The organism is Cupriavidus sp. 01L43 (genome assembly GCF_056399925.1).
The window spans coordinates 113,021-565,388 of sequence record NZ_JBFTSH010000002.1 but is presented as its reverse complement, the minus strand read 5'-3'; the positions used below and the strand labels follow the sequence as shown (position 1 = coordinate 565,388).

General features: G+C 66.7%; 408 protein-coding genes, 9 tRNA genes and 1 pseudogene (2 of these 418 cut by a window edge). 227 read left to right on the top strand and 191 right to left on the bottom strand.

Going from position 1 to position 452,368, the window contains the following annotated elements:
* Window positions 1-277, top strand: the 3' end of a protein-coding gene (locus AC1DP9_RS05710) for a LysR family transcriptional regulator (protein WP_092292503.1). Its footprint begins 626 nt before the window's first position; only the last 277 of its 903 coding nucleotides appear in the window; its start codon lies beyond the left edge, outside the window; its stop codon occupies window positions 275-277.
* Between the two features lie 19 nt (window positions 278-296).
* On the opposite strand, the gene AC1DP9_RS05705 is transcribed toward AC1DP9_RS05710, so the two are convergent.
* The 3 genes from AC1DP9_RS05705 to AC1DP9_RS05695 are packed head-to-tail and all read right to left on the bottom strand — an operon-like array spanning window position 297 to window position 2,974.
* Window positions 297-1,472 (bottom strand): vWA domain-containing protein, encoded by a 1,176-nt coding sequence (locus tag AC1DP9_RS05705; RefSeq protein ID WP_477106824.1) that lies wholly within the window; start codon window positions 1,470-1,472, stop codon window positions 297-299.
* A 27-nt stretch (window positions 1,473-1,499) separates the two neighbouring features.
* On the bottom strand, window positions 1,500-2,090 hold the full coding sequence (locus AC1DP9_RS05700) for a GNAT family N-acetyltransferase (protein ID WP_477106823.1): 591 nt from the start codon (window positions 2,088-2,090) through the stop codon (window positions 1,500-1,502).
* A gap of 5 nt (window positions 2,091-2,095) precedes the next feature.
* Complete coding sequence (locus tag AC1DP9_RS05695) at window positions 2,096-2,974, bottom strand: AAA family ATPase (RefSeq protein ID WP_092292509.1); 879 nt, start codon at window positions 2,972-2,974, stop codon at window positions 2,096-2,098.
* A 352-nt stretch (window positions 2,975-3,326) separates the two neighbouring features.
* Between AC1DP9_RS05695 and AC1DP9_RS05690 the strand changes: the two genes are divergently transcribed.
* Window positions 3,327-3,674 carry a c-type cytochrome gene (locus tag AC1DP9_RS05690; RefSeq protein ID WP_092292511.1) on the top strand — a complete coding sequence of 116 codons (348 nt, stop codon included), beginning with the start codon at window positions 3,327-3,329 and terminating at the stop codon, window positions 3,672-3,674.
* Between the two features lie 22 nt (window positions 3,675-3,696).
* Window positions 3,697-4,095: a c-type cytochrome gene (locus AC1DP9_RS05685; RefSeq protein WP_369823396.1), complete on the top strand. Its 399-nt coding sequence runs from the start codon at window positions 3,697-3,699 to the stop codon at window positions 4,093-4,095.
* 89 nt (window positions 4,096-4,184) lie between these two features.
* Here the strand turns inward: AC1DP9_RS05685 and aroG are convergent, their stop codons facing one another.
* From aroG to AC1DP9_RS05665, 4 genes are all read right to left on the bottom strand, one after another.
* Window positions 4,185-5,264: a 3-deoxy-7-phosphoheptulonate synthase AroG gene (gene aroG / locus AC1DP9_RS05680; protein WP_177219872.1), complete on the bottom strand. Its 1,080-nt coding sequence runs from the start codon at window positions 5,262-5,264 to the stop codon at window positions 4,185-4,187.
* Window positions 5,265-5,701: 437 nt separating this feature from the next.
* Window positions 5,702-7,162 (bottom strand): metalloprotease TldD, encoded by a 1,461-nt coding sequence (tldD, locus tag AC1DP9_RS05675; RefSeq protein WP_092292517.1) that lies wholly within the window; start codon window positions 7,160-7,162, stop codon window positions 5,702-5,704.
* Window positions 7,163-7,230: 68 nt separating this feature from the next.
* Window positions 7,231-8,100: a carbon-nitrogen hydrolase family protein gene (locus tag AC1DP9_RS05670; RefSeq protein ID WP_477106822.1), complete on the bottom strand. Its 870-nt coding sequence runs from the start codon at window positions 8,098-8,100 to the stop codon at window positions 7,231-7,233.
* 36 nt (window positions 8,101-8,136) lie between these two features.
* The gene (locus AC1DP9_RS05665; protein WP_477106821.1) at window positions 8,137-12,525 is read right to left on the bottom strand and encodes a YhdP family protein; all 4,389 of its coding nucleotides are present in this window, start codon (window positions 12,523-12,525) and stop codon (window positions 8,137-8,139) included.
* Window positions 12,526-12,733: 208 nt separating this feature from the next.
* On the opposite strand from AC1DP9_RS05665, the gene glnE reads away from it, so the two are divergent.
* The gene (gene glnE, locus AC1DP9_RS05660) at window positions 12,734-15,601 is read left to right on the top strand and encodes a bifunctional [glutamate--ammonia ligase]-adenylyl-L-tyrosine phosphorylase/[glutamate--ammonia-ligase] adenylyltransferase (protein WP_477106921.1); all 2,868 of its coding nucleotides are present in this window, start codon (window positions 12,734-12,736) and stop codon (window positions 15,599-15,601) included.
* A gap of 37 nt (window positions 15,602-15,638) precedes the next feature.
* Window positions 15,639-16,220 (top strand): rhombosortase, encoded by a 582-nt coding sequence (rrtA, locus tag AC1DP9_RS05655; RefSeq protein WP_092292525.1) that lies wholly within the window; start codon window positions 15,639-15,641, stop codon window positions 16,218-16,220.
* Here the strand turns inward: rrtA and mprA are convergent.
* The 4 genes from mprA to AC1DP9_RS05635 form a co-directional block, all read right to left on the bottom strand.
* Window positions 16,217-17,851 carry an MprA protease, GlyGly-CTERM protein-sorting domain-containing form gene (mprA, locus tag AC1DP9_RS05650; protein WP_477106820.1) on the bottom strand — a complete coding sequence of 545 codons (1,635 nt, stop codon included), beginning with the start codon at window positions 17,849-17,851 and terminating at the stop codon, window positions 16,217-16,219. The genes rrtA and mprA overlap by 4 nt on opposite strands.
* 78 nt (window positions 17,852-17,929) lie before the next feature.
* Entirely contained in the window at window positions 17,930-18,370 is a 441-nt protein-coding gene (locus tag AC1DP9_RS05645) for a hypothetical protein (RefSeq protein WP_477105048.1), read from the bottom strand.
* A gap of 66 nt (window positions 18,371-18,436) precedes the next feature.
* The gene (gene recN / locus AC1DP9_RS05640) at window positions 18,437-20,227 is read right to left on the bottom strand and encodes a DNA repair protein RecN (RefSeq protein WP_092292531.1); all 1,791 of its coding nucleotides are present in this window, start codon (window positions 20,225-20,227) and stop codon (window positions 18,437-18,439) included.
* 28 nt (window positions 20,228-20,255) lie between these two features.
* Complete coding sequence (locus AC1DP9_RS05635) at window positions 20,256-21,188, bottom strand: NAD kinase (RefSeq protein ID WP_092292533.1); 933 nt, start codon at window positions 21,186-21,188, stop codon at window positions 20,256-20,258.
* A gap of 101 nt (window positions 21,189-21,289) precedes the next feature.
* On the opposite strand from AC1DP9_RS05635, the gene hrcA reads away from it, so the two are divergent.
* From hrcA to AC1DP9_RS05620, 3 genes are all read left to right on the top strand, one after another.
* On the top strand, window positions 21,290-22,339 hold the full coding sequence (gene hrcA / locus AC1DP9_RS05630; protein ID WP_092292535.1) for a heat-inducible transcriptional repressor HrcA: 1,050 nt from the start codon (window positions 21,290-21,292) through the stop codon (window positions 22,337-22,339).
* 63 nt (window positions 22,340-22,402) lie between these two features.
* Window positions 22,403-23,518, top strand: a complete 1,116-nt coding sequence (gene hemH, locus AC1DP9_RS05625; RefSeq protein WP_477106819.1) for a ferrochelatase — start codon at window positions 22,403-22,405, stop codon at window positions 23,516-23,518.
* 19 nt (window positions 23,519-23,537) lie between these two features.
* On the top strand, window positions 23,538-23,933 hold the full coding sequence (locus AC1DP9_RS05620) for an RNA-binding S4 domain-containing protein (RefSeq protein WP_092292539.1): 396 nt from the start codon (window positions 23,538-23,540) through the stop codon (window positions 23,931-23,933).
* A gap of 4 nt (window positions 23,934-23,937) precedes the next feature.
* On the opposite strand, the gene AC1DP9_RS05615 is transcribed toward AC1DP9_RS05620, so the two are convergent.
* Window positions 23,938-24,102, bottom strand: coding sequence for a hypothetical protein (locus tag AC1DP9_RS05615; protein WP_177219874.1), 165 nt, complete (start codon window positions 24,100-24,102; stop codon window positions 23,938-23,940).
* A 281-nt stretch (window positions 24,103-24,383) separates the two neighbouring features.
* Between AC1DP9_RS05615 and grpE the strand changes: the two genes are divergently transcribed.
* Window positions 24,384-24,956 (top strand): nucleotide exchange factor GrpE, encoded by a 573-nt coding sequence (grpE, locus tag AC1DP9_RS05610; protein ID WP_092292541.1) that lies wholly within the window; start codon window positions 24,384-24,386, stop codon window positions 24,954-24,956.
* 85 nt (window positions 24,957-25,041) lie between these two features.
* Window positions 25,042-25,458, top strand: coding sequence for a thioredoxin family protein (locus AC1DP9_RS05605; protein WP_477106818.1), 417 nt, complete (start codon window positions 25,042-25,044; stop codon window positions 25,456-25,458).
* On the opposite strand, the gene AC1DP9_RS05600 is transcribed toward AC1DP9_RS05605, so the two are convergent.
* Both AC1DP9_RS05600 and AC1DP9_RS05595 read right to left on the bottom strand, forming a co-directional pair.
* Window positions 25,459-26,769, bottom strand: a complete 1,311-nt coding sequence (locus tag AC1DP9_RS05600) for a phospholipase A (protein WP_092292545.1) — start codon at window positions 26,767-26,769, stop codon at window positions 25,459-25,461.
* Window positions 26,770-26,897: 128 nt separating this feature from the next.
* Window positions 26,898-27,329 carry a DUF1841 family protein gene (locus AC1DP9_RS05595; RefSeq protein ID WP_454757458.1) on the bottom strand — a complete coding sequence of 144 codons (432 nt, stop codon included), beginning with the start codon at window positions 27,327-27,329 and terminating at the stop codon, window positions 26,898-26,900.
* Window positions 27,330-27,435: 106 nt separating this feature from the next.
* On the opposite strand from AC1DP9_RS05595, the gene AC1DP9_RS05590 reads away from it, so the two are divergent.
* Window positions 27,436-28,371, top strand: coding sequence for a DMT family transporter (locus AC1DP9_RS05590; RefSeq protein ID WP_477106817.1), 936 nt, complete (start codon window positions 27,436-27,438; stop codon window positions 28,369-28,371).
* A gap of 88 nt (window positions 28,372-28,459) precedes the next feature.
* Complete coding sequence (locus tag AC1DP9_RS05585) at window positions 28,460-29,047, top strand: malonic semialdehyde reductase (RefSeq protein WP_092292551.1); 588 nt, start codon at window positions 28,460-28,462, stop codon at window positions 29,045-29,047.
* Between the two features lie 19 nt (window positions 29,048-29,066).
* Here the strand turns inward: AC1DP9_RS05585 and nth are convergent, their stop codons facing one another.
* Both nth and rsxB read right to left on the bottom strand, forming a co-directional pair.
* Complete coding sequence (gene nth, locus AC1DP9_RS05580; protein WP_477106816.1) at window positions 29,067-29,711, bottom strand: endonuclease III; 645 nt, start codon at window positions 29,709-29,711, stop codon at window positions 29,067-29,069.
* A complete protein-coding gene (gene rsxB / locus AC1DP9_RS05575) occupies window positions 29,708-30,517 on the bottom strand; it encodes an electron transport complex subunit RsxB (protein ID WP_477106815.1) in 810 nt (269 codons plus the stop codon). Before rsxB ends, nth begins: the two co-directional genes overlap by 4 nt.
* A 231-nt stretch (window positions 30,518-30,748) precedes the next feature.
* On the opposite strand from rsxB, the gene AC1DP9_RS05570 reads away from it, so the two are divergent.
* On the top strand, window positions 30,749-31,384 hold the full coding sequence (locus tag AC1DP9_RS05570) for a TetR/AcrR family transcriptional regulator (protein ID WP_092292557.1): 636 nt from the start codon (window positions 30,749-30,751) through the stop codon (window positions 31,382-31,384).
* A 77-nt stretch (window positions 31,385-31,461) separates the two neighbouring features.
* Here AC1DP9_RS05570 and AC1DP9_RS05565 read toward each other — a convergent pair whose 3' ends face one another.
* Window positions 31,462-32,703, bottom strand: a complete 1,242-nt coding sequence (locus AC1DP9_RS05565) for a polyhydroxyalkanoate depolymerase (RefSeq protein WP_092292559.1) — start codon at window positions 32,701-32,703, stop codon at window positions 31,462-31,464.
* 276 nt (window positions 32,704-32,979) lie between these two features.
* Window positions 32,980-34,176, bottom strand: a complete 1,197-nt coding sequence (locus AC1DP9_RS05560; protein WP_477106814.1) for an amino acid aminotransferase — start codon at window positions 34,174-34,176, stop codon at window positions 32,980-32,982.
* 191 nt (window positions 34,177-34,367) lie between these two features.
* On the opposite strand from AC1DP9_RS05560, the gene uvrB reads away from it, so the two are divergent.
* From uvrB to iscX, 13 genes are all read left to right on the top strand, one after another.
* On the top strand, window positions 34,368-36,443 hold the full coding sequence (gene uvrB, locus AC1DP9_RS05555) for an excinuclease ABC subunit UvrB (protein ID WP_477106813.1): 2,076 nt from the start codon (window positions 34,368-34,370) through the stop codon (window positions 36,441-36,443).
* A gap of 61 nt (window positions 36,444-36,504) precedes the next feature.
* Window positions 36,505-36,726, top strand: a complete 222-nt coding sequence (locus AC1DP9_RS05550; RefSeq protein WP_092292565.1) for a hypothetical protein — start codon at window positions 36,505-36,507, stop codon at window positions 36,724-36,726.
* 38 nt (window positions 36,727-36,764) lie between these two features.
* Window positions 36,765-37,007: a hypothetical protein gene (locus AC1DP9_RS05545; protein WP_092292567.1), complete on the top strand. Its 243-nt coding sequence runs from the start codon at window positions 36,765-36,767 to the stop codon at window positions 37,005-37,007.
* A gap of 33 nt (window positions 37,008-37,040) precedes the next feature.
* Window positions 37,041-37,529, top strand: a complete 489-nt coding sequence (locus AC1DP9_RS05540) for a low molecular weight protein-tyrosine-phosphatase (protein ID WP_092293287.1) — start codon at window positions 37,041-37,043, stop codon at window positions 37,527-37,529.
* A gap of 59 nt (window positions 37,530-37,588) precedes the next feature.
* On the top strand, window positions 37,589-39,685 hold the full coding sequence (locus tag AC1DP9_RS05535) for a site-specific recombinase (protein ID WP_477106812.1): 2,097 nt from the start codon (window positions 37,589-37,591) through the stop codon (window positions 39,683-39,685).
* 109 nt (window positions 39,686-39,794) lie between these two features.
* Window positions 39,795-40,346, top strand: coding sequence for a Fe-S cluster assembly transcriptional regulator IscR (iscR, locus tag AC1DP9_RS05530; protein WP_144196102.1), 552 nt, complete (start codon window positions 39,795-39,797; stop codon window positions 40,344-40,346).
* A gap of 69 nt (window positions 40,347-40,415) precedes the next feature.
* A complete protein-coding gene (locus AC1DP9_RS05525; RefSeq protein WP_304441456.1) occupies window positions 40,416-41,639 on the top strand; it encodes an IscS subfamily cysteine desulfurase in 1,224 nt (407 codons plus the stop codon).
* Between the two features lie 54 nt (window positions 41,640-41,693).
* Window positions 41,694-42,098, top strand: a complete 405-nt coding sequence (gene iscU / locus AC1DP9_RS05520; RefSeq protein WP_092292573.1) for a Fe-S cluster assembly scaffold IscU — start codon at window positions 41,694-41,696, stop codon at window positions 42,096-42,098.
* 78 nt (window positions 42,099-42,176) lie between these two features.
* The gene (gene iscA, locus AC1DP9_RS05515) at window positions 42,177-42,497 is read left to right on the top strand and encodes an iron-sulfur cluster assembly protein IscA (RefSeq protein ID WP_092292575.1); all 321 of its coding nucleotides are present in this window, start codon (window positions 42,177-42,179) and stop codon (window positions 42,495-42,497) included.
* Between the two features lie 86 nt (window positions 42,498-42,583).
* Window positions 42,584-43,102, top strand: a complete 519-nt coding sequence (hscB, locus tag AC1DP9_RS05510) for a Fe-S protein assembly co-chaperone HscB (protein WP_477105044.1) — start codon at window positions 42,584-42,586, stop codon at window positions 43,100-43,102.
* A 78-nt stretch (window positions 43,103-43,180) separates the two neighbouring features.
* A complete protein-coding gene (gene hscA / locus AC1DP9_RS05505; RefSeq protein ID WP_092292579.1) occupies window positions 43,181-45,046 on the top strand; it encodes a Fe-S protein assembly chaperone HscA in 1,866 nt (621 codons plus the stop codon).
* Window positions 45,047-45,083: 37 nt separating this feature from the next.
* Window positions 45,084-45,422 carry an ISC system 2Fe-2S type ferredoxin gene (gene fdx, locus AC1DP9_RS05500; protein WP_477106811.1) on the top strand — a complete coding sequence of 113 codons (339 nt, stop codon included), beginning with the start codon at window positions 45,084-45,086 and terminating at the stop codon, window positions 45,420-45,422.
* 1 nt (window position 45,423) lies between these two features.
* Entirely contained in the window at window positions 45,424-45,618 is a 195-nt protein-coding gene (iscX, locus tag AC1DP9_RS05495) for a Fe-S cluster assembly protein IscX (RefSeq protein ID WP_092292583.1), read from the top strand.
* A gap of 92 nt (window positions 45,619-45,710) precedes the next feature.
* Here iscX and AC1DP9_RS05490 read toward each other — a convergent pair whose 3' ends face one another.
* The 5 genes from AC1DP9_RS05490 to prfB all read right to left on the bottom strand — a co-directional run bounded on the left by AC1DP9_RS05490 (window position 45,711) and on the right by prfB (window position 51,405).
* Window positions 45,711-46,406 (bottom strand): glycine zipper 2TM domain-containing protein, encoded by a 696-nt coding sequence (locus tag AC1DP9_RS05490; protein ID WP_092292585.1) that lies wholly within the window; start codon window positions 46,404-46,406, stop codon window positions 45,711-45,713.
* A gap of 626 nt (window positions 46,407-47,032) precedes the next feature.
* Window positions 47,033-47,623 carry a peptidoglycan recognition protein family protein gene (locus AC1DP9_RS05485; RefSeq protein ID WP_441592048.1) on the bottom strand — a complete coding sequence of 197 codons (591 nt, stop codon included), beginning with the start codon at window positions 47,621-47,623 and terminating at the stop codon, window positions 47,033-47,035.
* A 221-nt stretch (window positions 47,624-47,844) separates the two neighbouring features.
* Window positions 47,845-49,377: a lysine--tRNA ligase gene (gene lysS / locus AC1DP9_RS05480; protein ID WP_092292589.1), complete on the bottom strand. Its 1,533-nt coding sequence runs from the start codon at window positions 49,375-49,377 to the stop codon at window positions 47,845-47,847.
* A 55-nt stretch (window positions 49,378-49,432) separates the two neighbouring features.
* Window positions 49,433-50,191 (bottom strand): SDR family oxidoreductase, encoded by a 759-nt coding sequence (locus AC1DP9_RS05475; RefSeq protein WP_477106810.1) that lies wholly within the window; start codon window positions 50,189-50,191, stop codon window positions 49,433-49,435.
* Window positions 50,192-50,300: 109 nt separating this feature from the next.
* Window positions 50,301-51,405, bottom strand: a protein-coding gene (gene prfB / locus AC1DP9_RS05470) for a peptide chain release factor 2 (protein WP_143093866.1) whose coding sequence is annotated in 2 segments (ribosomal slippage) — window positions 50,301-51,323 and window positions 51,325-51,405 — 1,104 coding nt in all. Because the reading frame shifts where the segments join, the coding sequence is not laid out codon by codon here.
* 176 nt (window positions 51,406-51,581) lie between these two features.
* On the opposite strand from prfB, the gene AC1DP9_RS05465 reads away from it, so the two are divergent.
* Window positions 51,582-52,328, top strand: a complete 747-nt coding sequence (locus tag AC1DP9_RS05465; protein WP_092292596.1) for a M23 family metallopeptidase — start codon at window positions 51,582-51,584, stop codon at window positions 52,326-52,328.
* Between the two features lie 19 nt (window positions 52,329-52,347).
* On the opposite strand, the gene AC1DP9_RS05460 is transcribed toward AC1DP9_RS05465, so the two are convergent.
* The 4 genes from AC1DP9_RS05460 to AC1DP9_RS05445 all read right to left on the bottom strand — a co-directional run bounded on the left by AC1DP9_RS05460 (window position 52,348) and on the right by AC1DP9_RS05445 (window position 56,757).
* Window positions 52,348-52,857 (bottom strand): hypothetical protein, encoded by a 510-nt coding sequence (locus AC1DP9_RS05460; protein WP_477106809.1) that lies wholly within the window; start codon window positions 52,855-52,857, stop codon window positions 52,348-52,350.
* A complete protein-coding gene (locus tag AC1DP9_RS05455; protein WP_477106808.1) occupies window positions 52,854-53,732 on the bottom strand; it encodes a hypothetical protein in 879 nt (292 codons plus the stop codon). Before AC1DP9_RS05455 ends, AC1DP9_RS05460 begins: the two co-directional genes overlap by 4 nt.
* A gap of 117 nt (window positions 53,733-53,849) precedes the next feature.
* Window positions 53,850-55,550, bottom strand: coding sequence for a single-stranded-DNA-specific exonuclease RecJ (gene recJ, locus AC1DP9_RS05450; protein WP_441592054.1), 1,701 nt, complete (start codon window positions 55,548-55,550; stop codon window positions 53,850-53,852).
* A gap of 46 nt (window positions 55,551-55,596) precedes the next feature.
* Window positions 55,597-56,757 (bottom strand): hypothetical protein, encoded by a 1,161-nt coding sequence (locus tag AC1DP9_RS05445; protein ID WP_477106807.1) that lies wholly within the window; start codon window positions 56,755-56,757, stop codon window positions 55,597-55,599.
* 101 nt (window positions 56,758-56,858) lie between these two features.
* Between AC1DP9_RS05445 and AC1DP9_RS05440 the strand changes: the two genes are divergently transcribed.
* The 4 genes from AC1DP9_RS05440 to AC1DP9_RS05425 all read left to right on the top strand — a co-directional run bounded on the left by AC1DP9_RS05440 (window position 56,859) and on the right by AC1DP9_RS05425 (window position 62,423).
* On the top strand, window positions 56,859-58,109 hold the full coding sequence (locus tag AC1DP9_RS05440) for a lipoprotein-releasing ABC transporter permease subunit (protein ID WP_092292604.1): 1,251 nt from the start codon (window positions 56,859-56,861) through the stop codon (window positions 58,107-58,109).
* A complete protein-coding gene (lolD, locus tag AC1DP9_RS05435; protein WP_477106806.1) occupies window positions 58,102-58,851 on the top strand; it encodes a lipoprotein-releasing ABC transporter ATP-binding protein LolD in 750 nt (249 codons plus the stop codon). The genes AC1DP9_RS05440 and lolD overlap by 8 nt, the downstream gene beginning before the upstream one ends.
* 49 nt (window positions 58,852-58,900) lie before the next feature.
* Window positions 58,901-59,743, top strand: coding sequence for a TatD family hydrolase (locus AC1DP9_RS05430; RefSeq protein ID WP_092292608.1), 843 nt, complete (start codon window positions 58,901-58,903; stop codon window positions 59,741-59,743).
* A 124-nt stretch (window positions 59,744-59,867) separates the two neighbouring features.
* The gene (locus AC1DP9_RS05425) at window positions 59,868-62,423 is read left to right on the top strand and encodes a DNA internalization-related competence protein ComEC/Rec2 (RefSeq protein WP_477106805.1); all 2,556 of its coding nucleotides are present in this window, start codon (window positions 59,868-59,870) and stop codon (window positions 62,421-62,423) included.
* Window positions 62,424-62,466: 43 nt separating this feature from the next.
* Here AC1DP9_RS05425 and AC1DP9_RS05420 read toward each other — a convergent pair whose 3' ends face one another.
* Entirely contained in the window at window positions 62,467-63,423 is a 957-nt protein-coding gene (locus AC1DP9_RS05420; protein ID WP_441643826.1) for a MurR/RpiR family transcriptional regulator, read from the bottom strand.
* A 259-nt stretch (window positions 63,424-63,682) separates the two neighbouring features.
* Here AC1DP9_RS05420 and edd point away from each other — a divergent pair, with 259 nt between their 5' ends.
* The 12 genes from edd to ftsB all read left to right on the top strand — a co-directional run bounded on the left by edd (window position 63,683) and on the right by ftsB (window position 76,882).
* Window positions 63,683-65,569 carry a phosphogluconate dehydratase gene (gene edd, locus AC1DP9_RS05415; RefSeq protein ID WP_477106804.1) on the top strand — a complete coding sequence of 629 codons (1,887 nt, stop codon included), beginning with the start codon at window positions 63,683-63,685 and terminating at the stop codon, window positions 65,567-65,569.
* A 188-nt stretch (window positions 65,570-65,757) separates the two neighbouring features.
* Window positions 65,758-66,276, top strand: coding sequence for a gluconokinase (locus tag AC1DP9_RS05410; RefSeq protein ID WP_092292614.1), 519 nt, complete (start codon window positions 65,758-65,760; stop codon window positions 66,274-66,276).
* Between the two features lie 243 nt (window positions 66,277-66,519).
* A complete protein-coding gene (locus tag AC1DP9_RS05405) occupies window positions 66,520-67,995 on the top strand; it encodes a circularly permuted type 2 ATP-grasp protein (protein ID WP_477106803.1) in 1,476 nt (491 codons plus the stop codon).
* Between the two features lie 35 nt (window positions 67,996-68,030).
* On the top strand, window positions 68,031-69,104 hold the full coding sequence (locus AC1DP9_RS05400; protein WP_092292619.1) for an alpha-E domain-containing protein: 1,074 nt from the start codon (window positions 68,031-68,033) through the stop codon (window positions 69,102-69,104).
* A gap of 81 nt (window positions 69,105-69,185) precedes the next feature.
* Window positions 69,186-70,052: a transglutaminase family protein gene (locus tag AC1DP9_RS05395; protein ID WP_477106802.1), complete on the top strand. Its 867-nt coding sequence runs from the start codon at window positions 69,186-69,188 to the stop codon at window positions 70,050-70,052.
* A 153-nt stretch (window positions 70,053-70,205) separates the two neighbouring features.
* A complete protein-coding gene (locus tag AC1DP9_RS05390) occupies window positions 70,206-71,009 on the top strand; it encodes a proteasome-type protease (RefSeq protein WP_177219875.1) in 804 nt (267 codons plus the stop codon).
* A 39-nt stretch (window positions 71,010-71,048) separates the two neighbouring features.
* Entirely contained in the window at window positions 71,049-71,867 is an 819-nt protein-coding gene (locus tag AC1DP9_RS05385; protein WP_441592068.1) for an alpha/beta fold hydrolase, read from the top strand.
* Between the two features lie 175 nt (window positions 71,868-72,042).
* A complete protein-coding gene (locus tag AC1DP9_RS05380; RefSeq protein ID WP_477106801.1) occupies window positions 72,043-73,701 on the top strand; it encodes a CTP synthase in 1,659 nt (552 codons plus the stop codon).
* 23 nt (window positions 73,702-73,724) lie between these two features.
* Window positions 73,725-74,594, top strand: coding sequence for a 3-deoxy-8-phosphooctulonate synthase (kdsA, locus tag AC1DP9_RS05375; protein WP_477106800.1), 870 nt, complete (start codon window positions 73,725-73,727; stop codon window positions 74,592-74,594).
* 125 nt (window positions 74,595-74,719) lie between these two features.
* On the top strand, window positions 74,720-75,010 hold the full coding sequence (locus AC1DP9_RS05370) for a DUF1330 domain-containing protein (protein WP_092292631.1): 291 nt from the start codon (window positions 74,720-74,722) through the stop codon (window positions 75,008-75,010).
* A 76-nt stretch (window positions 75,011-75,086) separates the two neighbouring features.
* Entirely contained in the window at window positions 75,087-76,376 is a 1,290-nt protein-coding gene (gene eno / locus AC1DP9_RS05365) for a phosphopyruvate hydratase (protein ID WP_092292633.1), read from the top strand.
* 164 nt (window positions 76,377-76,540) lie between these two features.
* A complete protein-coding gene (ftsB, locus tag AC1DP9_RS05360; protein ID WP_092292635.1) occupies window positions 76,541-76,882 on the top strand; it encodes a cell division protein FtsB in 342 nt (113 codons plus the stop codon).
* 24 nt (window positions 76,883-76,906) lie between these two features.
* Here ftsB and AC1DP9_RS05355 read toward each other — a convergent pair whose 3' ends face one another.
* Genes AC1DP9_RS05355 through AC1DP9_RS05345 form a run of 3 tightly spaced genes read right to left on the bottom strand, consistent with a single transcriptional unit; the run spans window position 76,907 to window position 78,944 of the window.
* Entirely contained in the window at window positions 76,907-77,311 is a 405-nt protein-coding gene (locus tag AC1DP9_RS05355; protein WP_477106799.1) for a hypothetical protein, read from the bottom strand.
* Between the two features lie 40 nt (window positions 77,312-77,351).
* Window positions 77,352-78,359 carry an Hsp33 family molecular chaperone HslO gene (gene hslO / locus AC1DP9_RS05350; RefSeq protein ID WP_441592073.1) on the bottom strand — a complete coding sequence of 336 codons (1,008 nt, stop codon included), beginning with the start codon at window positions 78,357-78,359 and terminating at the stop codon, window positions 77,352-77,354.
* Window positions 78,360-78,419: 60 nt separating this feature from the next.
* Window positions 78,420-78,944, bottom strand: coding sequence for a gamma carbonic anhydrase family protein (locus AC1DP9_RS05345; RefSeq protein ID WP_092292639.1), 525 nt, complete (start codon window positions 78,942-78,944; stop codon window positions 78,420-78,422).
* A gap of 169 nt (window positions 78,945-79,113) precedes the next feature.
* Between AC1DP9_RS05345 and AC1DP9_RS05340 the strand changes: the two genes are divergently transcribed.
* Window positions 79,114-79,980, top strand: a complete 867-nt coding sequence (locus AC1DP9_RS05340; RefSeq protein WP_477106798.1) for a ferritin-like domain-containing protein — start codon at window positions 79,114-79,116, stop codon at window positions 79,978-79,980.
* Here AC1DP9_RS05340 and AC1DP9_RS05335 read toward each other — a convergent pair.
* A complete protein-coding gene (locus AC1DP9_RS05335; RefSeq protein WP_477106797.1) occupies window positions 79,969-81,720 on the bottom strand; it encodes an acetate--CoA ligase in 1,752 nt (583 codons plus the stop codon). The genes AC1DP9_RS05340 and AC1DP9_RS05335 overlap by 12 nt on opposite strands.
* A gap of 159 nt (window positions 81,721-81,879) precedes the next feature.
* On the opposite strand from AC1DP9_RS05335, the gene AC1DP9_RS05330 reads away from it, so the two are divergent.
* Window positions 81,880-82,773, top strand: a complete 894-nt coding sequence (locus AC1DP9_RS05330) for an alpha/beta fold hydrolase (protein ID WP_477106796.1) — start codon at window positions 81,880-81,882, stop codon at window positions 82,771-82,773.
* A 20-nt stretch (window positions 82,774-82,793) separates the two neighbouring features.
* On the opposite strand, the gene AC1DP9_RS05325 is transcribed toward AC1DP9_RS05330, so the two are convergent.
* On the bottom strand, window positions 82,794-83,861 hold the full coding sequence (locus AC1DP9_RS05325) for an NAD(P)/FAD-dependent oxidoreductase (RefSeq protein WP_477106795.1): 1,068 nt from the start codon (window positions 83,859-83,861) through the stop codon (window positions 82,794-82,796).
* A gap of 151 nt (window positions 83,862-84,012) precedes the next feature.
* Here AC1DP9_RS05325 and AC1DP9_RS05320 point away from each other — a divergent pair, with 151 nt between their 5' ends.
* The 7 genes from AC1DP9_RS05320 (at window position 84,013) to AC1DP9_RS05290 (ending at window position 90,116) form a co-directional block, all read left to right on the top strand.
* A complete protein-coding gene (locus AC1DP9_RS05320) occupies window positions 84,013-84,858 on the top strand; it encodes a 3',5'-nucleoside bisphosphate phosphatase (RefSeq protein ID WP_441592177.1) in 846 nt (281 codons plus the stop codon).
* Between the two features lie 40 nt (window positions 84,859-84,898).
* Window positions 84,899-85,534 (top strand): L-threonylcarbamoyladenylate synthase, encoded by a 636-nt coding sequence (locus AC1DP9_RS05315; protein ID WP_477106794.1) that lies wholly within the window; start codon window positions 84,899-84,901, stop codon window positions 85,532-85,534.
* Between the two features lie 67 nt (window positions 85,535-85,601).
* Window positions 85,602-86,267, top strand: a complete 666-nt coding sequence (locus AC1DP9_RS05310; protein WP_092292651.1) for a site-2 protease family protein — start codon at window positions 85,602-85,604, stop codon at window positions 86,265-86,267.
* Window positions 86,268-86,273: 6 nt separating this feature from the next.
* Window positions 86,274-86,882, top strand: a complete 609-nt coding sequence (locus AC1DP9_RS05305) for a class I SAM-dependent methyltransferase (protein ID WP_477106793.1) — start codon at window positions 86,274-86,276, stop codon at window positions 86,880-86,882.
* Between the two features lie 155 nt (window positions 86,883-87,037).
* The gene (dapA, locus tag AC1DP9_RS05300) at window positions 87,038-87,922 is read left to right on the top strand and encodes a 4-hydroxy-tetrahydrodipicolinate synthase (protein ID WP_441592083.1); all 885 of its coding nucleotides are present in this window, start codon (window positions 87,038-87,040) and stop codon (window positions 87,920-87,922) included.
* 63 nt (window positions 87,923-87,985) lie between these two features.
* Window positions 87,986-89,254 carry an outer membrane protein assembly factor BamC gene (gene bamC / locus AC1DP9_RS05295; protein ID WP_092292657.1) on the top strand — a complete coding sequence of 423 codons (1,269 nt, stop codon included), beginning with the start codon at window positions 87,986-87,988 and terminating at the stop codon, window positions 89,252-89,254.
* Window positions 89,255-89,324: 70 nt separating this feature from the next.
* Entirely contained in the window at window positions 89,325-90,116 is a 792-nt protein-coding gene (locus AC1DP9_RS05290) for an MBL fold metallo-hydrolase (protein ID WP_477106792.1), read from the top strand.
* A gap of 131 nt (window positions 90,117-90,247) precedes the next feature.
* Here AC1DP9_RS05290 and AC1DP9_RS05285 read toward each other — a convergent pair whose 3' ends face one another.
* Together AC1DP9_RS05285 and AC1DP9_RS05280 are read right to left on the bottom strand one after the other, a co-directional pair.
* On the bottom strand, window positions 90,248-90,490 hold the full coding sequence (locus tag AC1DP9_RS05285) for a hypothetical protein (protein WP_092292661.1): 243 nt from the start codon (window positions 90,488-90,490) through the stop codon (window positions 90,248-90,250).
* Between the two features lie 198 nt (window positions 90,491-90,688).
* Window positions 90,689-91,897, bottom strand: coding sequence for a ribosomal protein uL16 3-hydroxylase (locus tag AC1DP9_RS05280; RefSeq protein WP_177219877.1), 1,209 nt, complete (start codon window positions 91,895-91,897; stop codon window positions 90,689-90,691).
* 11 nt (window positions 91,898-91,908) lie between these two features.
* On the opposite strand from AC1DP9_RS05280, the gene AC1DP9_RS05275 reads away from it, so the two are divergent.
* Window positions 91,909-92,439: an FKBP-type peptidyl-prolyl cis-trans isomerase gene (locus tag AC1DP9_RS05275; RefSeq protein WP_092292663.1), complete on the top strand. Its 531-nt coding sequence runs from the start codon at window positions 91,909-91,911 to the stop codon at window positions 92,437-92,439.
* Between the two features lie 154 nt (window positions 92,440-92,593).
* On the opposite strand, the gene AC1DP9_RS05270 is transcribed toward AC1DP9_RS05275, so the two are convergent.
* From AC1DP9_RS05270 to AC1DP9_RS05255, 4 genes are all read right to left on the bottom strand, one after another.
* Window positions 92,594-93,640 (bottom strand): hypothetical protein, encoded by a 1,047-nt coding sequence (locus AC1DP9_RS05270; RefSeq protein ID WP_369823388.1) that lies wholly within the window; start codon window positions 93,638-93,640, stop codon window positions 92,594-92,596.
* A complete protein-coding gene (gene mutS, locus AC1DP9_RS05265) occupies window positions 93,637-96,252 on the bottom strand; it encodes a DNA mismatch repair protein MutS (protein ID WP_477106920.1) in 2,616 nt (871 codons plus the stop codon). The genes AC1DP9_RS05270 and mutS overlap by 4 nt, the downstream gene beginning before the upstream one ends.
* 352 nt (window positions 96,253-96,604) lie before the next feature.
* Window positions 96,605-96,901 (bottom strand): BrnA antitoxin family protein, encoded by a 297-nt coding sequence (locus AC1DP9_RS05260; protein WP_092292667.1) that lies wholly within the window; start codon window positions 96,899-96,901, stop codon window positions 96,605-96,607.
* The gene (locus tag AC1DP9_RS05255; protein WP_477106791.1) at window positions 96,870-97,205 is read right to left on the bottom strand and encodes a BrnT family toxin; all 336 of its coding nucleotides are present in this window, start codon (window positions 97,203-97,205) and stop codon (window positions 96,870-96,872) included. Before AC1DP9_RS05255 ends, AC1DP9_RS05260 begins: the two co-directional genes overlap by 32 nt.
* A 249-nt stretch (window positions 97,206-97,454) precedes the next feature.
* Between AC1DP9_RS05255 and AC1DP9_RS05250 the strand changes: the two genes are divergently transcribed.
* Window positions 97,455-97,925, top strand: coding sequence for a pilin (locus tag AC1DP9_RS05250; protein ID WP_441592092.1), 471 nt, complete (start codon window positions 97,455-97,457; stop codon window positions 97,923-97,925).
* A gap of 57 nt (window positions 97,926-97,982) precedes the next feature.
* On the opposite strand, the gene AC1DP9_RS05245 is transcribed toward AC1DP9_RS05250, so the two are convergent.
* Window positions 97,983-98,807, bottom strand: a complete 825-nt coding sequence (locus tag AC1DP9_RS05245; protein WP_441592093.1) for an inositol monophosphatase family protein — start codon at window positions 98,805-98,807, stop codon at window positions 97,983-97,985.
* Window positions 98,808-99,022: 215 nt separating this feature from the next.
* On the opposite strand from AC1DP9_RS05245, the gene AC1DP9_RS05240 reads away from it, so the two are divergent.
* Together AC1DP9_RS05240 and cysE are read left to right on the top strand one after the other, a co-directional pair.
* Window positions 99,023-99,946 (top strand): RNA methyltransferase, encoded by a 924-nt coding sequence (locus AC1DP9_RS05240; protein ID WP_477106790.1) that lies wholly within the window; start codon window positions 99,023-99,025, stop codon window positions 99,944-99,946.
* Window positions 99,947-100,196: 250 nt separating this feature from the next.
* Complete coding sequence (cysE, locus tag AC1DP9_RS05235) at window positions 100,197-100,940, top strand: serine O-acetyltransferase (protein ID WP_092292677.1); 744 nt, start codon at window positions 100,197-100,199, stop codon at window positions 100,938-100,940.
* 34 nt (window positions 100,941-100,974) lie between these two features.
* Here cysE and AC1DP9_RS05230 read toward each other — a convergent pair whose 3' ends face one another.
* The 4 genes from AC1DP9_RS05230 to AC1DP9_RS05215 form a co-directional block, all read right to left on the bottom strand.
* The gene (locus AC1DP9_RS05230; RefSeq protein WP_441592095.1) at window positions 100,975-101,778 is read right to left on the bottom strand and encodes a UDP-2,3-diacylglucosamine diphosphatase; all 804 of its coding nucleotides are present in this window, start codon (window positions 101,776-101,778) and stop codon (window positions 100,975-100,977) included.
* A 70-nt stretch (window positions 101,779-101,848) separates the two neighbouring features.
* Window positions 101,849-102,349: a peptidylprolyl isomerase gene (locus AC1DP9_RS05225; RefSeq protein WP_092292681.1), complete on the bottom strand. Its 501-nt coding sequence runs from the start codon at window positions 102,347-102,349 to the stop codon at window positions 101,849-101,851.
* Window positions 102,350-102,388: 39 nt separating this feature from the next.
* Window positions 102,389-102,991 carry a peptidylprolyl isomerase gene (locus tag AC1DP9_RS05220; RefSeq protein ID WP_477106789.1) on the bottom strand — a complete coding sequence of 201 codons (603 nt, stop codon included), beginning with the start codon at window positions 102,989-102,991 and terminating at the stop codon, window positions 102,389-102,391.
* A gap of 96 nt (window positions 102,992-103,087) precedes the next feature.
* On the bottom strand, window positions 103,088-103,750 hold the full coding sequence (locus AC1DP9_RS05215) for a tetratricopeptide repeat protein (RefSeq protein WP_477106788.1): 663 nt from the start codon (window positions 103,748-103,750) through the stop codon (window positions 103,088-103,090).
* A 178-nt stretch (window positions 103,751-103,928) separates the two neighbouring features.
* Between AC1DP9_RS05215 and cysS the strand changes: the two genes are divergently transcribed.
* The 7 genes from cysS (at window position 103,929) to AC1DP9_RS05180 (ending at window position 110,999) form a co-directional block, all read left to right on the top strand.
* Complete coding sequence (cysS, locus tag AC1DP9_RS05210; protein ID WP_092292686.1) at window positions 103,929-105,317, top strand: cysteine--tRNA ligase; 1,389 nt, start codon at window positions 103,929-103,931, stop codon at window positions 105,315-105,317.
* Window positions 105,314-106,093, top strand: coding sequence for a DNA-3-methyladenine glycosylase family protein (locus tag AC1DP9_RS05205; protein ID WP_092292688.1), 780 nt, complete (start codon window positions 105,314-105,316; stop codon window positions 106,091-106,093). The genes cysS and AC1DP9_RS05205 overlap by 4 nt, the downstream gene beginning before the upstream one ends.
* Window positions 106,094-106,228: 135 nt before the next feature.
* Window positions 106,229-107,200 carry an acetyl-CoA carboxylase carboxyltransferase subunit alpha gene (locus AC1DP9_RS05200; protein ID WP_092292690.1) on the top strand — a complete coding sequence of 324 codons (972 nt, stop codon included), beginning with the start codon at window positions 106,229-106,231 and terminating at the stop codon, window positions 107,198-107,200.
* Complete coding sequence (tilS, locus tag AC1DP9_RS05195; protein WP_477106787.1) at window positions 107,166-108,623, top strand: tRNA lysidine(34) synthetase TilS; 1,458 nt, start codon at window positions 107,166-107,168, stop codon at window positions 108,621-108,623. Before AC1DP9_RS05200 ends, tilS begins: the two co-directional genes overlap by 35 nt.
* A gap of 104 nt (window positions 108,624-108,727) precedes the next feature.
* The gene (locus tag AC1DP9_RS05190) at window positions 108,728-109,978 is read left to right on the top strand and encodes an aspartate kinase (RefSeq protein WP_092292692.1); all 1,251 of its coding nucleotides are present in this window, start codon (window positions 108,728-108,730) and stop codon (window positions 109,976-109,978) included.
* Window positions 109,979-110,116: 138 nt separating this feature from the next.
* Window positions 110,117-110,210 (top strand) — tRNA-Ser (locus AC1DP9_RS05185).
* A 231-nt stretch (window positions 110,211-110,441) separates the two neighbouring features.
* Window positions 110,442-110,999, top strand: coding sequence for a J domain-containing protein (locus AC1DP9_RS05180; protein ID WP_092292694.1), 558 nt, complete (start codon window positions 110,442-110,444; stop codon window positions 110,997-110,999).
* A gap of 12 nt (window positions 111,000-111,011) precedes the next feature.
* Here the strand turns inward: AC1DP9_RS05180 and AC1DP9_RS05175 are convergent, their stop codons facing one another.
* The 5 genes from AC1DP9_RS05175 to AC1DP9_RS05155 form a co-directional block, all read right to left on the bottom strand.
* Window positions 111,012-111,995: a Bug family tripartite tricarboxylate transporter substrate binding protein gene (locus AC1DP9_RS05175; protein ID WP_477106786.1), complete on the bottom strand. Its 984-nt coding sequence runs from the start codon at window positions 111,993-111,995 to the stop codon at window positions 111,012-111,014.
* Window positions 111,996-112,088: 93 nt separating this feature from the next.
* The gene (locus AC1DP9_RS05170) at window positions 112,089-112,883 is read right to left on the bottom strand and encodes an SDR family oxidoreductase (RefSeq protein ID WP_477106785.1); all 795 of its coding nucleotides are present in this window, start codon (window positions 112,881-112,883) and stop codon (window positions 112,089-112,091) included.
* 9 nt (window positions 112,884-112,892) lie between these two features.
* The gene (locus AC1DP9_RS05165) at window positions 112,893-113,858 is read right to left on the bottom strand and encodes a Bug family tripartite tricarboxylate transporter substrate binding protein (RefSeq protein ID WP_092292700.1); all 966 of its coding nucleotides are present in this window, start codon (window positions 113,856-113,858) and stop codon (window positions 112,893-112,895) included.
* 62 nt (window positions 113,859-113,920) lie between these two features.
* Window positions 113,921-114,865: a hydroxymethylglutaryl-CoA lyase gene (locus tag AC1DP9_RS05160; RefSeq protein WP_477106784.1), complete on the bottom strand. Its 945-nt coding sequence runs from the start codon at window positions 114,863-114,865 to the stop codon at window positions 113,921-113,923.
* Entirely contained in the window at window positions 114,862-116,061 is a 1,200-nt protein-coding gene (locus AC1DP9_RS05155) for a CaiB/BaiF CoA transferase family protein (RefSeq protein WP_477106783.1), read from the bottom strand. The genes AC1DP9_RS05160 and AC1DP9_RS05155 overlap by 4 nt, the downstream gene beginning before the upstream one ends.
* A gap of 219 nt (window positions 116,062-116,280) precedes the next feature.
* Here AC1DP9_RS05155 and prpR point away from each other — a divergent pair, with 219 nt between their 5' ends.
* Together prpR and AC1DP9_RS05145 are read left to right on the top strand one after the other, a co-directional pair.
* Window positions 116,281-118,227 carry a propionate catabolism operon regulatory protein PrpR gene (gene prpR / locus AC1DP9_RS05150; protein ID WP_477106782.1) on the top strand — a complete coding sequence of 649 codons (1,947 nt, stop codon included), beginning with the start codon at window positions 116,281-116,283 and terminating at the stop codon, window positions 118,225-118,227.
* A 101-nt stretch (window positions 118,228-118,328) separates the two neighbouring features.
* Window positions 118,329-118,844 (top strand): metal-dependent hydrolase, encoded by a 516-nt coding sequence (locus tag AC1DP9_RS05145; RefSeq protein ID WP_477106781.1) that lies wholly within the window; start codon window positions 118,329-118,331, stop codon window positions 118,842-118,844.
* A gap of 54 nt (window positions 118,845-118,898) precedes the next feature.
* Here the strand turns inward: AC1DP9_RS05145 and tolA are convergent, their stop codons facing one another.
* Both tolA and AC1DP9_RS05135 read right to left on the bottom strand, forming a co-directional pair.
* Entirely contained in the window at window positions 118,899-119,690 is a 792-nt protein-coding gene (tolA, locus tag AC1DP9_RS05140; RefSeq protein WP_477106780.1) for a cell envelope integrity protein TolA, read from the bottom strand.
* 55 nt (window positions 119,691-119,745) lie between these two features.
* Window positions 119,746-119,931: a hypothetical protein gene (locus AC1DP9_RS05135; protein ID WP_477106779.1), complete on the bottom strand. Its 186-nt coding sequence runs from the start codon at window positions 119,929-119,931 to the stop codon at window positions 119,746-119,748.
* Between the two features lie 78 nt (window positions 119,932-120,009).
* Here AC1DP9_RS05135 and AC1DP9_RS05130 point away from each other — a divergent pair, with 78 nt between their 5' ends.
* Window positions 120,010-120,609, top strand: coding sequence for a helix-turn-helix transcriptional regulator (locus tag AC1DP9_RS05130; RefSeq protein WP_092292714.1), 600 nt, complete (start codon window positions 120,010-120,012; stop codon window positions 120,607-120,609).
* A gap of 64 nt (window positions 120,610-120,673) precedes the next feature.
* Here the strand turns inward: AC1DP9_RS05130 and AC1DP9_RS05125 are convergent, their stop codons facing one another.
* From AC1DP9_RS05125 to AC1DP9_RS05105, 5 genes are all read right to left on the bottom strand, one after another.
* Window positions 120,674-121,888, bottom strand: a complete 1,215-nt coding sequence (locus tag AC1DP9_RS05125; protein WP_477106778.1) for a hypothetical protein — start codon at window positions 121,886-121,888, stop codon at window positions 120,674-120,676.
* Between the two features lie 144 nt (window positions 121,889-122,032).
* Window positions 122,033-123,022, bottom strand: a complete 990-nt coding sequence (locus AC1DP9_RS05120; protein ID WP_477106777.1) for a Bug family tripartite tricarboxylate transporter substrate binding protein — start codon at window positions 123,020-123,022, stop codon at window positions 122,033-122,035.
* Window positions 123,023-123,069: 47 nt separating this feature from the next.
* Entirely contained in the window at window positions 123,070-123,828 is a 759-nt protein-coding gene (locus AC1DP9_RS05115) for an SDR family oxidoreductase (RefSeq protein WP_092292720.1), read from the bottom strand.
* Between the two features lie 36 nt (window positions 123,829-123,864).
* Window positions 123,865-124,551, bottom strand: a complete 687-nt coding sequence (locus tag AC1DP9_RS05110) for a fumarylacetoacetate hydrolase family protein (RefSeq protein WP_477106776.1) — start codon at window positions 124,549-124,551, stop codon at window positions 123,865-123,867.
* Between the two features lie 4 nt (window positions 124,552-124,555).
* On the bottom strand, window positions 124,556-125,509 hold the full coding sequence (locus AC1DP9_RS05105; protein WP_477106775.1) for a 2-hydroxyacid dehydrogenase: 954 nt from the start codon (window positions 125,507-125,509) through the stop codon (window positions 124,556-124,558).
* 108 nt (window positions 125,510-125,617) lie between these two features.
* Between AC1DP9_RS05105 and AC1DP9_RS05100 the strand changes: the two genes are divergently transcribed.
* On the top strand, window positions 125,618-126,751 hold the full coding sequence (locus AC1DP9_RS05100; RefSeq protein ID WP_477106774.1) for a citrate synthase: 1,134 nt from the start codon (window positions 125,618-125,620) through the stop codon (window positions 126,749-126,751).
* Window positions 126,752-126,763: 12 nt separating this feature from the next.
* Here AC1DP9_RS05100 and AC1DP9_RS05095 read toward each other — a convergent pair whose 3' ends face one another.
* Window positions 126,764-127,837 (bottom strand): HAD family hydrolase, encoded by a 1,074-nt coding sequence (locus AC1DP9_RS05095; protein ID WP_477106773.1) that lies wholly within the window; start codon window positions 127,835-127,837, stop codon window positions 126,764-126,766.
* 177 nt (window positions 127,838-128,014) lie between these two features.
* Here AC1DP9_RS05095 and AC1DP9_RS05090 point away from each other — a divergent pair, with 177 nt between their 5' ends.
* The 9 genes from AC1DP9_RS05090 (at window position 128,015) to AC1DP9_RS05050 (ending at window position 140,216) form a co-directional block, all read left to right on the top strand.
* On the top strand, window positions 128,015-128,278 hold the full coding sequence (locus tag AC1DP9_RS05090; protein ID WP_092292728.1) for a hypothetical protein: 264 nt from the start codon (window positions 128,015-128,017) through the stop codon (window positions 128,276-128,278).
* Window positions 128,279-128,299: 21 nt separating this feature from the next.
* Window positions 128,300-129,214, top strand: coding sequence for a YihY/virulence factor BrkB family protein (locus tag AC1DP9_RS05085; RefSeq protein WP_441643812.1), 915 nt, complete (start codon window positions 128,300-128,302; stop codon window positions 129,212-129,214).
* 120 nt (window positions 129,215-129,334) lie between these two features.
* Window positions 129,335-132,478, top strand: a complete 3,144-nt coding sequence (locus AC1DP9_RS05080; RefSeq protein WP_477106772.1) for an amino acid adenylation domain-containing protein — start codon at window positions 129,335-129,337, stop codon at window positions 132,476-132,478.
* Window positions 132,479-132,606: 128 nt separating this feature from the next.
* A complete protein-coding gene (locus tag AC1DP9_RS05075; RefSeq protein ID WP_092292734.1) occupies window positions 132,607-133,932 on the top strand; it encodes a dicarboxylate/amino acid:cation symporter in 1,326 nt (441 codons plus the stop codon).
* A gap of 4 nt (window positions 133,933-133,936) precedes the next feature.
* Window positions 133,937-134,875: an amino acid ABC transporter substrate-binding protein gene (locus AC1DP9_RS05070; RefSeq protein WP_477106771.1), complete on the top strand. Its 939-nt coding sequence runs from the start codon at window positions 133,937-133,939 to the stop codon at window positions 134,873-134,875.
* Window positions 134,876-135,101: 226 nt separating this feature from the next.
* Window positions 135,102-137,438, top strand: a complete 2,337-nt coding sequence (locus AC1DP9_RS05065) for an FdhF/YdeP family oxidoreductase (RefSeq protein WP_477106770.1) — start codon at window positions 135,102-135,104, stop codon at window positions 137,436-137,438.
* Window positions 137,435-138,322, top strand: a complete 888-nt coding sequence (gene fdhD / locus AC1DP9_RS05060; RefSeq protein ID WP_092292740.1) for a formate dehydrogenase accessory sulfurtransferase FdhD — start codon at window positions 137,435-137,437, stop codon at window positions 138,320-138,322. The genes AC1DP9_RS05065 and fdhD overlap by 4 nt, the downstream gene beginning before the upstream one ends.
* A 59-nt stretch (window positions 138,323-138,381) precedes the next feature.
* A complete protein-coding gene (locus AC1DP9_RS05055) occupies window positions 138,382-139,824 on the top strand; it encodes an aminotransferase-like domain-containing protein (protein ID WP_092292742.1) in 1,443 nt (480 codons plus the stop codon).
* Entirely contained in the window at window positions 139,821-140,216 is a 396-nt protein-coding gene (locus tag AC1DP9_RS05050; RefSeq protein ID WP_441592131.1) for an ArsR family transcriptional regulator, read from the top strand. The genes AC1DP9_RS05055 and AC1DP9_RS05050 overlap by 4 nt, the downstream gene beginning before the upstream one ends.
* Here AC1DP9_RS05050 and AC1DP9_RS05045 read toward each other — a convergent pair.
* From AC1DP9_RS05045 to wrbA, 3 genes are read right to left on the bottom strand one after another with little or no spacing between them, the layout of a single operon-like run.
* The gene (locus AC1DP9_RS05045) at window positions 140,190-141,623 is read right to left on the bottom strand and encodes an FAD-binding oxidoreductase (protein WP_477104997.1); all 1,434 of its coding nucleotides are present in this window, start codon (window positions 141,621-141,623) and stop codon (window positions 140,190-140,192) included. The two genes, AC1DP9_RS05050 and AC1DP9_RS05045, sit on opposite strands and share 27 nt — an antisense overlap.
* Complete coding sequence (locus AC1DP9_RS05040; RefSeq protein WP_477106769.1) at window positions 141,620-142,051, bottom strand: DUF2069 domain-containing protein; 432 nt, start codon at window positions 142,049-142,051, stop codon at window positions 141,620-141,622. Before AC1DP9_RS05040 ends, AC1DP9_RS05045 begins: the two co-directional genes overlap by 4 nt.
* Window positions 142,048-142,656: an NAD(P)H:quinone oxidoreductase gene (wrbA, locus tag AC1DP9_RS05035; RefSeq protein WP_477106768.1), complete on the bottom strand. Its 609-nt coding sequence runs from the start codon at window positions 142,654-142,656 to the stop codon at window positions 142,048-142,050. The genes AC1DP9_RS05040 and wrbA overlap by 4 nt, the downstream gene beginning before the upstream one ends.
* Before the next feature lie 118 nt (window positions 142,657-142,774).
* Between wrbA and AC1DP9_RS05030 the strand changes: the two genes are divergently transcribed.
* Window positions 142,775-144,157, top strand: a complete 1,383-nt coding sequence (locus AC1DP9_RS05030) for a YihY family inner membrane protein (protein WP_477106767.1) — start codon at window positions 142,775-142,777, stop codon at window positions 144,155-144,157.
* A gap of 24 nt (window positions 144,158-144,181) precedes the next feature.
* On the opposite strand, the gene AC1DP9_RS05025 is transcribed toward AC1DP9_RS05030, so the two are convergent.
* Genes AC1DP9_RS05025 through AC1DP9_RS05015 form a run of 3 tightly spaced genes read right to left on the bottom strand, consistent with a single transcriptional unit; the run spans window position 144,182 to window position 146,661 of the window.
* Entirely contained in the window at window positions 144,182-144,499 is a 318-nt protein-coding gene (locus tag AC1DP9_RS05025) for an Mpo1-like protein (protein WP_477106766.1), read from the bottom strand.
* A gap of 36 nt (window positions 144,500-144,535) precedes the next feature.
* A complete protein-coding gene (locus AC1DP9_RS05020; protein ID WP_477106765.1) occupies window positions 144,536-145,360 on the bottom strand; it encodes an alpha/beta fold hydrolase in 825 nt (274 codons plus the stop codon).
* Window positions 145,360-146,661: an O-acetylhomoserine aminocarboxypropyltransferase gene (locus AC1DP9_RS05015; protein WP_477106764.1), complete on the bottom strand. Its 1,302-nt coding sequence runs from the start codon at window positions 146,659-146,661 to the stop codon at window positions 145,360-145,362. Before AC1DP9_RS05015 ends, AC1DP9_RS05020 begins: the two co-directional genes overlap by 1 nt.
* Window positions 146,662-146,884: 223 nt before the next feature.
* Between AC1DP9_RS05015 and AC1DP9_RS05010 the strand changes: the two genes are divergently transcribed.
* The 5 genes from AC1DP9_RS05010 (at window position 146,885) to AC1DP9_RS04990 (ending at window position 152,587) form a co-directional block, all read left to right on the top strand.
* Window positions 146,885-147,331: a CBS domain-containing protein gene (locus AC1DP9_RS05010; protein WP_092292758.1), complete on the top strand. Its 447-nt coding sequence runs from the start codon at window positions 146,885-146,887 to the stop codon at window positions 147,329-147,331.
* A gap of 156 nt (window positions 147,332-147,487) precedes the next feature.
* The gene (locus AC1DP9_RS05005; protein ID WP_477106763.1) at window positions 147,488-149,407 is read left to right on the top strand and encodes an MFS transporter; all 1,920 of its coding nucleotides are present in this window, start codon (window positions 147,488-147,490) and stop codon (window positions 149,405-149,407) included.
* A gap of 41 nt (window positions 149,408-149,448) precedes the next feature.
* Entirely contained in the window at window positions 149,449-150,225 is a 777-nt protein-coding gene (locus AC1DP9_RS05000) for a glutathione S-transferase C-terminal domain-containing protein (RefSeq protein WP_477106762.1), read from the top strand.
* 30 nt (window positions 150,226-150,255) lie between these two features.
* Entirely contained in the window at window positions 150,256-151,371 is a 1,116-nt protein-coding gene (gene aroC / locus AC1DP9_RS04995; RefSeq protein ID WP_092292764.1) for a chorismate synthase, read from the top strand.
* Between the two features lies 1 nt (window position 151,372).
* A complete protein-coding gene (locus AC1DP9_RS04990; RefSeq protein WP_255370745.1) occupies window positions 151,373-152,587 on the top strand; it encodes an MFS transporter in 1,215 nt (404 codons plus the stop codon).
* 24 nt (window positions 152,588-152,611) lie between these two features.
* Here the strand turns inward: AC1DP9_RS04990 and AC1DP9_RS04985 are convergent, their stop codons facing one another.
* Both AC1DP9_RS04985 and AC1DP9_RS04980 read right to left on the bottom strand, forming a co-directional pair.
* Window positions 152,612-153,715, bottom strand: a complete 1,104-nt coding sequence (locus tag AC1DP9_RS04985; protein ID WP_092292768.1) for an NAD(P)/FAD-dependent oxidoreductase — start codon at window positions 153,713-153,715, stop codon at window positions 152,612-152,614.
* A 50-nt stretch (window positions 153,716-153,765) separates the two neighbouring features.
* On the bottom strand, window positions 153,766-154,467 hold the full coding sequence (locus tag AC1DP9_RS04980; protein ID WP_477106761.1) for a FadR/GntR family transcriptional regulator: 702 nt from the start codon (window positions 154,465-154,467) through the stop codon (window positions 153,766-153,768).
* 189 nt (window positions 154,468-154,656) lie between these two features.
* Here AC1DP9_RS04980 and AC1DP9_RS04975 point away from each other — a divergent pair, with 189 nt between their 5' ends.
* Window positions 154,657-155,589, top strand: a complete 933-nt coding sequence (locus AC1DP9_RS04975; RefSeq protein ID WP_092292772.1) for a flagellar brake protein — start codon at window positions 154,657-154,659, stop codon at window positions 155,587-155,589.
* 77 nt (window positions 155,590-155,666) lie between these two features.
* Here AC1DP9_RS04975 and AC1DP9_RS04970 read toward each other — a convergent pair whose 3' ends face one another.
* Window positions 155,667-157,346, bottom strand: coding sequence for an electron transfer flavoprotein-ubiquinone oxidoreductase (locus AC1DP9_RS04970; RefSeq protein ID WP_092292774.1), 1,680 nt, complete (start codon window positions 157,344-157,346; stop codon window positions 155,667-155,669).
* A gap of 311 nt (window positions 157,347-157,657) precedes the next feature.
* Here AC1DP9_RS04970 and AC1DP9_RS04965 point away from each other — a divergent pair, with 311 nt between their 5' ends.
* From AC1DP9_RS04965 to AC1DP9_RS04945, 5 genes are all read left to right on the top strand, one after another.
* Window positions 157,658-158,443, top strand: a complete 786-nt coding sequence (locus tag AC1DP9_RS04965; protein ID WP_477106760.1) for an SDR family oxidoreductase — start codon at window positions 157,658-157,660, stop codon at window positions 158,441-158,443.
* A gap of 267 nt (window positions 158,444-158,710) precedes the next feature.
* A complete protein-coding gene (locus tag AC1DP9_RS04960) occupies window positions 158,711-159,304 on the top strand; it encodes a TRAP transporter small permease (protein ID WP_092292776.1) in 594 nt (197 codons plus the stop codon).
* On the top strand, window positions 159,301-160,605 hold the full coding sequence (locus AC1DP9_RS04955) for a TRAP transporter large permease (protein ID WP_441592145.1): 1,305 nt from the start codon (window positions 159,301-159,303) through the stop codon (window positions 160,603-160,605). The genes AC1DP9_RS04960 and AC1DP9_RS04955 overlap by 4 nt, the downstream gene beginning before the upstream one ends.
* 37 nt (window positions 160,606-160,642) lie before the next feature.
* The gene (locus tag AC1DP9_RS04950) at window positions 160,643-161,671 is read left to right on the top strand and encodes a DctP family TRAP transporter solute-binding subunit (RefSeq protein WP_477106759.1); all 1,029 of its coding nucleotides are present in this window, start codon (window positions 160,643-160,645) and stop codon (window positions 161,669-161,671) included.
* Between the two features lie 22 nt (window positions 161,672-161,693).
* On the top strand, window positions 161,694-162,092 hold the full coding sequence (locus AC1DP9_RS04945) for an acyl-CoA thioesterase (RefSeq protein WP_441592147.1): 399 nt from the start codon (window positions 161,694-161,696) through the stop codon (window positions 162,090-162,092).
* Between the two features lie 22 nt (window positions 162,093-162,114).
* On the opposite strand, the gene AC1DP9_RS04940 is transcribed toward AC1DP9_RS04945, so the two are convergent.
* Complete coding sequence (locus AC1DP9_RS04940; protein WP_477106758.1) at window positions 162,115-162,660, bottom strand: PAS domain-containing protein; 546 nt, start codon at window positions 162,658-162,660, stop codon at window positions 162,115-162,117.
* A 211-nt stretch (window positions 162,661-162,871) separates the two neighbouring features.
* Between AC1DP9_RS04940 and AC1DP9_RS04935 the strand changes: the two genes are divergently transcribed.
* Together AC1DP9_RS04935 and AC1DP9_RS04930 are read left to right on the top strand one after the other, a co-directional pair.
* Window positions 162,872-163,570, top strand: coding sequence for a CoA transferase subunit A (locus AC1DP9_RS04935; RefSeq protein WP_477106757.1), 699 nt, complete (start codon window positions 162,872-162,874; stop codon window positions 163,568-163,570).
* An 11-nt stretch (window positions 163,571-163,581) separates the two neighbouring features.
* A complete protein-coding gene (locus AC1DP9_RS04930; protein WP_092292787.1) occupies window positions 163,582-164,220 on the top strand; it encodes a CoA transferase subunit B in 639 nt (212 codons plus the stop codon).
* 93 nt (window positions 164,221-164,313) lie between these two features.
* Here AC1DP9_RS04930 and AC1DP9_RS04925 read toward each other — a convergent pair whose 3' ends face one another.
* Complete coding sequence (locus AC1DP9_RS04925) at window positions 164,314-165,090, bottom strand: 3-hydroxybutyrate dehydrogenase (RefSeq protein WP_092292789.1); 777 nt, start codon at window positions 165,088-165,090, stop codon at window positions 164,314-164,316.
* Window positions 165,091-165,263: 173 nt separating this feature from the next.
* Here AC1DP9_RS04925 and AC1DP9_RS04920 point away from each other — a divergent pair, with 173 nt between their 5' ends.
* From AC1DP9_RS04920 to AC1DP9_RS04845, 16 genes are all read left to right on the top strand, one after another.
* Window positions 165,264-166,145: an alpha/beta fold hydrolase gene (locus AC1DP9_RS04920; protein WP_092292791.1), complete on the top strand. Its 882-nt coding sequence runs from the start codon at window positions 165,264-165,266 to the stop codon at window positions 166,143-166,145.
* A gap of 39 nt (window positions 166,146-166,184) precedes the next feature.
* Window positions 166,185-166,547: a RidA family protein gene (locus AC1DP9_RS04915; protein WP_092292793.1), complete on the top strand. Its 363-nt coding sequence runs from the start codon at window positions 166,185-166,187 to the stop codon at window positions 166,545-166,547.
* 16 nt (window positions 166,548-166,563) lie between these two features.
* Window positions 166,564-168,795, top strand: a complete 2,232-nt coding sequence (locus tag AC1DP9_RS04910) for a RelA/SpoT family protein (RefSeq protein WP_477106756.1) — start codon at window positions 166,564-166,566, stop codon at window positions 168,793-168,795.
* Between the two features lie 21 nt (window positions 168,796-168,816).
* A tRNA-Val gene (locus AC1DP9_RS04905) sits at window positions 168,817-168,893 on the top strand.
* A gap of 375 nt (window positions 168,894-169,268) precedes the next feature.
* Window positions 169,269-171,176, top strand: coding sequence for a threonine--tRNA ligase (thrS, locus tag AC1DP9_RS04900; RefSeq protein WP_477106755.1), 1,908 nt, complete (start codon window positions 169,269-169,271; stop codon window positions 171,174-171,176).
* Window positions 171,177-171,223: 47 nt separating this feature from the next.
* Window positions 171,224-171,745: a translation initiation factor IF-3 gene (gene infC / locus AC1DP9_RS04895; protein WP_092292799.1), complete on the top strand. Its 522-nt coding sequence runs from the start codon at window positions 171,224-171,226 to the stop codon at window positions 171,743-171,745.
* Window positions 171,746-171,912: 167 nt separating this feature from the next.
* Window positions 171,913-172,110, top strand: a complete 198-nt coding sequence (gene rpmI / locus AC1DP9_RS04890) for a 50S ribosomal protein L35 (protein ID WP_006575466.1) — start codon at window positions 171,913-171,915, stop codon at window positions 172,108-172,110.
* Between the two features lie 26 nt (window positions 172,111-172,136).
* On the top strand, window positions 172,137-172,493 hold the full coding sequence (rplT, locus tag AC1DP9_RS04885; RefSeq protein WP_092292801.1) for a 50S ribosomal protein L20: 357 nt from the start codon (window positions 172,137-172,139) through the stop codon (window positions 172,491-172,493).
* A gap of 181 nt (window positions 172,494-172,674) precedes the next feature.
* Complete coding sequence (pheS, locus tag AC1DP9_RS04880; RefSeq protein WP_177219888.1) at window positions 172,675-173,700, top strand: phenylalanine--tRNA ligase subunit alpha; 1,026 nt, start codon at window positions 172,675-172,677, stop codon at window positions 173,698-173,700.
* Window positions 173,701-173,766: 66 nt separating this feature from the next.
* Window positions 173,767-176,214 (top strand): phenylalanine--tRNA ligase subunit beta, encoded by a 2,448-nt coding sequence (pheT, locus tag AC1DP9_RS04875; protein ID WP_477106754.1) that lies wholly within the window; start codon window positions 173,767-173,769, stop codon window positions 176,212-176,214.
* Between the two features lie 74 nt (window positions 176,215-176,288).
* Window positions 176,289-176,705, top strand: a complete 417-nt coding sequence (locus tag AC1DP9_RS04870; protein WP_092292807.1) for an integration host factor subunit alpha — start codon at window positions 176,289-176,291, stop codon at window positions 176,703-176,705.
* Between the two features lie 201 nt (window positions 176,706-176,906).
* Entirely contained in the window at window positions 176,907-177,341 is a 435-nt protein-coding gene (locus tag AC1DP9_RS04865) for a MerR family transcriptional regulator (RefSeq protein WP_092292809.1), read from the top strand.
* Between the two features lie 64 nt (window positions 177,342-177,405).
* Window positions 177,406-177,482, top strand: a tRNA-Pro gene (locus AC1DP9_RS04860).
* Between the two features lie 460 nt (window positions 177,483-177,942).
* The gene (locus AC1DP9_RS04855) at window positions 177,943-178,359 is read left to right on the top strand and encodes a hypothetical protein (protein ID WP_092292811.1); all 417 of its coding nucleotides are present in this window, start codon (window positions 177,943-177,945) and stop codon (window positions 178,357-178,359) included.
* A gap of 178 nt (window positions 178,360-178,537) precedes the next feature.
* Window positions 178,538-178,756 (top strand): hypothetical protein, encoded by a 219-nt coding sequence (locus AC1DP9_RS04850; RefSeq protein WP_092292813.1) that lies wholly within the window; start codon window positions 178,538-178,540, stop codon window positions 178,754-178,756.
* 78 nt (window positions 178,757-178,834) lie between these two features.
* On the top strand, window positions 178,835-179,233 hold the full coding sequence (locus AC1DP9_RS04845; protein WP_092292815.1) for a hypothetical protein: 399 nt from the start codon (window positions 178,835-178,837) through the stop codon (window positions 179,231-179,233).
* Window positions 179,234-179,288: 55 nt separating this feature from the next.
* Here AC1DP9_RS04845 and AC1DP9_RS04840 read toward each other — a convergent pair whose 3' ends face one another.
* From AC1DP9_RS04840 to AC1DP9_RS04820, 5 genes are all read right to left on the bottom strand, one after another.
* On the bottom strand, window positions 179,289-184,166 hold the full coding sequence (locus AC1DP9_RS04840) for an NAD-glutamate dehydrogenase (protein ID WP_477106753.1): 4,878 nt from the start codon (window positions 184,164-184,166) through the stop codon (window positions 179,289-179,291).
* 131 nt (window positions 184,167-184,297) lie between these two features.
* A complete protein-coding gene (locus AC1DP9_RS04835) occupies window positions 184,298-184,819 on the bottom strand; it encodes a MarR family transcriptional regulator (protein WP_092292819.1) in 522 nt (173 codons plus the stop codon).
* A 292-nt stretch (window positions 184,820-185,111) separates the two neighbouring features.
* Window positions 185,112-185,444, bottom strand: coding sequence for a hypothetical protein (locus AC1DP9_RS04830; RefSeq protein WP_441644440.1), 333 nt, complete (start codon window positions 185,442-185,444; stop codon window positions 185,112-185,114).
* Window positions 185,445-185,640: 196 nt separating this feature from the next.
* Entirely contained in the window at window positions 185,641-186,621 is a 981-nt protein-coding gene (locus tag AC1DP9_RS04825) for a Bug family tripartite tricarboxylate transporter substrate binding protein (protein WP_092292823.1), read from the bottom strand.
* 216 nt (window positions 186,622-186,837) lie between these two features.
* Window positions 186,838-186,913 (bottom strand) — tRNA-Lys (locus AC1DP9_RS04820).
* A 116-nt stretch (window positions 186,914-187,029) separates the two neighbouring features.
* Between AC1DP9_RS04820 and AC1DP9_RS04815 the strand changes: the two genes are divergently transcribed.
* Window positions 187,030-187,929, top strand: coding sequence for a LysR family transcriptional regulator (locus AC1DP9_RS04815; RefSeq protein ID WP_477106752.1), 900 nt, complete (start codon window positions 187,030-187,032; stop codon window positions 187,927-187,929).
* Between the two features lie 126 nt (window positions 187,930-188,055).
* On the top strand, window positions 188,056-189,444 hold the full coding sequence (locus AC1DP9_RS04810; RefSeq protein ID WP_477106751.1) for an 8-oxoguanine deaminase: 1,389 nt from the start codon (window positions 188,056-188,058) through the stop codon (window positions 189,442-189,444).
* Between the two features lie 64 nt (window positions 189,445-189,508).
* Here AC1DP9_RS04810 and AC1DP9_RS04805 read toward each other — a convergent pair.
* A tRNA-Lys gene (locus AC1DP9_RS04805) sits at window positions 189,509-189,584 on the bottom strand.
* A 257-nt stretch (window positions 189,585-189,841) separates the two neighbouring features.
* Here AC1DP9_RS04805 and AC1DP9_RS04800 point away from each other — a divergent pair.
* Window positions 189,842-190,105: a DUF1488 family protein gene (locus AC1DP9_RS04800; RefSeq protein ID WP_092293309.1), complete on the top strand. Its 264-nt coding sequence runs from the start codon at window positions 189,842-189,844 to the stop codon at window positions 190,103-190,105.
* 140 nt (window positions 190,106-190,245) lie between these two features.
* Here the strand turns inward: AC1DP9_RS04800 and AC1DP9_RS04795 are convergent, their stop codons facing one another.
* The 7 genes from AC1DP9_RS04795 to AC1DP9_RS04765 form a co-directional block, all read right to left on the bottom strand.
* Window positions 190,246-192,135, bottom strand: a complete 1,890-nt coding sequence (locus AC1DP9_RS04795; protein ID WP_092292829.1) for a SulP family inorganic anion transporter — start codon at window positions 192,133-192,135, stop codon at window positions 190,246-190,248.
* Window positions 192,136-192,162: 27 nt separating this feature from the next.
* Window positions 192,163-192,960, bottom strand: a complete 798-nt coding sequence (gene xth, locus AC1DP9_RS04790) for an exodeoxyribonuclease III (protein ID WP_477106750.1) — start codon at window positions 192,958-192,960, stop codon at window positions 192,163-192,165.
* 43 nt (window positions 192,961-193,003) lie between these two features.
* Window positions 193,004-193,414 carry a hypothetical protein gene (locus tag AC1DP9_RS04785; RefSeq protein WP_092292833.1) on the bottom strand — a complete coding sequence of 137 codons (411 nt, stop codon included), beginning with the start codon at window positions 193,412-193,414 and terminating at the stop codon, window positions 193,004-193,006.
* A gap of 43 nt (window positions 193,415-193,457) precedes the next feature.
* Window positions 193,458-195,545 (bottom strand): M3 family metallopeptidase, encoded by a 2,088-nt coding sequence (locus AC1DP9_RS04780; protein ID WP_477106749.1) that lies wholly within the window; start codon window positions 195,543-195,545, stop codon window positions 193,458-193,460.
* Between the two features lie 122 nt (window positions 195,546-195,667).
* A complete protein-coding gene (gene folD, locus AC1DP9_RS04775) occupies window positions 195,668-196,522 on the bottom strand; it encodes a bifunctional methylenetetrahydrofolate dehydrogenase/methenyltetrahydrofolate cyclohydrolase FolD (RefSeq protein ID WP_092292837.1) in 855 nt (284 codons plus the stop codon).
* 261 nt (window positions 196,523-196,783) lie between these two features.
* Window positions 196,784-197,416: a response regulator transcription factor gene (locus AC1DP9_RS04770; protein WP_092292841.1), complete on the bottom strand. Its 633-nt coding sequence runs from the start codon at window positions 197,414-197,416 to the stop codon at window positions 196,784-196,786.
* A 165-nt stretch (window positions 197,417-197,581) separates the two neighbouring features.
* Window positions 197,582-200,212, bottom strand: coding sequence for a PAS domain S-box protein (locus tag AC1DP9_RS04765; protein ID WP_454756947.1), 2,631 nt, complete (start codon window positions 200,210-200,212; stop codon window positions 197,582-197,584).
* A 328-nt stretch (window positions 200,213-200,540) separates the two neighbouring features.
* On the opposite strand from AC1DP9_RS04765, the gene aceE reads away from it, so the two are divergent.
* The 5 genes from aceE to AC1DP9_RS04740 all read left to right on the top strand — a co-directional run bounded on the left by aceE (window position 200,541) and on the right by AC1DP9_RS04740 (window position 208,671).
* Window positions 200,541-203,228: a pyruvate dehydrogenase (acetyl-transferring), homodimeric type gene (aceE, locus tag AC1DP9_RS04760; RefSeq protein WP_092292845.1), complete on the top strand. Its 2,688-nt coding sequence runs from the start codon at window positions 200,541-200,543 to the stop codon at window positions 203,226-203,228.
* A gap of 180 nt (window positions 203,229-203,408) precedes the next feature.
* Window positions 203,409-205,082, top strand: a complete 1,674-nt coding sequence (gene aceF / locus AC1DP9_RS04755) for a dihydrolipoyllysine-residue acetyltransferase (protein ID WP_477106748.1) — start codon at window positions 203,409-203,411, stop codon at window positions 205,080-205,082.
* Window positions 205,083-205,154: 72 nt separating this feature from the next.
* On the top strand, window positions 205,155-205,814 hold the full coding sequence (locus AC1DP9_RS04750) for an Ntn hydrolase family protein (protein WP_092292849.1): 660 nt from the start codon (window positions 205,155-205,157) through the stop codon (window positions 205,812-205,814).
* Window positions 205,815-205,853: 39 nt separating this feature from the next.
* Entirely contained in the window at window positions 205,854-207,674 is a 1,821-nt protein-coding gene (lpdA, locus tag AC1DP9_RS04745; protein ID WP_477106747.1) for a dihydrolipoyl dehydrogenase, read from the top strand.
* 184 nt (window positions 207,675-207,858) lie between these two features.
* Window positions 207,859-208,671 (top strand): SAM-dependent methyltransferase, encoded by an 813-nt coding sequence (locus tag AC1DP9_RS04740; RefSeq protein ID WP_477106746.1) that lies wholly within the window; start codon window positions 207,859-207,861, stop codon window positions 208,669-208,671.
* Window positions 208,672-208,771: 100 nt separating this feature from the next.
* Here the strand turns inward: AC1DP9_RS04740 and phaP1 are convergent, their stop codons facing one another.
* Window positions 208,772-209,350 (bottom strand): TIGR01841 family phasin PhaP1, encoded by a 579-nt coding sequence (phaP1, locus tag AC1DP9_RS04735; RefSeq protein WP_092292853.1) that lies wholly within the window; start codon window positions 209,348-209,350, stop codon window positions 208,772-208,774.
* Window positions 209,351-209,793: 443 nt separating this feature from the next.
* Here phaP1 and AC1DP9_RS04730 point away from each other — a divergent pair, with 443 nt between their 5' ends.
* From AC1DP9_RS04730 to pbpG, 4 genes are all read left to right on the top strand, one after another.
* Window positions 209,794-210,729, top strand: a complete 936-nt coding sequence (locus AC1DP9_RS04730) for a histone deacetylase family protein (protein WP_477106745.1) — start codon at window positions 209,794-209,796, stop codon at window positions 210,727-210,729.
* Between the two features lie 35 nt (window positions 210,730-210,764).
* Entirely contained in the window at window positions 210,765-211,208 is a 444-nt protein-coding gene (locus AC1DP9_RS04725) for an acyl-CoA thioesterase (RefSeq protein ID WP_092293313.1), read from the top strand.
* A 35-nt stretch (window positions 211,209-211,243) separates the two neighbouring features.
* On the top strand, window positions 211,244-211,999 hold the full coding sequence (locus tag AC1DP9_RS04720; RefSeq protein WP_255370746.1) for a nitroreductase: 756 nt from the start codon (window positions 211,244-211,246) through the stop codon (window positions 211,997-211,999).
* 289 nt (window positions 212,000-212,288) lie between these two features.
* Window positions 212,289-213,479 carry a D-alanyl-D-alanine endopeptidase gene (pbpG, locus tag AC1DP9_RS04715; RefSeq protein ID WP_092292857.1) on the top strand — a complete coding sequence of 397 codons (1,191 nt, stop codon included), beginning with the start codon at window positions 212,289-212,291 and terminating at the stop codon, window positions 213,477-213,479.
* A 97-nt stretch (window positions 213,480-213,576) separates the two neighbouring features.
* On the opposite strand, the gene AC1DP9_RS04710 is transcribed toward pbpG, so the two are convergent.
* Window positions 213,577-214,365 carry an IclR family transcriptional regulator gene (locus AC1DP9_RS04710; RefSeq protein ID WP_092292859.1) on the bottom strand — a complete coding sequence of 263 codons (789 nt, stop codon included), beginning with the start codon at window positions 214,363-214,365 and terminating at the stop codon, window positions 213,577-213,579.
* Between the two features lie 229 nt (window positions 214,366-214,594).
* On the opposite strand from AC1DP9_RS04710, the gene AC1DP9_RS04705 reads away from it, so the two are divergent.
* The 3 genes from AC1DP9_RS04705 to AC1DP9_RS04695 are packed head-to-tail and all read left to right on the top strand — an operon-like array spanning window position 214,595 to window position 217,029.
* Entirely contained in the window at window positions 214,595-215,320 is a 726-nt protein-coding gene (locus tag AC1DP9_RS04705) for a (Fe-S)-binding protein (protein WP_092292861.1), read from the top strand.
* A 24-nt stretch (window positions 215,321-215,344) separates the two neighbouring features.
* Complete coding sequence (locus AC1DP9_RS04700; protein ID WP_092292863.1) at window positions 215,345-216,757, top strand: LutB/LldF family L-lactate oxidation iron-sulfur protein; 1,413 nt, start codon at window positions 215,345-215,347, stop codon at window positions 216,755-216,757.
* On the top strand, window positions 216,754-217,029 hold the full coding sequence (locus tag AC1DP9_RS04695; RefSeq protein WP_477106744.1) for a hypothetical protein: 276 nt from the start codon (window positions 216,754-216,756) through the stop codon (window positions 217,027-217,029). Before AC1DP9_RS04700 ends, AC1DP9_RS04695 begins: the two co-directional genes overlap by 4 nt.
* A gap of 67 nt (window positions 217,030-217,096) precedes the next feature.
* Here the strand turns inward: AC1DP9_RS04695 and AC1DP9_RS04690 are convergent, their stop codons facing one another.
* The 9 genes from AC1DP9_RS04690 to AC1DP9_RS04650 form a co-directional block, all read right to left on the bottom strand.
* Window positions 217,097-217,891, bottom strand: a complete 795-nt coding sequence (locus AC1DP9_RS04690) for an ABC transporter ATP-binding protein (RefSeq protein WP_441591157.1) — start codon at window positions 217,889-217,891, stop codon at window positions 217,097-217,099.
* Between the two features lies 1 nt (window position 217,892).
* A complete protein-coding gene (locus AC1DP9_RS04685; RefSeq protein WP_092292869.1) occupies window positions 217,893-218,789 on the bottom strand; it encodes an ABC transporter permease in 897 nt (298 codons plus the stop codon).
* A 160-nt stretch (window positions 218,790-218,949) separates the two neighbouring features.
* Entirely contained in the window at window positions 218,950-219,933 is a 984-nt protein-coding gene (locus AC1DP9_RS04680; protein ID WP_092292871.1) for an ABC transporter substrate-binding protein, read from the bottom strand.
* Window positions 219,934-220,122: 189 nt separating this feature from the next.
* Window positions 220,123-221,169, bottom strand: coding sequence for a quinone-dependent dihydroorotate dehydrogenase (locus AC1DP9_RS04675; protein ID WP_441591156.1), 1,047 nt, complete (start codon window positions 221,167-221,169; stop codon window positions 220,123-220,125).
* Between the two features lie 68 nt (window positions 221,170-221,237).
* Window positions 221,238-222,041: an arginyltransferase gene (locus tag AC1DP9_RS04670; RefSeq protein ID WP_092292876.1), complete on the bottom strand. Its 804-nt coding sequence runs from the start codon at window positions 222,039-222,041 to the stop codon at window positions 221,238-221,240.
* Between the two features lie 202 nt (window positions 222,042-222,243).
* The gene (locus AC1DP9_RS04665) at window positions 222,244-222,756 is read right to left on the bottom strand and encodes a MuF-C-terminal domain-containing protein (RefSeq protein ID WP_092292878.1); all 513 of its coding nucleotides are present in this window, start codon (window positions 222,754-222,756) and stop codon (window positions 222,244-222,246) included.
* Window positions 222,757-222,829: 73 nt separating this feature from the next.
* Window positions 222,830-223,567 (bottom strand): leucyl/phenylalanyl-tRNA--protein transferase, encoded by a 738-nt coding sequence (gene aat / locus AC1DP9_RS04660; RefSeq protein WP_477106743.1) that lies wholly within the window; start codon window positions 223,565-223,567, stop codon window positions 222,830-222,832.
* A gap of 25 nt (window positions 223,568-223,592) precedes the next feature.
* Window positions 223,593-224,228 carry an NUDIX hydrolase gene (locus tag AC1DP9_RS04655; RefSeq protein WP_092292882.1) on the bottom strand — a complete coding sequence of 212 codons (636 nt, stop codon included), beginning with the start codon at window positions 224,226-224,228 and terminating at the stop codon, window positions 223,593-223,595.
* Between the two features lie 109 nt (window positions 224,229-224,337).
* Window positions 224,338-224,634, bottom strand: a complete 297-nt coding sequence (locus AC1DP9_RS04650; protein ID WP_441591155.1) for a hypothetical protein — start codon at window positions 224,632-224,634, stop codon at window positions 224,338-224,340.
* Between the two features lie 212 nt (window positions 224,635-224,846).
* Here AC1DP9_RS04650 and AC1DP9_RS04645 point away from each other — a divergent pair, with 212 nt between their 5' ends.
* A complete protein-coding gene (locus AC1DP9_RS04645) occupies window positions 224,847-226,478 on the top strand; it encodes a hypothetical protein (RefSeq protein ID WP_477106742.1) in 1,632 nt (543 codons plus the stop codon).
* Between the two features lie 86 nt (window positions 226,479-226,564).
* On the opposite strand, the gene AC1DP9_RS04640 is transcribed toward AC1DP9_RS04645, so the two are convergent.
* From AC1DP9_RS04640 to AC1DP9_RS04610, 7 genes are all read right to left on the bottom strand, one after another.
* Window positions 226,565-226,641 (bottom strand) — tRNA-Met (locus AC1DP9_RS04640).
* A gap of 124 nt (window positions 226,642-226,765) precedes the next feature.
* Window positions 226,766-227,515 carry an RES family NAD+ phosphorylase gene (locus AC1DP9_RS04635; protein WP_177219879.1) on the bottom strand — a complete coding sequence of 250 codons (750 nt, stop codon included), beginning with the start codon at window positions 227,513-227,515 and terminating at the stop codon, window positions 226,766-226,768.
* Window positions 227,475-227,864, bottom strand: a complete 390-nt coding sequence (locus AC1DP9_RS04630) for an MbcA/ParS/Xre antitoxin family protein (RefSeq protein WP_092292890.1) — start codon at window positions 227,862-227,864, stop codon at window positions 227,475-227,477. The genes AC1DP9_RS04635 and AC1DP9_RS04630 overlap by 41 nt, the downstream gene beginning before the upstream one ends.
* Before the next feature lie 78 nt (window positions 227,865-227,942).
* A complete protein-coding gene (gene boxA, locus AC1DP9_RS04625; protein ID WP_477106741.1) occupies window positions 227,943-229,211 on the bottom strand; it encodes a benzoyl-CoA 2,3-epoxidase subunit BoxA in 1,269 nt (422 codons plus the stop codon).
* A 29-nt stretch (window positions 229,212-229,240) separates the two neighbouring features.
* Window positions 229,241-230,665 (bottom strand): benzoyl-CoA 2,3-epoxidase subunit BoxB, encoded by a 1,425-nt coding sequence (gene boxB / locus AC1DP9_RS04620; RefSeq protein ID WP_092292894.1) that lies wholly within the window; start codon window positions 230,663-230,665, stop codon window positions 229,241-229,243.
* Window positions 230,666-230,712: 47 nt separating this feature from the next.
* Window positions 230,713-232,371 (bottom strand): 2,3-epoxybenzoyl-CoA dihydrolase, encoded by a 1,659-nt coding sequence (boxC, locus tag AC1DP9_RS04615; RefSeq protein WP_477106740.1) that lies wholly within the window; start codon window positions 232,369-232,371, stop codon window positions 230,713-230,715.
* 108 nt (window positions 232,372-232,479) lie between these two features.
* Complete coding sequence (locus AC1DP9_RS04610) at window positions 232,480-233,448, bottom strand: helix-turn-helix transcriptional regulator (protein ID WP_477106739.1); 969 nt, start codon at window positions 233,446-233,448, stop codon at window positions 232,480-232,482.
* Window positions 233,449-233,693: 245 nt separating this feature from the next.
* Here AC1DP9_RS04610 and AC1DP9_RS04605 point away from each other — a divergent pair, with 245 nt between their 5' ends.
* From AC1DP9_RS04605 to AC1DP9_RS04565, 9 genes are all read left to right on the top strand, one after another.
* Window positions 233,694-235,295 carry a benzoate-CoA ligase family protein gene (locus AC1DP9_RS04605; protein WP_477106738.1) on the top strand — a complete coding sequence of 534 codons (1,602 nt, stop codon included), beginning with the start codon at window positions 233,694-233,696 and terminating at the stop codon, window positions 235,293-235,295.
* 9 nt (window positions 235,296-235,304) lie between these two features.
* Entirely contained in the window at window positions 235,305-236,132 is an 828-nt protein-coding gene (locus AC1DP9_RS04600) for an alpha/beta fold hydrolase (RefSeq protein WP_092292902.1), read from the top strand.
* Window positions 236,133-236,156: 24 nt separating this feature from the next.
* A complete protein-coding gene (locus tag AC1DP9_RS04595; RefSeq protein WP_477106737.1) occupies window positions 236,157-237,371 on the top strand; it encodes an ABC transporter substrate-binding protein in 1,215 nt (404 codons plus the stop codon).
* Window positions 237,372-237,413: 42 nt separating this feature from the next.
* Complete coding sequence (locus AC1DP9_RS04590) at window positions 237,414-238,280, top strand: branched-chain amino acid ABC transporter permease (RefSeq protein WP_092292907.1); 867 nt, start codon at window positions 237,414-237,416, stop codon at window positions 238,278-238,280.
* 16 nt (window positions 238,281-238,296) lie between these two features.
* Window positions 238,297-239,373 carry a branched-chain amino acid ABC transporter permease gene (locus tag AC1DP9_RS04585; protein ID WP_477106736.1) on the top strand — a complete coding sequence of 359 codons (1,077 nt, stop codon included), beginning with the start codon at window positions 238,297-238,299 and terminating at the stop codon, window positions 239,371-239,373.
* Entirely contained in the window at window positions 239,370-240,137 is a 768-nt protein-coding gene (locus tag AC1DP9_RS04580) for an ABC transporter ATP-binding protein (protein WP_092292911.1), read from the top strand. Before AC1DP9_RS04585 ends, AC1DP9_RS04580 begins: the two co-directional genes overlap by 4 nt.
* Window positions 240,134-240,856: a branched-chain amino acid ABC transporter ATP-binding protein gene (locus AC1DP9_RS04575; RefSeq protein ID WP_441591149.1), complete on the top strand. Its 723-nt coding sequence runs from the start codon at window positions 240,134-240,136 to the stop codon at window positions 240,854-240,856. Before AC1DP9_RS04580 ends, AC1DP9_RS04575 begins: the two co-directional genes overlap by 4 nt.
* A gap of 347 nt (window positions 240,857-241,203) precedes the next feature.
* Window positions 241,204-243,102, top strand: coding sequence for a potassium transporter Kup (locus tag AC1DP9_RS04570; protein WP_092292915.1), 1,899 nt, complete (start codon window positions 241,204-241,206; stop codon window positions 243,100-243,102).
* Between the two features lie 93 nt (window positions 243,103-243,195).
* A complete protein-coding gene (locus AC1DP9_RS04565) occupies window positions 243,196-244,788 on the top strand; it encodes a hypothetical protein (protein WP_477106735.1) in 1,593 nt (530 codons plus the stop codon).
* 57 nt (window positions 244,789-244,845) lie between these two features.
* On the opposite strand, the gene AC1DP9_RS04560 is transcribed toward AC1DP9_RS04565, so the two are convergent.
* Window positions 244,846-247,224, bottom strand: a complete 2,379-nt coding sequence (locus AC1DP9_RS04560; protein WP_092292919.1) for a Tex family protein — start codon at window positions 247,222-247,224, stop codon at window positions 244,846-244,848.
* A 245-nt stretch (window positions 247,225-247,469) separates the two neighbouring features.
* On the opposite strand from AC1DP9_RS04560, the gene AC1DP9_RS04555 reads away from it, so the two are divergent.
* The 3 genes from AC1DP9_RS04555 to AC1DP9_RS04545 are packed head-to-tail and all read left to right on the top strand — an operon-like array spanning window position 247,470 to window position 250,700.
* Window positions 247,470-248,189: a hypothetical protein gene (locus AC1DP9_RS04555; protein ID WP_477106734.1), complete on the top strand. Its 720-nt coding sequence runs from the start codon at window positions 247,470-247,472 to the stop codon at window positions 248,187-248,189.
* 57 nt (window positions 248,190-248,246) lie between these two features.
* On the top strand, window positions 248,247-248,450 hold the full coding sequence (locus AC1DP9_RS04550) for a DUF465 domain-containing protein (protein WP_092292923.1): 204 nt from the start codon (window positions 248,247-248,249) through the stop codon (window positions 248,448-248,450).
* 48 nt (window positions 248,451-248,498) lie between these two features.
* A complete protein-coding gene (locus AC1DP9_RS04545) occupies window positions 248,499-250,700 on the top strand; it encodes an ATP-dependent DNA helicase (protein WP_477106733.1) in 2,202 nt (733 codons plus the stop codon).
* Window positions 250,701-250,755: 55 nt separating this feature from the next.
* On the opposite strand, the gene AC1DP9_RS04540 is transcribed toward AC1DP9_RS04545, so the two are convergent.
* The gene (locus AC1DP9_RS04540; RefSeq protein ID WP_092292926.1) at window positions 250,756-251,586 is read right to left on the bottom strand and encodes an outer membrane protein assembly factor BamD; all 831 of its coding nucleotides are present in this window, start codon (window positions 251,584-251,586) and stop codon (window positions 250,756-250,758) included.
* A gap of 17 nt (window positions 251,587-251,603) precedes the next feature.
* Here AC1DP9_RS04540 and AC1DP9_RS04535 point away from each other — a divergent pair, with 17 nt between their 5' ends.
* The gene (locus tag AC1DP9_RS04535) at window positions 251,604-252,830 is read left to right on the top strand and encodes an RluA family pseudouridine synthase (protein WP_477106732.1); all 1,227 of its coding nucleotides are present in this window, start codon (window positions 251,604-251,606) and stop codon (window positions 252,828-252,830) included.
* Entirely contained in the window at window positions 252,820-253,632 is an 813-nt protein-coding gene (gene pgeF / locus AC1DP9_RS04530; protein WP_477106919.1) for a peptidoglycan editing factor PgeF, read from the top strand. Before AC1DP9_RS04535 ends, pgeF begins: the two co-directional genes overlap by 11 nt.
* On the opposite strand, the gene AC1DP9_RS04525 is transcribed toward pgeF, so the two are convergent.
* Window positions 253,621-253,860: a hypothetical protein gene (locus AC1DP9_RS04525; RefSeq protein WP_477106731.1), complete on the bottom strand. Its 240-nt coding sequence runs from the start codon at window positions 253,858-253,860 to the stop codon at window positions 253,621-253,623. The genes pgeF and AC1DP9_RS04525 overlap by 12 nt on opposite strands.
* Window positions 253,861-254,238: 378 nt before the next feature.
* Between AC1DP9_RS04525 and phaC the strand changes: the two genes are divergently transcribed.
* The 8 genes from phaC to AC1DP9_RS04485 all read left to right on the top strand — a co-directional run bounded on the left by phaC (window position 254,239) and on the right by AC1DP9_RS04485 (window position 263,957).
* The gene (phaC, locus tag AC1DP9_RS04520; protein WP_477106730.1) at window positions 254,239-256,128 is read left to right on the top strand and encodes a class I poly(R)-hydroxyalkanoic acid synthase; all 1,890 of its coding nucleotides are present in this window, start codon (window positions 254,239-254,241) and stop codon (window positions 256,126-256,128) included.
* A gap of 83 nt (window positions 256,129-256,211) precedes the next feature.
* Entirely contained in the window at window positions 256,212-257,393 is a 1,182-nt protein-coding gene (locus AC1DP9_RS04515; RefSeq protein ID WP_092292934.1) for an acetyl-CoA C-acetyltransferase, read from the top strand.
* Window positions 257,394-257,531: 138 nt separating this feature from the next.
* A complete protein-coding gene (locus AC1DP9_RS04510) occupies window positions 257,532-258,272 on the top strand; it encodes a 3-ketoacyl-ACP reductase (RefSeq protein WP_092292936.1) in 741 nt (246 codons plus the stop codon).
* Window positions 258,273-258,603: 331 nt separating this feature from the next.
* The gene (phaR, locus tag AC1DP9_RS04505) at window positions 258,604-259,155 is read left to right on the top strand and encodes a polyhydroxyalkanoate synthesis repressor PhaR (RefSeq protein WP_092292938.1); all 552 of its coding nucleotides are present in this window, start codon (window positions 258,604-258,606) and stop codon (window positions 259,153-259,155) included.
* Between the two features lie 187 nt (window positions 259,156-259,342).
* Window positions 259,343-260,734 carry a 30S ribosomal protein S12 methylthiotransferase RimO gene (gene rimO / locus AC1DP9_RS04500; protein WP_369823384.1) on the top strand — a complete coding sequence of 464 codons (1,392 nt, stop codon included), beginning with the start codon at window positions 259,343-259,345 and terminating at the stop codon, window positions 260,732-260,734.
* A 103-nt stretch (window positions 260,735-260,837) separates the two neighbouring features.
* Window positions 260,838-262,022 carry a beta-ketothiolase BktB gene (gene bktB, locus AC1DP9_RS04495; protein ID WP_477106729.1) on the top strand — a complete coding sequence of 395 codons (1,185 nt, stop codon included), beginning with the start codon at window positions 260,838-260,840 and terminating at the stop codon, window positions 262,020-262,022.
* A 32-nt stretch (window positions 262,023-262,054) separates the two neighbouring features.
* Window positions 262,055-262,657 (top strand): hypothetical protein, encoded by a 603-nt coding sequence (locus AC1DP9_RS04490; protein WP_092292944.1) that lies wholly within the window; start codon window positions 262,055-262,057, stop codon window positions 262,655-262,657.
* An 88-nt stretch (window positions 262,658-262,745) separates the two neighbouring features.
* A complete protein-coding gene (locus AC1DP9_RS04485; protein WP_092292946.1) occupies window positions 262,746-263,957 on the top strand; it encodes a cystathionine beta-lyase in 1,212 nt (403 codons plus the stop codon).
* Between the two features lie 49 nt (window positions 263,958-264,006).
* Here the strand turns inward: AC1DP9_RS04485 and AC1DP9_RS04480 are convergent, their stop codons facing one another.
* The 6 genes from AC1DP9_RS04480 to mfd form a co-directional block, all read right to left on the bottom strand.
* Window positions 264,007-265,638, bottom strand: coding sequence for a PepSY-associated TM helix domain-containing protein (locus tag AC1DP9_RS04480; protein WP_441591143.1), 1,632 nt, complete (start codon window positions 265,636-265,638; stop codon window positions 264,007-264,009).
* Between the two features lie 10 nt (window positions 265,639-265,648).
* The gene (locus tag AC1DP9_RS04475) at window positions 265,649-265,939 is read right to left on the bottom strand and encodes a hypothetical protein (protein ID WP_177219880.1); all 291 of its coding nucleotides are present in this window, start codon (window positions 265,937-265,939) and stop codon (window positions 265,649-265,651) included.
* A complete protein-coding gene (locus AC1DP9_RS04470; RefSeq protein WP_477106728.1) occupies window positions 265,936-266,244 on the bottom strand; it encodes a hypothetical protein in 309 nt (102 codons plus the stop codon). The genes AC1DP9_RS04475 and AC1DP9_RS04470 overlap by 4 nt, the downstream gene beginning before the upstream one ends.
* A gap of 174 nt (window positions 266,245-266,418) precedes the next feature.
* On the bottom strand, window positions 266,419-267,273 hold the full coding sequence (gene serB / locus AC1DP9_RS04465) for a phosphoserine phosphatase SerB (RefSeq protein WP_477106727.1): 855 nt from the start codon (window positions 267,271-267,273) through the stop codon (window positions 266,419-266,421).
* An 89-nt stretch (window positions 267,274-267,362) separates the two neighbouring features.
* Window positions 267,363-268,577 carry an acetylornithine deacetylase gene (gene argE, locus AC1DP9_RS04460; RefSeq protein WP_477106918.1) on the bottom strand — a complete coding sequence of 405 codons (1,215 nt, stop codon included), beginning with the start codon at window positions 268,575-268,577 and terminating at the stop codon, window positions 267,363-267,365.
* 45 nt (window positions 268,578-268,622) lie between these two features.
* Window positions 268,623-272,072: a transcription-repair coupling factor gene (gene mfd / locus AC1DP9_RS04455; protein ID WP_477106726.1), complete on the bottom strand. Its 3,450-nt coding sequence runs from the start codon at window positions 272,070-272,072 to the stop codon at window positions 268,623-268,625.
* 171 nt (window positions 272,073-272,243) lie between these two features.
* Here mfd and ispD point away from each other — a divergent pair, with 171 nt between their 5' ends.
* Both ispD and ispF read left to right on the top strand, forming a co-directional pair.
* On the top strand, window positions 272,244-272,996 hold the full coding sequence (gene ispD, locus AC1DP9_RS04450) for a 2-C-methyl-D-erythritol 4-phosphate cytidylyltransferase (protein ID WP_143093869.1): 753 nt from the start codon (window positions 272,244-272,246) through the stop codon (window positions 272,994-272,996).
* Window positions 272,997-273,017: 21 nt separating this feature from the next.
* On the top strand, window positions 273,018-273,524 hold the full coding sequence (gene ispF / locus AC1DP9_RS04445) for a 2-C-methyl-D-erythritol 2,4-cyclodiphosphate synthase (protein ID WP_092292957.1): 507 nt from the start codon (window positions 273,018-273,020) through the stop codon (window positions 273,522-273,524).
* 21 nt (window positions 273,525-273,545) lie between these two features.
* Here the strand turns inward: ispF and AC1DP9_RS04440 are convergent, their stop codons facing one another.
* The 6 genes from AC1DP9_RS04440 to ompR form a co-directional block, all read right to left on the bottom strand.
* Window positions 273,546-274,127 (bottom strand): GNAT family N-acetyltransferase, encoded by a 582-nt coding sequence (locus tag AC1DP9_RS04440; protein ID WP_092292959.1) that lies wholly within the window; start codon window positions 274,125-274,127, stop codon window positions 273,546-273,548.
* A 215-nt stretch (window positions 274,128-274,342) separates the two neighbouring features.
* Window positions 274,343-274,864 carry a carboxymuconolactone decarboxylase family protein gene (locus AC1DP9_RS04435; protein ID WP_092292961.1) on the bottom strand — a complete coding sequence of 174 codons (522 nt, stop codon included), beginning with the start codon at window positions 274,862-274,864 and terminating at the stop codon, window positions 274,343-274,345.
* 124 nt (window positions 274,865-274,988) lie between these two features.
* Entirely contained in the window at window positions 274,989-275,537 is a 549-nt protein-coding gene (locus AC1DP9_RS04430) for a peroxiredoxin (protein ID WP_092292963.1), read from the bottom strand.
* Between the two features lie 300 nt (window positions 275,538-275,837).
* A complete protein-coding gene (gene tcuC / locus AC1DP9_RS04425; RefSeq protein ID WP_477106725.1) occupies window positions 275,838-277,136 on the bottom strand; it encodes a tricarballylate/proton symporter TcuC in 1,299 nt (432 codons plus the stop codon).
* A gap of 158 nt (window positions 277,137-277,294) precedes the next feature.
* A complete protein-coding gene (locus AC1DP9_RS04420) occupies window positions 277,295-278,644 on the bottom strand; it encodes an ATP-binding protein (RefSeq protein ID WP_092292967.1) in 1,350 nt (449 codons plus the stop codon).
* 25 nt (window positions 278,645-278,669) lie between these two features.
* Entirely contained in the window at window positions 278,670-279,392 is a 723-nt protein-coding gene (ompR, locus tag AC1DP9_RS04415) for an osmolarity response regulator transcription factor OmpR (RefSeq protein ID WP_006576352.1), read from the bottom strand.
* Between the two features lie 331 nt (window positions 279,393-279,723).
* Here ompR and AC1DP9_RS04410 point away from each other — a divergent pair, with 331 nt between their 5' ends.
* Entirely contained in the window at window positions 279,724-280,041 is a 318-nt protein-coding gene (locus AC1DP9_RS04410; RefSeq protein ID WP_441591137.1) for a hypothetical protein, read from the top strand.
* A gap of 12 nt (window positions 280,042-280,053) precedes the next feature.
* Here AC1DP9_RS04410 and AC1DP9_RS04405 read toward each other — a convergent pair whose 3' ends face one another.
* Entirely contained in the window at window positions 280,054-281,316 is a 1,263-nt protein-coding gene (locus tag AC1DP9_RS04405) for a Zn-dependent hydrolase (RefSeq protein ID WP_092292971.1), read from the bottom strand.
* A gap of 55 nt (window positions 281,317-281,371) precedes the next feature.
* Window positions 281,372-282,208: a presqualene diphosphate synthase HpnD gene (gene hpnD / locus AC1DP9_RS04400; protein WP_441644420.1), complete on the bottom strand. Its 837-nt coding sequence runs from the start codon at window positions 282,206-282,208 to the stop codon at window positions 281,372-281,374.
* A gap of 303 nt (window positions 282,209-282,511) precedes the next feature.
* On the opposite strand from hpnD, the gene AC1DP9_RS04395 reads away from it, so the two are divergent.
* Both AC1DP9_RS04395 and AC1DP9_RS04390 read left to right on the top strand, forming a co-directional pair.
* Window positions 282,512-283,777: an efflux RND transporter periplasmic adaptor subunit gene (locus AC1DP9_RS04395; protein ID WP_477106724.1), complete on the top strand. Its 1,266-nt coding sequence runs from the start codon at window positions 282,512-282,514 to the stop codon at window positions 283,775-283,777.
* A 3-nt stretch (window positions 283,778-283,780) separates the two neighbouring features.
* A complete protein-coding gene (locus AC1DP9_RS04390) occupies window positions 283,781-286,891 on the top strand; it encodes an efflux RND transporter permease subunit (protein WP_477106723.1) in 3,111 nt (1,036 codons plus the stop codon).
* 69 nt (window positions 286,892-286,960) lie between these two features.
* On the opposite strand, the gene AC1DP9_RS04385 is transcribed toward AC1DP9_RS04390, so the two are convergent.
* The 8 genes from AC1DP9_RS04385 to AC1DP9_RS04350 form a co-directional block, all read right to left on the bottom strand.
* Complete coding sequence (locus AC1DP9_RS04385; protein WP_477106722.1) at window positions 286,961-288,604, bottom strand: rhomboid family intramembrane serine protease; 1,644 nt, start codon at window positions 288,602-288,604, stop codon at window positions 286,961-286,963.
* 131 nt (window positions 288,605-288,735) lie between these two features.
* Window positions 288,736-289,149 carry a DUF3830 family protein gene (locus AC1DP9_RS04380; protein ID WP_092292980.1) on the bottom strand — a complete coding sequence of 138 codons (414 nt, stop codon included), beginning with the start codon at window positions 289,147-289,149 and terminating at the stop codon, window positions 288,736-288,738.
* 36 nt (window positions 289,150-289,185) lie between these two features.
* Window positions 289,186-290,376, bottom strand: a complete 1,191-nt coding sequence (locus tag AC1DP9_RS04375; RefSeq protein ID WP_477106721.1) for an amidase — start codon at window positions 290,374-290,376, stop codon at window positions 289,186-289,188.
* Between the two features lie 39 nt (window positions 290,377-290,415).
* Window positions 290,416-291,438, bottom strand: a complete 1,023-nt coding sequence (locus AC1DP9_RS04370) for an ABC transporter ATP-binding protein (RefSeq protein WP_092292984.1) — start codon at window positions 291,436-291,438, stop codon at window positions 290,416-290,418.
* 25 nt (window positions 291,439-291,463) lie between these two features.
* A complete protein-coding gene (locus tag AC1DP9_RS04365; RefSeq protein WP_477106720.1) occupies window positions 291,464-292,546 on the bottom strand; it encodes an ABC transporter ATP-binding protein in 1,083 nt (360 codons plus the stop codon).
* Between the two features lie 2 nt (window positions 292,547-292,548).
* Window positions 292,549-293,436 carry an ABC transporter permease gene (locus AC1DP9_RS04360; RefSeq protein WP_092292986.1) on the bottom strand — a complete coding sequence of 296 codons (888 nt, stop codon included), beginning with the start codon at window positions 293,434-293,436 and terminating at the stop codon, window positions 292,549-292,551.
* 10 nt (window positions 293,437-293,446) lie between these two features.
* Window positions 293,447-294,397 (bottom strand): ABC transporter permease, encoded by a 951-nt coding sequence (locus AC1DP9_RS04355; protein ID WP_477106719.1) that lies wholly within the window; start codon window positions 294,395-294,397, stop codon window positions 293,447-293,449.
* Window positions 294,398-294,469: 72 nt separating this feature from the next.
* Entirely contained in the window at window positions 294,470-296,047 is a 1,578-nt protein-coding gene (locus tag AC1DP9_RS04350) for an ABC transporter substrate-binding protein (protein ID WP_477106917.1), read from the bottom strand.
* A gap of 223 nt (window positions 296,048-296,270) precedes the next feature.
* Between AC1DP9_RS04350 and AC1DP9_RS04345 the strand changes: the two genes are divergently transcribed.
* The gene (locus AC1DP9_RS04345) at window positions 296,271-297,518 is read left to right on the top strand and encodes a Zn-dependent hydrolase (protein WP_477106718.1); all 1,248 of its coding nucleotides are present in this window, start codon (window positions 296,271-296,273) and stop codon (window positions 297,516-297,518) included.
* Between the two features lie 15 nt (window positions 297,519-297,533).
* On the opposite strand, the gene AC1DP9_RS04340 is transcribed toward AC1DP9_RS04345, so the two are convergent.
* The gene (locus AC1DP9_RS04340) at window positions 297,534-298,301 is read right to left on the bottom strand and encodes an IclR family transcriptional regulator (RefSeq protein ID WP_477106916.1); all 768 of its coding nucleotides are present in this window, start codon (window positions 298,299-298,301) and stop codon (window positions 297,534-297,536) included.
* A 255-nt stretch (window positions 298,302-298,556) separates the two neighbouring features.
* On the opposite strand from AC1DP9_RS04340, the gene AC1DP9_RS04335 reads away from it, so the two are divergent.
* From AC1DP9_RS04335 to AC1DP9_RS04315, 5 genes are all read left to right on the top strand, one after another.
* Window positions 298,557-299,279: a GntR family transcriptional regulator gene (locus tag AC1DP9_RS04335; protein ID WP_092292994.1), complete on the top strand. Its 723-nt coding sequence runs from the start codon at window positions 298,557-298,559 to the stop codon at window positions 299,277-299,279.
* A gap of 34 nt (window positions 299,280-299,313) precedes the next feature.
* On the top strand, window positions 299,314-299,991 hold the full coding sequence (locus AC1DP9_RS04330) for a DUF2848 domain-containing protein (protein ID WP_477106717.1): 678 nt from the start codon (window positions 299,314-299,316) through the stop codon (window positions 299,989-299,991).
* Window positions 299,988-301,313, top strand: coding sequence for an amidase (locus AC1DP9_RS04325; RefSeq protein ID WP_477106716.1), 1,326 nt, complete (start codon window positions 299,988-299,990; stop codon window positions 301,311-301,313). The genes AC1DP9_RS04330 and AC1DP9_RS04325 overlap by 4 nt, the downstream gene beginning before the upstream one ends.
* A 129-nt stretch (window positions 301,314-301,442) precedes the next feature.
* A complete protein-coding gene (locus AC1DP9_RS04320) occupies window positions 301,443-302,768 on the top strand; it encodes an MFS transporter (RefSeq protein ID WP_092293000.1) in 1,326 nt (441 codons plus the stop codon).
* A gap of 236 nt (window positions 302,769-303,004) precedes the next feature.
* Window positions 303,005-303,091 (top strand) — tRNA-Leu (locus AC1DP9_RS04315).
* Between the two features lie 616 nt (window positions 303,092-303,707).
* Here AC1DP9_RS04315 and AC1DP9_RS04310 read toward each other — a convergent pair.
* The 12 genes from AC1DP9_RS04310 to hisD form a co-directional block, all read right to left on the bottom strand.
* Entirely contained in the window at window positions 303,708-303,944 is a 237-nt protein-coding gene (locus AC1DP9_RS04310) for a hypothetical protein (RefSeq protein ID WP_477106715.1), read from the bottom strand.
* Between the two features lie 23 nt (window positions 303,945-303,967).
* Complete coding sequence (locus AC1DP9_RS04305) at window positions 303,968-304,201, bottom strand: hypothetical protein (protein ID WP_144195676.1); 234 nt, start codon at window positions 304,199-304,201, stop codon at window positions 303,968-303,970.
* Between the two features lie 67 nt (window positions 304,202-304,268).
* Entirely contained in the window at window positions 304,269-304,688 is a 420-nt protein-coding gene (locus tag AC1DP9_RS04300) for a DUF6869 domain-containing protein (protein ID WP_144195674.1), read from the bottom strand.
* Window positions 304,689-305,700: 1,012 nt separating this feature from the next.
* Entirely contained in the window at window positions 305,701-306,711 is a 1,011-nt protein-coding gene (locus AC1DP9_RS04295) for a Bug family tripartite tricarboxylate transporter substrate binding protein (protein ID WP_477106714.1), read from the bottom strand.
* A 43-nt stretch (window positions 306,712-306,754) separates the two neighbouring features.
* Complete coding sequence (locus AC1DP9_RS04290) at window positions 306,755-307,618, bottom strand: isocitrate lyase/PEP mutase family protein (RefSeq protein ID WP_092293004.1); 864 nt, start codon at window positions 307,616-307,618, stop codon at window positions 306,755-306,757.
* 40 nt (window positions 307,619-307,658) lie between these two features.
* Window positions 307,659-308,264 carry a 3-isopropylmalate dehydratase small subunit gene (gene leuD, locus AC1DP9_RS04285; RefSeq protein ID WP_441591076.1) on the bottom strand — a complete coding sequence of 202 codons (606 nt, stop codon included), beginning with the start codon at window positions 308,262-308,264 and terminating at the stop codon, window positions 307,659-307,661.
* Window positions 308,261-309,664 (bottom strand): 3-isopropylmalate dehydratase large subunit, encoded by a 1,404-nt coding sequence (gene leuC, locus AC1DP9_RS04280; RefSeq protein WP_477106713.1) that lies wholly within the window; start codon window positions 309,662-309,664, stop codon window positions 308,261-308,263. The genes leuD and leuC overlap by 4 nt, the downstream gene beginning before the upstream one ends.
* A gap of 45 nt (window positions 309,665-309,709) precedes the next feature.
* Complete coding sequence (locus AC1DP9_RS04275) at window positions 309,710-310,711, bottom strand: Bug family tripartite tricarboxylate transporter substrate binding protein (protein ID WP_477106712.1); 1,002 nt, start codon at window positions 310,709-310,711, stop codon at window positions 309,710-309,712.
* Window positions 310,712-310,798: 87 nt separating this feature from the next.
* On the bottom strand, window positions 310,799-311,773 hold the full coding sequence (locus tag AC1DP9_RS04270) for a 3-hydroxyacyl-CoA dehydrogenase (protein ID WP_477106711.1): 975 nt from the start codon (window positions 311,771-311,773) through the stop codon (window positions 310,799-310,801).
* 18 nt (window positions 311,774-311,791) lie between these two features.
* A complete protein-coding gene (locus AC1DP9_RS04265; protein ID WP_092293329.1) occupies window positions 311,792-312,811 on the bottom strand; it encodes a LacI family DNA-binding transcriptional regulator in 1,020 nt (339 codons plus the stop codon).
* Window positions 312,808-313,575: an SDR family NAD(P)-dependent oxidoreductase gene (locus AC1DP9_RS04260; RefSeq protein WP_255370750.1), complete on the bottom strand. Its 768-nt coding sequence runs from the start codon at window positions 313,573-313,575 to the stop codon at window positions 312,808-312,810. Before AC1DP9_RS04260 ends, AC1DP9_RS04265 begins: the two co-directional genes overlap by 4 nt.
* Window positions 313,576-313,580: 5 nt before the next feature.
* Window positions 313,581-314,903 carry a histidinol dehydrogenase gene (hisD, locus tag AC1DP9_RS04255; protein WP_441591074.1) on the bottom strand — a complete coding sequence of 441 codons (1,323 nt, stop codon included), beginning with the start codon at window positions 314,901-314,903 and terminating at the stop codon, window positions 313,581-313,583.
* 260 nt (window positions 314,904-315,163) lie between these two features.
* On the opposite strand from hisD, the gene AC1DP9_RS04250 reads away from it, so the two are divergent.
* Window positions 315,164-315,745, top strand: a complete 582-nt coding sequence (locus AC1DP9_RS04250; RefSeq protein WP_477106710.1) for a DUF2968 domain-containing protein — start codon at window positions 315,164-315,166, stop codon at window positions 315,743-315,745.
* A gap of 97 nt (window positions 315,746-315,842) precedes the next feature.
* Here the strand turns inward: AC1DP9_RS04250 and AC1DP9_RS04245 are convergent, their stop codons facing one another.
* From AC1DP9_RS04245 to AC1DP9_RS04235, 3 genes are all read right to left on the bottom strand, one after another.
* Window positions 315,843-317,831, bottom strand: a complete 1,989-nt coding sequence (locus AC1DP9_RS04245; RefSeq protein WP_477106915.1) for a gamma-glutamyltransferase family protein — start codon at window positions 317,829-317,831, stop codon at window positions 315,843-315,845.
* A 345-nt stretch (window positions 317,832-318,176) separates the two neighbouring features.
* Window positions 318,177-319,316, bottom strand: a complete 1,140-nt coding sequence (locus AC1DP9_RS04240; protein WP_477106709.1) for an acyl-CoA dehydrogenase family protein — start codon at window positions 319,314-319,316, stop codon at window positions 318,177-318,179.
* 14 nt (window positions 319,317-319,330) lie between these two features.
* Window positions 319,331-320,527, bottom strand: a complete 1,197-nt coding sequence (locus AC1DP9_RS04235; protein WP_477106708.1) for an acyl-CoA dehydrogenase family protein — start codon at window positions 320,525-320,527, stop codon at window positions 319,331-319,333.
* 200 nt (window positions 320,528-320,727) lie between these two features.
* Here AC1DP9_RS04235 and AC1DP9_RS04230 point away from each other — a divergent pair, with 200 nt between their 5' ends.
* The 5 genes from AC1DP9_RS04230 to AC1DP9_RS04210 all read left to right on the top strand — a co-directional run bounded on the left by AC1DP9_RS04230 (window position 320,728) and on the right by AC1DP9_RS04210 (window position 326,301).
* Window positions 320,728-321,990 (top strand): CaiB/BaiF CoA transferase family protein, encoded by a 1,263-nt coding sequence (locus AC1DP9_RS04230; protein ID WP_477106707.1) that lies wholly within the window; start codon window positions 320,728-320,730, stop codon window positions 321,988-321,990.
* Between the two features lie 42 nt (window positions 321,991-322,032).
* On the top strand, window positions 322,033-323,226 hold the full coding sequence (locus tag AC1DP9_RS04225; RefSeq protein WP_477106706.1) for a thiolase family protein: 1,194 nt from the start codon (window positions 322,033-322,035) through the stop codon (window positions 323,224-323,226).
* A 2-nt stretch (window positions 323,227-323,228) separates the two neighbouring features.
* Window positions 323,229-324,395 (top strand): acyl-CoA dehydrogenase family protein, encoded by a 1,167-nt coding sequence (locus tag AC1DP9_RS04220; protein ID WP_477106914.1) that lies wholly within the window; start codon window positions 323,229-323,231, stop codon window positions 324,393-324,395.
* 112 nt (window positions 324,396-324,507) lie between these two features.
* Window positions 324,508-325,284 carry a crotonase/enoyl-CoA hydratase family protein gene (locus tag AC1DP9_RS04215; RefSeq protein ID WP_454757020.1) on the top strand — a complete coding sequence of 259 codons (777 nt, stop codon included), beginning with the start codon at window positions 324,508-324,510 and terminating at the stop codon, window positions 325,282-325,284.
* 51 nt (window positions 325,285-325,335) lie between these two features.
* Window positions 325,336-326,301 carry a Bug family tripartite tricarboxylate transporter substrate binding protein gene (locus tag AC1DP9_RS04210; protein ID WP_477106705.1) on the top strand — a complete coding sequence of 322 codons (966 nt, stop codon included), beginning with the start codon at window positions 325,336-325,338 and terminating at the stop codon, window positions 326,299-326,301.
* Here the strand turns inward: AC1DP9_RS04210 and AC1DP9_RS04205 are convergent.
* Window positions 326,273-327,217 (bottom strand): LysR family transcriptional regulator, encoded by a 945-nt coding sequence (locus tag AC1DP9_RS04205; protein ID WP_477106704.1) that lies wholly within the window; start codon window positions 327,215-327,217, stop codon window positions 326,273-326,275. The two genes, AC1DP9_RS04210 and AC1DP9_RS04205, sit on opposite strands and share 29 nt — an antisense overlap.
* Window positions 327,218-327,363: 146 nt before the next feature.
* Between AC1DP9_RS04205 and AC1DP9_RS04200 the strand changes: the two genes are divergently transcribed.
* The 3 genes from AC1DP9_RS04200 to AC1DP9_RS04190 are packed head-to-tail and all read left to right on the top strand — an operon-like array spanning window position 327,364 to window position 330,731.
* Entirely contained in the window at window positions 327,364-328,521 is a 1,158-nt protein-coding gene (locus tag AC1DP9_RS04200; RefSeq protein ID WP_477106703.1) for an acyl-CoA dehydrogenase family protein, read from the top strand.
* Window positions 328,522-328,537: 16 nt separating this feature from the next.
* The gene (locus AC1DP9_RS04195; RefSeq protein WP_477106702.1) at window positions 328,538-329,569 is read left to right on the top strand and encodes an acyl-CoA dehydrogenase family protein; all 1,032 of its coding nucleotides are present in this window, start codon (window positions 328,538-328,540) and stop codon (window positions 329,567-329,569) included.
* A 1-nt stretch (window position 329,570) separates the two neighbouring features.
* Window positions 329,571-330,731: a CaiB/BaiF CoA transferase family protein gene (locus AC1DP9_RS04190; RefSeq protein WP_477106701.1), complete on the top strand. Its 1,161-nt coding sequence runs from the start codon at window positions 329,571-329,573 to the stop codon at window positions 330,729-330,731.
* 59 nt (window positions 330,732-330,790) lie between these two features.
* Here the strand turns inward: AC1DP9_RS04190 and AC1DP9_RS04185 are convergent, their stop codons facing one another.
* The 7 genes from AC1DP9_RS04185 to argH form a co-directional block, all read right to left on the bottom strand.
* A complete protein-coding gene (locus tag AC1DP9_RS04185) occupies window positions 330,791-332,347 on the bottom strand; it encodes an acyl-CoA synthetase (RefSeq protein ID WP_477106700.1) in 1,557 nt (518 codons plus the stop codon).
* Window positions 332,348-332,375: 28 nt separating this feature from the next.
* A complete protein-coding gene (locus AC1DP9_RS04180) occupies window positions 332,376-333,527 on the bottom strand; it encodes a thiolase C-terminal domain-containing protein (RefSeq protein WP_477106699.1) in 1,152 nt (383 codons plus the stop codon).
* Window positions 333,524-333,958: a Zn-ribbon domain-containing OB-fold protein gene (locus AC1DP9_RS04175; RefSeq protein WP_441591065.1), complete on the bottom strand. Its 435-nt coding sequence runs from the start codon at window positions 333,956-333,958 to the stop codon at window positions 333,524-333,526. The genes AC1DP9_RS04180 and AC1DP9_RS04175 overlap by 4 nt, the downstream gene beginning before the upstream one ends.
* On the bottom strand, window positions 333,955-334,908 hold the full coding sequence (locus AC1DP9_RS04170) for an SDR family oxidoreductase (protein ID WP_477106698.1): 954 nt from the start codon (window positions 334,906-334,908) through the stop codon (window positions 333,955-333,957). Before AC1DP9_RS04170 ends, AC1DP9_RS04175 begins: the two co-directional genes overlap by 4 nt.
* 44 nt (window positions 334,909-334,952) lie before the next feature.
* Window positions 334,953-335,948 carry a Bug family tripartite tricarboxylate transporter substrate binding protein gene (locus tag AC1DP9_RS04165; protein ID WP_177219881.1) on the bottom strand — a complete coding sequence of 332 codons (996 nt, stop codon included), beginning with the start codon at window positions 335,946-335,948 and terminating at the stop codon, window positions 334,953-334,955.
* 118 nt (window positions 335,949-336,066) lie between these two features.
* A complete protein-coding gene (locus tag AC1DP9_RS04160) occupies window positions 336,067-337,029 on the bottom strand; it encodes a Bug family tripartite tricarboxylate transporter substrate binding protein (protein WP_092293051.1) in 963 nt (320 codons plus the stop codon).
* Between the two features lie 26 nt (window positions 337,030-337,055).
* Complete coding sequence (gene argH / locus AC1DP9_RS04155) at window positions 337,056-338,561, bottom strand: argininosuccinate lyase (RefSeq protein WP_477106697.1); 1,506 nt, start codon at window positions 338,559-338,561, stop codon at window positions 337,056-337,058.
* A gap of 163 nt (window positions 338,562-338,724) precedes the next feature.
* Between argH and AC1DP9_RS04150 the strand changes: the two genes are divergently transcribed.
* On the top strand, window positions 338,725-339,609 hold the full coding sequence (locus tag AC1DP9_RS04150) for a LysR substrate-binding domain-containing protein (RefSeq protein ID WP_477106696.1): 885 nt from the start codon (window positions 338,725-338,727) through the stop codon (window positions 339,607-339,609).
* A gap of 5 nt (window positions 339,610-339,614) precedes the next feature.
* Here the strand turns inward: AC1DP9_RS04150 and AC1DP9_RS04145 are convergent, their stop codons facing one another.
* Window positions 339,615-340,340, bottom strand: coding sequence for a hypothetical protein (locus AC1DP9_RS04145; RefSeq protein ID WP_477106695.1), 726 nt, complete (start codon window positions 340,338-340,340; stop codon window positions 339,615-339,617).
* A 138-nt stretch (window positions 340,341-340,478) separates the two neighbouring features.
* Between AC1DP9_RS04145 and AC1DP9_RS04140 the strand changes: the two genes are divergently transcribed.
* Window positions 340,479-341,708, top strand: a complete 1,230-nt coding sequence (locus AC1DP9_RS04140; protein WP_477106694.1) for an MFS transporter — start codon at window positions 340,479-340,481, stop codon at window positions 341,706-341,708.
* Here AC1DP9_RS04140 and AC1DP9_RS04135 read toward each other — a convergent pair.
* Together AC1DP9_RS04135 and AC1DP9_RS04130 are read right to left on the bottom strand one after the other, a co-directional pair.
* Window positions 341,705-343,054: an MFS transporter gene (locus tag AC1DP9_RS04135; protein ID WP_092293061.1), complete on the bottom strand. Its 1,350-nt coding sequence runs from the start codon at window positions 343,052-343,054 to the stop codon at window positions 341,705-341,707. The genes AC1DP9_RS04140 and AC1DP9_RS04135 overlap by 4 nt on opposite strands.
* Window positions 343,055-343,083: 29 nt before the next feature.
* Window positions 343,084-344,034 (bottom strand): GlxA family transcriptional regulator, encoded by a 951-nt coding sequence (locus AC1DP9_RS04130; protein WP_477106693.1) that lies wholly within the window; start codon window positions 344,032-344,034, stop codon window positions 343,084-343,086.
* Window positions 344,035-344,139: 105 nt separating this feature from the next.
* On the opposite strand from AC1DP9_RS04130, the gene AC1DP9_RS04125 reads away from it, so the two are divergent.
* From AC1DP9_RS04125 to AC1DP9_RS04090, 8 genes and pseudogenes are all read left to right on the top strand, one after another.
* Complete coding sequence (locus AC1DP9_RS04125; protein ID WP_477106692.1) at window positions 344,140-345,315, top strand: MFS transporter; 1,176 nt, start codon at window positions 344,140-344,142, stop codon at window positions 345,313-345,315.
* 295 nt (window positions 345,316-345,610) lie between these two features.
* Window positions 345,611-346,144, top strand: a complete 534-nt coding sequence (locus tag AC1DP9_RS04120) for a fimbrial protein (protein ID WP_092293065.1) — start codon at window positions 345,611-345,613, stop codon at window positions 346,142-346,144.
* A gap of 68 nt (window positions 346,145-346,212) precedes the next feature.
* Window positions 346,213-346,607 (top strand): annotated as a pseudogene (locus AC1DP9_RS04115) (fimbria/pilus periplasmic chaperone); the annotation flags it as partial.
* Window positions 346,608-346,643: 36 nt separating this feature from the next.
* A complete protein-coding gene (locus AC1DP9_RS04110) occupies window positions 346,644-346,967 on the top strand; it encodes a fimbrial biogenesis chaperone (RefSeq protein ID WP_477106913.1) in 324 nt (107 codons plus the stop codon).
* A gap of 114 nt (window positions 346,968-347,081) precedes the next feature.
* A complete protein-coding gene (locus AC1DP9_RS04105) occupies window positions 347,082-349,655 on the top strand; it encodes a fimbria/pilus outer membrane usher protein (protein WP_477106691.1) in 2,574 nt (857 codons plus the stop codon).
* A gap of 68 nt (window positions 349,656-349,723) precedes the next feature.
* On the top strand, window positions 349,724-350,797 hold the full coding sequence (locus AC1DP9_RS04100) for a fimbrial protein (RefSeq protein ID WP_477106690.1): 1,074 nt from the start codon (window positions 349,724-349,726) through the stop codon (window positions 350,795-350,797).
* A 71-nt stretch (window positions 350,798-350,868) separates the two neighbouring features.
* On the top strand, window positions 350,869-351,882 hold the full coding sequence (locus AC1DP9_RS04095; protein WP_477106689.1) for a fimbrial protein: 1,014 nt from the start codon (window positions 350,869-350,871) through the stop codon (window positions 351,880-351,882).
* A 93-nt stretch (window positions 351,883-351,975) separates the two neighbouring features.
* Window positions 351,976-352,353: a VanZ family protein gene (locus AC1DP9_RS04090; RefSeq protein ID WP_477106688.1), complete on the top strand. Its 378-nt coding sequence runs from the start codon at window positions 351,976-351,978 to the stop codon at window positions 352,351-352,353.
* A 12-nt stretch (window positions 352,354-352,365) separates the two neighbouring features.
* On the opposite strand, the gene AC1DP9_RS04085 is transcribed toward AC1DP9_RS04090, so the two are convergent.
* A complete protein-coding gene (locus AC1DP9_RS04085) occupies window positions 352,366-353,223 on the bottom strand; it encodes a 23S rRNA (adenine(2030)-N(6))-methyltransferase RlmJ (protein ID WP_477106687.1) in 858 nt (285 codons plus the stop codon).
* A 171-nt stretch (window positions 353,224-353,394) separates the two neighbouring features.
* Here AC1DP9_RS04085 and mnmC point away from each other — a divergent pair, with 171 nt between their 5' ends.
* The 8 genes from mnmC (at window position 353,395) to AC1DP9_RS04045 (ending at window position 364,375) form a co-directional block, all read left to right on the top strand.
* Window positions 353,395-355,413 carry a bifunctional tRNA (5-methylaminomethyl-2-thiouridine)(34)-methyltransferase MnmC2/FAD-dependent 5-carboxymethylaminomethyl-2-thiouridine(34) oxidoreductase MnmC1 gene (gene mnmC, locus AC1DP9_RS04080; protein ID WP_477106686.1) on the top strand — a complete coding sequence of 673 codons (2,019 nt, stop codon included), beginning with the start codon at window positions 353,395-353,397 and terminating at the stop codon, window positions 355,411-355,413.
* A 161-nt stretch (window positions 355,414-355,574) separates the two neighbouring features.
* Window positions 355,575-356,930 (top strand): trigger factor, encoded by a 1,356-nt coding sequence (gene tig, locus AC1DP9_RS04075; RefSeq protein ID WP_092293075.1) that lies wholly within the window; start codon window positions 355,575-355,577, stop codon window positions 356,928-356,930.
* A 126-nt stretch (window positions 356,931-357,056) separates the two neighbouring features.
* Window positions 357,057-357,707, top strand: coding sequence for an ATP-dependent Clp endopeptidase proteolytic subunit ClpP (gene clpP / locus AC1DP9_RS04070; protein ID WP_092293077.1), 651 nt, complete (start codon window positions 357,057-357,059; stop codon window positions 357,705-357,707).
* Between the two features lie 243 nt (window positions 357,708-357,950).
* Window positions 357,951-359,228, top strand: coding sequence for an ATP-dependent Clp protease ATP-binding subunit ClpX (clpX, locus tag AC1DP9_RS04065; RefSeq protein WP_092293079.1), 1,278 nt, complete (start codon window positions 357,951-357,953; stop codon window positions 359,226-359,228).
* Between the two features lie 258 nt (window positions 359,229-359,486).
* Window positions 359,487-361,898, top strand: coding sequence for an endopeptidase La (gene lon / locus AC1DP9_RS04060; protein ID WP_092293081.1), 2,412 nt, complete (start codon window positions 359,487-359,489; stop codon window positions 361,896-361,898).
* A gap of 194 nt (window positions 361,899-362,092) precedes the next feature.
* Window positions 362,093-362,168 (top strand) — tRNA-Val (locus AC1DP9_RS04055).
* A gap of 26 nt (window positions 362,169-362,194) precedes the next feature.
* Window positions 362,195-362,271: transfer RNA gene (locus AC1DP9_RS04050), tRNA-Asp, on the top strand.
* 160 nt (window positions 362,272-362,431) lie between these two features.
* On the top strand, window positions 362,432-364,375 hold the full coding sequence (locus tag AC1DP9_RS04045) for a SurA N-terminal domain-containing protein (RefSeq protein ID WP_477106685.1): 1,944 nt from the start codon (window positions 362,432-362,434) through the stop codon (window positions 364,373-364,375).
* A gap of 73 nt (window positions 364,376-364,448) precedes the next feature.
* On the opposite strand, the gene AC1DP9_RS04040 is transcribed toward AC1DP9_RS04045, so the two are convergent.
* Window positions 364,449-365,174: an arylesterase gene (locus AC1DP9_RS04040; protein ID WP_255370755.1), complete on the bottom strand. Its 726-nt coding sequence runs from the start codon at window positions 365,172-365,174 to the stop codon at window positions 364,449-364,451.
* Between AC1DP9_RS04040 and AC1DP9_RS04035 the strand changes: the two genes are divergently transcribed.
* Window positions 365,173-365,871 carry an ABC transporter ATP-binding protein gene (locus AC1DP9_RS04035; protein WP_092293087.1) on the top strand — a complete coding sequence of 233 codons (699 nt, stop codon included), beginning with the start codon at window positions 365,173-365,175 and terminating at the stop codon, window positions 365,869-365,871. The genes AC1DP9_RS04040 and AC1DP9_RS04035 overlap by 2 nt on opposite strands.
* A gap of 19 nt (window positions 365,872-365,890) precedes the next feature.
* On the opposite strand, the gene pgi is transcribed toward AC1DP9_RS04035, so the two are convergent.
* The 9 genes from pgi to AC1DP9_RS03990 form a co-directional block, all read right to left on the bottom strand.
* Window positions 365,891-367,519, bottom strand: coding sequence for a glucose-6-phosphate isomerase (gene pgi / locus AC1DP9_RS04030; RefSeq protein ID WP_477106684.1), 1,629 nt, complete (start codon window positions 367,517-367,519; stop codon window positions 365,891-365,893).
* Window positions 367,520-367,744: 225 nt separating this feature from the next.
* The gene (locus AC1DP9_RS04025; protein WP_477106683.1) at window positions 367,745-368,701 is read right to left on the bottom strand and encodes a DMT family transporter; all 957 of its coding nucleotides are present in this window, start codon (window positions 368,699-368,701) and stop codon (window positions 367,745-367,747) included.
* Entirely contained in the window at window positions 368,698-370,299 is a 1,602-nt protein-coding gene (locus AC1DP9_RS04020; RefSeq protein WP_477106912.1) for an NAD(P)H-hydrate dehydratase, read from the bottom strand. The genes AC1DP9_RS04025 and AC1DP9_RS04020 overlap by 4 nt, the downstream gene beginning before the upstream one ends.
* 19 nt (window positions 370,300-370,318) lie before the next feature.
* Window positions 370,319-371,611, bottom strand: a complete 1,293-nt coding sequence (locus AC1DP9_RS04015; protein WP_477106682.1) for a D-amino acid dehydrogenase — start codon at window positions 371,609-371,611, stop codon at window positions 370,319-370,321.
* Between the two features lie 46 nt (window positions 371,612-371,657).
* Window positions 371,658-372,968, bottom strand: a complete 1,311-nt coding sequence (locus tag AC1DP9_RS04010) for a TRAP transporter large permease (RefSeq protein WP_441591054.1) — start codon at window positions 372,966-372,968, stop codon at window positions 371,658-371,660.
* The gene (locus tag AC1DP9_RS04005) at window positions 372,968-373,519 is read right to left on the bottom strand and encodes a TRAP transporter small permease subunit (protein WP_092293098.1); all 552 of its coding nucleotides are present in this window, start codon (window positions 373,517-373,519) and stop codon (window positions 372,968-372,970) included. Before AC1DP9_RS04005 ends, AC1DP9_RS04010 begins: the two co-directional genes overlap by 1 nt.
* Window positions 373,520-373,524: 5 nt before the next feature.
* A complete protein-coding gene (locus tag AC1DP9_RS04000) occupies window positions 373,525-374,496 on the bottom strand; it encodes a TRAP transporter substrate-binding protein (RefSeq protein WP_092293100.1) in 972 nt (323 codons plus the stop codon).
* A 301-nt stretch (window positions 374,497-374,797) separates the two neighbouring features.
* Entirely contained in the window at window positions 374,798-376,204 is a 1,407-nt protein-coding gene (locus AC1DP9_RS03995) for a heavy metal sensor histidine kinase (protein WP_477106681.1), read from the bottom strand.
* Complete coding sequence (locus AC1DP9_RS03990) at window positions 376,201-376,887, bottom strand: heavy metal response regulator transcription factor (RefSeq protein WP_092293104.1); 687 nt, start codon at window positions 376,885-376,887, stop codon at window positions 376,201-376,203. Before AC1DP9_RS03990 ends, AC1DP9_RS03995 begins: the two co-directional genes overlap by 4 nt.
* A gap of 150 nt (window positions 376,888-377,037) precedes the next feature.
* Between AC1DP9_RS03990 and AC1DP9_RS03985 the strand changes: the two genes are divergently transcribed.
* The 4 genes from AC1DP9_RS03985 (at window position 377,038) to purL (ending at window position 384,664) form a co-directional block, all read left to right on the top strand.
* Entirely contained in the window at window positions 377,038-378,867 is a 1,830-nt protein-coding gene (locus tag AC1DP9_RS03985; RefSeq protein WP_477106680.1) for a copper resistance system multicopper oxidase, read from the top strand.
* Window positions 378,867-379,703: a copper resistance protein B gene (locus tag AC1DP9_RS03980; protein WP_477106911.1), complete on the top strand. Its 837-nt coding sequence runs from the start codon at window positions 378,867-378,869 to the stop codon at window positions 379,701-379,703. Before AC1DP9_RS03985 ends, AC1DP9_RS03980 begins: the two co-directional genes overlap by 1 nt.
* Before the next feature lie 98 nt (window positions 379,704-379,801).
* A complete protein-coding gene (locus AC1DP9_RS03975) occupies window positions 379,802-380,389 on the top strand; it encodes a winged helix DNA-binding protein (protein ID WP_092293110.1) in 588 nt (195 codons plus the stop codon).
* Window positions 380,390-380,617: 228 nt separating this feature from the next.
* Complete coding sequence (purL, locus tag AC1DP9_RS03970; protein WP_477106679.1) at window positions 380,618-384,664, top strand: phosphoribosylformylglycinamidine synthase; 4,047 nt, start codon at window positions 380,618-380,620, stop codon at window positions 384,662-384,664.
* A gap of 258 nt (window positions 384,665-384,922) precedes the next feature.
* Here the strand turns inward: purL and AC1DP9_RS03965 are convergent, their stop codons facing one another.
* The 7 genes from AC1DP9_RS03965 to AC1DP9_RS03935 form a co-directional block, all read right to left on the bottom strand.
* A complete protein-coding gene (locus AC1DP9_RS03965) occupies window positions 384,923-385,657 on the bottom strand; it encodes an aspartate/glutamate racemase family protein (protein ID WP_477106678.1) in 735 nt (244 codons plus the stop codon).
* 156 nt (window positions 385,658-385,813) lie between these two features.
* Entirely contained in the window at window positions 385,814-386,134 is a 321-nt protein-coding gene (locus AC1DP9_RS03960; RefSeq protein WP_477106677.1) for a hypothetical protein, read from the bottom strand.
* Between the two features lie 186 nt (window positions 386,135-386,320).
* Window positions 386,321-387,115: a peptidylprolyl isomerase gene (locus tag AC1DP9_RS03955; protein WP_092293117.1), complete on the bottom strand. Its 795-nt coding sequence runs from the start codon at window positions 387,113-387,115 to the stop codon at window positions 386,321-386,323.
* 4 nt (window positions 387,116-387,119) lie between these two features.
* Complete coding sequence (locus AC1DP9_RS03950) at window positions 387,120-387,434, bottom strand: BolA family protein (RefSeq protein WP_092293119.1); 315 nt, start codon at window positions 387,432-387,434, stop codon at window positions 387,120-387,122.
* Between the two features lie 28 nt (window positions 387,435-387,462).
* The gene (locus tag AC1DP9_RS03945) at window positions 387,463-388,002 is read right to left on the bottom strand and encodes a septation protein A (protein WP_477106676.1); all 540 of its coding nucleotides are present in this window, start codon (window positions 388,000-388,002) and stop codon (window positions 387,463-387,465) included.
* A 115-nt stretch (window positions 388,003-388,117) separates the two neighbouring features.
* Window positions 388,118-388,525, bottom strand: a complete 408-nt coding sequence (gene msrB, locus AC1DP9_RS03940; RefSeq protein WP_092293123.1) for a peptide-methionine (R)-S-oxide reductase MsrB — start codon at window positions 388,523-388,525, stop codon at window positions 388,118-388,120.
* A 101-nt stretch (window positions 388,526-388,626) separates the two neighbouring features.
* A complete protein-coding gene (locus AC1DP9_RS03935) occupies window positions 388,627-390,183 on the bottom strand; it encodes a protein adenylyltransferase SelO (protein ID WP_477106675.1) in 1,557 nt (518 codons plus the stop codon).
* A 293-nt stretch (window positions 390,184-390,476) separates the two neighbouring features.
* On the opposite strand from AC1DP9_RS03935, the gene AC1DP9_RS03930 reads away from it, so the two are divergent.
* The 6 genes from AC1DP9_RS03930 (at window position 390,477) to AC1DP9_RS03905 (ending at window position 397,365) form a co-directional block, all read left to right on the top strand.
* The gene (locus AC1DP9_RS03930; protein ID WP_477106674.1) at window positions 390,477-392,102 is read left to right on the top strand and encodes a 3-(methylthio)propionyl-CoA ligase; all 1,626 of its coding nucleotides are present in this window, start codon (window positions 390,477-390,479) and stop codon (window positions 392,100-392,102) included.
* 123 nt (window positions 392,103-392,225) lie between these two features.
* Window positions 392,226-393,476: a branched-chain amino acid ABC transporter substrate-binding protein gene (locus AC1DP9_RS03925; RefSeq protein WP_092293129.1), complete on the top strand. Its 1,251-nt coding sequence runs from the start codon at window positions 392,226-392,228 to the stop codon at window positions 393,474-393,476.
* 117 nt (window positions 393,477-393,593) lie between these two features.
* Window positions 393,594-394,541: a branched-chain amino acid ABC transporter permease gene (locus AC1DP9_RS03920; RefSeq protein ID WP_092293131.1), complete on the top strand. Its 948-nt coding sequence runs from the start codon at window positions 393,594-393,596 to the stop codon at window positions 394,539-394,541.
* A gap of 3 nt (window positions 394,542-394,544) precedes the next feature.
* Window positions 394,545-395,858, top strand: a complete 1,314-nt coding sequence (locus AC1DP9_RS03915) for a branched-chain amino acid ABC transporter permease (protein WP_477106673.1) — start codon at window positions 394,545-394,547, stop codon at window positions 395,856-395,858.
* Window positions 395,855-396,652 carry an ABC transporter ATP-binding protein gene (locus AC1DP9_RS03910; protein ID WP_477106672.1) on the top strand — a complete coding sequence of 266 codons (798 nt, stop codon included), beginning with the start codon at window positions 395,855-395,857 and terminating at the stop codon, window positions 396,650-396,652. Before AC1DP9_RS03915 ends, AC1DP9_RS03910 begins: the two co-directional genes overlap by 4 nt.
* Window positions 396,652-397,365, top strand: a complete 714-nt coding sequence (locus AC1DP9_RS03905) for an ABC transporter ATP-binding protein (RefSeq protein ID WP_092293134.1) — start codon at window positions 396,652-396,654, stop codon at window positions 397,363-397,365. Before AC1DP9_RS03910 ends, AC1DP9_RS03905 begins: the two co-directional genes overlap by 1 nt.
* Window positions 397,366-397,368: 3 nt before the next feature.
* Here AC1DP9_RS03905 and AC1DP9_RS03900 read toward each other — a convergent pair whose 3' ends face one another.
* The gene (locus tag AC1DP9_RS03900) at window positions 397,369-397,608 is read right to left on the bottom strand and encodes a hypothetical protein (protein WP_477104973.1); all 240 of its coding nucleotides are present in this window, start codon (window positions 397,606-397,608) and stop codon (window positions 397,369-397,371) included.
* Window positions 397,609-397,860: 252 nt separating this feature from the next.
* Here AC1DP9_RS03900 and AC1DP9_RS03895 point away from each other — a divergent pair, with 252 nt between their 5' ends.
* A complete protein-coding gene (locus AC1DP9_RS03895) occupies window positions 397,861-398,307 on the top strand; it encodes a DUF3597 domain-containing protein (RefSeq protein ID WP_092293138.1) in 447 nt (148 codons plus the stop codon).
* Between the two features lie 30 nt (window positions 398,308-398,337).
* Here the strand turns inward: AC1DP9_RS03895 and AC1DP9_RS03890 are convergent, their stop codons facing one another.
* A complete protein-coding gene (locus tag AC1DP9_RS03890; RefSeq protein ID WP_477106671.1) occupies window positions 398,338-399,855 on the bottom strand; it encodes an amino acid permease in 1,518 nt (505 codons plus the stop codon).
* 502 nt (window positions 399,856-400,357) lie between these two features.
* On the opposite strand from AC1DP9_RS03890, the gene AC1DP9_RS03885 reads away from it, so the two are divergent.
* From AC1DP9_RS03885 to AC1DP9_RS03835, 11 genes are all read left to right on the top strand, one after another.
* A complete protein-coding gene (locus AC1DP9_RS03885) occupies window positions 400,358-402,439 on the top strand; it encodes a 3-hydroxyacyl-CoA dehydrogenase NAD-binding domain-containing protein (RefSeq protein ID WP_477106670.1) in 2,082 nt (693 codons plus the stop codon).
* Between the two features lie 48 nt (window positions 402,440-402,487).
* Window positions 402,488-403,138: a bifunctional nicotinamidase/pyrazinamidase gene (gene pncA / locus AC1DP9_RS03880; protein ID WP_477106669.1), complete on the top strand. Its 651-nt coding sequence runs from the start codon at window positions 402,488-402,490 to the stop codon at window positions 403,136-403,138.
* Window positions 403,139-403,186: 48 nt separating this feature from the next.
* The gene (locus AC1DP9_RS03875) at window positions 403,187-404,365 is read left to right on the top strand and encodes an acetyl-CoA C-acyltransferase (RefSeq protein WP_477106668.1); all 1,179 of its coding nucleotides are present in this window, start codon (window positions 403,187-403,189) and stop codon (window positions 404,363-404,365) included.
* Window positions 404,366-404,545: 180 nt separating this feature from the next.
* Window positions 404,546-406,405 carry an acyl-CoA dehydrogenase gene (locus AC1DP9_RS03870; protein WP_477106667.1) on the top strand — a complete coding sequence of 620 codons (1,860 nt, stop codon included), beginning with the start codon at window positions 404,546-404,548 and terminating at the stop codon, window positions 406,403-406,405.
* 42 nt (window positions 406,406-406,447) lie between these two features.
* Complete coding sequence (locus AC1DP9_RS03865; RefSeq protein ID WP_477106666.1) at window positions 406,448-407,230, top strand: SDR family oxidoreductase; 783 nt, start codon at window positions 406,448-406,450, stop codon at window positions 407,228-407,230.
* A 25-nt stretch (window positions 407,231-407,255) separates the two neighbouring features.
* Window positions 407,256-407,696: a PaaI family thioesterase gene (locus AC1DP9_RS03860; RefSeq protein WP_092293161.1), complete on the top strand. Its 441-nt coding sequence runs from the start codon at window positions 407,256-407,258 to the stop codon at window positions 407,694-407,696.
* A gap of 64 nt (window positions 407,697-407,760) precedes the next feature.
* Window positions 407,761-408,774, top strand: coding sequence for an NADP-dependent oxidoreductase (locus AC1DP9_RS03855; RefSeq protein ID WP_092293163.1), 1,014 nt, complete (start codon window positions 407,761-407,763; stop codon window positions 408,772-408,774).
* A gap of 33 nt (window positions 408,775-408,807) precedes the next feature.
* Window positions 408,808-409,650, top strand: coding sequence for a class II aldolase/adducin family protein (locus AC1DP9_RS03850; protein ID WP_441591039.1), 843 nt, complete (start codon window positions 408,808-408,810; stop codon window positions 409,648-409,650).
* Window positions 409,651-409,692: 42 nt separating this feature from the next.
* Window positions 409,693-410,628, top strand: coding sequence for a glutathione S-transferase family protein (locus tag AC1DP9_RS03845; protein ID WP_092293169.1), 936 nt, complete (start codon window positions 409,693-409,695; stop codon window positions 410,626-410,628).
* A 38-nt stretch (window positions 410,629-410,666) separates the two neighbouring features.
* The gene (locus AC1DP9_RS03840) at window positions 410,667-411,569 is read left to right on the top strand and encodes an SDR family oxidoreductase (protein WP_441644186.1); all 903 of its coding nucleotides are present in this window, start codon (window positions 410,667-410,669) and stop codon (window positions 411,567-411,569) included.
* A gap of 30 nt (window positions 411,570-411,599) precedes the next feature.
* A complete protein-coding gene (locus AC1DP9_RS03835; protein ID WP_477106665.1) occupies window positions 411,600-412,532 on the top strand; it encodes an alpha/beta fold hydrolase in 933 nt (310 codons plus the stop codon).
* 27 nt (window positions 412,533-412,559) lie between these two features.
* Here AC1DP9_RS03835 and AC1DP9_RS03830 read toward each other — a convergent pair whose 3' ends face one another.
* Window positions 412,560-413,081 (bottom strand): O-acetyl-ADP-ribose deacetylase, encoded by a 522-nt coding sequence (locus AC1DP9_RS03830; RefSeq protein WP_477106664.1) that lies wholly within the window; start codon window positions 413,079-413,081, stop codon window positions 412,560-412,562.
* Window positions 413,082-413,277: 196 nt separating this feature from the next.
* Between AC1DP9_RS03830 and AC1DP9_RS03825 the strand changes: the two genes are divergently transcribed.
* From AC1DP9_RS03825 to AC1DP9_RS03815, 3 genes are all read left to right on the top strand, one after another.
* On the top strand, window positions 413,278-414,294 hold the full coding sequence (locus tag AC1DP9_RS03825) for an alpha/beta hydrolase (protein ID WP_477106663.1): 1,017 nt from the start codon (window positions 413,278-413,280) through the stop codon (window positions 414,292-414,294).
* A 46-nt stretch (window positions 414,295-414,340) separates the two neighbouring features.
* A complete protein-coding gene (locus AC1DP9_RS03820) occupies window positions 414,341-415,324 on the top strand; it encodes a tripartite tricarboxylate transporter substrate binding protein (RefSeq protein ID WP_092293180.1) in 984 nt (327 codons plus the stop codon).
* A 67-nt stretch (window positions 415,325-415,391) separates the two neighbouring features.
* Entirely contained in the window at window positions 415,392-415,829 is a 438-nt protein-coding gene (locus AC1DP9_RS03815; RefSeq protein WP_144195519.1) for a YbgC/FadM family acyl-CoA thioesterase, read from the top strand.
* Between the two features lie 2 nt (window positions 415,830-415,831).
* On the opposite strand, the gene AC1DP9_RS03810 is transcribed toward AC1DP9_RS03815, so the two are convergent.
* The 9 genes from AC1DP9_RS03810 to AC1DP9_RS03770 all read right to left on the bottom strand — a co-directional run bounded on the left by AC1DP9_RS03810 (window position 415,832) and on the right by AC1DP9_RS03770 (window position 423,801).
* A complete protein-coding gene (locus AC1DP9_RS03810) occupies window positions 415,832-416,413 on the bottom strand; it encodes a DUF6036 family nucleotidyltransferase (protein ID WP_477106662.1) in 582 nt (193 codons plus the stop codon).
* 1 nt (window position 416,414) lies between these two features.
* On the bottom strand, window positions 416,415-416,705 hold the full coding sequence (locus AC1DP9_RS03805) for a hypothetical protein (RefSeq protein ID WP_477106661.1): 291 nt from the start codon (window positions 416,703-416,705) through the stop codon (window positions 416,415-416,417).
* Between the two features lie 124 nt (window positions 416,706-416,829).
* On the bottom strand, window positions 416,830-417,801 hold the full coding sequence (gene denD, locus AC1DP9_RS03800) for a D-erythronate dehydrogenase (RefSeq protein WP_477106660.1): 972 nt from the start codon (window positions 417,799-417,801) through the stop codon (window positions 416,830-416,832).
* A 30-nt stretch (window positions 417,802-417,831) separates the two neighbouring features.
* Entirely contained in the window at window positions 417,832-418,614 is a 783-nt protein-coding gene (otnI, locus tag AC1DP9_RS03795; RefSeq protein ID WP_477106659.1) for a 2-oxo-tetronate isomerase, read from the bottom strand.
* 24 nt (window positions 418,615-418,638) lie between these two features.
* Entirely contained in the window at window positions 418,639-420,024 is a 1,386-nt protein-coding gene (locus AC1DP9_RS03790) for an MFS transporter (RefSeq protein ID WP_369823377.1), read from the bottom strand.
* A 140-nt stretch (window positions 420,025-420,164) separates the two neighbouring features.
* Window positions 420,165-420,824 (bottom strand): 3-oxo-tetronate 4-phosphate decarboxylase, encoded by a 660-nt coding sequence (gene otnC / locus AC1DP9_RS03785; RefSeq protein WP_477106658.1) that lies wholly within the window; start codon window positions 420,822-420,824, stop codon window positions 420,165-420,167.
* Complete coding sequence (gene otnK, locus AC1DP9_RS03780) at window positions 420,821-422,125, bottom strand: 3-oxo-tetronate kinase (RefSeq protein WP_477106910.1); 1,305 nt, start codon at window positions 422,123-422,125, stop codon at window positions 420,821-420,823. Before otnK ends, otnC begins: the two co-directional genes overlap by 4 nt.
* A gap of 12 nt (window positions 422,126-422,137) precedes the next feature.
* Window positions 422,138-423,034: an L-threonate dehydrogenase gene (gene ltnD, locus AC1DP9_RS03775; RefSeq protein WP_477106657.1), complete on the bottom strand. Its 897-nt coding sequence runs from the start codon at window positions 423,032-423,034 to the stop codon at window positions 422,138-422,140.
* Between the two features lie 23 nt (window positions 423,035-423,057).
* Window positions 423,058-423,801, bottom strand: coding sequence for a FadR/GntR family transcriptional regulator (locus AC1DP9_RS03770; RefSeq protein ID WP_092293192.1), 744 nt, complete (start codon window positions 423,799-423,801; stop codon window positions 423,058-423,060).
* 161 nt (window positions 423,802-423,962) lie between these two features.
* Here AC1DP9_RS03770 and AC1DP9_RS03765 point away from each other — a divergent pair, with 161 nt between their 5' ends.
* Complete coding sequence (locus tag AC1DP9_RS03765) at window positions 423,963-424,385, top strand: GNAT family N-acetyltransferase (RefSeq protein WP_477106656.1); 423 nt, start codon at window positions 423,963-423,965, stop codon at window positions 424,383-424,385.
* Window positions 424,386-424,391: 6 nt separating this feature from the next.
* Here AC1DP9_RS03765 and AC1DP9_RS03760 read toward each other — a convergent pair whose 3' ends face one another.
* From AC1DP9_RS03760 to ygfZ, 3 genes are read right to left on the bottom strand one after another with little or no spacing between them, the layout of a single operon-like run.
* Window positions 424,392-425,252 carry an NRDE family protein gene (locus AC1DP9_RS03760; protein WP_477106655.1) on the bottom strand — a complete coding sequence of 287 codons (861 nt, stop codon included), beginning with the start codon at window positions 425,250-425,252 and terminating at the stop codon, window positions 424,392-424,394.
* Between the two features lie 46 nt (window positions 425,253-425,298).
* The gene (locus AC1DP9_RS03755) at window positions 425,299-425,589 is read right to left on the bottom strand and encodes a DUF4936 family protein (RefSeq protein WP_092293197.1); all 291 of its coding nucleotides are present in this window, start codon (window positions 425,587-425,589) and stop codon (window positions 425,299-425,301) included.
* A 19-nt stretch (window positions 425,590-425,608) separates the two neighbouring features.
* Window positions 425,609-426,616, bottom strand: a complete 1,008-nt coding sequence (ygfZ, locus tag AC1DP9_RS03750) for a CAF17-like 4Fe-4S cluster assembly/insertion protein YgfZ (RefSeq protein ID WP_477106654.1) — start codon at window positions 426,614-426,616, stop codon at window positions 425,609-425,611.
* 254 nt (window positions 426,617-426,870) lie between these two features.
* On the opposite strand from ygfZ, the gene mltG reads away from it, so the two are divergent.
* The 7 genes from mltG to AC1DP9_RS03715 all read left to right on the top strand — a co-directional run bounded on the left by mltG (window position 426,871) and on the right by AC1DP9_RS03715 (window position 432,272).
* The gene (mltG, locus tag AC1DP9_RS03745; RefSeq protein WP_477106653.1) at window positions 426,871-427,866 is read left to right on the top strand and encodes an endolytic transglycosylase MltG; all 996 of its coding nucleotides are present in this window, start codon (window positions 426,871-426,873) and stop codon (window positions 427,864-427,866) included.
* Window positions 427,867-427,873: 7 nt separating this feature from the next.
* On the top strand, window positions 427,874-428,485 hold the full coding sequence (gene tmk, locus AC1DP9_RS03740) for a dTMP kinase (protein WP_092293203.1): 612 nt from the start codon (window positions 427,874-427,876) through the stop codon (window positions 428,483-428,485).
* Window positions 428,486-428,571: 86 nt separating this feature from the next.
* Window positions 428,572-429,600: a DNA polymerase III subunit delta' gene (locus AC1DP9_RS03735; RefSeq protein ID WP_092293205.1), complete on the top strand. Its 1,029-nt coding sequence runs from the start codon at window positions 428,572-428,574 to the stop codon at window positions 429,598-429,600.
* A gap of 114 nt (window positions 429,601-429,714) precedes the next feature.
* Window positions 429,715-430,161, top strand: coding sequence for a PilZ domain-containing protein (locus tag AC1DP9_RS03730; RefSeq protein WP_477106652.1), 447 nt, complete (start codon window positions 429,715-429,717; stop codon window positions 430,159-430,161).
* A 47-nt stretch (window positions 430,162-430,208) separates the two neighbouring features.
* A complete protein-coding gene (locus AC1DP9_RS03725) occupies window positions 430,209-430,718 on the top strand; it encodes an N-acetyltransferase family protein (protein WP_477106651.1) in 510 nt (169 codons plus the stop codon).
* A gap of 20 nt (window positions 430,719-430,738) precedes the next feature.
* Complete coding sequence (locus AC1DP9_RS03720; protein ID WP_477106650.1) at window positions 430,739-431,533, top strand: TatD family hydrolase; 795 nt, start codon at window positions 430,739-430,741, stop codon at window positions 431,531-431,533.
* A complete protein-coding gene (locus tag AC1DP9_RS03715; RefSeq protein WP_477106649.1) occupies window positions 431,526-432,272 on the top strand; it encodes an ankyrin repeat domain-containing protein in 747 nt (248 codons plus the stop codon). The genes AC1DP9_RS03720 and AC1DP9_RS03715 overlap by 8 nt, the downstream gene beginning before the upstream one ends.
* A gap of 38 nt (window positions 432,273-432,310) precedes the next feature.
* Here the strand turns inward: AC1DP9_RS03715 and AC1DP9_RS03710 are convergent, their stop codons facing one another.
* Complete coding sequence (locus AC1DP9_RS03710) at window positions 432,311-433,405, bottom strand: J domain-containing protein (protein ID WP_477106909.1); 1,095 nt, start codon at window positions 433,403-433,405, stop codon at window positions 432,311-432,313.
* A gap of 60 nt (window positions 433,406-433,465) precedes the next feature.
* Window positions 433,466-434,974: a MocR-like pyridoxine biosynthesis transcription factor PdxR gene (pdxR, locus tag AC1DP9_RS03705; protein WP_477106648.1), complete on the bottom strand. Its 1,509-nt coding sequence runs from the start codon at window positions 434,972-434,974 to the stop codon at window positions 433,466-433,468.
* A 323-nt stretch (window positions 434,975-435,297) separates the two neighbouring features.
* Here pdxR and AC1DP9_RS03700 point away from each other — a divergent pair, with 323 nt between their 5' ends.
* The 8 genes from AC1DP9_RS03700 (at window position 435,298) to AC1DP9_RS03665 (ending at window position 443,412) form a co-directional block, all read left to right on the top strand.
* Entirely contained in the window at window positions 435,298-436,914 is a 1,617-nt protein-coding gene (locus tag AC1DP9_RS03700) for a cbb3-type cytochrome c oxidase subunit I (RefSeq protein WP_092293345.1), read from the top strand.
* A 3-nt stretch (window positions 436,915-436,917) separates the two neighbouring features.
* Window positions 436,918-437,520 carry a cbb3-type cytochrome c oxidase subunit II gene (locus AC1DP9_RS03695; protein WP_092293219.1) on the top strand — a complete coding sequence of 201 codons (603 nt, stop codon included), beginning with the start codon at window positions 436,918-436,920 and terminating at the stop codon, window positions 437,518-437,520.
* Window positions 437,521-437,563: 43 nt separating this feature from the next.
* A complete protein-coding gene (locus tag AC1DP9_RS03690) occupies window positions 437,564-438,175 on the top strand; it encodes a c-type cytochrome (RefSeq protein WP_441644199.1) in 612 nt (203 codons plus the stop codon).
* 46 nt (window positions 438,176-438,221) lie between these two features.
* Window positions 438,222-438,863, top strand: a complete 642-nt coding sequence (locus tag AC1DP9_RS03685) for an SCO family protein (RefSeq protein WP_477106647.1) — start codon at window positions 438,222-438,224, stop codon at window positions 438,861-438,863.
* On the top strand, window positions 438,860-439,573 hold the full coding sequence (locus AC1DP9_RS03680) for a hypothetical protein (RefSeq protein WP_477106646.1): 714 nt from the start codon (window positions 438,860-438,862) through the stop codon (window positions 439,571-439,573). Before AC1DP9_RS03685 ends, AC1DP9_RS03680 begins: the two co-directional genes overlap by 4 nt.
* Before the next feature lie 43 nt (window positions 439,574-439,616).
* Window positions 439,617-440,804, top strand: coding sequence for an HD-GYP domain-containing protein (locus AC1DP9_RS03675; RefSeq protein ID WP_092293225.1), 1,188 nt, complete (start codon window positions 439,617-439,619; stop codon window positions 440,802-440,804).
* A gap of 92 nt (window positions 440,805-440,896) precedes the next feature.
* Window positions 440,897-442,195, top strand: coding sequence for a mechanosensitive ion channel family protein (locus AC1DP9_RS03670; RefSeq protein WP_477106645.1), 1,299 nt, complete (start codon window positions 440,897-440,899; stop codon window positions 442,193-442,195).
* Between the two features lie 143 nt (window positions 442,196-442,338).
* Window positions 442,339-443,412, top strand: coding sequence for an NAD(P)-dependent alcohol dehydrogenase (locus AC1DP9_RS03665; protein ID WP_092293229.1), 1,074 nt, complete (start codon window positions 442,339-442,341; stop codon window positions 443,410-443,412).
* Window positions 443,413-443,436: 24 nt separating this feature from the next.
* Here the strand turns inward: AC1DP9_RS03665 and purT are convergent, their stop codons facing one another.
* The 4 genes from purT to AC1DP9_RS03645 all read right to left on the bottom strand — a co-directional run bounded on the left by purT (window position 443,437) and on the right by AC1DP9_RS03645 (window position 448,729).
* A complete protein-coding gene (purT, locus tag AC1DP9_RS03660) occupies window positions 443,437-444,639 on the bottom strand; it encodes a formate-dependent phosphoribosylglycinamide formyltransferase (RefSeq protein ID WP_092293231.1) in 1,203 nt (400 codons plus the stop codon).
* A 150-nt stretch (window positions 444,640-444,789) separates the two neighbouring features.
* Entirely contained in the window at window positions 444,790-446,991 is a 2,202-nt protein-coding gene (locus tag AC1DP9_RS03655) for a TonB-dependent siderophore receptor (protein ID WP_454757038.1), read from the bottom strand.
* Between the two features lie 152 nt (window positions 446,992-447,143).
* Complete coding sequence (locus AC1DP9_RS03650; RefSeq protein ID WP_477106644.1) at window positions 447,144-447,944, bottom strand: IclR family transcriptional regulator; 801 nt, start codon at window positions 447,942-447,944, stop codon at window positions 447,144-447,146.
* The gene (locus AC1DP9_RS03645) at window positions 447,944-448,729 is read right to left on the bottom strand and encodes an IclR family transcriptional regulator (protein WP_477106643.1); all 786 of its coding nucleotides are present in this window, start codon (window positions 448,727-448,729) and stop codon (window positions 447,944-447,946) included. Before AC1DP9_RS03645 ends, AC1DP9_RS03650 begins: the two co-directional genes overlap by 1 nt.
* A gap of 154 nt (window positions 448,730-448,883) precedes the next feature.
* Here AC1DP9_RS03645 and AC1DP9_RS03640 point away from each other — a divergent pair, with 154 nt between their 5' ends.
* The 3 genes from AC1DP9_RS03640 to AC1DP9_RS03630 all read left to right on the top strand — a co-directional run bounded on the left by AC1DP9_RS03640 (window position 448,884) and on the right by AC1DP9_RS03630 (window position 452,103).
* A complete protein-coding gene (locus AC1DP9_RS03640) occupies window positions 448,884-450,044 on the top strand; it encodes an acyl-CoA dehydrogenase family protein (protein WP_092293239.1) in 1,161 nt (386 codons plus the stop codon).
* An 86-nt stretch (window positions 450,045-450,130) separates the two neighbouring features.
* Complete coding sequence (locus tag AC1DP9_RS03635) at window positions 450,131-451,066, top strand: Bug family tripartite tricarboxylate transporter substrate binding protein (protein WP_255370766.1); 936 nt, start codon at window positions 450,131-450,133, stop codon at window positions 451,064-451,066.
* Between the two features lie 41 nt (window positions 451,067-451,107).
* The gene (locus AC1DP9_RS03630) at window positions 451,108-452,103 is read left to right on the top strand and encodes an oxidoreductase (protein ID WP_477106642.1); all 996 of its coding nucleotides are present in this window, start codon (window positions 451,108-451,110) and stop codon (window positions 452,101-452,103) included.
* 139 nt (window positions 452,104-452,242) lie between these two features.
* Here AC1DP9_RS03630 and AC1DP9_RS03625 read toward each other — a convergent pair whose 3' ends face one another.
* Window positions 452,243-452,368 carry the 3' end of a hybrid sensor histidine kinase/response regulator gene (locus AC1DP9_RS03625; protein ID WP_477106641.1) on the bottom strand. It continues 1,845 nt past the right edge of the window, so 126 of the gene's 1,971 nt are visible here — the last part of the coding sequence; the start codon falls outside the window, past its right edge — the gene reads right to left on this strand; its stop codon occupies window positions 452,243-452,245.

Below are 452,368 nucleotides of genomic sequence, written 5' to 3'. Positions count from 1 at the left end.
CGAGCTGGGCGTCTCCACTCGCCAGGCCTGGAGCGGCGCCCGCTTCGACCAGTTCTCGCTGCTCACGCAGGCGGCGATGTCGGGGCTGGGCATCGCGCTGATTCCGCGCTGCCTGATCGAGGAGGAGTTGGCCACCGGCACGCTGGTGGTCGCCCATCCCGCGCGCGTGCTGGCGCGGAAAGGCTACTACCTGTGCTACCCGGAACAGAAGGCGCACCTGCCGGCGCTGCAGACGTTCCGGGCGTGGGTGATGGAAGGGGTGGACGTGGTGGCGTGAGGGGAAACGAGGGCCTGAACTACTTCGACAGCACCTTCATCGCCTGCTCCAGCCCGGCCAGCGTCACCGGGTACATCCGGCTTTTCATGATCTGATTGATCACCGTGATGGACTGGCGGTACTGCCACAGCCCCTCCGGCTCCGGGTTGAGCCAGACAAAGCGCGGGAACTGCTCGATCATCCGGTTCAGCCACACCGCGCCGGCCTCGGGGTTGTTGTACTCGACCGAGCCGCCCGGCTGAAGAATCTCATAGGGGCTCATCGTGGCATCGCCGACGAAGATCACCTTGTAGTCGGGCGTGTACTTGTGGATCAGGTCCCAGGTGGCGATCTTCTCGGCGTGGCGGCGCCGGTTGTTCTTCCACACGTAGTCGTACAGGCAGTTGTGGAAGTAGTAGTACTCGAGGTGCTTGAACTCGGTCTTGGTGGCCGAGAACAGCTCCTCCACGCGCTTGATGTGGTCGTCCATCGAGCCGCCGACGTCCATCAACATCAGCACCTTGACCTTGTTGTGGCGCTCCGGCCGCAGCTTGATGTCCAGCAGCCCGGCGTTGGCGGCCGTGGAGTGGATCGTGTCGTCGAGGTCCAGTTCGGTGTCGGCCCCCTCGCGCGCGAAGCGGCGGAGGCGGCGCAGCGCCACCTTGATGTTGCGCGTGCCCAGTTCGACCTGGTCGTCGTAGTCCTTGTAGGCGCGCGACTCCCAGACCTTGATCGCGGTACGGTTGCCCTTGGACGGCCCGCCGATGCGGATGCCCTCCGGGTTATAGCCGCCATGGCCGAACGGCGAGGTGCCGCCCGTGCCAATCCACTTGTTGCCGCCCTCGTGCTTTTCCTTCTGCTCTTCCAGCAGCTGCTTCAGGCGTTCCATGAGCTTGTCCAGCCCGCCCATGGCCTCGATCTTGGCTTTTTCCTCGGCGGACAGTTCACGCTCGAGCGTCTTCTGAAGCCAGTCGAGCGGGATGTCGCTCTTCCAGTCCACCAGGCTCTCCACGCCCTTGAAATAGGCGGCGAAGGTCTGGTCGAATTTGTCGAAGTGCTTCTCGTCCTTGACCAGCGTCATGCGCGACAGGTAGTAGAACTCGTCGATCGACGGCGAGATGACCTGCGCGCGCAGGGCCTCCAGCATGGTCAGGTATTCCTTGACCGAGACCGGCAGCTTGGCGTGCCGCAGCGAGAAGAAGAAGTCGATCAGCATCGCATTTCCCTTAATTTCTGGCTGCGATCAGCGCGGCCGCTCGAGCTGGAACTGCAGATGCGCGCGCACGGTGGGCCATTCGCTGGCGATGATGGAGAACACCACCGTGTCGCGCAGCGAGCCGTCCGGCATGCGCGAGTGACTGCGCAGCACGCCGTCCTGCTTGGCGCCCAGCCGGGCGATGGCGGCGCGGCTCTGGTGGTTCATCCAGTGCGTGCGGAATTCCACGGCGATGCAGTCGAGCGTCTCGAACGCGTGGCGCAGCAGCATCAGCTTGCATTCGGTGTTGAGCCCGGTGCGCTGCACGCGGCGCGCGTACCAGGTCGAACCGATTTCCACGCGCCGGTTGGCACCGTCGACATTCATATAGGTGGTCATGCCGGCCAGCCGGCCGGCGGCGTCGCGCACGGCGAACGGCTGCATCAGGTCGCGCGCCTGGAGGTCCAGGCGGCGCCGGATCTCGGCCTCCATGCCTTCGGGCGTCGGCACGCTGGTGTACCAGAGCTGGTGCAGTTCGCCATCGGCGGCGGCTTCGCGCAGGCCGGCAGCGTGGTCGGGCGAAAGCGGCTCGAGCGTGGCGTGGCGCCCGGTCAGCGTGACGGGTTGGGCGAAAGCCATGCCGATCAGCGGTTCGCGCGGTTCATGAACACCAGGCGCTCGAACAGGTGCACGTCCTGCTCGTTCTTCAGCAGCGCGCCGTGCAGCGGCGGAATCGCGGCCTTGCGGTCGGGGCTGCGCAGCGCTTCGGCGGGAATGTCCTCGGCCATCAGCAGCTTGAGCCAGTCGATCAGCTCGGACGTGCTCGGCTTCTTCTTCAGCCCCGGCAGGTTGCGCATCTCGTAGAACGCGTCCAGCGCGGCGGCCACCATCTCGCGCTTGATGCCCGGGTAGTGGACGTCCACGATCTGCTGCATGGTGTCCGCGTCGGGGAACTTGATGTAGTGGAAGAAGCAGCGGCGCAGGAAGGCGTCCGGCAGCTCTTTCTCGTTGTTCGAGGTGATGATGACCATCGGCCGGTGCCTGGCCCGGATCAGCTCGCGCGTCTCGTAGACGTAGAACTCCATGCGGTCCAGTTCGCGCAGCAGGTCGTTCGGGAATTCGATGTCGGCCTTGTCGATCTCGTCGATCAGCAGCACCACGGGCTCGTCGGCCTCGAAAGCCTGCCAGAGCACGCCCTTGACGATGTAGTTGCGGATGTCGTGGACCTTGTCGTCGCCGAGCTGGGAGTCGCGCAGGCGCGACACCGCGTCGTACTCGTACAGGCCCTGCTGGGCCTTGGTGGTCGACTTGATGTGCCATTGCAACAACGGCATGCCCAGCGCCGCGGCCACTTCCTCGGCCAGCATGGTCTTGCCGGTGCCGGGCTCGCCCTTGATCAGCAACGGCCGCTGCAGCGTGCGGGCGGCGTTGACGGCCAGCTTCAGGTCATCGGTGGCAACGTACTGGGCGCTACCCTCGAAGCGCGTGGACGGGGACGGATTGGCGTTGGCGGGCGTGGACATGAGGCAACCTGTTTTAGGCGGAATGGGCCAGTATAAAAGCAGAAACCGATTCGCGTTTAGTGGGGGACACCCGGGGCTGGTCGTCTGGACTGCCACGTGCCGCCTGCGGTACAATGCGCCGGTTTGACGCGCCCCCAAAGTCAAGTTCCCACATGCCCGGCAGTCTGCCCGTTGTCATGCAGATCCCCCGGTGCCGGCAACAAGCGCGAGATGGTTGCAGAATGGTGTCAGAGCACCCGCGGCACATCCACAACGCTTTTCCGCGATTGCATCCCCACCCCCGTTCCTAAACCGTCTCCGGCCAGCAGGGCAGGTCACGCACGGTTTAACACTTCCCAATCATCTAAAGACAATGAAAAAGCTCCTCACGATGGTGGTGTTGGGCGCGGCCGCAACGGCTGCGCAGGCCCAGGACGCAAAGGGCAATGTGGACACTGCCAAGGACAAGGTTGCAATGTGCATTGGTTGCCACGGCATTCCGGGCTACCGTGCATCGTTCCCGGAGACATACGAAGTACCGATGCTGGGCGGCCAGACCGCCAAGTACATTGAAAACGCGCTCAAGAGCTATCAGAAGGGCGATCGCAAGCATCCGACGATGCGGGCGATTGCCGCGAGCCTCTCGGACAAGGACATTGCAGACGTGGCGGCCTACTACTCGCAGCAGAAGGCCGATACCAAGAACAACACGCTGAAGTAAGAGGCTCAGAGACATGAAGACGCTGATGACGCTGAACAAGCTCCGATTTGCGGTGGGCGCGCTCGTGCTGGGCGCTGCCACCCTCCCGGCCGCCGCCGCCGACATCGCCGCCGGCAAGGCGCTGGTGGAGAAGGGCGCCTGTGTGGCCTGCCACGGTGCGGGCCTGAACGCCCCGATTACGCCCGACTATCCCAAGCTGGCTGGCCAGCATGCGGACTACCTCTACCACGCGCTGGTGTCGTACCAGATCAGCGGCAACCCGCAGGTGGGTCGTACCAACGCGATCATGGCTGGCCAGGTCAACGCCAACCCGGCCGTGACCGACAAGGCCGGCAAGCCGCGCCCGTTCACGCGCAAGGAGTTGAAGGACATCGCCGCGTATATCGAGTCGCTGCCCGGCGACCTGGTACTGAAGAAGTAAGTCCCCACGCGGGGATGTAAAAAAAGCCGCTTCCGAGGAAGCGGCTTTTTTGTTGCGCCGGCGCTGAAGCTGGAGCGCCCGCAGAGGCTTCAGTTGCCGCTGCCGGTCACCAGGCGGCGCTGCTTCACCGCATTGGCCAGGGTTTCGAGCACGGTCACGGAGTCGTCCCAGCCGATGCAGGCATCGGTCACGGACTGGCCGTAGGTCAGGTTCTCCACCGGGGTGCCCTGCACGTGGTCCTGGCGGCCGCCCACGAGGTGCGACTCCACCATCACGCCGACGATGCGCTGGTCGCCCCCGCCGATCTGGCGGCCGATGTCCTCGCAGACCGGGATCTGGTTCTCGTGCTTCTTGCTGCTGTTGGCGTGCGAGGCATCGACCATCAGCCGCGCGGCCAGACCGGCCTTCGAGATGGCGTCGCATGCTTCCTGCACGCTGGCGGCGTCATAGTTCGGCGTCTTGCCGCCGCGCAGGATGATGTGGCAGTCCTCGTTGCCGGACGTCGACACGATGGCCGAATGCCCGCCCTTGGTCACCGACAGGAAATGGTGCGGCTGCGAAGCGGCCTTGATCGCATCGACGGCGATCTTGACGTTGCCATCGGTGCCGTTCTTGAAGCCCACCGGGCACGACAGCCCCGACGCCAGCTCGCGGTGCACCTGCGATTCCGTGGTCCGGGCGCCGATCGCGCCCCAGCTGACCAGATCGGCAATGTATTGCGGGCTGATCATGTCGAGGTACTCGGTGCCGGTCGGCACGCCCAGCTCGCTGATGTTCAGCAGCACTTCGCGCGCGGTACGCAGGCCGTCGTTGATCTTGAAGCTGCCGTCCATGTGCGGGTCGTTGATCAGCCCCTTCCAGCCCACCGTGGTGCGCGGCTTCTCGAAATAGACCCGCATCACCACTTCCAGCTCGTTGGCGAAGCGGTCGCGCTGCACCTTGAGCATCTTGGCGTATTCCAGCGCGGCACGGGTGTCGTGGATCGAGCAGGGTCCGATGATGACGATCAGGCGGTCGTCCATGCCGTGCAGGATGCGATGCATGGCCTGGCGGGCACCGTAGATCACGTCGGACGCTGCCTCCGAGCAGGCGAACTCGCGGATCAGGTGCGCGGGCGGCAACAGTTCCTTGAGTTCGCGAATACGCAGGTCGTCGGTGTTCTTCAACATGATGGCTCCGGGTCTTTGTGAGGTCGTTAGTCTGGTGGTGGGTTGCGACGCGGACGTGGCGGGGATAAAAAAAGCCGCCAGGTTCGCTGGCGGCTTTTTCTGAATTTCGGGCTACTTACAACTGTCCCTCTCCATCCGCCAGCGGTGCGAGATCGCTAAAAAAGTAAAAGTAAAACTTGGCGGACATGGCGGTGTTTCGGGTCAGCTTGTGTCGGAATCTGGATGATGCGTCGAATTTATGCTGTGGTGCGCGATGAAAAGGCATTTAATTGCGCGGTCATCGGTCAAATCATGGCTCGCAATCGCCACACGCCCGACAACGAAGCATCTTTATATCGCTTTTCAAGATCGATGGCAAGCGTCAATCGCGTGGAATCGCAACAGATTTCGCCAAAAACGGCAGGCCGCCGCCATCGATCCCGGGTCCGTCACAGACTTCAGGCGGTGCCGCCCACGGTCATGTTCTCGATCCGCAGCGTCGGCTGGCCCACGCCCACCGGCACGCTCTGGCCTTCCTTGCCGCACACGCCCACGCCCGAGTCCAGGCGCATGTCGTTGCCGATCATGGTCACGTCCTTGAGCGATTCGGGGCCGTTGCCGACCAGCGTGGCGCCCTTGACCGGCGTGGTGATCTTGCCATCCTCGATCAGGTAGGCCTCGCTGGCCGAGAACACGAACTTGCCGTTGGTGATGTCCACCTGGCCGCCGCCGAAGTTCACCGCGTACAGGCCGCGCTTCACGCTGGCGATGATCTCCGCCGGGTCCTTGTCGCCGTTGAGCATGTAGGTGTTGGTCATGCGCGGCATCGGCAGGGCGGCGTAGCTCTCGCGGCGGGCGTTGCCGGTGACCGGCATCTTCATCAGGCGCGCATTGAGCGTGTCCTGGATGTAGCCGCGCAGGATGCCGTCCTCGATCAGCGTCGTGCATTGCGTCGGGTTGCCCTCGTCGTCGAGGTTCAGCGAACCGCGCCGGTTGGCCAGCGTGCCGTCATCGACGACGGTCACGCCCTTGGCCGCCACGCGCTCGCCCATGCGCCCAGCGAAGGCCGACGAGCCCTTGCGGTTGAAGTCGCCCTCCAGCCCGTGGCCGACGGCCTCGTGCAGCAGCACGCCGGGCCAGCCCGGGCCGAGCACCACGGTCATCGCGCCGGCCGGGGCGGGGCGCGCCTCCAGGTTCACCAGCGCCGACGCCACGGCTTCATCCACATACTTGGCCAGCAGTTCGTCGGTGAAGTAGCCGTAGGCGTAGCGGCCACCGCCGCCCGAGGAACCCACCTCGCGCCGCCCGTTCTGCTCGGCGATCACCGTGACCGACACGCGTACCAGCGGGCGCACGTCGGCGGCGATCACGCCGTCGCTGCGTGCCACCAGCACCACGTCGTATTCGCCGGCCAGCCCGGCCATGACCTGCACCACGCGCGGGTCCTTGGCGCGCGCCATCTTCTCGATGCGCTCCAGCAGCGCCACCTTCTCGGTGGCGGTCATCGAATCGAGCGGATCGTTCGGCGTATAGAGGTTGCGCCCGGTCTGGGAGGCCAGCGCGCCGGCCACCTTCACGCGGCCGCTGCCGCTCTTGCCGATGGTGCGCGTGGCCGCCGCAGCCTGCGACAGCGCCGGCAGGCTGATGTCGTCCGAATAGGCGAACGCGGTCTTGTCGCCGGATACGGCGCGCACGCCTACGCCCTGGTCGATGCTGAAGCTGCCCGACTTGACGATGCCTTCCTCCAGGCTCCACGCCTCATTGCGCGTGTACTGGAAGTACAGGTCGGCATAGTCGACCTTGTGCGTGAAGATGTCGGCCAGCACGCGCTGGAGCTTGGCCTCGTCGAGCCCATACGGCGCCAGCAGCAGTTGCTGCGCCGTGGCCAGGTTGCGGATTCCGAGATCACCGGCGTTCATGATTGTCCTTTCAGCATTCATTGAAGCCGGCACGGGCCGGCTTCAGATCGTAGTCGTTGGGGTAGATGCTACAGCACCCGATGGCGCAGCGCCGGCAGGTTCTGGCGGACTTCCGCCAGCCGCGCCGGGTCGATCACGCCGGCCACCACGCCTTCGCCCTCGGGCAGCACGCCAAGCACCTCGCCCCACGGATCGACCAGCATCGAGTGGCCCCACGTGCGGCGGCCGTTTTCGTGCTTGCCGCCCTGTGCGGCAGCCAGCACATAGCACTGGTTTTCGATCGCCCGGGCGCGCAGCAGGATCTCCCAGTGCGCCTGGCCCGTGGTGTAGGTGAAGGCGGCCGGCATCAGAATCAAGCTCGTGCCGCCGCCGGCGGCCAGATGGCGGTACAGCTCGGGGAAGCGCAGGTCGTAGCAGACCGACATCGCCACGCGTCCGCACGGCGCCTCGAAGGCCACCGGCTCGGTCCCGGCCAGGATGGTGCGGGACTCGTCGTAGCTTTCGATGCCCTTGGTAAAGCCGAACAGATGGATCTTGTCGTAGCGCGCCACGCGCTCGCCGCGCGGGTCGAAGGCGAGCGAGGTGTTGTAGACCCGGCCTGCGTCGCCGCAGTGCAGCGGCAGCGTGCCGCCCACCAGCCAGATCCGGTGGCGCCGCGCGGCATCGGCCAGGAAGCGCTGTACCGGCCCGTCGCCGTCCTGCTCGCGAATCGCGACCTTGTCGGTCTCCTGCCGGCCCATCATGCCGAAGTACTCGGGCAGCAGCACCAGTTCGGCACCGCCGCGCACGGCTTCGGCGATCAGTGCGTCGGCGCGGACGAGATTGGCATCGAGCGATGTGCCCGTCACGGTCTGCACGGCGGCGACGCGGAACGGGGCCGAAGGTGTGGCTGAAGGTGTGGCTGAAGGCGGGGCTGAAGGCGGGGCGGAAGCGGTCATCGTGGGGCGTCCTGTGTCTGGGCGGCCAGCCGGTTCCTAGCGAAGGAACTCGGTCGCGCGGTCCTGGATCGACGGCTGTCGGGGCTTATTGTCCTCCACTTTCGTGATCTTGGGATCAGCCCACGATCCGGACACGTGATAGTGCAGCGTGAACACCTTGGAGAACTCGTCCGCGAACAGCAACTGGGCGGCCAGCGTGCCGATGCCGAGCACCGGATTGATGAACGCGGCCGCCACCGAGGTAGTCGTGGCGTTGATGCGCGGCACCACCGAGACCTGGAGGTCCTGGGTCTCGCGCAGCAGGTTGGCCGTGCCGCTCATCGACGCCATCATCTGGCTGCTCTTGAGCTGGAATTCGTCGATCTTGCCGACGCCGTTCTCGATCGTGCCGCTGCCGGTCAGGTCGTCGAAGACCACGCCCCGGTTGGACAGGCTGCGGAAATCGAGCGTCGCGAACTTCAGCAGGCTTTGCAGGCTCAGCACGCCCAGCAGGCGCGCGGCGCCCGGCTCCACGCTGAGGATCTGGCCATTTTCCAGCTTCAGCGAGAGCCGGCCGGACAGCGACGGGTAGTCGATCGACAGCGGCGAGCCGCGCCACGCGATGCGGCCTTCGAACGCGCCCTTGCCGTCGCGCAGCGTGTGCGCCATGCCCATGCGGTCCAGCACGTCGCCGGCGTCGCGGATGTCGAGCTTGAAGTTCAGCAGCGTGCGGCGGCCCTCGGTGGGAGAGGCGTTGCCGCTCGCCACGGCGTCGCGCAGGCGGCGCGGTACGCGCCAGGTGCCATTGCCGGTCAGCGTGGCGCCCGGCTGTTCGATGGTGAGGTTGTCCAGCGTCCAGACTGGCTCGTTGCCGACGTGGCTGGTGTGCGCCTTGACTTCCAGCTTGCCGAAGTCCTTGCCGCGCAGGATGAACTTGTCCGCCACGAGGTCCAGGGCGGGCAGTTCCTCGATATTGCGCGCCATGGTGTCGACGGCATGGCCGTCATCGGCGGCTTCGGGGATGTCCAGCCGCGACAGCCGCACGGACAGCGCGCCGGACGGCGTGTTGGCATCGCGCCGCCATTGCGCCGTGCCGGCGATCTGGCGCGAGGTCATCTGCGCGTTCCAGCCGCTGCCTTCGCGGGTGGCGTCGAGCGAGACGTCGTCGAGGCTGCGTCCGAAGGCATCGAGCGCCTTGGCGCGCACGGTCACGCGCTCGGGCAGGAAGGGCGAGTTGCGATCGACGTTGTTCGGGTTGTCGCGGCCCGGCGCGGCCGGCGATGGCGCCGTGCCGCCCAGCGCGTTGCGCCAGGCATCGACGTCGAACCGCTCGGCGGTCAGTGCGGCCGTGACGCCGGTCGCCGGCTGCGGCGCCGGCTGGCCCACGCCGATGCCGCCCGAGATGACCTCCAGGCCCTCGGCGCCGCGCCGCAGGACATAGCGCGCCGCCACCGCGTTGCCCAGTTGCACGGTCAGATCGTCCTGCCCGGCGCGGGCCGCCGCCGTGGCGGGACGCAGGTCGAAACGCAGCGGCATTTCCTGCGCAGCCGTCTTGACCAGCGGCGCCGGCAGGTTCAGCGCCATGCCGACGAGGCTGGAGCCCACCTGGATCTGGAGATGCTTGTCGCGGATGCCGATCTCGGCGTTGTAGGCCGTGGCGCCTTCCATATGCGTGCCCGCGCTGCTGCCCGCCGCGGCCAGCGCGTCGCGCAGGCCGGCCGCCGTGGCGGTGCCGCCCACGGTCACGCGCGTGGTGCCGTCGGACTGGGTGCCGCCCCCGATCCGCGTCTCGCCGCCAAGGAAGCGGCCGCGCACGTTATCGAGCCGGAAGCCGTGCTCGTTGAAGGCCACCACGCCGGTCGCGCCGTAGAGCGTGGGCAGTTCCGGGAACAGCGTCACATCGTTGCCGGGGAAGCGGAACTGGCCGTCGACCTTGGTGCCAGCTGCGTGATGCAGCGGCAGGTCGAGTTTCAGCTTCAGGTCGCCCTGACCGGGTGCGTGTGAGTTTTCCGTCACGTTTCCGGTCCAGCCCTTGACCGGGGTATTGGCGATGAAGCGCAGGAAGCTCTGCACCGGCCCGTTGGCCATGCCATCGATCATCAGGTGGCCGTGGTCGCTCAGATCGTCGATGCGGCCGTTGACGTTCTGCAGCACCACGCCCGGCACGCCGCGCACTGCCGCGCGCTTGGCCAGGAAGGTCAGGCTGCCGCGCTCGAACATCACATTGCCCTGGATGTCGGTGAAGTCGGGCCAGGCCGTGCCGGCGTTGGCATTGCTATTTCCGTTGCCGTTCCCGTTGGTCTTGCCGTGGCCGTTGCCATTACTGTTGCCGGCCACGCCACCATTCACGTTCGGCCCGGTCTCGTGTGGGGCCACCTGGTAGCTCACGTTCTGCACCGGAATCTCGGCGCGGAAGTCGCCCGCCTTCTGGAACGGGGGATGGAACGGGAAGTGGGCCAGGTCGCCCTTGATCAGGAACTTGGCGCCGGTGGCCTCACCGCCGACCAGCGCGCCGCCCAGGTAATGGCGCGTGCTGGGCAGCGTCAGCGGCAGGTAGCGGACGATGCGGTTGGCCAGGGCGCGGTCCAGTTCGCCCGAAATATCGGCGATGCCGCCATGGCCGTCGCCGCCGGCGTGCCAGCCGCCGCGCACCGTGCCGGCCGTGTCGGCGTTGGCAAAGCGCACGCCATCCGTGTGCACCGCGAGCTTGCCGGACTCCTGCGTCCAGCGGATCTCGCCGCGCAGTTCGTCGAACGGGATGCGCGGCTCCTCGAACACGCCCGGGAACATCAGCGCGGCATCGGTGCTGTCCACGCGCGCGGTGCCCTGGCGGTCATCGAAACTGAAATTGCCCGAAATCTGGGCGAAGCCGGGCGTGCCGGCGCGGGGCAGGCCATCGGCAGCCATGGCCGGCACGGCCGGCTGGCTGTTCACCGAAACCTTGCGCAGCGTGCCCTGCACGGCGTAGTGGGATGCCCCCGGGGCGCGTGACAGCATCCCGGCGCGGTCGCGCGACCAAGCCACGTCGAGGTTGTCGATATGGCCGGCCGGCTGGAGCGCGCGCAGTTGGCGCAGCAGCGCGGTGTCCAGCGGCAGGGAGGTGGCTAGCGCGCGCACGGTGTTCAGGTCGAACGTGGGCGCCTTGAGCGCGAACTTGCGCAGTTCGCCCTGGTTGTCGCGGGTCCAGTTCACGGTGACCTTGCGCATGCCTTCGCGCCAGGACGTATCGGCGCTCGAAGGCGGCCCGGCCAGCGGCTCGGGCTGCCAGAGCAGGGTGTCGATGGTCAACTGGTGGTTGCCGGCACGGTCGCCCTTGTGCAGCAGCAGCGCCTGCGCGTTGGCCAGCTTCAGCGGCTCGGCGGCGCCGGCCAGCTGCAGGTCCACGCCCGTGGCGCGCATCCGCATCTGGCTGCCGATCAGGTGGCCTTCGCGGAAATCGACCGACCCGGACGTGCTGAAGACGCCGCTGTCCACGTGGTCGAAGATGGCGAGGTAGCGCTGCACCACCGGCAGCTGCATCTGGCTGAAGTCCCAGTTGGCCTGGCCGGTCCAGTGGCGCCAGTCGCCGGTGGCGCGCAGGTAGTCGTGACGCAGCGCGGCCTGGAAGACCAGTGGCTGGGGCGCCAGCGAGGCGCTGCGTGCCTCCAGCCGGACCGTGTGCTGGGCGCCGTTGCGGTGCGCGGTGAAATGGATGTCGGCCACGTCCAGCTGCGGCAGGCGGGCCTTTTCGTCGAGCCAGCGCAGGTTGCCGCTCATCAGCTCGATATGGCCCTGGGCCAGCAGCCAGTTCAGGAACGGATCGTCATTGGTCGTGGACGGGTGCGCCTCGATCGGCACGCCGGCCACCAGCAGGCGGCCCTCGGGCGTGCGGCGCACGAGCACATCGGTGCGCTCGGCCATCAGGCTGGCGAACTGCAGGGTCAGCGCCGGCACGGAATGCCAGGAGAGCTTGCCGTCGAGGATGCCGGCGGAGAGCAGCACGCGCTGCTGGCTGTCCACGGCGCGCACGTTGCGCGCGCGGAACGCCGGATGCCAACCGTCCCAGAATGTATCCAGTTCGCCGATGGTCAATTGGGCGGTCAATGCCGCCGAGCCTTGCTGCTCCAGCCACTGGCGCGCAGTATGGGCCTGCGGCCACAGCACGAAGCGGATCAGCAGCACCGCCACCACGGCGAGTGCGGCCAGCGCCAGCACGATGCGCACCAACATCCGCCAGAGCCGGGGCCAGACCGGATGCACGACGCCGGCACACAGCGCGCGCCAGCCGCTACGGGCGGCCGCACGCAGCCGCGCACCCACGCCGGACGCCACGCTGGGCGCGGGTGCGGAGGAGGATTGAGAAGCCTGGGAAGCCTGCCCGGCGGTGGCGGCGGACGCCTCGGCAGCGGCGCTGGCGGACGTTGAACCGTCGGCGGGCGCGGCAGGGGCGGCGGGGCGTCTGGACATGCGCAGATTATCCGACAATACTAGCCGCTCTCCAAAGTGGTCGATAAGGGTGCGTTGTTGCGCCACCGCGTATCGCCACGGCGCCTGCCCGCATTGCAAAGTTACTGGAATGACTGTCCCTGATCCGACGAGTTCCGCCGCGGGCGCCGCCCCGGCTCACCCCCTTCCCACCGAGGCGCCGGATGCGCCGCCTGGACCCATCGGCAACATGGTCGAAGGGGCCTATGCCACGGTGATGGCCAGGGAGTTACCCGCCACGGATTCCAATGCCGCCGGCGAGGGCGACGTATTGTACTCGGGGCAGGCCTCCCATTACGCCCGCCGCGTGCTCCAGGCGCGCCCCGAACTGGCCGCCGTGGTGGCCGATGCCGCCCGGGCGCCCCTGACGCGTGCGTGGATGGAGTCGCGGCTGCAGGCGCTCCACGCCCCGTCCGCCGATGCCGAAGCCGCCGCCGCCCAGGCGCTGCGCCGGCTGCGGGCCGAAGTCATGTGCGTGGTAATCGAGCGCGACCTGCGCGGGCTGGCCCCGCTCGGCGAGATCACGGGGGCGATGACCGACCTCGCCGAACTCGGCATCCAGTTCGGCCTGCGCGTGCTCGGCGACGACCTGGCCGCCACCTACGGCCGGCCCACCGGCGCCCAGAGCGGCGAGGTGCAGGAGCTGGTGGTGGTGGGCATGGGCAAGCTGGGCGGGCGCGAACTCAACGTCTCGTCAGATATCGACCTGATCTTTCTTTATGACGAGGATGGCGATACCCAGGGCGGGGCGCGCAGCCTCTCGAACCACGAATATTTCATCCGCGTGGGGCGGCGCCTGATCAACCTGCTGTCCGAGGTGACCGCCGACGGCTACGTGTTCCGCGTGGACATGCGGCTGCGGCCCAATGGCGATGCCGGCCCGCTGGTGTGCAGCCTGGGCATGCTCGAGGAATACCTCGTCGTGCAGGGCCGCGAGTGGGAGCGCTACGCGTGGATCAAGGGCCGCGTGGTGTCCGCGCTGGACACGCCGCACGCCACGCGCACCGCCGCGCTGCTGGGCCGGCTGACCACGCCGTTCGTGTTCCGGCGCTACCTCGACTATGGCGTGATCGCCGCCATCCGCGCGCTGCACGCCCAGATCCGTGCGGAAGCGGCCAAGCGCAGCGGCGGGCTGGCCGGCCATGGCGTGAACCAGCGCTCGTTCAATATCAAGCTCGGGCGCGGCGGCATCCGCGAGATCGAGTTCATGGCGCAGGTGTTCCAGTTGATCCGCGGCGGCCAGGACCCCGCGCTGCGCGTGCGGCCGACGCTCGAGGTCCTCGACGTCGCCGTGGCCCGCAACCTCCTCCCGGCGGGGCAGGCCGAGCAGTTGGCCGATGCCTACCGCTTCCTGCGCCAGCTGGAACACCGCCTGCAATACCGCGACGACGCCCAGACCCACCACCTGCCGACCAGCGAGGATGAACAGCTGGCCGTGGCGCGGATGATGGGCTACGAGGACTGGCCTGCGCTGGTCGCCCAGATGGATGGGCTGATGGCGCCCGTGGCGCAGCAGTTCGAAGCCACCTTCGCCGATCCGTTCAGCGACCCGGACGCGCCGCAGTGCGAGGCGCTCTGGCCCGAGATCGTGCGGGAAGGGCAGGGCTCGCGGCCCACGCAGGACGGCCCGGACGAGACCGATCCCGAGTCGTCGCCATGCCAGCGGCTCCAGGCGGCCGGCTTCAGCGACTGCACCGGCCTCTACGACCGCCTGCGCGCCATCGCCACCTCGGTGCGCTACCGCGCGTTGTCCGAGTCGAGCCGGGCGCGCTTCGACCAACTGGTCAACCGCGCGCTCGACCTCGCCAACAAGCAGGACGATGCCGACAGCACCATCGCCCGTTTCCTCGATTTTCTCGATGCGATCAGTCGGCGAGCCTCGTATCTTTCGCTGCTGTCCGAGTACCCGCAGGCGATGGATCGCGTCGCCCAGACGCTGCATGCTTCGCGCTGGGCGGCGGCCTACCTGACGCGCCATCCGCAACTTCTGGACGAACTGCTCGATAGCGAGGCCCTGGCGAGCGCGCCGGACTGGCCCGCCTTCCGCGCCCGCGTGGCCGAGCGCCTGCAGGTGGCGCACGGGCAGATCGAGATGCAGATGGACATCCTGCGTCGCGAGCACCATGCCGAGACCTTCCGGATCCTGCTGCAGGACCTGCACGGCCTGCTAACGGTGGAGCAGGTGGCCGACCGTCTCTCCGATCTGGCCGATGCGATGCTCGAAGTCACGCTCGGGGCGGTCTGGGCCCAGTTGGCCACGCGCCACACCGAGACACCGCGCTTCGCGGTCATCGCCTACGGGCGGCTGGGTGGGAAGGAGCTGGGCTATGCGTCCGACCTCGACATCATCTTTCTTTATGACGATGACCACGAGCGCGCGCCTGACGTCTACGCAGCCTACGCTCGCCGCCTGATCACGTGGCTCACGAGTCACACGGCGGCCGGGATGCTGTTCGACGTGGACATGCGGCTGCGGCCCAACGGCGCGGCGGGGCTGCTCGTGACGAGCTTCGACGCGTTCCGGCGCTACCAACTGCGCGAGGGCGACAACACGGCCTGGGTCTGGGAGCATCAGGCGCTCACGCGGGCGCGCTGGTGCGCCGGCGACAGCGAGATCGGCGCGCGCTTCGAAGCACTGCGCGAAGAGGTGCTGCGCCAGCCGCGCGACGCCGCCGCGCTGCGCGACGAAATCGTGCAGATGCGTGCCAAGGTGGCCGAGGGCCATCCCAACCCCATGCCGCTGTTCGACCTCAAGCACGACCGGGGCGGCATGGTCGACATCGAATTCACGGTGCAGTACCTCGTGCTGCTGCACAGTGGCGCGCATCCGTCGCTGACCGGGAACAAGGGCAATATCGCGCTGCTGCGCATGGCCGGCGAGTTGGGTTTGATCGACAAGACCGTCGCTGTGGCCGTGGGCGATGCCTACCGGCTATTCCGCGCACGCCAGCACAAGCTGCGGCTCGATGGCCAGGACCAGGCGCGCGTGCCGCCGGCGTCCGTGGCGGAGCAGGCCACGCAGGTGCGAGCCCTGTGGAGCGCAGTCTTCGGTGAGTAGTTCGGCCCCGCCCCAGCCCGACCACGGCTGGCCGGCCATGCTGGCGACCATCGCCGGTGTGGCCGGGGTGGCCGCGCTGTTCACCTTCGTCCCCTGGCTGCACGCCCACGGGCTGTACCTGCGCGATGCCGTGCGGCTGGACGGCCAGTGGTGGCGCCTGGCCACGGCAATGTGGGTCCATCTGGACTGGCGCCACTATCTGGTCGACTTGGCCGCGGCCGCAGGCTTGCTGCTGCTGGCCGGCCGCGCCACCCGCATCCGCGAGATGCTGGCCGTGCTGGTCATCAGCGGGCTGGCCGTGCAGGTGGCCTTGCTAAGAATCCCCTCGGTTGGCTGGTACGGCGGGCTCTCCGGCGCGCTCCACGGCCTGGCCCTCTGGACCGGCCTGCGCCTGCTGCAAGCCCCAGGCGTCTCGCGCGTGATCGGCGTCATCACCTGCCTGGTGGTGATCGGCAAAGTCTGGACCGAGCAGTCCTGGCTCGCCGCTCTCGTCTTCGACCCCTCCTGGGGCTTCAGCATCGTCCGCGCGGCCCACGCAGCCGGCGCAATCGCCGGGCTGGCGTGCTGGGTCCTGCAGGAATGGTGGCGCACGCGGCGCGGGAATGACGCGGGGCGCTAGCGAACCCGCCGCCGCATCCCAAATCCCACCACCCCAATTCCCAGCAACACCACCGCGCTCCAGGGCGCGATGGCCCCACCGCCACCACCACCGCCTCCGCTATCCGAGGCCACCGGCGCGGGGGCGGGGGTTGCCGTGGCGGCCGGGTTCGCGGCGGCCACCAGCGCGCCGTCGGCGTCCAGCAATCCTGCGCCGCATTTGCCGACGTTGGCACTGGCCGTGCAGTAGGTATTGGCGGGATGGGCGCGCGCGGAGCTTTTCAGGCCAGCGGTGACCTGGGCTGGCGTCAGCGCGCCGTTGACCGCGAACATCATCGATACCACGCCGGAGACCATCGGCGCGGCGAAGCTGGTGCCGGCCGAGTTGCTGATGACGAAGTTGCCGGCGGTGGTCGTGCCGGAATTGCTCAGCGTGCGGATCAGCGACGAGCCGCCGGGCGTGGAGCAGGTGGGTGTGTTGCCGACCATGACCACGCGCGAGTTGCCGCAGCCGCCGCCCGGGGCGCTCAGGGCGACCTGCGGGCCGACGTTGGCGAAGCTGGCGTTCTCGCCATCGTTCGCGTGAGCGGTGACGGCGATGACGCCGGTGCAGTCGGCGGGGGCTTCCACGGCACCGGCCGAATTGCCGGCTGCGGCCACGACCACTACGCCGGCGGCGTTCAGATCGTTGACGGCCTGCTGTTCGATGGACGAGCAACTGCCGCCGCCCAGGCTGATATTGACGACCTTGGCGGGCGTCGGATTGGCCGGCACGCCGGGCACGGCGAGCCCGCCGGCCCAGCGCATGCCATCGACCGTATCGGACAACAGCGCGCCGCAGCGGCCCGACACGCGCACCGGCTGGATCCGCGCGGCCCAGTCCACGCCGGCGATGCCCACGCCGTTGTTGGTCAGCGCGCCCAGCACGCTGGCCACGCGCGTGCCGTGCCACGTGCTGTTGGCCTGTCCGCTGCCGTCCTGACACGTCTGGCCGGCCGGCACGAAATCGCCCGGATCGATCGGATCGCTGTCGCGGCCATCGCCGTCATTGGAGACGGCGGTGGTGCTGATGAAGTCGTAGCCAGGCACGAGCCGGTCGATCAGGTCCGGGTGGGGCAGGTAGCCGGTGTCGACCACGGCCACCACGATGCTGGCGTTGCCGCGCGAGCGGTCCCAGGCGCGTGTGAGGTTGGCGGCGCCCACGACCTGGCTCGGCAGGGCCATATAGGTCTGGGCGCTGGCGAATTCGGGGTCGTTGGGAATGGAGTCGTGCAGGCGCAGCCAGCGGTCGGGCACCGCATCGGCGATGCGCGGGTCCTGGCGCAGCCGCTTCGCCACCGTTTCGGGGTTATCGCCCTTGGTGTCGGTCACGCTCATCAGTTGCAGCGTGCCCGCCATCGACCGCTTCACGCCGAGCGCCAGGCCCGTGTTGGCCTCCACGTTGCGCATCTGGGTGGACATCTGGGTGGAGGTGGCGGGCTGGCTGCCGTCCCGCCAGCGCACGATGTAGTTGCCCGTGTAGACCGGCGCGGCCCGCGCTCCGGCGGCGCCCTGCGCGGTCGCCGGCAGGCTCCAGCAGGCGGCTACCGCCAGCAGTGCGGCGGACAGCCCTTGGGCGGCGCGACGGCCGCGCTTCAGCGTGTTGTGTGGCATCTACGACTCCTGGGGGCGTTGGTAGTGCGATGCGAACTGCTGAACTGCTGAGCTACAACCTACAGGAAAACGGGCGCTTTATTGCGCAGGCATGTCCCGGCTGGTGGGCATGGTGCGATGCGGCTTGAGCGTGCGGTCCGACGTGGCCGATTCCACGCGCGGCGCGGCCTGGAGCGTGGTCACAGCCTGCTCGAGCGTGATGTCGGGCGCGGCCGTGATGGCGGTGACCAGCCACACGCCACCGGACATCGGCCGCTTCACCACGTACCGCACCGGGCCCTCGATCGTCGCCAGCAGCTTGCCGGCATCCTCGGACACCGTCACCTCGGGTGGCGTGAATTTGACGAGGATGTCGCCGATGGCGCGGTCGTCGGTGATGCTGCCGCGCGGCGGGGCGAACGATTTCGACTCCGACGCGCAGCCCGAGACGGCGCCCAGCGATGCCAGCGAAGCAGCGGCGGCCAGCGCCATCGCCAGGACCTTGCGGCGGGGGTGTTGCGGGGACTGACCAGCGGTCATGGGGCGAAGCTCCTGAAATCTGTATCTATATATATAGCGGGATGCGGACGTGGCGACGGTCCGGCTTTAGCCAGCAGCCCGGCGCGGGCGGCGCGAGCCCCCTTCGCGCGGGGTGGTGCTGGCCTGGTTGGCCGCAGGACTCGCGGCCAGTTCCGCAGCGCGTGCCCCTTGCGCCAGCATCTCCTGCGCGTGTTGCGTCGTCGTGGCGGTCACCGTGGCCCCGCCCAGCATGCGCGCGGTCTCGTTGACACGGCCCTCGGTGTCGAGCACGCGGATCCTGGACCGCGTGACGGCGGCCCGGGCCTTCGTGGCGTCGGCCGTCTCCTTGCTGACCAGCAGGTGCGTGCCAGCCTGCGCCGCCACCTGCGGCAGGTGGGTCACGCAGAGCACCTGCCGCGCGCGGCCCAGTTCCTGCAGGCGCCGGCCCACCACCTCGGCCACGGCGCCGCCGATGCCGGTATCCACCTCGTCGAAGATCAGCGTGGGCGTGGGCGCGGCTTCGCTCGTGATGACGGAGATGGCGAGGCTGATCCGCGCCAGTTCGCCGCCGGACGCCACCTTGGCCAGCGGGCGCGCCGTCACGCCGGCATGGCCGGCGACGAGGAATTCCACCTGCTCCAGCCCGTGGCTCTGGCCTTCGGCCTCGTCGAGCGGGTTCAGCGCCACCACGAAGGTGCCGCCGGCCATCGACAAGCCCTGCATGGCGTCCGTGACGGCGCCGGACAGCGCCTTGGCGGCGGTCTTGCGTGCGGCGGACAGGTGCCGCGCCAGCGTCAGGTAGGCGGCGCGCGCGGCGGCCTCGCGGGCCAGCACCTTGTTGAGGTCCTGCGCGGACTGCAGGTCGTCGAGTTGCTGGCGGCGGGCCAGTAGTTCGTCCGGCAGTTGCTCCGGCGGCAGGCGATACTTGCGCGCCGCCGTGTGCAGTGCCTGCATGCGCGCTTCCACGGCCTGCAGGCGTTCCGGATCGAGTTCGAGCCGGTCGACGTAGCGCGTCAGCGAATGCGCGGCTTCCTCGACCTGCACCTGCGCCGGTTCCAGCGCGGCGAGCACGTCGCGTAGCGCGGGATCGACATCGGCCAGTTGCTGGATCCTGTGCACCACGCTGTTGAGCACGGACAGCACGGCGCCATCGGCCTCGGACAACGCGTCCAGCGCGGCGCGGCTGCCGTCGATCAGGCCGGCCGCGTGCGAGAGGCGGTTGTATTCGCCCTGGATCTCTTCCCACTCGCCCGCCTGCGGCGCCAGCTTGTCGAGTTCGCCAACCTGCCACTCCAGGCGCTCGCGTTCGAGCTGCATTTCGCGCGATTGCGACTCCACGGCTTCGCGCTGGCGCACGCAGGCGCGCCAGGCCCGCCACGCCTCCGCCACCGCGCCGGCCTGTTCGGTCAGGCCTGCGTGGGCGTCGAACAGGTGGCGCTGGGCGTCCGGGCGGAGCAGTAGCTGATGGGCGTGCTGGCCGTGGATGTCGACAAGCTGGTCGCCCACCTCGCGCAACTGGGTCAGCGTGGCCGCCGTGCCGTTGATGAACGCCTTGCTGCGCCCGCCCGCATCGACGGTGCGGCGCAGCAGCACGGTGCCTTCGCCGTCCAGGCCGGTTTCGTCGCCGGACAGTTCGCGCTCGGCCAGCCAGGCGTCCAGCGCCGCGTGCGTGCCGAAGGTGGCGCTGATGCTTGCGCGGGTGCTGCCTTCGCGCACCACGCCGGCGTCGGCGCGTTCGCCGAGCACCAGGGCCAGTGCATCGATCAGGATGGACTTGCCGGCGCCGGTCTCGCCGGTGAAGACGGTGAAGCCGGTGGTGAAGTCGAGGTCGAGCGTATCGACGATGACGAAATCGCGGATGGACAGGCTGCGGAGCATCGTGGCCTTGGGGGGAGTGGGGGCCGGCTCAGAGCCGGTTGTCCTCGGTCGGGTATTCGTGCCAGTGCAGCTTCTTGCGCAGCGTGGCGTAGTAGTTGTAGCCCACCGGATGCAACAGGGTCACGGTCTTGCTGGAGCGGCGCACGACGATCCGGTCGCCCTGCAGCAGCGAGGTCAGAGACTGCATGTCGAAATTGGCGCTCGCGTCGCGCGCGGTGGCCACCTCGATCGTCACTTCGGCGTCGTGCGGCAGCACGATCGGGCGATTGGACAGCGCGTGCGGAGCAATTGGCACCAGTACCAGCCCAGACAGCGTAGGATGCAGGATCGGTCCGCCGGCGGCCAGCGCGTAGGCGGTGGAACCGGTGGGCGTGGAGACGATCAGGCCGTCCGAACGCTGGTTGTACATGAAATAGCCGTCCACCGAGACGGCCAGCTCGACCATGCCGGAAATGCCCGAGCGGTTGACCACCACGTCGTTGAACGCCAGCGCGGAGAAGATCACGCCGTCGTCACGGATCACGCGGGATTCCAGCAGCATGCGGGTCTCGGCCTCGTAGCGGCCGGCCAGCATCTCGGGCAGGGCGCGCGTCACGTCTTCGAGCGGGATGTCGGTCATGAAGCCCAGCCGGCCATGGTTCACGCCGATCAGCGGCACATTCAGCCCGGCCAGCTGGCGGGCCAGGCCCAGCAGCGTGCCGTCGCCGCCGAGCACCACGGCCACGTCGGCCTCGCGCCCGATCTCGTCGGCCGAGAAGACGGGGTAGCCGGAGAGGCCGGTCGCCTGCGCGGTTTCGCGCTCGAACACCACGTCCTGGCCGTTGCGCGAGATGACGGCGGCCAGTTCCTCGAGCGGGCCCTCGATGCCGGCGGTCGCGTACCGGCCGACCAGGGCAACGGTCTGGAACGCGGCGCGGGGCGCGGCGGCGGGGGCGATGGCTGGGTTCTGGGGGGCAGACATGCCGGGATTAGACCATACCGCCGTGACCATTGTCAGTAGGCGGGCACGCACCGGTGCGAAGCCCGCCCGAACCGGGGAAAGTTGTTTAAAATCGGGGCACTATGGACGAACGTTCGAAAACGCTTCTCAAGACCCTGATCGAGCGCTACATCGCCGAAGGCCAGCCCGTGGGCTCGCGCACCCTGTCCAAGTACTCGGGTCTCGATCTCTCGCCGGCGACCATCCGCAATGTGATGTCCGACCTCGAGGAAATGGGGTTCATCGCCAGCCCGCATACGTCGGCCGGCCGGATTCCCACGCCGCGCGGATACCGGCTGTTCGTCGATTCGATGCTCACGGCGCGCCCGCTGGAGGGCGGCACCATCGAGATGACCGCCGAACTGGCCGCGCTGACCGGCCAGATCCAGGGCCAGCTGGGCGGACAGCAGTTGGGGCCGCAGCGGATGATCACGGCCGCCGCGCATACGCTGTCGAACCTCTCCCGCTTTGCCGGCGTGATCATGACGCCGCGCCGGGGCCAGTCGTTCCGCCAGGTGGAGTTCATGCGCCTGTCGGAGAAGCGCATCCTGCTGATCATCGTCAGCCCCGAGGGCGACGTCCAGAACCGCATCATCCAGACCGAACTGCCGTACACCCCCGCCCAGCTGATCGAGGCGGCCAATTTCTTCAATTCCCACTACGCCGGCATGAGTTTCGATGCCGTGCGCAGCCATCTGCGCGTGGAATTGCAGGACATCCGCCGCGATATGTCAGCGCTGATGCAGGCCGCCGTGGAGGCGGGCAGCAGCGCCATGGCCGAGGATGACGACCAGGTGTTCATCTCCGGCGAGCGCAAGCTGCTGGAGGTGGAAGACCTGTCGTCCAGCATGGACAAGCTGCGCCGGCTGTTCGATGTCTTCGAACACAAGACCAACCTGCTGCAGCTGCTCGATGTCTCGAGCCACGCGCAGGGCGTGCAGATCTTCATCGGCGGCGAAAGCCAGCTCGTGCCGCTCGAAGACATGGCCGTCATTACCGCGCCCTATGGTGTCGATGGGCAGATCGTCGGCACGCTCGGCGTGATCGGCCCGACGCGGATGGCCTATGAACGGGTCATCCCGATCGTCGACATCACCGCGCGGCTGCTTTCGAGCGCGCTCTCCCAGAACTGATGGCAGCTTGCGGGCACGCCACGTGACAGCGCGTGCGTGGCGCCCGCCATTTCCGGAAACCCTATGACGTTCTCGGCAGAACCGGCTTACCAGCATGGCCAGGCGCCCCGCACGGCCATCCTGCTTATCAACCTGGGCACGCCGGATGCGCCCACGCCCAAGGCGGTGGGGCAGTATTTGAAGGCGTTCCTGTCCGACCCCCGTGTGGTCGAGATCCCGCGTCTGGCCTGGCTGCCGATCCTGCACGGGCTGATCCTGCCGTTCCGCTCGCGCGCTTCGGCCATGAAGTACGAATCGATCTGGCTGCGCGAGGCGCACATGACCGGCTCGCCGCTGCTGGTGCACACCGAGCGTCAGGCCCACGCGCTCCAGCAGCACATGCACCGGCTCGGCCACGACGTGACCGTGGCCTGCGCCATGCGCTACGGCAATCCGTCGATTGCTTCGGTCATGGAGGCCCTGCGCCGGCAGGGTACGGAACAAGTGCTGTTATTGCCACTTTATCCGCAGTTTTCCGGGACGACCACGGCCACCGCGTTCGACGAGGTCTTTCGCGTGCTCGCCGGCTGGCGAAATCAGCCGGAATTGCGACTGATCAAGCACTTTCACGATCATCCGGCTTATATTTCGGCCCTGCAGCAGCAGGTGAGCGGTTATTGGGCGCAGCACGGCATGCCGGACTTTGCCCGGGGCGACAAGCTGATCCTGTCCTTCCACGGCCTGCCGCGCCGATTGTTGGATCTGGGCGACCCCTACCATTGCGAATGCCTGAAGACCGGGCGGATGCTGGGCGAGGCGCTCGGCCTGCAAGCGGGCCAGTATCAAGTGACGTTTCAGTCGCGTTTCGGCAAGGCGGAATGGCTCCAGCCCTATACCGCGCCGACGCTGACCGAACTTGGCAAGGTCGGCACGCATCGCGTGGACGTGTTCTGCCCCGGCTTCCCGGCCGATTGCATCGAGACGCTCGAGGAAATCGCCATGGAAGGGCAGTCCGAATTCCGCGTGGCGGGCGGCCAGGAATTCCATTTCATTCCGTGCCTGAATGATGCGGACTACTGGATTGCCGGGCTGGCCGAGATCGCGCTGCAGCATCTGCAGGGTTGGCCATTGCGCCAGCCGCATCCGCACGAGTTGGAAGCGCGGCGCTCGCGGGCGCAGACCCGCGGTGCCGCGGCGTAAGGAATCAAGGAGTTAGACGATGGATGTGGACTTCGAGGCGGGTGCCCGGCAACGCATCGACAAATGGCTGTGGTGCGCCCGGTTCTTCAAGACGCGCTCGCTGGCGGCCGAGGCCGTGGAGCGGGGCCGGGTGGAGGTCAACGGCCAGCCGGTCAAGAATTCACGCGAAGTGAAGCCCGGCGACGCCGTGATGATCGACGCGCACCAGCAGCGTTGGGAGATCGAGGTGAAGGGCGTGGCCGCCTCGCGCGGGTCGGCGCCCGTGGCGCAGACGCTGTATGCCGAAACGCCGGCAAGCCAGGCCCGGCGTCAGGAAGAGGCGGAACGGCGGCGCATGCAACCTGAGCCGACGGCGCAGCTACAGGGCCGCCCGACCAAGCGCGACCGGCGCCGGATCGACGATTTCAGAAATTAGGGATTCAGCGGTTGTACGGGAAGTACGGAACGATGTAGTGCTTGAACACCGCCTTGCCGCTGCCATACTCGGTTTCACGCGGCGTGAACGCGCCGGAGGCGCAGATGAAGAGTGTCATCACCGACAGCGCGGCGAGTAGGCACACGGTAACAACAGGCAGCTTGTGCATGGCGAACCTTCCGAAGGATGCACCAAAATGATTCACAGCGTGCTCCCGTTATTTTTGTCATTTTTCATTGATAGATCTTAGTCATTGCGTTGCAGCAAAGCAATGAACACCAGATTGCATCAATCACGGCTTTGTAACCGCGTATTTCGGCGTCTCGCCCCCTTCACACTTGAAAAAACGGGGAGTGGCGCCAACTGCGGCTAGACTTGCCGGTTTGGCATCCCGACCCACCCGACGGCCTGCGCCAGGCGGGCCGAGTTTTAGATTTGATACGGATCGACATGGAAGAACAGAACCAGACCCAGACGCCATCCTCAGCTTCGAGCACGCCGCAGGCGGCGGACGATGCCCTGCGCGCCCAGCAGCCTGGCACGGACGCCCCGGCCGGCGATGACGTGGCCCGCCTCACGCAACAGGTGGCCGACCTGGAGGCCAAGGCCAAGGAAAACTACGAGCTGTTCCTGCGCGCCACGGCAGAGGGCGAGAACATCCGCCGCCGGTCGCAGGACGAGGTCAGCAAGGCACACAAGTTCGCGATCGAGAACTTCGCCGACAACCTCGTGCCCGTGATGGACAGCCTGCAGGCTGCGCTGGCCGACAACACCGGCGACCTCAAGAAGCTGCGCGAAGGCGTGGAGCTGACCGCCCGCCAGCTGGCCGCCGCCTTCGAGCGCGGCAAGATCGTCGAGTTGAACCCGGTGGGCGAGAAGTTCGACCCGCATCGTCATCAGGCGATTTCGATGGTGCCGTCCGAGCAGGAGCCCAACACCGTGGTGAACGTGCTCCAGCGCGGCTACATGATTGCCGAGCGCGTGCTGCGCCCGGCACTGGTGACGGTCTCGGCGCCGCGCTAAATCCCGCGCAAGCCGGAAACCCCCAAGCCTGACCCGACGCCCGGTGCCTGAACGCCCGGGCGTTGTTGTTTCCAGGAACCCTGCGATGTCAGACGACGCTCAATCCCCCCATCCCGATCATCTCGATCACCGCGCCTTCGACGCCTTCGCCATGCAGGCTGTCGATGGGAGCACCCTCGACGCGGCCATCGCCGCCGCCGGCGAAGACCTGGTCTGCGTGTTCTTCTGGGGCGTGGACTGCTTCAACTGCGAGATGGCCAAGAAGGCGATGCTCGCCAACCCGGACCCGATTCGGGCGCTGAACCTGCGCTGGCTGCACGCCAACGTCTACGAACACCCCGAGCTGGGCAAGCGTTTCGGCCTGCACGGCATTCCGGTGTTCATGTTCTTCCAGCGGGGCAAGAAGCTGGGCCGCGCCACGGGCTGGCACGGCCACGGGCAGTTTGCGTCCGCCGTGGCTAACGCGCGGCTCAAGGCCGAGGGCAAGCCGCTGGCCGGTTGATCAGCGCGACAGCGCGTAGCCGATACGGAACTGCCACGGCGTCTTCTGGTTGTAGTCGAGCAGGCTCTCGCCGTAGCCGTAGAAGTAGCCGGCCATCAGGTATCCCGCCGTGCCCGGCAGCAGCCGCGCGAGCGGGTAGGTGAGCTGCGCGTCGACGCTGCCATAGCCCTTGCGCGTGCCCTTGCGCAGCGTGGCGGCGAACTCCCACGAATCGGGCCGGCCATAGGCCACCAGCAGGTCCATGTAGCCGCGATAGTGGGCGATGTCCTCGTTGTCGCTCTTGCCGACGTAGGCGTACACCTTGGGCGCCACGCGCCAGTGCCAGTCGGTCTGGTCGCCGAAATACATGGTCGGCTTCAGGAACAGCGTGTTGACGCTGCGCGACTGGTCGCCATCGCGCCCGTTCGACTCGTGCTCGAAACCGGTGGCCAGCGAGAGTCGGCTGATCACGCTGTTCTTCACGCCCGTATCGGACAGGTAGTAATAGAGGCTGGGCCGGTAGTTGGTGTCGCGGAACGGGCGCGATTCGTCGTGCAGGTCCCATAGCGAGAACTGCGTGTAGGCGAAGTACAGGTTGTCCAGCACGCTCTTCGAGGTCGGGTTCTCGCCCTCGAACAGGCGGTACTTGAAGCTGATCTGGAACTTGGCGTTGGCGCCGTCGTGGCCGCCGAACATCAGGTACATCGGCTCGTTGAACGAGAGGCGCTGCGCGTCGCGCAGGTCGGCCGGCGAGGGCCCCGGCGTGCCGCCGTTGGCGGCGGTGACGATCGGCGTGACGGGTACGGTTGCCCCATCCGGCTGCGGCGTGCCTTGGGCGGAAGCCAGATCCTTGTGCTCCGTCGCGGCGGTGCCCGGGGCCGTGGCCGCTACGGCGGGTGCAGCGGGGACTTCGCCCGGCAGCGGCGCGCGGTTCAGCGAGACGACGACCGGCGCGGCGTCGATGCCGGCCACGTCGAGCCGCACCTGGCCGCGCATGCCGGCCGGCCAGTCGGCGGTATAGGTGATGGTGCGGATGTCGCCGTGGCGCAGGTTCAGCACGGACGGGCCGCCGCCGGTGCGCTTCATCTCGATCCGCACGGGCGCGGCGAGATCGCCGGTGGCGCTCACCTGGAGCGTATCGGGCACCGCGTAGCGCCGCGTCGACTGGTCGGCGCTGACCAGCAGCGTGAGCGTGAAGGGGCGCGTGCCGTCGATCACGCGCGGCGGTTGCAGCAGCGAGACGGCGGCGTGCGCGGAAATCGGGCCCAACAGGGCGAACGAAAGGAGAGCCGCGCTGCCGAAGCCGGCGCGGCGAGGCACGGAGAGAGACATGGATCGTGCGCGTCGCGTCGGCGCCGGGGCCGGGGACACGTCAGAGTTTGGAATGCCCGACAGCCTAACACGTGGCTCGCGGGCATCTTGTGACGAATTGTTGGTGTGAAAAGTGCGGGGTAAGCCGGTCAGCCGGCAGCGCGTCGGCGGATATTGTCGACGTAGGCCTGCCCATCTGGCGGCATACCGGTGCGCTGTGCATTCCAGAGCATTTCGCCGAGGCATTCCATGATCTGGTGCTGGGCCTCGTGCTGGGAATCGAGTCGCCGCGAAAGTGATTCATACGCTGCGCGAATGCCGGGCGGCTGATCGATCGACACCTGTTCGGAGATCGACAGGTGCATCGCCAGATGCAGGAACGGATTGGTCTGGCCGCCCTCGGGCGTGTAGTCGCGCGTGAGCGCGCCTTCGGTGTCGGTCAGCAGCGGGTGGTATTCGGGATGCTCGTCGATCCAGTCGACGGCAATCACTTCGAGCGGGGTGAGGACATTGCCCGCCACCCGTTTCTGCCACGCGTCGCAGAAGAACCGGCGGACTTCTTCTCTTGAGGGATTGAACATGATGGGCGGTATTGTAAACGAGCCCTCCGAACGCTGCCGGCCGCCCGCCGCGCACAAGTAGAATGCGGGCTTCCTGGTGTCTCCTTCCCGCTTCTTCGCACCGCCCATGACCGCTTCCGCCACTCTCGGCCAGGCCCGCCACACGCTCGCCGGCGTGCTGATGATTGCGCTGTCCGCCAGCGCCTTTGGGGCCATGGCGATCTTCGCGCGCTATGCCTATGCCGCCGGCGCTGATGTCTATGGCCTGCTGGCGGTGCGCTTCGTGCTCGCCGCCGTGGCAATGGCCGCGGTCATGCGCACGCGCGGCATCCGTCTGCCGCCGTGGCGGCGCGTGCTGGCGCTGGCGGCGATGGGCGGCATCGGCTACGTCAGCCAGTCCTACTGCTTCTTTACGGCGCTGAACTACGCGCAGGCCAGCCTCGTGGCGCTGCTGCTCTATCTCTACCCGTTGTTCGTGACGATCCTCGCGGCGATCTTTCTCAAGGAAAAGCTGACCAACGCGGCGGTGATCGCGCTGGTGCTATGCTCGGTCGGCGCCGGCCTGACAGTGGGCGGCGGGGAGGGCAGCCCGCTCGGCATCGCGCTGGGCGTGGCGGCGGCGGTGATCTACTCGATCTATATCGTGGTGGGCGCGCGCGTGACGGCCGGCGTCAACGCCATCGCCACCACCACGGTCATCTGCACCGCAGCAGCGGTGGTCTATGTGACGGTCGGCATCCTGCGCACTGGCGCCGGCGTGCCGCCGCAGTTCCCGGGCGACGCCGGCGGCTGGCTTGCCTTGATCGCCATCGCGCTGGTCTCGACGGTGCTGGCCATCCTGACGTTCTTCGCGGGGCTGCAGCGGCTGGGGGCTTCCAAGGCGTCGATGCTGTCCACGCTGGAGCCGGTGGTGACGGTGCTGCTGGCGGCGATGTTGCTGGGCGAACACATTGGCGCCACGCAGGCCATCGGCGGTGGGTTGATCCTGGCCGGGGTGCTGTGGCTCACGCGTCGCGCCAGCGGCACCCCCCAGCCAGACACCGCCGTCGACGAAAGGATTTGAGGAACATCGTGAAAGTCGTTGTTCGGCTTTCCGCGCATCGATCGGTACAATCGCGCTTTCTTTCATCCAGAAACCGGGAAGACGCGCAATGAAATCGATCGATCAGGCAGCAGTCGCACAATTGTTCACCGAAGCCCGCACGCACAACGTGTGGCAGGACAAGCACGTGGACGACGCCCTGCTGCAGCAGATCTATGAAGCGATGAAGTTCGGCCCGACCGCCGCTAACAGCAGCCCGGCCCGCATCGTGTTCGTGAAGTCGGCTGCCGAGAAGGCCCGGCTGCTGGAATGCGTGTCTGCCGGTAACGTCGAGAAGACCCGCTCGGCACCGGTCACCGCGATCATCGCCTTCGACAACCACTTCCACGACCAACTGCCGAAGCTGTTCCCGCATGCCGACGCCCGCGCGTGGTACGCCGGCAACACCGAAAAGATCGCGCGCGATGCGCTGATGAACAGCTCGCTGCAAGGCGGCTACTTCATCCTGGCCGCCCGCGCGCTGGGCCTGGACTGCGGCCCGATGGGTGGTTTCGATGCCGCCAAGGTCAACGCGGCGTTCTTCCCTGACGGCAAGTGGTCGGTGAACTTCCTCGTGAACCTGGGCTACGGCGACGCTGCCCAACTGCATCCGCGCGGCCCGCGCCTGTCGTTCGACGAAGCCTGCCGGATCGTCTGATCCCCGCCGGCGCCGGGGCTTACGCCTTCGGCGCCGGGGTTTTCTCGCGGAACTCGCACAGCGGCTCGATGGCGCAATGCCAGCATTCGGGCTTGCGTGCCTTGCACACGTAGCGCCCATGCAGGATCAGCCAGTGGTGCGCGTCGTGCAGGAACTCCTTCGGCACCACCTTGAGCAGCTTCTGCTCGACGATATACACATTCTTGCCCGGCGCCAGCCCCGTGCGGTTGGAGACGCGGAAGATGTGCGTATCCACGGCGATGGTCGGCTGGCCAAACGCGGTGTTGAGCACCACGTTGGCTGTCTTGCGGCCCACCCCTGGCAGGGCCTCCAGCGCCTCGCGGTCCGGCGGCACGCGTCCGCCATGCCGCTCCACCAGAACCCGGCAGGTCTCCATCACATGCTTGGCCTTGGTCTTGTAGAGGCCGATGGTCTTGATGTAATCGATCAGCCCCGCCTCGCCGAGCGCCAGCATCTGCTGGGGCGAGTGGGCCACCGGGAACAGCAGGCGCGTGGCCTTGTTCACGCCAACGTCGGTGGCCTGCGCGGAGAGCAGCACGGCAATCAGCAGCTCGAAGGGCGAGCTGTATTCGAGTTCCGTGGTCGGGGTCGGGTTGACGTCTCGCAGCGTTTCGAAGATCGCGCGGGTCTTGGCGGCGTTCATGCGTCGGGAGTCTTCTTGTTGTTGTCGGGGGTTGCCTGCGCCAGGCCGGCCTTGGCGCGGCGGGCTTCGGCGGCATCGATCTGGGCCTGCACGGCCGGCGACACATTCTCGGTATTGCGCGGCGCGGCGGCCGCCTGCTTCTGGCGCGCGCGCTCGATCGCGGCCTGGATGATCGCCTTCTTGCGGTCCTGGGCGGCGCGCTCGGCATCGGAGATGACGGGTTCCGCCTGGAGCGCCTCCAGCTTGGCCGCGGCCTTGGCGGCCAGGCGCGCGTCGTTCTCCTCGCGCTCGCGCACCAGCCGGGCGCGGCGCGCCAGGTAGCGCGTGTGGGCGGCGTCGGCCTGCGCGGGCGACCACGCAGCCCAGCCCGTCTTGTCGCCCGTCACCGGAATCATGTCGATGCAGTCCACCGGGCACGGTGCCACGCAGAGATCACAGCCGGTGCACCAGTCGGGCAGCACGGTGTGCATCTGCTTGGCCGCGCCGGCGATGGCATCGACCGGGCATGCCTGTATACAAAGCGTGCAGCCGATGCAGCGCGATTCGTCGATGCGCGCCACGGCCCGCGACTGCTCCACGCCATGCTCCGGGTCCAGCGCACGCGGCGCCACACCGAGCAGGGCGGACAGCCGCACGATGCCCTCGGCGCCGCCCGGCGGGCAGCGGTTGGGTGTGGCCTCGCCCCGGGCCATGGCCTCGGCGTACGGGCGGCAGCCATCGAACCCGCATTTGGTGCATTGGGTTTGCGGCAGCAGGGCTTCTAGGCGGTCCGCCAGCGTGGCGGCGGCGTTGAGGGTGATGGTCACGACTGCGAGGAACGATGTGAGGGACGACTAACGCTTCTGCACGCCTCTGCGGGCGTGTGCGCGGCAAGGATTATCCCCGATTTCCCGAAACGGCAGAACCGGCGATGATTGGCGCGCCACGCCGTCGCCTCACCCGTTTGGGCGATATGTGGTGGATCTTTGGACGAGGCACGAGCAATATATGCTCGCCCGTGCCATATAATCCCGCGCAACCGACCGACTCCGGAACCCATGTCAAACGAGCCAAAAACCAAGCGGGATCCCGAAGGCACGCGCCGGCGCATCCTGGCCGCCGCCACTGAAGAATTCGCAAAGGGCGGACTGGCCGGCGCACGCGTCGACCAGATCGCCCGGCGGGCCGAGACCAACGAGCGGATGCTCTATTACTACTACGGCAGCAAGGAAGGTCTGTTCCTAGCCGTGCTCGAAAAGCAGTACGCCGAGTTCCGTGCCGCCGAGGAACAGCTTCACGTGACCGATGAAGACCCGGTCGCTGCTGTCCGCACGCTGGCCCGCTTCGTTTGGGACTGGTACTACCAGCACCCCGAGTTCATCCGCCTGGTCAACAGCGAGAACCTCCACGAGGCGCGCCACCTGAAGAAGTCCGCCCAGTTGCACCAGTTGATCAATCCGGTGGTCAACGTGCTGGCAGACATTATCCGGCGCGGCCAGCAGCAGGGCGTGTTCCGCGATAACGTGGACGTACCCCAGTTCTACCTGACCATTTCGGCGCTCGGGTACTACGTGCTGTCCAACCGCTACACCATCAGCGCGGTAATTGGCCGCGACGTGGCTTCGGAAGACGAGCACGCGCGCTTTGCCGAGTTGCACACGGACATGCTGCTGGCCTTCCTGCAGAAGCGCTGAGCGGTTATCCCGGTCGGAAAAACAAAAATGCCCGCGAGATCATCGCGGGCATTTTTGCATTCGGCGTCCGGCTGGCTTCAGCGCGATTTACGGATGAAATCGCGCAGTTCCGGATAAATATTCTCGCGCCAGCGGCGGCCCGAGAAAATCCCGTAGTGGCCGGCCTTCGGCGCGGTGATGTGATGCCGCTTGGCCTTGGGAATGCCGGTGCACAGGTCGTGCGCGGCGGCGGTCTGGCCGGCGCCCGAGATGTCGTCCAGTTCGCCTTCGATGGTCAGCAGGGCCGTGGTCTTGATGTCCTGCGGACGCACCGGCGCGCCGTCGATCTCCCACGTGCCGTTGGCCAGTCGGAACTCCTGGAACACTTCCTTGATGGTGTCGAGGTAGTACTCGGCGGCCATGTCGAGCACGGCGTTGTACTCGTCGTAGAAGCGCACGTGCGCCTCGGCATCGTCGGCATCGCCCTCGACCAGGCTCAGGTAAAAGTCATAGTGCGAGGACAGGTGGCGGTCCGGGTTCATCGCCACGAAGCCGGCATGCTGCAGGAAGCCCGGGTAGACGCGGCGGCCGTGGCCCGGATAGTTCGCCGGCACGGTGTAGATGACGTTGTTCTCGAACCACTCGTACGACTTGTTGGTCGCCAGCGAATTGACCGCCGTGGGACTCTTGCGCGCGTCGATCGGGCCGCCCATCATCGTCATCGTGCAAGGGGTGGTTTCCTTGTTCGACGCCATCAGCGAAATCGCGGCCAGCACCGGCACCGTGGGCTGGCAGACCGAGATCACATGCAGGTTATCCGCGCCGATATGGCGGATGAATTCCTGAATGTAATAAATGTAGTCAGACAGGTGGAACGGGCCGACATCGGACGGGACCATGCGCGCATCGACCCAGTCGGTCACGTAGACCTTGTGGTCTTGCAGCAAGGTGCGCACGGTGTCGCGCAGCAGCGTGGCGTGGTGGCCGGAGAGCGGGGCGCAGACCAGGACGACGGGTTCGTCCTTGAGCAGCTTGATGGTCTCGGGGTCGTCCGCGTAGCGCTTGAAGCGCACCAGCTTGCAGAACGGCTTTTCGAAGACGGTTTGCTCGACGATGGGGATGTCCCGGCCGTTGGAGCGCACCGACTTGATGTCAAACGACGGTTTCTCGTATTCCTTGCCGAGCCGGTAGAGCAGTTCGTAGCCGGCCGCGAGGCGAGGTGCGCCCGGCACCAGGGAAAGAGGACTGAGCGGGTTGGTGAAGGTCTTGGCCGTCGCCTGAGCCCAGGCGGTCAGCGGGTTCAGCATGGAGCGCTGGAATTCGTGCAGTTGGTAAAGCATGCCGGTACCTGTTGCCTTTCTGTCGGGCGTTTGTGCCCGATGGATTATGCCCGCAATCGAACGGTCGTGCTTTGCAGCATACGCTTCCAAGTTACGCCGCCAAGCGGGGAAGACAATAGGACATTGGCTTGAATTCGTGGTGACAGACACCTACAGACACAAAAAGGCGACCGGGAGTGGCCTCCCCGTCGCCTTTTATGTGGCGCTGCGTCAGAACTGGTGCAATCGGCGTGTTGCTTTTTGGTGCTATGCGCCGAAGCCTTCGTGCTGTGATGCTTAGTACACTGCAGCGATGGCGTTGACCACCGCGTCGATGTTGCGGCTGTTCAGCGCCGCCACGCAGATCCGGCCCGTACCCACGGCGTAGATACCGTGGTCGTTGCGCAGGCGATCCACCTGGTCAGTGGTCAGGCCCGAGTACGAGAACATGCCGCGCTGGGCCTTCACGAACGAGAAGTCACCCGGCACGCCCTTGGCGGCCAGCTTGTCCACCAGCGCATGGCGCATCAGCTTGATGCGATCCCGCATTTCGCCGAGTTCCTGCTCCCACATGGCGCGCAGTTCGGGGCTGTTCAGCACCGTGGCCACCACCGTGCCGCCGTGCGTGGGCGGGTTGGAGTAGTTCGTGCGGATCACGCGCTTGACCTGCGACATCACGCGCTGGGATTCTTCCTTGCTCGTGGTCACGATCGACAGCGCGCCCACGCGCTCGCCGTACAGCGAGAAGCTCTTCGAGAACGAGCTGGAGACGAAGAACGGCAGGCCGGAATCGGCGAACAGGCGCACGGCGGCGCCGTCCGGGTCGATGCCATCGGCAAAGCCCTGGTAGGCCATGTCCAGGAACGGGATCAGGTTGCGTTCCTTGACCAGTTCCACCACCTGCTTCCACTGGGCTTCCGACAGGTCCACGCCGGTCGGGTTGTGGCAGCAGGCGTGCAGCACGACGATGGTGTTGGCCGCGTAGGACTTCAGCGATTCCACCATGCCGGCGAAGTTCAGGCCATGGCTGGCGGCATCGTAATAGGCGTAGTTCACGACCGGGAAGCCGGCTGATTCGAACAGCGCGCGGTGGTTTTCCCAGCTCGGGTCGCTGATGGCGACCTTGGCATCCGGGTACAGGCGCTTCAGGAAGTCGGCGCCAATCTTCAGGGCGCCGGTGCCACCAAGTGCCTGGGCCGTCACAACGCGGCCTTCGGTGATCAGGGCCGATTCCTTGCCGAACAGCAGGGTCTGCACGGCCTGGTCATAGGCGGCGATGCCTTCGATCGGCAGGTAGCCACGCGGCGTGGCGCTGGCCAGGCGAGCCTTCTCGGCCTCCTGCACGGCGCGCAGGAGGGGAATTTTCCCTTCGTCGGTGAAGTACACGCCAACGCCCAGGTTCACCTTGGTGGTGCGGGCGTCGGCATTGAAGGCTTCATTCAGGCCCAGGATCGGGTCGCGCGGGGCCATCTCGACGGCAGAAAACAAACTCATTTGGATTCTCGTGGTCAGCTGTGTAACAAAACGGAGGGCGTAGAATGCTTCGGGCTGCGCTGGCGGATCGCGTCGATGGCCCTACTGACAGGAACTGACAGTAGCGTGATGCCACAATGCTTGAAGCGGGTCCGCGCAACCCCAAGATTCTAGCGTATCCGCCAGTTTTTCCTCAGGTTTTTCCCTACCCTATGACGAATCTCGCCGAAGTCGCCCCGGTCCTGGACGAAGACAAATTCGTCACCTTTCCGGGCTCCCCGTTCCAGCTCTACCAGCCGTTCCCGCCCGCCGGGGACCAGCCCCAGGCCATCCGCCAGCTTGTGGCGGGCGTCGAGGATGGCCTGTCGTTCCAGACCCTGCTGGGCGTGACCGGGTCCGGCAAGACCTTCACCATGGCCAACGTCATCGCGCGCATGGGGCGGCCGGCCATCGTCTTTGCGCCGAACAAGACACTTGCGGCCCAGTTGTACTCGGAATTCCGCGAGTTTTTCCCGCGCAACGCGGTCGAGTACTTCGTCAGCTACTACGACTACTACCAGCCTGAGGCCTATGTGCCGCAGCGCGACCTGTTCATCGAGAAGGACTCGTCGATCAACGAGCATATCGAGCAGATGCGGCTGTCGGCCACCAAGAGCCTGCTCGAGCGGCGCGACACGATTATCGTGGCGACCGTGTCCGCGATCTACGGGATCGGCAATCCGAGCGAATACCATAAGATGATTCTGACGTTGCGCACCGGCGACAAGCTGAGCCAGCGCGACATCATCGCGCGGCTGATCGCCATGCAGTACACGCGCAACGAGACCGATTTCCAGCGCGGCACGTTCCGCGTGCGCGGCGACACCCTCGACATCTTCCCGGCCGAGCACGCCGAGATGGCCGTGCGCGTGGAGCTGTTCGACGATGAGGTCGACTCGCTCCAGTACTTCGACCCCCTGACCGGGCGCGTGCGTCAGAAGATTCCGCGTTTCACGGTCTACCCGTCGAGCCACTACGTCACGCCGCGCGATACCGTGCTGCGGGCGATCGAGGACATCAAGGTGGAACTGCGCGAGCGGCTCGATTTCTTCTACAAGGAGAATCGCCTCGTGGAGGCGCAACGGCTGGAGCAGCGCACGCGCTTCGACCTGGAAATGCTCTCGGAACTGGGCTTCTGCAAGGGCATCGAGAACTATTCCCGGCACCTTTCCGGCGCCAAGCCGGGCGAGCCGCCGCCGACGCTGGTCGATTACCTGCCGCCGGACGCGCTGATGTTCCTCGACGAGTCTCACGTGCTGATCGGCCAGCTCAACGGCATGTACAACGGCGACCGCGCGCGCAAGACCACGCTGGTCGAGTACGGCTTCCGCATGCCGTCCGCGCTGGACAACCGGCCGCTGAAATTCGACGAATTCGAACGCAAGATGCGCCAGGTGATGTTCGTCTCGGCCACGCCGGCGCAGTTCGAGAAGGACCATGCGGGGCAGGTGGTGGAGCAGGTGGTGCGGCCGACCGGCCTGGTCGACCCGATCATCATGGTGCGCCCGGCCACGACCCAGGTGGACGACCTGCTATCCGAGATCAACATCCGCGTGCAGGCCGGCGATCGCGTGCTGGTGACCACGCTGACCAAGCGGATGGCCGAGCAGCTGACCGAATTCCTGTCCGAGAACGGCGTCAAGGTACGTTATCTGCACTCGGACATCGATACCGTGGAACGCGTGGAGATCATCCGCGACCTGCGTCTTGGCACGTTTGACGTGCTGGTGGGGATCAACCTGCTGCGCGAGGGCCTCGATATTCCCGAGGTGTCGCTGGTGGCCATCCTCGATGCGGACAAGGAGGGCTTCCTGCGCGCCGAGCGCTCGCTGATCCAGACCATCGGCCGCGCCGCCCGGAACGTCAACGGTACCGCCATCCTCTATGCCGACCGCATGACGGATTCGATGAAGCGCGCGATCGACGAGACCGAGCGGCGCCGCATCAAGCAGATCGCGCATAACGCGGCCCATGGCATCACGCCGCGCGGCGTGGTCAAGCGGATCAAGGACATTATCGACGGGGTCTATGACCCGAACGAGGTCCGGGCGGAACTGAGCGCAGCCGCCGAGCGCGCGAAATACGAGGACATGAGCGAGAAGCAGGTCGCGAAGGAGATCAAGCGGCTGGAGAAGCAGATGCTCGACCATGCCAAGAATCTCGAGTTCGAAAAGGCGGCCCAGGTTCGCGACCAACTGGCCAAGCTGCGCGCCCAGGTGTTCGGGGCGAGCGGCGATCACATCCTATAGTGTCTAGGATGTCCGGGGGCATCCACGCCGGACGGAGCCGGTCAACAACGAGGAGCGCGCCATGGTGACACAGTTCGAATACGGTGGTTACGCGGTGGTGGCGCGGGCAATTCCGCATGCCGGAGGCGGGTTTTCGGGCGTTGTGACGATCGCCGACGCGTTCGGCGAGGTCAGCGGGCCGACATTCGAATCGGAGACCGGCGCGGCGGCCACCCCGGAGGCGGCCCTGGCATTGGCCGAAGCTGCCGCCATGCGCACAATCGATGCCGGCGAGGTGAACTGACCCGGGCCAAGGGTCGCCGGCAGCACAGGAGACAAGACATGGCCTATAGCAGTGAATGGAAAAAGAGGGTTTTCGAGACGCACGAGATCCAGGTGCAGGTGAAACCCCGTTCGTCGATCGAGTGGGAATACACGGTGCGCGTCTGCCGCCCCGGCACCAATATCCGCGCGGCCGGCACGCTGGTGGAAACCGCGCCACCGACGGACCACTTCAAGACACCGGAAGAGGCGGAAGCGGCCGGCTGGGAGAGAGGGCGGGAGCTGGCGGTGCAGTTGGCATAGTGCCGACATCATCGGCAAAGTAAAATCATGCCGATGAAAAAATTCGCCATCCTGATGTGCTGCATGGGCAATATCTGCCGTTCGCCGACGGCGGAAGGCGTGCTGCGCGCCAAGTTGATCGCCGCGGGTCTTGCGGAGCAGGTCGAACTGGATTCCGCCGGTACCCACGACTATCACCTCGGGCGCCCGCCCGATGCCCGCAGCCAGCGCTACGCGCTGCAGCGCGGGTATGACCTGTCCGCGCTGCGGGCGCGCAAGGTGGGGGTGGCGGACTTCCAGCGCTTTGACCTTGTGCTGGCGATGGACCACGCCAATATGTCCACGCTACGCACACTGCATCCCGAAGTCAGCCCGGACAAGCTCCGGCTGCTGATGAGCTTTGCCACCCGGCACCCTGCCGAGGAAGTGCCCGATCCCTATTACGGCGAGGGCGATGGCTTCGAAACCGTGCTCGACTACGTCGAAGACGCCTGCGACGGTGTGGTAGCCATGCTGCGCGAACGGTTGGCGCCCACCCGCTGAGGTCCCCGCCAAGCCCCGCAGCCCCAGGCCGGCATGTTGCCGGCCCTCCAGAGATATCCATGGTTTTTTCCCTGTTCCGCAAATGGCGCAAGTGGCGCGAGTCACGCAATGCGAGCTTGCAGCTCGACGCCATCCTGGCCTCGGCCAATCCCGACGCCTTGCTCGCGGACCGCAACGCCTGGCTCGTCGAACTGGGCTACTGGCTCCGGCGCGACGGCAGCCTGGCCGTCGATCCCGATCCGGATACCCACCCCGATCAGGCCAACGCCCCGGCGCGCAGCTATCCCGCCCACGTGCGGCTGCGTTACCTGCTCCAGGTGCTGGCGCGGCACCCCGATTGGGCGGATCGCTTCGCGCGCACCATCCGCTCGATCGTCCGTGACAACGATCCCACCTCGCTGTTCTGCGATACCGGCGTGGCCTCCCACCCCGGTTTCTGGGGCGAGATGGTCGATCGGCTCCAGGCGCGCTTCCTGCCGCCGCCGCCCAACCGCAACGACATGGCCGGCCTGTTCGCGCTGGTCTTTGCCGATGAGGCTGATGCGGATTGGGTCGATGGACTCGATGCCGACCTGATCGAGCGCATCGCGTCAGCGCTGCAATCGGGCGCCGGGGACGATCGCATCCAGCTCGAGGACACGCTGGCCGCAAGCATCCAGGTGCTCGCCAGTCAGGTGCGCGCCACCGGCCTGAGCCAGTCAATTCGTTCGCGTCTGCCCGGCCGCGTGCAGGACACGCCATTTTTCCGGCTCGACATGGCCATCGCGGCGTTGTGCGAAGAGGGGCTGGCCCATGACAACGAGGTCTTCGGCCATCGGCTCAACTATTTCCGCGCGCTGCTCGATGGCTGTCTGGCCGCCGCGCAGCATGTCTATGCCGATCTCGAGGAGAACGGCGTCTCCGTCGAGGTGGTGTTCCAGATCGAGCGCATGAAGGTCCGCCTGGCGCGGATCGACCTGCTGCTCAACGCCTGGGTGGACCCAGGCCGCCACAGCCGCCACGCGCACCTGATGGCCGAGCTGGTTCGCTCCACGCAGGCCCGGCGCAGCATCGCGCATCTGGCCGGCTCATCGTTCGCGCAACTGGCGCGCAAGGTGGTGGAGCGGTCCGCCGAGACCGGCGAGCACTACATCACGCGGGACCGTAAGGAGTACGGCGAGCTGCTGCGCGCGGCGGCCGGCGGCGGGCTGGTCACGGTGGTCACGGTCTATCTGAAATTTCTGATCTACGGCCTGCATCTGGACAAGTTCCTGGAGGGCCTGCTGGCCTCGCTGAACTATGCCGGCAGCTTCCTGGCGATCCATTTCGCGCACTTCACGCTGGCCACCAAGCAGCCGGCGATGACCGGCCCGGCGCTGGCGCACCGACTCGATGGCGTAGGGCGGCCAGAGGGGCGCGAGGCCTTCGTCGACGACACCATCGCGATGATCCGCTCGAACGCGGCGGCGATTTTCGGCAACCTGGCCGTGGTGTTCCCGGTGGCACTGCTGGTGCAGTGGCTGGCCGGAAGGCTGCTCGGCGCCAACCTGATCACGCCGGCCAAGGCCATTGCCACGATCGAATCGTTCTCGATTCTCGGCCCCACGCCGCTCTACGCCGCGTTCACCGGCGTGCTGCTGTGGCTGTCGAGCCTGATCGCCGGCTGGGCGGACAACTGGTTCGCGCTGCACCGCGTGCACGACGTGATGGCCTACCACCGCCGGCTGCGCTACGTGCTGGGGCAGGGCGGGGCGATGAAGCTGGCGGATTTCTGGAAGCGCAATCTGTCGGGCATCGCGGGCAATGTGTCGCTGGGCTTCCTGCTTGGGCTCGGGCCGGAGATCCTGAGCTTCTTTGGACCGCATATGGAAGTGCGCCATGTGACGCTTTCCACCGGTTCCGTGGGCACGGCCATCGGCGTGCTCGGCATGGATGCACTGCGCATGCCGTCGCTCTGGCTGGCCGTGGCCGGTATCGCGCTGATGGGGGTGTTGAACGTGGCAGTCAGCTTTGCGCTGGCCTTCTATATGGCGATGCGGTCGCGCAACCTGCCTCGCGTGGATCGGCGCGAACTCAGTGCGGCGGTGCGCAGGCGCATTGTGCGGCACCCGATGTCGCTGCTGATTCCGCCGCGCGCGGTGCCCGTGGCGGCGCCCGCGCCGGGCGATGCGGCCTGAAAAGCGTCGTGCCGGATACCGTGCACTGCAGCAGGGGTACTTGACTGATTTGGTCGGATAAATTTATACTTGAGCGAAACGATCAAGTATTTCCTTCTCCCCGAGCATCATGAGACTGACCACCAAAGGCCGTTTTGCGGTAACCGCCATGATCGACTTGGCCATGCGCCAGGATCAGGGGCCCGTCACGCTCGCTGGCATCAGCCAGCGCCAGAAAATCTCTCTGTCCTACCTGGAGCAGCTGTTTGGCAAGCTGCGCCGGCACGAGATCGTGGAAAGCGTGCGCGGTCCGGGGGGTGGCTACAGCCTCGCCCGCAAGGCCGAGGACGTCACCGTGGCGGACATCATCATCGCCGTGGACGAGCCACTGGACGCCACGCAGTGCGGCGGGAAGGGCAATTGTAACGGAGATGACGGATCCGGGCGATGCATGACCCACGAGCTGTGGGCCACGCTGAACCAGAAGATGGTCGAGTACCTCGACTCCGTCTCCCTGAAGAACCTCGTTGACCAGCAGCGCGCCCGCCAGCCGGCGGTGCTGCACGACATGCGCGAAGACGCCGCGCAGCCCGTGCCGGTGACGCGCAGCAAGGCCGAGAAGCAGGAAAAGCCGGCGCGCCCCCGCGTGGTGAACTCGGTGTTCAGCCTCGCGCAGTCCTGAGCAGATTTCAGATAGTTGGTTTAAACTATCGGTAGACAGTAAGCGATTAGCGGTCCCTATAAGGCAGTCATAACGATGAGCACCCCACATTTCCCCATCTACATGGATTATTCGGCCACGACGCCGGTGGACCCGCGCGTAGCCGACAAGATGATTCCGTACCTGCGCGAGCAGTTCGGCAATCCGGCCTCGCGTAGCCACGCCTATGGCTGGGAAGCCGAGCGCGCGGTCGAAGAAGCGCGTGAGCAGGTGGCCGCGCTGGTGGGCGCCGATCCGCGCGAGATCGTGTGGACGTCGGGCGCAACCGAGTCGAACAACCTGGCCATCAAGGGTGCCGCGAACTTCTACTCGGGCAAGGGCAAGCATCTGATTACGGTGAAGACCGAGCACAAGGCGGTGCTGGACACCACCCGCGAGCTCGAACGCCAGGGCTTCGAGGTGACCTACCTCGACGTCAAGGACGACGGCCTGATCGACATGGACGTGTTCCAGCAGGCGATTCGCCCGGATACGATCCTGGTGTCGGTGATGCTGGTGAACAACGAGATCGGCGTGATCCAGGACGTGGCGCAGATCGGCGAAATTTGCCGCGCCAAGGGCATCATCTTCCATTGCGATGCGGCCCAGGCCACCGGCAAGGTCACCATCGACCTGAACACGCTGAAGTGCGACCTGATGTCGTTCTCGGCCCACAAGACCTACGGCCCGAAGGGCGTGGGCGCGCTGTATGTACGTCGCAAGCCGCGTGTGCGGATTGAGGCGCAAATGCACGGCGGTGGTCACGAGCGCGGCATGCGTTCGGGCACGCTGGCCACGCACCAGATCGTCGGCATGGGCGAAGCGTTCCGCCTGGCCCGCGAGGAAATGGCCACCGAGAACGAACGGATCCGCATGCTGCGTGACCGCCTGTGGCGCGGCCTGTCGGGCATGGAAGAGGTGTACCTGAACGGCTCGCTGGAACACCGCGTGCCGCACAACCTGAACGTGAGCTTCAACTTCGTGGAAGGCGAGTCCCTGATCATGGCGATCAAGGACGTGGCCGTGTCGTCGGGCTCGGCCTGCACGTCGGCCTCGCTGGAGCCGTCGTACGTACTGCGCGCCCTGGGCCGTAACGACGAACTGGCGCACAGCTCCATCCGTTTCACGGTGGGCCGCTTCACCACCGAGCAGGAGATCGACTACACGATCGAACTGCTGAAGAACAAGATCGGCAAGCTGCGCGACCTGTCGCCGCTGTGGGAAATGTTCAAGGACGGTGTCGACCTGAACTCGATCCAGTGGGCCGCCCACTGAGCAGCGCCCAAAACAATAACGACCCCCATTCAAGATTCGTCAGAGGTAGCCAAAATGTCTTACAGCAACAAGGTTCTCGACCACTATGAAAATCCGCGCAACGTCGGTTCGTTCGACAAGAACGACGACGCGGTGGGCACCGGCATGGTCGGCGCTCCGGCCTGCGGCGACGTGATGAAGCTGCAGATCAAGGTGAATGAGGCGGGCGTGATCGAAGACGCCAAGTTCAAGACTTACGGTTGCGGCTCGGCCATCGCGTCGTCGTCGCTGGTGACCGAATGGGTCAAGGGCAAGACCGTCGACCAGGCCCTTGAGATCAAGAACACGCACATCGCCGAGGAACTGGCGCTGCCGCCGGTGAAGATCCACTGCTCGATCCTGGCCGAGGACGCCATCAAGGCGGCGGTCGACGACTACAAGAAGAAGCACGGCGTTCCCGCCGCGCAGCAGGCTGCCTGATCGGCGGACTGGCTTTTTCGTTGGAAACTGCCGCGCCCGGCGCATTGGCCGGACGCGGTGTCTGACAGCAAGGCAACGATGATCACAATGACCGAAAAGGCGGCGAAGCACGTCGCCCGCTACCTGGAACGCCGCGGCAAGGGCGTGGGCCTGCGCGTGGGTGTGAAGACCACCGGCTGCTCCGGCCTGGCGTACAAGCTTGAATACGTGGACGAAGTGCTACCCGAGGACCAGGTCTTCGAGACGCGGGGCCTCAAGGTGATCGTCGACCCGAAAAGTCTGCCGTACATCGACGGCACTGAACTGGACTTCGCACGCGAAGGGTTGAACGAGGGTTTCCGCTTCAACAACCCGAACGTCAAGGACGAGTGCGGCTGCGGCGAGTCGTTCCGGGTCTGATATCCGGCGACGTGCTGAAGTGCGCTGAAGTGCAATGAAGTGCGAAAGGGGGGCGGCGTGGCCGCTCCTTTTTGTTGGGGAAGGTTTTGAAAGACGATTTTTTCTCGCTGTTCGGCTTGCCGGTGCGCTTCGGTGTGGATCAAGCATCACTCGATGAAGCCTACCGCACCGTGCAGTCTCAGGCCCATCCGGACCGCTTTGCCAACGCCGGCGACGCCGAGCGGCGCGTGGCGATGCAATGGGCCGCGCACGCCAACGAAGCCTATCGCACGCTGCGCCAGCCGCTGAAGCGCGCCATCTACCTGCTCACGCTGCGCGGCGTGGACATCCAGGCGGAGAACAATACCGCCATGGCCCCGGCCTTCCTGATGCAGCAGATGGAATGGCGCGAGGCGCTGCAGGAAGCGGTGGAAGACCGCGCAACGGACCGGCTCGACGGCCTGCTGCGCGACCTGCGCCAGGAACGGCGCGAGCGCCTGGAGGCGCTCGGCGCGCTGCTCGATGCCGGCAGCAATGAGGCAGCCGGCGCTGCGGCGCGGCAATTGATGTTTATCGAGAAGATCGAACACGACGCCAGCGAGGCGATCGACCGGCTGGAAAACTAGGCGAATCGCCAGTCTCCCGGCACGGTCCTCCCCGGCGAAGTCCGGACATCGCCCCACAAGAACACGCGAAGAATCATCATGGCACTGCTCCAGATTTCCGAACCCGGCATGTCGCCGGCCCCGCACCAGCGGCGCCTGGCAGTCGGTATCGACCTTGGCACCACCAACTCGCTGGTGGCTGCCGTGCGCAACAGCATTCCCGAAGTGTTGTCCGACGAGCGCGGCCGTCCGCTGCTGCCCTCGGTCGTGCGCTACCTGCCGGACCGTACGGCCCACATCGGCTATCGCGCGCAGGACGAAGCCGTGCGCGATCCCAAGAACACCATCGTCTCCGTCAAGCGTTTCATGGGCCGTGGCCTGCGCGACGTGGCCAATATCGAGCACAGCCCGTACGACTTCGTCGATGCGCCGGGCATGGTGCAGATCAAGACTGCCGCCGGGGTGAAGAGCCCGGTGGAGGTGTCGGCCGAGATCCTGGCGACGCTGCGTCAGCGCGCCGAGGATTCGCTTGGCGACGATCTCGTCGGCGCCGTGATCACGGTGCCGGCCTATTTCGATGACGCCCAGCGCCAGGCCACCAAGGACGCGGCCCAACTGGCCGGCCTGGAGGTGCTGCGCCTGCTCAACGAGCCGACCGCGGCGGCCATTGCCTACGGCCTCGACAACGCGGCCGAAGGGATTTACGCGGTTTACGATCTCGGCGGCGGCACCTTCGACATCTCCGTGCTCAAGCTGACCAAGGGCGTGTTCGAAGTGATGTCCACCGGCGGTGACTCCGCGCTTGGTGGTGACGATTTCGATCAGCGCCTGCTGTGCTGGATCGTGGAACAGGCCGGCCTGCAGCCGCTGTCCGCCGAAGACACCCGGCTGCTGATGGTGCGCGCCCGTGCCGCCAAGGAAGCCTTGTCCGAGAGCGACAGCACGGTGATCGACGCGGTGCTGGCCAGTGGCGAGATCGTTCACCTGCCGCTGTCCGCCTCGGTTTTCAACGATATTACGAAGCATCTGGTGCAGAAAACGCTGGCGCCGGCGCGGAAGGCGCTGCGCGATGCCGGCGTCGAGACGCAGGACGTGAAGGGCGTCGTGCTGGTGGGCGGTGCCACGCGCATGCCGTCGATCCGCAAGGCTGTGGGCGACTACTTCGGCCAGACGCCGCTGACCAACCTCGATCCGGACAAGGTTGTGGCCCTCGGCGCCGCCATGCAGGCCAACCTGCTGGCCGGCAACCACGCGCCCGGCGAGGACTGGCTGCTGCTCGACGTGATTCCGCTCTCGCTGGGCGTGGAAACGATGGGCGGACTGGTCGAGAAGATCATCCCGCGCAACAGCACGATTCCCGTGGCACGCGCCCAGGAATTCACGACGTTCAAGGACGGCCAGACCGCGATCGCGATCCACGTGCTTCAGGGCGAGCGCGAATTGGCGAGCGATTGCCGCTCGCTGGCGCGCTTCGAGCTGCGCGGCATTCCGCCGATGGTGGCCGGTGCCGCGCGGATCCGCGTGACCTATCAGGTGGATGCCGACGGCCTGCTGTCGGTGGCCGCGCGCGAGATGCACTCGGGCGTGGAGGCGTCAGTCTCGGTCAAGCCGTCCTACGGCCTGGCTGACGACGACATCGCGCGCATGCTGCAGGACAGCTTCCGCGAGGCCGAGCACGACATGAAGACCCGCGCGCTGGCCGAGGAACGCGTGGAAGCCGAACGGCTGGTGGAAGCCACCACGCGCGCGCTCGAGGTGGACGGCGACCTGCTGACCGCCGAGGAGCGCGCGAGCGTGGAAGTGCTGATGGCCAATGTGCGACAGATTGCAACAGGCGACGACCACCACGCGATCAAGACCGCCGTGGAGCGGTTGTCGCATGGCACGGACGAATTTGCCGCACGCCGCATGGACCGCTCGATCAAGAGCGCGCTGGCGGGGCGCAAGGTGCAGGAGCTCGGCTGAGCCGCACCGAATTGAGAATAGTCATACCAGGACAGACATGGCACAAATCATCGTATTGCCTCACGTGGAACTGTGCCCCGAGGGGGCCGTGTTCGAGGCACCCCAGGGCACCAGCATTTGCGACGCGCTGCTGAGCCAGGGCATCAACATCGAGCACGCCTGCGAGAAGTCTTGCGCCTGCACCACGTGCCACGTGGTAGTGCGCGAAGGCTTCCATTCGCTGGAAGACGCCGAGGAAAAGGAAGAAGACCTGCTCGACAAGGCCTGGGGCCTGGAGCCGAACTCGCGCCTGTCTTGCCAGGCGCTGGTGGCGGACGCGGATCTGACCGTAGAAATTCCAAAATACACGATCAACCACGCCAAGGAAGGCCACTGAGATGAAATGGACTGACACCTTCGACATCGCCGCGGCGCTCTACGACAAGTACCCCGAGGTGGACCCAGTGACGGTCCGCTTCACGCAACTGCGCCAGTGGGTCCTTGAACTGGACGGCTTCGACGACCTGCCCGAGCGCTCGGGTGAGAAGATTCTCGAGGCGATCCAGGCTGCGTGGATCGAGGAAGCGGCGTAAGGCTGCACCTATCGTAGATCGATGAAAAACGGCCGCGCTGGCATCCACCAGCGCGGCCGTTTCGCTTTCCCAGGGGAAGCGCTTACCCCCGCTTACCCCGTTACCAGCACGCCACGTTCCATGTGGACACGCTGGCCCACATCGACCCCCGGCGGGTTCTTGTAGGTGAAGGTACGGCGCGTGCCATCGTCCATCTGCACGCTGACGCGGTAGGCCTTGTCCTTGTTCACGTGCTTCTCGACCACGTTGCCGGCGTAACCGCCCGCCGCCGCACCGGCTACGGTGCCGAGAATCCGGCCGTTGCCGCTGCCGATCTGGTTGCCGAGCAGGCCGCCCACCACGGCGCCGCCGACCGCGCCCACGCCGCTGGTGGGCTTCTCCGATTCCACGACGCTCACGGCCGTGACGCGGCCAGCCGTATGGCTGGGCCGGGTGGCGGGACGCTCCTCGGCCTGAGCCTGCTGCGCGGGCGGCTCGTTACGCGCCTGCTGGGATTGTTGGGATTGCTGGGCCTGTTGAGCCTGTTGGGCGTCATAAGCCGGCGGGCGGGTGGTCGAACCCGGCGGGGGGGTAATGGACTGGGTGGCGACCGGGGCCGGGTAGTCGGCTGGCCCCTGGTTCGCCTTCGTGAGCGGCAACACGCCGGTCACGGCCGCCACCGCGGTCAGGCTGGCCACCACTACGGCGACTGCCGCGGCGCCGACCAGCGGGTGCAGGCGGCGCTGGGGCGGCAGCGGCGGGGTGGGCGAATTCGACGGATGGGCGGTAGCGGGAGTGGGGTGCTGCATTTGTTGTTCTCCGGGTGACCGGACTTGCCGGTCGATACCCCAAGTGTGGCCGAATCGCGCCCCGATTGCCGTTCGATTTTGTAAGCATTCGTAGCGCGGAAAACCCTTGTCAATCATAGGTTTGTCGCGCTATCGGAGTGCGTCCTACAGGCGCTCCAGTAACAAATTGGCTCATGGAAGCGGGCGCTCCCTCTAACATTTTCCCTCATCCTCAAGCCCGTAAGTACATGCGAAGGGGTCGTACCATTTGTTCTTTCCATAGTAGACGTAGACCTTATCGCCTCCGTGCGTCCATACCAGTGTTGCCGTCCCGCCGGAATATAGGCTCCACGCCCCGGTACTGCTGTCCCCGAACACGACGGTGCCCGTGGCATAACATGGGGAGTAGTAGTCGTGGAGCACCATGCGCGCCTGGACAGGGTATATCTTGGAAAAGAAGTTCTTTACCTGCGTCACCGTTGGCCGGAATCTCTTGCATAGCTCGGCTGTCCGCGGATCTCCATCTGGTAGCGATTGGCCGACTTCTTCAATCACCACTTTTCTGACATCTCTGGCTGAGCAAAGCGCGGCCGTCATGCACAGCAAAACAAAGGCAGCGGATCTCAAGAGGGGAAGAGTTCTTGATCTCACCATTTTGCGGTCCTCGCTTCGGTCAGGTTCTTGTAGGAAATATCGGGGTGCCGATAGACTTCCCGCGCCGCCACCGCAAAGGTGTCCATGAGCTCTGAGATCAGCCAGTCCAATGAAGAGTTTTGAGCGGCAGTTACATCCTCGTAAACTTCCTTGTTCTTGGGTCCGATGGCCATGCCTACCAGCTCTATGCCTATCGAGTCATGATTGGATGGAAATCGGTTGGGCCATTTTTTCTTTACTTCGTGTCGATGTAGCGCACCAGTTCCGAGCTTGGATATCTTGTCTAGCTCGATGGGAGAGCACTGTTTGGTCAAAATGCAGCGCGACCGGAGTCGTCCGACGTGATTCGTCACTCTCCGCAAGGATGCGGTTTGATAGATGATGCCGTCCTTGTCTATCAAGAAGTGAGCGCCATTGGCCGCAACATCGCCATAGCTGTTAAATGTATGGGACGACTCCGGGGCGCTTGTCTGGTGTACAACGATCCCATTTACGGTATCCATCGGTCCGCGCTCGATCTTCGGGAAAATCTTCACCCTCACTCGCTCCGCGTCGACATGCCCTTGCTTCGTAATAAATAGCATCCTCGCTCCTGGTTAGGTCGCCCTTATCAACTGGGGGCGGCCATCAACCTAGCAGGAGCGAACACAGGGAAACAATCGCTGATTCCTTAAACCGCGGGTACAGAGACGTTCGCATTTCGGTCGCCACAAAGACAAACCCCACACTCGAAAAAGTGTGGGGTTTGTCAGTGGTCTGCCACCTGCCACGCATGYGGTGGGTTGTCTGGGTGCGTACCTGCGGTTCAGTCCTCGCGGCGCAGGTGCGGGAACAGGATGACGTCGCGGATGTTCGGGCTGTCGGTCAGCAGCATCACCAGACGGTCGATGCCGATGCCGCAGCCACCCGTCGGAGGCATGCCGTACTCGAGCGCGCGGATGTAGTCGGCGTCGAAGTACATCGCTTCCTCGTCGCCGGCGTCCTTCTGCTCCACCTGCTTGCGGAAGCGGTCAGCCTGATCCTCGGCATCGTTCAATTCCGAGAAGCCGTTAGCGATCTCGCGGCCCGTGATGAACAGCTCGAAACGCTCGGTGATGCCCGGCAACGTGTCCGAGGCGCGCGCCAGCGGCGACACTTCGACGGGGTAATCGACGATAAAGGTCGGCTCCCACAGTTGGCTCTCGGCCGTTTCCTCAAACAGCACCAGCTGCAGCGTGCCGAGGCCGGCGTTCAGGAACTGCGGCGCGCTCGTATTCACGCCAAATTTCTTCAGTTCGGTGCGCAGGAAATCGGCATCGGTCAGTTGCGCGTCGGTGTACTCGGGCGCGAACTTCTGGATCGCCTGGCAGATCGTCAGGCGATGGAACGGCTTGGCGAGATCCAACTCGCGGCCCTGGTAGGTCACCGTGGCGCTGCCGCGCGCATCGATGGCCGCCTGGCGGATCAGGTTCTCGGTGAAGTCCATCAGCCAGCGGTAGTCCGTGTAGGCCGCGTAGAACTCCATCATCGTGAACTCGGGGTTGTGGCGCGGGCTCACCCCTTCGTTACGGAAATTACGATTGATCTCGAACACGCGCTCGAAGCCGCCGACGACCAGGCGCTTCAGATACAGCTCGGGCGCGATGCGCAGGAACATCTGCATGTCCAGCGCGTTGTGGTGCGTAATGAAAGGCTTGGCCGCCGCACCGCCCGGAATCGGGTGCAGCATCGGCGTTTCCACTTCCATGAAACCGGCGTCGGCCATATGGCGGCGCAGCGACGAAATGGCGTTTGTACGAGCCCGGAACGTGGCGCGTGTCTCGGGCGAGACGATCAGGTCCACATAGCGCTGGCGGTACTTGGTCTCCTGGTCGGCCAGGCCGTGGAACTTGTCCGGCAGCGGGCGCAGCGACTTCGACAGCAGGCGTAGTTCGCGCACCTGCACCGACAGCTCACCCTTGTTGGTGCGGAACAGCTCGCCGCGCGCGCTGATGATGTCGCCCAGGTCCCAGTGCTTGAACGCGGCGTAGACGTCTTCGCCCACCTTGTCACGCGTGACGTAGAACTGGATCTGGCCGCTGCCGTCCTGCACGGTCGCAAAGCTGGCCTTGCCCATCACGCGCTTGAGCATCATCCGGCCGGCGATGGCCACTTCCACGGGCTGCGCTTCCAGCGTGGCCTGGTCGGTCTCGCCGTGCTCGGCGTGGAGCGCGGCGGCCTGATGCGTCGGGCGGAAGTCGTTGGGGAAGGCCACGCCTTGCTGGCGCAGGGCCTGCAGTTTCTCGCGCCGCTCCGCGATGATCTTGTTCTCGTCGGCGGCAGGCGTATCGGCGGCTGGGGCGCGGGTCGGTTCGGTCATGATGTGTCGGTGGATCGCTCCGGCTTGGCGCCGGCGCGGTTCGGTTCAGTTCGGTTCAGTAATTGCGGATGTCGTCGAGTTCGGTCTTGCCGAAGTCGGGACGATCCAGGTAAGCCACGATGCGCCGCGCCGTGTCTTCGGGCGAGGCGAGCTGGTCGTTGGCCTTGAGATCGCGGAAGCGCTGCACGGCCGCGAAGTCCGCACCGCGGATGGTTTCCTGCATGTCGGTATCGACCACGCCCGGCGCCAGCGCCACGGCGCGCACCGCGCGCGGCTCCGGCACGCTCGCGTACTCGGCGTTAACCGAGCGGATGAACATGTCGAGCGCGGCCTTGCCGGCGCAATAGGCGCTCCAGCCCGGCACCGGGTTGCGCGCGGCGCCCGACGAGATCGCCAGCACCTTGCGCGCGCAGTCAAAGCGGGCAGTATGCTCGATGAACGCGCCAGTCATGGTCATCGGCGTGGCCAGGTTGGTCAGCAGATGGGGGATGAGCGTGGTCTCGTGCAGCGCCGTGATCGGGCCAATCGGCTCTACCACGCCGGCATTGAGGATCAGCGTCACGCTGGCCGGGGCATCGTCCACGGCATCAAGCACGCTGCCCAGCCAGCCGGCGGCCGCGCTGGGCTGGGACAGGTCCTGCAGGTGCCAGGCCACCGGCACGCCGCTGGCGGCGATATCCGCCTCCAGTTCGGGGCTGCGGCTGCGCGCCACGCAGATCACCCGGTTGCCCGGTTTCAGCAACGCGCGGGTCAGTGCCGCGCCCAGGCCGCGCGATGCGCCCGTGACGATATAGAGATGGATACCTGCGCTCATGGTGCCCCGGATGTCCTGGTGGTCTTGGTGGTTCGAAGTTGAAGCGGAATGCGTCGAAGTTGGCCGGCGGAAACCGGCGCGCCACCCCGGGGGCGGCGCGCCGGTCTGCTTACAGGCCCTGTTTCAGGCTGGCCTCGATGAACGGATCGAGGTCGCCGTCCAGCACCTTCTGGGTGTTGGACATTTCCACATTGGTGCGCAGGTCCTTGATCCGGCTCTGGTCCAGCACATACGAGCGGATCTGGTGGCCCCAGCCCACATCGGTCTTGCCGGCTTCGAGCTTGTCGGCCTCGGCCTGACGCTTGCGCATCTCATGCTCGTACAGGCGCGACTTCAGCATCGACATGGCCTCGGCACGGTTACGGTGCTGCGAACGGTCGTTCTGGCACTGCACGACGATGCCGGTGGGGATGTGGGTAATCCGCACCGCAGAATCGGTCTTGTTGATGTGCTGCCCGCCCGCGCCCGATGCGCGGTAGGTATCCACGCGCAGGTCGGCCGGATTGACTTCCACCTCGAACGAATCGTCCACCTCGGGGTAGACGAACACCGACGAGAACGACGTATGGCGGCCGCCCGACGAATCGAACGGCGACTTGCGCACCAGGCGGTGCACGCCGGTCTCGGTACGCAGGTAGCCGAACGCGTAGTCGCCCTCGATCTTGATGGTGGCGCTCTTGATGCCGGCCACGTCGCCCTCGGACTCTTCGAGCACCTCGGCCTTGAAGCCCTTGCGCTCGCAGTACTTCAGGTACTGGCGCAGCAGCATCGACGCCCAGTCGCACGCTTCCGTGCCGCCGGCGCCGGCCTGGATGTCGATGAAGGCGTTGGCCTGGTCCATCTCGCCCGAGAACATGCGGCGGAATTCCATGCCGGCCACGATCTCCTCGAAGCCCTTGACGTCGGTTTCGATGGATTCGAGCGTTTCATCGTCGCCTTCCTCGCGCGCGAGCTCGAACAGCTCGTCGGCGCCAGTCAGGTCGTCCGTCAGCTTGCCGAGGACCTGTACCACGGCCTCGAGCGCTTTCTTTTCCTTACCCAGGTCCTGGGCCCGCTTGGGGTTGTTCCAGACCTCGGGGTCTTCCAGCTCGCCGTTGACTTCGTCCAGGCGTCCTACTTTGACATCGTAGTCAAAGATACCCCCGTAGATCTTCCGTCCGGGAACGGAGATCGGAGATGGCACCGGAGATGGCGTTGAGGCGTTCTGCTTCCATGATGTTCCTGCGCTTCCAAAACCTTGAATTATAGCGGATTGGCGCCGTAAATCCCGGGAGGGATCGTCGCGTGTGGCGAACCGTTCGCGATGCGAACGGTCTACCAGGGGATCGCGGCGCCACTTGGCAACACTTCGGCGACAATATCGGTGAATAACAGGAGTGAACTCGGACGCATGACAGCAAGCAACTTCGCCAGACCAGACGTGTCCGCGGCCCGCCGCCGCGCGCTGGGCCGCCTTGGCGCGGCAACGATGGCCACGCTCACGGCCACGCTGCTCGCCGCCTGTGGCACGACACCGACAGAACCGGCGCCGGACGGTTTCTACCGCGTGGAACGCGGCGACACCATGTACTCGATCGCCCGGCGCAACCGGCGCTCCGTGGCCGAACTGGCCCGCTGGAACGACCTGACGGACACCAACCAGATCGAGGTCGGGCAACTGATCCGGGTGCGGCCGCCAGCCGCGGCGGCGGCAGCGTCGGCATCGGCACCGTCCAAATCATCGGAAAAATCTGAAAATTCGGCCAAACAGGCCGATACCGCGCCATCGCGCCCGCCGGCCAACGCCATCAAGCTGCAATGGCCGGCCGACGGCCGCGTGACGGGCCGCTTCGCCCTGCCGGCCGAGAAGGGCCTGCGGATCGAGGTGCCGGCCAACGGCAAGGTCCGCGCTGCCGCCAGCGGCTGGGCCATCCACGTCGGCACCCTGCGCGGCTACGGCATGCTGGTGATCGTGAAGCACAGCGACGACTGGCTGACCGTGTACGGCAACCTCGACAAACCGCTGGTCAAGGAAGGCGCCCGCATCACCACGGGGCAGGAAATCGGCAGCATGGCCGGCGCGGCCGAACTGCACTTCGAGGTGCGCGGCAACGGCAAGCCGGTGAATCCAGCCACCTACCTGCCGGCGCGCGGGTAGGGAGATTGCCTGCGGCAGGCTATTGGGCGCCTGGATCTTTCGGTTTGGGCGCCTTGAATGGCTTGATCACGTATTTCTCGCCATGCTTGCGGCAGTCATTGGCGACGGCGCGCCACCAGGCTTCGGTGACGAGGTAGGTGCTGCCGTTGATGTCGGCGGGGGTGGGGACGGTGTCCCGGCCCAATTTCAAGGTGCGATTCGCAGCCGTCAACCCGATGTCACGCATATCCCGATACAGATTTCCCCGCCATAGCATGAGGGTTTGCTCCTCGTCCCATAGCACCCAAGCTTGGGACGTGCCGTCTGGCCATTTGTAGCCAACGGCGCAGAAGCGATTGGTTCGACCATTCTTTCCGGAGCTCAATAGAACATGCTTCATGGCGTGGAGTGGCTGTCGATAATAGGGATTCGTTGATACCTTAATTCGGCTGCTCGCCACTTCGGCAATGCCAGGCGGCAGCGGGCCTGCTGCCTGGGTGCTGAGGCAGGCGAAGGCCAGTATCACGGGCAAGATGAATCGTTGCTTCATCGCCTTGCCTCCAGTGCTCCGCTGGTGTTCGGCGTCAATTGAGCCAGGAATGCGTCGGTCAGGGTATAGAAGTCCTGGCCGCCCTTGGCGCGAAACTTGACGAAGTTGTGCCCTGGGCTATCCGAGCCTTCAGTTTTCCATGCGTATAGCTTCTTGGGGCAAGGGTCGGCGCCGGCCTTCGTGCCCTTGGAGACGGCGATAGCATGTTCCACAAAGATCTGATGAGATCTGTAACGATTGTCTGCACCATCGTGCGCCAGATTGAGTATGGCGTTCAGTGTGACGTTCTGCGCTGGAGCCAGTTGTGGATATTGCTCAAAGCCTTCGACCTGTCGTTGAGCCTTGATCAGCGTGGTCAAAGTGGAGGCGCCCCGAGCGGAGAAGTGTTGCGGCCCCAACTTCAGACGGTTCCGAAGTACGTGCACCATCCACTGCATGCTCTCCAGCGACTCATCCAGGCTCACAAACTTGGGATGGCTCGGGGCGGCGTTCTCGACAATGAACATCCGCGCGGGAATCCCTGCCTCGGTATCCGCTTCCGGGAGCTTGAGTCGCGGCTCAAGCTCCACGGTCAGCCGTGCCGTATTGCTGTCCTTATGTTGCAGTCGCCCCTGTGCGTCTGTTACGTAAGCGTCCAGATGGACGACGCGTCGGCTGACGATGCTGTGATCCTGCACTTCCAGTCGGAGCACCTGCTCGGCTCTTCTGTCATCGACCCTTAGCGGCACGACGCTTAGGACGCTGTCAGTACTCCGGAGAACGAGGTGTTTCCTATGTGGACCGAGTCCGGAAACCTTGAACTGGAGTCGATTCCCCGGAAAGAGGGTGATTTGCGCGCCGAGTGGCGCGCCGTTGCTGCGCAGGAGTTTGGCCATATTGCTTCAACCATGAGGGAGGAAGCGGCCATTGTTCAGGCCCGCGACTGCGCGCGTAAATCGTAGAACAGCGGAAATGTGTACCAGTTTTCCGCAGTCCCGCCAGCGTCTGCCGATTTACTGCGCGTGTTCGATCACCAGTTGCACGCGCGTGACCCCGTTGAAGGTGTTGTTGTCCAGCCGGTAGGCCACCGTCGCGCTGGCGCCGTCGAGGGCGTCGGCGTGGTTGAACCAGATCGCGTCGAAGCGTTGGCTGCCGCGCCCCAGTTGCAGCTTCAGATGCTTGCCCTTGAGCACGGTCTGGCGCAGGACATCGAATTCCCCGCAGAACGTGGGGGGCGGGAAGCCCTGGCCCCAGACCTGACCTTCTAGCAATGCGACGAATTCCGGGCTGAAGCACGATTCCTCGATGTCGCCATCGGTCTCGATCACGCGCGCCAGCTGGTCGTCCGTCAGCCATTCGCGGCCAACGGCTTCGAACGCCGACATGAAGGTGTCGAAGTCGGCCGAGCGTACGGTCAGGCCAGCCGCCATCGCATGTCCGCCAAATTTCACGAGCAGGCCGGGGTGCCGCTTCGACACCAGATCGAGCGCATCGCGCAGGTGGAACCCGGGGATCGAGCGGCCCGAGCCCTTGATGTGTTCCTCGTCGCCCGGTGCGAAAGTGATGGTCGGGCGGTGGAATTTCTCCTTGAGCCGCGACGCCACGATGCCGATGACCCCCTGGTGCCAGGTGTCGTTGAACACGCTGAGCGTGTAGCGCGATGCCGGATCCAGTCCCGCCAGCGGCTGTTCCAGGATCTGCAGGGCCTCCTGCTGCATGCCGGCCTCGATATCGCGCCGCTCGCGGTTCATGCCGTCCAGTTCCTGGGCGATTTCCCACGCGCGGTTCGGGTCGTCGGTCAGCAGGCATTCGATGCCGAGCGACATGTCGGCGAGCCGTCCCGCCGCATTGAGCCGGGGACCCAGGCCGAAACCAAGGTCGAACGTGTTCGCCCGCGTGGCCTCACGCCCGGCCGCGCGGAACAGCGCCGCCACGCCCGGATGCATGCGCCCGGCGCGCATCCGGCGCAGCCCCTGGGCCACGAGGATGCGGTTGTTGGTGTCCAGCTTCACAACGTCCGCGACGGTACCGAGCGCGACGAGGTCAAGCAGGGTTTGCAGCGGCGGCTGGGTCGCCTGGGTGAACGCGCCACGCCGGCGCAGCTCCGCACGCAGGGCCAGCAACACGTAGAACATCACGCCCACGCCCGCCAGGTTCTTGCTCGGGAACTCGCAGCCGGGCTGGTTTGGGTTGACGATGACCGCCGCCTCCGGCAGCTCCGCGCCGGGGAGGTGGTGATCGGTCACCACCACGTCGATGCCGAGCGCATTGGCCGCCGCCACGCCGTCGACCGATGCAATGCCGTTGTCGACGGTGACGATGACGTCCGGCTGCTGCTGGGCGGCCAGCGCCACGATCTCGGGCGTCAGCCCGTAGCCGTACTCGAAGCGGTTCGGTACGATGAAATCCACGCGCGCGCCGAGCATCCGTAGCCCGCGCACGCCCACGGCGCAGGCCGTGGCGCCGTCGCAGTCGTAGTCGGCCACGATCAGCAGCTTGCGGTTGGCGGCGATGGCATCGGCCAGATACTCGGCCGCGTGGCCGATGCCCTTCATCGTCGTGGGCGGTGTCAGTTCCGGCAGTTCGGTGGCCAGTTCGGACGGATGCAGCACGCCGCGCGCCGACAGGATGCGGGCCAGCGTGGGGTGCAGGCCCGACTTGGCCAGCACATCGGCGTGGGGTTCGGAATAAGAGCGGATGGCGATCCGGGTCATGGTCGTTCGTCCAGAAAAGCGGGCGCGAAAGCGGAAAACGCGCGGATCAGGCCACCATGGCCAAGTCGGAAAGCAGGGCGCGCCAGTCGCCGCGCGCGCCCATGCCACGCCAGAACTTGCGCAGGTCGGCACGCCGCACGGTGAACTCGGCGTAGTGGTTGTCGCCGCCCAGCACGAGGGTGACGCCCATGATGCGGCCATCGGCCAAGGCCGCCAGTACCGGGGTGAACCACTCGGCGTCGAGCGCGTGCATGCGCTCGAGCCAGAGGCCCCAGTCCTGGGCGATATGGGCCTCGGTGGCGGTGTCGAGCATCGCCATGACATGGCCGTCGGCCTTCGCAATTTCCTCGAATTTGGCTGGCTGCGGGTCAAGCAGGCTATCGCTGGCGAGGGCCAGGCCAGCCAGGAACGGGTCGTCCGTCAGCACGGCGTCGGCCAGCCGGTTGACGAGGCTCAGCTTGCCCCCGCCGTGGAGCCACACTGAATTGATGGTCAGGCGGCCCTCGGCCTCGCGCGCCTGGTTGACCGGATGGTCGTGCCAGGTCATCTGGATCTCGTTCTGGAGGCGTCGCCAGTCGCGCGCCCGCGCGCCGGCTTGCAGCCAGATGTCGATATTGCGGCCCGTGGCGCGCACCGGCGTGGTGGCTTCCAGCTCGCCGAATACATCGTCGGCCACATACCAGCGGGCGGGGTGGGGCGCGTCCAGCGCAATGCCGGACTCACGGAGCAGGTCGTCGATGGCGGCGCGCAGCGCAGCGGCCTCGTCGGGGCGGATCTCAAGCTGGTCCGGATGCATCAACACAAGGTGATCCCGCGCCGCGTGGATATGAACCGGCTGGAGGCAGGCCCAGCCCTGATCGCCGTTCTCTTCCCGGATCAGGGCGGCGGCAGGCGGCGCCTGGGCGGGGTCCGGCAGGCGGTCCGCGGCACGTTGCCGCAGGTCGGCCAGGCGCATAAAAGGCGCAGTCGGCACCTGCCGGGTGTCCAGGCCGGCCCGGCCGGCCAGCCAGCGCTCCTGCGGCAGGGTGCGCAGGAACGGATCGTCGTGGGTCTCGCGCGGGCCCGGGGCGGCGCGGGTGAGCAACTTTCCGAGCGCCGGCAACTCCAACTGCCGCAGCAGCGCGCTGGAGACGACGTCGTCCGCGGCGTCGTTGCCGGCGCCAGGCGGGACGGAAAAGGGCACAATCAGGGTCAGGTGCGTCATCATGGTTGCCGAGATTGTAAACTTCCGGCTGGCCGGCGCCAGTTTTCCGTCACCCAAGGGGGCGGATGGCCCGCCGGCGCGACTTCCGAACAACAGGATTCCTCTTGAACTTTCCCTACGAGTGGCAGATCGGCTGGCGATACACCCGCGCAAGCAAGCGCGCCAGCCGCAATACGTTCATTTCGTTCATTTCCATGATCTCGATGTTTGGCATCGCCCTCGGTGTGGCGGCGCTGATTGTCGTGCTGTCGGTCATGAACGGCTTCCAGAAGGAAGTGCGGGACCGCATGCTGTCGGTCCTCGCCCATATCGAGGTCATCGCCCCAGGACCGTTGCCCGACTGGCACAAGACCGCCGCCGAGGCCATGCGGAACAAGGAAGTGGTGGGGGCGGCGCCCTACGTGGCCGCCCAGGCCATGCTCACCCGCGAAGACGCGGTGCGCGGCGTGCTGCTGCGTGGTGTGGATCCTGCCGAGGAGCCGAAGGTCTCCGACGTGGGCAACCAGTTCCGCGCCGGCAGCATGAACGCGCTGGTGCCGGGCGGCTTTGGCATCGCGCTCGGCAATGAACTGGCCAACGCCATGGGCGTGCGCGTCGGCGACAAGGTGACGCTGGTGGCGCCGCAGGGCACCATCACGCCGGCCGGCGTACTGCCGCGGCTCAAGCAGTTCACCGTAGTTGGCGTGTTTTCGTCCGGCCACTACGAGTTCGACAGCGCCCTGGCCCTGATCGACATCGAGGACGCCGAAACACTGTTCCGCCAGTCCGGCCCCACCGGTGTGCGGCTCAAGCTGTCCGACATGCAGCGGGCCCCCCAGGTGGCCCAGGAGCTGGCCGGCACGATGAGCGGCGAGCTGTACCTGCGCGACTGGTCCAAGCAGAACCGCAACTGGTTCGCCGCCGTTCAGACCGAGAAGCGCATGATGTTCATCATCCTGACGCTGATCATCGCCGTGGCGGCGTTCAACCTCGTCTCCACGCTGGTCATGACCGTGACCGACAAGCAGGCCGACATCGCCATCCTGCGCACAATGGGCGCCCAGCCGCGCTCGATCATGAAGATCTTCATCGTCCAGGGCGTGGCGATCGGCTTCATCGGCACCGTCCTCGGCGTGCTCGGCGGCACGCTGATCGCGACCAATATCGACGTAATCGTGCCCTTTATCGAACGGGTGCTGCATGTGCAGTTCCTGCCACGTGATATCTATTTCATTAGCGAACTGCCTTCGGACCCCCGCGTGAACGACATCGCCACCATCGGCATCATCTCCTTCGTGCTGGCCACCCTGGCCACGATCTACCCCAGCTGGCGCGCCGCGCGCGTGAACCCGGCGGAGGCGCTGCGCTATGAGTGACACCTCCCTGCTCCAGGAAGCCGCCGCTCTCCCGGCAGTGCCCGGCCTCGTCGTGCAGGCCGGCACGCCGGTGCTTGTGGCCGAGGGCCTGTCCAAGCGTTTCCGCCAGGGTGGCCTCGACGTGGACGTCCTGCGCGGCGTAGACGTGTGCGTGGACGCTGGCGAGAAGGTTGCCATCGTCGGCGCGTCCGGCTCCGGCAAGTCCACGCTGCTGCACGTGCTGGGAGGGCTGGACAACCCCGACGCCGGCCGCGTTGCACTGCTCGGCAAGCCGTTCACCTCGCTGCGCGAGAGCGAGCGGAATACCGTCCGCAACCGCGCGCTCGGCTTCGTCTACCAATTCCACCACCTGCTGCCCGAATTCACCGCGCTGGACAACGTCGCCATGCCGATGCGCATCCGTGGCCTCAAGGAACGCGAGGCGCGCGCCGCCGCGCAAGCCATGCTCGAGCGCGTGGGCCTGGGCGGGCGGGCAAAGCACCGTCCCGGCGAGCTGTCCGGCGGCGAGCGCCAGCGCGTGGCCGTCGCCCGCGCGCTGGTCGGCCAGCCGGCCTGCGTGCTGGCCGACGAGCCCACCGGCAACCTCGACGACCACACGGCCGGCGGCGTGTACGACCTGATGCTCGAACTGTCGCGTACGCTCGGCACGAGCTTCGTCATCGTCACCCACGACACGGACCTCGCTGGCCGCTGCGACCGCGTGTTGCGCCTGCGCGACGGGCACCTGCACCGCGAACGCTGACCGGACATCGGTCCTCACCCCAACCGACCCACCGCCCCGCGCCCCCACCATGTGGATCGATACCCACTGCCACCTCGACGCCAGCGAGTTCGATAGCGACCGCGCGGGCGTCACGCGCGCGGCGGCCGAGGCTGGCGTCTCGGGCATTGTGCTGCCTGCCGTGGCGGTGTCCAACTTCGATGCCGTGCGCGCGCTGGCCCATGCCGGCACCGAGGCGGACGGCGCCCCCTGTGTCTACGCGCTCGGCATCCATCCCCTCTGCACACCTGGCGCCGGGCAGCAGGATCTGGACGAATTGCGACGCCAGGTAGCCGCGTCGATGGACGATCCGCGCTTCGTCGCCATCGGCGAAATCGGCCTCGACTTCTTCGTCCCGGGCCTGGACGTCGCCCATCAGACGTGGCTCTACACCGAGCAGGTGAAGATCGCGCGCGACTTCGATCTTCCCGTGCTGCTGCACGTGCGCAAGTCGCAGGACCAAGTCTATGCGCAACTGCGCCGCGTGGGCGTGCGGCAGGGCATTGCACACGCCTTCAACGGCAGCCACGAACAGGCGCGCCGCTATGTCGAGCACGGCATGAAGCTCGGCTTCGGCGGCAACCTGACCTTCTCTCGCGCCAAACAGATCCGCCGGCTTGCGGCGGAATTGCCGCTCGAGGCCATCGTGCTCGAGACCGACGCGCCCGACATCGCGCCGGCCTGGCTCTCCGACGACCAGTTCGGCGAGCAGCACAAAGCGCGCAACACACCGGGCGAGGTGGTGGGCGTGGCGCGAGTACTCGGCGAACTGCGTGGCGTGCCGGAAGCTGAGCTGGCGCAGGCCATGTGGCGCAACTCGGTGGCGGCGCTGCCGCGTCTGGCGGCGTTTGCAGACATCATGGCGCCGCGCTGAACGCGTGGCAAGACGCCGGCCGCCGTTTTAACAAACTTCCACAAAAACACATCATTCGTTAACGTTTTGGCGCCATCGCGCACAGTACAAATACGCCATCGGAAAGCGTTGTCCTGGAGGTGTGATGCGAGCTGTGCTGATGGCGTTCGTCGCTGGTTGCTGGTGGCTCCAGCAGCAGGCCGTATTGCCGTCGGCGTGGCGGTGGTGGTGGCAGGCGCTGACGGGGGCCATCGGCGTGGCGGCGCTGACGTACGTCGTGCGTTGTCGTCATGGGGATACGCCTGTTGTCAGGCGGTGGATGTGGCGCGCGGCGGTGGTGGCGCTCGCGTGCGCGGCGGGGTTCGGGTGGGCGGCATGGCACGCCGACAGCAGGATGGCGGATTGGCTGGACCCCGCGCTGGCGGGGCGTGACATCGCGCTGCAGGGCATGGTTGCCGGGCTGCCCGATGCGGCAAGCCAGGGCACGCGCTTCCTGTTCGCGGTAACCGGGTCGCATGAGGCGCGCCTGCCGCCACGGGTTTTGCTCACCTGGCGCGATCCGCCGGAGGCGTTGCAGCCGGGGCAGCGCTATCGGCTGACGGTCAGGCTGCGGCGGCCACGCGGGCTGGCCAATCCATATGGCTTCGACTACGCGTACTGGCTGTTGGGCGAGGGCATCGGTGCGACGGGCTATGTGCGGGACGGCGCGCCGCAGGCGGAGGCGGGGCCGTTGCCATGGGCGATTCACGTGCAGGCGTGGCGGGCGGGCTTGCGGGACCGGCTTCGTGCGGCGCTGCCGCCGGATGCGCGCTTCGGGGCCGTGCTCGTGGCGCTGGTGATCGGCGACCAGCGCGGTATCGCCACCGAGGACTGGGAGGTGTTTCGACGGACCGGCATCTCCCATCTGGTCAGCATTTCCGGTTTGCACATCACGATGATCTCGGGCGCAGCTGGCGCTTTGGCCCTGGGGTTGTGGCGGAGGTCGTTCGGGCTGGGGCGGCGGCTGCGCCGGCCCTTGCCGCTGATCTGGCCCGCGCAGCAGGCGGCGCTCGTGGTGGCGATACTGACCGCCTTGGGTTATGGACTGATCGCCGGGATGCAGGTGCCGGCGATGCGAACCGTGTGCATGCTCGCCGTGGCGGCGCTGGCATTGTGGAGTGGCCGGGCGCCGCCGGCATCGGTCGTGCTCGCGTGGGCGGCGGGCGTGGCGGTGGCGATTGACCCCTGGGCCGTGATGTCGCCCGGGTTCTGGCTGTCATTCGGTGCGGTGGCGGCGATCTTTCTTGCCGCGCGGGAACCGCCGCAGCGGGCGAGGGCGGAGGGGCGGTGGCACAGGGCGAGGGCGGCTGTGGGGGCAACGCTGACGGGCGCCGCACGCACGCAGTGGGCGGTGACAGTCGGGCTCGTGCCGCTGACGCTGCTGCTGTTTGGGCAGGTGTCGGTGGTGTCCTGTCTTGCCAATGCTGTCGCCATTCCGGTGGTGAGCTTGCTCGTCACGCCGTTGGCGCTGGCGGGTGCTGTGCTGCCGGTGATTGTGGCCAGGCCGCTGCTGGCGGTCGCGCATACGACGATGACGTGGTTGTCCGATGCGCTCGCCTGGCTTGCGGCGCCAGCGTGGGCCGTTTGGGAAGCGGCGCAGGCGGGACCCGTCTGGATGGTGTTGGCGTCTGCCGGGGTGGTGTTCGTGTTGATGCCTCGCGAGCGGGCGCCGGATGTTCGGGCGGCAACGCCTTTGCGCGGCGCGCGGCCTGCTCGGCCCGCACGGCGTACGTGTCCGGCGGTGCGCGCACCGCCACGCTGGTGTGGGGCGTTGCTGATGATGCCGATGCTACTGGCGGGCCGGACGCCCGTACCGGAAGGGGAGGTCCGTGTCACGGCGCTCGATGTCGGGCAGGGCACGGCGGTGCTGGTCGAAACCAAGGCGCATGCGCTGCTCTATGACACGGGGCCGGGATACCCGTCGGGGGCCAGTGCCGGCGGGCAAGTTATCGTGCCGTGGCTGCGGGCGATGGGCGTGCGGCGGCTCGATGCGCTGATGGTCAGTCACGAAGATGCGGACCATGCCGGCGGCGTGCGCGAGGTGCTGGCCGCGGTGCCGGTGGGGCGGCGGCTGACGGGGGCGCCGCTCGATCACGGGCTCCTGATCGGATCGGCGCCGACAAAAGGCGGTGTGGCGAGCAATGCGGCGCCATGGCAGCCATGCGAGGCTGGCGCGGCATGGACGTGGAATGGCGTGCGCTTCGCCATCCTGCATCCGTCAGTGTCGGACCTCGGCAGCGCGCGGCTGGCGAGCAATGCACGCAGTTGCGTGTTGCGCGTGGCCACGGCGCACCGCAGCTTGCTGCTGACTGGCGACATTGGCGTGCGCGAGGAACAGGGGTTGATTGCCGCGGTGCCGCCGGAGGATCTGCGTGCCGATGTCCTGCTGGTGCCGCACCATGGCAGCGGCACGTCGTCGGGCGCGGCGTTCCTGCGTGCGGTGCAGCCAGAGGCGGCGGTGTTTCAGCTCGGATATGGCAACCGCTACCGGCATCCGCGCGACGATGTCTGGCGGCGGTATGGGCGCCAAGGCATCGCGCGGTATCGGACGGATGAAACGGGCGCGGTGTCGATCGTCACGGCGGGGTCGCGACTGGCGATTTCGTCATTCCGGCAGCGGGAGCGGCGGTACTGGCGCGATGCACCGGCGGCGCCGCGTTAGGCGTCGGCGCCAGCCCGGGTTGTCTCGGGAGGGCGGGGAGGCGTCAGCTGCGCGAACCAGCGCGCGCGGTCTTCGGCGTCTTGGTCGCCGGGGTTTTGGCCGTGCCGCCGGTGCCGCCGGTGGCAGCCGCCACCGCTTCGCGGGACGCCGGCGCCTCAGGCGCGGCGCCGCCGATGCGGCGCTCGCGCAGGTGCGCCTTGGCACGTTGCAGGCCGGCCGCGACGGTGTCAGCGCGCTCCAGCGCCACGCCGGCAGCGAGCACGTCGCCGAGTACGAGGTGGCTGATGCGGGAGGTCATCGGCGTGTAGACCTCGCTGTCTTCCTCGACGTCGGAGAACACGCAGACGTCGGCCAGCCGGGCCAGCGGCGAGCCGCTGTGGGTCAGCGCCAGCACGCTTGCGCCGCTGGCGCGGGCGAGCGTGGCGGCGGTCAGCATGTCCCAGGTGCGGCCGCTGTTGGAGACCAGCACCGCCACGTCGCCAGGGCGCAGCAACGCGGCGGACATGCTGAAGACATGCGGGTCCGAGTAGGCCGTGGTGGGAATGCCGAGGCGGAAGAATTTGTGCTGGATATCGAGCGCGACGATGCCCGAGTTGCCGCAGCCATAAAACTCGATGCGGCGCGCGCTGGCCAGCAGGCGGATGCCGTGCTCGATCTGGTCGGCCGACAGCGCGTTGCGGACCGCCATCAGTGTGGCGATGGTGCGGTCGAAGACCTTGCCGGCGATGTCGGCCGGGCGGTCGTCGGCCTCCACGTCCTGGTGGACGAACGGCGTGCCGCCGCCCAGGTTCTGGGCGAACTGGAGTTTGAACTCCTTGAAGCCGTCGTAGCCCAGCGCGGCGCAGAAGCGGGCGATGGTCGGCTGCGAGACGCCGGCGCGTTCGGCCAGTTCGGGCATCGACAGGCGAATCACGCTGGCGCCGTGGCGGGTGACGTAGTCAGCCAGACGGCGTTCGGACGGACGGAGCGTGTCGTAGACGGCAAGGATTCGGTCGCGCATGGTGGTGCGGGTCTCGGTTGGCCATCGGCGTGGCCATTCTGGGGATTGAAGATGTAGAGATTCTACACAGAATGACATGGGGATCGATCGGGAATCGTGGGCATGCCCCCTTAGGACTTTCCCGTATTTGCGTCGACAGCATCATATTTTCGCGAGAAAGCGGCTTCCGGCAGGCGGGAGGCCAAGGCTATAATGTAGAAAATCTACATATCGACGGGCGGTTCTTTGCCCGGCGCTCCCCACGAGGAACATTGTCGCCATGACCCAATCCGTTCACGCCGAGGTGTCGGCCGTTACGCAACGCGTTGTCGAGCGCAGCCGCGCGAGCCGCGCCGCCTATCTGGCGCGCTGCGAGCGGGCACAGCGGGAACTCGGCCCGCTGCGCGGCATGTCGTGCGCGAATCTGGCGCACGGTTACGCCGCGCTGCCGGCCGACGACAAGCTCAAGCTTCGCGTCGAGCACGCCCCGAACCTCGGCATCGTGACCGCGTACAACGACATGCTGTCGGCCCACCAGCCGTACGAGCGGTATCCGAACGTGATTCGCGAGGCGGCCCGCGCGGTGGGCGGCGTGGCCCAGGTGGCGGGCGGCGTGCCGGCGATGTGCGATGGCATCACGCAGGGCAACGCTGGCATGGAGCTGTCGCTGTTCTCGCGCGACGCCATTGCCATGGGTACGGCGGTCGCGCTCTCGCACAACACCTTCGATGCCGCGCTGATGCTCGGCGTGTGCGACAAGATCGTGCCGGGCCTGCTGATGGGGGCGCTCCAGTTCGGCCACCTGCCCATCGTCTTCGTGCCCGCTGGGCCGATGGCGACCGGTCTCTCGAACAAGGAAAAGGCGCGCGTGCGCCAGCTCTACGCCACGGGTCAGGTTGGTCGCGATGTCTTGCTGGAGGCCGAATGCGCCGCCTACCACGGCGCCGGCACCTGCACCTTCTACGGCACGGCCAACAGCAACCAGTTCCTGATGGAAATCATGGGCTTGCACATGCCGGGCTCGGCCTTCGTGCACCCGGAAAGCGGACTGCGCGATGCGCTGACGGCGGCCGCGGCACAGCGCGCGCTGGCGCTGATCGCGCGCGGCAACGCGTACACGCCGCTCGCCCAGATCGTGGACGAGCGGGCCATCGTCAACGCCATGGTCGGCCTGCTGGCCACGGGCGGTTCCACGAACCATACGATCCACCTTGTCGCCATGGCGCGTGCCGCCGGCATCGTCATCGACTGGAATGACTTCGACCGCCTGTCGGCGGTCACGCCGCTGCTGGCGCGCGTCTATCCGAACGGCTCGGCCGATGTGAACCACTTCCACGCCGCCGGCGGCGTGGCCTATGTGATTGGCCAACTGCTCGAAGCCAGGTTGCTGCACGAGGACGTCCAGACCGTGATGGGGCAAGGGCTGGCGCGCTACACCGAGGAGCCGGTGATGACCGACGGCGCGCTGCGCTGGCGCGACGGTCCGACCACGAGTGGCGATGCCGCCGTGCTGGCACCGGCGTCGGCGCCGTTCTCGAAGGAGGGCGGGCTGCGCCTGATGGCCGGCAACCTCGGCCGGGGCGTGATCAAGGTGTCGGCCGTGGCCGACGAGCACCGTATCGTGGAGGCCCCGGCCCGCGTGTTCGACTCCCAGGAGGCGCTGCAAGCCGCCTTCGAGGCCGACGAACTGAATCGCGACGTGGTGGCGGTGGTCCGCTTCCAGGGGCCGAACGCCAACGGCATGCCCGAGTTGCACCGCCTCACGCCGGCACTCGGCGCACTACAGGATGCCGGCCACAAGGTGGCGCTGGTGACCGATGGCCGCATGTCGGGCGCGTCCGGCAAGGTACCGGCGGTGATTCATGTGGGTCCGGAGGCGCTTGTAGGCGGCCCGTTGGCGCGGGTGCGCGATGGCGACCGGATTCGTGTGGATGCCGTAGCCGGCACATTGACCCTGGTCGGCGATGCCGCCGCGCACGCAGAATTCGCCGCGCGCATCCCGGCGACCGCTCCGGACGACGATTTTGCGCGCTTCAGCATGGGGCGCGGTCTGTTCGGACTGTTCCGGCGCCATGCCCGGATCGCCGAAGAAGGCGGCAGCGCCCTGGACTTGTCCGAGGCCGACGCCGCGCCCGCTGTCCAAACGGYCGGCGTGGTCGCACAATAGGCGGGCGCCCAACTTGCCCTGCACGCACTTAGTCGTCGTTTAGTCATCGTTTAGTCGTTTTACGATTTTCAGCAATCGCCGCGGCCAGGTATCTCCATGCCGCGGTGCACCTTCGCGCCACGTCTTTCGCGCCCGAAGGCTACCGACAAGGATGGCCCGACCATCCGACCATGATCGACGGAGCAGACATGATCTATATCCTGATGGGCGTTTCCGGCAGCGGGAAAACCACGGTCGGCCAGTTGCTGGCCAGCCAACTGCATTGCGGCTTCCACGATGCCGACGCCTTCCACAGCGAGGCCAACAAGGCCAAGATGCACAACGGCATTCCGCTGACCGATGAGGACCGCTGGCCCTGGCTGGCCGCGATGCGCGCCGCCATCGACACCGCCCGGGCCGAGGGCCGCACCCACGTTTTCACCTGCTCGGCGCTGCGCCAGACCTACCGCGACCGCCTGACCCCGCCCGACGGCGGTGTGACCTTCGTCTTCATGAAGGGCGACGCCGGCACCATCGGCAGCCGGCTGTCGGCGCGCACGGACCATTTCTTCAACCCGGCGCTGCTGCAAAGCCAGTTCGACACCCTCGAGGAGCCACGCGACGCGCTGGTGCTGGACATCCGCCGCACGCCCGAGGCGCTGGTCCAGGACATCCTGGACAAGTGCCCGCCCGAGTCGGCCGCCTGCTCCGGCAAGCCCGCCGCCTGATCTGAACTGACCTGAAGCCGCCAGCCAGCCCTTGGCGCCGTGCCTTCGGCGGCGCCTGGCTGGCAAGCATCTTGCTAAACCGATTCACGTGCCGGCGCGCGTGACCCTTGCGGGTTTTGCCGGTACGGATATGCTGAAAGAGCCAACTCGACAAGGCATCGACAAACGGGCGACCGGGGAGACGGCACGGCACGGTCAGTACGAGGCCGGCGCGGGCGCCCATTTCACGAAGGAGCGGCCATCATGGCGGCGCGGTTTTTCGACGAGATGCTGGAAGGGCGGGAGGACGGAGCAGTGGCGGCCATCGAGGCCGGACAGACGCTGCCGTCAGGGGCGGTCAGGGCCCACTACCGCAATTTTGCGGACTGGATCGGGCGGCAGTCCGGTTCGACGATGGACAACAAACGCGCCGAGGCGGACCTTATCTTCCGGCGCGTGGGCATTACCTTTGCCGTCTACGGCGACAAGGACGAGTCGAACAGCGGCACCGAGCGCACGATTCCGTTCGATGTGATTCCGCGCATCTTCCCGGCCAGCGAGTGGGCCACGCTCGAGCGCGGCCTGCGCCAGCGCGTGGCGGCGCTGAACCGGTTCATCCACGATATCTACCACGGCCAGGACATCATCCGCGCCGGCGTGATTCCGCCCGACCAGATCTACAACAACGCCCAATACCGGCCGGAGATGCTCGGCGTGGATGTGCCGCGCGACATTTATGCCCATGTGGCCGGCATCGACGTGGTGCGGGCCGGCGAGGGCGAGTTCTACGTGCTCGAGGACAACCTCCGGGTGCCGTCCGGCGTTTCGTACATGCTGGAAAACCGCAAGATGATGATGCGGTTGTTCCCGGAGCTGTTCGCGCGCAACCGGGTGGCGCCGGTGGCGCACTATCCCGACCTGCTGCTGGACATGCTGCGCAGTGTCTCGCCCCAGAACATCGCCGATCCCACCGTGGTCGTGCTCACGCCGGGCATGTACAACTCGGCGTACTTCGAGCATGCATTCCTGGCTCAACAGATGGGCGTGGAACTGGTGGAGGGCAGCGACCTGTTCGTCGAGGACGAGCACCTCTATATGCGGACCACGCAGGGGCCGCAGCGCATCGACGTGATCTACCGGCGCGTGGATGACGACTTCCTTGATCCACTCGCATTTCGTCCAGATTCGGCGCTCGGTGCGGCCGGGCTGCTGTCGGTCTACCGGGCCGGCAACGTGACGATCAGCAACGCCATCGGCACGRGCGTGGCCGACGACAAGTCGATTTACCCCTACGTGCCGGACATGATCCGCTTCTATCTGGGCGAGGAGGCCATCCTCAACAACGTGCCGACCTATATGTGCCGGCGCCCGGACGATCTCCAGTTCGTGCTCGACCATATGGCCGACCTCGTGGTCAAGGAAACCCACGGCGCGGGCGGCTACGGCATGCTGGTCGGACCGGCGGCCACGCGCGCCGAGATCGACCAGTTCCGCGAGGTGGTGAAATCGCGCCCCGAGCAGTACATCGCCCAGCCGACGCTGGCGCTGTCCACCTGCCCGACCTATGTGGAGTCGGGCATCGCGCCGCGCCATATCGACCTGCGGCCGTTCGTGCTGTCGGGCAAGGAGGTGCGCATGGTGCCGGGCGGGCTGACCCGCGTGGCGCTGCGCGAAGGGTCATTGGTGGTCAACTCCTCTCAGGGGGGCGGCACCAAGGACACCTGGGTGCTGGAGCGCTGAGCCATGGAACACGCCGATCGCCGGGAGAACCCATCATGTTGAGCCGCACCGCCGACCATCTGTTCTGGATGTCCCGCTATACCGAGCGCGCCGAGAACACCGCGCGCATGCTCGATGTCAATTACCAGACCTCGCTGCTGCCGCAGTCCGCCGAAGTGGCCGAGCAGGGCTGGTGGGCGATGCTCGATATTTCCGAGCTGACCCACGCCTTCGACCACAAGTACGGGCTGCTGCACCGCGACGACGTGATCGACTTCATGGTCCGCGACATGACCAATCCGTCGTCGATCATGAGCTGCCTGCGCGCGGCGCGCGAGAACGCCCGCGCGGTGCGCGGCTCGCTGACCACCGAGGTCTGGGAGACGCTGAACACCACCTGGCTGGATGTGCAGCGCATCATTGCCGAGGGTGAGCTGCGCGACGACCCGTCCCGCTTCTTCGAATGGGTCAAGTTCCGCTCGCATCTGGCGCGTGGCGTGCAGTTCGGCACCATGCTCAAGGACGACGCCTTCCACTTCATGCGGCTCGGCACCTTCCTGGAGCGGGCGGACAACACCGCGCGGATCCTCGATGTCAAGTTCCAGGCCTCCGGCCGGCGCGACGAGGACGATCTCGCTTTCCAGGGCGGCCAATCGCAGAGCCAGAGCCAGGGCGGGGGATTCCGGAGTCAGTCCCAATCCCAGTCCCAGGACGGTAGCGGGCAGTCCCAGAGCCAGTTGCAGAACGATGACCTGAACCGCGAGCAGAACGACTTCTATCACTGGGCAGCCGTGCTGCGCTCGGTGTCCGGCTTCGAGGTGTATCGCAAGATCTATCGCGCCGTGATCACGCCGCAACGCGTGGCGGAGCTGTTGATCCTGCGGCCGGACATGCCGCGCTCGCTGGTGTCGAGCATGGACGAGGTAGTCGCCATTCTCGCGCTGGTGGCCAACCAGCAGTCGTCGGAGACGGAGCGCCAGGCTGGTAAACTCCACGCCGACCTGAAATACGCGCGCATCGACGACATCTTCGCCGTTGGCCTGCACGCCTACCTGACCAGCTTCCTGGAGCGCATTGGCGATCTCGGCAACGGCATCAGCCGGGACTTCCTCGTCCCGCTGGCTGCCTGACGAGGTGCCGGGCACGCCACACCGTTGCCGGATCGGGCGGGTGGCGGGCCGGGCACCGGTCGCCGCGGCGCGTGCCCTATCGTGAAATACAAGATCCACCACAAGACGGTCTACCGTTACACCGAGCCAGTGCGCCGCAGCGTGCACGAACTGCGGCTCGCGCCGCGTTCGGGGCCGCTTCAGTCCGTGCAGGGCTGGACGCTGACCGCCCCGGGCAACCTGTCCGAGGCCCGCGACGGCTTTGGCAACATCGTCCATAACTTCACGCTGTCCGGCCCCGCCCAGACGATTTCGATCACGGCGACTGGCGAAGTAGAAGTGATGATTTCGCCTCTCGATGAGGTGGAGTCGCCCGGCCACCATGGCTTCCACGACCAGCCGGACGCCGGCGAGTCGCGCGTGTCACCCCTGTACTTTGCCGCCGCCACGCCGCTCACGCAGGCCCCGGCCGCGCTGCGCGCGTTCGCCGCGCCGTTCCTGGCCGCCGGCCACGACGTGCCGACGTTGCTGGCGCTGGCCGATGGCATCGCGGACCGCGTGCGCTACAGCGCCAACACCACCCACGTCGGTACCAGCGCCGCCGATGCCTTCGCGCTCGGCAGCGGCGTCTGCCAGGACCAGGCGCAGGTGATGGTGGCCGCGTGCCGCGCCTTCGGCATTCCGGCGCGCTATGTCAGTGGTTACTTCTATGACCCGGCCGCCACGTCGATGGCCAGCCACGCCTGGGCCGATGTCTGCCTGGACGCCGCCAGCGCGCTCTGGTGCAGCATCGACGTGACGCACCGTTGCCTGACCGATGGCCGTCACGTACGCCTTGCCGTGGGGCGTGACTACGCCTCGGCTGCACCAATTCGGGGCATTCTGGAGGGCGGGACGGGCGAGACGATGGAAGTCGAGATCGCCATCACCCCGATTCCGCCGATGCCAGCGGTACCGGTCGCTGACTGACCCCACCCCGGGCAGCAATCCTTTCCATCAGACGGCCGTTCGAAGCGACCGATGCCGCCGAGGCGGCTCGCGCCGCGCTAGGGCGCTAGAATGCAAGCTTGCCCCTGAGCGCGCCGCCGAGCCGGCGCGCGGCCAAAAACCAACAAGATTCCCATGACGTACTGTGTAGCCATGCGGCTGGATGCCGGCCTGGTATTCCTGTCAGATTCCCGCACCAACGCCGGCGTGGACGCCATTTCCACGGCCCGCAAGATGACCGTGTTCGAAGAGCCGGGCGACCGCGTGATGGTGATGATGACCGCCGGCAACCTCGCGATCAGTCAGTCGGTGCGCCAATGCCTGGCAGAGGGCCGCGACGAGAAGCGCTCGCTGTGGACCGCGCGGGACATGTTCGAGGCCGCTACCATCGTCGGCGACGCCGTGCGCGCCGTGCACAAGCGCGATGCCCATGCGCTGCGCGATGCCGGCATCGAATTCAACGTGAGTCTGGTCTTCGGCGGTCAGATTCGCGGTGAGCGGCCGCGCCTGTTCAATATCTATGCGGCCGGCAACTTCGTCGAATCGACACCGGAAAATTGCTATTTCCAGATTGGCGAGGCCAAGTACGGCAAGCCGATCATCGACCGCGTGGTGTCGCCGTCGCTGCCGCTGGGCGAGGCCGCCAAGTGCGCGCTGATCTCGATGGACTCGACGCTGAAATCGAATATCTCCGTGGGCCTGCCGCTGGACCTGCTGGTCTATGAGGCCGACGCGCTGCGCGTGACTCGCTTCGTCAGTATCGACGAACGCAACGCCTACTTCCGCATGATTCGCGACACGTGGGGCCACCGCCTGCGCCAGGTGTTCGGCGAGATCTGCAACCCCGAGTGGGATGCGGCGGAGCCGGCGGAATTCCCGCTCGCGCGCGATGACGCCGACCGCTGGGGCCAGCCGGTCCGGGCCCGCCGCGAACACTGATCGCCGCTTCCCCGGCATTCCACCCTCCCAAGACGCCGCATGCGCGACATCCTGCTGTTTTCGCACGCCAACGGCTTCCCGGTGCGCACGTATCGGAAGCTGTTCGGTGCACTGGAAGACGATTTCGATATCCGCGCCGTGGAGCGCTACGGCCATGACCCGAAATACCCGGTCACGCGCGAGTGGCCGCATCTCGTGGAGGAATTGCTAGACGAGCTGGACCGCGCCACGCGTGATGGCACCGAGCGCCCGGTGTGGCTGGTCGGCCATTCGCTGGGCGGCTTCTTGTCCCTGATGGCCGCGCTGCGCCGGCCCGCGCGGGTGCGCGGGGTGGTCATGCTCGACTCGCCGGTGATTGCCGGCTGGCGCGCCGGGCTGCTGCGTTTCTCGCAGATATTCGGCCTCGACGAAAAGCCTGGTCCGGCGGCCGTGACGAAGAACCGCCGCACCCATTGGCCAGACGCCGAGGCAGTGCGTCATCACTTCCTCTCCAAGAAGAATTTCGCGATATGGGACCCCGAGGTCCTGAGCGACTACGCCGAGCATGGCACCGAGCCGACCGGCCACGCTGGCGAGCGGCGGCTGCGCTTCGACCGCGAGGTGGAATACAAGATCTACCGGACCCTGCCGACCAGCCTGGGGCGCAAGGTGTCGCAGGGCGCGCCGGTGCCGGTGGGCTTCGTCGCCGGCACGCGCTCGCGCGAGGTGCGTCAGTGCGGCCTGGGCGCCACGCGCCGGCTGGTGGGCGAGCACCTGCGCTTCATCGAGGGCGGCCATCTTTATCCGATGGAAAAGCCGCTCGAAACCGCCGCGCTGGTGCGTGACCTGATCGGCAAGATCCGGCAGGAATCGCGGTAGACGCCGGTTAGCAGGCGGGCAGGGCGGCGCCCGTGCGGCGGATTGGGCGCAAGGAGGTGCAATGCGGCGCAACCGGGTAGCACCCCGCGGGGTTTCACCCCGGCTGTCACAATTTCCGGGGCCGCGCGGGACGGCCGCTCATGTATAATCCCGATTTCCCCGGCAAGCTCGGTTTATGACCAAATTCGTCTTCGTCACCGGTGGCGTCGTCTCTTCTCTCGGCAAGGGCATCGCTGCTGCTTCGCTCGCGGCCATTCTCGAGTCGCGCGGCCTCAAAGTCACCCTCCTCAAGCTCGATCCCTACATCAACGTCGATCCCGGCACGATGAGCCCCTTCCAGCACGGCGAGGTGTTCGTGACCGAAGATGGCGCGGAAACCGACCTCGACCTGGGCCACTATGAGCGCTTCGTTTCCGCCAAGATGCGGAAATCGAACAACTTCACGACTGGTCAGATCTACGAATCGGTGATCCGCAAGGAACGCCGGGGCGAGTATCTGGGCAAGACCGTGCAGGTCATCCCCCATATCACCAACGAGATCCAGGCATTCGTGGAGCGCGGCGCGGCCGCCTCGCACGAGGGCAAGGCTGACGTGGCGCTGGTGGAAATCGGCGGCACGGTGGGGGATATCGAATCCCTGCCGTTCCTCGAGGCTGCGCGCCAGATGAGCCTGCGCATGGGCCGCAACCACTGCGCCTTCGTGCACCTGACGCTGGTGCCGTTCATCGCCAGCGCCGGCGAGCTGAAGACCAAGCCGACCCAGCACTCGGTGCAGAAGCTGCGCGAAATCGGCATTTCGCCGACGGCGCTGCTGTGCCGCGCCGACCGCCCGATTCCGGACGACGAGCGCGCCAAGATCTCGCTGTTCGCCAACATCCCGCAGGAAGCCGTGATCTCGGTCTGGGATGCCGACAGCATCTACAAGATCCCGCAGATGCTCAACGAGCAGGGCCTGGACCGCCTGATCTGCGAGGAACTGCGCCTGGATCCGAAGCCGGCCGATCTGTCGATGTGGCAGAAGCTGGTCAACGCGCAAGAAAACCCCGAGCACGAAATCACGATCGGCATGGTCGGCAAGTACGTCGACCTGACCGAGTCGTACAAGTCGCTGATCGAGGCACTGCGCCACGCCGGCATGCATACCGCCACGCGTGTGAACATCGAGTACATCGATTCCGAGGAACTGGAATCCGGCCATCTGGAAGTGCTCCAGCCGCTGGACGCCATCCTGGTGCCGGGCGGCTTCGGCAAGCGCGGCACGGAAGGCAAGATCCGCGCGATCCAGTACGCCCGCGAGAACAAGGTGCCGTACCTGGGCATCTGCCTGGGCATGCAGCTGGCCGTGATCGAGTTTGCCCGCCACGTGGCGAACATGGCCGATGCCAACTCGACCGAGTTCAACCTCGAGACCGAGCATCCGGTGGTCGCGCTGATCACCGAATGGCTGGACCGCGAAGGCAAGGTCGAGCAGCGCTCGGCCGATTCCGACCTCGGCGGCACGATGCGCCTGGGCGCCCAGCGCGTACCGGTGAAGCCCGGCACCAAGGCCGCCCAGATCTATGGCGAAGAAGTGAACGAGCGCCATCGCCATCGTTACGAAGTCAACAATCACTACGTGCCGCAGCTTGAGGGCGCGGGCATGGTGATTTCGGCCCGTACCCCGACGGAAAATCTGCCGGAGATGATGGAACTGCCCGAGAGCCTCCACCCGTGGTTCGTCGGCGTGCAGTTCCACCCGGAATTCACGTCCACGCCGCGTGACGGCCATCCGCTGTTCAAGGCCTACGTGGAAGGCGCGCTGGCCAGCCAGCAGCGCAAGGGCAAGTCCGCCTGAGCGCGCCTAGAGAAGGAGCAGCCATGAAACTGTGTGGATTCGATGTCGGCCTCGACCAGCCGTTCTTCCTGATTTCCGGGCCGTGCGTGATCGAGTCCGAGCAGATGGCGCTGGACACGGCCGGCCAGCTCAAGGAAATCACGTCGGCGCTGGGCATTCCGTTCATCTACAAGTCGTCGTTCGACAAGGCCAACCGGTCGTCGGGCAAGTCGTTCCGCGGTCTCGGCATGGAAAAGGGTCTGGAGATCCTGGCCACCGTGAAGCGCGAGATCGGCGTGCCGGTGCTCACGGACATCCACGAGGTCGACGAGATCAAGCCCGTCGCCGCCGTGGTGGACGTCCTCCAGACGCCGGCCTTCCTGTGCCGCCAGACTGATTTCATCCGTGCCTGCGCGCAGAGCGGCAAGCCGGTGAACATCAAGAAGGGCCAGTTCCTGGCGCCGCACGACATGAAGAACGTGATCGATAAGGCACGTGACGCGGCCCGCGAGGCCGGTCTGCCCGACGATGTGTTCATGGCCTGCGAGCGCGGTGTCTCCTTCGGCTACAACAATCTGGTCTCGGACATGCGCTCGCTGGCGATCATGCGCGAGACCGCCGCCCCGGTGGTGTTCGACGCCACGCACTCGGTGCAGTTGCCGGGCGGGCAGGGCACGAGTTCGGGCGGCCAGCGCGAGTTCGTGCCGGTGCTGTCGCGTGCCGCCGTGGCGACCGGCGTGGCCGGCCTGTTCATGGAAACGCACCCGGACCCGAGCAAGGCGATGTCGGACGGCCCTAACGCCGTGCCGCTGTCGCGGATGAAGGAATTGCTGTCGGTCCTCAAGGATCTCGATGCGCTGACCAAGCGCGCCGGCTTCCTCGAAGACAACTTCAGCTGGCCGGCCTGCGCCTGAGCCAGTGTTGGCAATGACCGCCCGCGCCTGTCGCGGGCGGAATCGTTTCCGGCCCGCATGGTCCATCCTGCACCGACCGTGACGCGCCGTATCGAAAGACAATACAAAAGATTCGGAGATCGCCCATGGCCGCCGGCTTTATCATCGCGTACGTCGACGTGACAGACCCCCAGCAATACGAGCAGTACAAGGTGCTTTCCACGCGCGCCATGCAGGCGCACGGCGCCGAGGTGCTCGTGCGCGGCGGCAAGACCGAGCCGCTCGAGGGGGAATGGGCGCCCACGCGCGTCGTGCTGCTGAAATTCCCGAGCTATGAGGCCGCCAAGACCTTCTACGCGAGCGAGGAGTACCTGGCCGCGCGGGAGTCGCGCGCGCACGCGGCGAAGATGAACATGATCGTTGTCGAGGGCGCCTGACCATCGTCGGCATGATTTGTCACGGTTGGCGGGCATTCTTGCGCAGTCACCAGATTCAACAGTCCAGAGAGGAAATATGAGTGCAATCGTAGATATCATCGGTCGCGAAGTTCTCGACTCGCGTGGCAACCCCACCGTCGAGTGCGACGTGCTGCTGGAATCCGGCGTGATGGGCCGTGCGGCCGTGCCGTCGGGCGCGTCCACGGGCTCGCGGGAGGCCATCGAGCTGCGTGACGGCGACAAGTCGCGTTACCTGGGCAAGGGCGTGCTGAAGGCCGTCGAGCACATCAACACCGAGATCTCCGAAGCCATCATGGGCCTGGACGCCTCCGAACAGGCGTTCCTGGACCGCACGCTGATCGAGCTGGACGGCACCGAGAACAAGGGCCGCCTGGGCGCCAACGCCATGCTGGCCGTGTCGATGGCCGTGGCCAAGGCCGCTGCCGAGGAAGCCGGCCTGCCGCTGTACCGCTACTTCGGCGGTTCGGGCGCGATGCAGATGCCGGTGCCGATGATGAACATCGTCAACGGTGGCGCGCACGCCAACAACAGCCTGGATATCCAGGAATTCATGATCATGCCGGTCTCGCAGACCAGCTTCCGTGAAGCCCTGCGCTGCGGCGCCGAAGTCTTCCACGCGCTCAAGAAGATCCTGGCCGACAAGGGCATGTCCACGGCGGTGGGCGACGAAGGCGGCTTCGCGCCGAATTTCTCGTCGAACGAGGAATGCCTGAACACGGTGGTGCAGGCCATCGAGAAGGCTGGCTACAAGGCCGGCGAAGACGTGCTGCTGGCGCTGGACTGCGCCGCCACCGAGTTCTACCACGAGGCCGAGGACGTCTACCAGCTGGAAGGCGAAGGCCTGAAGCTGTCGTCGACGCAATTCGCCGACTACCTGGCCAACCTGTGCGACAAGTTCCCGATCGTCTCGATCGAGGACGGCATGGCCGAGGGCGACTGGGAAGGCTGGAAGACGCTGACCGAGAAGCTGGGCGAGCGCATCCAGCTGGTGGGTGACGACCTGTTCGTGACCAACACGAAGATCCTGAAGGAAGGCATCGACAAGGGCATCGGCAACTCGATCCTGATCAAGATCAACCAGATCGGCACGCTGACCGAGACCTTCGCCGCCATCGAGATGGCCAAGCGCGCCGGTTACACGGCCGTGATCTCGCACCGCTCGGGCGAGACCGAGGACAGCACGATTGCCGACATCGCCGTGGGCACCAACGCTGGCCAGATCAAGACCGGCTCGCTGTCGCGTTCGGACCGTATCTCGAAGTACAACCAGCTGCTGCGCATCGAGGAAGACCTCGGTGACATCGCTACGTACCCGGGCAAGAGCGCGTTCTACAACCTGCGCTAAGTCCCGAATCTCCCCCTCCCGCCCCGGGAGCGGGGAGATCCCCCCGCCGCGACACGTTCGTGTTGCAGAGTGTTGCGTTTTTTCAGGCCGATAATTTTGCATTCTTCGGCCGCATAAGGGATCATTGTGGCGGTCGTCAATCTGACGATATCCAATTTGCCCCAATGCGTCTGATTTCCCTGCTGCTGTTCGTGCTGCTGCTCGCCATCCAGTATCCGCTCTGGCTGGGGAAGGGCGGCTGGCTGCGCGTATGGGACCTGAACCGCCAGGTGCAGGAACAGACCACCCACAATCAGGCGCTCAAGCTTCGCAATGCCAAGCTGGAAGGGGAAGTCAGCGACCTCCAGGACGGCACCGGTGCGATCGAGGAACGTGCCCGCTACGAGCTGGGCATGGTGAAGGAGAGCGAGGTGTTCGTGCAGTTCGTGGCCCCGGCCCCGAAGGTCAGCGCCACGCCGCCGCTACCGCCGCCGCCGAATTCCGTTGCCGGCAAGGGCGGTCACTGAGTCGGCTTCGACGCGTTTATCGGCCTACCACCCATACGGGTAGCCACCCCAGCCGCCACCCCAGTATCCCGGGCTGCTCACGCCCACGCCGCCGCCCCAGCGGCCGCCACCCCACCCACCGTAGTACAGACTCCAGTTCGTGTTCGGATAGGCGTACGCCCATGCCTCGGCCTGCTGCTGCCGGGCGATAGCCGCTTCCTGGTCGCGCAGGATCTGCTGGTTCAGTTGCGTCAGCGACTGGCTTTCCTCGGGCGTGATCGGTGCTGGCGGCACGCCGTTGGGCATCAGCCGGGCCGTGGCCGGCGAGCCGTTGATATCGCGCGGCACGGGAGACGCGCAGCCTGCCAGCAGCGCCATGGCCAGCATCGCCACAGCGTCCGCCGGCCCGAGGCGGGAACAGGAGGAGCGGGGGCGATGGTCGGCTTGCATGGCGGTTGTCCTCAAATCATGGATTCCGGGCGGGGGCGGCTCAGTGTTGCTGGTGCGCGCCGTCGCCGGCACCGGTGGCCACGGGCGCGGTGAACAGCTGGGCGCTGTCCACGGGGTCGAATTCATAGCGCTGGCCGCAGAAGTCGCAGTGGATCTCCACGTGGCCGCGCTCGGCGATGATGCTCTCCACCTCGGCCTGGCCCAGCGACTGGAGCATGCCCGCCACCTTGGCGCGCGAGCACGAGCACTGAAAATGCGGCGTCATCGGCTCGAAGACGCGCAGCCCGGTGGCCTGCAGGTCTTCCCAGAACAGGCGGCGCAGCAGCGTGTCCGGCGACTCCACCAGCAACTCCTCGTCCTTGAGCGTGGCGCCGAGCTGGCAGGCGCGGTCCCAGGTGTCGAGGTCCTGCGCGCGGCCAGCCTCGTCAAGTGCCGCGCCGGTCTCGCCCACTTCCATCGTGCCGCCGTACGACGGCAACTTCTGCAGTAGCATGCCGGCCGCCACCTGGTCGTTCGAGGCGAGCCACAGGCGCGTGTCGAGCTGCTCGGACGCCTGCATGTAATGCTCCAGCACCGCGCCGATCGACGACAGCGGGCCGTGCTCGTCCGACAGCGGGACGATGCCCTGATAGGCCTGCTGGCCCGGCAGCTTGTCCTGCGGGTCGAGCGTGATCGCAAAGCGGCCCTGGCCGTGCACGTTCACCATCTGCCTGAGCGTGGCGTCGTCGGCGATCTCGACGTCTTCGGCGATCTTGGCCGTGGCGCGCATCGAGAGGTCCGACAGGCATTCCACCACCAGCATCCGCACCGGGCCGTCGCCATGCAGCTGCATGACGAGTGCCCCGTTGAACTTGAGATTGGCTGACAGCAGCGCCGCCGCCGCCATCATCTCGCCCAGCAGGCGCCGCACCGGCGCCGGATAGGCATGGCGGTTGAGCACCTCTTGCCAGGTGGCCTCCATGCGGACCAGTTCGCCGCGCACCGGGGCGGCGTCGAACAGGAATTTCTGAAGGGTGTCGGGATTCGAGGTTGCGGTCACGTTCGTCATCTATCTAGCGGTAAGGCGCGGGTTGCGGGCGCGCGGGCGGGGCCGCGCGCTGGTATGTCATCAGTCGATGCGCTTCAGGTCGGTCTTGTACATCGCCTGGCGCTTCGCGTAGGTCTCGGCGTTGCGGTAGAGGTTGGCCACGTCGGCATCGGTCAGCTCGCGCACGACCTTGGCCGGCGCGCCCAGGATCAGCGAGCGGTCCGGGAACACCTTGCCCTCGGTCACCACGGCGCCGGCGCCAACCAGGCATTCCTTGCCGATCACGGCGCGGTTCAGTACCACGGCCTGGATGCCGATCAGCGACCCTTCGCCCACGGTGCAGCCGTGCAGCATGGCCTGATGGCCGACGGACACCTTGTCGCCCAGCGTCAGCGGCGCGCCCGGATCGGTATGGAGCACGGAGCCTTCCTGGATGTTGGTGTCTTCGCCCACCACGATCGGTTCGTTGTCGCCACGGATCACCACGCCGGGCCAGGCGCTTGCGCGCGCCTTGAGCGTCACGTTGCCGATGATGGTGGCTTCGACGGCCACGTAGGCATCGCTGTGGATGGTCGGGGCGAGGTCGCCGATCTGGTAAAGCGCCATGGGGTCTCCTGGGTCCTGCCTGAGGCAGTGGGGCTGATGATGCGATCTGAGGTAATTGGGGATGGCCGCCGCGATTAAAAGAGCACTGAAGGGCGCGCGCACCCCGGCGAACCGGCGTGGTGACACGCTGCGACGCTCTACAATGGCGACTCCCCGGAATTTTACGCCTATGCCAGTCACCGCACCCGCCGCCGGCCTCGATTTGCCGCATGCCCGCCTGCTACGCCACCGCGCGCTGGAAGTGCTATGCATGACCGATGCCAGGGCGAAGGCCGATGCGGCGCGGGCGCTGTTCGAGGCCGTGGTGGCCGCAGAAACGGCCGGGCAGGGCATCGGCGATACGGATACGGCACTCGCTCCCGCTGCCGGCCTGGCCTTGCCGGGCCGGCCCGCGCGCCCGGAACTGGTGCCGCCCCAGAAGGTGGAGCGCCGCCGCTCCCTGCGCACCCCGGCGGGGCGGGCGGCGATGATTCATGCCCTGTGCCATATCGAATTCAACGCGATCAACCTCGCGCTGGATGCCGCGTGGCGTTTTGCCGGCATGCCGCCGCGTTTCTATCGCGACTGGCTCCAGGTGGCGAGCGAGGAGGCCCTGCATTTCACGCTGCTGGCCGACCATCTGAGCACGCTGGGCGCCGAATATGGCGACTTCCCGGCGCATAACAGCTTGTGGGAGATGTGCGACAAGACCGCCGGCGACGTGCTGGCGCGCATGGCGCTGGTGCCGCGCACGCTCGAGGCACGCGGGCTGGACGCCTCGCCGCCGGTGCGGGCGAAGCTGGCCGAGGCCGGCGACGAGGCCGCCGCCGCCATCATCGACATCATTCTGCGCGATGAAGTGGGGCACGTGGCCATCGGCAACCACTGGTATCGGTGGCTGTGCGCGCAGCGCGGGCTGGACCCCGTGCCGACCTACGCGGTGCTGTCCGAGCAGTACCGCGCGCCCCGGCTGCGCGGCCCGTTCAACCTCGAAGCCCGCCGCGCGGCGGGCTTCGACGAGGACGAACTGGCCTGGCTGGAAGCCTCAGCCGGCTGAGGTGGGCGCCGGCGCCCCCGCGGCTGCTTTCGCTTTCTCCTGCTCCTGCAGTCGCAACACCCGCCGCTGGATCTTGCCGGTGGTCGTCATCGGCAGTTGATCGATGAATTCAATCGCCTTGGGATACTCATAGGGGGCTAGCTGTCCCCGAACATGCTGCTGCAATTCGGCGATCAGCGCGGCGTCGTTGTCGAACGAGCGCGCCACGGCCGGGGTCAGTACGATGAACGCCTTGACGATGGCCCCGCGCTCGGGGTCCGGCGACGGCACCACCGCACAGTTCGACACCGCCGGGTGCTTGAGCAGGCAGTTTTCGATCTCGCTCGGCCCAATCCGATAGCCCGACGACTTGAACACGTCGTCCGCCCGGCCCTGATACCAGAGATAACCGTCCGCATCCATGCGGGCAAGGTCGCCTGTGCGGCACCAGCGCAGGCCGTCCAGCTCGGTGTACTTGCCCGCCGTGGCGGCCTCGTTCTTCCAGTAACCGAGGAAGAAGACCGGGTCCGGATGCCCGTGGATGTCGGTAGCGCAGACCGCCACCTCGCCGTCCTCGTCCGGCGCGCAGGGGCGGCCCTCGTCGTCGATCACGGCCACGCGGTGGCCCGGGTAGGGGCGGCCCATCGAGCCCGGCCGCGCCGGCCAGCCGAGGCGGTCGTCGTCATACTGCGCGGTGCAGTTGCCGACGATGTAGTTGATCTCGGTCTGGCCGAACATCTCGTTGACGATGACCCCGAGGGCGTCGCGGCACCACGAGAACACGGTCTCGCCCACGGCCTCGCCGGCACTCATGACCGCGCGCAGCTTCAGCCGGTAGCGCGCAGACGGGTCCGGGCACGCCTTCATCATCTGCTTGAGCGCAGTGGGGAACAGGAAGGTGTTGGTCACGCCATAGCGTTCGAGCAATTCGAAGGCACGTTCGGCGGAGAACCGGCCCTGATAGCCGACGATGGGCTTGCCGAAGTACAGCGCCGGCATCAGCGCATCCCACAGGCCGCCGGTCCAGGCCCAGTCGGCCGGGCTCCAGAACACGTCGTCGTCCTGCGGATACCAGTTCTGCGAGCAGACGAAGCCGGTCAGGTTGCCGATCAGCGCCCGGTGCGGCAGCAGCGCGCCTTTGGGCGGCCCGGTGGTGCCGCTGGTGTAGATCAGCACGGCGGCTTCGTCGGCCTTGGTCTGCTCGGCCGTGAAGGTAGGCAGTTGGGCGGCCAGCAGGGCGTCCCAGTCCAGGTCGCCCCGGCCCGTGGCGGCGCCGGCGCCAATCACGGTGCGCAGGGTGGGGCAGTCCGGGCGGGCGGCGAGCAGGTTGTCGATGGCGGTCTCGTCGGCAATCGCCACGCGGGTTTCGCTGTGGTCGATGCGGTATGAGAGGGCCTCCGGGCCGAACAGCATCGACAGCGGCATGGCCACGGCGCCCAGCTGGTAGACCGCCATGCCGGCGATCACGGTCTCGATGCGCTGGGGCATGACGATGGCCACGCGGTCGCCCCGGCCCACGCCCAGCGCGCGCAGCGCGCGGGAGAGCCGGTTGGCCTCGGCCTGGATATGGGCGTAGGTGTAGGCGTCGCGGCGCCCGTCCTCGTGCTCGGTGTAGACCGCCACGCGGTCCATGGTGGCCGGGTCTCGGGCCCAGCGGCCGCAGCAGACATCGGCCAGGTTGAAGTGCTCGGGCACGTTCCAGCGGAACGCGTCATGAAGCGCGCGATAGTCATCGCGGCGTGTAGCCGGCAAGGCGGTCATCCGGTTGTCTCCGATGTTTTTGCGGCGTCAGGCCGGGCGGATCGCTATAATCGGCCAGGCGAACGATCGTTCTATTTTTATCCAGGCTGCCGCGCGGCCCCCCATCCGCCGCGCGCCCGAGAAGACCTGGCAATACAGAGACAGAAGGGTAGAGACACCATGACCATCACGGAAACCTCGCGTTCCGAATTTATCACGCTGCGCGGCCTGCGCACGCACGTTCGCCACTGGGGCACGCCCGGCGCGCCCAAGCTGTTCATGCTGCACGGCTGGATGGATGTGGCCGCCTCGTTCCAGTTCCTCGTCGATGCGCTGGAGCGCGAGTGGCACGTGATCGCCATGGACTGGCGCGGCTTCGGCGAGACCGACCTGCCGACGCGCTACCCGGGCACCACGTCCTACTGGTTCCCGGACTACGTGGCCGACCTCGAGGCGCTGCTCGATCACTACCAGCCCGAAGGGCAGGTGGATCTGGTGGGCCACAGCATGGGCGCCAACGTGGTCTGTATCTATGCGGGAGTGCGTCCGCAGCGCGTGCGGCGCGTGGTGGATCTGGAGGGCTTCGGCCTGACCCGCACCCGACCGGACCAGGCGCCGGGCCGGCTGGTGCGCTGGCTGGACGAACTGCGCGCGCAGCCGGAGCTGCGCACCTACGAGAGCGAGGCCGCCGTGGCGGCGCGCCTGCAGAAGACCAATCCGCGCCTGCCCGACGACCGCGCCGCCTTCCTGGCCGCGCACTGGTCGCGCCGCAACGCCGAGGGCCGGTGGGAGATCCTGGGCGACGCGGCCCACAAGATGACCAATCCCATGCTGTATCGGATCGACGAAATCATGGCGATCTGGGCCAAGGTGGAAGCCCCGGTGCTACACGTGGAGGCGCGGGACTCCGCCACGCTCCAGCACATCGCCCACAAGCAGCCGCTGGACGAATTCCGAGAGCGCTTCCGCGCCTTCCCGGACTTCCGCGAAGTCACGGTGGATGACGCCGGGCACATGCTCCACCACGACCAGCCGCAGGTGGTGGCGCAGCTGATCGAGGAATTTCTCGCTTGATGACGAGTCGGGATGAAGCCTCACGCGTGCGTGAGCTTCTCCTTGAGCGCGGCGTTGTTGCTGGTGTGCACGTGCACCAGCGACTTCTCCGGCAAGGCGTAGTGGTACGCCTTGCGCAGCGCGAGCGCGGCCTCATGGAAGCCGGAGAGGATCAGCTTTTGCTTGTTCGGATAGAAGCAGATGTCGCCCGCCGCGAAGATGCCGCGGCGCGAGCTTTCATAGGTGGTGGTGTCCACCATGATGCGGCCCGCGCGCATGTCCATGTCCCACTGGGCAATCGGCCCCGGCTCGGACACCAGTCCGTACAGCGCCACGAGTTCGTCGGCGGGCAGCGTCTGCTCGCCGTCGCGGGTTTTGATCGTCGCGGCGGTCAGCCGGTCGGCGTCATCGGTCTGCAGGCCGCCGAGCATACCGACGACGAAGTCCATCTCGCCGGCCGCCACTGCCGCGCGCATCGACGCCACGGTGTGGTCGGCGGCGCGGAAGCCCTCGCGCCGGTGCAGCAGCGTCACGCGCCCGGCCACCTTGCGCAGCGCGAGCGCCCAGTCGAGCGCCGAATCGCCGCCGCCAGCCACGATCACGCGGCGGCCGGCGAAGCGCGAGGTGTCGCGCACGGCGTAGTGCAGGTGTCGGTCCTCGAGCGCGGCGGCCTCGGGCAGCGCCACGCGCTGCGGCGCGAAGGCCCCCGCGCCGGCGCAGACCAGCACTGCCGCCACGTCGAAACGCTTGCCGGCGTCGGTGGTGACCAGCAGGCGCGGATGGCCGTCGGCGCCGGCGTGCTCGCTGACGCTGTCGGCGCGCTGGCTGAAGTGCATCGGGAACGCGAACGGCGCGCATTGCTCCATCAGCCGGTCCACGAGGTCCTGCGCCAGGCAGCCCGGCACGGCCGGAATGTCGTAGATCGGCTTCTCGGGGTAGAGCTCGGTGCACTGGCCGCCGGCCCGGTCGAGCACGTCGATCAGCTCGCATTTGAGCCCCAGCACGCCCGCCTGGAACGCGGCGAACAGGCCGACCGGCCCGGCGCCGACGATCAGCACATCGGTCTGCGTGGTTTCTTGGGGAGCGAGTGGGGAAGGCGAGGAAGACATGATCGAGGCAGGTGCGCGGCGGGCGCCAGGTGGCGCGCGGCGCATGGGGGAGCGGAACAAGGCCCCATCATACCTTGCGTGCCTTGGGAATCCGGGCACGCCACCGTTGGCGGCAGGGCTAAAAGACCCTGCCAGGAGTAGAATGAAGACCATGCAAAACCCGCACGCCATCAACGCCGATCTGCACTGCCACTCCACCGTGTCCGACGGGATGCTCGCGCCACGTGACGTGGCCGCGCGCGCCCATGCCGGTGGCGTGGCTTTCTGGGCGTTGACGGACCACGACGAGGTGGGCGGCCAGCGCGAGGCGCGCGACGCCGCCGAGGCACTCGGCATGCGCTATGTGCCCGGCGTGGAGATTTCGGTCACCTGGGCCGGCCAGACCGTGCACATCGTGGGCCTGCAGATCGATCCCTTCCATCCGGGCCTGATCGACGGCCTGGCCCGAACCCGCGACGGCCGCGCCCGGCGCGCCCAGGATATCGGCGAGGCGCTGGCCAAGGTCGGCATCCACGATGCCTACGCCGGCGCGCTGCGCCATGTCGGCAATCCTGACCTGATCTCGCGCACCCATTTTGCGCGTTGGCTGGTGGATGAAGGCTATTGCGCGACCATCAGCGACGTATTCAGCGAATATCTGTCCGATGGCCGCCCCGGCTTCGTGCCGCACCGCTGGTCGAAGCTGTCCGAGGCAATCGGCTGGATCCGTGACGCCGGCGGCGTCGCTGTGATGGCCCACCCGGGCCGCTACAACTACACGGCCACCCAGCACGACGCGCTGTTCGACGAATTCACCCAACTGGGGGGCCGCGCCGTGGAGGTCGTGACCGGCAGCCACACGCCCGACCAGTTCCGCCGCTATGCCGATGTGGCGCGCCACTACGGCCTGTTGGCCTCGCGCGGGTCGGATTTCCATGGTCCCGGCGAGGGCCGGGTCGATATCGGCACGCTGCCGCCGCTGCCATCGGACGTTACCCCGGTCTGGCACGACTGGTAGCCGTCCGCCCGCCCCGTCTTCCGCCCCCGACGATCCCTGAATGTCCCAGTACTTCGAGATTCACCCGGTCAACCCGCAGCTGCGCCTGATCAAGCAAGCCGCGCAGATCCTGCGCCAGGGCGGGCTGATTGCGCTGCCGACGGACTCCAGCTACGCGCTGGCCTGCCCGCTCGACGACAAGACGGCCGTGGAGCGACTGCGCCGGCTGCGCGGCATCGACGACAAGCACCATCTGACCCTGATGTGCAGCGACCTGTCCGAGTTGGGCAACTTCGCGCGCGTGGATAACCGCCAGTACCGCTGGATCAAGGGCGCCACGCCGGGGCCGTACGTGTTCATCCTCGAGGCGACCAAGGAAGTGCCGCGCCGGCTGTCGCACCCGGCCCGCAAGACCATCGGCGTGCGCGTGCCCGACCATGCTGTGCCGCTGGCGCTGCTGGCCGAACTGGGCCAGCCGATGATCTCGGCCACGCTCCAGATGCCCGGCGATGACGAACCCATGAACGATCCGGCCGAAATCCGCGCCCGGCTGGAGAAACAGCTCGACCTGGTGGTGGACGGCGGCCCGGCGCCGGCGCAGCCGACCACCGTGATCGACCTGAGCAGCGGCGAGCCGGAACTGGTGCGGCTGGGCCGGGGCGATGTGGAACGCTTCGGGCTGTCCGCCACGCTTTGAAAATCGGCCACGCTTTGACACAAACCGGACAGCCTGCGGGCGCCATTGCACGGATAGAATAGGGCACATGGATTCCTCGCTCATCCAGACCGTTGCGGTCTACGCCCTGCCAGTCTTGTTCGCCATCACGCTGCATGAGGCCGCCCACGGCTATGTGGCGCGCTTTTTCGGCGACGACACGGCCTACCGGCTCGGCCGCGTCAGCCTGAACCCGATCCGGCATATCGACCCGATCGGCACGGTGGCGGTGCCGCTGCTGCTGTATTTCCTGACCGCCGGGCAGTTCGTGTTCGGCTTCGCCAAGCCGGTTCCGGTAGTGTTCGGCCACCTGCGCAACCCGCGCTGGCATGGCATGTGGGTGGCCCTGGCCGGCCCGGCCAGCAATCTCGTGCAGGCGTTCATCTGGGCGCTGGTGGTGATCGGGCTGGCCTGGGCGCAGGTCCAGGAGCCGTTCTGGGGCCAGATGGCGCGCGCCGGGGTAATCGTCAACGTGGTCGTGGCCGCCTTCAACCTGTTTCCGATCCCGCCGCTGGACGGGGGACGCGTGCTGACCGCCTTTCTGCCGCAGCGCGTGGCGGCCGCCGTCAGCCGCATCGAGCCGTATGGCATCTTCGTGGTGCTGGCGCTGGTGGCGGCGGGCGTGATCACGCGGGTCTGGATGCAGCCGGTGATGAGCCTGCTGCTGTCGGTGGTCGAGCTGATGCTCCGGCCGATCATCCTCCTGCTGCAATAAGCCGCCATGACGCTCGCGCACGCGCCACTGGGCGCGCCTTCGTCGTGGGTGACCCGCTGGGCCCACCTGATCCGGCCGGGCGGCCGCGTGCTCGATCTCGCCTGTGGCAGCGGGCGCCACGCGGCCTGGCTGGCGGGGCAGGGGTTTGACGTGCTGGCCGTGGATCGCGACGCCGAGGCCGTGGCGAGGCTGCCCGCCGGCGTGGTGGGCCGGGTGGCCGATCTCGAGCAGGGCGGCTGGCCGCTGGGGGACGTGACTGACGGGGCGGACGGGGCGGACGGGGCGCCGCTGGACGCCATCGTGGTCACCAACTACCTGCACCGCCCCCTCTGGCCGCACCTGCTGGCGGCGCTGGCGCCTGCCGGGGTGCTGATCTATGAAACATTTGCAATTGGTAACGAAACCGTCGGCAAGCCGTCCCGGCCCGACTTCCTGCTGAAATCGGGCGAATTGCTCGACATGGCGCGCGGAACCCTGCGCGTGGTGGGGTATGAGGACGGGGTGGTAGAAGTGCCGAAAACGGCGTTCGTCCAGCGGATTTGTGCCGTGCGCGAGTCCACGGGCGGCGCGCCGGGCACCGCGCCACCGCGCTACGGGCTGCCGGCGCGGCCCTAGGCTGGCCGGTCGGGCGGTGCGCCCGGCCCGTGTCAGCGCGCAGGGCGCTTCACACGTTGAAAATCCTGATGTTTCCCCTCACCCCGGGGGAGTCCGGAGCGGCTGACGGTTCCGGTACAATCCCGGATATTCGATTTCCCGAGTTTCCTTAAGCTATGACACAGATTACCGGCAGCATCGTGGCCATCGTCACCCCGATGCATGAGGATGGCAGCCTGGATTACCCCGCGCTGCGCGCCCTCATCGACTGGCATGCGGCAGAAGGCACCGATGGCATCGTGATTGTGGGCACCACGGGCGAGTCTCCGACCGTCAACGTGGAAGAGCATTGCGAACTGATCCGCGTGGCCGTGGAGCAGTCCAACAAGCGCGTCCCGATCATCGCCGGTACGGGCGGCAATTCCACCAAGGAAGCCATCGAGCTGACCGCCTTCGCCAAGAAGGTCGGTGCCGATGCGTCGCTCCAGGTGGTGCCGTACTACAACAAGCCGACGCAGGAAGGCATCTACCGCCATTTCCGCACGATCGCGGAAGCGGTGGAGCTGCCGGTGCTGCTGTATAACGTGCCGGGCCGTACCGTGGCCGATATGACCAACGACACCATCCTGCGCCTGGCGCAGGTGCCGGGCATCGTCGGCGTGAAGGAGGCCACGGGCAACATCGACCGGGCCGCGCAGCTGATCAAGGATGCGCCGGAACACTTCGCGATCTACAGCGGCGACGACCCCACCGCGGTGGCGCTGATCCTGCTGGGCGGCCACGGCAATATCTCCGTGACGGCCAACGTGGCGCCGCGCAAGATGCACGAGATGTGCGTGGCGGCGCGTAACGGCGATGTGGTGACCGCACGCCGGCTGCATATGGAAATGATCGAGCTGAACCGCGCGATGTTCGTCGAGGCCAACCCGATTCCCGTCAAGTGGGCGCTGCAACAGATGGGCAAGATGGCCGGCGGCATCCGCCTGCCGCTGACCCCGCTGGCCGAAGCGCAGCACGAGACCGTGCGCCGCGCGCTGGCCAACGCCGGCCTGCTCGCCTGACCTTAACCTTACCGGCTGAACCTTGGCGTATCGCCGCCTTCTTGAAACCAGGATTACGTGTCAATGAAACAGAAGCTTAACCGTCGCGGCGCGACGCAAGTCCGCCGTGCCGCCATGGTCGCGCCCGTGCTGGCCCTGACCCTGATCGCCGGCTGCAGCAGCATCAATGAGGCCATGCAGCCGGACAAGATCGACTACAAGTCCCAGGGCAAGAAGACGGCATCGCTGGACATTCCGCCGGACCTGACCAAGCTCGACGGCGAGCGCCGCTACACGGTGCCCGATGCCTCCGGCACGTCCACGCTCTCGAACTACACCCAGGCCAACGCCGGGCGTGCCCGCGAGGCCAGCCCGACCGACAACGTGCTGCCGGGCGCCCAGGGCGTGCGCATGGAACGCGACGGCAACCAGCGCTGGCTCGTGATCAGCAACGGCATGCGTGCCGACCAGCTCTGGCAGACCCTGCGCGGCTTCTGGCAGGAGAGCGGCTTCCTGTTGGTGCAGGACTCGCCCGAGACCGGCATCATGGAAACGGACTGGGCTGAGAACCGCGCCAAGATCCCGCAGGACATCATCCGCAACACCATTGGCAAGGTGTTCGACGGCCTGTACTCGACGTCCGAGCGCGACAAGTTCCGCACGCGCGTAGAGCGGTCGCAGAACGGCCAGCTCGAGGTGTTCATCAGCCATCGCGGTGCACAGGAACAGCTGACCGGTGTGGACAAGACCAGCACGGTCTGGACGCCGCGCCCGGCCGATCCTGAGCTGGAAGCCGAATTCCTGTCCCGCCTGGCCCAGCGCCTGGGCGTGCAGAAGGAGCAGGCCGACCGCATGGCCAAGAACCCGACGCCGGCCGGCATCGGCACGAATGACGCTGCCGCCAATGCCGCCACGCCTGCGGTGGGCACCGCCGCCGCCACTGGCATCGGCGCCGCTGCAGCCACCGGCGCACCGTCGGCCGACGGCAGCAAGTCGTTTATGTCGCAAGTCAATGGCACGCCGGCGCTGCAATTGCCGGAGCCGTTCGATCGCGCCTGGCGCTCGGTCGGCCTTTCGCTGGATCGCGTGAACTTCACGGTGGAAGATCGTGACCGTGCCCAGGGCCTGTACTACGTGCGCTATGTGGATCCGCGTACCAGCGTGGACGATCGCGGCTTCTTCTCGAAGCTGTTCACGAAGGCGAACGACGGCAAGACGGCCAAGAAGTACCGCGTGGCGCTAAAGGGCAACGGCACGGGCACCACGGTCACCGTGCTGAACGAGGCCGGCCAGCCGGAGAACACCGAAATCGGCAAGAAGATCCTGTCGCTGCTGGACGAGCAACTGCACTGATGGGTCTTTGTCGCAGTCAGACGGTCCCGACGGCTCCTGCCGTCGGGAACCATCCCGAGCGAGCGCATCGATGATGCGCTTTGCTTTTTTGGGCAGTGGTAGCGAAGGCAACTCGCTGCTGATCGAGGCCGTCGATGGCACCACGGTGACCCGTGTGCTGCTCGACTGCGGCTTCGGCATCCGTGAGACCGCGCGCCGGCTCGAGCGGCTCGGCGTCACGCCGGACCAGCTCGATGCGGTACTGGTCACGCATGAGCATGGCGACCACGTGGGTTCGGCCTACGCGTTCGCCGCGCGCCACAAGCTTCCGGTTCATACCAGTCACGGCACCTGGCTCGCCACCGCGCACATGCGCGGCGCCGATGTGGCCGATGTGCGCGTGTGCTGCGCCGACCACGCGTTCTCGGTGGGCGGCTTGCAGATTCTGCCGTACACGGTTCCGCACGATGCCCGCGAGCCGCTTCAGTTCGTGCTGACCGATGGCAACGCGCGGCTTGGCGTGCTAACCGATGCCGGCATGGAGACGCCCTACGTCACAGCGCGGCTCGCTGGCGCGGATGCGCTGGTTCTGGAGTGCAACCATGACCGCGAGATGCTGCGGAATTCGGCTTATCCGTATTCGTTGAAACGGCGTATCGGCGGGGATTTCGGGCACCTGGCCAATGAAGTGGCGGCGGCGATCCTGTCGCGGGTGGCGCATGGCGGGCTGTCACGCGTGGTGGCCGCTCATTTGAGTCAACAGAACAACACGCGCGCGCTGGCCTCGGGGGCACTTGCGGCCGTGCTGGGGGTGGCGCCGGAGGAGATCCTGATTGCAGATCAGGAGGAGGGGCTGGGATGGCAACCGGTCCGCGGCATGTGATTCAAGATTATCTGAGGCCGGAACGGTGCTGAAGCCGAGATGATGCGCCGGACTACCGGGCGCGCCGCGAGTAAATCGCGGGCAATAAAAAAGCCGACCCGAAGGTCGGCTTTTTTATCGGAGTAATCCGATTACTGCTTGGCAGCCGGGGCCGAAGCGTCAGCGGCCGGAGCCGATGCGTCAGCAGCCGGGGCAGCGGCCGGAGCCGATGCGTCAGCAGCCGGAGCAGCGGCCGGAGCCGATGCGTCAGCGGCGGGAGCCGTGGCAGCCGGAGCAGCCGTGTCAGCGGCCGGAGCGGCAGCTTCTTCCTTCTTGCCGCAAGCGGCCAGGGCAACAGCTGCCAGCAGGGATGCGATCAGGAGAGACTTCTTCATTTTTCGTCCTTTAACTTTTAATTACTGAAAACAGGCGATGAATAATTACCGGTAATTATCGCTCTTGAACTGCAAATTTGAGGCTCTCCCGGGTGCCGACAATGCAGTGGTACACAGTACTAGCCAGCGGGCGATTATATCCGCGTTTCCCCTGCTTGTGTACAGTCGAAATTTGCTGGTTCTCTTTGTTACGCATTATTACACGCGTACAGGCGCAATCTGCAACCAGCCTTCCAGCGTCCAGTCGTGGAAGGTATCCATCAAGTCGGGCAGCGCGGCGCACGCAGTGACCTCCGCAGCGGTCAGATGACGGTGGTCCGCCAGCCGACGCAGCCATTTCGCCAGCGATGCCGGCGGTTCGTAGGCCTCGCCGTTGAGGAAGAAATGCGTACGGTCATAGAGCGCGATGGAACCAGGAGCAAGGACTACGCCATGCGCCTGGGCCAGCTTCGTGTACTTGCGCAGCGGAATCTCCTCGACTTCGGCGAACATCACCGATTGCTTCGGTTCGGAGAGGTGCGAGCCGAGGAATTCGGACACCATCGCGCCGTTCCATTTCATCGCCTGGAGCCGCTCGGCCACTGCGCGGCCCAGCCCGGCCGGCATCTGCGCGGGATGCGCCGTCGCGGTCTCGTCGGCGTCGGCGTAGCGGCCGTCGAGGCCCTCGTTGCCTTCCACCGTTTCCGATAGCCACGCGAGGAAATGGCCGGCCAGCTCCCGGTAGGCAGGGGCGCGGAAGCCGATAGAAGCGGTCATGCACTCGCCCTCGGCCACCCCGTCGTGCGCGTACTGCGGCGGCAGGTACAGCATGTCGCCGGGTTCCAGCACCCATTCCTCCTCGGCCGTGAAGTCCGACAGGATCTTCAGCGGCATGTCGGGAATCAGGTCGAGCTTGGTTTGTGACGAAATGCGCCAGCGGCGTCGGCCCGATACTTGCAACAGGAAGACATCATAGGAATCGAAGTGCGGACCCACGCCGCCGCCGTCCGTGGCGTAGCTGATCATCACATCGTCGAGCCGCGCGTCGGGCACGAAGCGGAACTGGCTCATCAGGTCGGCCGCGGCCTGGTCGTGCAGGTTGACGCCCTGCACCAGCAGCGTCCACTTGGTGGCCTTGCGCGAAGGGAGGTTGTCCTCGGCAAACGGGCCGTGCTCGAGCTTCCAACGGTTGCGAAAGTACGACACCAGGCGCGACTCCACGTCCTCGCGGTCGGCCAGGTCAAAAAGCGCTTCACGCGACACAGGCGGCACGATTCCGGGCACTGCCTGTCGAATCAGCAAAGGTTTGCGGTGCCAGATCTCGCGCATGAACACGGCGGGTGTCATGCCCCCAAGCAGCGTGAGCGGCGCGTCGGGATCGATGGGGCCCGCAGGCAAGGCCTGCGCGTATAATGCGGAATCGCTCATGGAGTCAAGAATTGAAAATCGCTAAGAACACGGTGGTGTCCGTGGTGTACAAGCTGTCGGACACGCAGGGCAATCTGATCGAAGAGTCGGATGAGCCCATGGTCTATTTGCACGGCGGGTATGATGGCACGTTCCCGAAGATCGAGGAAGCGCTGGACGGCCACGACGCCGGCTTTGAGACCCAGCTGCAGCTGGAACCCGATGAGGCCTTCGGCGACTACGATGCCGACCTCGTGAAGGTGGAGCCGCGCAATCGCTTTCCGGAGCCGCTGGAAGTCGGCATGCAGTTCGAGGGCGTGCCCGAGGACGGCGACGACGAAGACTCCATCATCTACACGATCACTGACGTGGCCGAAGACAAGGTGGTGCTGGACGGCAACCATCCGCTCGCCGGCATGGCGCTGCGTTTCTGGCTGAAAGTGTCGGAAGTGCGCGAGGCGACCAGCGATGAAGTCGAGCACGGCCACGCCCACGGTGCCTCGGGCATCGAAGTGGTGGATGAGGACGAGGACGGCGACGACAGCCCTCGCACGCTCCACTGATCTTCCCAAACAATTGAGCGATGCGTGAGCCCGTCCGCAAGGCGGGCCGCAGTGCTGCGATGGGGTCGTCGCAGGAAAACGAAGAAGCCGGCAATTGCCGGCTTTTTCTTTGGTTTTCGGGCTCGCAGTTCCTTTAATTCCGCGCCGTTTCCGGCTAGTTGCCCTTCACCCCGTCGCGCAGCTTCACCTGGAACACCGCCCGCGAGCCCGGCGACACCGTCAACTCGGTCCAGCGGGAGGGCGATCCCACCGGCAGGGCCACGCGCGTGACATTGGCTATGGACTTGCCCGCCGCGTCCCGCAGCGGCTTGTCCACGCTGAAACCGCTGTCGCTCGCATGGACGAGTAGGACCTGGCCCTTGTACTTGCCGGCCAGTTCGCGCAACTGGCGCTTGAACTCCAGATAGCCATCACGCGCGCCGCGTCGCAGGAAGCCATCGAACAGGGTCGGCTTGCCACGCTTCTCCCAGCCATTGCCGAACATTGGATCGGCATGGCCGACCACCACCACGCCGTCGAGGTCACGCTGCTCGGCCACCGAGAACGCGCGGGAGAGCCACTGCCGATTGGCCTCGCGCCGGTCCTCGAACTCGCCGTTGCGGCCACCCTCGGTGCGATAGTGGTTGTTGTCGCCGGGCAGGTTCATGCCGACGATCAGCACGTTGCCCAGTACCATGCGGGCGTTTTCCCGATAGCTGCGGAACGTGGCCTGGTCCGACTGGCGCGTGACCGGCAGCGTACGGCGCCCCAGCGTGGCGTCCACCGGGAAGTACAGTTCGCGCAGCCGGTTCAGCCGCTCCACCGCGTCGAACTCGCCGTTCACCGGCTTCTGGCATTCGGCCCAGTCGTTCTCGCCCGGCACATAGAGCAGCGGTAGTGGCGCGTCGTCGAGCACGCGCTGGCGCACGTTCAGCACGGCATCGCCACACGACTCGGTATCGCCCTTGATGCCGCCGGCATGGACGATCAGCGCCACCTGCTGGGTCGACATCAGATCGAATAATGCGGCCGTGTCGGCCTCGGCCGCCGGCCATTGCGGCACATCGGCGATTAGCGCAATGCGCACGGGCTGCACCGCTGCCGGCGGGGGTGGCGCGACGCGCCCGGTCCGGGCCGCGTGGGCGAGCCCGGGCCCGGCACATGCCGTCCAGCAAACCGCGGCCACCGCCATGTGCCGCCAGACCCGCCGATGCGCCGTCATACGGAGGGCTTGCTCTCCGCCAGCGCCTTGAGCCGGTACAGCGCATCGAGCGCGTCGCGCGGCGTCAGGCTGTCGGGGTCGATGTCAGCCAGCGCGTCGAGCGCCTCCAGGGCGGCCGCATCGGCCGGCAACGCTGCGGCCCCGCCTTCCCCGTCCGCCTCCTCATCTTCGTCCGGCGGCGCAGCGGGCGCGGCGAACAGGTCGAGTTGCGGCGTGGGGGTGGCATCGGCGGACTGCTGTTCCAGCCAGGCCAGATGCTTGCGCGCGGCGCGGATCACCGGCTGCGGCACGCCGGCCAGTTGGGCGACCTGCAGGCCATAGCTCTGGCTCGCCGGGCCGTCCTGCACGGCGTGCAGGAACACGATGCCGTCGCCATGTTCCACGGCGGACAGGTGCACGTTGGCCGCCTGCGCGAACTCCTGCGGCAGCTGCGTCAGCTCGAAATAGTGGGTGGCGAACAGCGTGTGGCTGCGGTTATGCGAGAGCAGGTGGCGGGCGATGGCCCAGGCGAGCGCCAGCCCGTCGAACGTCGAGGTGCCCCGGCCGATCTCGTCCATCAGCACAAGGCTGGACGGCGTGGCGTGGTGCAGGATGCCCGCCGCCTCGGTCATTTCCACCATGAACGTGGAACGGCCGCCGGCAAGATCGTCTGCTGCGCCAATCCGCGTGAAGATGCGGTCGACCGGACCGATCACGGCGCGCCGCGCCGGTACCCAGGCGCCCACGCATGCCAGCAGCACGATCAGCGCGGTCTGGCGCATGAACGTCGACTTACCGCCCATGTTCGGGCCGGTGATCAGCAGCAGCTTGCGCGCCTCGGTCAACTGGCAGTCGTTGGGGATGAACTCGGTCGAATCGGCGGCTAGCTGGCCCTCGACCACCGGGTGGCGGCCTTGCACGATGTCGATCACGTTCTCGCTCACGCGCTCGGGCTGGACCCAGTCGAGCGTGCGGGCCCGTTCGGCCAGTGCTGCCAGCACATCGAGCCGCCCCAGCCCGCCCGCCACGCGTTGCAGGGCGGAGATATGCGGCAGCAGGGCCTGGAGCAGCGCTTCGTAGAGAACCTTCTCACGCGCCAGCGCGCGGTCCTGTGCGGACAGCGCCTTGTCCTCGAAGGACTTCAGCTCTGGCGTGATGTAGCGCTCGGCGTTCTTGAGCGTCTGGCGCCGGCGGTAGTCGTCGGGCACCTTGTCCGCCTGGCCGTTCGTCACCTCTATATAGAAGCCATGCACGCGGTTGTACTCCACGCGCAGGTTGGCGATGCCCGTACGGGAGCGCTCGCGTGCCTCGAGGTCGATCAGGAACTGGCCGCAGTTCTCGGAAATGTCTCGTAGTTCGTCCAGATCGGCATCGTAGCCGCGCGCAATCACGCCGCCGTCGCGCAGCACCGTGGACGGTTCCTCGGCGACGGCTCGCACCAGCAGGCCGAGGCAGTCTTCCGGGATTTCGAGGTCGTCGAGGGTCTGCGCCAGCAGCGGGGCGTCGTCGGCCAGCGTCACGGTGGCGCGCACATCGGGCAGCGCGCGCAGGGTGTCGCGCAGCGACGACAGGTCGCGGGGCCGCGCCGTCAGCAGGGCGAGCCGGGACGTGATGCGCTCGACGTCAGCCAGCCGGCGCAGGTGGGTGCGCAGGGCGTCCGGGTCCTGGGCGATCAGCGCGCCGATGGCCTGCTGGCGCGCACGCGGCAGCGCGGGGTCGCGCAGCGGGTGATGGAGCCAGTGGCGCAGCGCGCGGCTGCCCATCGCCGTGGCGCAGGTGTCGAGCAGCGAGAACAGCGTCGGCGACTCGCCGCCGCGCAGCGTTTCCGTCAGTTCCAGGTTGCGCCGCGTGGCCGAATCGAGGCCCACGAATTCCGATTCGCGTTCGACGGTCACGCCCTGTACATGCCGTAGCGACTGGCCCTGGGTGGCCGCCGCGTAATTCAGCAGCGCGCCGGCCGCGCCAAGCGCCGCGCCGAGGCCCGCGCAGCCGAACGGTTCCAGGCTTGCCACGCCAATCTGCTCGCGCAGCCGGCGCGTGCCGGCATCCTGGTCGAAATGCCACTCCGGCAGCCGGGTACGCGCGCAGGTCAGCGCCGGCAGGTCGATGCCATCGGCAAACAGCAGTTCGGCGGGGCGGATCCGTTCGAGTTCGCGGCCCAGTTGTGCCGCCTCGCACTCCATCAGCCGCAGTTCGCCGCTGGCGAGGTTCAGCCAGGCGAGGCCGGTCTTGCTGATGCCGCGCCGCGTGGTCTGCTGGTGCACGGCCATCAGGAACGTGTCGACCTTGTCCGGCAGCAGCGCGGCGTCGGTCAGCGTGCCCGGCGTGACGATGCGGACCACCTTGCGCTCCACCGGGCCCTTGCTCGTGGCCGGATCGCCGATCTGCTCGCAGATCGCCACCGATTCGCCCAGCTTGACGAGCTTGATCAGGTACTGGTCGACCGAATGGAACGGGATACCGGCCATGCGGATGGGCACGCCGCCGGACTGTCCGCGCGACGTCAACGTGATGTCCAGCAACCGCGCGGCTTTCTCCGCGTCGTCATGGAACAGCTCGTAGAAGTCCCCCATCCGGTAGAACAGCAGCGTGTCCGGATGATCCGCCTTGATGCGGAGGTACTGGATCATCATCGGCGTGTGCTTCTCGGGCGCGCCGCGCTTCGCGGCGGACTTGGTGTCCGGCGCGGCGGTGGTGTCTCCAGGCGCCGCCTCGGCGGACGTGTCTGGCGTGGCAGGCACGTCAGGGGTGGGGCCGAGGGCGTCCCCGGCATCACGATCGGCGGAAAGGGCTTCTACGGACATGCATTCCTCTCGGGCGGCCACGGCGGGCCGCCGGTATATCGATTGCCGTCAGGCGGATTGCCTCCGCCACGGCACAAAGCGGCATTTTACTGCCTGCCCGTGCCCGCACCTTGAGGCAAATTCTGAAAATGCGTGAGAAATGTTCTCAGCGCTGGCCTTCTTGTCGGAAATCACGCCGCGCTCAGCGCGGCAGCATCCGGTGCGTGTGTGCATAGGCACGCAGGATCTCGTTGATGCGCGTCTGCCAGCCGTCGCCGGTGGCCTTGAACGCCTCCACCACGTCGCGGTCCGCGCGCATGTTCAGCGTGACCTTGCGGGCCTCCGGCGGCAGGGCGGGGCGCCCGCGGCGCGGGGCCGGGCGCATTTGCTCGAGCTGCGCGTCGGTCAGCGGCGGGTTGTCGGGGTCGCTGAGTGCGCCGCGCGTGATCGCGGCGTCCTCGGCATCGTCAGGAATGTGGATCGTTTGCTTTGTCGACATAGTTCAAGACCTCTCGGCGGTTTGCCTTGCGCAGGCTGATCACCCGCATCACATTGCCGCGCATCGTGCAGACCATCACGTAGATCCGTTGACCAATCGGACCCACCGCAATCGTGCGGGCCTCGTTGTAGTCGTAGGGGGTGTCGATGACGACCTGCGCGGCGTCCAGATCGAGCATGACTGCCCCCTCCAGCGACACGCCATGCTTGAAGCGGTTGACGAGATCCTTGGCGGCATCGAACTCGATGAAGACGGAATTAGTGTATGGACAACAAAGAAACGGGTCAAAATATTTTTTGCCCATGCATAAAATATGAGAGTTGTCTGGTGCAACCCATCGTAGGGGCCGGGCAGCCCAAGGTCTTTGGGAGGATTCTGAAAAAACGTCGGCGCGCCTGACGAGAATTGTCAGGCGGCGGATATGTCACGCGGCAAACTGTCACCCACGCCGGTTCGGCGGCGGAATTGCGCCAAATCCTGTCACTTTTGGGGGTTTTCGCGGCTGGCACGTAGTTTGGATAGGAGTAGGCGGTCAACCTGCCGGAATCGCCCGATGCCAAACATCCCAACAGACAACCCCCGACTGCCCCAGCGGCTGCGCCGGGGATTTACGCTGATCGAAATGATGATCGTCGTGGCCGTCATCGGCATCCTTGCCGCGCTGGCGATTCCGGCCTATCAGCAATACATCATCAAGACGCAGATCTCACGCGGGTTCTGGGAGGCCGCGAACTACAAGACGGCCGTGGAAGAGCGCATTCACAACGGCGTGTTCGCGTTCCCGGACCCGGTGGGCACGCTTGGCTACGTGCGCTCGACGCTGACGGCGACGGCCGATACCTTCGCGTTCAATGCCGATGGTTCGGGCGCGATCGTCGTGCTGCTCGATGGCGAGGTGCATCCCCTGGTGCGCGGTGCACGGATCACGGTTGGCAGGCTCACGAACGGCGGATGGACCTGTGCCGTGCGCGGCGATGGCCTCACGTCGATGGTGTTGCCGAGCGGTTGCACGCTCGAGAGTTAACGAAAAACAGGCGCCCGGAGGCGCCTGTTGTAGCGTGCAGCGAGCCGCGTGGGTCGCTTAGATCGCGGCGGACGGCTTGGCGTTGTCCAACGAGAATGGCGACAGCAGACGCACCATCTGCGCGAACGCCTTCGGGTTGCCGGCCAGCACTTCGCCCTGTTCCATTTGGCGCGATTCGCCCGCGTAGTTGCCCACCAGGCCACCAGCCTCGGTGATCAGCAGCATGCCGGCGGCCATGTCCCACGGCTTCAGGCCGCGTTCGAAGAAGCCGTCCAGGCGGCCGCAGGCCACGTAGGCCAGGTCCAGCGCGGCGGCGCCCGGGCGACGCAGGCCGGCGCAGCTACGCGTCATCAGCGCGAACATTTCGAGGTATTCGTCCACGCCTTCCAGGTCGCGGAACGGGAAGCCGGTGCCGATCAGGCAGTCGGCCAGCTTGTCACGGCGGGTCACGCGGATGCGGCGGTTGTTCAGGAACGCGCCGGCGCCCTTGCTGGCGGTGAACAGTTCATCGCGCGTGGGGTCGTAGACCACGGCCTGCACGGGTACGCCCTTGTGCAACTGGCCGATGGAGACCGCGTACTGCGGAAAACCGTGGATGAAGTTGGTGGTGCCGTCCAGCGGGTCGATGACCCACGTGTATTCGGCTTCCGGATCGCCATCGACCCAGGACTGGCCGGACTCTTCCGCTAGAATGGCGTGCTCGGGATAGGCGGTGCGGATAATCTCGATGATCGCGGCTTCGGCGCTGCGATCGACCTCGGTCACGAAATCGTTGTGTTGCTTGCGCGAAACGCGCACGAGATCGACGTCCATGGACGCGCGGTTGATGATGGAACCCGCCTTGCGGGCCGCCTTGACGGCGATATTGAGCATCGGATGCATGAATCTCTCCAGGCGGCGGGGCAGGGGCGCGCACCGGCACGCCAGGCCTCGCGGCGGCGCGTGCGGGGGGCCCAATAACCGGCCGAACAACACAACGAATTGTAGAAGAACGAGGCACGCCGCCCGGACATCCGGCGCCGCACCCACAAATTTGAAGGCTGCATTGTATAGGAAGCCGGCCCACCGCACGAGCCCGGCTACCTGAACTCCACTGAATGAACAAAGACTCCGCTTCGGAAACCCAAAAGACCCTGCCAGACGGATCGACGCCTGTAAGTGATGCATCGTCCATTTTTCACCGTGTCCGCGTGGTGCTCGTCGAAACCAGCCACCCCGGTAATGTTGGATCGGTCGCGCGGGCGATGAAGACCATGGGCTTCGGCGCGGGGGCCGGCAGCCTTGTGCTGGTGAACCCGCGCGAGCCGGACGTGCTCCATCACCCCGATGCCGTGGCGATGGCCAGCGGCGCTGGCGATGTGCTTGTTGATGCACAAATCGTCCCGGATATCGAATCCGCATTGGCTGGCGCGGCCTATACCGTGGCGATGACCGCCCGCCAACGCGAATTCGGCCCGCCGCGCCTGCTGCCGCGCGATGCCGCAGCGCGCGGGTATGAAGTGCTGGCAGCAGCACCCGATGCCGTGATCGCCTTCGTGTTCGGCAACGAGCGCTACGGCCTGCCCAACGACGCGGTGGAGCGCTGCGCCGCCGTGACCCACATTCCGGCGAATCCGGCGTATGCCTCGCTGAACCTCGCCCAGGCGGTGCAGTTGATCACCTATGAGATGCGTCTGGCGCTGTTGGCCGCGCCCGAGGCGCGCCCGGACGCCTCGCGTGATATCGGCTATGCTGGGGAGCCCGCCACGGCCGAGCAGATCGAATCGATGTTCGGTCACCTCCAGGCGGGCCTGGCGGCCATCGGCTTTCTCGATCCGACCAACCCGCGCAAGCTGATGTCGCGTCTGCGGCGCCTGTTCGCGCGGGCCGGGCTGGAGCGCGAGGAGGTCAATATCCTGCGCGGCATTGCCAAGCGGATGATGATCGCGGCGGGCGACCCATCGGACAAGATCGAAATCTCCAAAACGTCCCAACCGTCCAAGACGTCCGATAAGCCCGGCGAGACTGACAAGGAACCGTAAGACTGTGACGACTATCGCGGCAGTGTTGATCCCTGCATCTCTGGCACCCACGCCGGCACGATGTTGAACCCGGGCCCCGCGCAAAGTCCCTGACGACGTCGGGGGCGGCGCCCATGGCCCGGCGGCAGGCTCACAAATCTCTTACACTCCCTGCTCGCGCGCCTGGACGTCCCCCGAGTCCTGTCCCTTGATACTAAAAAAAGCGCTCCGGCCAAACACGGCGCCGGCGACCGCTCACGACACGATAAAGATGTTCACTCGCCTGAAGGAAGATATCGACACGATCATGCTGCGCGATCCCGCCGCGCGCAGCCGTCTGGAAGTGCTGACCTGCTATCCCGGGCTGCACGCCGTGATATTCCACCGCGTGGCCAACGTGTGCTGGCGCGGTGGCCTGCACTGGCTGGGCCGATGGATTTCGCACTGGTCGCGCTTTCTCACCGGCATCGAGATCCATCCAGCGGTCAAGCTGGGCCGGCGCGTGTTCATCGATCACGGCATGGGCGTGGTGATTGGCGAGACCGCCGAGATCGGCGACGACTGCACGATTTACCAGGGCGTGACGCTGGGCGGCACCTCGCTATACAAGGGCCAGAAGCGGCATCCGACGCTGGGCGCGGGCGTGGTGGTCAGCGCCGGGGCCAAGGTGCTGGGCGGCTTCGTTGTGGGTGATGGCGCCCGCGTGGGCTCGAACGCCGTGGTGCTGAAGCCGGTGCCGCCTGGCGCCACGGCCGTGGGCATTCCCGCGCGCATCATCATGCCTGACGCGCCAGCGGCGCAGCAGGGCGCCAAGCAGGAGTTCTCGGCCTACGGCATCACGCCGAACGCGGACGACCCGGTCTCGCTGGCGCTCAAGAGCCTGATCGACAATGCCGCCAAGCAGCATGATCGCATCGAGGCCGTGCTGGCCGCGCTCGACCGTCTTGGCGAGCATCTCGAAAACACACCGAACGACCGCTTCGACGCGAGCGAACTGCGCAAGATGATGAAGTAGGCAACGGGTCGCTGCCTCGGTCGACCTAGTCGACCTAGTCGAGTTGGGGCAGCACCGTGAAGCCATCCGCGCCAAGCCGCAGCACGGCCGCGCGCGGATGGCGGCCATCGAGATCCCAGTCGGTCAGCACCCAGCGCACGGTCTCGCCGTGGGCATGGCGCGCGGGCCGGTGGGTATGGCCGTGGATGAGCGTGGCGGCGCCATGGACGTCCAGCAGCGCGGCGACGGCGGCGGGCGTGGCATCGCCGTAGGTGGGTGGGGTGGCGGCCGGATTGGCCAGTTGCCGTGCGCGGCCCGCCTCGCTGTCCGCGCGCAGCCGTTGCGCCACGGCCATGCGTGCCGAGAGCGGCAACGCCAGGAACAGCCGCTGCACCCAGCGCTTGCGCGTCCAGTGGCGGAAGCGCATGTAGCGGACGTCATCGGTACAGAGCATGTCGCCGTGACTCAGGACCACGCGCTGGCCGGCACACTCAATCAGCGTGGGATCGGGCAGCAGCGTGGCGCCGGCAGCCGCCGCGAAGTGCGCGCCGATCAGGAAATCGCGGTTGCCGTGCATCAGGTACACCGACACGCCGGCATCGGCCAGGCGCCGTAGCGACGCAGCCACATCGGCGGCGAACGGCGAGGCCGTTTCTTCGTCGCCGACCCAGAATTCAAAGAAATCGCCAAGGATAAACAGCGCGCGCGCGTCTTGCGCGGCGCGGTCCAGCACGCGCCGGAACGCGGCCAGCGTGCGGGGCATGCCCGGCGTGAGATGGAGGTCGGAAATGAACCACGCCGGCGCCGGCACCTGCAAGGGCAGGGGCGCGGACGCCGGCGGGCGGGGCGTGGCGGTCATGCGCGTCGAGGGTTCGGGATCATGCCGCCCGCAGAGAGCATTAATTGCAACAGGATTGGTGCAAAGACACTTATTCGACCACAACGGCCTTTTCGATCACCACGTCATCCACCGGTACGTCCTGGTGGAAGCCCGAGCTGCCCGTGCGCACGGCCTTGATCTGGTCGACCACTTCGGTGCCTTCCACGATCTTGCCGAACACGGCGTAGCCGAAGCCTTGCGGCGTGGGCGAGCTGAAGTTCAGGAAGTCGTTGTCCACCACGTTGATGAAGAACTGGGCCGTGGCCGAGTGCGGGGCGTTGGTGCGGGCCATCGCCACGGTGTACTTGTCGTTCTTCAGGCCGTTGCCGGCTTCGTTCTCGATCGCGGCGTCGGTGTCCTTCTGCTTCATGCCGGGTTCGAAACCGCCGCCCTGGATCATGAAGTTCTTGATCACGCGGTGGAAAACCGTGTTGTCGTAGTGGCCCTTGCGCACGTACGACAGGAAGTTTTCGACCGATTTCGGTGCCTTTTCGGCGTCGAGTTCGATGGTGATGACACCCTGGTTGGTGTGCAGTTGTACCTTGGACATGGCGTTACCTCTGTTCTATGGCGGTTGGTGTTCGGGGTGTTACTTGACGACAGTGGCCGATTCGATCACGACCGGCGCAGCCGGCACGTTGCGCATGGCGCCGTAGGCCGTGGTGGGCATCGACTTGATCTTGTCGATCGTGTCCATGCCTTCCACCACCTTGCCGAAGACGGCGTAGCCGTTGCCATCGGGCTGCGGGTAGTCGAGGTTCGGATTATCCACCACATTGACGAAGAACTGCGCGGTGGCCGAGTTCGGATTGGACGTGCGGGCCATGGCCACGGTGCCGGCCTTGTTCTTCAGGCCGTTCTGCGCTTCGAGCGGAATCGGCGCGCGCGTTGGCTTCTCCTTCATGTCGCGGTCGAAGCCGCCGCCCTGGACCATGAAGCCATTGATCACGCGGTGGAAGATCGTGCCGCCGTAGAAGCCGCTTTTCACGTACTCCATGAAATTGGCGACGGTCTTGGGCGCGGCTTCCGGGTACACCTCGATGGTGAACTTGCCGGCGTTCGTGACGAACTGCACGCGCTCGGTCTTGGGCGCGGCGGCGGCCGGGCTGGCGCCCTGGGCCATCGCGGCCAGTGGAGACAGGGCGGCGGCGGCCATCAGGCCAGCCAGGACGATGCGGCGGGAAACGGTCATGTTCTGGACTCCGTGATGCGGGATTGGGGGCTGGCGGCGCCTGGCAAACGTTCGGAAACGATCGCCGGCGCCCGCAAGCCTGCTAGGGGTGGATGATCAGCGTGCCGCCGGGGCACTGGCCGGCGCAGGCGCTGCCGCAGCCGGGCGTACCTGCTGCAGTGCAGCGGCGGCGCGGGTGTCCTTCGGATTGCGCTTCACGGCCTGGGCGTAGGCCTGTTCGGCCAGGCGCCGGTACACATCGCCCAGATTGCTATAGGCGATGGCATAGTCGGGGCGCGAATCCAGCGCGGCGAGCAGTTCGGCTTCGGCACGCTTCAGGTCGCCGCGCTTGGCGTAGAGCAGGGCGAGGTTGTTGTGCGGCTCGGGCAGCTCGGGGAAGTCCTGGGCCATTTCCGAGAAGGCCTTGATGGCGTCGTCCTCGCGCCCGGCCTGGGCCAGCGCCCAGGCACGCTGGAAGCGCGCCTGCGCGTTGCGCGGGTTGGCGGCCAGCACGCGGTCGAAGCCCTCTACGGCGTCGTCGTAGCGCTTGTCCTTCACGGCTTTTTCCGCCGGAACCATGCCGGGGTCCGCCGAGCGGGGGCCAGTACCGGGTGCCGGCGGCGCCTCCAGATACCGCGGGCCCTGCGCGAACGCCGGGGCGGCGAGCAGGGCGCCGGCCATGGCCAGTACGCCCGCCACGGCGCGGAAGGGGCTGGCACGGCGGCCGGCGGCAGGGGCGGGGCGGGAGGTCATGGTCGGGGTGGGCAGAAGCAGGCTCATGTAAGGGCGGTCCGTTATACTCCGCGGCATTCTAGCAAAGCGGCAGGACGTGCAGCACAGGCCGCAGGGCCTTCCGGTAAGATATGGGGCCCGCACGCCGTGGCCAGTATGCTTGTGCGCGTCCGCCGAATGGCGTCCCGCGGTGCCGGTGCGTCCTCCTTCACTCTTCGATCGCTTCATGCAGCAACTGAACATCTACAACACGCTCGCGCGTGAAAAGCAGCCTTTCGTGCCAATCGAACCGGGCAAGGTCCGCATGTATGTGTGCGGCATGACCGTGTACGACTATTGTCACGTCGGCCACGCGCGCGTGATGGTGGTGTTCGACATGGTGCACCGCTGGCTGCGCGCCGCCGGCTATGACGTGACGTACGTGCAGAACATCACGGACATCGACGACAAGATCATCCGCCGGGCGGCCGAGAATGGCGAGACAATTGGCCAGCTGACCACGCGCTTCATCCAGTACATGCACGAGGATGCCGCCGCGCTGGGCATCATCCGCCCCGATCACGAGCCCCGCGCCACCGACTTCGTGCCGCAGATGCTGAACCTGATCGAGAAGCTCGAGGCCAACGGCCTGGCCTACCAGGCGGCCGATGGCGATGTGAACTACTCGGTGCGCAAGTTCCAGGGCTACGGCAAGCTGTCCGGCAAGTCGCTGGAAGACCTGCGCGCCGGTGAGCGCGTGACCGCCAACGACGCCAAGCAGGACCCGCTCGACTTCGTGCTGTGGAAGTCCGCCAAGCCGACTGAGCCGCCCGAGACCAAATGGGACTCGAAGTGGGGCAGCGGCCGGCCGGGCTGGCATATCGAATGCTCGGCCATGAGCTGCACGCTGCTGGGCGAGCATTTCGACATCCACGGCGGCGGCGCCGACCTCCAGTTCCCGCACCACGAGAACGAAATCGCCCAGTCCGAGGGCGCGAGCGGCAAGCCGTTCGTCAATATGTGGATGCATAACGGCTTCGTGCGCGTGAACGACGAAAAGATGTCGAAGTCGCTCGGCAACTTCTTCACGATCCGCGAGGTGCTGAAGGCCTACGACCCGGAAGTCGTGCGCTTCTTCATCCTGCGCGCCCACTACCGCAGCCCGCTGAACTACAGCGACGCCCACCTGGACGACGCCCGCCACGCGCTGACGCGCCTGTACACGGCGCTCAAGGAAACGCAGCCCGGCGGCTGCGCGGTCGATTGGGAGGAGCCGCACGCCAAGCGCTTCGCAGAGGCGATGAACGACGACTTCAACACGCCGATCGCGATGGCGGTGCTGTTTGACCTCGCCAGTGAGGTCAATCGCTCCGGCTCGGCACAGATGGCGCGCCAGCTCAAGTCGCTGGCCGGCACGCTGGGCCTGCTCGAGCGCGATCCGCATACCTTCCTGCAGGGCGGCAAGGTGGCCGATGGCCCCACGGCCGAGCAGATCGAGGAGCGCATCGCTGCGCGCAAGGCCGCCAAGGCCGCGCGCAATTTCGCCGAGGCGGACGGCATTCGTGCCGAACTGCTCGCGGCCGGCGTGGTGCTCGAGGACAAGCCAGGCGGTGCCACCGAGTGGAGGCGTGCTTGAACGCTGCCGCGCGCAAGCCGAAGGTGGCCGGGAAGCCGGCTGCCAAGGTGCCCGGCAAGGTGGCGACGAAGTCGACCAAGGCGGCCGGCAAGGCCGCCAAGCCGGCATTGCCCGAAGCCAAGGCGGTGCCGCTGCCGGTGGAGACGGTCGTCGACGCAGTACGTCCCGCCTATTGGGATGAGGCCTGCGCCGACCTGATGAAGCGCGACCGCATCCTCAAGAAGATGATTCCGACGTATGGCCCTGCACACCTGATCTCGCGCGGTGATCCATTCGTCACGTTGGCGCGCTCCGTCGTCGGCCAGCAGATCTCGGTGAAGGCCGCGCAGTCGGTCTGGGAGCGCCTGGTCACGATGTGTCCGAAGCTCACGCCGGCCCAGTTCCTGAAGTCCGGCGCCGAGCAGCTCGCTACCTGTGGCCTTTCTCGCCGCAAAGCCGAATACATCATCGATCTGGCTGAACATTTCAAGGCCGGGCGCGTCCATGTGAAAGAGTGGGCAGCGATGGACGACGAGGCGGTGATCGCCGAGTTGATCCAGATCCGCGGCATCGGCCGCTGGACGGCCGAGATGTTCCTGATGTTCAATCTGATGCGGCCGAACGTGCTGCCGCTCGATGATGTCGGATTGATCAACGCGATCTCCGCCAACTACTTTAGTGGCGAACCCGTCACCCGCAGCGAGGCGCGCGAGGTGGCGGCCAACTGGGAACCGTGGCGCACGGTGGCCACGTGGTACATGTGGCGCAGCCTCGACCCCCTACCGGTGACTTACTAGGAACCAGGCAGTCCATCAACAGGCAGTGACGGCGTTGATTTTGCGCATAAGTGCTTGAAAATCAACATGTCGGGCGGTCGAAACCGGTATTTTTTCCGGTAGAATGCGCCCCTTCACAGACAGGTCCGTGTTTCTATGAAAACCACCTTCCTGGATTTTGAACAGCCGATTGCCGAGCTCGAGGCAAAAATCGAAGAACTGCGCTTTGTGCAGGATGACTCGGCTGTAGATATTTCCGAAGAGATTTCGCGGCTGGCCGGCAAGAGCCAGCAGCTGACCAAAGACATTTACGCCAACCTGACCCCGTGGCAGGTTGCGCAGATCGCCCGCCATCCGCAGCGTCCGTACACGCTGGACTACGTGCGGGAGATCTTCACCGACTTCCATGAACTGCACGGCGACCGCGCGTTCGCGGACGACCTGTCCATCGTCGGCGGCCTGGCCCGCTTCAATGGCCAGGCGTGCATGGTGCTTGGCCACCAGAAGGGCCGTGACACGAAGGAGCGCGCGCTGCGCAACTTCGGCATGTCCAAGCCCGAGGGCTACCGCAAGGCCAAGCGCCTGATGGAGCTGGCGGACAAGTTCGGCCTGCCGATCTTCACCTTCGTCGATACGCCGGGCGCCTTCCCGGGCATCGACGCCGAGGAGCGCGGCCAGTCGGAAGCCATCGGTCACAACCTGTTTGTGATGGCCGGCCTGAAGGTGCCCCTGATCGCCACGATCATCGGCGAAGGCGGCTCGGGCGGCGCGCTGGCGATTGCCGTGGGCGACGTGGTGCAGATGCTGCAATTCGCTACCTATGCGGTGATCTCGCCGGAAGGCTGCGCTTCCATCCTCTGGAAGACCGCCGAGAAGGCACCGGAAGCCGCCGAGGCACTGGGCCTGACCGCGCACCGCCTGAAGGCGCTGGGCCTGATCGACAAGATCGTGAGCGAGCCGCTGGGCGGCGCGCATCGCGATCCGAAGAACATGGCGACGATGCTCAAGCGCTCGCTGGCGGAATCGCTGCGCCAGTTCCAGGGCATGAGCGTCAAGGAACTGCAGGCACGCCGGCACGAACGGCTGATGGCCTATGGCAAGTTCAAGGAAACCGGCGCCCAGGAATGACGGGCGCGCCGGTGTGGTGCCGTTGACCGCACCCCTGACCGACAAGGTCGCACGGGCTCTCCAGGCCGGTGCGGCCTTTGTTGTTTCTGGCGGCGCGGCGCCGGTCACGGTGGCCGTGGCGCTCTCGGGCGGGCGCGATTCGGTGGCCTTGCTCCATGCCACGCGTGCCGCGGCGACCCAGGACACGGCGCTGGCCTCGGCCGTGCGCGTGGTGGCGCTGCACGTCCATCATGGCCTGCAGGCGCCGGCCGACGAGTGGGAGCACTTCTGCGCGACGCTGTGCCGCGAGGCGCAGGTGCCGCTGGTCACCGAGCGCGTGACCGTGCAGGCGCTGGCGGGCGAGGGCATCGAGGCCGCCGCGCGCCGGGCCCGCTACGCCGCGCTCGGGCGGATGTGCCGGGCGCACGGCGCCGCGCTGCTGCTGTTCGCCCATCATCGCGACGATCAGGTGGAAACGGTGCTGATGCGGCTGTTCCGCGGCGCTGGCGTGGCTGGTATGGCCGGCATGCCCGCGCGGCGGCCGCTGGACGCGCAGGGCGACGTGCAACTGCTACGGCCCTGGCTCGATGTCTCGCGCGACGAGATCGACGCCTATTGCGCCGCGCACGGGCTGTCGTGGATCGAAGATCCTTCAAATGCCGATACCCGCTTCGTCCGCAATGCCCTGCGCGCACAACTGCCGGCGCTGCGCGAAGCCTTTCCCGCGCTGGTCGAGAACGTGCTCCAGGCCGCCTCGCATTTCGGCCAGGCGGCGGCCATGCTCGACGGGCTCGCGGCCGGTGAGCTGGCCCGTCTCGTCTCGCCGGGGCGCGACGCGGACACCCTTGCCGAACTCGATCTGGCCGGCCTGCGTGCCTTGCCCTCCGGCCACGCCGACGCCGTGCTGCGCCACTGGCTGCGCGACCTCGGCGCGCAACCGCCTTCCACGGCGCGGTTGGCCGCGATGCGGGCACAACTGATCGAGCGTGACGGCGGCGAGCCCGCCATCGCGCATGACGGACTGGTGCTGCGGCGTTTCCGCGACAAGGCGCTGGCCTGCCGCGCGGTGCCGGACGCCGCGCCGGCAGCGTTCGAATTCCTCTGGCACGGCGAGGAACGCATCGTGGTGCCGGCATGGCGGGGTGCATTGCGATTCACGCGCGACGACACCTTCGGCGTGCCGGAAGCGGTGCTGCACGGCCCGCTGCGGCTGGCGGCCCGGCAGGGCGGTGAACGGATCGTGCTGCGGCCCGGCGGCCCGGCGCGCGCGCTCAAGCAGGCCTACCAGGAGGCCGCCGTGCCGGCGTGGCGGCGCGCCTGGCTGCCGCTGCTGTGGAGCGGCGCCCAAGTCGTGCTGGCAGCCGGGCTCGGCATGCATCGCCGCTGGCCGGCCGATGCGCCCCATGCGCCACGCTGGCGCGTTGAGTGGGTGGAACTCGGCTAGGGCTCCCATCGGGAGCAAGGGCTGCGCCCCGCCACAGCCTTGCCTGACGGCCGGCGATCGTGTATTTTCAAGGGCTTTGCACAATCGCTGGCGTCGACAAGAAGATGGCTCTCATCGTTCACAAATACGGCGGCACTTCGATGGGTTCCACGGAACGCATCAAGAATGTCGCCAAGCGCGTGGCCAAGTGGCACCGCGCCGGTCACCGCGTTGTCGTGGTGCCTTCGGCCATGTCGGGTGAAACCAATCGCCTGCTGGGCCTTGCCAAGGAAATTTCCGCGCAGCCTGACCCGCGTGAACTGGACATGCTGGCCTCCACTGGCGAGCAGGCCAGTGTGGCCCTGCTGGCCATCGCGCTGCACGGCGAAGGCATCAACGCGGTCAGCTACACGGGCTGGCAGGTGCCGGTGAAGACCGATTCGGCCTACACCAAGGCGCGGATCGAGTCGATCGACGACGAGCGCATCCTGGGTGACCTGGACGCCGGCCGCGTGGTCGTGATCACGGGCTTCCAGGGCATCGACGACAGCGGCAACGTCACCACGCTGGGCCGTGGTGGCTCCGATACCTCGGCCGTGGCCATCGCCGCCGCCATCGAGGCTGACGAGTGCCTGATCTATACCGATGTGGACGGCGTGTACACGACCGATCCACGCGTGGTCGAGGACGCCCGCCGCCTGGACCAGATCACCTTCGAGGAAATGCTGGAAATGGCCAGCCTGGGTTCGAAGGTGCTGCAGATCCGCTCGGTGGAGTTCGCCGGCAAGTACCGCGTGAAGACGCGCGTGCTCTCGTCGCTGACCGACCCCCTGATGCCGCTCGAGCAGGAAATGCACTCGGGCACGCTGATTACTTTTGAGGAAGAGTCTGACATGGAAGCAGCCGTCATCTCCGGCATCGCCTTTGCCCGTGACGAAGCCAAGATCACCGTTCTGGGCGTGCCGGACAAGCCGGGCATCGCCTACCAGATCCTGGGCCCGATCGCCGACGCCAATATCGACGTCGACATGATCATCCAGAACCAGTCCGTGGACGGCAAGACCGACTTTACGTTCACGGTGCCGCGCGGCGAGTACCAGCGCGCGCTGACCATCCTGACCGACAGCGTGAAGGGCCATATCGGCGCCGCCAGCGTGTCCGGCGACCCGAAGGTGTCGAAGGTGTCGGTGGTGGGCGTGGGCATGCGCTCGCACGTGGGCATCGCCAGCAAGATGTTCCGCACGCTGTCGGAAGAAGGCATCAACATCCAGATGATCTCCACCTCGGAAATCAAGATCTCGGTGCTGATCGACGAGAAGTACATGGAGCTGGCCGTGCGCGCGCTCCACAAGGTGTTCGAGCTGGATCAGGCGTGATCTGGTGAGTGTTGTGTCTGGCGGGGTAGGTGTCGCGTTTTTTGCGCGATTGGTCGTGGAAATGTCATTGACCAGTTGAGACGACCCCGCTAGAATACGCGCTTCGTTGTGCGGCCTCCCTCGCACAACGCAAGTTTGGGAGACGTGGCCGAGAGGTCGAAGGCACTCCCCTGCTAAGGGAGCATCCGGGCCAAAACCTGGATCGAGGGTTCGAATCCCTCCGTCTCCGCCACTACATCGTAATGGCGGCGAACCCCGGAAGATCGCGGTCTTCCGGGGTTTTGTTTTTTCTGGCGCGGGTTTTTCGGACACGACACTGACGAGGCCGATTCCGCCCGACCCGCTCAAGCGAATCGGGGCGGCCATGCAGACGCGCATGAATCTGGCGGCGGCCTGCGGCGAGGTTTGATGCGGTGCGGCATGCTAGGATGGACGCCTCCGTTTTTCGCGCTGCCCCGCCCCCATGAATACGCTCTACGCGACGCTTGGCGTACCGTCCGATGCTACGCTCGACGAGATCAAGCTCGCCTATCGCCGCGCGGCGATGAAGTGGCATCCGGACCGCAACCCCGGTCGCGAAACCGAGGCGCATGCCGCCTTCCAGCAGATTCGCGATGCCTATTCGATCCTGTCCGATGCCGAGCAGCGACAGGTCTACGACGACGTCTTCGAACGCGAAACGCGCCGCTGGGAAGCCGAGCATGCGGCCGAGGAAGCCGAGGCGCGCGAGGTGCAGGAAGCGGCCAGGCGTGCGGCACAGGAGCACTACGAGAAGATGGTCGCCATCGCCATGCGTTTTGCCGACGATGGGCACACCCGCGACGTCCTGTTCGGTGTGCTACTGGGCCGGGATTGCGAGGCGGACCTTGCCGGACGCATTGCCGACAGCGTCTGGGCGCTGCACGAGTCGCGCAAGGCGGCGGACGCAGCCGCCCCGTCACCCGAGGCCGCCCCTGCGGAAGCGGAAAAGCCCGTCAGTGCGTTCGAGACGTTCTGGCAGGGGATGTTCCGGTTCCGCTAGCCGCCCCGCGTCTCACTCGACCTTGATGTTGGCGGTCTTGACGACCTCGCCGTACTTCTTCAGGTCCGCCTGGATCTGCTTGCCAAACGCCTCCGATGAATTGCCGACCGGCACGATGCCCAGCGTGGCGAGCCGTTCGCGCGTCTCAGGCTGGTTGACCACGACGTTCAACTCCTTCGACAGTCGGTCGACGATCTCTTTTGGCGTCTTGGCGGGGGCCAGCAATCCCACCCACGAGTCGTTGACCAGGCCTGTGACGCCGGATTCCTCCAGCGTTGGCACATCCGGCAGCGTCGATACGCGGCTCGCGCCGGAGACTACAATCGCGGTGGCCTTGCCGGTTTTCACGTATTGCTGCGCGCCGGCCACGGCCGTGTACAGCACCGGCAGCGTGCCGCCCACCAGATCCCCCATCGCCTGGCCGCCGCCCTTGTAGGGGATGTGCGTCATCTTCAGGCCGGTGCGGGCCTTGAGCAGCTCGCCGGCCAGGTGCGGCGTGCTGCCGGTGCCGGCGCTACCGTATGACAACCCTTCAGGCCGGGTCTGCGAATACGCGACGAGTTCCTTCAGGTTCTTTGCCGGCACGGACGGGTGGGTAATCAGGATCAGCGCCGCATCGCCAATCTTGCCGATGGGCACGAAGTCCTTGACCGGGTCGAACGGCACTTTCGGAAAGACATGCGGATTGATGACGATGGTGCCGTCGAAAGCGAGTAGCAGTGTGTAGCCATCTGGCGCCGACTGGGCCGCCATCGCGCTGCCGATATTTCCCGAGGCACCGGGCTTGTTGTCGACCACGATCTGCTGGCCAAGGCGCTGGCCCAGCCTGTCCGCAATGACGCGCGCGCTGGTATCCGACACGCCGCCCGGCGCGAACGGTACGATCAGCCGGATCGGGCGCGACGGATACTCTTGCGCGAAGGCGCTGGTGCCAGATAGGGCAGGCGTGGCGACGGCAATGGCGCATAGCGCCTTGACGAGGGTACGGCGGTGCATAGGGTCTCCTCCTGATGCAACAGTGAGTTCGGCGGTATTCGCCTGTTATCTGCAATCTGGTGCTGCGGAACCACGGGTACGGCTTCTGTGCGATCAGACGACGATGGGCGTGGTGGCGCCATCGATCGACAGGATCGCCCCCGAGATGTAGGACGCGCGCGCCGACGCGAGAAACAGCACGGCATCGGCGATCTCTTCGGGCGCGGCAAGCCGCCCGAGCCCGGTGCGTTCGTTGGCCTTGCCGAGGGCCTCGTCGACGGTTGTGCCAGCCAGCTTCGCTTCGGCTTCCAGGCCCTGTTGAAGCCGCTCGGTGCGGGTGGCTGACGGGTTGAGGGCGTTCACCCGCACCCCGGACCGGCCATACGCGCTGGCCAGCCCTGCCGTGGCCAGCATCAGGGCGGCATTGGCGGCGCCGCCGGGCAAATGGGTCGGGCTCGCCACCTTGCCGCCCATGCCGACGACATTGACGATGGCGCCGTGGCCGGCCTGGGCCATCCGCTTGATGACCGGGTCGATGACGTGCATGTAGCTGAAGTACTTCGCGTCCATCGCATCGCGCCACGACTGGGGCGTCAGCTCCGCAGGCGGGGTGCGGCGCGCACCCCCGGCGGACGTGACCAGGATGTCGATCCCGCCCAGTGCGGCGGCTGCGGCGTCGACGGCGTGCGCGGCCTGCGCCGCGTCACTGAGGTCGGCCGCAACCGTGAAGGGATCGGCGCCCGGCGCATCGGCCACCAGTGCGCTCCGCGCGGCGGCGAGATTGGCCTCGCTGCGTCCGATGATCGCGACCTTGGCACCTTCACGCAGGAACGCTTGAGCGCAAGCGAGCCCAATGCCGCGGCTGCCGCCGGTGATCAGTACGCGCTTTTCGGTCAGTTCAAGATTCATGGGGTTTTCCTATTCGGGCTGGATGCCACCGCGTTTGGCCACGTCGGCCCATTTCCGCGTTTCCTTGTCGAGGAAGGCGCGAAACTCCGTCGGTGGGGTCAGGACGATGGTAGCCCCTTGGTCTTTCATCTGCTTGGCGAGTGCCGGGTCCTGCGTGACCTGCTGCAGGTCGTGATGGATCTGTTCCACGATGGCCGGAGACATGCCCGCCGGCCCGAACAGGCCGTACCAGTTCAGCGATTCCACGCCATCGAGTCCGGCCTCCTTGAACGTCATCGCATCGGGGAAGAGGGACATGCGCTGATCCGCCGCCACGCCGATCACGCGCAGATTGCCGCTTTGCACGTGGGGCAATGCCGTCAGCACGCTGGTGAATCCGGCGCCGACATGGCCGCCGATGACATCGACCATGATCTGTGCGCCGCCCTTGTACGACACCGGAATGGTCTTGAGATTGCCCGCCTGGCGCAGCAGCTCGCCGGTCAGTCGCGTCTGGCCTTCCGAATAACCGATGCCGAGCGGCTGGCTACGGGCGGCACTGACGAGGTCGGTCAGCGATTTCGCAGGGTTGGACTTCGATACCACCAGCACCATCGGCGAGATGGCGAGGCGTGTGATGGGGGAGAAGCCACGCACCGTGTCGTAGGGCAGGCTTTTCATCAGCACGGGATTGATCGCGTGCGAGCCCACCACCATCAGCAGCGTGTAGCCGTCCGGGGCGGACTTGTGAACGTGACTGGATCCGATCACGCCGTTGGCGCCGGGCCGGTTGTCCACCACCACCGACTGCCCCCAACGCTCGGACAGCTTCTGCGCGACCAGGCGGCTGACGATATCGGTGCCGCCACCGGGCGCATAGGGCACGACCAGCGTGACGGTCTTTTCCGGCCACTTCGCGGCGGCGTGGCCAGAAGCCAGCGCGGCGGTACAGGCCATGGCGCCCAGCACGCCTCGAATCCAGCGAATGTTCTTCATCAGGTGTCTCCTTCCTATATGGGTCTTGTCTGACCGGATGCTCGGCGGCATCCGTGTCGGCCTTACGTGCCGCTTTTACCGCGTTGGTTCTGCTGGCGCCGCAGCCATGCGATGGAGCGGCCGCCAAGGGGCCGATCCAGCAGCGATTCGGCGAATGTCACTGCATCGAGCAGTCCGTCGAGCGAAATCCCGGTACGCAGGCCGCACTGCTCGGCCATCAGCACCAGGTCTTCGGTGGCCAGGTTGCCTGCCGCGCCGGGGGCAAACGGACAGCCGCCGATGCCGCCCACGCTGGCGTCGAAGCGGCGCACGCCGGCCTCCAGCGCGGCCCATGCGTTGGCGACGCCCAGGCCGCGCGTGTCATGCAGATGCACGGCCAGCGTGCCGGGGTCGAGTGCTTGTGCCAACGTAGCCATGCGCGATTTGACGGCGGCGGGCGCTGCAGCGCCGATGGTGTCGGCGATGACGATCTCTTCCGCGCCGGCGTCCCGCATGCGGCAGGCCAGACGCAACACCGTATCGAGATCGACCGGGCCTTCGAACGGGCAGTCGAACGCGACCGCCACATAGGCACGCGTGCGCAGGCCGAGTTCGCGCGCCCGCACCAGTGTCTGTTCGCTGACATCGGTGGCCGCGTCCAGCCCCATATTGATGTTGCGCTGGTTCATCGTCTCGGTGGCTGAGAGCACCACCGCAATCTCGGTGGCGCCGGCGCCTTGCGCGCGTTCCAGGCCCTTGAGATTCGGCACCAGCGTGGAAAGCCGCAGGTCCGGGCACTGCGCCGCAGCGCGCTGGACCACGTCCGCCGCGTCGGCCATCTGCGGCACGGCCTTCGGTGAGACGAAGCTGGTGGCTTCGACGCTCCGTACGCCGGCACGCGCCAGCAGGCGGATCAGTTCTACCTTGGCATCGGTGGAGATGGCGACGGCCTGGTTCTGCAGCCCGTCGCGCGGTGCGACGTCAGTGATGACGATGTCCGGCGTGGCGTGGCGCTGTGCGTCGCTCATGCCACGGCTCCGGCTTCGCGCAGCCGCGCAATCTGTGCGTCGTCATAGCCCAGCGTGTCGCGCAGCACCGTGGCCGTATGCTCGCCCAGCGCGGGCGGACAGGTATAGGCCGGCGTGGTCACCCCGGAAAGCTTCACCGGATTGCCGGGCATCCGCACGGTCTCGCCGGTCTTCAGGGGCACCTCGACAATCATGTCGCGCGCCTCCACCTGCGGCTCGCGCAACGCATGCGCGAAATCGTTGACGGGCCCACACGGAATGCGCGCCTGCCGCAAACGGGCCAGCCAGTAGGCCGACGACTCGGCGCGCAGTTCGTTGGCGATGATGGCGTCGATCCGCGCCTTGTCGGCATAGCGGCCCGGCTGCTTCAGGTACTCGGGCGCGCGCAGTTCGGGATGATCGATCACGCTCAGGAAGCGTTCGAAGAACGCGTCGCCGATGCAGGCAATGATGATGTGGCCGTCGCTGGTCGGATAGGTGTTGTACGGCACGTGCACGAAATGGCTGTTGCCGATACGTTCGGGCACCAGGCCGGACATCAGGTGCATCGTCGCCATGTAGTTCAGCAGCGAGATCTGGGCGTCCAGCATCGAGATGTCCACGTGCTGGCCCACCCCGGTCTGCTCGCGCGCCGCCAGCGCCGCCAGCACGCCGATGGCGCCGAATACCCCGCCGCCCAGATCCCCAACGGGGATGCCGCTGCGTACCGGCGGGCCATCGGACATGCCGGTGATGGACATGCCGCCACCCATGGCCTGCACCACCTGGTCGAACGCGGGCTGCTGCCGGTCCGGCCCGGTCTGGCCGAAGCCGGTGACGGAGCAGGTGATGATGCGCGGGTTGACCTTGGAGAGCGATGCGTAATCGATACCCAGCCGCTCCGTCACGCCAGCGCTGAAATTGTCGAAGACAACGTCGGCATTGCGCACGAGATCCAGAAACACCGCCCGGCCTGCCTCGGACTTCAGGTCCACGCACACGCTTTCCTTGTTGCGGTTCAGCGTGAGGAAGTACGCACCCATCCCGTCGCGGGCGTAGTCCTCGCTCTCCGCCAGCAATTTGCGCGTGCCCTCTCCGGTGCCGGGGGGCTCCACCTTGATCGTGCGGGCACCCAGGTCGGCCAGCAGCATGGTGCCGTACGGGCCCGAGAGCATATGGGTCAGGTCAAGTACGGTGATGTGTCCTAGCGCCTGCATGGCTTCCTCCGTGTTCGTATGGAGGGTTCAGTGCAATCGGTGTGCCAGTGCCTGCGGAGTTCGCTAAGTAGCTGATTCTAAACGGAATGGGAGTGGAAGGATGACGTTCCGCATGTTTCATGAAACACTGTTGAGACATTTCATGAAACGGCCGTGAAACGCTCGTGCGATGGTCACGAGAGGCGCCGCAGCGCCCGGAGGCGGCCGACGAGGAGACCCATGCGCAACACTTCCCCTGAGCGCGGCAGCCTGCCGCGGCTTTGTTTTATCAGTTACAAGCACCTCAGCCGCTTCGCCATGACGGTGCTGGACGAGTTCGCCGACCGCGCCACGATCGAGGTGGTCAATGGTTCGTTCGAGGCCGCACTGGACGCCGCGCACGAGCGCCTGCGCGACGGGGCGGCCGACGTCTTCGTCAGCGCCGGGGCGAACGCCACGATCCTGCGCAACGCGCTCGATGCACCCGTCGCCACCATCAAGCTCAGTGGCTTCGACATCCTGGTGGCGCTCCTGCAGGCACGGCATATTTCGAACCGCGTAGGCGTGGTGATGTACGGCGAATGCATTCCCGAACTGGATGCGGTCCGCGAGTTGCTCAATATCGAGGTGGCGCAGTACGCGTACCGCACCCCTGACGAGGCACGGCAGTGCTTCGAGCGGCTCGTGCGTGACGGCTATGAGGTGGTGGTGGGTTCCAGCATCGTCATGGAGCTAGCGGAGCAGTACGGCATCCAGGGGCGCCTGGCCTACTCGATCAATGCGGTGCGCCAGGGGATTGAGGACGCCATCGAACTGGCGCGCGTGGCCCGCCTGGAAGCGGGGCGCTATGACCAGCTCAACGGCGTGCTGCACAACCTGCAGGAGGCCGTTCTGGCCGTCGACCGCGACAATCGCGTGATTGCCGTCAACCCGCCGATGGAAATGCTGCTGGGCCGCGTCAAGGCGAGAATGATCGGCCAGCATCTGGAGGACATCGAGCCGGCGCTGTCGCTGCAATCCACGCTGGCCAGCGGCATGCAGGAGCGGGGCAGCGTGTTTCGCTTCGCGCAGCGCGACTGGATCGCCAATCGCACCCCGATCCGCGAGCATGGCGATACGGTGGGCGCGGCCATTACGCTCTATGACGCGCGCAATATCCAGGATGCGGATGCCAGCCTGCGCAGCCAGCAGCGCCGGCATCCGCGCAATGCGCGCAACCGCTTCGACAACCTGATCGGCGCCAGCCCGGCCTTCGAACGCGCCTGCGCGACGGCGCGGCGCTATGCCAGGACGGATCTCACGGTGCTGCTATCCGGCGAGAGCGGGGTGGGCAAGGAGCAGTTTGCGCAAGCGATTCATAACGAGAGCAAGCGCGCCGCCAAGCCGTTCGTCGCCATCAACTGCGCGGCCTTCCCGGAGGCGCTGCTGGAAAGCGAGCTGTTCGGCTACGACGAGGGCGCCTTCACCGGATCGCGCCGTGGGGGCAAGCGCGGGCTGTTCGAATCGGCCCATACCGGCACGCTGTTTCTCGACGAGATTGGCGATATGCCCGTCTCGCTGCAGACGCGGCTGCTGCGCGTGCTGCAGGAGCGCGAGATCCTGCGTCTGGGCGGTGCCATACCGATTCCGGTCGACGTGCGGATTATCGCGGCGACGCATCAGCCGCTGCCGCAGTTGATCGCCTCCAGGCAGTTCCGTCAGGATCTCTACTACCGTATCAACACGCTGCAACTGGCGTTGCCACCGCTGCGCGAGCGCCGCGAGGACATCGCCTTGCTCGCCACATTCCTGCTGCGGCGCTCGCTGGACCGGCTGGACTCGCGCCTCGACGCACCGACCCTGGTCGCGCGCTTGCTGCCAAGGCTGCAGGCGCACGCCTGGCCGGGCAATATCCGTGAGTTGGAGAATATCTGCGAGCGGATGGCGGTGTTCTTCTCGCAATGGGAGGATCTGGAGCACATTGCGTTCGACGAACTGCATCACGATTGCCCGGAACTGTTCGGGGCGGCCAGCATCATGGCGCCACCACCCGAGCTTGCGCCGTCATCATCGACCGCGCCCCGTGCACGCGTGCTGGAAGTGCTGGCCGAGTGTGGCGGCAATCGTCAGCAGGCGGCGCAACGGCTGGGCGTGAGCCGCGCGACGTTGTGGCGTTGGGAGAAGGCGGCCACGGCACAGGTTGGATAGGCTCGCTCCGCGCGACGCGATCGATCCAGTGCTGGAGTTTCTCGCGCACATCTGCCAAGATTGCGCCCCCTCTAAGATCACCGGCGAACTCGCGCAGTCTCATGGCCTCAAGCAAAGCTCACCACGCCACCGGATGGGCGGCGGCCGTCATCGCTGCAGTGGTCATCGCGAAGACCGGCAGCGAAGGGTGGGGCTGGGCCAGCATAGCGGGGTTTGTGGCGGCGATGCTGGGCAGCACCGCGCCAGACTGGATGGAAGTGGCATGGTGGTCGAGGTCGCGTCGCCTGTGGATTACCCATCGCACCTGGACGCATTGGGGCATCGCCTGGATCGGCCTCCTGCTATGGGCCTACCACGCGCTGGGCACCCATCCGTTGGCCGCACCCGCATTCGGCTTTGCCTGCGGGGGCGTCATGCACTTGCTGGCCGACTGGCCGAACCCGCTGGGCGTACCGTGGATCGCGGGGCGCCATTCGCTGAACTGGTGGAAGAGCGGGCGGTGCGACCTTCTCATCGTCGCGACTTCATGGCTGATTGCCCTCGCCGTATCCCGCGAGTTCTGGCTGCATGGCGGCCATCCCCTCGCAATCGTCCGGCATCTGCGGACGCACTTCTGACACGCCGGGACGGTGATCCGGCGCCGCTAGCATCGCCGGAAGATCGCGGTCTTCCTATTCCCTCGGCTGGAAATAAAGATTGATGTGGGCGGGCGCCACGCCGTTCTCGTCGCGCGGCAGCGGGTTGGAGCGTGCCACGGCGCGCAGCACGGCGTTGTCCCAGCCGGTGTGTCCGCTCGAGCGGGCCAGCCGGGCCTCCAGCACGGTGCCGTCCGGTGCCAGATGCACTGCGACCACGGCGGTGGGATTGTCGGGCAGGTCTCCATCGAAGAGGATGTTGGGCGTGACCCGGCGTCGCACCTTGTCCGCATAGCCCGGCGACGTGGTGCCGCCTGTGCCGGCACCGTCGCCGGGGCGGCTGCCTGCACCGGTTGCACTGGCTGTAGCGGCTGTAGCGGCTGTGGCGGCTGTGGCGGCTGCGGTGGCCGCAGCGGCCTGACGCTCGGCGTCGCGGAGGTTTTGCTCGCGCTGCTGCGCTTGCGCGGCGGCTTCGAAAGCCTTCGCGGCTTCGGCTGCCCTCGTGGCTTCAAGTGCCTTGGTGGCCTTGGCTGCCGCACGGCGTTTCTCGGCCTGCAAGGCAATGTCGGGCCTGTCTTCCGATTTCAGCTCGGGTTCCAGCTTCCGTTCTAGCTTCCGTTCCGGCTGCGGGACCACCGGCTTCGTCTCGGCCACGGTCTGCGGCGGATTTTCGGGGATCGCGTCCCACAACTCGGCTTCCACGCCGACCGGGGTCCGGCTCTGCCAATGGACCGCGTAATAGAGCCACAAGCCCAGCAGCACGTGGATAAACAGGGCCAGCAGGAAGCTCGGCAGGGTTCCCCGTTCCAGTGGCTTTCGACCTGACATGGCATCTCCGCGATTCATGCCCTTGATCTGACCATAGTCCCGCCGTCGGGCGATTTCAACCTGCCCCGGAGGCGCCTTTCCACTGGCGCTGGATGCGCGCGGCGTCGTCCGCGTCGGACGTGGCAACGTCCAGCCAGCCGGCAGTGTGCCGGTCGGGGAGGCGCTTCGGTTCGGCCATGAGCAGATGAGCGATTTCGGATAGGATGCTGCGCGGCGCTGCGCTATTGTCGCGAGCGGCCATGTTGACCCCCGTACACTATTTGATTGATCGCCCCCGCGCACGGCAGTTGCGTCTCCGCAACGCCATCGCCCCCAACCGATGACGAAACTTCTCAAGGAGGACGGCGCGATTGCGCTGGCAGACAGCATCCCCGACGCTGTTTTCCTGGTCGACCAAACCGGGCAGATCCGCTACGCCAACACGGTGTGCGAGGAGATCCTCGGCTACCGGCAGTCCGATCTGGTCGGCCAGCTGGTGCTCGAACTGGTGGTGCCGGCGGACCGGGAGAAGACGCTGCGCGAGGCCGGCCGGGTCCTGGCTGGCAACAAGCGCGTGGGCTTCGAGAATCGCTACCGGCACCGAAACGGTGCGGACGTCCATCTGTCCTGGTCGGCCCAATGGCACGCGGCGCACGAGCTGCGCATCGGCGTGGCCCGGGACGTGACCGCGCAGCGGCAGACGCCGGCCATCCCTCCCCATCCCCCCGACCATGCCAGTCGGCTCGACGCGCTCGCCCCCCACGAACGCAGGGTGCTGAACCTGCTACTGACCGAAGCCGGCGAGAAGCAGATCGCCGAACAGCTCGGGCTGGCGGTCTCCACCACGCACTCCTACATCACCGGCATCTATCGCAAATTCGGCGTGCGCGGCCGGGCGGGGCTGATGAGCCTGTGGCTGCGGCACCTGCTGCACGACTGACGCCCCGGCAAAAAAACGCCGGCCCGAAGGCCGGCGCAGAGTGATGCCCGGATGTTGCGCGATGTCAGGACGCGCGGCGGCACGTGCCCTGGACGATGCTGCCGAGCGAGAGGTTGAGCCACGCCAGCGAGTCGGCGCCCGTTTTCAGGAGGACATGGGCGAAGGTGGGCGGCACGGCGGCCGGGTCGCCCGGCTCGGCATCCAGGTCGCCGTCGGCGGCGATCGCCACGCCGTTCAGCGTGATGCCAGCCTGGAGCCTGTTCAGCACCAGCGGCAGCGTGAGCGCCCTGCTGGCGACGGTGAGCTTGCCACCGGCGACGGTCAGCGTCTCCCGCGCCATTGTGCCGTCAAACACTGCCGTCGCGCCGTCCACAACGCGGTTGGCGTAAGAGCAGGCCCACGTGCCGTCAAGCTCCCCGGCCACCAGCGCGCGGGCGGGCTGGATGGTCCAGGTGCCGGTGGCGACCGCTCCCGCCTCGGCGTAGTTCATGTCAAAGCGCATGCCGCCGTTCGGGTTGACGAACAGCCGGCCACGGAAGTAGCCGCCGCCGTTCATCACCAGGTCGAATGCACCCGGAAAGCGCGTCTGGTCGGCCAGGGTCAGCTTGCCCAGTTGCGGGGTGGCGCAGGTGACGAGATCCGCGCTGTTGCAAAGCTGCACGTTGCCGTCGGTGTCGAAGCGCATGCCGGCCGGCGTGCTCGCGGGGCCCGCTAGCGGCTTGCCGGTGGCCTGGTCGTAGATGGCGAAGTTCATCAGCACGTTGTAGGTGCCGGCCAGGCTGCTCAGCGCCGGCGGGTCGATGGTGACCGCGCTCGCGGCGATATCGCCGGCCAGCAGGCCCGTGCTGGTGCCCAGCAGGTTCGGCAGGCCGGAGATCTCGCCGAACAGGCCGTCGGCGCCCTGGCGGAACGTCAGGCCGATGCCCGCCAGCTTGGCGGTCAGGTTGGCCGGGGGCGGGTCCGCGCTATCGGCCACGAGGCCGCTCACGGTGAAATTGCCGTCCGTGTTCGTGTAGTTGCCGATGACCGTGCCGCGCAGGCCGAAGGCCGAATCGATAAAGCTGAGGGTGAGCTTGCCGCGCGACGGGGCGTCCACGGTGAGGGCGATGGTGTCGCCGAAGGACAGCGTGCCCGAGTACTTGACCGGTACTGGCGCCGGCGGCTCGGCGGGAGCCGCCGGCGTCTCTGTTTGCACGGGCGCCTGCCCGTCGCTGCCCCCGCAGCCGGCCAGGGCAGCCCCCACGACCAGCGCGCCCATCAGATATTTCCACTTCAGCATGACTAACCCCTTCTTCCCATTGTTCGTTTGTCTTGTCGACGCCAGACGTAGCTGGCGGCGGGAGCAAACGGTAACAAGGATCCGGGGCGCCTCACCATCCTGCTAATCAGAGGGGCGCTGGTCGAAGGTCGCTGGCTGGGCCGGTTATTCCGCCTCGATCCCGGCCTGCTTCACGACCTTGCCCCACTTCGTCAGGTCGGACTGGATCACCGCCGCGTAGGCTTGCGGCGTGCCGCCCTGCACCTCGATACCCGCCGCTTCCAGCTTGGCGCGCACCTCGGGCAGCTTCAGCGCCGCGTTGATCTCGGTGTTGAGCTTGGCGACGATGTCCTTCGGCGTACCGGCCGGGGCCAGGAAGCCGCCGTTGGTGTTGGCGTCGTAGCCCTTGAGGCCTTGTTCCTCGGCCGTCGGCACATTGGGCAGGGCCTTGGAGCGGTTCCGGGTGGAGACCGCCACGGCGCGCACGTTGCCCGCCTTCACCTGCTCCTGGATGGCGCTGATGGTGTCGATATAGAGCGCCGTGCGGCCGGCCACCAGATCGGGGTGGGCGGCGGACGAGCCCTTGTAGGGCACCAGCAGCACCGGCGCGCCGCTGACCATGCGGAACATCTCGGCGGCCATCTCCTGCGCGCTGCCGCGGCCGGACGTGGCCACCTTGGCTTCGCCCGGGTTGGCCTTCATCCACGTCACCAGTTCAGGCATGGTCTTGACCGGCAGCTTCGGGTAGATCGCGAACACCAGCGGAATCTCGTGGGTGTAGACGATGGGCTCGAAGCTCTTCTGCGGGTCCCAGCCGAGGTTCTTGAACAGGAACTTGTTGATGTTGTGGCTGCCGCCCACGATGCCGATGGTGTAGCCGTCCGGCTTGGCGTTGGCCAGCACCGCCGTGCCGAGGTTGTTGGAGGCGCCCGGGCGGTTCTCGACGATGAACGGCTGGCCGAACTTGACCGAGAGTTTCTCGCCCACGACCCGCGCGATCAGGTCGATGCCGCCGCCGGCCGGGGCTGGGACGATGATGGTGACCGGGCGGCTCGGGTAGTTGGGCTGCGCCGAGGCCATCCCCGGCGCCACGATCAGCGTGGTGGACAGCGCAGCGGACAGGCCAAGGGTTTTGATGAAAGGGGTGAATTGCATCGTTGTCTCCGTTCGATTTCTGGTCAACTCTTGTTAACTCTGTGATGTCAGCCGCGCCCGACGAAGGGCATCGCGCTGGCCATGACGGTCATGGTCAGGACGTTGGCCTCAAGCGGCAGCGAGGCCATGTGGCGCACGGCATTGGCGACGTGGGTGGCATCCATCATCGGCTCCGGCGCGGTGGTGCCGTTGGCCTGCAGCACGCCGCGCGTCATGCGTTCGGACAGCTCGGTCAGGGCGTTGCCGATGTCGATCTGGCTAGCCACGATGTGGTAGGCGCGGCCGTCCAGCGCCAGCGCCTTGGTCAGCCCGGTGACGGCATGCTTGCTGGCCGTGTACGGCGCCGTGAACGGGCGCGGCGTGTGCGCGGAGATCGAGCCATTGTTGATGATGCGCCCGCCCTGCGGGGACTGCCGGCGCATCAGGCCGAAGGCGGCCCGCGCGCACAGGAAGACGCCCGTGACGTTGGTGTTGATCACGTTGAACCACTTGTCCAGCGGCAGCTCGTCCATCGGCACGGCCGGGGCGTTGACGCCGGCGTTGTTGAACAGCAGGTCCAGCCGGCCGAACTCGCGCTCGATGGTGTCGAACAGGGCCTGCACGCTTGCCGGGTCGGTCACGTCGGTGGGCGCGGCCATGGCGGGCTGGCCGCGTTCGGCGGCCTCGGCGGCCAGCGCCTGCAGCGGCTCGGCACGCCGGCCGGCCAGCACGACGGTCCAGCCGTCATTGAGCAGGGCGATGGCCGTCAGGCGGCCTACGCCGCTGCCGGCGCCGGTGACGAGGGCGATCTTGCGGGGTGCGTTCAAGGGGGTCTCCTATATATATATGGTGGCGGATGGCCTTCAGCGGGCGACGGTCAGCGCTAGCTCGCCGATGCCTGCCACGCTGGCCTGGATGACATCGCCGGGCTGCAAGGGCCCGACGCCGACCGGCGTACCGGTGAAGATCAGGTCGCCCGGCATCAGCGCCACGGATCGGGACAGCATCGCCACCAGTTCCGGCACCGACCAGAGCAGGCCGGAGAGGTCCGCGCGCTGCCGCTCGACACCGTTCACGGCGAGCTGGATCGTCCCTTCGCGCGGATGGCCGCAAGTCGCGGCGGGCACGAGGGCGCTGCAGGGCGCCGAGTGGTCGAAGGCCTTGGCGGGCTCCCAGGGGCCGCCGACGCGCTTGGCTTGCTGCTGCAAGTCGCGCCGGGTCAGGTCCAGCCCGACGGCATAGCCCCAGATGTGCTGCGCCTCGGCCTGCGCCGGGTCGATGTCACGCCCGCCCCGGCCGATGGCCACGACCAGTTCCACCTCGTGGCAGAACTCGGTCGTCTCCGGCGGATAAGGCAGCTCGCCCCGGGCCGGCCCCACGGCGGTCGCCGGCTTCATGAACCAGGCGGGCATCTCGGTGGGCGCCGGCTCGGCCGGGTCCCATCGATAGTTGCGGCCGATGCAGAAGACCCGGGCGATGGGAAACCGCGCCGTGTCACCCGAGACAGGCAGCGAGACCGGCGGGGCAGGTGGGAAGACGAAATCCATCATCGCCTCAGGTGGTCAGGCTCATGGCGGGACGCTCGCCCGCCAGGCCTTGCGCCACGCTGTCCAGCACCATCTGCACCATGGCGCCGCGCGTCTCCCAGGTGGCGCTGGCGCGGTGGGCCTGCAGCGTGGTGCGGTCCGACTGGCGCAGCGCCAGCGGCACGCGCGGCTCGTCGACGAACACATCGAGGCCCGCGCCCGAGATACGCCCGGCGGCGATGGCATCGGCCAGATCTGTTTCATTGACCAGCCGGCCGCGCGCCACGTTGACGAGGTAGCCCTGCGGGCCGAGCGCTTCCAGCACGGCGGCATTGATGATGCCCTCGGCCTTGTCGGCGGCGGCGCACAGCACCAGCGCATCGCTCTCGCGGGCCAGATCCAGCAGGTCCGCCACGAAGGTGTGCGGCACGTCGTCCATCGCGCGCAGGTCGGTGTAGCGGATGGGGCAGCCGAAGGCCGCCGCCCGCGTGGCCACGGCGCGGCCGACGCGGCCCATGCCGACGATGCCCACGCGCATGCCGCTGAAGCGGCGCGCCAGCGGGATGGCGCTGGGCTGCGGATGCAGTTCCCACTGGCCGTCCCGCACGAAGCGGTCGCCCGCGCAGATATTGCGGCAGGCGGCAATCAGCAGGCCGATGGCCAGATCGGCCACGTCTTCGGTCAGCGCGCCCAGCGTGGCGGTCACCGCCAGACCGCGTTCGCGGCAGTAGGCCAGGTCCACCGCATCGGTGCCCACGCCATTGATGGCGACCACCTTCAGGGCCGGCAACTGCTCCAGCATCGCCCGCGAAATCCCGGTGTGCCCGCCGGTGATCACCGCCTGGATGGATGCGGCGTGCTCGCGCAGCCAGCCCGCCTGGTCGGCAATCTCGAAGTACTTGTGCACCACGTAGCGGCTGGCCAGTTCGTCATTGGCCGCCGGGATCAGGATCGGGTTCAGCTGGAGGATTTGCGGCTTCATGTGCGTGAGGCTTTGGGTGTTGATGATGGATACATGGTATGTAATAGTTGATTCACGAGGCAAGATTGATATATAAAATCAATATAAATTCGCACGGGAAGCGTCAACATGGGAACCTGGATATCGATGGATGAGGCGTGCAGCCGACTTGGCGTGCGGCCGCAAACGCTCTATGCCTATGTCAGCCGGGGCAAGCTGGAGGTCATGTCCGACCCCGCCGACACACGGCGCAGCCTCTATCGGGCCGAGGATGTGGCCGGCCTCGCCAGGCGCAAGCAGGCCGGGCGCAAGCACGAGACGCTGGCCACCAACACGCTGTTCGGCGCGGAGCCGAGCATCCCCACCGCGCTCTCGACCTTCGTGCGCGAGCGGCTGTACTACCGGGGGCAGGACGCCGTGACGCTGGCCGGATCCGCCACGCTGGAAGAGGTGGCGCACCTGCTGTGGGACGCCGAGCAGGTCGTCGACTTCTCATCGATGGCCGGCGTCGCCGAGCCCGGGCGCGTGGCGGCCTTCCATACGCTGGCCACGCTGGCGGCCACGGGCCATTCCACGCATGGGCGCATGACGCGGGTGTTGCATCTGGAAGCGCAGGAGTTGGTGGGCCAGCTGGCCAATGCCTTCGGCGCGCAGGCGGGGCAGCAGCCCTTGCACCTCCGCTTTGCGCAGGGGTGGCAGCAGTCGCCGCAGGTGGCGGATCTGCTGCGGACCGCGATGGTGCTGCTGGTGGACCATGAGCTGACCAGCTCGGCCTTCGCCACGCGTATCGCGGCATCCACGGGCGCCTCGCTGCCGGCCTGCCTGCTGGCCGGGCTGACCACGCTGTCCGGGCCGTTGCACGGCGATGCGTCCGGCCGCGTCAAGGCGCTGTTCAATGAGGTGGAGCGGCTGGGCGAGGATCAGGTGATTGCCCACTACCTGTCCACCGGGTTGCCGCTGGCCGGGTTCGGCCACCATCTCTATCCCGATGGCGATCCGCGCGCGATGGCGCTGCTGGCCCTGTTCGATCCGCCCGACGTGATCACGCGCTTTATCGAGAAAGCCACCCGGCTGACCGGCTTGCAGCCCAATATCGACGTGGCGCTGGCGGCGCTGTCCATCCACTACCGCCTGCCGGACGACGCCGCGTTCGCCATGTTCGCCACGGCGCGCAGCATCGGCCTGCTGGCGCACAGTCTGGAGCAGCTGGGGGTGGGGCAGGTGATCCGCCCGCGCGGGCGCTACATCGGGATCATGCCGTAGCGGGCGGGAAGGTTATCGCTTCGGGTACACCACCTGCCAGTCTTGCTTCATGCTGATGACGGTCCAGTTGCGCGCCTTCGCGGCGTCCAGCGCCTTGTCCAGCTTGCCGATCTTTGACGCGCGGTCGTAGGCGAATTCCCGCTCGGCATCGTCGTGATGGACGAGCACGGCCAGGCGCGGGCCGTCGCCGGTGGTGGTGTATTCCAGCATGTGGAAGTCGCCATCCGAGTTGCCCACGGCCAGGATCGGCCGGCGGCCAATATGGCGATAGATGCCAACCGGCTTGCCTGGGCCATCGTTGATGAACTCGATCTTCGGGTCACGCACCAGCGCCGGCTTGCCGTTCAACGTGCCATAGTGCACCGCCTGCGATGAGCCCACCACCTGCTCGGGCGGAATCCCGTACGCCTGCTCCACCCACGGCCGCATGAACTCGATGGTCCCGCCGGACACGATATAGGTCTTGAACCCGTTCGCGCGCAGGTAGGACAGCAGTTCCAGCTGCGGCTGGTAGACCAGATCGGTGTAGGGCCGGTTGAACTTCGGATGGCGCGCGCTGGCGATCCACGCGCGGATGGTCTTGTCGTAGTCATCCACATTCATGCCGCTGTTGGCGACGGCAATCAACTGCAACAACTGCTTCTCGTTGGCGATCACCTTGGCCATGTCGTTGGCCATCAGGGCCTTGAAGGCGGGGTTGTTGCGCCATTCCGGATGCTGCGGCGCGGCGGCCTTGACCTGATCGAGCAGGAAGAAGAACTGGAAGTAGAGCGGCTGCTCGCTCCACAGCGTGCCGTCATTGTCGAAGGCCGCCACGCGCTGCTCGGTCGGCACGAAGTTAGGCGAGCCCTGGCGGGTCACGTCGGTGACGAATTTGACGATGGCTTGCTTCGCGGGGCCGTCGCGCCAGGAGGGCAGGGCGTCCGTCTGCTGGGCGGAGGGGGTCGCCGAGTTGGCGGCCGGGTCCGCGGGCGCGGTCGAGCATCCGCTCAGTCCCACTCCGGACGCCGCCAGCGCGAGCAGCATGGTGGCGGTGGCGGCGACACGTGGCAGATCGGCTTGGCACCAGCGCGAAGGGAAGCGCATCGAGGTCTCCTGTGATGGATTGGATACATCCCAATATAGGCGGCGCGCGGGCGGGTGTGTAGTTTTTGCCGGTTGGCGGGCGCCACCGGGCCCGTCCCGCCCGGCTGGGCCGTGCGCCGCCGCCGGGTATGAAATTCGCTTCTCTTGATTCCGCTATGTCATGACCGGAGACGCGAAATGACCAAACCAGAGGATGGAAAGCCCGCCGGCAAGCCCACCGAACACGGCGATGCGCACAGTGTCCACCGCCGCAGCGACGGCGGCGTCTGGCCCGATGGCACGCCGCGCGACCCCGCCTCGGGGCCGCCGCACTATGGCGAAGACAACCGCGACCTGAAAAAGCCGCGCGACCACGGCAGCGACTGGGCCACGTCCGACCTCGTGAAGAACGTGCCGGGCAAGGGGCCGGTGCCGGTGGGACACGACCAGCCGAAGAAGTAAATCGACAAACCTGGGGCAGCGATGCGCTGGAGACCTATCTCCCTCCATCAAGCCTATGGCCTGATGCGCGACAGCGTGACCGCGTGGATGGACGACTACGCGCCCAGCATGGGCGCCGCGCTGGCCTACTACACGGTGTTTTCGATCGCGCCGCTGCTGCTGATCGTGATCTCGGTGGCCGGCATGGTCTTCGGGGCCGAGGCGGCGCGCGGGGCGGTGATGAGCGAATTCTCCGGGCTGATCGGCGCGGAGGGCGCGGAAGCCATCGAGAACATGCTCCTCGCGCTGAGCGACCCCGGTCTCAGCACGCTGACCGCACTGGTCGGCACGGTGACGCTGGCGATTGGCGCCACCACGGTGTTCGCCGAACTCCAGAGCGCGCTGGACCGCATCTGGCAGGTGCCGGAGCGGAGGAAGGCGTCCGGCATTCTCGAACTGCTGCGCTCGCGGCTGCTGTCATTCGGGATGGTGCTTGGCATTGGCTTCCTGCTGATCGTCTCGCTGCTGGCCAGCGCCGGGCTCGCCGCGCTCGGGCGGGTGTGGGGGCCGCTGTTCGAGGGCGAACTGCTCGGCCATGCGCTCGACTTGCTCGTCAGCGTGGTGCTGGTGACCGTCGTCTTCGCCATGATCTACAAGATCATGCCCCACGCCGCCGTGCGCTGGCCGGACGTCTGGCTCGGCGCCACCGTCACCGCCGTGCTGTTCAGCATCGGCAAGTTCCTGATCGGTCTCTACATCGGCAAAAGCGGCGTGGCGTCCGGCTATGGCGCGGCCGGCTCGCTCGTGGTGCTGCTGATGTGGGTCTACTACTCCGCGCAGATCTTCCTGCTGGGGGCGGAATTTACCTGGCTCTACGCCAACCGCTACGGCTCGCTCAAACAGGGCGCGCCGCGCGAGGCACCGGCGCCATCCGCCACACCGACCCGGGTGCACTGATTCTTCTCCTTGTCAGCCGCTGCGCCGTGCATGACTGCGGCGTGACTGACACCGCAGAGGTCGCGATCATGCAGCCGAAGCGGATCTATACTCGCTGGCCTGAATTGCCAGGGGGCGAAGATGGATGCATCTGCCGAGGTAAGTGGCCTGGACGCATGGTTCCGCCGTCGGGTCAGGCAGCGGCCTGACGCCATCGCGCTGGTCTACGGCGGGCGGCACGTGTCCTATGCCGCGCTCGATGCCCGGGTCGACAGCGTTGCCCGTACGCTCGCCAGCCGGGGCGTGAGGGCGGAGACGCCGGTCGGCATCCTCCTGCCCGCCGGCATCGACCAGACCATCTGCCAGCTTGCCGTGATCCGCGCGGGCGGGAGTTGCCTGCCGCTGGATCCCGATGCGCCCGACGCACGGATTCGCCTGATGCTGGACGACCTCGACGTGCGGATCGCCGTGTCGACGGCCGGCGATCGCGCCCGCCTGGGCGCGGTGGCCGATTGCCTGACCGATTGCCTGGCCGATTGCCCGGCCGATTGCCCGGCCGATTGCCCGGCCGATTACCTGACGCCGGGGGCCGAGGCCGCCGGCAGCATCGCCATGCCGGCAGCGGGTCTCGCGCATCGGACCCATGTCCTCTACACCTCGGGCACCACCGGCCAGCCGAAGGGCGTGGAGATCCTGGCGCGTGGCATTGTGCGGCTGGCCTGGCAACCGCGCTATGTATCGCTGAATGCCGACGACCGGATCGCGGCCATCGCGAATCCCACCTTCGACGCCGCCCTGTTCGAGACCTGGGGGGCGCTGCTGAACGGGGGCACCGTGGTGTTCCTGCCCCGGCAGACCTGTATCGACCCCGCCACTTTCCGGCATAGCCTGCGCGCGCAAGGCGTGACGACGATGTTCATCACCAGCGCGCTGTTCAACCATACCGTGCACGCGTGCCCCGATGCGTTCGCCACGCTGCGTACGCTGCTGGTCGGCGGCGAAGCGCTCAACGCCCAGGCCATTTGCGCGGTATTGCGCAGCGCGCCGCCGGCCCGGCTGCTGAACGCCTACGGCCCGACCGAATGCACGACCTTCGCCACCTGTCACGCCATCACGCTGCATGACGCAGAGACCGGCGCGATCCCGATCGGCCAGGCCATCGACGACACCGTGGTCCATGTGCTCGATGGCGACCGGCAGCCGGTGTCGCCAGGCCAGATCGGCGAGATCCATCTCGGCGGCGCGGGGCTGGCGCGTGGGTACTGGCAGCGTCCTGCGCTGACGCGCGAGCGCTTTGTCGAGGTCGATCACCTGGCCGAAGGCAGGCCGCTGAGGCTGTACCGGACCGGCGATCTCGGCGCGTGGCGGCCGGACGGCACGCTGGCCTTCCATGGCCGGCGCGACAACCAGGTCAAGATTCGCGGCCACCGCATCGAGCTGGAGGAGGTGGAGGCGGTCCTGCGCGAAAGCGGGATGGTGCGCGAGGCTGTGGCCACCGTGCAGCAGACCGCGCTGGGCGACCCGTACCTGCTCGCCTTCATCGTGCCGCAGCTTGGGGAAGCCGGGACGGCGGCGCTGGCTGCGTACGTGACCCGACGGATGCCGAAGGACATGCGGCCGCGCCTGGTGGGTGTGAACGACCTGCCGATGACGGCCAACGGCAAGGTGGACCGGCGCGCGCTCCGTGACCGGCTCCATGACCGGCTCCATGACCCGCTCCATGATCCGCTCCATGATTCGCACCCCCAAGCGATGGCGGTGCGGGGAACCACGGAGGCGATGCTGCGCGATGCCTGGCGGTGCGCGCTCGATCTGGACAGCGTGGCCGACGATGACGACTTCTTCGCGCTCGGCGGCGATTCGCTTCAGGCCGCCAGCCTGATCCTGCTGCTCGGCGAGCGGCTGGGCCGCCCGCTGCCGGTGCAGGCCCTCTACGACGCCCCGACGCCGGCGAAGCTGGCCACCTGGCTCCAGCGCCACGGGCAGGGCGGGGGTGACGAGGCCCAGGCGGGCAGCGGCGCAGCCGAGCGTGCGCGCCTGCTGGCCGATGCCCGGCTGCCCGACGATATCGGCCCCGTGTCCGGTCCCGTATCGGGCCCAGTATTCGGCCCGCCGGCGCCGTGGTGCGGCGCGGGCGGGGGCCGGGTCTTCCTCACCGGCGCGACCGGCTTCCTCGGCGCGTTCCTGCTGCGCGACCTGCTGCGCTGGCCCGGGGTCAGCGAGGTGATTTGTCTGGTACGCGCACCGTCCGATGACGAGGCTGGCCGGCGGCTCCGCGCAAACCTCTGCAAGTACGGTCTCTGGCACGAGGGCTTCACCACGCTGCTGCGGCCACTGGCGGGCGATTTCGCTCTGGGCGACTTCGGTCTCGGCGCAGCGCGCTTCGAGGCATGGGCGAATCGCTGCGACGTGGTGTTCCACCTGGGCGCGCACGTCAACTACATCGAGCCCTACAGCCTGCATCGCGCCGCCAACGTCGCGGGTACGTTGCACGTGCTGCGCTTCGTCGCCAGCGGGCGCGCCAAGGCGCTCCACTACGTGTCCAGCATCGCGGCGTTCGGCCCGGCCGGGCTACTGGCCCCCACCAAGACGCTGTACGAGGATGACGATCTCGCCCGACACCTGCCGGGGCTGATGTTCGACATGGGCTATGCCGCCAGCCAATGGGTGGCTGATCAGCTGGTCACCGCCGCGATCCGGCGGGGCGTGCCGGCGGCGGTGTATCGCCCCGGCTTCATTCTGGGCGACAGCGCCAGCGGGGCGGGCAATCGGAATGATTTCGTCGCGCGGCTGGTGCGGGGCTGCATCGCGATCGKGGCGTATCCGCACCTGCCGCACCAGCGCAAGGAAATCGTTCCGGTCGACTATGTCAGCGCCGCGCTGCTGCGTATCGCCGCCGACGGCAGCAACCTTGGCCGTGCCTACCATCTGGTGCCGCCGCGCGAGGCCGACCAGCCCGACCTGCTCGCGTTCTTCGGCATGCTGCGCGCCTGCGGCTATCCGCTGCAGTCACTGCCGTATGCCGACTGGCTGCAACGGCTGGCAGACTCGGCCGATCTGGCAGGCAATCCGCTGCGGCCGCTGCTGCCGCTGCTGACGGAACCGGTCTACGGCCGGCTCACCCGCTGGGAAGTCTACGAGGGCATGCCGCGCTACGACGCCACGCATACGGCTCGCGCCCTGGCGGTGGCCGGCGGGCTGGCCTTTCCCCGGCTCGATCGCGCGCTGATGGCGCGCTATCTCGACGTCTGGATGGGGCAGCGACCGGTTCCTGACACCCGGTAGCCGGGTGCTGTCCGGTCCACATGCACCATCCGCGTGACTTCGTATTTGGGCATTTCGCATCCGCGTTCTATCGTTAAGTGCCGGCCCCGGCGCAGGACCTGTTCGATGCGGCAGCCCAAGGAGTCGTCATGAGCAAGAAGTCCAGTATCACGACCTATATCGTCATTGCGATGATCCTGGGCGGCGTGGTCGGCTACGCGTGCCACACGGCCTTCCCCGACCCCAAGCTGGCCAAGGACGTGGCCGGCTACATCTCCGTCATCACCGATGTCTTCCTGCGGCTGATCAAGATGATCATCGCGCCGCTGGTCTTCTCCACGCTGGTCATGGGCATCGCCCATATGGGGGACGCCAGCACCGTGGGCCGGGTGGGCGTGAAGGCGCTGGCGTGGTTCATCACGGCCTCGCTGGTGTCGCTGACGCTGGGCCTGATCATGGCCACGGTGCTCCAGCCCGGCATCAACATCGGCCTGCCGCTGCCCGACGTGGGCGCCGCCACCAACCTCAAGACCAACGCCTTCACGCTCAAGGATTTCATCGCGCATCTGGTGCCGAAATCCGTCGCGGAGGCGATGGCGAACAACGAGATCCTGCAGATCGTGGTGTTCTCGATCTTCTTCGGCACGGCGCTGGCGGCGCTGGGCGAGCGCGGCGCGCGCATGGCCGGGGTGATCGAAGACCTGGCCCAGGTGATGCTGAAGATCACCGGCGCCGTGATGTGGATGGCGCCGCTGGCCGTGTTCGCGGCGATTGCCTCGACGGTGACCACGCAGGGGCTGGGCATCCTGCTGACCTTCGCCAAGTTCATGGGCAGCTTCTACCTGTCGCTGTTCGTGCTGTGGGCGCTGCTGGCGCTGGCCGGCTGGGTGTTCCTGGGCAGGCGCATCGTCACCCTGATCCGGCTGATCCGGGAGCCGTTCCTGATTTCCTTCTCGACGGCGAGTTCGGAGGCGGCGTATCCGAAGATGCTCGACGCGCTGGACCGCTTCGGCGTCAATCGCAAGATATCCAGCTTCGTGTTGCCGCTTGGGTACTCCTTCAACCTGGACGGGTCGATGATGTACTGCACGTTCGCCGTGCTGTTCATTGCCCAGGCGTACGACATCCACCTGCCGCTGGCCACCCAGATCACGATGCTGCTGTTGCTGATGCTGACCTCGAAGGGCATGGCGGGAGTGCCGCGTGCGTCACTCGTGGTGATTGCCGCCACGCTGAACCAGTTCAACATCCCCGAGGCGGGGCTGTTGCTGATCATGGGCGTGGACCAGTTCCTCGACATGGGCCGCTCGGCTACCAATGCAGTGGGCAACTCGATTGCCTCGGCCGTGGTGGCGAAGTGGGAAGGGCAGTTGTCGAGCGAATCCACGCTCGGGGATCGGGGCGAGGGCAGCGAGGGCGGCGTGGACCCAGGCGGCGGGCCGCCGCTGCACAAGCCGGGGACTGCACAGGCCTGATGCCATGTCCATCCCCCGTCTTCATTTTCGATCCGGTGGTTCGCCCCGATGGCTGGCCGGCGCGGCGGCGGCGGCCGTGTGCTGGCTCGCTTGTCTCGGCGCTGCAGTCGCGCAGGACACCGGCGAGCTGAGCGGCACGCTGCGCAAGGCCAAGGACACCGGCAGCCTGATCATCGGCTACCGGGAATCGTCGCTGCCGTTCTCCTACCTGAACCAGGCGCAGCGCCCGATCGGCTATTCCATCGATGTCTGCACGGCCATCGTCCAGACCGCGGCGGCAGAGGTGGGGCGCGACCTCGCCATCCAGTGGGTGCCGGTGACTTCGGAAAACCGCTTCGACGCGGTCACTTCGGGCAAGGTCGATCTCGAATGCGGCTCCACCACGCGCAACGCCGAGCGGCTGAAGGTGGTGGCGTTCTCGCCGGTGATCTTTATCGCCGGGACCAAGCTGATGGTGCCGCGCGGCTCGCCGATCAAGACCTTCCGCGACCTCAAGGGCAAGACCGTGGTGGCCACGGCGGGCACGACCAATGCCGATGCGCTGGAGAAGCTTTCCACGCGCTTCGCGCTGAACCTCAAGGTGATCCGGGCGCGCGACCATGCCGATGCCTTCGAGGTACTGCGCCACGGCGGCGCCGATGCCTATGCCGGCGACGACGTACTGCTCTACGGCTTCCTGGCCAAGTCCGGCGCGGGCAAGCAGTTCGATGTGACGCGCGATTTCCTGTCCTACGACCCCTACGGGGTCATGCTGCGCAAGGGCGATCCGCAGTTCGCGGCCGTGGTGGACCGGGCCGTGCGCGACCTGATCACCACGGGCGAACTGGAGCGGCTCTACAAGCAGTGGTTCCTGAGCCGGCTGCCCACCGGGGAGCGGCTGAACATCCCGATGAGTGCACAATTGGAAGACATCATCAGCGCCACCCCGCAACAGCCGGATTAGGGCGAGGCATGCCAGTCAACACATAGTGGGTTAGCGTTCGCTCACACCTAAGTACAGTTTTCGATTGTTGCACCGCGATGACGCAAACTGTACTCTTCCGCCCGCAGGTGTTCTGTACGTCCCTCCACTCATCAATCGCGCCTAGTCTGCATCAATCGCTGCGGATGCGCCGACATCACGGATAACCGGGCCGCGCTCCGAGCACTTGATTGCGAGTCGCCCCCCGATGAGTACCCCTACCCCAGAGAGGGGGCATGTTGCCCCCTACACGCACCCGGCCGCCGGCTGGGGCGCCCTGAAGCAAGTCGCAGTCAACCTGATCAAGGAGAAGGTTGGCGGCGGCAAGTACAAGACCCTGTTCAAGCAGAACCAGCCGGACGGCTTCGACTGTCCCGGCTGCGCCTGGCCTGACCGCCAGCACGCCTCGACCTTCGAATTCTGCGAAAACGGCGTCAAGGCCGTGGCCGCCGAGGCCACCAGCAAGCGCGTCACGCCCGAGTTCTTTGCCGATCACACCGTGACGGCGCTGATGGCCCAGTCCGACTTCGAACTCGAACAGCACGGCCGCCTGACCCACCCGATGGTCTACGACGCCGCCACCGACAAATACCAGCCGGTGGCCTGGCAGGACGCGTTCGCGCTGGTCGCCCAGCATCTGAACAAGCTGGACAACCCCGACGCCGCCACGTTCTACACCTCGGGCCGCGCCAGCAACGAGGCCGCGTTCCTGTTCCAGTTGTTCGTGCGGATGGTCGGCACCAACAACTTCCCCGATTGCGCGAACATGTGCCACGAGGCCACCAGCCGTGGCCTGCCGGTAACGGTGGGCGTGGGCAAGGCCACGGTGCTGCTCGACGACTTCCAGCTCACCGACGCCGTCCTCGTCTTTGGACAGAATCCGGCGACGAACCACCCGCGCATGCTGAACGAGCTGCGCGACTGCGCCAAGCGGGGCGCGGCCATCGTGTCGATCAACCCGCTCAAGGAGCGCGGACTTCAGCGTTTTACGAGCCCGCAGCACGTCTCCGAGATGGTGACGGGGCAGAGCACCAAGATTGCGTCGATGTTCGTCCGCCCCAAGCTGGCCGGCGACTTCGCGCTGATCAAGGGCCTCGGCAAGCGCGTGATCGAACTCGATGACGAAGCCATCGCCACGGGCAGCAAGCGCGTGGTGGACGTGGACTTCCTGGCCGAGCACACGGCCGGCTTCGAGGCCTTCGCGGCCGATCTGCGCGCCGAATCGTGGGCCGATATCGTGGCCGAATCGGGCGTCACGCGCGAGGACATCGGCGCGCTGGCGGACGTCTACGTCAAGAGCGAGCGCACCATCGCTTGCTGGGGCATGGGCATTACGCAGCACAAGAATTCGGTCAGCACGATCCAGTTGCTGTCCAACGTGATGATGCTGCGCGGCAATATCGGCCGCCCCGGCGCCGGGCTGATGCCGGTGCGCGGGCATTCGAACGTGCAGGGCGACCGCACGATGGGTATCGAGGAACAGCCGGACGACGCCTTCCTGGATCGCCTGGGCGCCGCGTTCGACTTCGAGCCGCCGCGCGCGCACGGCCAGGACGTGGTGGCCGCCATCAACGCGATGCTGGCCGGCAAGGTCAAGGTGTTCATCGGCCTGGGCGGCAATTTCTCGATCGCCACGCCGGACACCCCGCGCACCTGGGAAGCGCTGCGCCAGTGCGACCTGACCGTGAACATCGCGACCAAGCTGAACCGCAGCCACCTCGTGATCGGCAAGGACGCGCTGCTGCTGCCGACCATCGGCCGCACCGAGATCGACCTCCAGAACGGCGTGGCGCAGGGCGTGACCGTCGAGGATTCGGTTTGCATGGTCCATATCTCCTACGGCATGAACAAGCCGGCCTCGCCCGAGCTGCTGTCCGAGACTGCCATCGTGGCCGGCATGGCCGCCGCCACGCTGGGTTCGGAGAAGGTGGACTGGCTCTGGTACGCGCAGGACTACGCGCGCATCCGCGATGCCATCGAAAAGGTCATCCCGGGCTTCGAGCGCTATAACGAACGCGTGGCGCAGCCGGGCGGCTTCCACCTGACGCCGGCCTCGCGCAACCGCGTGTGGCGCACCGCGTCCGGCAAGGCCCAGTTCCTGGTCCATGCGATCGACAAGGACACCCCGATCCAGCGCGCCCGCGCCCGCTACGGCGACGACCTGCTGGTGATGATGACCACCCGCTCGCACGACCAGTACAACACCACGATCTACGGGCTGGATGACCGCTATCGCGGCGTGTTCGGCCTGCGCCGGGTGGTGTTCATCAACGCGGCGGACCGCGCGCGGCTGGGGTTTGCCGAGGGCGAGCGCGTGGATATCACCAGCGTCTGGGAAGACGGCGTGACGCGTCATGCCAAGGACTTCCTGCTGGTGGACTACGACATCCCGACCGGCTGCCTGGGCGCTTACTACCCGGAAACCAATCCGCTGGTGCCGCTGGAAAGTATCGGCGACCGCTCGGGCACGCCGACGTCGAAGTCGATCCCGGTGCTGCTGGCCCGGGCCGCCTCGGTGCAAACGTCGGCGCAAGCGGCGGCATGAGCGAAGGGGAACTGGGCTACGCCCAGCGGCAGGTCGCCCGTCACAAGGGGGACGCCCGCACGGTCGACCTGGACTATGTGGCCGAGGAAGTGCCGGTGGCGCTGGTCTACAACGGCATCTCGCATGCCGTGATGATGGCCACGCCGCTGGACCTGGAAGTGTTCGCGGTCGGCTTCTCGCTGACCGAAGGCATCGTGGACAGCATCAAGGAGATCTACGATGTCGAGGTGCAGCCGGCTTGCGGGACCGATGACCTGGATGGCATAAGCGGCATCGAGGTCCGCATCGAAATCAGCCAGCGCGCGTTCATGGCGCTGAAGGACCGCCGCCGCTCGCTGGCCGGCCGCACTGGCTGTGGCGTGTGTGGCGTGGAAAGCCTGCAACTGCTGGACCTCCAGCCCGTGCCGATGCCGGTACCGCGCCACCGCATCGTGCCGTCGCGCGAGGTGATCCAGCGCGCCGCCGCCGGCCTGCCGGCCCACCAGATGCTGATGCGCACCACCGGCGGCGTGCATGCCGCCGCCTGGTGCGGGCCCGATGGCGAGGTGCTCCACGCCTTCGAGGATGTGGGGCGGCACAACGCCATGGACAAGCTGATCGGCCACCTGGCCCGGCGCCGCGTGGTGATGGACGAGGGCTTCGTGTTCCTGTCCAGCCGCGCCAGCTACGAGCTGGTGCGCAAGGCCGCGCGCATGCATATCCAGATGCTGGCGACGATCTCGGCGCCCACCTCGCTCGCCATCCGCATCGCCGAGCAGGCCGGGCTGCGGCTGCTGAGCTTTTGCCGGCAGGACGGCTTCGTCGAGTACACGTCGCCGCCCGGACAATCCCAATCCGTATTACGATCTGAGCCGCTGGCAGCGGCGGCCCAGGTGACCGAATAGGGCAGACCCCACCCCCGCCAGCGTTCCGATGAACCCTGACGTGGCGAAAGGTTGGCGGTGTGACCCTGTATGAAAAGCTCGCGGCCGAGATCGAGGCGCTGGTGCAGCAAGGCGTGCTGCTGCCCGGCGAGAAGATTCCGTCGGTCCGGCAGGCCGCCCAGCATCATCGCCTGAGCATTACCACGGTCATCCGGGCCTATCTGCTGCTGGAGTCGCGCGGCATGCTGGAGAGCCGGCCGCAGTCCGGCTACTTCGTGCGCGCCCGGCCCGGCGAGCCGGCCATCGACCTCCAGCCGACCCGCCCGGCGGCCCGCCCGTCGCCGGTGGACGTGAGCGCGCTGGTGCTGTCCACGCTGCGCTCGATCCGCGCCGACGACGCCATCCCGCTCGGCTCCCCCTATCCCGACGCCAAGCTGTTCCCGTGGCAGCGGATCATCCAGTACGCCAACGCCATCGGCAAGCGCTACGAGTCGTGGAGCCTGCTGGACGACCTGCCGCCCGGCTCGCCCCAGTTGATCCGCCAGATCACGCGGCGCTACCTGGAAAACGGCCAGGCGGTGGACCCGAACGAGGTGATCGTGACGATTGGCGCCACCGAGGCCATCAACCTGTGCCTGCAGGCGGTGGCCAAGCCGGGCGACACCATCGCCGTGGAATCGCCGACTTACTATGCGATGCTGCACGCCATCGAACGGCTGGGCATGCGCGCCGTGGAGGTCGCGACGGACCCCGTGGAAGGCATCGACGTGCAGGCGCTGGCCCGCCTGTTCGACGAGCGGCCCGTGGCTGCCTGCATGGTCATGCCGAATTTCCAGAATCCGCTCGGCTTCCAGATGTCGGACGAACGCAAGCAGGCACTCGTCAAATTGCTAACCGAGCGCGACATTCCGGTCATCGAGAACGATGTCTATGGCGAGCTGTATTACGGCGATGCGCATCCCACCTCGCTGAAGACCTACGACAAGGCCGGCATCGTGCTGCACTGCTCGTCGTTCTCCAAGACGCTGACCAACGCCTACCGCATCGGCTGGGCGCTGCCGGGGCGCTACCGGGATCAGGTGGAGCGGCTCAAGTTCCTGAACACGCTGACCACGCCGGCGATTCCCCAGCTAGCCATCGCCGAATTCCTGAAGAACGACGGCTACGACTACCACCTGCGGCGCGTGCGCAAGACCTATGCGCAGCAGGCCAATATCATGGCGGCGGCGGTGCGGCGCTTCTTCCCGGCCGGCACGCGGGTGTCGCGGCCGGCCGGCGGCTATGTGCTCTGGGTGGAGTTGCCCGAGGGCGTGGACGCCATGGCGCTGTACCACGCGGCACTGGAGCGGCGGATTACCGTGGCGCCGGGGCACATCTTCTCGCCCGTGCCCACCTACACGCATTACATCCGCCTAAACTACAGCAGCGCATGGTCGGCCGAGGTGGAAGCGGCCGTGGTGACGCTGGGCAAACTGGTGACGTCGCTCGCAGAAGCGGCGCCAGACAAGGAGACAAGCGCATGAACCAAGAAGAAGATACCGGGAACGACGGCGCCGATGCCGATGAGGACACGCTCGATCCGGTACTGGCCGGCATCCTGGCTGCCCTGTGGCAGGCGGCCCGGGAGCCCGGTGGCGGGCCGCTCTCGCTGGCCCGCCTCAGCAAGCGCGCATCAGTGCAGATGAGCGTGCTGCGGCGCGTGCTGACGCAACTGGCCGAGGCGGACCTGGCTGAAGCCGAGATCGACGAGTCAGGCCGGGGCACCGCCCAGCTGACCGCCGAGGGTCGCGCGCTGTGCGACGAGTTGTTCGAGACCCCCGGCGCGCTGCCCGATCTGGATTCGTTAGAGGATCCAGAGGATTCCGATGACGATGAAGACCCGGGCCGGTCAGAGCACCTTCCCCGGATTCATTAGCCCCTGCGGGTCCAGCGCCTGCTTGATGGCGCGCATCATCCCCAGTTCCACCTCGCTCTTGTAGCGCCGGTTCTCCTCGCGCTTGAGCTGGCCCAGGCCATGCTCGGCCGAGATCGACCCATTGTGCGACTGCACGCTGTTGTGGACGATCAGGTTGATGGCGTCCTGATGGATCAGGAACTGCTCGTGATCCACCCCCACCGGCGGCGACACGTTGTAGTGCAGGTTGCCGTCGCCCAGATGGCCGAAGGTGACCATGCGGGCGCCCGGGAAGGCGTCCTGGACCAGCGCGTCCGTGGTCTCGATGAAGTCCGCCACGCGCGAGACCGGCACGGCGATGTCGTGCTTGATGTTCTTGCCTTCCTCGACCTGCGCCATCGGGATGTGCTCGCGCAGGTTCCAGAAATCGCGCGACTGCTGCACGGACTCGGCCACCACGGCGTCCGTGACCACGCCGGCCTCGAAGGCCGCTTCCATCATCGTCTCGAAGATCGCCCGGGCGTGTTCCTCGCCCTCGCTGTCGGACAGCTCCAGCAGCACCAGTTGCGGATGGGCCTCCGTGAAGGGGTAGCGCAACTGCGGATAGTGCTTGCGTACGAGGTCCATGCACATCGCGGACATCAGCTCGAAGCCGGTGAGCATGGCGCTGGCGTGGGACTGGGCGATGGCCAGCAGCGCCAGCGCGGCGCGCGGGCTCTGCACAGCCGCCAGCGCCGTCACGCGCGCGCGGGGCAGCGGGTACAGCTTCATGACCGCCGCCGTGATGATGCCGAGCGTGCCTTCAGCGCCGATAAACAGGTCGCGCAGGTCGTAGCCGGTGTTGTCCTTGCGCAGGCCGCGCAGGCCCTCCCAGACTTCGCCCTTGGCCGTCACCACCTCCAGCCCCAGGCACAGTTCGCGCGTGTTGCCGTAGCGCAGCACCGCCGTGCCGCCCGCGTTGGTGGACAGGTTGCCCCCAATCGTGCAACTGCCCTCGGCCGCCAGGCTCAGCGGGAACAGGCGGCCATGCTCGCGCGCCACGTCCTGCAACTGCTGGAGGATCACGCCGGCTTCGACGGTAATCGTGTTGTTGAGCGGGTCCACATGGCGCACCCGGTTCATCCGTTGCAGCGACAGCACCACCACGCCGGCGGCTGCCGCCGGGCCAGCCTCGGGCGTGGCGCCGCCGCACAGGCCGGTGTTGCCGCCCTGCGGCACCACGGCCAGCTTGTGGGCGTGGCAGGCGTGGACCAGCGCGGCCACTTCCTCGGTGCTGCCGGGGCGCAGCACGGCCACGGCGTCGCCGGTGTAGCGCTGGCGCCAGTCGGTCAGATAAGGGGCCTTGTCGGCGGCCTCGGTCAGCACGTGTTGCGGGCCGACTGCGGCGCGGCAGAGGTCGAGGAACGAATCCAGGTGCGGAGCGGTCATGGTCGGGTGTCGGGGGAGGGGGGCTGGATGGCTTGCTGCCGTGCCCGCGCGCGACGCTTGTACGGGCGCAGATAGAGGATGGTGCTGAAGAAGAACACCAGCGTCAGGGCGACTTCGGCCCAGGCCAGCAGCGACGACGGCGCACGGTCGCTGGTGGCGCGCACGATGCCTTCGGTGAAATAGAGCAGGATCAGCATCGACGACCACTGCATCGTGTACCGGTTGCGCGCCAGCACGCCGCGCAGCACCGGGAGCAGGAAGACGAACTTGAGGATCAGCCACGAGCCGCCGGGGCGCAGCGGGGCGAGGAACCACTCCCAGGCGATGCACAGCGCCACCAGCGCCAGCAGGCTGGCTACGCTCACGCGCCAGAGCGCCGGGCTGTGGAGGTCGCCGTCACCCTGGCTGCCGTTGCGCGGCGCGGTCATCGTGACCCTCCGGCCAGCTTCAGTGCCGTCTCGGCCAGCCGCCGGCCCATGGCCGTGGCCAGCGCGGCTTCCTGGTCGGTGACCGGGCCGTGGTTGTCCACAAAAGCATGGTGGCTCGGGCCGTAGGGCGTGCCGCCGGCCGTGGTGGTCATCAGGCCGGGCTCCGAATAGGGCAGGCCCATGACCAGCATGCCATGGTGGAACAGCGGCAGCATCATCGACAGCAACGTGGTTTCCTGCCCGCCGTGCAGGCTGCCGGTGGCGGTGAATACACAGGCGGGCTTGCCGGACAGTGCGCCGGACAGCCACTGGGCCACGGTGCCATCGAGGAAATATTTCATCGGCGCGGCCATGTTGCCGAACCGCGTGGGGCTGCCCAGTGCCAGCCCGGCGCATTCCTCGAGGTCGCGCAGCTCGGCGTACGGGGCGCCTTCGGGCGGGATGTCGGGCGCGGTGGCCTCGCAGACGGTGGACACCGGCGGCACGGTGCGCAGCCGGGCCTGGGCGCCGGGCACGCTGTCGATGCCGGTGGCGATCAGGTCGGCGAGTTTGCGGGTGCTGCCGTGACGGCTGTAGTACAGGACCAGGATGGGGAGGGCGGCCAAGGTATCGCGGAGTCGGTGCTCAGTCGTGGATCGGGAGGGGGCGGCCCGGACCGGCACCGCGAAACAATGCGCGTATTATAGTTGTGCCCCGCTATAAGACTCAGGAGCTAGCCCCCGCATGACCGCCGCACGTATCGCCCGCCTGCGCAGGGAGTGGAATTTGCAGAAGGTGCGCGCGCTCGCGCGCTACGCCTTGCGCCGCGCCGGCGAGGACCGCCTGCCCCAGGTGTCCGCCAGCCTGACCTTCACCACCGTGCTGGCCGTGGTGCCGGTGCTGACCGTGGCGTTCGCGCTGCTGGCCGCGTTTCCGGTGTTCCGGGACTTCCGGGGCCAGATCGAGACCTTCCTGTTCCAGAACCTGATTCCGGGCGGCAATGTCAGCGATTCGGTCTCGCGCTACCTCGGCCAGTTCTCCAAGAGCGCGCGCGGGCTGACCGCGCTGGGCCTGGCTGGCCTGATGGTGACGTCGGTGCTGACGATGCTGACCGTGGAGGACGCGCTGAACGCCATCTGGCGCGTCAAGCGGCGCCGGCCGCTGGCGCAACGGGTGCTGGTGTTCTGGGCCGTGCTGACGCTGGGCCCGGTGCTGATCGGCGCCAGCCTCTCGGTCAGTTCCTACCTGATTTCGGTGTCGATGGGCTACGTCGGCTCCATGCCGATGGGCATGGGGCTGATGGTCAGCACCGTGCCGGTGATGCTCTCGGCGCTGGCCTTCGCCTTCCTCTATATGGCCGTGCCGTACGCCTATGTGGACTGGCGCGATGCCATCGTGGCCGGTGTGGTGGCCGCCGTGGCCTTCGAGGTGGCCAAGCGCGTGTTCGGCTACTTCATCACCCATATTCCGACCTACACGGCGGTCTACGGCACCTTCGCGGTCCTGCCGCTGTTCCTGCTGTGGATGTACGTGAGCTGGCTGGTCACGCTGCTCGGGGCGACCATCGCCGCCAACCTGCCCGTGATCCGGGAAGGCCACTGGCGCCGCCGCACCTTCGCCGGCAGCGAGTTCTTCGACGCGCTGGGCATCCTGCTGCTGCTCTACCGCGCCCGCGACGAAGTGCCGCGCAGCGTGGGCGAACTCGACATGGGGCGCAAGCTGCGGATGGAGGCCGACTACCTGGCCAGCCTGCTCGGCAAGCTCAAGACCCTGCACCTCGTGGGCAAGCTCCAGCAAGACCGCGGGCAGGCGCACTGGGCGATGCTTTGCGACCCATCCCAGGTGACGCTGCGCACGCTGTACGACCGCCTTGTGCTGAACCTCGCGCGCCTGCCGCGCACGGCGCTGGCGCACCAGTTGCAAGGCGTGGACCTGCTCCGTTCGATGCTCGACAACCCCCAACTGGACCAACCGCTCGAAGCCGTGTTCCGCCAGCAGTTGCTGACGCCAGCCGCCAACGAGGCGGCGGAGGCCAGTGGCGGCACTGGCGATACCGGAGACGAGGGGGGCGGCCCGCAGCGCCGCACGCTCGAGGTGGTGCCGCCCGGCTGGCACGGGCAGGTCTGAGCTAGCGGCTAGGTCGGATTCCAGCTAGAACGGAATCCGACCGCGCAGGATGTCCGCGTACATGACCCAGTCGCCCATCAGGCTGTAGAACGGGTGCCGGAACGTGGCGGGCCGGTTCTTCTCGAACCCGAAGTGGCCCACCCAGGCAAACGCATAGCCGGACACCACGGCACCCAGCAGCCACCACGCGTTGCCGGTGACCACCTGCGCCACCAGACAGGCCAGCGCCAACGTCGACCCCACGAAATGGAGGCGGCGGCAGGTACGGTCCCGGTGCTCGTTCAGGTAATACGGATAGAACGCGGCAAAGCTCTCGAATTCGCGACTGTGGGTTTGCGCCATGGTCGTCTCCGGCATCGGTGTTGTTATGGTTCCAGTCTAGGTGCTCGCCACAACCTTGCGCGCGAAGGCGGCCAGCGTATCGAGCACCTCGTCCGGCTTCTCGCCCATCATCGCGTGGCCGCTTGGCACCGTGACCACAGTGGCGCTGCGCATCCGGCCGGCCAGCGCCTGGGCAGCCTTCGGCGACGTCATCATGTCCTTCGACCCCATCACGAATACCGCCGGGCAGGTCACGGCGGCAGCCGCTTCCTCGCCATGCGCGTAGCCGTTGCAGGCCGAAAAATCGGTGTGGAACACGTGCGCACCCGGGTTGCGCGCCGCCACGCGCTCCATCAGCCGCTGGCTGCCGCCATGCATCCAGGCGCCGGGCCCGGGCGACGACGGCTTGCTGGCGAGGCTGGAGATCGACCACTGGTTGACCATGGCGATGGCCTCGTCCTCGCGGTGGAGCGCGGCGTCGAGCAGGGCATCGGACACCTTCATCGGATAGGCCGTGGCCAGCAGCCCGATGGCGCGGACGGCTTCCGGGTGACGTGCGGCGCACTCCAGGGCGATCAGTGATCCCATGCTGTGGCCGAAGACCAGGGCCGGCGCCTTGACGCCGGCCGCCGCCACCAGCGCCATGACCCAGTCGGCCATGTCTTCCACGCGGGTCAGCGGGGCGCCCTGACTGCGGTTGTGGCCGGGCAGGTCCACCGCCAGCACGCCAAAGCCATGGCTGGCGAACCAGCGCGTCTGGAGCCCCCAGACGCTGTGGTCGTTCTGCGCGCCGTGCACGAACACGGCGCAGGGCAGGGCGGGATCGAACGGCTTGCCGCCGGTGTAGGCATAGGCCGGTTGGCCCGAGACGGTCAGTTCCATCAGGCTTTTCCTCCCATGGCTTTCTCGGCGGCCTTCAGGCCGCGCTTCAGGTCGTCGATCAGGTCATCCGGGTCCTCGAGTCCGATCGACAGCCGGATCGTGCCCTCGCCGATGCCGGCCGCGCGCAGGGCGTCGGCATCCATGCGGAAGTGGGTCGTGGAGGCGGGATGGATTACCAGCGAGCGCGCATCCCCGACGTTGGCAAGGTGCGAGAACAGCGACAGGCTCTCGATAAAGCGCTGCCCGGCCGCGCGGTTCGCCTTGAGGTTGAAGCTGAACACCGCCCCGCAACCGCGCGGCAGCAGCCGCTTGGCCAGCGCGTGGTCGGGGTGGGATTCCAGTTCCGGGTAGGCCACCGACTCGACCATCGCGTGCCCGGCCAGGAACTGCACCACGCGGCGGGTGTTGTCCACGTGCCGGCTCATGCGCAGCGGCAGCGTCTCGATGCCCTGGAGCAGCTGCCACGCCGCCATCGGGTTCATGCAGGCGCCGAAGTCGCGCAGGCCCTCGCGCCGGGCGCGCAGCAGGAACGGCGCCACGGTGCTTTCCTCGGTAAACACCATGTTATGGAAGCCCGGATAGGGCTCCGACAGCTCGGGAAAACGCCCCGAAGCCTCGAAATCGAACGTGCCGCCCTCGGACAGCACGCCGCCGATCGTCGTGCCATGCCCGCCCAGGAACTTGGTGGCCGAGTGGTACAGCAAGCCGGCGCCATGGTCGAACGGGCGCAGCAGGTAGGGCGTGGTGAACGTGGAGTCGACCAGCAACGGGAGCTTGTGGTCCTGGCCGATCTGCGCCACGGTTTCGATGTCGAGCACGTCGAGGCCCGGATTGCCCAGCGTCTCGCCGAACAGCAGCCGCGTCTCGGGGCGGATGGCGGCGCGCCAGGCGTCGATGTCGCGCGGATTGACGAAGGTGGTCTCGATGCCGAAGCGGCGCAGCGTGTAGTGCAACAGATTGTGCGAGCCGCCATAGAGCGCCGTGGACGCCACGATATGGGAGCCGGCCCCCATCAGCGTGGCCACGGCCAGGTGCAGCGCGGCCTGGCCGGATGCCGTGGCGATGGCCCCGGCGCCGTTCTCCAGGGCCGCCACGCGCTCCTCGAACACCGCCACCGTGGGGTTGCTGATGCGGGAATACACGTGCCCGGCGCGTTCCATATTGAACAGCGACGCGGCATGCTCGCTGTCCCGGAACACGAAGGAAGTGGTCAGGTGGATCGGTGTGGCGCGGGCCCCGGTGGTGGGGTCCGGGGCGGCGCCGGCGTGCAGGGCCAGCGTGTCGAATCGGGTACCGGACATGGTGAGTTCGCTTGTAGTGGCTGTTGTAGGCGGCAGGTTGTCTCCGTCCGGCATCGTAGCACCGTGCGCCGCCCTGGCAATGGGGAGGATTCTGAAAACGCATTGAGACGGCGTGAGACTTGCCGCCTTTACGAGAGACGGCGGTTTGGGTAGGATCGCCGCATCGGCCAACTCTGGCCATAGACCAGAACCAGCCTCGACACCGGGCAGCGGAGACACCACCATGAAAGTCAGCGACATCCTGCAGATCAAGGGCAATACGCTCTACACCGTCACGCCGGATGCGTCCCTGCTGGTGGCCATCAACACCATGGCCGAGCACGACATTGGTTCGCTGGTGGTCATGGAATATGGCGATCTGGTCGGCATGCTGACGTTCCGGGAGCTGATCGAGACGCTGGCGGCCAACCACGGCACGCTCGGCACGCACAGCATCCGCAAGGTCATGGACGACGCGCCGCTGACCTGCACGCCGGAAACGGACGTCAACGAGGTGCGCCGCATGATGCTGGAGCGCCACACCCGCTACCTGCCGGTGCTCGACAACCGCACGCTGATGGGCGTGATCTCGTTCTACGACGTGGCCAAGGCGGTGGTGGAGGAGCAGGGCTTCGAAAACCGCATGCTCAAGGCCTATATCCGCGACTGGCCCGAGGAAAAGACCGACTGAACGCGATCTGGCCCGGGCTGGCGGGCCCGGCGGCGATTTAACAGAAGTTTTATTGCCTGCACTCCGGACTGTTGGCATGATGGCGGCGAACTGATGCCCCGGCGGGTTCCGGGGTCCATGAAGTCCGCCGAGCGGCCTCCGCCCGCTTCCGTCTGCATGAGCCAACACAGCCAGCCAAGCCAGCACAGTCAGTTTCGCCTGTTGCGCGAACGCCGTTTCGCGCCGTTCTTCTGGACCCAGTTTCTCGGGGCCATGAACGACAATGTCTTCAAGGTCGCCTTCACCTCGCTGGTGACCTATCACACGGCCCTGTTCGACGGCGTCGATGCGCGCAGCGCGGCGTTCCTGATCTCGGCCATCTTTATCGCACCCTTCGTCCTGTTTTCCGCCACCAGCGGCCAGATTGCCGACAAGATCGAGAAATCGCGGCTGATCCGGCTCGTGAAGTCGCTCGAGATCGCCATCATGGTGCTGGGGCTGGCCGGCTTTGCCTGGCACAGCGCGCCGCTGTTGTACTTCGGTACATTCCTGATGGGCCTGCACTCCACGCTGTTCGGCCCGGTGAAGTTCGCGTACCTGCCGCAGCACCTGGACCAGCAGGAACTGGTGGGCGGCAACGGACTGGTGGAGATGGGTACCTTCGTTGCCATCCTGATCGGCACGCTGATCGGCGGGGAGTTGGCCGGCGTGATGCGCGGCGGCGCCGTGGTGGGGCCGCTCTACGTGGGCATCGCCTGCGTGGTGATCGCCGTAGCGGGGCGGGTGGTGTCGCAGGGCGTGCCGGTTTCGCCGCCGCCCCAGCCGGACCTGCGCATCAACTGGAACCCGCTGACCGAGACGTGGCGCAACCTGATGCTCGCGCGCGAGCGGCGCACGGTATTCCTGAGCCTGCTCGGCATTTCCTGGCTCTGGTTCCTCGGCGCCACCTTCCTGACCGCCTTTTTCAGCTTTGCCCGCGACGTGCTCGGCGGAGACCAGAACGTGGTTACGCTGCTGCTGGCGATGTTCTCGATCGGCATCGGCATCGGCTCCCTGCTGTGCGAGCGGCTGTCCGGCCGCACCGTGGAGATCGGCCTCGTGCCGTTCGGCTCCATCGGCATGACTGTGTTCGCCGTGGACCTGTACCTGGCCAGTAACGGCCAGTCGGCCGGCGCCACGCTGAGCGGCATCGGCGGTTTCCTGGACGATACGCGCCATTGGCGCGTGCTGGCGGACCTGTTCCTGCTGGCCATGTTCGGCGGCTTCTATAGCGTGCCCCTGTATGCGCTGATCCAGAGCCGCTGCTTGCCTACGCACCGGGCGCGGATCATCGCGGCGAACAACATCCTGAACAGCTTCTTCATGATCGCCGCGTCGCTGCTCGGCGTGGGCATGGCGCTGGCCGGCTACAGCATCCCGCAGCTGTTCCTGGTGGTGGGGCTGCTCAATGCCGTGGTGGCCATCTATATCTATACGCTGGTGCCCGAGTTCCTGCTGCGCTTCATCGCCTGGATTCTGGTCCACACCATCTACCGGCTGCGCCGGATCAACGCCGACCGGATTCCCGAGCACGGCGCCGCCGTGCTTGTCTGCAATCACGTGAGTTTTGCCGACGCCGTGGTGCTGATGGCGGCCAGCCCGCGCCCGGTGCGCTTTGTGATGGATCACCGGATCTTCAAGGTGCCGCTGCTGTCGTGGTTCTTCCGGCAGGCCAAGGCGATTCCCATCGCACCGGCGCACGAGGACCCCAGGATGCTCGAGCGCGCCTACGACGCCGTGGCCGCCGCACTCGAGGACGGCGACCTCGTCTGCATCTTCCCCGAAGGCAAGATCACGGCTACCGGCGACATTAACCCGTTCAAGGGCGGTGTGCAGCAGATCATCCGCCGCACGCCGGTGCCCGTGGTGCCGATGGCGCTGCGCGGGCTGTGGGGCAGTTTTTTCTCGCGCAAGGGCGGGGTGGCGATGTCGCGTCCGTTCCGGCGCGGCATCCTGAGCCGGCTCGAACTCGTGGTGGGGGAGCCCGTGGCGCCCGAGGCCGCGTCACCGGAAGGGCTCCAGCAGATGGTGCTGGCCCTGCGCGGCGACTGGAAATAAGCGCAATACGACGACACGACGATACGACGAGCCCAACGACAATGATCACGCTCTATACCTTCGGCCCCGCCTTTGGCCTGCCCGACGCCAGCCCGTTCGTCATGAAGGCCGAACTGCTGCTGAAGCTGGCAGGGCTGCCGTACCGCACCATGCCGGGCAACCTGCGCCGCGCGCCCAAGGGCAAGCTGCCTTACCTCGACGACATGGGGCGCATCGTCGCGGATTCGACGATGATCCGCTGGCATATCGAGAAGACCTATCACGTGGACTTCGACGCGGGGCTGTCCGAGGCCGAGCGCGGGGTGGCCTGGGCCGTGGAAAAGCTCATGGAGGACAACCTCTACTGGGCCGTGGCGCGCGTGCGCTGGCTGGACGACGCCAATTTCGAGCGTGGCCCGGCCCAGTTCTTCCAGCGCGTGCCGGCGCCGGTACGCGGGATCGTGACCACGCTGGTCAAGCGACGCGTACGCCAGATGCTCTGGGCCCAGGGCCTCGGCCGGCATTCGGACGAGGAGGCCGCAGCCATGGCGATCCACGGCGTGACGGCCATCGCCAATATCCTTGGCGACAAGCCCTACCTGCTGGGCGATGCGCCATGCGGCGCCGACGCCACCTTGTTCGCGTTCAGCGCCAGCCTGCTCAGCCCCGTGTTCGAGACGCCAATCCGTACGGCGGCGTCGGCGCACGCCAATCTGACCGCCTATCTGGCACGGATGCGCGCGCGTTTCTATCCCGATTTCGTCGGCAGCGGGGTGTTCGCGCCCATGTCCGAATCCCCGGCGGTGCCGACAGTGGCCGCCAATGGCCTTACAATGTAGGCCGTCCCCAATTCCAGCGCGGTTTCCATCATGTCCGGCAATACCCTCGGCCTGCTCTTCACAGTCACCACGTTCGGCGAATCGCACGGGCCCGCGATTGGCGCGGTGGTCGACGGCTGCCCGCCGGGCCTCGCCCTGACGGAAGCCGATATCCAGGGCGACCTGGACCGCCGCAAGCCCGGCACCTCGCGCCACGTGACGCAGCGCCAGGAGGCCGATCAGGTGGAAATCCTGTCCGGCGTGTTCGAGGGCAAGACCACGGGCACCCCGATCTGCCTGCTGATCCGCAACACCGACCAGCGCAGCAAGGACTACGGCAATATCGTCGAGACCTTCCGGCCCGGCCACGCCGACTACACCTACTGGCACAAGTACGGCATCCGCGACTATCGTGGCGGTGGCCGTTCGTCGGCGCGGCTGACTGCCCCCGTGGTGGCGGCCGCCGCCGTGGCCAAGAAATGGCTGCGCGAACAGTACGGCACCGAGATCCATGGCTACATGTCCCAGCTTGGTGAGGTGGAAGTGCCGTTCCAGGACTGGAAGCACGTGCCCGAGAACCCGTTCTTCTCGCCCAATGCGGACATCGTGCCGGAACTCGAAACCTATATGGATGCCCTGCGCCGCGACGGTGACTCGGTCGGCGCGCGTATCGAGGTGGTGGCCAGCGGCGTGCCGGTTGGTCTGGGCGAGCCGCTATTCGACAAGCTCGACGCGGACATCGCCCACGCGATGATGGGCATCAACGCGGTCAAGGGCGTCGAGATCGGCGCCGGCTTCGCCAGCGTGGCCCAGCGCGGGAGTGTTCATGGCGACGAACTGACCGGCGAGGGCTTCCGGTCGAACAATTCAGGCGGCATGCTCGGCGGCATCTCCACCGGGCAGGACATCACCGTGTCCCTGGCCATCAAGCCGACGTCGAGCATCCGCACGCCGCGCGAGTCGATCGACAAGGCCGGCCAACAGGCGACTGTGGAAACGTTTGGTCGTCATGATCCGTGCGTGGGCATCCGCGCCACGCCGATCGCCGAGGCGATGCTCGCGCTGGTGCTGATGGATCACGCGCTGCGCCACCGCGCCCAGTGCGGCGATGTGCGCGTGGAGACGCCGCGTATCGCGGCACACCTGCCGACCCCCGACAAGTCCTGACTTGGGCCGCGCCCCGGCTGACGCCGCCCCGGAGCGCGCCTTCGTGCCGGGTTCGATCGACCCGGCCACCTATTTCCGCTTTGGGCTGTTCTATCTCGGCTACTACGCCTATGTAGGCGTCATCTCGCCGTACGTCAGCCTGTTCTTCTCGGACCGTGGCTTCTCGCCGGTGCAGATCGGCGTGCTGATGGCGTGCTTCCAGTTGAGCCGCATCGTCGGCCCCTACCTCTGGGGCTGGCTGTCCGATGTCCTCCATACGCGCGTGCGCCTGCTGCGGCTGGCCGCTGTGTCAGCGCTCCTGGCCTTCCTGATGGTGCCCGGCGTGCACAGCTATGGCGGCATGATGGCGATGATGATCGGGCTCAACCTGATCACCAGCGCGATGTCGCCGCTGGGCGATGCGCTGACCATTTCCACGCTGCGCCGTCATGGCGCCTTCGACCACCGCTACGGCCGCGTGCGGATGTTCGGCTCGGTCGGGTTCATCGGCGCGGTGCTGGCTGGCGGCGCGTTGTTCGAGCACTTCGGCATGGTCGCTTTCCCGTGGCTCGCCAGCGCCACGCTGGCGCTGTTCGCCATTGTGGTCATGGGCATGCGCGACGCGCCCGACGAGGGCCCCCGTGTGCGACCGCCGCCCGCGCTGCCGCTGCTGCGGCGGCCGGATGTGGCGTGGTTCCTTGCCTCGGCCTTCCTGATGATGTTCGCGCACGCGGCGCTCTACGTCTTCTATTCGCTCTATCTGGAGCAGCTGGGCTACAGCAAGCTCGCCATCGGCGCGATGTGGACCATCGGCGTGGTCGCGGAGATCGTGTTCTTCTTCTACCAGGGCCGGCTGTTCGCGCGGCTGGCGCTGCGGACGATCCTGGCCGGCACCTTCGTGCTGGCGGCGATTCGCTTCGGCATGACCGGCTACTTCGGTCAGTATGTGTGGCTGATGGCCGTCGTGCAGGTGCTCCACGCCGCGACCTTCGCCGCGCACCACAGCGCCAGCCTCAAGCGACTCCAGCACTGGTTCGCCGGCCCGCTGCAGGGGCGGGGGCAGGCGCTCTACACCGGCATATCGTATGGCGTGGGCGGCACATTGGGCGGATTGGCGATGGGCTGGACCTGGAAGACGCTGACGCCATCGCACACCTTCGGGCTGGCCGCAGCGGCGGCGTTGGCCGGGGCCTGCTGCGCCGCGCTGAGTTTTCGCGGCGAGCGGGCGCCAGCCTGAGCCGGCCCGCGTTCGCCCGAACTTTCAGGCCAGCAACTGCGTGACCCGCTCGGCAATCGCCATCGACGAGGTCAGCCCCGGTGATTCGATCCCGAACAGGTTCACCAGTCCCGGCACACCATGCGTGGCCGGGCCGTCGATGCGGAAATCGGCCGCGACCTCGGTCGGGCCGCTGATTTTCGGGCGGATGCCGGCGTAGCCCGGTTGCAGCGCGCCATCGGCCAGCCCGGGCCAGTAGCGGCGCACCTCGTCATAGAAACTGTCGGCATCGTGCGGCGGCACGCTGTATTCGATCTCGTCAATCCAGCGCACATTGGGGCCGAAGCGCGCCTGCCCGCCCAGATCCAGCGTCAGGTGCACACCCAGCCCGGCCGCCTCCGGCACGGGATAGATCAGCCGCGAGAACGGCGCGCGTCCTGCCAGCGTGAAGTAGCAGCCCTTGGCGTAGTACTGCTGCGGGATGTGTTCGGCCGGGATGCCGTCGATGCGCCGCGCCAGGTCCGGCGCGGTCAGGCCGGCCGAATTGATCACGGTGCGTGCTAGCAGGGTGGTCGCCCCATCCTCCGCTTCTACCTCCAGCCGGATACCTTCAGCGGTCACCGCGCCCGTGCGGACCGACGACTGCACGGCCAGCATCGCGCCGGCGTTCTCGGCATCGCCCAGCAGCGCGGTCATCAGGCCATGGCTGTCGATGATGCCGGTGGAGGGCGAGAGCAGCGCGGCATGGCATTCGAGCTGAGGCTCCAGCGCGCGCGCCGCGTCGCGGCTCAGCAGTTGCATGTCGTGCACGCCGTTGGCCTCGGCCTTGGCGCGGATGCCCTCGAGCGTGGCGACCTGCGCGGCGCTCGTCGCTACGATCAGCTTGCCGCAACGCTGGTGCGGCACGTGGTGGGAGGCGCAGTAGTCGTACAGCATCGCCTTGCCGCGCACGCACAGTTCCGCCTTGAGCGAGCCTTTCGGATAGTAGATGCCGGCATGGATCACCTCGCTGTTGCGCGCGCTGGTGATGGTGCCGAACGCGTTTTCGGCCTCGAGGATGATGACTTCGCGGCCCTGCAGCGCCAGCGCGCGGGCCACGGCCAGCCCGACCACGCCAGCGCCGATCACGACGCAATCTACTTGTTCCATCTGGGGCTCTCCTTGGTGTCTTGTCTCGGAATGTCTTGGAAATCTTGGAATCAGGCCAAGCCCATGCGGGCGGCAGCGGCCGTCAGGTGCGCACGGGCCGCGGCGCGCGCGGCGGCCGGGTCGCCGGCGGCGATGGCTTCGACCAGCGCGGCATGCTCGGCATCGGCGGCACGCGGCGTGCCCTGGGTGGCGGTAAGCCGCGCGCTGTTCTCCCACGCATGCTGGCGCGCCACGAGCAACTGCTGGCTCACGAAATCGGTCAGGCCGGTGAAGCAGGGGTTGTGCGTGGCGTGGGCGATGGCGTGATGGAAGGCGATGTCAGCTGCCGCCGCACTTGGGAAGTCGGTGGCATGGGCGGCCATCGCGGCCAGCGCGCCCTGGATGGCGGCGAGGTCGGCGGCAGTGCGGCGCATGGCCGCCATCTCGGCGCAGGCGGTCTCCACCACGCGGCGCAGCTCGAACAACTGCGCCAGTGTCGGGCCCCCATCGGGCTGACTCGCCACGCGCCAGACCTGGCCGCCCGGCGTTTCGGATACATAGGCGCCCGAGCCCTTGCGCGTGACGACTACGCCATCTGCCTTCAACAGCGCGATGGCCTCGCGGACGATGGGCCGGCTCACTTCGAAGTTTTCGGCCAGCGCCGATTCGGCGGGCAGGCGCGCGCCGGCGGCGAACCGGCCGGCGGCGATGTCATCGCGCAGCGTCTGGGCGAGGCGACTGGCAAGCGAGGCGGGGCGGGACAGGGGGTCCATTGGAATGGGGGCGGGCGTGGAAGGTGTCAGGCTGTCTGACAGCTTTTATCGATCCGGCCGATTCTGGCGGGTCCGCCGCCCAGCGTCAAGCCGGGTTTGCGCGAGTTTTACACTTTCTGCCCCGGAGGAGGGGTCAAGCTTGGCGGCCGGCGGTCGATAGTGACTGATTACATCGTGGAGACTCAGGCCATGATCCAACTTTCTCCGCAAGACCTGCCCGTCGGCCAGCCATTGCCCTGGTCGCTACATGACGGCGAAGGCAACCTCGTGCTCGGCAGCGGCAGCGTTATTCCGGACGCGCGTGACCTTGCGCTCGTCTTCCGCCACGGCACGGTCTGCCGTCCCGACGACATGCCGGAAGCCGGCAACGAAGCCGATGGCACCGGCCTGGCACGGCTCGCCGCCGGCCCGCTCGGATTGCAGGTGGGCACGCTGCTGCATGTGAAGACGCCCGGCGACGCCTCGCGCGCCGCCGCCAGCCGCCTGATCGGCTTCATCGATCAGGGCCTGTTCGTGACCTGGCCGACGCTTGGCGGCCGGGATCTGGCCGTGCAGGCCGGCGAGACCGTGCTGCTGCGCGGCTTCTCGGGGCAGGCGATCCACAGTTTCACGTCAACGATCACGGCCGTGTGCCGCAGCCCGTTCCGCTACCTGGTGCTGTCCGCGCCGGCGCAGACCGAGCAGATGCCGGTGCGCAGCGCCGCGCGCGTGCCGACACGGCTGGCCGCGTATCTGGTGGAAAACGGCGTGGGGGAGGTGGGTGCGCCGTCGATGGAAGTCGCACCGGACTTGGTCGATACCGACGTGGATACCCATGTCGCCAGCGGCCTGGCGCGGCTTGGCCTGCTGTCCGATCTGAGCACGGGTGGAGCGCTGGTGCAGACCTCGCACCCGGCGCCGCCGGTGGGCCGCAAGGTGCGTTTGAGCTTCCAGCTGCGTACGGCGTCGCTCGACGCCGAAGTCATTGTCGATGGCTGGGTGCGCAGCGCGCCGTCCGCATCGGAGGATGACGAGTTTCCGGCATTTGGCGTCGCCTTCGACGCGCTGGGCGAACGCGAGCTGACCTTGCTCCAGTGCTTCATCTATGAGCAGTTGCTGACCAGCACCCGATTGCAGGTCTGACTGCCGATCGAGCATAAAAAAAGCCGGCCACTGGCCGGCTTTTTTCGCTCAGGCGCGCATTCGCTGCGCGCCCTGGCTTACATCCCCACGTAGTTCGGGCCGCCGGGGCCTTCCGGCGTGACCCACACGATGTTCTGCGTCGGGTCCTTGATGTCGCAGGTCTTGCAGTGCACGCAGTTCTGCGCGTTGATCTGCAGGCGCTCCTTGCCTTCATCGTTCTGCACGAACTCGTACACGCCAGCCGGGCAGTAGCGGCTTTCGGGGCCGGCGTACTTTTCCCAGTTGATGTCCACCGGCACGCTCGGGTCCTTGAGCGTCAGGTGGGCCGGCTGGTTCTCTTCGTGGTTCGTGTTGCTGATGAACACCGAGGAGAGGCGGTCAAACGTGAGCTTGCCGTCCGGCTTCGGATACTCGATCTTCGGGCAGTCCGCAGCCGGCTTCAGGTAGACGTGGTCCGGCTTCTCGCGGTGGATGGTCCAGGGCGGGTTGCGGATACCGAGCTTGGGCAGCAGCCATTGCTCGATGCCGGTCATCAGCGTGGCCGTGGTGCGGCCCTTCTTGAACCACTGCTTGAAGTTCTTGGCCTGCAGCAGTTCCTTGTGGAGCCAGCTGGCTTCGAACGCGGCCGGGTAGGCGGTCAGCTCGTCGTGCTGGCGGCCGGCCTGGAGTGCGTCGTAGGCAGCATCGGCGGCCATCATGCCGGTCTTGATCGCGGCGTGGCTGCCCTTGATGCGCGAGGCGTTCAGGTAGCCCGCGTCGCAACCGACCAGCGCGCCGCCCGGGAACACCGTCTTCGGCAGCGACAGCAGGCCGCCGGCCGTGATGGCGCGCGCGCCGTAGCCGATGCGCTTGCCGCCTTCGAAATATTTGCGGATCTCCGGGTGCGTCTTGAAGCGCTGGAATTCCTCGAACGGCGACAGCCACGGGTTGGTGTAGTCGAGACCGACCACGAAGCCCACGGCCACCTTGTTGTCCTCCATGTGATAGAGGAAGGAGCCGCCGTAGGTGGCGGGGTCGAGCGGCCAGCCGGCCGTGTGGATCACCAGGCCCGGCTGGTGCTTGGCCGGATCGATTTCCCAGAGTTCCTTCAGGCCGATACCGTAGCTCTGCGGATCCTTGCCCGCATCGAGCTGGTACTTGGCGATCAGCTGCTTGCCGAGGTGGCCGCGCGCGCCTTCGGCGAAGATCGTGTACTTGGCGTGCAGCTCCATGCCGAGCTGGAAGTTCTCGGTCGGCTCGCCTTCCTTGTTGATGCCGAGGTTGCCGGTGGCCACGCCCTTGACCGAGCCGTCATCGTTATAGAGGACTTCGGCGGCCGGGAAGCCCGGGAAGATCTCCACGCCCAGCGACTCGGCCTGCTGGCCGAGCCAGCGCACGAAGTTCGACAGGCTGACGATGTAGTTGCCTTCGTTATGGAAGCACTCGGGCAGCAGCGGAGCGCCCTTGGAGCCGGTGTCGTTGAGGAACAGGAACTTGTCCTCGGTGACGGGCTGGTTCAGCGGTGCGCCCAGTTCCTTCCAGTTCGGGAACAGCTCGTTGAGCGCGCGCGGGTCCATGATGGCGCCCGAGAGAATGTGCGCGCCCGGCTCGGAGCCTTTCTCCAGCACGCATACGTTGACGTCGCCGCCTTTTTCCGCCGCCAGCTGCTTCAGGCGGATGGCTGTGGCCAGACCGCCAGGACCGCCGCCGACGATGACGACGTCGTACTCCATGGCTTCGCGTGGGCCGAATTGCTCCAGGAGCTGTTGCTGATCCATTGTCTCTAACCCTCTGTTTCTTCTGGGCGGCAATACTGCCGCGAGCTTGCAGCCCGTGGTCCGGCGATGCGGCGGGGGAGCTGCGGTTGTGGAGATCTGTGAGGGCCCCGGTGAGGATCTAGGCGTTTTTCCTCTTTCCCTTTAGGGGCCAAGTTCTTAGAATCTCCGGCATTGTCCGGGACTCGACACCCTCAGGCAAGATATTTTTTGGAACGACCGTTCTTTTTTTTGGTATGCTGCCTTTCGCCCAGCAGATGGGGGCTGGCGGCACGCATCGGGCCCCGGCCGGATGCCTCCACACCGAGGTAATTATGGGTTTGTCGATCAATCTGGAAGGCAAGGTCGCGCTGGTGACCGGTGCCTCGAGCGGGCTGGGCACGCGCTTCGCCAATGTTCTGGCCTCCGCTGGCGCCAAGGTGGTACTGGCCTCGCGCCGTACCGAGCGACTCAAGGAGTTGCGTGCCTCGATCGAGGCCGATGGTGGCAGTGCCCACGTGGTGCGGCTCGACGTGACCGACCCGGACAGCATCCGCGCCGCTGTGGCGCATGCCGAGACCGAGGCGGGCGCCATCGATATCCTCGTCAACAATTCGGGCGTCTCCACCACGCAGAAGCTCACCGACGTGACGGCCGAGGACTTCGATTTCGTCTTCGATACCAACACGCGCGGCGCGTTCTTCGTGGCCCAGGAAGTGGCCAAGCGCATGATCGCGCGGGCCAAGGGCGCCGAGAAACAGGGCAATCCGCTGCCGCAGGCGCGCATCGTCAACATCGCGTCGGTGGCTGGGCTGAAGGTGCTGTCGCAGATCGGCGTGTACTGCATGAGCAAGGCCGCCGTGGTCCATATGACCAAGGCGATGGCGCTGGAATGGGCGCGCCATGGCATCAACACCAATGYGATCTGCCCCGGCTACATCGACACCGCCATCAACCATCATCACTGGGAAAGCGATGCGGGCCAGAAGCTGATCCAGATGCTGCCGCGCAAGCGGCTGGGCCAGCCTGAGGACCTTGACGGCCTGCTGTTGCTGCTGGCGTCCGATGCCTCGCGCTTCATCAACGGCGCGGTGGTCACGGCGGACGACGGCATGGTCTGAGCAGGATCTGAAGCAAGCCGTCAACGACAGGAATTGCCGAATACCGCACAATCCTGATGCCGACTCCGCAACGCGCCACAAGCGCGGCGGGGCGGGCGCGTGGCCGAGCAGGGCTTATCCGGTCCCCTGCGCGTCTAAAGTTGTGCCGCGAGAGGCCAGAGTTGGCATAATCGCCGCTGGTTTCGAATGAAGTCCTTACATAAATAATCAGAAATATGCCGTAGTGGCCGCAATGGCCCGAGCGGCCCGGACCGGAGGCCGGGGGAGATGGTGCAAGACAATGAGGCACGGCGCGACGCCGTGCCGCAACACGTCGTGGATTCGGTGATCATTCCCGAAGCCGCCGACGAAGCCCGCGACACTGAATTCCGCATTTCGCCGCGCATCGAGGACTGGATTGGCGTGATCGTCATGGTGCTGCTGGTGGCCATCACGTTCGCCAACGTGGTGGTCCGCTACTTCACCGACGAATCCTTCGCCTGGACCGAGGAGTTCTCGGTCTTCCTGATGATCGTGCTGGCGCTGGTGGCCGGCAGCGCCGCCGTGGCGCGCGACCGCAATATCCGCATCGAGTTCTTCTTCGAACGGGGCAGCGCTGCGCGGCAGAAGCGGCTGGCCATCGTCTCCGCGCTGGGCGTGGCGGTGATGTTCCTGGCGCTGGCGGTGCTCGGCGTGCGGATTACCTGGGACGAATACGCGTTCGGCGAGACCTCGCCCGGCATTGGCGTGCCGAGCTGGTGGTACTCGATCTGGCTCCCGCTGTTTTCCGTGGCGATCGTGCTGCGCGCGCTGGCGCTGGCCTGGCGCAATGTCCGTGCGCTGCGGGCGCTGAGCGAGCAGGGCGGGGAGGGCGTGCAATGACGCTCGTCGCCATTATCCTGTTCGTGGTCTTTATCGGCCTAATGCTGCTGGGCGTGCCGATCGGCGTGTCGTTGGGGCTGGGCGGGTTGGTTGCCATCGGCCTGTCCAACCTCGATACGCAGATGTTCGGCCTGCTGGCCGTGCCGCAGAACTTCTACGCCGGCCTGGCCAAATATCCGCTGCTGGCGATTCCGATGTTCGTGCTGGTGGGGTCGATCTTCGACCGCTCCGGCGTGGCGGCGCGGCTGGTCACCTTCGCGATTGCGGTCGTGGGACGTGGCCCGGGCATGCTGCCGCTGGTGGCGATTCTCGTGGCGATGTTCCTCGGCGGCATCTCGGGCTCCGGCCCGGCCAACGCGGCGGCCGTGGGTGGCGTGATGATCGCGGCGATGTCGCGCGCGGGCTATCCGCCGGCGTACAGCGCGTCCGTGGTGGGCGCGGCAGCGGCTACCGACATCCTGATCCCGCCATCCGTCGCCTTCATTATCTATAGCGTGCTGGTGCCGGGCGCCTCGGTGCCGGCGCTGTTCGCGGCGGGCCTGATCCCCGGCGTGCTGGCTGGCGTGGCGCTGATCGTGCCGGCCGTGTGGCTGGCGCGCAAGCACAATATGGGGCAGATCGAGGCCGCGCTGCCGCGTCCGCCGTTCTGGAAGAGCCTGCGCGAGGCGGCGTGGGGCCTGGTAGCGCCGTTCCTGATCCTCGGCGGCATGCGTGCCGGCTGGTTCACCCCGACCGAGGCCGCCGTGGTGGCCGTGGTCTACGGGCTGTTCGTCGGCATGGTGATCTACCGCAGCATCGGCCTGCGCGACCTGTTCGTGATCTTCCAGGAAGCGGCCGAGACCTCGGCGGTGATCCTGCTCGTGGTGGCGCTGGCCGGCATCTTCGCCTACGCGCTGTCCACGCTCGGCGTGATCGACCCGCTGGCCCATGCCATCGCCAATTCCGGTTTGGGCGAATACGGCGTGCTGGCGCTGATCGTGCTGCTGCTGATGACGGTGGGCATGTTCCTGGATGGCATCTCGATTTTCCTGATCTTCGTGCCGCTGCTGCTGCCGATCTCGAATGCCTTCCACTGGAACCCGGTGTGGTTCGGGGTGGTGCTGACGCTCAAGGTGGCGCTGGGCCAGTTCACCCCGCCGCTGGCCGTGAACCTGATGGTGTCGTGCCGGATCGCCCGCGTGCGCATGGAGGAAACCGTGCCCTGGGTGATCTGGATGCTGCTGGCCATGTTCATCGCCATGCTGATGGTGCTGGCCTATCCGCCGCTGGCCACGTGGCTGCCCGACTACCTGGGCTATTGATCGAAATCAAACTAGAAACTGACGAGGAGATTCCCGCATGAAACGCCGTGCCCTGATGTTGTCCGTAGCCGCCACGATTGCCGCCGCCGCCCTGGCGCCGGCCGGTGCAATGGCCCAGAGCTACAAGTCCGAGTACAAGATGTCGCTGGTGCTGGGCCCCGCGTTCCCGTGGGGCAAGGGCGGCGAGATCTGGGCTGACCTGGTGCGCCAGCGCACCAGCGGCCGCATCAATATCAAGCTGTATCCGGGCACGTCGCTGGTGGCCGGCGACCAGACGCGCGAGTTCTCCGCCATCCGCCAGGGCGTGATCGACATGGCCGTGGGCTCCACGATCAATTGGTCGTCGCAGGTGAAGGAGCTGAACCTGTTCTCGCTGCCGTTCCTGATGCCCGACTACAAGGCGCTGGACGCGCTGACGCAGGGCGAAGTCGGCAAGTCGATGTTCGCCACGCTGGAAAAGGCCGGCGTGGTGCCGCTGGCCTGGGGCGAGAACGGCTTCCGCGAGGTGTCCAACTCGAAGCGCGAAATCCGCAAGCCGGAAGACCTCAAGGGCCTGAAGCTGCGCGTGGTGGGCTCGCCGCTGTACATCGAGACCTTCAACGCGCTGGGCGCCAACCCCACGCAGATGAGCTGGGCCGATGCGCAGCCGGCGATGGCCTCGGGCGCAGTGGACGGCCAGGAGAACCCGCAAAGCGTGTTCGCCGCTGCCAAGCTGTACACGGTGGGCCAGAAGTACGTGACCACCTGGGGCTACGTGGCCGATCCGCTGATCTTCGTGGTCAACAAGCAGATCTGGGAATCGTGGACCCCGGCTGACCGCGAAATCGTGAAGCAGGCCGCCATCGACGCCGGCAAGCAGGAAATCGCGCTGGCCCGCAAGGGCCTGGTGGAATCCGGCGCGCCGGCGTGGAAGGAGATGGAGCAGCACGGCGTGAAGGTGACGCAGCTGAGCCCGGCCGAGCACGACGCGTTCCGCAAGGCCACGGTCAAGGTCTACGACAAGTGGAAGAAGCAGATTGGCTCGGACCTCGTCGCCAAGGCGGAAACGGCGATTTCCAAGCGATAAACGATAGCGTCCGGGATTTGCGATGAAACACGTCTTCACCTACGTCATGCCCATCCGCTGGGGCGACATGGACGCCATGGGCCATGTCAACAACACGGTCTACTTCCAGTACCTGGAGCAGGCGCGGATCGAATGGTTCCGGTCGATTGGCCGGAACGGCAAGGATGAGAACGGCCAGGGGCCGGTCATCATCAACGCGCACATGACGTTTTTGAAGCAGTTGCGATTCCCGGGCGACATCGAGCTGCGCGTCTATGCGGGCCAGGTTGGCCGCACGAGCTTCGAGACGCGTATCGAGATCCGCCGCACGGATCTGCCCGACGTGATCTGGGCCGAGGGCGGCGCCAAGGTGGTGTGGAGCGACTACGCGGCGGAGAAGTCCGTGCCGGTGCCCGAGGCCATCCGGGCGCTGATCGCCTGATCCGGCGGGGGTGCAACGCCCCTCAGTGGTTCACCAGCCGCTGTACCAGGTCCACCACTGTGTGGGCGCCGTATTTCTTCATCAGCCGGGCACGGTAGATGTCCACCGTGCGCGGGCTGATCGACAGCAGCTTGCCGATTTCCTTGCTGGTCTTGCCGTCCACCAGCTGCGCGGCGATGTCCCGCTCGCGCGCGGTCAGATCGGCCGTGACCGGCCGCTTCTGCGACAAATCCTCGAAGGTCCAGATCCCCGCCCCCAGCGGCTCGTGCCGATCCAGCGCGCGGCCGGTGACATGGCACCAGAACAGTTCCCCGTCGGCCCGCTTCATGATCCGTTCGTCCGAATACATGCCCTTGGTGTTCATGATCGGCACGATGCGGGCGCCGGTGCGCTCGAACTCGTCGGCGGTGGGGTAGAGCACCTGGAAGGACTCGCCCACCAGCGCGTCGCGCGTGGTGTGGAAGATCCGGCAGACCTCGTCGTTACAGTCCTCGATCACGCGCGCACGGGACAGCACCAGCCCCACCGGGGCGAGCTGGAAAGCGGTCTGGTAGTCGATGGGGGGCATTGTCCCTTATGTACTTTTACGTAATGGCGCTGCCGGCACCCGTTGACGTATGCTTGCGGTCGGCAGCGGACGCCAGCCAGTCACCCGGCTGACAGCCGATTGTACCGTTACAATTTCCCGGCGTGGCGCATGGCGCCCGTGGGACCAAAATGCCGAGGGACCGCCCCCATCCGGGGAGAATCCCCGCCGGACTACCGAGGAAGGAGCAAACATGAACAAGGTCTACGCCAGTGCCGCGGAGGCGCTCGCGGGCGTCGTGCGCGACGGCCAGACGATCGCCGTGGGCGGTTTCGGCCTGTGCGGCATCCCCGAGGCGCTGATCGGCGCCCTGCGCGACAGCGGCGCCAAGCAACTCACTTGCATCTCGAACAACGCCGGCGTGGACGGCTTCGGCCTGGGCCTGCTGCTGGCCACGCGCCAGATCAGCAAGATGATCTCGTCGTACGTGGGCGAGAACAAGGAGTTCGAGCGCCAGTACCTGGCCGGCGAACTCGAGCTGGAATTCACGCCGCAGGGCACCCTGGCCGAGAAGCTGCGCGCCGGCGGCGCCGGCATCCCCGCCTTCTTCACCAAGACCGGCGTGGGCACCATCGTGGCCGACGGCAAGGAACTCCGCGAATTCGACGGCCAGCAGTACGTCATGGAGCGTTCGCTGACCGCCGACGTGGCGCTGGTCAAGGCCTACAAGGCCGACAAGGCCGGCAACCTGGTCTTCCGCCGCACCGCGCGCAACTTCAACCCGATGTGCGCGATGGCCGGCAAGATCACCGTGGCCGAGGTCGAGGAAATCGTCGAAGTGGGCGAGATCGATCCGGACGACGTGCACCTCGCGGGCATCTTCGTGCAACGCCTGGTGCTGAACGCCACCCCCGAAAAACGCATCGAACAGCGCACCGTGCGTGCCAAGTAAGGAGAGACATCATGGCATGGACACGTGACGAAATGGCCGCGCGCGCGGCCCGCGAACTCCAGGACGGGTTCTACGTGAACCTCGGCATCGGCCTGCCGACGCTGGTGGCCAACCACGTGCCGGAAGGCATGGAGGTCTGGCTCCAGTCCGAGAACGGCCTGCTCGGTATCGGCCCGTTCCCGACCGAGGACGAAGTGGACGCCGACATGATCAACGCCGGCAAGCAGACCGTGACTACGCTGGCGGGCTCGTCGATCTTCTCGTCGGCGGACTCGTTCGCGATGATCCGCGGCGGCCACATCAACCTGGCCATCCTCGGCGCGATGCAGGTCAGCCAGCACGGCGACCTGGCCAACTGGATGATCCCGGGCAAGATGGTCAAGGGCATGGGTGGCGCGATGGACCTCGTGGCCGGCGTCGGCCGCGTGGTGGTGCTGATGGAACACACCGCCAAGAAGAAGGACGGCACCGAGGACATCAAGATCATGGCCGACTGCAACCTGCCGCTGACCGGCGTGGGCGTGGTCAACCGCATCATCACCGACCTCGGCGTGATCGACGTGACCTCCGATGGCCTGAAGCTCGTGGAAACGGCGCCCGGCGTCAGCCGCGAGGAAATCCAGGCGAAGACGGGCGCGACGCTGCTGTAAGCGAATCACTTGCCGCAAAAACAAAACCCCCCGCCAGCGCAAGCCGGCGGGGGTTTTTGTGTCTTGGGGCGGGGGCGGGGGCCGGGCTCGGCCTTACTGCGCCACCCAGCCGCCATCCATGTTCCAGATCGCGCCGCGCACCTGGCGGGCGGCCTCGCTGGAGAGGAACACGGCCAGCGCGCCCAGTTCCTCCGGCGTCACGAACTGGCCGGACGGCTGCTTTTCGATCACCAGCTCGCGCTTGGCCTGCTCGATCGGAATGCCCTCGCGCTCCGCGCGCGCTTCCACCTGTTTCTGGACCAGCGGCGTCAGCACCCAGCCCGGGCAGATCGCGTTGGCCGTCACGCCGGTCTGCGCGGTTTCCAGCGCTGTAACCTTGGTGAAACCGACGATGCCGTGCTTGGCGGCCACATAGGCGGACTTTTCCGCCGACGCCACCAGCCCGTGCGTGGAAGCCACGTTGATGATCCGCCCCCAGTTCTTGGCCTTCATCGACGGCAGCGCGAGCCGCGTCGTGTGGAAGGCCGAGGTCAGGTTGATGGCGATGATTGCGTCCCACTTGTCCGTCGGAAATTCTTCAATTTTCGCGACAAACTGGATGCCCGCGTTGTTGACGAGGATGTCCACGCCGCCGAAGTCGCGCTCGGCGTAGCGCATCATGTCCTCGATCTCGGCCGCCTTGCTCATGTCCGCGCCGTGGTAGCCCACCTGGATGCCGCTGCCCGCGCGCGCGATCTCCGCCTTTGCGCCGTCCGCGTCACCAAAACCGTTGGCGATGATGTTGGCGCCCTGCGCCGCCAGTGCCTGCGCGATGCCGAGTCCGATCCCACTGGTCGAGCCAGTCACCAGTGCCGTCTTGCCTTTGAGCATGTAAGCCTCCGTCGGGAGTAGGGGGGTGATGTGCTGTGGCATTGTACTCGCAGGGCGTACAATCCTGCTTTGCCCAAACGCCCGGAATCTTCCGGAGCGGGGTCGTAATTTGCTGAGAATTGCGGCCAGCATTTGCCCCCGAAACGTAGTCCCCACTCTCGCAGGGAGTTCAGATGTCTTCCAGCCCGCGCCTCGGCTTCGTTCAGTGCATCAGTCCCGCCGGCCTGCATCGCATGGCCTATCACGAGTGGGGCGACCCGGCCAATCCGCGCGTGCTGATGTGCGTGCATGGACTGACCCGCACCGGGCGCGACTTCGATACCGTGGCGCGCGCGCTGTCTGGCGACTATCGCGTGATCTGCCCCGATGTGGCGGGACGCGGGCGCTCCGAATGGCTGGCCGATCCGCGCCGCTACATCGTGCCGCAATATGTCTCGGACATGGTCACGCTGATCGCCCGGCTCAACGTGGAGCAGGTGGACTGGTTCGGCACGTCGATGGGCGGGCTGATCGGCATGGGGCTGGCGAGCCTGCCCAAGTCGCCGATCCGCAAGCTGCTGCTCAATGACGTCGGCCCCCGGCTGGCCCCGCAGGCGGTGGAGCGCATCGGCGCCTACCTCGGGCTGCCGGTGCGGTTCAAGACCTTCGAGGAAGGGCTGGCTTACCTCCAGACCATCAGCGCCTCGTTCGGCCGCCACACGCCCGAGCAGTGGCGCGAGTTGAACGGCGCGATCCTGAAGCCGGTGCAGGCCGCAGAGGGCATGGAATGGGGTTTGCATTACGATCCCGCGCTGGCGGTGCCGTTCAAGGAGACCACGCCGGAGATGGTGCTGGCCGGCGAGGCCGCGCTCTGGATGATGTTCGAGGCCATCCAGGGCCCGACGCTGGTGGTGCGCGGCGCGCAGTCCGACCTCCTGCTGCGCGAGACCATGGCCGAGATGCAGGCACGTGGCAAACAGGTTTCCACGGTGGAAGTCCCCGATGTGGGGCATGCGCCGACATTTATCGATCCGGCCCAGGTAGCCATCGCCCGGGACTTCTTCCTGGGCACGTGAGGCCGAGCCGGATCCTATCCCGAACTTAATGGAATTGCGATGAGTACCAATGCCCTGAAGCGCGCCCATGTGGGCGCGCGCCTTTCCGAGTACGCGGTCTACAACGGCGTGGTCTATCTGGCTGGCCAGGTGCCGGAAGTGGACCCCAAGGCGGACCTGCGCGGCCAGACGCGCGAGGTGCTGGGCCATATCGACCGCCTGCTGGCCGAGGCCGGCAGCGACAAGACGCGCATCCTGTCGTGCCAGATCTTCCTGACCGACGTGACCCGCATCGGCGAGATGAACGAGGTCTGGGACGCCTGGGTGCCGCAGGGCAACACGCCGCCCCGCGCCACCGTCGAGGCGAAGCTGGGCAACCCCGACTACCTGATCGAAGTGGTGGTGACGGCCGCCCTGAATTGATGGTGGATGGTTTGACATGGTGACGTCCACCGATCTCACGAGCCAGGTCGCCGGCGTGCCCGATGCCGGGCTGGTCGAGCGCGCGCTGGCTTTCGTGCGCGAGACCGCCGACGGGGCGAAGCCCGCGATGCTGCCCACCGGCGAGACCGTCCTGTCTCACGCCGAGGGGATGCTGCGCATCCTCGACGGCCTGCGCGTGGATGACGCCGCGCGCGCCGCGGCCTGCCTGTTCGCCGTGGCGGCGTTCGTGCCGGACACCGAGCCCGAAATCGAGCCGCGTTTTGGCGAGGAAGTCGCGCGGCTGGTGAAGGGCGTGCGACAACTGTTGCGCATCGGTGCCATCGCGGTGTCGCAGACCGATGTCTCGGAATCGTCGAAATCCGAGGTCGCCGCGCGCCAGGAACAGGTGGAGGCGCTGCGCAAGATGCTGCTGGCCTTCGCCCAGGACATCCGCGTGGTGCTGGTGCGGCTGGCCTCGCGGCTCCAGACGCTGCGCTGGCTCGCGCAGACCAAGAACATGCCGCTGCCGGGCGTGGCGCGCGAGACGCTGGACATCTACGCGCCACTGGCCAACCGGCTCGGGATCTGGCAGATGAAGTGGGAGCTGGAGGACCTTGCTTTCCGCTTCGAACAGCCCGATACCTACAAGCGCATCGCAAAACTGCTAGACGAGAAGCGGATCGAGCGCGAGAGCTATATCTCGCAGGCGATCGAGCGGCTGCAGTCGGAACTGGCCTCGGCCGGCATCCCCGCCGAGGTGACCGGCCGGCCCAAGCACATCTACAGCATCTGGAAGAAGATGCGCGGCAAGGAACTCGATTTTGCCGATTTGTACGATGTGCGTGCGTTCCGCGTGATCGTGGACGACATCAAGGATTGCTACACGGTCCTCGGCATCGTCCACCATATCTGGCAGCCGATTCCGCGCGAGTTCGACGACTATATTTCCCGACCGAAGTCCAACGGCTACAAGTCCCTGCACACGGTGGTCATCGGCGACGATGGCCGCGCGTTCGAGGTGCAGATCCGCACGCAGGAGATGCACCACTTCGCCGAATACGGCGTGGCGGCGCACTGGCGCTACAAGGAAGCCGGCAGCAAGGGCTACAGCGGACAGTTCTCGGCCAGCGAACGCTACGACGAGAAGATCGCGTGGCTGCGCCAGTTGCTGGCGTGGAAGGACGATGCCGACCACTCGGTCGCGCACGAGGATTCGCCGTGGGAGCAGCTCAAGCATGCGGCCATCGACGACCATATCTATGTGCTGACCCCGCAGGCGCGCGTGGTGGCGATGCCGCAGGGCGCTACGCCGGTGGACTTCGCCTATTACCTGCATAGCGATCTCGGCCACCGCTGCCGGGGCGCGCGCGTGGACGGGGCGATGGTGCCGCTGAACACGCCGCTACGGAACGGGCAGACCGTGGAGATCGTGGCGGTGAAGCAGGGCGGGCCGTCGCGCGACTGGCTCAACACGGAACTTGGCTATCTTGCGAGTAGCCGGGCGCGGTCCAAGGTGCGCGCGTGGTTCAACGCGCTGGACTCACAGGAGACCATCGCGCAGGGCCGGGCGCTGATCGAAAAAACCCTGCAGCGCGAGGGCAAGACGGCTGTCAACCTCGACGACCTGGCCAGCCGGCTCAGCTTCAAGACGCCGGAGGACCTGTTCGCGGCGGTGGCGAAGGAGGAGTTCAGCCTGCGTCACGTGGAGCATGCGCTGCGGCACCCGGAGGGCGAGGCCCAGCCGCAATTCAACGAGGAAGAGGCCGTCACCAAGAAGAGCCGCGCGACCAGCGTGGCGCGCGGCGCCAAGAGCGGCGTGCTGGTGGTGGGGGTGGATTCGCTGATGACGCAGATGTCGCGCTGCTGCAAGCCGGCGCCGCCGGACGAGATTGTCGGATTCGTCACGCGCGGGCGCGGCGTGTCGATCCATCGCCGCAATTGCCATACGTTCCAGCAGCTGTCGTCGCGCGCGCCCGAGCGCGTGATCCAGACCGAGTGGGGCAAGCGCAGCGACGCCGTGTACCCGGTGGACATCCACGTGGAAGCGGTGGACCGCCAGGGCCTGCTGCGCGATATCTCCGAAGTGCTGTCACGCGAGAAGATCAACGTCACCGGCGTGAAGACGCTTTCGAGCAAGGGCGTGGCGAAGATGCAGTTCACGGCCGAGGTCGCGGAAGCCACGCAGCTGCAACGCGCGCTTTCCATCATCGAAGATGTACAAGGGGTGTTGCAGGCGAAAAGAAAGTGATGCTATACTTGCGGCTTCGCTAGGCTCGTAGCTCAGCTGGTTAGAGCACCACCTTGACATGGTGGGGGTCGTTGGTTCGAGTCCAATCGAGCCTACCAACGAATTGCAGTAAAGCAGTAAAAATACGTATTACCCCGTCGGCATCGAAGGCTGACGTGACGGCAGATCCGATCGACTTCTACAGGCACGGAAACGCATCATGAACAAGACAACTCGAACTACTACCGCTGGTTAGCGACAGTAGTCGAGGTGCGCCTTCGCCCCGGGGTGATCCGGGTAGATTGAGAAAAACGCGGCCTTGGCCGCGTTTTTTTTCGTCTGTCGTTCGCCAGCGGCCTGATAAGCTGCCGCATCGTCCGCGATGCGCGGCAAGAAACAAATGGTGGCTGGCTTCGCCGCTGCCGCAGACTTTGACTTTGATCCGCCCGCCAAGGCGCAGAATGCCGGCGAGCGGACCCCTCAAAAGGTGCAAGATGATCGCAATCACGCTGCCGGACGGTTCCCGTCGCGAGTTCCCCGGCCCCGTCACGGTGGCCGAAGTGGCCCAGAGCATCGGCTCGGGCCTGGCCAAGGCGGCACTCGCCGGCAAGGTCGATGGCCAGCTCGTCGATACGAGCTACCGGATCGACCGTGACGCCGCGCTCGCCATCGTCACGGACAAGGACGCCGATGGCGTCGACGTGATCCGCCACTCGACGGCTCACTTGCTGGCCTACGCCGTCAAGGAGCTGTATCCCGAGGCGCAGGTGACGATCGGCCCGGTCATCGACAACGGTTTCTACTACGACTTCGCCTACAAGCGCCCCTTCACGCCCGAAGACCTCGTCGCCATCGAGAAGAAGATGACGGAGCTGGCCCGCAAGGACGAGAAAGTCACGCGCGAAGTGTGGAACCGCGACGAGGCGGTGGCGCTGTTCGAGTCGATGGGCGAGAAGTACAAGGCCGAGATCATCGCGTCGATTCCGGCGGATCAGGAAATCGGCCTCTATCGCGAAGGCAGTTTCGTCGATCTGTGCCGCGGCCCGCACGTGCCGTCCACGGGCAAGCTCAAGGTCTTCAAGCTGATGAAGGTGGCCGGTGCCTACTGGCGCGGCGATTCGAACAACGAGATGCTCCAGCGCGTCTACGGCACGGCCTGGGCGAAGAAGGAAGACCAGGACGCCTACCTGACGATGCTGGAAGAGGCCGAGAAGCGCGACCACCGCAAGCTCGGCAAGCTGCTCGACCTGTTCCACCTGCAGGAGGAAGCGCCGGGCATGGTGTTCTGGCACCCGAAGGGCTGGCAGGTCTGGCAGGCCGTGGAGCAGTACATGCGCGGCCGCCTGGGCGAAGCCAAGTACGAAGAAGTCCGCACGCCGCAGGTGATGGATCGTTCGCTCTGGGAAAAGTCCGGCCACTGGCAGAACTACAAGGAGAACATGTTCGTCACGGAATCGGAGAAGCGCGACTACGCGATCAAGCCGATGAACTGCCCCGGACATGTGCAGATCTTCAACCACGGGCTGCGCTCGTACCGTGACCTGCCGCTGCGCCTGGCTGAGTTCGGCGCCTGCCATCGCAACGAGCCGTCCGGCGCGCTGCACGGGTTGATGCGCGTACGCGGCTTTGTGCAGGATGATGCGCACATCTTCTGCACGGAAGCCCAGATCGTGGAAGAAGCGAAGGCGTTCAACGAACTCGCGTTCTCGATCTATGACGATTTCGGCTTCAAGGACGTGGCGGTCAAGCTGTCGCTGCGCCCGCCCCAGCGCGCCGGTTCGGACGAGATCTGGGATCACGCCGAGGAAGGCCTGCGCCTGGCGCTGCGTGCCTGCGGCGTGGAGTGGGAAGAGCTGCCGGGTGAGGGCGCCTTCTACGGCCCGAAGGTCGAATACCACATCAAGGACGCCATCGGCCGCTCGTGGCAGTGCGGCACGCTGCAACTGGATCTGGTGCTGCCGGAGCGTCTGGGTGCCGAATACGTCGCCGAGGACAACTCGCGCAAGCGTCCGGTCATGCTCCACCGCGCCATTCTCGGTTCGTTCGAGCGTTTCCTGGGCATCCTGCTCGAAAATCATGCGGGTGCCTTGCCCGCCTGGCTCGCGCCGGAGCAGGTGGTGGTCCTGAATATTGCCGATTCGCAGTCGGAATATGCCGAAAGCGTCGTGCAACTCTTGCAAAAACAAGGGTTTAGGGCCAAGGCCGATTTGCGTAACGAGAAAATTACGTATAAAATCCGCGAGCATTCTCTCCAGAAGATTCCCTACCTGCTGGTAGTGGGCGAAAAGGAGAAGGATGCCAGTCAAGTGGCCGTGCGTGCCCGTGGCAACGTGGATCTGGGTGTGATGCCCGTCTCCGCGTTTGTGGAACGTCTCCAACAGGACGTTGCCAACAAGGCCTGAGGGTGCTGAGCACGGCTTGTTTTTTTGTCTTCTTGAGGTAACGGAACATCGCTACAGACAAAGGTCACCGTATCAACCGTGAGATCAGCGCGCCGGAACTGCGCCTGGTAGGGGTTGATAACGAGCAGCTCGGCATCGTCAAGTTCATGGACGCATTGCGCCTGGCCGAGGACAAGGACTTGGATCTCGTGGAAATCGCGCCCAACGCGGCTCCACCCGTGGCCCGCATCATGGACTACGGCAAGTTCAAGTATGAGGAAGCCAAGCGCGCCCATGACGCCAAGCTCAAGCAGAAGATCATCCAGGTCAAGGAAGTGAAGTTCCGCCCTGGCACGGATGATGGCGACTACAACGTCAAGCTGCGCAACCTGAAGCGTTTCCTGGAAGATGGTGACAAGACCAAGATCACGCTGCGTTTCCGCGGCCGTGAGATGGCCCACCAGGAAATCGGTGCGCGCGTGCTGGAGCGTCTGAAGGCGGACCTGGAGGAGTTGGGTCAGGTCGAGCAGATGCCGAAGATGGAAGGCCGCCAGATGGTGATGGTGCTGGCCCCCAAGAAGAAGAAGTAATTCTCGCGCGGGGCGACGGCCGGGGTGCCAGGTGCATCCCGGCGTCGTGCTGCGCGGAAAACAGTATGCGGTCCCCGTGGCTGCGTACAAAAACAAGTGGATGCGGGTCTTGCAAGCGTCGGCGTGAGCCGTCCACCTGCATGCATGTCATAGAGCTGGAGTTTTTCATGCCTAAGATGAAGACCAAGAAAAGCGCCTCCAAGCGCTTTACGGCGCGCCCGAACGGTTCGTTCAAGCGCGGCCAGGCCTTCAAGCGTCACATCCTGACCAAGAAGACCACCAAGAACAAGCGTCAACTGCGCGGCACCCAGGACGTCCATGAGACGAACCTGAAGTCGGTTCGCGCGATGATGCCCTACGCATAACCCAACGACAACGAAAGGAGTAATACATGCCTCGAGTCAAACGTGGGGTCACTGCACGGGCCCGTCACAAGAAAGTCATCGACGCTGCCAAGGGTTACCGCGGCCGTCGCAATAACGTCTATCGCATCGCCAAGCAGGCGGTCATGCGTGCTGGCCAGTACGCATACCGCGATCGTCGCAACAAGAAGCGCGTGTTCCGCGCGCTCTGGATTGCACGTATCAACGCGGCAACGCGTGAGCATGGCCTGACCTACAGCGTGTTCATGAACGGCCTGAAGAAGGCTTCGATTGAACTGGACCGCAAGGTGCTGTCGGACATGGCTATCCACGACAAGCCTGCCTTTGCCGCCATCGTCAACCAGGTGAAAGCCTCCGTTGCCTGATGCCGGCTGCGGAAGCGCCCCAGGGCGCTTCCCGGCAAGCGCCGACCGCCAGGTCTGCTGAAACGGGGCTCCTCACCGAGCCCCGTTTTCATTTCGAATGCCGTGTCATGCGCACTGAAACGGCACCCGAAATGAGATACCGCACACAGTGCTAACCCTTTCCACGATTGCCGTCATGTCCCTGGATCTGGATCAAATCGTCGCCGATGCACAGGCCGCCTTCGCCGCCGCCAACGACAACGCCACGCTGGAAAATGAAAAGGCCCGCTTCCTGGGCAAGACCGGGGCGCTGACCGAGCTGCTCAAGGGCCTGGGCAAGCTCGACCCCGAGGCGCGCAAGACCGAAGGCGCGCGTATCAACCAGATCAAGCAGCAGGTGGAAGGTGCGCTGCAAGCGCGCCGCCAGGCGCTGGCTGATGCGCTGATGAACGCGCGTCTGGCCGCCGAGGCCATCGACGTGACGCTGCCCGGCCGCGCCACGTCGCGCGGCAGCCTGCATCCGGTCATGCGCACGTGGGAGCGCGTGGAGCAGATCTTCGGCTCCATCGGCTTCGACGTGGCGGATGGTCCCGAGATCGAGACCGACTGGATGAACTTCACCGCGCTGAACAACCCGGACAACCATCCGGCCCGTTCGATGCAGGACACGTTCTATGTGGACGGCCGCGACAGCGACGACAAGCTGCTGCTCCTGCGCACGCACACCAGCCCGATGCAGGTGCGCTACGCCCGCATGCACGTGCAGAAGTACGCCGGCAAGGACATGCCGCCGATCAAGGTGATCTGCCCGGGCCGCACCTACCGCGTGGACAGCGACGCTACGCACTCGCCGATGTTCAACCAGGTGGAAGGGCTGTGGATTGGCGAGCATGTGAGCTTTGCCGACCTGAAGGGCGTCTACACCGATTTCCTGCGCAAGTTCTTCGAGCGCGATGACATCCAGGTGCGCTTCCGCCCGTCGTACTTCCCGTTCACCGAGCCGTCGGCGGAAATCGACATGGCCTTCGGCAGCGGCCGCTGGCTGGAGATCTCGGGCTCGGGCCAGGTACATCCGAACGTGCTGCGCAACATGGGCCTCGACCCCGAGCGCTATATCGGCTTCGCGTTCGGCTCCGGCCTCGAGCGCCTGACGATGCTGCGCTATGGCATCAACGACCTGCGGCTGTTCTTCGAAGGCGACGTGCGCTTCCTGCGCCAGTTCGCCTGACCTGTCCCAGGCCGCATCGCCCATCGTCACAGAACATCACAGAATACCTACCGGATCAGAAGCGCCATGCAATTCTCGGAATCCTGGCTTCGTACTTTCGCCAATCCTGAAAAGATCTCGACCGACGCGCTGTCGCACAGCCTGACCATGGCCGGGCTCGAGGTGGAAGAGGTTGGCCCCGTCGCGCCGCCGTTCAGCAAGATCGTCGTGGCCCGTGTGCTGGCCACCGAGCGCCATCCCAACGCCGACCGTCTCAATGTCTGCCAGGTCGATGCCGGCACCGGCGAGACGCTCCAGATCGTCTGTGGCGCGCCCAACGTCAAGCCCGGCATCCTGGTGCCGTGCGCGATGGTCGGCGCCGTGCTGCCGCCGGCGGAAGCGGGCGGCGCGCCGTTCGAGATCAAGATCGGCAAGCTGCGTGGCGTGGAAAGCTACGGCATGTTGTGCTCGGCGCGCGAGCTGAAGCTGTCCGAGGATCACGGCGGCCTGATGGTCCTGCCGGACGACGCCCCGGTCGGCCAGGATATTCGTCAGTATCTGGATCTGGACGATCAGATTTTCACGATCAAGCTGACGCCGAACAAGGCGGACTGCCTGTCGATCCACGGCGTGGCGCGTGAAGTTTCCGCGCTGACCGGCGCCACGCTGACGCTGCCGGACATGAAGCCGGTGACCGTCACGCTCGCTGACAAGCTGGCGGTGAAGATCTCGGCGCCGGACCTCTGCGGCCGCTTCTCGGGCCGTGTGATCCGTGGCGTGAACGCGCGTGCCGCCACTCCGGCGTGGATGGTGCAGCGCCTGGAGCGCTCGGGCCAGCGCAGCATCTCGGCGCTGGTGGACATCTCCAACTATGTGATGCTGGAGCTGGGCCGTCCGAGCCACGTGTTCGATCTCGACAAGATCCACGGCGGGCTGGACGTACGCTGGGGCCGCAAGGGCGAGCAGCTCAAGCTGCTGAACGGCAACACGGTCGACGTGGACGAGCAGGTGGGCGTGATCGCCGACGACAAGGAGATCGAGAGCCTGGCCGGCATCATGGGCGGTGACAGCACCGCCGTGTCGCTGGACACGACCAACATCTACCTGGAAGCCGCATTCTGGTGGCCGAACGCCATCCAGGGCCGCGCGCGCCGCTACAACTTCTCGACCGATGCCGCACACCGCTTCGAACGCGGCGTGGACTACGCCACGACGGTGGAGCACATCGAGCGCATTACCGCGCTGATCCTCGACATCTGCGGCGGCCAGGCCGGCCCGGTGGACGATCAGGTCGTGAACCTGCCCGAGCGCAAGCCGGTGAGCCTGCGCGTGGCACGTGCCGAGCGCGTGCTGGGCATCGAACTGTCGTCGGCCACCATCGCCGACGTGTTCCAGCGCCTGAACCTGCCGTTCACGCGCTCGGAAGGCGCCGAGGGCGAGGTGTTCGCCGTCACGCCGCCGAGCTACCGCTTCGACATCGAGATCGAGGAAGACCTGATCGAGGAAGTGGCGCGCATCTATGGCTTCGAGCGGATTCCCACGCTGCCGCCGATCGCCGAGAGCGAGATGCGTCCGACCAACGAGGCACGCCGCTCTACCCATGGGGTGCGTCACGCGCTGGCCGCCCGCGACTACCAGGAGGTGATCAACTTCGCCTTCGTGGAAGAGAAGTGGGAGCGCGACTTCGCCAGCAACGACAACCCGATCCGCCTGCTGAACCCGATCGCGAGCCAGCTGGCCGTGATGCGTTCGACGCTGCTTGGCGGGCTGGTGGACAAGGTCCGTTACAACCTCAACCGCAAGGCCGCGCGCGTGCGCCTGTTCGAAGTGGGCCGCGTGTTCCATCGCGACGGCAACGTGACGGATGGCGGCCTGACCGTGGCTGGCTATCACCAGCCGATGGTGGCCGCCGGCATCGCCTACGGCCCGGCATTCGACGAGCAGTGGGGTATCGCCACGCGTCCGGTGGACTTCTTCGATGTGAAGGGCGACGTGGAGTCGCTGTTCCATCCGCGTACGGCGCGTTTCGAGCCGGTGGCGCATCCCGCGCTGCATCCGGGCCGCGCCGCGCGCGTGATCGTGGACGGCAAGCCGGTTGGCGTGGTGGGCGAGCTGCACCCACGCTGGCTCCAGGAATACGAGCTGACGCAAGCGCCCGTGGCCTTCGAGCTGGACCTTGATGCCCTGCGCGACGTCGGTCTGCCGGCGTACACAGAGATCTCGAAGTTCCCGGCCGCCGTGCGCGACCTGGCCGTGGTGGTCAAGCAGTCGGTGCGCGTGCAGGACCTGCTCGATGCGATGCGCGCGGCGCTGGACCAAGGCGGTTTTGGCCACTACGTGCAGAGCCTGGTGCTGTTCGACGAGTTCCGTCCGAAGGCGGCTTCGGCCGCCATCGGGGCTGACGAGAAAAGCCTTGCGTTCCGTGTGACGTTGCAAGATACTGGGGCGACCCTCCAGGACGAGACGGTCGACAGCGCGGTGCGCTGTATGATCGATGCGCTGGCAGCGGGCTTCTCGGCCCGTCTGCGCGGATAGGTCGCTGAAACCTGGGGCGCCCGGGCACAGCTCCCGGGCGGATCGCCAGACAGACCTCAGAAGAGCGATCAAGAATGAACGATCGAGACGCGAATTCCATGAATGCTGCAGACCTGGGCGAGGTCAGCGACCGGCACGCCGCCTCACTGGACGACGCATCGCCGGAAGCCCGCGCGACCGAAGTGCCCACCCTCACGAAGGCCGAACTTGCAGAGATGCTGTTCGACCAGGTTGGCCTGAACAAACGTGAATCCAAGGACATGGTCGAAGCCTTCTTCGACGTGATTCGTGAAGCCTTGGAACATGGTGACAGCGTCAAGCTGTCCGGCTTCGGCAACTTCCAGTTGCGCGACAAGCCGCAGCGTCCAGGCCGCAACCCCAAGACGGGCGAAATCATCCCCATCACCGCGCGCCGCGTGGTGACGTTCCACGCCAGCCAGAAACTCAAGGGCCTGGTCGAGGAGCGCGCCGATCTGGCTGTGCCGGGCTGACGGTCCGCTGCTGGGAGTTTTCCGCTGGCGTTTCGCGCTGGCGCCTCCCGGCGCGTCGCGGCTGTCCGACACGCCACGCCACGCCTCCTGCCTCGAACGGTGGATTGCCCACGGCACTTGCAGTCTGTATCCTGCAATGCTCGCGCGCATGTCGCGCCAACCGAGTCGCGCCTTTCGGCCTGACGCCTGACTTCCCATCGCATGTCGGAAAAATCCAGCGAGCGCGTTGCGCTGCCGCCGATTCCCGCAAAACGCTACTTCACGATTGGCGAAGTGAGCGAGCTTTGCGCCGTCAAGCCGCACGTGCTGCGGTACTGGGAACAGGAGTTCACCCAGCTCAAGCCGGTGAAGCGGCGCGGCAATCGACGTTACTATCAGCATCACGAAGTGCTGCTGATCCGGCGTATCCGCGAGTTGCTGTACGAGCAGGGATTCACCATCAACGGGGCGCGCAACCGCCTCGACGATGGTCGCCATCATGGCCTCGGCGCGCCGCTGGAGGAGGGCGAGACCGAGTCGGTGGTGCCGGTCGCCACGGCGCCTGTGCTGTCGGTCGATCTCAATACTTTGCGCGGCGAGCTGGTGGCAGTGCAAAACCTGCTGGCGCAATTGAAAGAGATCGCGCGGCATGGATAATTTTGCAATGCGCCGTGCCAATGACTAGCCACCGATCGATTGTTGCTGATATAATCTTTTGCTTCGGGGCGTAGCGCAGCCTGGTAGCGTACCTGCATGGGGTGCAGGTGGTCGGAGGTTCAAATCCTCTCGCCCCGACCAGACAAGGAACCCGCTTGGTGTCAAAACCAAGCGGGTTTTTCTTTGGCATTGCGCACGGGTTTCGCGCCCGGCGCTTGATGCGTCGCAAAACTTCTTTACATTTCCTGCGTTCCCTCACGCGGCATCGTGGCCTAGCCTAGGACGATGATTTGAAACGCAGGGTGAGTCATGAGTTGGCGTGATGTTTTCCTGATCGGCACCGGCTGGGTCGGTGCCTGTATGGCGGTTGGCTGGCTGCTGACCACGGTGGTGAAACTCCTCGAATGAACGGCGCGTTCCGTACGTAATCCCCCGACGAAGAAACGCCGCCCGATTTTCTCGGCGCGGCGTTTTTCATTATGGGTTGCGGCGGCGCCGTTTGAATGCACCGTGCAGGTCGCTTTGGTATAACCTGAAATCAGGGAACCTCCGATTCTCCTGCGCGTCTCGCCATAGGAGAGCATCGCTGCGGGAGGGCGCGATGGGGCAACGTGAACTCAGGGCCTGCTGGTTTGGCGCGGGCGTGTTGGTCGGCGCGATGGCCGCGAGCCTGTGCGCGATGCGCGCCATGTCTCGCGCACGGACCGATGTGTCCGCGAATTTGTCTCCGGATGTCTCGGCGGATGTATCGCCGGCTGCCTCGCCCGTCGAGGATGCCGCCCGGGCACCGTCCGCGGCGCCGGAGAGCGGCGCGGACATGTTCGAATACCGCGGCTTCGTGGTGCACCTGTTCTGGCAGGCGCTCGCTCCGGCACGGTACAAGGCCTGGTGCGATATCTGGGAGGCCGGCGCGATAGTGCAGGAGGCGGGCGGTCCGCCGGCCACGTATCCGACCGCTGCCGAGGCACGCATGGCGGCCGGCGCCTGGGCACGGCACTGGGTCCAGAACAACGGCTGATGTCGCAGATTCGGTAAAACGAAGCACGCTTCGTGGCCTGATCGATCCCAATCTATTCTCAACATAACGCCGCTGTGACGCCCGCTATCCCGCCAAGGTAGGGGCCAAATGGCGGCCCTGCATGGTGTGACGCGACAGACACACGTGTTACGATTTGCAGCGTCTTTTGGAGTCCGTGATGTTTGTATGTCAGAACCAACCCTGTGGTGCGCGCTGGAAGCCCGCCGAGGTGGTGATCAAGAACGAGGGGCAGGGCCCCATCTTCCGCTGCCCGCTCTGCGGCGCGCGCAACCGCCTGATGGCCTCGCATCGTGCGGACGGCAGCATCGACTACAAGCAACTCCGGCGCGAAGCCTCGGGCGCGGATGCCGCGCCGCCGAAAGCTCGACGGAGCTGATCGACGTAAAGGGGGTCGACGCGCATGGCGAAAAGCAAGACGCCTCAAGCCGGCGACTGTGGGACCGTTAAGATGGAGATGGACATCAGCGACTTATCCCACGACGCCGCCTCCAATGCCGAGCTCATTGGATGGTCAGGTGCATCCCCACAAGTGATTGCCCGCGTGCTCAATGCCGCGCTGGCCGCGCAGGACCTGTCCGGCTTCGCCGCATTGCTGTCCGACATTGCGCGCGACCGCGGCCTGAAGGGGGCGCGCGGCACGCACCAGTCGATCTACGACATGCCGTACGCGAGCTTGCTGCCGCGTCAGAAGCACCTGCTGGCCGATGCGTTCGACCTCTTCCTCCGCCTGGGTCTGGAGTTCCGCGCGCGCGGCGACGGCAGCGACGACCTTGACGGCGCCGAAGACGACGACCTGCCCGCGCTGCGCGACATGGACGACGATGACGATGTCATCGACATCGACGAGCGCTGACGGCTAGCCACTAGCCGTCGCTAGCCGTCAATCAGCGCCCGCCGCCTGGGGCCGGTCAGACGCGCTCCAGCAAGCCGATTTCCTTCACCGCAACGGACAGCATCGACAACGCCGAGGCCCCCGTGGCGCCCGACGCGCGCTGGTCGGCCAGCATCTGTGCGAAGCGGTCCAGCGCCACCTGTCGGCTCTTGCGCCAGTCCTCGATCAGCGCCGGGGCGTCCTCCACCTCGCGCGACTGGCCCAGCACGCTGGTCGTCAGCGCGCGCTTGAGCCGGCCCAGGTCTTCCAGCGTGGTCGTGCGGGCGAGCAGGTCCCAGTGTGTGTCCGCCGGCAGTGAGAACGCGCGCTCGCGCAGCCATCCGAAATTGAGTTCCGAATCGAGGGCGAAGTAGACCGCTGCCACGGTGTCCAGGCTGCGCTGGCAGGCGGCTGCGACCTCGGCCACGTCGAGCGCGGCCGCAGCCGCATCGCTGGCGGCCACGCGCAGGGCGAGGTCGTCGTCCACGCCGGCTTCGATCAGCGTCATCGCCCGCTCGGCCATGGCCTCTGCGCCCTCGGGCGGCAGCAGCTTGGGCAGTTGCGGCGTGAGCCAGCGCGCGGCTTCGACGAAGCGCGTCGCGCCGGGCTCTACCGTGCCGCCGCCGCGCAGGTAGCGCACGAACCAGAGCGTGGCGCGCTCGAGCAGCCGCGCCAGCGCGCCGAACATCTGCGCCTGGATGGCGTCGTCCACGCGGTTGTCGAAGGCGTCGATGCGCGCCCAGATCCCGGACAGCCCGAACACGTCACGCGCCAGCAGGCAGGCGCGCACGATATCGGCCGGACGCCCGTCGGTCTCCTCCATCAGATGATGGACGAAGGTCGGCCCGACGCGGTTCACGAGGATGTTGGTCAGGTGCGTGGCGAGGATTTCGCGCCGCAGCGGATGCCGCTGCATCGGCTCGGCATGGCGCACGCGCAGCGGCTCGGGGAAGTAGTCGGCCAGCAGGGTCGAGACGAGCGCGTCCTCGGGCAGGTCCGAGACCAGCAGCTCGTCGTACAACCACATCTTGCTATAGGCCAGCAGCACCGCACGCTCGGGCGACGTCAGCCCCGCGCCGAGTGCCTTGCGTTCGGCGATCTCGTCCTCGGGCGGCAGGAATTCGAGCGGACGGTTGAGCCGGCCCGCGCGCTCGAGCCAGCGGATCAGCCGCGCCTCGGCGTCGAGCAGTTCCGTGGCCTGACGGCCCGCCACGGAGAGCGCCTGGGTCTGGTAGTAGTTGTCCTGGAGCACCAGCAGGCCCACCTCGTCGGTCATCTCGGCCAGCAGCGTATTGCGCTGCTTGATGGTCATCTCGCCGTCGGCCATCACGATGCCTAGCAGAATCTTGATATTGACCTCGTGATCGGAGCAATCGACGCCGGCCGAATTGTCGATGGCATCGGTATTGATCCGGCCCCCCTTGCGCGCGAACTCGATGCGGCCAAGCTGGGTGAAGCCGAGATTGCCGCCTTCGCCCACCACCTTGCAGCGCAGTTCGGCGCCGTTCACGCGCACCGCATCGTTGGTGCGGTCGCCGGCTTGCTGATGGGTCTCGGACGCAGCCTTGACGTAGGTGCCGATGCCGCCGTTGTAGAGCAGGTCGACGGGCGCCATCAGCAGCGCGTGGATCAGGTCCGCCGGCGACAGCGTGCTGGTCGTGATCCCCAGCGCCGCCTGCACCTGCGGCGTGAGCGCGATGGTCTTGGCCGTGCGCGGATAGATGCCGCCGCCGGCCGAGATCAGCGCGGTGTCATAGTCGGCCCAGCTCGAACGGGGCAGGGCGAACAGCCGCGCGCGCTCGGCCAGGCTCCTGGCGCAGTCGGGGTCCGGGTCGAGGAAGATGTGTCGATGGTCGAACGCGGCCAGCAGCTTGATGTGCGGAGAAAGCAGCATGCCGTTGCCGAAGACGTCGCCGGACATGTCACCGATGCCCACTACCGTGAACGGCGTGGCCTGGATATCAACGCCCATCTCGCGGAAATGGCGCTTCACGCTCTCCCACGCGCCGCGCGCGGTGATCGCCATCTTCTTGTGGTCGTAGCCGACCGAGCCGCCCGACGCGAAGGCGTCGTCGAGCCAGAAGCGGTACTCGCCCGAGATGGCGTTGGCGTAGTCCGAGAACGTCGCGGTGCCCTTGTCGGCGGCCACCACGAGGTAGGGGTCCGACTCGTCGTGGCGCACCACTTCGGGGGGCGGCACGATGTCGCCGGAGACGAGGTTGTCGGTCAGGTCGAGCAGCCCGCGCAGGAAGGTCTGGTAGCAGGCCACGCCTTCGGCCAGATAGGCGTCGCGGTCGGTGGCGGGCGGCGGGCGCTTGACCACGAAACCGCCTTTCGAGCCCACCGGCACGATCACCACGTTCTTCACCATCTGCGCCTTCATCAGGCCCAGCACCTCGGTGCGGAAGTCCTCGCGCCGGTCCGACCAGCGCAGCCCGCCCCGGGCCACCCGGCCGCCGCGCAGATGCACCCCCTCCACACGCGGCGAGTAGACCCAGATCTCGAACATCGGCCGTGGCTCGGGCAGGCCCTGCACCAGCGCCGGATTGAATTTGAATGAGACGTAGGGGCGCGGCTGGCCCTCCGCGTCGCGGTGGAAGTAGTTGGTCCGCACCGTGGCCGCGATCACGTTCAGGAACAGGCGCAGGATGCGGTCCTCGTCGAGGTTGGGCACCTTGTCTAGCGCGGCGTCGATCTCGGCCAGCAGGCGCTGGGTGCGCGTCTCGTCACCCGGCGTGGCCACGGCGGGGTCGAAGCGGGCCACGAACAGCGCCACCAGCAGCGCGGCGATATTCGGATTGCTGGTCAGCGCGCGCTCGATATAGGCATTGCTGAAGGTCGAGCCCACTTGCCGCAGGTACTTGGCAAACGCGCGCAGGATGGTCACGTCGCGCGCGGCCAGCCCGGCGCGTAGGACGAGCCGATTGAAATCGTCGTTTTCGATCTCGCCGTTCCAGGCCCGCGCGAAGGCGTCCTCGAACAGCGGCTTCACGCGCTCGATCTCCACGTCCAGAGGGCGGCCCTCGGGGTCAGCGGCAATCTCCAGGCCGAAGTCGTGGATCCACACCGGCGCGCCGGCATCGGGCTCGATCAGGTAGGGGCGCTCCTCGTCCACGCGCACGCCCAGGTGTTCGAGCATCGGCAGGCTCAGGGACAGCGCGATGGGCTCGCCGGCGCGGAAGACCTTGAAGCGGAACGCGCCCGGCGCGGCCTCGATGGGCCGGTACAGGTTCATGGCGAGGCCGCTCGGGTGCTGGCGCGCGTGCTCCATCAGCTCGATGTCGCGCACGGCGGTGCGGGCAGCGTAGTCCTCGCGGTAGCCGGCGGGGAAGGCGTCGCAGTAGCGGCGCAGCAGCACGATGCCTTGTTCCTCGCCCCGGCTGACGTGGAGCGCGGTGGCCAGGTCGTCCTGCCAGCGGCGCGTGGCCTGCACGATGCGCTCTTCCAGCTCGCGGGTGTCCACCTCGGGCATGGTGCCCGGCTCGCCACGCACGGTGAGTTGGATGCGCGCCAGCGGGGATTCGGACAGCAGCGGCGTGAACTCGCAGCTGGTGCCATGGAACGCCTCCACCAGCAGCTTCTGGATGCGCTGGCGCAGGTCGGTGTTGTACTTGTCGCGCGGCACGAAGACCAGGCACGAGATAAATCGGTCGAAGCGGTCGCGCCGCACGAACAGCCGGATGCGCTGGTGCTCCTGCAACCGCAGGATGCCGATGGCGATCTCGAACAGCTCGTCCTCGTCGGCCTGGAACAGGTCATCGCGCGGATATTGCTCGAGGATGGTGACCAGCGACTTGTACAGGTGGCCCTTGGTCAGGAAACCGGCGCGCGCCAGGATGTTGGCGCACTTGCGCCGCGCCAGCGGAATCTCGCTGGTGCTGACCATATAGGCCGTGGACGTGTACAGCCCCACGAAGCGCCGTTCGCCGAACAGCTTGCCGTTGGCGTCGAGCAGCTTCACGCCCACATAGTCGAGATAGCCGGGCCGATGGACGGTCGCGCGCGAGTTGGCCTTGGTCAGGAAGATTGGCGAGGCCCCTTCGATGACGCTCGCGGCGGCGGCGGGCAGCGGGGTCAGGTCGTCCTCGCCCGGATCGCGCAGCGCTTCGCGCAGGATGCCCGCGCCCGAGCCCGGCACGCCGCGCAGGAAGTACTGGCCGTCGCGTGGCACCAACTCGTAGTCGCGCTGGCCGAGGAAGGTGAAATGGTCGTCGAGCAGCCATTCGAGGAAGGCGCGGGCCTCCACCGATTCCGGGCTCGCGGCGTCCGGCGCGCGGCCCATGCTGGCGACGGTGTCCTCGGCCACCTGCTGCATGCGCGGCCAGTCTTCCACGGCGGCGCGCACATCGCCGAGGATGCGGGCGATGCCGGTGCGCAGCGTTTCCAGCCGGGCGCCTTCGCCGGTGCGGTCCACCTCGAAATGCATGAACGATTCGAGCCGGCAGGTGGTGTTGCCGGCCGGGTCGGCGTCGTTCCGCCCGCCCAGGCCCACCCGCAGGATCGTGCCCTTGGCATCGCGGCAGATGTTGAAGACCGGGTGGATGGTCGAATGGAGCGTCAGGCCGAGCCGGTTGATCTCCATCGTGATCGAATCGACGAGGAACGGCATGTCGTCGTTGACGATCTCGATGATCGTATGGTCCGAGTGCCAGCCGTGTTCCTCGAGCTTCGGGTTGTAGACCCGCACGCGCGCGGTGCCCGGCACGAACTTCTGGGCGGTCTGCCAATGGGCCATGATCGCGCCGTAGAGGTCCGCCACGTTGCGTGCGAGCAGGTCCTCGGCATCGGCCAGGTCGTAGTAGTGGCGCAGCAGGGGTTCCAGCACCTCGAACGTGGCGGCGGGGAGCCGCTCGCGCGCGAGCGCGACGAGGTCATCCAGCAACTGCGCGACTTTTTCTTCGTTTTCCGGAGGCATGGCATCTCCTCGGCGTGTGCCGGTGCATGCTCATACTGTAGGAAAGTTTTGACCTGCCCGGGTGACAAAACACGTCAGCGGGCAGGTTGAGACGGGCGAGGCGCCCGGGGATCAGATGAAGCGCAAGCGGGTCAGGCGGCCACGGCGCGCAGCGCGGCGCGGCCGACCTCGGGCGGTACGACCACGGAGCTTTCGGAGCGCTCCCATGCGGCATTGCGGCGATGGCGCTCGGCATGGTCCTGCAGCGTGCCGGTCATGCGATGCAGCAGGCCGGTCAGCGCCACGCGCTCCTCGGCATTGAACTGGCCCACCGAGACCGAGTGCAGGGCCTTCACGCCCTGGCCGGCACGGTCCAGCCGCGCGGCGGCGCTGGCCGCGATGCGCGGGGCGCCATTGGCCTCGAACGCCAGCCAGCCTTCCTCGCGCAACTCGTTGAGCAGCCGTTCGGTCTGGGCCACGTCCATGAACACGGCGGCCGACAACGGCAATCCGCGGCGGAAGGTGCCGGTGTGGATGGCGCGCAGCAACAGCCATTTCGGATAGGTCAGCCCCGAGACAGACAAGGTCTGTTCGAGGGCGGCTTGCCACGCGGTCACGGCGTCGACAAGCGCGAGCACGATCGGCTCATTGATTTCGAGTGCTTTCGGCTGCATTGGCTCAGGTCTCCCAATCTGGGTTTGCCGCCTGCTTGCATCGTCTGTGCATGGGCCGGTGCATTGGCCGGCCCGGGCGGCACCGCTGCCTGCCTCTGGTAGTGGGCGGGTCATCCGGTAGGCGAGACACTATCAGTAATGTATGGACATGGGTGTGACAGATCGGGTAAGTCCTAATCAGCCTTTTGTACGAGGTGCCGTGCGCACCTCGTGGCGGGGGGCGTGCGGCCCCAAAAACAAAACAGCCCGCGACATGCGCGGGCTGCTTTCGCAAAACGACGACCTGGGTCGCTTACTGCTTCTTGGCGCCGTCGGTGTAGACGTCAGGCTTGCCGGACTTCGCACCATCGGTGTACGGGTCAGCCTTGCCGACCTTGGCGCCGTCCGTGTACGGATCGGCCTTCTTCGGGGCGAGATCGGTCTGCGTGGACTTCTTCGCGCCGTCGGTGTACGGGTCGAACTTGCCGGACTTGGCCGTGTTGGCGTGCGGGCTGGCCTTCTTGGTATGGCTGCCGCTGTGGATGTCGCCACCGTCCGTGTAGTTCTTCTGTGCGTGCGCCAGTTGCATGGTGCCCAGGCCGGCCAGCGCAGCAATGATCAGGGTCGGTACGGTCTTCTTCAGCATCTTCAATCCTCGCAGGTAATGCGCCATATCCGGGAATTCGTCGGAGGTCGTCAGATTCCGTACAGATACAGCAGATGAGAAAAATGGCTTTGTTACTACTGTACCGGGGTGCGCGTGCAGCAGCCAGCAATTTTGTAGATCCTGCGCTCGGGCGATGCTGCCGCCACACCACGGTGGCGGCAGGGGGGGGCAGGTGTTACTCCAGCGTGATGTTCTGGTCCACCGCGATCTTCTTGCGGAGGTCCAGTTCGCGCTTGATCTGGGCGGCGTACTGCTGCGAGGTGTTGCCGTCCGGATAGGCGCCGCTGTCATGCAGGCGCTTCTTCACGGCGGGGTCCTGAAGTGCCTTGATCGCCGCATCGTGGATCTTGGCGACGATGGCCGGCGGCGTGCCGGCCGGTGCCACCAGCCCGTACCAGGCCATGTTGTTCATGTCCTTCATGCCTTCCTCTGCGAAGGTGGGCACGTCAGGCAGGCCTTCCACGCGCTTGGGCGCGGCGACAGCCAGCGCGCGCAGGCGGCTGGACTGGATGAAGGGCATCGACGACGGCAGGTTGTCGAACTGGGCGTTGACCTGGCCGGCCAGCGTGTCGTTCAGGGCTGGGCCCGATCCACGGTAAGGAATGTGGACCATATCGGCCTTGGTGATGTACTTGAACAGCTCGCCATCGAGGTGCGAAATGCTGCCCTTGCCGGCCGAGGCGTAGCTGTACTTACCCGGGTTGGCCTTCAGCAGTGCGACGAATTCCTTGAGATTCTTCGCCGGCACCTTGGGGTTCACGGTCAGCACGTTCGGCACGTTCACCAGGTTGGTGATCGGCGCGAAGTCCTTGATCGGATCGTACGGATTCTTGGCGTTGGTGGCCGGGTTCGTCGCCATCGTGCTCACGGTGGCGATGCCGAGCGTGTAGCCGTCCGGCGCGGACTTGGCCAGCGCGTCGGCGCCGATTGCGCCGCCGCCACCGCCACGGTTCTCCACCACCACGGGCTGGCCCAACTCGCGGCCCAGTGCGTCGGACACGGCGCGGCCGACGATGTCGGTGGTGCCGCCCGCCGCGAACGGTACGATCAGGCGGATCGGCTTGTTGGGATACGCCTGCGCGTGGGCGATGCCCGCTTGTGCCAGGCCCAGCATGGCCAGGGCGACGGCCGCGCCCGCTTTCAGAACTGCTTTCAAGAGATGCCTCCGGTATTGTCTAGTTCCGCAATACGGAACTCCGTTCCGTGATGTGCGTTGACAGGCATTCAACCCTGAAAGGGTTCTGCAGGGAAATCGGTGAGAACCCGGTGGCGGGCGGGAAAGTGCGGCGCAATGCCGCTGAGGCGAAGCAAAAACGTCGATGCAAAGCAAAAAGCCCGGAACCTTGTGGATTCCGGGCTTTTCTGAATTCGCTGGTGGGGCGTGAGTGACTCGAACACTCGACCTACGGATTAAGAGTCCGCTGCTCTACCAACTGAGCTAACGCCCCAACGAAGAAAAAGATTGTAGCAAGGTACCGAATACGACGCAAGCCCCTCGGCGCATTTTTTTGCACCGCAATGCCAGCGGATTACAATGCGCGCACTTCGGCTTCCGGGCATCTCCATGCACGCGCGCGTTCTGCGGTATTTCGACGAGGTGGTCCGGCGCGGCTCCATCCGCCGCGCGGCCGAGCATCTGCATGTGGCGCCGACGGCCATCAATCGCCAGATCCTCGATTTGGAGGCCGAACTGGGCGCGCCGCTGTTCGAGCGCATCCACAAACGCCTGCACCTGACGCCGCTGGGCGAGATGGTGCTCGCCCATGTGCGCCAGACGCTACGCGAGCACGACGCGCTCCAGGCGCGCATCGCCGAGATCAAGGGCGCGCGGCGCGGCATGGTTACCGTGGCCACCACCTCTGGGCTGGCCGGCGCGCTGATGCCCTCGCTCGTCCACGACTTCCGCCAGCAGCATCCGGGCATCGCCGTGCGCGTGGCGGACCTGCCGGTGGACGGCATCGTCGCCGCGGTGGAGCAGGGCGATGCTGACCTCGGGCTCGGCTACGACCTGCCCGAAGTGGCCGCCTTCCGCGTGGCCGCGAGCCGTGACTGGTCGATTGGCGCGGTGGTCGCGCCCGGTCATCCGCTGGCCGCGCAGCCCTCCGCGCTGCTCGCCGAGGTGGCCGGCTATCCGTTGATCCTGCCCGCGCCGACACTGTCGATCCGCGCCCTGGTGGACGACGCCTTCGCCCGCCAATCGATCGACGTCACGCCGGCCGTGGAATCGACCTCCGTGGTGCTGATCCAGCGCCTGGCGGCGGCCGGCGGCGGCGTGGCGCTACTCAATCCGCTCGATGTGATGGAAGACCGCGCGCGTGGCGCGCTGGTCTTCGTGCCGCTGCGCGATGGCGGCCTGCAGCGCCAGACCCTGCGGCTGGTGGCGCGGGCGCGCGGCCCGGCGAGCGCGGCGGGCGAACTGATGGCGCGGGCCATCGGCGCAGCGCTGGACGGGTTGTTCCGCTGACTTGGTGGGCTCTTGCGCGGCGACCTGTCCACAAATTGTGGACACCTACGTCGAAATTTGACGCTTTGGTGCAATAGATGGCGCCAGTAGACTCCGGGGTGTCCGCAACTTCGATACACCTTCGCCATGACCCTCATCCTCCAGCACGCCGATGCCCTCGTGACCATGGACGCGCAACGCCGCGAAATCGCGGACGGCGCGCTGGTCGCCAACGGCCCCGCCATCGAGTGGGTCGGCCCCACCGCGGATCTCCCGGAAGCCTGGCGACGCATGGCCGACGAAGGCCGCGCCGAAGTCATCGACATGCGCGGCCACGTGGTCATGCCGGGGCTGGTGAATACGCACCATCACATGTACCAGAGCCTGACGCGCGCCGTGCCGGCCGCGCAGGATGCCGAGCTGTTCTCGTGGCTGACCAATCTCTACATGCTGTGGTCGCACCTCACGCCGGAGATGATCCGCGTATCCACGCAGACGGCGATGGCCGAGCTGATGCTGTCCGGCTGCACGACGACGAGCGATCACCTCTACCTGTATCCGAACGGCTCCCGGCTCGATGATTCGATCGAGGCGGCGCAGCAGATGGGCATGCGCTTCCACGCGGCGCGCGGCTCGATGAGCGTCGGGCGCAGCCAGGGTGGCTTGCCGCCGGACGTGGTGGTGGAGTCGGAAACCGCCATCCTGCGCGACAGCCAGCGGCTGGTGGAGCAGTATCACGACGATTCCCGCCACGCCATGCTGCGCATGGTGCTGGCGCCGTGCTCGCCGTTCTCGGTCTCGCGTGACCTGATGCGCGAGTCGGCGGTCATGGCGCGCCACTACGGCGTCTCCCTGCACACCCACCTGGCCGAGAACGACAACGACATCGCCTATTCGCGCGAGAAATTCGGCCTCACGCCGGCGCAGTACGCCGAGGAGCTGGGCTGGGTCGGTCACGATGTCTGGCACGCGCACTGCGTGAAGCTGGACGACGAGGGCGTGGCGCTGTTCGCGCGCACCGGCACGGGCGTGGCCCATTGCCCGTGCTCGAACATGCGGCTGGCGTCCGGCATCGCGCCGATCCGCCGGATGCGGGATGCCGGCGTGCCGGTGGGCCTGGGCGTGGACGGCAGTGCATCGAACGATGGCGCCCATATGCTGGGCGAGGCGCGCCAGGCCATGCTGCTGCAGCGCGTGGGCTTCGGCCCGGCGGCGATGAGCGCGCGCGAGGCGCTGGAGATTGCCACCCTCGGCGGCGCGCGGGTGCTGAACCGTGACGATATCGGCGCGCTGGCCCCGGGCATGTCGGCGGACATCGTCGCCTTCGACATGTCGGGCGTGGGCTACGCGGGCGCCGGGCATGATCCGGTGGCGGCACTGGTCTTCTGCACGCCGGGCAATGTGGCCACGAGCATCATCAACGGCCGCGTGGTGGTGCGCGACGGCGAACTGCTGACGGCCGACCTGCCCGTGGTGCTTGGCGATCACCGCCGGCTGGCGCGCACGCTGTTCGAGCGGGCGGCCGGCGCGGATTGATGCAGGCGGACCAAGAATAAGAAAAGCCCGGAATCATTGCTGATTCCGGGCTTTTTGAATTCGCTGGTGGGGCGTGAGTGACTCGAACACTCGACCTACGGATTAAGAGTCCGCTGCTCTACCAACTGAGCTAACGCCCCAACGAAGACCGAGATTTTATCACCGTTTTCAGCGTTGTCAAATATTCCATGCATGGCCCCGCGCCAGTGGCGCTCACGGCATTGTCATGTCGCCGTGCGACGCTGTTGCGCTCGGCGCCATGCCGACGGAACTTGCATCCCGTCGCGCTGGTCAGTGAGACGAATCGCATTCACATGGCACAGTGCAGGGGATCGCAGACGATTGGCGTCGAGCCATGTTAGGATGCTTCTCCACTTGCATATGGAGGGCTGTGATGATGGAAATCAAATTCCAAGAGCAAGATCGCTACGACATCAATAATGAGGGCCTGCTGTTCCACGCGATTGTCGATGGTGAGCAAGTGACCTGCGTGGTGACACGCGAGGCACTGTGGGAAGGCTTCAGTGCCGACCAGGTGCTGTCGCTGGAAGAGGCGTTCCGCGCCGGTCGCGAGACCATCGAGCGCGCCGCCGTGGTACTGATCGAGCAGGGCGTGCCCCAGCCGGTCGTGGTGAAGCGCGCCCACGTGGCGCCAGTCTGATGGCGTCGGCAACGGCGTCCGTGTAAGGCGACGGCAGCAACCCTCCGCCGCCGGTTTCGGCACGGTTTCCCTACCGGCCGACCGGCGCACATTCTGGCTACATCCCTTAGTTTTCTACGTTTTCCCTACCGGTTCAGGGCCTAGGTCTTGGCGGTTTCCTGCGTGCCGGTCTCCGGTGCGTCAGCCGCTTCGGCATCCGCTGGTACCGGTGCGGGCGCTTCCGCGCCGCCGGGCTGCTGTGCGCATTCCTCGAAGATGCGCACGTGGCATTGCGCGCAGATTTCCGGGGAGAGTTGCCGGACGATCGTGTGCAGCGCCTGCCGCTTGGTCTGGAAGATGTGGTCGCGCCCGAGCTTGTCGGTGAAGCCGGTCTGCTCCCACGTCTCCAGCACCTGCGTGCGCGGACGGTGGAAGTAGAGGTCGCCGCCGGCCGCGCGCCGCTCGGCCAGTTCCGTCTCCCACATCTCGGCGCCGGCCAGGTCGATGAAGTTCATGCTCTTGGTCATCGCCAGCAGGCGCGTCTGGCCGGGGTTGACCGTGCGCAGCCAGTGCAGCCGGTCCGTCACGTACTGCACCGCGCCGAAGTAGATCGCGCCTTCCATGCGTAGCAGCTTCAGCTGCGGGCATTCGGGCTGCGGGCGACGGAGTTCGTCGAGCGGGGTGAAGCGGCGGCCGGGATCGTCGGCGTCGGGCACGAGGCTACGCACGGCCGGACGCGAGGTGCGGTACAGGTAGGCCACCAGCGACAGGATGGTGCCGAGCAGCACCGCCATCTCCAGCCGGATCACCAGCGTAGCGGCGAAGGTGCCCACCGCGATGGCGAACTCCGTGCGCGAGAGGTCGGCGATGCGCCGCAGCCGTGCCAGGTCGAGCAGGCCCCAGGCCACCAGCAGCAGCATTGCCGCGATGGCCGCCAGCGGGATCTGCGCCAGCAGCGGGGCGCTGACCATGACCAGCACCACCAGCAGCACCGCCGAGAACACGCTGGCCAGCGGCGTCTGCGCGCCGGCCTCGAAGTTCGGCATCGACCGGTTCAGCGAGCCGCACGAGATATAGCTGGAAAACAATCCGCCCGCGATATTGGAGAGCCCCTGGCCGATGAACTCGCGGTTGGCATCCACATGCTGGCCCGAGCGCGCGGCAACAGCCTTGGCGATCGAGATCGACTGCCCGAGCGCGACAATGGTCAGCGCGGCGGCAATGCCGAGCAGGTCCGGCACGGTACGCCAGTTGATGTCCGGCACCTGGAAGGGCGGCAACGCCGACGGAATCGGCCCGACCACGTTCACATGGTGCGCGCCATCCCAATGGTTGAGCGCCAGCGCCACGCCGAAGCCGCCCACCAGCCCGATCAGCATGAACGGCAGCCGGCGCGAGATGCGCCGCACCACCAGCGTGACCGCCAGCGTGACCGCGCCGACAATGACCGCGCTCCAGTTGATCGTGGCGGCATTCTCGAACAGGAAGCGGACCACGCCGAACGCGCTGGTGCCGGTGGGCACCGCCAGCCCGAACAGGTCCTTCAAGGCATAGAGTCCGATCAGCGTGGCCGCGCCGCAGGTGAAGCCGAGCAGCACCGACGGCGAGATGAAGTTGGCCAGCGACCCCAGCCGCAGCGCACCCACCGCCAGCTGCAACACCCCGACGAGGATCGTCACGGCCAGCGCCAGCGCGATATAGGCCGGACTGCCGACGAACGCCACCGGACTCAGCATGGCGAACAGCGCCAGCGAGTTGGCATTGGTCGGCCCCGACATCACGTGCCAGCTCGAACCGAACAGCGCCGCGACGATGCACGGCACCACGGCGGTATAGATGCCGTACTGCGGTGGCAGGCCGGCCAGCGTGGCAAACGCCACGCCCTGCGGCAGCACCAGCACGGCGCCGAGCAGCCCGGCGATGAGATCGGCGCGCAGCGCGGCGCGCGTCACGCGGTGGCGCCATGGGAACAGCCGGAGCAGGCGATTGCCGGCATCCGCCGCCGGTTTAGGGGATGGCGGGGATGGTGGGGAAAGCGGGGGCGCAGTCATCCGACGATGATGCCGCAGCCGCGCCGTTCAGTCGAGTTTCAGCGTGGCCACGACCGGCGTATGGTCCGACGGCTGCTCCCAGCGGCGCGGCTCCTTGTCGATGCCACAAGTCGTGCAGGCCGCCGCCAGCGCGGGAGACAGCAGGATGTGGTCGATGCGCAGGCCCGCGTTGCGGCGGAAGCCCATCATCCGGTAGTCCCACCAGGAGAACATCTTCTCCGGTTGTTCGAACAGGCGGAACGAATCGACCAGGCCCATCGCGATCAGCGCCTTGAAGGCGTCGCGCTCCTGGGGTGAGACCAGGTTCTGGCCCTCCCACTTGGCGGGGTCGTGCACGTCACGGTCTTCCGGGGCGATGTTGAAATCGCCGAGCAGCGCCAGCTTGGGGTAGCGCGTCATTTCCTCGTGCAGCCACCCGGTGATGGCCTGGAGCCAGTCGAGCTTGTAGACGAACTTGTCCGAATCGAGCGCCTGGCCGTTCGGGAAGTAGGCGCTGATCAGGCGCACGTCGCCATAGGTGGCGGCTACCACGCGCTGTTGGGCGTCCTCGTAGCCGGGGATGTTGCGCACCACGTCGGCGGCGGCGGGCATGGTGCCGTCACGGGCGACGATCGCCACGCCGTTGTACGTCTTCTGGCCCGTGTAGACGCTATGGAAGCCAGCCGCCTCGAGTTCGGCCAGCGGGTACTTGTCGTCGGGCAGCTTGAGTTCCTGGAGGCAGAGCGCGTCGATGGGCGTGCCGGCGGCGTCCTGCGCGGCAAGCCATTTCAGCACCTGGGGCAGGCGCACCTTGAGGGAGTTGACGTTCCAGGAGGCGATTCTCATCGTTGTTCGGTGTGGAGTGTTCTTATTAGTCGGGGAGGGAGGCTCATTCGCCCAAACCGCCACCCAGCAGGTCGCCCTGATCGAGGATGGCGTAGGCGATTTCCGGATGGGCGTCCATGCAGCGGCGAATCGCGGCGGGAATATTCTGGCGGGTCTTGCGGCACAGGCCCGGGCGGTCGGCCAGTTCGATGCGGAAGCCGCGCGTCGTGCGGACTTCGTTCGCGCTCGGCGTGATGGTCACCTCGATGCCTAGCAACTCGGCCATCCGGGCTTCCATGTGACGCAGTTCCTCGAGCGAGGTGAGCTGCTCCAGCCGGGCCACGAGCTTCTTTTCCTCCTGCTGCGTCAGCCGCAGGATGCGATGGTCGGCCTGGGGATCGTCAAGCAAGACCTCCCGGTTGCAGACGCAAGCGCCCGGCGGACATTCCTGACGAATCGGGAAAGGAAAGTCCATGAGCCGGGCGCCTGGTCAGCGAAGCGGGAAGGAAATGTGACGATTACGCCGCCATGCCTCCGTGACGCAGCAGCGCGTCGATCTGCGGGGCGCGGCCACGGAAGGCCACGAACGATTCCATCGCCGGGCGGCTGCCGCCCACCGACAGGATCTCGCGCCGATACCGCTCGCCAGTGGCCGAATCGAGCACGCTGCCGGACAGCTGTCCGGCTTCCTCGAACGCGGCGTAGACATCGGCGGACAGCACTTCGGCCCACTTGTAGCTGTAGTAGCCCGCCGCGTAGCCGCCCGCGAAGATGTGGCTGAACGTGTTCGGCCAGCGCGACAGCGGCGACTGCGGCACCACGTGCTTGCTGTCGTTGATCTCGCGCGACAGTTCCAGCACCGAGGTCTGGCCCTGCGGGTCATAGTCGGTGTGCAGGTGCATGTCGTACGACGAGTAGACGATCTGGCGCAGCGTCATCATGCCGTTCTGGAAGTTCTTGGCGGCCAGCATCTTGTCGAACAGCGCGCGCGGCAGCGGGGCGCCGGTCTCGACGTGGGCGGTCATCTTCGCCAGCACCTCGTATTCCCAGCAGAAGTTCTCCATGAACTGCGACGGCAGTTCCACGGCATCCCACTCCACGCCGTTGATGCCGGACACGCCGAGGTCGCCCACCTGCGTCAGCATGTGGTGCAGGCCGTGGCCGAACTCGTGGAACAGCGTGATGACCTCGTCGTGCGTGAACAGCGCCGGCTTGCCGCCCACGGGCGCCGTGAAGTTGCAGGTCAGGTACGCCACCGGGGTCTGCACGGTGCCGTTGTCGCGTTCCTTGCGGCCGCGCGCATCGTCCATCCAGGCGCCACCGCGCTTGCCTTCGCGTGCGTAGAGGTCGATGTAGAACTGGGCGAGCAGGGCGCCCTGCGGCGACACTACGCGGTAGAAGCGCACGTCCTTGTGCCAGGTCTGGGCTTCGTCCGGGCGGATGCTGACCGAGAACAGCTTCTCGACCACGCCGAACAGCCCTTCGAGCACCTTCGGCTCCTGGAAATACTGCTTCACTTCGTCGTCCGAGAACGAATAGCGCTGCTGGCGCAGCTTCTCGGAGGCGTAGGCCACATCCCACGGCTTCAGCTCGGCCAGGCCCAGCTCGGCGGCGGAGAACTGGCGCAGCTCGGCCCAGTCGCGCTCGGCGTAGGGGCGCGCCTTGACGGCCAGTTCGTCGAGGAACTTGAGCACGTCGGCCGGGGACTCGGCCATCTTCGGCACGAGCGAGACCTCGCCGTAGTTGTTGTAGCCAAGCATCTGCGCTTCCTCGCGGCGCAGCGTCAGCTGCTCGCGCATGTTGGCGGTGTTGTCCCAGTCGGCCTGCCCGCTGCCGTACTGCGCACCGAGTTCCGAGGCGCGCGTCACGCTCGCTTCGTACATGGTCTGGCGCAGCGCGCGGTCATCGGCATATTGCAGCACCGGGTAGTACGACGGGAAGTGCAGGGTGAACTTCCAGCCGGCCTTCTCGTCCTTCTGCGCGGCGATGGCGGCGGCTTCCTTCGCATCGGCGGGAATGCCGGCCAGGCGCGCCTCGTCTTCTATATAGAGGGCGTAGGCATTGGTGGCGTCGAGCACGTGGTCCGAGAAGGCCTTGGAAAGCTGGGCCTGCTGCTCCTGGATCTCGGCGAAGCGCGGCTTGCGGTCTTCGGGCAGCTCGGCGCCGCCGAGGCGGAAGCCGCGCAGCTCGTTTTCGAGCAGTTGCTTGCGCGCCGGCGTCAGGCCCGCGAACTCGGGGCCGGTGGCCACGGCCTTGTACTTCTCGAACAGCGCGAGGTTCTGGCCCAGCGACGACCAGAACTCGGTCATGCGGGGCAGGTTGTCGGTGTGGACCTTGCGCAGTTCGGGCGTGTCCGCCACGGCGCTCAGGTGGCCCACCACGCCCCAGGCGCGGCCGAGCGGCTCGGTGGCGGCCTCCAGGGCTTCCACGGCGCTGGTCCAGGTGGCCGGGGTGGCCGGGTCTTCGGCGCGGGCCACGCCAGCCTGGGCGTCGGCCAGTAGCACGTCCAGCGCCGGGCTGATGTGCTCGGGACGAATCTCGGCAAAGCGGGGCAGGTCGGTAAAGTCGAGCAGGGGATTGGTAGCGCGGTCGTTGTTCACGGTCATGGCGGTTCTCGGTTGGCGAGCCTCGGTCTTTATACGTTCACACGTGCAAAGATGAGGCGTCTGCGCGGAAATTTCCAGTTCGACTTTCCTATCGGGCCGATTGGGGCCCGGCGGCCGGCGGATTACAGGCCGGCTTCGCGCTCGGCGGCTTCGAGGGTGTTGATCAGCAGCATCGTGATCGTCATCGGCCCCACACCGCCCGGCACCGGGGTGATGTGGCCGGCCACCTCGCGCACGCCGGCGAAGTCCACGTCGCCGCACAGCTTGCCGGCATCGTCACGGTTCATGCCGACGTCGATGACCACGGCGCCCGGCTTGACCATATCGGCGGTGATGATGTTGCGGCGGCCCACGGCGGCCACGATCACATCGGCCTCGCGCGTATGGGCGGCCAGGTCGCGCGTCTTGCTGTTGCAGATCGTTACGGTTGCGCCGGCCTGGAGCAGCAGCATGGCCATCGGCTTGCCGACGATGTTCGAGGCGCCCACCACCACGGCACGCGCGCCGCGCAGCGGGTACTGGATCGATTCCAGCATCTTCATGCACCCATAGGGCGTGCACGGGCGGAACAACGGGGCGCCGGTCATCAGCGCGCCGGCGTTGGCCACGTGGAAGCCATCCACGTCCTTTTCCGGGGCGATGGCTTCGAGCACCTTGTGGCTGTCGATGTGCTTCGGCAGCGGCAGTTGCACCAGGATGCCGTGGATCTTCGGGTCGTCGTTCAGTTCGTCGATGCGCGCCAGCAGGTCGGCTTCGGACAGATCGACCGGATAGCGGTCCAGCGACGAATGGAAACCGTTGTCCTCGCAAGCCTTGACCTTGTTGCGCACATAGACCTGGCTGGCGGAATCCTCGCCCACAAGCACCACGGCGAGGCCGGGCTGGTGACCCTTCTCGGTCAGGCGGGCGGCGCGCTGGGCGGCTTCGGTACGGATTTGTTTGGCAAGGGCGTTGCCGTCGATCAGTTGGGCGGGCATGGGATTCTGCGGGAGAGGCTGGGAAGTCGGGGCAGGCGGCGCGCGCGGGGCGGCGGCGTCGCGGACAAAGCCGGATTATAAGGGTTCGGCGCCCATCGGCGGGCAGTTGGCGCGGTGCAAGCTGCTCGGACGGGACAGTTTGTGGCACACCCAGTTCGGCATGATTGTGCTGTTTGCATTACTTTTTCCGCCAACCTCCTGATCGACGATCCATAAAAAAACGGCGCCTTTGCGCCGTTTTTTCCCCGTCGATCCAGCCGATCAGCTGTTGCGCGACAGTGCCAGTCGCAGCAGATCCGCCACGGTGTTCACGTTGAGCTTTTCCATGATGTTGGCGCGGTGCGCCTCCACCGTCTTGATGGAAATGCCCAGGTCGTCGGCGATCTGCTTGTTCAGGCGGCCGGCCACGATGCGCTCCAGCACCTGCTGCTCGCGCGTGGTCAGCTTGCCCAGCAGGTCCTTGGCGGCGCGCTGCTCGCGGGCGGCCGAATGGTCCGTGCGGGCCTTCTGGAGCATGCGCTCCACCAGCGCGCGCAGCTCGGATTCGTCGAACGGCTTCTCGATGAAGTCGATCGCGCCGCGCTTCATCGTGGACACGGCCATCGGCACGTCGCCGTGGCCGGTGATGAACACGATGGGAATGTCGATGTGCTCGGCCAGCATGCGTTCCTGCAGTTCCGGGCCGCTCATGCCGGGCATGCGCACGTCCAGGATCAGGCAGGACACCTGGCCGGCATCGTAGGCGGACAGGAACTGCTCGGCGCTGTTGAAGCTGCGCACCTGGTAGCCATTGCCCTCCAGCAGCCAGGTCAGCGAGTCGCGCATGGCTTCATCGTCATCGACGATGAACACGGTCTCGCCACGATGCGGAGTGGGACTGGGCGTTGCGGTCATGAAGTCTCCTGGGGCAAATTCGTTAACGACCAAGTCGTTTGCAACTAAGTGTAACCGTCTGGCGGCGTGCGCAACACTACCCGGTCGAGTGGCAGATCTGCGGCGACCCACCCAAGCCCCGCGGCGGAAGGTCTCATCGCGTCTGTCTCGCCGGGGTGCCCGGGCTTATTGCTCGGGGAGCGCAGGCTGCAGCGGCAGCGTGATTTTAAACGTACAGCCGATCCCGTCCACATTGTTTTCCACCCAGAGCCGGCCCTGGTGGGATTCAATGATCGAGCGGCAGATGTTCAGGCCCATGCCCATGCCGTCGGACTTGGTGCTGAAGAACGGCTCGAACAGGCGCTCCTTGGTGGTTTCGTCCACGCCCGGGCCCTGGTCGATCACGTCGATGCAGACGCACTGGCCGAACTCCACCGGCTCGATACGCGCGTGCAGGCGCACCACGCCGGCGGCGCGCATGGCAGGCAGCCCGGCCATGGCTTCCACAGCGTTCTTGAGCAGGTTCACCAGCACCTGCTCGATCAGCACCGGGTCCACGTACAGCAGCAGCGGGGGGGCGGGCAGGCGGGTGAGGATGGTCACGCGGCGGCGCGTGGCTTCCAGGTCGGCCAGGCCCACGGCGTCCGCCACGATATCGTGGAGGGATGCCTCGCGCCGCTGCGGCTGGCTGCGCTTCACGAACCCCCGGATGCGGCTGATGATGGTGCCCGCCCGCACGGCCTGCGCCGACGTCTTTTCGAGCACCGGAATCAGCTCTTCGGGCGTGCTGCGCCCCGAATGGAGCCGCGCCACGGCACCCATGCAGTAATTGTTGATGGCCGCCAGCGGCTGGTTCAGTTCGTGCGCCAGCGACGACGCCATCTCGCCCATCGTGGTCAGGCGGCTGGTGAACTGGAGCCGTTCCTCGTGCTGGCGCGCCATTTCCTCGGCGGCCTTGCGCACCGTGATGTCGGTGGCGATCTGCATCTGCGCCAGGTGGCCGTCCACCCACTGGATATAGCGGCGGCGCACTTCGAACCATTTCTGCATGTCCGGCACGAAGACCTCGCGCGCGTCGGACGCATACGGCATCAGCTCCGAGGCCGGCAGGCCGGCGTAGGCGTCGACAAAGTCAGTGTTGTCGCTCGACATCTGCTCGCGGTCGAAGTCGTCGCCGGCCAGTTTCAGGTGCCCCTCGGCCTCCCAGCCGAACAGCTGCCGGTAATAGCGGTTGGCGAAAAGCAGCTCGGCCTTGTCGGTGGCCAGCACGGACACGGCGGCGTCCAGGCTTTCCAGCACGGTCGTGAAGCGGTCGTGTGCGGCGGCCAGTTCCTCGCGGGCGCGCTTGGGCTCGGTGATGTCCGTCATCGAACTCATCCAGCCCGTATGGCGGCCCCGGCCGTCTACTAGTGGCGAGACGTACATCCGCGCGAAGAAGCTGCTGCCGTCGCGGCGCATCACGCGCATCTCGTAGCCGGTGGCGGGCGACTTGCCCTGCAGCGTCAGGTCGATCTGCTTCTGCATCTCCTGCTGGTCGTTGGGCGGCCAGTAGGGGAACGGCGGCACGCGGCCGACCAGGGCGCCCTCGGACCAGCCCGTCATGCGGCAGAAGGCGGGATTCACATAGGTGATGCGGCCGTTCAGGTCGAGCGCGCGCAGGCCGATCAGCATCGAGTTTTCCATCGCCCGGCGGAACGAGGTCTCGGCCAGCAGGGCGCGCTGCGCCTCGGAGCGGCGGCTGGTGTGCCGCCACATGCTCCACAGGCTCCAGAGCAGGAAGCAGGACAGCCCCACCACCAGCCACAGCAGCATGTTGTTGGGCAGGTTCGATGGCGGCGGGTAGGCATCCGCGCGCAGCGAGAGCGAGTGTCCAGGTGGATCAAGCAGCACTTCGTAGGACAGCGCATTGCCCGGCACGGGCCGCAGCGACGTGCTCGCGCGCGTCTGGTTGTTCTTGTCGATGAGCGAGAAGCGGTAGCGCTCCGTCAGCTCGGGCGGCAGCAGGTGGGTCAGGATGCCGTTGATCGAATAGAGCGCGCCGAGGGTGCCGAGGAACTCGTTGTCCCGCACGATCGGCACTTCCATCAGCATGAAGCTGTCGCCGCGGTCGTTCATCAGCGGGCGGGAGTAGACCACGCGCTGGGTCTCGCGGGCGGCGTCGAAGGTGTCGAGGACTTCCGGCTCCAGCGGATGGTCGACGGTCTCCCGCAACCGACCGGCAAACTCCGACGTGGACGGCAGCGACCAGCGGCCGCGCCGCGTGGCATCGAGCCAGTTCACAAAGACGATTTCCGGGTTCTCTCGCAAGATTTCCTGCGCGGCCGTGCGATAGGCTCCCTGGTCGAGCTGCGCGGCGGCGATGTCGCGCGCCAGCGAGGCCAGCTGGTCCTGGTTGCTCAGCAGGGAGAGCCGCACGCGCTGCTGCGCCCAGGCGGCGTCGCGGTACAGGGCGTCGCGCTGCTGCTGGCGCTCCGTCTCGTGCAGCGACCACAGGATGACGCCCATCGCCACGGTGAAGAGCACAATCGCCACGAGCGGGATGAACATGAACCAGCTCGTCGCCACAAGGTTGCGCCAGCGCAGCCACCAGAGCCGGCGCGGCGCGGCGGCGAAGGGGCCGTCGGCTTCGTGGGCGTCGGCGGCGTCGTGCGCCACGTCGTCATGGGGATCGCCGTCGCGTCCGGCGTGGGCCGCGTGCTGGGCGGCATGGTGCGCGGCGGCAGACGCTTCCACCGTGGCCGGGGTCACGGCCCCGGAGGGATTTGGGGGAAGCATGGCCGTGCGCAGGCCGGAGAGGAGTCGTTGGAGGAACTGCATAAGGGATTGACGGCTGACCGGCCAGTGTATAGGGATTATTGCGGTGCGTCGCTTGGGGAAAGCGCCTATGCGGCACCTGCTCAAGTTTGCGCGGATCGTGCCCCGGGCAGGGGTGGCGAGGGAGCGGCTTCCGATCAGCGCTCGGGCGGCACCCGGCTGCGGCGCGCGGTCTCTGGTGCACCGCCGCAATATTTCACATTATAAGAAACGAATCCGTAATCTGAAAATTTCGCTTGTCAGCCTCTGCTGTGCTTCCATAGAATCGCTTCGACCAGACAATGCGGGCGGATCTCGTGCGCTCGCCAGGAATTCACCAGGAGACAGTCTCATGTCAGCCGTACCAGAGCAGATTCTCGGCGCGAGCAGCGCCAACGACGCCGATCCCCAGGAAACGCATGAATGGCTGGATGCCCTGCAGGGCGTGCTGGCGGCCGAAGGTGCGGAACGTGCCGCTTTCCTGATCGAAAAGCAGATCGAATACGCACGCGTGAACGGCGTGACCCAGCCGTTCCACGCCGAGACGCAGTACATCAACACCATTCCGGTGGAGCAGCAGGCCCGCATTCCAGGCGACCAGGATATCGAGCACCGCATCCGCTCGTACACGCGCTGGAACGCGATGGCCATGGTGCTGCGCGCCAACAAGCACACCAACGTGGGCGGCCATATCTCGTCGTTCGCGTCGGCCGCCACGCTTTATGACGTCGGCTACAACCACTTCTGGCGCGCCCCGTCCGAGCAGAGCGGCGGCGACCTCGTCTTCGTGCAGGGCCACTCGGCGCCGGGCGTGTACTCACGCGCCTTCCTGCTGGGCCGCCTGACCCCCGAGCAACTCGACAACTTCCGCCAGGAAGTGGACGGCAAGGGCATCTCGTCCTACCCGCACCCGTGGCTGATGCCGGACTTCTGGCAATTCCCGACCGTCTCGATGGGCCTGGGCCCGATCATGGCGATCTACCAGGCGCGCTTCATGAAGTACCTGGACAGCCGCGGCCTGGCCAAGGCCGGCGACCGCAAGGTCTGGGCCTTCCTGGGTGACGGCGAGACCGACGAGCCGGAATCGCTCGGCGCGATCGGCATGGCCGGCCGCGAGAAGCTGGACAACCTCGTCTTCGTGATCAACTGCAACCTGCAGCGCCTGGACGGTCCGGTGCGCGGCAACGGCAAGATCATCCAGGAACTGGAATCGGAATTCCGCGGTTCGGGCTGGAACGTGATCAAGGTGGTCTGGGGCAGCCGCTGGGACCAGCTCCTGGCACGCGACACCAAGGGCCTGCTGATGAAACGCATGATGGAATGCGTGGACGGCGAGTACCAGACCTTCAAGGCCAAGGACGGCGCCTACGTGCGCGAGTTCTTCTTCAACACGCCGGAGCTGAAGGCCATGGTGGCCGACTGGTCCGACGACGACATCTGGCGCCTGAACCGTGGCGGCCATGACCCGCACAAGATCTACGCCGCCTACAAGGCCGCCAGCGAGCACAAGGGCCAGCCGACGCTGATCCTGGCCAAGACCATCAAGGGCTATGGCATGGGCGATGCCGGCCAGGCCATGAACGTGGCCCACCAGCAGAAGAAGATGCCGGTGGACGCGATCCGCAAGTTCCGCGACCAGTTCAACATCCCGGTGACGGACGACAAGATCGAGGACGTGCCGTACCTGACCTTCGAGGATGGCTCGAAGGAACTCGAATACATGCGCGCCCGCCGCATGGAACTGGGCGGCTACCTGCCCAGCCGCCGCCTGAAGGCGGAAGCGCTGCCGGTGCCCGAGCTGGCCGCGTTCGACGCGCTGCTCAAGGCCACCGGCGAAGGCCGCGAGGTCTCCACGACCATGGCCTTCGTGCGGATCCTGAACACGCTGCTCAAGGACAAGAAGATTGGCAAGCACGTGGTGCCCATCGTGCCCGATGAGTCGCGCACGTTCGGCATGGAAGGGCTGTTCCGCCAGGTCGGCATCTGGAACCAGGAAGGCCAGAAGTACGTGCCGCAGGATCACGACCAGCTGATGTTCTACAAGGAATCGCAGACCGGCCAGGTGCTGCAGGAAGGCATCAACGAAGCCGGCGCCATGTGCGACTGGATTGCTGCCGCCACGTCGTACTCGACGCACGGCGTGCAGATGATCCCGTTCTACATCTACTACTCGATGTTCGGCATCCAGCGTATCGGCGACCTGTGCTGGGCCGCTGCCGACATGCGCTCGCGCGGCTTCCTGCTGGGCGGTACCTCGGGCCGGACCACGCTGAACGGCGAGGGCCTGCAACACGAGGACGGCCATTCGCACGTGTTCCACGCCGTGATCCCGAACTGCATCTCGTATGACCCGACGTTCCAGTACGAACTGGCCGTGATCATGCAGGACGGCATGCGCCGCATGTACGCCGAACAGGAAGACGTCTATTACTACCTGACGGTGATGAACGAGAACTACGAGCACCCGGAAATGCCGGCTGGCGTGGAACGCGACATCGTCCAGGGCATGTACCAGTTCCGCAAGGGCGTGGAGAACAGCAACGCGCCGCGCGTGCAGCTGCTGGGTTCGGGCACGATCTTCCGCGAGGTGATCGCCGCCGCCGAGCTGCTCAAGAAGGACTGGGGCGTCGAGTCGGACCTGTGGAGCTGCCCGAGCTTCACCGAGCTGGCCCGCGAAGGCAATGCCGCCGAGCGCCACAACCTGCTGCACCCCACCGAGACGCCGCGCGAGTCGTTCGTCGCCCAGAAGCTCAAGGGCGTGCGCGGCCCGGTCATCGCCTCCACGGACTACATCCGCGCGTTCGCCGAGCAGATCCGTCCGTTCGTGCCGCGCCGCTATGTGGTGCTGGGCACCGACGGCTTCGGCCGCTCGGATACCCGCGAGAAGCTGCGCCACTTCTTCGAAGTGGATCGCCACTGGGTCACGCTGGCCGCGCTGAAGGCGCTGGCCGACGAAGGCGCGATCGGTCGTGAAAAGGTCGCCGAGGCGATCAAGAAGTACAACCTCGACCCGAGCAAGCCGAACCCGATGTCGGTCTGATTCCCGGACTTACACGCCTGAACCCCCCGCAGTGCGGCACCCGCCGCGCCGCGGGCGCCCCCGGCTGGCCCGGCGGCGCCTTGCGGCGTGGCAACGTGACAGAAGCGTGAGGCGAGAGTAACCTCGCCGAGCGTTTGTCGTGTGTAGACGCGAGTGCCGGCTGCCCAGGAGAGACACTGAATGAGTCAAGCGATTGAAATCAAGGTGCCGGATATCGGCGACTATGACGCCGTACCCGTCATCGAAGTGCACGTGAAGCCGGGCGATACCATCAACGCGGAAGACGCGCTGGTGACGCTGGAGTCGGACAAGGCGACCATGGACGTGCCCAGCCCGCAGGCCGGCACCGTCAAGGAAGTCCGCATCAAGGTGGGCGACAACGTGGCCGAAGGCTCGGTGCTGGTGATGCTGGAGCCGGCAGGTGCCGGCGCCGCCGCGCCTGCCCCGGCTCCGGCCGCCGCCCCGGCACCCGCTCCCGCGGCGGCTCCGGCCCCCGCACCCGCGCCCGCAGCGGCCCCGGCGCCTGCGCCGGCTGCCGGCGGTGGCGGTATCGTGGAAGTCAAGGTGCCGGACATCGGCGACTACGACGCCGTGCCGGTGATCGACATCCACGTGAAGGTGGGCGACACGATCAACGCGGAAGACGCGCTGGTCACGCTGGAATCGGACAAGGCGACCATGGACGTGCCGAGCCCGCAGGCCGGCACCGTCAAGGAAATCAAGATCAAGGTGGGCGACAACGTGGCCGAAGGCACGCTGATCGTGGTGCTGGAAGCCGCTGGCGCTGCCGGCGCTGCGGCGGCTCCGGCCGCCGCCCCGGCTCCGGCCCCGGCTGCTGCTGCCCCGGCCCCGACGCCCGCCGCGGCTTCGGCGCCGGCTCCCGCCCCGGCCAGCTCGGCACCCGCCCCGGCCGCCCAGGGCGTGACCGGCAAGGCCGCCCACGCCAGCCCGTCCGTGCGCAAGTTCGCGCGTGAACTGGGCGTGGAAGTGTCGCGCGTGCCCGGTACCGGTCCGAAGGGCCGTATCACGCAGGAAGACGTGCAGGGCTTCGTCAAGGGCGTGATGAGCGGCTCGACCGCCGCGCCGGCCGCAGCGGCTGTCGCTGGTGGCTCGGGCGTCGGCCTGGACCTGCTGCCGTGGCCGAAGGTGGACTTCACGCGCTTTGGCGAAGTGGAGAACAAGCCGCTTTCGCGCATCAAGAAGATCTCGGGCGCCAACCTGCATCGCAACTGGGTCATGATCCCGCACGTCACGAACTGCGACGAAGCGGACATCACCGACCTCGAAGCCTTCCGCGTTCAGCTGAACAAGGAAAACGAGAAGTCGGGCGTCAAGGTGACCATGCTGGCCTTCATGATCAAGGCCACCGTGGCGGCGCTGAAGAAGTTCCCGAACTTCAATGCCTCGCTGGACGGCGACAACCTGGTGCTGAAGAAGTACTTCAACATCGGCTTCGCGGCGGACACCCCGAACGGCCTGGTCGTGCCGGTCATCAAGAACGCGGACCGCAAGGGCGTGCTCGAGATCAGCCAGGAAATGGGCGAACTCGCCAAGCTGGCGCGCGACGGCAAGCTGAAGCCGGACCAGATGCAGGGTGGCTGCTTCTCGATCTCGTCGCTGGGCGGCCTGGGCGGCACCTACTTCACGCCGATCATCAACGCGCCGGAAGTGGCCATCATGGGCGTGTGCAAGTCGTACATGAAGCCGGTCTGGGACGGCAAGCAGTTCGCGCCGCGCCTGACGCTGCCGCTGTCGCTGTCGTGGGACCACCGCGTCATCGACGGCGCCGAGGCGGCCCGCTTCAACACGTACTTCGCCCAGCTGCTGGCGGACTTCCGCCGGATTCTGCTGTAAGCACGGCCCACGCGCGCGCCGGCGGCCTCGGTTGCCGGCGCGCGGGCCTGTACGAACTGCAAGGGGCGAACCATGACGACATGCGTAGTCGTAAGGAAGGGCGCCGAGGTAGCCATCGCGGCAGACGCGCTGGTCACGTTCGGCGACACGCGGCTGTCGCGTGCCTACGAGCGGAACCAGAAGGTGTTTCCGGTGGGCGAGAGCTTCGTCGCGCTGGCCGGCACCACCGCGCACTTTCCGGTGATGCGGGCGCTGCTGACCGGCATGGGCGACGAATGCCGGCTGCTGACCCGCGACGACGTGTTCCGGACCTTCCTCAAGGTGCATGAAAAGCTCAAGACCGAGTACTTCATCAACACCAAGGAAGACGAGGACGATCCTTACGAGTCGTCGCAGATCGTCTGCCTGATCGCCAATCCGGGCGGCATCTTCGGCGTCTATTCCTACCGCGAGGTGTTCGCGTTCGACCGGTTCTGGGGCATTGGCTCGGGGCGCAACTATGCGCTCGGGGCCATGCACGCGGTCTACGACCGGCCCGGCATCGGCGCCGGGGAGATCGCGCGGATCGGCGTGGACGCAGGCGTGGAGTTCGACAAGAGTTCGGCAGGTCCCATCGACGTGCATACCGTGCGGCTGCAGGCGCAGCCGGCACCCGCGCCGGTACCGGATGGTTCAAACGGTGAGAACGGCGCGGATGGCGGGGCGGCAACCAACAACGACGGCGCGGCCTGAGCCCCAGGCGGGCAGGGCGCGCATCCCAGGAGGAAAAGCATGAGTGTGATCGAAGTCAAGGTGCCGGATATCGGCGATTTCGACGCGGTGGAAGTGATCGAAGTACTGGTCAAGGCCGGCGATACGGTCGAGGAAGAGCAGTCGCTGATCGTGCTGGAGTCCGACAAGGCCAGCATGGACGTGCCGTCGTCGTCGGCCGGCAAGATCGTGGACTTGAAGGTCAAGGTGGGCGACAAGGTGGCCAAGGGCACGGTGATCTGCACCGTGGAAGCCGGCGCCGCTGCTGCCGCTGCCCCGGCACCTGCCGCCGCCCCCGCACCGGCTGCTGCCCCCGCTGCCGCCCCCGCTGCCGCCCCCGCTGCCGCCGCTGCACCGAAGGCCGCTCCGGCCCCGGCGCCGGCCGCCGCCACGCATGCGGGCAGCGCCGACATCCAGTGCGACATGCTCGTGCTCGGCGCCGGCCCCGGCGGCTACTCGGCCGCGTTCCGCTCGGCGGACCTCGGCATGAACACCGTGCTGGTGGAGCGCTACGGCTCGCTCGGCGGCGTCTGCCTGAACGTGGGCTGCATCCCGTCGAAGGCGCTGCTGCACAACGTGGCCGTGATCGACGAAGCCAAGGCGCTGGCCGCGCACGGCATCCTGTTCGGCGAAGCCAAGATCGACCTGGACGGCCTGCGCCACTACAAGGAAACCGTGGTCGGCAAGCTGACCGGCGGCCTGGCCGGCATGGCCAAGGCCCGCAAGGTGCAGGTGGTGCGTGGCATCGGCACGTTCCTGGATCCGCATCACCTCGAAGTGCAAGAAACCGAAGGTGACGCCAAGGCCCCGACCGGCAAGAAGACGGTGATCCGCTTCGAGAAGGCGATCATTGCCGCCGGCAGCCAGGCTGTGAAGCTGCCGTTCGTGCCGGAGGACCCGCGCATTGTCGATTCGACTGGCGCGCTGGAACTGCCGGACATCCCCAACAAGATGCTGGTGATTGGCGGCGGCATCATCGGGCTGGAAATGGCCACGGTGTACAGCACGCTCGGCGCGCGCATCGACGTGGTGGAAATGCTCGACGGCCTGATGCAGGGCGCGGATCGCGACCTCGTCAAGGTCTGGGACAAGATGAACAAGCATCGCTTCGACAACGTGATGCTGAAGACCAAGACGGTGGGCGTGGAAGCCAAGCCGGATGGCATCTACGTGAAGTTCGAGGGCGAGGCCGCGCCGGCCGAACCGCAGCGCTACGACCTGGTGCTGGTGTCCGTCGGCCGTGTGCCGAACGGCAAGAAGATCGGCGCCGAGAAGGCTGGCGTGACGGTGACGGACCGCGGCTTTATCGAGGTCGATAATCAGCTCCGCACGAACGTGCCGCATATCTTCGCCATCGGCGACATCGTCGGCCAGCCGATGCTCGCCCACAAGGCGGTGCACGAGGCACACGTGGCTGCCGAAGCCGCGCATGGCGAGAAGGCGTACTTCGACGTCAAGCAGATCCCGTCGGTGGCCTACACCGATCCGGAAGTGGCCTGGGCCGGCCTGACCGAGGAGCAGTGCAAGGCGCAGGGCATCAAGTACGGTAAGGGCACGTTCCCGTGGGCCGCCTCGGGCCGCGCCATCGCCAATGGCCGCGACGAGGGCTTCACCAAGCTGATCTTCGACGAGGAAACGCACCGAATCATCGGCGGCGGTATCGTGGGCACCCATGCGGGCGACCTGATCAGCGAAGTGTGCCTGGCCATCGAGATGGGCGCCGACGCCGTGGATATCGGCAAGACGATTCACCCGCACCCGACGCTGGGCGAGTCGATCGGCATGGCTGCCGAGATCTACGAAGGCGTCTGCACGGACGTGCCGCCGCCGCGCAAGCGCTAAGCTTCGGGCGCAACGAGAAAACCCGCCGCGATGGCGGGTTTTCTTTTGGATCGACATTTAGCAATTAACCGCCAGAAAGGGCCGCCGACTGCCTGCCGCAAGCGGGTAGGGCTGGTAGCAGAGGGGTTGTCTATCCGGCATGGCGCTCCCGGGGCCGATCTCCTAGCATCGTTGGGTGAACACGATGCGGAAGACACACCTGCTTGCCGCCGCGCTGTGCCTGGTACTCCTGCCCGGCGCGGCCTGGGCGCAGTTCGACGAACCGGGCGCCAGGCCGACCATGGGCCAGTCGGGCAAGGACGTGATCTGGATCCCGACGCCCCAGCCGCTGGTGAACCAGATGCTCGACATGGCGAAGCTGACGCCCCAGGATCGGCTCGTCGATCTGGGTTCCGGCGATGGCCGCCTGGTCATTACCGCCGCCAAGCGAGGCGCCACCGCGCGTGGCATCGAATTCAACAACGAACTGGTCGAGCTGTCCCGACGCACCGCCCAGGCCGAAGGCGTGGCCAGTCGCGCCACCTTCGAGCGGGCGGACATCTTCAAGTCGGATTTTTCCGATGCCACGGTCGTCACGCTGTTCCTGCTGCCAAGCGTGAACCTGCGTCTCCGTCCCACGTTGCTGGGGATGCGGGCCGGCACGCGCATCGTCTCGAACTCGTTCGATATGGCGGACTGGCGGCCGGACGAGTACGTGCCGAGCGTCGATGCCTGCCCGGGGCCGTGCGGCGTCTACCTGTGGCTGGTGCCGGCGAGGGTGGCAGGGATATGGGCGATGGGGAACAAGCTGCTGGTGCTGTCGCAGACGTTCCAGAAGCTGGAAGGCGTGATGCGCGAAGGCGAGCGGTCGACGCCGATCTGGGACGGGCGCCTGCGCGGCACGGAGATCGTCTTCACCATCGACGACGAGCGCTACGTCGGCCACGTGGATGGCCGCGAGATGCGGGGCACCATCGAGGGTGGCGAGCCGTGGCGCGCCACGTTCCTCAAACCATAGAGACGAAAAAAAACCCGGCCCCTCATCAGAGGGGCCGGGTTCTTGCCAACCCGTCGCAGCGGCCGGAGCCGATGCGCGGGGCGGGCGAGGGCGCTACCGCTCAGGCGGTGGCAGCCGGCTTCTTGGCAGCCGTGCGGGCCGTGGCCGAGGCTTGCTGAGCAGCCTTGGTTGCGGCGGTGGCGGCAGCCTGGAAGTTGGTTTCGGCCATTTCCACGGCTTGCTTCGTGGCCTTCTGGACCGACTCGTACGCGTTGTTGGCGGCCGAGATGGCCGACTTCACGATGGCGACGGTCGATTCCGAACCGGCCGGGGCGTTCTTGGCGAAGTTCTCGACGAGCGCTTGCACGTTCTTCGTGCCTTCGGCCAGTTGGGCTTCGGCCACCTTGGTGAACTCGCTCTGCGTTTCCGAGGCGATTTCATACAGGTGACGCGAGTACGCCAGGGTCTTTTCGGCAACCGGCTGCACCAGCGAAGCCTGGATGGCCAGCAGTTCCTGGGCATCCTTGGCGGACAGGGCCTTCTTGGCGTTGTCGACGTTTTCGGCAAAGGTGGCCTTGACCACTTGCAGGTTCAGTTCGACAAGCTTTTCAACGCCTTCGAATGCTTTGGTGGTCAGACCGAACAGGGTTTCCAGATTGGCTTTTTGTGCGGCTGCAACTTGTTCCGGGGTCAGGATCATTGCTGGTCTCCAGTGGTGAACTTCAAGGTCAAGCAAAATAGAAATTAAGCCGCCCGAATGTCAAAGCCATGAACGCGATGTCCTGGCCAGCCCGAGCGATATATTGGTGTGCGGTCGAATCGGACCTCGTAAAAAGCTTTGATGCGCCGCAACAATTCCTATTCTAAGGGCAGAAAAAAGCCTGTCAAGCAGTTTTGTTGCACTGCACAAGAAATAGCAGACATTGAGCAGACATATGCGTCGTAATGACCACGTATAGGGCGCCAGGCAAGGGTTTATCCCGATGCGGTCACCATGATGCAACGCGGGGAAGGTATGCTGTTTGATACGTTTTCACGCAATGCGGAACGCGGTGCTACCATCGCAGACTGCCCGGTCGGTAAATGGTCACGCACCGTCACTTCCCGGGAATTTCCCGCCCGATCCTCGCCCGATCCGCCCCGATGCAAGCTTTTTACGCCGATCACTTCGTCCTGCCGCTGCCGCCCGGCCATCGCTTCCCGATGCGCAAGTACAGCATGCTGCGAGACGCCGTGGTGCGTGAGGTGCCGGGCCTGACCCTGCACGAGGCGCCCCGCGCCGACGACGCGGCGCTGGCACTGGCCCATACCGCCGACTACATCGCCGATGTCTCCTCCGGCCGGCTCGATGCCGCCCGTCAGCGCGAGATCGGCTTCCCGTGGTCGCACGAGATGGTGGAGCGCTCGCGGCGCTCGGCCGGCGCGACGATGGCCGCCTGCCGCAGCGCGCTGACGGAGGGCATCGCGGTCAACCTCGCCGGCGGTACCCATCATGCCTATGCCGACAAGGGCGGCGGCTTCTGTGTGTTCAACGATGCCGCCATCGCCGCGCGCCAGATGCAGCGCGAAGGGCGCGTAAGCCGCGTGGCGGTGATCGACCTCGACGTGCATCAGGGCAACGGCACGGCGTCGATCCTGCGCGACGACCCGAGCGTGTTCACGCTGTCGCTCCATGGCGAGAAAAACTACCCGTTCCGGAAGGAGGCGAGCGACCTCGACGTCGGCCTGCCGGACGGCTGTGACGACGACACCTACGCGGCTGCGCTGGCTGGCGCGCTGGACACGCTCTACGCGCGCTTCGATCCCGAATTGCTGATTTACCTCGCCGGCGCCGATCCCCATGAGGGCGACCGCCTGGGCCGGCTGCGCCTGTCCTTGGCCGGCCTGGCCCGGCGCGACACGCTCGTGTTCGAATCCGCGCTCGCGCGGCGCCTGCCGATGGCCGTGGCAATGGCCGGCGGCTACGGCAACCAGATCGAGGACACCGTGGCCGTGCACACCCAGACCGTGCGGCTGGCCGCGCGCCACCACCAGCGCTACGGCGCCGGGGCGACCGCCGCTGCGGCGGCAGCTTTTTGAGATCGCAACAAATCCCAACAACAACGCCGATGCCGATGAAGCCACAACCGGACACCCGCAGCGCCTACGCGCATTTCCAGCCGATCACCACGCGCTGGATGGACAACGATGTCTATGGCCACGTGAACAACGTTGTTTACTACAGTTATTTCGATACCGTCGTGAACACCTACCTGATCCGCGCGGGCGTGCTGGACATCGAGGCGGGCGAGACCATCGGGCTGGTAATCGAGACGCAATGCAACTATTTCTCGTCGCTGTCGTTCCCGGACACCGTCGTGGCCGGCCTGCGCGTGGCGCGGTTGGGCAACTCGAGCGTGCGCTACGAGGTGGGCCTGTTCTGCAACGACGATGAGGTGGCCGCTGCGCAGGGCCACTTCGTCCACGTCTATGTGGATCGCGCGACACGCCGCCCGGCAGCGCTGCCGCCCGCATTGCGCCAGGCGCTGACGCCGCTGGTGCGGCCGAGCGCGGCGTGATCAATAAAACACAATAACCCGGAGACCTTCGAAGCATGTCCAACCATGGCGCTGCCCCCCGCGACACCCTTGAAGTCACCTCCGCCACCGGCGATACGTCCGTGACCGATTCCGCGGCGATCGTCGATCGCGCCATCACCACGCGCCGCTCGATCCGGGCGTTCCTGGATACGCCAGTACCGCGCGAGACCGTCGAGGACATCCTCGCCGTGGCCAGCCGCGCGCCGTCCGGCACCAACACCCAGCCGTGGCGGGTCTACGTGCTCGCGGGCGACGCCAAGGCGCGGCTCTGCGCCGATGTGCTGGCCGCCTATGACGACCCGGAGCGCGACACCAAGTACCGCGAGGAGTATCCGTACTATCCGCGCGAGTGGGTCAACCCGTACCTGGCGCGCCGCCGCAAGGTGGGCTGGGACCTGTACGGCCTGCTGGAGATCAGCCGGGAAGACAAGGCGCGCATGCACGAGCAGCACGCCCGCAACTTCCGTTTCTTCGATGCGCCGGTCGGCCTGATCTTCACGATCGACCGAATCATGGAGCAGGGCAGCTGGCTCGACTACGGCATGTTCCTGCAAAGCATCATGGTGGCTGCGCGCGCCCGCGGGCTAGACACCTGCCCCCAGGCGGCGTTCACGCAATTCCACGGCGTCCTGGCCAGCCAACTGCAGCTGACCGAGAACGAGATGGTGGTGTGCGGCATGTCGCTGGGCTACGCCGACCCGGAGGCGACGGCCAATCAATTGGTCACGGAGCGTGAACCGGTGAGCGGGTTCGCGCGTTTCCTCTCATGACTTTGCGCCGGATTGAGGTTTCCCCTGATGAGGTTTTCACAAAAGCCACCGATATTGATGGTAGGGAAACTGTTTCTTATCTAGGTGCGAAGCGTTGTGCGCAGTTGTCGACAAACAAGTGCAAACGACAATCGCTGGCGCGAGAAATGGCCAATACGGCACATTTCCCGTAATGTGGAATTGTTTGCGAATCGAACTTTAAAGAGCCTTCGTAAGTCTTTAATCTTGCTAACAATTTCTTTATTTCCTAAACTAGCGCCATTCCACCAAATGCCGCGCTGAACAGATCATGTTCCGGTCCCAATCCTTTATTTCCCGACTCTTCAGCATGCCCCTGACCGCCATCGCCACTTCGGCGCTGGTGTCGGTGTCCATGCTGGCCGCGCCGGTGACGTACGCAGCGACGAAGTCGACTGCGACGAAAACCTCGGCCAAAAAGCAGGTAACTGCTTCCAAATCCACTAAAAAGGTCGCAGCCGCGAGCGAGAAACCCTCGTCATCGCGGAAGGTGATCGTGCTACGCCACGGCAAGAAGACCGTCGTGGCCAGTCGAGCGCAGCCGGTTCGCGCGGCCTTCGTGCCGTCGAAACCGACGCTCGCAGAGTCCATGGGCCTGCGCGATACGGAAGACGCGCTCGCGCTGCGTTCCTCCGTGGCGCTGGTGCTGGACCAGAACACGAACGAAGTCCTGTTCCAGAAAAATCCGACGGCGGTGCTGCCGATCGCCTCGATCACCAAGCTGATGACGGCGCTGGTGGTCATGGACTCGCACCTGCCGATGGACGAAGTGCTGACGGTGAGCGAGGAAGATCGCGACACCGAGAAGCACAGCAGCTCGCGCCTGCGCTTTGGCACGCAGCTGACCCGCCATGAAATGATGCTGCTGGCGCTGATGTCGTCGGAAAACCGTGCCGCTTCGGTGCTGGGCCGCAGCTACCCGGGCGGCCTGCCGGCGTTTGTGGGCGCGATGAACCGCAAGGCGCGCGAACTCGGCATGAACGACAGCCACTTCGTCGATTCGAGCGGCCTGTCGAGCAGCAATGTGTCGAGCGCGATGGACCTGGCCCGCCTGGTCAACGCCGCTTACCGCAACCCGACCATCCGCGAATTCTCGACCCAGACCGAGCATGAAGTGAACGTGCTGGGCCGTCCGCTCCATTACGTGAGCACCAACCGCCTCGTGCGCGGCGGCAACTGGGAGATCGGCCTGCAGAAGACCGGTTTCATCTCGGAAGCCGGCCAGTGCCTGGTGATGCAGGCCCGTGTGAACGATCGCAACGTGGTGATGGTGTTCCTGGACTCCGTGGGCAAGCTGTCGCGCTTTGCCGATGCCACGCGCGTGCGCACGTGGCTTGAGCACCAGCCGTCGGTGCAGGGTCCGCAACGGCCGTTCCCCAACTCCCCAAACCTTACGCAGGGTCCTAGTGCGCCGCACGCGGCGCACGCGATCCTGGCCTCGCAGCAGGCACGCGGCACCTGATTCAGGTAGCCGCCGCCAATTGAAAACGCGCCGCGGGGCAGCCCGTCGGCGCGTTTCTTTTTGGGCGATACGCGCGTGAGGCGCGCTCGTGGCGCGATCAGGCCGACACGGCGTCCGCCACGTAGCCCATGCCGCGCGAGATCTGCAGCGCGGTGTCCCTGAGGTTCTGCAGCCAGCTGTCCTGCAGGCGGTCTGCCGGCGCGGACAGCGACAGCCCGGCCACCAGCCGGCGCGAGTCGTCATAGATGCCGGCCGCGATGCAGCGCACGCCCAGCTCCAGTTCCTCGTTGTCGCGCGCATAGCCGTTGGTGCGCACCCAGCTCAGTTCGCGCTCCAGCTTGGCGATGTCCGTGATCGACGTGCCCGTATGCCCGGCCAGCCCGGTGCGCGTGGCATAGCTGCGCACGCGCCCGGCCTCGTCGGCAGCCAGGAACAGCTTGCCGACCGAGGTCAGGTGCAGCGGGGCGCGGCCGCCGATGGCGCGCACCACCTGCATGCCCGAGCGCTCGCTGTAGGCGCGCTCGATATAAACGATCTCATCGCCCTGACGCACCGACAGGTTCACGGTCTGCCCGGTGACGCGGTGCAGCGCGCGCATCGGTGCGAGTGCGGCATCACGCACAGAGAGCCGCGCCTTTACGAGATTCCCGAGTTCCAGCAACCGCATGCCGAGCCGATAGCTGCCGGGGTCCGAGCGATCCACGAAACGGCACGCCACCATGTCATTGAGAATGCGGTGCGCCGTGGACGGATGCAGGCCGGTGGCCAGCGACAGCTCCTTGAGACTGACGGGATCCGCGTGTTGCGCGAGCGCATCCAGCAACGTCATCATGCGTTCGATGACCTGGATCGAGGTCTTGCCGGGTGCCTTGTCTGCTTCTGCCATAGGAGGAAATGTTGCCGTGCGGCAAATTAAGCGTTTGCCTGATTCTATCTCGCATTGTGAAAATTTCAATAGGTGAAATGCAATTACCGAGATTCCCTTCCAGTGGTGGCGCCGCTTTCGCATGAGCGGCATTGCGCGCGGAGATGAACAAGTTTGCGGCGCGTGCTGCCCGCAGCGGCGCGGTGGGGGCGCATAATTGCGAGGTTTCGGGTCTGGATAAAAGGAAGCGATGCGAATCGGACTGTTCGCCACCTGTCTGGTGGACCTCATGCGCCCGGAGATCGGGTTTTCGGTGCTGAAGCTGCTGGAATCGGCGGGTTATGAGGTCATGGTGCCCGAGGCGCAGACCTGCTGCGGGCAGCCCGCGTACAACTCGGGCGAGCGCGCCGTCTCGCGCGATCTGGCCGAAAAATTCCTGCGTGAGTTCGAGATGTTCGATTACGTGGTGATCCCCTCCGGTTCCTGCGGTGGCATGGTCCGCGCGCACTACCAGGACCTGCTGCGCGACGACCCCGAACTCCACGGCCGTTACGAGCGCCTGCGCGAACGCGTCTACGAACTGACCGATTTCCTGGTCAACGTGGCCAAGATCGAGACCGTCGACTCGGCATTTTCCGGCCACGTCACCTATCACGACTCCTGCTCCGGTCTGCGCGAACTCGGCGTCAAGCAGCAGCCGCGCGCGCTGCTCGGCAAGCTGCCCGGCGTGCAACTGACCGAGATGAAGGATTGCGAGGCCTGCTGCGGCTTCGGCGGCACGTTCTCGGTGAAATACGGCAATATCTCGACGGCCATCGTCGACGAGAAATGCGCCAACATCCAGGCCAGCGGCGCTGATGCCGTGGTGCTGGGCGACCTTGGCTGCATGCTCAATATCGAAGGCCGGCTGCGCCGGTCCGGCGATACGCGCACCCGCGTGCTGCACATCGCGCAGGTCCTGGCGGGCGACGCCTGATCGATCGAACCTCGGCAAAATACGATGCAAGTCCACAGCATGGAATTCAAGGCGCGGGCCGGGCAGAAGCTCGCCGACCAGCGCCTCCAGCAGAACCTCAAGAAACTGTCGACGAAGTTCGTGACCGCGCGGGCCGATGCGATCCGCGACATCGACTTCGACGCCACGCGCGCCGCGCTCAAGGAGCGCCGCAACCGCGCGCTGGAAAACCTCGACGTCTGGCTCGCCAAGTTTGAAGAAAACGCGACCAAGCGCGGCGCCACGGTGCTGTTCGCCGAGACCACTGCCGACGCAGCCCGTCTGGTGGCCGAGATTGCGCAGAAGCATGGCGTGAAGAAGGTCATCAAGAGCAAGTCGATGGTGACCGAGGAGATGCGCCTGAACCAGGTGCTGGGCGAGATGGGCGTGCAGAGCATCGAGACCGATCTGGGCGAGTACATCCTCCAGATCAACGATGCCGAGCCGCCGTCGCACATCATCGCGCCCGTGATCCACAAGGACAAGGACGAGATTGCCGACCTGTTCGCCAAGGTGCACCACAAGCCGCGCCTGACCGACATCCCGCAGATGACCCGCGAGGCGCGCGAGGTGCTGCGCCCCGAATTCCTGTCCGCGGACATGGGCGTGACGGGCGGCAACTTCATCATCGCCGAAACCGGCTCGGTGGCCGTGGTGACCAACGAGGGCAACGAGGGCATGTGCACGGTCATGCCGCGCGTGCACGTGGCCGTTACCGGCATCGAGAAGGTGCTGCCGACGCTGGAGGACCTGGCCACGGTGATGCGGCTGCTGCCGCGCTCGGCCACCGGGCAGGCGATCTCCAACTACTTTTCGCTGCTGACCGGCCCGCGCGCCGAGGGCGAGCGCGACGGCCCCGAGCATATGTACTTCGTGATCGTCGATGGCGGCCGGAGCGGCCTGATCGGCGGCGAATTCCAGGAGATGCTGCGCTGCATCCGCTGCGGCGCCTGCATGAACCACTGCCCGGTGTATCAGAAGATCGGCGGCCATGCCTATGGCTGGGTCTACCCGGGACCGATGGGCAGCGTGCTGACGCCAAGTTATGTCGGCCTCGCCAATGCCATCGATCTGCCGCAGGCCGCCACACTTTGCGGCGAGTGCAACAGAGTGTGTCCCGCCTCGATCCCGCTGTCCGACCTGCTGCGCAAGCTGCGCGAGAAGCAGATGGAACGCGGCCTGCGCCCGTGGCAGGAGCGCCTGTCGCTGCAGGTCTGGGGCTATGTGGCGCGCCGCCCGGCGCTCTACGCCTTCGCCACGCGCATGGGCGCGCGTCTGCTGGCGCGGATGGGGGGCCGGAATCGGCTGATTGCCAGCCTGCCGATGGCGGGCAAGGGCTGGACCGACTCGCGTGACATGCCCGCGCCGAGCGGCCGGACCTTCCGCGAGTTGTACAAGGAGAGGAGGGCGCGCGCATGAGTACGCACCAGGACAACCAGCGCGCGCTGAACGCGATGCGCGAGGCTTTGGCCAGCCATGTGGCCGGCACCATGCCGGTGGCGGACCTCGTCGGCGCATGGCGAGCGGCGGCCACGTCGCTGACGCTGCCGCCGGTATTCGGTCAGGCGATGGAGGAGTTGCTGCGCCGCCTGGAGATGTCGGCGGTGTTCGCGCAGGATAGCTGCTCGTTCTCGAGCACGGCGGTCACGGACCAGCTCAAACGCTGGCTGGACAAGGCCGAGGCGACGTAAGCGTCGTAAGCGTCGTAAACGACAACGGCCGGGGAGCGCCCCCGGCCGTTATTCCATCCCGTTCGACTTAGCTCAGCAGCAGCGCGTCGTCATCCAGCTGCTCGTGCCGGGTCTGCTCGAACATCCGCAGCAGGTCGGGCACGTCGAGGCCCTTGCGTTGGTCGCCCGACACATCGAGCACCACCTGCCCCTGGTGCAGCATCACCGTGCGATCGCCGTAGTCCAGCGCCTGGCGCATCGAGTGCGTCACCATCATCGTCGTCAGCTTGCTTTCCGAGACGATGCGCGCGGTCAGTTCCAGCACGAAGGCGGCGGTTTTCGGGTCCAGTGCAGCCGTGTGCTCGTCGAGCAGCAGGATGCGCGACGGCTGGAGTGACGCCATCAGCAGGCTCACCGCCTGCCGCTGGCCGCCGGACAGCAGGCCGATCCGGTCCGTCAGACGATTCTCCAGCCCGAGGTTCAGCAGCCGCAGCTTGTCGCGGAACAGCTCGCGCGACGCCTTGTTCAGCGCCGGGCGGAAGCTGCGCCGCGAGCCGCGCGCCATGGCCAGCGCCATGTTTTCCTCGATGGTCAGCGCCTCGCAGGTGCCGGCCATCGGGTCCTGGAACACGCGGGCCACCAGATGGGCGCGGTCCCAGGCGGGCTGCCGGGTCACGTCGATGTCGTCGATGGTGATGCGGCCGCTATCCACCATCTGGTCGCCGCTGACGGCGTTCAGGAAGGTGGACTTGCCCGCGCCGTTGGAGCCGATCACGGCCACGAACTGGCCGCTCGGGATCTCCAGGTTCAGGCCGCGCAGCGCGCGGTTCTCGATCGGCGTGCCGGGGTTGAAGGTCAGCTTCAGGTCTTGTGCGCGCAACATCTCAGGCACCTCCGTTCTTGCGGCCAAACAGCTTCTTGCGCGTCGCCGGTAGCACCAGCGCCAGCGTCACCAGCGCCGCCGTCACCAGATTCAGATCCTGCGCCTTGAGGCCGATGAACTCCGTGTTCAGCGCCAGCGCGATGAAGAATCGGTACAGGATGGCGCCCAGCACCACGGCCAGCGTCACATAGACCAGACGCCGCGCCGGCAGGATGGTCTCGCCGATGATCACGGCGGCCAGGCCGATCACGATGGTGCCGATGCCCATCGAGATGTCGGACCCGCCCTGGGTTTGCGCGAACAGCGCGCCGGCCAGCGCCACCAGCCCGTTGGAGAGCGCCATGCCGGCCAGCGTGGCACGGCCCGTAGGCACGCCCTGCGACCGCGCCATGCGCGGATTGGCACCGGTGGCGCGCATCGCCAGGCCCAGTTGCGATGAGAAGAACCAGTCCAGGCCGACCTTCGCCACGATCACCACCACCAGCAGCACCAGCGGGCGCAGCAGGTAGTCGGGCAGCCACTCGGGCTGGAGCACCGTGAACAGGGTCGGCTCGGTAATCAGCGGCACATTCGGGCGACCCATGATGCGCAGGTTGACCGAGTACAGCGCGATCATCATCAGGATACTGGCCAGCAGGTCCATGATCTTGAGCCGTACGTTGAGCCAGCCGGTGATCCAGCCGGCCACCGCGCCGGCCGCGATGGCGGCGAGCGTGGCCAGGAAGGGGTCCTGGCCGGCGGAGATCAGCGTGGCCGCCACGGCGCCGCCGAGCGGAAAGCTGCCATCGACGGTGAGATCGGGGAAGTTGAGGATGCGGAACGAGATCAGCACCCCGAGGGCCACGAGGCTGAAGATCAGGCCGATCTCCAGGGCGCCCATAAGGGAAAAGAGGGACATGGGGAAATCCTGTTGCGGGGGACCGGCCGGGCTGTCGCGCGGCGGGTAGGCGGCGCGTGCGCTGCGGTCCGGAGGCCCCGGCCGGCCGGATAGGCCGGGCCGGGGCCGGAGAGCGTCAGGCCGCGCAACCCCTCGGGGGCGGCGCGGCCCGTTGCGGGTCTTACTTGATGACGGTCTTGGCTTCCTTGACCAGTTCCGGCGCCAGCGTCACGCCTTGCTTGGCGGCGGCGCTGGTGTTCACGAACAGTTCGAGGTTGTCCGAGGTCTGCGAGGCAATCGCGCCGGGCTTCTCGCCCTTCAGGATGCGCACGACGACCTTGCCGGTCTGGTGGCCCAGGTCGCTGTAGTTGATGCCCAGCGCGGCCACGGCGCCACGCTTCACGCTGTCCGTGTCAGCGGCCACCAGCGGAATCTTCGACTCGTTGGCCACCTTCACCAGCGCCTCGTAGGCCGAGACCACGTTGTTGTCGGTGTTCGTATAGATCACATCGACCTTGCCGATCAGGCTCTTGGCAGCCGGGCCGATGTCCACGGTACGCGGCGCGGCGGCTTCCTTGAGCGTCAGGCCTTGCTTGGCCAGCAGTTCCTTCAGTTCCTTGACCACCACCACCGAGTTGGCTTCCCCGGGGTTGTAGACCATGCCGACGGTCTTGACCTTGGGCACCACGCGCTGGATCAGGGCCACCTGCTTGTCCAGCGGCAGCTTGTCCGAGACGCCGGTCACGTTGGTGCCAGTAGCGCCCCAGCCCTTGACCAGCTGGGCGGCCACGGGATCCGTCACGCCCGAATACACCACCGGCACCGTCTTGGTGGCGGCCACCACGGCCTGTGCGGACGGCGTGGCGATGGCGACGATCGCGTTCGGCTGGTCGCCGACGAACTTCCGGGCGATCTGCGCGGCCGTGCCGGTGTTGCCCTGCGCGCTCTGGTATTCCCACTTCAGGTTCTTGTCGGCGTCGTAGCCGGCAGCCTTCAGTTCGGCGCGCACGCCGTCGCGGATGGCGTCGAGTGCCGGGTGATCGACAATCGACAGCACTTTCACGGTCTGGGCCTGCACGGCGCCGCCGTACAGCACGGACAGGGCGACCACGCCGCCGAGAATCGTTTGGGTGGATGCCTTGAGGCGCGACTGAAGACGCTGCATGTAATTGTTCTCCCCCGAGGGTTCGGTACTTTGGAAGCCTGCGAGGATACCATTTTCGGGGCTCTCGCGGCTCCCTTTTAGTGCACCGGTCGGCCATATCCTGCTGTTAAACGCCTCGGGGGGCAAGGCGTGCCGCAAATTATTGCGCCAGAAAGCCGATTATCGAGAATGTGTTGCGGTGCAGCATCCTCAGCCGGCAACGGGGTGGCGCAACGCGGCGGCACAGTCACGCACCAGGGAGGGGCCGCGATAGATCAGGCCGCTGTAGACCTGGACCAACTGCGCGCCGGCATCGATCTTCGCGCGCGCGTCGGCGCCGCTGAAGATGCCACCCACGCCGACGATCGGCAGGGCATCGCCCACCACGGCGCGCAGGGCGCGCACCACGCGGGTGGAGGATTCGAAGACCGGACGTCCCGAGAGGCCGCCCGCTTCCTCGGCATGGGGCAGGCCCTGGACCGCCTCGCGCGAAATCGTGGTGTTGGTGGCAATCACCCCGTCGATGCCGTGCCGCACCAGCGCATCGCCGATATTGCCGATCTGGTCGTCGTCGAGGTCCGGGGCAATCTTCAGGGCCAACGGCACGTAGCGCTTGTGCTGCTCGGCCAGGCGCTGCTGGGCGGTCTTCAGCGTAGAGAGCAGGCTGTCCAGCTCGCTGGCGCCCTGCAACTGGCGCAGGTTCTTGGTATTCGGCGACGAGATGTTCACCGTCACATAGCTCGCGTGCGGATAGACGCGCTCGAGGCAGTAGAGGTAGTCGTCGGCCGCGCGCTCGATCGGGGTATCGGCGTTCTTGCCGATATTCAGGCCCAGCACGCCGCCCTCGGCCTTCCAGCGCGACGCCTGGACGTTGGCCACGAAGGCATCCACGCCGCCATTGTTGAAGCCCATGCGGTTGATCAGCGCATCGGCCTGCGGCAGCCGGAACATGCGCGGACGCGGGTTGCCGGGCTGCGCGCGCGGCGTGACCGTGCCCACCTCGATAAAACCGAAGCCGAACGCGGCAAGGCCGTCGATGTACGCGCCATCCTTGTCGAGACCGGCCGCCAGCCCCACGGGGTTCGGGAAGCGCACGCCCATGACGGTGCGCGGATCGGCGGCGATGGTGTTGCCAAGGCAGCCGGCCAGGCCCATGCGCTGCGCGCGCATGAGGTTGTTCAGCGTGAAATGGTGGGCATCCTCCGCATCCATGGAGAACAGGGCGGGGCGAAACAGGGGATAGAGCGCGTTGAGCACGGGGAGGGGGCGCGGCCGGGGCCGGCGCGAAGTCGGTACCAGGGCGGCATTGTAGCGTGCGGCTGGCGCTACTCCTGGGCGGGCCCCGGTTGGGGTGGGGCGGCTGACGTGGTGACGGGCGCGGTGGCCTCGTCGTCGAACGGATGCCACTGGTTGCCCGTGAGCACCTGGAGCGGCCGGAAGCGCGCCTTGTAGGCCATCTTGCGGCTGTCGGCGATCCAGTAACCCAGGTAGAGGTGCGGCAGGCCCAGCTCGCGGGTCTGGTTGATCTGCCAGAGGATGTTGTAGGTGCCGTAGCTCGCGCCGACGGCCATCGGGTCATAGAAGGTGTAGACCGACGACAGGCCGTCGTCGAGCACATCGATCATGCTGACCATGCGCAGGCGGCCCGCCTCGGGCGAACCCGGCGGTTCGCGGAACTCCACCAGCCGCGAGTTCACGCGGCTTTGCAGCAGGAACTGCTCGTACTGGTCCCGGCTGTCCTGATCCATGCCGCCGCCTGCGTGACGCATCGACTGATAGAGCAGATACAGCGCGTAATGCTCCTCGACGTAGGTCAGCGGCGCCACCAGCGCCTGCAGGTTCTCGTGCTGGCGCCAGGCGCGGCGCTGGCTGCGGTCCGGACGGAACTGGTCCACCAGCACGCGGCACGGCGTGCAGGCGCGGCATTCGTCGCAATAGGGGCGATAGGTGAAGATGCCGCTGCGGCGGAAGCCGGCGCGCACCAGCCGGGAGTAGACATCGGCATTGATCAGGTGCGCGGGCGTGGCCACCTGCGAGCGCGCCATGCGGCCATCGAGATAGCTGCAAGCATAGGGCGCCGTTGCGTAAAACTGCAACGCGGAGAGCGGAAGTTCCTTCAGCTTGCTCATGGCTCGCTCATGACGAAAAGACGGAGGCGGCGGACACCGCGTGGCAGCATCCTGTCTGGCAGTCTATCAGAGCAAACCGGGCGGCGTGTGCAACGCGGTGCAGATCCGCTGGCGTTGCAATGATGGGGCGAAGGTCATATACTGGCCAGACCGCTTGAGAGGCGTCCCACTTATGGCAATCAGAGCCGGACAGTCGTGTCTCTCAGGCGGTTTTTCTTTTGTGCGCCACCGTCATGGTGGGCATGTCGCCACGTTCGCTGGCCCCCTCCCAAAGCAGTAGCCCCTTCGCGCGCCACACGCGCTCGAAATCCCTGTCTTCCTTCGCATAGATGCTCGCGAGCTCGTTGCAACGGGCGCGGCCGATTTGCTTGTCCGCATGCAGGATGGCAACGAGCGGGCCCAGATGAATGGTGTCGAAGGACAGCACTACCGCGTTCACATCATGCGGACGGGTGTGTGACCTGAAGATCGCCTTGGGTGCCAGCAGGGTGCCATATATCCCTTCCAGAAATCGCCGCGGCACGTTGTGCCGGAACAGCATTTTCTCGACATTGGCGACCTTCACGGCCAGCGGAAGGTCCGGGAAGCCAAGCTCCAGATAGCGGCGCGGCGTGTTGCCGAGCCGGATGGCGAGCCCCATCACCGTGTTGGCCTTGTCGGTCAGCAGCGTGGCACAGGTGGTCTTGAGAACGAGATCGTAATTGGGGTCTTTCATCCGGCAGGTGAACGGCAAGACACGCGAAGTAGCGAGTGTCTGCCCACCTGCCTTCAGGCGGATTTGCGCTGCGTCAAATAGCTGGCGCCCAGCGCGCCAGTACCGACTTGTCAAACTGCCACGGCGCGATGTCGGGCTGGGCGGTGGTGGCCCGGACGTGGGCGACAAAGTCCGCGCGCGGGATCGGGCTGGCGCCGAGGGAGGCCAGGTGGTCAGTTTCCTGCTGGCAGTCGATCATCGTCACGCCGTGCTGGTCGAGGAAGGCACAGAGTGCGGCCAGGGCGATCTTGGAGGCGTCCGTGCGCTGCGCGAACATCGACTCGCCATAGAACATGCGGCCCAGCGCCACGCCGTAGAGGCCGCCCACACGCTCGCCCTGGTACCAGCTTTCCACGGAGTGGGCGCGGCCGGCGCGGTGCAGGGCGCCGTAGGCGTTGACGATGTCGTCGGTGATCCACGTGCCGAACTGGCCGTCGCGCGCGGTCATGGCGCACGTGCGCATCACGGCGATGAAATCGTCGTCAACGCGGATTTCCCAGTCCGGGTCACGCAGCGTGCGGCGCAGCGTCTTGCGCAGGGTGGCCGAGACCTTGAGCGCCTGCGGAGCCAGCACCATGCGCGGGTCGGTGCTCCACCAGAGCACCGGCTGTCCTTCGGAATACCAGGGGAAGATGCCTTGCCGGTAGGCCAGCAGCAGCCGCTGCGGCGAGAGTTCGCGACTGGCGGCGAGCAGGCCGGGCGCATCGCTGGCCGGGCCGAGCGCCCGCTCGACAGGCGGAAACGGGTCCTGTGGGTCCAGCCAGGTGATCATGGGGCGGGCAGGGCGTTGCCCGCGTTCAGGGGGTAACGGGCGGTGTGGCGGGCGACGTGGCCGGTGACACCTCGGTCGCCGGCAGCGGCGTGGCACGGCTGGTCAGCGGCCGCATCGGCTTGTCGATGTCCAGGCTGTGCAGCCGGAAGCTGCCATCGGCGATCCGGCCCGCCGCGCGGTCGGCGAAGAAGCAGCGCAGCGTGTGGATGACGGTGGGGAAGGCCAGGTCGTCCCAGGGCACATCGGCTTCATCGACCAGCTTGACCTCGAGGCTTTCCTCGCCCGGGGCGATGTCCAGGTCCTGCAGCGTCGCCAGGTAGAACAGATGCACCTGGTGCACGTGCGGCACGTTGAGAATCGAGAACAGTTCGCCCACTTCCACGCGGGCGCCGGCTTCCTCGAGGGTCTCGCGCGAGGCGGCCTGGGCCGTGGTCTCGGCAATCTCCATGAAGCCGGCCGGCAGCGTCCAGAACCCGTAGCGGGGCTCGATGGCGCGCTTGCAGATCAGGATCTTGTCTTCCCAGACGGGGATCGTGCCCACGACGTTGCGGGGATTGACATAGTGGATGGTGCCGCAGCCGTCGCATACGCTGCGCGGGCGATTGTCGCCTTCGGGTACGCGCAGGACAACCGCATGACCACAGTTCGAGCAGAATTTCATGAGGGGCGTCCGGGAGGAATGGCGCCAAGTGTATCACCGCGCCGCCCGGCCGCTGCGGGCGCGATGTGCGCTCCTGGGGCGCACATCGCGCTGCCTCGGAGGGAGGTGGCTACTTGCGCTGAGTTGCCTTCGCGCCCCCCGTCGCGCCCGGGCTGGCGGTCGGCACCCAGTCCTCGGGGCGGTCTGGCGGCACGATGTCCGCCTTGCCCTTCCTGGGGTCCGGCAGGTTGACCGGCGCGGGCCGGTCGTTGCGGTGGCCCTTGGCGCCGTGTGCCGGCTTCTGGGCCGCCGGCTTGGCTGCGGTGGCCGAGGTTTCGGCGAGGGCCGCGCCGCCCGCCAGCGTGGCACAGGCCGCCGTGCAAGCCGCCGCCCAGATCGCCATCGATTTCGCGCTACGCATGGTCATGTTGGGTTCTCCTTCCGTTGCGTGTGAGATGCACCCTACGGACCTCCGGCGTCCGCCGCCATGGATTGACCTGGCGATGTGATGCAAGGTGCATCCTCGGCGCCATGAACATGATCGAGATCAAGTCTGTGGCGATTACGCCCCCTGCGACCTCGCCTGAACGGACCGCGATGCCTACCATCGGCCGCTCCTTTCCAACGCGGAGCAGAAAGATGAGAACAAGACACGTGGTGCGGTTGAGCGCAACCGCCCTGGCCCTGGCCATGTTCGTGGGGACGAGCATCCCCGCCATGGCCGTGACGGCGGCGAAGGAGAATGCCGCCACCCGCAGCAAGCCCCAGCCCAATCCCTTCCTCGCTGCAGAGGCGTACGCGGTGACCCATTTCGACCCCGCTCAGACCGATGTGATGCCTTACGCGCTCCCGCGCGGCACCTTCCATGTCGATCTGCGCAAGGCCCCACGCGTGCAGGCCGGGCCGATCAGCATCATGACCCTGGCCACGCCGTCGCCGCGCTATATGTGGGCGGCCTCGTCGGGCGGGGTTTCCTATGTGGATGTCAGCGATGGCGGCTGGCGCGAGGTGGCCAGGCTGCCCGATCCAGACGCGAAGCCGCTGCCCGCCGGCCTGCTCGACAAGATCCTCGCCGAACCGCTGGACGATGTCGCGCGCGTGGAGAAGGCGGTCAAGACCGACCTGGCGCTCGACCGCAAACGGATCAGCGCCAATACCTACGTGGTGTCCGGCAAGGATGGCGTGCTGTATGCGACCAATCGCTCCGCGGTCCGCGCCTATGGACTGGTCGATCCGAAGCGCCCGGAAGCGGGCATCAAGCTATTGCGGACGATCGATCTCAAGGATCGCCTGACGGCGGTGGAGAATGCCGGCGGCGTGATGCTGAACATGACATATGACGGCCATCTGGTGGTGGGCGCCGCGCAGTCCATCCGCGTGCTCGACCGCGACTTCAAGCCCGTCGGCGATGCGTTCCAGTTCCCGGAAGGCGAGATCGTCTCCAACGCGATGGCGGTCGACGAGAAGAACGGCATCTATATCGCCTCCGACAAGGTGATGCGGAAGCTTGTGTGGACCGGGAAGACGCTCTCCCGCGATGCCGCGCACGGCGCCTGGGAATCGGCCTATGACTCGGGCCAGACGCCGATGCCCAGCGTGAAGTTCGGCACCGGCACGGGCTCCACGCCGACCCTGATGGGCTTCGGCGATGATGCGGACAAGCTGGTGGTCATCACCGACGGCTCTGACCGCATGAAGCTGGTGGCCTTCTGGCGCGACGAGATCCCGGCCGGCTTCACGCAGCGGCCCGGCACGAAGTCGAACCGCATCGCCGATCAGATCCAGGTCACCTGCGGGCTGCCCGCCAGCACGCCCTACGTCCAGTCCGAGCAATCGGTGGTGGCGCTGGGCTATGGCGCGTTCGTCGTGAACAACATCCGGCCGAAGGGTGTGGCGGATCGACTGGTCGATGTGCTTGCGGGCGGCCCGGCGCTGACGCCGGCGGCGGGCGCGGAGCGCTTCGAGTGGGATACGAAGACCAAGGCGTGGCGCTCGGCGTGGACGCGCAACGATGTGGTGTCCACGAGCATGGTGCCGACCGTGAGCGGTCCGTCGCGCATCGTGTTCGTGAACGGCTATACCAAGGCGGACGGCTGGGAAGTGACTGGCATGGACTGGGAAACCGGCAAGACAGTCCATCGCTCGATCTTCGGTCAGGACAATCTGGGTAACGGCGCCTATGCACTGATCCAGTCCTTGCCGAATGGCGACCTGCTGTTCAACAGCATCGGCGGCCCGACGCGTGTGAAGTACCAAGCGACCGCCAAGTAAGAACGGCGGCCGGAAAACAAAAAACCCGCCTGATTGGGCGGGTTTTCTTGTTGCAGCGTGTTCTGCTGCGTATTCGTTCCGGCGGTTGGTTGCGGGGGCAGGATTTGAACCTGCGACCTTCGGGTTATGAGCCCGACGAGCTGCCAGACTGCTCCACCCCGCGTCCGTCGAAGCTGAGAGTATATGACAACCGTTTGCGCAATGCAACACCTTTGCCTCTCGCTTCTGATGAGTGCCGTGCAACCGGCACCCATCTTCCAGTTAGAGCACGCGAAGGGGCCCGTGGTTCAGGTCGATTTCGGGGTTTCGGTTGTGCGCTGCCACAGCGTCGCTTCGAACTCGAAGCTGTCGCGCTGCTGCAGGTCGTCGCGTTGCCAGATCACGCGGTCGGGGCGCACGGTCAGCATCCACGTGGTGGTGGCGAGCGGGTTCGGCTGGTCGAACGCGCGTGGCGTCAGCACCGCTGCGCACGGGCCGCGCTCGGGGTCGCGCACGGAGGTGTAGCGGATCAGGCCCAGCCCGGCTTCCCGCGCCAGACGGCCGAAGTCCTGGCAGGGCGCGTGGTCGTCGGGATCGGTCCAGCGTGGGTCATCGTGGAACGGGGCGGCGTCCAGCGCCACGCCGTCGGTCTTCACGCTGACCTGGAACAGCGTCTGCGCGCGGGCGTCGATGCGGGGCAGCGCGGGGCTGTCGAGCAGAAAGCGCCAGCGCCAGTAGCCCAGTTCGGCACAGGCCGTGCGGATGGCGTCGGCGCCATAGAACACGCCCGGGTCCTGTCCGCCGCGAAAGCGCGAGCCCCAGGGCGAGGGGGGATATCGGAAGGGCGTGAAGATCAGATAGTGGAGGTGGCGCGCGTCGGGGGGTACTGCGGGTTTGCCGGCGTCGAGCACGGCTTCGAGCACGGCCTGTTCCTCGAGGCTGTCCACCAGGGGCATGGTCGAGACCACATGCTGGGCCTCCACCGCCCGCCACAGTTTGAGCGCGAACGGCTTGCGCTCAGATGCGACCGCGGGTGGCGTCCAGGTAGTGAACGACACGTACGAGCCCTTCAGTCGTGCGAATCAGCTCGAGCGGCTTGCCGCCAAGCGAGAGGTTGTCATGGGTGAGCCACAGCCGCGCCTGCTCGTCGTGGCCGAGGATGGCATCGAGCGAGCGGAACAGGCGCACGAACAGCACGCCGAACTCCCACTCCTTGCGGTGCGCATCGAGCACATAGCCGCCGGACGCCATGCGCGAGACCGACGCCGTGCTGATGCCCAGCACGCTGGCCACGATGGCCTGGCTGATGCCAAGAAAGCCGGCCGCGCGCATCACGGCCTTGGTGAGCGTGGCGCCGGGGTTCACGCCGCCGGCGGGCTCGGTGTCCGGAATCTGATGAGATTGCATCGCCTTTGCTCCTTTCTTGGGAAACATTATAGGCGGTGTATTTCAGAAGGAAAGGCCGTGACATAGGCTGTATAGTGCCTAATACGTCTCAATATGGAGCCGTCCCTCCGCGCGCAGCGTGGCCTCCAGGTCCGTCCAGGGCTGGCCCGCCGCCGCGCAGACCTCGCCGAAGGCGGCCAGCACGCCTTCCTCCATCCCCTTCAGGCCGCAGATGTACACATGGCCATGGGGGTCGGCAAGCAGCGCGGCCACCTGCGGGCTGGCTTCGCGGATCGCATCCTGCACATAGCGGCGCGGCATCTCGGCATCGCGCGAAAAGGCGAAGTGAATGTCGAGGAAGTCCTTGGGCAGCTTCAGCAGCGGGCCGAAATAGGGCAGTTCACGCTGGTTGCGCGCGCCGAAGAACAGCAGGCGGCGCCCATCGAAACTCGCCATATTGCGACGCATCCGCTCGGTCATCGCCCGCATCGGTGCGGAGCCGGTGCCCGTGCAGATCATCATCACGCTGGCCTCGCGATGGTTGGGCATCAGGAAAGTACTACCGAAGGGGCCGACGACCTGCACCGTGTCGCCCTTGGCCAGGTCGCACAGGAAGTTCGACGCCACGCCGCGTACCGGCTGCCCGTCGTGGTCCTGGTCCACGCGCTTCACGGTCAGCGCGAGGTTGTTGTAGCCGGGGCGCTCGCCGTCGCGCGGGCTGGCCACCGAGTACATGCGGATGTAGTGCGGCTTGCCCGACGCATCGGTGCCGGGCGGCACGATGCCGATGGCCTGCCCCTCCAGCACCGGGAAGAACTGGTTGCCGAAGTCGAGCACGATGTGATGGATGTCGCTCGACGCCTCTTCGGCCGTCAGCCGATAGTTGCCGGCCACCGTGGCCGACACCGGCGCGCGCGCACCGTGCAGGTTGATATAGGGATGCGCGGCCGACCATGGCGCCTTGGGCGAGGTATGCCGGCTGGTTTCCACGGCCTGCACGTCGGTGGCGGGCGCCTTGCCAGTGCCGGCGGCGGCCTGGGCCAGGGCCTCGGCGGCCGTGGCGGTGGCGGACGTCGCCGCGTCGATCTCGGCCTCGGGCAGCGGCACCTCGGCTGGCAGCTCGTCCCAGAGCAGTTGGGCGTCGATCGGATAGGCCTCGCCGCGCAGCATCGTGCGCCAGTTGTCGATGGCGCCCGTGGGGCAGGGCGACAGGCACGCGTTGCAGCCGTTGCAAACCTCGRCCTTGACCACGTAGTTGCGGTCGTCGTGGGTGATGGCGTCGATCGGGCAGGTGTCTTCGCAGGTGTTGCAGCGAATGCAGATTTCCGGATCGATCAGGTGCTGCTTGATGATGTCGGGGGCGCCCATGTCGGCCTCTTATCCAGTGATTCAGCGATCTAGTTGAAACGGACGTATTCGAAATCCACCGGCTGGCGGTTCACGCCCACCGCCGGCGGGGCGATCCAGTTGGCGTAGCGGCCCGGTTCCACCACGCGGCCCATCAGCGAGGCCACGAAGGCGCGGTCCGCGTCGGTGGCCAGCCAGGTGTCCGCGTTGGCCTGCCAGGCGGCTTCGCTCAGCACCTCGCCGGTCGGCGAGACATGCACATTGGCGAAGGTGCCGATCTTGCGGTTGAACGCCTTGTGCGGCACGGTCAGCCGGAACGGAATGCCGGCCTTCTCGATCACCTTGTTCCAGCGCGCCACGCCGCCGACCGAATCCTTGATGTAGTCGTCGCGCAGCACCTCGTTCAGGGCGTTGAGCATCGGCACTTCGCGCTCGGCCAGCTTGCCGTCGCGCACGTCGAGGATCCGGTACACGTCGCCCTTGAGCACGTGGTCGTCGCCGCGCTTGCCTTCCTCGAAGCGGCCCTTCAGCCCGGCGCTGTAGAAGGTGGCCGCGTTGGAGGACTGGTCGGCGCCGAACAGGTCGATCGTCACGCTGTAGTGGAAGTTCAGGTAGCGCTGGATGGTCTCCAGGTCGATCACGCCGGCGGCGCGCACGTCGGCCGGGTCCTGGATGTCGCGCTCGCGCATGACCTCGCAGGTACGCTGGATCACGCGCGAGACGCCGCTTTCGCCCACGAACATGTGATGGGCTTCCTCGGTCAGCATGAAGCGCGTGGTGCGCGCCAGCGGGTCGAAGCCGGACTCGGCCAGCGCGCAGAGCTGGAATTTGCCGTCGCGGTCCGTGAAATAGGTGAACATGAAGAAGGCGAGCCAGTCCGGCGTGCGCTCGTTGAAGGCGCCCAGGATGCGCGGATTGTCCTCGTCGCCCGAGCGGCGGCCCAGCAGCGCCTCGGCTTCCTCGCGGCCGTCGCGGCCGAAGTGGCGGTGCAGCAGGTAGACCATCGCCCAGAGGTGGCGGCCTTCCTCCACATTGACCTGGAACAGGTTGCGCAGGTCATAGAGCGACGGCGCGGTCAGGCCCAGGTGGCGCTGCTGCTCCACGGACGCCGGCTCGGTATCGCCCTGCGTGACGATGATGCGGCGCAGGTTGGCGCGGTGTTCGCCCGGCACCTCCTGCCACGCGGCCTGCCCCTTGTGCTCGCCGAAGTGGATCTTGCGCTCGGCGTCCGCCGGTTGCAGGAAGATGCCCCAGCGGTAGTCGGGCATCTTCACATGGTCGAAGTGAGCCCAGCCGGACGGGTCCACCGAGACCGCCGTGCGCAGGTAGACATCGTAATTGTGCGAGCCGTCGGGTCCCATGTCGCGCCACCAGTCGAGGAAGGCGGGCTGCCAGTGCTCCAGCGCGCGCTGCAGGGCGCGGTCATCGGAGAGGTTCACGTTGTTCGGAATCTTCTGGCTGTAGTCGATGCTCATGGCCGGGGTCTCCTTGGGTCTGGTTGTCGTTCGGTCGAAGGGGGCGGTCAGACCCGGTCCCAGTCGAAGCGTGCCTTGTTGCCGGTGCCGAATACCTTGAGCGCGCCTTGCTCGCCCACGGCGTTGGGTCGATTGAAGATCCAGTTCTGCCAGGCGGTGAGCCGGCCGAAGATGCGTGTTTCCATGGTCTCGCGCGGGCCGAAGCGCAGGTTGGCTTCCAGGCCGGTGAGGGCGTCGGGGGAGAGGCTCGCGCGTTCCTCCAGCGCGATGCGGATCTCGTCTTCCCAGTCGATGTCGTCCGGCGCGGCCGTCACCAGCCCCAGCGCCTCGGCCTGCGCGCCGTCCAGCGGCTGGCCGACTTGAGCGCTCACGGCCTCGATGGCGGCGGTGTCTTCATAGAAGCGCGCGGCGAGCCGCGAGAGGCCGTTCGGCATCGGATATCGTCCGAAATTGGCGTCATGGGCGACCAGGCGCGGGGCGGTGTCGGGATCATCCGGCAGTTGGAGCATGTAGCTGCGGTCGGCGGCCAGCGCCAGTTCGAGCAGCGTGCCGGCGAAGCAGGAGGTCGGCTCGATCAGCGCGAACAGGCTGCGCGACGAGACGTCCAGCCGCGCCAGCGTCCGGCGCAGCATGCCGATGGTCTCGCGCACGAACCAGTGGCTGGCGTGGGCCTCCATCTGCGTATCGGCGGCCAGCACCTCGGCCGCATCGCCCTCGGTCTTGAGGATCCACATGCCGATGTCGAGATGATTGGTGCGCAGCGTGAGGATGGCGTCGTCGAGTTCGCGCGCCATCTTGAGCGGCCACCACTGGGCGCCGGCGGCCAGGATGGCGTCGAGGTCGCGCGGCTGGTCGGCGGCGGGTGCCGAGACCGTCAGCGTGGCGCGGCGCGCCGTGGTGTCGATTTCCACGCGCACGGTGTCGTAGCGGTAGCCATCGGCGTTGTCTTGTCGGTCGAGGGGCGTCAGCGTCACGCCCTCGGCGTCGGCGGGGCGGTCGCTCTGGGCGGCCAGCGCCTGCGCCCGCTCGCGCACGTGTTCGGCGAAGCGCGCGGGTTTGACGACATCGTCCACCAGCTTCCAGTCCTTGGCGCGCTGGCCGCGCACGCCCTCGGTGGTCAGGCAAAAGATGTCGGCGTGGTCGCGGCGCACGCGGCGCTTGTCGGTCACGCGCGTCAGGCCGCCGGTGCCGGGCAGCACGCCCAGCAGCGGCACTTCGGGCAGGCTGACTGCGGAGGAGCGGTCATCCACCAGCAGGATTTCGTCGCAGGCCAGCGCCAGTTCGTACCCGCCGCCGGCCGTGGTGCCGTTGCAGGCGGCGATGAACTTGATGCCGGAATGGCGGCTGGCGTCCTCGATGCCGTTACGCGTCTCGTTGGTGAACTTGCAGAAGTTCACCTTCCAGGCGTGGCTGGACTTGCCGAGCATGAAGATATTGGCGCCCGAGCAGAAAATGCGGTCGCGGGCGCTGGTCAGCACCACGGTGCGCACTTCGGGATGCTCGAAGCGGATGCGCTGCAGGGCGTCGTGCAGTTCGATATCGACGCCAAGATCGTAGGAATTCAGCTTCAGCGCGTAGCCGGGCCGCAGGCCACCTTCCTCGTCCACGTTCATGGACAGTGTGGCGACGGGACCGTCGAAGGTCAGCAGCCAGTGGCGATACTGGGACGGATGGCGCGCAAACGTAACGGGGGCCGGGACCGACATGGGGCGTGTCTCCTTGATGCACTATAGTGCCTTCATCTTTGAGATGAAATATAGTGCATCGACGGAGGCGATGCAAGGCCCGATGCAGACCTGCTGGCTTGTCGACGTTCAGCCGATAGCGGGCATCTGCGTGCGCAGGGCCTGAAGTGAGCTGTTGGCGTCCTGGCCGCTGGTGTCGATCGACACATCGGCGCGCGAGTAGAGCGGCGTGCGCGCCTGGAGGATGCGGCGCAGGTCGGTCATGGCCTCGCGGTTGCCTTCCATCGGCCGCATATCGCCCTGCGCCACCACGCGCGCCATATGTTCCTCGGGCGAGGTGCGCACCCAGACCGTGTAGCAGCGCGCCAGCAGCAGGTTGAAGGTGGCCGGCTCGGAGACCAGGCTGCCCGGCGTGGCCAGCACCATCGTGTCGTGCTCGCGCAGCACACGCTCCAGCGCGCGCATTTCGTAGCGACGGTAGGCGGCCTGGCCGTAGAGCGAGTGGATTTCGGAGAGGCTCGCGCCGGCTTCCTGCTCGATCGCTGTGTTCAGTTCGACGAAGGGGATGCCCTCGGCGGCTGCCAGCGCCCGGCCCAGCGTGGATTTGCCGGCGCCGCGCAGGCCGATCAACGCGATGCGGCGATGCCGCGCATCGCGCGATTCCGCCGGGGACAAGGCGTGGCGGGCCGCTTCGCGCACGCGGGCGAGGTCGCCGGCAGGCAGTTGCGCCAGCCATTGCACGAGCTGCGAGAACTCGGCGGCGCGCTGGCTGCCGGGCTGCTCCGCGCCGCCTGCCGGATCGGCGTGGCCATCCACCTCAGCCAGGACCACGGGCAGCGGCACGTCCAGCGCGCCGGCCACGTGGCGCAGCAGCAGTACCGAGGCGTTGCCGGTGCCGGTTTCCAGATTGGCGAGGTAGCGTTCGGACACCCCCGCGCCACGCGCGAGGTCCTTGCGGGACATGCCGCGCGCCGCGCGCAGCGAGCGGATGCGCTCCCCGAGGTGCGTCAGATAGGGATCGCGCTCCGCGGCGCGGTTGTCTGCGTTCGCTTCGGCGTTCGCTTCGGCATTCAGTGACGGTTCGGGGTCGCGACGCATGGGAAAAAGTTCGGGATGAGGCCAGCCAGGGCGGCATTATACGTGCGACAAAGTGCCGGTCGGCGGGTGCTGCATACTGTTATATAGTGCATACCCTCGCTTGCATAATAGTCGATGTGAAATAAAATGCATCGACATCGGCGGCGAAGACTGCCGGTCACGAGACAGCCAGAACAAGACCATCGCTGTAGCCGATCCCGCCGCACCCGTCGAGCCATCGCCGGGGCGGCCAGAGGAGTGGAGACATGACGCCCCCGACCCCCAGCGCCGAGACGGTCGTCGCCGCGCTGCCCGCCCGTTACAACGCGGCCGATGACCTGTTGTCGCGCCACCTCGCCGCTGGCCGTGGCGCCAAGGTGGCCTATATCGACGATACCGGCCCGACCACCTTTGCCGAACTCGACGCGCGCTGCCGCCGCTTTGCCGGCGCGCTGCGCCAGGCGGGCTTCCGTCGCGAGGAGCGCGTGCTACTGTGCGCGCTCGACACCATCGACTTCCCGACCGTGTTCCTCGGCTGCCTGCTGGCCGGCGTGGTGCCGGTGGCGGTGAACACGCTGCTGACCGTGGACGACTACGCCTACATGCTCGACCACAGCGGCGCGCGGGCGGTGGTGGTGTCCGCGCCGCTGCTCGGCACGATGCAGGCGGCCATCGACAAGGCGGGCATCCACGTCGATATGATCATTGCTGCACCTTATGTCGAGAGCACCGGCTTGCCGACCGTGGCCGCCATGCTGGACAGCGCGCCGCCGCTGGCCGAAACCCTCGCCACCGGCCCGGACGACATGGCGTTCTGGCTCTATTCCTCCGGCTCCACGGGCCGCCCGAAGGGCACGGTGCACACGCACGGCAACCTGTTCCACACCGCCGACCTCTACGCGCGGCAGGTGCTGGGCCTGCGCGAGGACGACGTGGTCTTCTCGGCCGCCAAGCTGTTCTTCGCCTACGGGCTGGGCAATGCGCTGACGTTTCCGCTGTCGGTGGGCGCCACGACCGTGCTGATGGCCGAGCGGCCCACGCCGCAGGCGGTGTTCCAACGCCTGACCACGCACCGTCCTACCGTTTTCTGCGGTGTGCCGACGCTGTTCGCGGGCCTGCTCGCCGCGCCGGACCTGCCGCCGCGCGATGCCGTGGCGCTGCGCGTCTGCACCTCCGCCGGGGAGGCGCTGCCGCGTGACATCGGCGACCGCTTCCTGGCCCACTTCGGCTGCGACATCCTCGACGGCATCGGCTCCACCGAAATGCTCCACATCTTCCTGTCGAACCAGCCCGGCAAGGTCCGCTACGGCACCACCGGCCTGCCGGTGCCCGGCTACGAACTGAAGCTGCTCGACGAGCGCGGCGAGCCCTGCGCGGCGGGCGAAATCGGCGACCTCTATATAAAAGGGCCCTCGGCGGCGCTGATGTACTGGTGCAATCGCGAAAAGAGCCGCGACACCTTCGTCGGCGCCTGGACCCGCAGCGGCGACAAGTACCTGCGCGATGAAGCGGGCTACTACACCTACGCCGGCCGCAGCGACGACATGCTCAAGGTCGGCGGCATCTACGTCTCGCCGTTCGAGGTGGAGGCGGCGCTGGCCCAGCATCCGGCCGTGCTGGAAGCCGCCGTGATCGGCGTGGCCGATGCCGCCGAGCTGGTCAAGCCGAAGGCGTTCGTGGTGATGCGCCCCGGCCACCAGTGGCACGACGGCATGGCGGCCGAGCTGCAGGCCTTCGTCAAGTCGCGGCTGGCGCCCTACAAATATCCGCGCCAGATCGAGTGCGTGGACGAGTTGCCCAAGACCGCCACGGGCAAGATCCAGCGATTCCGGCTGCGCCAGCGCGAAGACGCCGCGCGGCACGCCTGAGGGGCCGCCATGGAGACTACCGTGGACACCGCGCTGGTCAAGGTGCCGTTCGACGGCCGCACACTCGACATCGAATACCAGTGGATAGCCGCGCGCCGGAAGCATCGGCCGCTCGTGGTCTTCCTGCATGAGGGCCTCGGCTCAGTCAGCATGTGGCGCGATTTTCCGCGCAAGCTGTGCGAGGCGGGCGATTTTCGCGGGCTGGTTTTCTCGCGCTACGGCTACGGCCGTTCCACACCGCGCCCGCCGGAGGAGCAGTGGGGCGTGGATTTCATGCACCGCCAGGCGCGCGAGGCGCTGCCGGCCCTGTTCGATGCCCTGGAGATCGGCCCCGGACGCCGCCACGGCAAGCCCTGGCTGCTGGGCCACAGCGACGGCGGCTCCATCGCCCTGATCCACGCGGCCAGCTTCCCGGACGATGTGGATGGCCTGACCGTGCTCGCCCCCCACATCATGGTGGAAGACATTTCGGTACACAGCATCGCCGCCACACGCGAGACCTACCTCCACACCGACCTGCGCGCCCGGCTGGCGCGCCACCACGCCCACGTGGATTCCGCCTTCTGGGGCTGGAACGATATCTGGCTCAACGCCGATTTCCGCCACTGGGACCTGCGCCCGATGCTCGACCATATCCGCTGCCCGGTGCTGGCCGTGCAGGGCGAGGACGACGAGTACGGGACCATGGCGCAGATCGAGGGTATCCATCGATATGCCCCGCAGACCGTGCTGCTTAAACTCGCGCGCTGTGGACACTCGCCCCATCGCGACCAGGCGGGGGCGTTGACGGCGGCCTCGGCGGCGTTTATAACGGCACATACTTCAACCTTAAAATAATTCGACCCCGGGGAGGAAGCACCCATGCAACGCACCGCATTGCGCAGGCCGCTGTTTACATCGCTCGTCACCTCGATTTCCGCCACGCTGCTGGTCGCCGGGGGCAGCGCGCTGGCGCAGTCAGCCCAGCCGGCACAGCCGGCCCCGGGCGGCAAGATCAAGGTGGGCTTCATGCTCCCGTACACCGGCACCTACGCGGCGCTGGGCTCGGCCATCGAGAACGGGTTCCGCATGTACGTGCAGCAGCAGGGCGGCAAGCTGGGCGGGCGCGACATCGAATATTTCAAGGTGGATGACGAATCGGACCCGGCCAAGGCCCCCGAGAACGCCACCAAGCTGATCAAGCGGGATCAGGTCGACGTGGTGGTGGGCACGGTGCATTCGGGCGTGCAGATGGGCATCGTCAAGGTGGCCAAGGAAAACAACACGCTGCTGATCATTCCGAACGCCGGCGCCGACGAGGCCACCGGGCCGCTGTGCGGGGCCAATATCTTCCGCTCCTCGTTCTCGAACTGGCAGCCCGGCTATGCAATGGGGCAGGTGCTGGCCGAGCGCGGCATGAAGAAGGTGGTGACGCTGACGTGGAAGTACGCGGCGGGCGAGCAGTCCGTGAAGGGCTTCAAGGAAGCCTTCGAGGCCAAGGGCGGCAAGGTCGTGAAGGAGTTGAGCCTGCCGTTCCCGAACGTGGAGTTCCAGGCGCTGATCACCGAGGTGGCCTCGCTCAAGCCGGACGCCGTGTTCGTGTTCTTCGCCGGCGGCGGGGCGGTCAAGTTCGTCAAGGACTGGCAGGCGGCCGGGCTCAAGGACAAGATTCCGCTGTACGGCTCCGGCTTCCTGACCGATGGCACGCTGGAGGCCCAGGGCACGGCGGCACAGGGGCTGGAAACCACGCTGCACTATGCCGATGGCCTGACCAACGCCCGCGACAAGACCTTCCGCACCGACTACGCCAGGACCTACAAACTCCAGCCGGATGTGTACGCGGTGCAGGGCTACGACGCCGCGCAGTTGCTGGCCGCCGGCGCCAATGCCGTGAAGGGCGATATGTCGCGCAAGCCCGAGGTCATCAAGGCCATGGAAGCCGCCAAGGTCGACAGCCCGCGCGGCGTGTTCACGCTCTCCAAGGCCCACAACCCGGTGCAGGACTTCTACCTGCGCAAGGTGGACGGCCGCGAGAACAAGGTCAGCGGCGTGGCGGTGAAGGCCCTGGCCGACCCGGCGCGCGGCTGCCGCCTGTAAGGCGTCGGCGCACCGCCGGCGTGAATCGAGACTGGCCCCAGCATGGACATCGTTTCCTTTCTCATCCAGTGCCTGAACAGCGTGCAGTACGGGCTGCTGCTGTTCCTGGTCGCCAGCGGGCTGACGCTGATCTTCGGCATCATGGGCGTGATCAACCTCGCCCATGGCAGCTTCTACATGCTGGGCGCCTACCTGGCGTTCACGCTGGCCAGTCTCACCGGCAACCTGTTTATCGCGCTGCCGCTCGGCATCGTGCTGGCCGTGGCGTTCGGCTACGTGCTCGAATGGGCGTTCTTCAGCTACCTCTACCAGCGCGACCACCTGCAGCAGGTGCTGATGACCTACGGCCTGATCCTCGTGTTCGAGGAGCTGCGCAGCATCCTGGTAGGCGATGACGTGCACGGCGTGACGATTCCCGGCCTGCTCGACGGCGCGCTGCCGATCGGCAACGACATGACCTATCCGGTCTACCGGCTGTTCATCTCGGCCGTCTGCCTGCTGGTGGCGGGGGCGATGTACTGGGTCATCCGCCGCACCCGGCTGGGCATGATGATCCGCGCCGGGGCCACCAACCGCGAGATGGTGCAGTCGCTCGGCATCAACGTGAACGTGCTGTACCGGCTGGTGTTCGCGCTGGGCGTGGCGCTGGCGGTGCTGGCGGGGATGATTGCCGCGCCGGTGTCGTCGGTCTACCCGGGCATGGGCGGGCAGGTGCTGATCGTCTGCTTCGTGGTGGTGGTGATTGGCGGGATCGGGTCTGTCAAGGGGGCGCTCGTGGCCTCGCTGCTGCTCGGCTTCGTCGATACCTTCGGCAAGGTGTTCTGGCAGGACGCCGCCGGCGTGCTGATCTACGTCTTGATGGCCTTGATCCTGCTGTGGAAGCCCCAGGGGCTGTTCCGGGCCGGCTGACCTGCGTGCTCCATCGATGAAACCGACTCTCTCCGCTCCCCCGCTGCAAGACGTGCGCCGGCCGCCCTGGCTGGCGGCGCTGGGCTGGCTCGTGGCGCTGGCCGTGCTGGCCGTGGCGCCGCTGCTGCTGACCGCCGACAGCCACAAGTTCTATATCGAGCTGCTGAGCAAGGTGATGATCATGGCGATCTTCGCGCTCTCGCTCCAGCTGCTGATTGGCTACACCGGGCTGGTGAGCCTGGGCCATGCCGCCTACTTCGCCATGGCCGCCTATGCCACGGCCATGCTGGCACCCGAGGGCGGGGCCGGCAACGGCTGGCTGCTGCTGCTGGGCGCGCTGGGCGCTGCGGGGGCGCTGGCGCTGGTGGTGGGGGCGCTGGTGCTGCGTACGCGCGGCGTGTACTTCATCATGGTTACGCTGGCCTTCGCCCAGATGGTCTATTTCGTGTTCCACGATACGAAGATCGCCGGCGGCAGCGATGGCACCTATATCTACTTCCGGCCCGAATTCAGCCTGCTGCGGGACCGGCCGCTGACCGTCAACGACCCGGTGAACTTCTACTGGCTGGTGCTGGTGGCGCTGGTGCTGACGGTGGTGGCGCTGGCGGTGCTGCTGCGCTCGCGCTTCGGCCACGCGCTGGTCGGCATCCGTCATAACGAGCAGCGCATGCGGGCGGCCGGCTATGCCACCTATCGCTACCAGCTCGGCGCGTTCGTGGCCGGTGGCGTGTTCGCGGGGCTGGCGGGCTATCTCTACGCCATCCAGTTCGGCTTCGTGAACCCGGAAATTGCCTCGTGGCACCAGTCGGGCAATGCCATGCTGATGGTGATCCTGGGCGGCGTGGGCAGCCTGGCCGGCGCGGTGCTGGGCGCGTTCTCGTTCGTGCTGCTGGCCGAATGGTTCAGCACGCTGACCAAGCACTGGCAACTGCTGATGGGCGGCTTCATCATCGTGGCCGTGGCGTTGCTGCCGCGCGGGCTGGTCAGCGTGCCGGCGGTGCTGCGCCAGCGTTCGCCGCGCCGGCGCGGCAATGGTGGGGCGGCAGGCGAGGCCGCTGCTGACAGCCACGCGCGCAGCCGGGAGGCCGTATGACGGAAGCCATCCCCGTGTTGCAGGCCGAAGGGCTGACGCGCCGCTTCGGCGGGCTGACCGCCGTGGACAGCGTGAACCTGACGCTGCGCCTGCACGAGATCCACGCGGTCATCGGCACCAACGGCGCCGGCAAATCCACCCTGATCAACATGTTGTCCGGCGAACTGCCGCCGTCCACCGGCCGCCTGCGGCTGCAGGGCGAGGACGTGACCGGCTGGAGCCAGCCCCGGCTGGCGCGGCAGGGCATCGGCCGCAGCTACCAGCGCAACAACATCTTCCTGCCGCTGACCGTGCGCGAGAACTGCCGGCTGGCGGCGCAATCGCGCGCGCAGCGGGCCTGGCGGCTGTGGGAGCCGGCGCAGGCCTGCCGCACCAGCCGCGCGCTGGCCGACGAAGCCATGGAGCGCGCCGGCCTGGCCGCGCACGCCGGGCGGCTGGCCAGCGAACTCGCCCACGGCCAGAAGCGCCAGCTCGAAGTGGCGATGTGCCTGGCCACGCAGCCCGTGGCGCTGCTGCTGGACGAGCCGTTGGCCGGCATGGGCGCCGAGGAATCCGCGCGGATGCTGGACCTGCTGCGCGGCCTGCGCGACGGCCACGCGATCCTGCTGGTCGAGCACGATATGGAGGCGGTCTTCGCCGTGGCCGACCGCATCACGGTGATGGTCAATGGCGCGGTCATCGCCACCGGCGATCCGGCCGCGATCCGGGCCAACGAGGCGGTGCAGCTGGCCTACCTCGGGGAAGAAGAAGGGGCCCACGCATGAGCGCGGCATCGCCGGACATCATCGACGCCATCGGCGTGAACGCCTGGTACGGCTCCAGCCATGTGCTGCGCGGGGTGGACTTCCACGTCGGCGCAGGCGAGACCGTGGGCCTGCTGGGCCGCAACGGCATGGGCAAGAGCACGCTGCTGCGGACCCTGCTGGGCCATGTGCGCCAGCGGGAGGGCGATATCCGCGTGGCGGGCCGGGATGTGTCCCGCGCCCAGCCGCACGAGGTGGCGCGGCTCGGCATCGCCTACGTCCCCGAAGGGCGTGGCATTTTTCCGAATCTGTCGGTCCGGGAAAATTTGCTGATGGCGGCGCGGGCGGGTTGCCATGGCCGCAAGGACTGGGACGAGGCGCGCGTGCTGGACCTGTTCCCCCGGCTCAAGGAGCGGCTGTCCCATGGCGGGCAGCAGTTGTCGGGCGGGGAGCAGCAGATGCTGTCCATCGGCAGGGCGCTGATGACCAATCCGGACTGCCTGGTGCTCGACGAAGCCACCGAGGGTCTGGCGCCGAAAATCGTGCGGGAGATCTGGCACGTGATCGAGACCGTACGGGCCACCGGCATCGCCTCGGTGGTGGTGGACCGCAACTACCGCGCCGTGCTGGCCCATGCGGACCGCGTGGTGGTGCTGGAGAAGGGGCAGGTGGTACTGGCCGGCCCCGCCGCCGATCTGGCCGCCGCGCCGGCTGCGCTCGACCGCTACCTCGGCGTTTGAACCGTCCTGCATCAAGTAACGCATCGATCTCTTTTGTGGTCGTGCCGCAACGGTGGTGCGCGGTGCGGCGCACCCTTCGGGGGCCAATCCGCCCGAATCCGCCTTGACCCGCCACCGCTTCTTTCCCATCCTTGATCGGTCACCGAGCCCGCGATGGGCATCTTCCACAGTGGTCGTATTAGTTCACTTCATCTAGAATGCGCCCGTTTGTGCAATGCAATAGAGGCCACTAAGCCCCCGAGCGGCCGGAGCCGCTTGCGTGAGAGAACCCGTGCCCAGAACGTCACATTGTCTGGGGTGCCATCCATGGCCGGGGAGGCGCAAGCCGGTCCACCAGACCCAAAACAATGACTCAATCCGCAACCAGTCACTATTTCGTCGAGAGTCCGAGTACCCGGGCCCTCGTCATCGCCGCTATCGGCGTCGTCTTCGGCGACATCGGCACCAGCCCGCTCTACGCCCTCAAGGAGTGCTTCAGCAAGGAGCACGGCATTCCGTTCACGCCGGACGCCGCGCTAGGCATCATCTCGCTGCTGTTCTGGGCGATGATCATCGTGGTGTCGCTGAAGTACGTGGTCTTCGTGATGCGTGCGGACAACGATGGCGAAGGCGGCGTGCTGGCACTGATGGCGCTGGTGCTACGCACCGCCACGCCGCGCTCGCGCAAGGCCCGCATGCTGATGATGATGGGCATCTTCGGCGCGTGCATGTTCTACGGGGATGCGGTCATCACGCCGGCCATCTCGGTGCTCTCGGCGGTGGAGGGCCTGGAGATCGCCGCGCCGCAGCTATCGCACTTCGTGATCCCGATCACGCTGGTGATCCTGACCATCCTGTTCCTGATCCAGCGGCACGGCACCGCCACCGTGGGCAAGTTCTTCGGCCCGATCATGACGATCTGGTTCATCACGCTCGGCGCGCTGGGTATCTACAACCTGATCCAGGCGCCCGGCATCCTGGCGGCGGTGAACCCGCTCTATGGCGTCAATTTCCTGATCGACCACTCGCTGCAGGCGTTCATCGTGCTGGGCGCGGTGTTCCTGGTGCTGACCGGGGCGGAGGCGCTCTACGTGGATATGGGCCACTTCGGCGCGCGGCCGATCCGCATCGGCTGGTTCATCCTGGTCATGCCGTGCCTGATGCTGAACTACTTCGGCCAGGGCGCGATGCTGCTCCAGAACCCGGCCGCCGCCGTCAACCCGTTCTACCTGATGGTGCCGGAGCCGCTGCTGATTCCGATGGTGCTGCTCTCGACCTGCGCCACCGTGATTGCCTCGCAGGCGGTGATCTCCGGCGCGTTCTCGCTGACCAGCCAGGCGATCCAGCTCGGCTTCGTGCCGCGCATGCGCATCCGCTACACCTCGGCGGCCGAGATCGGCCAGATCTACCTGCCGGTGATCAACTGGATCCTGCTGGTGCTGGTGATTGCCGTGGTGATCTCGTTCAAGAAATCGGAAAACCTGGCCGCGGCCTACGGCATTGCTGTGACCACGACGATGCTGATCACCTCGTTCCTGGCCGCCTTCATGATGCGCAGCGTCTGGAAGTGGAACCCGGTGCTGGTGGCCCTGCTGGCCGGTGGCTTCCTGCTGGTGGACCTGACCTTCTTCGCGGCCAACCTGCTCAAGGTGGCCGAGGGCGGCTGGTTCCCGCTGCTGATGGGCAGCGTGGCGTTCTTCCTGCTGATGACGTGGTACAGCGGCCGCAAGCTGCTGCGCGCGCGCAGCCTGGAGGACGGCATTCCGCTGGAGCCGTTCATCGCCGGCCTGCTGGCGCACCCGCCGCACCGCGTGGAGGGCACGGCCGTGTTCCTGACCGGCAATACCGAGTCGGTGCCGGTGTCCCTGCTGCACAACCTCAAGCACAACCGGGTGCTGCACGAGCGCGTGGTGTTCCTGAGCTTTGTCACGCGGGACATCCCGTTCGTGGATGACGACCATCGCCTGACCTGCAAGGATCTCGGCGGCGGCGTGTTCATCCTCAAGTCCGAATACGGCTTCAAGGAGACCCCGGACGTGCAGCGCGTGCTGGACCTCGCGCAGCGCAAGCTGGGCATGTCCTTCGAGCTGATGGAGACGTCGTTCTTCATCGCCCGCGAGTCGGTCATTCCGTCCAAACTGCCGGGTATGTCGATGTGGCGGGAAAGTCTCTTCGCGTGGATGCATCAGAACGGCGCCAAGCCGTCTGACTTCTTCTCGATCCCGGCGAACCGGGTGGTGGAGTTGGGGACCAAGGTCGAAATCTGACCGCTCCGGGGCGGCGCTTCGCCTATACATGAGAACCCGGCCAGCGGAGTAGGGCCCGCTGGCCGGGTTTCTTTTTGCCCCCGGGAGCCTCTCATGTTCAGATTCTGCACGGTACGCAGCTGGCGCCGGATGGCGGTCGCCATCGGCCTGATGACGGGCGTCGGCCAGTTCGCCAGCGCGGGCACGCCAGTGCCCAACCCCTTCCTGGCCGCCCCCACCTACGCCATCACCCATTTCGATTCGTCCCAGAGCGACACCTTCCCCTATGCCGTGACCGGCGGCGCCCGCACCGTGGCGCCACCGCCGCCGTTGCAGCTTTCCCAGGCGACGAACGGGCCGGTCAACATCATGACCTTCGCGTCGACATCGCCCAACTACATGTGGGGCGTGTCGCCGACGGGCGTGACCTATATCTCGGTGGCCAACGACGCCTTCACGCCCGTGGCGCGGGCGCTCCTGCCGGGCGCGACGGCCACGTTGCAGACCACCTTGCTCGGCCTGCTGACCAATCCGATCGGCACCATCGCCCAGGCCCAGGCCATCGTGGCGCAGTTGCTGCCCACCGGCGGCATTCCCAGCGCCTACGGCGTGGTGGACAACAACAACGTCCTCTATATCAATAGCGGCAACCAGATCCTGGCCCTCGCGCTGAACGTGCCGGCCGTGCCCCTGCTGGGGATCAGCGTGGTGCGGTCGCTGAACGCCACCACCTTCCTCCAGCCCGGCGAGAACCTGGCCGGCGTGGTGATGACCTATGACGGCAAGCTGGTGGTGCTGGGCACGCGGTCCGTGTCGATTGTCGACCGGTCGTTCACGGGGCCGGTGCATACGGTCACGCTCGGCGCGGACGAGAGCGTCAGCAATTCCGCCGCCGTCGACGAGAACAATGGGATTTATGTCGTTTCCGACAGGATCTTGAGAAAACTCGTCTGGACAGGCAGCGCGCTGTCCCAGAACGCGGCGGACGGCGCGTGGAGCAGCTCTTATCCCAGCGGCGACACCTTCCCGACCATCTTCGGCTCAGGCTCGGGCAGCACGCCCACCCTGATGGGCTTCGGCGCCGATCCCGACAAACTCGTGGTCATCACCGACGGCCTCACGCGCATGAGCCTGCTGGCGTTCTGGCGCGACCAGATTCCCGCGGGCTTCACCAACCGCCTGGCGGGGCAGATCCAGGTGAATTGCGGTTTGCCGGCCGGGTACGCCATCCAGACCGACCAGTCGGTCGCGGTGAACGGTTATGGCGCCTTCGTCGTCAACAACGTGTCTGCGGCGGACGGCAGTACCGGAAGTGGGACGAGTGCGATCGTGGATGGACTGATCCGGGGGCCGCTGCTGCCGTCGCCGATTGGCGTCGAGCGCTTCGCGTGGAACCCGCTGACCCATGCGTGGGCCTCGAGCTGGGCGCGCAGCGACATTTCGTCGAACTCGATGGTGCCCGCCATCAGCGCGGGCTCGAACCTCGTGTTTACGAACGGCTACTACCAGAACGGCTGGGGATGGGTGGTGTCCGGGCTGGACTGGAACACCGGCGCCACCGTGCACCAGACCATCCTCGGAACCGGGATCTGGGGCAACGGCTTCTACGCGGTGATGCAGTTCCTGCCGGATGGCGACCTGCTGTTCAACAGCATCATCGGACCCACGCGGGTCCAGCAGCCGAGCGGGATCATCAATCCACTGTGAGGGGGTGGGGTGGGGCGGGGCGGCCGGCCCGGTGTGTGGGGTGGCCGCCCGGGTGGATCAGCGCTTGAGCTTGGCGAAGGCTGCCGCCATGGCGCCGGCCACTTCGGGTTCGCGCTTGCCGCCGCCGAACCCCTTGCCGCCACCACCGCCACCGCCATGGCCACCGTGGCGCTGGCCGCCGCGGTGATCGCTCCGTTCGCCACCGGCGCGGGGCGCGGCCTGGCCCGGCTCGTCGTCCATACGCATGGTCAGGCCGATGCGGTTGCGCTTGACGTCCACCTCCATCACCTTGACCTTGACGATCTGGCCTGCCTTGACCACCTCGTGCGCGTCCTTCACGAACTTGGTGGAAAGCGCCGAGATGTGGACCAGCCCATCCTGGTGCACGCCGATGTCCACGAAGGCGCCGAAGGCGGCCACGTTGGTCACCACGCCTTCGAGCACCATGCCCGGCTGGAGGTGCTTGATGTCCTCCACGCCGTCCTGGAACGTCGCGGTCTTGAACTCGGGACGCGGGTCGCGGCCCGGCTTCTCGAGTTCGGTCAGGATGTCGCGCACCGTCGGCAGGCCGAAGGTCTCGTCGGTGAACTGCTGGGCGGTCACGCCGCGCAGCGCGTCGCGGTTGCCCATCACGTCGGGCAGGCCCTTCTTGATGTGATCCAGAATGCGCTGCACCACCGGATACGCTTCCGGGTGGACCGACGAGCGGTCCAGCGGGTTGTCGCCCGTGTTGATGCGCAGGAAGCCGGCGGCCTGCTCGAACGTCTTGTCGCCCAGGCGCGGCACCTTCTTGAGCGCATCGCGGTTCGGGAACGCGCCGTTGGCATCGCGGAATTCGACGATATTGCGCGCCAGCACCGTGTTCAGGCCCGACACGCGGGCCAGCAGCGGGGCCGAGGCGGTGTTCACGTCCACGCCCACGGCGTTCACGCAGTCTTCCACCACGGCGTCCAGCGCGCGTGCCAGCTCGCGCTGGTTCACATCGTGCTGGTACTGGCCCACGCCAATCGACTTCGGATCGATCTTCACGAGTTCGGCCAGCGGGTCCTGCAGGCGGCGGGCGATCGACACCGCGCCGCGCAGCGACACGTCAAGCTCCGGGAATTCCTTGGCGGCCAGCTCGGAAGCCGAGTAGACCGAGGCGCCGGCCTCGCTGACCACGATCTTGGTCAGCTTCAGTTCCGGGGCGCGCTTCATCAGGTCCTGCACCAGCTTGTCGGTCTCGCGGCTGGCCGTACCGTTGCCGATGGAGGCCAGCGCCACGTTGTGCTGCTTCGCCAGGCGGGCCAGCGTGGCCAGCGAGCCTTCCCAGTCGCGGCGCGGCTCGTGCGGGTAGATCGTGGCGGTGTCCAGCAGCTTGCCGGTATGGTCGACCACGGCGATCTTGCAGCCGGTGCGGATGCCCGGGTCGATGCCCATCACCGACTTCGGGCCGGCCGGCGCGGCCAGCAGCAGCTCATGCAGATTGCGGCCGAAGATCTTGATGGCCTCGTTCTCGGCGGTTTCGCGCAGCTGCGTCAGCAGTTCGGTCTCGATATGCGGCTGCACCTTCACGCGCCAGCACCAGCGGCACACGTCGCCCAGCCACTTGTCGGCCGGACGGTTCCGGTTCTCGATGCCCACATGGCGCGCGATCATGCCTTCGCACGGGTGCGGCACCATCGCGTCCTGTTCCTCGCCCAGGCCCAGCTTCACCATCAGCACGCCCGCGTTGCGGCCGCGGAACAGCGCCAGCGCCCGGTGCGACGGCACGGTGCGGATGGTCTCGCTATAGGCGTAGTAATCGCGGAATTTCTCCTCCTCGGCGCCTTCCTTGCCTTCCATCACCGTGGAGGCGACCACGCCGTGGTTCCACAGGTGCTCGCGCAGCTTGCCTAGCAATTCAGCGGTTTCGCCGAACTGTTCGGAGAGGATGTCGCGCGCGCCGTCCAGCGCGGCCTTGACGTCGGGCACGCCGCCGTCGGCGGTGGGGTTGCCGTTGACGAACTTGGCGGCTTCGGCCTGCGGGTCCAGCGTGGGGTCGGCCAGCAGCGCCTGGGCCAGCGGCTCCAGGCCGCATTCGCGGGCGATCTGGGCGCGCGTGCGGCGCTTGGGCTTGTACGGCAGGTACAGGTCTTCCAGCGTCTGCTTGGTGTCGGCGGCCTCGATGGCGGCGCGCAACGCGTCGGTCATCTTGCCCTGTTCCTCGATCGACGCCAGGATCGTCGCGCGGCGGTCCTCCATGTCGCGCAGGTACAGCAGGCGCTCCTCGAGGTTACGCAGCTGCGTATCGTCCAGGTTGTCAGTCACTTCCTTGCGGTAGCGGGCGATGAACGGCACGGTGGCGCCTTCGTCCAGCAGCGCGACGGCTGCCGCCACCTGGCGCGGTTGCACGGACAGTTCTGCCGCGATGAGCGACACAATCTTTTGCGAGACGGAAGCAGGCAAGTTGGACATCGGGAAACTAGTCGGTCGAAAGCGGGGCATTTTGCCACAAGCGCACGGCGCTGCCGGTGACGGGAAGACGGCTTTTCACGTGCCTGTTCCGCGACACCGCGCCCGGGCGGGCCACCCAACCCCGCGCCAGCCCCGTGCCAGCCTCCCCCGGACCCCACCCTGGGCCCACCCCGGCCCCGGATCGGACACATGTTGCAACGTTTGCCGGTGGGGCTGACAAGGCCCCCGGATGCTAGAATTCGGCCATGATCGTCAAGCCCCGTTCGGCCGCCGTGGCCCATCTCGTCTCCACCCCCGTCCTTGCCGCAATGTGCGCCGCCCTGTTGCTGGCCGCACCGGCTCTGGCGCAGACCAAGAATCCGCCCCCGCGCGACTTCGAGGCCGAGCGCAAGGCGATTGGCGACTCCCGCGCGTGGACCAATTACCGCTTTGCGGAGGCCGAGCGCGCCTGCTACGGCAAGTTCCTCGTGAACAGCTGCATCGACAAGGCCAAGGACGTGCAGCGCGATGAACTCCACGTGCTGCGCGGCAAGGAACTCGAGGTGGGCGACGCCGAACGTGCCTGGAAGGCCGCCGAGCGCGACCGCGAACAGGCGCTGCGCCAGGCCGAGTACGAGGCCGGCCAGCCGGGCCGCGCCGCCAACGAGGCCGCCAGCCGTGCCTCCTACGACCGCAAGCAGCAGGAACAGGCGCTGCGCGACGCCCAGCAGGGCGCCGACGCGCCCCAGCGCGCCGCCAACGCCGAAAAGTACAACCAGAAGCAGTCCGACTTCGACGCCAAGATGAACGAGGCGAAGCAGAAGGGCGCCGACCAGGCCCGCCAGCGACAGGAAAACACGCGGGCCTACCAGCAGAAGCAGGCGGACGCCGCCCAGCGCCAGAAGGACCTGGACGAGCGCCGCGCCAATGCCGAGGAAAAGAAAAAGCAGGGCCAGGGTTCCACCCCGAGCCCGTTCGGGTTCTGACCGGCGTGACAGCCCAGGCTGTCGGCGCGGGCCGGACGATCCACGGGGAGCCGCTACATGGATGAGAATCTCAACACACTGGCGCGGCAGATCATCGAACTGCAAATCGAGCATCGCGATCTCGATTTCCTGATCGATCACCTGTCCGAGGACGCCGCCCACGACGAACTGCAGCTGCGCCGGCTCAAGAAGCGCCGGCTCAAGCTCAAGGACGCCATCACGCTGTTGCAGCTTCAGCTCGAGCCGGACGTACCGGCCTGAATTCCCGCAGGCGCCCCCCGCGCGCCACGCCTTTGCAGAAAACTCATTTTGTCTGAACCGACCGACGACGCGCTTCCCGAATCCGCCGAAACGCCATCCCCTGAAGCGCTGCCGCAGGACGACCACACCTCGCTGAACGAGGCGGTGGCCGCCGCATCGGCCAACCAGGCGGCTACGCAGGCAGCGCAGCTGGCGACGATCTTCGCCGATACCGGCACGCTGGCCACCGGCATTCCCGGCTACCGGCCGCGCGCGTCGCAGCAGAAGATGGCCGAGGCCGTGGCGGGTGCCATCGCCCAGAACGACTCGGTGATCGTCGAGGCGGGCACGGGCACAGGCAAGACTTTCGCCTACCTCGTCCCGGCCATGCTGTGGGGCGGCAAGGTGATCCTGTCCACGGGCACCAAGAACCTCCAGGACCAACTGTACCTGCGCGACATTCCCACGGTGCGCAAGGCGCTGAACGTGCCGATCTCGGTCTCGCTGCTCAAGGGGCGCGCCAACTACCTGTGCCACTACCACCTCGAGCGCGCGCAGGCCAACGGCCGGCTGGCGTCGAAGCAGGACGCGGCGTGGCTGCGGGATATCGCCCGCTTCGCCAAGACCACGACCTCGGGCGACAAGGCCGAACTGGCTGCCGTGCCCGAAAACGCGCCGGTCTGGCAACTCGTGACCTCCACGCGCGACAATTGCCTGGGCAGCGAGTGCCCGCAGTACAAGGAATGCTTCGTGATGCGCGCCCGCAAGGAGGCGCAGCAGGCGGACGTGGTGGTGGTGAACCATCACCTGTTCTTTGCCGATGTGGTGCTGCGCGACACCGGCATGGCCGAATTGCTACCCGCCGCCAACACGGTGATCTTCGACGAAGCCCACCAGTTGCCGGAAACCGCGACGCTGTTCTTCGGCGAGACGCTCTCCACCAGCCAGTTGCTGGAACTGGCGCGCGATACCGTGGCGGAAGGGCTCTCCCATGCACGCGATGCCGTGGACTGGGTGGCGCTGGGCGGCCCGCTCGAGCGCGCCGCGCGTGACCTGCGGCTGGCCTTCGGCAGAGACAATTTGCGGCTGGCGCTGGGCCAGATCGAATCCGATCCGCGCACGCGCGAGCCGTTCTTCGAGACCCTCGACGCGCTGGACAGTGCGCTGTCCGATTTCGTCGAAGCACTAGAGAGCCAGGCCGAACGCGCGGAGTCGCTCGAACAATGCCACCGCCGGGCGGTGGAACTGGCCCAGCGGCTGGCCGCCTGGCGCGACGACCGTGTGGCGCCCGCTCCGGCCCCGGCTGCGCCGGCGGAAGATGAGGGCGATGGCGGGAGCGAAAGCACGCCGCCGCCCGCGCCGGTGTCCCTGGGCCCGGAAACCGTGCGCTGGGTCGAGGTGTTCTCGCATACCGTGCAACTGCATCGCACGCCGCTGTCCATCGCGCCGATCTTCACGCGCCAGCGCGAGGGCCAACCGCGCGCTTGGGTCTTTACCTCGGCCACGCTGTCCGTGAAGGGCAACTTCACCCACTACGCGGCCCAGCTCGGGCTGGACAAGGAGCGGTCGCTGACGCTGCCGAGCCCGTTCGACTACGCGAAGCAGGGCCTGCTCTACGTGCCGCGCAACATGCCGGCGCCGCAGTCGCCCCAGTTCACCGAAGCGGTGGTCCATGAGGCCCTGCCGCTGATCGAGGCCGCGGGCGGCCGCACCTTCCTGCTCTGTACCACGCTGCGCGCGGTGCAGAAGGCATCGGACATGCTGTACGAGCTGTTTGCCGAGCGCGGGCTCAACCTGCCGCTGCTGGTGCAGGGGCAGGCGAGCCGGACCGAGCTGCTGGATCGCTTCCGGCAACTCGGCAACGCGGTGCTGGTCGGCAGCCAGAGCTTCTGGGAGGGGGTGGATGTACGCGGCGAGGCGCTGTCGCTGGTCATCATCGACAAGCTGCCGTTCGCCCCGCCCGACGACCCGGTGCTGGCCGCCCGGATGGAGGTCCTGCAGAAGAAGGGCCTGAGCCCGTTTGCCGTGCACCAGTTGCCGCACGCGGTTATCACGCTGAAGCAGGGCGCCGGGCGGCTGATCCGTTCCGAGTCCGACCGGGGCGTGCTGGCGATCTGCGATACCCGGCTCGTGGAGAAGCCCTACGGCCGCCAGATCTGGCAGAGCCTGCCGCCGTTCACGCGCACGCGGGAGGCGGACACCGTCATCCGCTTCCTGGAGGGTCTGCGCAAAACCGAGCCGGCGCCGGCGGACGAGCCGGCAGACGAATAAGCGCCGAAAAAAAAGCCCGACGATTCGTCGGGCTTTTTTTACCTGCGGGCGAGGCTCAGAACACTTCCCACCAGGACTTGTCTTTCCGGCGCGAGCCGTACTTGACGAAGTCGCTGTTCGGATAGTTGCGCTCCATCACGCGGGCCGCGTCGTCGCGCAGATCCTTCATGCCGAGCGAATCGTACGAGCGGACCATGATGTACAGCGCTTCCTCGTTGGCCGGCGCGCCGTCGTAGTCCTTCAGTGCCTGCTGGGCCCGGTTCACGGCCGCCAGGTAGGCGCCACGGCGATAGTAATAGCGGGCGGCATGCACTTCATGCTGGGCCAGCGCGTTGACGATGTACTGCATCCGCAGCGTCGCGTCCGGCGCGTACTTGCTGTCCGGGTAGCGCGTGATCAGGATCTGGAAAGCGTCGTAGGCGGCACGCGCGGCCTTGGGATCGCGCTCGCTCAGGTCCTGGCCGGAGAAGCGGCCCAGCCAGCCAAGGTTGTCGTTGAAGTTGATCAGGCCCTTGAGGTAGTAGGCGTAATCGATGTTGGGATGGCTCGGGTGGAGCTGGATGAAGCGGTCGACGGCGGCCAGCGCGGCGGCGGTCTCGCCATCCTTGTAGTTGGCGAACGCGGTGTCGATCTGCGCCTGCTGGGCGTAGCGGCCGAACGGGTAGCGGCCTTCCAGCTTTTCATAGAGCTTGACGGCACGTGTATAGTCGCCGCCATCCAGCGCATCCTTGGCTTCCGAATATAATTTGTTCGCCGACCAGCCGGCCGTTTCGTCGGGTTGGTCGCCAAGCAGGCCGCATGCAGACAGCATGAGGCAGCCGCCTGCGAGCAAAATCGCTCCAACTCTCGCGCGCCAGTTCGCGCGTTTCATGCTCTGCAATTGCATTGGGCAACCTGTTCCGGATGAAAAATAGCGTCAAGCATTATAGCCCAAGCCCTAAGGCCGAAAACGGTCCGGCGAACGATTCCCCGGCGGATGTCGATTCCCCGCTGGACACCGATGATTTCAACGACGATCTCGGCGATGTCAGCGAAGACGGCGGCGCGGTGATGGCCACGCCGGCCACCGCGCCGGACCAGCCGCCTTTATACCTTGAAGTGGATAGTGCTGCACATGGGGAGCGGTTGGACAAGCTGCTCGCGCGGCATTTCAGCGAATTCTCCCGTAGCCGCATCCAGCAATGGATCGAGGAAGGCGCCGTGCGGGTGGATGGCGAGCCGAGCCGCGCCAAGGCATCGGTCCAGATGGGCCAGCAGATCGAGATCCAGCCGCAGGTCGCGCCCGAGTCGCTCGCCTTCACGGCCGAGGACGTGCCGCTGGACGTGGTCTTCGAGGACGCCACGCTACTCGTCATCAACAAGCAGGCCGGGCTGGTCGTGCATCCGGCCGCCGGCAACTGGAGCGGCACGGTGCTAAACGGCCTGCTGCACCGCGACCCGGCCGCGGGGCGGCTGCCGCGCGCCGGCATCGTGCATCGGCTGGACAAGGAAACCTCGGGCCTGATGGTCGTCGCCCGTACGCTTACCGCGCAGACCGACCTCGTGCGCCAGCTGGCCGCCCGGACCGTCAAGCGCACCTACCTCGCGCTGGTCTGGGGCGAGACACCGGACGAGGGCACCATCGACGCCCCCATCGCCCGCGACCCGCGCGAGCGCACGCGCATGGCCATCGTCCATACGAATAGCGGCAAGCCGTCGCGTACGCACTTCAAGACGCTGGGCACGGTGCCGCTGGGCCGCGGCAAGGTGTCGATGGTGATGTGCCAGCTCGAAACCGGCCGCACGCACCAGATTCGCGTGCATTTCGAGTCGATCGGCCATCCGCTCGTGGGCGACCCGGTCTACCACAAGGCCACCAAGCGCGGCCAGCGCCCGGCCATCCGCGTGACGCTGCCGGTGCCGTTCGAGCGCCAGGCGCTGCATGCGTGCAAGCTGGGACTGGTGCATCCGGAGACCGGGCGCAAGGTGTCGTGGGAGGTTGAGCCGCCCGAGGACATGCTGGACCTGATCGAGGCGCTCGACTTTGAAGGCTACGCCGCGCGGCCGGTCGAGGACGACGATGACGACTTCGACGACGATGACGACCATGACGTCGAGATCATCTACGTAAGGGATGACGATGACGCTTGAGCGGCAACCCGGCTGGATCGTGCCGGACTGGCCGGCGCCGGCCCGCGTGCGGGCGCTGTCCACGACCCGGCAGGGTGGCGTGAGCGTCGGCCCCTACGGGCTGGCCGATGGCAGCCCGGGCGGGCTCAATCTCGGTACGCATGTGGGGGACCACCCGTCCGCCGTGGCGGAGAACCGTGCCCGGCTGGCGGCGCATCTGCCTGCCATGCCGCGCTGGCTCGAGCAGGTGCACGGCTGCGCCGTGGCGACCGCCGACGGGGTGGAAGACGGGGTGGAAGACGGGGAGGGCGGTGTGCCGCGTGCCGACGCCAGCATCGCCACCACTCCCGGCCACGTCTGCGCGATCATGACGGCGGACTGCCTGCCGGTGTTGCTGTGCGATGCGGCGGGTACGGTGGTCGGTGCCGCCCATGCCGGCTGGCGCGGGCTCTGCGACGGCGTGATCGAGGCCACCCTGGCGCGCATGGCCGCGCAGGCCGGCCCCGGTTCGGAATGGCTGGCGTGGCTGGGCCCGGCCATCGGCCCATCGGCATTCGAAGTGGGCGCCGAGGTTCGGGAAGCGTTCCTGGCCCAGGCCCGCGAAGCGGAGCGGCCGGCCGTCGAGGCGGCGTTCCGCCCCGGCGCGCCGGGCAAGTACTGGGCCGATCTGTACGCGCTGGCCCGCACGCGTCTGGCGCGCGCCGGCTGCACGCGGGTCTACGGCGGCGATGCCTGCACCGTGGCCGACGCCGCGCGTTTCTACTCCTACCGCCGCGACCGCACCACGGGTCGCATGGCCACGCTGGTCTGGCTAGCGGCCTGACCCTTCCGTTTCCTCGACGGGCTTCGGCCCGGCTTGCCTGGCCGCCTGTTCGGCCGCCTCGCGCGCCTGGCGCCGGCGCCGCCGGCCGGGCGTTCCCATGATGTAGATGATGATCGATACCGGCGCCACGCCGTAGCACAGGAACGTGGCCACCCCGGCCACGAGGTTCGTCTCGGTAATCGACATCATCAGGGCCACGTAGATCCAGCCGATTGCGACGATATACATCAGGCGTTCATCTCTATCTGTTAAAAGTACGGTGGCGTCACGTGGCAGCCGAAAATGGTCCTCGGACTGCCCGCGAACCCGCGTCAGGCTTACCGTCCGGTAGGTCGGGGATGCGTTTCCCGCACGCGCGTTCGCAATGCGGAATTCCGCATTGACAGCGTCTACATTGCAAGGCAACAATGCCTTCAAATGTATCGGAACCGAGGAAGTTCTCCAGGGTTTCGCCGGCAAGCATAGCGTATGACCTGGCGCCGCCAATGCGGCGTCCCGGTCTGGGTGACCAGATCATCCAGAGGCGCAACCCGGAATCGGGGCGGGTCGGGAGACAGTTACCCCGAGCCCGTCTACCCATCACGACGGCAGAGAGACGAATACATCATGGCGACCGGCAAAGGTGCGGCAGCTTCCAGCGCGGAAGACAAGTCCCAACCGTTTCAGTTTGCGCCGGGGCCATTCGATCCAGCTGCATGGCTGGAATGGTCCCGTCAGTGGGCTCCTGAAATCAACGGCAAGCTGCCGCCCGGTTTTCCGTCAGGCATGCCGAACGGCGTGCCGGGCGCGTTCCCGGGCTTTCCCGGCGGCGATGCATTTGCCAAGGCGTTCCAGGGTGCATTCCAGGGCCCGGCAGGCGCCGGCCTGAAGATCCCGCCGATGTTGCTGGCTCAGATCCAGGAACGCTACCTGAAAGACTTCTCCGAACTCTGGCGTGAAATGGGCGCGGCTGCCGTGCCGAACGGCGCAGCCGGTGGCAACAGCAACGGGGATGCCGAGGCCGCCAGTCAGCGGCTGTCCGATCGCCGCTTCGCCAGCGCGGCCTGGCGCAACAACGCGCCGTACCGCTACGCCGCCGCGTTCTACCTGCTGACCGCCCGCACGATGACCGAGCTGGCCGACGCCGTGGAGGCCGACGCCAAGACCCGCCAGCGCATCCGCTTCGCGGTGTCGCAGTGGGTGGACGCGATGTCGCCCGCCAACTTCCTCGCTACCAACCCCGACGCCCAGCAGCGCCTGATCGAATCGGGCGGCGAATCGCTGCGCACCGGCATGCGCAACATGCTCGGGGACCTGACCCGGGGCAAGATCTCCCAGACCGACGACACCGCCTTCGAGGTGGGCCGCAACGTGGCCGTGACCGAGGGCGCGGTGGTTTATGAGAACGAATATTTCCAGCTGCTCCAGTACAAGCCGCTGACCGACAAGGTCCACGCCCGGCCGCTGCTGCTGGTGCCGCCGTGCATCAACAAGTTCTACATCCTCGACCTGCAGCCCGAAAGCTCGCTGGTCCGCTACGTGGTGGAGCAGGGCCACACGGTCTTCCTGGTGTCGTGGCGCAACCCCGATGCGTCGATGGCCGAGCGCACCTGGGACGACTACATCGAGCACGCGGCCATCCGCGCGATCGAGGTGGCACGGGACATCAGCGGGCAGGACAAGATCAACGTGCTCGGCTTCTGCGTGGGCGGCACCATCGTGGCCACGGCATTGGCCGTGCTGGCCGCGCGCGGCGAGCGCCCGGTGGCCAGCCTGACGCTGCTGACCGCGCTGCTCGACTTCACCGACACCGGCATCCTGGACGTATTCGTCGACGAACCGCACGTGCAACTGCGCGAGGCCACCATCGGCGGCGCTGCCGGGGCCCCGTGCGCGCTGCTGCGCGGCGTGGAGCTGGCCAACACGTTCTCGTTCCTCCGGCCGAACGATCTGGTCTGGAACTACGTGGTCGACAACTACCTCAAGGGCAACACGCCGGTACCGTTCGACCTGCTGTTCTGGAACGGCGACGCGACCAACCTGCCCGGCCCGTGGTACTGCTGGTACCTGCGCCATATGTATCTGCAGGACGAACTGAAGGTGCCCGGCAAGCTGAGCGTCTGCAACGCGCCGCTGGACCTGGGCGATATCGACGTGCCGACCTATATCTATGGCTCGCGCGAGGACCACATCGTGCCGTGGACGTCTGCCTTCGCTTCCACCGGCCTGCTGAAGAACAAGCTGCGCTTCGTGCTTGGCGCGTCCGGCCATATCGCCGGCGTGATCAACCCGCCGGCCAAGAAGAAGCGCAGCCACTGGATCAACGAGGCGCTGCCCGGCTCGGCCCAGGAATGGCTGGCCGGCGCCGAGGAAAAGCCCGGCAGCTGGTGGCCGGACTGGATGGCGTGGCTCGGCAAGCAGGCCGGCGCCAAGCGCGCCGCGCCGGCCGACTATGGCAACGCCCATTACCGGGCCATCGAACCCGCACCGGGCCGCTACGTCAAGCAGCGCGCCTGAACGTTTTCCGCCGGGGCCGGTTCCGTGGGACCGGCCCGGGGTTTCGTACCGATTGGCTTCACGCTATCTCGAAAGGACTTCAAATGACCGACATCGTCATCGTTTCCGCAGCCCGCACCGCAGTTGGCAAGTTTGGCGGCTCGCTGGCCAAGATCCCGGCACCGGAGCTGGGCGCCCTCGTCATCAAGGCCGCGCTCGAGCGCGCCGGCGTGAAGCCGGACCAGGTGAGCGAAGTCATCATGGGCCAGGTGCTGACGGCTGCCGCCGGCCAGAACCCGGCGCGCCAGGCCTCGCGCAAGGCCGGCCTGCCGGACATGGTGCCGGCCATGACCATCAACAAGGTGTGCGGCTCCGGCCTGAAGGCCGTGATGCTGGCCGCCAACGCCATCATCGCCGGCGAGGCGGAGATCGTCGTGGCCGGCGGCATGGAAAACATGAGCGCCGCGCCGCACGTGCTGCCGGGCTCGCGCGACGGCTTCCGCATGGGCGATACCAAGCTGGTCGACTCGATGATCGTCGACGGCCTGTGGGACGTGTACAACCAGTACCACATGGGCATCACGGCCGAGAACGTCGCCAAGGAGTACGGCATCACGCGCGAGGCGCAGGATGAATTCGCCGTGGGCTCCCAGAACAAGGCCGAGGCCGCCCAGAAGGCTGGCCGGTTCGACGAGGAAATCGTGCCGGTGCTGATTCCGCAGCGCAAGGGTGACCCGGTGGCGTTCAAGACCGACGAATTCGTGCGCCAGGGCGCCACGCTGGACAGCCTGTCCGGCCTGAAGCCCGCCTTCGACAAGGCCGGCACGGTGACCGCCGCCAACGCCTCTGGCCTCAACGACGGCGCCGCCGCCGTGGTGGTGATGTCGGCCGCCAAGGCCAAGGAGCTGGGCCTGACCCCGCTGGCCACCATCAAGGCCTACGCCAACGCCGGCGTGGACCCGGCCGTGATGGGCATGGGCCCGGTGCCGGCCAGCAAGCGCTGCCTGTCGCGCGCCGGCTGGGAAGTCAAGGACCTGGACCTGATGGAAATCAACGAAGCCTTCGCCGCGCAGGCGCTGGCCGTGCACCAGCAGATGGGCTGGGACCAGTCGAAGATCAACGTCAACGGCGGCGCCATCGCCATCGGCCATCCGATCGGCGCGTCCGGCTGCCGCATCCTGGTGACGCTGCTGCACGAAATGAAGCGCCGCGACGCCAAGAAGGGCCTGGCCTCGCTGTGCATCGGCGGCGGCATGGGCGTGGCACTGGCCGTGGAACGGAACTAAGTCAGACCGATCTGGCCGAAAACGAGTATTTGAGTTGCACTGAGGGGTAGCCGGCGGCAGGAGACATGGTTTTGGCCGTCGGCGTCTATAACAGAGATCGGTGCCCTTGCATCGATCAGCGAGCCAACAGGAGTGGATATGACTCAGCGCATTGCATATGTGACCGGCGGCATGGGCGGCATCGGAACCGCCATTTGCCAGCGCCTGGCCCGTGACGGCTACAAGGTGGTGGCGGGCTGCGGCCCGAATTCGCCGCGCCGCGAGAAGTGGCTCGAACAGCAGCGCGCGCTCGGCTTCGAGTTCGTGGCGTCCGAGGGCAACGTGGCCGACTGGGATTCGACCAGGACCGCCTTCGACAAGGTCAAGGCCGATGTCGGCGAGGTGGACGTGCTGGTCAACAATGCCGGCATCACCCGCGACGTGGTGTTCCGCAAGATGACGCGTGCCGACTGGGACGCGGTGATCGACACCAACCTGACGTCGCTGTTCAACGTGACCAAGCAGGTCATCGACGGCATGGCGGACCGCGGCTGGGGCCGCATCGTCAATATCTCGTCGGTGAACGGGCAGAAGGGCCAGTTCGGTCAGACCAACTACTCGACGGCCAAGGCCGGCCTGCACGGCTTCACCATGGCGCTGGCGCAGGAAGTGGCCACCAAGGGCGTGACGGTCAACACGGTGTCGCCGGGCTATATCGCCACGGACATGGTCAAGTCCATCCGCCAGGATGTGCTGGACAAGATCGTGGCGACGATTCCGGTCAAGCGCCTGGGTCTGCCGGAGGAAATCGCGTCGATCTGCGCGTGGCTGGCTTCGGACGAATCGGGCTTCTCCACGGGCGCCGACTTCTCGCTCAACGGCGGCCTGCACATGGGCTGACCGACCGCTGGCTGCGCGGCGCGCGGCCGGCCTGCTGCGGCGCACCGAGCGCGCTGCAGCAGGCCGGAAGCGTGCCACGGCGCACCTCGGAAAACGGGCCGCCTGGCTGCCAGGACGGCCCGTTTTGCATACGATGCTGCGGGTTTTCCTTAATCGGGGTGGCTTTTCTTAGTGCTTTCTTGAGCATAGAATCAGGTCAGCGGCGCCCCCGGCACCAAACTAGAGCGCGGCGCGGGCGCCCCCAATTGCGCAGTGCATCGCATGCGGTGCAGCAGCGCGCAGCAGCAGATGCGCACCCCCTGCATCAGCGACGACAAAGGATAGAGCACCGATGGCCACGACCAAAAAAGGCGCAGAGCGACTGATCAAGAAATACCCGAATCGCCGGCTCTACGACACGCAGACCAGCACCTACATTACGCTCGCGGACGTCAAGCAGCTGGTCATGGATTCCGAGGAATTCAAGGTCGTGGACGCCAAGTCCGGCGATGAACTGACGCGCAGCATCCTGCTGCAGATCATCCTGGAAGAGGAAACCGGCGGCGTGCCGATGTTCTCGAGCCCCATGCTGTCGCAGATCATCCGCTTCTACGGCCATGCCATGCAGGGCATGATGGGCACCTACCTGGAAAAGAACATCCAGGCGTTCATCGACATCCAGAACAAGCTGGCCGAGAACTCGAAGGGCCTCTACTCGGGCGAAGCGTTCAGCCCGGACATGTGGTCGCAGTTCATGAACATGCAGGGCCCGATGATGCAAGGGATGATGAGCAACTACATCGAGCAGAGCAAGAATCTGTTCGTGCAGATGCAGGAACAGATGCAGAGCCAGGCCAAGAACATGTTCGGCACGTTCCCGTTCAACCAGCAGGAAAAGAAGTAAGCCACCGCGAGACACCTGAGCCGGCACCGCCGGCCGCCTGGAATGAGGCGCGCGCGGCGATGTCGTTTGTCATGAAGCGAGTGGCTCCCGCTTCTGCATCACGACGCCCAATTGCCCGCCCTGGGTTAGAATTCGCCCCACCTTCGGCCTTGCGCCGGCCCCCACAAGATGCAGTCAGGAAGTACAAGTGAAAAGTGACGAAAAATCAACGGCTTACGCGGCCGGCGTAGCCAATTCGCCCCGCGTGGGGTTTGTCAGCCTGGGCTGTCCGAAAGCGCTCGTGGACTCCGAGCAGATCCTGACCCAGCTGCGTGCCGAAGGCTACGCGATCAGCGGTACCTATAACGATGCCGATCTGGTCGTGGTCAACACCTGCGGCTTCATCGACGAAGCCGTGCAGGAGAGCCTGGACGCCATCGGCGAGGCCCTGACCGAGAACGGCAAGGTCATCGTCACCGGCTGCCTGGGGGCCAAGAAGGATGCGGCCGGGCATGACATCGTCTCGTCGGTCCACCCGAAGGTGCTGGCCGTGACCGGCCCGCATGCGCTGGGCGAGGTCATGCAGGCCGTCCACACGCACCTGCCCAAGCCGCACGATCCGTTCACGGACCTCGTGCCGCCGGCCGGCATCAAGCTGACGCCCAAGCACTACGCCTACCTGAAGATCTCCGAGGGCTGCAATCACCGCTGCTCGTTCTGCATCATCCCGTCGATGCGGGGCGATCTGGTATCGCGTCCGGTGGCGGAAGTGATGCTGGAGGCGGAAAACCTGTTCAAGTCGGGCGTCAAGGAACTGCTGGTGATCTCGCAGGACACCAGCGCCTATGGCGTGGACGTGAAGTACCGCACCGGTTTCTGGAACGGCCGTCCGCTCAAGACCCGCATGACCGAACTGGTCGGCGCGCTGGGCGAGCTGGCCAGCCAGTACGGTGCCTGGGTGCGCCTGCACTACGTGTACCCCTATCCGCACGTGGATGAGATTATTCCGCTGATGTCGCAGGGCAACGTGCTGCCGTACCTGGACGTGCCGCTCCAGCATGCCCACCCGGACGTGCTCAAGCGCATGAAGCGCCCGGCCAATGCCGAAAAGACGCTCGATCGCATCCGCGCCTGGCGCGAGATCTGCCCCGAGCTGACCATCCGCAGCACGTTCATCGCCGGTTTCCCGGGCGAGACCGAGGAAGAGTTCCAGACGCTGCTGGACTTCATCGCCGAAGCCGAACTGGACCGCGTGGGCTGCTTCGCCTACTCGCCCGTGGACGGCGCCACCGCCAACAACCTGCCCGGCGCGCTGCCGGACGCCGTGCGTGAGGAGCGCCGCGCGCGCTTCATGGAAGTGGCCGAGGAAGTTTCCGCACGCCGCCTGCAGCGCAAGGTTGGCCAAACGCTGCGCGTGCTGGTGGACGAAGTGAACCAGGATGGCGGCGTGGGTCGGTCGTCGGCCGATGCGCCCGAGATCGACGGTCTGGTCTATATCGACCCGGCCGCGAAGCCCTCGCAACGCTACAAGACCGGCGACTTCGTCCACGTGAAGATCACCGGTGCCGATGGTCACGACCTGTGGGGTGAAGTGGTCTAAAGATCACTGCCGGGTCCGGGACATTAGGTAAAAGTACGGTCGTTCGTTTTGGGGTGGCCGGGACTATACTGTGCGCCGCAACATGAACTCATGGAGACAAGACATGACGCGTGAAGTGGTGGTTGTCAGCGGTGTGCGCACCGCAGTTGGCACCTTCGGCGGCAGCCTGAAGGACCTGGCCCCGACCGATCTGGGCGCGCTGGTCGTGCGCGAGGCGCTGGCCCGCGGCAATGTGTCTGGCGATGACGTCGGTCACGTGGTATTCGGCAATGTGATCCAGACCGAACCCAAGGACATGTACCTGGGCCGCGTGGCGGCCGTGAACGGCGGGGTGTCGATCAACGCCCCCGCGCTGACCGTGAACCGTCTCTGCGGCTCGGGCCTGCAGGCCATCATCAGCGCTGCCCAGACCATTCTGCTCGGCGATGCCGACGTGGCGATCGGTGGCGGCGCGGAGAGCATGAGCCGCGCGCCGTACCTGGCGCCGATGGCGCGCTGGGGCGCGCGCATGGGCGATGCCAAGCTCGTCGACATGATGCTCGGCGCGCTGCACGACCCGTTCCACGCCATCCACATGGGCGTGACGGCCGAGAACGTGGCCAAGGAGTACGACATTTCGCGCGCCCAGCAGGACGAGGCTGCGCTGGAGTCGCACCGCCGCGCGTCCGCCGCCATCAAGGCCGGCCATTTCAAGGACCAGATCGTTCCCGTCACGCTGAAGTCGCGCAAGGGCGATGTCGTGTTCGACACCGACGAGCACGTGCGCCACGACGCCACCATCGACGACATGACCAAGCTCAAGCCGGTCTTCGTCAAGGAAAACGGCACGGTGACGGCTGGCAATGCGTCCGGCCTGAACGACGCGGCCGCCGCCGTGGTGCTGATGGAGCGCGCCGAAGCCGAGCGCCGCGGCCTGAAGCCGCTGGCGCGCCTGGTGTCCTACGGCCACGCCGGTGTGGACCCGAAGACCATGGGTATCGGCCCGGTGCCGGCCACCAGGATCGCGCTCGAACGCGCCGGCCTGACGGTCAAGGATCTCGATGTGATCGAAGCCAACGAAGCCTTCGCCGCCCAGGCGTGCGCGGTGACCAAGGCGCTCGGCCTCGATCCGGCCAAGGTCAACCCGAACGGCTCGGGCATCTCGCTGGGCCATCCGATCGGTGCGACCGGCGCGCTGATCACCGTCAAGGCCGTGCACGAACTGCAACGCGTGCAGGGCCGCTATGCGCTCGTGACGATGTGCATTGGCGGTGGCCAGGGCATTGCTGCTATCTTTGAGCGTATCTGAGTCCTGATCCGGGGTTTGCCTTGCTGCGTCCGATGCCTTTCCGCCTGACCGTTGTGGCCGCGTTTGCGGTGTTCGTCCCGCTGGCCGCCCAGGCGGCTGGCGGCGAGTCGTTGTCGACGGGTGGGCAGGGCAGTCTCGGCATCAACGACGCGATCCGCGCTGGGGAAGCCCGGCGCGGGACGTCGTTGTCTTCGGGCCCGGTCGGCTCGCTGGCGCCGCGCTCCGAGTACGCGAAGTTCCCGGTCTACGTCGGCAACGTCGGCGACAAACAAGTGCGGCTGCGCGTGGGCGCCAAGACCGACACCCGCGACAGCCTGCAGGGCGAATACGCGTCCGGCGACGGCAAGGGCGGTGTGCGCCTGCTGTCCGGCGAATGGAACGAAGGCGCCTTCCTGATGGAAGAGTCCGATGACGGCACGCGTGTCTCGGGCAACTGGGAAGGCCGTATCGACCAGAATGGCGCGGTGAGCGGCACCTGGACCGACGCCTTCAACCCGGCCATCGTGCTGCCGTTCTTCATCCGTCCCCTCGGCGGCTATCTCGTCATTCCGCCCTTCGACATGCGGCCCAGCAGCGGCGTCACCTACGCGCCGCTCGTGCCGAAATCCTCGATCTCGATCGGCAACTCGCGCTGACATCGGCGTGGTGGCCCCTCGGCCACCCCGGCATTTGCTGGTAAGCTCGGACGTCTGATCCGACCTCCCGCAAAACGAGGAACTCGCCGTGTCCGACCATTCCCAATCCGACGCCTCCCGCTATCTCCAGACGCTCGCCGTCCAGCCCGAACTCGATATCGCGCCGGGCTTTGATTCGTTTTCCACGCCGACCTATCGCGGCTCGACCGTGGTCTTCCGCAATCTGGACGAATTGCGCGCCTATGGCGACCCCACCAAGACGTACTGGCGCTACGGCCTGCACGCCACGCCCACCAGCGAGGCGCTGTGCCAGCAACTCGCCCAGATCGAAGGAGGCCGGCAGACCCTGCTGCTGCCGTCTGGCATGGGCGCCATCTCGCTGGTCTATTTCGCGTTCCTGAAGTCGGGCGACGATGTGCTCGTGCCGGACAACGTCTACGGCCCCAATCGCGACCATGGCGAGTGGCTGGCCCGCGAATTCGGCGTGAGCGTGCGCTACTACCATCCGATGGCGGGTGCCAGTATCGCCTCGATGATCCAGCCGAACACCAAGCTGATCTGGCTCGAGTCGCCGGGCTCGGTGACGATGGAGGTGCCCGATACCGAGGCCATCGTCGCAGCGGCCAAGGCGCGCGGCGTGCTGACGGCCATCGACAACACATGGTCGGCGGGGGTCTACTTCCAGCCGTTCGCGAAGGGCATCGACGTCTCGGTGCAGGCGCTGACCAAGTACCAGTCGGGCGGCAGCGACGTGCTGATGGGCGCCGTGATCACGGCCGACGAATCGCTCCACAACCGCCTCAAGCGCACGCGCATGGTGATGGGCTGGGGCGTGTCCGCCGATGACTGCTTCCTGGTCCTGCGCGGCATGGCGAGCATGCCGGTGCGGCTGGCCGCGCACGACCGCGCCGCGCGCGAGATTGCCGAATGGCTGACCAAGCGGCCAGAGGTGACGCGCGTGCTGCATCCCGCGCTGCCCGATTGCCCCGGCCATGCCGAATGGCGGCGTGACTTCACCGGCGCGAGCGGGCTGTTCTCGATCATCCTGCACAGCCGTTTTGGGCGCGAGCAGGTGGATGCCTTCGTCGAGGCGCTGAAGCTGTATGCGATTGGCTGGTCGTGGGGCGGGGCGCACAGCCTGGCCGTGCCGTACCACGTGGAGGGCATGCGCCCGGCGGGCACGTGGCCGCCGGCTGGCTGGGAAAATGCGGGGGAGCTGGTGCGGCTCTACATCGGCCTGGAAGATTCACGCGATCTGATCGCGGACCTGAAACAGGCGATGGAAAAGCACCTGCGCTGAAGAGGGAAGCAGAAGGCGTCCCTCCCCGAGGGGGAGAGACGCCGGCACATCAGGACGCGTCGGCCTTGCGCAGGGCCGGCTGCGCGGCTTGCTCGGACGTAGCCGGGCGCAGCGCCCAGACCGATTCCGCCGGGCCGTTGTGCGCGCGCCGCTGGGTGGCGCGGGCCAGCACCACATAGCCCACTGCCAGCGCGATGGCGCCGATATCGAAGCCCGCCACACCCCAGCGCCCGTGCAGGGCGGCCACGACGAAGTGGTCGCCGGTCAGCAGGGCATTGGCGAGCGGCACAGTCAGCGAGGCCAGCGCCGCCACATAGAGCAGCTCGACGGCCGCCCGCACCGGCGGACGCACCAGCGACCAGCCCACCGCCAGCAGGAACACCGGCCAGAACACATAGCTCACGGCGCGCTCAGGCCACAGCAGCGCGGCCGGGAAGCACAGCGCCACGCCGATACAGGTGCCGATGCACACGCCCACGGTGGCCTGCGCCAGCAGTCGATGCACGCGCGGCTGCTCGGCCTGGCGCGTCTTGCGGCGCGACTCGATCCACAGCAGGTTGCCCGAATAGAACAGGAACGCGCCCGCCAGACCGGCCAGCAGGTACAAGATCCGCACGGGCAGGTTGCCGTAGGTGCCGTAGTGCAGCGCGAAGACGCCGCTATACAGCGTGTGATTGGTGTCGCGCGCGCCGGGGGTCTGGTTGGCGATCAGCTTGCCCGCGTTCGGCTCGTTGGCCGCCGCGTGGATGCCCACCGAGCCGCCATTGCCGAGCGCGCGCTCGCTGTCGCCACGGACTTCCGCCACGGCATTGGCATCGCCATAGCGCTGGAAGCGGATGGCTTCCGGCGTGAAGCGTTCGCCGCCATGCTCGCGCGCGATGGCCAGCAGTTGCGCCGCCGGCATGGTCGGCGAAGGCCGTCCGGCCGCCGTCATTTCCGGCGTGGCCGCAATCGCGGTGGGCACCTGCTCGAACAGCTTGCCGTTGAAGGTGAGCGCGTTGAACACCATCACCATGACCAGCGACAGGCACAGGAACGCGCCCGTGACCGCGAACACCATGTGGAACGGCAGGCTGAACAGGCCGATCACGTTGTGCGCGTCCATCCAGAACCGCTTCAGGTTGCGGCCCGGCCGCACCGCGAAGAGGTCCTTCTTGAGACGCGGCAGGTGCAGCAGCACGCCGGACACCAGCGCCAGCCCGTACAGCACCGAGATCACGCCCATGAAGTAGGTGCCGTTCTGGCCCAGGCCGAGCGAGTAGTGCAGGGAGTTCAGGAACGCCGACAGCTCGCCGGTGACGTGGTCGAGCGAGGTGTTGCGCTGCGCGGCGGCGTCGCCGTTCAGCGCCGTGCCATTGATGGTGTGCCACGCACCGGCCTTGTCCTGCCAGTAGGCGTTGAAATCGGGCTCTTCCTTGCTCGGCAGGGCCACGTAGACGCTGGCGGCGGCATCCGGATGCACGGCCACCAGCTTCTGGACGAAGGCGTCGACGGCCGGGCCCTCCACGTGGACCTCGGTGGCGTGACGGCCTTCCAGGCGGGCCGGGTTCTGCCAGATGTGCAGCTCGTGGTGGAAGATCGTGATGGCGCCGGCGAAGAAGGCGATGAAGAGCGCCCAGCCGGCCATCAGGCCGACCCAGGTATGCAGCGTCTGGTAAAGGCGGAGGGTATTGGGTTTCATGGAGAGGTCCTCACGACCCGGCCAGCGCGGACGCGGCGGGCATGGTGTTCGTCAGGCGCAGCGCCCACAGGAGGCCGAAGCAGATCAGGTTGGCGCCCCCCAGCCAGAGCCACGCAGCCGTGCTGGTGCGGAACAGCAGGCTCAGGCTGATCAGCGTGACCCAGGCGACGAAGCTGAGCAGCACTGCGGCGACCACGCCGCCATGCCAGCCGCCCGGCAGCCAGAGGATGCCCAGCGTGCACAGCGCGAGGGCCAGGGGCAGGCCCAGCAGTGTCCCGGCAAGCCATTTCGTGCCCATCATGCTGCGCTCCCTTCCCGGCGGACCAGCCCGCGACGGTGGTGGACCCACGTGCCGATGAACGGCCACAGGGACAGGCTGCAGGTCAGCGAGACCAGCGTGGCGGCGATGGCCACGGGCCAGCCTTCGGGCACGCTCATGGTCCAGGCGCTGGCGACCGTCAGCAACAGGCCGAGCCAACCCAGCAGCCGGGGCGGCAGGGGCGCCCGGCCTTCACCGTCGGCGGAGACAAACAGAACCTGGTTCGGCGCAGCGAGGTACAAGCACGCAGCCGCCGCCAGTCCTAGCAATACAGCGAACGCTTGCATGCGGGCAACATCGGAATGGTTGGAACTCAGAATAATAATGATTCGTATTTGTTTTCACAAGGAAATCAATACGTTGCGGTACATTTCGGCGGCCGAACGGGGGTGGAGAACTAGGGGAAATGCGATGCGGGCGCCGCCCGGAGCCAATCTCCGGGCGGGCTGGGGGGCGGAGATTTAGTGCGGGAAGAGGTTCAGCAGGCCGTCCAGGCCGACGTGGTTGAACGCCACGCTGGCCTGCGCGCGCACCACCGGCTTGGCCCGGAAGGCGACGGAGAGGCCGGCCACGGCCATCATCTTCAGATCGTTCGAGCCGTCGCCCATGACGATGGCCTGCGACACATCGGCGCCGATCTGCGCGCAGACCTCGCGCACCGTACGTGCCTTGACGTCCGCATTGACGATTTCGCCGACGACTTCGCCGGTGAGCTTGCCATCGACAATCTCCAGCGTGTTCGCGCGCGTGAAGTCCAGCTTCAGGCGCGGCTTGAGCTGGTCGGTGAAATGGACGAAGCCGCCCGACACCAGCAGCGTGCGCATGCCCAGCGCCTGCACGGTCTGCAGCATCCGCTCGGCACCCGGGGACAGGTGCAGGCGCTCCGCGTAGACGCGGTCGAGTACGCTGGCATCCAGCCCCTTCAGCAGGGCCACGCGGCGCCGCAGGCTTTCATTGAAATCGGTGATCTCGCCGCGCATGGCGGCTTCCGTGATGGCCGAAACCTCGGCCTTCAGCCCGCAAAAATCCGCAATTTCGTCGATGCACTCGATCGTGATCAGCGTCGAGTCCATGTCCATGGCCACCAGCCGGAAGTCCGAGAGCTTGCGCCCGGCCGGCACCACGGCCCAGTCGATGCCGCGTGGGCCGCAGGCTTCGTCCAGCGCCTTGTGCAGTGCGGGCGTCAGCGGGGCGCAGTCATCGGCGGCCGCGACGTTGGCCGCACGCAGCGTGAAGGGCGAAGCGTCGGCGATGGGGCGGATGGCGTCGAGATCGGCGGGCGACAGCGGGGACAGGCTCTGGAGAATCAGGGGCATGACGGCAGGGGGAAGTCGGGGCGGGGCGCGCAAAGCGAGGAAGGCGATATTGTAAGCGCACCGCCCTCCTGCTCAAACGCTCAAGCAGCTCAGGCGGCCACGCGCAGGCTGTCCACCACCTTGTGCAGGAAGGCTTCGCAGGCTTCCAGTTGGTCGAGGGCGACAAACTCGTCCGGCTTGTGGGCTTGCTGGATGTCGCCGGGGCCGCAGACCACGGCCGGGATGCCGGCGCGCTGGAACAGGCCGGCCTCGGTGCCATAGGCCACCTTGTTGGTGTCCCGGTCAGCGGTCAGCGCGCGCACCAGTTGCGTGATGGCGTCGGCCTCGGCAGCGTCGAGCGACGGCGCAGCGGCAATCTTCGCCAGCGTCAGCCCCGCGTCGGCATGTTCGGCGCGCATCTTCGGCAGCAGCACGCCATTCGCATATTCCTGAATCCGCGCGAAGATCGCCTCGGGATCCACGCCCGGCAGGTTGCGGAACTCGAACACGAACTCGCACAGCGCCGGAATGGTGTTCAGCGCGATGCCGCCCTGGATCGTGCCGGTGGAGGCGGTCGTGAACGGCACGTCGAAGGCTTGATCGTACGGGCCGTTGGCCTTGAATTCATCGGCGATGTCGCGGATGAAGCAGATCAGCCGCGCCGCGTATTCGATGGCGTTCACGCCCTTCGGCGTCAGCGACGAATGCGCGGCCTGACCCTTCACGCAGCAACGGTAGKCGTTGATGCCCTTGTGCGCGACGATCACGCGCATGCTGGTCGGCTCGCCGACGATGCAGCCGCCCGGCCGCACGCCACGGTCTCGCAATTCGGCCAGGAGATACGGCGCGCCCATGCAGCCGATCTCCTCGTCGAACGACAGCGCGTAGTGCACCGGCTCACGCAGCCTGGCCTCCAGGATGGTCGGCAGCAGCGCCAGGCTGGTGCCGATGAAGCCCTTCATGTCGCAGGTGCCCCGGCCATAGAGCTTGCCGTCGCGGATCACCGGCTTGAACGGGTCGGTGGTCCAGTTCTGGCCGTCCACCGGCACCACGTCGGTGTGGCCGGACAGCACGATGCCGCCATCGGTGGCGCCATTGGCCGCCGGCACGGTCACGAACAGGTTGGCCTTGTCGCCCTGCGGGTTGTAGCTCAGGTGCGGCCGCAGCCCCTTGGCCAGGAAGTGGTCGCGCACGGCCTCGATCAGGCCGAGATTCGAATGGCGCGACGTGGTGTCGTACGACACCAGCCGCTCGGTCCAGTCGAGCGCACTGCCGCGCGGCTTGGCTGCGGTGGCGGAAGATTGGGCATTGGCGTGGGCAGGCATGGGGCGGAAAGATGATTGATTCGTCAAGGATGCGATCCTACACCGTCACGCCAGTTGCCGCAGCGTGTGCTTGATGGTCTGGGCGCGCACGGCCACATCGGGCATCTTGGCCTCGATGCGCAGCTTGTCCTGCCCGGCCAGCTTGATATGGCGGTTCTTTTGCACGAGGTCGATGATGCGGATGGCGTCGATCGGCGGGTTCGGCACGAACTGCATGCTGATGGTGGCCTCGCCCGCATCGATCTTGCGCACGCCCAGCGGCACGGCGGCGATGCGCAGCCGGTGCGTCTCCACCAGCGCCTGCGCCTGCGGCGGCAGGCGGCCGAAGCGGTCGATCAGCTCTTCCTGGATGTTGTCCACGCTCTCGGCCGTCTCGCAGTTGGCCAGCCGCTTGTAGAGCGACAGCCGTTCGTGCACATCGGCGCAATAGTCGTTCGGCAGCAGCGCCGGCGTGCCGAGGTTGATCTCGGTGGTCACCTGCAGCGGGGCCATCAGGTCCGGCTCCTTGCCGGCCTTGAGCGCCTTCACGGCGGCGTTGAGCATGTCCGTATAGAGCTGGAACCCGATTTCGTGGATTTCGCCCGATTGCTTGTCGCCCAGCACCTCGCCGGCGCCACGGATTTCCAGGTCGTGCATGGCGAGGTAGAAGCCGGAGCCGAGTTCCTCCATCTGCTGGATGGCCTCGAGCCGGCGCTGCGCCAGCTTGGTCAGGCCATCGACATCATGGACCAGCATGTACGCGTAGGCCTGATGGTGCGAGCGACCCACGCGGCCCCGCAGCTGGTGCAGCTGGGCCAGGCCGAACTTGTCGGCGCGGTGGATCAGGATGGTGTTGGCGGTCGGCACGTCGATGCCGGTCTCGATGATCGTCGTGCAGAGCAGGATGTTGTCGCGCCGCGCCACGAAATCGCGCATCACGCGCTCCAGCTCGCGCTCGTGCATCTGGCCATGGGCCACGGCGATACGCGCCTCGGGCACCAGTTCCATCAGCCGGGCGCGCTTGTTCTCGATGGTCTCGACCTCGTTATGGAGGAAGTAGACCTGCCCGCCGCGCTTCAGCTCGCGCAGGATGGCCTCGCGGATCACGCCGTCTTCCTCGCGTCGCACGAAGGTCTTGATCGCCAGCCGCTTCTGCGGCGCCGTGGCGATGACCGAGAAGTCGCGCAGGCCCTCCAGCGCCATGCCCAGCGTGCGCGGGATGGGGGTGGCGGTGAGCGTCAGCACGTCCACCTCGGCGCGAAGTGTCTTGAGCGCCTCTTTTTGGCGCACGCCGAAGCGGTGTTCCTCGTCGATGATGACCAGGCCCAGGCGCTGGAACTTCACGTCGTCGGAGAGCAGCTTGTGCGTGCCGATGACGATATCGACGGTGCCCTCGTTAATCTGCTTGATGGCCGCGTCGATCTCCTTCTTGGTCTTGAAGCGCGACAGCTCCACGATGCGCACCGGCCATTCGGCGAAACGGTCGGACAACGTCTGGAAGTGCTGCTCCGCCAGCAGCGTGGTCGGCGCGAGCATGGCCACCTGCTTGCCGCCGAGCACGGCCACGAAGGCGGCGCGCAGGGCCACCTCGGTCTTGCCGAAGCCCACGTCGCCGCAGACCAGCCGGTCCATCGGCTTGCCCGAGGTCATGTCGGCGATCACAGCCGAAATGGCGGCGGCCTGATCGGGGGTTTCCTCGAAACCGAAGCTTTCGGCGAAGGTCTCGTAGTCCTGGGGCTGGAGCGGGAAGGCAAAGCCCTGGCGCAAGGCGCGGCGTGCGTACAGGTTCAGCAGCTCGGCGGCGGTGTCGCGGATCTGCTGCGCGGCGCGGCGCTTGGCCTTGTCCCACTGGCCGGAGCCGAGGTGGTGCAGCGGCGCGGATTCCGGATCGGCGCCCGAGTAGCGCGAGATCACATGCAACTGGTGCACGGGCACGTACAGCTTGCTGCCCTTGTCGTAGTCCAGGTGCAGGAATTCCTCCTCGCCCTGGCCCAGGTCCATCGTCACCAGCCCCTGATAGCGGCCGATGCCGTGCTCGCTATGTACCACGGGGTCGCCGATCTTCAGTTCGGCGAGGTCGCGCACCATCGAATCGACGGCGCTGGCCTGTTCCTGCTTGCGGCGGCCCGTGCGGCGCGCGGTGCCGGCGTAGAGCTCGGCCTCGGTCACGAAGGCCAGTTGCGCCTGCGGCAGCGCAAAGCCGCTCTGCAGCGGCGCCACGGCGATCGAGAAGTGCGCGTCACCGGCCAGATAGGCGGCGAAGTCGTCCACTGGCTGCGGACGCAGGCCGCTTTCGGCGAAGAGTTGCATCAGCGTCTCGCGCCGGCCGGCGGAGTCGGCGCACATCAGCACGCGCGTGGCCTTGTTCAGCAGCAGGGCCTCGAGGTTGACCAGCGGGTCTTCGGCGCGGCGGTTGACCGAGACATCGGGCAGGGCAGCCGAGAACGGTGCCTGCTCGGCCGTGGCCTCGCGCTGCAGCACCACGCGCGCCAGCGGCTTGGCGGCTACGAAGAACTGCTCCTCGGACAGGAACAGGTCCGCCGGCGGCAGCAGCGGGCGTTCGCGGTCGTGCCGCATAAAGGTGTAGCGCTGGGTGGTATCGGCCCAGAATCGGCGGATGGCCTCGTCGATATTGCCTGCGAACGCCAGTTGCGTGCCGGCGGGCAGGTAATCGAACAGGCTGGCGCTTTCCTCGAAGAACAGCGGCAGGTAGTACTCGATGCCGGCGGACGGCACGCCGTTGCCAATGTCCTTGTAGATCGGCGATTTGGTCGGATCTCCCTCGAACACCTCGCGCCAGCGGCCCCGGAAGGCGGTGCGGGCGGTTTCGTCGAGCGGGAACTCGCGCCCGGGCAGCAGGCGCACTTCCTTCACCGGGTACAGGCTGCGCTGGGTGTCGGGGTCGAAGGCGCGGATGGTCTCGATCTCATCCCCGAACAGGTCGATCCGGTACGGCAGGGCCGAGCCCATCGGGAAGAGGTCGATCAGCCCGCCCCGTACGCTGTACTCGCCGGGGCGCATGACCGCGCTGACGTGCTCGTAGCCGGCCAGTGTGAACTGGGCCTTGAGCGCGTTTTCGTCGAGTTTCTCGCCCTGCTTGAAGAAGAAGGTGTACGCGGCCAGGAAGGCCGGCGGCGCCAGCCGGTATAGAGCGGTGGAGGCGGGCACCAGCATCACGTCGCACTGGCCGGTCTGGATGTCGTGCAGCGTGGCCAGCCGCTCGGATACCAGGTCCTGGTGGGGCGAGAAGCTGTCGTAGGGCAGCGTTTCCCAGTCCGGCAGCAGCCGCACGCGCAGTTCGGGCGCGAACCACGGGATTTCCTCGGCCAGGCGCTGGGCGTCGGTGGCGTTGGCGCACATCACTGCCAGCATCGGCAGGGCGCCCTTGTGTTGGCGCGCGTAGGCGGCTACCAGCAGGGCGTCGGCGGAGCCGGTCAGGCCGGCCACCGCGTGACGCATGCCGGGCTTGACCAGCGACAGGTTGGCGAAGGATGTGACAGCGTGGATGTCAGGCATTGGCAGCAAGGGCGATCGAAACGACAGCGCCCCGCCGGCAGCGCGGGCGGGGGTTGGCCATGATAGTCCGGCCCCGGAAGGGATCTCCGTGGCGGTGGACAAGGGCCGTATTATAGAATGCGCACCGGCCGGTCCGCCGCCCGTCTTATTCCTACTTCGCCCCGCTACCCTGTGTCTGCTCGCCGCTTCGCCCTGATTCCCTGTGCCGGTACCGGCAGCCGCGCCGGCGGCCACGTCGCCAAGCAATACCAGACCGTGGCCGGCCGCCCGATGATCTGGCACGCGCTGGCCGCCTTTTCCGCCTGTGAGCGCATCAGCGCCACCGCGCTGGTGCTGGCGCCGGACGATATGCCGCTGGAATCGCGCTTCGGCGCCGAGGCGTTCGCGGGGCTGCGCTTCGATACCGCCTTCGTGGGCGGCGACACGCGCCACGCCTCGGTGCTGGCCGGCCTGCATCACCTGGCCCAGCTCGGCGCCACGGACAGCGACTGGGTGCTCGTGCACGATGCCGCCCGCCCAGGGCTGACGCCGGCCATGATCGACACGCTGATCCGCGCCGTGGAGGCCGACGACGAGGCCGATGCGGCCATCGGCGGCATTCTGGCGGTGCCGGTGCCCGATACGCTCAAGCGGGCGGACGAAGGCACCCAGGTTGGCGTGCGGATTGGCGCCACCGTGCCGCGCGAAGGGCTCTGGCAGGCCCAGACCCCGCAGATGTTCCGCGTAGGCGTGTTGCGCCAGGCGTTGCAGGAGGCGCTGGCCGCCGGCGCCGTGGTCACCGACGAGGCGAGCGCCATCGAGCGCCTGGGCCTGCATCCGCGCCTGGTCAACGGCTCGCTGCGCAATTTCAAGGTCACCTACCCCGAGGATTTCGCGCTGGCGGACATCCTGCTCGCGCCGGCAGCCCCGCTGGCTGACCGTTAAGCATTTTTCAGAGGAGTCGCATTGAATCCGTTCGATATCCGCATTGGCCAGGGCTATGACGTGCACGCCCTGGTGCCGGGCCGCAAGCTGATCCTGGGTGGCGTGGACATTCCGCATGACCGCGGCCTGCTCGGCCATTCCGATGCCGACGCGCTGCTGCACGCCGTGACCGACGCGCTGTTCGGTGCCGCCGCATTGGGCGACATCGGCCGGCATTTTCCCGACACGGATCCGAATTTCGCCGGTGCCGACAGTCGCGTGCTGTTGCGCGAGGCGGCCCGGCGGGTGCGCGAGGCCGGTTACGAGATCGGCAACGTGGATGCCACGGTCATCGCACAAAAGCCAAAACTGGCGCCGCATATCGGCGGCATGGTGGCGAATCTCGCGGAAGATCTCGGCCTGCCCGTCACGCGTTGCAACGTGAAGGCGAAGACCAATGAGAAGCTGGGGTTCGAAGGGCGCGAGGAGGGCATCGTCGCGCAGGCCGCGGTGCTGATCTACCGCAAGGCTGGCGACGTCCAGGATTGAAGCAACTGCGCGATCAGACAGTCAGACCGGGGGTGGCGACGGTAGCGGCGCTTCCTCGGGCAGGATCGCGAAGGTGTAGTCGTTCAGGCGCGCCATGGCGCCGCTGCGTGCGCCGGCTTCGGTCCGTTTCTGGAAGCCCATCTGCTGGCACAGTTTGTTGGCGGAGGCCATCTCGGGCATGGTCCGCACCACCAGCGCACTGGCGCCGATATCGCGCGCCCGCTGGATGCAGATCTGCATCAGCCGATGTCCCAGCCCCTGGCCACGCGCCTGCGGGCTGACCGACAGCAGCCGTGCCTCGGGCTGCGTAAGCGTCACGGTGCTGTCGTCCAGCGCGGGCAGCGTGGCGCCCGGATGGCAGAACAGCACGGCACCGCTGATGCCGTGGTCGCTCTCGGCGACCCACCATTCCATGTCGGGATTGTCCTTTGCGGCCAGCACGGACTGCATGCCGCGCTGGAACGATGCGCGGCAATCTTCCATGATCGCAAGCTCATACTGCCCATAGGCTTGCTGCGTGACCGCTGCGATGTCGCCCCAGTCGTACGCCGCCGCCAGGCGGAAGCGAAAACGGGGGGAGGTATGCGAAGGCAAGGTACTCATGGCCTCTGTATCCGTGTCCTTGCGTGGATTGTAGGCCGGTCGCGGCACAAGTGCATGGTTCCCGATCGCCCGTTTGCGTGTCAGACAACATGCCGCCCAGCGTATTGACATCGTCTTGACATCAGGCTTTCGCGCTGGGGCGAAAAAAAACCTGCCGCCCCTTGCGGTGGCGGCAGGTTTTCCTGACCAGGCGGGCAATGCCTGCCCGGCAAGCCTTATTCTGCGGCGATCACGTTGGCGGCAGCCCCGATCACGGCGGCGATGCGGCCGACGTCGCGCAGTTGCTGCGCGCTCATGCCTTGCTCGGTCTTCAGCAACTGATAGTGCGACTTCACGCAGAAGTGGCACTTGCCGATGATCGACGCGGCCAGTGCGTACATCTCGAAGCGGCGCTTGTCCACGCCACCATGGGTAGCGTAGGCGTTCATGCGCAGTCCGGCGGGCTGGCTCGACAGGTCCGGGTCCTCGGCCATCTCGATGTACGGATACCAGACATTGTTCATGCCCATCAGCGCGGCAGCCGTCTGTGCAGCGGTGACTTCCTCCGGCGACAGCACGTTCGCATTGCGGATGGCATCGACGATGATCTTGCTCTTGGCGGCGAAGGCGGCGGCGAGTGCCACGCCCACGGCGTCATTGCCTTCCAGCGACGAGCGCGCGATCGTGCCATCCACATTCAGGCGGATGTCCTTCGCGTAGTCGGGAATGAGGTTCTTAATCGTGCTGAGGAATTCCATTTATTTCTCCTATCGTCCAGGGCTCAAAAAACCCGCATTTGCGGGCTTTGACGCGGAAGCGCCGTATTGGCCACTTCCGCGCGCGCCGGTCCGCCCGGGGAGGGCGGTTGGCAGGTCAAACAAATTACAGCGTGGCGCCGCCGACAGCGCGGTTGCACGGGCACAGCTCGTCCGTTTGCAGGCCGTCCAGAATACGCAGGACTTCGTCCGGGCTACGGCCGACGTTCAGGTTGTTCACCGACACGTGTTGGATCACGTTGTCCGGATCGACGATGAACGTAGCGCGCAGGGCCACGCCGGCAGCCTTGTCACGCACGCCCAGCTGGTCCACCAGCGAGCCGGTCACGTCGGCGAATTGCCACTGGTTCAGCTTGTTCAGGTCCTTGTGTTCGCGGCGCCATGCCAGCTTCACGAACTCGTTATCGGTCGAGCCGCCCAGCACGATCGCGTCGCGATCGGCGAAGTCGTCGTTCAGCTTGGCGAAGGCGACGATTTCGGTCGGGCACACGAAGGTGAAGTCCTTCGGGTAGAAGTAGATGATCTTCCACTTGCCTTCGAACGACTTCTCGGTGATGTCTTCGAAAGCCGACTGGCCATTCTCTTCGTGGTTGTTGAAACCCGGCTTCACGCCAACGATTTGGAACGATTCGATCTTGTCACCAACGGTCTTCATCAACTTCTCCTGATACGGTTGAACAGAGTAACGCACGCGACACGCCGGGCGGGGTGGGGCAGCACGAGGCTGCAGAACGCCACGATACGGCATCGCAACAAAGCCAGATTATGACCTGTCCGATACGCGCAGGGCCAATTGATTGTCTCAAAGAGACCGATAGGCATCGGCCTTTCCCTGCACGGCGCGCGCCAAAGACGAACGCTGAGTATGCCATGTGCGGACGCACATGACGAAAGCCGCTACAAAAGTTTCATCTTGTGGCGGCGATCGGGTCGGGGCCGTATCAGGCCATGCGTATCAGGCGGTGCGCAGGGCGCCCTGCAGGCGGCGGGTGCGGAAGATGACCAGCGTGGCCACCAGACCGCAGGCGGCGGCGAACGTCAGCCACAGGCCCGGCGCGGCCTTGTTGCCGGTTTCGTGGATCAGGTAGGTGGCGATGGCGGGCGTGAAGCCGCCGAACAGCGCCGTGGCCAGGCTGTAGGCGAGCGAGAAGCCCGCCGTGCGCACCGCCGGCGGCATGATCTCGGCCAGCGTGACGACCATCGCGCCGTTGTAGCTGCCGTACAGGAAGGAGAGCCACAGCTCCACCATCAGCAGGCGGCCGAAGGACGGCTCGGCCACCAGCCAGGACACGGCCGGGTAGGCGGTCAGCAGGGTGGCGATGGTGAAGATCACCAGCAGCGGCTTGCGTCCCACGCGGTCGGAGACGGCGCCCATCAGCGGCAGCCAGATGAAGTTGGAAAGGCCGACGCACATCGTCACGATGAGGTTGTCCACGTCGCCGAGCTTGAGCACGGTCTTGCCGAAGGTGGGCGTGTAGGCGGTGATCATGTAGAACGACACCGTGGTCATCACCACCATCATGCAGCCCGCGAGGATGATGCCCCAGTTGTCGAGCATCGAGCGGTAGATCTCGCGCATGGTGGGCTGGTGCTTGCGGGTGCGGAAGGCTTCCGTCTCCTCCAGCGAGCGGCGGATCATGAACAGGAATGGCACGATCAGGCAGCCGATCAGGAACGGCACGCGCCAGCCCCAGCTATCCATCTGTTCCGGCGCCAGCGTGGCGTGCAGGATCACACCCATTAGCCCGGCAAAGATCACCGCCACCTGCTGGCTGGCCGACTGCCACGCCACGTAGAAGCCTTTCTGGCCCGGCTTGGCGATCTCGGACAGGTAGACCGAGACCCCGCCCAGCTCCACGCCGGCCGAGAACCCTTGCAGCAGCCGGCCCGCCAGCACCAGCAGCGGCGCGGCCACCCCGATCGAGGCATAGCCGGGCACCAGCGCAATCAGCAGCGTGCCCATCGCCATCAGGATCAGCGTGAGAATCAGGCCCTTGCGGCGGCCATGGTGGTCGATATAGGCGCCGAGAATGATGGCGCCGAGCGGACGCATCAGGAAGCCGGCGCCGAAGGTGGCCAGCGAGAGCATCAGCGAGGCGAATTCGTTACCGCTGGGGAAGAACGTACGGGCGATGGCGGCGGCGTAGAAGCCGTACACCATGAAATCGTACATTTCGAGGAAGTTGCCGCTGACGACGCGGAACACGGTACGGGCGCCGTGCTGGGAAGCCGGCGCGGAGGCGGTGCTGGACATGGCTGTCTCTCGGTCAGCGCCGGTGCGGCCGGCGACATGTTGTGGGATCGCAATGGCCGCCAGTGTGCGCCGCGGGGCTGTCAATGCCCTGTCAACCGCCTTTCAATCTGCTATCAAATGCTGTCGAAAACCTGTCAGTGCCCGCGCGGGGTGGCGCCTCATGCGCGCCGGAAGCAGGCGCGCACCACCAGCCCGGACTTGGGTGGCGGCCGATTGGCGAGCACCAGCCGCCCGCCGTTGCGCTGGAGGATGCGGTTGACGATGGACATGCCCAGCCCTGCGCCCTTGGCCTCGCTGCGCGCGCTGTCGAGCCGGTAGAACGGCCGGGTCAGCAGGGAGAGCTGGGCGTCGGGCACGCCCGGGCCGTTGTCGGCCACGGTCAGCACGGCGTCCTTGTCATCGAGCCGGGTAGAGATCTCGACCTCGGCCATGCCGCTTTCCTCGTCCTTGGCGTAGCGGCGCGCGTTCTCGACCAGGTTGTCCAGGATGCGCTGGATCTCCATGCGATTGGCCACCGCCATGACCGGGCCGTTGGCGCGCACGTGCACGCGCACGTCGTCGTGCGCGGCATAGACGCCCACGGCGTCCTGGACCAGCGCGGAGAGATCCACCGGCTCCACCATTTCCTGGCCGGGCCGGGCGTAGTTGAGGAACTGGCCGATGATGGCGTCCATCTGCTCGATGTCGGCGATCATGGCGTCGCGCGTGATGTTGTCCACCGGCGACATCTCGGTCTCGAGCCGCAGCCGGGTGAGCGGGGTGCGCAGGTCGTGGGAGATGCCGGCCAGCATGACCACGCGGTCGTCGTCGAGCTGGCGCAGGTCGCGCACCATCTGGTTGAAGCTGCGGTTAGCCTGGGCTACCTCGCTGGCGCCATGCTCGCGCAGCGGCGGCGGGTCGCCGCCCGTGCCGATCTGGCGCGCCGCGTTGGCCAGCCGCTTGAGCGGGTAGTTCACACGTGCCGTGATAAAGGCCGCGCCGATGATCGACAGCAGCAGCGCGGCGATACTCCACCACAGCCACTGGATGCCCGGCACGCGCTCGAAGCGCTCCGGGCTGATGGCGACCCAGTAATCGTCCCCCTCGATCTCGAAGCTGACCCACACGCCCGGAATGTCATTGACGGTGGTGGCGAGCACGGTGTCCTCGCCCAGCCGCCCGCGAATCTCCTGCTGCACCAGCTGGGTCAGGAACGGGTTGGCCGTGGGCGCGGCGAAGTCGTCGTCCTTCTCGCGCGGATAGACCTTGATGCCTTCGTTCTGCACGAGGTCGAGCAGCAGGAAGCGCCGCCGCGCCGGGTCGGAATAGAGCAGGGCCGCGCGCGTGAGCTTGACCACGCTGACCACCTGCATGGCGATCTGCTGGGCGCGCGGTGCGCGTTCGAAGAGCCGGTAGCTCTGGAACCAGATACCCAGCGAGATCGCCAGCAACAGGGCGATCAGCATGAAGGTGCGCCAGAACAGCGAACCAAAGAACCGCGTTGCGGTACGGCCGAGAGCGGTCGCCACGATGCTGACTGCGGACGAACCGGGACTACTTCACGCCATCGGGAATGAAGACGTAGCCCAGGCCCCAGACCGTCTGGATGAAGCGGGGGTTGCCCGGGTCCGGTTCGATGAGCTTGCGCAGGCGCGAGATCTGCACGTCCAGGCTGCGGTCGAACACTTCGTATTCGCGGCCGCGGGCCATTTCCATGAGCTTCTCGCGCGAGAGCGGCTGGCGCGGATGCCGCGCGAACACCTTGAGCACCGAGAATTCGCCCGTGGTGAGCGTGATTTCCTCGTCGTTCTTGGTCAGCGTGCGGGTGGCCAGGTTCAGCACGAAATCGCCGAAGGCGAAGGTTTCGGGCGTCTCGGACGGGGCGCCCGGTACCTCGGCGGGGCCCTTGCGGCGCAGCACGGCGTGAATGCGCGCGATCAGCTCGCGCGGGTTGAAGGGCTTGGGCAGGTAGTCATCGGCGCCCATTTCCAGGCCGACGATGCGATCGACGTCCTCGCCCTTGGCGGTCAGCATGATGATCGGGGTCTGATCGTTGGCACCGCGCAGGCGGCGGCAGATGGACAGGCCATCCTCGCCCGGCATCATCAGGTCCAGCACCAGCAGGTCAAACCGCTCGCGCAGCCAGAGCTTGTTCATGGCGGTGGCGTTTTCCGCCACCAGTACCGTGAACCCCTGCTCGCCAAGGTAGCGGCGCAGCAGGTCGCGCAATCGCGGGTCGTCGTCCACGACGAGAATCTTGTGGCTGGTATTTTCCATGGCGGTATCTTAGCGACTTACGCTTTCGCTCAAAATGGCTTAACAAAACGTTACATACTTTACCCTGTGGTATGGCGGCGTGCATCTTTTGTGCAATTACACTCCGCAAACCGTAGCCTGACGCCGATTTGGCGCGACGGGCATTCACGGTGACCAAGGGGCGTCCCATCTCTCTGACGAAGGCGTTGGCATAGTGCCTGCGTCGTCCTCCACGCGGATGTGCGACCACGGTCAAGACCGCCATTATCCAATGAAAGTGAAGCAAAACCGGCACGGACAAACCCTGCAACGCACGGCGTGCGTGCGGGCGGCTTGCCATGCCGGCGCGGCCATGCTCATCGTACTGCTGCCGGCGCTCGCGCAGGCGCAGTCGGCGGGCATGGCCCAGTTACTCCGCCCTGCCCAGCCGGGCCACGCCAGCGGTGGCGCACCTACCCCCGCCGTGCCGGGCAAGCCGGGCGGCGGTGAGCGCCTGGACCAGCGCGAGGCCCGCACCCGTGCCGAAAAGTACCGCACGGAGCGCGACATGGCCGACCGCGCCGGCCGCCAGGGCCCACCGGGCGGGCATCCCAAACTCTCGCCCGACGAGCGCAAGACGCTGCGCAAGAATCTCCAGGATCTCGGCCGCGAGATGTACGAAGGCGGCTGACCGCCCTCCCTATCAGTCCTGCGGTCGGAAATGTCGCAGGAAATCCACGAATACCTCGGCCGCCAGCTGCGCATCTTCCACGGTGATGGTTTCCAGCGGGTTGTGGCTGATGCCGCCATTGCCGCAGCGCACGAACAGCATCGCCACGTCAGTCATGCGTTGCATCATCATCGCGTCATGCCCGGCGCCGGACGGCAGCTCGAACGCCTCCAGCCCGCGCTTGCGCAGCACCGCGCCGAACTGATCCATCAGCCAGCGCGCGCACGGCGCGTTGTTCACCGGCGTCACTCGTTCGACGGTGGCGGTCAGGCCACGGCGCGCCGCGATCCGCTCGATGCCCATCACGATGTCGGTGATGGCGGCTTCGCGGATGCCGTCCTCGCCGGCGCGGATGTCCATCGAGAACACGCACGCGGCCGGAATCACATTGCTGGAGCCGTTCGGCACCTGAAGCTGGCCCACCGTGCCGACCAGCGTCGGCACCTGCGCGCAGCGCGACTCCACCAGCAGGATCATCTCGGCGGCGCCGGTGGCGGCGTCGCGCCGCATGTCCATCGGCGTGGTGCCGGCGTGGCTGGCCAGCCCCTCCACCCGCACCTGGAAGCGGCTGCTGCCTGCGATCTGCGTGACGATGCCGAGCGCCAGGTCGCGGTTCAGCAGCACCGGGCCCTGTTCGATATGCACTTCGACGAACCCTGCCAGCGTGGCCGGATCGACCGCCGCGGCGCGCAGGGCGTCCAGGCTGCCGGCGCCGGGCAGGCCGGACTGGGCCAGCGCCTCGCGCATGGTCACCCCGTCCGGGTCCGCGCGGTCCAGCAGGGCCGGGTCGAAGCGGCCCGCCAGCACGCTGCTGGCCAGGAAGCTGGTCTTGAAGCGCAGCCCTTCCTCCTCGGCGAAGCCGACGATCTCGAAGTGATACGGCAGCCGGATGCCCGCCGCATGGAGTGCGCCCACCACCGCAATCGGCAGCAGGATGCCCAGCCGCCCGTCATACCGCCCGCCGTTGCGCACGGTGTCGAAATGAGAGCCGGTCATCAGCACCTTCGGCGCAGCCACGGCCGGATCGGCGGCATACCGCCCAATCACATTGCCGATGGCGTCCACGCGCACCGCCATGCCGGCTTCCTCCATCCACTGCACCAGTTGCGCCTGTGCCCGGCGATGCGCCGGCGTAAGGAACGCGCAGGTCAGCCCGTCCTCCATGTCGGAGTGGGCGGCGAGCGCGGCGGCGCGGTCGAGGATGGATTGGCCGAGCGAGGCGAGTACGGTAGTCATGGTGCGGATCGGGGTCGGGTCGGGATCAGTTCGGTTCGGTTCGGTTCGATGGCGGTCAGCGGTTGCGCAGCCAGGTCTTCCAGGCGATCCACAGCATGCGCATCGGCGTCAGGGCGATGCGCTGCGTCAGCACCTGGAACTGGCTGGCCTCGATCTCGTCGAGCTGGGCATGGGAGATGGCGGCCATCACCAGCGCGGCGCGCTGGGCGCGGCGGTCCTGGCGCGGCAGTAGCGCCAGCGCCTCGCGGTACAGCGTGCGGGCCACCTCGGCCTGCTCGCGCATCAGGGCCACGAAGCGTTCGGAGTAGCGCGATTGCAGGATGTCGGCCGCTGGTACCTCGTGGCGCTGGAGCGTGTCCACCGGCAGGTAGATGCGGCCCTGGCGGGCATCCTCGCCCACATCACGGACGATGGTCGCGCGCTGCATCGACAGGCCCAGTTGGCGGGCGAAGTCCAGCGTGCGCGGATCGGAAAACCCCAGCACCCGGGCCGACAGCACACCCATGGCACCGCCCGCGCACTGGCAGTAGCGTTTCAAACCGGCTTCGTCGAGGTAGCGGGTCTGGGTCAGATCCATTTCCATGCCGTCCAGCATTTCAGAAAATTCGGATTGCGGCAGGCCGCACGGCGCAATATGGGGCTGCAGGGCCTGCGTGACCGGATGTGACGGCTGACCGTCATAGAGGCGGCGCAGTTCGCCGCGCCACCAGTCCAGCCGCTGGTGGGCTACGCCGGCGTCGTGGCTCTCGTCGATGATGGCCTCCAGCTCGCGGCGGAAGGCGTACAGCGCCGTGATGGCGCGGCGGCGTTCGGTCGGGAGGAACAGGAAGCTGTAATAGGGGAGGGAGCCGCCCGGGGCGGCCTTGTCCTGGCAATACTGATCGGGCGTCACGCCAATCTCTTTTTAATGCGGTCTGTGGGGCGATACGGACCGGCGCAGCGGGTCCGCGAAAGCGGCAAATTGTAACATCGCCCCCCGTCCACCCCGTGTCCGCCATTCGCGCCAAGTTTCGGCCCATTCGTCGCCCGGCGTTTGACGCACTCGGAGCCGCTCGTTATATTACTGACCGGCCAGTTATTAATTCCCCGGCAGGCACCCGCAGAAGGGTCCGCCGCGAGACGCTTTCCCCAATTGGCTGTTCCCCCGCACTCTCCAGCTTGTTCCGACGTTCCACCGACTCAAGACGCTTAACCCATGCCAGTGCCTTATGCCAGGCCGGATGTTGCGGCCGCCGACGTTGATGTTTCCCTGATGCCCGCCCGGCCCCGCCGGACGCCGATGGTCGCCCTGCTGACCGTGGCGACGCTGGCGATCCTGGCCGGGCTGTCCGGCTGCGGGAAGAAGGCGGAGCCGGTGGAGGCCGTGCGGCCCGTGCGGCTGCTGCAATTGCATTCGGGTGCCGGGAAGACCGCATTCGAGTTTTCGGGCGAGGTACGGCCGCGCGTGGAGTCGCGCCTGGGCTTCCGGGTGCCCGGCAAGATTTCGGCCCGTCTGGTGGACGTAGGCGCCAGCGTCAGGAAGGGCCAGCCGCTGGCCCGCCTCGACCCGACCGACTTGGCGCTGGCCGAAGCCTCCGCGCGTGCCCAGTTCGATGCCGCCAAGACCGACCGCGATCTGGCCGACTCCGACCTGAAGCGCTACAAGGAGCTGGCCGCCAAGAATTTCATCAGTGCCGCCGAGCTGCACCGGCGCCAGGCCACCTACGATTCCGCCGCCTCGCGGCTGGAGCAGGCGCAGGCCAATTTCCGCAACCAGAGCAACCAGACCGGCTACGCCGTGCTCGCCGCCGATGCGGACGGCGTGGTGACGGCCGTCGATGCCGAGGTCGGCCAGGTGGTCACGGCGGGGCAGTCGGTGATCCGCGTGGCGCAGATCGCCGAGAAGGAGGTCGCCATCGGCCTCCCCGAGGATCAGGTGGACATGTTGCGCGGCATCTCCGACGTCACCGTGCGCACCTGGGCCGAGCCGGACCGCGCGCTGCCGGGCCGCGTGCGCGAGATCTCGGGCGCCGCCGATCCGGTCACCCGCACCTACCCGACGCGCGTCAGCGTGCCCAATCCGCCCGCCGACCTGCGCTTCGGCATGACCGCCGTGGTCACCTTTACCCGCACCGGCGAGTCCGCCGCCATCCGCATCCCGCTGACCGCGCTGCTGCAGGACCGCGGCACCAATCAGGTGTGGATCTACCAGGGCGCGGCCAATGGCGGCACGGGCACGGTCAAGCCGGTGCCGGTGACGCTGGGCGACCCGCAGGGCAATGAAATCGAGGTGCGCCAGGGGCTGGCGCCGGGCCAGACCATCGTCACGGCCGGCGTGCACCTGCTGCAGCCGGGCCAGAAGGTCAAGCCGATGCAGAGCGCCACATCCGCCCAGCCTGCCCAGTCCGCCCAGCCGGCCCAGCCGGCCCAGCCGGCCCAGCCGGCCTCCAATCCGGGCGCCGCCGCCGGCAGCAAGGGCTGATCGATGGAACACTCGCGCTTCAACCTGTCGCGCTGGGCGCTCGAGCACCAGCCGCTGACCCGCTACCTGCTGGTGGTGCTGCTGATCGGCGGCCTGCTGGCCTTCTTCCAGCTTGGTCAGGACGAAGACCCCCCGTTCACCTTCCGCGTGATGGTGGTGCAGGCCTTCTGGCCCGGCGCCACGGCCGAGCAGATCGCGGTGCAGGTGACCGACAAGATCGAACGGCAGCTCCAGGAAGTGCCGTACGCCGACAAGATCCGCAGCTTCTCCAAGCCGGGCGAGACCACGGTGATCTTCCAGCTGGCCGATAACTCGCCCGCCAAGGACACCGCGCAGATCTGGTACACGGTGCGCAAGAAGATCGGGGACATCGCCCAGACCCTGCCGCAGGGCGTGCGCGGCCCGTTCTTCAACGATGAATTCGGCGATGTCTACGGCTCGATCTACGCGCTCTCGGCGGACGGCTTCAACTACAAGGAGCTGCGCGAGTACGCCGACCTCGTCCGCCAGGCGCTGCTGCGCGTGCCCGCCGTGGCCAAGGTCACGCTGCTCGGCCTGCAGGACGAGAAGCTCTATATCGAGTTCAACCAGACGCGCTTCGCGCAGCTTGGGCTCGACATCAACGCCATCGCCAACCAGATCTCGGAGCAGAACAATCCCACCGGGAGTGGCGTGATGGTCACCCCGACCGACAACCTCCAGGTCCGCGTGACCGGCCAGCTTGGCGATGTGCAGGACCTGGAGAATCTGGTGCTGCGCGGGCCCAACGGCATCGCCAATATCCGGCTGGGCGACATCGCCCACGTCTATCGCGGCTATATCGACCCGCCCGCCAGCCGCATGCGCTTCAACGGCAAGGATGTGATCGGGCTCGGTATCTCGATGGAGAAGGGCGGCGACATCATCGCGCTGGGCCAGGAACTGCGCCGCGTGACCGATGGCCTGCGCGGCCAGTTGCCGATGGGCATCGAGATGGAACAGGTGCAGGACCAGCCGCAGGCGGTCAAGCGCTCGGTGGGCGAGTTCGTCCACGTGCTGATCGAGGCCGTGGTGATCGTGCTGGCGGTCAGCTTCATCGCGCTGGGGCTGCACACCAGGCCGCTGCGGCTCGACGTGCGCCCCGGGCTGGTGGTGGCGCTGACCATCCCGCTAGTGCTGGCCGTGACGTTCCTGTTCATGAACATCTTCGGCATCGGCCTGCACAAGATCTCGCTCGGGGCGCTGATCGTGGCGCTCGGGCTGCTGGTGGACGACGCGATCATCGCCGTCGAAATGATGGTCCGCAAGCTGGAGGAAGGCTTCTCCAAGATGGAGGCGGCCACTTTCGCCTATACCTCCACGGCCATGCCGATGCTGACCGGCACGCTGATCACGGCGGCCGGCTTCCTGCCGGTGGGGCTGGCCAAGTCCACCGTGGGCGAGTACACCTTCGCGATCTTCGCCGTGACGGCGCTGGCGCTGGTGCTGTCGTGGCTGGCGGCGGTGTACTTCACGCCCTACCTCGGCTACCTGCTGCTCAAGACCCGCGCCAGCGACGGCGGCCATCACGAGGTGTTCGACACGCCGTTCTACGCGCGCTTCCGGCATCTGGTGAACTGGTGCGTGACGTGGCGCAAGACCGTGATCGCCGTCACGCTGGTCAGCTTCGCGCTGGGCCTGTGGGCGTTCAAGTTCGTCGAGAAGCAGTTTTTCCCGGATTCGAGCCGGCCCGAGCTGATGGTGGAGTTGTGGATGCCCGAGGGCACCAGCTTCGCGCAGATGGAGGGCGAGGCCAAGCGCTTCGAGACCGCCATGCGCCGCGACAAGGCCGTGGATAGCCTGACCACCTTCGTCGGCGTCGGCGCGCCGCGCTTCTACCTGCCGCTGGACCAGATCTTCCCGCAGAGCAACGTGGCGCAGGTGATTGTGATGCCGGTCAGCGTGGAGGCGCGCGACGCGCTGCGCAAGCGCGTGATGGAGGTGCTGGCCACCCAGTTCCCGCAGCTGCGCGGCCGCGTGAAGCTGCTGCCGAACGGACCGCCGGTGGCGTACCCGGTGCAGTTCCGCGTGATCGGGCCCGAGGCCGCCGGCGTGCGCAAAATTGCCGATCAGGTCCGGGCGATCATGGCCGCCAATCCGAACACGGTGGGCGTGAACGACAACTGGAACGAGAACGTCAAGATGCTGCGCCTGGAGATCGACCAGGACAAGGCGCGCGCGCTGGGCGTGACCACCAACGCCATCGCCCGTGCCACGCAGGCCGTGCTGACCGGCGTGCCGGTGGGCCAGTATCGCGACGCCGACAAGCTGATCGACATCATCATGCGCACGCCGAAGAACGAGCGCGACGCGATGTCCGACATGGCCAACGTGCTGGTGCCGACCAACACCGGCCGCGCGGTGCCGCTGACGCAGGTGGCGCGCGTGACGCTGAAGTCCGAGCCGGGCGTGATCTGGCGCGAGAACCGCGACTTCGGCATCACCGTGCAGGCCGATGTGGTGGATGGCATCCAGGGTCCGACCGTGACCGCGCAGATCAACCCGCAGCTCAACAAGCTGCGCGCGAACCTGCCGCCGGGCTACCTGATCACCGTGGCCGGGGCCGAGGAGGAGAGCGGCAAGGCGGGCGCGTCCATCGCCGCGCAACTGCCGCTGTGCATCTTCCTGATCTTCACGCTGCTGATGCTGCAGCTCCACAGCTTCTCGCGTTCGGTGATGGTGTTCCTGACCGGCCCGCTCGGGCTGATCGGCGCCGCCGCCACGCTGCTGCTGCTGCGCGCGCCGATGGGGTTTGTCGCGCAGCTTGGCATTACGGCGCTGCTGGGCATGATCATCCGCAACTCGGTGATCCTGGTGGACCAGATCGAGCAGGACATCAGCGCCGGGGTGCCGCCGTGGCAGGCCATTGTCGAGTCAGCGGTGCGCCGGTTCCGGCCGATCATCCTGACCGCCGCGGCGGCCGTGCTGGCGATGATCCCGCTCTCGCGCTCGACGTTCTGGGGGCCGATGGCGGCCGCCATCATGGGCGGGCTGATCATCGCCACGGTGCTGACGCTGCTGTTCCTGCCGGCGCTGTACGCAGCGTGGTTCCGCGTGAAGCCGCCCGAGGGCGACAGCGGGGTGATGGCGGGGTGATGGCGGGGTGATGGCAGGTTGATGGCAGGGTAGGCGGGGTGATCCCCGGGGAAGAAGAAAAAGCGCCGGTTACGACTGGCGCTTTTTCATTTGGGCGGTCAGCCGCACGATGTCCACCGCGATCTGCGCTGCGCGGCGGGGATCGGCGGCCACGGGTTTGCCGGTGCGGGGATCCTTCACCGACGGCATGCGGGCCATTTCGCGCAGCAGGTCGGCCAGCAGCGTCATGTCCTGCACCAGCGGCGCGCGCGGGTCGCCCGGCGGCAGCGTGATGCGGACCAGTTCGGACACGGCCTGATCGAGCGCCGGGGCGTGCACGGTCCGGCTGCGGTCGTCCGCTTCCTCGGGCGTCATCCGGCCGGCCTTGGTTGCCGCATTGTCGGCCTGCATGGCCTGGAAGGCGGTCGTGAAGGTCTTGTGGGCGCGTTCGATCTGGCGGGAAGCGGCCAGGCTGTCGCGCATGGCCTGGGGCACGCGCGGTGCCAGCGCGGCGGTACCCCCCACCAGCACGGCGGCAACGGCTGCCGCCATGGCCAGGCCGCGCCGCAGCTTGCGGGCGTAGCTGGCGCGGTCCAGCCGCACCGGCAGGCATAGCGCGATCAGCGCGCCGCCGATCAGGCCGCCCACGTGCCCGGCGTTGTCCACGCGGGTTGACAGGAAGCCCTGCACCAGCGAATAGCCGATCATCACCGCGGCGTCCGTCGTCAGTTGCCGATGGATGCCCTCGGGCAGCAGCCGGCGATGCCGCAGCACCCCCGCCAGCAGCGCGCCGCCCACGCCGAACACGGCGCCCGACGCCCCGACCGACACCGCCGTCTGCGCCCCGAAATGCAGGCTCAGCGCGCTACCGGCCAGCCCCGCGCCGAGATAGATCAGCAGGAAGCCGCGTGTGCCGTAGAACCGCTCCACATGCTTGCCGAGCAGGAACAGCACCAGCATGTTGGCGCCGATGTGCCGGAGGCTGCTGTGCAGGAAGGTGGCCGTCAGCAACCGCCACCACTGGCCCTCCTGCACCAGCACGGCGGCGTTGCCGCCCCATTCGACGAGCTTGGCGGGCGCCGTGGCGTCGAGCGTGGCGCCGTGCGTGAGCGTAAAGAGCCAGATCCCCACGTTGAGGGCGATCATCGCGTACAGGCCCCAGGTGTGCGGCAGTGCCTGCATCTCGGCCCGGAAGGCCTGGTCGGCCGCCAGCGCGTTATCGACTGCGACGCCCGCCGTACGCATGTGATGGGTGACCAGCGCCTGGGCGAGCTGCTGGTCTGCCGCGCGCATCAGGGCCAGCCGGATCGTGAACGATGCCGGGGTCCGTTTCCGGGCGCCCGGCGCGGGCTTGGGAAAGACTTCGATGACGGGACCGCCGCGCAGGTTGCGCACCGCCACAGCGGCGATCTCGGCCCAGCGCAGGTGGGGGCGGCGGCGCGGGAAGGACGTCGAGCCGATGCCGCCCGCGTCCACCGTCAGCAGCGGCTTGCGCAGCGGCGCGTGCCGGCCCCAGGACCATTCGAACAGGATCAGCACGCCGAAGAAGCCGGCGCCGACGACGATCAGGCTGGTCTTGCCGTGCGAGAACAGCAGGAGCAGCGTCCCCAGCCCGCCGAAGCAGAGCCAGAGCAAGGCGCGCACGAGCAGCGCGGACCCGAATCGGCGCACATGGAACGCGCCGCTGCGGCGCGAGCCGATGGCCGGCGCGCGCATGAATTGCGATGTCTGCATGATTCTTCCCGACAAGACGATGTCATCGCGTCATCTCGCTGGCCCCGGTGCGGCAGGGCCACGGCGCGCGTCACGCGACGATATGCGGTCGTCCGTCGGGAAGCATCTCCCCCGTCGGGAGGGTTGCGGCCCTAGTCGGCCAGTTCGAAGACCACGTCCTGCGCGCCCTCCCAGAGCACCTTGGTGCCGAGCGCCCGGAGGTTCTCCCGGCCTTCGACGATGGTCAGAAAGTGGTTGCCGGCCAGCTGGCCCATCTTGCTGGCGAAGCAGCAGCTGCCGTAGGCCAGGATGATCTCGGTTTCGCTGTAGCCGCCCGGGTAGAACAGGATGTCGCCCACGGACGGGTGGCTGGTGTGGTTTTCGAAGCCGACGCCCAGCTTGAATTCGCCGAGCGGAATCCAGCAGCCTTCGCCGCTCCAGCGCACGTGGATCAGCTTCTGCCGGTAGGGCAGCAGCTTCAGGAAGGCGGCCACGGTCTCGGGGGCGTCCGGGTGGGTGTCGGCCAGGAAGGTCTGGCCGGCGGCGGTGATGCGGAGTCGGGGCATGGCTATATCTATATAGAGGGGTCGATGGGGGCCGGGTCAGGCCAGCGCCGTCATCAGCGTCTCCGCCACGGCGATCAGGCTGCGGTCGCTGCCCTTCGGGCCGAGCAGGGAAATGCCGAGCGGCGCGCCGGCGCGGCCGGAGAGCGGCAGGCTCAGTTGCGGGAAGCCCGACAGCGGCGTCAGGCACAGCGAGTGGGCGGCGGCGGTGCGGTAGTCCTCCAGCGTCTCGCCGGCGGCGGTGCGCAGCGGGGCGATGTCCGGCATGGTCGGCAGCACCAGCACGCCGTCGTGGCCGAGCAGGCGGCCCAGATGGGCGGTGAACTCGCGGCGCACCGCGCTCGACTGCGCGAATTGAGCTTGCGTGACCCCCTTGCTGAACACGAAGCGCGCGGCCACGTCCGGGCCCATGTGCAGGCCGTAGTTCTCGATCAGCGCGCCATCGGCCTGCCAGGCTTCCCAGCCCTGCACGTAGCGGAAGGCCCAGTACAGGTCGGACAGCGGGCGGTCGGCCACGTCCACCGGGGTGGCACGGCCCAGCACGGCCTCGATGCGCGCCACCGTGGGCGCCAGCGCGGCGCGGGCTTCGGGCGTCGGCAATTCGAACAAGTCCGATGCCAGCAGCAGGCGGGGCCGGGCGGGGAGCGGATCGGCGTCCTTGCCGAACAGCACGTCCGCCACGCGGGCGAAGGTGCCGATGTCACGGGCGAAGAAGCCGCAGGTATCGAGCGTCTCGCACAGCGGCATGCAGTGCTGGAGCGAGATACGGCCATGCGAGGGGCGGATGCCGAACAGGCCGCAGTGGCTGGCGGGGGCGCGCACGGAGCCGCCGGTGTCCGTGCCGAGCGCGAAGTCGCACAGCTTGTTGGACACCGCCGAGGCCGACCCCGACGACGAACCGCCCGTCACGCGATCGGGCGCGCCGCCGTTGACCGGGCCGCCGTAGTGCGCGTTCTGGCCGTTCATCGAGAAGGCCAGCTCGTCCGTGTGCGACTTGCCGACGAACATCGCGCCGGCATCGAGCAGCTTCTGCACCGTGGGCGCGGTCACGCTCTTGATGCCGGAGCGGGCCAGCACGTGTGGATTACCGCCGCCGGTGGGGTAGCCGGCCACGTCGAACAGGTCCTTGACGGCGAAGGTCAGCCCCCGCAGCGGGCCGATGGCCGCGTTGGGCACGGGCGCGTCGGGGTAGGGCATGAATGCGCGGGCGGGATGGGTGGCCAGGGTCATGGCGTTCGGCTTCCTTCTTTTTCGGAGGATGGATGGAGTTTAGGCGGCGGCCGGCGAGGCAGCGGCGGTATTCGAAGGTTCGGAGCTATCGGCCACCAGCACGCAACTGACGCGATGGCCGTTGCCCAGCGCCACGCTGCGCGGCACCTCGGCCAGGCAGGCGGGGCGGGCGTGCGCGCAGCGCGGGGCGAAGGTGCAGCCCGGCGGCAGCGCGGCCAGGTCAGGCGGGGCGCCGCCGATGGCCTGCAGCCGCTGGCCGCGATCCATGCCGTGCTGGCGGCTTTGCAGCAGCGCCATCGTGTACGGGTGGCGCGCCTCGCGCAGCAGCGTGCGGATCGGGCCTTCCTCGACGATGCGGCCGCCGTACATCACGGCCACGCGGTCGGCAATCTCCACCGCCGCACCCATGTCGTGCGTGACGAAGACGATGGAGAGGCCCAGCTCGCGTTGCAGCTCGCGCAGCAGGATCAGCACCTGGATCTGCACGGTGGCGTCCAGCGCCGTGGTGGGCTCATCGGCCAGCAGGATTTTTGGCTGGGCCGACAGCGCGAGCGCGATCATCGCCCGCTGCCGCATGCCGCCGGACATCTCGTGCGGATAGGCGGCCAGCCGCCGCTCGGGGCTGGGAATGCGCACCGCTTCCAGCGCCTTCAGCGCCAGCGCGCGGGCTTCGGCGGCGGACACCTTCTTGTGCGTTCGGATGCACTCGACGATCTGCTGGCCCACCGTGTACACCGGGTCCAGCGCCAGCAGCGGCTCCTGGAACACCATGGCGACGGTGCCGCCGCGCAGCCGGGCCAGCGCGCGCTTGTCCAGCGCGAGCACGTCCTGGCCATCGACATGGATCTGCCCGCTCATGCGCGTGCGGCGGGGCGGATGGAGGCGCATCAGCGCGCGCAGCGTCACGCTCTTGCCGGAACCGGATTCGCCGATCAGCGCCACGGCTTCGCCGGGGGCCACGTCGAGCGACACGCCGTTCACCGCGCGGATGGTCTTGCCGCCGCCGGCGAAGGTGACGTGGAGGTCCTTGACCGAGACGGCAGGGGAATGGGGGGCTGTCATAGGGGTCTCCCGCAGGTCAGGTGGGTCAGGGCGTGGCCGCGTGCAGGCCCGGCGTCATGCGCCGCAGCGGCAGCGAGTGGCCACCGTCGGGCATCGCCATCAGGCACGACACGGGATGGCCGGCCAGTTCGTCGGCCAGCACGGGGGTGCGGCGCTCGCAGACCGGCTCGGCGCGGGCGCAGCGCGGATGGAAGCTGCATCCGGACGGCGGATTGATCGGGTTGGGCGGGTCGCCCGCCAGCGGCGCGGCCAGCGTGCGGTGGTCCGGGTCCATCGACGGCATCGACGCCAGCAGCGCGCGCGTGTACGGGTGCGAGGGATTGGCGTAGATCGACTCCGTATCGCCAATCTCGACCACCTTGCCCAGGTACATCACCATCACGCGGTCGCACAGGTAGCGGATGACGTTGAGGTCATGGCTGATGAAGACGTAGGTCAGGTCGAACTCGGCCTTGAGGTCGAGCAGCAGGTTCAGCACCTGGGCTTCCACGGATTTGTCGAGCGCGGACACCGCTTCGTCCAGGATCACCAGCCGGGGCCGCAGCGACAGCGCGCGGGCGATGTTCACCCGCTGGCGCTGCCCACCGGACAGTTCGTGCGGATAGCGCCCGGCAAATCGCGCCGGGTCCAGCCCCACGCGCTCCAGCAGGTAGCGCGCCCGCTCGGTGGCCTCCCGCGCCGGCACGCCGTGCACGCGCGGCGTGAAGGCGATCGATTCCTCGATGGTCAGGCGCGGGTTCAGCGACGAGTAGCTGTCCTGGAACACCATCTGCACCTGGCTGCGGAACGCCTTCATCGGCAACTGGGGCGAGCCCACGCCCTGGGCGTCGAAGATCAGCTCGCCACTGTCTTGCGCGGTGAGCTGCATCAGCAGCCGCGCGGTGGTGGACTTGCCGCAGCCGGACTCGCCGACCACGCCGAGGGTTTCGCCCTTGAGGACGTCGAAGCTGACGCCGTCCACGGCGCGGACCTCGCCGGCCTTGCGGAACGGGATGGCCGACTTGAGCGGGAAATGCTTGACGAGATCGCGCGCGATCACGAGTGGCTGGGCCGGGCCGCCGATGTCGCGGGCGTGGGCGGGTGCGGGCGCTGTGAGGAGGTCGCTCATGTTCATTCCTTGATTTCCATGGCCGAGCGGATGCCGTCGGCCAGCAGGTTGAACGAGATCGAGGTCAGGAAAATCATCGCGCCGGGCAGGGCGGCGACCCAGGGCTGGGTGTAGATGGCGGTGCGCAGCGTGTTGAGCATCAGGCCCCACTCGGGCTCGGGCGGCTTCACGCCGAGGCCGAGGAAGGAGAGCCCGGAGGCCAGGATCATCGACACCGAAATCAGACTCGTCGCATAGACGAAAATCGGCCCAAGTACGTTATTCAGCACATGGGCGCGTACGATGGTCAGCGAGCTGGCCCCGGAGGCGCGCGCCGCATCGACGAACTCGCGGTTGCGTACCTGCGTGGTCACGCTCTCCGCCACCCGCACGATCTGCGGTACGAAGACGATGGTCAGCGACAGCAGCGCGTTGCCCACCCCGGCGCCCAGCGTGCCGGACAGCGCGATGGCCAGCAGCACCGACGGGAAGGCGTAGAGGATGTCGGTGAGCCGCATGATGATGGTGTTGGTCCAGCCACCCGCGTAGCCGGCGATGATGCCGAGTGCGCTGCCGATCACAAACGCCAGCAGCACCGGCGTGATGCCCATGAACAGCGAGAGCCGGCCGCCCAGCATCAGGCGCGAGAGCAGGTCGCGGCCCAGTTCGTCGGTGCCGAGCGGATAGCCAGCGGTGCCGATCGGCTTGAGCCGCTTGAGGATGGAGGACGCGTACGGGTCCGCCGGCATCAGCGCCGGGGCGAAGATCGCCAACACCACCAGGGCGATCAGGATCAGCGCGGCGGCCATCGCCAGCTTGTTGCGCAGCAGGCGGCGGCCCACGGTGGCCCAGTAGCCGGGCGAGCGCGCCACGGGCAGCGGCGCCACGGCCTTGTTCAGTGCGATCTGCATGGGGGCCTCCTTAATTGCGCTGGATGCGGGGGTCGAACAGCGTCTGCAGCGCGTCCACCAGCAGGTTGAGCAGGACAAAGAACACGGCCAGCACGAGGATCGTGCCCTGCAGCAGCGGGAAGTCGCGCTGGAAGATGGCCGAGTTCAGCAGGAAGCCGGTGCCGGGCCACGAGAACACGGTCTCGATCAGGATCGACCCGCCGAGCAGGTAGCCGAGCTGGAGGCCCATCACGGACAGCGCGGTCGGCGCCACGTTCTTGACCACGTGGCGGAACACGGCCACGTCCGACAGGCCCCGGGCGCGCAGGCCGACGATGAACTCGTTGGACAGGATCTCCGCCACCAGCGCCCGGATCGTGCGGGCGACGATGCCCATCGGGATCACCGACATCGTGATGGCCGGCAGCAGCATGTACTGGAAGTGCTCCCAGTCCCACGCCCAGTCCCCCGAGCCGCCGGGGCCGGCGCCGGTGGCGGGCAGCCAGCCGAGCAGCACCGAGAAGGCGATGACCAGCACCATGCCGAGCCAGTAGTGGGGAATGCTGACGCCGAGCACGGACAGGAACGAGGCCGTGCGGTCGGCGATGGAATCGCGCATATAGCCGGCCACGAAGCCGAACAGGCAGCCGAAGGTGAAGCCGATCAGCGTGGCCACGCTGGCCAGCCGGATCGAGTTGATCACGGCGGTGGAAACCTCGCTCATCACCGGGCGATTGGTGGCGATGGAGGTGCCCAGGTCGCCATGGAGCGCGCGGGCCAGCCAGTGCAGAAATTGTTCGAGGAACGGTTTGTCGAAGCCGTACAGCGCGGTGAGTTGGCGCCGGAGGTCTTCGGAGGCATCGGGCGGCAGCACCGAGACGAGGGGGTCCCCGGGGGCGATGTGGACCAGCGAGAAGCAGAGCAGGGCAACCCCAAGCAGGATAGGCAGCGCATAGAGAATGCGGCGAAGCAGGTAAGTCATGGTCTGTGGCCGGCTAGTGTGGGGGGTATTTCTCCCCTCTCCCGGTGGCGGGAGAGGGGGGCACGGTAAGCGTCAGTCCATCGACATCGTCGCGATATCGATAAACCAGCTCTGCGGCTGCACCACGCCCTTGACCTTCTTCGAGATGGCGCGCGGGCCCACGTCGTGGGCGATCAGCACGAATGGCGACTCTTCCACGATGCGCGCGTGCAGCTTGGCCAGCGCGGCGTCACGGGACTTTTCGTCGAACGAGGTGCGGGCGGTCTCGATCAGCTTGTCGAACTCCGCATTGCCGAAGAAGCCCCAGTTGTTCGAGACCGGCGGCTGCGTCTTGGTGCTGACGAAGCGGACCATCGCGAAGAACGGGTCCATCGCCGCGAAGCTGACGTTGATGGCGTTGGCGCCGTGCGCGCTGGCATCCTTGGCGCCGATGCGCCAGTTGGTGAACAGGGTGTTCCACTCCACGACGTCGAAGTCCACGTCGAAGAAGCACTCCTTGAGGTTCTGCTGCACGTACTCGTTCATCGGCAGCGGCTGCATCTGGCCCGAGCCGGACGCCGACACCTGCACCTTCACCTTGAGCGGCTTGGCGGCCGAGTAGCCGGCTTCGGCCATCAGCTTGCGGGCGGCGTTGGCGTCGTACTTGATGTCGAACTTGGGATTGCCCCACCACGGGTTGCCGGCTTCCACGATGCCCTTGGCCTCGGCCATGTAGCCGCCCAGCAGCGTCTTCAGGCCCGAGCGGTTCACGCAGAGGTTGGCGGCCTGGCGCACGCGCTTGTCCAGCCACGGCGAATTCGGCGCGAAGGAGAGCTGCCACGGCCACATGTGCGGCTGGGCGTTGGCGTAGACCTCGAAGCCGCGGCTCTTGATCTGGGCGACGGCGTCAGGCGCGGGAGCCTCGATCCAGTCGACCTGGCCCGACAGCAGCGCGGCGGTGCGCGCGTTGGCCTCGGGCATCGGCACCATTACCACCTTGTCGATCTTGGGCACGCGCTTGCTGTCCCAGTAGCTGGCGTTCTTGGCCAGTTCCAGGCGCTCGCGCGGGACGAAGCGGGTCATCTTGAACGGGCCGGTGCCGGAGGCGTCGGCGGCGAAGGCGACCCACGCCTGCTTGCTGCGCTCGGCCGCATCGGTCACCGAGGCTGGCACGGCGGCGAACTTCTTCTCCCACTGCGTGGGCGAGGCCATGAACAGGTTCGAGATGTTGTACGGCAGGAACGAGTCCGGCTCGGACGTGACCAGCTCCACGGTCAGGTCGTCGATCTTCTTCGCGCTGCGCAGCGTGGGCATGCGCGAGGCGGTCACGCCCACCTGGCTCGGATCGAACTGCTTGGCGGTCTTGTCGAGCACCTTGTTGACGTTCCAGACCACGGCGTCCGCGTTGAAGGCGGAGCCGTCGTGGAACTTCACGCCGGGACGCAGCTTGAAGGTCCACTTGGTCTTGTCGGCGGCGTCCACCTTCCACTCGGTGGCGAGGTCCGGAATCAGCAGGCTGGGGCCGTTGCCCTTGGAGAGGTCCCACTGCGTCAGCGCGTCGTACATCGGAATGCCGGTGAAGCGGTTGCCCTCGAAGCCCTGGTCGGGCTGGCCGAGCGTGCGCGGGATGTCGGCAGCGGTCATGCCGATGCGCAGCGTCTTCTCGGCCATGGCGGCGCCGGGCAGTGCGAGGAACGAGAGGGCCAGGACTGCGGCGGAGAAACCTTTCGCGTGGGCGGACGTTTGGTGGTTCACAGGCAATGCTCCTGAGTGGGGGAAGGGCTGCCTTCGGTCTAGCAAGTCATGTGCCAGTCGCGCCGCCCCGGCGCGTGGTCTGGTTCTTGCACCGGGCGTTGGTCATTCATCATTCACTCACGAAGCAGACAAGGCAGACATGGATTCGAAAGTTCTTCCCCGCATCAATGGCGCCCGGCTGTGGCAATCGCTCATGGATCTGGGCGCGATCGGCGCCACGCCGAAGGGCGGCGTGTGCCGCATCGCGCTGACCGATGAAGATCGCAAGGGCCGCGACCTCGTGGTGCAGTGGTGCCGCGAGGCGGGCCTAGACGTGCGCGTGGACGAGATCGGCAATGTCTTCGCGCGCCGCACCGGCACGGACCCGGCCGCGCAGGCCGTGGCCACGGGCAGCCATATCGACACCCAGCCCTCGGGCGGCAAGTTCGACGGCAACTTCGGCGTGCTGGCGGGGCTGGAGGTCATGCGTACGCTCAACGACCTCGGCATCCAGACGCGCGCGCCGCTGGAGGTGGCGTTCTGGACCAACGAGGAGGGCACCCGCTTCACGCCGGTGATGATGGGCTCGGGCGTGTTCGCCGGCGTGTTCGATGCCGACGAGGCGCGCCGCCAGCAAGACCGCGACGGGGTGAGCGTGGGCGACGCGCTGGCCGCCATCGGCTATCACGGCGCGCAGCCTGCCGGCGAGGTGCCGGGCGGCATGTTCGCGGCCTACTTCGAGGCCCATATCGAGCAGGGACCGGTGCTGGAGGCGGCCGGGCTGCCGATCGGCGTGGTCTCGGGCGCGCTGGGCCAGCAGTGGTACGACGTGACCGTGACCGGCCAGGACGCCCACGCCGGCCCGACCCCGCTGGCGCTGCGGCACGATGCGCTGCTGGCAACGGCGCGGATGATCGAGGCCGTGAACCGCATCGCCCGGGATGCCGCGCCGCATGGCCGGGGCACCGTCGGCTATGTCGAGGTCAAGCCGAACTCACGCAACGTGATTCCGGGGCGGGTGGACTTTACGGTGGACTTCCGCAACCTGTCGCAGGACGGGCTGGACCGGATGGATGCGGCGATGCGCGCGGCCTTCGCCGGCATTGCTGACGTGGCGGCGGTGAGCGTGGAGATTCGCCAGGTGGTGAAGTTCGAGCCCTGCCTGTTCGCCCCGGCCTGCGTGGACAGCGTGCGGCGCGCGGCGGCGGCGCTGGGGCTGTCGAGCATGGACGTGGTCAGCGGTGCGGGCCACGACGCCGTCTACGTGGCGCAGCGCGCCCCCACCGGGATGATCTTCGTGCCCTGCAAGGACGGCATCAGCCATAACGAACTGGAAGATGCGCTGCCCGAGCACATCGAGGCCGGCGCCAACGTGCTGCTGCAGGCGATGCTGGAGCACGCTCGCTGAGCGCCGGTGGCAGCCTCAATGTCCGATCGACCTTGAAATCGCCCACGCGCACTCGATGACGAGGGGCCCCAGCTTGCGCTGGGCCTCCGCCATCGTCCACCGGCTGGCCGGCGGCGACACATGCACCGCCCCCACCGCCACCCCCTGGCTGTTCACGATGGGCGCCCCCACGCCCATATCGCCCAAAAACAGCTCCTCCTCGTTGCAGGCATAGCCCAGGCCCCGGCACGCCACCACCTGCGCGAAGATCGCGTCTACATCGGTCAGCGTGGCCGGCGTGCGCGGCGCGCGCGTGGAAGCCTCCAGCGTCGCGCGCACCTGCGCATCGGGCAACGTGCTCAGGTAGGCGCGGCCGGAACTCGTGCAATACATCGGAATCCGCATCCCCACCGGCGTCAGCACGGGCATGTGCTTGGCGGTCATCAGTTGCGCCACGTAGACCATGTCCAGCCCCACGGGCTCGGTCAGGTTGGCCGTCTCGCCGCTGGCGTTGGCCAACTGGGACAGGTAGGGGCTGGCAATGGGGATCAGCGCATCGGCGGCCAGGTAGTTGTAGCCGATCTCCATCACCTTCGGCGTCAGGCGGAAGCGGCGGGTCTGCGGGTGCTTGTCGATATAGCCGAGGCTTTCGAGCGTATGGACCGTGCGCTGGGCCGAACTCTTGGTCATGCCGGTGAGGCCGGCCACTTCGGAGAGCGTCAGCGTGCGATGCACGGCGCTGAAGGCGCGCAGGACTTCGAGCCCTTTTTCGAGCGATTGATTGAACAGCGGATCGGCGGACATGGGAGACGGACAGCGGGGGGGATAACCAAGGTTCGGCACCATCGTCGTGAAACCCTGCACCACGATGGCTGCATATTGCACCAAGATACGCATGAATCGATTATCGATTCCGTAACGTCCCGCCATGATACCCGGCGCCTCGATGGCTGGCGCGTCTCTGGTGTTTACCCCTAGGGTTTTCCGGGTTGTCTCCAGTGAAATATCACACTAGTATCACAGCAACTTCAACGAACGTTGAGACGAAGCGAGCAACCCGTGGCGAACCCTATTCGACTGGTCGGCGGTGCCGACCCCCAGCCGGCAACCACTCCCGTAGCGCCCCTCATGCCCCCCACGCCTGCCCAGAGCGGCGCGGCGCTGCGCGAGCAGGCGTACACGGAGATCAAGCGCCGCATCATCGCGTGCGAGTTCCGTCCCGGCGAGCCGCTGATCGAGGCCCAGGTGGCCGCGCTGCTCGGCCTGGGCCGCACGCCGGTCCATCAGGCGCTGCATCGGCTCGAAGTGGAAGGGCTGGTGTCCATCCTGCCGCGCAAGGGCGTGCTGGTGACGCCGCTGTCGCTGAACGAAGTGCTCGACATGATCGAGGTGCGCGCCACCAATGAGGTGCTGTGCGCCACGCTGGCCTGCGAGCGCGGGCACGACAGTGACTTCAAGGCCATGCGCGACATCGTGGACCGTTCGCCCGAGCTGATTGCCCGCCGCGACATCCCCGCGCTGGCCTCGCTCGACCTCAAGTTCCATACCGCCATGTCCGCCGCCTCGCGCAACCGCGTGCTGGCCGAACTGCTGCGCGGCCTGCATGAGAAACAGGCGCGCTTCTGGTTCCTCTCGCTGTCCGATCCCCAGCACCTGGAGAACGTCTACCAGGAGCATCTGGAGATCGTCGACGCGCTCGAGCGCCGGGACATCCCGGCCGTGCGCGAGGCGATCCGCGAACATATCGACGAATTCCGGAAGAACATCATCCGGACTCTCTGACCGACCCTTTTCCCTCGTAACAAGGTAGTACGCCATGCCGACACTGCACCTCCAGGTAGCCGGCGGGGGCCCGCTCGCCCTCGACGTCCAACGACTCATCATCGCCGGCTGGACTGGCCGCGACGCCGCCGCTGTCCAGCATCACATCGAAGAACTCCAGGCGCTGGGCGTGAAGCCGCCCGCCACCGTGCCGACCTTCTACCCGCTGGCCGCCTCGCTGCTGACCACCGCCGACGTGCTCGAGGTGCCGCGCGACGACTCGTCGGGCGAGACCGAATTCGTGCTGCTGCAGGGCGCGGACGCGCTGTACATCGGCATCGGCTCGGACCATACCGACCGCAAGGTCGAAGCCTATGACGTGACCGTCTCCAAGCAGATGTGCGGCAAGCCGATGGGCCGCGACGTCTGGCGCTTCGCCGAGGTGGCCGATCATTGGGACGAGCTGGAAATGCGCTGCTGGCGCGTGCGCGACGGCCAGCGTGCGCTGTATCAGGAAGGCAAGGTCACGCGCCTGCTGGACCCGCGCGATCTGGTGCAACGCCTGACTGGCGAAGCGCAACTGCCGCCCGGCACCGCCATGTTCTGCGGCACGCAGGCCGTGATCGGCGACCTGGGCCACGGCGACGCCTTCGAGGTGGAACTGCACGACCCGGTGCGCCATCGCACGCTGCGCCATGCGTACCGCGTGGCGTCGCTGGAGGTGGCTGAATGAGCGCCGCCCCGACCATTGCCGCCCTGGCTGCCTCGCTGGCGGCTGGACGCACGACCAGCGTGGCGCTGACCGAAGACGCGCTGGCCCGGATCGCGCAGCACCAGCGTGCTGGCGGCGTCGCCTTCCTGCACGTGGACGCCGAAGGTGCGCTGGCGCAGGCGCGCGCGGCTGACCAGGCGCGCGCCGCCGGGCTCGTGGCATCGCCGCTGGCCGGCCTGCCGGTGTCCATCAAGGATCTGTTCGATGTGCGCGGCCAGATGACGCGTGCCGGCTCGGTGGCGCTGGACGGCACCGCCCCGGCCCAGGCCGACGCGCCCGCCGTGGCTCGCCTGCGCGCGGCTGGCGCGGTGCTGATCGGCCGTACCAATATGAGCGAGTTCGCGTTCTCGGGCCTGGGGCTGAACCCCCACTACGGCACGCCGCGCACGCCGTTCGACGCCGAGCGCATCGCCGGCGGCTCCACCTCGGGCGGCGCGGTCAGCGTGGCCGAGGAGATGGCCGTGGCCGCGCTGGGCACCGACACGGGCGGCTCGATCCGCATTCCGTCGGCGTTCTGCGGGCTGACCGGCTTCAAGCCGACCGCGCGCCGCGTGCCGCTGTCCGGCGCGGTGCCGCTGTCGACCTCGCTCGATTCGGCCGGCCCGCTGGCGCGCTCGGTGGCGTGCTGCGTGGCGATGGACGCGGTGCTGAGCGGCGAGACGCTCGACACCCGGCCCGCCGATCTGTCCGGCCTGCGCCTCTACGTCACGCGCGACTTCGTGATGGATGGTGTGGAGGCCGAGGTGGCGCAGGCGTTCGAGGCCACGCTGTCGCGTCTGTCGGCCAAGGGGGCGCAAATCGTTACCTTCGATTTCCCCGAACTGCGTCGCCTGCCCGAGATCAATGCCGGTGGTGGCCTGACCGCCGCCGAGTCGTGGACCTGGCACCGCGATCTGCTGGCCAAGCAGGGCGACCGCTACGACCAGCGCGTGGCCCAGCGTATCCGTCGCGGCCAGCAACAGAGCGCCGCCGACTACATCACGCTGCTGGCCGAGCGCGCCGCCATGCAGGCGCGCGCCGCCGAGCGCCTGCGCGATGCCGACGCCTGGCTGATGCCGACCGTCGCCGTGCGCCCGCCGCGCCTGGATGCGTTGGCGCGTGACGAGGACTTCTTCGCCACGAACGGCCTGGTGCTGCGCAACCCGAGCGTGATCAATTGGCTCGACGGCTGCGCGGCGTCCCTGCCGATGGGGCAGGGCATCGGCCTCGGCATCTGCGGCCTGCACGGGCACGACGCCCGCGTGCTGCAGGTAGCCGGCGCCATCGAGCAGGGCCTGGCGTAAGCCGGGCAGCCAGCAAATCGGCCGGATTCCCACGGCCGCGGCAACGCGCTCCAGCACAACACAGCGCAAGCCAGAGGGCGCCGCCAATGTAGCGGCGCCCCGCCCACCACACCCAAGGAGTAATCACCGATGTCTTCCGTGATGACCGGCGCCCCTGGCGCCCTGGAGAGCCTGCCGCCCGCGGAATTGGCTCAGCAACGCAACGAGGCGTACCGCAAGATCACCGTGCGCCTGATCCCGTTCCTCGTGTTCCTGTTCATCCTGGCCTGGATCGACCGCGTCAACGTGGGCTTCGCCAAGCTCCAGATGCTCCAGGACCTGCAGTTCAGCGAGGCCGTGTACGGCCTGGGCGCGGGGATTTTCTTCATCGGCTACTTCCTGTTCGAGGTGCCGAGCAACCTGCTGCTGGAGAAGATCGGCGCGCGCAAGACGCTGGCGCGCATCACCATTCTTTGGGGCCTGGCCTCGATGGCGATGATCTTTGTCAAGACGCCGGGGCAGTTCTACGCGCTGCGCTTCCTGCTGGGGATTTTCGAGGCGGGCTTCTTCCCGGGCGTGGTGCTGTACCTGACCTACTGGTTCCCGGCCGACCGCCGCGCGCGCATCAACGGCCTGTTCATGACCTCGTTCGCGATCGCTGGCGTGATCGGCGGCCCGCTGGCCGGCTTCATCATGAGCGCGATGGACGGCGTGGATGGCCTGGCCAACTGGCAGTGGCTGTTCGTGATCGAGGGGATTCCGTCGGTGCTGGCCGGTGTGGCGGTGCTGATGTTCCTGCCCGAGAAGCCGGTCAACGCGAAATGGCTGACGGCCACCGAGCAGACGCTGGTGACGCGCGAGGTGGAGGCCGAGGCACGTGACCCGGCCAAGCATTCGTCGCTCAGGGACGCCTTCGCCAATTCGCGGGTCTGGATCTGCGCGGCGATCTACTTCTGCGTGGTGAGCGGCAATGCCACCATCGCGTTTTGGTCCCCGTCGATCATCAAGGAGCTGGGCGTCAAGGGCAACCTGCAGATCGGTCTGATCTCGGCGATTCCGTTCGTGGCCGGCACCATCGCCATGGTGCTCAACGGCATCCACTCGGACCGCTCGGGCGAACGCCGGATGCACTGCGCCATGGCCACGCTGCTGGCCGCGGTGGGCCTGACGCTGACCGGCATGTGGCTGCACAGCGCCACGCTGGCACTGGTGGCGCTGACCATCGCCTCGGTCGGCATCCTGGCGGCTTTCCCGGTGTTCTGGTCCCTGCCGTCGGCCTTCCTGGCCGGCACGGCGGCGGCGGGCGGCATCGCCCTGATCAACTCCATCGGCAACCTGGCCGGCTTCGTGGCGCCGTACATGATCGGCTGGTTCAAGACCAATACGGGGCGGCTGTCGTCCGGCCTGTATTTCGTTGCCGCGCTGGAAGCCTGCGCCACGGTGTTGGTGCTGGCCTTCATCCGCACCCGGCGCTAAGCCCCAGGCGGGGCCGGGCGAGGCGCAAGCCGGGCAGGGGGCTGGATTCCCGCTGCGGCTTGCGCTACAATCCGCAGCCTTGTCGACCGTTGGCAAACGTTACGCCAACGGCACGGCCGGCATCCGACGGCAGATCATGAAAGGCGGGCAGTTCCAGCCGCCTTTTTTGCTTTGTCGAGGATGCGCAGCGCCAACCGACAACGCGGTCGCCCGCCAGGGCAACCGCCGCAAGGACCGCGAGGGTGGCGAAATTGGTAGACGCACCAGGTTTAGGTCCTGACGCCAGCAATGGTGTAGGGGTTCGAGTCCCCTCCCTCGCACCAAATCGCCGATATTAGTGAATTTTGGCATTTGTTTTGCCGATATTTGAGCGAGGTTAGCCAACTACTGGCTCGAAACCCCCACCAGATTCGCACGAATTCCACGCGAATCGCCTGTCAGGCCGCGCAATCTGTAGCTAAAGGTACAAAGAAGCTAGCTACTTTGTGCTTGTATTGAGTGCGTGATGTAGGGGAATGGATCCCCTCCCTCGCGTTGAGCGCGTCGCCGATCGAATCGCCAGGTCCGTTCCCATCCGTGAAAGCTGGGTACTAGAATGCGCATGGTTGACCCGCCAGTTCTGTCACGTCGAGGCGCTCGTTGCTCTTTCGGGCAATCCGAGGCGAAGTGACGAATTAGAAATAGCACGCTCGATGTCACTGCGAAATCTGCGCAGACGTTGCCATATGGCCGAGGTCGGGTGCAGATTCAACCATCGCCTATTGATTCGCGAGCGTCTGCTGTGCAGTCAGGAACTGACCCTGGCCTTGGCCACAGTCATTGGTCGGGATGCGCGTTCCCAAAGGTGCCAATGAGCGTCAGCCGCCTGGGGCACCGTCCCGTCCTCCGACCATTCATGCGTGATGCTGTCCAACGAACAGGCGAGAACTTGAAAGCCTCTCAATCCCGCTTGCGAGCGATCAGGAAGGCATCCTCTTCCATCTCGTTCTCGTAGTAAATATGCCCATATGATGGAAACACGACCATCACTCCCCTTTTAAGGTATCCCCAAGCAGATTCAGGATCGCTGGGCATGTAGACACCCGCGTCGATATCGCACACGACGACTCCTCCTCTGTCGTCGCCAAGCCCAACGACATCCCCGACCCTGACTTCTTGATCGTCTTCATATTTCATAGGGTGTACCGCTTCCAGAGAACCTAGTCAGCGTTGCGCGATATCAGCCACAGATCGGGATGTTCTTCGGGAAAATGCACTAGCCCCATGCTGGGAAAATCGATCATCACCCCAGTCTTCAAAAATTTCCAATCGTCCGCCGATTGCTCTGCGGAAGACTCATCCGTATCTATTGAGCACATCACGATGCCTTCATCGGTGGAACCCAGACCTACCATATCGCCGACTTTTACCGCTTGACCATCAACGTATTTCATTGTCATTCGATGCCAGTGGGTTGCAGTAGGGTGACTTTACTGTGCGGATTTCGGGGGAGCGCAATAGCTATGCCTCGCCTCCAGAGTTCCGCAGTTCGTTGATCCTTTCCCATACGTCTGGCAGGATCGCGTTCTGCCACACGCCCTGCAGCAGCGTTCTAAATACCGGCTCACTAAGGCACAGTTGTTCTACCCATGGCGAGACTTCCCTGCCGTGGTATGCAAGTAGGTCCTCGAGAGGGCCAGCAGCCAAACTTGCAAGCCTTGCCATGTCGTTCTTGTCAGTCCGAGACCAAATCAAGGAAATCGCATCCCAGCACGTTTGAGGCTCATGTCGAGCCGTATCTCCAAGATACTCAATCACCCAGAAGAACTCTTCGCCAGCGTCGGCTCGGTGTGTATAGTCTCCAATCTCATCATGGGCGCGATGAAACGCAAACCATGCGTCGGAGATGTCATTGAGGCTTGGCTTCATCATTGCGTTCATTCATTGCACGGGGCAAGCGGGCGGAGGCAAAGAAACAAAGTAACCCGGGCGCGGATAAAAGCGAGATACCTGCGGCGCCTTTCAGTAAACGTTGTTGTGCGCCATGCCCTGGATTGGTGGAACCCGAGAACGACTCGATAGTCATCGATCACAGCGCAAATGGCGGCGGCCGCACCAGGCAGCATCAGCACACGTAATCGCAGCTCCAGCATTGCCCCGAGCCATCTGGATAGAACGTCGACCCGCAATTTGGGCATGCCGCAGCTTTGCCCATCGGCCGATAGGGTTCCCAGCCCAGCCTAAGATGCTGAATCGCTGCAGCCTCTTCAGCGCTTCCGGCCTCAATGACGAACATTAATCGCTCACAGTAGGAATCGAGTGAGCCGTCGACAAACTTCGGCTGCTCAATTCCTTCGCTCATGGTGATCTGACACCCGTCCAGGGAACTCCATACGGAGAAGACACGTTTATTCATGTGGTCGAATTGCCCAAACAGTCTTCGGCGGTCGTACACTGCCTTGCTGGTTATGAATCTATCAAAAATGTGAGATTTGAGCTTGCCGGCGACGTGGGGTGTGGCTGTGAAGCGACTCGATGGGAACTCGTCGTCTAAGGCAAGCCGCAGTCGAGGCTGATGGGGAGTCCCCCGAGCACGCGAAAGGGCGGTATGGCTCTCGCGTTCGGCAGGGGCTCGGTGGCATGGTGGTAAAGGCAGGCACTGCTGCTTGGGACATCAGCACTAACACCGCCGCGGGTGTGTTCGGCGCCGCTATCGCTAAGTACTACGGTCTCTCCTAAGCATTCGCACGCAAATCGCACGAAGGGCTCGAATCACCCGGAAACCCGCATGCTGTAGCGGTTTGTGACGGGGTTCGAGTCCCCTCCCTCGCACCAATTTCTTATGTGGACTATTCGCCACAAATGCCAGCATGATGCCGGCGACTCGGGTGAGAGCAGCCGGCGTTCGCATGGCAGCACAACCGGCCCCCTAACGAGACCGGTCCCCCCCCCCTCAATTCAACGGAAAGCGCTTCGCCAATGCGGTGAACCGTGCATCTTCCTTGCGCACCTGTGCGGCGAATTCTTCTGGCGTGTTGACCAGCGGTTCGGCGCCAACGGCCGTGATCGCTTTTTGCAGTTCGGCATGACCCATGGCTTCGCGCACGGCGGCGTAGATGCTCTGGGTGACGGCTGGCGGCGTGTCTTTCGGTGCGAACAGGCCGAACCAGGTGGTGTACTCGTACTGCGGCATGCCGGTTTCCACCACGGTGCGCACATCCGGCGCCTCGCTGAAGCGATGGGTGCCCTGGTTGGCGACGATCTTCAGCGTGCCCGCCTTCTGGTGCGGGAGCGCCGACGCCACGCCGGTCACGGCGAAGTTCACGTTGTTGGCGATCATGTCGGTGATGATGGCCGCGGTCCCCTTGTAGTTGACCACGATCAGGTTGGGCAGCGCTTCCGCCTTCAATTGCTGGCCGAAGAGCTTGGCGACGTTTTCGCCCGTGCCCATGGAGCAGGGCGTGGCTGCTGTCTTGCAGTACTTGATCAGTTCGGGCAGGGAGGTTGCGGGGAATTTTCCGTTGGCAACGATTACGCCCGGCGATTGCGCGATGTTGGTGACGGGTACCAGGCTGGTCAGCGGATCGGTGCCCGTGAACGAGGGCGCGTGCTTGGTGAGGACGATGGCCGGCGTTTGGAGCAGCAGCGTGTAGCCGTCGGGCTTGGCCTCGGCGACCTTGCGCGTGCCGATCAGGCCGTCGGCGCCAGGCAGGTTGACCACCAGCACCGGCTGGCCCCATTGCTCGCCGAGTAGCTTGGCCGTCGCGCGCGCGGAGGCGTCGGTGCCGCCGCCCGGTACGTAGGGCACGACGATGGTGACGGGGCGATTGGGCTTCCACGCCGTCTGCGCCAGCGCGGGTGTGGCAGCGCCCCAGGTGGCGGCTGCCAGGACGATGGCGCGCAGCAGGGGGCCCTGGTAGGCGTGGCGGCGCGTGGAGTGGGGCGTGGGGTGGGTGATCGGCATGTTGGGTCTCCTCCTGTGATTTTTTCTAGTGTCGATTGGCGGGTCAGCGCGCCCAGCGCTTCTCGAAGTCCCAGACCTCTTCGAAGCCGATCAGCCTGCAGAACTCGTTGAAGTCCGCCATGGGAATCTCGGGCGACAGGCTGGTGCCCGCCTCCTTGAGGTGGCGCAGGGACTTCTCCATCGCGGCGGCGGCGACCAGGCTGGTCATGGCGGGGAAGATGGCGAGCGAGTAGCCGATCTCCTTGAGCACGCTGGCTGGCAGGATCGGCGTCTTCCCGCCGTCAGCCATGTTGGCCATCATGGGCAGGTCGAAGGCGTCGCAGGCGCGGCGCATTTCTTCCTCGGACTGGGGCGCCTCGAAGAACAGGATGTCGGCGCCGGCCTTCGCATAGGCCTCCATGCGGCGCATGGCATCGTCCACGCCCAGGCTGGCGCGGGCATCGGTACGGGCGATGATGAGGAAATTCTCCTTGTCCTGACGGGCTTCCGACGCGACCTTGATCTTTTCGACCATGTCCTCGATCGGCACGCAGCGCTTATAGGGCGTGTGGCCGCACTTCTTGGGAAATTCCTGATCCTCGATCTGGATGGCGGTGACGCCGGCTTCCTCGTAGCCGCGCACGGTGTGGTGCACGTTGAGCAGGCCGCCGTAGCCGGTATCCGCATCGGCGATCAGCGCCGCCTTTGAGGTGCGGGTGATGGTGCGCATGCGGTCCACCATCTGCGTATAGGTGGCAATGCCGGCATCGGGCAGCCCCAGGCTGGAGGCGGTGAGCCAGTAGCCGGAGCCGTAGATGATCTCGAAGCCGACCTTGTTGGTCATGACGGTGGCGATCATGTCCTGCACGCCGGGGATGACGATGAACTCGCCGGCGGCAAGTTTTTGTCGGAGGATGGGATTGGCCATGGCGGCTCCAGTAGGCTAGAAAAGGGAAGGGAAGTGCGGCTTAGTCCATCGAGGCCAGCCACGGCTGGTCGCGCTGCACGCGCGCCTCATAGGCGCGCAGCGCCGCGTCATGACGCAGGGTGCGGTCTACCTCGTCTTCGGCCGAGAGCAGTTGCTCCGCATGGCCGTCGGCGAGCGTGACGGGAATGACGCTGCCATCGGGAAGCTGCAGGCTGCGCTCGGCAACCCGCAGGTGCAGCGGCGCGTCCGCCGCCCCAGCGAGTGCTTGCAAGAGGCGCGCGTGATCCGCTGGCGTCACGGTGGCGGCCACCACGCCGTTCTTCACGCAGTTGTTGCGGAAGATGTCGCCAAACGACAGCGCGACCACGGCCTGCACGCCGTAGTCCGACAAGGCCCAGACGGCATGTTCGCGCGATGAGCCGCAACCAAAGTTCTGCAATGCGACCAGCACCTGCGGCGGCGACGGTTGGGCCATGAACGCCACTTCCGGGCGGCCTTCGGCCAGCCAGTCGGCAAACAGGTGCGCTCCCATGCCAGTGCGCTGCACCAGGCGCAGGAAGCGTCCCGGGAAGATGGCATCGGTGTCGATGTCGTCGCGCTGCATGACCGCAGCGCGGCCTTGGACTTCTGCGATAACGGCTTTCATGCGAGGTACTCCCGGGGGTCGGTCAAGCGTCCTTGCAGGGCGGATGCCGCGACGGCGGCGGGGCTCATCAGGTGAGTACGGCCGCCTTGTCCCTGCCGGTTCTCGAAGTTCCGGTTGGAGGTGGAAGCGCAGCGCTCGCCCGGCGCGAGGCTGTCGCCATTCATGCCGATGCACATGGAGCAGCCCGATTCACGCCACTCGAAACCCGCGTCGACAAAGACTTTCGCCAGGCCCTCGGCCTCGGCCGCGCGCTTGACGCTGCCCGAACCCGGGACCACCAGCGCACGTACGCCCTTGGCCACGTGGCGACCGCGCACCACATCGGCAGCGGCGCGCAGATCTTCCAGTCGACCATTGGTACAGGAGCCAATAAAGGCCACGTCGATCGGCACCGAAGACAGCGCCTGGCCGATCTTGAGACCCATGTAGGCGAGGTTTTCTTCCAGACGGTTGCGCTCGGCTTCCTCGCCGAGCATGGCGCCGTCGCCGACGTTGCCGGAGAACGCAGCGCTGTCGGCTGGCGTGGTGCCCCAGGTGACGAGCGGGGAGACGGTGGCGGCATCGAACGCCACGCTGCGGTCGTAGTCGCCCGTCGCATCGGTGCGCAGCGCGCTCCATGCCTGCGCGGCCTGCTCGAAATGGTCTCGCGCGGCGCCCTGTACGCGGTCGCGCAGGTAGGCCAGCGTGGTCGCATCCGGTGCGATCAGGCCGAAGCGTGAGCCGGCCTCGATGGTCATGTTGCAAAGCGTGAGCCGCGCATCCATCGACAGCGAATCGACCATCGGGCCGAAGTATTCGACGCCGTAGCCATTGCCGCCGCTGGTGCCGATGTGATGGATGATGGCCAGCGCCAGGTCCTTGGCGTAGACGCCCCTGGCCAGCGCGCCCGAGATGGCGATGCCCATCGTGCGCGGCTTGCGCATCCACAGGCTCTGGGTGCTCATGACATGGGCGACTTCCGAGGTGCCGATGCCCCAGGCCAGCGCGCCCAAGGCGCCCAGCGTGGCGCTGTGCGAGTCGCCACAGACCACGGTGCTGCCCGGCAGCACGTAACCCAGTTCCGGCGCGATGACGTGGACGATGCCCTGCAAGGGGTGGTCCAGGTCGAACAGGCGCATGCCGGTGGCCTGCGCATTGCGCCGCAGGGTGGCGATCTGCTCGCGGCTTTCCGCGTTGGGGATGTGGGTCAGGCGGTCGGCCGTGGTCGGTACGTTGTGATCCTGCACGGCGATGTGGCGCGGCGACGAGCGCAGCGCATGACCCGCCTCGGCCATGCTGGCGAAGGCTTGCGGACTCGATACCTCCTGCACCAGGTGCCGGTCGATATAGATCAGGTCCTCGCCGGCATCGTTACGGGCCACCGCGTGGGCCGCCCAGATCTTGTCGAATAGAGTTGTCATGGTGTGGGGTCACTCAGCATGGGTCGGTGGTGCCACCGTCCAAAGTCAATCGAGCTTGATGTGGGCAGCCTTGACGATCGCCTTGTTCTTGTCGAGGTCACGCACGATCTCGCGGCCATAGGCATCAGGCGTGCCCGGCGTGGCGACGATGCCGAGCGACGCCAGGCGCTCACGCATCGCGGGGTCGTTCAACACTTTCTGTAGCGCGGCGCTGAGCTTGTCGATCACAGGCTTGGGCGTGCGGGCGGGGGCCATCAGACCCACCCACGAGCTGATCTCGAAGTCCTTCATGCCGGCTTCGATCAGCGTCGGCACGTTCGGCAGCGAGGGGGCGCGCTCGCGCGACGTCACGGCCACCGCATCGACCTGGCCGCTCTTGACGAAGGGCATGGCGCCCGTCACCGCCGCGAAGGTCACGGGCAGGTTGCCGCCGACCACATCGAGCAAGGCCTGGCCGCCACCCTTGTATGGCACATGGGTCATCGGGATGCCGGTGCGCTGATGGAACATCTCGCCGGCGAGATGGGTGGTGCTGCCATTGCCCGCGCTCCCGTAGGACATGCCCCCAGCCACCGTCTTGGCGTAGTGCTGCAAGTCCGCCACGGTCTTGATGCCCAGCTTCGGATTGGCGGCGATCATCAGCACGGCGTCACCGATCTTGCCGATGGGCGTGAAGTCCTTGACCGTGTCGAAGGGCACCTTGGCATAGACATTGGGATTGATCACCAGCGTGCCGTCATAGCCGAGCAGCAGCGTGTAGCCATCGGGATCCGCCTTCGCCGCCATCTGCGTGCCGATATTGCCGCCAGCGCCGGGCTTGTTATCGACGATGATCTGCTGGCCAAGCTGCTGGCCGAGCTTCTCTGCCACGATGCGGGCGCTGGTGTCGGTCACGCCGGCATTGGCGAAGGGCACGATCAGGCGGATTGGCTTGTTGGGATAGTCGGCTTGCGCGTGCGCGGCGGATATGCCGCAAGCGGTCAATGCCAGGGTGGCGCCGAGCAGGCGGCGGCGGGCTTGGGCGGACAGGCTGAGAGGCTGTTTCACGATGGTTGTCTCCGGTCTTTGTAGTGGGGAAGGCATCGACGTGCCTTTTCTATGACGATTGCAGCGGAACTTCGAAGTCGGTGTGGCTCAGGCTCGTGGGTCGCGGGCGCGACGGGTGGCCGCTATCGCCATCAGGTTTTCATCGCGCCAGGCCCGTCGGGATTCCAGGTCTGACTGCGGCAGGTGCTCGCGGCGTTGCGCCTCCACTTCCCGGATCAGCGCCGGGTCCCAAGGGGTTTCGTGGCCGCGTGAATTCGCGATGCGCTGGTACAGCGGACCCAGCCGCACCGCATAGTCGGCCACGCCGCCCGGCGCGTTCAGGTCGATGGTTTCGAATGGCCCCATGAACGACCAGCGCCAGCCCAGGCCGTCGCGTATGGTCTTGTCGATGTCCTCGCAACTGGCCACGCCTTCCTGCGCCAGCGCCCACGCTTCGCGCAGCAGCACAGCCTGCAGCCGGTTCAGGACGAAGCCTTCCACTTCCTTGCGCACATGGACCACGGTCTGGCCCACGGACCGCATCAGGGCGTCGGCAAAGTCGACTGTGCTCGACGCCGTCTCCGGCGACGGCACCAGTTCAACGACCGGGACCAGATAAGGCGGATTGACCGGGTGTGCGATCAGCACGCGCGGCGAGATGGACAGGCCCAGGGCAAACGCCGATCCGGGGATGCCGGACGTGGAGCTGCCGACGACCATATCGGGCGAGGCCAGCGCGTCGAGATCCACCATCAGCTGGCGTTTCACCTCCACGCGTTCGAGCACCGACTCCTGCACATAGGCAACGCCTTCCACCGCCTCGGCCAGCGTGGCAACCGGCGTGATGCGGGCCAGCACGGTGGCGGGGTCCTCGTCGATCAACCCGTGCCGACGCAAACCAGCCAGTTGCGCTTCGATGAGCGGCACGGCCTGGCGCGTGATCTCCGGGTTGGCGTCGAACATCTTCACGTTCAGGCCCGCCCGGGCAAAGACAATGGCCCAGCCGGCGCCTACCAGCCCGGCGCCGACGATGGCTACCGGGCGGCCGGCGCAGAGCGCCTGAATCTTATGGTTGTCGGTCATGTTGTCTTGGGTCTCCTGTTATGTGGCGTCGCGCTTGCGTACGGTGCCGCGCTCGACCAGCACGCAGGGCACATCCACGCTGCTCGCCATGACCTGTCCGCCGATCTGCTCGAACAGCAGGGTCCGCGTGGCGTGCACCATCTGTTCCACGTTCTGCTGCACGGTCGTCAGGTCGAATGAGGGCCAGGCGGCCTGTGGCACGTTGTCGAAACCCACCACGGAAACATCGCGCGGCACTTGCATGCCCAGTTCGGCACGCAGGGTCTCCAGCGCGGCGATGGCCATGTGGTCATTGGCGGCGAACAGCGCGTCCGGGCGGTTGTCCGGGTCACGGAACAGCGCGAGCACCGCGCGCCGCGCCTCGGCGAAGTCGTAGTCGCCGACGCCCCGGGCATGCAGCGGCAGGCCGGCTGCAGCGAGGGCATCGCACAGCCCGGCCTCGCGGTCGCGGCTGGTCGATGCGTTCTCCGATCCGGCCAGCCACGCAATGCGGCGGTGGCCGGTACGCACCAGCAGTTCCCCGACTTGCCGGCCGCCCGCGCGGTTCTGCGAGGTGACCGAACTGGTCGAGTAGCCGCCCATCGGCCCGACCTGTGCCACCCGGTTGAACAGCACTACGGGAATGCCGGCGTTGATGCAGTCGTTGGCAAGTGCCGATGACAGCGTCGTGGAGGCCATCACGATGCCATCGACCTGATACTGGAGGATGTCCGCCAGGACGTTGTCGGCCTCTTCCGTCTCGCTGATAAACAGCAGCACGTGATAGCCATCCTGCTGCAGCGCCTGGCACAGGCGTTCGATGACCACGGGGTAGAACTGGTTCTCCAGATAGCTCATGACCAGGCCGATGATCCGGCTGCGGCGGGTGATCAGGCTGCGGGCGATGGCATTGGGCCGGTAGCCGAGCTTGCGGGCGGCGGTCTCGATACGCTCACGCGTTTCTGGCGCCACGCTGGCGCCGGGCGTGAAGGTGCGGCTGACGGCGGACTGCGAGACTTCCGCCAGGCGGGCCACGTCGTGGGCGGTGACTTTTTTCATGCCGCTGTCCATCCCCCGTCAAGCATCAGCGCGCTGCCCGTCATCAGGCTGGAAGCGTCGCTGGCGAGGAACACCACCGGACCCATCACCTCGTCGATCCGACCCAGCCGGCCCAGCGCGATCTTGTCGAGCACAAAGCGGCGGAACGACGGGTCCTCGAACATCGGCGCGGTGAGCGTCGTCTCGATAAAGGTAGGGCAGAGCGTATTGACGCGGATGCCCGCCGGTCCCAGCTCCCAGGCCAGGGCCTTGCTCATGCCCTCGATCGCATGCTTGCTGGCGCAGTAGAGCGCACGGCGCGGGCTGCCCACGTGCCCCATCTGCGAGGAGACGTTGATGAAAGAACCGGGCAGGCCCGCCGCCTGCAGGCTGCGGGCCACTTCACGGGAGACATAGAAGGTCGCCTTCACGTTCAGCGCAAAGACCGCGTCGATGTCTTCGTCGGACGTTTCGGTCAGCAGTTTGGGCCGATTCATGCCCGCGTTGTTGACGAGGATCTGGAACGGCGGGCGGCTGCTGATCGCGCGCTCGACCGCTGAGGGGTCCGTGACGTCCAGCACCATGAAGTCGGCGCTGCCGCCTTGCGCACGAATGGCGGCGCAAGCGGCCTCCAGCTCGGCCCCGGACCGGGCGGCCAGGGTGACCTCGGCACCAGCCTGTGCCAGTGCCACGGCCGCCGCCAACCCCAGGCCGCGGCCTCCGCCGGTGACGAGGGCGCGCTTGCCGTCGAGACGAAAGCCGCCGAATGCCGGCAATGGCGTCACGGCTGTCACCCCTGCAACGCCGGCACCGGCGCGTACCACGGCACTTCGGGACGTTCGCCGTAGCGGCGCACGCGGATGTTGGCCTGCTCGCCATGGCCCGCGAAGTTCTCCATATGGCACAGGCGCGAGCAGTATTCGCCGATCTCGGCGCTGGCGGCATCCGTCGTCACGCGCTGGAACGTGCAGGTCTTCAGGAATTTGCCGACCCACAGGCCGCCGGTATAACGCGCCGCCTTGTTGGTGGGCAGCGTGTGATTGGTACCGATGACCTTGTCGCCAAAGGCGACATTGGTGCGCGGTCCCAGGAACAGCGCGCCGTAGTTGGTCATCTGGTTCAGGAACCAGTCGGGATCGCGGGTCATCACCTGCACGTGCTCCGAGGCGATCTCATCCGCCTTCTGCAGCATCTCTTCGCGCGTATCGCAGACGATCACCTCGCCAAAGTCCGCCCAGGCCTTGCCGGCGATCTCCGCCGTCGGCAGGATCTTGAGCTGCCGCTCGATTTCGGCCATGGTGGCGTGCGCCAGCGCTTCGCTATCTGTCAGCAGAACCGCCGGCGAGGTCAGACCGTGCTCGGCCTGGCCCAGCAAGTCGACCGCACAGATTTCGCCGTCTACCGAGTCGTCGGCAATGACCAGCGTTTCAGTGGGACCGGCGAACAGGTCGATGCCGACACGGCCGAACAGCTGGCGTTTGGCTTCCGCCACGAACATATTGCCCGGACCGACCAGCATGTCCACGGGTGCGATGCTGGAGGTGCCGACGGCCATCGCCACCACCGCCTGCACGCCGCCCAGCACCAGGATCTCGTCCGCGCCCGCCATGTGCATGGCGGCGACGATCGCCGGGTGCGGCTCGCCGTGGAAGGGGGGCGCCGTCGCCACCACGCGCTTGACGCCGGCGACCTTGGCGGTCAGGACGCTCATGTGGGCCGAGGCCAGCAGCGGATACTTGCCACCCGGGATGTAGCAGCCGACCGCATTGACCGGAATATGGCGGTGGCCCAGGAACACGCCGGGGCGGGTTTCGACCTCGACGTCGAGCATGGAGTCACGCTGGATCTGTGCGAAGTTGCGAACCTGTGCCTGCGCGAAGCGGATGTCCTCCAGTTCGCGCGCCGAGAGGCTGTTCATCGCCTTCTCAATGGCGGCCTGCGGCAGACGGAAATCCTGGGGGTCCCAGTTATCGAACTTCTTGCTGTATTCGCGCACGGCCGCATCGCCGCGCGCTTCGATGTCGCGGATGATGCCTTCGACGGTATTGCGAACAGCGCTGTCGTCATTGGCACGCGCCTGGACGTCACGTCCACGCTTGAGGTAGCGAATCATGGGGAGTTCCGAGGTTGGTTGTGCATACGTATGCACAGTAACTTTCTTGCATTCGTATGCAAACTCGGTGTTTTCCCTAGCCGATTCTGCGTGACGGGTAAGTCTCAAGTATTCTCCGAACCTGCCGTTAGCCGTGGATCACCCGAGGTCCTAACACCAATAATATGCTCGAAAAAACCTATTTCCCCCGACTGCTCGCCGGCCTCCTTGCGGCAAGCCTGGCATTGTGTGGCGCCGGTGCATGGGCCAGTACCGATCCGATGGCAGCCGAAGGGCCGGCTGTGGAGGCGGACCGGCCGTCCGATGCGTCGCGGACGCGCCTTGTGGCGGAGCTTCAGCAGCGGATCAAGGACAAATCAGTTCGCGAACTGCGCGCGAGCGCCAATGGCGAGTACGCCACGACCCTGATGCTGGCGGAAGATGAAGTGGTCTGCTACGTCGGGCTGCTCTACCAGAACAAGCTGTGGCGCGTGTCGCGTTTCAGCTCGCTGGCGAGCGCGGAATCGGCATACCGCAAGGCCACCGCGCAGAGCGCGGCGCTGGCCGATCAGGCGATCCGCCGGCAAGTGCTGGCGACGGAGCAGCGCCAGTACGAGCGGGCGATCCAGAGTGCGGAAGCCCAGGCGGACGCGCTGGCCACTGAACTGCGCGCCGAGCAGGCGCAGCGTGAGCAGTTCGCCGAGGACCAGAAGACGTTCCGCGCCGACAACGACGCCCGAGAGGCCGACAACCGCAGCGCGCGCAGCCAGTTGGCGAAGCTGCGGCAGGAAATTCGCCGCCTGGAGGCGTCTCTGGCGGACTCTGGCCAGAAGCTGCCGGCGCCGGACAAGGTGCGGCGCTAACAGCATCGCCCGGCCCGGGACCACAAGTCCCAGGCCGGACCGGATGAATCCATGGAGGGGGAGGGGCGCGAGCCCGCTCCCCCTTTTGCCATCCCGCTCAGGGATTGAACGTATCCCCGAGGACCACCCCTTCACGGCGCGGATCCGTGCCGCCCATCCACACCGCCGCGCCGCCTGACTGGCTGCGCAGGACCGTGTTGACCCCGCTCGCCTGCGCGCCGATCGATACCGTATGGCCCAAGGCACGCAGGCCCGTGACCAGCGGATCGTTGCCGCCGTTGCTTGTGGCGTCGATGTTCGGATGCTCGCCCCCGACCGTGGTGCTGGGGTTGTTGCTGGCACCGAAGTCGACGAGGCCCGAGGACTGCTGGGCGTTGAGCCCCCAGTCGAGCAAGCCCACGAGCGTCTTGACGACGTATTGCGGGATCGTGCCGCCGCCCGGCGAGCCGGTGGCCATCAGGAAGTCGCCAATCGACCCATCTGCGGCCTGGCGGAACACCATCGTCGGCGCCATCGAGCTGCGCGGCCGCTTGCCGGGCTGCACCCGGTTGGCCACCGGTATGCCGCCGCTGTCGGTCGGCTGGGCCGAAAAGTCGGTCAGCTGGTTGTTGAGCAGGAAGCCGTTGGTCATGTGGAACGACCCCATGCTCGATTCAACCGACGTGGTCGCGCTGACCACGCTGCCGTCCGCATCGACGATCGTGAACTGGTTCGTGCCGTGCTCGATCAGCGACGCCACGCCGAGGGGCACCGAGCCGAGGTTCCCAGCCGTGGCCGTGCCCATGCTGACCGTCGGCGAGATCAGCGCCGCGCGGGAGGCCAGGTAAGGCTTGTTCAGCATGGTGTTGGCGGAGCCGCCGGGCAGGGGGACGAAGTCGGTATCGGCCACGTACTTGTCACGGTCGGCGTAGGCCAGCCGTTCGGCTTCGCTGACGAAGTGCACGCCGAGCACGGTGGGCTTGCCGCCTTCGCCGTCGATGGCGGTCGGCTTCAGCGCGGCGAGGTCGAAGTTCTCGAGAATCCCCATCGCCGACAGCACCGTGATCCCGCCCGACGTCGGCGGCGGCGCCCCGCAGATCCAGTACGCGCGATACGTGATGCAGACCGGGTCGCGCTGCTTGGCCTGATAGTTGGCCAGATCGGCCAGCGTGGTCTTGCCCGGCGTGATCGCCGAGCCGTCCGTGGCGGCCGTCGTGCCGATCTTGGCGATGATGTCGCTGGCGATCTGGCCCGTGTAGATCGCATTGGCCCCGTTGGCAGCCATCTGCGTCAGGGTGTTGGCGTAGGCCGGATTCTTCAGCACCGTGCCGAGCGCCTTGGGCGTGCTGTCGGCGTTGAAGAAATAGGCGAGGGCTTCGGGGTCACGCTTGAGCGACGTGGCGTTGCTCTGGATGGCGGCGGCCAGCCGTCCGCCGATCGGGAACCCGTTGGTGGCCAGCGTGATGGCATCCCCGAACAGGTCCTTCCACGCGAGCTTGCCATGCTCCTTCTGCACGCGTTCGATCAGGCGCGGGATGCCGACGGTGCCGATCGAACGGCCGCTGGCGCGGGCGCTCGGCACGGGCGGGTTCGTGTTGGTGGCGTCGTCGATATAGCGCAGGTAGTTCTCGGTGGCGGCGGCGGGCGCCGATTCCCGGCCATCGTAGGCTTGCACGGCGCGCGTGCGGGCGTCGTAGTAGAGCATGAAGCCGCCCGAGCCCATGCCGGTGGCTTCCGGCACGGTCAGCCCCAGCACGGACTGGACGGCCACTGCGGCGTCCGCCGCGCTGCCGCCCTTCTTGAGCACCGCGCAGCCGGCCGCGCTGGCATAGGCGTTCGACGACGACACCATATAGGTCTTCGCGTAGACGGGCTTAAGCCCCTTGCGGTAGCCGGACGCCGGCTCGGGCAGGGAAGGGTCGCCGGGCTGGTTCGATCCCACCACGACCGTGCTGCCGTCGCTGGCCAGTACCTGGCAACTGGTATCGGCCTGTGGGGTGGTCGGGGTGGTGGGGGGGGTGGCGGGCTTGTCGTCGCTGCCGCCGCATGAAGCGATCAGCAGGGTACTGGCAACGGCGGTGGCCAGCGCCAGCGGGGTTTTCTGGATGCGCAACACGATCTTTCCTCCGGAACTACGACGTGAAAGAACGAGCCCGAGGGCTCGGACTGCAGTGCTGCAAGCTGTTTGGGCGTTGGCATGTCGTCGCGCACGGGCGTGCCCTCGCCCCGCTGGCGCGTGTTGGGCTGCGGTGTGAAAAAACGCGATAAGCGACCCCGTCCCCCGACGGGGGAACCTGTCGGGGGATGCGGTATCTGGAGCCGGATTCGGGAGGGTGGAGCGCTAAGACGAGTCGGTGTCAGTCATGACGCGCTAGACACTTTTGATGGGGAAGTGTCTAGCGTAGTACACCACTATCGATATGCAAGTGCGTTACGCCACGTTTCGTGGCGTTCAGCCGCGCGTGCCTGCCATGGCCTCGCCGTAGCGTTCCATGTGGAAGTCCGTATCGCCGAACAACACGTCCACCATGGCGAGCTGCTTGAAGTAGTCGCCGACCTCCAGTTCGTCGGTCATGCCCATGCCGCCGTGGAGTTGCACGGCTTGCTGGCCGATGAAGCGCGCCGCCCGGGCCACCACCACCTTGGCGCCGGCAAGCATGCGCCTGCGCGCGGCAGCGTCGGTCTCGTCGAGCGCCCGCGCCGCGACGTAGGCCATCGACAGCGCGAGTTCCTTGTGCACCAGCATCTCGGCCATGCGGTGCTGCAGGGCCTGGAACGTGGCGAGCGGCGTGCCGAACTGCCGGCGCGTGCGAAGGTATTCGCCCGTCAGTTCGATCAGGCGCTCCATCGCACCCACCGCAGCGGCGCACTGTGCGGCGATACCGTGGTCGAGCCCATGTTCGAGCGCAGCCAAGCCGATTTCCGCCTGTCCGATCCGCGCGGCGGCCGGCACTGTCACACCTTGCAGCCGCAGGTCGGCGCCGCGCAGGCCATCCATGGTCGGATAGCTGGTGACGTGCAGCCCTTCTGTGTCGCGCGGCACGAGGAACAGCGCGAGATCGGCCTCAGGCGCCGGGACCCGCGCGCTGACCAGATAGGTGTCCGCCGCATCGCCATGCCAGACCAGCGATTTGATGCCATCGAGCCGATAGCTATCACCGTCACGCACGGCCGTCGCCTGCGCGGCTTCCGGCCGATAGCGCGTGCCCGGTTCGAGATAGGCGAGGGCGAGCACGCGCTCGCCGCTGGCAAGCGCCGGCAGCCATGCCGCCTGTTGCGCCGCGCTGCCATAGTTGCCGAGCACGGCCGTGCCGACCACCGCGCTCGGGATCACAGGTTCCAGCACCAGCCCGCGCCCCAGTTCCCGGTGCACCACCAGCTGGCTGGCCGGGCCTTCGCCAAAGCCGCCGAAGTCGGTCGACACGGTGAGGCCCAGCACACCCATCTCCGCCAGTGCGGCCCAGATGCCGCGATCGAACGCGCCACCCTGGCGAGCAATCTCCCGGCGCCGCGCAAACGGATACTCGGTCTCGACGAAACGCCGCAGGCTGTCCGCCAGCATCTGCTGTTCTTCGCTGTATTGGAAATCCATGCCTGTGTCTCCCTTCAGAATCCGATGATCATCTTGGCGATGATGTTCTTCTGCACTTCGTTGGCGCCGCCGTAGATCGATGTCTTGCGCGTATCGAAGTAGGTGGCCGCAGCCGGTGATGCCCAATCCGGCCCGCTGACCGGCTGGACGGTGCCCGCCTCGCGCCACTCCGGCGCGTACGGCCACGCGTTCGGGCCCGCCACCTCCAGTTGCAGCATGGCGATGTCCTGCTGCAGCTCGGAGCCGCGGATCTTCAGGATCGAGGCTTCCGGACCGGGCCCACGGCTATCTTCCTGCGTGGCCACGCGCAGCAGGAGCATTTCCATGGCCATCAGGTCCATCTCAAGCCGGGCGATCTTGTCGCGCATGCGCACGTCGTCGATCATCCGCCGGCCCTTGCCGTCGGTGGCCTCGCTGGCATAGTGCTTGAGCAGGCGCATCTCGCGATGGCAATGGCCGATGCCGGCGATGGAAGTGCGCTCATGGCCCAGCAGGTACTTGGCGTAGGTCCAGCCGCGGTTCTCCTCGCCCACCAGATTCTCGACCGGCACCTCCACGTCTTCGAACCACGTTTCGTTGACGTCGTGGCCCCCGTCGAGGGTGGTAATGGGACGGATCGTCACGCCGGGGCTCTTCATGTCGATCAGCAGCATCGAGATGCCGTCCTGGGGCTTGGCCTCGCCATCGGTGCGGACGAGGCAGAAAATCCAGTCGGCATATTGCGCATACGACGTCCACGTCTTCTGGCCGCTCACGATGTAGCGGTCGCCCTGGCGCACGGCGCGCATCTTCAGCGAGGCGAGGTCGGACCCCGCGCCGGGCTCCGAGTAGCCCTGGCACCAGAAGTCTTCCATGGTGGGGATGCGCGGCAGGAAATGGGCCTTCTGCGCAGCGTTGCCGTACTTCTGCAACACCGGCCCGATCATGGCCAGGCCGGTCGGCAGCAGGCGCGGGGCGTCGCCGTGGAAGGTCTCGATCTCGAAGATCAGCCGCTGGATGGCGTTCCAGCCGGTGCCGCCGTACTCGACCGGCCAGTTCGGCGCCCCCCAGCCGTGCGCCTGGAGGATGCGATGCCACCGCACGAAGTCGTCCTTTTCCAGACGCTGGTGATTGCGGACTTTGTCGGTGATGTCGGCGGGCAACTGGCTCCGCACGAAAGCGCGGACTTCCTCGCGGAAATCCTGATCGGCTCGGGTGAATCGCAAGTCCATGCACGGCTCCCTGCTGGCTGTTGGTCGGATCAGGGGAACGAGCATAGCGGTGGGGCCCCCTCCGCCACCCTCCCCAACATGGGTAGGGGCGGGGGATCGGGGTGATCGATACGAAGCAGGTATCGGGCGACATGAAGACGGTATTTGTCGCGGCCGGGGTGCGTCCGTAGCATGCGATCCATCGTTTCGAGGAGATTGCGATGGAGGTGGAAGGTACTGCACGCGCCACGGGCGCAGTTGGCAAGGACGGCAAGGAGAGTAACGGGCCGCTGGCCGGGATACGCATCCTGGACCTGACCACGGTGTTGATGGGACCGTACGCCACCCAGATCCTTGGCGATCTCTGCGCGGACATCATCAAGATCGAGCCGCCCGGCGGCGACACCGTGCGTGGCATCGGTCCTGCCCGCAATCCGGGCATGGCGGGCGTTTTTCTCCATGCCAACCGCAACAAGCGCAGCGTGGTGCTGGATCTCAAGCAGCCAGCCGGGCGTGATGCGCTGCTGCGCCTGGCCGCTGACGCCGATGTGCTGATCTATAACGTCCGCCCGCAGGCCATGCAGCGCCTGCGGCTCGGCTACGCGGACATTGCGGCGGTCAATCCGCGCATCGTCTACGTGGGTGTCTACGGCTACGGCCAGCGCGGTCCCTACGCGGCCAAGCCGGCCTATGACGACCTGATCCAGGGCGCCGTGGGCATCCCGGCGCTGAGCACGCTGGCCGGCTCCGAAGAGCCGCGCTACGCGCCGAACGCCATGGCGGACCGCATCGTCGGCATGAGCGCCGCCAACGCGGTGACGGCCGCGCTGCTCTACCGCACCCGCACCGGTGAAGGCCAGTCGATCGAAGTGCCGATGTTCGAGACCATGGCGCAGTTCGTATTGGGCGATCACATGTACGGCGCGACCTTCGATCCGCCAATCGGCCCCGCCGGCTACGCGCGCCTGCTGAACGACAACCGCAAGCCATACCGCACGCGTGACGGCTACCTGTGCGTGATGGTCTACAACGACAAGCAGTGGAAAACGTTCTTCGCGCTGATCGGCCAGCCCGACGTCATGACGAACGACCCGCGCTTCCACTCGATCGGCGAGCGCACGAAGCACATCCACGAGTTGTACCGGATGCTGGCCGAGGTGATGGCCACGCGCACGTCGGCGGAATGGACGGCGGTGCTCGAAGCGGCCGACATCCCCGTCATGCCCATGCACACGCTCGACACGCTGATGAACGACCCGCACCTGCAGGCGGTGGGGTTCTTCGAGATGGTCGAGCATCCGAGCGAAGGCCGCATGCGCTCGATGGCGGTGCCGTCACGGTGGTCGAAGTCCCAGCCGCATATCGCCCGGCAAGCCCCCCGGCTTGGCCAGCACAGCGCCGAGGTGCTGGCGGAAGCCGGTTACAGCCCGGCGGAGATCGAGGCCATGGCGGCGTCGGCCGCAACCCTCGTCGCGGACGCCTGATCGGGCATCCACCCCCAAGACATCGTTCCAGGAGATGCAGTGATGCACGAGCAAGATTCATCCATTGTCATCGTGGGCGCGCAGCGCACGCCCATCGGCGCGTTCCAGGGCGCTTTATCGACGTTCTCGGCGCCCGAGCTTGGCGCTGCCGCCATTGCCTCCGCCGTGGCGCAGGCAGGGGTGTCGGCCGATAGCGTCGATGAAGCCATCATGGGCTGTTGCCTGTTCGCCGGCCTTGGCCAGGCCCCGGCCCGGCAGGCCGTGCTTGGTGCGGGATTGCCGCCATCGGTGCCGGCGACGACGATCAGCAAGATGTGCGGGTCCGGCATGAAGGCAGCCATGCTGGCGCATGACCTGCTGCGCGCCGGCAGTTGCACGGTGGCGGTGGCGGGCGGCATGGAATCGATGACCAACGCGCCGCACCTCGTGCCGCGCGGCCGGCAGGGCTACCGCCTCGGCCACGGGCAGTTCCTGGACCATATGTATCGCGATGGTCTTGAGGATGCGTATGAAGGCCATCTGATGGGCTATTACGCCGACCTGACCGCCGAACAGGCTGGCATCTCGCGCGCGGCGCAGGATGCGTTCGCCGCCGAAAGCGTGGCGCGTGCGCAGGCTGCGGTGCGCGAAGGCCGCTTTGTGGCGGAGATCGTCGAGCTGTCGCCGAAGTCGGGGAAGAGCCGCAATCGCGAGCCACTGCGCGATGACGAGACCCCGGCGCGCTGCGACATCGACAAGATCCCGCGTCTGTCGCCCGCCTTCCGCACCGAGGGCACGGTGACGCCAGGCAACGCGTCGTCGATTTCAGACGGCGCCGCCGCGCTGGTCATGATGCGCGAGGCGGATGCGCGGGCAAAAGGCATCGTGCCGCTGGCCCGGATCACCGCGCTCGCCACGCATGCGCTGCCGCCGGGGCAGTTCTCGATGGCGCCGGTCGGCGCCATTCGCCGCGTGCTGGACAAGGCGGGCTGGCAGGCTGGCGACGTCGACCTGTTCGAAATCAATGAGGCCTTTGCGGTGGTGACGCTGCTCGCCATGCGCGAACTGAACCTGCCGCATGCGCGCGTCAACGTGAACGGCGGCGCCTGCGCGCTGGGCCATCCGGTCGGCGCGACGGGCGCCCGGCTGCTTGTGACGCTGGTCCACGCGCTGCGCGAACGGGGGCTGCGCCGTGGCGTGGCGAGCCTGTGCCTCGGTGGCGGAGAAGCCACGGCCATGGCGGTGGAGGTGGCATGAGCATGACCTTCGATCATTCCCCCGAACATCGCGAGATTCGCGAGGCCATCCTGAAGATCTGCGAGCGCTTTGACGCCGAGTATTGGCTGGAGAAGGACAAGGTCGGCGGCTTTCCGACCGATTTCCATCAGGCGCTCGCCAGGGACGGTTGGCTGGGCATCTGCATTCCGCAAGCCTACGGTGGTTCGGGCCTCGGCATTACCGGGGCCGCCATCATGATGCAGGCCATCGCCGAATCCGGTGCCGGCATGAGCGGGGCTTCGGCCGTGCACATGAACATCTTCGGCCTGAACCCGGTGGTGGTCTTCGGCAGCGAGGCGCAGAAGCAACGCATGCTGCCGCCCCTGATTCAGGGCAGCGAGCGGGCCTGCTTCGCCGTGACCGAGCCCAACACCGGCCTCAACACCACGCAACTGAAGACGCGCGCGGACCGGCACGGCGATCACTACGTGCTGAACGGCGCCAAGACCTTCATCTCCACCGCCAGTTGCGTGGAGAAGATGCTGATCCTGGCGCGCACCACGCCGCTGGAGGCCATCAAGAGCAAGACGGAAGGCCTGAGCCTGTTCTACACGACCATCGACCGGAACCACGTGGAGACCCGCGAGATCGACAAGATGGGCCGCAAGGCTGTCGACACCAACCAAGTCTTTATCGACGGCCTCAAGGTGCCCGTGGAGGACCGCATCGGCGAAGAGGGCAAGGGGTTCCAGTACATCCTGCATGGCATGAACGCCGAACGGATCCTGGTGGCGGCGGAAGCGGTTGGGCTCGGGCGCGTGGCGCTGGCGCGGGCCACGCAGTACGCCAAGGAACGTATCGTGTTCGACCGCCAGATCGGCAAGAACCAGGGCATCCAGCATCCACTGGCCGAATGCTGGATGGAGCTGGAAGCCGCCAACCTGATGGTGCTCAACGCGGCTGCGAAGTTCGATCGCGGCGAGCCCTGCGGCGCGGAGGCCAATGCGGCCAAGTACCTCGCGGCCGAGGCCTGCTACAAGTCCTGCCAGACGGCGGTGATGACGCACGGCGGCTATGGCTATGCCAAGGAGTACCACGTGGAGCGCTATCTGCGCGAAGCGCTGATTCCCCGCATCGCACCGATCAGCCCGCAGCTGATCCTGTGCTTCGTGGCCGAGAAGGTGCTTGGCCTGCCGAAGTCCTACTGAGGAGGCAACAGATGGATATGAAGCGTCGCCGCGCGGTCGGCCGGCGTGGAGAAGGAATAGCCGGCGGCTGCAGGGCTGCCTTTCGTCCCCTTACCGAAATCAGAATCCAAGCATGAGCGACTTCCTCAAGATCGAAACCATCGGACACGTGGCCGTTGCCACGATGAACCGCCCGCAGACCCGCAACGCCTTGTCGGATGACGATGCGATAGAGAGCATCGTCGACCTGTGCCAGGCGATCAACGACGACCTCTCGGTGCGTGTGCTGGTGCTGACCGGGGCGGGCCCGGCGTTCTCGTCGGGCGGTAATTTGAAGACGCTGCGCGATACCGTCGGCACCGGGCTGGGCGTGCCGGCGAATAGCCGTTACGCGTACCGGAACGGCATCCAGCGGCTGCCGCTGGCATTGCAGGCGCTTGAGGTGCCGACGATCGCCGCCGTGAACGGCCCCGCGTACGGTGCCGGCAATGACCTCGCGTGCATGTGCGATATCCGGATTGCCTCGGACAAGGCGGTGTTCGCGGAGAGCTTCGTCAAGTTGGGATTGCTGCCCGGCGATGGCGGGGCGTGGCTGCTGCCGCGTGCCGTGGGCATGTCGCGCGCCTGCGAGATGTCGTTCACGGGCGAGGCGATCGATGCGCAGCAGGCGCTGGCGTGGGGGCTGGTCTCGCGCGTGGTGCCTGCGGACGAGTTGATGCCGGCCGCCATGTCGCTGGCGGGGCGAATCGCCGCCAACCCGGGGCACGCGCTGCGCATGACCAAGCGGCTGCTGCGCGAAGGCCAGCAAACCAGCCTCGCCACGCTGCTCGAAATGTCCGCCGGCTTCCAGGCGCTGGCGCACCATACCGAGGAGCACGAGGCCGCGCTCGACGGTTTCCTGAAGCGCTAGCGTCACATCAGCCGGCCGTCGCCGGCGCACATAACCATAATGGAGACAACAATGCATCGACAAATCGCGGGCCTGTGCATGGCCGCCATGCTTTGCGCGACCAGCGGCGCCGCCGCCGCCGCGGACTACCCAGACCGGCCGGTCAAGATCGTGGTATCGCTGCCGCCCGGCAGCGGCGCCGACACCACCGCGCGTTTTATCGGCAAGCACCTGACCGAGAAGTTCGGCCAGCCCTTCGTGGTCGAGAACAAGCCGGGCGCCAACAGCTTCATTGCCGCGCGCCAGGTAGCCGAGTCGGCACCGGACGGCTACACGATGTTCGTCGCCAGCAACTCGCCGATGGTGACCAACGCGGCAGTCTTCCGCCAGCTGCCTTATGACCCGATCAAGGACTTCGTGCCCGTGGCGCGCATCGCGCGGTTCCCGATGGTGCTGGCGGTGCCCGCCAGCTCGCCGTACACGACGCTCGACGGACTGGTCACGGCCGCGCGCAACGCGCCGGGCAAGCTGAACTACGCAGCCGGCACGCCGACCTATCAGGTGGCGCTGGAACTGTTCCACGAAACGCGTGGTATCCGCGCCATGCCCGTGCCGTACAAGGGGACGTCGCTCGCCATGAGCGACCTCGCCGGCGGGAGCGTGGATTACACGATGGCGGAGGTGAGCGCCGTGATGCCGCTGGTGCGAGCCGGCAAGGTGCGCGCGCTGGCGGTAGGCAGCCCGGAACGGCTCAAGGAACTGCCCGGCGTGCCCACCATCGCCGAGACCGGCAGCAAGGGCTACGAGGCGTTCGCCTGGACCGGCGTGTTCCTGCCGGCCAAGACGCCGCAGACCGTGGTCGACAGTATTGCCAAGGCGGTGGGTGATCTCCTTGCGACGCAGGAAAGCGCGCGTTTCATCGAGACGATGGGCGGCACGGTGTTCCCGGCCACTCCACAGCAGTTCCGCGATTTCCAGGTCAGCGAGATCGAGCGGACACGGCGCATCGTCAAGACGGCGAATATCCACCAGGAGTAGTGCCGCCAGCCTCGCCCGCCAAGCCCGCTGCAGCGATGCTGCGGGCGACGGCGACGAAATTGCTCGCCGTGGCGGTCATCGCATCCGGCAGCGTGGCGAGTGCAACGCCCATGGCCTGTTGCATGGGCCAGTCCCGCAGCCGCAGCAGCCGCACGCCGGTGCCGGCGTACTTGACCGCGTTGTTCGGCACCAGCGCCACGCCCAGCCCGCTATCCACCAGACTAAGGATCGATTGCACCTGCACCGCTTCCTGCGCGATGCGCGGCTTGATGCCGGCGCCGTGCAGCGCGCAGGTGATCAGCATGTGCATCGACGGCACCCGCGTGCGCGAGTACATGATGAAGGGCACATCCCCCAGTTCGGATAGGGCGATGTCCGCCTGTGCGGCCAGCGGCGAGTCCGTGCTGACGGCCAGCATGAAGTGGTCGCGCTGCAGCAGGGTCAGTTCGGCATTGGTGGGTTCGAGCACCGGGTAGCGCACCAGCGCCACGTCGAGCGAGTGGTCCTCGAGCCGGCTCAGCAGTTCCACGGTCGTCGATTCCTCGATGGCGAGGTCCACGCTCGGGTACTGTCGCCGATACGTACGCAGCAGTTCCGGCATCACCGAGTACGTGGCCGATCCGATGAACCCCAGCCGCAGCATGCCTTGCTCGCCCGCTTCGCCCTCGCGCGCGGCACGGCGCACTTCCTCCGAATAGAACAGCGTGCGGCGCGCGTTGCGCAGCACCACCTCGCCCGCCGGCGTCAGGCGCAGGCCCGACGGCAATCGATCGAACAGCGTCACGCCCAGCTCTTCCTCGAGCTTGCGGATCGACGTGGAAAGCGGCGGCTGCGCCATGTGCAGTTTTTCGGCGGCACGGTGAAAGTTCAGCGTTTCCGCAAGAACAAGGACTTGCCTGAGTTGACGAAGCTCCATGGGCGCGAAGAAGGGCGGTTGGCAATACGGCTGGCGTATCGGGCGGTCTCTATCCGGTATTGGACGCGGCCGGGCGGGGGCCATAGATTATGCCATCCCGGCACCGCAACAGGCGGCCTGCCGGCCATGCAAAAACCGGAGCCATCTTGACGACTTTGCTTCCCACACCCGGCCTGATTGCGATCCCGCCCGAGGACGAGGCCCTGCGTGCACCGGTGCGCGCCTTCCTGCGCTCGGCGATGCGCGACGTCGCACCCGAGGTCCGCTCCCGCTCATGGCTTGGCTTCGATGCCAGCTTCAGCCAGGCGCTCGCCGCACAGGGCTGGATCGGCCTGACCCTGCCACGGGAATACGGCGGCGGTGGCCGCAGCGGCTTCGCGCGCTTCGTGCTACTCGAGGAATTGCTCGCTGCCGGCGCGCCGGTCTCCGCCCACTGGATCGCCGACCGGCAGACCGCGCCACTGATCCTGCGCTACGGCACGCCGGCGCAGCGTGACTTCTACGTGCCGCGCATCATTCGCGGCGAAGCGTTCTTCTGCATCGGCATGAGTGAGCCCGATACGGGCTCCGATCTCGCCAGCGTGCGCACCCGGGCCACGCGCAACGACGCGGGCTGGCTGCTCAACGGCCGCAAGATCTGGACGACCAACGCGCATCGTTCGCAGTACATGGTGGCACTGGTTCGCACGTCGGGCGTGACCGAGGATCGCCACAAGGGCTTGTCGCAGGTCGTCATCGACCTCTCGCTGCCCGGCATCACGATCCGCCCCATCCGCGACGTGGCCGGCGACGCCCACTTCTGCGAAGTGCTGTTCGAGGACGTGCAACTGCCCGCCGACGCACTGATTGGCGAGGAGGGCTCGGGCTGGAGGCAGGTGACGGCGGAGCTGGCTTTCGAGCGCAGCGGCCCCGAGCGCATCTATTCGAGCCTGGTGCTGGCGGAAACATGGCTGGCGGAGGTTCGCGCCGCGGGCGAGGTGTCGCTGGCATCCACCGAACTCGCGGGCCGGATCGTCGGCAATCTGGCGGTGCTGCGTGCGATGTCGCTGGCCGTAGCCGACAAGCTGAACCGGGGCGAGAACCCCGAGCAGGAGGCCGCGCTGGTCAAGGACCTCGGCACCGAATTTGAACAGGCGATGCCCGACTGGATCCAGACGGCGCTCGAGCGCGACGCGCAGGTGCCATCGCCCGCGCTCGCACGCACGCTGGCCTATGTGATGCAGCTCGCCCCAAGCTACTCGCTGCGCGGCGGCACGCGCCAGATCCTGCGCGGCATCATCGCCCGCAGCCTCGGATTACGCTGATACTGGAGATGGTTTGATGACCGATTCCCTGCTGGAAGGATTCGAGCGGCCCCTGCTCGATCTCTGCGACGACGAACAACTGCGCCGGACCGAAGCCGGCGAGGGCGCCGCCGACCTCTGGGCGCGCATCGACGCGCTCGGCTACACCGACGCGCTCGTGCCCGAGGCGAGTGGCGGCGCCGGGCTGTCGCTGTCCGACTTGTTCCCGCTGGCGCTGGCCGCGGCGCGTGCCGGACTGCCGCTGCCGTTTGCCGAAACCGCCGTGGCGCGAGCCATCCTGGCCTCGGCCGGCATCACGGCGGGCCCGGGTGCCATCGCCATCGCACCGCTCGCGCTGGAGGTCGGCGGACAGATCGTCTGCCCGGACGTGCCCGGCGCGGCGCTGGCCGACCATGTATTGCTGAGCCGAAACGACGCCTGGTGGCTGATGCCGACGGACGGCGCGCAACGCGAGCCCGGTGCCTTCCGGCCGCGCGTGTCGGCCACGGTCCGCTGGCATAGCTCGGCGCAGGCGGTGGCGCGTATTCCCGCCGCCGGGGCCGATGCCGAGACGCTCTGCAACGCGCTACATGCCGTGGGCATGGCGGGCGCCATGCAGCGCATCCAGGCGCTCTGCGTGACCTACGCGACCGACCGCCGCCAGTTCGGGCGCGCCATTGGCCAGTTCCAGGCGGTGCAACAGGAGTTGAGCGTGCTGGCCGAGCAGGTGGCGGCAGCGGTGCTGGCGGCCCGGCTCGGCTGCGCGGCCAGCGCGGGATATCTGCCCGATCCGCTGCTCGCGGCGACGGCCAAGCTGCGAACCTCGGCGGCCGCCACGCGCGTCGCCGCCATCGCCCACGCGGTGCATGGTGCCATCGGCATCACCGAGGAACACGTGCTGGGGCTGTTCACGCGCCGACTGCACGAATGGCGCACCACGGCGGGCACGGAGTCGCGCTGCGCTGCGCGGCTGGGCGGCGCGCTGCTGGCCGAGGCGGCTTCGACGCTGTTCGACTTCGCGCGCACGCGTCTGGTCGCCGAGCGGCCGGCAGTGGCCATGGAGGGCTGAGATGGGGGAGGCGAACCGCAAGGGGCCGCTGGCCGGCGTACGGATCGTCGAGCTGGCCGGCATCGGCCCCGGGCCGATGGCGGCGATGCTGCTGGCCGACATGGGGGCGGTGGTGATCCGCATCGAACGCGAGACGCCGGTGGACCTCGGCGTCAGCAAGCCGCTGCGCTACAACCTCACGCTGCGCAATCGCACATCGATTGCGTTGGACCTGAAGCAGCCGGCCAGTGTCGAACGCGTCCTGCAACTCGTGGCTGGCGCGGATGCGCTGATCGAGGGCTTCCGGCCCGGTGTGACGGAGCGGTTGGGGCTCGGCCCCGACGTCTGCCTCGCGCGCAATCCCAGGCTTGTCTACGGCCGCATCACGGGCTGGGGGCAGGAGGGGCCGCTCGCCCAGGTGGCGGGTCACGACATCAACTACATCTCGCTGACCGGCACGCTCGATGCCATCGGCCGGCAGGGACAGCCGCCTTCCGTGCCGCTGGCGCTGCTCGGCGACATGAGTGGCGGGGCGCTCTATCTGGCCATGGGCGTGCTCGCCGCCATCCTAGAGGCGCGCGGCTCCGGCCAGGGGCAGGTGGTGGATGCGGCCATCGTGGACGGCACCGCGTCCATGGCGATGACGTTCTTCGGGATGGCGGCGGCCGGGAAGTGGCAGCCCGAACGCGGCACCAACATCCTGGACTCGGGCGCGCCGTTCTACGATGTCTACGCCTGCGCCGACGGAAAATGGATTTCGATCGGCCCGATCGAGGCACGCTTCCATGCCGAGTTGCTGGAGCGCATGGGCATCCCGGCGGACGCCATCGGCCCGCAGATGGACACCGCGAGCTGGCCGCATACCCGCGAGGTGCTCGCCGCCGCGTTCCGCACCCGCACGTGCGCGGCTTGGTGCGATCTGCTCGAAGGCACCGATGTCTGCTTTGCGCCGGTCCTGTCGTTTGCCGAGGCGCCGTCGCACCCGCATCTGAAGGCGCGCGGCACATTCGTCGAGGTGGATGGCGTGGTGCAGCCCGCGCCGGCGCCGCGCTTCAGCCGCACGCCTTCGGCCATGCCGACACCGCCACAGGCGCCGCAATCGCCCGATGCCGACGGCGTGGATGCCGCGCTGGCCGCCTGGGGCTTGTCGCCCGAGGCGATTGCCGGCTGGCGGGGCGCCTGAGCCGGCGGCGGTTCGAGCGGTGGCAGGAAAGAAAACAGGCCCTTGCGGGCCTGTTTTCGTCAGGGGCTGGTGCGGTACCGCTCGCGCAGCGCCTGCTTGTACAGCTTGCCGGTCGGCAACCGGGGCATGCGGTCGATGAAATCCACCGAGCGCGGAATCATGTACCGCGCCACCTTCCCGCGCAGGTAGGCGATCAACTCCTCGCCGAGCGCCGCGCTGGGCACGATGCCTGGTGCCGGCTCGATGATGGCCTTGACCTGCTCGCCCATCTCGGCGCACGGAACGCCGATGACCGCCACGTCCCCGACCTTCTCGTGCGTGACCAGCGCGTCCTCGATCGCCTGGGGATAGATGTTGACGCCGCCGGAGATGATCATGAACGTCTTCCGGTCGGTCAGGTACAGGTAGCCTTCCTCGTCCACATAGCCCACGTCGCCCACCGTGGTCCAGTTGCGATGCCGGGGATGTCGCGCGGACTCGGTCTTCTCCGGATCGTTGTGGTAGTGGAACGCCAGGGTGTCCCGCTCGAAGTAGATCAGGCCCGGCTGCCCCGGGGGCAGGACGTCGCCCTCGTCGTTGCAGATGTGTAGCTTGCCGATGGCTTCGCGGCCGACCGAGCCCGGATGCGCAAGATAGCCGGCACTGTCGATCATCGTCAGCCCGCTGCCTTCGGTGGAGCCGTAGTACTCGTGCAGGATGGGGCCCCACCATTCGATCATGCGCAGCTTGACGTCGGCCGGGCAGGGCGCCGCCGAGTGCACGGCCATGCGCAGGCTCGACAGGTCGAAACCGTGCCGCTCCTGCTCGGTCAGCTTCATCAGCCGGACGAACATGGTCGGCACCCACTGGCTGTGCGTGACACGGTAGCGCTCGATCAGCGCCAGCGCGGCGAGCGGTTCGAACTTCTCCATGAACACGGCGGTGCCGCCCGTGGCTTGCAGCTGCAGCGCCCAGGCCAGCGGTGCCGCGTGGTAGAGCGGGGCCGTCGACAGGTAGACCATGTCGTCGGAGAAGTCGTAGTGGCGCAGTTGGCCGCGCCGGAACGGGTCGATGAAATCGGCCATCCGGGTCGAAGGCTGGGCACGCACGATGCCCTTCGGGCGTCCCGTGGTGCCCGAGCTGTACAGCATCAGGGCGCCGAGGGTTTCGGCGTCGAGCGGGGCGTCCGAGACCGTCGCGACGGCAGCTTCGTAGCTGTCCCAGCCGTCGATCGTGCCGTCCACCATCAGCCGCGCGGAGCAGTTCGGCATCAGCCCGGTCAGCCCTTCGGCCAGCTCGCGCATGGCATGGGAACTGATGACCACGCGCGATTCGCTGTCTTCGACGATGTAGGCCGCCTCGGCCGGCGTCAGGAACCGGTTGACCGGCGTGACGAGCAACCCGGAGCGCAAGGCCGCCCAGCCGATTTCGAAACAACGGAGGTTGTTCTCCAGCACCATGGCGATGTGGTCGCCCGGGCGCAGCCCCATTTGCTGGAGCCGCCGCGCGAGGCGGTTGGCACGCCGGTCCAGCTCGCCGTAGGTCAGGGAGATGCCATTGCTGCCATTGATGACGGCGATCCGCTCGGGGTGCCGCCGCGCGCGGTCGCCCAGGTGTGTCCAGTCTTCGTTCTGCATGGTCGTGTTGTCTCCGGGTGGCATCCAGCTATGGCAGCGTGTTGGCGAGCACCAGCGCGGCGGCGGCCGTGAACATGCCGCCCACCCCCTGCACGAAACTGCACTGCACGCCATCCACCTGCCGGAAGGCCTCGCCGCGCAGCTGGCGCACGGCCTCCAGGATCGCGAACATGCCGTACATGCCGGTATGCGTGTACAGGATGCCGCCGCCATTGGTGTTCATCGGCAGCTTGCCGCCGGGGCGGGTATGGCCGGCCTCGATGAAACGCGCGGCTTCGCCGTGCGCGACGAAACCGAGATCGGCCAGCCCGTAGAGCGGCAGGTGCGCGAAGGCGTCGTAGATCATCAGATGATCGATGTCGGCGTGGCTCACGCCAGACTCCGCGAACGCCTGGCGGCTCGACAGGCGGAACGCCTTCGAGCTGGTCATGTCGTCCATCATCGAGATTAGCGGGCTGTCGCAGGCCTCGCCCGAGCCGAGCAGGTAGACCGGACTGTCCGCGCGCCGGAGGTTGCGCGCGTGCTCCGCCGTAGTGATAACCAGGGCCCCGCCGCCGTCGGTGACCACGCAGCATTCGAGCTTGTGGAACGGATAGGCGATCATCGGGGACGCCATCACGTCGTCCACGGTCAGCAGCTTGTTGCGGCTGGCGCGCGGGTTGCCGGCGGCCCAGTGGCTCTGCGCCACGACCACTTCGGCCAGTTGCTCGTGGGTGGTGCCGGTCTCCTTCATGTAGCGCAGCATCGGCAGCGTGAAGGTGTTGGGCGGCGCGCCGCTGCCGTAGGGCATCTCGAACTGGCCCAGCATCGAGAATGGCGGCACTGAGCGAGGCGGCCAGCCCACACGCGAGCGGCCGGACTGGCCGTGGAGCACCAGCACGGTGTTGCAGAGTCCGGCGCGGATCGCGGCGGCGGCGTGCCGCACGTGGACCATGAACGAGCAGCCGCCTACCGAGGTGCCGTCGTACCAGGCGGGCGTGATGCCGAGGTAGTGGGCGACGTCGATGGGGCTGTCCACGGCGCTCGTGATGCCGTCCACATCGGCCAGCGTGAGGCCGGCGTCGGCCAGCGCGCGGCGCGCGGCGTCGGCGCGCAGGTCCATCTCGGACAGGTGGGGCAGGGCGCCCAGTTCCGTCTCGGCGGCGCCGGCAATGGCGATGATCTGGTCGAGCCGGCTCATCGGGCGGCCTCCGTCTGGGGCTTGAACTGCGGCAGCATGACCTCGCCGCGCGGCTCGAACACCACTTCGAGCGGCATATCGAGCACGAGGTGCGCCGGGTCGGCGGGTACGCCGACGATATTCGTCATCATGCGCGGGCCTTCCTCGAGTTCCACCACGGCAATCACGTAGGGCGTCTGGCCGGCCCAGCCCGGCATGGCCAGGTGGCTGATCACATAGGAATACAGGCGCGCACGGCCGCTGGCGCGGACCCACGACAAGGTCTCGGCACCGCATTGGTGGCAGTGCGGGCGTGGATACAGCACGTGCGTGCCGCAGCTGTCGCAGACCTGGAGGCGCAGTTCGCCGGCCTGCGTGCCTTCCCAGAAGGGGCGCGTGCCGGGCACCGGCTGCGGCGTGAATTTCGCGACGGGGGATGGAGTCGGGGTCATGCCGGAACGCCCTCGCGGTGCGGGATCTCGCCCGAGATCAGCGCGTTGGGCGCGGCGCGGGCCACCAGATCGGGGATGTGCGCCGACAACTCCTCCGGCAGCCAGCGGCCCTCTTTCTCGATGCGAGGGCCGGCGTGCCAGCCCTCGGCCACCGTGATGGCGCCGCCGCGCACGCCGAACACGCGTCCGGTAATGGTGCTGGATTGCGTGCTGCCGAGCCAGACCACGAGCGGCGCGACGTTGCCGGCGTCGAGCGGATCGAAGCCGCCGCCGGCCTGCGTCTGTTCCGCCTGCGCGGCCATGCCGTTCTGTCGGAACAGGTCTTCGGTCAGGCGGCTCATGGCCGTCGGGTAGATCACGTTGACGGTGGCGCCGTAGCGCTCCAGCTCCCGTGCGGCAACGATCGACATATTGGCGATGCCCGCCTTGGCCGCGCCGTAGTTGGTCTGGCCGACGATGCCGTAAAGGCCCGACGACGAACTCGTGTTGATCACGCGCGCCGCGCGGGTGCGCCCGGCCTTGGCCTCGTCGCGCCAATAGGCGGCGGCGTGGCGCATCGGCGCAAAGGTGCCGCGCAGATGGACGCGGATCACGGAGTCCCAGTCCGCTTCCGTCATATTGACGAGGGTACGGTCGCGCAGGATGCCGGCGTTGTTGACGAGCACGTCCAGCCCGCCAAAGTGGTCGATGGCGGTCTGGATCAGGCGTTGCGCGCCGTCCCAGTCCGAGATGTCGTCGGTATTGGCCACGGCTTGTCCGCCTGCCGCGAGGATTTCGTCGACCACCGCCTGTGCGGGGCCGCTTGCCGCGCCGGCGCCGTCAGGTGCGGCGCCCAGATCATTGACCACCACGCGCGCGCCGGCGCGTGCGAATTGCAGCGCGTACTCGCGCCCGATGCCGCGACCGGCGCCAGTAATGACGACGACGCGATCCTTGCAAAGCTCGCTCATGACACTCCTTCTGTGTGTGCGGGGGATTCGGAGGTTCGGGGAATTCAGCGCCGGGCCTGCTGGATGGCCTCGACTGCGCGCCGATATCGTGTGGATTCGTTGGCAAGGTCCTGATCGGCCTGCGCGCCCGAGACGGACATCGCTTCGGAGCCGGCAAACGTCGTCAGGAATTGCAGGTAGGCCGGGGACCGTGTGATGGCGGCGACAGCCTGTTCCAGACGCCGCGCCGTGGCGTCGTCGGTCTGGCGGCGGACCGCGAGCCCGATCCAGACATACATCTCGTAGCCGGGGAAGCCCGTTTCGCGCAGCGTGGGCACGGCTGGCAGGTCCGGCAGGCGGGTCGTGGCGGTGCTGGCCAGTGCGCGCAGCTTGCCCGCGCGCACCAGCGGCATGGAGGCGCCGGCATCGAGCAGGCCGAGGTCCACCGCACCGCCGATCACATCGGCCGATGCCTGCGAGAAGCCCTTGTAGCTGACCGCATTGAACGCCAGGCCGCCTTGCTGGGCCAGCAGCATGCCGGCGACGCGGTAGGTGTTGCCGTAGTCGGCCAAACTGACGGCGCCGGGCGTGGCGCGGACGGTCTCCAGCGCCTGCTTCACGTCGGCGTAGGGCTTCTGCGGCCCCGTCACGAGCAGCGCGGAGTTGCGGTAGAGGAACGACACCATGCGGAAGTCCCGCTGGAGATCGTAGTTCGCGGCCTTGTTCAGTAGCGGACCGCTGAGCATGGAAGGCGTCACCAGCAGGATGCTGTAGCCGTCGGCCGGTGCGCTCAGGACGCTCTGCACAGCGATCAGGCCCTCCGCGCCGGGGCGATTCTCGACGATGACCGGCTGGCCCAAGGCAGCGCCGAGCTTGTCGGCGACGAAGCGCGACACGGCGTCGCCGCTACTGCCGGGGCCGATCAACAGGACGATGCGCAGCGGACGGGAGGGGAACGTTTCAGCGCGAACACCGCCAGCGCACAACCCCAGGGTCACAGCGAGTGCGGCCAGCGTCGCGCGCCGCTTCGCCGTGGTGCAGCATGGAAACTTGCGTGCCATCGTCATCCCCTCGAAACATACGGTGTTCGGGGATGATGTAGGTCAAAGAGAGTGGGCTACCCTCCCTGTAATGGGGGGGCGGGTCTGCCCCAGTTGGGTGGGCGCGAACACGCCGTTCCTAATCGAGCTGGACATTGGCGCGCTTCACCACCTCGGTCCAACGCTTGTTGTCCTCGGCGATCACCTTGGCGAAGGTGTCGCTCGTGCCATAGAACGGCTGCGCGCCTTCGGCAATCAACTGCTTGACCATGGCTGGATCCGTGGCGACGGTCCGGACGGTGTCCTGCAGCTTCCTGATGACCTCGGCGCTGGTGCCGGCCGGTGCCATCAGGGCTGACCAAGACTCGGTCTCGGCGTTCTTGATGCCGAGTTCCTCAAACGTCGGCACGTCCGGAATCGCGGGATTGCGCTGGTGGCTGGCCACGCCGAGCAGCCGGATCTTGCCGGCCTTCGCATACGGCTGCAGGCCCGGAAGATTCGCGAACAGGATCTGGATCTGGCCGCCGAGGAGGTCGGTGGTCGCCGGTCCCGCGCCTTTGTACGGCACGTGGGTGAACTTGACGCCCGTCCGCAGCATGAACAGCTCGCCGATCATGTGGTTGACGGAGCCCTGGCCGGCGGAGCCCATGTTCAGCTTGCCGGGATTCGCCTTGGCGTACTGGAGCAGTTCGGCCATGTTTTTCGCCGGCGTGTTTGCGGAGACAGCCAGCACGTTCGGCACCGTGGCGAAGAGCGCAATCGGCGTGAAGTCCTTCGCCGGCGAGAAGGTCAGGTTCTTTGTCAATAGCGGCTGGATCACCTGGCTGCCCATCGTGGCGTACAGCAGCGTGTAGCCATCGGCACGTGCCTTGGCCACATAGGCCGCGCCGATGGCGCCGCCGGCGCCCGGCTTGTTGTCGACGATCACCGGCTGTCCGAGCATCTGGGACATGCGCGTGGCCAGCAGCCGCGCGGTGAGATTCACAGTGCCGCCGGGCGCGAAGGGCACGACGAGGTCGATCGGCTTGTTGGGGTAGCCCTGCGCGCCGGCGGCCGAGCAGCACGCCATGGCCGCGATGAGCACGGTGGTGAACTTGAACATGGTTGTCTCCTCTATTCTTGATGTTGTCAGCCGGCTACCAGGTTCCGGGTGCGCTGCTCCAGCAATGCGGCGGCGTCGTCGATGCGGGTGACGGTGGCGTCCAGCGCGGTGGTGCGGGTATCGAGCGCGCGGCGCTGCACGTCGAGCCGCTCGCGCACGCCTTGCGGGGCTGGCGCGCCGTACGACTGGCGACTGTTCACATTGCGGATCGGGTCCAGGCATTGGGCGACGTCCTCGGCCGAGATCCCGGCTGGCCTGCCAACTTGCTCCGCAGTGGCGTCATCGATCATCGCTGGGGTGATCGCGGTCGCCGGCAGGCCCTCGTCGAGCGCACGCCGCACTACGGCGCCGATAATGTGATGGGCATCGCGGAACGAGAGGTCGGCCTTGCGGACGAGCAGGTCGGCCAGATCGGTCACCGTGGAGAAGTCGTTAGCCGCGCGCGACGCCATGCGTTCCCGCTCGGGCTGCACGTCCCGCACCAGCAGCTTCATCAGTTCCAGGCTCTTCAGGGCCTCTTCGCAGCTCTCCCAGCAGGTTCGCGTGCTTTCCCGGCTGCTGTCGCCGGAATGCGAGAAATGCGTGGATTTGACCGTCGTGAGGGCGGCCGACGTCAGGCCGATCAGCTGGGCGGTCTTGCCACGCAGGTATTCGAGCACGACCGGGTTCTTCTTCTGCGGCATGATGCTCGACGTGCCGGCGATGCTGTCCGGAAACGTCAGGTAGCCGAATTCCGGCGTCGACCAGATATAGAAGTCCTGCACCATCCGGCTGCAGGTGATCATCATGATCGAGAGTGCCGCGCTCAACTCCAGCGCAAAGTCCCGTGACGCCACGCTGTCCAGCGCGTTGCCAAGCGGCTGGCTGAAGCCGAGCAGGGTGCTGGTGAGGGTGCGGTCGACCGGAAATGACGTGCCGGCGAGCGCGCAAGCGCCCATCGGGCAGCCGTCGAGGGTTTCCAGGACATGCATCAGGCGGTCGATGTCCCGGGACCAGGCTTCCACCAGCGCCGACAGGTAATAGCCATAGGTGATGGGCTGCGCGGCCTGCATGTGGGTATAGCCGGGCATGACGTAGTCGGCGTAGGCATCCGCCTGGCTCAGCGCGGCATCGCATAGCCCGGCCAGCGCCGCGCAGATCCGGATCACGAAGTCGCGCGCGCGGATCCGGTCATTGGTCGCCCCAATATCGTTGCGGCTCCGTGCCGTGTGCAGACGGCCGCCGACATTCTGGCCAATCAGGCGGATCAGGTGCGCCTCGTAGTTGAAATAGGCATCCTCCCGCGCTTCATCGAGTTCGACGACCTCGGGGCCCTCGCGCCGCATTTTCAGCAGGGCGTTGGCGAGGGTGGCGGTGGTGGTTTTGTCGAGAATCTCCTGCTGGTCCAGCATGACCAGATGGGCCAGGTTGATTTGCGTCAGCACTTCGAAATTCTTGGTAAAGAATTCACGCGTGGTACGCGGCTGGAAAATGTACTGGATAACCTCTTTGGCGGGAGGTTGCTTAAGCCGGCGGCTGACTTTGGATTCCATTTTCAAACTCGGTTGAAATAAACATACATCGAGTTTGGTTTGCGACAACCCATGCGTCAAATCAGGTGATCGCACTGTCTTATACAATTCCGATATGGGTTGAGGGCGGGGTGGCGCATGCGTCCCTGCGTGCCACAATCGCCATCTTTCGGGAGGCCGTTCCATGAACTTCAAAGAAATCGAGGCGTTCCGCGCCGTGATGATGTCGCGCTCCATGACCACGGCGGCCGGTCTTCTGCATACGTCGCAACCCAATATCAGCCGCTGGATCGGCTTGCTGGAGAGCAAGGTGGGCTTCCAGTTGTTTCAGCGCGTGGGGACCAAGTTGATTCCCACGGCAGAGGCCGAGGCGTTCTATGCGGACGTCGAACGCGCTTTCATCGGACTCGAATCTCTGGACGACAGTGCGAACACGATTCGCAGCCGGGGCACCGGGTTACTGCGCGTGGGGGCCGTCGGCTCCATTGCCGACAGCATATTGCCGGACGCCATGCGATTCTTTCGGCAGGATTTTCCCGATATTCCGGTGCTGCTGAATACGGGCAGGTCCGAGGTGGTGGCTAAATGGATCGCGAGAGGATTTTGCGATATTGGATTTTGCTCCGTTCCGACCGAACTACCGAGCCTGCAATATGAGGAAATCAATCTCGCGCGTGGCGTGGGCATTGTTCCCGCATCCCATCGGCTGGCGAGACGTTCGGTCCTGAATCCGGCGGATTTCGAAGGGGAATCCTTCATTTCGCTGCCGGCGGAAAGCGCGAACCGGCGGGAGATCGACCGGCACTTTCCGATCGGCTCGCGGCTGCTGGCCATCGAAACGCCGTTTGCCACGACGATCTGCAAGATGGTCAGCAAGGGTCTCGGCGTGTCCATCGTGAGTCCGATCGTCAGCCACGCGCTTGGCTTGCCCGATGTGCGCGAGATTCCGTTTGCGGGCGAGGTCATGTTCCGCAGCTTCGCGGTCACGTCTGACCATTTCCCCTTGAATTTCCTGGCTAGCCGGCTGGCGGCGTGCGTGCGGCAGGCGTTTGACGCAGCGGATGACTGAGGCGGTTAATCCGCCGGTCGCCACTGGCCGGAGTCGTGGCGGACATCGACCCTTTCGCCATTCAGCCGCAATTGCTCGGCATTCATCGTCGCGGCAGCGGCAGGGTCAATATCGAATTTGATGTTGAGCGCCTGTTCGACGGGGGCACTTTCGACCGGCAACTCCCAGGTCAGAAATAGCTGTGTCCAATCCTGGTCCGAGGAAAAATCGGCCAAATCGAAATCATCGCTGCCGCGCCGAATGACGGCGTGCGGCTGGCAGGTATCGAAGATCATCACCGTCCCCCGTTGCAAGGGGATACGAAGATCCAGCGCCGGAAAATGCACGTCCAGCCCTTTGGCTTCACTCAGGAAGAGATTGCAGAAGGCCAGGCCGGCGTATTGCTCTCCATCATGGTGATAGCGCGCGCCGCGGCAGGCCATGAGCGCGACGTCGGTCGACAAAATCATGCCGAAGGTGCGCGCCCAATCTGACACCGCCTGTACGCAGGCCGAGTAGTGGGGCCAGCGCATTCGCGCCCGTGGCAGGGACATCGCTTCGACATCGCCGGTTTCCAGCGACATATTGGACGCGATTTCCCGCGCCCAATCCGCGCGCAGCCGGGCGGGCGGTTCGGGAATGTCGACCGTGCCGGATAACACGACGTCACTCACACTCCGGCTGCGGATGGCATCGTCACTCCAGAAATAGGCAATGAGCGGTGCAGGAGAGGGTTGGGGGATGTGGTGCATGGCCGACAGTGTAATGCGTCGCCCTTATTCTGCAGGGCAGTGCTTCATCGGTATTCCCGAGGATGTATTTTCATTGACGATTCAACGAAAATGGCATTTCCGGCCTGTGCACAGGCCGCTAATAACAAGAGCCCTCGCATGTCCCGTCTTGCCTCGCTGCGTCCCGCACTGCCAATTCTCATTGGCGCCTCAGTCATGCTGTCGCTCGCCATGGGCCTGCGGCAGAGCCTGGGCATTTTCGTGCCGCCCCTGACCCGCGACATCGGGATTTCAGTGGGCGATTTCACGATTGCCGTGGCGGTACAAAACCTCACCTGGGGTGTGTTGCAGCCATTTGCCGGCGCGCTGGCGGTACGAACCGGGTTCCGCCCGCTGATGGTCGGGGGCGCGTTGCTGTACCTGATCGGGCTGGTGCTGCTCGCCACGTCCCACGGACTCTGGGCGGTCGTGCTCGGCGCCGGGGTGCTGATCGGCATGGCGATGGCTTCCACCGGCACGGCGATGGCGATGGCCGCGGCATCGAGCGCCGTGAACGTTCAGGTGCGCAGCCTGGTGCTCGGCTGCGTGTCGGCCTGCGGTTCGCTCGGGGCGATGATCGCCGCGCCGCTGGGGCAGAGCATTGCCAGCGAATGGGGCTGGCGCATGGGCGTGGCCGCCTTTGTCGTGCTGGCGCTGGTGATGCTGCCCGCCGCCTGGTTTGCTGGCCGTTCTGACACTTCGCGCCAGACGCCCACGCGGGCGCAGCCGGAGCTGAGTGGCCGCCAGGCCCTGATGGGCGCGCTGCGGCATCCGCCGTTCGTGGTCATGGCGCTGGCCTACACCGTCTGCGGGATGCAATTGGTGTTCCTGACGACGCACCTTCCCGCATACCTCGATATCTGTGGCATGGACCCGATGCTGTCCGCCAAGGCGCTCGGCATGATCGGCGGATTCAACGTGCTGGGCAGCCTGTTTTTCGGATGGGCGGGCGGGCGGGTCAACAAGCTGCTGTTGCTCGGCGGCATCTATATCTGCCGTTCCCTCGGCTTCATCTGGTTCTTCCACACACTGCCGACCCCGGAAAGCACGCTGGTGTTCTCGGGGGTGATGGGATTTCTCTGGCTGGGCGTGTCGCCGCTGGTGCAAGGGTGGATCGCGCAGACCTTCGGCCTGCGCTGGCAGGCGATGATCGCCGGGGTGGCGTTCTTCAGTCACCAGATCGGCAGCTTTATCGGCGCCTTCGGGGGCGGCTGGCTCTACGACCTGATGCAGAACTACTCCGTCGCGTGGAAGGTGGGCGCCGCGCTGGGGTTGACCGTTGGCCTGATCCAGATCGCCTTCGCGCTGGTGCCGAGGGCGCCGTCGCCGGATCTGGTGCCGTCATCCTAATCCAGCGCGCGGTTCCTCGACTCCACGTTGACGGCGCCAATGGCGACCGCCCCGGCGAGCAGCATGGCGGAGATCAAGGCCAGCGCCAGGGTGAAGTGCGTGGCCATCACCGGGGCAATGATCGAGGGCGCGAACAGTCCGCCGAAACGCGCCACGGCGCCGCACGTGCCCATGCCTGTCGCCCGCAGGTCGGTCGGATAGACCTCGGGGGTGAAGGCGTACAGCGCGCTCCATGTGCCAAGCAGCGAGAAGCTCATGAGCAGCGTCGAGCCGACCACCACCGTGGGATCGGTGCCAAAGCTGTACAGCATGCACCCCGCGGCGCTGAGCAGCAGGAAGCCGATCAGCGTGGGCTTCCGGCCCCAGCGTTCCACGCCATAGGCAGACAAGGCGTAGCCCGGCAACTGCACGATGGCGAGGATCACCAGGAAGACCTGCCCGCGCATGAAGGCGAATCCTTCGGCGCCGAGCTTGATCGGCAGGTAGACGAACACGCCGTAGTACGCGATGGAGACGAGCGCCCATGCCGCCAGCAGCGCCAGGGTGCGGCGCCGAAGACCGCCCGAGAACAGCGCAAGGACCGATTTTGGCGCGGCACGCTCCGCTTGCAGCGGCGGGATTTCCACCTGCCTGCCGTTCGCATCGGCCACACGCTGGAGCACCGCGCGCGCCGCGTCCGGCTTCCCGTTTCGGTTGAGGAACATCGGCGATTCCGGGATATAGAAGCGCAGGACCACGCCCACCAGCGCGGGAATGGCGGTGACAAGGAAGATCGCGCGCCAGGCCTGATCGCCATAGGACAGCGCTGCCAGCGCCAGCAAGGCCAGGCAGAGCGTGCCGAGCGCCCAGAAGGACTCCAGCAGGACCAGCCAGCGGCCACGGCGGTCGCGGGGCAGGAACTCCGCCATCATGGTGTAGTCGACGGGCAGCGTGCCGCCGACGCCAATCCCCGTGAACAAGCGCAGCACCAGCAGCCAGGTCAGGTCCGGCGCGAAGGCGGAGGCGACCCCGCAGATCGCGTCGATGACCACGGCCGTCATCAGCACGGGCCGCCGGCCGATGCGGTCCGCCAGTCGCCCGAAGAAGAACGCCCCCGCCAGCATGCCGACGAAGAAGAACGTGCCCGTTTGCAGCGCCTGGGGCACGGAGATGCCGAACGTCTTCGCAATCGACGGGGCGCTGAAGCCGATGGACAGCACCTGCATGGCGTCCGCCAGCCACACCAGGCCGAAGATGACAAAGAGCCGGTACTGGAACTTGCCGACGCCCGCGGCCTCGATGGCGCTTTCCAGAGACACCGGGGCGGCCGTAGCGTGGCGGGGGATGTGATCGAGCGTGCTGGTCATGTTGGGGGGAGACTGTCGATGGGAAGGTGTCAGGCCGATCGCTCGGCAGGGGCCCGGCTCAGGCGGCGAACTGCCTGCGGCGGTTGCCCGGTGGTGCGGACGAAGGCGCGCCGCATGCGCTCGCGGTCAGAGAAGCCGACTTCCTGCGCGATCACGTCCAGCGAAAGTCGGCCTTTCTCCAGCAGCAGCCTCGCCGCCTCCACGCGCAGGTGTTCCACGGCCTTTGCGGGTGATTGACCGGTCTCCGCGCTGAATGCCCGGCTGAACTGGCGTGGACTGAGCCCGGCGACATCGGCCAGTTCGTCCACCGTCAGCGGATGGCGCAGGTTGGCGTTGGCGTGGTCGATGGCTTTCTGGATCCTGTCGGACTTCGGGTCGAGGTCGAGCAACGTGGAAAACTGCGACTGGCCGCCCGCGCGCCGATGATAGATGACCAGCTTGCGCGCCACCGTGCGCGAGACCTCCGCGCCGTGGTCCTTCTCGATCATGGCGAGCGCCATGTCGATGGTGGCCGTCATGCCTGCGGAAGTCCAGATCGGCCCGTCCACGATGAAAATCTGGTCCTCTTCGACCGCGATCTTCGGGAAGCGGCGCTGCAGGTCATGCGCGAACCGCCAATGGGTGGTTGCGCGCCGGCCATCCAGGACGCCCGCCTGCGCCAGGATGAAGGCGCCCGTGCATGGCGCAGCAATCCGCCTTGCCGTCTTCAGCGAACGGGCGACGAAAGCGGTCAACGCGGCGGAAGTGATGTCGATCTCGACCCCCGAGCCGAACATGACCGTGTCATAGGGGTTGACGCCGAAGGGCTGCGAATCGACCCGAATGCCGGCCGACGACATCACCAGTCCGCCGGTCTCCGACAGCACCGTCACGTCGTAGGCCCGCTCTTCGAGGACGACGTTGGCCAGCTCGAACGCCGTGACGGCCGCCAGGCCCATCAGATAGAAGTTCGGAAAGACGACGAAACCGATCGTGTGCATGGTGATACCCGGGGTCATGTCCTGAATTGACGGTATATATGACATTTGAGACACGGTCAACGGCGAATATGATCGATATCAACCGCATTTCACCGAGTTGCTCATATGGATCGTCGACTACTGATACTGGCGCTGGGCATGTTCGCCATGGGCACGGACAACTTCGTCGTCGCCGGCATCTTGCCCGGCGTGGCGGCTTCGTTGCACACATCGATCAGCATGGCCGGCCTGATGGTGACTTGCTACGCGTTGACCTATGCCGTGGCGGCGCCCGTGATGGCCGCCGTGGCGGGCAACTTGCCGAGAAAGCGGCTGCTGGTGACCGCGCTGGGCGTTTTCGTGATCGGCAACGCCATCAGCGCGCTCGCTACCGACCTCCAGTGGGTGCTGCTGAGCCGGGTGCTGGCAGGCTTCGGCGCCGCGCTGTTTTCGCCGACCGCATTGGGTGTGGCCGCCGCGCTCGCCGCACCGGAGAAGCGGGGGCGTGCGCTGGCCACGGTCACGGCCGGCCTGACGGGGGCCACGGCGCTGGGCTCGCCACTCGGCACCTTTATCGGCGGATTCGGCGGGTGGCGGGGAACGCTCTGGTTCGTCACGGCGCTCGGTATCGTCGCGATGATCGGCGTCTGGACGATGCTGCCGTCCGTTCCGTTGCCAGCGGCCGTCCGGTTGCGGGAGCGGCTTGCTCCCTTGCGTGACAGGCGCGTCGCGCTGACCTTGCTCACGTCACTGTTCGCGTTCGGCGGGTTCCTGATGGTCTACACCTACGCCGGCGTGGTGCTGGCGCGCGTGACGGGTGGCGACGAACGCATTCTGGCTGGGATGTTGTTGGTGTGGGGCGTTGCCGCGACGTTCGGGAACCTCATGGCCGGCCGCCTCGTGGACCGCTTCGAGAGCCGCCACATCATCCACGCGATGCTCTGGGTGGCGATCCTCAACTTCTGTGCGCTGCCGTGGATGGCCGGCCACGCGGCGACGGCCCTGGTTTCGCTGGTCATCTGGGGCATTTGCGGATGGGGGCTCATCGTTCCGCAACAGCATCGGCTCGTCCAGTTGTCCCCGACGACGGCGCCGCTGGTGCTTGCGCTGAACAATACGGCTACCTATACGGGGCTGGCCTGCTCGGGCCTGCTGGGCGGGGTCGTAATCCAGTCGACAGGCGGGCAGTACCTGAGCCTGGTCGCGGCCGTGTTGATCGCCATGGCCTTCGGCTTTGCCATGGCCGCGCATCGAAGTATGGCGAGCCAGCGCCAAGGCATCCGCCCAGCGACGGTCTCCTGACCGCTCGCGACACTCGCGCTTCACTGGAGCCCCCGCCGCACCAGCGGATTTCGTGATTCTCTCTGCATTTTCGGCCGTCACGGCGCACGCCAGTGACGGCTTTCGCACGTCTTCTCCCGTCTGAAAATTAAAGAATCGTCGATTTATCGGGCGGGCTGTCCTCCCTATGATTCGCTCGATTGCAGCGAAGCGTTCCCGACCACGGCAACACGTCCTGCAAACAGGCTGGCCACATCCGTACGCATGTTCGCAATGTCCAGATTCTCAGTCGTTTTACCTCTGCATAGATTCCTTCATGAAAAGCAAACTCCTCTCCGCCTTGATCATTGGTGGCACCGCAATGGCTTCGCAAATGGCTGCAGCCGCCGACGGTACGATCACCTTCACCGGCAACGTCACGGCGCAGACTTGTGCCATCAATGGTGGCGCTACCAATTTCGTGGTTGCCCTGCCGACCGTGTCGGCGTCCTCGCTCTCCGCAGCGGGCAAGACCGCCGGCCGCACGCCGTTCAGCATCGCGCTGTCGGGCTGCACGCCGACCGCAGGCAATGTGCGCACCTTCTTTGAGGCGGGTCCCAACACCGACGCCTCCACGGGTCGCCTGAACCTCACCGCAGGCGGCGCCCAGCGCGTGCAGATCGGCCTGCAGAACGCCTCGGACGAAACCAACATCAACGTCGGTTTCGCCAATGCCCTGCAAAACTCGAAGTCGGTTCCCCTGGCCTCTGGTGCCGCCACGCTGCGCTACTACGCCCAGTACGTTGCCACTGGCGCGGCAACCGCCGGCGCGGCCAATACCAGCGTGATGTACTCCATCGCCTATCAGTAAAGCCGTATCGGGTGGCGCGGTGTCGCGCCACCTTTTCACCCCTTGTTTCCTGAATACCGCGTGCAATCATGATCACCAACCAGAAAATCCGTTCCGTACTGACCGCAGCCGTGCTCGTGCTGAGCCTGCCTGCCGCGTGGAGCGCTCACGCTTCGGTGGTGATCGGCGGCACGCGTGTGGTGTACAACGCCAACGAAAAAGAAGCGACGATCAAGCTTTCCAATCAGGGAAATGCTCCGGCGCTGACCCAGGCCTGGCTCGACAATGGCGACCCCAAGGCCGCGCCATCTACCGTTGAGGTGCCATTTCTGGTCACTCCGCCCGTGATGCGCATTGATCCGAAGAAGGCGCAGACCCTGCGCATCCTCCATACGGCGAGCCACTGCCGCAGGACAAGGAGTCGGTGTTCTGGCTCAACGTGCTGGAAATCCCGCCCAAGGCCGAAGCCAGTGGCGCGAACACCAATCATTTGCAGCTCGCGTTCCGCTCGCGCATCAAGATGTTCTATCGCCCCGCAAACCTGAAGGGCAGCGCACTGGACGCTCCGGGGCAGGTGGCCTGGCGGTTGGTGGCATCCGGCAATCAGTTCAGCCTGGAAGCCCGCAATCCGACCTCGTACCACGTTTCCTTTACCGCGCTGGAAGTGAAAGGCAGCGACGGCAAGGTCGCCAGCTTCGATGACGGCGGCATGGTGAACCCGGGCGAAACCCAGGTGTTCCCGCTCAAGGGCGACGTCACGCCGTCCGCAGCCCCCAAGGTCCATTACACCGCCCTCAATGACCATGGCGGAGCGGTCACCGGCGAAGCCGCCGCGACCCACTGAATAGCGGCGCTTGCCGGCGAAGCTGTCGCCGCGCAGGACGCCTCCAACGTATCCCCTATCTAGCGTTTTTGCGATGCCGCCATACGGCAGGGGATCGGCTTGTCTGAATTTGTGATGAAGATCCCCGTGTCCCACCAAAAACAACCCCTCGCATCCCGTTTCCGCCTGCGTCCGACCATGGTCTCGCTCGCGCTGTTCACCAGCGCCTCGGCGTGGGYGGATGGAATGGCCACCCCTAGCGCTGGGGAGGTTGCCTTCAACGATATCTTCCTGCACCAGCCCGGTCACGGGCGGGTGGATGTCGGCCGCTTCAGCAAGGGGAATGCGGCCGTACCGGGTACGTACCGGGCGGATCTGCATGTCAACGAAGTCTGGCTGGGCCGGACTGAGGTTGTCTTGCGCCAGGCCGGCGCAGCAAACGAGGTGCATCCGTGTTTCGATCGCGCCCTGCTCGAGCGCATCGGCGTGGACCTTGCCGCGCTGACGCCGGAGGCCAATGCGCTACTGGACGATGCCGCTGCCTGCCCGACGCTCGCGCAACTGGTGCCGGACGCTGTCGCGCACTTCGACAGCAGTGAGCAGCGCCTCGATCTGAGCCTGCCGCAAGTTGCCATGAGCCGCCAGCCGCGTGGCTACATCGACCCGAAGTATTGGGATGAAGGTGTGACCGCAGGACGCCTGCTGTACAACGCCAGCGTTTATCACAATAGCGGGCAGGGTTTTTCCGCCACGCAGGGCTTCGTCGGGCTGAATGGCGGCGTGAACGCGGGCGCATGGCGTTTTCGTCACAACGGCAGCCTGACCCACCACGAACGCACCGGCACCCGCTACCAGGCKACGCAGACGTTTGTCCAACGCTCGCTTGCTTCCATCAAGAGCCAGCTGGTCTTTGGCGATGCCTACACCGATGGCACCATGTTTGACAGCGTGGGCTTTCGAGGCGTGCAACTGTCGAGCGACGATCGGATGTATCCGGAGTCGCAGCGCGGCTATGCGCCGGTGGTGCACGGCATCGCCAGCAGCAATGCCCGGGTGGAGATCCGCCAGAACGGCAACACGATCTACGAAACCAACGTCGCGGCCGGCGCCTTCGAGATCAACGACCTGTACCCCACCGGCTATGGCGGCGACCTCGAAGTGGTGGTGACGGAGGCCGATGGCAGCGTGCACATCTCGAAGGTGCCCTATGCCGGCGCGGTGAATGCTCTGCGGCCGGGCGTGACCCGCTATGGCGTGGCCGCGGGCCAGTATCGAAGCGCCACAAGCAATGGCAAGCCGCTGATGATGCAGGCCACCGTGCAGCATGGCTTCACCAACCTGATCACAGGCTTTGGCGGGGTGACGGTTGCGCAGGACTATGCGGCCGGCGTGATTGGCGCCGCGCTTAACACCCGCTTTGGTGCGCTGGGCGCGGATATCACCCATGCCTCCACGCGGCTGCGCAACGAGCCGGACCGTCATGGGCAGAGTGTGCGGCTGAGCTTGAGCAAGCTGGTGGAACCCACCAACACCAACCTGACGCTGGCCGCCTATCGGTACTCCACGGGCGGGTATCTCAGCCTCGCGGATGCCGTCGCCCTGGGCGATCTGGACCGGAAAGACATGGGCGTGGCCTTGCACGGCACCCCACGCGGCCGGCTGCAACTGGTGCTGAACCAGGCGCTGCCGGGCGGCTACGGCAACTTCTACGTGAGTGGATCCACCCAGGACTACTGGCGGCGCAACGGCCGCGATACACAGTTCCAGCTTGGCTATAACAACAGCTTCCGGCGGGTCAACTATGGTGTCTCTGCCGCGCGCCAGTTCGACGTGAACACCGCCAGGTGGAACAGTCGCGTGATGCTGAGCCTGGGCGTTCCGCTGGGCACGGCCACGCAGGCACCGTACTCGACGACCAGCGTACAGACCGGCTCGTCGGGGCCTACCTCGGTGAACCAGTCGGTGACTGGATCGTACGGCGTCGACAACGCATTCAGCTACGGCTTGAATGCCGGGTACACCGGAGGGGGCAGCGCGAGCCATGCCACGAGCGTCGGTGCGAACGCGTCGTATCGGTCGACACTGGCCGCGTTCACGGGCGGTGCCAGCAAGAGCAACACCTATACCCAGGCATCCGCCGGTATCTCGGGCGGCGTTGTTGCCTACAGCGGCGGCGTTGTCCTGACGCCGAGCCTGGGCGACACCCTGGCGATCGTCGAAGCGAAGGGTGCATCCGGTGCACGGGTCGGGGGCGGCAATGGCTTGCGGGTGGATCCGTGGGGGCGTGCGGTGGTGTCGAGCCTGATGCCGTTTGCCCGAAACGAGGTGGAAATTGATCCCAAGGGCCTGCCGCTGGATGTCGAACTCAAGTCGACGCTGCAACAACTCGCCCCGACCGCCGGCGCAATCGTGAAGGTGTTGTTCGAGACGGCGAACCCCGGCCGGGCCGCCATCGTGCGCGTGCGGACGGCGGATGGCAAGCCGGTGCCGTTCGGCGGGGAAGTGCTCGACGCCGCGGGCGAATCGGTGGGCATGGTGGGGCAGGGCGGGCGAATCATCGTCCGTGGCCTGCAGAGCGATAGCGGCGAGTTGACGGTGGCTTCGGCCGATGGCGCGGGGCAGGCATGTCAGTTCAGCTATCGACTCCCCGCGCTGTCCGATGCGCGCAACGCGATCGGCATCGCCACCGTCGATGCGCAATGCCTGTAGCCGCGCGGCTTCGGCCCGCAATCGCCGCCGGAAAGCCGGAGGCAAATGCCAACAGCGGAGGATTTTTGATGTCAGTCATTACAGCAGCAAAGCTTGGGCGGACGATGGTGATCACCGTGGTGGCATGGCTGGCGCTTGCCCAGGGGCAAGCCCACGCCCAGGGTCTCACGTGTAACAGTCCCAATCCTGCCGTGTTCAATTTCCAGCTACCCGTGGGGACCTTCGCGGTGCCAAGGGATGCGCCGGTTGGCACGCGCATTTCCCCGTGGACCAGCAGACAAACCGCGGGCAGGCAGACGTGGCGATGCACTGTGCCGGCGGACGTGAACATCGGGCCGGCTTATCGGGCAGGGCTGCCGCGGGCCGGGCAACTCCACTATTCCGAGGGCGGGGAGAATTTTCCGGTCTTCACCACGAATGTTCAGGGGGTTGGACTGGTGATCGGCGTCAATTCAGGGGCTGGGGGCAATTGGTATGGCGGCGATAACGCGAGGCTGCACGGCGTCCCGACAAATTGGGAGGTTGCCGTCGGGACAACAAGCAGTAGCCGCCAACCCATTGGGTTTGGGACGCGAATGAGTTTCGCATTCGTCAAGACCGGGCCGATTACAGCCGGCGCGGTGAATCTTCCGGGTACTGTCCTGCAGGTCGGCATTGACGCAATGTACGACGGGAATCCGCAAGCCATCGTCGATGTGAGGGCAAGTGGCAGCCCCACCTTCTCCGAAGTGGCCTGTACCACGCCCAATGTCAACGTGAACATGGGCACGCGGTCGCACACGGATTTTCAAGGTGTGGGGTCCGCCGCGCCCGCCACCGCGTTCACCATTGACGTCAACAATTGTCCCGGGGGGCTGAATGGCATCCAGTATCGGGTGGATGCCGTCACCCAGGTACTTAATAGCGCCAATTCAGTGGTGGCCCTCGATGGGAATTCGAACGCGCAGGGCATTGGCGTGCAGTTGCTGGATGGCGCCGGTGCCGTGCTGCCGCTCGGGGTGGATAAGCCATTCACCGGATATAACCGCACGTCTGGCGGAAGCTACAAGATTCCGCTAAAGGCACGCTATTACAAAACTGGCGAAGTAATAAGGGGAGGCACCGCCAATACGGCAATGACCTTCACCATGACTTACCAGTAATGCATCAAAAGCAGGTAAATATGTCAGTGATTAACACAAGAACCCTCCTTCGCACGACAGGAGGCGCCGTGATGGCGTGGTTCGCCCTCGTACAGGGGGAGGCCCAGGCCGTGTCGTGCGACAGTCCCAACCCCTCGGTGTTCAACTTCCAGCTGCCCTCGGGTAACTTCGGGATAGCGCGGGATGTGCCGATCGGCGCCCGCATTTCTCCGTGGACAGGCATGCAGAGCATGGGCCGGGAGGTGTGGACCTGCATGCTGGCGGCGTATCGGCCTGCGGGGCCGTACTATCGGTCAATCCTCCAGCAGTCTGGGGTGACATTCATTGAAAATGGCGTGAATTACCATGTCTACAATACCAATCTACAGGGCGTTGGCCTGGTTATCGGTGTGAATTCAGGGACGCGGCGCGAGTGGTATGGCGGTGACAACGCGAAGCCTGTTAGCGTGCCGCCGACCTGGGGCATTACCATGGGGACGACGAATCCCGGCGCGACACGGATGCAATGGGGGACGCGAATGAATTTCGCCTTCGTCAAGACCGGGCCGATCAGGGCCGGCACAGTGAGTCTGCCGGGCAGGGTCGCACAGGCTGGCATCGAGGAGTTCCACAAGCAGCTTCCCATGGCTGGCGTGGATGTCACAGTGAGTGGCAATCCCACGTTCTCCGAGCTTGCCTGCTCAACCCCCAATGTCACGGTGAATATGGGCACGCGCTCGAATATGGATTTTGGGGGGATCGGATCGCCCGCGCCCGCCACGTCGTTCGCCATCGACGTCAACAACTGCCCGGCGGGGATACAAGGCATTCAGTATCGACTGGATGCTGTCACGCGGGTTCTCGACGCCGCGAAATCGATCGTGGCGCTCGACAGCAACTCAACCGCGCGGGGCGTTGGCGTGCAATTGCTGGATAATGCCGGCGCCATACTGCCGCTCGGCGCGAACCGATCATTTACTGGCTATAGGCCCACGGCTGGCGGAAGCTACCGGATTCCCTTGAGGGCCCGCTATCACCAGACCGCCTGGGCGATAACCGGCGGAACTGCGAATACGGCGATGACCTTTACCATGACTTACCAATAGCGCGCGGCGGGAACGTGTGGCACGCCACGTAGCCGTGGCGGTGCGGCCTGTTATGCTCTGGACGTGACATCTCGTCGATAGGCCCCAATCCCCGTGCCGCGCCTGACCCYGAATCAATACCGACTGCTGTTCTCGATCTGCGCGGTGGCCGTGCTGGTCCTGTCGCTGCTGCCGCTCTCGGTGCCACAGCCGACCACGGGCTGGGACAAATCCAACCATCTTCTCGCCTTCGGGGTGCTCGCGCTGCTTGGCTTGCGCGCCTGGGCCGGCCGCATGGCGGCGGTGCTGGCCGGCCTGATGGCCTATGGCGTGCTGATCGAATGGCTGCAAGGCATGACGGCGACCCGCTCGTCCGACTGGCATGACCTGGTCGCCGACGCCGCCGGGCTGGCGCTGGGCCTGCTGGTGCATGCCGCACTGACGCGGGTCTGGCCCAGTCTGTCGGCCCATCGGAATGAGCCCCGGGCCTGACGCGCGCCGGGGTCAATTATCGAGCGATTCCAGCGTGTAGCTTGCGCCGGTATCCTGACCGAGCAAATCCACCAGCAGCGGCATCGCCTCCTCGATCGTCTCCTTGAGCCGCCATGGCGGGTTGACGATGAACATCCCGCTGCCATGCAGGCCGAGCCCGCCTTCCACCGGATGCTTCACAGTCAGCGTCACATGCAGCCAACTCTTCAGCGGCAGGCGCATCAGTTGCGCCGGCAGTTGGGTCGATTCGCGCCGCTGCACCTGCGGATACCAGATCGCATAAACGCCAGTTGCAAACCGTTCGAGGCTGTCTTCCAGGGCCTGCACGGTACGCGCGTAGTCCTGTTTGTCTTCGTATGAGGGGTCGATCAGCACCAGCGCGCGGCGCGGCGGCGGCGGCAGGATGGCCTTGATGCCATTGAAGCCGTCGCCGTCGTAAAGCATGACTTTGCGGCCCGCGCCGCGGAAATTGTCGCGCAGCACCTGGATCTCGGTACTGTGCAGCTCGAACAGCCGCAGGCGGTCCTGATCGCGCAGCATCTGCCAGGCCAGCCATGGCGAACCCGGGTAGTGACGCAGGTTGCCGTCCGGGTTCTGGGCGCGCACCTGGTCCAGGAATTCGTCCAGGAACGGGGGCAGGGTCTGGCCATCGGCGGCAGCCTGCCAGATGCGCGAAATGCCGGTTTCGAACTCGGCCTTCTTCTGCGCGTAGGCGTGGTCCAGCGCGTAGAGGCCGGCGCCGGCATGGGTGTCGATGTACCAGAACGCCTTGTCCTTCTGCGTCAGGTGCTCCAGCAACTGGACCACGACGGCGTGCTTGAGGACATCGGCATGGTTGCCGGCATGGAAGGCGTGGCGATAACTGAGCATGATGAGGCGGGATAAAGCGGGATGACGGCGCGCAAGCGTCGGCGAAAAAGGCGTCGGCGGGCGCGTGGCGCGAAGGGCGCTATGCTACCATCCGCCGCCCCCGGAAGCCCGTTTTACGGCCCGTTCCTGCGGCTGTTGCCGTCCGAAGTGTCCCGTCCGCCGATGCCTGCCATGCCGCGTGCCCTCGAGTCCGCCGAGCCGATCCTCTCCCCCGACGGCATTCCCTTTTCGCCACGTTACGACGACGTTTATCACAGCGCGGAAGGCGGGCTGACGGAGGCGCATCACGTGTTCCTGGGTGGCAATGGTCTGCCCGGCAACTGGGCGGGGCGCGACCAGTTCGTGATCGTGGAAACCGGATTCGGGCAAGGGATGAACTTCCTCGCCACCTGGCAAGCCTGGCGCGACGATCCGCACCGCTGCCGTCGGCTTCACTTCGTTTCCGTTGAAAAACATCCATTTACGCGCGATGGACTGGCGGCGCTGCATGCCGGACTCGGCGATTTGCTACCGCTCGCCGAACCGCTGCAAGCGGCCTGGCCCGATGCGCTGCCGGGCTTGCATCGACTCGAATTCGAAGGCGGTGCGGTCACGCTGACGCTGGCGCTGGGCGATATCGACGCAATGCTGCCCAAGCTCGCGCTCGGCGCCGATGCGTTCTATCTCGATGGTTTCTCCCCATCCCGCAACGCGGACATGTGGTCCGAAACCGTCTTCCGGGGGGTATCCCGGCTGGCCCGGCCCGGCGCCACGCTCGCTACGTACACAGCGTCCGGTTCGGTGCGGCGCGGCTTGCAGGCAGTCGGGTTTGAGGTCGACAAGGCGCCCGGTTTCGGCGGCAAGCACGACATGACAGTGGCGCGCTTCGCCCCAGCCTGGAAGAACCGGCGCCATGCCCCGACACCCGCTGCGGAGTGGCGAGAGCGTCACGCCATTGTGATCGGCGCGGGGTTGGCCGGCTGCGCGGTCACAGAGCGGCTGGCAGCACGCGGCTGGCGCGTGACGCTGTTCGACGCCCATGATGGCCCGGCGCGCCAGACCTCCAGCCATCGCGCGGCGGCCATGCACGCCCATGTGTCGCCCGACGAAAGCCAGCTGTCCCGGCTCTCGCGCGCCGGCAATCTTCATGCGCTGCGCGCGTGGACGGCCCTCGCGGCGGCGGGGCACCCGGTGAACTGGCACGGCTGCGGCGTGCTCCAGATCGGGGAGGGTGATGCCGATAGTGCGGCCCAGCAGGCGGCGCTGGCCACCCTGGGCTTCCCCGAATCGTTCGTCAGGTGGATGGACCCCACCGAAGCGGCTGTGCGCCACGATGCCACGGTGGCGCGCGGCGGGCTCTGGTTCCCGCGTGGCGGATGGGTGGCGCCGCCCGACATCTGCCGTGCCCAACTCGACAAGGCCGGCGCGGCCCTGGATGCGCGGTTCAACTGCCGGGTGGCCGCGATCGAATATGTGGATGGCGCCTGGCAGGCGAGGGCGGCCGATGGCAGCGTGCTGGCTGAGGCGCCGGTCCTGGTGCTGGCCAACGCCCATGAGGCCGAACGGCTCGTCTCCAACCGTTTTCTGGCCCTGCGCCGGGTGCGTGGACAGCTGACCGATCTCTCCCCGGCGCAGGTCGCGGCGATGGGTCGCTGGCCCGACTGCGTGGTGACCGGGGGCGGCTACCTGCTGCCGCAGGCCCCGGAGGGCGGGGCGCGCATCGGCTCGAGCTATGACGCTGACGAAGGCCCGCTGGCCGAGCGTCCCGAGGTCCACGCCGCCAACCTGGAGCGCCTCGCCACGCTGCTGCCGGACCGTGCCGCCGACATCGCCCATCTCGATCCCGCGCAGTTGACCGGCTACGTCGGCGTGCGCACGGTGACGCACAACCGCCTGCCGCTGATCGGCCCCCTCGCGGATGAGGCGCAGGCGCTGGCCCGGTCCGGGCCACTGCGCGGCGCCCACCTGCGGGACCTGCCCCGGATGCCGGGGCTCTACGCGGCACTTGCGTATGCGTCGCGCGGCCTCACATGGGCCGCACTGGGCGCGGAGTTGATTGCCAGCCAGATCGAGGGCGAACCGTTGCCCATCGAGTCGGATCTGGCTGATGCCGTCGACCCCGCCCGGCTGCTGCTGCGGGCGCTGCGGCACGGCAACACGGCGGACGCGCCGGCTATCGATCCCGGGGCGGCCTCGGACGCGTCAGGGTAAAAACTGCCGGAAGCGAACAAAAACCGTGCGATAATCCCCGTTTTCCGTTTGCGCGGAAGCCCTTCGTTCGCGTCGGGATTCCGTAGGTTTCACTGGCCGCGGCCAGGCCGGTGCGCAGGCGGTTGCGCTTAAAACTACATTTCTGGATTGGATTAACGACCATGTCGAACGTCATTGAAAACCTCGGCAAGCTGGACCGTAAGGTAACCCTGGCTATTCCCAAGGCCGAAGTGCAGAAGGAAACCCAGGAACGCCTGGTGCGCCTGTCGAAGACGGTGAAGATGTCCGGCTTCCGCCCGGGCAAGGTGCCGATGAAGATGGTCGAGAAGCAATATGGCCAGCAGGTCGAGTTCGAAGTGCGCTTCGACAAGGCCGCCCGCAAGTTCTTCGACATCACGCAGGCCCAGGACGTGAAGGTTGCCGGCCAGCCCAAGTTCGACCTGAAGACCGACGGCGTGTCGGAAGACGAAGTGGCGTTCGAAGCCACCTTCGAGGTGTACCCGGAAGTCAAGCTGGGCGACCTGGCCACGGCTGAAGTGACCCGTACCCAGACGGAAATCGGCGACGCCGAGATCGACAAGACCATCGACATCCTGCGCAAGCAGCGCGTGCACTACCACGTGCGCGGCGAAGCCGGCGCCCATGGCGACGGTGGTGCCGATGACGCCGCCAAGAATGGCGACCGCGTGACGCTGGACTTCGTCGGCAAGATCGACGGCGTGGAATTCCCTGGCGGCAAGGCCGATGACTTCGCATTCGTGCTGGGCGAAGGCCGCATGCTGCCCGAGTTCGAGCAAGCCGCGCTGGGCCTGAAGCTGGGCGAGAGCAAGACGTTCCCGCTGGCCTTCCCGGCCGACTACCACGGCAAGGAAGTGGCCGGCAAGACTGCCGAGTTCACGATCACGCTGAAGAAGGTGGAGTGGGCGCACCTGCCGGAAGTGGACGACGGCTTCGCGAAGTCGCTCGGCATCGCTGACGGCAGCGTCGAGAAGATGCGCGCCGACATCCGCGAAAACCTCGAGCGCGAAGTCAAGCGCCGCACGCACGCCATGCTGAAGGACCAGGTCATGGAAGCGCTGCTGAAGGTGAGCGAGCTGGACGTGCCCAAGGCCCTGATCGAACAGGATCAGGAACGCCTGGTGGAAATGGCCCGCCGCGACCTCGAGCAACGTGGCATGCCGAACGCCAAGGACATGCCGATTCCGGCCGAGATGTTCACCCAGCAGGCCGAGCGCCGCGTAAAGCTGGGCCTGATCCTGGCCGAGATCGTCAAGGCACACGGCCTGCAGGCCAAGCCGGAGCAGATCAAGACGGAAATCGAGGACTTCGCGAAGAGCTACGAAGACCCGAAGGAAGTCATGCGCTGGTACTACGGCGACCAGCAACGCCTGGCGGAAATGGAAGCCTACGTGCTCGAAAACAACGTGGTAAATTTCGTGTGCGACAAGGCCAAGGTCACGGACAAGTCGGTGTCGTTCGAGGAACTCACCGCCGAGACCAACGCGCAGCAAGCCTGAGCGTTCGCATGACCGGATCGCGCCGCACGAATTGCGCGGCGCGCCCCGGTTGCGCGGCATCCGGCTTGGCGCGCAAGTGCTGGCCGGGGCCGATTGGCGCATTCCCTGAATACCTGGAGAACCTGCATGACCCGCAATGATTTGCTTGACCGTCTCGCCACGACGCAGGCCTCTGCTCTGGAAACCCAGGGTCTTGGGCTGGTGCCGATGGTTGTCGAGCAGTCCGGCCGGGGCGAGCGCGCGTATGACATCTACTCGCGCCTGCTCAAGGAGCGCGTGGTGTTCATGGTCGGCGAAGTGAACGACCAGACCGCAAACCTGGTCGTGGCCCAGCTGCTGTTCCTCGAGAGCGAGAATCCGGATAAGGACGTGTCGCTGTACATCAACTCGCCCGGCGGTTCGGTATCCGCCGGCCTGGCGATCTACGACACGATGCAGTTCATCAAGCCCGACGTGACCACGCTCTGCATGGGCATGGCGGCGAGCATGGGCGCCTTCCTGCTGGCGGCTGGCGCCAAGGGCAAGCGCAGCGCGCTGCCGAACTCGCGCATCATGATCCACCAGCCGCTGGGCGGCGCGCGTGGCCAGGCCTCGGACATCGAGATCCAGGCGCGCGAGATCCTGTACCTGCGTGAGCGCCTGAACAGCATCCTGTCGGAAGTGACCGGCCAGCCCGTCGAGAAGATTGCCCGCGACACCGATCGCGACAACTTCATGAGCGGCGACCAGGCCGTGGACTACGGTCTGATCGACAAGGTCATCTCGCGCCGCGGTTGAGCCGACGCCGGTGTGTCGGAGCGGGCGGCCCACGGCCCTGCGCCGGGGCTCCCGCCACACAGCCTGCGCCAAATGACGCAGGCTACACCGGAACGAGGCTGTGCGCCTCGTTTTTGCGTTTTGCCCCACACGCCGGGGAAGCCGCCGACTGCGCCAATTGTTTTGGCGTATGATGCGTTTAATGCGTTTCCCGTGGGGCTCTCCCGCCGTGCGGGGACCACACTGCTAATGTGACTGATTCCTATGGCGGACAAAAAAGGTTCATCCAGCGAGAAGCTTCTGTATTGCTCGTTCTGCGGCAAGAGCCAGCACGAGGTCAAGAAGCTCATCGCGGGCCCGTCGGTGTTCATTTGCGACGAATGCATCGACCTGTGCAATGAAATCATCCGTGACGAGGCCGCCGCGACCGATAAGGACGCCACGGCCGCCACGCGTTCGGACCTGCCCACGCCCCACGAAATCCGCGAAAGCCTGGATCAGTATGTGATCGGGCAGGAGCAAGCCAAGAAGATCCTGGCGGTAGCGGTGTACAACCACTACAAGCGTCTCAAGCATCTTGGCAAGAAGGATGACGTCGAACTGTCCAAGAGCAATATTCTGCTGATCGGGCCGACCGGCTCGGGCAAGACATTGCTCGCGCAGACGCTGGCCCGGCTGCTGAACGTCCCGTTCGTGATCGCCGACGCCACCACGCTGACCGAAGCCGGCTACGTGGGCGAGGACGTCGAGAACATCATCCAGAAGCTGCTCCAGAACTGCAACTACGAGGTCGAGAAGGCCCAGCGCGGCATCGTCTACATCGACGAAATCGACAAGATCTCGCGCAAGTCCGACAACCCGTCCATCACGCGCGACGTGTCGGGCGAGGGCGTGCAGCAGGCGCTGCTGAAGCTGATCGAGGGCACGATGGCCTCGGTGCCGCCGCAAGGCGGGCGCAAGCACCCGAATCAGGACTTCCTGCAGGTGGATACCACCAACATCCTGTTCATTTGCGGCGGCGCGTTCGACGGCCTGGAAAAGGTCATCATGCAGCGCTCGGACAAGACCGGCATCGGTTTTGCGGCCCAGGTGCAGAGCAAGGAAGAACGTGATGTCAGCGAGGTGCTGCCCCAGACCGAGCCGGAAGACCTGATCAAGTTCGGCCTGATTCCGGAGCTGATCGGCCGCCTGCCGGTGGTGGCCACGCTGGCCAAGCTGGACGAGGCCGCGCTGATGCAGATCCTGGTCGAGCCCAAGAATGCACTGCTCAAGCAGTACCAGAAGCTGCTGGCGATGGAAGGTGTGGAGCTGGAGATTCGTCCGGCCGCGCTGTCCGCCATCGCACGCAAGGCCATCCGTCGCAAGACGGGGGCACGCGGTTTGCGTTCCATCCTGGAACAGTCGCTGATGGACGTCATGTACGACCTCCCGAACTACAAGGGCGTGCAAAAGGTGGTGATCGATGAAAATACGATCACCGGCGATGCACCGCCGCTGCTCATGTACGAAGAGCAGCAGCCCAAGGTTGCGGGGTCCAACTGACGAACGCGCCGGCCTACGTGGTGCATGCCACACCGGCTTAAAAATCAAGCGGCCGTTCGCCTGAAAGCGAACGGCTTTTTTTCTTCAATTCGACGATACGAACGGGAGGAAACGCGGGTATGCTGTTTCAGAGTGGGTCACAGGTGCTTTGCGCGGCACTTTTTCGCGCGGCATGACGGCACAAAGAATCGGGGGCGGTACCTTGCAATCGATTCCCGTGACCCTATTTACGCCTTAAATGACTGACTGGGGAAAATGATGTCCGGAACACAACTCCTCCCGGCTGAGCCGATTCGCCTCCCACTGTTGCCGCTGCGCGACGTGGTGGTGTTTCCGCACATGGTGATCCCGCTGTTCGTGGGTCGCCCGAAGTCCATCAAGGCGCTTGAGACTGCGATGGAGTCGGGCAAGAGCATCATGCTCGTGGCCCAGAAGACGGCTGCCAAGGACGAGCCGACGGCTGACGACCTGTACGAGGTTGGCTGCATCGCGAATATCCTGCAAATGCTGAAGCTGCCCGACGGTACCGTGAAGGTGCTCGTGGAAGGCACGCAACGCGCGAATATCACCGAGGTGAGCGAGGACGATTCGCACTTCATGTGCGAAGCCGTGCCTGTGCCGCCCGCGCCGGTCGAATCCGCCGAGACCGAGGCCCTGCGCCGCGCGATCGTGTCGCAGTTCGACCAGTATGTGAAGCTGAACAAGAAGATCCCGCCCGAGATCCTGACGTCGCTGTCGGGCATCGATGAAGCTGGTCGTCTGGCCGATACCATCGCCGCGCACCTGCCGATCAAGCTCGAGCAGAAGCAGAAGATCCTCGAGATGGTCAATGTGACCGAGCGTCTCGAGAGCCTGCTCTCGCAGCTCGAAGGCGAGATCGACATTCTGCAGGTGGAAAAGCGCATCCGTGGCCGCGTGAAGCGCCAGATGGAAAAGAGCCAGCGCGAGTACTACCTGAACGAGCAGGTCAAGGCGATTCAGAAGGAACTGGGCGAGGGCGAGGAAGGCGCCGACCTTGAGGAGCTGGATAAGCGCATCAAGGCCGCACGCATGCCCAAGGAGGCCAAGAAGAAGGCCGACGCCGAGTTCAAGAAGCTCAAGCTGATGTCGCCGATGTCGGCCGAAGCCACCGTCGTGCGCAACTACATCGACACGCTGGTCAACCTGCCGTGGCGCAAGAAGAGCAAGGTCAACAATGACCTCGCGAACGCCGAGCGCGTGCTTGACGAAGACCACTATGGCCTGGAGAAGGTCAAGGAACGGATTCTCGAGTACCTCGCAGTGCAACAGCGCGTGGACAAGGTGAAGGCGCCGATCCTGTGCCTGGTCGGCCCCCCCGGTGTGGGCAAGACCTCGCTCGGGCAGTCGGTGGCACGCGCCACGAACCGCAAGTTCGTGCGCATGGCACTGGGCGGCGTGCGTGACGAGGCCGAGATCCGCGGCCACCGCAGGACCTATATCGGCTCGATGCCGGGCAAGATCCTGCAGAGCCTGTCGAAGGTTGGCGTGCGCAATCCGCTGTTCCTGCTCGACGAGATCGACAAGATGGGCATGGACTTCCGTGGTGACCCGTCGTCGGCGCTGCTCGAGGTGCTGGACCCGGAACAGAACCACACGTTCCAGGACCACTACATCGAGGTGGACTTCGACCTGTCGGACGTGATGTTCGTGGCGACGTCGAACTCGCTGAACATCCCGCCGCCGCTGCTGGACCGTATGGAAGTGATTCGCCTCTCGGGCTACACCGAAGACGAGAAGGTGAACATCGCCACGCGCTACCTGCTGCCCAAGCAGATCAAGAACAATGGTCTGAAGGTTGGCGAGATCGACATCACCGAAGCGGCCATCCGCGACATCATCCGCTACTACACCCGGGAAGCCGGTGTGCGGTCGCTGGAACGCGAGGTGTCGAAGATCGCGCGGAAGGTGGTCAAGCTGCTGCTCCTGAAGAAGGAATCGGGCGCGGTGAAGGTCGATTCGGAGAACCTGGACAAGTTCCTGGGCGTGCGCAAGTACGACTTCGGCCTGGCCGGCAAGGAAAACCAGGTGGGCCAGGTGACCGGCCTCGCGTGGACCGAGGTGGGCGGCGATCTGCTGACCATCGAAGCCGCCATCATGCCGGGCAAAGGCAACATCACGCGTACCGGCTCGTTGGGCGATGTGATGAAGGAATCGGTCGAAGCTGCGCGTTCGGTGGTGCGTTCGCGGGCACGTCGCCTGGGGATCACGGATGAGATGTTCGAGAAGCGCGACATCCACATCCACGTACCCGAAGGCGCCACGCCCAAGGATGGTCCGTCGGCCGGCGGGGCGATGACGACTGCACTCGTGTCGGTGCTGACCGGCATTCCGGTGCGGGCGGACGTGGCCATGACGGGTGAGATCACGCTGCGCGGCGAAGTGCTGCCGATCGGCGGTCTCAAGGAGAAGCTGCTGGCGGCCCATCGTGGCGGCATCAAGCTGGTGCTGATCCCCGAGGAGAACGTCAAGGATCTCGCCGAGATTCCGGACAACGTGAAGAACGCCATCGAGATCGTGCCGGTCCGCTGGATCGACAAGGTGCTGGAGCTGGCACTCGAGCGCAAGCCCGAGCCGCTGGCCGAGGAAGAGGCCAAGCCCGCCGAGGTGGCGGACAAGGCCAAGGCCACGGTCGAGATGATTCATCACTGATTGACCGAGCGCTGTCAGGAAGATGCCGCGGGGTTCCCCCGCGGCATTTTTTTTGCGCGGCCGGGGTTGGCAACGCGGAAAGTCTCGTATTACAATCGCGGCCTCGCAACGCAAACAGCGGCAGCCAGGCAGTAACCGCCGAGTCGTGCGAAGCGAGATTACCCAGCGGGCGCGCAAGTCCGCGATGGTCTAGTGGGTGCTTAGCTCAGTTGGTAGAGCGGCGCCCTTACAAGGCGTAGGTCGGGGGTTCGAGCCCCTCAGCACCCACCACTTCACCATCCCAGGGAACCCACGCAGGAGTGGTAGTTCAGTTGGTTAGAATACCGGCCTGTCACGCCGGGGGTCGCGGGTTCGAGTCCCGTCCACTCCGCCAAGCAAAATCGCCCGCGCATGCGGGTTTTTTTGTATCTGTTGTCTTCCCAGCCATTCCCCGCTCACGTGACGCTGCCGCATCAGCAAATGACGGTTTCGCGCCCGGCACCTGCTAGAATCGCGGAGTTTGTCTTCGTGCCAACCCCCTTACCAGAATCAGCATGCTTGATTTCGTACGCAACAACCGGCGCCTGATGCTTTTGCTGCTGCTGGTGCTTGTCTTCCCGTCGTTCGTATTCTTCGGCGTGGAAAGCTATTCGCGCTTCATGGATACCTCGCACGACGTCGCCAAGGTCGATGGTCGCGCAATCACCGTGCAGGAAGTGGACAACGTGGTGCGCGACCAGAGCGAGCGCATGCGCCAGATGCTGGGCAATCAGTACGATCCGCGCATGTTCGAAGGTGCCGCCGCGCGCCAGTCCGTGGTGAACCAGCTGATTCTGCAGCGCGTGGTGTCCGACGCCACCGCCAAGAAGAATCTGACGGTGTCCGATGCCCAGGTGGCGGCAGCCATCCAGAACATCCCGGCCATCGCCCAGCTGAAGACGGCGGACGGCAAGTTCGACGACAAGGCCTACATCCAACTGCTGGCCACGCAGGGCATGACGCCCGAGCAGTTCGATGCGCGCCTGCGCTTCGAACTGGCCACGCAGCAGCTTGGCGGCGCCGTGGGTACCACGGCGTTCGTGCCGAAGTCGCTGCTGGACCGCCTGATCGCCGTGCGCGACCAACAGCGTGACGTGCAGACGCTGTCGATCAAGCCGGCTGATTTCACGTCCAAGATCACGGCTGACGCCGCCGCGCTGAAGGCCTACTACGACGCGCATGTGTCGGCCTACACCACGCCGGAACAGGCGAAGGTGGAGTACGTGGTGCTGTCCGGCGACTCCCTGGCCGCGAGCCAGACCGTGACGCCGGAAGAGCTCAAGTCCTACTACGAGAGCAACATCGCGCGTTTCCGGACCGACGAGCAACGCCGTGCGAGCCACATCCTGATCTCAGCGCCCAAGGACGGCAAGGAAGCCGACCGCAAGGCCGCGAAGGACAAGGCCACCAAGCTGCTGGAAGACCTGCGCAAGCATCCCGAGACGTTCGCCGACGTGGCGAAGAAGCAGTCGCAGGATCCGGGTTCGGCGGAGAAGGGCGGCGACCTCGGCTTCATGGGCCGCGGCGCGCTGGTCAAGCCGTTCGAAGACGCCATGTACGCGCTCAAGGACGGCCAGATCAGCGATGTGGTGGAAACCGACTACGGCTACCACATCATCAAGCTGACCGGCATCAAGGCGGCCGAGACGCAGCCGCTCGAGGCCGTGCGCCCCGAACTGGAAGCCGAACTCAAGAAGCAGCTGGCGAGCAAGAAGTACACGGAGCTGGCCGATGCCTTCGGCAACACCGTCTACGAGCAGTCCGAAAGCCTCAAGCCGGCCGCCGACAAGTTCAAGCTGACGATCCAGACCGCCGACAACGTCACCCGCACGCCGAACCTGGCGCTGGGCGCGCAGAACCCGCTCAACAATGAGAAGGTGCTGAAGGCCCTGTTCAGCGACGACGCGCTCAAGAACAAGCGCAACACCGAAGCGGTGCAGGTGGGCCCGACCACGCTGGTGGCGGCACGTATCGTCGACTATCGCCCGGCGACCGCGCGCAAATTCGAGGACGTGGAAGCCCAGGTGCGCCAGGCCTACGTCGCCCAGCAGGCTGCCGAACTGGCCCGCAAGGATGGCGAAGCCAAGCTCGAAGCGTTGAAGAAGGCCGACAGCGCTGCCGGCTTCGCCCAGGCCGTGACGGTGTCGCGTACCAAGGCAGACGGCCTGTCGCCGAAGGCGGTCGAGGCCATCATGCGCGCCGACACGACCAAGCTGCCCGCTGTGGTCGGCGTGGACCTCGGTGCGGATGGTTATGCGATCTATCGCATCGGCAAGGTCAGCTCGCCGACCCAGGCGAACCCGGGCCAGCGCGACGCCGAGTCGCAACAGCTGGCCCAACTGGCCGGCCAGGCCGAACTCGCCGCCTACTATGAAACCCTGAAGGCGCGGGCGAAGGTCAAGATCCTGCGTCCGATCACGGCCACCGACGTACCGGCCAGCGAAGGCGCAGCGCAGTAACCGGCGCGGCTTGCCAGCAAAAAACCCCTGCGGTCAGCGACCAGCAGGGGTTTTTTGTTTGGGGATGACGATTTCAGCGCTTTTTCGCCGGCGCCTTCAGCAGCGGCTGCAACTGCGGCCAGACATTGTCGAGCAGCGTGGCCTGGGCGGCCGAGGTGGGATGGATGCGGTCGTCCTGGAACCACTCGGGCCGGGCGATCACCTTATCGAGGAAGAACGGCACCAGACTCACGCGGTACTCGCTGGCCAGCTTGCTGTAGAGCGCGAAGAAGCGCTCGGTATAGTCGGGGCCGTAGTTCGGCGGAATCCGCATGCCGACCAGCACCACGCCGGCGCCCGCCTGGCGCGCCGCCGTCAGCATGCCGCGCAGGTTGGTTTCTGTGGATTGCAGGGACAGACCGCGCAGGGCATCGTTGGCGCCAAGCTCCACGACCACCACAGCCGGCTTGTGCCGGGCGAGCAGGTCCGGCAGGCGCGTCTTGCCGCCCGACGTGGTCTCGCCGCTGATGCTGGCATTGACGACGCTATAATCGAGGCGCTCCTTGTGCAGGCGGTCCTGCAGCAGGCTGACCCAGCCGGTGCCGCGCGCGATGCCGTACTCGGCCGACAGGCTGTCGCCAAGCACCAGCACCGCGGGCGCAGCGGTGGCAGCCGGTTTCGCGGCCGTTGGCCTGGCCTGAGTCTGGGCCTGAGCCTGGGCGCCGGCCGGCAGCGCCGCCATCAACATCGCCGCGCCCAGCATCGCACCGCACGCCGCCAGCGCCCTGGGGCGCCAACCGTATCCAATCCTCTCGCTCATGTCCTCTTCCATTCTCGCTGTCGAGTCACTCGGAAAGACCGTTGCCGACACGACAGGTTCGCTGACGATTTTGCACGACGTCTCGTTTTCCGTCACGCCGGGCGAAACGCTGGCCATCGTCGGCGCGTCCGGCTCGGGAAAATCCACGCTGCTGGGGTTGCTGGCGGGCCTGGACCTGCCCAGCACGGGCTCGGTGCGGCTGCACGGCCAGGATCTGTTCACGCTCGATGAAGACCAGCGCGCCGCGCTGCGTGGCCGGCACGTGGGCTTCGTGTTCCAGTCGTTCCAGTTGGTGGGCCACCTGACAGCGCTCGAAAACGTGATGCTGCCGCTCGAGTTGCGCGGCGAGACCGACCGCGTGCGCGAGCGTGCCACGGAAATGCTCGTGCGCGTGGGCCTGGGCAAGCGCCTGACCCACTATCCGCGCACGCTTTCCGGTGGTGAGCAGCAGCGCGTGGCGCTGGCGCGGGCGTTCGTCGCCCGGCCGGACATCCTGTTCGCCGATGAGCCGACCGGCAGCCTCGACACGAGCACCGGCGAGGCCGTGATCGCGCTGATGTTCGAGCTGAACCGCAATGCCGGGTCCACGCTGGTACTGGTCACGCACGACCGCTCCGTGGCGGCGCGCTGCGCCCGCATCCTGACCATCGACGCCGGCCGCGTGGCCAGCGACGAGTGGATGGGCACCGAAGTCTGACGTTCCGGCGGGCGCGGCGTCAGCCGCGCGCCAGCACGGGGCGCGCGCGGGCGATCAGCGCCGCCGTGGATGCATCGTGCGTAGCCTGGGCGCTGCCATTGAGTTCGGCCTCGATCGGGCGCGCAAGGATCTTGCCCAGCTCCACGCCCCACTGGTCGAACGAATTGATATTCCACACCACGCCCTGCACGAACGTGCGGTGCTCGTAGAGCGCGATCAGCGCGCCGAGCACATGCGGCGTCAGGTCTTCCATCAGCAGCGTGTTGCTCGGGCGGTTGCCCTCGAACACCATGTGGGGCAGGCGGTCCTCGTCGGTCATGCCGGCCGCGCGTAGCTCCTCGGCGCTGCGCCCGCGCATCAGCGCCTCGGCCTGCGCGAAGCAGTTGGCCAGCAGCTTGGCATGATGGCCGGGCAGGCTGCGCGGCGGCACCAGCGGTGCCACGAAGTCGACCGGCACGATCTGCGAACCCTGGTGAATCATCTGGAAGTAGGCGTGCTGGCCATTGGTGCCGGCCGTGCCCCAGACCACGGGCGAGGTCTGCACGTGCGCCGGCTGGCCGTCCAGCTGGACCGACTTGCCGTTGCTCTCCATCTCCAGCTGCTGCAGGAACGCCGGGAACAGTTCGAGCGAGGTCGAGTACGGCGCCATGCAGCTGGTCGACATGCCGAAGAAATTGCGATACCAGATGCCCAGCATCGCCATCACCACGGGCATGTTGCGCGCCAGCGGGGCGGTGCGGAAGTGATCGTCCATGGCGCGCGCGCCGAGCAGCAGGTCGTCGAAGGCATCAAAGCCCACGGCCAGCGCGATCGACAGGCCCACTGAAGACCACAGCGAGAAGCGGCCGCCAATCCAGTCCCAGAATTCGAACATGTTGGCGGGGTCGATGCCAAACTCGGTCACGGCCTCGCGATTGGTGGACACCGCCACGAAATGCCGCGCGAGCTGGTTCTCGGGAACGCCGTTGCGCAGGAACCAGTCGCGCATGCTGCGCGCGTTGGCCATGGTCTCGAGCGTGGTGAACGTCTTGGAACAGACGATGACCAGCGTGCGCGCCGGGTTCAGTCGGACGAGCGTTTCGGCCAGTTCGGTGCCGTCTACGTTGGAGACGAAGTGGATGCGCGGCCCGGTCTGGTCGCCCAGGTGTGCCAGCGCGCGGCAGACCATGCGCGGGCCGAGGTCAGACCCGCCGATGCCGATGTTGACGACATCGGTGATGGTCTGGCCCGTGGAACCGGTCCAGGCGCCGCCGCGCACGCGCTCGGAAAAGTCCTGCATACGGCAGCGCACGTCATGGATGGCCGGCATCACGGAGACGCCATCGACCTTGAACGGCGCATCGGGCAGCGCGCGCAGCGCCACGTGCAGGGCGGCACGGTCTTCGGTGGTGTTGATGTGTTCGCCCGCGAACATGGCGTCCCGGCGCTGCGTCACGCCGGCTTCCTCGGCCAGCTTCATCAGCAGCGCGAAGGTTTCGAACGCGATGCGGTTCTTGGAGTAGTCCAGGTACAGGCCGGCGGCTTCCAGCGAGAAGTCCTCGACCCGCCGGGCGGCTTCGGCTTCGGCAAACCAGTCCTGCATCGGCGTATGGCGGATGGCGTCGTGGTGTTGGCGAAGGGCGGTCCAGGCGTGGAGTTCAGTCGGCATGCGGTGTTCGGTTTGTCTCAGGGGGGCAAACGCCCGGCGTGGCGGGCAGCGGTAGTATATCGCCGGAATTTGGCGGTACATGCGCGGTAACGGACGGATCTTTCCCGTCTTTTGTTCCGATTGCGTCACCAAGGGCGGATGGGCGGACGCACACGCTACCTTAGCAGCCATGGCGTCCGTGTTTTATCGGACATTGTCCGACGTGGTGCGTTCCCCTGCTGCCCCTCAAGTGCGGGGACGGGCGCGTGCCGCGAGCCGGCCCGCCACACGGCGCAGCAACGGCTCGCCGCCGGCCACGCAGACGCCGCCCGCGCAGATCACGGCGATGCCGAGCGCGGTGGTCCAGTCCGGCAACTGCCCGAATGCGAAGTACCCGACCACCGTGGCCGAGAAGATCTGCAGGTACAGGAAGGGGCTCAGGAACGAGGCATCGGCGTACTGGAACGCGCGGATCACGAAGTAATGCCCGAGTGACCCGGTGATGCCGGCGGACAGCAGCAGCGCGGCCTGCGCCGGCGTGGGCATGGCCTCGAACCAGAAGAATGGCACGATGAGCGTGGTCAGCACCGCGCCGGTCACGCCGCTCTGGATCAGCGTGGTCATCGGCGCGTCATGGGCGGCGATGTGGCGCGTCAGCATTTGCAGCAGCGCGAACAACATCGCGGACAGCAACCCCAGCCCCACGCCGAGCGCGCTCAGCTCGCCGCCGGGCCGCACCACCACCAGCATGCCGGCGAAGCCGATGGCGACGCCGATCCAGCGCGTCCAGCGCGCGTGCGCCCCCGGGCGCTCACCGAGCAGCCACGGCGATAGCGCCACCACGAACAGCGGCGCGCAGAAGTTGAGGGCGGTGGCCTGCGCCAGCGGCATCAGGCGCAGCACGCTGAAGAACACCAGCGTCGATGCCAGCATCAGCACGCCGCGCAGCCACTGGAGGCGTGGCCGCGAGGGCCGATACTGCAGCCGCCAGCGCGTCGGCCCCAGCAACAGGAAGATGGCCACGACATGGCCGAGATAGCGCACCCAGGCCACCGCGACCACGGGCAGGCCCTGCTGGGTCAGCGTCTTGCCGGTGGCGTCGAGCAGGCTCAGGATCCATTGGCCGAGCACCAGCAGCGCGATGCCGGTCAGCAGGCGACGGCGCGGATCGTCGCCCGTGGTGAGACTGGCGGCCTGGGTCATGCCGTCCGGCCCTGGATCAGCGCATTGAGGATGTCGCGGGCGGGCAGGTAGAGTTCGCTGGCAGTCATGCCCGCCGGGCCGGTGCCGCTGGCGACCAACCGGTCGGCGGCGCACCCATGGATCCAGACCGCCGCGCAGGCGGCGTCCTTCGGCGCCATGCCTTGCGCCAGCAGCGCGCCGATCATGCCGGCCAGCACATCGCCCGTGCCGGCCGTGGCCAGCGCGGCGTTGCCGGTCGGATTGATGGCGATGCTGTCCACGCCAGCCGCCGCGATGAGCGTGCCGGAGCCCTTCAGCACGATCGTGGCCTGCCATGCGGCGGCCAGCGCGCGCGCGGCGCCAAGGCGGTCACGCTGGATCTCGGCCACGGTGCAGCCGAGCAGCCGCGCTGCTTCCAGCGGATGCGGCGTCATCACGTGCGGCACGCCGCTGGCGCGCAACGCATCGGCCAGGGTCTTGTCGCCAGACAGCAGGTTCAGCGCATCGGCGTCGAGCACGAGCGGCGGGGGTGGGCTGGCCTTGGCGCAGGTGTCGATCCATTGCCCCAGCAGCTTGCCCGCCGCGCCGCCGGTACCCATGCCCGGCCCGATGACCAGCGCGGACATGGTCTCGACGGCCATGTCGGCCACATCGTGCAGCATCAGTTCGGGGTGGACCGGGTCCATCAACGGCGCCGGCTGGGCGAGGAAGCCCACATGCACGCGCCCCGCGCCCAGATGCAGCGCCGCCCGCGCGCCCAGCAGCGGCGCCCCGGCCATGCCGTGGCTGCCGCCGAGCACCGCCAGCGAGCCAAAGGTGCCCTTGTTCACCGCATGCGGGCGCCCCGGCAGCGCATCGCGGAATGCGCCCGGCAGGTTCACATGGGCGATGGCGGCCTGCGCCGGCGGATAGGGCAGGCCGAGCGGGGCGATGTCGATCTCGCCTGCGCAGTCGCGGCCGTCCAGCGTGAGCAAGCCCGGCTTGGCGGCGATGAAGGTCAGCGTGCGGCGCGCGCGGATGGCCGGTCGGCCCGCGCCGGTATCGGCGAACAGCCCGCTTGGAATGTCCAGCGCGTACACCGGCAGTCCGGCGGCGTTCACATGATCGATCCAGCGCGCCACGTTGCCGTCCGCCGGGCGGTTCAGGCCGATGCCGAGCAGGCCGTCGACCAGGGCAGTGCAGCCCGCCGGCCAGGGCGGCAGGGCAGCGGTGGTGTTGGACGGGTCGGCCGGCACGGCCAGCAGCGGCACGCCGGCTGTGCGGGCCTCGGTCCAGGCCCGCGAGGCATCGGGCGGCAGCCGGTCGGTCTCGGCAGTCAGCCAGACTTCGACCTGCCGCCCCGACTGGTGCAGCCGCGTGGCCGCGACCAGCGCATCGCCGCCATTGTTGCCGGCGCCAGCCAGAAGGACGATGCGGCCATCCGGCACGTGCCGCGCCAGCCAGTCGGCGGCGGCGTGGCCGGCGCGCGTCATCAGCGTGAAGGCGGGCAGTGCCGCCAGCGCCGCATGCTCGATCTCGCGGATCGTGGCCACGTCATGAAGCGGCGTGGCGTCGGTGCCGGTGGGGTCGAGCGGCAGCCAGTCGGGCAGTGGGGAAGACGGGGAGGGCGAGGCGGTCATGGTCGGCATCAGGCCAGTATCAAGCGGAGGCCAGGCCGTAGCGCGCAGGGGTGAGGCCGTCCATGTCGATGGCCGGTCCGTCGCCTTGTCCCGCGCTGGCGGCAATCTGGTCCGCCGCGATTTTGCCCGATCCGCAGCCCATCGCCCAGCCCGTGGAGCCATGGCCGAGGTTCAGGAACAGGCCGGGCACGCGCGTGGCGCCGATTAGCGGCGGGCCGTCCGGCAGCATCGGCCGGGCGCCGGCCCACAGCGTGGCCTCGTTGTAGTGGCCCGCCACCGGAAACCAGTCGCGCGCCACCTTGATCAGCGTGTCGAGCGCAGCCGGGCGCGGGTCCAGCCGGCGCGAGCCGAGTTCGGCCGTGCCCGCCACGCGCAGCCGGTTGCCCATGCGCGTGATGGCCACCTTGTACGACTCGTCCATCAGGGCGGCGAGCGGCGCCTGTAGCTCGTCGCGCACCATGACCGTGGCCGAATAGCCCTTCACCGGATAGAGCTGCACGCGCAGCCCCAGGGGGCGCAGCAGCGCGGCACTGCCGACGCCGGCGGCCACCAGCACGCGGTCCGCCTGCAGGGTCTCGGGCGTGGCGCCGCGCGGAGCGGCCAGTTCGACTGTCAGGCCGCCACTGTCAGTGGGGCGCAGCCGGGCCACATCGGTATCGAGTCGGAATTGCACACCCGCCGCTTCGGCGTGCTGGTGCAGCCGTCGCACGAACATCGGGCAGTTGCCCGATTCATCTTCGGGAAGATGGAGGCCGCCCGCCAGTGCCGTGTCGGCAGCCAGGCCGGGTTCGATCCGCCGGCAGCCGGCGGCATCGACCAACTGATGGGGCACGCGGTTCTCGCGCAGCACGGCCAGCGCCGGCGCGGCGAGGTCGAGGTCCCGCTGGGTGCGGAACAGTTGCAGATAGCCGCGCGACTGCTCGTACTCGATCTCCAGCGCCTCGCGCAGCCCATGCAGGCAGTCGCGGCTGTAGAACGCCAGGCGCTGCATGCGCAGCTTGTTGGCGCGGTAGCGCTGCGGCTGGCACTCGCGCAGCCAGCGGCCGATCCAGCGCCACATGGCCGGATCGGCGCTGGGCCGGAAGACAACGGGGGATTCGCGCTGGAACAGCGTCCGCAGGACCTTGCCCGGCATGCCCGGCGCGGCCCACGGCGTGACGTAGCCCGGCGCGATGACGCCGGCATTGCCGAAGCTGGCCTCCTGCGCCGGCGCGCCGCGCCGCTCGAGCACCGTCACGGAGAAACCGGCCTGGCGCAGGTACCAGGCGGAGCACACGCCGATCACGCCGGCACCGATCACAATCACATGCATCTTGGCGGTTTGTCCCTGTGTCGATGAACCCTCGATGGCGCCGCCGCTACTTCAGCTCCTTCGCCATCACCACGTCCGGCAGCCACGTGACCACGGCCGGCCAGACCGTCACGATGGCGATGGCGAGCACCATCATCATGAAGAATGGCAGCGATACCCGGGCGATGTAGTTACTGTCCTTGCCGGTCATGCTCTGTAGCACGAACAGGTTGAACCCGACCGGCGGCGTGACCTCGGCAATCTCCACCAGCAGTACGATGAAGATGCCGAACCATACCAGATCGAAGCCGGCCTGCTGCACCATCGGCAGCACCGTGGCAGTGGTCAGGGCGATCATCGAGATGCCGTCCAGGGCGGTGCCGAGGACGATGTAGATGATCGTCAGCACGCCGATCAGTGCCCACGGGGACAGGTGCAGCGCCGCCACCCACTCCGCCAGCGCGCGCGGAATGCCCGTGAAGCTCATGGTCACCGAGAGGAACGAGGTGGCGCCCAGCACGAACATGATCATCGCCGTGAGCCGCGTGGCCGACATCAGGCTGTCCCAGAACGCGCGGCGCGTGAGCGACCCGCCCATCCAGGCCAGCGCCAGCGACGCCACCACACCATAGGCCGCGGCCTCGGTGGCGGTGGAGTAGCCGGCCATCATGATCCAGGTGATGAACGCGATCAGCACGATGCACGGCATCAACTGGCGGATGGAAGCCAGCCGCGAGCGCCAGCCGAAGGTCTCGGCGGGCGGCACGCGCTTCGGGTTCATCAGCGCCCAGACCACGATGTAGCCCGAAAACAGCACCATCAGCAGCAGCCCGGGCAGGAAGCCGGCCAGGAACACGCGGATGATCGACACATCGGCAGATACCGCGTACACCACCATGGTGATCGACGGCGGAATCAGGATGCCCAGCGTGCCGGCCGTGGCGAGCGAGCCGAGCGTCATGCGCTCGTCGTAGCCGCGCCGGGTCAACTCGGGCAGCGCCGACTTGGCGATGGTCGCGCAGGTGGCCGCTGACGAGCCCGACACCGACCCGAAGATGCCGCAGCCCAGGATGTTCACGTGCATCAGCCGGCCCGGCAGCCAGTTGAGCCAGGGCGAGAGCCCCGAGAACATCTGCTCGGACAGCTTGGTCCGGAACAGGATCTCGCCCATCCACACGAACAGCGGCAGCGAGGCCAGCGTGTAGGAGGCGCTCGACGACCACCACGCGTTGGCGAGGTTGACCAGCGCATCGTGGTCCGAGAACACCACCAGCCCCACCCACGAGGTGACCGCGATGGCCACCGGAATCCACGTCCCCACCGCCAGGAAGACCACCAGCACGACCAGCAGGATCAATGCGACGACAACGGTACTCATCAGATCGTCTCCCCGAAGTCGCCCGACGCCAGCTTGGCCTCCTGCGCCAGCTGGTAGCGCGGCTTCAGGCGCCGCACCACGCGCAGCCATTCGTCGGCCACGGCGAGCAGGAAGCCCACCGCGCCGATCACGGCGAAGCTCTGCGGAATCCAGAGCGGAATCACGATCTGCCCCTGCGACACATCGCCAATATCCCAGCTCTGCCAGGCGAAGGTGCCCAGCGCCCAGGACGCGTAGCCGGCGAACAGCAGGCAGATGGAGAGCGAGAGCAGCTCCAGCATCCAGCGGCGGCGCGGCCCCACGGCCTCGAGCAGCATCTCCACGCGCACGATGCCGCCGTGCTGGAAGGTCTGTCCGAGGACGAGGAAGGCCGAGGCGGCGCAGAGCCAGGCGACGATGTCGTCGCCGCCCTTGAGCGTGATGGTGGTCTCGCGCGAGATCGACATGGCGATCATGACGATGCACACCGCAAGGATGCAGAGCGCGCCCAGCACGGCGCAGAAGTCCAGCCAGCGATCCAGCCAGCGCTTGTCAGGCAACGGAGTGGTCATGGGGGTTACTTCTTGTAGGCGCCGAGGATGGCCTTGCCGTCGTCGCCGGCGCTCTTGGCCCATTCGTCGACCATGACCTGGCCAACCTTCTGCATATCGCTCTTCAGCTGGGGCGAGGGCGGTGCCACGGTCATGCCGTTCTTCGCCAGCGTGGCCAGGTAGTCGCGCGTCTTCTGCTCGGAAACCTGCCAGCCGCGCTTCTCGGCATCGGCCACGGCCTTGAGCAGGGCGTCCTGCGTGGGCTTGTCCAGCGCGGCGAAGGCCTTCTTGCTGACCACCAGCATGTTCTTGGGCAGCCAGGCGTCCACGGTGTAGAAGTACTTGACCGATTCCCAGACCTTGGTGTCCACGCCGGTGGCGCCGGAGGACATGAACGAGTTGACCGTGCCGGTGGCCAGCGCCTGGGCGAGGTCGGCCGCCTGGATCGTCACGGGCTGGGCGCTGACCAGTTCGGCGATCTTCGACGTGGCCGGGTTATAGGCGCGCCATTTCAGGCCCTTCATGTCGGCGGCGCTGTTGATCGGCTTGTTCGCGTAGATGCCCTGCGGCGGCCAGGCCACGGCGTAGAGCAGCTTCATGCCCTGGCGGTCCAGCACCTTCTCGGTCACCGGCTTGGAGGCTTGCCAGAGCTGGAAGGCATCGGCGTAGCTGGTGGCCAGGAATGGCACGGCATCCACGCCGAAGACCGGGTTCTCGTTGGCCAGCGTGGACATCAGGATCTCGCCCATCTGCACCTGGCCGGTCTGCACGCCGCGCTTGATTTCGTTGGCCTTGAGCAGCGAGCCATTGGGATGGAGCAGGATCTTGAGCTTGCCGCCGGTGGCCTTTTCCACGTCGTTGGCCATCTGCTGCAGGTTCTCGGTGTGCAGGTTGGTGGCCGGATAGCCGGTGGGCAGGTCCCACTTGGTGTCCGCCCATGCTGCCGTGCTGCCAAGCAGCAGGGCTGCCGCCGCAACTGCCATTGCCTTGACTCGCATCTCGATCTCTCCTGGTGTTGCGCGTGGGCGCCTGCCCGACTGCGCGGGTTGGAACTACCGGGCGCGCGTCAGATATCAGGCAATACAGGGTTCGATTGTCTGAGACATGACGTACGCCGCGATCACGCGCGCGGCTTCTGGCCCGGTCGCCGCGCGGTGAGCATTGCACGATGGCTTCGAATGCAAGGGCCGTGCCCAGTGGCTGCGCACCGGGCATGGCTTCGGGAATCCACAGGGTAGCAAGAAGCGCCCGGCGCCGACAGATAGGGTTCGTCTGGATGTGGCGGGCGCGCCGCGCGGGTCAGGACGCGGCCGGCTCGCGGGCGGGCGGGGGGAATTGCATCGCGAAACGGGTGGTGCCGGGCGCGGAGCGCACCGAGATGCTGCCGCCGTGCGCGGCGACGATGGCGCGGGTGATCGACAGCCCCAGGCCCACCGTCTCGGACTCCGGCCGGGCGCGCGACTTGTCGCCCCGGAAGAAGCGATCGAACAAAGAGGGCAGCAGGTCCGGCGCGATGCCGGGGCCGTCGTTCTCCACGGCGACTTCCACCTCGCCCGCCTGCCGGGTGACGGTGACCGTGACCGTGACGCTGCCGCGCTCGGGGGTGTAGCGCAGCGCGTTCGACAGCAGGTTGCTGAGCGCGCGCCGCAGCATCAGGCGGTCGCCGTCGATGCGCGCATCGCCCACAAGCCGCAGGGCGATGCCCTTGTCCTCGGCCAGCGCCTCGTAGAACTCGAACAGGGCCAGCACCTCGGTGCTGATCGAGATCGACTCCTTGTGGGGGAGGTCGAGCCCATGCTCCATCTTGGCGAGGTAGAGCATGTCGGAGACCATGCGCGACAGGCGCTGCAGCTCTTCGACGTTCGAGACCAGCACGTCGCGGTAGCGGGCCGCGTCGCGCGGCTGCGAGAGCGCCACCTGGGTCTGCGTCATCAGATTGGTCAGCGGCGTACGCAGTTCGTGGGCGAGGTCCGACGAGAATTCGGACAGCCGGCGGAAGTCGTCCTGCAGGCGCGCCAGCATCGCGTTCAGGTCGGCGGCCAGGGCGGCCATCTCGACCGGCACGGCCTCCACGGGCATGCGCTGGTCGAGCTTGTCGCCGGTCACGGCCTTGGCGCGCGAGGCCATCGCACGCAGCGGCGACAGTCCGCGCCGCGCCGCCCACCAGCCGAACAGGCCGCTCGCCAGCACCGCCAGCGCCACGTAGAGCACCAGCGAGCGGCGGAACGCGCGCAGGAAATGCTCGTGGATGTCGGTGTCCATCGCCAGGATCACGCCGATGGGCTGGGCGGCATCGCCCGCCGGCACCGCCGCGCGCAGGCCCCGGTAGCGCTTGCCGGCCTGCTGCCAGGCGAGGCGATCTTCGCCTTCTTCGTGGACCGGCCGGGCGGCCAGCGCTGCTGAGAAGTCAAAATCCGGGGTGGCGTAGCGGGTGCGGCCATCGGGCTCGCGGAGGTGGATCAGCACGCCGGCGTGGTGCGCGTAGGGGTCGCCGGCATGGCCCGCATGAAGTGCTTGGGGCGAAGCGCCCGCCGCCAGCGATTTTTCGATGACGCGGAGGTTATCCCGCAGCAGCGCGTAGTCCTCATCGGCGAAATGGCTGTCCATGGCCGAGAGGATCAGCCCGGCCAGCCCGAGCAGCACCACCGCCGACGACAGCGAGAACAGCACTGTCAGCCGCGTGGTGAGCGAGTATCGGCGCCTCACGCCTCGTCCTCCGGCACCTCGAGCACGTAGCCCATGCCGCGCACGGTCTGGATCAGCTTGGGTTCGAAGTCATCGTCGATCTTGGCGCGCAGCCGGCGGATGGCCACGTCGATCACGTTGCTGTCGCTGTCGAAATTCATGTCCCAGACCTGCGAGGCGATCAGCGAGCGCGGCAGCACCTCGCCGCGCCGGCGGGCCAGCAGTTCCAGCAGGGCGAATTCCTTGCCGGTCAGCACGATGCGGCGGCCGGCGCGCGTGGCCCGGCGGCGGGCGAGGTCGAGCACAAGGTCGCCGATCTCGATGCGGTCCAGCTGCACGATGGCGGTGCCGCGCCGGAGCAGGGTCCGGACCCGGGCCAGCAACTCGGAAAAGGCAAAGGGTTTGACGAGGTAGTCGTCGGCGCCCAGTTCCAGCCCCTTGACCCGGTCGGCCACGCTGTCGCGGGCGGTCAGGAACAACACGGGCACGGGGTTGCCGGCGCCGCGCAGGGTCTGGAGGACGCGCCAGCCGTCCATGCCGGGCAGCATCACGTCGAGGATCAGCAGGTCGTAGGCCTCGGTCATCGCCAGGTGCCCGCCGTCCTGGCCGTTGACGGCCAGATCCACGACGAAGCCGGCCTCGGTCAGGCCCTGCCTCAGGTATTCCCCGGTTTTCGGCTCGTCTTCCACCACCAGCAGCTTCATGCCCACTCCCATCCGTGCGAGGCAACAGTGTATGTCGCTCCCTCAACATGACAAGAAGATTACCGGAATGTAATGTTCGGGTCATTTGTCGGTTACTGCGAAGTCACTAAGCTGGCTGCGCCTATATAAGAGACACCAAGGATTCATTGCATGCGACCCATATCTCCGGCGGGGCTGTTGCTGCCATCGCCGCGCGGCCTGACAAGGCGTCGATTCGTTCAGGGCCTGGCGGCAGGCGGCGTGCTGGGGGCGGTTGGCGCCGTGCCGGCATGGGCGCAGGCGTCCACCGGCCCGGCCCGCGCCGGCAGCGGCACCGCGCCGGTGCTGCGCGGCACCGAGTTCGATCTCGTCATCCAGGACGCGGTGGTGGACTTCACCGGCCGGAAAACCATCGCCCCGACCATCAACGGCATGCTGCCCGGCCCCACGCTGCGCTGGCGCAAGGGCGATACGGTGACGATCCGCGTGACCAATCGGCTGAACGAGCCCACGTCGCTCCATTGGCACGGCATCCTGCTGCCGTACCAGATGGACGGCGTGCCCGGGATCAGCTTCCCGGGCATCGCGCCCGGCGAGACGTTCACCTACCGCTTCAAGGTGGCGCAGAGCGGCAGCTACTGGTACCACTCGCATTCCGGCTTCCAGGAGATGACCGGCGTGTACGGCGCGATCGTGATCGATGGCGATGACGATGACGACACGATACGCGCGGATCGCGACTATTCGGTGCTGCTGTCCGACTGGACGGAAGAAGACCCGATGCGCATCCTGTCCAAGCTCAAGACCCAGAGCGACTACTACAACTACAACCGGCCCACGGTGGGCGACTTCTTCCGCGATGTGTCGCAGGACGGCCTGGGCGCCGCGCTGGAGAAGCGCAAGATGTGGAACCAGATGCGGATGAATCCGACGGATCTGGCCGATCTCTCGGGCGCCACGCTGACCTACCTGATGAACGGCGTCACGCCGGCCGGCAACTGGACCGGCCTGTTCCGCGCTGGCGAGATGGTGCGGCTGCGCTTTATCAACGGCGCCGGCAATACGTTCTACGACGTGCGGATTCCGGGGCTGAAGCTCAAGGTGGTCCAGGTGGACGGGCAGGGCATCGACCCGGTTTCCGTGGACGAATTCCGATTCGGCCCCGGCGAGACCTGCGACGTGCTGGTGACGCCGACCGACGACGCCCACACGGTCTTCGCCCAGTCGATGGACCGGAGCGGCTACGCGCGCGGCACGCTGGCCGTGCGGGATGGGATCGAGGCGCCCGTGCCGCCGCTGGACCAGCCCGAGTGGCTCACCCCGGTCGACATGATGGGCAGCATGGACCATGGAGCGATGGACCATGGGGCGATGGATCACGGCGCGATGGATCACGCTGCGATGGGGCACATGGACCACGGCGCCATGGATCACAGCCAGCACGGCATGGCCGCGCCGGACCGGCTCCGGGTGCCCAGCACCAAGGCGCGCCACGCGCGCACCGAATACGGCCCGAGCACCGACATGCGCGTCGACATGGCCCGCACCAACCTCGACGACCCCGGCATTGGCCTGCGCAACAACGGGCGGCGCGTGCTGACCCTCTCGGACATGTATACGATCGGCGGCCCGATGGACCCGCGCGGCCCGGGGCGTGAAGTCGAACTGCACCTGACCGGCAATATGGAACGCTACACGTGGTCATTCGATGGGGTCGAGTTCGGCAAATCGACGCCGGTGCGCTTCCGCCACGGCGAGCGGCTGCGCGTGATCCTGCACAACGACACGATGATGACCCACCCGATGCACCTGCACGGCCTGTGGAGCGAGCTTGAGGCGCCGGACGGCTCCTTCCAGGCGCGGCGGCACACCATCCCGGTTCAGCCCGCGCAGCGCATCAGCTTCCTCGTCACCGCCGACGCGCTCGGCCGCTGGGCCTGGCATTGCCACCTGATGATGCATATGGACGCCGGCATGTTCCGCGAAGTGGTGGTGGCATGATGACGCTGCAATTTCGGAAAAGAATGATTGTCGCGGCGCTGTTTTCCGGGCTGGGCACGAGCGCTGCGCTGGCCCAGCACGATGCGATGCAGGGTGGCAGCGCGCCCGCCGATGCGCGCGACCCGCACGCGTATTCGGATGGTTACCAGCTGGGCGTCGGCCAGTACGCACTGGGCGGCCATCGGTCCTTGCACATGATGGATGAGCACCCCTTCGGCTCGGTGCTGATTGATCGACTCGAATGGGCGCACGGCAACGGCAGCAATGCCGCCGCCTACGAGGCCCAAGCGTGGTTCGGCGGTACCTACAATCGGCTCGTGATCAAGGCCGAAGGGGAGGCCGCGCAGGGCAGGGTACACGATGCGCGCACGGAATTGCTCTGGGGCCACGCGGTGGGCTCGTACTGGGACACCCAACTCGGCTTCCGGAACGATGTCGGCCATGGCCGGCCGGCCCGGAACTGGCTGGCGATGGGCATCCAGGGGCTGGCGCCGTACTGGTTCGAGCTGGACGCGACGGCCTATGTCGGCACAGAAGGGCGCACCGCGCTGCGCCTGGCGGCGGAATATGAGCTGCTGCTGACGCAGCGGTGGATCCTCCAGCCGCGTATCGAGGCCAATCTGTACGGGAAGAACGATCCGGAGACGGGCGTCGGCAGCGGGCTGTCGAGCGGGACGGTCGGCATCCGGCTGCGCTACGAGATCAGCCGGCAGTTCGCACCCTATATCGGCGTGGAGCGCTACCAGTCGTTTGGCAATACCGCCGACATGGTCCGCACGTCAGGCGGCCGCAATGGCGAGACCCGCTTCGTGGCCGGCGTTCGCGCCTGGTTCTGAGCCGGATTTTTGACTCAGGCCGACTTCACCTCGATAATTCGTCAACAATCTGTCGTGATTCGACGAATTTTATTCATCTTCGAAGGGAGACCTGCTTCATGGCACGCAAGCCAGTCCAGGCCAGCGCGTCCGACGACGCGCCATCGGCCGCCGTCCGGCCTCCCGCCACGCTGGGCCGCGCCGCCGGCGTCAACATCGTCTCATCGTCGCACCTCGTCTCGGTGCGGAGCCCGGAATTGTCCGAGTTCGAGTTCGGCCTGAACACGGCCTACAACGCCTACAGCCGCTGGGTGGTGCGCTGCATGGGCGCGGCTGGCGTGCGCGACCTGACCTTCCTGGACGTGCTGGTCCTTCACCACGTCAATCACCGGGGCCGGGCCAAGCGGCTGGCCGATATCTGCTTCGTGCTGAATGTGGAAGACACCCACCTTGTCACCTACGCGCTGAAGAAGCTGGCAGGCCTGGGGCTGGTCGCCGGCGAGCGGGTGGGCAAAGAGGCCACCTACGCCACCACGCAGGCCGGCGCCGAGGCCTGCGCCCGCTATCGCGAGATCCGCGAGCAGTGCCTGACCAGCAACTTCACCGAAGGTAGCGAGGAAAACATCGAGATTGGCGAACTTGCGCGCCTTTTGCGGGTGTTGACGGGCTTGTACGAGCAGGCGGCACGCTCGGCGACGTCGCTCTAAGCATCGGCTATCAATCAAGTGATTCATGATGCACTAAAATGGTGCGTCCGCTGCACTTGCCGGTGTCGCAGCCAATTTGGACGTCCATGTCCGCCTCCGTCCCATTGCGCAATGCAAAAAGCGGGCTCCGGCAAGGTACAATAGCGGTTTCCCGCCAGCCGGTTCCCCACTCAGCGGTGCCGGCGGCCGCCAGCCCCGACCTCCCTACGCCTCCCGACCGCTACGATCATGGCGCATTTCTCGTGCTTCCCCGGCGCTTTGGCGCTTTCCGCCTTCCGCCAGCAACGCCTGCTTGCCACGCTCAAACAGATCGATGCCGATATTGAATCGGTACATGGCCAGTTTCTGCATTTCGTCGATACCGACACCCCGCTTTCCGCCGAAGACCAGTCGCGCATTGCCGCGCTGTTGACCTACGGCACGCCGTTCACGGCCCAGACCGAGGGCGACCGCTTCGTGGTGATTCCGCGTTTCGGCACGATCTCGCCATGGGCCAGCAAGGCCACGGACATCGCGCATAACTGCGGGCTGTCCCACGTGCACCGCATCGAGCGTGGCGTGGAGATCACCGTGATCTGCAAGAAGGGCCTGCTGCGTGGCCGCAAGACGCTGGACGCCGACGTGCGTGCCGCCGTGGCCGCGCACCTGTTCGACCGCATGACCGAAACCGTGATCGCCTCGCGCGAGGACGCCGCCGGGCTGTTCCAGGAACTGCCGGCCAAGCCGCTGCGCTTCGTGGACATCGCCACCGGCCGCGCCGCGCTGGAGGAGGCCAACACGGCGATGGGTCTCGCGCTGTCCGAGGACGAGATCGACTATCTGCTCGACGCCTACGCCAAGCTCGGCCGCAACCCGACCGACGTGGAACTGATGATGTTCGCGCAGGCCAACAGCGAGCACTGCCGCCACAAGATCTTCAACGCCACGTGGACGATCGACGGCGTGAGCCAGGACAAGTCGCTGTTCGCGATGATCCGTAATACGCACCAACTGAACCCGCAGGGCTCGATCGTCGCGTATTCGGACAACTCCGCCGTGATGGAAGGCGATGTGGCCGAACGCTGGTTCCCGCGCGGTGCGGACCAGCAGTACGGGCGCCACGAGGCGCTGACCCACACGCTGATGAAGGTGGAAACCCATAACCACCCGACCGCGATCTCGCCGTTCCCGGGTGCCTCCACCGGCGCCGGCGGTGAAATCCGCGACGAGGGTGCCACGGGCCGGGGCGCCAAGCCCAAGGCGGGCCTGACCGGCTTCACGGTGTCGAACCTGATGCTGCCGGACGCCATCGAGGCCTGGGAAAACGCCCGCGATGCCGCCCAGCCGGTGGCCCATCGCAATCCGGACGACAAGGCCGGCGTGACCGGCAAGCCGGACCGCATCGCCTCGCCGCTCCAGATCATGATCGAGGGCCCGCTCGGCGGCGCCGCGTTCAACAACGAATTCGGCCGCGCCAACCTGGGCGGCTACTTCCGCGTCTACGAGCAGAACGTGGCCGGCACGGTGCGCGGCTATCACAAGCCGATCATGATTGCCGGCGGCATCGGCAATATCGACGCGGGCCATACCCACAAGGACCCGCTGCCGGCCGGCACGCTGCTGATTCAGCTCGGCGGCCCGGGCATGCGCATCGGCATGGGCGGCGGCGCCGCCAGCTCGATGGCCACCGGTACCAACACGGCCGACCTCGATTTCGACTCGGTGCAGCGTGGCAACCCCGAGATGGAACGCCGCGCGCAGGAAGTCATCAACGCCTGCTGGCAGCTTGGCGACGACAACCCGATCCTGTCGATCCACGATGTGGGCGCGGGCGGTATCTCGAACGCCTTCCCGGAACTCGTGGACGGCGCTGGCCGTGGCGCGCGCTTCGACCTGCGTCAGGTGCACCTGGAGGAGTCGGGCCTGTCGCCGGCGGAAATCTGGTGCAATGAATCGCAGGAGCGCTATGTCATGGCGATTGCGCCGGACAGCTTCCCGCGCTTCCAGGCCATGTGCGAGCGTGAGCGCGCCCCGTTTGCCGTCGTCGGCGTGGCCACCGAGGAGCAGCAGCTGCAACTGGTGGACGCCCACGTGGACGCCGCGCTCAAGGAGCACTTCACGGTAGACATGCCGATGGACGTGCTGCTGGGCAAGCCGCCGCGCATGCACCGCGACGTGACCCGCGTGACCAAGGAACTGCCGCCGGTGGACGTGACCGGCATCGCGCTGGAGCAGGCGGTGCGCGACGTGCTGCGCCACCCCACCGTGGCCAGCAAGTCGTTCCTGATCACCATCGGTGACCGTACCGTGGGCGGCATGAACGCGCGCGACCAGATGGTCGGCCCGTGGCAGGTGCCGGTGGCGGATGTGGCCGTGACCACGCTCGACTACAAGGGCCGCGCTGGCGAGGCGATGACCATGGGCGAGCGCACGCCGCTGGCCGTGATCGACGCACCGGCCTCCGGCCGCATGGCGATTGGCGAGGCGCTGACGAACCTGGCGGCCGCACCGGTCAAGGACCTCGGCAAGGTGAAGCTGTCGGCCAACTGGATGGCCGCCTGCGGCGTGGCGGGCGAGGATGCCAAGCTGTACGACACCGTGCATGCCGTTGGCATGGAACTGTGCCCGGCGCTGGGCATCAGCATTCCGGTCGGCAAGGATTCGCTGTCCATGCGCACCAAGTGGCAGGACGCCGACGGCGACAAGGAAGTCGTGGCGCCCGTGTCGCTGATCATCTCGGCGTTTGCCGCCGTGGATGACGTCGACAATACCCTGACGCCGCAGCTTCGCACGGACCAGGGTGACAGCGTACTGATCGCCATCGACCTGGGCCGCGGCAAGAACCGCATGGGCGGCAGCATCCTGGCGCAGGTGACGCAGCAGGTGGGCGACCGCGCGCCGGACGTCGACAACGCCGACGACCTGAAGAACTTCTTCAACGTGATCCAGCGCCTGAACCGTGAAGGCAAGCTGCTGGCCTACCACGACCGCTCGGACGGTGGCTTCATGGCTGCCGTGGCGGAAATGGCGTTCGCGGGTCACTGCGGCGTGTCCCTGAACGTGGACATGCTCGCGCTCGACCCGACGCAGGAACAGGACTATGGCGATGCCAAGAACTGGGCCCAGCAGGTGGCGGAGCGCCGCAACGAGCAGACGCTGCGCGCGCTGTTCTCCGAGGAACTGGGCGCCGTGATCCAGGTGCGACTCGACGAGCGCGACGCGGTGTTCGGCGTGCTCCGCGAAGCCGGCCTGTCGGCCTGCAGCCACGTGATCGGCAAGCCGAATGCGACCGATCAGCTCGAGGTGTACCGCGACGCCAAGAAGGTGTTCGGCGCTGCCCGTGCCGAACTCCAGCGCAACTGGTCGGAAGTCAGCTGGCGCATCGCGCGCCTGCGCGACAACCCGGCCTGCGCGGACAGCGAGTACCAGCTGCTCCAGGACGATACGGACCCTGGCATCAGCCCGGTGCTGACGTTCGACCCGGCCGAGGACATCGCCGCGCCGTTCATCGCCACCGGCAGCCGTCCGCGCGTGGCCATCCTGCGTGAGCAGGGCGTCAACTCGCACCTCGAAATGGCGTACAGCATGGACCGCGCCGGTTTCGATACGCACGACGTCCATATGAGTGACCTGATCGCCGGCCGGGCAAGCCTGGCCGACTTCAAGGGCTTCGTGGCGTGCGGCGGCTTCAGCTATGGCGACGTGCTGGGTGCCGGCGAAGGCTGGGCCAAGACCATCCTGTTCAACGCGCAGATGGCCGAGCAGTTCGCGGCCTTCTTCAACCGCCAGGACACCTTCGCGCTCGGCGTTTGCAACGGTTGCCAGATGCTGAGCAACCTCGCCCCGATCATCCCGGGCGCCAATGCCTGGCCGAAGTTCACGCGTAACCAGTCGGAACAATACGAAGCGCGCTTCGTGACCGTGCAGGTCGAGCAGTCCTCGTCGATCTTCTTCGCCGGCATGGAAGGCAGCCGCATTCCGATCGTCGTGGCACACGGCGAAGGGTTTGCCGACTTCTCGCAGCAGGGTGATATCCAAGCCGCCAAGGTGGCGCTGCGCTTCGTCGACAACAAGGGCGCGGTGACGCAGGCCTATCCGCTGAACCCGAACGGCTCGCCGGACGGCATCACCTCGGTCACGACCGTGGACGGCCGCTTCACGGCCCTGATGCCCCACCCGGAGCGCGTGTTCCGTGCAGCAACCATGAGCTGGGCCCCGGACGCCTGGAAGCAGGCCGCAGACGGCGGCAGCCCGTGGATGCGCATGTTCCGCAACGCCCGGAAGTGGGTCGGTTGATCGCTGCAAGGCGCTAGACGGCCTGAAGCCCCAGAAAAGCCCGCGCAAGCGGGCTTTTCTTTTGCTCATTTGCCATGCGCAAGCACGGAGTAGGCTAGTCCGCCGCACCACAGTACAGCCGTGCTCCCAAATACGATGTAGATCCAGATTTCGACCTTTCGCTGGCTTTGCGCCAGATCAAACCGGCGCGGCCGGTGCGCGGCAATCGGGGGCCAAAGACGGGCGTAGCCGGTTCAGTCATGCCTCAATGCAGTGCGCTCAGCTCAGCGCATACCGGGCCAGCAGGCCGGTGTAGGTCTTCGGCAGCGGCCGTGCCCAGTCTCCGCGCTTGCTGGTGGAGAGCCGCAGCGAGACAAGCGCCTCGGCCATCTTGACGGCGCAGGACACGCCGTCGATGACCGGCGCGCCAATCGCGTCGGAGATCTCGTCGCACAGGTCGGTCATGCCCGCGCAGCCCAGGACGATGCAGTCGCTCTGGTCCTCGGCCAGCGCCTCGCGGCAGGCTTCAGTGATGATGTGGCGCGCATCCGAGCCCGGCCGCTCCAGTTCCAGCACGGGCAGGTCGCTGGCGCGCACGTTGCGGCAGAACCGCTTCATGCCGTAGCGCTCGGCCAAATGCCAGGCGATATTGCAGGTGCGGGCCAGCGTGGTGACCACGCTGAAGCTTGTGCCGATCATGCTGGCCGCATGCATGGCGGCCTCGGCGATGCCGATCACGGGGCCCCGCGCCACCTCGCGCGCCGCGTAGAGGCCCGGATCGCCGAAACAGGCGATCACGTAGCCGTCCACGTGTTCCTTTTCCCCCAACAGGATTTCCTCGAGGATCCCCGGCACGCTGAGCGCCTCGTCGTAGTGGCTTTCGATCGAAGCCGGCCCCATGCGCGGGCTGACGGCCACGATCTGCGTGTCGGGCATGGCCACCGCGCGGGCGCACTGGCCGATCTTGTCGGTCATGCTCTGGGTGGTATTGGGATTGATGATCTTGAGCTTCATGACGACTCTCGGTGACAGGATCAGGCGTTGTGGCCGAAGTGGACTTCGGACCAAAGCAATGCCCATGCCGATACCGATGCACCAGCCTGGCCGAGAAATCGTCGGGTCAGGGGTGACGCCAGGGATACTTGAGGCCGAGGTCGGGGGGAAGCGAGGTCAGGCCCTCGCGGGGTTCAAGGTGGGGTCGATGGGCGTCGTGTCTGCCTGGAGCCGGGCGCTCCAGGGCAGGTAGCGCGAGTACAGCAGGCGCATGCGGTCGGCGTCGGGCGGCACGGGCAGCTCGCCGTGCATCTCCATATAGGCGATCGTGGCCTGGAGCAGCTTGGTCTGTGCGTAGCGGTCGCGCTCGGGCAGGTGGGGGTGGAGATGGCGCCAGCGCATGCCCGTGCAATCGATATGGGGCATGCCCAGCGCGCAATAGACGATGCCGCGCGAGTAGAGGTGCCACAGGTGCCAGTAGCCGCTTGTCACGCCCATGCTTGCGATGCGCTCCCAGGATGCCGGATGCCGGTCCGGAACAGCCCGGCGGCCCGTGGGAAACATCTTACCGAGCGCACTGTGCCGGGGGAATGTCGAAATCTCCCCAAAGTGTGCGCCAGCGCGCCCGGAAAACAAAAACCGGCGCCTGGGCGCCGGTTTCGGTATCGGGAAACGCCGGGATCCTTACTGGATCTTGGCCTTTTCCTTGATCGACTTCATCATCGCCTGGAACTGCTCGCGCTGCCAGGCCTGGTCGCCCATCAGCATCTGTTGCAGCTGCGGCTTCACTTCCTCGAACGACGGGATCTTGGCGTCGCGCGTGTCCACCAGTTCGATGATGTGCCAGCCAAACTGGGTCTTGACCGGCGTTTCGGTCATCTGGCCCTTCTTCAGGCCGGTCATCGCGGCCGAGAACTCGGGCACGTAGCTGGTGCTGTTGGCCCAGTCCAGGTCGCCGCCGTTGACAGCCGAGCCGGTGTCCTTCGACGAAGCCTTGGCCACGTCCTCGAACTTGGCGCCGCCCTTGATCTTGGCGATGATCGCCTTGGCGTCGGCTTCCTTCTCCACCAGGATGTGGCGGGCGTGGTATTCCTTGCCGTTGCCGAACTGCGCCTTGATCTTGTCGTACTGCTTGCGCAGTTCGTCGTCGTTGGCGCCGTTGGTGCGCACGTAGTCCTCGAACACCGCGCCGGCCAGCACGTTGAGCTTGGCCTGCTCGAGTTGCTCCTGCACGTCGTCGCGCTGGGTGATGCCGCGCTTGTTGGCTTCCTGCAGCAGCAGTTCCCGGTCGATCAGCATGGTGCGGGCCCGGTCGCGCAGCTCGGGGCTGGCGGGCTGGCCGGTGCCGGCGATCAGCTTGTCCAGCTTGGCCGAGGGGATGGGCTTGCCATTCACAACGGCGGCGTTCTGGGCGATTGCGGGCAGGCTGCCAGCAGCAAGCACAGCCGCCAGGCTGAACGAGAGGACGGTGGTCTTCATGGAATCAGGTCTGAGAGTTGCGGGTAGCGTCGCGTGAAGCTTCGCGGGATTGATATTCTTGGTCGGTGTAGGCGCTGACGGCCAGCGCATGAATCTGCGCCGGGAATAGGGCGCGCAGCGCATCATACACCATGCGATGGCGGGCAACCCGCGAGTGGCCCGCAAACAACTCGCTGACGATCAGCACATCGTAATGGCCTCCGCCCGAGGCCGCGCCGGCATGGCCGGCATGGGCCGCGCTGTCGTCGCGCACGGTCAGGCGGGAGGGGTCGAGGGCCGCACGCAGCAGCGTCTCGATGGTGGCGGGGTCTGCAGCCATCCGGGTTCCTTGTAGCGTGGCGTCCGGCTTACTCGGACGGGGTTTCCTGGATATGGCGCGACATCCAGATGCTCTGCAGCACGATGAACACCAGCATCAGCCCCATGCTGCCGAACAGCTTGAAGTTGACCCAGGTATCCGTGGAGAACGTGTATGCCACGTAGAGGTTCAGCAGGCCCATGGCGGCGAAGAAGCCCGCCCAGGCGGCATTCAGGCGGGCCCACATCGCGTCCGGCAGGGTGACCTGCTTTTCCATCATGGCCCGCACCAGGTTCTTGCGCCAGCCGATGACAGAGCCCACCAGCGTCACCGCGAACAGCCAGTAGAGCACCGTCGGCTTCCACTTGATGAAGGTCTCGTTGTGCAACAGGATCGTTGCACCGCCAAACACGCCAATGATCAGCAGGCTGACCCATTGCATCGGCTCCACCTTGCCATGGCGGATGCGCACCCAGGCAATCTGGAGCACCGTGGCAATCATCGCGACGGCCGTGGCCGGATAGATGCCGAACAGCTTGAAGGCGATGAAGAACAGGATGACCGGAAACAGGTCGAAAAGAAATTTCATGCGGACGATTGTTGATTGGCGGGCTTGCCGAGCGCGGAGGCCCGCGGCCGCGCCATTGTACTTGGGGAATGGCGCGCGGCGGGCATCCGAAGCAACGATTACATCACTCGATGAATCACCCGCGATCGGAAGGATCCCGATCGTCGAATTTTAGCGCAGCCGAGTTGATGCAATAGCGCAGGCCGGTGGGGGCCGGGCCGTCCTCGAACACGTGGCCCAGGTGGCTGCCGCATTCCTTGCAGCGCACTTCCACGCGGGTCATGCCGTGGGTGTGGTCCGTGTGCTCGTCGATTACCTCGCCGTTGATTGGCTTGAAATAGCTGGGCCAGCCGCAGCCGGCGTCGAACTTCGTGGCCGATTCGAACAGCGGCGTGCCGCACCCCACGCAGTGGTAGATGCCCTGGTTCCAGTGGTCCCAGTAGCGGCCCGTGAACGGGCGCTCGGTGGCGGCTTCGCGCGCGACGCGGTACTCGATGTCGGAAAGTTGCTCACGCCATTCGGCGTCGGTTTTCTTGGTGGTCATCTTGCGTCCTTCTCATTAGGCGGTGGCGCGGGGCCCCAGTCTTGCTTGGTCGGACTCGCGCCGCAATCCTTACAGATTCAGAAATTCACGTTATGTCGATGTCACGACGAGCAACTGACTTCGAGCCCGGACGCCCAGTCCGGCGGCAGGGCGGCATAGGCTTCCGACTCGGGTTGCTCGTCGAATGGCCGGGACAGCACGGCCAGCAGCCGGTCTACCTCGGAGAAATCCTTGTCGCGCGCGGCGCGGATCGCGGTTTCTGCGAGGTGGTTGCGCAGGATGTACTTCGGGTTCACGGCGAGCATGCCGGCGGCGCGCGTAGCGTCGTCGGACTGCTCGGCCTGCAGCCGGGCGCGGTATTCGGCCGCCCAGGCGTCCCAGGCGGCGCGGTCCAGGAACAGGTCGCGCACCGGGGCGTCGGCGTTCGCATCCTTCCCCGAGATGCGGGCGAGGTTGCGCCAGAACAAGGTGTAGTCCACGCGGTTGGCGTGCAGTACCCGGAACAGGTTGGTCAGCAGCGCCTCGTCCTCGTTTTCCTGCCCGCCCAGCGGGCGCAGGCCCAGCTTGGCGCGATAGTGGCGGAAGAAGGCGGCGGCGTAGCGGTCGCGGAACGGGTCGAGCGCCTCGCGCGCGGCGGCCACTGCAGCTTCCTTCGCTGCTTCCTTGGCGGCCTCGGGATCGGCTGCATCGGCCGCATCGGTCTCGCGCCAGAGCGGGAGCAGCGCCTGCGCCAGGCAATGCAGGTTCCAGAACGCCACCTGGGGCTGCTGGCTGTAGGCGTAGCGGCCCTGCTGGTCGGAATGGTTGCAAATATGGTTGGCGTCGAAGGCGTCCAGGAAGCCGAACGGACCGTAGTCGATGGTCAGGCCCAGGATCGACATATTGTCGGTATTCATCACCCCGTGGCAGAAGCCGACGGCCTGCCAGTGCGCCACCATGTCCGCAGTGCGCAGCGAGACCTCGCGCAGCAGCGCCTGGTAGGGGTTGCCGCCGGCGTCGCGGCAGGCGGGGTAGAAGCGGTCGATGACGAAATCGGCCAGCTCGCGCAGCGCGGCATGGTCCTCGCGCGCGGCGAAGTGTTCGAAATGGCCGAAGCGGATAAAGCTCGGCGCCAGGCGCGTGACCACGGCGGCGGTCTCGATGGTCTCGCGGCGCACCGGAGCGTCCGAACCGACGATGGCCAGCGCCCGCGTCGTCGGCACGCCCAGCGCGTACATGGCCTCGGAGCACAGGTATTCGCGGATCGACGAGCGCAGCACCGCGCGGCCATCGGCCATGCGCGAGTAGGGCGTCAGGCCGCCCCCCTTGAGCTGGATTTCCCACGGGCCGTCGTCGCGCTCGGCCTCGGCGAGGCGGATGGCACGGCCATCGCCCAGTTGCCCGGCCCAGACGCCGAACTGGTGGCCCGAGTAGACCGTGGCCAGCGGGTCGGCCCAGTCAGGCACGCGGTTGCCGATAAAGGTGTCGAGGAAGTCCGGCTGGCTGGCTTCGGCGCCGATCGTCTGCGGGTTCCAGCCCAGCAGCGCGGCGGCAGCCGGGGCCACGCTGACCAGGTAGGGCGAGGGCAGCGGCGTGGGCTGCAGGCGCGTGAAGAAGCGCTCGCCCAGCGCGGCAAAGCCGGGCGCGGTGCGGAACGGTACGGGGGACTCAGGGGGCATCGACGTCCTGCTTTGCGATCTGCGGAGGTGAATAGGGGGTGCCGAAGTGCGCTTGCAGGCTAGGGGAAAACGACATATTGAGACGCATCAGGGCACGCAGTATTGTACTTGCACCGGTTTTCCCCTGTCGGCCGAGGGGGTGTCCACCGGGGCGCCATGCCTTATCGATAGCGGACATCAATCTCGTGCATGACGTGGACGCGCATGCGGCGAGGAGCACGGGAACATTCCGCCAAAAATAAGCACGGTTGTTCGTTTTTCTCTGCCGACCACGACAAGACTGGAGACATTCCATGGCATTGATGGGTCAAATGATGAGCGCGCCGCTGCTCATTTCCTCCATCATCAAGCACGCTGCGCGGTATTACGCCAGCACAGAAATCGTCTCGCGGCGGACCGAGGGCGACCTCCACCGCTACACCTACCGCGATTGCGAACTGCGGGCCCGCAAGGTGGCCCAGGCCCTTGGCGCGCTCGGCGTGCAGCAGGGCGAGCGGGTCGGCACGCTGGCGTGGAACGGCTATCGCCACCTGGAGATCTACTACGGCGTCTCCGGCATGGGCGCCGTCTGCCACACCATCAATCCCCGGCTGTTCCCGGAACAGATCGCCTATATCGTCAATCACGCCGAAGACCGCTACGTGTTCTTCGACGCCACCTTCCTGCCGTTGGTGGAAGGCGTGGCGGCGCACTGCCCGAACGTGAAGGGCTGGGTGATGATGACCGACCGCGCCCACATGCCGGCCGACGCCAAGGTGCCGCTGCTCTGCTACGAGGACCTGATCGACGCGCAGGATGGCGACTACACCTGGCCGGAATTCGACGAAAACCTGGCCTCCAGCCTCTGCTACACCTCGGGCACCACCGGCAATCCGAAGGGCGCGCTGTATTCGCACCGGTCCACGGTGCTGCACTCGTATGCGTCCGCGCTGCCCGATGCGCTCGGCTGCTCCGCGCGGGACGTGATCCTGCCCGTCGTGCCGATGTTCCACGTCAACGCCTGGGGCCTGCCGTACTCGGTGCCGCTGGTCGGCGCCAAGCTGGTGCTGCCGGGGGCCAAGCTGGACGGCCCCTCGCTCTACGAACTGTTCGAGCAGGAAAAGGTGACCTTTTCCGCTGGCGTGCCGACGGTCTGGCTCGGTTTGCTCCAGCATGTCAATGCGAACAATCTGAAATTCTCGACGTTCCGTCGCACCGTGATCGGCGGTTCGGCGGCGCCGCCGGCCATGATCCGCGCGCTCGAGGCGCTGGACGTGGAGGTGATCCACGCCTGGGGCATGACCGAGATGTCGCCGCTGGGCACCTCGTGCAAGCTGCTGGCCCGCCATGAGGACCTCCCCGAGGACGCGCGCCACAAGATCCTGGAGAAGCAGGGCCGGGTGATCTATGGCGTCGACATGAAGATCGTCGATGGCGAAGGCGCCGAGCTGCCGTGGGACGGCAAGGCCTTCGGCGACCTGTATGTGCGCGGCCCGTGGGTGATTTCCACCTACTTCCGCAACGACAACACGCCGCTGGTCGATGGCTGGTTCCCCACCGGGGACGTGGCGACCATCGACGAAGAGGGCTACATGCAGATCACGGACCGCAGCAAGGACGTGATCAAGTCCGGCGGCGAGTGGATTTCGTCCATCGACGTCGAGAACGTGGCTGCCGCCCACCCGGCGGTGCATATGGCCGCGTGCATCTCCGCCTATCACCCCAAGTGGGACGAGCGCCCGCTGCTGGTGGTGGTCAGGCGGCCCGGCATGGACATCACGCGCGAAGCGCTGCTGGCCTTCTTCGAGGGCAAGGTCGCCAAGTGGTGGATCCCGGACGACGTGGCGTTCGTCACCGAGATGCCGCTGACGGCCACCGGCAAGATGCAGAAGCTCAAGCTGCGCGAGCAGTTCAAGGATTACAAGCTGCCAACCGCCTGAGTCAACCGGCGTAGACCGGGGCCGGGTGCAATTCCCATCCATAACAGGCAGCAACAGGCAGGCGGCAACCCCGCCCGCGGCGGTTCCAATCGCCATTCGATAACGAGAGTGAAGGAGACAGGTATGACGAAGATGCGTCCGCTGGTGGCTGGTGTGGCGGTATTTGCGGCACTGGGTTCCACGCTGGTGTCGGGCATGGCGGGGGCGGAGACGGTGAAGATTGCCTTCATCGATCCGCTGTCGGGGCTGATGGCCCCGGTGGGACAGAACCAGCTCAAGAGCTGGCAATACGTGGCCGAGGTGGCCAACCAGAAGAACTGGGCCGGCGCGCACAAGTTCGAGGTGGTGGGGTTTGACAACAAGCTGTCGCCGCAGGAAAGCCTGACCATCCTCAAGCAGGCCGTGGACCAGAACATCCGCTATATCGTGCAGGGCAACGGCTCCTCGGTGGGGCTGGCGCTCGAAGACGCGGTGGCCAAGCACAACGAGCGCAATCCGGGCAAGGAAATCGTCTACCTGAACTACGCGGCGGTTGACCCGGACATGACCAACAGCAAGTGCAACTACTGGCACTTCCGGCTGGACGCCAACTCGGACATGAAGATGGAGGCGCTGACCACGTTCCTGGCCAAGGACCAGAACGTCAAGAAGGTCTACCTGATCAACCAGAACTACTCGTTCGGCCACCAGGTGACGCGCGCCGCCAAGGACTACCTGAAGCGCAAGCGTCCGGACATCCAGATCGTGGGCGAGGATCTGCACCCGCTGGCGCAAGTCAAGGACTTCGCGCCGTATGCGGCCAAGATCAAGGCGTCGGGCGCCGACACGGTCATCACCGGCAACTGGGGCAGCGACCTGGCCCTGCTGATCAAGGCCGGCAAGGACGCCGGGCTGACCACGAACTACTACACCTACTATGCCGGCACCACGGGCGTGGCAACGGCCATGGGCGCTGCCGGCGCCGAGCGGGTCAAGTACGTGGGCTATTACAACCCGAACAACAAGGGGTTCAAGGGCTCGGACATCATCGAGGGCTTCAAGAAGAAGTACAACGACGATTTCTACGTGATGGCGTCGTACACGGGCATCGCCATGCTGAGCCAGGCCATGAAGAAGGCCAACTCCACCGATCCGGTGAAGGTGGCCCACGCGCTGGAGGGGCTCAAGGTGGAGAGCATGAACGGCACCGTGGAAATGCGTAACACCGACCACCAGGCGCAGCAGCCGCTCGTGGTGGCCACGTGGACCAAGGTGGACGGCAAGGAAGTCAAGTACGACGCCGAGAACACCGGCTACGGCTGGAAGACGAACGCGGAGCTCGACCAGTTCGTGGCCGCCCAGCCCACGTCCTGCCAGATGAAGCGCCCGGGCTGATCCGGCGCGCGACCGGCATCTGAGCGATCCGGGGCCGGACGGGTTTCCGTCTGCCCCGGATCGGCGGACAATCACGCTTTTGCCCTGGGCGCCACACGTCCCACCGAAGGACCCGCCGTGGAATTTTTCGTCATTTCGCTATTGAACGGCATCAGCTACGGGCTGCTGCTGTTCATGCTGTCATCGGGGCTCACGCTCATCTTCAGCATGATGGGCGTGCTCAATTTCGCGCATGCCAGCTTCTATATGCTGGGCGCCTACTTTGCCTACACCATCGCCAGCAAGATCGGCTTCTGGCCGGCGCTGATCCTGGCCCCGCTGCTGGTGGCCGGGGCCGGCGCGCTGGTCGAGCGCTTCGGGCTGCGCACCGTGCACAAGTTCGGCCACGTAGCCGAATTGCTATTCACGTTCGGCCTGGCCTACCTGATCGAGGAAGGCGTGAAGCTGGTCTGGGGACTGGCCGCGGTGCCGTACCGGATTCCGCCGGAACTGGACGGGCCGTTGTTCACGGTGTTCACCTCGTCCTTCCCCACCTACCGGGCGTTCATGATGCTGGTCTCGCTGGGCATGCTGGTGGCGATCTACCTCGTGCTGACCCGCACCCGCATCGGGCTGGTGATCCAGGCCGCGCTGACGCACCCGGAAATGGTCGAGGCCCTCGGCCACAACGTGCCGCGCGTGTTCATGATGGTCTTCGGCGGCGGCGCCGCGCTGGCGGGGCTGGCGGGGGTGATCGGCGGCAATGCCTTCGTGACCGAGCCGTCGATGGCGGCGGCGGTGGGCTCCATCGTCTTCGTGGTGGCTGTGGTGGGCGGCATGGGGTCGCTGGTGGGGGCGTTCATCGCCTCGATTCTGATTGGCGTGCTGCAAACCTTCGCGGTGACGATCGACGCCTCGCTGGCCGGCCTGTTCGGCAGCCTGGGGCTCAACGTCAGCGACGCCACGCCACTGAGTTCGGTCTGGAAGCTCACGGTGGCCCAGGTGGCGCCCGTGATGCCGTACCTGCTGCTCGTGGTGATGCTGATTTTCCGCCCGCGCGGGCTCATGGGCACCCGGGAGAGTTGAGCGATGGAGACCACGACCATGCAACAGACTCCCAACGCGGTGGTCACCGGCCGCACCATGCGCTACCGCCCGCTCAACCTCGCCCGCTGGATCATCTGGGGCGCCACGGCGCTGCTGATGCTGGTGATGCCGATGATCTTCACGGGCGGCTTCGCCGTGACGCTGATGTCCCAGATGGGCATCATGATTATCTTCGCGCTGTCGTACAACATGCTGCTCGGGCAGACCGGCATGCTGTCCTTCGGCCATGCGGTCTACGCGGGCCTCGGCGCGTTCATCGCCGTGCATGTGCTGAACATGATCGGTGCCGGCAAGGTCTGGCTGCCGGTGTCGATGCTGCCGCTGGTGGGCGGGCTGGCCGGCGCGTTCTTCGGCGTGCTGTTCGGCTACGTGACGACCAAGAAGTCCGGCACGACCTTCGCCATGATCACCATGGGCATCGGTGAGATGGTGTTCGCCAGCTCCCTGATGTTCCCGGACTTCTTCGGCGGCGAGGGCGGCATTTCCACGAACCGGGTGGTCGGCGATCCCTTCCTGGGCATCACCTTTGGCCCGGGCCGGCAGGTCTATTACCTGATTGCCCTCTGGTGCCTGGCGTCCATGGTGGCGATGTACGCCTGGACCCAGACGCCGCTCGGCCGCATCGCCAACGCCGTGCGCGACAACCCGGAGCGCGTCGAATTCATCGGCTACAACACCCAGCGCGTCCGCTTCCTCGTAGTGATTCTTTCGGCATTTTTCGCGGGTATCGCCGGGGCCTTGTCGGCGATCAACTTCGAGATCGTCTCCGCCGAGAACGTCAGCGCGGTGCGCTCGGGCGGCGTGCTGCTGGCGGCCTTCATCGGCGGTGCGGGGGTGTTCTTCGGTCCGGTGATCGGCGCCGTGGTCTTCGTACTGTTCGCGGTGGCGCTGTCGGACCTGACCAAGGCCTGGCTGCTCTATCTCGGCCTGTTCTTCGTGATGATGGTGATGTTCGTGCCGGGCGGCATCGCCAGCCTGCTGCTGATGCAGATGCCGCTGCTGGCGAAGAAGCGCTTCGGGCGGATGCTGCCCAGCTACGGGCAGGCGGCCGTGGCCGGTCTGGTGCTGCTGGCGGCGCTGATCCTGACCGTGGAGTTGGTCTACAAGGTGCAGGTGGATAGCGCCAACGGCACGGCGATGCGGCTGTTCGGCGTGGCGTTCGACGCCGGCACGGTGGCCCCGTGGATCGTCGCGGCGGCGCTCTGGGCCGTGGGCTACGTGGCGTGGCGCTGGGCGGGGAGCCGCGTGCGCGCCGAACTCGACAAGATCCAGGCGGAATTCGGAGGTCAGGCATGACGGCGGCCATGGCAGGCGGGGGCACGCCCGCGCTGGAACTCATCGATGTGCGCAAGAAGTTCGGCCAGACCGAGATCATCCGTGGCGTGACGCTGGCCATCGGCAAGGGAGAGCGCCACGCGATGATCGGGCCGAACGGGGCGGGCAAGTCCACCACGTTCAACCTGATCTCGGGGCGGTTTGCGCCTAGCTCGGGCACGGTCAGACTGAATGGCCAGCCCATCAGCGGGCTGCGGCCGTTCGAGATCAACCGGATGGGGCTCTCACGCAGCTTCCAGATCACCAATATCTTCCACCGGCTGTCCGTGTTCGAGAACCTGCGCTGCGCGGTGCTGTGGTCGCTCGGCTACAAGTATTCGTTCTGGCACCGGCTCTCCGAACTGCGCGACGCCCGCGAGCGGGCAGACGAGGTGCTGGAGCTGATCGGCATGCAGCATCGGCGCAATTCGCAGGCCGGGCTGCTGACCTATGCCGAGCAGCGCGCGCTGGAGATCGGCATCACCATCGCGGGCGGCGCCGAGGTGATCCTGCTGGACGAGCCCACGGCCGGCATGAGCCGGTCGGAATCGGACCACGCGGTCGAACTGATCCGCAAGGTCACGCTCGGCAAGACGCTGGTGATGGTGGAGCACGACATGAGCGTGGTCTTCGGCCTGGCGGACCGGATCTCGGTGCTGGTCTACGGCGAGGTCATCGCCACGGACACCCCCGAGGCCATCCGCAACAACCGCAAGGTCAAGGAAGCCTACCTGGGCACGAGCCTCGACGAACCCGTGCCGGAAGGAGCGCACTGATGGGCAAGCGGATGCTGGACGTTACCGGGCTGCACGCCTATTACGGCAAGAGCCACATCCTGCACGGCGTGGACGCCCATATCGACGAGGGCGAGATCGTGGCGTTGCTGGGCCGCAACGGGGTGGGGCGCTCGACCATGGCCAAGGCGATCCTCGGCATGGTCAAGGCCGAGGGGTCCGTGCGCTTCCGCGACGAGGAAATCCTGGGCCGCCGCACGTTCGAGATCGCCCATGCGGGCATCGGCTACGTGCCGGAGAACCGCGACATCTTCCCAAGCCTGACCGTGCGCCAGAACCTGCTGCTGGGCGAAAAGCGCAACCCGCGCCAGTCATCGCCGCGCTGGTCGGTGGACGATATGTATCAAATGTTCCCAAGGCTGAAGGAGCGGGAGAACACGTCAGCCGGCGTGCTCTCGGGCGGCGAACAGCAGATGCTGACGCTGTGCCGCACCCTGATGGGCGACCCCGACCTGATCCTGATCGACGAACCCACCGAAGGCCTCGCGCCCATGATCGTGGCGCTGGTCGGCGACTTCCTGAAGACGCTGAAGGAGCGCGGCGTGTCGGTGCTGCTGATCGAACAGAAACTGGCGATCGCGCTCGATATCTCCCAACGGGTGTACGTCATGGGCCACGGGCACATCGTGTTCGAGGGCACGCCGACCGAACTGAAGGCGAATGGACAGGTGCGGAAGGAGTGGCTGGAGGTTTGAGGGTTACTTCCGCCGCCCCGCGCCCGGGCGGCTCTTTGGCTTGGCACGCTTCTTAGTAGGCGCAGCCGGGGTGAGGGCGGCCAGCCAGGCATCAGTCGTGGTTTTCATCATGCTGGACGTTGCCAACGCGGCCTGGCGTTTGGCTTCGGCGGTCGCGCGGCCTCGGGCGGCGCCCGCTACGGCGTTGGCGCCGCTCAGCCACATGCTCAGCATGGGGTTTTTCTTCAGCCAGGGGTTCTTCATCGTCGGTTCCTTGGAGTTCGTCGATCGTTCGTCGATCAATAAGGAACCGGGGCGCACGATGCGTGCCAGTGCGGGACGCCGCCGGGCGTGGCGAGGGACGGGGTGGCGTTGCAGAATCGCCCGACCGTTCCGCTCGCGCGTTGTAACGATGGCGGCAGTTGGCGGCTCAAGCGCCGTGCGTGGCGTGGTGCGACGATGGGAACGGAACTTGCGGGACGGGTTCGCTACAACGAACGTTGCGCAGGAGGCGCCATGAGCATCTTCAAGGACATTCTGAACAAGCTGCTGCACCGGTCCCAGCCGGCCCAGCCACAGGCGGGCACGGCAAGCGCGGCCCCCGGCACGGGCACCACTGCGCCGGCGGCCAGCCCCAGTCCGGCCACGCCCGGCGCGGCGCCGGCCGGTGCGGGTACCCCGGGTGGCGCTGCAAAGCCGCTGTCGGCCGTCGATGTGGAGGCGGTCATGGACAAGGCCGTCACCGAGTCGGGGCAACAACTGAACTGGCGGACGTCGATTGTCGACACCATGAAGGCGCTCGGCATCGACAGCAGCCTGGAACACCGCAAGGAACTGGCGAAGGAGTTGAACTACACCGGTGACATGAACGACTCCGCCGCCATGAACATCTGGCTGCACAAGAAGGTCATGACGGAGCTGGCCGCGAACGGCGGCAAGCTGCCGCCGAACCTGGCGTCGTAAGTCAACGAAAGGGCGGGGGCGCGCCTCCGCTCAAACCTCCACCGTCTCCTTCCGCCTCTTCGCGTTCGGCAGGTCGAACGGCATGTCCTCATAGTCGATCAGCCGGGTCTTTTTGACGATCCGGTAGCCGATCCACAGCGCCAGGAACATCGGCACGCCGATATAGGTCGCCAGGATCTCCGGCCAGCGGTTGGCAATATCGGCGAATGCCTGGTAGTTCTGGCCGGCCACGATGACCACACACAGCACGCCGGCGAAGATCGGGCCGAAGGGGTAGAGGGGGGACCGGTACGCGAGGTCGCTCACGCTGTAGCCCTGGTAGACCAGCCCGCGCCGGAAGCGGTAGTGGCTCAGGGCGATGCCGAGCCAGGCGAAGAAGCCGGTCATGGCCGAGGTATTGAGCAGCCACAGGTACACCGCCTTGTCGCCAAACAGTGAACTGAAGAAGCACAGCGCGCCGATGCCGGTGGTGATCAGCAGCGCGTTGAACGGCACGCCGCTCGGCGTCAGCCGGGCGAACATGCGCGGGGCGCGGCCGCTGACGGCCAGGCCGTACAGGATGCGGGTGGAGACATACATGCTCGAGGTGCCCGCCGACAGCAGCGCCGTCAGCACCACCGCGTTCATCAGCCCCGCCGCGAAGGCCAGCCCGGCGTGGCGGAAGACCAGCGCGAACGGGCTCACGCCCACGTCGGTCACGTCGTTGCGGAGCAGGCTCGGGTCGGTGTAGGGAATCAGCACGCCGATGATCAGGATCGCCAGCACATAGAACAGCAGGATGCGCCAGAACGTCTGCCGGATGGCGCGCGGCAGCGTGCGGGCCGGGTCGGTGGCTTCGCCGGCGGCCACGCCCACGGTCTCGGTGCCCTGGAACGAGAACCCGGCGATCATCGCCACCGCAAACATCCCCGGCAGCCCGCCGACGAACGGCGCCTCGCCCATGGTGAAGTTGTGCCAGCCCGACTGCGGCCCGCCGTGCATGATGCCGACAATCATCAGCACGCCCACACCGAGGAACACCACCACCGTGACCACCTTGATCAGCGCGAACCAGTATTCGGCCTCGCCGAAGCCGCGCACCGAGAACGCGTTGAGCGCGAACATCAGTGCCAGGAAGCCGGCGCTCCAGGCCACGCCCGGTACGTCCGGGAACCAGTACTGCATGACGAGCTGGGCGGCGGTCAGTTCCACCGCAATCGTCACGGCCAGGCTGAACCAGTAGTTCCAGCCCAGCGCGAAGCCGAAGCCTTCCTCGACATAGACCGCGCTATAGGTGACAAACGAGCCGGCCACGGGCATGTGCACGGCCAGTTCGCCGAGGCTGGTCATCAGGCAATAGACCATCAGGCCGATCAGGCAGTAGGCGAGCAGGGCGCCGCCGGGGCCGGACTGGGCGATCGAGGCGCCAGAGGCCACGAACAGCCCCGTGCCGATGGCCCCGCCGAGGGCAATCATGGTCAGGTGGCGCGCCTTGAGCTGGCGGCGCAGGTCGTCGTGCTCGACGACGGGATGTTGATGCGGATGGGGATGCGAGTGAGTGGAAGACATCAGGTAGACACAGGGTCGCTGCAACGTCAGGGAATACCGGCGGCCTCGTAAGCCGGCCGGGGCGCGCGGGGACGCCATACCCATAAAAACGAAAAGGCGCGAGTCTAACCTGTCCTTTTTAGTGGATTGGAGGGCGGCGTCAAATAAAGTCGAACCCGGGCCGCAGGGTGGTTGAAAAGTGCCTCCGCCGCCATGACGGGCATCAAGCGGGCCGATTCCCTACGGGTTCCCCCTGAGGGTTTCGGCCCGCTTCGAGGCTCACCATGAACGCCGGATGGAGCGGCCATGAAGCCCGCGCATGACAGGGAATCCATCGCAGAAAATTGAAATTGAACGACCGTGCTATTTTGTGTATGCTTGATCCGCTTTCGGGCCCGACAGCCCGTGGAGCAAGGGATTGCGGGGTGAGGAGACATTTCACGACACCGCCGCGCAAGGCCCCGGCCGTAACAAAAATTCGAGAATTCGAATCCCGAGACAACCAAAGACCAAAGGAACCAGCATGACAGCGCAGTATCAGGTTCAGGACGGCGTTGCCGTCATCACGCTCGACAATCCCCCCGTCAACGGCCTGGGTCACAGCACCCGGCTGGGCATCGTCGAAGGCTTGACCCGTGCGCTGGACGATGCGGCCGTCAAGGCCGTCGTCATCACCGGCGCCGGCAAGGCTTTCTCGGGCGGCGCCGACATCCGCGAATTCAACACGCCGAAGGCCACGCAGGAGCCGACGCTGCATTCGGTGATCCGCGCCGTGGAAGCCTCCGCCAAGCCGGTCGTGGCCGCGATTCACTCGGTGGCCATGGGTGGCGGGCTGGAACTGGCGCTGGGCTGTAACTACCGCGTGGCCGCCAAGGGCGCGCAGATCGCGCTGCCGGAAGTGAAGCTGGGCCTGCTGCCCGGCGCCGGTGGCACGCAGCGCCTGCCGCGCGTGATCGGCCTGGAGCATGCGCTGAACATGATCGTCTCGGGCACGGCCATCCCGTCCGAGAAGTTTGCGGGTTCGAAGCTGTTCGATGAAATCGTCGACGGTGATGTGCTGCCCGCCGCCATCAAGTTCGCCCAGAACGTTGGCGCGGCCCCCGGCCCGTACCCGAAGGTGCGCGACCTGAAGGTGCGCCACGAGAACGCCGAGGGCTTCCTGGCCTTCGCCAAGACCACCGTGGCCGCCGTAGCCAAGAACTTCCCGGCGCCGCTGAAGTGCGTGGAGGCCGTGGCAGCCTCGCTCAAGCCGTTCGAGCAGGGCCTGAAGGCCGAGCGCGAAGGCTTCATGTACCTGGTCGGCACGCCGGAATCGCGCGCGCTGCGCCATGCCTTCTTCGGCGAGCGCGCCGCCAGCAAGATCCCCGATGTGTCCAGCGACACGCCGGTGCGCAAGATCGAGCGCGTGGCCGTGATCGGCGCCGGCACCATGGGCGGCGGCATCACCATGAACTTCCTGAACGCAGGCATTCCGGTGACCATGCTGGAAACCAAGCAGGAAGCGCTGGACCGTGGCGTGACCACGATCCGCAAGAACTACGAGAACAGCGCCAAGAAGGGCAAGCTCACGCAGGAGAAGGTCGAGCAGCGCATGGGCCTGCTGAACACCACGCTGTCCTACGACGACATCAAGGACGCCGACATGGTCATCGAGGCCGTGTTCGAGGAAATGGGCGTCAAGGAAATCGTGTTCAAGAAGCTGGACGAAGTGATGAAGCCCGGCGCGATCCTGGCCTCCAACACCTCCACGCTCGATGTGAACAAGATCGCCTCGTTCACCAAGCGTCCGCAGGACGTAGTCGGCATGCACTTCTTCAGCCCGGCCAACGTCATGAAGCTGCTGGAAGTGGTGCGTGGCGCAGAAACCGGCAAGGACGTGCTGGCCACGGTGATGCAGATCGCCAAGAAGATCAAGAAGACTGCCGTGGTGTCCGGTGTCTGCGACGGCTTCATCGGCAACCGCATGATCGAGCAGTACAGCCGCCAGGCTGGCTATCTGCTGGACGAAGGCGCGCTGCCCGAGCAGGTGGACAAGGCCATCGAGAAGTTCGGTTTCGCCATGGGCCCGTTCCGCATGGGCGACCTGGCCGGCAACGACATCGGCTGGGCCATCCGCAAGCGTCGCGCCGTGGACAAGCCGGACATCCAGTACTCGAAGACCGCCGACAAGCTCTGCGAACTGGGCCGCTTCGGCCAGAAGACCGGCGCCGGCTGGTACGACTACAAGCCGGGCGACCGCAAGCCGTACCCGAACCAGCAGGTCAACGACATGATCGTCGAGCACTCGAAGGCGCTCGGACTCACGCGCCGCAAGATTTCCGACGAGGAGATCGTGGAGCGCCTGGTGTTCGCGCTGGTCAACGAGGGCGCCAAGATCCTGGACGAAGGCATTGCCTCGAAGGCGTCCGACATCGACATGGTCTACCTGACTGGCTACGGCTTCCCGCTGTTCCGCGGCGGCCCGATGCTGTACGCGGACCAGGTTGGCCTGTTCAACGTGGTCCAGGCCATGCAGCGCTACGCCAAGGGTTATCACGGCGAAGCCTGGAAGCCGGCCGCACTGCTGACGAAGCTGGCCGACGAGGGCAAGGGCTTCAACGGCTGACCCGCCACCGATATAGATAGTAGATAGCGTGAGGAAGCGGATTCGACCATGACCTACGGCGCGCAGGACTGCCTGCTGGTGATCGACGTGCAGAACGACTTCATGCCCGATGGCGCGCTGGCTGTGCCGCGGGGCGATGAAGTGGTGCCCGTCATCAACCGGCTGGCGCGGGCGTTCGGCCATGTGGTGATGACGCAGGACTGGCATCCCGCCGGCCATGCGTCGTTCGCCACCAGCCACGCCGGCCGCGCGCCGTTCCAGACCACCACGCTGGCCTATGGCGAGCAGGTGCTCTGGCCGGACCATTGCGTGCAGGAGACCCCGGGCGCCGCGCTGCATGCGGACCTGTGTATCCCGCACGCAAGGCTGGTGCTGCGCAAGGGCCATCATGCGGACGTGGACAGCTATTCCGCGTTCCTGGAGGCCGACCGCACCACCCGCACCGGGCTGGCCGGCTACCTGCGCGAGCATGGCGTTACCCGCGTCTTCTGCGCCGGGCTGGCCACGGACTACTGCGTGGCCTGGAGCGCGCTCGATGCGCGCGCCGCCGGCTTCGAGGTCGTGGTGATCGAGGACGCCTGCCGCGCCATCGACCTGAACGCCTCGCTGGAACAGGCCTGGGCGGACATGACCGCCGCCGGCGTGGTCCGGGCGACGGCCGCGCAGGTGCTGGAAGGCCATCCCGCCGCCCCACGCTGAACACACTGAATAACTCGCAAGAGACACCAAGATACCGAGGAGCAAGACATGAACGAGGCAGTCATCGTATCCACGGCCCGCACCGGGCTGGCCAAGAGCTGGAAGGGCGCATTCAACATGACCCACGGCGCGACCCTGGGCGGTCACGCGGTCCAGCACGCCATCGCGCGCGCCAAGATCGAGGCGGGTGAAGTGGAAGACGTGCTGATGGGCTGTGCCAACCCGGAAGGCGCCACCGGTGCCAACATCGCGCGCCAGATCGCTCTGCGCGCCGGCTGCCCGGTGACCGTGCCCGGCGCCACCGTGAACCGCTTCTGCTCGTCCGGCCTGCAAACCATCGCCATGGCCGCACAGCGCGTGATTGCCGATGAAGGCGACATCTTCGTGGCCGGCGGCGTGGAGTCCATCTCGTGCGTACAGCAGGAGATGAACCGCCACATGATCCAGGAAAGCTGGCTCAACAAGAACAAGCCGGAAATCTACTGGAGCATGCTCCAGACCGCCGAGAACGTGGCCAAGCGCTACAACATCTCGAAGGAGCGCCAGGACGAATACGGCGTGCGCAGCCAGCAACGTGCCGCCGCCGCGCTGGAAGCCGGCAAGTTCAAGGACGAGATCGTGCCGATGACGGTCCTCGCAGGCGTGGCCGACAAGGCCACCGGCCAGCTGATGACCAGGGAAGTGACGATCGACGCCGACGAGGGCATCCGCGCCGACACCACGCTGGAAGGCGTGTCGAAGATCCGCACCGCCATGCCCGGCGGCGTGGTCACGGCTGGCAATGCCTCGCAGTTCTCGGACGGCGCCTCGGCAGTGGTGGTGATGAACGCGAGCGTGGCGGCCGCCCGCGGCCTGCAGCCGCTGGGCGTGTTCCGCGGCTTTGCCGTGGCCGGCTGCGAGCCTGACGAAATGGGGATCGGCCCGGTATTCGCGGTGCCCAAGCTGCTGAAGAAGGCCGGCTTGAAGGTGGACGACATCGGCCTGTGGGAGCTGAACGAGGCCTTCGCGGTGCAGGTGCTCTACTGCGCCGACACCCTCGGCATTCCGATGGACCGCCTGAACGTGAACGGCGGCGCCATCGCCGTGGGCCACCCGTACGGCGTCTCCGGCGCCCGCCTGGTCGGCCATGCGCTGATCGAAGGCAAGCGCCGTGGCGTGAAGTACGTGGTCGTGACGATGTGCATCGGCGGCGGCCAGGGCGCTGCCGGGCTGTTCGAAGTGCTGTAAGTCTTCTCCCGCTTGATGGTTGTCTCCCCTCTCCCTCTGGGAGAGGGGCGGGGGAGAGGGCAGGCGGTTCAACATGCGCTATCGCATCGAGACATTCCCGCCCTCTCCCCCAACCCCTTTCCCGCAAGCGGGAGAGGGGAGCAACATCCCTCATCCCCTCAGCCCGGAGCCTCGCATTCCATGTCGCTGATTCTTTCCCGCCGTGACCTCAATTTTGTGCTCTATGAGTGGCTCAAGGCGGAGGACCTCACCCAGATTCCCCGTTACGCAGACCACTCGCGCGAGACCTTCGACGCCGCGCTGGACACCTGCGAGAAGATCGCCACGGACCTGTTCGCGCCGCACAACAAGAAGAGCGATGCCAACGAGCCGCACTTCGATGGCGAGACGGTCACCATCATTCCCGAAGTCAGCACCGCGCTGCGCGCCTTCTGCGACGCCGGCCTGATGGCCGCCGGGCAGGACTACGAGTACGGCGGCATGCAGCTGCCGGTCACGCTCGAGAAGGCCGCGTTCGCCTACTTCAAGGCGGCCAACGTCGGCACGAGTTCGTATCCGTTCCTGACCATCGGCAACGCCAACCTGCTGCTCACCCACGGCACGGCGGCGCAGATCGACACCTTTGTTCGCCCCGAACTCGAAGGCCGCTTCTTCGGCACGATGTGCCTGTCGGAGCCGCAGGCGGGCTCGTCGCTGTCGGACATCACCACGCGGGCCGACTACGAAGGCGAATCGCCGCTCGGCCAGCAATACCGGCTGCGCGGGAACAAGATGTGGATCTCGGCCGGCGAGCACGAGCTGTCGGACAACATCGTCCACCTCGTGCTGGCCAAGATTCCCGGCCCGGACGGCAAGCTGATCCCGGGCGTCAAGGGCATCTCGCTGTTCATCGTGCCGAAGTTCCTCGTCAATGGCGACGGCTCGCTCGGCGAGCATAACGACGTGGTGCTGGCCGGCCTGAACCACAAGATGGGCTATCGCGGCACCACCAACTGCCTGCTGAACTTCGGCGAAGGCATGAAATATCGCCCGGACGGCAAGGCTGGCGCCATCGGCTACCTCGTGGGCGAGCCCCACAAGGGCCTGGCGTGCATGTTCCACATGATGAACGAGGCCCGCATCGGCGTGGGTCTGGGCGCGGTGACGCTGGGCTACACCGGCTACCTCCATGCGCTGGACTACGCGCGCAACCGTCCGCAGGGCCGGCCAGTCGGCCCGGGTGGCAAGGACCCGGCCAGCCCGCAGGTGAAGCTGGTCGAGCATGCCGACATCCGCCGCATGCTGCTGGCGCAGAAGAGCTATGTCGAAGGCGGCCTGGCGCTGAACCTGTACTGCGCGCGGCTGGTGGACGAGGAGCACGCGGCCAAGGCTGCCGGCGAGGCTGAGCGGCACCGTGAACTGTCGCTGCTGCTCGACATCCTGACCCCGATCGCCAAGAGCTGGCCGTCGCAATGGTGTCTGGAGGCGAACAACCTCGCCATCCAGGTGCATGGCGGCTACGGCTACACGCGCGAGTACAACGTCGAACAGTTCTATCGCGATAACCGCCTGAACCCGATTCACGAAGGCACCCACGGCATACAGGGGCTGGACCTGCTGGGCCGCAAGGTGGTGATGCAGGACGGCGCCGCGCTCCGGCTGGTCGGCGAGCGCCTGCGCGCCTCGTGCGAGCGTGCGGTCGCCACGGGCGACAAGACGCTGGCGGCGCAGGCCGCCGCGCTCGGCAAGGCGTCGCAGCGGCTGGCGGAAGTTACCGCCACGCTGTGGTCGGCTGGGGATTCCAACGTCACGCTCGCCAATGCCTCGGTCTATCTGGAAGCATTCGGCCACGTGGTGGTGGCGTGGATCTGGCTGGAGCAGGCGCTGGTGGCACAAGCCGCGCTGGCGCAGGCACAAGGCGAGGACGCGGACTTCTATCGCGGCAAGCTGGCGGCGGCGGCGTTCTTCTTCCGCTTCGAGCTGCCGAAGGTGTACCCGCAGCTCGACCTGCTGGCCACGCTGGACCGTACGACGCTGGACATGCAGGATGCCTGGTTCTGACCCCCGGCGCGCCCGCATCCACAAGAAAACAAGGAGACAAGCATGCACACCATCCAGCAACTGTTCGACCTCAAGGGCCAGACCGCGCTGATCACCGGCGGCTCGCGCGGGCTCGGGCTGCAGATTGCCGAGGCGCTGGGCGAGCAGGGCGCGCGCATCGTGCTGTCCGCCCGCAAGGCCGACGAGCTGCAGGCCGCGCAGGCGCATCTGCAGGCGCGCGGCATCGAGGCCGACTGGATCGCCGCCGATGGCGCGCGTGATGACGAAATCGCCCGGCTGGCCGATGAGTCGCTGGCCCGGCTCGGCCACATCGACATCCTGGTCAACAACGCCGGCGCCACCTGGGGCGCCCCGGCCGAAGACCACCCGGTGGAAGCGTGGGACAAGGTGATGAACCTGAACATCCGCGGCCTGTTCCTGCTGACGCAGCGCGTGGGCAAGCTGTCGATGATCCCGCGCCGCCATGGCCGCGTGATCAACGTGGCGTCCATTGCCGGGCTGGCCGGCAACCCGCCGGGCAGTATGGAGACGATTGCCTACAACACTTCCAAGGGCGCCGTGGTCAACTTCACGCGCACGCTGGCGGCCGAGTGGGGCGAGCACAACATCACCGTCAACGCGCTGGCGCCGGGCTTCTTCCCGTCGAAGATGACCAAGGGCTCGCTGGAGCGGCTGGGCGTGGAGGCGATGTGCGCCGGCGTGCCGCTGCACCGCCTGGGCGACGACGAAGACCTCAAGGGCGCCGCGCTGCTGTTCGCCACGGCGGCGGGCAAGCACATCACCGGCCAGATCCTGGCCGTCGACGGTGGCGTGAGCGCGGTCTGAGCGCAACCTGAGCCCCATCTGAGCCATGACACAAGACAACGGCTTCAACCTCAAGATCCCGTTCCTGGCCGACCTCGGCGTGCGCTGCAACTTCATGGAGGGCGGGCGCAGCGAGATCGAACTCGACCTGCGCGAACGCCACCAGAACAGCTGGGACATGGCCCACGGCGGCGTGCTGATGACGCTGCTGGACGTGGCCATGGCCGTCGCCGGCCGTTCGATGGACACCGATGGCCGGGGCGTGGTCACCATCGAGATGAAAACCAGCTTTATGGCGCCGGGGCGCGGCAAGCTGCGCGCGCGCGGACTGGCCGTGCATCGCACCTCGACCATGGTGTTCTGCGAGGGCGAGATCGTCGATGAGGCCGGCGCCATCGTCTCCAAGGCCTCCGGCACCTTCAAGTACATCAAGCGCAAGCCGCCCCAGCGCAAGCCCGGCTCGCCTGACTCCGGCGCGGACGGCTGAACGCCGCGCCGCATTTTCTCGTATTTTTCCGAACGTATCTCCTGACCGAGCGAAGGAACCCATCATGTCGAAGCAAACCTATCAGCGCATCGTCCTGGCATCGCGCCCCGAGGCCGCCGTCACGCCCGACAACTTCCGGCTGGAGCAGGCGCCCGTGCCGGAACTGGCCGATGGCCAGGTGCTCGTGCGCAACCACTATTTGTCGCTGGACCCGTACATGCGCGGCCGCATGAGCGAGGGCAAGTCGTACGCCAACCCGCAGCCGCTGGGTGAGGTGATGATCGGCGGCACCGTGGGCGAGGTGGCGGCGAGCAAGAATCCGAAGTGGAACGTGGGCGACAAGGTCGTCGGCATGTTCGGCTGGCAGGAATACGGCGTGACCGATGGCGGCGGCATCCAGAAGGTCGACACCACGCATATCCCGCTGTCGGCCTACCTCGGCTCGGTGGGCATGCCCGGCGTGACCGCCTGGTACGGCCTGAACAAGATCATCGCGCCGAAGGCGGGCGAGACCATCGTGGTCAGCGCCGCGTCCGGCGCGGTGGGCAGCGTGGTGGGCCAGTTGGCCAAGCTGGCCGGCTGCCGCGTGATCGGCGTGGCCGGTGGCAAGGATAAGTGCGACTACGTGGTCAAGGAACTCGGCTTCGACGCCTGCGTGGACTACAAGGCCGCCAAGGACGCCAAGGAACTCTATGCGATGGTCAAGGAAGTCACCCCGGACGGCATCGACGGTTACTTCGAGAACGTGGGCGGCGACATCCTCGACGTGGTGCTGGCCCGCCTGAACGCCTTCGCGCGCGTGGCGGTGTGCGGCCTGATCGCCGGCTACGACGGCCAGGACATGCCGATCCGCAATCCGCGGGCGATCCTTGTATCGCGTGCACGCATCGAGGGCTTTATCGTCTCCGAGCACATGGACGTCTGGCCGCAGGCGCTCAAGGAACTGGGCACCTACGTCGCCCAAGGCAAGATCAAGTTCCGCGAGAGCATTGCCGAAGGGCTGGCCAGCGCGCCGGAAGCCTTTATCGGCCTGCTGAAGGGCAAGAACTTCGGCAAGCAGCTCGTGAAGCTGGTCTGACGCTAAACGTATACATATAGAGGGAGACACCCCATGAACGCCCCGCAATCCGCACCCCGCCCCGACGACATGGCCGAGGGCCTGTCCGAGGAGGTCAAGGCCCGCTACCGCAACCTGCCGCGCCCGCCGAAGTTCGACACCCCGGCGCAGGAGCGGCTGCACCGCAAGCAGCGGCTGGCGGCGGCGTTCCGGCTGTTCTCGAAATTCGGGTTCGATGAAGGCGTGGCTGGCCATATCACCGCGCGCGACCCCGAGTTCGAGGACACCTTCTGGGTCAACCCGTTCGGCGTCCATTTCAGCCAGGTGACGGTGTCGAACCTGATCCGCTGCGACCACCACGGCAACGTGGTGGAGGGCGACTACCCGGTCAACGCGGCGGCGTTCGCCATCCACTCGCGCGTGCACGGGACCCGGCCGGACGCCGTGGCGGCGGCGCACTCGCACAGCACCCATGGCCGCGCGTGGTCCACGCTGGGCCGCAAGCTCGATCCGCTGACCCAGGACGTCTGCGCCTTCTACGACGACCACGCGCTGTATGACGACTTCGGCGGCGTGGTGGTGGAACTCGACGAAGGCCAGCGCATTGCCAACGCGCTGGGCGACAACAAGGCCGCCATCCTCCAGAACCACGGCCTGCTGACCGTCGGCAAGACCGTGGACGAGGCCGCGTGGTGGTTCATCACGATGGAGCGCTCGTGCCAGGTGCAGCTGCTGGCGGAGGCCGCGGCGGCGCGTACCAACGCCCCGCTCAAGATGATTGGCGAGGCAGCGGCGCGGCAGGCATACTCCATCGTCGGTACCGCACAGGCGGGCTGGTTCCAGTTCCAGCCGCTGTACGCGCGCATCGTGCGCGAGCAGCCCGACCTCCTGGAATAAGCCCCCAATCGATCCAACCCGACCTGACCGGACCCGCATCGCATGCCTGACATCATCCTGCATCAGTACGCCACCTCGCCGTTTTCCGAGAAGATTCGTCTCGTGCTCGGCGCCAAGGGCTTGACCTGGAACGCGGTGGAGATCCCGCCCATTCTGCCCAAGCCCGATCTGCTGGCGCTGACTGGCGGCTACCGCCGCACCCCGGTGATGCAGATTGGCGCGGACATCTATTGCGATACGGCGCTGATCTGCGACGTGCTGGACCGGCTGGCCCCCCAGCCGCCGCTCTATCCGGCCATCCAGGCTGCCTCGGCGCGGTTGGCGGCGGCGTGGATCGACAGCGCGCTGTTCACGGCCTCGGTCACCTACACGATGCAGCCGGCCGGCGTGCAGGCGATGCTGGCGCACCTGACGCCGGGCCAGGTGCAGGCGTTCATCGCCGACCGCAAGGCCATGCGCGGCGATACCAACGCGCTGCGCATGCCGCTGCCCGAGGCCGCCGCGATGCTCCACGACACGCTGGGCCGCCTGCAGGAGCAGTTCGCAGCCGGCGTGCCGCATGTGGCCGGCCCGGAATTGTCGATTGCCGATTTCTCGCTGTTCCACAACCTCTGGTTCATCCGCCGCGCCACGCCGCTGGCGGCGATCCTCGACGGCTACCCGCTGGTCAAGACCTGGTTCGCGCGCATGCAGGCGTACGGCCACGGCAAGCTGCGCGTGGTGCCGCCCGAGACCGCCATCGCCGACGCGCTGAACCACGACCCGCTGCCGCACGACACCACCATCCTGCCGGGCAGCGGCCTGGCGGCGGGCGACCCGGTCACGGTCACGCCCACCGATTATGCGAAGGATCCCGTCGCCGGCGTGCTGCTGACGCTGACCGGCCACGTGGTCACCATCCGCCGGCAGGACCCGCGTGCCGGCGCCGTCAACGTCCATTTCCCGCGGCAGGGCTACCACGTGCAGTCCGCCGCCTGACATCCCTATATAAGAAGGCATCTGCCGGAGGAGACGATATGAAGCAGTTCGAGAGCAAGGTGGCGGTGATCACCGGCGGCGCGTCCGGTTTCGGCAAGGAGTTCGCCCGGATCGGCGCTTCGCTGGGCATGAAGCTGGTGCTGGCCGATGTGCAGGAGGATGCACTCGACACAACCGTCGCCGAATTCAAGGCGCAGGGCGTGCAAGTCATCGGCCTGCGCACCGATGTGTCGCGCGCAGAAGACATGCAGGCGCTGGCTGACGCGGCGATGACCGCGTTCGGCGAAGTCCACCTGCTGTTCAACAACGCCGGCGTCGGCGCGGGCGGGCTGCTCTGGGAAAACACCCAGAAGGACTGGGACTGGGTGCTCGGCGTGAACCTCTACGGCGTGATCCACGGCGTGCGGATCTTCACCCCGCTGATGCTGGCCGCCGCCGCGAAGGACCCGGCCTACCAGGGCCATATCGTCAATACGGCGTCGATGGCGGGGCTGCTGAACCCGCCGGCGATGGGGGTCTACAACGTCTCCAAGCACGCGGTGGTGTCGCTATCGGAATCGCTCTACCAGGATCTGAGCCTGGTCACGGAGCAGGTGCATTGCTCGGTGCTGTGCCCGTACTTCGTGCCGACCGGCATCAGCCAGTCGCAGCGCAACCGGCCGGCCGGGCTGGCCAATGAGGCACCGCCCACGCGCTCGCAACTGGTGTCGCAGGCGTTGTCGGACAAGGCCGTGCATTCGGGCAAGGTGACGGCGGCCGATGTGGCGCAGCTCACTTTCGACGCCATCCGCGACGAAAGCTTCTATATTTACTCCCACCCGCAGGCGCTGGAGACGGTGCGGCAACGCATGGAGGACATCGTCGGCCAGCGCAATCCGGGCGATCCGTTCGGCGACAAGAAAGAAGTGCGCGCCGGCCTGATCGCCGCGCTGCGCGGCTGAACCGAGCCACCCTAACGTAAAGGAGTGGCGATGGAGACCGCGATGACCGCACCCGCTGTGATTCAGCACCTGCAGTTTGCCAACCTGCCCAACGGCACCCGCCTCCATTACGCGAGCGCCGGGGAGCAGGGCAGGCCGCTGATCCTGTTCGTGCATGGCTTTCCCGAGTTCTGGTACGCCTGGGAGCACCAGTTGGCGCAGTTCGGCCAGACCCATTTCGCCGTGGCGCCGGACCTGCGTGGGTTCAACCTGTCCAGCAAGCCGGCCGAGCCGGACGCCTACAAACCGAAGCATCTGGTCGAGGATCTCGTGCAGTTCGTGCGCGCGCTGGGCTACCAGCGCTGCGTGGTGGTGGCGCACGACTGGGGCGGGGCGATCTGCTGGAACCTCGCCATCCAGCATCCGGATCTGGTCGAGCAGTTGATCATCATCAACTCGCCCCATCCCTATGTGTTTGCGCGCGCGCTGTCGGCCGATGCGGCGCAGCAAAAGGCATCGGGCTATATGAACTGGCTGCGCAAGCCGGGGTCCGAGCAGGCGCTGGCCGCTGACGAATTCGCGCTGCTGGAGAAGATGCTGACGGGCGATGCCGACCGGCTGCCCGTCTGGTTCAACGGCGAGACGCGCACGCGGTACCACGCGGCGTGGTCGCAGCCGGGCGATGCCGGGAGCCATCCGCTTACGGGGGGCGTGAACTACTACCGCGCCTCGCCGATGCACCCGCCCGGGCCGGGCGAAGCCGCGCCGGACATCTCGCGGCTCGATCCGTCGGCCTTCCTCGTACGCGTGCCCACGCTGGTGATCTGGGGCGAGAACGACCGCGCGCTACCGAAGACGCTCGCGGACGGGCTGGAGGACTTCGTCCCCGACCTGCGCCTGGAGCGGATTCCGGAAGGCACGCACTGGATCATCCACGAGCAGCCCGAGCGGATCAATCTGCTGATCCGCAGCGCGCTGCCGTGATCGATCGTGGAGGGTGGTGAAGGGTGACTAGGTGAGCCGCTCGCGATACAGGCGGTAGTTCTCGTCATCGAAGCAGACGAAGGTCACCTGCTCCAGGCTCGGCGCCTTGGGCAGGGCGTCCCGCACGGCGCGGATGGCGATGTCCACGGCGCGCTCGCGCGGAAAGCCGTAGATGCCGGTGCTGATGTTCGGGAAGGCGAGGGTGCGCAGGCCCTGCTCGCCGGCCAGCCGCACGCTGTTGCGGTAGGCGTTGGCCAGCAGCGCGTCCTCGTTCTGGCTCCCGCCTTTCCAGACCGGCCCCACTGCATGGATGACATAGGGCGCCGCCAGCAGGCCGCCCGTGGTGATGACCGCTTCGCCGGTCGGGCAGCCGCCCTGTGCCTCGCGGATCGCCCGGCACGCGTTCATGATGGCCGGCCCGCCCGCGCCGTGGATGGCGCCGTCCACACCCCCGCCGCCCAACAAGCCGTTGTTCGCGGCATTGACGATGGCATCGACCTCCAGCCGCGTAATATCCCCGTGTACAACCTGCAAGTGCTCGCCTGTCATGGTGTCTCCCGATGGAATACGCTCTCAGCATAGCCGCTGATGTGGTCGATGATCGCGCAAAAGCGTCGCCAAAACACATCGCCGGAATGATTTCGTCATGCTGCAACCGCAAAACGCTGGCATGATACGGAAAACGAACGATCGTTCACTATTCGAACCTCGACAATATTCAGAGACAGCTTCCTCGGGTCAGTCCATGTCCGCCAAGCCTTTGCCGACCGATTCCGCGTCCGGTGTTCCTCCTGGCAAGTCCTCCCAGCCGCTCGACCCGCAAGTTGCGCAGTTGCTGGACCTGATCGCGCGCGCCAAGCGCCCGCCGATCCACGCGCTGGACGTGGCGGACGCCAAGATTGCGTACGAGAAAAGCGCCCCGATCCTCGATATTTCGCCGCCGCCCGTCCATGACGTGGAGAACTTCGCCATCCCGGCGCGCGACGGCCATCAGATTCCGGTGCGGCTCTATGCACCGCGCGAGGCAAGCTGGGCCGATCCGCTGCCGTTGCTGGTGTATTTCCACGGCGGCGGGTTTACAGTGGGGAGTGTCAATTCGCACGATGCGCTGTGCCGCACGTTCTGCATGGGCGCGGAATGCCTGGTGTTGTCGGTGGACTACCGGCTCGGGCCGGACTGGAAATTCCCGACGGCCGCCAACGATGCGTTCGACGCGCTGCACTGGGTCTTCGCCGAGGCCGAGCGGCTGGGCGCCGACCCGGCCCGGATCGCGCTCGGCGGCGACAGCGCCGGCGGCACGCTGGCCGCAGCCAGCGCCGTGGCGGCCCGCAACGCCGGCCTGGCGCCGGTGCTGCAACTGCTGATCTATCCAGGCACGAGCGCGCGGCAGGACACACCCTCGCACCGCGCACTGGCCGAGGGCTACCTGCTCACTGGCGACATGATCCAGTGGTTCTTTTCGCACTATCTGGGCCAGGACGCCGACCGTGACGACTGGCGCTTCGCGCCGCTGGACGGGGGCGGTACCGGCGCCGATGTGCGCGGGGTATGCCCGGCCTGGATCGCCGTGGCCGGCTACGACCCCTTGCATGACGAGGGCGTGGCCTACGCCGCCAAGCTCCAGGCGGCGGGCGTGCCGGCCACGCTGGTCGACTATCCGTCGATGATTCACGATTTTTTCAAGCTCGGCCGCTTCGTGCCGGCTGTACTACAGGCGCACGCCGACGCCAACGGCGCGCTCCGTCAAGCATTCAAGACCTGAAGTCGCAATATTGCAGAACTGCAGCAGAAGAAGGAGACATTGACTTATGCAACGCCGCCATTTCATCGCCCGTGCGGGCATGCTCGCCGCCACGGCCGCGATCGGTTTCGCAGCCCTGCCGGCCCACGCGCAGGCGGACAAATTCCCAACCCGGCCGATCCGCCTGATCATCGGCTACACGGCGGGCGGTTCCACCGACATCCCGTTCCGTGTGCTGGCCGACAACGCCTCGAAGATCCTCGGCCAGCCCGTGATCGTCGAGAACAAGCCGGGTGCCGGCGGCGTGCTGCCGGCTCAGTTGATGCAATCCACGGCGCCTGACGGCTACACGCTGGCCCAGGTCGCCATGCCGGTCTACCGCCTGCCGTACACCACCAAGATCAACTGGGATCCGGTGAAGGACCTGTCGTACGTCATCAACCTGGCCGGGTATTCGTTCGGTCTGGTGGTGCCGGCCGATTCGCCGATCAAGACGATGCAGGAGTACGTGGCCTACGCCAAGGCCAATCCGGGCAAGCTGACCTACGGCTCGCCAGGCTCGATGACCACGCTGCACCTGACCATGGAAGAACTGGCCATGCGCCAGGGCGTGCAGTTCTCGCATATTCCTTACAAAGGCAACTCGGAATCGATGCAGGCCCTGCTGGGCGGCCACGTGATGTCGGTGGCGGACACGCCGGCGTGGGCGCAGTATGTGGAGCAGGGCAAGCTGCGCCTGCTGTCCACCTGGGGCGAGAAGCGCTCGGCGCGCTTCCCGAACGTGCCGACGCTAAAGGAACTCGGCATGGGCATCGTCCAGACGTCGCCGTTCGGGCTGGTTGTGCCGAAGGGCACGGACCCGAAGATCGTGCAGAAACTGCATGACGCGTTCAAGAAGGCGATGGAAATGCCGAACTACCGCGAGTCGCTCGCCAAGTTCGACATGGAGCCGTACTACATGAGCAGCGAGCAGTACGCGGCTTTCGCCGCCGAGACGGTCAAGAAGGAAAAGGCCATCATCGAGAAGCTGGGCCTGGCCAAGGCACAGTAATTCGCTGAATGACGATGACATGCGGGCGCCCCTCGAGGCGCCCGTATTGGCTTGGGGAATACAAAACATGGCGAAAGAGGATTTCCGCCACAGCGTGCCGCTGCGCGTGCGCTGGGCCGAGGTGGACCCGCAGTCCATCGTCTTCAACGCGCACTACCTGACGTATTGCGATATCTGCGTGACCGAGTACTGGCGCGCGGTGGGCATCCGCTATCCCGAAGACGTGCTCCACGCGCACGGCGTGGACATCTTCGTGGTGAAGTCGACCCTGGAATACCACGCCTCGGCGCGGTTCGACGACATGCTGGAGATCCGCGGCCGCATGGCCCGCCTGGGCCGTTCGAGCATGCTGTTCCGCGTGGAAATGTATCGCGGCGACGAACACCTGATCACCGGGGAGGTGATCTACGTCTGCGCTGACCCGGCCACGCAGAAATCGGCCCCGATCCCCGGGCAGGTCAGGGAGACGATCGAGGCGTACGAGGTGGTGAAGCCGGAGCGGTAGGGCTAGGGGCGCGTGGGCTTTGCTGCCTCGCGCGCCAAAGCCAGGGCATCGCGCAGATTGGCGCGCAGCATTTCCACGCCGCCCACGTAGCCGCCGAGCGCGTCGGTGGCGCGCGCCTCGATCTCATCCGCCGAAGTCAAGCCAGCCGCCACCAGCGCCTGGATGTCCTCCCGGTCGTTGTCCGCCAGCCGGGCGATCTTGCTGACGGCGAGGTCGGTGGGCGCAAGGACGCGCACGCGGATCTGTTCGAGGCCAAGGTCGACCGGAATGGCATCTTCCTGGTAGTCCTCGTGCATCAGCGCAAAGGTGGAGTTGTAGTTGGTGTCGAGGTAGATCACCTGGGGCGAGCCGTCCTCGAGTGTCACCTCGACCAGCAGATCCTGCGGCAGCATGACCCGGCCAGAGAATTCCGCATCGACATCGGTGGTGACCCGGCTCGCGGTGTAAAGATGCACCGCCATGCCGCCCGCCAGATACACCGTCAACGGCTGGCGCAACGAGAGGCGTCCCTCGAGCTGTTTCAACAGTTCGCGAAGGCCCTCCGCAAGGGCGGTATGGGTGTGAAAGGCGGTTTGCGGCAGCATTTCAGGCCAGTCGAAGCTGCATCGTCAGCATGGCCCGCAGGCGCGGAACGCTGGGCACCCATCCATTGCGCACCACTTGCGCACTCTCCACCTGTTCGGCGGGATGCTGGCGGAAATACTGCTCGCTGGCGGTCATCAATCGCGTAGATTCGGCCGGCAGGCGCGGACGAAGGACCATCGAGGCCAGGCGGAAAACGTTTGCCTCGCGCTGATCGGCCGCGCCCAGGACTTCTCCCTTGGCCGCGGCCGCACAGCGGTTCAGCAGATCGCGTTCATCGTCCCGGGCTGTCATGGTTCGTTCCTGTCGACTGCGGGACAGAGGCCCGCCACTGGGAGCACTTTACCGGTTTCGCGTGGCAGCCTCAAATCTGATTACGATCTGCATGTGGCGCATTCGACACGTCAAATTGACATGCTCAGCCGTCGATTCCCGCATCCTCCATATAGCCGCGGATCACGTCATCGAAGCTCGCGTCGCTCTGGAAGCCCAGTTCGACGGCGCGGGTGGCGTCCCATGCCGCCGGCCAGGTGCCGACGATGTTCTCGATGCGTTCTTCGCGCTGCCAGGTGACGCGGTCGGCCACGGTGTCGCCGGCCACGCGCCGGAGCGCCTCGACCATTTGCTTGGCGGTCACCGACAGGCCCGGCAGGTTCACCACCCGGCGGTTGCCGAAGCGCGCGCCGTCCAGTTCCAGGCCGTTGACCAGCGCCGTGATGGCGCCGCGCGGCGAGAGCAGCCACAGCGACGTCTCGGGGGCCACCGGGCAGTTGGCGGCCTCGCCGGCCAGCGGTTCGCGGATGATGCCGCTGGCGAACGACGACGCCGCCGCGTTGGGCTTGCCCGGGCGGACGCTGATGGTCGGCAGGCGCAGTACGCGGCCATCGACGAAGCCGCGTCGGCTGTAGTCGGACAGCAGCAGTTCGCCGATGGCCTTCTGCGCGCCATACGACGACTGCGGGTTCAGCGCGGTGTCGTCCTGCACCACGGCCGGCAGCTTGCCGCCATAGACGGCCACCGAACTCGTGAACACCACGCGCGGGCGGTGGCCCAGCTGGCGGCAGGTTTCGAGCAGCGCGCGCGAGGCATCGAGGTTCACGCGCATGCCAAGGTCGAAATCGGCCTCGGCTTGCCCGCTGACCACGGCGGCCAGGTGGAACACGGCGCCGGTATCGGCATCCATCGCGCGGGCCAGCACGGCCGGGTCGGAGAGGTCGCCGGTGACCACGCGCACGCGCGCATCGTCGATCTGCGGCGCCACGACGTCCAGCAGCGTCAGGCGGTCGATCGTGACGGCCTTGCCGTCGAGGTTCAGGCTGCCGCGCTTGAGCAGCAGGCGGGCCAGTTGCAGGCCGAGGAAGCCGGCACCGCCGGTAATCAGTACATTCATGGTTGCAGCTCAGTCGTGTAGACGTTCAGTTCAGCGATTGAGGTACGGCTTCAGCCAGCCGAGACCCGCCGAGGTGCCCGCGCGCGGGCGGTACTCGCAGCCGATCCAGCCGTCGTAGCCGAGTTCGTCGATCACGTTGAACAGGTAGGGATAGTTCAGTTCGCCCAGGTCCGGCTCGTGGCGGTCCGGCACGCCGGCGATCTGGATATGGCCGATGCCCGCGAAGTCGCGCTTGAGCTTGACCGCGAGGTCGCCCTCGACGATCTGGCAGTGGTAGCAGTCGAACTGCACCTTCAGGTTGGCGGCGCCCACCTGCTGGCAGATGGCCTGGCCGTCGTCCTGGCGGTTCAGGAAGTAGCCCGGCATGTCGCGCGTGTTGATCGGCTCGATCAGCACCGTCACGCCCTGCGCGGCGGCCGAGGCGGCGGCATAGGCCAGGTTCTCGAGATACGTGGCGTGCGCCTTCGCGCGGTCCGCATCGGCCGGCACCAGGCCGGCCATCACGTGGACGCGGTCGTTGCCGATCACGCCGGCGTACTCGAGCGCCCGCGCGAACGCGGTGCGGAACTCGGTTTCGCGGCCGGGCAGGGCGGCGATGCCGCGCTCGCCCGCGCCCCAGTCGCCCGGCGGCGCATTGAACAGCGCCTGGGTCAGCCCGTTGTCATCGAGCCGCTTGCGGATCTCGGCGGCCGGATGATCGTACGGGAACAGGTATTCCACCGCCTGGAAACCGTCCGCCGCCGCGGCGGCGAACCGGTCCAGAAAATCGTGCTCGGTGTACATCATCGAGAGGTTCGCGGCAAAGCGCGGCATGGCGGTCTCCTAGGAGGAATGGAATCAGCGGTTGACCATCTTAGCGGGCGTCAGCCACACCAGCAGCGCGCCCACCACCAGGATGCCGGACAGCACATACATCGGCAGCTGCGTGCTGTGGGTCAGATCCTTCAGCGTGCCCACCATGTACGGCGAGACAAAGCCGGCGAGGTTGCCCACCGAGTTGACCACGGCGATGCCCGATGCGGCGGCGATGCCCGACAGGAACGCGGTCGGCAGCGACCAGAACAGCGGTGCGCAGGTCAACACCCCGGCGGCCGCCAGGGACAGCGCGGCGATGGCTACCACGGTATTGTCGGTGAACGAGGCCGCGATGGCAAAGCCCACGGCGCCCATCAGGGCCGGCACGATCAGGTGCCAGCGGCGTTCGCGACGGGCGTCGGCGCTGTGGCCGAGGATGTTCATGACGACGATGGCGCAGACGAACGGAATCGCCGAGAGCAGGCCGATCTTCAGGTTGCCGCTTACGCCGCTGGCCTTGACCAGGGTCGGCATCCAGAACGTCAGCGCGTACTGGCCGGTCACGAAGCAGAAGTAGATCAGGCACATCCACCACACGCGGCGGTCGCTGAACACGGCGCCGAGCGAATGCACGCCGCGCTGGCCGTTGGCCGTGGCGGCGGCGCTGGCGTTGCGCTCGTCTTCCTCGATATTGCGCTTGAGCACGCGCTTTTCATCGGCGTCGAGCCACGGGGCCTTGTCGATGCCGTCGCGCAGCACGAAGACCGTGACGACACCGATCAGGAATGCCGGCAGGGCCTCGATGAAGAACATCCACTGCCAGCCGGCCCAGCCGTGCGTGTCGTGGAAGGCGTCCATGATCCAGCCCGAGAGCGGGTTGCCGAACATGCCGGCCACCGGAATGCCCGACATGAACAGCGCGATCATCTTGGCGCGGCGGTCGGCCGGGAACCAGTAGGTGAGGTACAGGATCACGCCGGGATAGAAGCCCGCTTCAGCCAGACCGAGCAGGAAGCGCATGATGTAGAACGTGGTCGGCGTCTTCACGAACACGAAGAGCGCCGAGATGATGCCCCACGTGATCATGATCCGCGCGATCCAGATGCGCGCGCCGATGCGGTGCATCAGCAGGTTGCTGGGCACCTCGAACAGGAAGTAGCCGATGAAGAACAGCCCGGCGCCGAGGCCGAACACGGTTTCCGAGAATTGCAGGTCCTGGGCCATCTGCAGCTTGGCGAAGCCCACGTTCACGCGATCGAGGTAGGCGATCACGTAGCAGAGCATCAGGAACGGCATGATGCGCCAGAACACCTTCTTGTAGGCGCGTTTCTCGATGACGGCGTCGGCGTCGAGCCGGCCGCTGGCGGGAATGGCAGCCGCGCCGGCCGCCGTGTGGGAAGTATTCACGTTTGAGGTCTCCAATTTCATGGCCGTCGGATGACGGCCGGCAATCGTTGGCGCGCACGCATCCCGCGCGGGGCCGGGGGCACCACGCAGCTCGCGTCGCGAAAATCGTCGCGTTTTGTCCTAGGGGGGCGTTCTACTGATCGACGTCGGGCCTGCCCGGGCTACCAGCGCGCCTTGAAGGCGTCGCGCAGTTCGGTCAACGCAGCCTCATCGAGGCTGGCGCGGTCGGCAAAGCCGGCCTGGTCCTTGAGCATCATCCATAACTTGGCGGTCTCCTCCAGTTCTTCCAGCGCGTACGCCGCGCGCGAGACGCTGTCTTCCCACACCACCGGCCCGAGGCGCGCCAGCAGCACGCCGCGCACGTCGTTGGCCAGCGTGGCCACGCGCGCGGCCACGGCTGGGTCGCCGGGACGGTGGTAGGGAATCAGCGGTATATGACCCACCTTCATCACGTGGTACGGCGTGAGAGGGGGCAGGACATCGTCGGGCTGCCAGACGCCAGCCAGCGTCAGCGCCACCAGGTGCGTGGAGTGGGTATGGACCACGCCATGCACGTTCGGATTGTTGTCGTAGACGGCGCGGTGCAGCGTCAGCGTCTTGGACGGCTTGTCGCCGGACACCCAACTGCCGTCCAGGCCGACCTTGGCCACGGCGGCCGGGTCGAGCGTGCCGAGGCAGGCGTCGGTCGGCGTGATCAGCCAGCCGTCATCGAGCCGGGCGCTGATATTGCCCGCCGTGCCGACCGTGTAGCCGCGCTGGTAGAGGCTGGCGCCGACGCGGCAGATCTCCTCGCGCAGCGCGGATTCCGTCTTGCCGCTCATTGCGCCGCTCCTAGCGCGCGCAGCGCCTCGTCGAAGAAATTCTCGCCGCCGAAGTTGCCCGATTTCAGGGCCAGCGCGAGTGGCGTGGCGTCCAGCGTGACCGTGGCGGGCACGCCCGGCGCGATCTGCGTGCCGATACGCAGCGCCTGCACGGCGAGCGACTGGACCACGGCGCCGGAGGTCTCGCCGCCGGCCACCACGAAGCGGCGCGTGCCCGAGGCCTTGAGCGCGGCGGCGATGCCAGCCAGCGCGGCCTCCACCAGATGGCCGGCGCGCTCCACGCCCAGTTCGGCCTGCACGGCCTTGACCTGATCCGGGGTGGCGGTGGCGTAGATCAGCACGGGATCGGCATGATCGGCGGCAAAGGCCAGCGCCTCGTCCACCACCGGCTCGCCACGGGCCAGCCGGAGTGGGTCGATGCGCAGGGCGGGGCGCTTCTGGGCGATCCAGTGCGCTACCTGCCCATTGGTGGCGCGCGACGCGCTGCCAGCCAGCACCACACCGTGGCCATCGACGGACGGCACCTCGGCGGCATCCACGCGTTGCGGCAGCAGGCCGGCACGGCGGAAGTTCTCGGGCAAGCCCAGGGCGATACCGGAGCCGCCGGTGATCAGCGGCAGGTCGGCGCAGGCCTGGCCCAGCGTGAACAGGTCGGCGTCGGAGATCGCATCGGCAATCGCCAGCCGCGCGCCTTCGGCACGCAGGGCGCCGATGCGCGTGCGGGTCTCGTCGGCACCGCGCGCCACGCTGTCGTAGCGCAGCAGGCCGACCTTGCTCTGGCTCTGGCGTTGCAGCACGCGCACCAGGTTGGCGTCGGTCATCGGCGTGAGCGGATGGTGTTCCATGCCGGACTCGCTCAGCAGCGTATCGGCCACGAACAGGTGACCGCGGAAGATGGTGCGGCCGTTCTCGGGGAAGGCCGGGCAGGCGATGGTGAAGTCGCTGCCCAGCGCCTCGAGCAGCGCCTCGGCCACGGGGCCGATGTTGCCGGCGTCCGTCGAATCGAAGGTCGAGCAGTACTTGAACACGAACTGGCGGCAGCCCTGGGCGCGCAGCCAGGCCAGCGCGGCCAGTGATTGCGCGACGGCGTCGGCGGCCGGGATGGTGCGGGACTTCAGCGCCACGACGATGGCGTCCGCCTGCACGGCGTCATTGGCCGTGCCGGCTGCTGGCACGCCAATCGTCTGCACGGTGCGCATGCCATTGCGAACCAGCGTGTTGGCAAGGTCGGTGGCGCCGGTGAAGTCGTCAGCAATGCAGCCGAGCAGGGGCGTGTGGGTCGATGGGGTCGATGCAGTCATCATCGCGCTCCCTTACTTGGTCTTGGCCGCCGGCAGTTCGATGCCGGGGAAGATCTTGATCACGGCCGAGTCGTCCTCGCCGCCGTGACCGGCGGTGGAGGCCATCATGAACATCTGGTGCGCGGCGGCGGACAGCGGCAGCGGGAATTTGCTGGTGCGGGCGGTGTCGAGCACCATCCCCAGATCCTTGACGAAGATGTCAACGGCGGACAGCGGGGTGTAGTCGCCGGAGAGGATGTGCGGCACGCGGTTCTCGAACATCCACGAGTTGCCGGCGCTGTGCGTGATGACGTCGTAGAGCGCGTCCGGGTCCACGCCCTCGCGCAGGCCCAGCGCCATGGCCTCGGCGGCGGCGGCGATATGCACGCCGGCCAGCAGCTGGTTGATGATCTTGACCTTGGAGCCGGCACCGTGCGCGTCGCCCAGGCGGTAGACCTTGCCCGCCATCGCGGCCAGCACGTCCTCGGCCAGCGCGTAGGCCTCGGCGGGGCCGGAGGTCATCATGGTCATTTCGCCGCTGGCGGCGCGGGCTGCGCCACCGGAGACCGGTGCGTCCAGCAGCAGCAGGCCGCGCTCGGCCAGCCGCTTGCCCAGCGTCTCGGCGAAGACGGGCGGCACGGTGGCGCTGGCGATGACCAGCTTGCCGGCGGACATGGCCGGCACGGCCCCGTTGTCACCGAACAGCACCGCTTCCGTTTGCGCGGCGTTCACCACCAGCGTGATGACCACGTCGCAACGTTCGCCGAGTTCGGCCGGATTGGCGCACGGCACACCGCCGGCATCGGCAAAGCGTTGCAGCACCTCGGGGCGCAGGTCGCAGGCGTGGACCTTTAAACCGGCACGCAGCAGCGACTGCGCGACACCATTGCCCATTGCGCCCAAACCGATGACGCCGACATTGCGGGACATATTGAATCTCCTACGGAAGTGTTTCAGTGCGAGCGGAGGCCGTCGCGTTCGGCCGGCGTGTCCTCGCCCAGTTGGGCGAGGCGGCGCGCGGCGTTGTACATGTGGGTCTGCGCGGCGTTGCGCGCGGCATCGGCATCGCCGGCGCGGATGGCCGCGACGATGGTCTGGTGTTCCTCGCGCACCTGGCGCGAGAAGTCCTCGCGGCGGGCTTCGTTGGTGCGGGTCACCCGCGTGGCGGTTTCGAGGTACTGGCTCAGGAAGGCCAGCGTCTTGAGGAAATAGGGGTTGCCGGTGGCTTCGGCAATGGCACGGTGGAAGGCCACGTCCGCCTGCACGCCATCGCCGCCTTCGGCCACGGTGGCATCGAGGTGCGCCAGCGCGGCGTCGATATTCGTCATGGCCGTATCGGTGCGGCGGCGCGCGGCCTGCGCGGCTACCTCGGCTTCGATCGAACGGCGCAGTTCCACGATCTGGAGCACCGATTCGAGCGTGCCGGTATCGGTGTAGTCGATGCGCAGCGGCCGGATGCCCGCCTGATCGGTGACGAATACGCCGCTTCCCTGGCGCGATTCCACCAGCCCCTCGTACTTCAGGCGGGCAATCGCCTCGCGGACCACGGTGCGGCTGACGCCGAATTCCTCGGACAGCACGGCCTCTGTCGGCAACTTGGCGCCGCGCGGGAAGGCGCCACCCTCGATCTTCTCGAGCAGTTGTTCGGCAACGCTGTCGGTCAGGGCGCGGGCGGGAATTTTCTGGAAGACGGGCACGGCGAGGGAGGGCAGTGATCAGGTAGTCAGGTCATCATACAAATTTTCAGCGCGCCTGCCGACCGGGGAAACCCTAGGATGATTGGTGCATTGCGTTACGATTCGCCCGTTGCGCAGCGTATGATTGCGCCTTTCTACAGACTTCCAAGCTGGATCGAATCATGTCCGAGACCGTCATCGTTTGCGCCTGGGCCGAAGCCCTCGAGCGCGCCCGCGCCATCCGCTACAGCGTTTTTGTCGAGGAGCAGGGTGTGCCGGTGGAACTGGAATGGGACGACATGGACGAGCCGAGCTGGCACGCGCTGGCATTCGCCGCCGATGGCACGCCCGTGGCCACGGGCCGGCTGCTGCCGGACGGCCACATCGGCCGCATGGCCGTGCTGAAGGTGGCGCGCGGCACCGGCATGGGTGCGAAGGTGCTGGACGCGCTGATGGCCAAGGCCGCTGAACTCGGTTATCCCGAACTGATCCTCAACGCGCAGACCCACGCGGCGCCGTTCTACGCGCGCGTGGGGTTCGAGCAGGTGGGTGAGGAATTCGAGGAAGCCGGCATCCCGCACGTGGAGATGCGGAAGCAGATTTAACAGTGATTACCGGGGCGCCGGCACGGTGCCCGGGTCACGCGCCACGTTGAGCCGGCCGCGATACATCACCTCGCCGGTCGGACCATTCGCATCGAAGCTGCGCTCGCTGAAGTCGAAACGGCCATCGTGCCGCACGCGGAGCAGCGTGCTGGCGCGCGTGCCGTAGCTCGGCGAGCGGATGAACGACGACGACAGCAGCTTTTCCCATTCCGGCGCCACGCCCGTGCGCGGCAGTTCCCAGTCGGGCGCCTGACGGTCGTCAGCCAGCAGTTGCAGGTACGGTTCCGCGCTGGCGGTAGGCTGGCCGCTATCCGCTRCCAACACTTCGCACATCGCGCCCACGCGGCTGCGCACCTTGGGCCACGGCGTATCGAGCAGCGCGTTGGACAAGCCGTAGAGCCCCGGCTTGAGCCGTTGCGGCTGGCGCGACGGCGAACGGTTGCTGTACCACCAGAGGTCGTGCAGATCGCTCGCGAGCAGGTTGAAGCCGTTGTAGGCGCCGTGGTCGCCGGCCAGCGCATGCAGGTATTCGTCGGCGCTCTGGTTGCCGCGCAAAAACTGCGACACCAGTTCGCCGCGCGAGCGCGCATCGGTGCGCTTCTCGGACGGCGCGCGGTAATTGGTCAGCGCGGCAAAGCGCGCGCCCGGGTGGGCGTGGCCGGCATGCTGGGCGTCAGCGCCCGCAATGCCCATCCACGTACCGGGTTCGCCAATCACTTCCGCGAGGTCACGACCGCCCAGCACGTGGGGGGCATCCTGCCACCAGTGCGCGGCCGCCGCCGGGCGGGCATAGAACTCGTCGCGGTTGCCGGCAACCACCAGGGCATAGTCCGGGTGCGATTGCCAGGCCACCAGAATCAGGCACATAGCACTTCCTTTACAACTTGATCAGTCGATGTCTTGGCACAGCACACTACAAGACATCGAGATCCACGAACCGTTCCGCCATCCGCTCGCCGCTGACCCATTGCGACAACCCGCTCTGGTGCCACAGGCCCGTGAGCGTGGCGTCGAAGGCGGGCGGCACATCGGCATAGCATTCCATCCAGGTTTGCAGGCCGGCGCGGGTCTCGGGCCTGCGCATGAGCGTACCACCAATCCCGGTGGCTTCGGCCACCGTTTCCATCCAGCGGTGCCAGTGGGGCAGGGCCTCGACGGCCCGCTCGTCCGGTACATTGAAATAGACGTACAGATGATCGCTCATGTCGGCGCTCCGGGGAGATTCAGCCGGCCGCTTCGGCCGCATTCGGCAGCGGCACTTCGTACGGCAGCGCACGCGTGGCCACGGCCGGGCCGTCAGCAGCGCCGAGCCGCAGCGCGCCCGTGGCCGCCTCGATCTTCAGTTCCGCCAGCGCATCCCAGCCGCCCTCAGGCGACGGCGCCGCGTTGACGATCATCCCGCACGGCTGTTCCGGGTCTTCCGGGCGGAAGATCTCGGCGGCGGCGGCCGGTACCTCGCCATCGCCATGCAGGCGCCACATGCGCCGCTTGAGCGTGCCACGATACTGGCTGCGCGCCACGACTTCCTGGCCCGGATAGCAGCCCTTGCGGAAGTTCACGCCGCCAATCAGCTCGAAATTGATCATCTGCGGCACGAACTGCTCCTGCGTCGGCGTGCTGATGCGCGGCACGCCGGAGAGCACGTCGAGCCAGTCCCAGAAGGCCGGCGCGGCGGCGTCGAGGTTGCCGGACAGCGTCTGTTGCAGGGCAGCGATGCGCTCCGCCGGGGCCACGATCTGCCAGCGCTGGCCGCCATCGGCATCGGCCAGACGAATCACGGTGACGCCTTCGGCACTCGCTGCCTGGAGCGGACCCTGCGGCGCGGGCAGACCCGCCACGGCGAGCGCGCCGGCGGCAGCCGGGCCAGCTACGCCGAGCACGCCATGTGTGGCGGAAAGATCGGACAGCTTGGCCTTGGCACGCAGCACGAACATGCTCAGGCGCTTCTGGATGGCCGGCTGGATGTCGGCCGAGATCTGCAGGACGATGCCGTCGGCATCGCGCCACATCAGGAAGCTGGCTTGCAGGCGACCCTTGGGCGAGCAGTAGCCGGCCAGCCGCGCCGTGTCCGGGGACAGATCCTCGACGGCGTTGGTCAGTTGGGTGTGCAGGAACGCGGCGGCATCGTCGCCGGCCACGCGGATCAGCCCGACGCCAGCAGGCGTGGCGATTACGCCGGTGCGGCGCAGCGATTCAAGGCTCGAAGCCAGGGTGGGAGTTGCGTTGGACATGCAATCAGGCCGGTTGGCGAACAGGTGACGGGAGGCGGCGGCACGCCGAATGGGGTGCCGCCGCCTCCTCTATATAGGGACGCTTGCCGCCAGGGCAAATCGGCAACGTGACGATGCGGGCTCGTGGCGGCGCGGGGCTCCCGGTATTATATGGGGCTGTCGCCATTCCGGCCCGCCGCCCTGCCGATCCCGACCCGCCGTTGGGGGCATGGCGTTGGCATCACCCTGGCGTCGCCAAAATTCACCAATCCTCCATGAAACGTATTGTTCTGCGTCTGATCGGGGTTCTGCTGGTCTTTGCCCTGGCAGCCGCCGGCGGCTTCGCCTGGTGGGCGCACCAGCCGGTCGGCCTGTCCGCCTCGCCCGTCGAGGTCATCATCAAGCCCAGTTCGGGCGTTGCCAGCGTCGGCCGCCAGATCCAGCGCGGCGGCGTGTCGATGGACCCGCGCCTGTTCCAGTTGCTGGCCCGCATCACCGGCCACGGCGCCGACCTCAAGGCCGGCGGCTACCAGTTCGAGACCGGTATCACGCCGCTCGACATCATCGAGAAGATGGTGAAGGGCGAGGTCACGCACTATGTGGTTACCGTGATCGAAGGCTGGGAATTTCGCAAGATGCGGGCGGTGGTCGATGCCAACCCGGCACTCAAGCACGACACGGCGGGCATGTCCGATGCCGACCTGATGAAGGCCATCGGTGCGACGGAACCGTCACCCGAGGGGCTGTTTTTCCCCGATACCTACCTGTTCGCGCGCGGCAGCAGCGATGTCGAGCTGTATCGCCACGCTTACCGCGCCATGCAGAAGCGCCTGAACGAAGCCTGGAACGCCCGCGCGCCGGACCTCCCATACAAGACGCCGTACGAGGCGCTGGTCATGGCCTCCATCGTGGAGAAGGAGACCGGGCAGGCCGTGGAGCGGCCGATGATTGCCGCCGTGTTCATCAACCGGCTGCGCAAGAACATGATGCTGCAGACCGATCCGACCGTGATCTATGGCGTGGGCGAGTCGTTCGACGGCAACCTGCGCAAGAAGGACCTCCAGACGGACACCCCGTACAATACGTACACCCGCACCGGCCTGCCGCCCACGCCGATCGCGCTGCCGGGCATCGCCTCGCTGGCCGCAGCCACGACGCCAGCGCCGTCCGATGCGCTGTACTTCGTGGCGCGCGGCGACGGCAGCAGCCATTTCTCCAATTCGCTTCCCGAACACAATCGCGCGGTAGATAAATACCAGCGCGGCAAATAAGCCTTTCATGCGCGGAAAATTCATTACCTTCGAAGGCATCGACGGCGCCGGCAAGAGCACCCATATCGACTGGGTGGCCGAACGCCTGCGCGCACGTGCCGATACGGGCAGCGTGGTGACCACGCGCGAGCCGGGCGGCACGCCGCTGGGCGAGGACCTGCGCCAGCTGCTGCTGCACCGGCCGATGCACCTGGAAACCGAGGCGCTGCTGATGTTCGCGGCGCGCCGCGAGCACATCGCCGAAGTCATCGAGCCAGCCCTGTCTCGAGGCGACTGGGTGATCTCGGACCGATTCACCGACGCCACGTTCGCCTATCAGGGCGGCGGGCGAGGCCTGCCCACCGGGCGGCTGGAAGTGCTCGAAACCTGGGTGCAGGGCGGCCTGCAACCCGACCTGACCCTGTTGTTCGATGTCCCGCTGGAGACCGCCAGTGCGCGGCTGGCCGGCGCGCGTTCCCCGGACAAGTTCGAGGCCGAATCGCGCGCCTTCTTCCAGCGCACGCGTGACGAGTACCTGCGCCGTGCGGCGGCAGCCCCGGCGCGCTTCCGGGTCATCGACGCCACGCGCTCGATCGACGAGATTCGCGTAACGCTCGAGGAAATCATCGCAAGCCTTTGATCCGGATGGCCTATATGGCGGCGATGATGTCCGCTGGCCACCCTCCGACAATACATGAGCGATCCCTGCTAACTGACTGAATCGGCATGCTTTATCCCTGGCAACGAGAAGACTGGCAACGACTGGCTGCGCTGCGCCCCCGGCTGCCGCACGCGATGCTGCTGCATGGCCAGCAAGGCATTGGCAAGCGGGACCTGGCGCTGCATTTCGCCCAGGGCCTGCTGTGCGAGTCGGCTCTTGCCGATGGCCAGCCGTGCAATACCTGCGGGGCCTGCCACTGGTTCAGCCAGGGCAACCATCCCGATTTCACGGTGGTCCGCCCCGAGGCGCTCGATGCGAGCGGCGAAGCGGATGGCGAGGCCGAGGGCGGCGCCAAGAAGAAGGCGCCAAGCAAGATCATCCGCATGGAGCAGGTGCGCGCGCTGATCGAGGCCGTGGGCGTGGGCACGCACCGCGCCGGGCTGCGCGTGGTGGTGGTCTATCCGCTCGATGCCCTGCAGACCGAAGGCGCCAACGCGCTGCTGAAGACGCTTGAAGAGCCGCCGCCGTCCACGGTTTTCCTGCTGGTGACCGACCGGCTGGACCGCGTGCTGCCGACCATCCTGTCCCGCTGCCGCCAGTTTTCCGTGGAGCGCCCCACGGCCGCCGCTGCGCTGGACTGGCTGCGCAGCCAGGGCGTGGCCGATGCCGAGGCGCAACTGGCGCTGGCTGGCGGATCGCCGCTGACGGCGCTCCATGCCGCCGAAGCCGAGGAGCAGCCGATGCAGCGCTGGCTGGTCTCGCAACTGGGCGCGGGCGCCGCGTTCGACGCGCTGGCCGCCGCCGAGCAGCTCCAGAAGCTGCCGGTGCCGGCCGTGCTCGGCACGCTCCAGCGCTGGACCTATGACCTGCTGGCGCTCTGCGTCGGCACCGGTGCGGTCCGCTATTTCCCGAAGGAGCAGGCGGCGCTGGCGCGTTGTGCCGGCGCCACCGATGCCCACCGACTCCAGGCGTTCAGCGCCCGGCTGGTCGGCCATCGGCGCAACGAGAACCATCCGTTGGCGGCGCGCCTCGTCATGGAGTCCGTTTTCCTCGATTACCGGCATTTGTTCCAGGGAAGTGCCGCCGGGCGATAGGAATCGGGCGCCGCCCGTGGTAAAAGCTAACGCAGTCAAGCTGTCGATTTGTCAAACGCGCCAAATAGCGCCGCACCAAGCGGACAGGGCGCAACGCCAAACAGGGGTCAAACAATGAATGCACCAGTCACCGGCGCGCCCGTGCGTCCGGCCGCACCCGCAGCACCCGGAGCACCCGGAGCACCCACCACCGTGCCGGGCCAACCTGCCACGGCAGGCGCCGCGCAGCGGCCGAACGTGCTGTCGCTGTCGATCAAGGACCAGGCGGGGCTGTACGCGGCCTACATGCCGTTCCTGACGCGCGGCGGTATCTTCGTGCCGTCCAACCGGCCGTTCCGGATTGGCGAACAGGTGTTCCTGGTGCTGTCCCTGCTGGACCGCCCGCAGAAATACCAGGTGCAGGGCACGGTGGCGTGGATCACGCCGGCCGGTACGCCGATGAAGACCCCCGGCGTGGGCGTGCATCTGCCCGAGGACGACAATGGCCGCAACCTGCGCCGTGCCGTCGAGGAAATCCTGGGCAAGGCCATCGATTCCGGACGGCCGACCCAGACCTTGTAGCAATCTGATCATCCACGCGAAGTTAGCTTCGCAAGTATTTGTTATTCATGCGTATTTCCGATTTCACCCTGCGCCTGGCCGCGCCGGCCGACCTGCCCGGCATCGTCGAGATCTATAACAGTACGGTGCCATCGCGCATGGTCACGGCGGATACGGAGCCAGTGAGCGTGGCGTCCCGCCAGGCGTGGTTCGACGCCCATCAGCCGGAGCGCCGCCCGCTGTGGGTGTGCGAGGATGCCGAGGGCCGTATGGCCGGCTGGCTCAGCTACTCGGATTTCTATGGCCGTCCGGCCTATGGCGCGACCGCCGAGCTGTCGATCTACCTACACGCGGACCGCCGTGGGCAAGGGCTGGGGCGCTACCTGCTCGAGCAGGCCATCGCCCATGCCCCGCAGGTGGGCGTGACCACGCTGCTCGGTTTCATCTTCGGTCACAACACGCCGAGCCTGGCCCTGTTCGAGCGGCACGGTTTCGCCCGCTGGGGCGACCTGCCGCGCGTGGCGGTGCTCGATGGCATCGAGCGCGATCTCGTGATCGTCGGCCGCCGGCTCGACTGACCCGCATCCAGAGACTGACGATGTTCGTTGATTCCCACTGCCATATCGATTTCCCGGAACTGTCCGAGCGGCTGCCGCAGCTGCTCGAGAACATGAAGGCCAATCAGGTCACCCACGCGCTGTGCATCTCGGTGACGCTGGAGGACTTCCCGCGCGTGCTGGCGCTGGCCGAGCAGCATCCGCACCTGTATGCGTCGGTGGGTGTGCACCCGGACTACGAGGAGGGCGAGGACCCGACGCTCGAACGCCTGCTGGCGCTGTCCGCGCACCCGCGCGTGGTGGGCACCGGCGAGACCGGGCTCGACTACTACCGGCTCAATGGCCGCAGCATCGACGACATGGAATGGCAGCGCGAACGCTTCCGCACCCATATCCGCGCCGCCAGGCAGACCGGCAAGCCGCTGATCATCCATACCCGGTCGTCGGCGGACGACACGCTGCGCGTGATGCGCGAGGAGAATGCGCGCGAGGCCGGCGGCGTGATGCACTGCTTTACCGAAACCTGGGATGTGGCGAAACAGGCGCTCGACGAGGGCTTCCATATCTCGTTCTCGGGCATCGTCACCTTCAAGAGCGCGGCGGACCTCCAGGAAACCGCGAAAAAGGTGCCGCTGGACCGCATGCTGATCGAGACCGATTCGCCCTATCTGGCGCCGGTGCCGTATCGCGGCAAGACCAATGAGCCGGCGTGGGTGCGCCATGTGGGCGAGTTCATCGCCCAGTTGCGCGGCGTGCCGGTGGAAACCATCGCCGAACAGACGACGGATAATTTCTTCCGTCTCTTCAAGCACATAGACAGGAATGCTCATGTTTGACATGAAGACGATGCGTGGCGCGGTGGCCGCCCTGATGCTGGGCGCCGCCACGGCAGGCTGGGCCGCGCCGGCGGACGACATGCGCAAGGCCGTGGAATTCGACGATGCCAACACGGTGCAGAAACTGCTGGCGCGCGGCGTGGACCCGAACCTGACCGACGCCCGGGGCAACCCGATGCTGGTGTTGGCGCTGCGCGAGAAATCGATCAAGGCCGCCACGGTGCTGATCAAGGCGAAGAACATCGACTTCGACAAGACCAACCCGGCCGGCGAGAACGCGCTGATGATGGCCAGCCTGCAGGGCGAGCTGGACATGGTGAAGCTGATGGTCGACGGCGAAGAGGCCGAGATCAACAAGAAGGGCTGGGCGCCGCTGCACTACGCGGCCTCCAACGGCCACAACGAGGTGGTGAAGTACCTCGTCGATCACGCCGCCTATATCGATGCGGAAAGCCCCAACGGCACCACGCCGCTGATGATGGCCGCGCGCGGCGGGCATATCGACACCGTGAAGGTGCTGCTGGACGAGGGCGCGGACCTGCGCCTGAAGAACCAGCAGCGCATGACCGCGATCGACTTTGCCGAGCAGTACAACCAGAAGGAGATTGCCGACGGGCTGAAGTCCCGCTGGCAGAAACTCTATGGCGCGGTACCGGCCCCCGCGCCGAAGCCGGTGCCCTATAACCCCTCGGGCACCCAGGGCGCGCCGAACAAGCAGCCGCAGCCCAAGCCGTACTGAACGGCGCCTGAGCTGTTACTGGGCCGGCGCCAGCCGGTTCAGGGAAATTCCGATTCCGTGATGGTCACGCTCTTCGACTTGCCCATCACGCTGTAGAGCGTGAGCGTGTTGTTGGCGAAGCTCGTGCCGTTGGCCTCCTGGATCTCCTTGAGGTCGAAGCGCTCGGAACGGAAGATCTCCCCGGAGTCGAGGCTCCGGTAGCGCACGTCGTAACGGCCGGGCGCAATATTCTCCATCGTGAACATCGACCCGCTGCGTACGAAGCTTGTGCGCACCGGAATCGCCGCGTCACCCTCGATCGATACCAGTTTCAGGAACACATCGGACACATTGCGGGTGTTGTCCACGGTCACCGTGGACAACCCGTTGCTGTTCAGCACCGGATAGCCGGTCAGGTAGCCCGAGCGGCTCGGCCACGGCATGCCGCGCGGCGTGTTGGCCGGCCGGCTGTAGCGGGGCGGTTGCGGCGGGAAGGCTTCCTCGGCCCGGGCCGGCTTGACCAGCGCAACCGGGGTGTCGGCGGCCGAACTGGCGCTGGGCGTCCAGTCGCCAAGCAGGACCACGATGCTGGCCCCCACCGCGATATAGAGCAGGAAGGCCAGATGGGCCGGCAGCGGCTGGCCGCGCGGCGGCGGACCATCGGGCCGGGGTTCGGGTTTGGGGCGGAAACGGGTCTTCTCGCTGCGCGAGGGGCGGGCTTCTTCGGCTTTCTGCGAAGACTTGTTGTTGGCGCCGCGCGCGGAGGCACCCTGGGCGGATGCACCGCCGGCCTTGGCCCCTCCCGCCGCCCCGGCAGCGCCGCTGGCAGCGCGTGGCTGCCGGGGCTGGGCCTGCGGACGCGCCGTCTGGGGCCGCGCCGTGCCCGGCGCAGGGCGCGGCGGCACCTCGCGGCGGCGGGCGCGGATCGCCTCCATCCGCTCCTGCTCCACGATCCACTGGTCATGCTCCGCGCGCCGCCCGGGGTCGCTCAGGACGTCATAGGCCACGTTCAGCAGCCGCATGATGCGGTTGGATTCCTCGCCGTCCGCATGGCGATCGGGATGATATTTCTGGCTAAGCGACTTGTACGCGGCCCGGATTACTTCCTGGGGCGCGTCGCGGGATACCTTGAGGTTGTCGTAATGGGTATGCATCAAGCAGGAAAGACGCAATAGCGGAGGCCGACAACAATTAACGGCAGATTGCCGAATTTTTCAAGGTATAGCGGCCCGGCCCGGCCGCGTATGCTGGCTGGGCAACAGATGCACAGCCCCCGGCAACACCGCCCGGCCGTGGAGTGTGTCCAGCAGCCGCTGCATGGCCGCATCGATCTCCTCGATGCTGAGGCCGCCGTAGCCCATCAGCACGCCGGGGCGCGGCGGCCGCCCCGCGAACATGCCGCTGACGCCGTAGAGCCCGATCGACGCCGCCCCGGCCCGGGCGATAAAGGCGGCTTCGTCAGCCTGTTTCAGGCCGACCGGACGGATTTCGGCCACGAGGTGGATGCCGGCCGACGCCGGCAGCGGGGCCAGCCAGGGCGACAGGTCGAGATCGAGCCAGCGCAGCAGCGCCGCGCGCCGCGCCGCGTACTCCTTGTGCATGCGCCGCAGGTGCTTGGCGAAATAGCCGTCGAGCATGAACTTGGCCAGCGCGGTCTGGGTGAGGGTGCAGCTATGCCAGTCGCTGGTCTGCTTGGCCCGGCACAGCGCCTGCGCCAGCGGGGCGGGCGGAATCACGTAGCCGATGCGCAGTTCCGGAAAAATAGTCTTCGAGAATGTGCCGACATAGGCGACCACGTCGTCATGGTCGAGGCTCTTGAGCGAGTCCATCGGCCGGCCCTCGAAGCGAAATTCCCCGTCGTAGTCGTCCTCCACCACCAGCGCGCCGCGCCGCTGCGCCCAGTCGAGCAGCGCCAGCCGGCGCTCCAGGCTCATCGGCATGCCGAGCGGGAACTGGTGCGAGGGGGTGACATAGATGATGCGGGCGTCCGCGGGCAGGGCGCTGACCACGATGCCATCCGCATCCACCGGTACCGGCACCACCCGGGCGCCCGCCGCCGTAAAGCTCATGCGGGCGGGCGGATAGCCGGGGTCCTCCATGGCCACCACGTCGCCGGGCCGCAGCACCACCCGCGCCAGCAGGGTCAGCGCCTGCTGGGCGCCCTGGGTCATGATCACGTCGTGCCAGTTGCTGACCACGGCGCGGCTGAAGGCCAGGTAGCGCGACACCGCCAGCCGTAGTTCCGGCTCGCCGGCCGGATCCCGGTAGCCTGCCGGCACGCGCGCCTGCACGCGTATCGCATGGCTCACGCAGCGGCGCCACTGGTCGAACGGAAACAGCCGCTTTTCGGTCACGCCGCCCATGAAGTCGTACTGCGGGGAGACGCCCTCCTGGCGGATCGGCAGCGCGTCCGGCATCGATTCCCAGAGCGCGTCGGCCGGCTGCAAGGCCGTGGCGTGCGTGGGCAGGTTGCCGCGCCGCGTCATGGCCGCCGCCACGAAGGTGCCCTCGCCGGTGCGCGAGCGCAGATAGCCCTCGGCGGTGAGCCGTTCGAAGACATCGAGTGTTGTCTTTCGGGAAACACCGAGTTGCGTGGCAAGGTCGCGCGTCGACGGGAGCCGCTCTCCAGCGGCCAGCCGGCCGTCGAGAATACCGGCGCGCAACTGGCGATAAATCTGACTGGCCAGGCCGTGGCGGCCTTCAATGCTCAAGTGGACGTTCATGATGGGGGCGGGGGCGAGTCATCGGTCGGAAAACCGCGCGCAGGCAGGCGCTGCCGCCATTCTAGTTAAGTTGCATCCTTGATGCAATTTAAGGTAATTCGACAAAAAACCACGCTGCGGGGGCGGGGTCCGGCGCGGCGCTCTCCAGGGGGCGGGCTCTCATCGGTGCCTCGATTCAGTACCCGCTGCGCGCCCCCTGCGCGTATCGCGCCTGCAACCTGAGGCGGCGGTGGTCACCCAAAAAACGCAGGAAGTGGCTATGGGCGCCTATCCGCCCCGTGCGTAATCTGCGCAGGACTCATCTCATGCCTGCCGGCAATGCCATGAATACCATCGCCATTCTGCTCTCCGCGTTCCTGCTTTCCGTGATCGCGCTGGCGGCCTTTATCTGGAGCATGCAGAAGGGCCTGTTCGATACTTCGCCAGCTGCCGCGCGGGTGATCTTTGCCGACGGCGAGACCGGGCACCCCGAGGATCCTGCCTCGGCGCACCTGACGCCCGGGCTGGACGATCCCTCCCGCGATGCCGCCGATGCATCTTCCGCGCCAGTCGTGTTCCTGTTCATCTGCTGCGCCATGGTGTGGCTGGTGGTGGCGTCGATGGCCGGGCTCACCGCCTCGATCAAGCTGCACGAACCGGACCTGCTCGCCAGCGTGCCCTGGCTGTCCTTTGGCCGCATCCGCACCATCCACCTGAACGCCGTGGCCTACGGCTGGGCGCCGATGGCCGGGCTGGCCATCGCCCTGTTCCTGCTGCCCCGGCTGCTCAAGACGGCGCTGGTCGGCGCCCGTTGGGCGGTGCTGGGGGCGGCGGTGTGGAATGCGGGGCTGATTGCCGGCATCGGCAGCATCGGCGCGGGGATTTCCGATGGGCTGGAGTGGCTCGAGATTCCCTGGCAGGTGGACATCCTGTTCGTGATCGGCGGCGCCTTCGTGGGGTTGCCGCTGGTGCTGACGCTGGTCAACCGGAAGGTGGATCACCTCTACGTGTCGGTCTGGTACATGGGCTGCGCGCTGTTCTGGTTCCCGGTGCTGTTCCTGGTGGCGAACGTGCCGGGCGTGCACTTCGGCGTAGAGCAGGCCACCATGAACTGGTGGTTCGGCCACAACGTGCTGGGGCTGTTCTACACGCCGCTGGCGCTGGCTTCCATCTACTATTTCCTGCCCAAGATCATCGGCCAGCCGGTCCGGTCGTACGGGCTCTCGCTGCTGGGTTTCTGGGCGCTGGCGTTCTTCTACGGGCAGGTGGGCGGCCACCACCTCGTGGGCGGGCCGGTGCCGGGGTGGCTGATTACGCTATCCATCGTGCAGAGCATGATGATGCTGATTCCGGTGGTCGCGTTCTCCATCAACCAGCACCAGACGCTGCGCGGCAACTTCCGCCGGCTGATCGACTCGCCGACGCTGCGTTTCATCACCTTCGGCGGGATGATGTACACGCTGAGTTCCATCCAGGGCTCGTTCGAGGCGCTGCGCACGGTGAGCCGCGTGGCCCACTTCACGCACTACACCGTGGCCCACGCCCACCTGGGGCTGTATGCGTTCGTCAGCTTCGCCTTCTTCGGCGCGCTGTACTTCATCGTGCCGCGCGTGACCGGCCGCGAATGGCCGTACCGCTGGATGATCTACATGCACTTCTGGCTCGCGGCGGGCGGCATCGGCATCTATTTCGTCTTCCTGAGCATTGGCGGCTGGCTGCAGGGGCTGGCCATGCTGGACGCGGCGCGCCCGTTCATGGACTCGGTCGCCGTGACCCTGCCGTACCTGCGCGCCCGCTCGCTGGGCGGGGCAATGATGCTGACGGGCCACCTGTTCTTCGTGACGAACTTCGTCTGCGCGGTCTTCGGCTTCGGGCCGAATCGTGACCGCCCGGCGCTGTTCCACCAGGGCCGCCTGCGCAAAACGGGCCAGTCGGGCCAAAAACCTGCCGAGGGAGTCTGAACCGTGAACAATGAAAGCGCCCTGCTGGCGGGGGGCATGACCATGCTGGCGCTGGCCACCAGCGCGCTGGTCGTCCTGCCGTATCTGCAACTCCAGGACGTCAAGCCCACCGAAGGCACCAAGCCCTATACCGCCGCGCAGCTGCGCGGGCGGGAGGTCTATATCGCCAACGGCTGCATCTACTGCCATTCCCAGCAGCCGCGCGACAGTTCCTACGCGCCGGACGCCAAGCGCGGCTGGGGTCGCGTGGCCGTGGCCGGCGACTACTACTACGACAAGCCGCACCTGCTGGGCACCATGCGCACCGGGCCGGACCTGATGAACATCGGCGTGCGCCAGCCCGGCGCCGACTGGCACCTCGGGCACCTGTACCAGCCGCGTGCCTACGTGAGCGGCAGCATCATGCCCAGCTACCCGTACTTGTTCGATGTGAAGGACGCGCCGGAGCCGGGCGACAAGCCGGTGACGCTGCCCCCGGGCTACGCACCGCCGGGCAAGGTGGTGGTGCCGACCGCCGCCGCGTCTGACCTGGTGGCCTATCTCCAGTCGCTGAACCGCACCGGGGCGGTGTTGCCGCCCGAAGGTAGCGAGTCGAACCCGCGATAAGCACCCGCGATAAGCACCCGATAAGCATCCGCAGAGGAAACAGATGGCAGATCCATCGGAAGAACGTCAGGCCGCCGCGGCGCGTGCCCGCGAGAATGCCGATCCGCACGAGAACCGCGCGCCGATTCCCCGCTACGTGCTGGCCATGGTGGCCGCGCTGGTGGCGTGGGGGGCGTTCTATATCGTGACGTCCGAAAGCGACCAGCCCTCGTCGCTGGGCGACAGCCGCACCCTGGCGGACCTGAAAGGCAAGCCGAAGGGCGCCGGCGGCGGCACCGTGGATGGCGCGGCGGTGTTCCAGGCCCGTTGCGTGGCCTGCCATCAGGCCACCGGGCAGGGTTTGCCGGGCGTGTTCCCGCCGCTGGCGGGCTCGGAGTGGGTGGTGGGGCAGGAGGCGCGGCTGGCCTCCATCGTGCTGCGCGGCGTGACCGGCAAGCTGACCGTCAAGGGCACGGCCTACAACGGGGCGATGCCGGCCTTCGCGGACCAGTTGTCCGATGCCGAAATTGCCGCGGTGCTGACCCATGTGCGCAGCCAGTGGGGCAATACCGCTGGCCCGGTAACGGCGGAAGCCGTCGCCGCCGCACGCACCCAGACGGCCGCCATGGCGGCGCCGTTCGATGGTGACGCGGCGCTCGGCAGTCCGGGTGGCTAGCCTCGCACACGGTGTTCGGCCCGCGCGCCCGCGCGGGTCTCTGGCTGTGCGCGCGGTTTTCGGTCTGGTGCTGGTACTGGGTGGCATCGCTCTCTGGGCCATCACGCATGGCCTGACCGCCTGGACGCTCGACCAGCGCCGCGAGGCGCGCATCGCCGCGCACGAGATGCGCCTGCCGCCCATCGCGGTGCATGACCAGCTTGGCCAGCCGCAGAGGTTTTTCGGCGAACTACCAGCCGCAGGACCAGCCGCAGGCGCCCCCGCCGTCTATCTCGTCGATGTCATCTACACCCGCTGCCAGACCGTGTGCCGCGCGCTCGGGGCCGCCTTCGCCCAGCTATCGCGCCAGGTGGAGGCGGACGGCATGGCGGGCCGGATCGGCCTGATCTCGCTGTCTTTCGACCCGCGCGATGACGGCGCCGACCTCGCCAGCTACGCCCGCGAGCATGGTGCACGGCCGCCGCAATGGCGGGTGGCTGCGCCGGACGCGCCCGTCGCCATGCAAGCGCTGCTGCGCGAGGCCGACATCATCGCCATTCCGGACGGCTTCGGTGGCTTCGTCCACAACGGCGGCCTGCAGGTGGTGGATGCGCACGGGGTGGTGCTGGGCAGTTTCGAGTTGGAAGACTTCCACGCGGCCTATGCGCTGGCCCTGCGCCATGCGGCGGCGGGCGGAGTGGGGCGATGAGAGTCGTCCGATTCCTGGCGTTGATCGCCGTCCTGATCGTCCTGGCCGTCCCGCCGCTGCGGGAGCCCCTGGAAGCCTCGATGGCCCTGCAGATGCTGGGCCTGCTGCCGGCCGTGTTCGCCGCTGGCTGGCTCGCTGCCCGCCTGGCCCCAGCGCGCTGGCAGGTCCGGGCGATGGCGGCGCTGCGGCCGCACGCGCTGAGTCTGCTGGTGGTGGCGACCTTCGGCTACGGGCTGTGGATGCTGCCGATTGCGCTGGACCTCGCGCGGCTGTCGCCGATGGTCAATGCCGCCAAATTCGCTACGGTGTTCGTGGCTGGCTTGTCAACCGGCATCGCGCTCCGCGTGGCGGCGTGGCCGCTGGTGTTGTTCTTCGGCGGCAACATGGTCTGGATGGGCCTGACCTTCGGTATGCTCTTCGTCGACGCACCCGCGCGCCTGTGCGCGAGCTACCTGATCGACGACCAGCGCATGGCCGGCGTCGGGCTGGTGGCGGGGTCGGCCGGGGTTGGGGTCTGGCTGCTGGCCTGGGTGGTGCGTCGCGCGGGATGGTCGAATTCGGAAGAATCCGAAGAAACCACTAAAGATCGGCCGGCGTTTGCCGTTAACGCGGGCCAAAAGGGTCTTACACAACTGGGTCGCAAACAACAACTGCGTGCCGCGGCAACGACCGCGACACCGGACAAGGGGCCTGACAGAGCCCCGGATTGACGGGTTCGCGGAGACATCCGCACCCATTTCAAGGGGCAAGTGCATGCTGAGAAGAATTCGCGCGGAACAGCTCCAGGTGGGCATGTTCGTGGCCAGGCTGGGCGGACCCTGGATCAACCACCCGTTCTGGCGCTCGCGTTTCCTCGTCACCAGCGACGACCAGGTCACGCAGATCCAGTCGGCCAACGTGCAGGATGTGTGGATCGACATCCTCAAGGGCCGCAACCTCCCCACGCCGGCCGCGCCGGAGATGATGGAGGCCGATCTCGCCGACGACGAGCCCGAGGCCAGTTTCGAGGAAGAACTGGAACGCGCGCGCGAGCTGATCAAGAGTGGTCGCTCTCTGGTCGGCAACATGTTCAGCGATGTGCGCATGGGCCGCGCGCTGGAGACCGCCGGGGCGCTGCTGCTGGTGGATTCGGCGTCGCTGTCGCTGTCGCGCCATTCGCAGGCGCTGCTGGCCATGGCGCGGCTCAAGGCCAAGGACGACTACACCTACCTGCACTCGTTCTCCGTGTGTGCGCTGATGATTGCCGTGGGCCGCACGCTCAAGCTGCCCGATGGCGAGGTGCGCGAACTCGGGCTGGCCGGGCTGGTGCACGACATCGGCAAGCTGACGCTGCCCGATTCGCTGCTGCACAAGGCCACCGACCTGACGCCGGCCGAGGAAGAGCAGATGCGCCGCCATCCGTCGGCGGGCTACCGCATCCTCAACGAGGCGCGCCTGTATACCAATATCCCGCTCGACGTCTGCGTGCACCACCACGAGCGCGTGGACGGGCGCGGCTACCCGTTCGGGCTGGTCGAGCACGAGATCAGCGTGCATGCCAAGATCGCGGCGATCTGCGATACCTATGACTCGCTGACCTCGCCCCGGCCCAATCACCAGGCCTGGGCGCCGGCGCGCGCGGTGGAGTACATCGCCGTGCGCGTGGACACGCTGTTCGACCGCCGGGTCTTCAAGGCGTTTACGCGGACGGTGGGCATCTACCCGCTCGGCACGGTGTTGCGGCTGCGCTCCAGCCGGCTGGGGGTGGTGTGCGGCCAGAACGAGGACGAGCCGCTGCGGCCGCGCGTGATGACGTTCTACAACGTGGCGGCATCCCAGGCGGTGCCGCCGCAGGTCATCGACCTGTCCCAGAGCGAGGACACCGTGGTGGCGTTCGAGGACGCGCGCCAGTGGGGCTACACCGACGAGCAGCTGATGGCGATGTACGCGCCGCACGGGTGAGCAGGTTTTCCCCTCTCCCGCAAGCGGGAGAGGGGAGACACACGCGGGGCTAGTACACTTGGCGCTTGTTTGATGACCGACCTGCCTGCCGCATGAATTTCGATGCCCTGCTGGACCTGTTCCAGCAACGCCTTCCCGCCCATCCCTCGGCCCAGATCGCGCTCTATGTGCTGGCGCTCGGCGTGATCGCCGCGCTGGCCCAGTGGCTGATCGCGCGCGTGGCGGGCCGCCTGGTCTACCGCGTGCTAAGCCTGTCCGGCCACCGCAACTGGGCCGCGGCGCTGCTGCGCCACCGCATCTACCGCCGGCTCGGCTACGCCATCTTCCTGGCGGTGATCGCGCTTGGCATCGGCGAGGTGCCCAACCTCGGCCGTTTCTCGCGACTGATCGAGCGGCTGGCCCATGCCGGCACGTGGGTCAGCGTGTTCCTGATGCTGTCCGGGGTGTTCTCGGCCTGGCAGACCGTGTTCGCGGGCAGCCAGCGCGCGCAGACGCGCTCGATCAAGGGCTATGTGCAGATCGCCCAGCTGGCGCTGTGGCTGATCTGCGGCGTGCTGGTGCTGTCGATCCTGATCGACCGCTCGCCGCTCTGGATGCTCTCCGGCCTGGGCGCGCTCTCGGCGGTGCTGCTGCTGGTCTTCAAGGACACGCTGCTGTCGCTGGTGGCCAGCACGCAGCTGACCACCAACGACATGCTGCGCATCGGCGACTGGATCGAGATGCCACAGTCCAATGCCGACGGCTTCGTCATGGACATCGCGCTGCACACGGTCAAGGTCAAGAACTGGGACAACACCGTGACCACGGTGCCCACCTACAAGCTGTTCTCGGAGAGCTACCGCAACTACCGGCACATGTTCGAGTCCGGCGCGCGGCGGATCAAGCGGACGCTGCGCATCGACGCCACCAGCGTGCGCTTTCTGGAGGACGAGGAACTGCACGCGCTGATGCGCTTCCGGCTGCTGCACGACTACCTGGAGATCAAGCAGGCGCAGGTGGCGCAGGCCAACCTTACCCTGAGCGGCCCGGACGACGACCCGGTGAACCGGCGCCGCCTGACCAACGTGGGCACATTCCGCGCCTACGGCATGGCCTACCTGCGTGCCCATCCCGAAATCCACCACGACCTGCTGCTGAACCTGCGCATGATGGAGCCCGATTCGCAGGGCATTCCCATCGAGGTCTACTGCTTCACCACGCTGACCGGCTGGACGGACTACGAGCGCATTCAGGGCGATATCTTCGACCACCTGCTGGCGATCCTGCCGGAGTTGGGGCTGCGGCTGTACCAGGCGCCGTCCGGTGCGGACCTGAGCGGGCTGCGGGCCAATCCGGTGCTCGGCGCGCAGCATGCGGCACTTGCCGTGGCGGCGGCGGACGCGCGGGCGTAACGGCGTTTCCTTGATCTGAAGCTTCAGACTTTGCAGCAAGCTTGCACGCGATCAACCCGCGCGCAGATGACCCGGCTCCGGATTGGCATGTCCTTGTCCCATCGCCTAGCCTGTTTATCTGCGACAACCGTCGGGAGTGCGTCATGGCAAGCATGCAAGCGTTGGTCTTCAAGGGACCCGGACAGATCGAACTCCGGGAAAAGCCGATTCCGGAAGTGGGGCCGACCGATGCGTTGATCCGCATCACGACGACCACGATCTGCGGCACCGATGTCCACATCCTCAAGGGTGAATATCCGGTCAAGCCGGGCCTGACCATCGGCCATGAGCCGGTCGGCGTGATCGAGAAGCTTGGCAGCGTGGTGACGGGCTACCGGGTGGGCCAGCGCGTGATTGCCGGGGCGATCTGTCCGAGCTTCCATTCCTATGCGTGCCAGGACGGGCGGCCTTCGCAGGACGGCCAGGCGCACGGCCATGGCTACAAGCCGATGGGCGGCTGGCGCTTCGGCAACACCATCGACGGCACGCAGGCCGAATTCGTGCTGGTGCCCGATGCCCAGGCGAACCTCTCGCCGATTCCGGATGGCCTGACCGATGAGCAGGTGCTGATGTGCCCGGACATCATGTCCACGGGCTTTGCCGGGGCGGAGCAGGCCAACATCAAGATCGGCGATGCGGTGGCGGTCTTCGCCCAGGGGCCGATCGGACTCTGCGCCACGGCTGGCGCGCGGCTGTGCGGCGCGGGGATGATTATCGTGGTGGATGGGCTCGACGAGCGTCTGGCCATCGCGCAGAAGATGGGCGCGGATGCCGTGGTGAACTTCCGCAAGGTGGACGTCGTGGCGGAGATCCTGCGCCTGACCGGGGGGCGAGGCGTGGACGCCTCCATCGAGGCGCTCGGCACGCAGGCCACCTTCGAGGCGGCGCTGCGCGTGCTGAAGCCGGGTGGCACCTTGTCGAGCCTGGGCGTCTATTCGAGCGACCTGCGTATTCCGCTCGATGCCTTCGCCGCCGGGCTGGGCGACCATCGCATCGTGACGTCGCTGTGCCCGGGCGGCAAGGAGCGGATGCGGCGGCTGATGCAGGTGATCGAGACCAATCGCCTCGATCTCGGACCGATGGTGACCCACCGGTTCCCGCTGTCTCGCATCGTCGAGGCGTACGACCTGTTCTCGAATCAGCGTGACGGCGTGCTGAAGGTCGCCATCACGCCTTGACCGGCGTCAAACCGGCTCGGCCGGTCAGCCCTTGCGTGGCTTGACGCGGCTGGCCGCGTCCTTGGCACGCTCGCGGGCCACATCCACATTTTCGGCGTAGGCCAGCGCCACACCCATGCGGCGCTTTTCGAAGCTTTCCGGCTTGCCGAACAGGCGCAGCTCGGTCTGCGGCACGCGCAGGGCGTCGTCCACGCCGTCGAAGACGATGCCCTGGGCTTCCACGCCACCGTAGATCACGGCGCTGGCACCGGGGCTCTTGAGCGCCGTGCTGACCGGCAGGCCGAGGATGGCGCGGGCGTGGAGTTCGAACTCGTTCTGCCACTGGGTGATCATCGTCACCATGCCGGTGTCGTGCGGGCGCGGGCTGACCTCGCTGAACCAGACCTGCTCGCCCTTGACGAACAGTTCCACGCCGAACAGCCCCTGGCCGCCGAGGTCGGCCGTCACCGCGCGGGCGATGTGCTGCGCCGTGGCGAGGGCCTTCGGGTGCATCGGGTGGGGCTGCCAGCTTTCCACGTAGTCGCCGCTGACCTGCACATGGCCGATCGGCTCGCAGAATTGCGTTTCCACCTGGCCATCGGCGCCCACGGCGCGCACGGTCAACAGGGTGATTTCGTAGTCGAAGTCGATGAAACCTTCCACGATCACGCGGCCGTGGCTCACGCGGCCGCCGGCCATGGCGTAGTCCCAGGCAGCCTTGACGCCCTCGGGGCCGTCGATCTTGCTCTGGCCCTTGCCGGAGCTGCTCATCACCGGCTTGACCACGCACGGGTAGCCGATGCCGCCGTCGATGGCGGCCTGGAGTTCCTCGAGCGAGTCGCAGAACTTGTACGGGCTGGTCGGCAGGGCCAGCGTTTCGGCGGCCAGGCGGCGGATGCCCTCGCGGTCCATGGTCAGCCGTGCGGCGCGGGCGGTCGGAATCACGCGGACCACGCCGGCGGCTTCCAGCGCCTCCAGCATCGGGGTGGCGATGGCCTCGATCTCGGGCACCACCAGGTCCGGGCGCTCGGCCTCGATCAGCGCCTTCAGTTGCTCGCCGTCGCTCATGGTGATGGTGCGGGCGTGGTGCGCCACCTGCTGGCCCGGCGCGTTCTCGTAGCGGTCCACGGCGATGGTTTCCACGCCCAGCCGTTGCAGCGCGATCAGCACTTCCTTGCCGAGCTCGCCGGAGCCGAGCAGCATCACTTTGGTGGCGGAGGGGGAGAGGGGCGTTCCGAGGGTGGTCATGGCGGGGCGGAGGTCTGGGGTGAACGGATAAAGACCGCGATTGTATACGGGCAGGATCGGCGCTCCAACCTGCCGCAAAGCAAAACGCCCTGCCAGGGCAGGGCGTTTCACATGTGGCGTAATCGCCGCAGTACGCGACGGGTGCGCGCCTTAGTACGCGATCTTCGCCGTCAGGCTGATGGCGCGCGGGTCCGCCGGCTGGACGTAGCCAGCGTACTGGAAGCCCCAGTAGCGCTTGTTGGCGAGGTTGGTCAACGCTGCGCGCAGCGTCAGTTCCTTGCCCGCCACGCGGGTGTTGTACGAGGCGCCCAGGTTGAACACCGTGTAGCCGCCCGCCGTCAGGTCGCCCTCGGGGCGGACCTTGGTCGTCCCCGTGTACTTGCCGTCGAGGCCCACCTTCAGGCCCGGCACGAACGGAATGCGGTAGCTGATCCGGCCCGTCAGGATCCAGTTCGGCGCACCGGCCACGCGGTTGCCGATGTTCAGCTGGCCCTGGTCGTAGGAGCTGTCCAGGTACATCGCGCTGCCGCCCACTTCCCACTGCGAGCCGATCCGCGTGCTGCCGGCCAGCTCCACACCCTGGTAGATCGACTTGCCGTCCTGGACGAAGACCGGCAGGGAGCCGCCGTCGTTGCGGCCGAATTCCGTGCGCTGCTCGATGCGGAACAGTGCCGCCGTACCGGTCCAGAGACCCTGGTCCGTCTTGGCGCCCACTTCGTACTGGCGGCTCTTGGCCGGCGTCAGCGCGGCACCGGCGTTCGAGTAGAACGACGAGACGATGCCGCCGCCGTCGAACGACTCCACGTAGCTGGCGTACAGCGTGGTGCTCGGCATCGGCTTGAACATGATCGCCGCGGTGGGCGTGATCAGGCCGTTCTTGGTGAAGTTGGTGTTGCCGCCCGTGGTGCCGGGGAAGCCGTAGCCGTTCTGCTCGTAGTTGGTGACGCGCAGGCCGCCCAGCACCGACCATTGCTCGGTCAGGAACATGGTGTCGCTGACGAACGCCGACTTCTGCTCGGTGTCGCCGGCGCGGTACTTGTTGAAGCCGGTCTGGCTGTAGTACACGCCGGTGTACGGGGCGTAGATATTGCCGTCGGCCAGTTGCGTGTAGACCGAGTTGGTGCTGTAGCGGTCAATCTGCTTCTGCCAGCTCAGGCCGGCCACCAGTTCATGGCGGAACGGGCCGGTGCGGAACTTGCCTTCGACCATCGACGTCCAGTTGGTGAACTGCTGGCTTTCGGCGCCGTCGTAGCGGAAGTCGGTGTAGTCGCCCAGGCCGTTCTGCAGGTTGAGCGTGGTTTCGTTACGGCTGCGCGACTGCTTGCTGAAGCTGTAGGTCGTGCTGACGGTCCAGTCGTCATTGAGCCGGTAGCGCAGGCCGGTCTGGTACACCTGCAGGTTCGAGTAGAAGTGCGCGTCCGGGCCGGCGTACAGGCCGCCGCGACCGCTGACCACGCCCGGGAGCTGGCCGCCGGCGGGGATCTGGCCGGTGTAGAACGTCGGCGTGGCGCCCCAGGTGTTGCGGTCCTGGTAGATGCCGTCGAAGGTCCAGGTCAGGTCGCGCGTGATGCGTGCGTCCAGGCCCAGCGAGACCGAATTACGGTTGATGCCCACGGCATTGCTGGGCTTGCCTTCCTCGTGCGTCAGGTTCAGGCGGTAGCCGAACATGTTGTCCGGGCCGGCGCGGCCGCCCACGTCGACGTGCTCGGTCCACACGTGCGACGAGCGGTAGCCCAGTTCCACGCTGGCCGTGAACTGGTCGGTCGGGCGCTTCGTCACGTAGTTGACCGTGCCGCCCGGGTTGCCGAAGCCGTACATGAAGCCGGAGGCGCCCTTGAGCAGTTCCACCTGTTCGAGCTGTTCGTAGGGCAGCGTCAGGCCGTAGCTGATGAACGGCATGCCGTTGATCTTGTACGCGTTGCGCCAGTCGAGCTGCAGGCCGCGCACGGTGGTGTACGCCGCCCACGCGTTATTCGCGTTGCTGTTGTCGGAGACCGAGGCGTCGTTGAAGAACACGTCGCCGATCTTGGTCACCTGGCGGTCGGCCAGGTCTTCGCCGGTCACGATGGTCGTGGAGAACGGCGTGTCGAGCTGCGGGCGGCTGCCCAGGGCGCCGCCGGAGGCCTTCTTCTTCAACTGCGGCCCAATCTCGATTTCCTGCGCCGCGCTCACGGTCACGGCCGGCAGCGCCTGCTCGGACGGGGCGGCTGCCGCCGGCTCCGTGGTCTGGGCGAAGGCGACGCCACACAGCGGGAATCCGGTCAGGACAGCCATCCGGGCGAAAGCGGCCAGAGGGCGCACGCGCGACGGCGCATGCTGCCGGCGTGCGGCATTGGGCAAGCAGGAGGTCATTGTTCTTTGGCTCGTAGGTGCGAATACTAACGGGAATGCGAACGATTCGCGTTAATTGGAAAAGACGAATGATCCTAGCCGAGCCTTGCGCCGTCAAGGAAAAGCCCGTGCGAAGACGGTCTTTTGTGGTGTTTTTGCGATGATTTGCCGCGTCAGCGCAGCCCCAGCCGCGTCTCGAGCTGATGGGCCAGCGCCACGAGGCGCGGGCCAACCACCTTCTCGGCGGCATGGAAGGCCCCAGTTCGGGCCAAAACCCCGCAATTCAGCACGAACCAGCGTGAATCCACGCGCGCGCAGAGTGGCACCGCGAAGCCGAAGACATCCCGCCGCCATTCGTCCCGGCTGGTGCAGTAGCCGTGCCGTGCCAGATCCTTGCGCGCCTGGGCCAGCGCCGGCGCGGCGCGGTGGAACGCCTCCGGGTCTTCCAGCCGCAGGCGGTTCAGCACGGGCGCGCTGGCCTCGGACGGCGCCCGGCACAGCCACGCCTTGCCGATGGCGGTGGCCAGCATCGGCATGGCGGCGCCCACATCGGGGGTGACCGCGAGGTCATGGGTGGCGAGCGCGGTCTCCACGTAGATCATCTGGGTCCGGTCCCGCACGCCCAGTGAGACCGCGCCGACCACTTCGTCGGCCATCGCCTGCATCAGCGGGCGGGCGAGCTGGCGGATCGGCATGCCGCACAGCAGCGGGTAGGCCGGCGCCAGGACCGCCGCGCCCAGGCGGTACTTGCCCAGCGCCACGTCATGGCGGAGGTAGCCGAGCACGGCCAGCGTGTGGGTCAGCCGGGCGACGGTGGACTTCGACAAGCCCGTGCGCATCACGAAATCCCGGTTACCCAGCAGGGACTCGCCGGGGCGGTAGGCCAGCAGGATGTCGATGCCGCGCGCCAGCGTGGTGGCGAACTGGCGGTCGCGCTCGGGCGAGGCGGGGGCTTGGGGAGGCGGAAGCGCCATCAGCCGGCTCCCGCCAGCAGCAGCTCCACCTCGTGCACCATCTCCATCAGGCCCGGCCCCATACGGTCCTCCAGCATGCCCGGCGTCAGGCGCCTCGCCAGCACGCCGCAGTTGAAGATCAGGATTTCCCCGTCGATCAGCGTGCGCATGGGCACGGCCACGGCGTGCACATCGTGCTGCCAGGTGCCGGGCGTGCGCGTGAAGCCAAGCCGCGCCAGATGTTCGATGGCCTCCGGCAGGGCATGGGCATGGTCGCGCCAGTCGTCCGGCGCCTGCTCGCGCAGCCCGGCGATGACGGGCGCGCGCATCGCTTCGGGGGCCTGGGCGAGCCAGGCGCGCCCCATCGCCGTGGTCAGCATCGGCAGTGAGGCCCCGATCTCCGGGCGGAACGCGATGGCGTCGTGGCCCCGGATGGTTTCCACGTAGACCATATGCAGGCGGTCGCGCATGCCGAGCGAGACCGTGCCGCCCATGCGGTCGCTGAGGCGTTTCATCAGCGGGCGGGCCAGTTGGCGCACGCCCAGCGAGGCCAGCAGCGGATAGCCGAGCGAGAGCGCCGTGGAGCCCAGCCGGTAGCGGCGCAAGTGGCTGTCGTAGAGCAGCAGGCCCCGGGCGGCCAGCGTGTACGTCAGCCGGCTGATGGTGGCCTTCGACAAGCCGGTCCGGTCCGCCAGTTCCTTGTTGCTCAGCACCGTCTCGCCCGCGCGAAAGCACTGGAGCAGCCCCAGGCCATGGGCCAGCGTGGTGGCGAACGCGGGATCGGGGTGATGGGGGCGAGAGGGCATGGGGTTAACCCTTGGTTTGCGGTCTTGGCCGCGCTGTCCCATAAGGGTAGACGATGTTCAAGATAGCGAAACATCGATAGTGCGAACGATGCGCCCCCCGTAGGCTCGATTCGATGCATCGCCTTTGCTGGTGCCGATTAGAGCGAGACACTGAATGATCAGAGACCCGGAAGTCTTCGATCCCTTCCTGCAAGCGTTGCAACGCTTCGTGCGTGAACGTCTGGTGCCGCGAGAGGCCGAGGTGGCGGAGCGCGACGAAGTGCCCGGCGACATCGTGGACGCCATGGCCGCGCAAGGCATGTTCGGCTATTCGATTCCAGAGGAATACGGCGGCGCGGGCATGACCACCGAGGAACTGGTGCTGGCGGCGATGGTGCTGTCGCAGTGCTCGGTGGCGTTCCGGGCCCGCGTGGGCACCAACACGGGCATCGGCTCGGAGGCGCTGGTGGCCGACGGCACGCCCGCCCAGAAGCGCCGCTACTTGCCGCTACTGGCCAGCGGCGAGGTGACCGGCGCCTTCGCGCTGACCGAGCCTGAAGCCGGCTCGGACGCCACCGCGCTGCAAACCTCGGCCCGGCGCGACGGCGACCACTACGTGCTGAACGGCACCAAGTGCTTCATCACCAATGCGCCCCTCGCCGGCCTGTTCACGGTGATGGCCCGCACGGACCCGGACACCGCCGGCGCGGCCGGCATCTCGGCCTTCATCATCCCGCGCGACACCCCGGGGCTCACCACCGGCGCGCCGTACCGCAAGATGGGGCAGGCCGGCTCGCCGGTCTCCGAGGTGTATTTCCACGATTGCCGCGTGCCGGCAGAGAGCGTGATCGGCGGCGAGCCGGGGCAGGGCTTCCGCACGGCGATGAAGGTGCTGAACAAGCAGCGCATCCACCTGGCGGCGCTGTGCACCGGGCCGGCCATCCGCATGCTGGACGACGCCGTGCGCTTCGTCACCCACCGCAAGCAGTTCGGCCAGCCGCTGGCGGACTTCCAGCTCGTGCAGGGCCTGATTGCCGATTGCCAGACCGACATCCATGCGGCCCGCGCGCTGATCCTGGAGACCGCGCGCCAGCGTGACGCGGGCGCGGACGTGACCATGGAGGCGTCGATCTGCAAGTACTTCGCCTCCGAGATGTGCGGCCGCGTGGCGGACCGCTGCGTGCAGATGTTCGGCGGCTACGGCTATATCGCCGACTACGGCATCGAGCGTTTCTACCGGGACGTGCGCCTGTTCCGGCTGTACGAGGGTACCAGCCAGATCCATCAGTTGAATATCGCCCGGCGCACCATCGCGCAGGCGACGGCGCAGCGCTGAACGTGTAATGTCACATCCGGATAAAACCACCGGAGATGACAAAAATGTTCAAAGCATCTGTAGTCGTCGCAAGTCTTGCATGGGCGATGTTGGGCGTGGTGGGGGTGGCGCAGGCGCAGGGCGCGTACCCCAATAGGGTGATACGGCTCGTGGTGCCGTTCGCGCCGGGCGGCACGGCGGACATCGTCGCGCGCCTGCTGGCCGATCCGCTGCGCGAGGAGCTGGGCCAGACCGTGGTGGTCGAGAACAAGCCCGGGGCGGGCGGCAATATCGGCGGCGAGATCGTCGCCCGTGCCGCGCCGGACGGCTACACGCTGTTGCTGGCCAGCGCCGGGCCGACGGTGATCAACCCGAGCCTGTATCCGAAGATGACCTTCGACCCCGCGCGCGACCTCGCGCCGGTGACGATGATCTCGCGCGACTTCAACCTGATGGTGGTGAATGCCGGGCTGCCGGTGACCACGGTCAGCGAGTTCATCGCCTACGCCCGCACGCACAACGGGCAGGTCACCTTCGGCTCGCCCGGCAACGGCACGCCGGCCCAGTTGGCGGGCGAGCTGCTGAACCAGATGGCCGGCCTGCGCATGCAGCACGTGCCATACAAGGGCACCGGCCCGGCCGTGGCGGACCTGGTGGCGGGGCACATCACGGTGCTGATCGACAACATGCCGCCGCTGTGGCCGCACGTGCAGTCCGGCAAGCTGCGCGCGCTGGCGGTGGCCAGCGACAAGCGTGTGCCGATTGCCCCGGACGTGCCGACGGCGGAGGAGGCCGGGCTGAAGGGATTCACGGTCACGGCCTGGAAGGGCCTGATGGCGCCGGCCGGCACGCCGCGCGCGGTCATCGACCGGCTCAACCAGGCCACGCTGAAGATCCTGGCGCGGCCGGAGATGCGCAAGCGGTTGATCGACCAGGGCGCCGAGCCGGTCGGCAACACGCCTGAGCAGTTCGCCCAGCAGATCCGCGCGGACACCGCGTGGTGGGCGGCGCTGGTGAAGTCCACCGGCACGTCGCTGGATTGATTGGCAATGGTTTGATTAGCAATCGATAGATAGGAAAGGCTATGTCCCGATTTCTGGCTTACCGGCTTCACGCGCCCACGGCAGGGTCCAGCACCCCCACCGCCGGCTTTGTCGAACTGAACGTCGACGACCTGTCGCCCGGCGAGGTGCTGGTGCGCGTGGCGTGGTCGAGCCTGAACTACAAGGACGCGCTGGCCGCCGCCGGCATCAACGCCATCGTGCGGCAGTACCCGCGCATCGGCGGCATCGACCTGACCGGCACCGTGGCGGCCTCGTCCGACGCGCGCTTCCGTGAAGGCGACCCGGTGGTAGTGCATGGCTTCGGTATCGGCGTGGACCATGACGGCGGCCACGCGCAGTACGCGCGCGTGAAGGCGGACTGGGCGATGCCGCTGCCGGCCGGGCTCTCGCTGCGCGAGGCCGCCACGCTCGGCGCGGCCGGCTACACGGCCGGGCTGTGCCTGCACTGGATGGAGCACAACGGGCTGGCGCCGGCGCGCGGCAAGGTGGTGGTGAGCGGGGCGACGGGCGGCGTGGGCAGCATCGCCATCGACATGCTGGCGGGGCGCGGCTACGCCGTGACGGCGCTGACCGGCAAGGCTGCCGAACTCGACTACCTGCGCACGCTGGGCGCGGCGGAGATCCTGCCGGCCGAGGTGGCCAAGGGGACGGGCAAGCCGCTGGACCCGGCGCAGTGGGCCGGCGCCGTCGATGCCGTGGGCGGGGAGGTGCTGGCGTGGATGCTGCGCACGCTCCAGCCAGACGGCGTGGCCACGGCCTTCGGCAACGCGGCGGGCGCCCAGTTCGACGCCACCGTGCTGCCATTCATCCTGCGCGGCGTGAAGCTGATCGGCATCAACGCCAACAGCCCGATGGCGCTGCGCCGCGAAGTCTGGGCGAAGATCGCCGATACCTACCGCCCGCGCCACCTCGATCTGGTCGCCAACGAGATCGCCTTCCAGGACATCCCCGACGCCATGGCCCGCATGCTGGCGCGGCAGTCACGCGGGCGTTATGTGGTGCGGATGGGCGACTGACTTCGTAGCGGCGCTGCCCCTCTCCCCCGGCCCCTCTCCCGCAAGCGGGAGAGGGGAGAAAACCAGTGGTGTGCTCCCCTCTCCCTCTGGGAGAGGGGCTGGGGGAGAGGGCAGGCGCCTGCCGGAGCCGAAGCCGTCCCTACTGCATCAACCCCAGCACGTTTTCGATCGCCGACATCAGTTCCTGCAGCCGCAGCGGCTTGCCGCACACCGCGTCGAAGCCAGATTCGATGGCCGCGCGGCGGTCCTGCTGGCGGGTGAAGGC

What these genes read in the sequence shown, in the direction of transcription:
- lysS (WP_092292589.1), bottom strand. Translation starts at nt 49,377, where the DNA reads ATGACCGAACCGACCCGCGCCCCAGCCGCCGATACGCCTGCCGCCGAC.
- AC1DP9_RS03885 (WP_477106670.1), top strand. Translation starts at nt 400,358, where the DNA reads ATGACAGCGCAGTATCAGGTTCAGGACGGCGTTGCCGTCATCACGCTC.
- mltG (WP_477106653.1), top strand. Translation starts at nt 426,871, where the DNA reads ATGAAACGTATTGTTCTGCGTCTGATCGGGGTTCTGCTGGTCTTTGCC.
- AC1DP9_RS04265 (WP_092293329.1), bottom strand. Translation starts at nt 312,811, where the DNA reads ATGAAAAAAGTCACCGCCCACGACGTGGCCCGCCTGGCGGAAGTCTCG.
- AC1DP9_RS03975 (WP_092293110.1), top strand. Translation starts at nt 379,802, where the DNA reads ATGGCACGCAAGCCAGTCCAGGCCAGCGCGTCCGACGACGCGCCATCG.
- AC1DP9_RS04475 (WP_177219880.1), bottom strand. Translation starts at nt 265,939, where the DNA reads ATGATGGGCACGAAATGGCTTGCCGGGACACTGCTGGGCCTGCCCCTG.
- phaP1 (WP_092292853.1), bottom strand. Translation starts at nt 209,350, where the DNA reads ATGATCCTGACCCCGGAACAAGTTGCAGCCGCACAAAAAGCCAATCTG.
- AC1DP9_RS04435 (WP_092292961.1), bottom strand. Translation starts at nt 274,864, where the DNA reads ATGGAATTCCTCAGCACGATTAAGAACCTCATTCCCGACTACGCGAAG.
- AC1DP9_RS05175 (WP_477106786.1), bottom strand. Translation starts at nt 111,995, where the DNA reads ATGCACCGCCGTACCCTCGTCAAGGCGCTATGCGCCATTGCCGTCGCC.
- AC1DP9_RS04325 (WP_477106716.1), top strand. Translation starts at nt 299,988, where the DNA reads ATGAGCGCCGCCCCGACCATTGCCGCCCTGGCTGCCTCGCTGGCGGCT.
- AC1DP9_RS05160 (WP_477106784.1), bottom strand. Translation starts at nt 114,865, where the DNA reads ATGAGCGACGCACAGCGCCACGCCACGCCGGACATCGTCATCACTGAC.
- AC1DP9_RS04780 (WP_477106749.1), bottom strand. Translation starts at nt 195,545, where the DNA reads ATGACCGTGAACAACGACCGCGCTACCAATCCCCTGCTCGACTTTACC.
- AC1DP9_RS04440 (WP_092292959.1), bottom strand. Translation starts at nt 274,127, where the DNA reads ATGAGTACCTTGCCTTCGCATACCTCCCCCCGTTTTCGCTTCCGCCTG.
- AC1DP9_RS04480 (WP_441591143.1), bottom strand. Translation starts at nt 265,638, where the DNA reads ATGAAACCCAATACCCTCCGCCTTTACCAGACGCTGCATACCTGGGTC.
- AC1DP9_RS05310 (WP_092292651.1), top strand. Translation starts at nt 85,602, where the DNA reads ATGGATTCCTCGCTCATCCAGACCGTTGCGGTCTACGCCCTGCCAGTC.
- AC1DP9_RS05005 (WP_477106763.1), top strand. Translation starts at nt 147,488, where the DNA reads ATGAGCCAACACAGCCAGCCAAGCCAGCACAGTCAGTTTCGCCTGTTG.
- mutS (WP_477106920.1), bottom strand. Translation starts at nt 96,252, where the DNA reads ATGATGATCCAGTACCTCCGCATCAAGGCGGATCATCCGGACACGCTG.
- AC1DP9_RS05380 (WP_477106801.1), top strand. Translation starts at nt 72,043, where the DNA reads ATGACCAAATTCGTCTTCGTCACCGGTGGCGTCGTCTCTTCTCTCGGC.
- AC1DP9_RS04535 (WP_477106732.1), top strand. Translation starts at nt 251,604, where the DNA reads ATGAAAAATAGCGTCAAGCATTATAGCCCAAGCCCTAAGGCCGAAAAC.
- AC1DP9_RS05155 (WP_477106783.1), bottom strand. Translation starts at nt 116,061, where the DNA reads ATGCAGGCGCTAGGACACATCACCGTACTTGACCTGACCCATATGCTC.
- AC1DP9_RS04120 (WP_092293065.1), top strand. Translation starts at nt 345,611, where the DNA reads ATGAAAAGCAAACTCCTCTCCGCCTTGATCATTGGTGGCACCGCAATG.
- rpmI (WP_006575466.1), top strand. Translation starts at nt 171,913, where the DNA reads ATGCCTAAGATGAAGACCAAGAAAAGCGCCTCCAAGCGCTTTACGGCG.
- AC1DP9_RS04130 (WP_477106693.1), bottom strand. Translation starts at nt 344,034, where the DNA reads ATGCACACGATCGGTTTCGTCGTCTTTCCGAACTTCTATCTGATGGGC.
- AC1DP9_RS03635 (WP_255370766.1), top strand. Translation starts at nt 450,131, where the DNA reads ATGTTGGGCGTGGTGGGGGTGGCGCAGGCGCAGGGCGCGTACCCCAAT.
- nth (WP_477106816.1), bottom strand. Translation starts at nt 29,711, where the DNA reads ATGAACGCCGCCAAGACCCGCGCGATCTTCGAAACGCTGCGAGACGTC.
- AC1DP9_RS04980 (WP_477106761.1), bottom strand. Translation starts at nt 154,467, where the DNA reads ATGGACCCCCTGTCCCGCCCCGCCTCGCTTGCCAGTCGCCTCGCCCAG.
- uvrB (WP_477106813.1), top strand. Translation starts at nt 34,368, where the DNA reads ATGACGAATCTCGCCGAAGTCGCCCCGGTCCTGGACGAAGACAAATTC.
- tolA (WP_477106780.1), bottom strand. Translation starts at nt 119,690, where the DNA reads ATGTCAGGTCGAAAGCCACTGGAACGGGGAACCCTGCCGAGCTTCCTG.
- pncA (WP_477106669.1), top strand. Translation starts at nt 402,488, where the DNA reads ATGACCTACGGCGCGCAGGACTGCCTGCTGGTGATCGACGTGCAGAAC.
- aat (WP_477106743.1), bottom strand. Translation starts at nt 223,567, where the DNA reads ATGATCACCTGGCTGGACCCACAGGACCCGTTTCCGCCTGTCGAGCGG.
- AC1DP9_RS05075 (WP_092292734.1), top strand. Translation starts at nt 132,607, where the DNA reads ATGAGCAAGAAGTCCAGTATCACGACCTATATCGTCATTGCGATGATC.
- mfd (WP_477106726.1), bottom strand. Translation starts at nt 272,072, where the DNA reads ATGCCTGACATCCACGCTGTCACATCCTTCGCCAACCTGTCGCTGGTC.
- AC1DP9_RS04015 (WP_477106682.1), bottom strand. Translation starts at nt 371,611, where the DNA reads ATGCATGTGATTGTGATCGGTGCCGGCGTGATCGGCGTGTGCTCCGCC.
- AC1DP9_RS04685 (WP_092292869.1), bottom strand. Translation starts at nt 218,789, where the DNA reads ATGTCCCTCTTTTCCCTTATGGGCGCCCTGGAGATCGGCCTGATCTTC.
- lon (WP_092293081.1), top strand. Translation starts at nt 359,487, where the DNA reads ATGTCCGGAACACAACTCCTCCCGGCTGAGCCGATTCGCCTCCCACTG.
- AC1DP9_RS04565 (WP_477106735.1), top strand. Translation starts at nt 243,196, where the DNA reads ATGTTCAGATTCTGCACGGTACGCAGCTGGCGCCGGATGGCGGTCGCC.
- AC1DP9_RS03950 (WP_092293119.1), bottom strand. Translation starts at nt 387,434, where the DNA reads ATGGCTGCAGACCCCGCCACCATCGAGACGCTGCTGCGTGCGGCCCTC.
- AC1DP9_RS03735 (WP_092293205.1), top strand. Translation starts at nt 428,572, where the DNA reads ATGCTTTATCCCTGGCAACGAGAAGACTGGCAACGACTGGCTGCGCTG.
- AC1DP9_RS04550 (WP_092292923.1), top strand. Translation starts at nt 248,247, where the DNA reads ATGGATGAGAATCTCAACACACTGGCGCGGCAGATCATCGAACTGCAA.
- AC1DP9_RS05490 (WP_092292585.1), bottom strand. Translation starts at nt 46,406, where the DNA reads ATGCAGCACCCCACTCCCGCTACCGCCCATCCGTCGAATTCGCCCACC.
- AC1DP9_RS04380 (WP_092292980.1), bottom strand. Translation starts at nt 289,149, where the DNA reads ATGCCCCGACTCCGCATCACCGCCGCCGGCCAGACCTTCCTGGCCGAC.
- AC1DP9_RS04985 (WP_092292768.1), bottom strand. Translation starts at nt 153,715, where the DNA reads ATGGAACAAGTAGATTGCGTCGTGATCGGCGCTGGCGTGGTCGGGCTG.
- AC1DP9_RS05135 (WP_477106779.1), bottom strand. Translation starts at nt 119,931, where the DNA reads ATGGCCGCTCGCGACAATAGCGCAGCGCCGCGCAGCATCCTATCCGAA.
- tldD (WP_092292517.1), bottom strand. Translation starts at nt 7,162, where the DNA reads ATGAACGCCGGTGATCTCGGAATCCGCAACCTGGCCACGGCGCAGCAA.
- AC1DP9_RS05690 (WP_092292511.1), top strand. Translation starts at nt 3,327, where the DNA reads ATGAAAAAGCTCCTCACGATGGTGGTGTTGGGCGCGGCCGCAACGGCT.
- AC1DP9_RS04915 (WP_092292793.1), top strand. Translation starts at nt 166,185, where the DNA reads ATGAGTACCAATGCCCTGAAGCGCGCCCATGTGGGCGCGCGCCTTTCC.
- AC1DP9_RS05305 (WP_477106793.1), top strand. Translation starts at nt 86,274, where the DNA reads ATGACGCTCGCGCACGCGCCACTGGGCGCGCCTTCGTCGTGGGTGACC.
- AC1DP9_RS04215 (WP_454757020.1), top strand. Translation starts at nt 324,508, where the DNA reads ATGAGCGACTTCCTCAAGATCGAAACCATCGGACACGTGGCCGTTGCC.
- tmk (WP_092293203.1), top strand. Translation starts at nt 427,874, where the DNA reads ATGCGCGGAAAATTCATTACCTTCGAAGGCATCGACGGCGCCGGCAAG.
- AC1DP9_RS04340 (WP_477106916.1), bottom strand. Translation starts at nt 298,301, where the DNA reads ATGTCCGCCGATCCGCTGTTCAATCAATCGCTCGAAAAAGGGCTCGAA.
- AC1DP9_RS04165 (WP_177219881.1), bottom strand. Translation starts at nt 335,948, where the DNA reads ATGGCACGCAAGTTTCCATGCTGCACCACGGCGAAGCGGCGCGCGACG.
- AC1DP9_RS03955 (WP_092293117.1), bottom strand. Translation starts at nt 387,115, where the DNA reads ATGAAGACCACCGTCCTCTCGTTCAGCCTGGCGGCTGTGCTTGCTGCT.
- AC1DP9_RS05145 (WP_477106781.1), top strand. Translation starts at nt 118,329, where the DNA reads ATGGCCTCAAGCAAAGCTCACCACGCCACCGGATGGGCGGCGGCCGTC.
- bamC (WP_092292657.1), top strand. Translation starts at nt 87,986, where the DNA reads ATGAAACAGAAGCTTAACCGTCGCGGCGCGACGCAAGTCCGCCGTGCC.
- AC1DP9_RS04135 (WP_092293061.1), bottom strand. Translation starts at nt 343,054, where the DNA reads ATGACCAGCACGCTCGATCACATCCCCCGCCACGCTACGGCCGCCCCG.
- AC1DP9_RS05700 (WP_477106823.1), bottom strand. Translation starts at nt 2,090, where the DNA reads ATGGCTTTCGCCCAACCCGTCACGCTGACCGGGCGCCACGCCACGCTC.
- AC1DP9_RS04940 (WP_477106758.1), bottom strand. Translation starts at nt 162,660, where the DNA reads ATGCCCCCCATCGACTACCAGACCGCTTTCCAGCTCGCCCCGGTGGGG.
- AC1DP9_RS03790 (WP_369823377.1), bottom strand. Translation starts at nt 420,024, where the DNA reads ATGAAATTGGAGACCTCAAACGTGAATACTTCCCACACGGCGGCCGGC.
- AC1DP9_RS04170 (WP_477106698.1), bottom strand. Translation starts at nt 334,908, where the DNA reads ATGAGCGAGCTTTGCAAGGATCGCGTCGTCGTCATTACTGGCGCCGGT.
- AC1DP9_RS05045 (WP_477104997.1), bottom strand. Translation starts at nt 141,623, where the DNA reads ATGACCGCTCCGCACCTGGATTCGTTCCTCGACCTCTGCCGCGCCGCA.
- AC1DP9_RS04140 (WP_477106694.1), top strand. Translation starts at nt 340,479, where the DNA reads ATGTCCCGTCTTGCCTCGCTGCGTCCCGCACTGCCAATTCTCATTGGC.
- cysS (WP_092292686.1), top strand. Translation starts at nt 103,929, where the DNA reads ATGCAGCAACTGAACATCTACAACACGCTCGCGCGTGAAAAGCAGCCT.
- AC1DP9_RS04180 (WP_477106699.1), bottom strand. Translation starts at nt 333,527, where the DNA reads ATGAGCCGGCTCGACCAGATCATCGCCATTGCCGGCGCCGCCGAGACG.
- AC1DP9_RS04365 (WP_477106720.1), bottom strand. Translation starts at nt 292,546, where the DNA reads ATGAGCGACCTCCTCACAGCGCCCGCACCCGCCCACGCCCGCGACATC.
- AC1DP9_RS04240 (WP_477106709.1), bottom strand. Translation starts at nt 319,316, where the DNA reads ATGGATTTCCAATACAGCGAAGAACAGCAGATGCTGGCGGACAGCCTG.
- rrtA (WP_092292525.1), top strand. Translation starts at nt 15,639, where the DNA reads ATGCTGGCGACCATCGCCGGTGTGGCCGGGGTGGCCGCGCTGTTCACC.
- AC1DP9_RS03645 (WP_477106643.1), bottom strand. Translation starts at nt 448,729, where the DNA reads ATGCCCTCTCGCCCCCATCACCCCGATCCCGCGTTCGCCACCACGCTG.
- AC1DP9_RS03860 (WP_092293161.1), top strand. Translation starts at nt 407,256, where the DNA reads ATGACACAAGACAACGGCTTCAACCTCAAGATCCCGTTCCTGGCCGAC.
- AC1DP9_RS04295 (WP_477106714.1), bottom strand. Translation starts at nt 306,711, where the DNA reads ATGCCGATCACCCACCCCACGCCCCACTCCACGCGCCGCCACGCCTAC.
- AC1DP9_RS04185 (WP_477106700.1), bottom strand. Translation starts at nt 332,347, where the DNA reads ATGCAGAACGAAGACTGGACACACCTGGGCGACCGCGCGCGGCGGCAC.
- recN (WP_092292531.1), bottom strand. Translation starts at nt 20,227, where the DNA reads ATGCTCCGCAGCCTGTCCATCCGCGATTTCGTCATCGTCGATACGCTC.
- AC1DP9_RS05105 (WP_477106775.1), bottom strand. Translation starts at nt 125,509, where the DNA reads ATGAAGCCGCAAATCCTCCAGCTGAACCCGATCCTGATCCCGGCGGCC.
- AC1DP9_RS04025 (WP_477106683.1), bottom strand. Translation starts at nt 368,701, where the DNA reads ATGACCCAGGCCGCCAGTCTCACCACGGGCGACGATCCGCGCCGTCGC.
- serB (WP_477106727.1), bottom strand. Translation starts at nt 267,273, where the DNA reads ATGCCCCTGATTCTCCAGAGCCTGTCCCCGCTGTCGCCCGCCGATCTC.
- AC1DP9_RS04490 (WP_092292944.1), top strand. Translation starts at nt 262,055, where the DNA reads ATGCCTTTCCGCCTGACCGTTGTGGCCGCGTTTGCGGTGTTCGTCCCG.
- AC1DP9_RS03865 (WP_477106666.1), top strand. Translation starts at nt 406,448, where the DNA reads ATGCACACCATCCAGCAACTGTTCGACCTCAAGGGCCAGACCGCGCTG.
- AC1DP9_RS03845 (WP_092293169.1), top strand. Translation starts at nt 409,693, where the DNA reads ATGCCTGACATCATCCTGCATCAGTACGCCACCTCGCCGTTTTCCGAG.
- AC1DP9_RS05410 (WP_092292614.1), top strand. Translation starts at nt 65,758, where the DNA reads ATGATCTATATCCTGATGGGCGTTTCCGGCAGCGGGAAAACCACGGTC.
- AC1DP9_RS04570 (WP_092292915.1), top strand. Translation starts at nt 241,204, where the DNA reads ATGACTCAATCCGCAACCAGTCACTATTTCGTCGAGAGTCCGAGTACC.
- AC1DP9_RS04350 (WP_477106917.1), bottom strand. Translation starts at nt 296,047, where the DNA reads ATGGCCGAGAAGACGCTGCGCATCGGCATGACCGCTGCCGACATCCCG.
- AC1DP9_RS04045 (WP_477106685.1), top strand. Translation starts at nt 362,432, where the DNA reads ATGCTTGATTTCGTACGCAACAACCGGCGCCTGATGCTTTTGCTGCTG.
- AC1DP9_RS05000 (WP_477106762.1), top strand. Translation starts at nt 149,449, where the DNA reads ATGATCACGCTCTATACCTTCGGCCCCGCCTTTGGCCTGCCCGACGCC.
- AC1DP9_RS03850 (WP_441591039.1), top strand. Translation starts at nt 408,808, where the DNA reads ATGAACGCCCCGCAATCCGCACCCCGCCCCGACGACATGGCCGAGGGC.
- ftsB (WP_092292635.1), top strand. Translation starts at nt 76,541, where the DNA reads ATGCGTCTGATTTCCCTGCTGCTGTTCGTGCTGCTGCTCGCCATCCAG.
- AC1DP9_RS05705 (WP_477106824.1), bottom strand. Translation starts at nt 1,472, where the DNA reads ATGCTGATCGACTTCTTCTTCTCGCTGCGGCACGCCAAGCTGCCGGTC.
- AC1DP9_RS04695 (WP_477106744.1), top strand. Translation starts at nt 216,754, where the DNA reads ATGAGTACGCACCAGGACAACCAGCGCGCGCTGAACGCGATGCGCGAG.
- AC1DP9_RS05400 (WP_092292619.1), top strand. Translation starts at nt 68,031, where the DNA reads ATGTTGAGCCGCACCGCCGACCATCTGTTCTGGATGTCCCGCTATACC.
- clpP (WP_092293077.1), top strand. Translation starts at nt 357,057, where the DNA reads ATGACCCGCAATGATTTGCTTGACCGTCTCGCCACGACGCAGGCCTCT.
- AC1DP9_RS04870 (WP_092292807.1), top strand. Translation starts at nt 176,289, where the DNA reads ATGAACGATCGAGACGCGAATTCCATGAATGCTGCAGACCTGGGCGAG.
- AC1DP9_RS04575 (WP_441591149.1), top strand. Translation starts at nt 240,134, where the DNA reads ATGAGCGCGGCATCGCCGGACATCATCGACGCCATCGGCGTGAACGCC.
- AC1DP9_RS03630 (WP_477106642.1), top strand. Translation starts at nt 451,108, where the DNA reads ATGTCCCGATTTCTGGCTTACCGGCTTCACGCGCCCACGGCAGGGTCC.
- aroG (WP_177219872.1), bottom strand. Translation starts at nt 5,264, where the DNA reads ATGTTGAAGAACACCGACGACCTGCGTATTCGCGAACTCAAGGAACTG.
- AC1DP9_RS03690 (WP_441644199.1), top strand. Translation starts at nt 437,564, where the DNA reads ATGGCAGATCCATCGGAAGAACGTCAGGCCGCCGCGGCGCGTGCCCGC.
- AC1DP9_RS04510 (WP_092292936.1), top strand. Translation starts at nt 257,532, where the DNA reads ATGACTCAGCGCATTGCATATGTGACCGGCGGCATGGGCGGCATCGGA.
- AC1DP9_RS05615 (WP_177219874.1), bottom strand. Translation starts at nt 24,102, where the DNA reads ATGCACAAGCTGCCTGTTGTTACCGTGTGCCTACTCGCCGCGCTGTCG.
- AC1DP9_RS04955 (WP_441592145.1), top strand. Translation starts at nt 159,301, where the DNA reads ATGACGCTCGTCGCCATTATCCTGTTCGTGGTCTTTATCGGCCTAATG.
- AC1DP9_RS04580 (WP_092292911.1), top strand. Translation starts at nt 239,370, where the DNA reads ATGACGGAAGCCATCCCCGTGTTGCAGGCCGAAGGGCTGACGCGCCGC.
- AC1DP9_RS04850 (WP_092292813.1), top strand. Translation starts at nt 178,538, where the DNA reads ATGTTTGTATGTCAGAACCAACCCTGTGGTGCGCGCTGGAAGCCCGCC.
- AC1DP9_RS05200 (WP_092292690.1), top strand. Translation starts at nt 106,229, where the DNA reads ATGAAAACCACCTTCCTGGATTTTGAACAGCCGATTGCCGAGCTCGAG.
- hslO (WP_441592073.1), bottom strand. Translation starts at nt 78,359, where the DNA reads ATGACGAACGTGACCGCAACCTCGAATCCCGACACCCTTCAGAAATTC.
- AC1DP9_RS04190 (WP_477106701.1), top strand. Translation starts at nt 329,571, where the DNA reads ATGGGGGAGGCGAACCGCAAGGGGCCGCTGGCCGGCGTACGGATCGTC.
- AC1DP9_RS04925 (WP_092292789.1), bottom strand. Translation starts at nt 165,090, where the DNA reads ATGCTCAAAGGCAAGACGGCACTGGTGACTGGCTCGACCAGTGGGATC.
- AC1DP9_RS05280 (WP_177219877.1), bottom strand. Translation starts at nt 91,897, where the DNA reads ATGAGCGATTCCGCATTATACGCGCAGGCCTTGCCTGCGGGCCCCATC.
- boxC (WP_477106740.1), bottom strand. Translation starts at nt 232,371, where the DNA reads ATGTCGGTCCCGGCCCCCGTTACGTTTGCGCGCCATCCGTCCCAGTAT.
- AC1DP9_RS04010 (WP_441591054.1), bottom strand. Translation starts at nt 372,968, where the DNA reads ATGAGTACCGTTGTCGTCGCATTGATCCTGCTGGTCGTGCTGGTGGTC.
- hemH (WP_477106819.1), top strand. Translation starts at nt 22,403, where the DNA reads ATGACGTTCTCGGCAGAACCGGCTTACCAGCATGGCCAGGCGCCCCGC.
- AC1DP9_RS04205 (WP_477106704.1), bottom strand. Translation starts at nt 327,217, where the DNA reads ATGGAGCTTCGTCAACTCAGGCAAGTCCTTGTTCTTGCGGAAACGCTG.
- AC1DP9_RS04665 (WP_092292878.1), bottom strand. Translation starts at nt 222,756, where the DNA reads ATGAAAGACCCCAATTACGATCTCGTTCTCAAGACCACCTGTGCCACG.
- hisD (WP_441591074.1), bottom strand. Translation starts at nt 314,903, where the DNA reads ATGATTCGCTACCTCAAGCGTGGACGTGACGTCCAGGCGCGTGCCAAT.
- AC1DP9_RS05315 (WP_477106794.1), top strand. Translation starts at nt 84,899, where the DNA reads ATGTCCCAGTACTTCGAGATTCACCCGGTCAACCCGCAGCTGCGCCTG.
- AC1DP9_RS05595 (WP_454757458.1), bottom strand. Translation starts at nt 27,329, where the DNA reads ATGTTCAATCCCTCAAGAGAAGAAGTCCGCCGGTTCTTCTGCGACGCG.
- AC1DP9_RS05390 (WP_177219875.1), top strand. Translation starts at nt 70,206, where the DNA reads ATGACGTACTGTGTAGCCATGCGGCTGGATGCCGGCCTGGTATTCCTG.
- AC1DP9_RS03680 (WP_477106646.1), top strand. Translation starts at nt 438,860, where the DNA reads ATGAGAGTCGTCCGATTCCTGGCGTTGATCGCCGTCCTGATCGTCCTG.
- AC1DP9_RS05225 (WP_092292681.1), bottom strand. Translation starts at nt 102,349, where the DNA reads ATGTCCAAGGTACAACTGCACACCAACCAGGGTGTCATCACCATCGAA.
- AC1DP9_RS03990 (WP_092293104.1), bottom strand. Translation starts at nt 376,887, where the DNA reads ATGAAGCTGCTGGTGGTGGAAGACGAGCCGAAAACCGGGGAATACCTG.
- AC1DP9_RS04160 (WP_092293051.1), bottom strand. Translation starts at nt 337,029, where the DNA reads ATGTTCAAGTTCACCACCGTGCTCATCGCGGCCATGGCGTGCTGCTCG.
- AC1DP9_RS04835 (WP_092292819.1), bottom strand. Translation starts at nt 184,819, where the DNA reads ATGCAGCCGAAAGCACTCGAAATCAATGAGCCGATCGTGCTCGCGCTT.
- AC1DP9_RS04800 (WP_092293309.1), top strand. Translation starts at nt 189,842, where the DNA reads ATGGAAATCAAATTCCAAGAGCAAGATCGCTACGACATCAATAATGAG.
- AC1DP9_RS05230 (WP_441592095.1), bottom strand. Translation starts at nt 101,778, where the DNA reads ATGACCGCCACGCCCCGCCCGCCGGCGTCCGCGCCCCTGCCCTTGCAG.
- AC1DP9_RS03925 (WP_092293129.1), top strand. Translation starts at nt 392,226, where the DNA reads ATGACGAAGATGCGTCCGCTGGTGGCTGGTGTGGCGGTATTTGCGGCA.
- AC1DP9_RS03725 (WP_477106651.1), top strand. Translation starts at nt 430,209, where the DNA reads ATGCGTATTTCCGATTTCACCCTGCGCCTGGCCGCGCCGGCCGACCTG.
- AC1DP9_RS05010 (WP_092292758.1), top strand. Translation starts at nt 146,885, where the DNA reads ATGAAAGTCAGCGACATCCTGCAGATCAAGGGCAATACGCTCTACACC.
- AC1DP9_RS05240 (WP_477106790.1), top strand. Translation starts at nt 99,023, where the DNA reads ATGAACAAAGACTCCGCTTCGGAAACCCAAAAGACCCTGCCAGACGGA.
- boxB (WP_092292894.1), bottom strand. Translation starts at nt 230,665, where the DNA reads ATGAGCATCGACTACAGCCAGAAGATTCCGAACAACGTGAACCTCTCC.
- leuC (WP_477106713.1), bottom strand. Translation starts at nt 309,664, where the DNA reads ATGACAACTCTATTCGACAAGATCTGGGCGGCCCACGCGGTGGCCCGT.
- AC1DP9_RS04650 (WP_441591155.1), bottom strand. Translation starts at nt 224,634, where the DNA reads ATGACCATGCGTAGCGCGAAATCGATGGCGATCTGGGCGGCGGCTTGC.
- AC1DP9_RS03830 (WP_477106664.1), bottom strand. Translation starts at nt 413,081, where the DNA reads ATGACAGGCGAGCACTTGCAGGTTGTACACGGGGATATTACGCGGCTG.
- AC1DP9_RS03840 (WP_441644186.1), top strand. Translation starts at nt 410,667, where the DNA reads ATGAAGCAGTTCGAGAGCAAGGTGGCGGTGATCACCGGCGGCGCGTCC.
- AC1DP9_RS05460 (WP_477106809.1), bottom strand. Translation starts at nt 52,857, where the DNA reads ATGAAGCAACGATTCATCTTGCCCGTGATACTGGCCTTCGCCTGCCTC.
- AC1DP9_RS03820 (WP_092293180.1), top strand. Translation starts at nt 414,341, where the DNA reads ATGCAACGCCGCCATTTCATCGCCCGTGCGGGCATGCTCGCCGCCACG.
- AC1DP9_RS03875 (WP_477106668.1), top strand. Translation starts at nt 403,187, where the DNA reads ATGAACGAGGCAGTCATCGTATCCACGGCCCGCACCGGGCTGGCCAAG.
- bktB (WP_477106729.1), top strand. Translation starts at nt 260,838, where the DNA reads ATGACGCGTGAAGTGGTGGTTGTCAGCGGTGTGCGCACCGCAGTTGGC.
- aroC (WP_092292764.1), top strand. Translation starts at nt 150,256, where the DNA reads ATGTCCGGCAATACCCTCGGCCTGCTCTTCACAGTCACCACGTTCGGC.
- AC1DP9_RS04355 (WP_477106719.1), bottom strand. Translation starts at nt 294,397, where the DNA reads ATGACTTACCTGCTTCGCCGCATTCTCTATGCGCTGCCTATCCTGCTT.
- AC1DP9_RS05050 (WP_441592131.1), top strand. Translation starts at nt 139,821, where the DNA reads ATGAACCAAGAAGAAGATACCGGGAACGACGGCGCCGATGCCGATGAG.
- AC1DP9_RS03870 (WP_477106667.1), top strand. Translation starts at nt 404,546, where the DNA reads ATGTCGCTGATTCTTTCCCGCCGTGACCTCAATTTTGTGCTCTATGAG.
- ltnD (WP_477106657.1), bottom strand. Translation starts at nt 423,034, where the DNA reads ATGTCCCGCAATGTCGGCGTCATCGGTTTGGGCGCAATGGGCAATGGT.
- AC1DP9_RS05015 (WP_477106764.1), bottom strand. Translation starts at nt 146,661, where the DNA reads ATGTCCGGTACCCGATTCGACACGCTGGCCCTGCACGCCGGCGCCGCC.
- AC1DP9_RS04945 (WP_441592147.1), top strand. Translation starts at nt 161,694, where the DNA reads ATGAAACACGTCTTCACCTACGTCATGCCCATCCGCTGGGGCGACATG.
- AC1DP9_RS04970 (WP_092292774.1), bottom strand. Translation starts at nt 157,346, where the DNA reads ATGGATCAGCAACAGCTCCTGGAGCAATTCGGCCCACGCGAAGCCATG.
- ygfZ (WP_477106654.1), bottom strand. Translation starts at nt 426,616, where the DNA reads ATGTCCAACGCAACTCCCACCCTGGCTTCGAGCCTTGAATCGCTGCGC.
- AC1DP9_RS05215 (WP_477106788.1), bottom strand. Translation starts at nt 103,750, where the DNA reads ATGAGCCTGCTTCTGCCCACCCCGACCATGACCTCCCGCCCCGCCCCT.
- AC1DP9_RS05085 (WP_441643812.1), top strand. Translation starts at nt 128,300, where the DNA reads ATGCGCTGGAGACCTATCTCCCTCCATCAAGCCTATGGCCTGATGCGC.
- AC1DP9_RS04390 (WP_477106723.1), top strand. Translation starts at nt 283,781, where the DNA reads ATGGAACACTCGCGCTTCAACCTGTCGCGCTGGGCGCTCGAGCACCAG.
- AC1DP9_RS05320 (WP_441592177.1), top strand. Translation starts at nt 84,013, where the DNA reads ATGCAAAACCCGCACGCCATCAACGCCGATCTGCACTGCCACTCCACC.
- iscR (WP_144196102.1), top strand. Translation starts at nt 39,795, where the DNA reads ATGAGACTGACCACCAAAGGCCGTTTTGCGGTAACCGCCATGATCGAC.
- AC1DP9_RS03805 (WP_477106661.1), bottom strand. Translation starts at nt 416,705, where the DNA reads ATGACAGCCCGGGACGATGAACGCGATCTGCTGAACCGCTGTGCGGCC.
- AC1DP9_RS04595 (WP_477106737.1), top strand. Translation starts at nt 236,157, where the DNA reads ATGCAACGCACCGCATTGCGCAGGCCGCTGTTTACATCGCTCGTCACC.
- pdxR (WP_477106648.1), bottom strand. Translation starts at nt 434,974, where the DNA reads ATGAACGTCCACTTGAGCATTGAAGGCCGCCACGGCCTGGCCAGTCAG.
- AC1DP9_RS04670 (WP_092292876.1), bottom strand. Translation starts at nt 222,041, where the DNA reads ATGAGCAAGCTGAAGGAACTTCCGCTCTCCGCGTTGCAGTTTTACGCA.
- AC1DP9_RS05445 (WP_477106807.1), bottom strand. Translation starts at nt 56,757, where the DNA reads ATGATGACGCACCTGACCCTGATTGTGCCCTTTTCCGTCCCGCCTGGC.
- AC1DP9_RS03815 (WP_144195519.1), top strand. Translation starts at nt 415,392, where the DNA reads ATGGCGAAAGAGGATTTCCGCCACAGCGTGCCGCTGCGCGTGCGCTGG.
- AC1DP9_RS04085 (WP_477106687.1), bottom strand. Translation starts at nt 353,223, where the DNA reads ATGCTCAGTTATCGCCACGCCTTCCATGCCGGCAACCATGCCGATGTC.
- AC1DP9_RS05325 (WP_477106795.1), bottom strand. Translation starts at nt 83,861, where the DNA reads ATGTCTTCCTCGCCTTCCCCACTCGCTCCCCAAGAAACCACGCAGACC.
- AC1DP9_RS04810 (WP_477106751.1), top strand. Translation starts at nt 188,056, where the DNA reads ATGACCCTCATCCTCCAGCACGCCGATGCCCTCGTGACCATGGACGCG.
- AC1DP9_RS04100 (WP_477106690.1), top strand. Translation starts at nt 349,724, where the DNA reads ATGTCAGTCATTACAGCAGCAAAGCTTGGGCGGACGATGGTGATCACC.
- AC1DP9_RS04385 (WP_477106722.1), bottom strand. Translation starts at nt 288,604, where the DNA reads ATGCAGACATCGCAATTCATGCGCGCGCCGGCCATCGGCTCGCGCCGC.
- AC1DP9_RS05550 (WP_092292565.1), top strand. Translation starts at nt 36,505, where the DNA reads ATGGTGACACAGTTCGAATACGGTGGTTACGCGGTGGTGGCGCGGGCA.
- hrcA (WP_092292535.1), top strand. Translation starts at nt 21,290, where the DNA reads ATGGACGAACGTTCGAAAACGCTTCTCAAGACCCTGATCGAGCGCTAC.
- xth (WP_477106750.1), bottom strand. Translation starts at nt 192,960, where the DNA reads ATGAGAATCGCCTCCTGGAACGTCAACTCCCTCAAGGTGCGCCTGCCC.
- AC1DP9_RS04150 (WP_477106696.1), top strand. Translation starts at nt 338,725, where the DNA reads ATGAACTTCAAAGAAATCGAGGCGTTCCGCGCCGTGATGATGTCGCGC.
- AC1DP9_RS04655 (WP_092292882.1), bottom strand. Translation starts at nt 224,228, where the DNA reads ATGAAATTCTGCTCGAACTGTGGTCATGCGGTTGTCCTGCGCGTACCC.
- AC1DP9_RS04175 (WP_441591065.1), bottom strand. Translation starts at nt 333,958, where the DNA reads ATGACCCCGACTCCATCCCCCGTCGCGAAATTCACGCCGCAGCCGGTG.
- purL (WP_477106679.1), top strand. Translation starts at nt 380,618, where the DNA reads ATGGCGCATTTCTCGTGCTTCCCCGGCGCTTTGGCGCTTTCCGCCTTC.
- thrS (WP_477106755.1), top strand. Translation starts at nt 169,269, where the DNA reads ATGATCGCAATCACGCTGCCGGACGGTTCCCGTCGCGAGTTCCCCGGC.
- AC1DP9_RS04005 (WP_092293098.1), bottom strand. Translation starts at nt 373,519, where the DNA reads ATGACCACTCCGTTGCCTGACAAGCGCTGGCTGGATCGCTGGCTGGAC.
- AC1DP9_RS04250 (WP_477106710.1), top strand. Translation starts at nt 315,164, where the DNA reads ATGGCAGCCGAAGGGCCGGCTGTGGAGGCGGACCGGCCGTCCGATGCG.
- argH (WP_477106697.1), bottom strand. Translation starts at nt 338,561, where the DNA reads ATGGAATCCAAAGTCAGCCGCCGGCTTAAGCAACCTCCCGCCAAAGAG.
- AC1DP9_RS04680 (WP_092292871.1), bottom strand. Translation starts at nt 219,933, where the DNA reads ATGCAGCGTCTTCAGTCGCGCCTCAAGGCATCCACCCAAACGATTCTC.
- AC1DP9_RS04345 (WP_477106718.1), top strand. Translation starts at nt 296,271, where the DNA reads ATGGATTCGAAAGTTCTTCCCCGCATCAATGGCGCCCGGCTGTGGCAA.
- AC1DP9_RS03930 (WP_477106674.1), top strand. Translation starts at nt 390,477, where the DNA reads ATGGCATTGATGGGTCAAATGATGAGCGCGCCGCTGCTCATTTCCTCC.
- lolD (WP_477106806.1), top strand. Translation starts at nt 58,102, where the DNA reads ATGAGTGACACCTCCCTGCTCCAGGAAGCCGCCGCTCTCCCGGCAGTG.
- AC1DP9_RS03640 (WP_092293239.1), top strand. Translation starts at nt 448,884, where the DNA reads ATGATCAGAGACCCGGAAGTCTTCGATCCCTTCCTGCAAGCGTTGCAA.
- AC1DP9_RS04225 (WP_477106706.1), top strand. Translation starts at nt 322,033, where the DNA reads ATGCACGAGCAAGATTCATCCATTGTCATCGTGGGCGCGCAGCGCACG.
- AC1DP9_RS05540 (WP_092293287.1), top strand. Translation starts at nt 37,041, where the DNA reads ATGAAAAAATTCGCCATCCTGATGTGCTGCATGGGCAATATCTGCCGT.
- AC1DP9_RS04585 (WP_477106736.1), top strand. Translation starts at nt 238,297, where the DNA reads ATGAAACCGACTCTCTCCGCTCCCCCGCTGCAAGACGTGCGCCGGCCG.
- AC1DP9_RS04785 (WP_092292833.1), bottom strand. Translation starts at nt 193,414, where the DNA reads ATGGACTTTCCTTTCCCGATTCGTCAGGAATGTCCGCCGGGCGCTTGC.
- AC1DP9_RS05090 (WP_092292728.1), top strand. Translation starts at nt 128,015, where the DNA reads ATGACCAAACCAGAGGATGGAAAGCCCGCCGGCAAGCCCACCGAACAC.
- AC1DP9_RS05420 (WP_441643826.1), bottom strand. Translation starts at nt 63,423, where the DNA reads ATGCGCGACCGAATCCTTGCCGTCTACGACACGCTCCGTCCGTCCGAA.
- AC1DP9_RS04405 (WP_092292971.1), bottom strand. Translation starts at nt 281,316, where the DNA reads ATGACTACCGTACTCGCCTCGCTCGGCCAATCCATCCTCGACCGCGCC.
- otnK (WP_477106910.1), bottom strand. Translation starts at nt 422,125, where the DNA reads ATGACTGCATCGACCCCATCGACCCACACGCCCCTGCTCGGCTGCATT.
- AC1DP9_RS05020 (WP_477106765.1), bottom strand. Translation starts at nt 145,360, where the DNA reads ATGGAACTGACCGTCTCGGGCCAACCGGCCTATGCCTACACCGGCGGC.
- folD (WP_092292837.1), bottom strand. Translation starts at nt 196,522, where the DNA reads ATGCCCGCCCAACTGATCGACGGCAACGCCCTTGCCAAACAAATCCGT.
- AC1DP9_RS04840 (WP_477106753.1), bottom strand. Translation starts at nt 184,166, where the DNA reads ATGCCTCCGGAAAACGAAGAAAAAGTCGCGCAGTTGCTGGATGACCTC.
- AC1DP9_RS05130 (WP_092292714.1), top strand. Translation starts at nt 120,010, where the DNA reads ATGACGAAACTTCTCAAGGAGGACGGCGCGATTGCGCTGGCAGACAGC.
- AC1DP9_RS05620 (WP_092292539.1), top strand. Translation starts at nt 23,538, where the DNA reads ATGGATGTGGACTTCGAGGCGGGTGCCCGGCAACGCATCGACAAATGG.
- AC1DP9_RS04865 (WP_092292809.1), top strand. Translation starts at nt 176,907, where the DNA reads ATGTCGGAAAAATCCAGCGAGCGCGTTGCGCTGCCGCCGATTCCCGCA.
- eno (WP_092292633.1), top strand. Translation starts at nt 75,087, where the DNA reads ATGAGTGCAATCGTAGATATCATCGGTCGCGAAGTTCTCGACTCGCGT.
- AC1DP9_RS05190 (WP_092292692.1), top strand. Translation starts at nt 108,728, where the DNA reads ATGGCTCTCATCGTTCACAAATACGGCGGCACTTCGATGGGTTCCACG.
- AC1DP9_RS04600 (WP_092292902.1), top strand. Translation starts at nt 235,305, where the DNA reads ATGGAGACTACCGTGGACACCGCGCTGGTCAAGGTGCCGTTCGACGGC.
- AC1DP9_RS03980 (WP_477106911.1), top strand. Translation starts at nt 378,867, where the DNA reads ATGACGCTGCAATTTCGGAAAAGAATGATTGTCGCGGCGCTGTTTTCC.
- AC1DP9_RS04765 (WP_454756947.1), bottom strand. Translation starts at nt 200,212, where the DNA reads ATGCAGTTCCTCCAACGACTCCTCTCCGGCCTGCGCACGGCCATGCTT.
- AC1DP9_RS04515 (WP_092292934.1), top strand. Translation starts at nt 256,212, where the DNA reads ATGACCGACATCGTCATCGTTTCCGCAGCCCGCACCGCAGTTGGCAAG.
- otnC (WP_477106658.1), bottom strand. Translation starts at nt 420,824, where the DNA reads ATGAGCGGCAAGACGGAATCCGCGCTGCGCGAGGAGATCTGCCGCGTC.
- AC1DP9_RS04095 (WP_477106689.1), top strand. Translation starts at nt 350,869, where the DNA reads ATGGCGTGGTTCGCCCTCGTACAGGGGGAGGCCCAGGCCGTGTCGTGC.
- AC1DP9_RS04845 (WP_092292815.1), top strand. Translation starts at nt 178,835, where the DNA reads ATGGACATCAGCGACTTATCCCACGACGCCGCCTCCAATGCCGAGCTC.
- tcuC (WP_477106725.1), bottom strand. Translation starts at nt 277,136, where the DNA reads ATGTCCAGCACCGCCTCCGCGCCGGCTTCCCAGCACGGCGCCCGTACC.
- AC1DP9_RS03670 (WP_477106645.1), top strand. Translation starts at nt 440,897, where the DNA reads ATGAATTTCGATGCCCTGCTGGACCTGTTCCAGCAACGCCTTCCCGCC.
- AC1DP9_RS04750 (WP_092292849.1), top strand. Translation starts at nt 205,155, where the DNA reads ATGACGACATGCGTAGTCGTAAGGAAGGGCGCCGAGGTAGCCATCGCG.
- AC1DP9_RS05030 (WP_477106767.1), top strand. Translation starts at nt 142,775, where the DNA reads ATGACCGCCGCACGTATCGCCCGCCTGCGCAGGGAGTGGAATTTGCAG.
- AC1DP9_RS05645 (WP_477105048.1), bottom strand. Translation starts at nt 18,370, where the DNA reads ATGACCGCTGGTCAGTCCCCGCAACACCCCCGCCGCAAGGTCCTGGCG.
- AC1DP9_RS05605 (WP_477106818.1), top strand. Translation starts at nt 25,042, where the DNA reads ATGTCAGACGACGCTCAATCCCCCCATCCCGATCATCTCGATCACCGC.
- AC1DP9_RS05455 (WP_477106808.1), bottom strand. Translation starts at nt 53,732, where the DNA reads ATGGCCAAACTCCTGCGCAGCAACGGCGCGCCACTCGGCGCGCAAATC.
- AC1DP9_RS04290 (WP_092293004.1), bottom strand. Translation starts at nt 307,618, where the DNA reads ATGGCCAATCCCATCCTCCGACAAAAACTTGCCGCCGGCGAGTTCATC.
- AC1DP9_RS03655 (WP_454757038.1), bottom strand. Translation starts at nt 446,991, where the DNA reads ATGACCTCCTGCTTGCCCAATGCCGCACGCCGGCAGCATGCGCCGTCG.
- grpE (WP_092292541.1), top strand. Translation starts at nt 24,384, where the DNA reads ATGGAAGAACAGAACCAGACCCAGACGCCATCCTCAGCTTCGAGCACG.
- AC1DP9_RS04320 (WP_092293000.1), top strand. Translation starts at nt 301,443, where the DNA reads ATGTCTTCCGTGATGACCGGCGCCCCTGGCGCCCTGGAGAGCCTGCCG.
- AC1DP9_RS05465 (WP_092292596.1), top strand. Translation starts at nt 51,582, where the DNA reads ATGACAGCAAGCAACTTCGCCAGACCAGACGTGTCCGCGGCCCGCCGC.
- AC1DP9_RS04430 (WP_092292963.1), bottom strand. Translation starts at nt 275,537, where the DNA reads ATGAAGACCGTTGGTGACAAGATCGAATCGTTCCAAATCGTTGGCGTG.
- kdsA (WP_477106800.1), top strand. Translation starts at nt 73,725, where the DNA reads ATGAAACTGTGTGGATTCGATGTCGGCCTCGACCAGCCGTTCTTCCTG.
- AC1DP9_RS03890 (WP_477106671.1), bottom strand. Translation starts at nt 399,855, where the DNA reads ATGTCTTCCACTCACTCGCATCCCCATCCGCATCAACATCCCGTCGTC.
- AC1DP9_RS04605 (WP_477106738.1), top strand. Translation starts at nt 233,694, where the DNA reads ATGACGCCCCCGACCCCCAGCGCCGAGACGGTCGTCGCCGCGCTGCCC.
- AC1DP9_RS03700 (WP_092293345.1), top strand. Translation starts at nt 435,298, where the DNA reads ATGAATACCATCGCCATTCTGCTCTCCGCGTTCCTGCTTTCCGTGATC.
- prpR (WP_477106782.1), top strand. Translation starts at nt 116,281, where the DNA reads ATGCGCAACACTTCCCCTGAGCGCGGCAGCCTGCCGCGGCTTTGTTTT.
- AC1DP9_RS04220 (WP_477106914.1), top strand. Translation starts at nt 323,229, where the DNA reads ATGACCTTCGATCATTCCCCCGAACATCGCGAGATTCGCGAGGCCATC.
- AC1DP9_RS04630 (WP_092292890.1), bottom strand. Translation starts at nt 227,864, where the DNA reads ATGCAATCTCATCAGATTCCGGACACCGAGCCCGCCGGCGGCGTGAAC.
- pgeF (WP_477106919.1), top strand. Translation starts at nt 252,820, where the DNA reads ATGACGCTTGAGCGGCAACCCGGCTGGATCGTGCCGGACTGGCCGGCG.
- AC1DP9_RS03755 (WP_092293197.1), bottom strand. Translation starts at nt 425,589, where the DNA reads ATGAGCGATCATCTGTACGTCTATTTCAATGTACCGGACGAGCGGGCC.
- tilS (WP_477106787.1), top strand. Translation starts at nt 107,166, where the DNA reads ATGGCAAGTTCAAGGAAACCGGCGCCCAGGAATGACGGGCGCGCCGGT.
- AC1DP9_RS05665 (WP_477106821.1), bottom strand. Translation starts at nt 12,525, where the DNA reads ATGTCCAGACGCCCCGCCGCCCCTGCCGCGCCCGCCGACGGTTCAACG.
- leuD (WP_441591076.1), bottom strand. Translation starts at nt 308,264, where the DNA reads ATGAAAGCCGTTATCGCAGAAGTCCAAGGCCGCGCTGCGGTCATGCAG.
- AC1DP9_RS05065 (WP_477106770.1), top strand. Translation starts at nt 135,102, where the DNA reads ATGAGTACCCCTACCCCAGAGAGGGGGCATGTTGCCCCCTACACGCAC.
- AC1DP9_RS03730 (WP_477106652.1), top strand. Translation starts at nt 429,715, where the DNA reads ATGAATGCACCAGTCACCGGCGCGCCCGTGCGTCCGGCCGCACCCGCA.
- pbpG (WP_092292857.1), top strand. Translation starts at nt 212,289, where the DNA reads ATGTTCCGGTCCCAATCCTTTATTTCCCGACTCTTCAGCATGCCCCTG.
- denD (WP_477106660.1), bottom strand. Translation starts at nt 417,801, where the DNA reads ATGAATGTACTGATTACCGGCGGTGCCGGCTTCCTCGGCCTGCAACTG.
- AC1DP9_RS03900 (WP_477104973.1), bottom strand. Translation starts at nt 397,608, where the DNA reads ATGAAGAACCCCTGGCTGAAGAAAAACCCCATGCTGAGCATGTGGCTG.
- AC1DP9_RS05565 (WP_092292559.1), bottom strand. Translation starts at nt 32,703, where the DNA reads ATGCTTTACCAACTGCACGAATTCCAGCGCTCCATGCTGAACCCGCTG.
- AC1DP9_RS03935 (WP_477106675.1), bottom strand. Translation starts at nt 390,183, where the DNA reads ATGCCCCCTGAGTCCCCCGTACCGTTCCGCACCGCGCCCGGCTTTGCC.
- AC1DP9_RS05430 (WP_092292608.1), top strand. Translation starts at nt 58,901, where the DNA reads ATGTGGATCGATACCCACTGCCACCTCGACGCCAGCGAGTTCGATAGC.
- AC1DP9_RS05270 (WP_369823388.1), bottom strand. Translation starts at nt 93,640, where the DNA reads ATGACGGCGCATCGGCGGGTCTGGCGGCACATGGCGGTGGCCGCGGTT.
- AC1DP9_RS04830 (WP_441644440.1), bottom strand. Translation starts at nt 185,444, where the DNA reads ATGCTGAAGAAGACCGTACCGACCCTGATCATTGCTGCGCTGGCCGGC.
- AC1DP9_RS04020 (WP_477106912.1), bottom strand. Translation starts at nt 370,299, where the DNA reads ATGACCGCCTCGCCCTCCCCGTCTTCCCCACTGCCCGACTGGCTGCCG.
- AC1DP9_RS03960 (WP_477106677.1), bottom strand. Translation starts at nt 386,134, where the DNA reads ATGGGCGTGACAAGCGGCTACTGGCACCTGTGGCACCTCTACTCGCGC.
- AC1DP9_RS05425 (WP_477106805.1), top strand. Translation starts at nt 59,868, where the DNA reads ATGCGAGCTGTGCTGATGGCGTTCGTCGCTGGTTGCTGGTGGCTCCAG.
- AC1DP9_RS04375 (WP_477106721.1), bottom strand. Translation starts at nt 290,376, where the DNA reads ATGACCCTGGCCACCCATCCCGCCCGCGCATTCATGCCCTACCCCGAC.
- AC1DP9_RS05370 (WP_092292631.1), top strand. Translation starts at nt 74,720, where the DNA reads ATGGCCGCCGGCTTTATCATCGCGTACGTCGACGTGACAGACCCCCAG.
- AC1DP9_RS03855 (WP_092293163.1), top strand. Translation starts at nt 407,761, where the DNA reads ATGTCGAAGCAAACCTATCAGCGCATCGTCCTGGCATCGCGCCCCGAG.
- AC1DP9_RS03675 (WP_092293225.1), top strand. Translation starts at nt 439,617, where the DNA reads ATGCTGAGAAGAATTCGCGCGGAACAGCTCCAGGTGGGCATGTTCGTG.
- AC1DP9_RS04705 (WP_092292861.1), top strand. Translation starts at nt 214,595, where the DNA reads ATGCGAATCGGACTGTTCGCCACCTGTCTGGTGGACCTCATGCGCCCG.
- AC1DP9_RS05670 (WP_477106822.1), bottom strand. Translation starts at nt 8,100, where the DNA reads ATGACCGCTTCCGCCCCGCCTTCAGCCCCGCCTTCAGCCACACCTTCA.
- AC1DP9_RS05330 (WP_477106796.1), top strand. Translation starts at nt 81,880, where the DNA reads ATGACCATCACGGAAACCTCGCGTTCCGAATTTATCACGCTGCGCGGC.
- AC1DP9_RS04145 (WP_477106695.1), bottom strand. Translation starts at nt 340,340, where the DNA reads ATGCACCACATCCCCCAACCCTCTCCTGCACCGCTCATTGCCTATTTC.
- AC1DP9_RS03825 (WP_477106663.1), top strand. Translation starts at nt 413,278, where the DNA reads ATGTCCGCCAAGCCTTTGCCGACCGATTCCGCGTCCGGTGTTCCTCCT.
- AC1DP9_RS05570 (WP_092292557.1), top strand. Translation starts at nt 30,749, where the DNA reads ATGTCAAACGAGCCAAAAACCAAGCGGGATCCCGAAGGCACGCGCCGG.
- AC1DP9_RS05560 (WP_477106814.1), bottom strand. Translation starts at nt 34,176, where the DNA reads ATGAGTTTGTTTTCTGCCGTCGAGATGGCCCCGCGCGACCCGATCCTG.
- AC1DP9_RS05335 (WP_477106797.1), bottom strand. Translation starts at nt 81,720, where the DNA reads ATGACCGCCTTGCCGGCTACACGCCGCGATGACTATCGCGCGCTTCAT.
- AC1DP9_RS04950 (WP_477106759.1), top strand. Translation starts at nt 160,643, where the DNA reads ATGAAACGCCGTGCCCTGATGTTGTCCGTAGCCGCCACGATTGCCGCC.
- AC1DP9_RS04815 (WP_477106752.1), top strand. Translation starts at nt 187,030, where the DNA reads ATGCACGCGCGCGTTCTGCGGTATTTCGACGAGGTGGTCCGGCGCGGC.
- AC1DP9_RS04590 (WP_092292907.1), top strand. Translation starts at nt 237,414, where the DNA reads ATGGACATCGTTTCCTTTCTCATCCAGTGCCTGAACAGCGTGCAGTAC.
- AC1DP9_RS03810 (WP_477106662.1), bottom strand. Translation starts at nt 416,413, where the DNA reads ATGCTGCCGCAAACCGCCTTTCACACCCATACCGCCCTTGCGGAGGGC.
- rplT (WP_092292801.1), top strand. Translation starts at nt 172,137, where the DNA reads ATGCCTCGAGTCAAACGTGGGGTCACTGCACGGGCCCGTCACAAGAAA.
- AC1DP9_RS04125 (WP_477106692.1), top strand. Translation starts at nt 344,140, where the DNA reads ATGGATCGTCGACTACTGATACTGGCGCTGGGCATGTTCGCCATGGGC.
- otnI (WP_477106659.1), bottom strand. Translation starts at nt 418,614, where the DNA reads ATGCCGCGCTTTGCCGCGAACCTCTCGATGATGTACACCGAGCACGAT.
- AC1DP9_RS03965 (WP_477106678.1), bottom strand. Translation starts at nt 385,657, where the DNA reads ATGAAGCTCAAGATCATCAATCCCAATACCACCCAGAGCATGACCGAC.
- iscA (WP_092292575.1), top strand. Translation starts at nt 42,177, where the DNA reads ATGATCACAATGACCGAAAAGGCGGCGAAGCACGTCGCCCGCTACCTG.
- AC1DP9_RS04195 (WP_477106702.1), top strand. Translation starts at nt 328,538, where the DNA reads ATGACCGATTCCCTGCTGGAAGGATTCGAGCGGCCCCTGCTCGATCTC.
- AC1DP9_RS05355 (WP_477106799.1), bottom strand. Translation starts at nt 77,311, where the DNA reads ATGCAAGCCGACCATCGCCCCCGCTCCTCCTGTTCCCGCCTCGGGCCG.
- clpX (WP_092293079.1), top strand. Translation starts at nt 357,951, where the DNA reads ATGGCGGACAAAAAAGGTTCATCCAGCGAGAAGCTTCTGTATTGCTCG.
- tig (WP_092293075.1), top strand. Translation starts at nt 355,575, where the DNA reads ATGTCGAACGTCATTGAAAACCTCGGCAAGCTGGACCGTAAGGTAACC.
- AC1DP9_RS04000 (WP_092293100.1), bottom strand. Translation starts at nt 374,496, where the DNA reads ATGCGAGTCAAGGCAATGGCAGTTGCGGCGGCAGCCCTGCTGCTTGGC.
- AC1DP9_RS04855 (WP_092292811.1), top strand. Translation starts at nt 177,943, where the DNA reads ATGGGGCAACGTGAACTCAGGGCCTGCTGGTTTGGCGCGGGCGTGTTG.
- AC1DP9_RS05535 (WP_477106812.1), top strand. Translation starts at nt 37,589, where the DNA reads ATGGTTTTTTCCCTGTTCCGCAAATGGCGCAAGTGGCGCGAGTCACGC.
- AC1DP9_RS05165 (WP_092292700.1), bottom strand. Translation starts at nt 113,858, where the DNA reads ATGAAGAACATTCGCTGGATTCGAGGCGTGCTGGGCGCCATGGCCTGT.
- AC1DP9_RS03650 (WP_477106644.1), bottom strand. Translation starts at nt 447,944, where the DNA reads ATGGCGCTTCCGCCTCCCCAAGCCCCCGCCTCGCCCGAGCGCGACCGC.
- AC1DP9_RS05345 (WP_092292639.1), bottom strand. Translation starts at nt 78,944, where the DNA reads ATGGCGCTTTACCAGATCGGCGACCTCGCCCCGACCATCCACAGCGAT.
- AC1DP9_RS05245 (WP_441592093.1), bottom strand. Translation starts at nt 98,807, where the DNA reads ATGCATCCGATGCTCAATATCGCCGTCAAGGCGGCCCGCAAGGCGGGT.
- AC1DP9_RS05285 (WP_092292661.1), bottom strand. Translation starts at nt 90,490, where the DNA reads ATGAAGAAGTCTCTCCTGATCGCATCCCTGCTGGCAGCTGTTGCCCTG.
- AC1DP9_RS05040 (WP_477106769.1), bottom strand. Translation starts at nt 142,051, where the DNA reads ATGACCGCGCCGCGCAACGGCAGCCAGGGTGACGGCGACCTCCACAGC.
- AC1DP9_RS04960 (WP_092292776.1), top strand. Translation starts at nt 158,711, where the DNA reads ATGGTGCAAGACAATGAGGCACGGCGCGACGCCGTGCCGCAACACGTC.
- AC1DP9_RS04690 (WP_441591157.1), bottom strand. Translation starts at nt 217,891, where the DNA reads ATGTTGCGCGCACAAGACCTGAAGCTGACCTTCAACCCCGGCACGCCG.
- pgi (WP_477106684.1), bottom strand. Translation starts at nt 367,519, where the DNA reads ATGCCGACTGAACTCCACGCCTGGACCGCCCTTCGCCAACACCACGAC.
- AC1DP9_RS05170 (WP_477106785.1), bottom strand. Translation starts at nt 112,883, where the DNA reads ATGAATCTTGAACTGACCGAAAAGCGCGTACTGATCACCGGCGGCAGC.
- AC1DP9_RS03665 (WP_092293229.1), top strand. Translation starts at nt 442,339, where the DNA reads ATGGCAAGCATGCAAGCGTTGGTCTTCAAGGGACCCGGACAGATCGAA.
- aceF (WP_477106748.1), top strand. Translation starts at nt 203,409, where the DNA reads ATGAGTCAAGCGATTGAAATCAAGGTGCCGGATATCGGCGACTATGAC.
- AC1DP9_RS05545 (WP_092292567.1), top strand. Translation starts at nt 36,765, where the DNA reads ATGGCCTATAGCAGTGAATGGAAAAAGAGGGTTTTCGAGACGCACGAG.
- glnE (WP_477106921.1), top strand. Translation starts at nt 12,734, where the DNA reads ATGGTCGAAGGGGCCTATGCCACGGTGATGGCCAGGGAGTTACCCGCC.
- AC1DP9_RS04270 (WP_477106711.1), bottom strand. Translation starts at nt 311,773, where the DNA reads ATGACCGACAACCATAAGATTCAGGCGCTCTGCGCCGGCCGCCCGGTA.
- AC1DP9_RS04410 (WP_441591137.1), top strand. Translation starts at nt 279,724, where the DNA reads ATGCTCATCGTACTGCTGCCGGCGCTCGCGCAGGCGCAGTCGGCGGGC.
- AC1DP9_RS03945 (WP_477106676.1), bottom strand. Translation starts at nt 388,002, where the DNA reads ATGAAATTTCTTTTCGACCTGTTTCCGGTCATCCTGTTCTTCATCGCC.
- AC1DP9_RS04110 (WP_477106913.1), top strand. Translation starts at nt 346,644, where the DNA reads ATGTTCTATCGCCCCGCAAACCTGAAGGGCAGCGCACTGGACGCTCCG.
- AC1DP9_RS04300 (WP_144195674.1), bottom strand. Translation starts at nt 304,688, where the DNA reads ATGAACGCAATGATGAAGCCAAGCCTCAATGACATCTCCGACGCATGG.
- AC1DP9_RS04330 (WP_477106717.1), top strand. Translation starts at nt 299,314, where the DNA reads ATGCCGACACTGCACCTCCAGGTAGCCGGCGGGGGCCCGCTCGCCCTC.
- dapA (WP_441592083.1), top strand. Translation starts at nt 87,038, where the DNA reads ATGACACAGATTACCGGCAGCATCGTGGCCATCGTCACCCCGATGCAT.
- AC1DP9_RS05290 (WP_477106792.1), top strand. Translation starts at nt 89,325, where the DNA reads ATGATGCGCTTTGCTTTTTTGGGCAGTGGTAGCGAAGGCAACTCGCTG.
- hscA (WP_092292579.1), top strand. Translation starts at nt 43,181, where the DNA reads ATGGCACTGCTCCAGATTTCCGAACCCGGCATGTCGCCGGCCCCGCAC.
- phaC (WP_477106730.1), top strand. Translation starts at nt 254,239, where the DNA reads ATGGCGACCGGCAAAGGTGCGGCAGCTTCCAGCGCGGAAGACAAGTCC.
- AC1DP9_RS05385 (WP_441592068.1), top strand. Translation starts at nt 71,049, where the DNA reads ATGCGCGACATCCTGCTGTTTTCGCACGCCAACGGCTTCCCGGTGCGC.
- pheT (WP_477106754.1), top strand. Translation starts at nt 173,767, where the DNA reads ATGCAATTCTCGGAATCCTGGCTTCGTACTTTCGCCAATCCTGAAAAG.
- AC1DP9_RS05590 (WP_477106817.1), top strand. Translation starts at nt 27,436, where the DNA reads ATGACCGCTTCCGCCACTCTCGGCCAGGCCCGCCACACGCTCGCCGGC.
- AC1DP9_RS05110 (WP_477106776.1), bottom strand. Translation starts at nt 124,551, where the DNA reads ATGATGGATTTCGTCTTCCCACCTGCCCCGCCGGTCTCGCTGCCTGTC.
- AC1DP9_RS04235 (WP_477106708.1), bottom strand. Translation starts at nt 320,527, where the DNA reads ATGGACTTGCGATTCACCCGAGCCGATCAGGATTTCCGCGAGGAAGTC.
- AC1DP9_RS04525 (WP_477106731.1), bottom strand. Translation starts at nt 253,860, where the DNA reads ATGTATATCGTCGCAATCGGCTGGATCTACGTGGCCCTGATGATGTCG.
- AC1DP9_RS03835 (WP_477106665.1), top strand. Translation starts at nt 411,600, where the DNA reads ATGGAGACCGCGATGACCGCACCCGCTGTGATTCAGCACCTGCAGTTT.
- AC1DP9_RS05120 (WP_477106777.1), bottom strand. Translation starts at nt 123,022, where the DNA reads ATGCAATTCACCCCTTTCATCAAAACCCTTGGCCTGTCCGCTGCGCTG.
- fdx (WP_477106811.1), top strand. Translation starts at nt 45,084, where the DNA reads ATGGCACAAATCATCGTATTGCCTCACGTGGAACTGTGCCCCGAGGGG.
- AC1DP9_RS05340 (WP_477106798.1), top strand. Translation starts at nt 79,114, where the DNA reads ATGCCAGTCACCGCACCCGCCGCCGGCCTCGATTTGCCGCATGCCCGC.
- recJ (WP_441592054.1), bottom strand. Translation starts at nt 55,550, where the DNA reads ATGACCCGGATCGCCATCCGCTCTTATTCCGAACCCCACGCCGATGTG.
- AC1DP9_RS05025 (WP_477106766.1), bottom strand. Translation starts at nt 144,499, where the DNA reads ATGGCGCAAACCCACAGTCGCGAATTCGAGAGCTTTGCCGCGTTCTAT.
- mprA (WP_477106820.1), bottom strand. Translation starts at nt 17,851, where the DNA reads ATGCCACACAACACGCTGAAGCGCGGCCGTCGCGCCGCCCAAGGGCTG.
- AC1DP9_RS04035 (WP_092293087.1), top strand. Translation starts at nt 365,173, where the DNA reads ATGTCCTCTTCCATTCTCGCTGTCGAGTCACTCGGAAAGACCGTTGCC.
- aceE (WP_092292845.1), top strand. Translation starts at nt 200,541, where the DNA reads ATGTCAGCCGTACCAGAGCAGATTCTCGGCGCGAGCAGCGCCAACGAC.
- AC1DP9_RS04720 (WP_255370746.1), top strand. Translation starts at nt 211,244, where the DNA reads ATGTCCAACCATGGCGCTGCCCCCCGCGACACCCTTGAAGTCACCTCC.
- AC1DP9_RS05260 (WP_092292667.1), bottom strand. Translation starts at nt 96,901, where the DNA reads ATGTCGACAAAGCAAACGATCCACATTCCTGACGATGCCGAGGACGCC.
- AC1DP9_RS04610 (WP_477106739.1), bottom strand. Translation starts at nt 233,448, where the DNA reads ATGCGTCGCGACCCCGAACCGTCACTGAATGCCGAAGCGAACGCCGAA.
- AC1DP9_RS03715 (WP_477106649.1), top strand. Translation starts at nt 431,526, where the DNA reads ATGTTTGACATGAAGACGATGCGTGGCGCGGTGGCCGCCCTGATGCTG.
- msrB (WP_092293123.1), bottom strand. Translation starts at nt 388,525, where the DNA reads ATGACCACCAAGAAAACCGACGCCGAATGGCGTGAGCAACTTTCCGAC.
- AC1DP9_RS04395 (WP_477106724.1), top strand. Translation starts at nt 282,512, where the DNA reads ATGCCAGTGCCTTATGCCAGGCCGGATGTTGCGGCCGCCGACGTTGAT.
- AC1DP9_RS03895 (WP_092293138.1), top strand. Translation starts at nt 397,861, where the DNA reads ATGAGCATCTTCAAGGACATTCTGAACAAGCTGCTGCACCGGTCCCAG.
- AC1DP9_RS05250 (WP_441592092.1), top strand. Translation starts at nt 97,455, where the DNA reads ATGCCAAACATCCCAACAGACAACCCCCGACTGCCCCAGCGGCTGCGC.
- purT (WP_092293231.1), bottom strand. Translation starts at nt 444,639, where the DNA reads ATGACCACCCTCGGAACGCCCCTCTCCCCCTCCGCCACCAAAGTGATG.
- AC1DP9_RS04230 (WP_477106707.1), top strand. Translation starts at nt 320,728, where the DNA reads ATGGAGGTGGAAGGTACTGCACGCGCCACGGGCGCAGTTGGCAAGGAC.
- AC1DP9_RS04645 (WP_477106742.1), top strand. Translation starts at nt 224,847, where the DNA reads ATGAGAACAAGACACGTGGTGCGGTTGAGCGCAACCGCCCTGGCCCTG.
- AC1DP9_RS05220 (WP_477106789.1), bottom strand. Translation starts at nt 102,991, where the DNA reads ATGACCGTTTCCCGCCGCATCGTCCTGGCTGGCCTGATGGCCGCCGCC.
- AC1DP9_RS05070 (WP_477106771.1), top strand. Translation starts at nt 133,937, where the DNA reads ATGTCCATCCCCCGTCTTCATTTTCGATCCGGTGGTTCGCCCCGATGG.
- AC1DP9_RS04910 (WP_477106756.1), top strand. Translation starts at nt 166,564, where the DNA reads ATGGTGACGTCCACCGATCTCACGAGCCAGGTCGCCGGCGTGCCCGAT.
- AC1DP9_RS05485 (WP_441592048.1), bottom strand. Translation starts at nt 47,623, where the DNA reads ATGCTATTTATTACGAAGCAAGGGCATGTCGACGCGGAGCGAGTGAGG.
- AC1DP9_RS04360 (WP_092292986.1), bottom strand. Translation starts at nt 293,436, where the DNA reads ATGCAGATCGCACTGAACAAGGCCGTGGCGCCGCTGCCCGTGGCGCGC.
- AC1DP9_RS03915 (WP_477106673.1), top strand. Translation starts at nt 394,545, where the DNA reads ATGGAGACCACGACCATGCAACAGACTCCCAACGCGGTGGTCACCGGC.
- AC1DP9_RS03765 (WP_477106656.1), top strand. Translation starts at nt 423,963, where the DNA reads ATGTCCGAGACCGTCATCGTTTGCGCCTGGGCCGAAGCCCTCGAGCGC.
- AC1DP9_RS04555 (WP_477106734.1), top strand. Translation starts at nt 247,470, where the DNA reads ATGATCGTCAAGCCCCGTTCGGCCGCCGTGGCCCATCTCGTCTCCACC.
- AC1DP9_RS03905 (WP_092293134.1), top strand. Translation starts at nt 396,652, where the DNA reads ATGGGCAAGCGGATGCTGGACGTTACCGGGCTGCACGCCTATTACGGC.
- iscX (WP_092292583.1), top strand. Translation starts at nt 45,424, where the DNA reads ATGAAATGGACTGACACCTTCGACATCGCCGCGGCGCTCTACGACAAG.
- AC1DP9_RS03720 (WP_477106650.1), top strand. Translation starts at nt 430,739, where the DNA reads ATGTTCGTTGATTCCCACTGCCATATCGATTTCCCGGAACTGTCCGAG.
- AC1DP9_RS03985 (WP_477106680.1), top strand. Translation starts at nt 377,038, where the DNA reads ATGCGACCCATATCTCCGGCGGGGCTGTTGCTGCCATCGCCGCGCGGC.
- AC1DP9_RS04730 (WP_477106745.1), top strand. Translation starts at nt 209,794, where the DNA reads ATGCAAGCTTTTTACGCCGATCACTTCGTCCTGCCGCTGCCGCCCGGC.
- AC1DP9_RS03910 (WP_477106672.1), top strand. Translation starts at nt 395,855, where the DNA reads ATGACGGCGGCCATGGCAGGCGGGGGCACGCCCGCGCTGGAACTCATC.
- AC1DP9_RS04040 (WP_255370755.1), bottom strand. Translation starts at nt 365,174, where the DNA reads ATGAGCGAGAGGATTGGATACGGTTGGCGCCCCAGGGCGCTGGCGGCG.
- AC1DP9_RS05100 (WP_477106774.1), top strand. Translation starts at nt 125,618, where the DNA reads ATGGGAACCTGGATATCGATGGATGAGGCGTGCAGCCGACTTGGCGTG.
- AC1DP9_RS04710 (WP_092292859.1), bottom strand. Translation starts at nt 214,365, where the DNA reads ATGGCAGAAGCAGACAAGGCACCCGGCAAGACCTCGATCCAGGTCATC.
- AC1DP9_RS04210 (WP_477106705.1), top strand. Translation starts at nt 325,336, where the DNA reads ATGCATCGACAAATCGCGGGCCTGTGCATGGCCGCCATGCTTTGCGCG.
- AC1DP9_RS04560 (WP_092292919.1), bottom strand. Translation starts at nt 247,224, where the DNA reads ATGTCCAACTTGCCTGCTTCCGTCTCGCAAAAGATTGTGTCGCTCATC.
- fdhD (WP_092292740.1), top strand. Translation starts at nt 137,435, where the DNA reads ATGAGCGAAGGGGAACTGGGCTACGCCCAGCGGCAGGTCGCCCGTCAC.
- AC1DP9_RS05475 (WP_477106810.1), bottom strand. Translation starts at nt 50,191, where the DNA reads ATGAGCGCAGGTATCCATCTCTATATCGTCACGGGCGCATCGCGCGGC.
- AC1DP9_RS04935 (WP_477106757.1), top strand. Translation starts at nt 162,872, where the DNA reads ATGAACAAGGTCTACGCCAGTGCCGCGGAGGCGCTCGCGGGCGTCGTG.
- AC1DP9_RS04975 (WP_092292772.1), top strand. Translation starts at nt 154,657, where the DNA reads ATGATCCAACTTTCTCCGCAAGACCTGCCCGTCGGCCAGCCATTGCCC.
- phaR (WP_092292938.1), top strand. Translation starts at nt 258,604, where the DNA reads ATGGCCACGACCAAAAAAGGCGCAGAGCGACTGATCAAGAAATACCCG.
- AC1DP9_RS04920 (WP_092292791.1), top strand. Translation starts at nt 165,264, where the DNA reads ATGTCTTCCAGCCCGCGCCTCGGCTTCGTTCAGTGCATCAGTCCCGCC.
- cysE (WP_092292677.1), top strand. Translation starts at nt 100,197, where the DNA reads ATGTTCACTCGCCTGAAGGAAGATATCGACACGATCATGCTGCGCGAT.
- AC1DP9_RS04795 (WP_092292829.1), bottom strand. Translation starts at nt 192,135, where the DNA reads ATGACTGCGCCCCCGCTTTCCCCACCATCCCCGCCATCCCCTAAACCG.
- AC1DP9_RS05255 (WP_477106791.1), bottom strand. Translation starts at nt 97,205, where the DNA reads ATGGGCAAAAAATATTTTGACCCGTTTCTTTGTTGTCCATACACTAAT.
- AC1DP9_RS05180 (WP_092292694.1), top strand. Translation starts at nt 110,442, where the DNA reads ATGAATACGCTCTACGCGACGCTTGGCGTACCGTCCGATGCTACGCTC.
- AC1DP9_RS05125 (WP_477106778.1), bottom strand. Translation starts at nt 121,888, where the DNA reads ATGCTGAAGTGGAAATATCTGATGGGCGCGCTGGTCGTGGGGGCTGCC.
- AC1DP9_RS04930 (WP_092292787.1), top strand. Translation starts at nt 163,582, where the DNA reads ATGGCATGGACACGTGACGAAATGGCCGCGCGCGCGGCCCGCGAACTC.
- AC1DP9_RS04700 (WP_092292863.1), top strand. Translation starts at nt 215,345, where the DNA reads ATGCAAGTCCACAGCATGGAATTCAAGGCGCGGGCCGGGCAGAAGCTC.
- ompR (WP_006576352.1), bottom strand. Translation starts at nt 279,392, where the DNA reads ATGGAAAATACCAGCCACAAGATTCTCGTCGTGGACGACGACCCGCGA.
- AC1DP9_RS05695 (WP_092292509.1), bottom strand. Translation starts at nt 2,974, where the DNA reads ATGTCCACGCCCGCCAACGCCAATCCGTCCCCGTCCACGCGCTTCGAG.
- AC1DP9_RS05635 (WP_092292533.1), bottom strand. Translation starts at nt 21,188, where the DNA reads ATGTCTGCCCCCCAGAACCCAGCCATCGCCCCCGCCGCCGCGCCCCGC.
- AC1DP9_RS05095 (WP_477106773.1), bottom strand. Translation starts at nt 127,837, where the DNA reads ATGCGCTTCCCTTCGCGCTGGTGCCAAGCCGATCTGCCACGTGTCGCC.
- AC1DP9_RS04310 (WP_477106715.1), bottom strand. Translation starts at nt 303,944, where the DNA reads ATGAAATATGAAGACGATCAAGAAGTCAGGGTCGGGGATGTCGTTGGG.
- AC1DP9_RS04540 (WP_092292926.1), bottom strand. Translation starts at nt 251,586, where the DNA reads ATGCAATTGCAGAGCATGAAACGCGCGAACTGGCGCGCGAGAGTTGGA.
- AC1DP9_RS04370 (WP_092292984.1), bottom strand. Translation starts at nt 291,438, where the DNA reads ATGACAGCCCCCCATTCCCCTGCCGTCTCGGTCAAGGACCTCCACGTC.
- AC1DP9_RS04740 (WP_477106746.1), top strand. Translation starts at nt 207,859, where the DNA reads ATGCGGAAGACACACCTGCTTGCCGCCGCGCTGTGCCTGGTACTCCTG.
- AC1DP9_RS05585 (WP_092292551.1), top strand. Translation starts at nt 28,460, where the DNA reads ATGAAATCGATCGATCAGGCAGCAGTCGCACAATTGTTCACCGAAGCC.
- AC1DP9_RS04725 (WP_092293313.1), top strand. Translation starts at nt 210,765, where the DNA reads ATGAAGCCACAACCGGACACCCGCAGCGCCTACGCGCATTTCCAGCCG.
- AC1DP9_RS04770 (WP_092292841.1), bottom strand. Translation starts at nt 197,416, where the DNA reads ATGACCGCAACGCCCAGTCCCACTCCGCATCGTGGCGAGACCGTGTTC.
- AC1DP9_RS04470 (WP_477106728.1), bottom strand. Translation starts at nt 266,244, where the DNA reads ATGCAAGCGTTCGCTGTATTGCTAGGACTGGCGGCGGCTGCGTGCTTG.
- AC1DP9_RS03710 (WP_477106909.1), bottom strand. Translation starts at nt 433,405, where the DNA reads ATGCATACCCATTACGACAACCTCAAGGTATCCCGCGACGCGCCCCAG.
- iscU (WP_092292573.1), top strand. Translation starts at nt 41,694, where the DNA reads ATGTCTTACAGCAACAAGGTTCTCGACCACTATGAAAATCCGCGCAAC.
- AC1DP9_RS04305 (WP_144195676.1), bottom strand. Translation starts at nt 304,201, where the DNA reads ATGAAATACGTTGATGGTCAAGCGGTAAAAGTCGGCGATATGGTAGGT.
- AC1DP9_RS05600 (WP_092292545.1), bottom strand. Translation starts at nt 26,769, where the DNA reads ATGTCTCTCTCCGTGCCTCGCCGCGCCGGCTTCGGCAGCGCGGCTCTC.
- mnmC (WP_477106686.1), top strand. Translation starts at nt 353,395, where the DNA reads ATGCCGCGTGCCCTCGAGTCCGCCGAGCCGATCCTCTCCCCCGACGGC.
- lpdA (WP_477106747.1), top strand. Translation starts at nt 205,854, where the DNA reads ATGAGTGTGATCGAAGTCAAGGTGCCGGATATCGGCGATTTCGACGCG.